The 453064-nt window shown below is 70.1% G+C and carries 403 protein-coding genes, 3 tRNA genes, 12 pseudogenes and 1 riboswitch (2 of these 419 only partly in view); of the genes and pseudogenes, 175 read left to right on the top strand and 243 right to left on the bottom strand.

The window, feature by feature from the left end; genetic code table 11:
* Positions 1–1448 carry the 5' portion of an alpha-glucan family phosphorylase gene (gene glgP / locus ACIQ7Q_RS04540; RefSeq protein WP_403856148.1) on the bottom strand. The gene continues 1225 nt to the left of window position 1, outside the view, so the window shows 1448 of its 2673 coding nt (coding positions 1–1448); its start codon is at positions 1446–1448; the stop codon falls past the left edge of the window.
* 350 nt (positions 1449–1798) lie between these two features.
* On the opposite strand from glgP, the gene ACIQ7Q_RS04535 reads away from it, so the two are divergent.
* The 4 genes from ACIQ7Q_RS04535 (at position 1799) to glgB (ending at position 10059) form a co-directional block, all read left to right on the top strand.
* A complete protein-coding gene (locus ACIQ7Q_RS04535; protein WP_403856146.1) occupies positions 1799–3922 on the top strand; it encodes an alpha-1,4-glucan--maltose-1-phosphate maltosyltransferase in 2124 nt (707 codons plus the stop codon).
* Entirely contained in the window at positions 3919–5637 is a 1719-nt protein-coding gene (gene treS / locus ACIQ7Q_RS04530; protein WP_403856144.1) for a maltose alpha-D-glucosyltransferase, read from the top strand. Before ACIQ7Q_RS04535 ends, treS begins: the two co-directional genes overlap by 4 nt.
* A gap of 177 nt (positions 5638–5814) precedes the next feature.
* The gene (locus ACIQ7Q_RS04525) at positions 5815–7188 is read left to right on the top strand and encodes a maltokinase (RefSeq protein WP_403856142.1); all 1374 of its coding nucleotides are present in this window, start codon (positions 5815–5817) and stop codon (positions 7186–7188) included.
* A 60-nt stretch (positions 7189–7248) separates the two neighbouring features.
* On the top strand, positions 7249–10059 hold the full coding sequence (gene glgB, locus ACIQ7Q_RS04520) for a 1,4-alpha-glucan branching enzyme (RefSeq protein ID WP_403856140.1): 2811 nt from the start codon (positions 7249–7251) through the stop codon (positions 10057–10059).
* 62 nt (positions 10060–10121) lie between these two features.
* Here glgB and ACIQ7Q_RS04515 read toward each other — a convergent pair whose 3' ends face one another.
* Positions 10122–12344: a HelD family protein gene (locus tag ACIQ7Q_RS04515; protein WP_403856138.1), complete on the bottom strand. Its 2223-nt coding sequence runs from the start codon at positions 12342–12344 to the stop codon at positions 10122–10124.
* A 183-nt stretch (positions 12345–12527) separates the two neighbouring features.
* Between ACIQ7Q_RS04515 and ACIQ7Q_RS04510 the strand changes: the two genes are divergently transcribed.
* Positions 12528–13565, top strand: coding sequence for a DUF6817 domain-containing protein (locus tag ACIQ7Q_RS04510; RefSeq protein ID WP_403856136.1), 1038 nt, complete (start codon positions 12528–12530; stop codon positions 13563–13565).
* A 21-nt stretch (positions 13566–13586) separates the two neighbouring features.
* On the opposite strand, the gene trxA is transcribed toward ACIQ7Q_RS04510, so the two are convergent.
* The 3 genes from trxA to ACIQ7Q_RS04495 form a co-directional block, all read right to left on the bottom strand.
* On the bottom strand, positions 13587–13949 hold the full coding sequence (trxA, locus tag ACIQ7Q_RS04505; protein WP_403856134.1) for a thioredoxin: 363 nt from the start codon (positions 13947–13949) through the stop codon (positions 13587–13589).
* On the bottom strand, positions 13950–14345 hold the full coding sequence (locus tag ACIQ7Q_RS04500; protein WP_403856132.1) for a MerR family transcriptional regulator: 396 nt from the start codon (positions 14343–14345) through the stop codon (positions 13950–13952). It abuts the gene before it with no gap.
* Positions 14346–14469: 124 nt separating this feature from the next.
* Complete coding sequence (locus ACIQ7Q_RS04495; RefSeq protein WP_403856130.1) at positions 14470–15852, bottom strand: cation:dicarboxylate symporter family transporter; 1383 nt, start codon at positions 15850–15852, stop codon at positions 14470–14472.
* 126 nt (positions 15853–15978) lie between these two features.
* On the opposite strand from ACIQ7Q_RS04495, the gene ACIQ7Q_RS04490 reads away from it, so the two are divergent.
* The 6 genes from ACIQ7Q_RS04490 (at position 15979) to ACIQ7Q_RS04465 (ending at position 22416) form a co-directional block, all read left to right on the top strand.
* The gene (locus tag ACIQ7Q_RS04490) at positions 15979–17685 is read left to right on the top strand and encodes an ATP-binding protein (protein ID WP_403856128.1); all 1707 of its coding nucleotides are present in this window, start codon (positions 15979–15981) and stop codon (positions 17683–17685) included.
* On the top strand, positions 17682–18362 hold the full coding sequence (locus tag ACIQ7Q_RS04485) for a response regulator (RefSeq protein ID WP_403856126.1): 681 nt from the start codon (positions 17682–17684) through the stop codon (positions 18360–18362). The genes ACIQ7Q_RS04490 and ACIQ7Q_RS04485 overlap by 4 nt, the downstream gene beginning before the upstream one ends.
* A gap of 191 nt (positions 18363–18553) precedes the next feature.
* Positions 18554–19912 (top strand): ABC transporter substrate-binding protein, encoded by a 1359-nt coding sequence (locus ACIQ7Q_RS04480; RefSeq protein WP_403856124.1) that lies wholly within the window; start codon positions 18554–18556, stop codon positions 19910–19912.
* Between the two features lie 7 nt (positions 19913–19919).
* Positions 19920–20786, top strand: a complete 867-nt coding sequence (locus tag ACIQ7Q_RS04475; RefSeq protein ID WP_403856122.1) for a carbohydrate ABC transporter permease — start codon at positions 19920–19922, stop codon at positions 20784–20786.
* Positions 20783–21604: a carbohydrate ABC transporter permease gene (locus ACIQ7Q_RS04470; RefSeq protein WP_403856120.1), complete on the top strand. Its 822-nt coding sequence runs from the start codon at positions 20783–20785 to the stop codon at positions 21602–21604. The genes ACIQ7Q_RS04475 and ACIQ7Q_RS04470 overlap by 4 nt, the downstream gene beginning before the upstream one ends.
* A gap of 200 nt (positions 21605–21804) precedes the next feature.
* Positions 21805–22416 (top strand): helix-turn-helix transcriptional regulator, encoded by a 612-nt coding sequence (locus ACIQ7Q_RS04465; RefSeq protein ID WP_403856440.1) that lies wholly within the window; start codon positions 21805–21807, stop codon positions 22414–22416.
* Positions 22417–22701: 285 nt separating this feature from the next.
* Here ACIQ7Q_RS04465 and ACIQ7Q_RS04460 read toward each other — a convergent pair whose 3' ends face one another.
* Positions 22702–23727, bottom strand: coding sequence for an ATP-dependent 6-phosphofructokinase (locus tag ACIQ7Q_RS04460; RefSeq protein WP_403856118.1), 1026 nt, complete (start codon positions 23725–23727; stop codon positions 22702–22704).
* 313 nt (positions 23728–24040) lie between these two features.
* Here ACIQ7Q_RS04460 and pta point away from each other — a divergent pair, with 313 nt between their 5' ends.
* From pta to ACIQ7Q_RS04440, 4 genes are all read left to right on the top strand, one after another.
* Positions 24041–26191 (top strand): phosphate acetyltransferase, encoded by a 2151-nt coding sequence (gene pta / locus ACIQ7Q_RS04455; RefSeq protein ID WP_403856116.1) that lies wholly within the window; start codon positions 24041–24043, stop codon positions 26189–26191.
* Positions 26188–27405 carry an acetate kinase gene (locus ACIQ7Q_RS04450; protein WP_403856114.1) on the top strand — a complete coding sequence of 406 codons (1218 nt, stop codon included), beginning with the start codon at positions 26188–26190 and terminating at the stop codon, positions 27403–27405. Before pta ends, ACIQ7Q_RS04450 begins: the two co-directional genes overlap by 4 nt.
* 90 nt (positions 27406–27495) lie before the next feature.
* Positions 27496–28926: a pyruvate kinase gene (gene pyk, locus ACIQ7Q_RS04445; protein ID WP_403856112.1), complete on the top strand. Its 1431-nt coding sequence runs from the start codon at positions 27496–27498 to the stop codon at positions 28924–28926.
* Positions 28927–29035: 109 nt separating this feature from the next.
* Positions 29036–29287, top strand: a complete 252-nt coding sequence (locus ACIQ7Q_RS04440) for a hypothetical protein (protein WP_403856110.1) — start codon at positions 29036–29038, stop codon at positions 29285–29287.
* Positions 29288–29391: 104 nt separating this feature from the next.
* Here ACIQ7Q_RS04440 and ACIQ7Q_RS04435 read toward each other — a convergent pair whose 3' ends face one another.
* The 4 genes from ACIQ7Q_RS04435 to ACIQ7Q_RS04420 all read right to left on the bottom strand — a co-directional run bounded on the left by ACIQ7Q_RS04435 (position 29392) and on the right by ACIQ7Q_RS04420 (position 33719).
* Positions 29392–30720 carry a hypothetical protein gene (locus ACIQ7Q_RS04435; RefSeq protein WP_403856108.1) on the bottom strand — a complete coding sequence of 443 codons (1329 nt, stop codon included), beginning with the start codon at positions 30718–30720 and terminating at the stop codon, positions 29392–29394.
* Positions 30710–31252 carry a DUF6114 domain-containing protein gene (locus tag ACIQ7Q_RS04430; protein ID WP_403856106.1) on the bottom strand — a complete coding sequence of 181 codons (543 nt, stop codon included), beginning with the start codon at positions 31250–31252 and terminating at the stop codon, positions 30710–30712. Before ACIQ7Q_RS04430 ends, ACIQ7Q_RS04435 begins: the two co-directional genes overlap by 11 nt.
* 97 nt (positions 31253–31349) lie before the next feature.
* Positions 31350–32021 (bottom strand): DUF6230 family protein, encoded by a 672-nt coding sequence (locus ACIQ7Q_RS04425; RefSeq protein ID WP_403856104.1) that lies wholly within the window; start codon positions 32019–32021, stop codon positions 31350–31352.
* Positions 32022–32747: 726 nt separating this feature from the next.
* Positions 32748–33719, bottom strand: coding sequence for a tetratricopeptide repeat protein (locus tag ACIQ7Q_RS04420; RefSeq protein WP_403856102.1), 972 nt, complete (start codon positions 33717–33719; stop codon positions 32748–32750).
* Positions 33720–33912: 193 nt separating this feature from the next.
* Between ACIQ7Q_RS04420 and ACIQ7Q_RS04415 the strand changes: the two genes are divergently transcribed.
* Positions 33913–34569 carry a TetR/AcrR family transcriptional regulator gene (locus tag ACIQ7Q_RS04415; RefSeq protein WP_403856100.1) on the top strand — a complete coding sequence of 219 codons (657 nt, stop codon included), beginning with the start codon at positions 33913–33915 and terminating at the stop codon, positions 34567–34569.
* Positions 34570–34580: 11 nt separating this feature from the next.
* On the opposite strand, the gene ACIQ7Q_RS04410 is transcribed toward ACIQ7Q_RS04415, so the two are convergent.
* The 3 genes from ACIQ7Q_RS04410 to ACIQ7Q_RS04400 form a co-directional block, all read right to left on the bottom strand.
* Positions 34581–36281 (bottom strand): methylmalonyl-CoA mutase, encoded by a 1701-nt coding sequence (locus ACIQ7Q_RS04410; protein WP_403856098.1) that lies wholly within the window; start codon positions 36279–36281, stop codon positions 34581–34583.
* Positions 36282–36393: 112 nt separating this feature from the next.
* Positions 36394–36723 carry a DUF3817 domain-containing protein gene (locus tag ACIQ7Q_RS04405; RefSeq protein WP_403856096.1) on the bottom strand — a complete coding sequence of 110 codons (330 nt, stop codon included), beginning with the start codon at positions 36721–36723 and terminating at the stop codon, positions 36394–36396.
* A gap of 52 nt (positions 36724–36775) precedes the next feature.
* Entirely contained in the window at positions 36776–37285 is a 510-nt protein-coding gene (locus tag ACIQ7Q_RS04400; protein WP_403856094.1) for a MarR family winged helix-turn-helix transcriptional regulator, read from the bottom strand.
* Positions 37286–37890: 605 nt separating this feature from the next.
* Here ACIQ7Q_RS04400 and ACIQ7Q_RS04395 point away from each other — a divergent pair.
* Positions 37891–45309, top strand: coding sequence for a polymorphic toxin type 27 domain-containing protein (locus ACIQ7Q_RS04395; protein WP_403856092.1), 7419 nt, complete (start codon positions 37891–37893; stop codon positions 45307–45309).
* A 16-nt stretch (positions 45310–45325) separates the two neighbouring features.
* A complete protein-coding gene (locus tag ACIQ7Q_RS04390) occupies positions 45326–45739 on the top strand; it encodes a hypothetical protein (RefSeq protein WP_403856090.1) in 414 nt (137 codons plus the stop codon).
* 227 nt (positions 45740–45966) lie between these two features.
* Here ACIQ7Q_RS04390 and ACIQ7Q_RS04385 read toward each other — a convergent pair.
* A pseudogene (locus tag ACIQ7Q_RS04385) lies at positions 45967–46515 on the bottom strand (pyruvate kinase alpha/beta domain-containing protein); the annotation flags it as partial.
* A gap of 165 nt (positions 46516–46680) precedes the next feature.
* Here ACIQ7Q_RS04385 and ACIQ7Q_RS04380 point away from each other — a divergent pair.
* Positions 46681–46860 (top strand): hypothetical protein, encoded by a 180-nt coding sequence (locus ACIQ7Q_RS04380; RefSeq protein WP_403856089.1) that lies wholly within the window; start codon positions 46681–46683, stop codon positions 46858–46860.
* A 136-nt stretch (positions 46861–46996) separates the two neighbouring features.
* On the opposite strand, the gene ACIQ7Q_RS04375 is transcribed toward ACIQ7Q_RS04380, so the two are convergent.
* Positions 46997–47614 carry an ISAs1 family transposase gene (locus tag ACIQ7Q_RS04375; protein WP_403856087.1) on the bottom strand — a complete coding sequence of 206 codons (618 nt, stop codon included), beginning with the start codon at positions 47612–47614 and terminating at the stop codon, positions 46997–46999.
* A gap of 849 nt (positions 47615–48463) precedes the next feature.
* Between ACIQ7Q_RS04375 and ACIQ7Q_RS04370 the strand changes: the two genes are divergently transcribed.
* A complete protein-coding gene (locus tag ACIQ7Q_RS04370; RefSeq protein WP_403856085.1) occupies positions 48464–48880 on the top strand; it encodes a hypothetical protein in 417 nt (138 codons plus the stop codon).
* 44 nt (positions 48881–48924) lie between these two features.
* Here the strand turns inward: ACIQ7Q_RS04370 and ACIQ7Q_RS04365 are convergent, their stop codons facing one another.
* From ACIQ7Q_RS04365 to ACIQ7Q_RS04350, 4 genes and pseudogenes are all read right to left on the bottom strand, one after another.
* On the bottom strand, positions 48925–49659 hold the full coding sequence (locus tag ACIQ7Q_RS04365) for a hypothetical protein (RefSeq protein ID WP_403856083.1): 735 nt from the start codon (positions 49657–49659) through the stop codon (positions 48925–48927).
* A gap of 212 nt (positions 49660–49871) precedes the next feature.
* Positions 49872–50036: pseudogene (locus ACIQ7Q_RS04360) on the bottom strand (TetR/AcrR family transcriptional regulator); the annotation flags it as partial.
* Between the two features lie 74 nt (positions 50037–50110).
* Positions 50111–50404: an MTH1187 family thiamine-binding protein gene (locus ACIQ7Q_RS04355; protein WP_403856081.1), complete on the bottom strand. Its 294-nt coding sequence runs from the start codon at positions 50402–50404 to the stop codon at positions 50111–50113.
* Complete coding sequence (locus ACIQ7Q_RS04350; protein ID WP_403856079.1) at positions 50401–50745, bottom strand: DUF3817 domain-containing protein; 345 nt, start codon at positions 50743–50745, stop codon at positions 50401–50403. The genes ACIQ7Q_RS04355 and ACIQ7Q_RS04350 overlap by 4 nt, the downstream gene beginning before the upstream one ends.
* Positions 50746–50916: 171 nt before the next feature.
* On the opposite strand from ACIQ7Q_RS04350, the gene ACIQ7Q_RS04345 reads away from it, so the two are divergent.
* From ACIQ7Q_RS04345 to ACIQ7Q_RS04330, 4 genes are all read left to right on the top strand, one after another.
* Positions 50917–51549 carry an AIM24 family protein gene (locus ACIQ7Q_RS04345; protein WP_403856438.1) on the top strand — a complete coding sequence of 211 codons (633 nt, stop codon included), beginning with the start codon at positions 50917–50919 and terminating at the stop codon, positions 51547–51549.
* Positions 51549–52199, top strand: coding sequence for an AIM24 family protein (locus tag ACIQ7Q_RS04340; protein WP_403856077.1), 651 nt, complete (start codon positions 51549–51551; stop codon positions 52197–52199). Before ACIQ7Q_RS04345 ends, ACIQ7Q_RS04340 begins: the two co-directional genes overlap by 1 nt.
* Entirely contained in the window at positions 52196–52978 is a 783-nt protein-coding gene (locus tag ACIQ7Q_RS04335; protein WP_403856075.1) for an AIM24 family protein, read from the top strand. The genes ACIQ7Q_RS04340 and ACIQ7Q_RS04335 overlap by 4 nt, the downstream gene beginning before the upstream one ends.
* A 122-nt stretch (positions 52979–53100) precedes the next feature.
* Entirely contained in the window at positions 53101–53577 is a 477-nt protein-coding gene (locus ACIQ7Q_RS04330; RefSeq protein WP_403856073.1) for a MarR family winged helix-turn-helix transcriptional regulator, read from the top strand.
* 100 nt (positions 53578–53677) lie between these two features.
* Here the strand turns inward: ACIQ7Q_RS04330 and ACIQ7Q_RS04325 are convergent, their stop codons facing one another.
* Positions 53678–55114, bottom strand: coding sequence for an ATP-binding protein (locus ACIQ7Q_RS04325; RefSeq protein ID WP_403856071.1), 1437 nt, complete (start codon positions 55112–55114; stop codon positions 53678–53680).
* Entirely contained in the window at positions 55111–55776 is a 666-nt protein-coding gene (locus ACIQ7Q_RS04320; RefSeq protein WP_403856069.1) for a response regulator transcription factor, read from the bottom strand. Before ACIQ7Q_RS04320 ends, ACIQ7Q_RS04325 begins: the two co-directional genes overlap by 4 nt.
* A 120-nt stretch (positions 55777–55896) precedes the next feature.
* Between ACIQ7Q_RS04320 and ACIQ7Q_RS04315 the strand changes: the two genes are divergently transcribed.
* Positions 55897–56520 carry a PepSY domain-containing protein gene (locus tag ACIQ7Q_RS04315; RefSeq protein WP_403856067.1) on the top strand — a complete coding sequence of 208 codons (624 nt, stop codon included), beginning with the start codon at positions 55897–55899 and terminating at the stop codon, positions 56518–56520.
* A 337-nt stretch (positions 56521–56857) separates the two neighbouring features.
* On the opposite strand, the gene meaB is transcribed toward ACIQ7Q_RS04315, so the two are convergent.
* Positions 56858–57814 (bottom strand): methylmalonyl Co-A mutase-associated GTPase MeaB, encoded by a 957-nt coding sequence (gene meaB / locus ACIQ7Q_RS04310; RefSeq protein ID WP_403856065.1) that lies wholly within the window; start codon positions 57812–57814, stop codon positions 56858–56860.
* A gap of 25 nt (positions 57815–57839) precedes the next feature.
* Complete coding sequence (locus ACIQ7Q_RS04305) at positions 57840–59042, bottom strand: acetyl-CoA C-acetyltransferase (RefSeq protein ID WP_403856063.1); 1203 nt, start codon at positions 59040–59042, stop codon at positions 57840–57842.
* Positions 59043–59185: 143 nt separating this feature from the next.
* Here ACIQ7Q_RS04305 and mce point away from each other — a divergent pair, with 143 nt between their 5' ends.
* The 7 genes from mce to ACIQ7Q_RS04270 all read left to right on the top strand — a co-directional run bounded on the left by mce (position 59186) and on the right by ACIQ7Q_RS04270 (position 68920).
* Positions 59186–59614 carry a methylmalonyl-CoA epimerase gene (gene mce / locus ACIQ7Q_RS04300; RefSeq protein ID WP_356630744.1) on the top strand — a complete coding sequence of 143 codons (429 nt, stop codon included), beginning with the start codon at positions 59186–59188 and terminating at the stop codon, positions 59612–59614.
* A 165-nt stretch (positions 59615–59779) separates the two neighbouring features.
* Complete coding sequence (gene scy / locus ACIQ7Q_RS04295) at positions 59780–63787, top strand: polarized growth protein Scy (RefSeq protein ID WP_403856061.1); 4008 nt, start codon at positions 59780–59782, stop codon at positions 63785–63787.
* A gap of 114 nt (positions 63788–63901) precedes the next feature.
* Positions 63902–64840 carry a cellulose-binding protein gene (locus ACIQ7Q_RS04290; RefSeq protein ID WP_403856059.1) on the top strand — a complete coding sequence of 313 codons (939 nt, stop codon included), beginning with the start codon at positions 63902–63904 and terminating at the stop codon, positions 64838–64840.
* Between the two features lie 164 nt (positions 64841–65004).
* Positions 65005–66030, top strand: coding sequence for an ABC transporter ATP-binding protein (locus tag ACIQ7Q_RS04285; RefSeq protein ID WP_403856057.1), 1026 nt, complete (start codon positions 65005–65007; stop codon positions 66028–66030).
* A gap of 3 nt (positions 66031–66033) precedes the next feature.
* A complete protein-coding gene (locus ACIQ7Q_RS04280) occupies positions 66034–66813 on the top strand; it encodes an ABC transporter permease subunit (RefSeq protein WP_403856055.1) in 780 nt (259 codons plus the stop codon).
* Between the two features lie 125 nt (positions 66814–66938).
* Positions 66939–68093, top strand: coding sequence for an ABC transporter ATP-binding protein (locus tag ACIQ7Q_RS04275; protein ID WP_403856053.1), 1155 nt, complete (start codon positions 66939–66941; stop codon positions 68091–68093).
* Entirely contained in the window at positions 68090–68920 is an 831-nt protein-coding gene (locus ACIQ7Q_RS04270) for an ABC transporter permease (RefSeq protein WP_403856051.1), read from the top strand. The genes ACIQ7Q_RS04275 and ACIQ7Q_RS04270 overlap by 4 nt, the downstream gene beginning before the upstream one ends.
* 8 nt (positions 68921–68928) lie before the next feature.
* Here ACIQ7Q_RS04270 and ACIQ7Q_RS04265 read toward each other — a convergent pair whose 3' ends face one another.
* On the bottom strand, positions 68929–69258 hold the full coding sequence (locus ACIQ7Q_RS04265) for an ATP/GTP-binding protein (RefSeq protein WP_403856049.1): 330 nt from the start codon (positions 69256–69258) through the stop codon (positions 68929–68931).
* A gap of 215 nt (positions 69259–69473) precedes the next feature.
* Between ACIQ7Q_RS04265 and ACIQ7Q_RS04260 the strand changes: the two genes are divergently transcribed.
* On the top strand, positions 69474–70505 hold the full coding sequence (locus ACIQ7Q_RS04260) for an LLM class flavin-dependent oxidoreductase (RefSeq protein WP_403856047.1): 1032 nt from the start codon (positions 69474–69476) through the stop codon (positions 70503–70505).
* A 75-nt stretch (positions 70506–70580) separates the two neighbouring features.
* Here ACIQ7Q_RS04260 and ACIQ7Q_RS04255 read toward each other — a convergent pair whose 3' ends face one another.
* Positions 70581–70973, bottom strand: a complete 393-nt coding sequence (locus tag ACIQ7Q_RS04255) for an SCO5389 family protein (RefSeq protein WP_403856045.1) — start codon at positions 70971–70973, stop codon at positions 70581–70583.
* Positions 70974–71216: 243 nt separating this feature from the next.
* Between ACIQ7Q_RS04255 and nucS the strand changes: the two genes are divergently transcribed.
* Positions 71217–71879 carry an endonuclease NucS gene (gene nucS / locus ACIQ7Q_RS04250; RefSeq protein WP_403856043.1) on the top strand — a complete coding sequence of 221 codons (663 nt, stop codon included), beginning with the start codon at positions 71217–71219 and terminating at the stop codon, positions 71877–71879.
* Between the two features lie 405 nt (positions 71880–72284).
* Here nucS and ACIQ7Q_RS04245 read toward each other — a convergent pair whose 3' ends face one another.
* The 4 genes from ACIQ7Q_RS04245 to ACIQ7Q_RS04230 form a co-directional block, all read right to left on the bottom strand.
* The gene (locus ACIQ7Q_RS04245; RefSeq protein WP_403856041.1) at positions 72285–74708 is read right to left on the bottom strand and encodes an ATP-binding protein; all 2424 of its coding nucleotides are present in this window, start codon (positions 74706–74708) and stop codon (positions 72285–72287) included.
* Positions 74709–75104: 396 nt separating this feature from the next.
* A complete protein-coding gene (locus ACIQ7Q_RS04240) occupies positions 75105–75428 on the bottom strand; it encodes an STAS domain-containing protein (protein WP_177147608.1) in 324 nt (107 codons plus the stop codon).
* Between the two features lie 199 nt (positions 75429–75627).
* The gene (locus ACIQ7Q_RS04235) at positions 75628–76476 is read right to left on the bottom strand and encodes a 3-hydroxyacyl-CoA dehydrogenase family protein (protein ID WP_403856039.1); all 849 of its coding nucleotides are present in this window, start codon (positions 76474–76476) and stop codon (positions 75628–75630) included.
* Positions 76477–76618: 142 nt separating this feature from the next.
* A complete protein-coding gene (locus ACIQ7Q_RS04230) occupies positions 76619–77200 on the bottom strand; it encodes a TetR/AcrR family transcriptional regulator (RefSeq protein WP_403856037.1) in 582 nt (193 codons plus the stop codon).
* Here ACIQ7Q_RS04230 and ACIQ7Q_RS04225 point away from each other — a divergent pair.
* Both ACIQ7Q_RS04225 and ACIQ7Q_RS04220 read left to right on the top strand, forming a co-directional pair.
* Positions 77196–77294 (top strand): annotated as a pseudogene (locus ACIQ7Q_RS04225) (ABC transporter permease); the annotation flags it as partial. The gene ACIQ7Q_RS04230 and the pseudogene ACIQ7Q_RS04225 sit on opposite strands and share 5 nt — an antisense overlap.
* Before the next feature lie 13 nt (positions 77295–77307).
* The gene (locus ACIQ7Q_RS04220) at positions 77308–77880 is read left to right on the top strand and encodes a cob(I)yrinic acid a,c-diamide adenosyltransferase (RefSeq protein WP_403856035.1); all 573 of its coding nucleotides are present in this window, start codon (positions 77308–77310) and stop codon (positions 77878–77880) included.
* Between the two features lie 40 nt (positions 77881–77920).
* On the opposite strand, the gene ACIQ7Q_RS04215 is transcribed toward ACIQ7Q_RS04220, so the two are convergent.
* Entirely contained in the window at positions 77921–78493 is a 573-nt protein-coding gene (locus tag ACIQ7Q_RS04215; protein ID WP_403856033.1) for a hypothetical protein, read from the bottom strand.
* Positions 78494–78645: 152 nt separating this feature from the next.
* On the opposite strand from ACIQ7Q_RS04215, the gene ACIQ7Q_RS04210 reads away from it, so the two are divergent.
* From ACIQ7Q_RS04210 to ACIQ7Q_RS04200, 3 genes are all read left to right on the top strand, one after another.
* Entirely contained in the window at positions 78646–79854 is a 1209-nt protein-coding gene (locus ACIQ7Q_RS04210; protein ID WP_403856031.1) for a sensor histidine kinase, read from the top strand.
* Positions 79851–80543 carry a response regulator gene (locus ACIQ7Q_RS04205; protein ID WP_403856029.1) on the top strand — a complete coding sequence of 231 codons (693 nt, stop codon included), beginning with the start codon at positions 79851–79853 and terminating at the stop codon, positions 80541–80543. Before ACIQ7Q_RS04210 ends, ACIQ7Q_RS04205 begins: the two co-directional genes overlap by 4 nt.
* Before the next feature lie 255 nt (positions 80544–80798).
* A complete protein-coding gene (locus tag ACIQ7Q_RS04200) occupies positions 80799–82565 on the top strand; it encodes a glycosyl hydrolase family 18 protein (protein WP_403856436.1) in 1767 nt (588 codons plus the stop codon).
* A gap of 62 nt (positions 82566–82627) precedes the next feature.
* Here the strand turns inward: ACIQ7Q_RS04200 and ACIQ7Q_RS04195 are convergent, their stop codons facing one another.
* The 25 genes from ACIQ7Q_RS04195 to ACIQ7Q_RS04075 all read right to left on the bottom strand — a co-directional run bounded on the left by ACIQ7Q_RS04195 (position 82628) and on the right by ACIQ7Q_RS04075 (position 109103).
* Positions 82628–83101 carry a DUF2550 domain-containing protein gene (locus ACIQ7Q_RS04195; RefSeq protein ID WP_403856027.1) on the bottom strand — a complete coding sequence of 158 codons (474 nt, stop codon included), beginning with the start codon at positions 83099–83101 and terminating at the stop codon, positions 82628–82630.
* A 128-nt stretch (positions 83102–83229) separates the two neighbouring features.
* Entirely contained in the window at positions 83230–83604 is a 375-nt protein-coding gene (locus tag ACIQ7Q_RS04190) for a F0F1 ATP synthase subunit epsilon (RefSeq protein WP_403856025.1), read from the bottom strand.
* A gap of 195 nt (positions 83605–83799) precedes the next feature.
* Positions 83800–85242, bottom strand: a complete 1443-nt coding sequence (gene atpD, locus ACIQ7Q_RS04185) for a F0F1 ATP synthase subunit beta (RefSeq protein WP_403856023.1) — start codon at positions 85240–85242, stop codon at positions 83800–83802.
* Positions 85242–86159, bottom strand: coding sequence for a F0F1 ATP synthase subunit gamma (locus ACIQ7Q_RS04180; protein ID WP_403856021.1), 918 nt, complete (start codon positions 86157–86159; stop codon positions 85242–85244). The genes atpD and ACIQ7Q_RS04180 overlap by 1 nt, the downstream gene beginning before the upstream one ends.
* Before the next feature lie 21 nt (positions 86160–86180).
* A complete protein-coding gene (gene atpA, locus ACIQ7Q_RS04175) occupies positions 86181–87773 on the bottom strand; it encodes a F0F1 ATP synthase subunit alpha (protein WP_403856019.1) in 1593 nt (530 codons plus the stop codon).
* A 134-nt stretch (positions 87774–87907) separates the two neighbouring features.
* Positions 87908–88723 (bottom strand): F0F1 ATP synthase subunit delta, encoded by an 816-nt coding sequence (locus ACIQ7Q_RS04170; RefSeq protein WP_403856017.1) that lies wholly within the window; start codon positions 88721–88723, stop codon positions 87908–87910.
* Positions 88720–89277, bottom strand: coding sequence for a F0F1 ATP synthase subunit B (locus ACIQ7Q_RS04165; protein ID WP_403856015.1), 558 nt, complete (start codon positions 89275–89277; stop codon positions 88720–88722). Before ACIQ7Q_RS04165 ends, ACIQ7Q_RS04170 begins: the two co-directional genes overlap by 4 nt.
* A 41-nt stretch (positions 89278–89318) precedes the next feature.
* On the bottom strand, positions 89319–89549 hold the full coding sequence (gene atpE / locus ACIQ7Q_RS04160) for an ATP synthase F0 subunit C (RefSeq protein WP_356631845.1): 231 nt from the start codon (positions 89547–89549) through the stop codon (positions 89319–89321).
* Positions 89550–89625: 76 nt separating this feature from the next.
* Positions 89626–90438 (bottom strand): F0F1 ATP synthase subunit A, encoded by an 813-nt coding sequence (atpB, locus tag ACIQ7Q_RS04155; protein ID WP_403856013.1) that lies wholly within the window; start codon positions 90436–90438, stop codon positions 89626–89628.
* Positions 90439–90663: 225 nt separating this feature from the next.
* On the bottom strand, positions 90664–91101 hold the full coding sequence (locus ACIQ7Q_RS04150) for a hypothetical protein (RefSeq protein WP_403856011.1): 438 nt from the start codon (positions 91099–91101) through the stop codon (positions 90664–90666).
* Between the two features lie 352 nt (positions 91102–91453).
* Positions 91454–92791 (bottom strand): MraY family glycosyltransferase, encoded by a 1338-nt coding sequence (locus ACIQ7Q_RS04145; protein WP_403856009.1) that lies wholly within the window; start codon positions 92789–92791, stop codon positions 91454–91456.
* A 117-nt stretch (positions 92792–92908) separates the two neighbouring features.
* Positions 92909–94192, bottom strand: a complete 1284-nt coding sequence (gene glyA, locus ACIQ7Q_RS04140; protein WP_403856007.1) for a serine hydroxymethyltransferase — start codon at positions 94190–94192, stop codon at positions 92909–92911.
* 192 nt (positions 94193–94384) lie between these two features.
* Positions 94385–95035, bottom strand: a complete 651-nt coding sequence (locus ACIQ7Q_RS04135; RefSeq protein ID WP_403856006.1) for a protein-tyrosine-phosphatase — start codon at positions 95033–95035, stop codon at positions 94385–94387.
* Positions 95032–95679, bottom strand: a complete 648-nt coding sequence (locus ACIQ7Q_RS04130) for an L-threonylcarbamoyladenylate synthase (protein ID WP_403856004.1) — start codon at positions 95677–95679, stop codon at positions 95032–95034. The genes ACIQ7Q_RS04135 and ACIQ7Q_RS04130 overlap by 4 nt, the downstream gene beginning before the upstream one ends.
* Before the next feature lie 28 nt (positions 95680–95707).
* A complete protein-coding gene (gene prmC / locus ACIQ7Q_RS04125; RefSeq protein WP_403856002.1) occupies positions 95708–96589 on the bottom strand; it encodes a peptide chain release factor N(5)-glutamine methyltransferase in 882 nt (293 codons plus the stop codon).
* A gap of 29 nt (positions 96590–96618) precedes the next feature.
* The gene (gene prfA, locus ACIQ7Q_RS04120; protein WP_403856000.1) at positions 96619–97698 is read right to left on the bottom strand and encodes a peptide chain release factor 1; all 1080 of its coding nucleotides are present in this window, start codon (positions 97696–97698) and stop codon (positions 96619–96621) included.
* A 106-nt stretch (positions 97699–97804) separates the two neighbouring features.
* Positions 97805–98023 carry a 50S ribosomal protein L31 gene (gene rpmE / locus ACIQ7Q_RS04115; RefSeq protein ID WP_403855998.1) on the bottom strand — a complete coding sequence of 73 codons (219 nt, stop codon included), beginning with the start codon at positions 98021–98023 and terminating at the stop codon, positions 97805–97807.
* Positions 98024–98220: 197 nt separating this feature from the next.
* Entirely contained in the window at positions 98221–99330 is a 1110-nt protein-coding gene (locus tag ACIQ7Q_RS04110; RefSeq protein ID WP_403855996.1) for an LCP family protein, read from the bottom strand.
* A 350-nt stretch (positions 99331–99680) separates the two neighbouring features.
* Positions 99681–101759, bottom strand: a complete 2079-nt coding sequence (rho, locus tag ACIQ7Q_RS04105) for a transcription termination factor Rho (protein ID WP_403855994.1) — start codon at positions 101757–101759, stop codon at positions 99681–99683.
* 399 nt (positions 101760–102158) lie between these two features.
* Positions 102159–103076: a homoserine kinase gene (gene thrB / locus ACIQ7Q_RS04100; RefSeq protein ID WP_403855992.1), complete on the bottom strand. Its 918-nt coding sequence runs from the start codon at positions 103074–103076 to the stop codon at positions 102159–102161.
* A gap of 361 nt (positions 103077–103437) precedes the next feature.
* Positions 103438–104508 (bottom strand): threonine synthase, encoded by a 1071-nt coding sequence (gene thrC, locus ACIQ7Q_RS04095; protein WP_403855990.1) that lies wholly within the window; start codon positions 104506–104508, stop codon positions 103438–103440.
* 7 nt (positions 104509–104515) lie between these two features.
* Positions 104516–105805, bottom strand: a complete 1290-nt coding sequence (locus ACIQ7Q_RS04090) for a homoserine dehydrogenase (RefSeq protein ID WP_403856434.1) — start codon at positions 105803–105805, stop codon at positions 104516–104518.
* 100 nt (positions 105806–105905) lie between these two features.
* On the bottom strand, positions 105906–107297 hold the full coding sequence (gene lysA / locus ACIQ7Q_RS04085) for a diaminopimelate decarboxylase (protein ID WP_403855988.1): 1392 nt from the start codon (positions 107295–107297) through the stop codon (positions 105906–105908).
* A gap of 23 nt (positions 107298–107320) precedes the next feature.
* A complete protein-coding gene (nrtL, locus tag ACIQ7Q_RS04080) occupies positions 107321–108286 on the bottom strand; it encodes an ArgS-related anticodon-binding protein NrtL (protein ID WP_403855986.1) in 966 nt (321 codons plus the stop codon).
* A gap of 325 nt (positions 108287–108611) precedes the next feature.
* Complete coding sequence (locus ACIQ7Q_RS04075) at positions 108612–109103, bottom strand: response regulator (RefSeq protein ID WP_403855984.1); 492 nt, start codon at positions 109101–109103, stop codon at positions 108612–108614.
* Between the two features lie 228 nt (positions 109104–109331).
* Here ACIQ7Q_RS04075 and ACIQ7Q_RS04070 point away from each other — a divergent pair.
* Positions 109332–109403 (top strand) — tRNA-Arg (locus tag ACIQ7Q_RS04070).
* A 214-nt stretch (positions 109404–109617) separates the two neighbouring features.
* Here ACIQ7Q_RS04070 and ACIQ7Q_RS04065 read toward each other — a convergent pair.
* The 12 genes from ACIQ7Q_RS04065 to ACIQ7Q_RS04010 form a co-directional block, all read right to left on the bottom strand.
* Positions 109618–110991: a tyrosine-type recombinase/integrase gene (locus ACIQ7Q_RS04065; RefSeq protein ID WP_403855982.1), complete on the bottom strand. Its 1374-nt coding sequence runs from the start codon at positions 110989–110991 to the stop codon at positions 109618–109620.
* Entirely contained in the window at positions 110988–111161 is a 174-nt protein-coding gene (locus tag ACIQ7Q_RS04060) for an AlpA family transcriptional regulator (RefSeq protein WP_138903323.1), read from the bottom strand. The genes ACIQ7Q_RS04065 and ACIQ7Q_RS04060 overlap by 4 nt, the downstream gene beginning before the upstream one ends.
* An 11-nt stretch (positions 111162–111172) precedes the next feature.
* On the bottom strand, positions 111173–112540 hold the full coding sequence (repSA, locus tag ACIQ7Q_RS04055) for a replication initiator protein RepSA (RefSeq protein ID WP_403855980.1): 1368 nt from the start codon (positions 112538–112540) through the stop codon (positions 111173–111175).
* Positions 112533–112958, bottom strand: coding sequence for an ASCH domain-containing protein (locus tag ACIQ7Q_RS04050; protein WP_403855978.1), 426 nt, complete (start codon positions 112956–112958; stop codon positions 112533–112535). The genes repSA and ACIQ7Q_RS04050 overlap by 8 nt, the downstream gene beginning before the upstream one ends.
* Positions 112955–114490, bottom strand: coding sequence for a DNA cytosine methyltransferase (locus ACIQ7Q_RS04045; protein WP_403855976.1), 1536 nt, complete (start codon positions 114488–114490; stop codon positions 112955–112957). Before ACIQ7Q_RS04045 ends, ACIQ7Q_RS04050 begins: the two co-directional genes overlap by 4 nt.
* A complete protein-coding gene (locus ACIQ7Q_RS04040; RefSeq protein ID WP_403855974.1) occupies positions 114484–114681 on the bottom strand; it encodes a hypothetical protein in 198 nt (65 codons plus the stop codon). Before ACIQ7Q_RS04040 ends, ACIQ7Q_RS04045 begins: the two co-directional genes overlap by 7 nt.
* An 89-nt stretch (positions 114682–114770) precedes the next feature.
* Complete coding sequence (locus ACIQ7Q_RS04035) at positions 114771–115043, bottom strand: SpdD protein (protein ID WP_403855972.1); 273 nt, start codon at positions 115041–115043, stop codon at positions 114771–114773.
* A gap of 19 nt (positions 115044–115062) precedes the next feature.
* A complete protein-coding gene (locus tag ACIQ7Q_RS04030; protein ID WP_214919002.1) occupies positions 115063–115257 on the bottom strand; it encodes a hypothetical protein in 195 nt (64 codons plus the stop codon).
* Positions 115258–115270: 13 nt separating this feature from the next.
* Complete coding sequence (locus ACIQ7Q_RS04025) at positions 115271–115936, bottom strand: DUF2637 domain-containing protein (RefSeq protein ID WP_403855970.1); 666 nt, start codon at positions 115934–115936, stop codon at positions 115271–115273.
* Between the two features lie 77 nt (positions 115937–116013).
* Complete coding sequence (locus ACIQ7Q_RS04020) at positions 116014–116205, bottom strand: hypothetical protein (protein ID WP_403855968.1); 192 nt, start codon at positions 116203–116205, stop codon at positions 116014–116016.
* A gap of 75 nt (positions 116206–116280) precedes the next feature.
* On the bottom strand, positions 116281–117624 hold the full coding sequence (locus ACIQ7Q_RS04015; RefSeq protein ID WP_403855966.1) for an FtsK/SpoIIIE domain-containing protein: 1344 nt from the start codon (positions 117622–117624) through the stop codon (positions 116281–116283).
* Positions 117625–117629: 5 nt separating this feature from the next.
* The gene (locus ACIQ7Q_RS04010) at positions 117630–117974 is read right to left on the bottom strand and encodes a hypothetical protein (protein WP_403855964.1); all 345 of its coding nucleotides are present in this window, start codon (positions 117972–117974) and stop codon (positions 117630–117632) included.
* Between the two features lie 441 nt (positions 117975–118415).
* Between ACIQ7Q_RS04010 and ACIQ7Q_RS04005 the strand changes: the two genes are divergently transcribed.
* Complete coding sequence (locus tag ACIQ7Q_RS04005) at positions 118416–119459, top strand: XRE family transcriptional regulator (protein ID WP_403856431.1); 1044 nt, start codon at positions 118416–118418, stop codon at positions 119457–119459.
* On the opposite strand, the gene ACIQ7Q_RS04000 is transcribed toward ACIQ7Q_RS04005, so the two are convergent.
* From ACIQ7Q_RS04000 to ACIQ7Q_RS03980, 5 genes are all read right to left on the bottom strand, one after another.
* Positions 119443–120234 carry an NUDIX domain-containing protein gene (locus tag ACIQ7Q_RS04000; RefSeq protein ID WP_403855962.1) on the bottom strand — a complete coding sequence of 264 codons (792 nt, stop codon included), beginning with the start codon at positions 120232–120234 and terminating at the stop codon, positions 119443–119445. The two genes, ACIQ7Q_RS04005 and ACIQ7Q_RS04000, sit on opposite strands and share 17 nt — an antisense overlap.
* Positions 120235–120934: 700 nt before the next feature.
* Entirely contained in the window at positions 120935–122692 is a 1758-nt protein-coding gene (locus tag ACIQ7Q_RS03995; RefSeq protein WP_403855960.1) for an AIPR family protein, read from the bottom strand.
* 63 nt (positions 122693–122755) lie between these two features.
* The gene (locus ACIQ7Q_RS03990) at positions 122756–123715 is read right to left on the bottom strand and encodes a hypothetical protein (RefSeq protein WP_403855958.1); all 960 of its coding nucleotides are present in this window, start codon (positions 123713–123715) and stop codon (positions 122756–122758) included.
* Between the two features lie 249 nt (positions 123716–123964).
* Positions 123965–124897 carry a DNA-methyltransferase gene (locus tag ACIQ7Q_RS03985; RefSeq protein ID WP_403855956.1) on the bottom strand — a complete coding sequence of 311 codons (933 nt, stop codon included), beginning with the start codon at positions 124895–124897 and terminating at the stop codon, positions 123965–123967.
* A 347-nt stretch (positions 124898–125244) separates the two neighbouring features.
* Positions 125245–126348 (bottom strand): competence protein CoiA family protein, encoded by a 1104-nt coding sequence (locus ACIQ7Q_RS03980; RefSeq protein ID WP_403856429.1) that lies wholly within the window; start codon positions 126346–126348, stop codon positions 125245–125247.
* 826 nt (positions 126349–127174) lie between these two features.
* Here ACIQ7Q_RS03980 and ACIQ7Q_RS03975 point away from each other — a divergent pair.
* The 4 genes and pseudogenes from ACIQ7Q_RS03975 to ACIQ7Q_RS03960 all read left to right on the top strand — a co-directional run.
* Positions 127175–128023 carry a hypothetical protein gene (locus ACIQ7Q_RS03975; protein WP_403855954.1) on the top strand — a complete coding sequence of 283 codons (849 nt, stop codon included), beginning with the start codon at positions 127175–127177 and terminating at the stop codon, positions 128021–128023.
* Positions 128024–128171: 148 nt separating this feature from the next.
* Positions 128172–128854, top strand: a pseudogene (locus tag ACIQ7Q_RS03970) (transposase); the annotation flags it as partial.
* Between the two features lie 100 nt (positions 128855–128954).
* Positions 128955–129548, top strand: coding sequence for a hypothetical protein (locus ACIQ7Q_RS03965; protein ID WP_403855952.1), 594 nt, complete (start codon positions 128955–128957; stop codon positions 129546–129548).
* 271 nt (positions 129549–129819) lie between these two features.
* Positions 129820–130654: pseudogene (locus ACIQ7Q_RS03960) on the top strand (transposase); the annotation flags it as partial.
* A 95-nt stretch (positions 130655–130749) separates the two neighbouring features.
* Here the strand turns inward: ACIQ7Q_RS03960 and ACIQ7Q_RS03955 are convergent.
* A complete protein-coding gene (locus tag ACIQ7Q_RS03955; RefSeq protein ID WP_403855950.1) occupies positions 130750–131046 on the bottom strand; it encodes a GYD domain-containing protein in 297 nt (98 codons plus the stop codon).
* A 235-nt stretch (positions 131047–131281) separates the two neighbouring features.
* Positions 131282–131626 (bottom strand): hypothetical protein, encoded by a 345-nt coding sequence (locus ACIQ7Q_RS03950; protein ID WP_403855948.1) that lies wholly within the window; start codon positions 131624–131626, stop codon positions 131282–131284.
* Between the two features lie 93 nt (positions 131627–131719).
* On the opposite strand from ACIQ7Q_RS03950, the gene ACIQ7Q_RS03945 reads away from it, so the two are divergent.
* Positions 131720–132223, top strand: coding sequence for a hypothetical protein (locus ACIQ7Q_RS03945; protein WP_403855946.1), 504 nt, complete (start codon positions 131720–131722; stop codon positions 132221–132223).
* 225 nt (positions 132224–132448) lie between these two features.
* Here ACIQ7Q_RS03945 and ACIQ7Q_RS03940 read toward each other — a convergent pair whose 3' ends face one another.
* The 4 genes from ACIQ7Q_RS03940 to ACIQ7Q_RS03925 form a co-directional block, all read right to left on the bottom strand.
* Positions 132449–133249, bottom strand: a complete 801-nt coding sequence (locus ACIQ7Q_RS03940; protein WP_403855944.1) for an HAD-IIA family hydrolase — start codon at positions 133247–133249, stop codon at positions 132449–132451.
* Between the two features lie 149 nt (positions 133250–133398).
* Positions 133399–134358 (bottom strand): nuclease-related domain-containing protein, encoded by a 960-nt coding sequence (locus ACIQ7Q_RS03935; RefSeq protein WP_403855942.1) that lies wholly within the window; start codon positions 134356–134358, stop codon positions 133399–133401.
* Between the two features lie 229 nt (positions 134359–134587).
* Positions 134588–135223 carry a hypothetical protein gene (locus ACIQ7Q_RS03930; RefSeq protein ID WP_403855940.1) on the bottom strand — a complete coding sequence of 212 codons (636 nt, stop codon included), beginning with the start codon at positions 135221–135223 and terminating at the stop codon, positions 134588–134590.
* A gap of 519 nt (positions 135224–135742) precedes the next feature.
* Positions 135743–136474 (bottom strand): hypothetical protein, encoded by a 732-nt coding sequence (locus ACIQ7Q_RS03925; protein WP_403855938.1) that lies wholly within the window; start codon positions 136472–136474, stop codon positions 135743–135745.
* Positions 136475–136780: 306 nt separating this feature from the next.
* Between ACIQ7Q_RS03925 and ACIQ7Q_RS03920 the strand changes: the two genes are divergently transcribed.
* The 3 genes from ACIQ7Q_RS03920 (at position 136781) to ACIQ7Q_RS03910 (ending at position 140128) form a co-directional block, all read left to right on the top strand.
* Positions 136781–138052, top strand: coding sequence for a transcriptional regulator (locus ACIQ7Q_RS03920; protein WP_403855936.1), 1272 nt, complete (start codon positions 136781–136783; stop codon positions 138050–138052).
* A 163-nt stretch (positions 138053–138215) separates the two neighbouring features.
* A complete protein-coding gene (gene adh, locus ACIQ7Q_RS03915; RefSeq protein ID WP_403855934.1) occupies positions 138216–139733 on the top strand; it encodes an aldehyde dehydrogenase in 1518 nt (505 codons plus the stop codon).
* The gene (locus tag ACIQ7Q_RS03910) at positions 139733–140128 is read left to right on the top strand and encodes a DUF779 domain-containing protein (protein ID WP_403855932.1); all 396 of its coding nucleotides are present in this window, start codon (positions 139733–139735) and stop codon (positions 140126–140128) included. The genes adh and ACIQ7Q_RS03910 overlap by 1 nt, the downstream gene beginning before the upstream one ends.
* Positions 140129–140215: 87 nt before the next feature.
* Here ACIQ7Q_RS03910 and ACIQ7Q_RS03905 read toward each other — a convergent pair whose 3' ends face one another.
* On the bottom strand, positions 140216–140290 hold the full coding sequence (locus ACIQ7Q_RS03905; protein WP_403856427.1) for a 50S ribosomal protein bL37: 75 nt from the start codon (positions 140288–140290) through the stop codon (positions 140216–140218).
* Positions 140291–140460: 170 nt separating this feature from the next.
* Between ACIQ7Q_RS03905 and ACIQ7Q_RS03900 the strand changes: the two genes are divergently transcribed.
* Both ACIQ7Q_RS03900 and ACIQ7Q_RS03895 read left to right on the top strand, forming a co-directional pair.
* Positions 140461–142941, top strand: a complete 2481-nt coding sequence (locus ACIQ7Q_RS03900) for a SpoIIE family protein phosphatase (RefSeq protein ID WP_403855930.1) — start codon at positions 140461–140463, stop codon at positions 142939–142941.
* Positions 142942–143175: 234 nt separating this feature from the next.
* A complete protein-coding gene (locus ACIQ7Q_RS03895; protein WP_403855928.1) occupies positions 143176–144288 on the top strand; it encodes a right-handed parallel beta-helix repeat-containing protein in 1113 nt (370 codons plus the stop codon).
* Positions 144289–144407: 119 nt separating this feature from the next.
* Here the strand turns inward: ACIQ7Q_RS03895 and ACIQ7Q_RS03890 are convergent, their stop codons facing one another.
* Together ACIQ7Q_RS03890 and ACIQ7Q_RS03885 are read right to left on the bottom strand one after the other, a co-directional pair.
* Positions 144408–144536: a hypothetical protein gene (locus ACIQ7Q_RS03890; RefSeq protein ID WP_403855926.1), complete on the bottom strand. Its 129-nt coding sequence runs from the start codon at positions 144534–144536 to the stop codon at positions 144408–144410.
* A gap of 154 nt (positions 144537–144690) precedes the next feature.
* On the bottom strand, positions 144691–145779 hold the full coding sequence (locus tag ACIQ7Q_RS03885; protein ID WP_403855924.1) for a Ku protein: 1089 nt from the start codon (positions 145777–145779) through the stop codon (positions 144691–144693).
* Positions 145780–145820: 41 nt separating this feature from the next.
* Here ACIQ7Q_RS03885 and ligD point away from each other — a divergent pair, with 41 nt between their 5' ends.
* From ligD to ACIQ7Q_RS03830, 11 genes and pseudogenes are all read left to right on the top strand, one after another.
* Complete coding sequence (ligD, locus tag ACIQ7Q_RS03880) at positions 145821–146708, top strand: non-homologous end-joining DNA ligase (protein ID WP_403855922.1); 888 nt, start codon at positions 145821–145823, stop codon at positions 146706–146708.
* Positions 146705–147616 carry an ATP-dependent DNA ligase gene (locus ACIQ7Q_RS03875; RefSeq protein WP_403855920.1) on the top strand — a complete coding sequence of 304 codons (912 nt, stop codon included), beginning with the start codon at positions 146705–146707 and terminating at the stop codon, positions 147614–147616. Before ligD ends, ACIQ7Q_RS03875 begins: the two co-directional genes overlap by 4 nt.
* Before the next feature lie 102 nt (positions 147617–147718).
* Positions 147719–148150 carry a nuclear transport factor 2 family protein gene (locus ACIQ7Q_RS03870; protein ID WP_403855918.1) on the top strand — a complete coding sequence of 144 codons (432 nt, stop codon included), beginning with the start codon at positions 147719–147721 and terminating at the stop codon, positions 148148–148150.
* A gap of 263 nt (positions 148151–148413) precedes the next feature.
* Complete coding sequence (locus ACIQ7Q_RS03865; protein WP_403855916.1) at positions 148414–150576, top strand: PBS lyase; 2163 nt, start codon at positions 148414–148416, stop codon at positions 150574–150576.
* A 30-nt stretch (positions 150577–150606) separates the two neighbouring features.
* Positions 150607–150915, top strand: coding sequence for a zinc-ribbon domain-containing protein (locus ACIQ7Q_RS03860; protein WP_403855914.1), 309 nt, complete (start codon positions 150607–150609; stop codon positions 150913–150915).
* 195 nt (positions 150916–151110) lie between these two features.
* Entirely contained in the window at positions 151111–151365 is a 255-nt protein-coding gene (locus tag ACIQ7Q_RS03855; protein WP_403855912.1) for a hypothetical protein, read from the top strand.
* Positions 151328–152086, top strand: a pseudogene (locus tag ACIQ7Q_RS03850) (ATP-binding protein); the annotation flags it as partial. The gene ACIQ7Q_RS03855 and the pseudogene ACIQ7Q_RS03850, both read left to right, overlap by 38 nt.
* A 76-nt stretch (positions 152087–152162) precedes the next feature.
* Positions 152163–153554 (top strand): FtsW/RodA/SpoVE family cell cycle protein, encoded by a 1392-nt coding sequence (locus ACIQ7Q_RS03845; protein ID WP_403855910.1) that lies wholly within the window; start codon positions 152163–152165, stop codon positions 153552–153554.
* The gene (locus tag ACIQ7Q_RS03840; RefSeq protein ID WP_403855908.1) at positions 153551–155011 is read left to right on the top strand and encodes a penicillin-binding transpeptidase domain-containing protein; all 1461 of its coding nucleotides are present in this window, start codon (positions 153551–153553) and stop codon (positions 155009–155011) included. Before ACIQ7Q_RS03845 ends, ACIQ7Q_RS03840 begins: the two co-directional genes overlap by 4 nt.
* Positions 155012–155013: 2 nt before the next feature.
* Positions 155014–156066, top strand: coding sequence for an amidase family protein (locus ACIQ7Q_RS03835; protein WP_403856425.1), 1053 nt, complete (start codon positions 155014–155016; stop codon positions 156064–156066).
* Complete coding sequence (locus ACIQ7Q_RS03830) at positions 156063–156518, top strand: DUF3291 domain-containing protein (RefSeq protein ID WP_403855906.1); 456 nt, start codon at positions 156063–156065, stop codon at positions 156516–156518. Before ACIQ7Q_RS03835 ends, ACIQ7Q_RS03830 begins: the two co-directional genes overlap by 4 nt.
* 87 nt (positions 156519–156605) lie before the next feature.
* Here ACIQ7Q_RS03830 and ACIQ7Q_RS03825 read toward each other — a convergent pair whose 3' ends face one another.
* Entirely contained in the window at positions 156606–157721 is a 1116-nt protein-coding gene (locus tag ACIQ7Q_RS03825) for a ferritin-like domain-containing protein (protein WP_403855904.1), read from the bottom strand.
* Positions 157722–157885: 164 nt separating this feature from the next.
* On the opposite strand from ACIQ7Q_RS03825, the gene ACIQ7Q_RS03820 reads away from it, so the two are divergent.
* From ACIQ7Q_RS03820 to ACIQ7Q_RS03805, 4 genes are all read left to right on the top strand, one after another.
* Entirely contained in the window at positions 157886–158821 is a 936-nt protein-coding gene (locus ACIQ7Q_RS03820; RefSeq protein ID WP_403855902.1) for a diiron oxygenase, read from the top strand.
* A 43-nt stretch (positions 158822–158864) separates the two neighbouring features.
* On the top strand, positions 158865–159593 hold the full coding sequence (locus ACIQ7Q_RS03815) for a TetR/AcrR family transcriptional regulator (RefSeq protein ID WP_403855900.1): 729 nt from the start codon (positions 158865–158867) through the stop codon (positions 159591–159593).
* 10 nt (positions 159594–159603) lie between these two features.
* The gene (locus ACIQ7Q_RS03810; RefSeq protein ID WP_403855898.1) at positions 159604–159882 is read left to right on the top strand and encodes a hypothetical protein; all 279 of its coding nucleotides are present in this window, start codon (positions 159604–159606) and stop codon (positions 159880–159882) included.
* Positions 159883–159993: 111 nt separating this feature from the next.
* Positions 159994–162684 carry a PQQ-binding-like beta-propeller repeat protein gene (locus ACIQ7Q_RS03805; protein ID WP_403855896.1) on the top strand — a complete coding sequence of 897 codons (2691 nt, stop codon included), beginning with the start codon at positions 159994–159996 and terminating at the stop codon, positions 162682–162684.
* 165 nt (positions 162685–162849) lie between these two features.
* Here ACIQ7Q_RS03805 and ACIQ7Q_RS03800 read toward each other — a convergent pair whose 3' ends face one another.
* The 5 genes from ACIQ7Q_RS03800 to ACIQ7Q_RS03780 are packed head-to-tail and all read right to left on the bottom strand — an operon-like array spanning position 162850 to position 168729.
* Complete coding sequence (locus ACIQ7Q_RS03800; protein WP_403855894.1) at positions 162850–164085, bottom strand: styrene monooxygenase/indole monooxygenase family protein; 1236 nt, start codon at positions 164083–164085, stop codon at positions 162850–162852.
* 31 nt (positions 164086–164116) lie between these two features.
* Positions 164117–164791, bottom strand: a complete 675-nt coding sequence (locus ACIQ7Q_RS03795; RefSeq protein WP_403855892.1) for a GTP-binding protein — start codon at positions 164789–164791, stop codon at positions 164117–164119.
* Positions 164772–165170, bottom strand: a complete 399-nt coding sequence (locus ACIQ7Q_RS03790; RefSeq protein WP_403855890.1) for a DUF742 domain-containing protein — start codon at positions 165168–165170, stop codon at positions 164772–164774. Before ACIQ7Q_RS03790 ends, ACIQ7Q_RS03795 begins: the two co-directional genes overlap by 20 nt.
* A complete protein-coding gene (locus tag ACIQ7Q_RS03785; RefSeq protein ID WP_403855888.1) occupies positions 165170–165652 on the bottom strand; it encodes a roadblock/LC7 domain-containing protein in 483 nt (160 codons plus the stop codon). Before ACIQ7Q_RS03785 ends, ACIQ7Q_RS03790 begins: the two co-directional genes overlap by 1 nt.
* Positions 165649–168729, bottom strand: coding sequence for a nitrate- and nitrite sensing domain-containing protein (locus tag ACIQ7Q_RS03780; protein ID WP_403855886.1), 3081 nt, complete (start codon positions 168727–168729; stop codon positions 165649–165651). Before ACIQ7Q_RS03780 ends, ACIQ7Q_RS03785 begins: the two co-directional genes overlap by 4 nt.
* A 365-nt stretch (positions 168730–169094) precedes the next feature.
* Here ACIQ7Q_RS03780 and ACIQ7Q_RS03775 point away from each other — a divergent pair, with 365 nt between their 5' ends.
* Complete coding sequence (locus ACIQ7Q_RS03775; protein ID WP_403855884.1) at positions 169095–169883, top strand: hypothetical protein; 789 nt, start codon at positions 169095–169097, stop codon at positions 169881–169883.
* A 141-nt stretch (positions 169884–170024) separates the two neighbouring features.
* Here the strand turns inward: ACIQ7Q_RS03775 and ACIQ7Q_RS03770 are convergent, their stop codons facing one another.
* The 3 genes from ACIQ7Q_RS03770 to lon form a co-directional block, all read right to left on the bottom strand.
* Positions 170025–170507 carry a MarR family winged helix-turn-helix transcriptional regulator gene (locus ACIQ7Q_RS03770; protein WP_403855882.1) on the bottom strand — a complete coding sequence of 161 codons (483 nt, stop codon included), beginning with the start codon at positions 170505–170507 and terminating at the stop codon, positions 170025–170027.
* A 251-nt stretch (positions 170508–170758) separates the two neighbouring features.
* Positions 170759–171556 carry a pentapeptide repeat-containing protein gene (locus ACIQ7Q_RS03765; RefSeq protein ID WP_403855880.1) on the bottom strand — a complete coding sequence of 266 codons (798 nt, stop codon included), beginning with the start codon at positions 171554–171556 and terminating at the stop codon, positions 170759–170761.
* A 141-nt stretch (positions 171557–171697) separates the two neighbouring features.
* On the bottom strand, positions 171698–174109 hold the full coding sequence (lon, locus tag ACIQ7Q_RS03760) for an endopeptidase La (RefSeq protein WP_403855878.1): 2412 nt from the start codon (positions 174107–174109) through the stop codon (positions 171698–171700).
* Between the two features lie 576 nt (positions 174110–174685).
* On the opposite strand from lon, the gene ACIQ7Q_RS03755 reads away from it, so the two are divergent.
* The 6 genes from ACIQ7Q_RS03755 (at position 174686) to ACIQ7Q_RS03730 (ending at position 182980) form a co-directional block, all read left to right on the top strand.
* Entirely contained in the window at positions 174686–175348 is a 663-nt protein-coding gene (locus ACIQ7Q_RS03755; protein ID WP_403855876.1) for a GNAT family N-acetyltransferase, read from the top strand.
* Between the two features lie 592 nt (positions 175349–175940).
* Complete coding sequence (locus ACIQ7Q_RS03750) at positions 175941–176636, top strand: spermidine synthase (protein WP_403855874.1); 696 nt, start codon at positions 175941–175943, stop codon at positions 176634–176636.
* A 105-nt stretch (positions 176637–176741) separates the two neighbouring features.
* Complete coding sequence (locus ACIQ7Q_RS03745) at positions 176742–177479, top strand: response regulator transcription factor (protein ID WP_100111355.1); 738 nt, start codon at positions 176742–176744, stop codon at positions 177477–177479.
* Positions 177476–178579: an ATP-binding protein gene (locus ACIQ7Q_RS03740; RefSeq protein WP_403855872.1), complete on the top strand. Its 1104-nt coding sequence runs from the start codon at positions 177476–177478 to the stop codon at positions 178577–178579. The genes ACIQ7Q_RS03745 and ACIQ7Q_RS03740 overlap by 4 nt, the downstream gene beginning before the upstream one ends.
* Before the next feature lie 334 nt (positions 178580–178913).
* Positions 178914–182720 carry a multifunctional oxoglutarate decarboxylase/oxoglutarate dehydrogenase thiamine pyrophosphate-binding subunit/dihydrolipoyllysine-residue succinyltransferase subunit gene (locus tag ACIQ7Q_RS03735; protein ID WP_403855870.1) on the top strand — a complete coding sequence of 1269 codons (3807 nt, stop codon included), beginning with the start codon at positions 178914–178916 and terminating at the stop codon, positions 182718–182720.
* 80 nt (positions 182721–182800) lie between these two features.
* The gene (locus ACIQ7Q_RS03730) at positions 182801–182980 is read left to right on the top strand and encodes a DUF6104 family protein (protein ID WP_147993681.1); all 180 of its coding nucleotides are present in this window, start codon (positions 182801–182803) and stop codon (positions 182978–182980) included.
* A 27-nt stretch (positions 182981–183007) separates the two neighbouring features.
* Here ACIQ7Q_RS03730 and ACIQ7Q_RS03725 read toward each other — a convergent pair whose 3' ends face one another.
* Complete coding sequence (locus ACIQ7Q_RS03725; protein ID WP_403855868.1) at positions 183008–183811, bottom strand: hypothetical protein; 804 nt, start codon at positions 183809–183811, stop codon at positions 183008–183010.
* 159 nt (positions 183812–183970) lie between these two features.
* Between ACIQ7Q_RS03725 and ACIQ7Q_RS03720 the strand changes: the two genes are divergently transcribed.
* Positions 183971–184837, top strand: coding sequence for a DUF4097 family beta strand repeat-containing protein (locus ACIQ7Q_RS03720; RefSeq protein ID WP_403855866.1), 867 nt, complete (start codon positions 183971–183973; stop codon positions 184835–184837).
* Position 184838: 1 nt separating this feature from the next.
* Entirely contained in the window at positions 184839–185882 is a 1044-nt protein-coding gene (locus ACIQ7Q_RS03715; RefSeq protein WP_403855864.1) for a helix-turn-helix transcriptional regulator, read from the top strand.
* A 73-nt stretch (positions 185883–185955) separates the two neighbouring features.
* On the opposite strand, the gene ACIQ7Q_RS03710 is transcribed toward ACIQ7Q_RS03715, so the two are convergent.
* Genes ACIQ7Q_RS03710 through ACIQ7Q_RS03700 form a run of 3 tightly spaced genes read right to left on the bottom strand, consistent with a single transcriptional unit; the run spans position 185956 to position 189542 of the window.
* Positions 185956–186528: a Clp protease N-terminal domain-containing protein gene (locus tag ACIQ7Q_RS03710; protein WP_403855862.1), complete on the bottom strand. Its 573-nt coding sequence runs from the start codon at positions 186526–186528 to the stop codon at positions 185956–185958.
* Positions 186528–186737 (bottom strand): helix-turn-helix domain-containing protein, encoded by a 210-nt coding sequence (locus ACIQ7Q_RS03705; protein ID WP_005312042.1) that lies wholly within the window; start codon positions 186735–186737, stop codon positions 186528–186530. The genes ACIQ7Q_RS03710 and ACIQ7Q_RS03705 overlap by 1 nt, the downstream gene beginning before the upstream one ends.
* A 48-nt stretch (positions 186738–186785) precedes the next feature.
* Entirely contained in the window at positions 186786–189542 is a 2757-nt protein-coding gene (locus ACIQ7Q_RS03700; protein WP_403855860.1) for an ABC transporter substrate-binding protein, read from the bottom strand.
* A gap of 124 nt (positions 189543–189666) precedes the next feature.
* Between ACIQ7Q_RS03700 and ACIQ7Q_RS03695 the strand changes: the two genes are divergently transcribed.
* A complete protein-coding gene (locus tag ACIQ7Q_RS03695; RefSeq protein ID WP_403855858.1) occupies positions 189667–190521 on the top strand; it encodes an MBL fold metallo-hydrolase in 855 nt (284 codons plus the stop codon).
* On the opposite strand, the gene ACIQ7Q_RS03690 is transcribed toward ACIQ7Q_RS03695, so the two are convergent.
* From ACIQ7Q_RS03690 to ACIQ7Q_RS03680, 3 genes are all read right to left on the bottom strand, one after another.
* Positions 190499–191959: a glycoside hydrolase family 5 protein gene (locus tag ACIQ7Q_RS03690; protein ID WP_403855856.1), complete on the bottom strand. Its 1461-nt coding sequence runs from the start codon at positions 191957–191959 to the stop codon at positions 190499–190501. The two genes, ACIQ7Q_RS03695 and ACIQ7Q_RS03690, sit on opposite strands and share 23 nt — an antisense overlap.
* A 33-nt stretch (positions 191960–191992) precedes the next feature.
* Positions 191993–192958 carry a zinc-binding dehydrogenase gene (locus tag ACIQ7Q_RS03685; RefSeq protein WP_403855854.1) on the bottom strand — a complete coding sequence of 322 codons (966 nt, stop codon included), beginning with the start codon at positions 192956–192958 and terminating at the stop codon, positions 191993–191995.
* Between the two features lie 351 nt (positions 192959–193309).
* Positions 193310–194521: an NADP-dependent malic enzyme gene (locus tag ACIQ7Q_RS03680; protein WP_403855852.1), complete on the bottom strand. Its 1212-nt coding sequence runs from the start codon at positions 194519–194521 to the stop codon at positions 193310–193312.
* Positions 194522–195046: 525 nt separating this feature from the next.
* On the opposite strand from ACIQ7Q_RS03680, the gene ACIQ7Q_RS03675 reads away from it, so the two are divergent.
* From ACIQ7Q_RS03675 to ACIQ7Q_RS03665, 3 genes are read left to right on the top strand one after another with little or no spacing between them, the layout of a single operon-like run.
* A complete protein-coding gene (locus tag ACIQ7Q_RS03675) occupies positions 195047–195994 on the top strand; it encodes an ABC transporter substrate-binding protein (protein ID WP_403855850.1) in 948 nt (315 codons plus the stop codon).
* A gap of 45 nt (positions 195995–196039) precedes the next feature.
* A complete protein-coding gene (locus ACIQ7Q_RS03670; RefSeq protein ID WP_403855848.1) occupies positions 196040–197020 on the top strand; it encodes an amino acid ABC transporter permease in 981 nt (326 codons plus the stop codon).
* On the top strand, positions 197017–197793 hold the full coding sequence (locus ACIQ7Q_RS03665) for an amino acid ABC transporter ATP-binding protein (protein ID WP_403855846.1): 777 nt from the start codon (positions 197017–197019) through the stop codon (positions 197791–197793). Before ACIQ7Q_RS03670 ends, ACIQ7Q_RS03665 begins: the two co-directional genes overlap by 4 nt.
* A 79-nt stretch (positions 197794–197872) precedes the next feature.
* On the opposite strand, the gene ACIQ7Q_RS03660 is transcribed toward ACIQ7Q_RS03665, so the two are convergent.
* On the bottom strand, positions 197873–198664 hold the full coding sequence (locus ACIQ7Q_RS03660; protein WP_403856423.1) for a class I SAM-dependent methyltransferase: 792 nt from the start codon (positions 198662–198664) through the stop codon (positions 197873–197875).
* A 74-nt stretch (positions 198665–198738) separates the two neighbouring features.
* Here ACIQ7Q_RS03660 and ACIQ7Q_RS03655 point away from each other — a divergent pair, with 74 nt between their 5' ends.
* A complete protein-coding gene (locus tag ACIQ7Q_RS03655) occupies positions 198739–199368 on the top strand; it encodes a CGNR zinc finger domain-containing protein (RefSeq protein WP_403855844.1) in 630 nt (209 codons plus the stop codon).
* Here ACIQ7Q_RS03655 and sodX read toward each other — a convergent pair.
* The gene (gene sodX, locus ACIQ7Q_RS03650; protein ID WP_403855842.1) at positions 199272–199691 is read right to left on the bottom strand and encodes a nickel-type superoxide dismutase maturation protease; all 420 of its coding nucleotides are present in this window, start codon (positions 199689–199691) and stop codon (positions 199272–199274) included. The two genes, ACIQ7Q_RS03655 and sodX, sit on opposite strands and share 97 nt — an antisense overlap.
* Positions 199692–199841: 150 nt before the next feature.
* Here sodX and sodN point away from each other — a divergent pair, with 150 nt between their 5' ends.
* Together sodN and ACIQ7Q_RS03640 are read left to right on the top strand one after the other, a co-directional pair.
* Positions 199842–200237 (top strand): superoxide dismutase, Ni, encoded by a 396-nt coding sequence (gene sodN, locus ACIQ7Q_RS03645; protein WP_100109020.1) that lies wholly within the window; start codon positions 199842–199844, stop codon positions 200235–200237.
* 163 nt (positions 200238–200400) lie between these two features.
* Positions 200401–201939 (top strand): hypothetical protein, encoded by a 1539-nt coding sequence (locus ACIQ7Q_RS03640; protein ID WP_403855840.1) that lies wholly within the window; start codon positions 200401–200403, stop codon positions 201937–201939.
* Between the two features lie 59 nt (positions 201940–201998).
* Here ACIQ7Q_RS03640 and ACIQ7Q_RS03635 read toward each other — a convergent pair.
* Positions 201999–202334: pseudogene (locus tag ACIQ7Q_RS03635) on the bottom strand (LysR family transcriptional regulator); the annotation flags it as partial.
* Between ACIQ7Q_RS03635 and ACIQ7Q_RS03630 the strand changes: the two are divergent.
* Positions 202322–202543 (top strand): annotated as a pseudogene (locus ACIQ7Q_RS03630) (snapalysin family zinc-dependent metalloprotease); the annotation flags it as partial. The pseudogenes ACIQ7Q_RS03635 and ACIQ7Q_RS03630 overlap by 13 nt on opposite strands.
* Before the next feature lie 136 nt (positions 202544–202679).
* On the opposite strand, the gene ACIQ7Q_RS03625 reads toward ACIQ7Q_RS03630, so the two are convergent.
* From ACIQ7Q_RS03625 to ACIQ7Q_RS03610, 4 genes are all read right to left on the bottom strand, one after another.
* Complete coding sequence (locus ACIQ7Q_RS03625) at positions 202680–203123, bottom strand: DUF6304 family protein (protein WP_403855838.1); 444 nt, start codon at positions 203121–203123, stop codon at positions 202680–202682.
* Between the two features lie 419 nt (positions 203124–203542).
* On the bottom strand, positions 203543–204124 hold the full coding sequence (locus ACIQ7Q_RS03620) for a dihydrofolate reductase family protein (protein WP_403855836.1): 582 nt from the start codon (positions 204122–204124) through the stop codon (positions 203543–203545).
* A 119-nt stretch (positions 204125–204243) separates the two neighbouring features.
* Positions 204244–205275 (bottom strand): family 2 encapsulin nanocompartment cargo protein polyprenyl transferase, encoded by a 1032-nt coding sequence (locus ACIQ7Q_RS03615; RefSeq protein ID WP_403856421.1) that lies wholly within the window; start codon positions 205273–205275, stop codon positions 204244–204246.
* Positions 205276–205522: 247 nt separating this feature from the next.
* Positions 205523–206941 carry a family 2B encapsulin nanocompartment shell protein gene (locus ACIQ7Q_RS03610; protein WP_403855834.1) on the bottom strand — a complete coding sequence of 473 codons (1419 nt, stop codon included), beginning with the start codon at positions 206939–206941 and terminating at the stop codon, positions 205523–205525.
* 147 nt (positions 206942–207088) lie between these two features.
* Between ACIQ7Q_RS03610 and ACIQ7Q_RS03605 the strand changes: the two genes are divergently transcribed.
* Positions 207089–208078 (top strand): 1-aminocyclopropane-1-carboxylate deaminase/D-cysteine desulfhydrase, encoded by a 990-nt coding sequence (locus ACIQ7Q_RS03605; protein ID WP_403855832.1) that lies wholly within the window; start codon positions 207089–207091, stop codon positions 208076–208078.
* A gap of 5 nt (positions 208079–208083) precedes the next feature.
* On the opposite strand, the gene ACIQ7Q_RS03600 is transcribed toward ACIQ7Q_RS03605, so the two are convergent.
* The gene (locus ACIQ7Q_RS03600; protein ID WP_403855830.1) at positions 208084–209682 is read right to left on the bottom strand and encodes a Na+/H+ antiporter; all 1599 of its coding nucleotides are present in this window, start codon (positions 209680–209682) and stop codon (positions 208084–208086) included.
* Between the two features lie 45 nt (positions 209683–209727).
* On the opposite strand from ACIQ7Q_RS03600, the gene ACIQ7Q_RS03595 reads away from it, so the two are divergent.
* From ACIQ7Q_RS03595 to ACIQ7Q_RS03585, 3 genes are all read left to right on the top strand, one after another.
* The gene (locus tag ACIQ7Q_RS03595; protein WP_403855828.1) at positions 209728–209988 is read left to right on the top strand and encodes a UBP-type zinc finger domain-containing protein; all 261 of its coding nucleotides are present in this window, start codon (positions 209728–209730) and stop codon (positions 209986–209988) included.
* A 243-nt stretch (positions 209989–210231) separates the two neighbouring features.
* Positions 210232–210645, top strand: a complete 414-nt coding sequence (locus tag ACIQ7Q_RS03590) for an anti-sigma regulatory factor (RefSeq protein ID WP_100111349.1) — start codon at positions 210232–210234, stop codon at positions 210643–210645.
* The gene (locus ACIQ7Q_RS03585; protein ID WP_403855825.1) at positions 210642–211589 is read left to right on the top strand and encodes an RNA polymerase sigma factor SigF; all 948 of its coding nucleotides are present in this window, start codon (positions 210642–210644) and stop codon (positions 211587–211589) included. The genes ACIQ7Q_RS03590 and ACIQ7Q_RS03585 overlap by 4 nt, the downstream gene beginning before the upstream one ends.
* A gap of 165 nt (positions 211590–211754) precedes the next feature.
* Here ACIQ7Q_RS03585 and ACIQ7Q_RS03580 read toward each other — a convergent pair whose 3' ends face one another.
* Complete coding sequence (locus ACIQ7Q_RS03580) at positions 211755–212195, bottom strand: hypothetical protein (protein ID WP_403855823.1); 441 nt, start codon at positions 212193–212195, stop codon at positions 211755–211757.
* A 151-nt stretch (positions 212196–212346) separates the two neighbouring features.
* On the opposite strand from ACIQ7Q_RS03580, the gene ACIQ7Q_RS03575 reads away from it, so the two are divergent.
* Positions 212347–213315: a diacylglycerol/lipid kinase family protein gene (locus ACIQ7Q_RS03575; protein WP_403855821.1), complete on the top strand. Its 969-nt coding sequence runs from the start codon at positions 212347–212349 to the stop codon at positions 213313–213315.
* A 319-nt stretch (positions 213316–213634) separates the two neighbouring features.
* The gene (locus tag ACIQ7Q_RS03570) at positions 213635–213892 is read left to right on the top strand and encodes a WhiB family transcriptional regulator (protein ID WP_003953983.1); all 258 of its coding nucleotides are present in this window, start codon (positions 213635–213637) and stop codon (positions 213890–213892) included.
* A gap of 258 nt (positions 213893–214150) precedes the next feature.
* Here ACIQ7Q_RS03570 and ACIQ7Q_RS03565 read toward each other — a convergent pair whose 3' ends face one another.
* The 6 genes from ACIQ7Q_RS03565 to ACIQ7Q_RS03540 all read right to left on the bottom strand — a co-directional run bounded on the left by ACIQ7Q_RS03565 (position 214151) and on the right by ACIQ7Q_RS03540 (position 222002).
* Entirely contained in the window at positions 214151–215629 is a 1479-nt protein-coding gene (locus tag ACIQ7Q_RS03565) for a sensor histidine kinase (protein ID WP_403856419.1), read from the bottom strand.
* 391 nt (positions 215630–216020) lie between these two features.
* Positions 216021–217100, bottom strand: a complete 1080-nt coding sequence (locus ACIQ7Q_RS03560) for an SIS domain-containing protein (protein WP_403855819.1) — start codon at positions 217098–217100, stop codon at positions 216021–216023.
* An 83-nt stretch (positions 217101–217183) separates the two neighbouring features.
* Entirely contained in the window at positions 217184–218731 is a 1548-nt protein-coding gene (locus ACIQ7Q_RS03555; protein ID WP_403855817.1) for a glycoside hydrolase family 3 protein, read from the bottom strand.
* Between the two features lie 9 nt (positions 218732–218740).
* Positions 218741–219607, bottom strand: a complete 867-nt coding sequence (locus tag ACIQ7Q_RS03550) for a carbohydrate ABC transporter permease (protein WP_403855815.1) — start codon at positions 219605–219607, stop codon at positions 218741–218743.
* Positions 219604–220602 carry a carbohydrate ABC transporter permease gene (locus ACIQ7Q_RS03545; protein ID WP_403855813.1) on the bottom strand — a complete coding sequence of 333 codons (999 nt, stop codon included), beginning with the start codon at positions 220600–220602 and terminating at the stop codon, positions 219604–219606. The genes ACIQ7Q_RS03550 and ACIQ7Q_RS03545 overlap by 4 nt, the downstream gene beginning before the upstream one ends.
* A gap of 95 nt (positions 220603–220697) precedes the next feature.
* Complete coding sequence (locus ACIQ7Q_RS03540) at positions 220698–222002, bottom strand: sugar ABC transporter substrate-binding protein (RefSeq protein ID WP_403855811.1); 1305 nt, start codon at positions 222000–222002, stop codon at positions 220698–220700.
* Between the two features lie 305 nt (positions 222003–222307).
* Between ACIQ7Q_RS03540 and ACIQ7Q_RS03535 the strand changes: the two genes are divergently transcribed.
* From ACIQ7Q_RS03535 to ACIQ7Q_RS03515, 5 genes are all read left to right on the top strand, one after another.
* Positions 222308–223072, top strand: coding sequence for a GntR family transcriptional regulator (locus ACIQ7Q_RS03535; protein ID WP_403855809.1), 765 nt, complete (start codon positions 222308–222310; stop codon positions 223070–223072).
* Positions 223073–223260: 188 nt separating this feature from the next.
* Complete coding sequence (locus tag ACIQ7Q_RS03530; protein ID WP_403855807.1) at positions 223261–223542, top strand: DUF3311 domain-containing protein; 282 nt, start codon at positions 223261–223263, stop codon at positions 223540–223542.
* On the top strand, positions 223539–225173 hold the full coding sequence (mctP, locus tag ACIQ7Q_RS03525; protein ID WP_403855805.1) for a monocarboxylate uptake permease MctP: 1635 nt from the start codon (positions 223539–223541) through the stop codon (positions 225171–225173). Before ACIQ7Q_RS03530 ends, mctP begins: the two co-directional genes overlap by 4 nt.
* A gap of 146 nt (positions 225174–225319) precedes the next feature.
* A riboswitch (cobalamin riboswitch) is annotated at positions 225320–225491 on the top strand.
* A 133-nt stretch (positions 225492–225624) separates the two neighbouring features.
* Positions 225625–227979 carry a ribonucleoside-diphosphate reductase subunit alpha gene (locus ACIQ7Q_RS03520; protein ID WP_403855803.1) on the top strand — a complete coding sequence of 785 codons (2355 nt, stop codon included), beginning with the start codon at positions 225625–225627 and terminating at the stop codon, positions 227977–227979.
* Positions 227979–228995, top strand: a complete 1017-nt coding sequence (locus ACIQ7Q_RS03515; protein ID WP_403855801.1) for a ribonucleotide-diphosphate reductase subunit beta — start codon at positions 227979–227981, stop codon at positions 228993–228995. The genes ACIQ7Q_RS03520 and ACIQ7Q_RS03515 overlap by 1 nt, the downstream gene beginning before the upstream one ends.
* Positions 228996–229055: 60 nt before the next feature.
* Here the strand turns inward: ACIQ7Q_RS03515 and ACIQ7Q_RS03510 are convergent, their stop codons facing one another.
* The 9 genes from ACIQ7Q_RS03510 to ACIQ7Q_RS03470 all read right to left on the bottom strand — a co-directional run bounded on the left by ACIQ7Q_RS03510 (position 229056) and on the right by ACIQ7Q_RS03470 (position 237423).
* Complete coding sequence (locus tag ACIQ7Q_RS03510) at positions 229056–229793, bottom strand: D-Ala-D-Ala carboxypeptidase family metallohydrolase (RefSeq protein ID WP_403855799.1); 738 nt, start codon at positions 229791–229793, stop codon at positions 229056–229058.
* 172 nt (positions 229794–229965) lie between these two features.
* Positions 229966–230607, bottom strand: a complete 642-nt coding sequence (gene def / locus ACIQ7Q_RS03505) for a peptide deformylase (RefSeq protein ID WP_403855797.1) — start codon at positions 230605–230607, stop codon at positions 229966–229968.
* Between the two features lie 82 nt (positions 230608–230689).
* Complete coding sequence (locus ACIQ7Q_RS03500) at positions 230690–231670, bottom strand: tetratricopeptide repeat protein (protein ID WP_403856417.1); 981 nt, start codon at positions 231668–231670, stop codon at positions 230690–230692.
* A gap of 147 nt (positions 231671–231817) precedes the next feature.
* A complete protein-coding gene (locus ACIQ7Q_RS03495) occupies positions 231818–233068 on the bottom strand; it encodes an HD-GYP domain-containing protein (protein WP_403855795.1) in 1251 nt (416 codons plus the stop codon).
* Between the two features lie 91 nt (positions 233069–233159).
* Positions 233160–234521, bottom strand: a complete 1362-nt coding sequence (locus tag ACIQ7Q_RS03490) for an HD-GYP domain-containing protein (RefSeq protein ID WP_403855793.1) — start codon at positions 234519–234521, stop codon at positions 233160–233162.
* A gap of 184 nt (positions 234522–234705) precedes the next feature.
* Positions 234706–235002 carry a mycothiol system anti-sigma-R factor gene (gene rsrA, locus ACIQ7Q_RS03485; protein WP_403855791.1) on the bottom strand — a complete coding sequence of 99 codons (297 nt, stop codon included), beginning with the start codon at positions 235000–235002 and terminating at the stop codon, positions 234706–234708.
* Positions 234999–235664, bottom strand: coding sequence for a sigma-70 family RNA polymerase sigma factor (locus ACIQ7Q_RS03480; RefSeq protein WP_356637780.1), 666 nt, complete (start codon positions 235662–235664; stop codon positions 234999–235001). Before ACIQ7Q_RS03480 ends, rsrA begins: the two co-directional genes overlap by 4 nt.
* Before the next feature lie 247 nt (positions 235665–235911).
* Complete coding sequence (locus ACIQ7Q_RS03475; RefSeq protein ID WP_403855788.1) at positions 235912–236547, bottom strand: alpha/beta family hydrolase; 636 nt, start codon at positions 236545–236547, stop codon at positions 235912–235914.
* Positions 236548–236607: 60 nt separating this feature from the next.
* Positions 236608–237423: an SOS response-associated peptidase gene (locus ACIQ7Q_RS03470; RefSeq protein WP_403855786.1), complete on the bottom strand. Its 816-nt coding sequence runs from the start codon at positions 237421–237423 to the stop codon at positions 236608–236610.
* Between the two features lie 50 nt (positions 237424–237473).
* Here ACIQ7Q_RS03470 and ACIQ7Q_RS03465 point away from each other — a divergent pair, with 50 nt between their 5' ends.
* The 4 genes from ACIQ7Q_RS03465 to ACIQ7Q_RS03450 all read left to right on the top strand — a co-directional run bounded on the left by ACIQ7Q_RS03465 (position 237474) and on the right by ACIQ7Q_RS03450 (position 241193).
* Entirely contained in the window at positions 237474–238208 is a 735-nt protein-coding gene (locus ACIQ7Q_RS03465; protein ID WP_403855784.1) for a M50 family metallopeptidase, read from the top strand.
* A 140-nt stretch (positions 238209–238348) separates the two neighbouring features.
* On the top strand, positions 238349–239713 hold the full coding sequence (gene aroA, locus ACIQ7Q_RS03460) for a 3-phosphoshikimate 1-carboxyvinyltransferase (RefSeq protein WP_403855782.1): 1365 nt from the start codon (positions 238349–238351) through the stop codon (positions 239711–239713).
* Between the two features lie 4 nt (positions 239714–239717).
* The gene (rsgA, locus tag ACIQ7Q_RS03455; protein ID WP_403855780.1) at positions 239718–240731 is read left to right on the top strand and encodes a ribosome small subunit-dependent GTPase A; all 1014 of its coding nucleotides are present in this window, start codon (positions 239718–239720) and stop codon (positions 240729–240731) included.
* Between the two features lie 138 nt (positions 240732–240869).
* Positions 240870–241193 carry a DMT family transporter gene (locus tag ACIQ7Q_RS03450; RefSeq protein WP_403855778.1) on the top strand — a complete coding sequence of 108 codons (324 nt, stop codon included), beginning with the start codon at positions 240870–240872 and terminating at the stop codon, positions 241191–241193.
* On the opposite strand, the gene ACIQ7Q_RS03445 is transcribed toward ACIQ7Q_RS03450, so the two are convergent.
* On the bottom strand, positions 241159–241866 hold the full coding sequence (locus ACIQ7Q_RS03445; RefSeq protein WP_403855776.1) for a TetR/AcrR family transcriptional regulator: 708 nt from the start codon (positions 241864–241866) through the stop codon (positions 241159–241161). The genes ACIQ7Q_RS03450 and ACIQ7Q_RS03445 overlap by 35 nt on opposite strands.
* A 157-nt stretch (positions 241867–242023) precedes the next feature.
* Here ACIQ7Q_RS03445 and hisN point away from each other — a divergent pair, with 157 nt between their 5' ends.
* Both hisN and ACIQ7Q_RS03435 read left to right on the top strand, forming a co-directional pair.
* On the top strand, positions 242024–242824 hold the full coding sequence (gene hisN, locus ACIQ7Q_RS03440; RefSeq protein ID WP_403855774.1) for a histidinol-phosphatase: 801 nt from the start codon (positions 242024–242026) through the stop codon (positions 242822–242824).
* Positions 242825–243138: 314 nt separating this feature from the next.
* A complete protein-coding gene (locus ACIQ7Q_RS03435; protein ID WP_403855772.1) occupies positions 243139–243528 on the top strand; it encodes a cyclic nucleotide-binding/CBS domain-containing protein in 390 nt (129 codons plus the stop codon).
* 97 nt (positions 243529–243625) lie between these two features.
* Here the strand turns inward: ACIQ7Q_RS03435 and ACIQ7Q_RS03430 are convergent, their stop codons facing one another.
* A complete protein-coding gene (locus ACIQ7Q_RS03430; protein ID WP_403855770.1) occupies positions 243626–245077 on the bottom strand; it encodes a catalase in 1452 nt (483 codons plus the stop codon).
* Between the two features lie 159 nt (positions 245078–245236).
* On the opposite strand from ACIQ7Q_RS03430, the gene ACIQ7Q_RS03425 reads away from it, so the two are divergent.
* Positions 245237–245653 carry a Fur family transcriptional regulator gene (locus ACIQ7Q_RS03425; protein WP_403855768.1) on the top strand — a complete coding sequence of 139 codons (417 nt, stop codon included), beginning with the start codon at positions 245237–245239 and terminating at the stop codon, positions 245651–245653.
* A 250-nt stretch (positions 245654–245903) separates the two neighbouring features.
* Here ACIQ7Q_RS03425 and ACIQ7Q_RS03420 read toward each other — a convergent pair.
* The 4 genes from ACIQ7Q_RS03420 to ACIQ7Q_RS03405 form a co-directional block, all read right to left on the bottom strand.
* Positions 245904–245977 (bottom strand) — tRNA-Met (locus ACIQ7Q_RS03420).
* 44 nt (positions 245978–246021) lie between these two features.
* The gene (locus tag ACIQ7Q_RS03415) at positions 246022–248310 is read right to left on the bottom strand and encodes a sel1 repeat family protein (protein ID WP_403855766.1); all 2289 of its coding nucleotides are present in this window, start codon (positions 248308–248310) and stop codon (positions 246022–246024) included.
* A gap of 216 nt (positions 248311–248526) precedes the next feature.
* A tRNA-Met gene (locus ACIQ7Q_RS03410) sits at positions 248527–248600 on the bottom strand.
* A 99-nt stretch (positions 248601–248699) separates the two neighbouring features.
* Positions 248700–251660 (bottom strand): UPF0182 family protein, encoded by a 2961-nt coding sequence (locus ACIQ7Q_RS03405; protein ID WP_403856415.1) that lies wholly within the window; start codon positions 251658–251660, stop codon positions 248700–248702.
* 136 nt (positions 251661–251796) lie between these two features.
* On the opposite strand from ACIQ7Q_RS03405, the gene ACIQ7Q_RS03400 reads away from it, so the two are divergent.
* Complete coding sequence (locus tag ACIQ7Q_RS03400; protein WP_403855764.1) at positions 251797–252354, top strand: PPA1309 family protein; 558 nt, start codon at positions 251797–251799, stop codon at positions 252352–252354.
* Between the two features lie 77 nt (positions 252355–252431).
* Here the strand turns inward: ACIQ7Q_RS03400 and ACIQ7Q_RS03395 are convergent, their stop codons facing one another.
* From ACIQ7Q_RS03395 to ACIQ7Q_RS03380, 4 genes are all read right to left on the bottom strand, one after another.
* A complete protein-coding gene (locus ACIQ7Q_RS03395; RefSeq protein WP_403855762.1) occupies positions 252432–253520 on the bottom strand; it encodes a PDZ domain-containing protein in 1089 nt (362 codons plus the stop codon).
* Between the two features lie 84 nt (positions 253521–253604).
* Positions 253605–253781 (bottom strand): hypothetical protein, encoded by a 177-nt coding sequence (locus ACIQ7Q_RS03390; protein WP_403855760.1) that lies wholly within the window; start codon positions 253779–253781, stop codon positions 253605–253607.
* 170 nt (positions 253782–253951) lie between these two features.
* Positions 253952–254416 carry a molybdenum cofactor biosynthesis protein MoaE gene (locus ACIQ7Q_RS03385; RefSeq protein WP_403855758.1) on the bottom strand — a complete coding sequence of 155 codons (465 nt, stop codon included), beginning with the start codon at positions 254414–254416 and terminating at the stop codon, positions 253952–253954.
* 107 nt (positions 254417–254523) lie between these two features.
* Positions 254524–255651 carry an SDR family oxidoreductase gene (locus ACIQ7Q_RS03380; protein WP_403855756.1) on the bottom strand — a complete coding sequence of 376 codons (1128 nt, stop codon included), beginning with the start codon at positions 255649–255651 and terminating at the stop codon, positions 254524–254526.
* Positions 255652–255842: 191 nt separating this feature from the next.
* Between ACIQ7Q_RS03380 and ACIQ7Q_RS03375 the strand changes: the two genes are divergently transcribed.
* Together ACIQ7Q_RS03375 and ACIQ7Q_RS03370 are read left to right on the top strand one after the other, a co-directional pair.
* A complete protein-coding gene (locus tag ACIQ7Q_RS03375; RefSeq protein ID WP_403855754.1) occupies positions 255843–257321 on the top strand; it encodes a zinc-dependent metalloprotease in 1479 nt (492 codons plus the stop codon).
* Positions 257318–257842, top strand: a complete 525-nt coding sequence (locus ACIQ7Q_RS03370) for an NUDIX hydrolase (RefSeq protein ID WP_403855752.1) — start codon at positions 257318–257320, stop codon at positions 257840–257842. Before ACIQ7Q_RS03375 ends, ACIQ7Q_RS03370 begins: the two co-directional genes overlap by 4 nt.
* Before the next feature lie 113 nt (positions 257843–257955).
* Here ACIQ7Q_RS03370 and ACIQ7Q_RS03365 read toward each other — a convergent pair whose 3' ends face one another.
* The 4 genes from ACIQ7Q_RS03365 to ACIQ7Q_RS03350 all read right to left on the bottom strand — a co-directional run bounded on the left by ACIQ7Q_RS03365 (position 257956) and on the right by ACIQ7Q_RS03350 (position 261780).
* Positions 257956–258711: an AIM24 family protein gene (locus ACIQ7Q_RS03365; protein ID WP_403855750.1), complete on the bottom strand. Its 756-nt coding sequence runs from the start codon at positions 258709–258711 to the stop codon at positions 257956–257958.
* 19 nt (positions 258712–258730) lie between these two features.
* A complete protein-coding gene (locus ACIQ7Q_RS03360; protein WP_403855748.1) occupies positions 258731–259411 on the bottom strand; it encodes an AIM24 family protein in 681 nt (226 codons plus the stop codon).
* 13 nt (positions 259412–259424) lie between these two features.
* Positions 259425–261050 carry a TerD family protein gene (locus tag ACIQ7Q_RS03355; RefSeq protein ID WP_403855746.1) on the bottom strand — a complete coding sequence of 542 codons (1626 nt, stop codon included), beginning with the start codon at positions 261048–261050 and terminating at the stop codon, positions 259425–259427.
* Between the two features lie 106 nt (positions 261051–261156).
* The gene (locus ACIQ7Q_RS03350) at positions 261157–261780 is read right to left on the bottom strand and encodes a M48 family metallopeptidase (RefSeq protein ID WP_403855744.1); all 624 of its coding nucleotides are present in this window, start codon (positions 261778–261780) and stop codon (positions 261157–261159) included.
* A gap of 197 nt (positions 261781–261977) precedes the next feature.
* Between ACIQ7Q_RS03350 and ACIQ7Q_RS03345 the strand changes: the two genes are divergently transcribed.
* Together ACIQ7Q_RS03345 and ACIQ7Q_RS03340 are read left to right on the top strand one after the other, a co-directional pair.
* On the top strand, positions 261978–263120 hold the full coding sequence (locus ACIQ7Q_RS03345) for a ThiF family adenylyltransferase (protein ID WP_403855742.1): 1143 nt from the start codon (positions 261978–261980) through the stop codon (positions 263118–263120).
* A 63-nt stretch (positions 263121–263183) separates the two neighbouring features.
* Positions 263184–264545, top strand: a complete 1362-nt coding sequence (locus ACIQ7Q_RS03340; RefSeq protein ID WP_403855740.1) for an ABC1 kinase family protein — start codon at positions 263184–263186, stop codon at positions 264543–264545.
* Positions 264546–264614: 69 nt separating this feature from the next.
* Here the strand turns inward: ACIQ7Q_RS03340 and ACIQ7Q_RS03335 are convergent, their stop codons facing one another.
* From ACIQ7Q_RS03335 to ACIQ7Q_RS03315, 5 genes are all read right to left on the bottom strand, one after another.
* Entirely contained in the window at positions 264615–264815 is a 201-nt protein-coding gene (locus ACIQ7Q_RS03335; RefSeq protein ID WP_403855738.1) for a hypothetical protein, read from the bottom strand.
* 95 nt (positions 264816–264910) lie between these two features.
* The gene (locus tag ACIQ7Q_RS03330; protein ID WP_403855736.1) at positions 264911–265234 is read right to left on the bottom strand and encodes a hypothetical protein; all 324 of its coding nucleotides are present in this window, start codon (positions 265232–265234) and stop codon (positions 264911–264913) included.
* A complete protein-coding gene (locus ACIQ7Q_RS03325; RefSeq protein ID WP_403855734.1) occupies positions 265231–265599 on the bottom strand; it encodes a WhiB family transcriptional regulator in 369 nt (122 codons plus the stop codon). The genes ACIQ7Q_RS03330 and ACIQ7Q_RS03325 overlap by 4 nt, the downstream gene beginning before the upstream one ends.
* 170 nt (positions 265600–265769) lie before the next feature.
* Positions 265770–266096 (bottom strand): hypothetical protein, encoded by a 327-nt coding sequence (locus ACIQ7Q_RS03320; RefSeq protein WP_403855732.1) that lies wholly within the window; start codon positions 266094–266096, stop codon positions 265770–265772.
* Positions 266097–266259: 163 nt separating this feature from the next.
* The gene (locus tag ACIQ7Q_RS03315) at positions 266260–268509 is read right to left on the bottom strand and encodes an ATP-dependent DNA helicase UvrD2 (protein ID WP_403855730.1); all 2250 of its coding nucleotides are present in this window, start codon (positions 268507–268509) and stop codon (positions 266260–266262) included.
* Positions 268510–268602: 93 nt separating this feature from the next.
* On the opposite strand from ACIQ7Q_RS03315, the gene ACIQ7Q_RS03310 reads away from it, so the two are divergent.
* Complete coding sequence (locus ACIQ7Q_RS03310) at positions 268603–268845, top strand: mycoredoxin (RefSeq protein WP_005312266.1); 243 nt, start codon at positions 268603–268605, stop codon at positions 268843–268845.
* A gap of 41 nt (positions 268846–268886) precedes the next feature.
* On the opposite strand, the gene nudC is transcribed toward ACIQ7Q_RS03310, so the two are convergent.
* Genes nudC through ACIQ7Q_RS03295 form a run of 3 tightly spaced genes read right to left on the bottom strand, consistent with a single transcriptional unit; the run spans position 268887 to position 274745 of the window.
* Positions 268887–269837, bottom strand: a complete 951-nt coding sequence (gene nudC / locus ACIQ7Q_RS03305) for an NAD(+) diphosphatase (RefSeq protein WP_403855728.1) — start codon at positions 269835–269837, stop codon at positions 268887–268889.
* 38 nt (positions 269838–269875) lie between these two features.
* Positions 269876–271273: a dipeptidase gene (locus ACIQ7Q_RS03300; protein WP_403855726.1), complete on the bottom strand. Its 1398-nt coding sequence runs from the start codon at positions 271271–271273 to the stop codon at positions 269876–269878.
* A gap of 10 nt (positions 271274–271283) precedes the next feature.
* Positions 271284–274745 (bottom strand): ATP-dependent helicase, encoded by a 3462-nt coding sequence (locus tag ACIQ7Q_RS03295; protein ID WP_403855724.1) that lies wholly within the window; start codon positions 274743–274745, stop codon positions 271284–271286.
* Positions 274746–274842: 97 nt separating this feature from the next.
* On the opposite strand from ACIQ7Q_RS03295, the gene ACIQ7Q_RS03290 reads away from it, so the two are divergent.
* Positions 274843–276261: a pentapeptide repeat-containing protein gene (locus tag ACIQ7Q_RS03290; protein ID WP_403856413.1), complete on the top strand. Its 1419-nt coding sequence runs from the start codon at positions 274843–274845 to the stop codon at positions 276259–276261.
* Here ACIQ7Q_RS03290 and ACIQ7Q_RS03285 read toward each other — a convergent pair.
* Positions 276173–279556 (bottom strand): ATP-dependent helicase, encoded by a 3384-nt coding sequence (locus tag ACIQ7Q_RS03285; protein ID WP_403855722.1) that lies wholly within the window; start codon positions 279554–279556, stop codon positions 276173–276175. The genes ACIQ7Q_RS03290 and ACIQ7Q_RS03285 overlap by 89 nt on opposite strands.
* Positions 279557–279714: 158 nt before the next feature.
* Positions 279715–280065, bottom strand: coding sequence for an MGMT family protein (locus ACIQ7Q_RS03280; RefSeq protein ID WP_356633845.1), 351 nt, complete (start codon positions 280063–280065; stop codon positions 279715–279717).
* A 224-nt stretch (positions 280066–280289) separates the two neighbouring features.
* On the opposite strand from ACIQ7Q_RS03280, the gene ACIQ7Q_RS03275 reads away from it, so the two are divergent.
* The 3 genes from ACIQ7Q_RS03275 to ACIQ7Q_RS03265 all read left to right on the top strand — a co-directional run bounded on the left by ACIQ7Q_RS03275 (position 280290) and on the right by ACIQ7Q_RS03265 (position 286356).
* Entirely contained in the window at positions 280290–282953 is a 2664-nt protein-coding gene (locus ACIQ7Q_RS03275; RefSeq protein ID WP_403855719.1) for a lysylphosphatidylglycerol synthase domain-containing protein, read from the top strand.
* A 191-nt stretch (positions 282954–283144) separates the two neighbouring features.
* Positions 283145–284698 carry an alpha/beta fold hydrolase gene (locus ACIQ7Q_RS03270; RefSeq protein WP_403855717.1) on the top strand — a complete coding sequence of 518 codons (1554 nt, stop codon included), beginning with the start codon at positions 283145–283147 and terminating at the stop codon, positions 284696–284698.
* Between the two features lie 59 nt (positions 284699–284757).
* Complete coding sequence (locus tag ACIQ7Q_RS03265; RefSeq protein WP_403855715.1) at positions 284758–286356, top strand: alpha/beta hydrolase; 1599 nt, start codon at positions 284758–284760, stop codon at positions 286354–286356.
* 124 nt (positions 286357–286480) lie between these two features.
* On the opposite strand, the gene moeZ is transcribed toward ACIQ7Q_RS03265, so the two are convergent.
* From moeZ to ACIQ7Q_RS03230, 7 genes are all read right to left on the bottom strand, one after another.
* Positions 286481–287659, bottom strand: coding sequence for an adenylyltransferase/sulfurtransferase MoeZ (moeZ, locus tag ACIQ7Q_RS03260; RefSeq protein ID WP_403855713.1), 1179 nt, complete (start codon positions 287657–287659; stop codon positions 286481–286483).
* A 63-nt stretch (positions 287660–287722) separates the two neighbouring features.
* A complete protein-coding gene (locus tag ACIQ7Q_RS03255) occupies positions 287723–288484 on the bottom strand; it encodes a spherulation-specific family 4 protein (RefSeq protein WP_403855711.1) in 762 nt (253 codons plus the stop codon).
* A complete protein-coding gene (locus ACIQ7Q_RS03250; protein WP_403855709.1) occupies positions 288472–289431 on the bottom strand; it encodes an NAD-dependent epimerase/dehydratase family protein in 960 nt (319 codons plus the stop codon). Before ACIQ7Q_RS03250 ends, ACIQ7Q_RS03255 begins: the two co-directional genes overlap by 13 nt.
* Positions 289432–289600: 169 nt before the next feature.
* On the bottom strand, positions 289601–290803 hold the full coding sequence (locus tag ACIQ7Q_RS03245) for a hypothetical protein (protein ID WP_403855707.1): 1203 nt from the start codon (positions 290801–290803) through the stop codon (positions 289601–289603).
* Positions 290800–292470 (bottom strand): DUF3492 domain-containing protein, encoded by a 1671-nt coding sequence (locus ACIQ7Q_RS03240; RefSeq protein ID WP_403855705.1) that lies wholly within the window; start codon positions 292468–292470, stop codon positions 290800–290802. Before ACIQ7Q_RS03240 ends, ACIQ7Q_RS03245 begins: the two co-directional genes overlap by 4 nt.
* 219 nt (positions 292471–292689) lie before the next feature.
* Positions 292690–293988 (bottom strand): DUF3152 domain-containing protein, encoded by a 1299-nt coding sequence (locus ACIQ7Q_RS03235; protein ID WP_403855703.1) that lies wholly within the window; start codon positions 293986–293988, stop codon positions 292690–292692.
* Between the two features lie 8 nt (positions 293989–293996).
* Positions 293997–294962 carry an alpha/beta fold hydrolase gene (locus tag ACIQ7Q_RS03230; RefSeq protein ID WP_403855701.1) on the bottom strand — a complete coding sequence of 322 codons (966 nt, stop codon included), beginning with the start codon at positions 294960–294962 and terminating at the stop codon, positions 293997–293999.
* A 167-nt stretch (positions 294963–295129) separates the two neighbouring features.
* On the opposite strand from ACIQ7Q_RS03230, the gene ACIQ7Q_RS03225 reads away from it, so the two are divergent.
* The 4 genes from ACIQ7Q_RS03225 (at position 295130) to ACIQ7Q_RS03210 (ending at position 297049) form a co-directional block, all read left to right on the top strand.
* Positions 295130–295351, top strand: coding sequence for a hypothetical protein (locus tag ACIQ7Q_RS03225; RefSeq protein ID WP_403855699.1), 222 nt, complete (start codon positions 295130–295132; stop codon positions 295349–295351).
* A 195-nt stretch (positions 295352–295546) separates the two neighbouring features.
* Positions 295547–296191 (top strand): TetR/AcrR family transcriptional regulator, encoded by a 645-nt coding sequence (locus ACIQ7Q_RS03220; protein WP_403855697.1) that lies wholly within the window; start codon positions 295547–295549, stop codon positions 296189–296191.
* A 154-nt stretch (positions 296192–296345) separates the two neighbouring features.
* Positions 296346–296573 (top strand): DUF3107 domain-containing protein, encoded by a 228-nt coding sequence (locus ACIQ7Q_RS03215; protein ID WP_356638418.1) that lies wholly within the window; start codon positions 296346–296348, stop codon positions 296571–296573.
* 206 nt (positions 296574–296779) lie between these two features.
* The gene (locus tag ACIQ7Q_RS03210) at positions 296780–297049 is read left to right on the top strand and encodes a hypothetical protein (protein WP_403855695.1); all 270 of its coding nucleotides are present in this window, start codon (positions 296780–296782) and stop codon (positions 297047–297049) included.
* Positions 297050–297363: 314 nt separating this feature from the next.
* Here the strand turns inward: ACIQ7Q_RS03210 and ACIQ7Q_RS03205 are convergent, their stop codons facing one another.
* Positions 297364–298098: a ferritin-like fold-containing protein gene (locus ACIQ7Q_RS03205; RefSeq protein ID WP_403855693.1), complete on the bottom strand. Its 735-nt coding sequence runs from the start codon at positions 298096–298098 to the stop codon at positions 297364–297366.
* A gap of 471 nt (positions 298099–298569) precedes the next feature.
* On the opposite strand from ACIQ7Q_RS03205, the gene ACIQ7Q_RS03200 reads away from it, so the two are divergent.
* Entirely contained in the window at positions 298570–300627 is a 2058-nt protein-coding gene (locus ACIQ7Q_RS03200; protein ID WP_403855691.1) for a DEAD/DEAH box helicase, read from the top strand.
* Between the two features lie 86 nt (positions 300628–300713).
* Positions 300714–301565, top strand: coding sequence for an alpha/beta fold hydrolase (locus ACIQ7Q_RS03195; RefSeq protein WP_403855689.1), 852 nt, complete (start codon positions 300714–300716; stop codon positions 301563–301565).
* On the opposite strand, the gene ACIQ7Q_RS03190 is transcribed toward ACIQ7Q_RS03195, so the two are convergent.
* Positions 301556–302455, bottom strand: coding sequence for an NYN domain-containing protein (locus tag ACIQ7Q_RS03190; RefSeq protein WP_403855687.1), 900 nt, complete (start codon positions 302453–302455; stop codon positions 301556–301558). The two genes, ACIQ7Q_RS03195 and ACIQ7Q_RS03190, sit on opposite strands and share 10 nt — an antisense overlap.
* Positions 302456–302631: 176 nt before the next feature.
* Between ACIQ7Q_RS03190 and ACIQ7Q_RS03185 the strand changes: the two genes are divergently transcribed.
* Entirely contained in the window at positions 302632–302787 is a 156-nt protein-coding gene (locus ACIQ7Q_RS03185) for a hypothetical protein (protein ID WP_403855685.1), read from the top strand.
* Positions 302788–302891: 104 nt separating this feature from the next.
* On the opposite strand, the gene ACIQ7Q_RS03180 is transcribed toward ACIQ7Q_RS03185, so the two are convergent.
* The 3 genes from ACIQ7Q_RS03180 to ACIQ7Q_RS03170 form a co-directional block, all read right to left on the bottom strand.
* On the bottom strand, positions 302892–303497 hold the full coding sequence (locus tag ACIQ7Q_RS03180; protein ID WP_403855683.1) for a MarC family protein: 606 nt from the start codon (positions 303495–303497) through the stop codon (positions 302892–302894).
* Between the two features lie 45 nt (positions 303498–303542).
* Entirely contained in the window at positions 303543–304406 is an 864-nt protein-coding gene (locus tag ACIQ7Q_RS03175) for a PHP domain-containing protein (RefSeq protein WP_403855681.1), read from the bottom strand.
* 149 nt (positions 304407–304555) lie between these two features.
* On the bottom strand, positions 304556–305194 hold the full coding sequence (locus ACIQ7Q_RS03170; protein WP_403855679.1) for a DUF6758 family protein: 639 nt from the start codon (positions 305192–305194) through the stop codon (positions 304556–304558).
* Positions 305195–305300: 106 nt separating this feature from the next.
* On the opposite strand from ACIQ7Q_RS03170, the pseudogene ACIQ7Q_RS03165 reads away from it, so the two are divergent.
* Positions 305301–306161: pseudogene (locus ACIQ7Q_RS03165) on the top strand (MFS transporter); the annotation flags it as partial.
* Between the two features lie 18 nt (positions 306162–306179).
* On the opposite strand, the gene ACIQ7Q_RS03160 reads toward ACIQ7Q_RS03165, so the two are convergent.
* A complete protein-coding gene (locus ACIQ7Q_RS03160) occupies positions 306180–306776 on the bottom strand; it encodes a suppressor of fused domain protein (protein WP_403855677.1) in 597 nt (198 codons plus the stop codon).
* Between the two features lie 447 nt (positions 306777–307223).
* On the opposite strand from ACIQ7Q_RS03160, the gene ACIQ7Q_RS03155 reads away from it, so the two are divergent.
* Complete coding sequence (locus ACIQ7Q_RS03155; protein ID WP_403855675.1) at positions 307224–308339, top strand: magnesium and cobalt transport protein CorA; 1116 nt, start codon at positions 307224–307226, stop codon at positions 308337–308339.
* A 171-nt stretch (positions 308340–308510) separates the two neighbouring features.
* On the top strand, positions 308511–309023 hold the full coding sequence (locus tag ACIQ7Q_RS03150) for a hypothetical protein (protein ID WP_403855673.1): 513 nt from the start codon (positions 308511–308513) through the stop codon (positions 309021–309023).
* A gap of 73 nt (positions 309024–309096) precedes the next feature.
* Here the strand turns inward: ACIQ7Q_RS03150 and ACIQ7Q_RS03145 are convergent, their stop codons facing one another.
* Positions 309097–309870 carry a hypothetical protein gene (locus tag ACIQ7Q_RS03145; protein WP_403855672.1) on the bottom strand — a complete coding sequence of 258 codons (774 nt, stop codon included), beginning with the start codon at positions 309868–309870 and terminating at the stop codon, positions 309097–309099.
* A 171-nt stretch (positions 309871–310041) separates the two neighbouring features.
* Here ACIQ7Q_RS03145 and ACIQ7Q_RS03140 point away from each other — a divergent pair, with 171 nt between their 5' ends.
* Genes ACIQ7Q_RS03140 through ACIQ7Q_RS03130 form a run of 3 tightly spaced genes read left to right on the top strand, consistent with a single transcriptional unit; the run spans position 310042 to position 313066 of the window.
* Positions 310042–311304, top strand: a complete 1263-nt coding sequence (locus tag ACIQ7Q_RS03140) for a magnesium transporter MgtE N-terminal domain-containing protein (protein ID WP_403855670.1) — start codon at positions 310042–310044, stop codon at positions 311302–311304.
* A complete protein-coding gene (locus tag ACIQ7Q_RS03135) occupies positions 311297–311890 on the top strand; it encodes a DUF1003 domain-containing protein (protein WP_403855668.1) in 594 nt (197 codons plus the stop codon). Before ACIQ7Q_RS03140 ends, ACIQ7Q_RS03135 begins: the two co-directional genes overlap by 8 nt.
* Before the next feature lie 42 nt (positions 311891–311932).
* Positions 311933–313066, top strand: coding sequence for an Mrp/NBP35 family ATP-binding protein (locus tag ACIQ7Q_RS03130; protein ID WP_403855666.1), 1134 nt, complete (start codon positions 311933–311935; stop codon positions 313064–313066).
* Between the two features lie 265 nt (positions 313067–313331).
* Here ACIQ7Q_RS03130 and ACIQ7Q_RS03125 read toward each other — a convergent pair whose 3' ends face one another.
* The 5 genes from ACIQ7Q_RS03125 to sigE form a co-directional block, all read right to left on the bottom strand.
* Positions 313332–314027 carry a hypothetical protein gene (locus tag ACIQ7Q_RS03125; RefSeq protein ID WP_403855664.1) on the bottom strand — a complete coding sequence of 232 codons (696 nt, stop codon included), beginning with the start codon at positions 314025–314027 and terminating at the stop codon, positions 313332–313334.
* Between the two features lie 121 nt (positions 314028–314148).
* Entirely contained in the window at positions 314149–314610 is a 462-nt protein-coding gene (locus tag ACIQ7Q_RS03120) for a sec-independent translocase (RefSeq protein WP_403855662.1), read from the bottom strand.
* Positions 314611–314745: 135 nt separating this feature from the next.
* On the bottom strand, positions 314746–316608 hold the full coding sequence (locus ACIQ7Q_RS03115; protein WP_403855660.1) for a trypsin-like peptidase domain-containing protein: 1863 nt from the start codon (positions 316606–316608) through the stop codon (positions 314746–314748).
* A gap of 114 nt (positions 316609–316722) precedes the next feature.
* Positions 316723–317682 carry an anti-sigma factor family protein gene (locus ACIQ7Q_RS03110; RefSeq protein ID WP_403855658.1) on the bottom strand — a complete coding sequence of 320 codons (960 nt, stop codon included), beginning with the start codon at positions 317680–317682 and terminating at the stop codon, positions 316723–316725.
* Positions 317679–318452 (bottom strand): RNA polymerase sigma factor SigE, encoded by a 774-nt coding sequence (gene sigE / locus ACIQ7Q_RS03105; protein ID WP_403855656.1) that lies wholly within the window; start codon positions 318450–318452, stop codon positions 317679–317681. The genes ACIQ7Q_RS03110 and sigE overlap by 4 nt, the downstream gene beginning before the upstream one ends.
* 132 nt (positions 318453–318584) lie before the next feature.
* Here sigE and ACIQ7Q_RS03100 point away from each other — a divergent pair, with 132 nt between their 5' ends.
* Positions 318585–319262 (top strand): O-methyltransferase, encoded by a 678-nt coding sequence (locus tag ACIQ7Q_RS03100; RefSeq protein WP_403856411.1) that lies wholly within the window; start codon positions 318585–318587, stop codon positions 319260–319262.
* 174 nt (positions 319263–319436) lie between these two features.
* Here ACIQ7Q_RS03100 and ACIQ7Q_RS03095 read toward each other — a convergent pair whose 3' ends face one another.
* Positions 319437–319604 (bottom strand): DUF3117 domain-containing protein, encoded by a 168-nt coding sequence (locus tag ACIQ7Q_RS03095; protein ID WP_003966491.1) that lies wholly within the window; start codon positions 319602–319604, stop codon positions 319437–319439.
* A 312-nt stretch (positions 319605–319916) separates the two neighbouring features.
* Here ACIQ7Q_RS03095 and ACIQ7Q_RS03090 point away from each other — a divergent pair, with 312 nt between their 5' ends.
* Complete coding sequence (locus ACIQ7Q_RS03090; RefSeq protein ID WP_403855654.1) at positions 319917–320717, top strand: enoyl-CoA hydratase/isomerase family protein; 801 nt, start codon at positions 319917–319919, stop codon at positions 320715–320717.
* 4 nt (positions 320718–320721) lie between these two features.
* On the opposite strand, the gene ACIQ7Q_RS03085 is transcribed toward ACIQ7Q_RS03090, so the two are convergent.
* Both ACIQ7Q_RS03085 and ACIQ7Q_RS03080 read right to left on the bottom strand, forming a co-directional pair.
* Positions 320722–321318: a DNA-3-methyladenine glycosylase I gene (locus tag ACIQ7Q_RS03085; RefSeq protein WP_403855652.1), complete on the bottom strand. Its 597-nt coding sequence runs from the start codon at positions 321316–321318 to the stop codon at positions 320722–320724.
* The gene (locus ACIQ7Q_RS03080; RefSeq protein ID WP_403855650.1) at positions 321315–321668 is read right to left on the bottom strand and encodes a hypothetical protein; all 354 of its coding nucleotides are present in this window, start codon (positions 321666–321668) and stop codon (positions 321315–321317) included. The genes ACIQ7Q_RS03085 and ACIQ7Q_RS03080 overlap by 4 nt, the downstream gene beginning before the upstream one ends.
* Before the next feature lie 134 nt (positions 321669–321802).
* On the opposite strand from ACIQ7Q_RS03080, the gene folP reads away from it, so the two are divergent.
* The gene (gene folP / locus ACIQ7Q_RS03075; RefSeq protein WP_403855648.1) at positions 321803–322663 is read left to right on the top strand and encodes a dihydropteroate synthase; all 861 of its coding nucleotides are present in this window, start codon (positions 321803–321805) and stop codon (positions 322661–322663) included.
* A 90-nt stretch (positions 322664–322753) separates the two neighbouring features.
* On the opposite strand, the gene ACIQ7Q_RS03070 is transcribed toward folP, so the two are convergent.
* The gene (locus ACIQ7Q_RS03070) at positions 322754–323503 is read right to left on the bottom strand and encodes a TIGR00730 family Rossman fold protein (protein WP_403855646.1); all 750 of its coding nucleotides are present in this window, start codon (positions 323501–323503) and stop codon (positions 322754–322756) included.
* 90 nt (positions 323504–323593) lie between these two features.
* Positions 323594–324673, bottom strand: a complete 1080-nt coding sequence (dapE, locus tag ACIQ7Q_RS03065) for a succinyl-diaminopimelate desuccinylase (RefSeq protein ID WP_403855644.1) — start codon at positions 324671–324673, stop codon at positions 323594–323596.
* Positions 324674–324731: 58 nt separating this feature from the next.
* On the opposite strand from dapE, the gene ACIQ7Q_RS03060 reads away from it, so the two are divergent.
* On the top strand, positions 324732–325697 hold the full coding sequence (locus tag ACIQ7Q_RS03060; protein ID WP_403855642.1) for a hypothetical protein: 966 nt from the start codon (positions 324732–324734) through the stop codon (positions 325695–325697).
* Positions 325698–325992: 295 nt separating this feature from the next.
* Complete coding sequence (locus ACIQ7Q_RS03055) at positions 325993–326418, top strand: ATP-binding protein (RefSeq protein WP_403855640.1); 426 nt, start codon at positions 325993–325995, stop codon at positions 326416–326418.
* A 257-nt stretch (positions 326419–326675) separates the two neighbouring features.
* Here the strand turns inward: ACIQ7Q_RS03055 and dapC are convergent, their stop codons facing one another.
* Both dapC and fdxA read right to left on the bottom strand, forming a co-directional pair.
* Positions 326676–327770: a succinyldiaminopimelate transaminase gene (gene dapC, locus ACIQ7Q_RS03050; RefSeq protein ID WP_403855638.1), complete on the bottom strand. Its 1095-nt coding sequence runs from the start codon at positions 327768–327770 to the stop codon at positions 326676–326678.
* A gap of 102 nt (positions 327771–327872) precedes the next feature.
* Positions 327873–328193, bottom strand: coding sequence for a ferredoxin (gene fdxA, locus ACIQ7Q_RS03045; protein WP_003985062.1), 321 nt, complete (start codon positions 328191–328193; stop codon positions 327873–327875).
* Between the two features lie 114 nt (positions 328194–328307).
* On the opposite strand from fdxA, the gene ACIQ7Q_RS03040 reads away from it, so the two are divergent.
* Positions 328308–329303 (top strand): GNAT family N-acetyltransferase, encoded by a 996-nt coding sequence (locus tag ACIQ7Q_RS03040; RefSeq protein ID WP_403855636.1) that lies wholly within the window; start codon positions 328308–328310, stop codon positions 329301–329303.
* 12 nt (positions 329304–329315) lie between these two features.
* A complete protein-coding gene (locus tag ACIQ7Q_RS03035) occupies positions 329316–330140 on the top strand; it encodes a tetratricopeptide repeat protein (protein WP_403855634.1) in 825 nt (274 codons plus the stop codon).
* Between the two features lie 66 nt (positions 330141–330206).
* On the opposite strand, the gene ACIQ7Q_RS03030 is transcribed toward ACIQ7Q_RS03035, so the two are convergent.
* The 4 genes from ACIQ7Q_RS03030 to ACIQ7Q_RS03015 form a co-directional block, all read right to left on the bottom strand.
* Entirely contained in the window at positions 330207–332366 is a 2160-nt protein-coding gene (locus ACIQ7Q_RS03030; protein WP_403855632.1) for a hypothetical protein, read from the bottom strand.
* 227 nt (positions 332367–332593) lie between these two features.
* Positions 332594–333088 (bottom strand): DUF6113 family protein, encoded by a 495-nt coding sequence (locus ACIQ7Q_RS03025; RefSeq protein WP_403855630.1) that lies wholly within the window; start codon positions 333086–333088, stop codon positions 332594–332596.
* Positions 333085–333972, bottom strand: coding sequence for an N-acetyl-1-D-myo-inositol-2-amino-2-deoxy-alpha-D-glucopyranoside deacetylase (gene mshB, locus ACIQ7Q_RS03020; RefSeq protein ID WP_403855628.1), 888 nt, complete (start codon positions 333970–333972; stop codon positions 333085–333087). Before mshB ends, ACIQ7Q_RS03025 begins: the two co-directional genes overlap by 4 nt.
* A 71-nt stretch (positions 333973–334043) precedes the next feature.
* Positions 334044–334238 (bottom strand): hypothetical protein, encoded by a 195-nt coding sequence (locus ACIQ7Q_RS03015; protein WP_177150662.1) that lies wholly within the window; start codon positions 334236–334238, stop codon positions 334044–334046.
* A gap of 167 nt (positions 334239–334405) precedes the next feature.
* Between ACIQ7Q_RS03015 and ACIQ7Q_RS03010 the strand changes: the two genes are divergently transcribed.
* On the top strand, positions 334406–336568 hold the full coding sequence (locus ACIQ7Q_RS03010) for an alpha/beta fold hydrolase (RefSeq protein WP_403855625.1): 2163 nt from the start codon (positions 334406–334408) through the stop codon (positions 336566–336568).
* 29 nt (positions 336569–336597) lie between these two features.
* Here the strand turns inward: ACIQ7Q_RS03010 and ACIQ7Q_RS03005 are convergent, their stop codons facing one another.
* The 15 genes from ACIQ7Q_RS03005 to ACIQ7Q_RS02935 form a co-directional block, all read right to left on the bottom strand.
* Positions 336598–337782 carry a proline-rich domain-containing protein gene (locus tag ACIQ7Q_RS03005; protein WP_403855623.1) on the bottom strand — a complete coding sequence of 395 codons (1185 nt, stop codon included), beginning with the start codon at positions 337780–337782 and terminating at the stop codon, positions 336598–336600.
* 237 nt (positions 337783–338019) lie between these two features.
* Complete coding sequence (locus ACIQ7Q_RS03000) at positions 338020–339108, bottom strand: ABC transporter ATP-binding protein (protein WP_403855621.1); 1089 nt, start codon at positions 339106–339108, stop codon at positions 338020–338022.
* On the bottom strand, positions 339101–340102 hold the full coding sequence (locus ACIQ7Q_RS02995; protein ID WP_403856409.1) for an ABC transporter ATP-binding protein: 1002 nt from the start codon (positions 340100–340102) through the stop codon (positions 339101–339103). The genes ACIQ7Q_RS03000 and ACIQ7Q_RS02995 overlap by 8 nt, the downstream gene beginning before the upstream one ends.
* Before the next feature lie 45 nt (positions 340103–340147).
* Positions 340148–341149, bottom strand: coding sequence for an ABC transporter permease (locus ACIQ7Q_RS02990; protein ID WP_403855619.1), 1002 nt, complete (start codon positions 341147–341149; stop codon positions 340148–340150).
* Positions 341142–342065, bottom strand: coding sequence for an ABC transporter permease (locus ACIQ7Q_RS02985; protein WP_403855617.1), 924 nt, complete (start codon positions 342063–342065; stop codon positions 341142–341144). Before ACIQ7Q_RS02985 ends, ACIQ7Q_RS02990 begins: the two co-directional genes overlap by 8 nt.
* Before the next feature lie 72 nt (positions 342066–342137).
* The gene (locus ACIQ7Q_RS02980; protein WP_403855615.1) at positions 342138–343766 is read right to left on the bottom strand and encodes an ABC transporter substrate-binding protein; all 1629 of its coding nucleotides are present in this window, start codon (positions 343764–343766) and stop codon (positions 342138–342140) included.
* 67 nt (positions 343767–343833) lie between these two features.
* Positions 343834–344781 (bottom strand): GNAT family N-acetyltransferase, encoded by a 948-nt coding sequence (locus ACIQ7Q_RS02975; protein ID WP_403855613.1) that lies wholly within the window; start codon positions 344779–344781, stop codon positions 343834–343836.
* 52 nt (positions 344782–344833) lie between these two features.
* Positions 344834–345322, bottom strand: coding sequence for a GNAT family N-acetyltransferase (locus ACIQ7Q_RS02970; RefSeq protein WP_403855611.1), 489 nt, complete (start codon positions 345320–345322; stop codon positions 344834–344836).
* A gap of 109 nt (positions 345323–345431) precedes the next feature.
* Positions 345432–346580 (bottom strand): ABC transporter ATP-binding protein, encoded by a 1149-nt coding sequence (locus ACIQ7Q_RS02965; protein ID WP_403855609.1) that lies wholly within the window; start codon positions 346578–346580, stop codon positions 345432–345434.
* Complete coding sequence (locus ACIQ7Q_RS02960) at positions 346573–347631, bottom strand: ABC transporter ATP-binding protein (protein WP_403855607.1); 1059 nt, start codon at positions 347629–347631, stop codon at positions 346573–346575. The genes ACIQ7Q_RS02965 and ACIQ7Q_RS02960 overlap by 8 nt, the downstream gene beginning before the upstream one ends.
* A 14-nt stretch (positions 347632–347645) precedes the next feature.
* Positions 347646–348620, bottom strand: coding sequence for an ABC transporter permease (locus tag ACIQ7Q_RS02955; RefSeq protein WP_403855605.1), 975 nt, complete (start codon positions 348618–348620; stop codon positions 347646–347648).
* On the bottom strand, positions 348613–349542 hold the full coding sequence (locus ACIQ7Q_RS02950; RefSeq protein ID WP_403855603.1) for an ABC transporter permease: 930 nt from the start codon (positions 349540–349542) through the stop codon (positions 348613–348615). Before ACIQ7Q_RS02950 ends, ACIQ7Q_RS02955 begins: the two co-directional genes overlap by 8 nt.
* 128 nt (positions 349543–349670) lie before the next feature.
* The gene (locus ACIQ7Q_RS02945; RefSeq protein ID WP_403855601.1) at positions 349671–351287 is read right to left on the bottom strand and encodes an ABC transporter substrate-binding protein; all 1617 of its coding nucleotides are present in this window, start codon (positions 351285–351287) and stop codon (positions 349671–349673) included.
* 420 nt (positions 351288–351707) lie between these two features.
* Positions 351708–353615 carry a translational GTPase TypA gene (typA, locus tag ACIQ7Q_RS02940; protein WP_403855599.1) on the bottom strand — a complete coding sequence of 636 codons (1908 nt, stop codon included), beginning with the start codon at positions 353613–353615 and terminating at the stop codon, positions 351708–351710.
* A 518-nt stretch (positions 353616–354133) separates the two neighbouring features.
* Entirely contained in the window at positions 354134–356491 is a 2358-nt protein-coding gene (locus ACIQ7Q_RS02935) for an ABC transporter family substrate-binding protein (RefSeq protein WP_403855597.1), read from the bottom strand.
* A gap of 318 nt (positions 356492–356809) precedes the next feature.
* Between ACIQ7Q_RS02935 and ACIQ7Q_RS02930 the strand changes: the two genes are divergently transcribed.
* The 4 genes from ACIQ7Q_RS02930 (at position 356810) to ACIQ7Q_RS02915 (ending at position 360665) form a co-directional block, all read left to right on the top strand.
* Positions 356810–357049 carry a hypothetical protein gene (locus tag ACIQ7Q_RS02930; RefSeq protein WP_403855595.1) on the top strand — a complete coding sequence of 80 codons (240 nt, stop codon included), beginning with the start codon at positions 356810–356812 and terminating at the stop codon, positions 357047–357049.
* Between the two features lie 88 nt (positions 357050–357137).
* Entirely contained in the window at positions 357138–357959 is an 822-nt protein-coding gene (locus tag ACIQ7Q_RS02925; RefSeq protein ID WP_403855593.1) for a hypothetical protein, read from the top strand.
* Positions 357960–357972: 13 nt separating this feature from the next.
* Positions 357973–359898 carry a fumarate reductase/succinate dehydrogenase flavoprotein subunit gene (locus ACIQ7Q_RS02920; protein ID WP_403855591.1) on the top strand — a complete coding sequence of 642 codons (1926 nt, stop codon included), beginning with the start codon at positions 357973–357975 and terminating at the stop codon, positions 359896–359898.
* Positions 359895–360665, top strand: a complete 771-nt coding sequence (locus tag ACIQ7Q_RS02915; RefSeq protein WP_403855589.1) for a succinate dehydrogenase/fumarate reductase iron-sulfur subunit — start codon at positions 359895–359897, stop codon at positions 360663–360665. Before ACIQ7Q_RS02920 ends, ACIQ7Q_RS02915 begins: the two co-directional genes overlap by 4 nt.
* Positions 360666–360819: 154 nt before the next feature.
* On the opposite strand, the gene ACIQ7Q_RS02910 is transcribed toward ACIQ7Q_RS02915, so the two are convergent.
* Positions 360820–361911, bottom strand: a complete 1092-nt coding sequence (locus ACIQ7Q_RS02910) for a hypothetical protein (RefSeq protein WP_403855587.1) — start codon at positions 361909–361911, stop codon at positions 360820–360822.
* Between the two features lie 85 nt (positions 361912–361996).
* Here ACIQ7Q_RS02910 and ACIQ7Q_RS02905 point away from each other — a divergent pair, with 85 nt between their 5' ends.
* Together ACIQ7Q_RS02905 and ACIQ7Q_RS02900 are read left to right on the top strand one after the other, a co-directional pair.
* A complete protein-coding gene (locus ACIQ7Q_RS02905; RefSeq protein WP_403856407.1) occupies positions 361997–364081 on the top strand; it encodes a TPM domain-containing protein in 2085 nt (694 codons plus the stop codon).
* A gap of 40 nt (positions 364082–364121) precedes the next feature.
* Complete coding sequence (locus ACIQ7Q_RS02900) at positions 364122–364832, top strand: PspA/IM30 family protein (protein WP_403855585.1); 711 nt, start codon at positions 364122–364124, stop codon at positions 364830–364832.
* Between the two features lie 58 nt (positions 364833–364890).
* Here ACIQ7Q_RS02900 and ACIQ7Q_RS02895 read toward each other — a convergent pair whose 3' ends face one another.
* The 5 genes from ACIQ7Q_RS02895 to ACIQ7Q_RS02875 form a co-directional block, all read right to left on the bottom strand.
* The gene (locus tag ACIQ7Q_RS02895) at positions 364891–367476 is read right to left on the bottom strand and encodes a SpoIIE family protein phosphatase (protein ID WP_403855583.1); all 2586 of its coding nucleotides are present in this window, start codon (positions 367474–367476) and stop codon (positions 364891–364893) included.
* A 142-nt stretch (positions 367477–367618) separates the two neighbouring features.
* The gene (locus ACIQ7Q_RS02890; RefSeq protein WP_403855581.1) at positions 367619–368035 is read right to left on the bottom strand and encodes an ATP-binding protein; all 417 of its coding nucleotides are present in this window, start codon (positions 368033–368035) and stop codon (positions 367619–367621) included.
* Between the two features lie 124 nt (positions 368036–368159).
* On the bottom strand, positions 368160–368579 hold the full coding sequence (locus tag ACIQ7Q_RS02885) for a (deoxy)nucleoside triphosphate pyrophosphohydrolase (protein WP_403855579.1): 420 nt from the start codon (positions 368577–368579) through the stop codon (positions 368160–368162).
* Between the two features lie 79 nt (positions 368580–368658).
* The gene (locus tag ACIQ7Q_RS02880; RefSeq protein WP_403855577.1) at positions 368659–368838 is read right to left on the bottom strand and encodes an SPOR domain-containing protein; all 180 of its coding nucleotides are present in this window, start codon (positions 368836–368838) and stop codon (positions 368659–368661) included.
* Between the two features lie 359 nt (positions 368839–369197).
* Complete coding sequence (locus tag ACIQ7Q_RS02875) at positions 369198–369950, bottom strand: GntR family transcriptional regulator (protein ID WP_403855575.1); 753 nt, start codon at positions 369948–369950, stop codon at positions 369198–369200.
* 239 nt (positions 369951–370189) lie between these two features.
* Between ACIQ7Q_RS02875 and ACIQ7Q_RS02870 the strand changes: the two genes are divergently transcribed.
* On the top strand, positions 370190–371602 hold the full coding sequence (locus tag ACIQ7Q_RS02870) for a glycoside hydrolase family 18 protein (RefSeq protein ID WP_403855573.1): 1413 nt from the start codon (positions 370190–370192) through the stop codon (positions 371600–371602).
* Positions 371603–371836: 234 nt separating this feature from the next.
* On the opposite strand, the gene ACIQ7Q_RS02865 is transcribed toward ACIQ7Q_RS02870, so the two are convergent.
* Positions 371837–373414 (bottom strand): S8 family peptidase, encoded by a 1578-nt coding sequence (locus ACIQ7Q_RS02865; RefSeq protein ID WP_403855571.1) that lies wholly within the window; start codon positions 373412–373414, stop codon positions 371837–371839.
* Between the two features lie 192 nt (positions 373415–373606).
* Between ACIQ7Q_RS02865 and ACIQ7Q_RS02860 the strand changes: the two genes are divergently transcribed.
* A complete protein-coding gene (locus ACIQ7Q_RS02860; protein WP_403855569.1) occupies positions 373607–374737 on the top strand; it encodes a threonine synthase in 1131 nt (376 codons plus the stop codon).
* Between the two features lie 110 nt (positions 374738–374847).
* Here the strand turns inward: ACIQ7Q_RS02860 and ACIQ7Q_RS02855 are convergent, their stop codons facing one another.
* Together ACIQ7Q_RS02855 and ACIQ7Q_RS02850 are read right to left on the bottom strand one after the other, a co-directional pair.
* Complete coding sequence (locus tag ACIQ7Q_RS02855; protein WP_403856405.1) at positions 374848–375546, bottom strand: HAD family hydrolase; 699 nt, start codon at positions 375544–375546, stop codon at positions 374848–374850.
* A 352-nt stretch (positions 375547–375898) separates the two neighbouring features.
* Positions 375899–376594, bottom strand: coding sequence for an alpha/beta fold hydrolase (locus tag ACIQ7Q_RS02850; protein WP_403855567.1), 696 nt, complete (start codon positions 376592–376594; stop codon positions 375899–375901).
* Positions 376595–376697: 103 nt separating this feature from the next.
* Here ACIQ7Q_RS02850 and ACIQ7Q_RS02845 point away from each other — a divergent pair.
* Positions 376698–376931, top strand: a pseudogene (locus tag ACIQ7Q_RS02845) (helix-turn-helix transcriptional regulator); the annotation flags it as partial.
* Positions 376932–376998: 67 nt separating this feature from the next.
* On the opposite strand, the pseudogene ACIQ7Q_RS02840 reads toward ACIQ7Q_RS02845, so the two are convergent.
* Positions 376999–377670 (bottom strand): annotated as a pseudogene (locus tag ACIQ7Q_RS02840) (DUF234 domain-containing protein); the annotation flags it as partial.
* Here ACIQ7Q_RS02840 and ACIQ7Q_RS02835 point away from each other — a divergent pair.
* The 3 genes from ACIQ7Q_RS02835 to ACIQ7Q_RS02825 are packed head-to-tail and all read left to right on the top strand — an operon-like array spanning position 377636 to position 380399.
* On the top strand, positions 377636–378343 hold the full coding sequence (locus ACIQ7Q_RS02835) for a zinc-binding dehydrogenase (RefSeq protein ID WP_403855565.1): 708 nt from the start codon (positions 377636–377638) through the stop codon (positions 378341–378343). The pseudogene ACIQ7Q_RS02840 and the gene ACIQ7Q_RS02835 sit on opposite strands and share 35 nt — an antisense overlap.
* A complete protein-coding gene (locus ACIQ7Q_RS02830; protein WP_403856403.1) occupies positions 378273–379118 on the top strand; it encodes a TetR/AcrR family transcriptional regulator in 846 nt (281 codons plus the stop codon). The genes ACIQ7Q_RS02835 and ACIQ7Q_RS02830 overlap by 71 nt, the downstream gene beginning before the upstream one ends.
* 9 nt (positions 379119–379127) lie before the next feature.
* Complete coding sequence (locus ACIQ7Q_RS02825; RefSeq protein ID WP_403855563.1) at positions 379128–380399, top strand: carotenoid oxygenase family protein; 1272 nt, start codon at positions 379128–379130, stop codon at positions 380397–380399.
* Between the two features lie 213 nt (positions 380400–380612).
* On the opposite strand, the gene ychF is transcribed toward ACIQ7Q_RS02825, so the two are convergent.
* Positions 380613–381701, bottom strand: a complete 1089-nt coding sequence (gene ychF, locus ACIQ7Q_RS02820) for a redox-regulated ATPase YchF (RefSeq protein ID WP_403855561.1) — start codon at positions 381699–381701, stop codon at positions 380613–380615.
* Between the two features lie 224 nt (positions 381702–381925).
* On the opposite strand from ychF, the gene ACIQ7Q_RS02815 reads away from it, so the two are divergent.
* Positions 381926–382495: a DUF6542 domain-containing protein gene (locus tag ACIQ7Q_RS02815; RefSeq protein WP_403855559.1), complete on the top strand. Its 570-nt coding sequence runs from the start codon at positions 381926–381928 to the stop codon at positions 382493–382495.
* Positions 382496–382547: 52 nt separating this feature from the next.
* Here the strand turns inward: ACIQ7Q_RS02815 and ppgK are convergent, their stop codons facing one another.
* Positions 382548–383288, bottom strand: a complete 741-nt coding sequence (gene ppgK, locus ACIQ7Q_RS02810) for a polyphosphate--glucose phosphotransferase (protein ID WP_403855557.1) — start codon at positions 383286–383288, stop codon at positions 382548–382550.
* A gap of 116 nt (positions 383289–383404) precedes the next feature.
* Entirely contained in the window at positions 383405–384409 is a 1005-nt protein-coding gene (locus ACIQ7Q_RS02805) for a 4-hydroxy-3-methylbut-2-enyl diphosphate reductase (protein ID WP_403855555.1), read from the bottom strand.
* 57 nt (positions 384410–384466) lie between these two features.
* Here ACIQ7Q_RS02805 and ACIQ7Q_RS02800 point away from each other — a divergent pair.
* The 4 genes and pseudogenes from ACIQ7Q_RS02800 to ACIQ7Q_RS02785 all read left to right on the top strand — a co-directional run.
* Positions 384467–385051 (top strand): annotated as a pseudogene (locus ACIQ7Q_RS02800) (amino acid permease); the annotation flags it as partial.
* A gap of 62 nt (positions 385052–385113) precedes the next feature.
* Positions 385114–386322 (top strand): exodeoxyribonuclease VII large subunit, encoded by a 1209-nt coding sequence (gene xseA, locus ACIQ7Q_RS02795; protein ID WP_403855553.1) that lies wholly within the window; start codon positions 385114–385116, stop codon positions 386320–386322.
* 54 nt (positions 386323–386376) lie between these two features.
* Positions 386377–386613, top strand: a complete 237-nt coding sequence (locus ACIQ7Q_RS02790) for an exodeoxyribonuclease VII small subunit (RefSeq protein ID WP_356629472.1) — start codon at positions 386377–386379, stop codon at positions 386611–386613.
* A 148-nt stretch (positions 386614–386761) separates the two neighbouring features.
* A complete protein-coding gene (locus ACIQ7Q_RS02785) occupies positions 386762–387352 on the top strand; it encodes a malonic semialdehyde reductase (RefSeq protein ID WP_403855550.1) in 591 nt (196 codons plus the stop codon).
* Positions 387353–387575: 223 nt separating this feature from the next.
* Here ACIQ7Q_RS02785 and ACIQ7Q_RS02780 read toward each other — a convergent pair whose 3' ends face one another.
* Positions 387576–388154, bottom strand: coding sequence for a DUF4245 domain-containing protein (locus tag ACIQ7Q_RS02780; protein WP_403856401.1), 579 nt, complete (start codon positions 388152–388154; stop codon positions 387576–387578).
* Positions 388155–388288: 134 nt separating this feature from the next.
* On the opposite strand from ACIQ7Q_RS02780, the gene glpX reads away from it, so the two are divergent.
* Positions 388289–389320, top strand: a complete 1032-nt coding sequence (gene glpX / locus ACIQ7Q_RS02775) for a class II fructose-bisphosphatase (RefSeq protein ID WP_356629476.1) — start codon at positions 388289–388291, stop codon at positions 389318–389320.
* Positions 389321–389401: 81 nt separating this feature from the next.
* Here glpX and ACIQ7Q_RS02770 read toward each other — a convergent pair whose 3' ends face one another.
* Positions 389402–389755: a WhiB family transcriptional regulator gene (locus tag ACIQ7Q_RS02770; RefSeq protein ID WP_403855548.1), complete on the bottom strand. Its 354-nt coding sequence runs from the start codon at positions 389753–389755 to the stop codon at positions 389402–389404.
* A 154-nt stretch (positions 389756–389909) separates the two neighbouring features.
* Positions 389910–390572 (bottom strand): DUF1707 domain-containing protein, encoded by a 663-nt coding sequence (locus ACIQ7Q_RS02765; RefSeq protein WP_403855546.1) that lies wholly within the window; start codon positions 390570–390572, stop codon positions 389910–389912.
* Positions 390573–390907: 335 nt separating this feature from the next.
* Between ACIQ7Q_RS02765 and ACIQ7Q_RS02760 the strand changes: the two genes are divergently transcribed.
* Positions 390908–392611, top strand: coding sequence for a fumarate hydratase (locus tag ACIQ7Q_RS02760; RefSeq protein ID WP_403855544.1), 1704 nt, complete (start codon positions 390908–390910; stop codon positions 392609–392611).
* A gap of 476 nt (positions 392612–393087) precedes the next feature.
* Here the strand turns inward: ACIQ7Q_RS02760 and ACIQ7Q_RS02755 are convergent, their stop codons facing one another.
* Positions 393088–393435, bottom strand: a complete 348-nt coding sequence (locus ACIQ7Q_RS02755) for a hypothetical protein (RefSeq protein ID WP_403855542.1) — start codon at positions 393433–393435, stop codon at positions 393088–393090.
* Between the two features lie 162 nt (positions 393436–393597).
* Between ACIQ7Q_RS02755 and ACIQ7Q_RS02750 the strand changes: the two genes are divergently transcribed.
* Positions 393598–393885 (top strand): GntR family transcriptional regulator, encoded by a 288-nt coding sequence (locus ACIQ7Q_RS02750; RefSeq protein ID WP_403855540.1) that lies wholly within the window; start codon positions 393598–393600, stop codon positions 393883–393885.
* Positions 393886–393912: 27 nt separating this feature from the next.
* Here the strand turns inward: ACIQ7Q_RS02750 and ACIQ7Q_RS02745 are convergent, their stop codons facing one another.
* Positions 393913–395448, bottom strand: a complete 1536-nt coding sequence (locus tag ACIQ7Q_RS02745; RefSeq protein WP_403855538.1) for a ricin-type beta-trefoil lectin domain protein — start codon at positions 395446–395448, stop codon at positions 393913–393915.
* 106 nt (positions 395449–395554) lie between these two features.
* On the opposite strand from ACIQ7Q_RS02745, the gene ACIQ7Q_RS02740 reads away from it, so the two are divergent.
* From ACIQ7Q_RS02740 to ACIQ7Q_RS02725, 4 genes are all read left to right on the top strand, one after another.
* The gene (locus ACIQ7Q_RS02740; protein WP_403855536.1) at positions 395555–396949 is read left to right on the top strand and encodes a class II fumarate hydratase; all 1395 of its coding nucleotides are present in this window, start codon (positions 395555–395557) and stop codon (positions 396947–396949) included.
* 122 nt (positions 396950–397071) lie between these two features.
* The gene (locus ACIQ7Q_RS02735; RefSeq protein ID WP_403855534.1) at positions 397072–398571 is read left to right on the top strand and encodes a glycosyltransferase family 39 protein; all 1500 of its coding nucleotides are present in this window, start codon (positions 397072–397074) and stop codon (positions 398569–398571) included.
* Positions 398572–398626: 55 nt separating this feature from the next.
* Positions 398627–399304, top strand: a complete 678-nt coding sequence (locus tag ACIQ7Q_RS02730; RefSeq protein WP_403855532.1) for a DUF402 domain-containing protein — start codon at positions 398627–398629, stop codon at positions 399302–399304.
* Between the two features lie 336 nt (positions 399305–399640).
* Positions 399641–401536 carry a SpoIIE family protein phosphatase gene (locus tag ACIQ7Q_RS02725; RefSeq protein ID WP_403855530.1) on the top strand — a complete coding sequence of 632 codons (1896 nt, stop codon included), beginning with the start codon at positions 399641–399643 and terminating at the stop codon, positions 401534–401536.
* Positions 401537–401613: 77 nt separating this feature from the next.
* Here the strand turns inward: ACIQ7Q_RS02725 and ACIQ7Q_RS02720 are convergent, their stop codons facing one another.
* A complete protein-coding gene (locus ACIQ7Q_RS02720) occupies positions 401614–403845 on the bottom strand; it encodes a transglycosylase domain-containing protein (protein ID WP_403855528.1) in 2232 nt (743 codons plus the stop codon).
* Between the two features lie 288 nt (positions 403846–404133).
* Between ACIQ7Q_RS02720 and ACIQ7Q_RS02715 the strand changes: the two genes are divergently transcribed.
* From ACIQ7Q_RS02715 to ACIQ7Q_RS02695, 5 genes are all read left to right on the top strand, one after another.
* Positions 404134–405078, top strand: a complete 945-nt coding sequence (locus ACIQ7Q_RS02715; protein ID WP_403855526.1) for an SPFH domain-containing protein — start codon at positions 404134–404136, stop codon at positions 405076–405078.
* Complete coding sequence (locus tag ACIQ7Q_RS02710) at positions 405075–405290, top strand: hypothetical protein (RefSeq protein ID WP_403855524.1); 216 nt, start codon at positions 405075–405077, stop codon at positions 405288–405290. Before ACIQ7Q_RS02715 ends, ACIQ7Q_RS02710 begins: the two co-directional genes overlap by 4 nt.
* Positions 405291–405444: 154 nt before the next feature.
* Positions 405445–405969, top strand: a complete 525-nt coding sequence (locus ACIQ7Q_RS02705; protein WP_403855522.1) for a PadR family transcriptional regulator — start codon at positions 405445–405447, stop codon at positions 405967–405969.
* A complete protein-coding gene (locus tag ACIQ7Q_RS02700) occupies positions 405966–406652 on the top strand; it encodes an ABC transporter ATP-binding protein (protein WP_403855520.1) in 687 nt (228 codons plus the stop codon). The genes ACIQ7Q_RS02705 and ACIQ7Q_RS02700 overlap by 4 nt, the downstream gene beginning before the upstream one ends.
* Positions 406649–409057 carry an FtsX-like permease family protein gene (locus ACIQ7Q_RS02695; protein WP_403855518.1) on the top strand — a complete coding sequence of 803 codons (2409 nt, stop codon included), beginning with the start codon at positions 406649–406651 and terminating at the stop codon, positions 409055–409057. Before ACIQ7Q_RS02700 ends, ACIQ7Q_RS02695 begins: the two co-directional genes overlap by 4 nt.
* A 208-nt stretch (positions 409058–409265) precedes the next feature.
* Here the strand turns inward: ACIQ7Q_RS02695 and ACIQ7Q_RS02690 are convergent, their stop codons facing one another.
* Positions 409266–411059 carry an ABC transporter ATP-binding protein gene (locus tag ACIQ7Q_RS02690; protein ID WP_403855516.1) on the bottom strand — a complete coding sequence of 598 codons (1794 nt, stop codon included), beginning with the start codon at positions 411057–411059 and terminating at the stop codon, positions 409266–409268.
* A 375-nt stretch (positions 411060–411434) separates the two neighbouring features.
* Here ACIQ7Q_RS02690 and ACIQ7Q_RS02685 point away from each other — a divergent pair, with 375 nt between their 5' ends.
* The 3 genes from ACIQ7Q_RS02685 to ACIQ7Q_RS02675 all read left to right on the top strand — a co-directional run bounded on the left by ACIQ7Q_RS02685 (position 411435) and on the right by ACIQ7Q_RS02675 (position 412747).
* Positions 411435–411755 (top strand): hypothetical protein, encoded by a 321-nt coding sequence (locus ACIQ7Q_RS02685; RefSeq protein WP_403855514.1) that lies wholly within the window; start codon positions 411435–411437, stop codon positions 411753–411755.
* Positions 411756–411917: 162 nt separating this feature from the next.
* The gene (locus ACIQ7Q_RS02680; RefSeq protein WP_403855512.1) at positions 411918–412385 is read left to right on the top strand and encodes a hypothetical protein; all 468 of its coding nucleotides are present in this window, start codon (positions 411918–411920) and stop codon (positions 412383–412385) included.
* The gene (locus ACIQ7Q_RS02675) at positions 412382–412747 is read left to right on the top strand and encodes a transcriptional regulator (protein ID WP_403855510.1); all 366 of its coding nucleotides are present in this window, start codon (positions 412382–412384) and stop codon (positions 412745–412747) included. The genes ACIQ7Q_RS02680 and ACIQ7Q_RS02675 overlap by 4 nt, the downstream gene beginning before the upstream one ends.
* Before the next feature lie 138 nt (positions 412748–412885).
* Here the strand turns inward: ACIQ7Q_RS02675 and ACIQ7Q_RS02670 are convergent, their stop codons facing one another.
* The 5 genes from ACIQ7Q_RS02670 to lxmK all read right to left on the bottom strand — a co-directional run bounded on the left by ACIQ7Q_RS02670 (position 412886) and on the right by lxmK (position 416270).
* Positions 412886–413086: an LxmA leader domain family RiPP gene (locus ACIQ7Q_RS02670; RefSeq protein ID WP_215178515.1), complete on the bottom strand. Its 201-nt coding sequence runs from the start codon at positions 413084–413086 to the stop codon at positions 412886–412888.
* Positions 413087–413185: 99 nt separating this feature from the next.
* A complete protein-coding gene (locus ACIQ7Q_RS02665; RefSeq protein WP_215178513.1) occupies positions 413186–413377 on the bottom strand; it encodes an LxmA leader domain family RiPP in 192 nt (63 codons plus the stop codon).
* A 428-nt stretch (positions 413378–413805) separates the two neighbouring features.
* Positions 413806–414141: a helix-turn-helix domain-containing protein gene (locus ACIQ7Q_RS02660; protein WP_403855508.1), complete on the bottom strand. Its 336-nt coding sequence runs from the start codon at positions 414139–414141 to the stop codon at positions 413806–413808.
* An 18-nt stretch (positions 414142–414159) separates the two neighbouring features.
* Complete coding sequence (locus tag ACIQ7Q_RS02655; RefSeq protein WP_403855506.1) at positions 414160–415140, bottom strand: T3SS effector HopA1 family protein; 981 nt, start codon at positions 415138–415140, stop codon at positions 414160–414162.
* A complete protein-coding gene (lxmK, locus tag ACIQ7Q_RS02650; protein WP_403855504.1) occupies positions 415137–416270 on the bottom strand; it encodes a class V lanthionine synthetase subunit LxmK in 1134 nt (377 codons plus the stop codon). The genes ACIQ7Q_RS02655 and lxmK overlap by 4 nt, the downstream gene beginning before the upstream one ends.
* A 192-nt stretch (positions 416271–416462) precedes the next feature.
* Here lxmK and ACIQ7Q_RS02645 point away from each other — a divergent pair, with 192 nt between their 5' ends.
* The 3 genes from ACIQ7Q_RS02645 to ACIQ7Q_RS02635 all read left to right on the top strand — a co-directional run bounded on the left by ACIQ7Q_RS02645 (position 416463) and on the right by ACIQ7Q_RS02635 (position 420002).
* Positions 416463–417776 (top strand): M16 family metallopeptidase, encoded by a 1314-nt coding sequence (locus ACIQ7Q_RS02645; protein WP_403855502.1) that lies wholly within the window; start codon positions 416463–416465, stop codon positions 417774–417776.
* A 3-nt stretch (positions 417777–417779) separates the two neighbouring features.
* A complete protein-coding gene (locus ACIQ7Q_RS02640; protein WP_403855500.1) occupies positions 417780–419195 on the top strand; it encodes a M16 family metallopeptidase in 1416 nt (471 codons plus the stop codon).
* Between the two features lie 303 nt (positions 419196–419498).
* The gene (locus ACIQ7Q_RS02635; RefSeq protein WP_403855498.1) at positions 419499–420002 is read left to right on the top strand and encodes a transposase; all 504 of its coding nucleotides are present in this window, start codon (positions 419499–419501) and stop codon (positions 420000–420002) included.
* Positions 420003–420159: 157 nt separating this feature from the next.
* Here the strand turns inward: ACIQ7Q_RS02635 and ACIQ7Q_RS02630 are convergent, their stop codons facing one another.
* From ACIQ7Q_RS02630 to ACIQ7Q_RS02605, 6 genes are all read right to left on the bottom strand, one after another.
* Positions 420160–421137: a hypothetical protein gene (locus ACIQ7Q_RS02630; RefSeq protein ID WP_403855496.1), complete on the bottom strand. Its 978-nt coding sequence runs from the start codon at positions 421135–421137 to the stop codon at positions 420160–420162.
* Complete coding sequence (locus tag ACIQ7Q_RS02625) at positions 421134–421766, bottom strand: flavoprotein (protein ID WP_403855494.1); 633 nt, start codon at positions 421764–421766, stop codon at positions 421134–421136. Before ACIQ7Q_RS02625 ends, ACIQ7Q_RS02630 begins: the two co-directional genes overlap by 4 nt.
* The gene (locus ACIQ7Q_RS02620) at positions 421759–422739 is read right to left on the bottom strand and encodes an LLM class flavin-dependent oxidoreductase (RefSeq protein WP_403855492.1); all 981 of its coding nucleotides are present in this window, start codon (positions 422737–422739) and stop codon (positions 421759–421761) included. The genes ACIQ7Q_RS02625 and ACIQ7Q_RS02620 overlap by 8 nt, the downstream gene beginning before the upstream one ends.
* Positions 422740–422751: 12 nt before the next feature.
* Positions 422752–423600, bottom strand: coding sequence for an ABC transporter permease (locus tag ACIQ7Q_RS02615; protein ID WP_403855490.1), 849 nt, complete (start codon positions 423598–423600; stop codon positions 422752–422754).
* Positions 423597–424496 carry an ABC transporter ATP-binding protein gene (locus tag ACIQ7Q_RS02610; protein WP_403855488.1) on the bottom strand — a complete coding sequence of 300 codons (900 nt, stop codon included), beginning with the start codon at positions 424494–424496 and terminating at the stop codon, positions 423597–423599. Before ACIQ7Q_RS02610 ends, ACIQ7Q_RS02615 begins: the two co-directional genes overlap by 4 nt.
* Positions 424497–424834: 338 nt before the next feature.
* Entirely contained in the window at positions 424835–425788 is a 954-nt protein-coding gene (locus tag ACIQ7Q_RS02605; protein ID WP_403855486.1) for a hydrogen peroxide-inducible genes activator, read from the bottom strand.
* 131 nt (positions 425789–425919) lie between these two features.
* Between ACIQ7Q_RS02605 and ACIQ7Q_RS02600 the strand changes: the two genes are divergently transcribed.
* Together ACIQ7Q_RS02600 and ACIQ7Q_RS02595 are read left to right on the top strand one after the other, a co-directional pair.
* Positions 425920–426474: a peroxiredoxin gene (locus ACIQ7Q_RS02600; protein ID WP_403855484.1), complete on the top strand. Its 555-nt coding sequence runs from the start codon at positions 425920–425922 to the stop codon at positions 426472–426474.
* 6 nt (positions 426475–426480) lie between these two features.
* On the top strand, positions 426481–427014 hold the full coding sequence (locus ACIQ7Q_RS02595; RefSeq protein WP_403855482.1) for an alkyl hydroperoxide reductase: 534 nt from the start codon (positions 426481–426483) through the stop codon (positions 427012–427014).
* Positions 427015–427091: 77 nt separating this feature from the next.
* Here the strand turns inward: ACIQ7Q_RS02595 and ACIQ7Q_RS02590 are convergent, their stop codons facing one another.
* The 5 genes from ACIQ7Q_RS02590 to ACIQ7Q_RS02570 form a co-directional block, all read right to left on the bottom strand.
* Positions 427092–427835 carry a hypothetical protein gene (locus ACIQ7Q_RS02590; protein WP_403855480.1) on the bottom strand — a complete coding sequence of 248 codons (744 nt, stop codon included), beginning with the start codon at positions 427833–427835 and terminating at the stop codon, positions 427092–427094.
* Positions 427832–429217, bottom strand: a complete 1386-nt coding sequence (locus ACIQ7Q_RS02585; RefSeq protein WP_403855478.1) for an AI-2E family transporter — start codon at positions 429215–429217, stop codon at positions 427832–427834. Before ACIQ7Q_RS02585 ends, ACIQ7Q_RS02590 begins: the two co-directional genes overlap by 4 nt.
* Before the next feature lie 114 nt (positions 429218–429331).
* The gene (locus ACIQ7Q_RS02580) at positions 429332–430042 is read right to left on the bottom strand and encodes a transglycosylase SLT domain-containing protein (RefSeq protein ID WP_403855476.1); all 711 of its coding nucleotides are present in this window, start codon (positions 430040–430042) and stop codon (positions 429332–429334) included.
* Positions 430043–430444: 402 nt separating this feature from the next.
* The gene (locus ACIQ7Q_RS02575; RefSeq protein WP_403855474.1) at positions 430445–431767 is read right to left on the bottom strand and encodes a PhoH family protein; all 1323 of its coding nucleotides are present in this window, start codon (positions 431765–431767) and stop codon (positions 430445–430447) included.
* A gap of 550 nt (positions 431768–432317) precedes the next feature.
* The gene (locus tag ACIQ7Q_RS02570; RefSeq protein ID WP_403855472.1) at positions 432318–433079 is read right to left on the bottom strand and encodes an isoprenyl transferase; all 762 of its coding nucleotides are present in this window, start codon (positions 433077–433079) and stop codon (positions 432318–432320) included.
* A 107-nt stretch (positions 433080–433186) separates the two neighbouring features.
* Here ACIQ7Q_RS02570 and mgrA point away from each other — a divergent pair, with 107 nt between their 5' ends.
* Positions 433187–434224, top strand: a complete 1038-nt coding sequence (mgrA, locus tag ACIQ7Q_RS02565; protein WP_403855470.1) for an L-glyceraldehyde 3-phosphate reductase — start codon at positions 433187–433189, stop codon at positions 434222–434224.
* Positions 434225–434609: 385 nt separating this feature from the next.
* Entirely contained in the window at positions 434610–435773 is a 1164-nt protein-coding gene (locus tag ACIQ7Q_RS02560) for a winged helix DNA-binding domain-containing protein (RefSeq protein WP_403855468.1), read from the top strand.
* Between the two features lie 15 nt (positions 435774–435788).
* On the opposite strand, the gene ACIQ7Q_RS02555 is transcribed toward ACIQ7Q_RS02560, so the two are convergent.
* Entirely contained in the window at positions 435789–436091 is a 303-nt protein-coding gene (locus ACIQ7Q_RS02555) for a hypothetical protein (RefSeq protein WP_403855466.1), read from the bottom strand.
* A 149-nt stretch (positions 436092–436240) separates the two neighbouring features.
* Positions 436241–437041, bottom strand: coding sequence for a prepilin peptidase (locus ACIQ7Q_RS02550; RefSeq protein ID WP_403855464.1), 801 nt, complete (start codon positions 437039–437041; stop codon positions 436241–436243).
* A gap of 68 nt (positions 437042–437109) precedes the next feature.
* Between ACIQ7Q_RS02550 and ACIQ7Q_RS02545 the strand changes: the two genes are divergently transcribed.
* Positions 437110–437478 (top strand): DUF192 domain-containing protein, encoded by a 369-nt coding sequence (locus ACIQ7Q_RS02545; protein ID WP_403855462.1) that lies wholly within the window; start codon positions 437110–437112, stop codon positions 437476–437478.
* Positions 437479–437518: 40 nt separating this feature from the next.
* Here ACIQ7Q_RS02545 and ACIQ7Q_RS02540 read toward each other — a convergent pair whose 3' ends face one another.
* Positions 437519–438127, bottom strand: a complete 609-nt coding sequence (locus tag ACIQ7Q_RS02540; RefSeq protein WP_403855460.1) for an OmpA family protein — start codon at positions 438125–438127, stop codon at positions 437519–437521.
* Positions 438127–438336: a hypothetical protein gene (locus tag ACIQ7Q_RS02535; protein ID WP_403855458.1), complete on the bottom strand. Its 210-nt coding sequence runs from the start codon at positions 438334–438336 to the stop codon at positions 438127–438129. Before ACIQ7Q_RS02535 ends, ACIQ7Q_RS02540 begins: the two co-directional genes overlap by 1 nt.
* Between ACIQ7Q_RS02535 and ACIQ7Q_RS02530 the strand changes: the two genes are divergently transcribed.
* On the top strand, positions 438335–438805 hold the full coding sequence (locus tag ACIQ7Q_RS02530; RefSeq protein WP_403855456.1) for a hypothetical protein: 471 nt from the start codon (positions 438335–438337) through the stop codon (positions 438803–438805). The two genes, ACIQ7Q_RS02535 and ACIQ7Q_RS02530, sit on opposite strands and share 2 nt — an antisense overlap.
* Here the strand turns inward: ACIQ7Q_RS02530 and ACIQ7Q_RS02525 are convergent.
* From ACIQ7Q_RS02525 to ACIQ7Q_RS02480, 10 genes are all read right to left on the bottom strand, one after another.
* The gene (locus ACIQ7Q_RS02525) at positions 438755–439378 is read right to left on the bottom strand and encodes a pilus assembly protein TadG-related protein (RefSeq protein ID WP_403856399.1); all 624 of its coding nucleotides are present in this window, start codon (positions 439376–439378) and stop codon (positions 438755–438757) included. The genes ACIQ7Q_RS02530 and ACIQ7Q_RS02525 overlap by 51 nt on opposite strands.
* Positions 439378–439590, bottom strand: coding sequence for a hypothetical protein (locus ACIQ7Q_RS02520; RefSeq protein ID WP_403856397.1), 213 nt, complete (start codon positions 439588–439590; stop codon positions 439378–439380). Before ACIQ7Q_RS02520 ends, ACIQ7Q_RS02525 begins: the two co-directional genes overlap by 1 nt.
* A gap of 163 nt (positions 439591–439753) precedes the next feature.
* The gene (locus ACIQ7Q_RS02515) at positions 439754–440641 is read right to left on the bottom strand and encodes a DUF5936 domain-containing protein (RefSeq protein WP_403856395.1); all 888 of its coding nucleotides are present in this window, start codon (positions 440639–440641) and stop codon (positions 439754–439756) included.
* 38 nt (positions 440642–440679) lie between these two features.
* Positions 440680–441618, bottom strand: coding sequence for a type II secretion system F family protein (locus ACIQ7Q_RS02510; protein WP_403855454.1), 939 nt, complete (start codon positions 441616–441618; stop codon positions 440680–440682).
* Entirely contained in the window at positions 441615–443024 is a 1410-nt protein-coding gene (locus ACIQ7Q_RS02505) for a CpaF family protein (RefSeq protein ID WP_403855452.1), read from the bottom strand. Before ACIQ7Q_RS02505 ends, ACIQ7Q_RS02510 begins: the two co-directional genes overlap by 4 nt.
* Positions 443021–443467 carry a TadE/TadG family type IV pilus assembly protein gene (locus ACIQ7Q_RS02500; protein WP_403855450.1) on the bottom strand — a complete coding sequence of 149 codons (447 nt, stop codon included), beginning with the start codon at positions 443465–443467 and terminating at the stop codon, positions 443021–443023. Before ACIQ7Q_RS02500 ends, ACIQ7Q_RS02505 begins: the two co-directional genes overlap by 4 nt.
* Positions 443464–443841 carry a pilus assembly protein gene (locus tag ACIQ7Q_RS02495; protein ID WP_403855448.1) on the bottom strand — a complete coding sequence of 126 codons (378 nt, stop codon included), beginning with the start codon at positions 443839–443841 and terminating at the stop codon, positions 443464–443466. Before ACIQ7Q_RS02495 ends, ACIQ7Q_RS02500 begins: the two co-directional genes overlap by 4 nt.
* Positions 443838–445079: a CpaE family protein gene (locus tag ACIQ7Q_RS02490; RefSeq protein WP_403855446.1), complete on the bottom strand. Its 1242-nt coding sequence runs from the start codon at positions 445077–445079 to the stop codon at positions 443838–443840. The genes ACIQ7Q_RS02495 and ACIQ7Q_RS02490 overlap by 4 nt, the downstream gene beginning before the upstream one ends.
* Positions 445080–445086: 7 nt before the next feature.
* Entirely contained in the window at positions 445087–445800 is a 714-nt protein-coding gene (gene cpaB / locus ACIQ7Q_RS02485) for a Flp pilus assembly protein CpaB (RefSeq protein WP_403855444.1), read from the bottom strand.
* A gap of 96 nt (positions 445801–445896) precedes the next feature.
* Positions 445897–446757: a hypothetical protein gene (locus tag ACIQ7Q_RS02480; RefSeq protein WP_403855442.1), complete on the bottom strand. Its 861-nt coding sequence runs from the start codon at positions 446755–446757 to the stop codon at positions 445897–445899.
* A 280-nt stretch (positions 446758–447037) separates the two neighbouring features.
* Between ACIQ7Q_RS02480 and ACIQ7Q_RS02475 the strand changes: the two genes are divergently transcribed.
* Positions 447038–448735 carry a chitinase gene (locus ACIQ7Q_RS02475; RefSeq protein ID WP_403855440.1) on the top strand — a complete coding sequence of 566 codons (1698 nt, stop codon included), beginning with the start codon at positions 447038–447040 and terminating at the stop codon, positions 448733–448735.
* 68 nt (positions 448736–448803) lie between these two features.
* On the opposite strand, the gene ACIQ7Q_RS02470 is transcribed toward ACIQ7Q_RS02475, so the two are convergent.
* Entirely contained in the window at positions 448804–450111 is a 1308-nt protein-coding gene (locus ACIQ7Q_RS02470) for an Nramp family divalent metal transporter (RefSeq protein ID WP_403855438.1), read from the bottom strand.
* Positions 450112–450350: 239 nt separating this feature from the next.
* On the opposite strand from ACIQ7Q_RS02470, the gene ACIQ7Q_RS02465 reads away from it, so the two are divergent.
* Entirely contained in the window at positions 450351–451691 is a 1341-nt protein-coding gene (locus ACIQ7Q_RS02465) for a M14 family metallopeptidase (protein ID WP_403855436.1), read from the top strand.
* A gap of 13 nt (positions 451692–451704) precedes the next feature.
* Here ACIQ7Q_RS02465 and ACIQ7Q_RS02460 read toward each other — a convergent pair whose 3' ends face one another.
* Both ACIQ7Q_RS02460 and ACIQ7Q_RS02455 read right to left on the bottom strand, forming a co-directional pair.
* Complete coding sequence (locus ACIQ7Q_RS02460; RefSeq protein WP_403855434.1) at positions 451705–452463, bottom strand: hypothetical protein; 759 nt, start codon at positions 452461–452463, stop codon at positions 451705–451707.
* Between the two features lie 77 nt (positions 452464–452540).
* A protein-coding gene (locus tag ACIQ7Q_RS02455; RefSeq protein ID WP_403855432.1) for a GntP family permease crosses the window boundary here: on the bottom strand, positions 452541–453064 show its 3' end. It continues 949 nt past the right edge of the window; 524 of the gene's 1473 nt are visible here — the last part of the coding sequence; its start codon lies beyond the right edge, outside the window; the stop codon is at positions 452541–452543.

Here is a 453064-nt window from a genome sequence, read left to right as displayed (position 1 = left end):
CGCAGCGAACGGCGCAACTCCCAGATGTCGGCGTCGGCGATGTTGGCGACGGAGTCCCAGCGCTTGGAGCCGCCCACGGACAGGGCGTCCTCAGCCCGGCCGGTACCGATCTGTCGGGCGCCGAGGCGGAAGACCTCGGGGGCCACCCAGGTGGGTGCGTGCACACCGTTGGTGACGGAGGTGATGGGCACCTCCGCGGCGTCGAAGCCCGGCCACAGACCGCTGAACATGCTGCGGCTGACGGCCCCGTGGAGCTCGGATACGCCGTTGGCGCGCTGGGCGAGCCGCAGGCCCATCACGGCCATGTTGAAGACGCCGGGCTCGCCGCCCGGGTAGGACTCCATGCCGAGCTGCAGCACCTTGTCGACCGGTACGCCCGGCAGCTCCGCGCCCTCCGCGAAGTGGCGTGCGACCAGCTCGCGGTCGAAGCGGTCGATACCGGCGGGCACGGGGGTGTGGGTGGTGAACACGGTACCGGCACGCACCGCCTCCAGTGCGGCGTCGAAGCCGAGGCCGGAGCCGCCGTGCTCGGGCGGTTCGGCCAATTCGCGGATGCGTTCGAGGCCGAGGAATCCGGCGTGGCCCTCGTTGGTGTGGAACACCTCGGGCGCGGGGCGCCCGGTGAGCCGGCAGTACGCACGGACCGCCCGTACGCCGCCGATGCCGAGCAGCATCTCCTGCAGCAGCCGGTGTTCACTGCCGCCGCCGTACAGCCGGTCGGTGACGTCACGGGCGCCGGGCCCGTTCTCCTCGACGTCGGAGTCGAGCATCAGCAGCGGCACACGGCCGACCTGCGCGACCCAGATGTGCGCGTGCAGCGAGCGGCCGCCGGGAAGGGCAAGGGACACCCTGGCCGGGGCCCCGTCCGCCTCGCGCAGCAGACTCACCGGCAGCTCGTTCGGGTCGAGCACGGGGTAGTGCTCCTGCTGCCAGCCGTCGCGGGACAGCGACTGGCGGAAGTATCCGTGCCGGTAGAGCAGTCCGACGCCGATCAGCGGCACCCCGAGATCGCTGGCCGCCTTGAGGTGGTCGCCGGCGAGGATGCCGAGGCCGCCGGAGTACTGCGGAAGGGCGGCGGTGACACCGAACTCGGGCGAGAAGTAGGCGATGGCGGTGGGGAATTCGGGCGTGTTGGGGCCGCCGTGGCCACTGTTGACCTGGTACCACCTTCGGCCGTGCAGATACTCGTCCAGGTCGTCGGCTGCGGCGGCGACTCTGCGCAGAAAACGACGGTCCTTGGCCAGTTCGGCCATACGGGTGGCCGACACGTTCCCGAGCAGCCGCACGGGGTCGCCGCCGACGGCCCGCCACCCCTCGGGATCGACGGTCTGGAAGAGCTCTCGGGTCTCGGTGTGCCAGGACCAGCGCAGATTACGCGCGAGGTCGCTGAGCGGCCCGAGCGGTTCGGGGAGAACGGGGCGGACGGTGAATCGACGAATGGCCTTCACAAGTTCACCTTCGCAGGGGAGGTACACATCCGAGCGGACGCAGGACGGTGCGTCCTTTTTCCGTCATTTCAGAAAGTATCGGTCCCGGGGCCTCCCGGACCACGGCGCACAGGGGTCCGGCAGGCGCACGGGTGTGACCGGCGCGTGAGCACCCGTCAGGAGGGGCACGTTCCGCCCACGTGGCGGGCCGGTCTCTTTTCGTGTGTCTTGTGCGACCCCCTACGTCCTAGTAGTTAACACATCACCGGATTGCCCACCCGAAGGGCGTGGGAAGGCTCCCGGTACGCAGGCGAGCACCACCCGATCGGCTTCCTTGCCGTCCACCCGAGTGAACGCGGACAGGAGCGGACATGCCCTCAGCCCGCCAGTCACCGACTCAGCAGATACAAATAAAACGCCGTCATATGAGACCCAGCTCGCACAAACGAGGACAATCCGCTCCATCCAACCTGCCCGCACAGCCCTCAGGTGATGTCGTGAACTCGCTCATCGGTCGCATCCCCGTCCTGGACGTTCGCCCACTCGTCGACTGCGGCAGAAGGCCCGCGAAAGCCGTGGCGGGTGAGACCTTCCAGGTCACCGCCACGGTCTTCCGCGAGGGCCATGACGCCGTAGCCGCCAACGTCGTGCTGCACGACCCGAAGGGCCGCCCCGGTCCCTTCACCCCCATGCGGGAACTCGCCCCCGGCACCGACCGGTGGGGCGCGGAGGTCACCCCCGCCACCGAAGGCCTCTGGACGTACACCGTCGAGGCCTGGAGCGATCCCGTAGCCACCTGGCGGCACCACGCCGGTATCAAGATCCCCGCGGGGATCGACACCGAACTGGTCCTGGCCGAGGGTGCCGCACTCTACGAGCGCGCCGCCACCGGGGTGCCCAAGAAGGACGGCCGGGAGGCCGTGCTCGCCGCGGTCGACGCGCTGCGCGACACGGCACGGCCCGCTGCGGACCGGCTCGCCGCGGCACTCGCGTCCGATGCCGACGCGGCGCTTTCGCGCCATCCGCTGCGCGAGCTGGTCAGCGCCTCGCCTCCGCTGCCCCTCCAGGTGGAGCGCAGGCGGGCGCTCTACGGCTCCTGGTACGAGCTGTTCCCCCGGTCGGAGGGGGCCGTCGTCAACGAGGGCGAACCGCCGGCCTCCGGCACCTTCCGCACCGCTGCCGAACGGCTGCCGGCCGTCGCGGCGATGGGCTTCGACGTGGTCTACCTCCCCCCGATCCATCCGATCGGCACCACCCACCGCAAGGGCCGCGACAACTCCCTCGAAGCGGGCCCCGACGATGTCGGTGTGCCCTGGGCGATCGGCTCCGCCTTCGGCGGCCACGACGCGATCCACCCCGACCTCGGCACGCTCGCCGACTTCGACCACTTCGTGACCGCCGCCCGCTCGCTGCGCATGGAGGTCGCGCTCGACTTCGCGCTGCAGTGCTCCCCCGACCACCCGTGGGTGAAGGAGCACCCGGAGTGGTTCCACCACCGGGCGGACGGCACCATCGCGTACGCGGAGAACCCGCCGAAGAAGTACCAGGACATCTACCCGATCGCGTTCGACGCGGACTTGCCGGGGCTGGTCCGCGAGACGGTGCGGGTGCTGCGGTTCTGGATGGGCCACGGCGTGCGGATCTTCCGCGTCGACAACCCGCACACCAAACCGGTCGTCTTCTGGGAGAAGGTGATCGCGGAGATCAACGGCAGCGACCCCGATGTCATCTTCCTGGCGGAGGCCTTCACCAGGCCGGCGATGATGCACACCCTGGGCGCGATCGGCTTCCAGCAGTCGTACACGTACTTCACCTGGCGCAACACGAAGCACGAACTGACCGAGTACGTCACGGAGCTCTCCGGCGACGCGGCGTCGTACATGCGGCCGAACTTCTTCGTGAACACCCCGGACATCCTGCACGCCTACCTCCAGGAGGGCGGCCGGCCCGCCTTCGAGGTGCGGGCCGTGCTCGCCGCGACCCTGTCGCCCTCCTGGGGCGTGTACGCGGGCTACGAGCTCTGCGAGAACGTGCCGCTTCGGACCGGCAGCGAGGAGTACCGGCACTCGGAGAAGTACGAACTGCGCCCGCGCGACTGGGAGTCGGCCGAGCGCGAGGGCCGTACGATCTCGCCGCTGATCACGGCTCTCAACCGGATCAGGCGCCGCCATCCCGCCCTCCAGCAGCTGCGCGACATCCACTTCCACCACGTCGACAACGACCGGATGATCGCCTACTCCAAACGCTGTGGATCGGACGTCGTCCTGGTCGTGGCGAACCTCGACCCCCACCACACCCAGGAGGCCACGGTCTCGTTGGACATGCCGCAACTCGGTCTCGCAGGGGGCGGGACCGTACCGGTGCGCGACGAGCTCACCGGCGAGACCTATCACTGGGGCAGGGCCAACTATGTGCGCCTCGAGCCGGGCATCGCGCCCGCGCACGTCCTCACCCTGCGACCGTCCCAGCAGACCGGAGGGTCACCCACATCATGATCGTGAACGAGCCCGTCCACGACACGTTCGAGGACACCCCAGCGCGCGATCGCGACCCCGACTGGTTCAAGCGCGCCGTCTTCTACGAGGTCCTGGTCCGCTCCTTCCAGGACAGCAACGGCGACGGCGTGGGCGACCTCAAGGGCATCACGGCCAAGCTGGACTATCTGCAGTGGCTGGGCGTGGACTGCCTGTGGCTGCCGCCGTTCTTCAAGTCCCCGCTGAGGGACGGCGGTTACGACGTGGCCGACTACACCTCTGTGCTGCCGGAATTCGGTGACCTCGCCGACTTCGTCGAGTTCGTCGACGCCGCCCACCAGCGCGGCATGCGCGTCATCATCGACTTCGTCATGAACCACACCAGCGACCAGCACCCGTGGTTCCTCCAGTCGCGCACCGACCCGGACGGCCCGTACGGCGACTACTACGTCTGGGCCGACGACGACAAGCAGTACCAGGACGCGCGGATCATCTTCGTCGACACCGAGTCGTCGAACTGGACCTTCGATCCGGTGCGCAAGCAGTACTACTGGCACCGCTTCTTCTCCCACCAGCCCGATCTGAACTACGAGAACCCCGCCGTGCAGGAGGAGATCATCTCCGCGCTGCGGTTCTGGCTGGATCTGGGCATCGACGGCTTCCGGCTGGACGCCGTGCCGTACCTGTACCAGGAGGAGGGCACCAACTGCGAGAACCTCCCCCGCACCCACTCCTTCCTGAAGCGGGTGCGCAAGGAGATCGACGCCCACTACCCGGACACCGTGCTGCTCGCGGAGGCCAATCAGTGGCCGGAGGACGTCGTCGACTACTTCGGCGACTACGCGGCCGGCGGCGACGAGTGCCACATGGCGTTCCACTTCCCGGTGATGCCGCGGATCTTCATGGCCGTACGGCGCGAGTCGCGCTACCCGGTCTCGGAAATCCTGGCCAAGACGCCGTCCATCCCCAGGAGCTGCCAGTGGGGCATCTTCCTGCGCAACCACGACGAGCTGACGCTCGAGATGGTCACGGACGAAGAGCGCGACTACATGTACGCCGAGTACGCCAAGGACCCGCGGATGCGCGCCAACATCGGCATCCGCCGGCGGCTCGCACCCCTGCTGGACAACGACCGCAACCAGATCGAGCTGTTCACCGCGCTGCTGCTGTCGCTGCCCGGCTCCCCGATCCTCTACTACGGGGACGAGATCGGGATGGGCGACAACATCTGGCTCGGCGACCGGGACGCGGTCCGCACCCCGATGCAGTGGACCCCGGACCGCAACGCGGGCTTCTCGTCGTGCGACCCGGGGCGGCTGTACCTGCCGACCATCATGGACCCGGTCTACGGCTACCAGGTCACCAATGTCGAGGCGTCGATGTCGTCGCCGTCGTCGCTGCTGCACTGGACCCGGCGGATGATCGAAATCCGTAAGCAGAATCCGGCCTTCGGTCTGGGCTCGTACACGGAACTGCCGTCGTCCAACCCGGCGGTGCTGGCTTTCCTGCGTGAGTACAAGGACGACCTGGTCCTGTGCGTCCACAACTTCTCGCGCTTTGCGCAGCCCACGGAGCTCGATCTGCGGACCTTCAGTGGACGGCATCCGGTGGAACTCATCGGCGGAGTGCGGTTCCCGCCGATCGGTCAATGGCCGTATCTGCTCACCCTCGCAGGTCACGGCTTCTACTGGTTCCGTCTGCGCAAGGACGCGAAGGCCACCGCGCTCTCAGCCTGAGGTGTCCACGAGGGGGACAGAACCGGTCCGAAAGGCGCCCCCTACTCCGGCGGGGCGGTTTCCACCGCCCCGCTTCGGGCACTCCCCACTCATCCCCGCGCGCCGCCGGACAGCCACAGCTGCAATCCGGGACACTTTGCGCAATCGTGGTGTACCCGGGGAAAGGACGCGATGCCCATGTCGGAGGCTGCATCCACCCGGACTCCGCTCGGCCTGCTCCAGTCGCTCGCCCCTCTGCTGCACCAATGGCTGCCAGGGCAGCGCTGGTTCGCGGGCAAGGGGTGCGCGGTCGCCGGTTTCACACCCGTCTCCGCGACGGAACTGCTGCCCTTGAAAGGACCGGGTCCAGGGCTGCTGCACCTGCTCGTGCGGGTGCGCCAGCGGGACATGCCCGTGCGGTCCGCCGACTGCTACCAACTCCTCATCGGCGTACGAGAAACCCTGCCACCCGCGCTGGCCCCCGCACTGATCGGCCATCTCACCGAGGGCCCGCTCGCCGGACGGACCGTATACGAAGGAACCCGCGATCCACGGCTCGCCGGACTGCTCCTGGAACGGCTGCGCACCCCGGGATCCCTCGGGCCGCTGCGCTTCGACCGCTTCGACGGCGCGCCCGCGATCCCCGGGGACCTGCCCGCCCGGCCGCTGGACACCGAGCAGTCCAACTCCTCCCTCGTCTACGGCGATGCGTACATCCTCAAGCTCTTCCGCCGTATCCATCCCGGTCCCAACCCCGACCTGGAGCTGCCGCTCGCCCTCGCCCGCGCCGGGTGCGAGCGGGTGCCCGTGCCCGTCGCCTGGTACGAGGCGACCGCGCCGGAACCTTTCACCCTGGGCGTGCTCCAGCCCTTCCTGCCCGGTTCGCGCGACGGATGGGTCCTCGCGCTGGAGGCACTGGCCTGCGGCCGGTCCTTCCTCGGCGAGGCTCATGCGCTGGGCCGGGTCACCGCGGAGGTGCACACGGCGCTCGCCGACGCGCTGCCGACCGTGAAGTTGAACGGCCCTCGGACCCAGCAGCTCGCGGCGGCGATGGGCGGGCGGCTGGACGCGGCCGCGCAGGCGGTGCCCGCGCTGGTGCCGTACGTGCCGCGGCTGCGCTCCGCCTTCGACGCCGTGGAGGAGCTCGGCAGACGCGGGCGGACCTGGGCGGCCCAGCGGGTCCACGGCGATCTGCATCTCGGTCAGATACTGCGAGGCCCGAAGGACACACCCTGGTCCGTCATCGACTTCGAGGGCGAGCCGGCCAGGCCGCTCACCGAACGACGCAGGCCGCAACCGGCCGTTCGTGACGTCGCGGGCATGCTCCGCTCGTTCGACTACGCGGCCCGCACCCACCGCCCGTGGAATCCGGCGTGGGCGCAGCGGTGCCGGGACGCCTACTGCGACGGCTACGCCACGGCCGGCGGCGACGATCCGCGCGAGGAGCCGGAGTTGCTCCGCGCCTACGAGACCGACAAAGCGGTCTACGAGGTCGTCTACGAGGCCAGGCACCGGCCCGACTGGATGCCGGTGCCGATGGCCGCGATCGAACGGCTCGCCGCGTTCGACTGACTCAGCACCGCTTCCCCCACTGCCCCCACTGTCGCCACTGTCGCCCTAGGAGGCCGATCCGTGACCGCCCGACGCTCATCCCGTAACCCCTCCGAACCGGATGTGCCGCAGCAGACGACCGAGACGACACCGACCGAGGCGCCGGACGCCCCGGCGGCCGGGGCCACGGACGCGGATGCCCCGGCCCGGAAGGCTTCCGGCGCCCGGGAGCCGAAGGGCCGACCCGCGAGCACCGGTGCGGACGTCACCGTGCCGGAGCCCGCGGGTGCGAGCGAGGGCGAGGCGGCGACGGGCGAGCCGGCCGTCGCCGACACGGACGCGGCCGCCGCCCCTACCGGCAGCGAGAAGCCGGCGAGCACGACCGCCGCGCCCGCCGAGACACCTGTCCCGGCCCTCGTCGGGTCCGCGACACCCCGGGCGGACCTCGGCGCGAGCCGGCCCCCCACAACACCCGCCACGGCCGAGACGGCGGCGGAGCAGAAGACTCGTCCGGCCCGTTCCAGGGCCGACGCCACCACCGGGCGACGGACCGGCGGCGCGGCACGCACCGGCGGGCCCGGCGGCACACCGGGCGAGACCGGCGAACCCGTGACACCGTCCGCGGCCGGAGCCGACCCCACCGACGGCGGCTCCGGCAAGGCCCCCCGCGCCAAGCGGGCCGCCGCGCCGCGGCCCCGCGACGGGCGCGGAGTCCGCGCGGCGAAGCCCCTGGGCGACGACGACCGGGGCCGCCTCCTCAGCGGCTGCCACCACGACCCGCACGCCCTGCTCGGCGCACACTCGGTGCGCGGCGGCATCCAGATGCGCGTGCTGCGCCCGCACGCCCTGTCCGTCACCGTCGTCGGCAAGGGCCTGCGCGCCGAGCTGAACAGCGACGGCGACGGCTTCTTCTCCGGTGTGCTCCCCCTGCGCACGACCCCCGACTACCGGCTTCTCGTCACCTACGAGGGCCACGAGGACGGGTTCGAGGTCGAGGACCCGTACCGCTTCCTGCCCGCTCTCGGCGAGCTCGACCTGTATCTGATCGGCGAGGGCCGGCACGAGGAGCTGTGGAAGGCGCTGGGCGCGCACCCGATGACGCACCAGGGCGTCACCGGCACGCGGTTCACGCTCTGGGCGCCGAACGCGCGCGGCGTGCGGGTCGTCGGCGACTTCAACTACTGGGACGGCCAGGGCTTCCCGATGCGCTCGCTCGGCGCGACAGGGGTGTGGGAGCTGTTCCTGCCGGACATCGGCGAGGGCTCGCTCTACAAGTTCGAGATCACCCGCCCGGACGGTTCGCACACCCAGCGCGCGGACCCGATGGCCCGGCGCACCGAGGTGCCGCCCGCGAACGCGTCGATCGTTACCGAGTCCCACCACGAGTGGGGCGACCAGGAGTGGATGACGCACCGCGGCCACCGCCCCCTGCACGAATCGCCGCTGTCGGTCTACGAGGTCCACCTCCCCTCTTGGCGCCCCGGTCTGACCTACCGCCAGCTCGCCGTGCAGCTGCCGAAGTACGTGAAGGACCTCGGCTTCACCCATGTGGAGTTCATGCCGGTCGCCGAGCATCCCTTCGGCGGTTCCTGGGGCTACCAGGTGACCGGCTTCTACGCGCCGACGTCCCGCATGGGCACGCCGGACGACTTCCGCCACCTGGTGGACAGCCTGCACCGGGCCGGCATCGGCGTGCTCGTGGACTGGGTGCCCGCGCACTTCCCGCGGGACGACTGGGCACTGGCCGAGTTCGACGGCCGCCCGCTGTACGAGCACAGCGACCCGGCGCGGGCGGCGCATCCCGACTGGGGCACCCTCGAGTTCGACTACGGCCGCAAGGAGGTCCGGAACTTCCTGGTGGCGAACGCGACGTACTGGTGCGAGGAGTTCCACATCGACGGCCTGCGGGTCGACGCGGTCGCCTCGATGCTCTACCTCGACTACTCCCGCGAGGACGGCCAGTGGTCGCCGAACGAGCACGGCGGTCGGGAGAACCTGGACGCGGTCGGCTTCCTGCAGGAGATGAACGCCACCGTCTACCGGCGCAATCCGGGAGTCGTCACGATCGCCGAGGAGTCCACGGCGTGGAACGGCGTGACCCGCGCGACGCACCACGGGGGGCTCGGCTTCGGCCTGAAGTGGAACATGGGCTGGATGCACGACTCGCTCCAGTACGTGTCGAAGGAGCCGGTGCACCGCAAGTACCACCACAACGAGATGACGTTCTCGATGGTGTACGCGTACAGCGAGAACTACGTCCTGCCCATCTCGCACGACGAGGTCGTGCACGGCAAACGGGCGCTGGTGAGCAAGATGCCGGGCGACTGGTGGCAGCAGCGCGCCAACCACCGCGCCTACCTGGGCTTCATGTGGGCCCACCCGGGCAAGCAACTGCTGTTCATGGGACAGGAGTTCGCGCAGGGTGCCGAGTGGTCGGAAGGCCACGGCCCCGACTGGTGGCTGCTCGACCCGTCGTACACGGCGGAGCCGGACCACCGCGGGGTGCGCGACCTGGTGCGCGAACTGAACACCGTCTACGGCGACGCTCCCGCCCTGTGGCAGCGGGACACCGAGCCGGAGGGCTTCGACTGGGTGGACGGCGGGGCCTGGGAGGACAACGTCTTCGCCTTCCTTCGCTACGACAAGGAGGGCACCCCGCTGCTGGCCGTGAGCAACTTCTCGCCGGTGGTGCGGCGCGACTTCCGCCTGGGTGTGCCGGAGTCGGTCACGGCTTGGACGGAGGTCCTCAACACCGACGAGGAGCGCTTCGGCGGCTCCGGTGTGCTCAACGCCGATCCGCTGAAGGCTGAGCAGGTGGGGTCGCACGGCCGCCGTACGTCGATCGCACCGACCCTGCCGCCGCTGGCGACGATCTGGTTCCGCCCGGCCTGATCCGGCTGTCGGGAGCGGGCCGGACGCGTCTGCGCCGGCCCGCTCCGCTGTTCAAGCAGACATCAGGTGCGCACCACGCCGAGGCGCTGTGTCGCCCTGGTGTACGCCACGTAGAGGTCGTTGACGCCGTTGGCCGAGCCGGAGCGGATCAGCTCCGGCTCGACCACGATCACGGTGTCGAACTCGAGCCCCTTGGCGGCCCTCGGGTCGAGCAGCACGACAGGCCGGGTCAGGTCCGGCTCGCCCGTGGCGGAGACCTCCGGCAGCGCGTCCGCGAGCGCGGCGCGCTGCGCGGCCGGTGCGATCACCGCGATCCGGCCCTCCCGCGGGGCGTCGGCGACCCGGGCGGCGACCGTGGACGCCAGCTCCGCCGGATCCACGGTCACCTCCCACGGCTCGACACCCGTCGAACGCACCGAACGCGGCGGCTGGAACGCCGGGTCCTCACTGCGCCGCACCTCGGCGGCCAGCTCCATGATCTCGGCAGGCGTGCGGTAGTTGACCGCGAGGCGGGTGTGCTCGAAGCGGTCACCGACGTAGGGCTCGAGGATCTCCTGCCATGAGGCGCAGCCCGCCGCGTCCCCGGTCTGTGCCGGGTCGCCGACCAGGGTCATCGACCGGGTCGGGCAGCGCCGCATCAGCAGTCGCCAGGCCATCGCCGAGAGCTCCTGCGCCTCGTCGACGATGATGTGCCCGAAGGCCCAGGTCCGGTCGGCGGCGGCACGTTCCGCGGCGCTGCGGTGGTCGGCCTCCTCGTGGCGTTCGGCCATCCGCTCCGCGTCGATGATGTCGTGCGCGGCGAGAACCTCCGACTCCTCGTCGTGCTTGTCCTCGAACTCGTACGTCCGGGAGGCGTAGGAGACCTCGAGCACGCCCTGCGCATAGGCGATCTGCCGGGCGCGCTCGGCCTCGGCGGCGGCGCGGGCCGCGGAGTCGTCCTCGCCGAGGAGTTCGGCCACCTCGTCGAGAAGGGCGACGTCGGCGGGCGTCCACGGGCCGGCGGGGCGCCGGAGGAGCCCGGCTTCCTCCTCCGGCAGGTGCGTCGGCTCCGCCAGGTAGTCCGCGAGGAACTCCTGCGGGGTGAGCGGCGGCCACAGCTCGGCGATCGCGGCGTGCACATCGGCGCTGGCGGCGACGGCCTTGCCCAGCTGCGCGATGTCGTCGGGGCCCAGGAAGTTGGGGCCGCCGTACGGGTCGGCGCCGATCCGGTCGGCGAGTTGGGTGGTCAGATCGTCGATGATCCTGAACACGAAGTACGGCCGGGCGAGATTGTGCGGCAGCCCCGTCTCGCGGGCCTTGTGCCGTGCCTCGACGGCCATGCCCCAGTCGATGACGAGGTCTCCGTCGTCGTGCGGGACGACGAGCGGTGCGTCCTTGTCGGGCACGTGCTGACGGTCCCGTACGGCCCTGGCCAGCACGTCGGCCATCTCGGCGCGCCCCTTGACGGCCGCCGCGGCGGGGCTGTCGGTACCCGTGGCGTGCACTCCCGGGAACAGCTCGCCGACCGTCGACAGCAGCACGCCGGTCTCGCCGAGCGAGGGCAGTACCTCGCCGATGTAGCCGAGGAAGGCGGGGTTGGGCCCGACGATCAGCACGGCACGCTTGGCGAGCTGCTCCCTGTGCGCGTACAGCAGATACGCGGCCCGGTGCAGCGCGACCGCGGTCTTGCCCGTCCCGGGCCCGCCCTCCACGACAAGCACTCCGCGCTGCGGGGCACGGATGATCCGGTCCTGCTCCGCCTGGATCGTCGACACGATGTCGCCCATGCGGCCGGTGCGCGCGCTGTTGAGGGCGGCGAGCAGCACCTCGTCGGCGTCGTGCGACTCGTAGCCGGTGCGGGTCGTGTCGGCGAGATCCATGATCTCGTCGTGCAGCGCCGTGACGGTCCGACCCTGCGTGGTGATGTGGCGCCGCCGGCGCAGCCCCATCGGCTCGTAGCCGGTGGCGAGATAGAACGGCCGCGCGACGGGAGCACGCCAGTCGATGAGCAGCGGGGTGCGCTCGGCGTCGTCACGGCGGATTCCCGTACGCCCGATGTGATGGGTCACTCCGTCGCGCCGGTCGATGCGTCCGAAACAGAGCCCGGTGTCCGCGGCATTCAGTGCGGCGAGCGATGCGGAGTGCTCCACCACTCCCACGTCCCGCTCGACGCGCGCCTGCCGACCGGTCCCGACCTGCGCGATCGTGGCGTTGAGGGCGGCTTCTGCCTCCGCCCTGAGCTGATCGAGCCGCTCATGGACGAGGGAGACGAATTGCTGTTCCCGCCGCAATTCCTCGGTTGACAATTCAGCTCCTGACGCGATAGGCTGCATTTATTGAGCTTCTCCGTGTGCGAGAAATCCGCGAATACGGAAACCACCAATATACGCAGAGAATTACCCCGGCCGTCAATTCGGACCGGGGTATTCGTTTGCCCCCGACACCCCGCCGGGACGTCCGGCCGCACCGGGGACGACGGCAGGGGGGACATGACCGGCACCGCACACCGCGCCTTGGATCTGCTCCGCGCCCACGGCGCGGAGCAGCTGCCGCACCCCGGCGGCACTCTGCTCGCCCACCTGGAACGCGTGCGCGAGCGGCTCGCCGACTGGGGAGCACGCCCGGCGCTGCAACTGGCAGGGCTGTGCCACGCGTTCTACGGAACGGACGGCTTCGCGACATCCCTTGTGCCACTGACGCGTCGCGACGAACTGGCCGCGGTCATCGGCACCGAGGCCGAGGAGCTCGTGCACTTCTACGCGAGCTGCGACCGCGGCGCCTCGTACCGCTCCCTGGCCCGGGACGACGCGGCCTTCCGCGACCGTTTCACGGGCAGTACCTTCACGCCGTCGCTCGGGCAACGCCAGGACTTCGCAGAGCTGACGGCCGCCAACGAACTCGACCTGACCGTCGCCGACGCCGGCACCCGGGCCGAACACGGCGGAGCGCTGCTCCGGCTTTTCACCGCGTGGCGGCTGCTGCTGAGCGAAAGCGCGTGGGCCGACGCACGCGAGCTGCTCACGCTGCGCGGCGACGAGCGGCAGGCCTTCCTCCGCGGACTCGAACGGGGCGACGTGGTGACCGGCGTGGTCTCCGTCATCGCGGACTTCGGCGTCACCTTCGTCGAACTCGGCGGGGTGGAAGCCATGATGAACATCCCCGAGGTGTCCTGGAGCCGAATCGACTTCCCGACCGACGTGATCCACGAGGGTCAGGAACTCGCCTTCACGGTCCTCGGCGTCGACATGCCGGACCGTGACGGCCGCGAGCGGGTCTCGCTGTCGCTCAAGGACCTCCACCCCGACCCGCTGCGCGAACTGGCGCGCACCCGGATCGGCGAGACGCTGCGCGGCACGGTCACCAAGGAGGTGCCGTCCGGGGTGTTCGTCCGCGTCACGGACGGTGTCGAGGGGCTCCTGCACGACGACCTCGCCGGCCGCACACTGCGGACCGGCGAGGTCGTCGAGGTCCGGATCACGGGCGTCAATGTCCACCAGCGCCGGCTCCGCCTCACGCTCGAGCCCTGAACGGGTCGATTCGTCACGCGCTCAGGCGGCGGGCCGCGTCCGGGAACCGGTGGTCAGCACGTCCTCCAGCTCCTGCAGCAGCCTGCGCTTGGGACGGGCGCCCACCATCGACTTCACCGGCTCGCCCCCGTCGAACACCAGCAACGTCGGCATCGACAGCACCGTGTAGCGCGTCACGATCTCCGGGTTGGCGTCGGCGTCGATCTGGACGACCTTCAGCCGCTCCTTCTCCTCCCGCGCCACCGAGCTGAGCACCGGGGCGAGTTGGCGGCACGGGCCGCACCAGTCCGCGGTGAACTCGACGAGGACCGGACGGTCCGCGCCGAGCACCTCCGTGTCGAAGTCCGCGTCCGTCACCGCGGCGACGCCCTCTGCCTGGATCATTCATCGACCTCCGAATTCGCAACTGGGTTCCGGGCCCGCGGACAGCTCCGCCTCCGCCCGCAGAAGCTGCGCCCGGACCTGCGACCGCACCGACTGCAGCTGCTCGATCAGGGCGTCCAGCTCGGCGAGCTTGGCCCGGTAGACGGCGAGCGAAGCGGGACACGAGTCCCCCGCCGGATGGCCGGCGCGCAGGCACTCGACGAACGGCCGTGTCTCCTCCAGGTCGAAACCGAAGTCCTGCAGGGTCCGGATCTGCTGGAGCAGACGCAGGTCGTCCTCGTCATACGTGCGGTAGCCGTTCACCGCGCGCCGGGCGGGCAGCAGCCCGCGGGACTCGTAGTAGCGCAGAGTGCGGGTGGTGGTGCCGGCCCGCTCCGCGAGCTCGCCGATTCGCATGTCCCCGACGGTATTCCTTGACGCCGACGTCAGGGCAAGGCCGTTTACGGCACAACGGCGTGTGCCGGACCCGGGGAAGTGGGTCCGGCACACGCGGCTCGGAGGAAGGGTCTGCCAGGTGGTGTCAGACCTTCACGGGCTCGCGCTCGTCGTCACGCGGCTGCGGGACGCCGGCGTCCTGGCCGCCGGCACCGCCGTCGTGCGGTGCGTGGTCGTCGACCAGCGTCTTCTCGTCGAAGGGGACCTTGCCGGCGAGCACCTGCGTGACCCGCTCCTTGTCGATCTCCTTGGTCCAGGTGCCGACCAGCACCGTCGCCACGGCGTTGCCCGCGAAGTTGGTCAGGGCGCGCGCCTCGCTCATGAAGCGGTCGATGCCGACGATCAGGCCGACGCCGTCGACCAGCTCGGGGCGGTGCGACTGCAGGCCGCCCGCGAGCGTCGCCAGACCCGCTCCGGTGACGCCCGCCGCACCCTTCGAAGCGATGATCATGAAGACCAGGAGCGAGATCTGCTCACCGGCGCTCAGCGGTGCGCCCGTCGCGTTGGCGATGAACAGCGAGGCCATCGTCAGGTAGATCGCGGTGCCGTCCAGATTGAACGAGTAGCCCGTGGGGACGGTGATGCCGACGACCGGCTTGCTCACGCCCATGTGCTCCATCTTCGCGATCAGCCGCGGCAGCGCGGACTCCGACGAAGAGGTGGAGAGGATCAGCAGGAACTCACGGCCCAGGTACTTCAGCAGCGAGAAGAGGTTCACGCCGGCGATCAGACGCAGCAGCAGACCCAGCACGACGAAGACGAACAGCGCGCAGGTGACGTAGAAGCCGATCATGATGACGGCGAGCGACTTCAGGGCGTCCAGACCGGTCTCGCCGACCACCGCCGCGATGGCGCCGAAGGCGCCGACCGGCGCGGCCCACATGATCATGGCGAGAATGCGGAAGACGAGGCGCTGGATGTGCCCGATGCCGCGCAGCACCGGCTCGCCGGACGAGCCCATGGCCTGCAGCGCGAAGCCCGCCAGCAGGGCGACCAGCAACGTCTGCAGCACCTCGCCGCCGGTGAAGGCGGAGACCAGCGTCGTCGGGATGATCCCGAGCAGGAAGTCCGCGGTGCTCTCACCGCCGCCGGACGCCTGCTCGGCCCCGGCCTCACGCGCGGCTTCCGTGAGGTGGAGACCGGAACCCGGCTCCAGCAGGTTGCCGACGAGCAGACCGATGGCGAGGGCCACGGTCGACATCACCAGGAAGTAGCCGAGCGCCAGACCGCCGACGGCGCCGACCTTGGCGGCCTTGCGCACGGAGCCGATGCCCAGCACGATCGTGCAGAAGATCACCGGCGAGATCATCATCTTGATGAGGTTCACGAAGCCCGTGCCGATGGGCTTGAGCTCGACGGCGACCCCCGGGGCGGCGAACCCGACGATGATGCCGAGCACCACCGCGCCGATGACTGCCAGATACAGATAATGGGTCCGGTCCCGCTTGCCTGCGGCTGTAGTGGCCACGGGGTGCCTCCTCGTTCGAATGCCGTCCACGTCCCGGTGGATCTCAGCGACTATCCACCGGCACGTGACGCCGGTCACGCTTGCGTTCCTTTCGTTCACACAAATCCGGCCAGGCAGACTGGTCGCATGCGCATTCCCCGCCCCCGCAGTCTCGCGGGCCAGCTGTTCGCCATGCAGGTCGTGCTGGTCGCCGCGATCGTGGCGGGCTGCGCGCTCTTCGCGTACCTCACGGACCAGTCGCAGGCAGAGGAGAGCGCGCGCCTGCAGTCACGGGCCGCAGCGGCGGCCGCGGCGCGCTCGCCGTCGGTCGTCGAGGCGGTGAACTCCGCCGATCCGTCGGCAGCGCTCCAGCCGTACGCCGAGTCGGTGCGCAGGGACGCAGGCATGGACTTCGTCGTGATCATGGACCCGCAGGGCCGGCGCTGGACGCATCCGGAGCCCGACCGGATCGGACGGACGTATCTCGGCCACATCGAACCCGCTCTGCGCGGCCGGATCTACAGCGAGCAGTACGTCGGGACGCTCGGTCTGTCCGTGCGCACGGTGGCGCCGGTGTACGACGGCGCGAAGGTCGTCGCGATCGTCAGCGCCGGCATCACCGTCGACGAGATCACCCAGCAGGTACGGGAGCAGGTCACCGCGCTGATCGTCATGGCCGGTGCGGCGCTGGCGCTCGGCGGCGTCGGCACGTACGTGATCAACGCGCGGCTGCGACGGCACACGCACGGGATGAACGCGGCCGAGCTGGGGCGGATGCACGACTACCACGAGGCCGCGCTGCACGCGGTGCGCGAAGGGCTCGTGATGCTCGACGGCGGCCGGCGGATCGCGCTCGCCAACGACGGCGCGCGTGAGCTGCTCGGGCTCGACGAGAACGCCGTGGGCCGCCATGTCGCCGACCTCGGCCTGCCGCGGCCGCTGACGGGGGCTCTGCTGGCGTCGGAGCCCCGGGTCGACGAGGTGCATCTGAGCGCGGACCGGGTCGTCGTCGTGAACACCCAGCCGGTCGTGGGCGGCGAGCAGCGCGGCACGGTGGTGACCCTGCGCGACCATACGGAGCTCCAGGCGCTCTCGGGAGAGCTGGACTCGGAACGGGGCTTCACCCAGGCCCTGCGTTCCCAGGCGCACGAGGCTGCCAACCGGCTCCACACCGTCGTCTCGCTGATCGAGCTGGGCCGCGCCGACGAGGCGATCGTCTTCGCCACGGCCGAGCTGGAGCTGGCCCAGGCCCTGACCGACCGTGTCGTCGACGCGGTCGGCGAGCCGGTACTGGCAGCCCTGCTCCTCGGCAAGGCGGCCCAGGCGAACGAACGCGGAGTGGAACTGGTCCTCGCGGAGGACAGCCGCATCGACGACGGCGTGATCCCCCGCTCGCTCCCCTCCCGCGACCTGGTGACGATCCTGGGCAATCTGATCGACAACGCGGTCGACGCGGCGTCCGAGGCGGTGGCGGGCGCACCCGCTCCGACCGTCCCGGCGGGCGGTGCGGACCTGCGGGAAGACGGGGCTCCGAGCGACGTCGCCGCGGCGCCTGCCCCCGCCGCGCCGCCCGCCCGTGGCGGGCGCGGGCGGGTGACCGTGACCGCGCGCGTCGAGGACGGCGAGCTGCTGCTGCGCGTCGGGGACAGCGGCGCCGGTGTCGGGGCCGCCGACGCCGAGCAGATGTTCCACCGCGGCTGGTCCACGCACGGCGCCGGCCGCGGGCTCGGGCTCGCGCTGGTGCGGCAGGCGGTGCACCGCGGGCGTGGCACCATCCTGCTGGACAACGGCCCGGACGGCGGCGCGGAGTTCACCGTACGGCTGCCGCTCCACCCCGCGGAGGTTTCGGCATGACGATCAGGGTCCTCGTCGTCGAGGACGATCCCGTCGCCGCGGACGCCCACGCGCTCTACGTCGGACGCGTCACCGGTTTCGCGGTCGCCGGGATCGCGCATTCCCGCGCCGAGGCCGTACGCGCCCTGGAGCGCACCGACGTCGACCTGCTGCTGCTCGACCTGTACCTCCCCGACGGTCACGGCCTGGCGCTCGTACGGTCCCTACGCGCGGCCGGTCACTCCGCCGACGTCATCGCCGTCACCTCCGCCCGCGACCTCACGATCGTCCGCGAGGGCGTGTCCCTCGGGGTCGTGCAGTACGTCCTCAAGCCGTTCACGTTCGCCACCCTGCGCGACCGGCTCACCCGTTACGCCGAGTTCCGTGCCACGGCCGGTGAGGCGAGCGGCCAGGACGAGGTCGACCGGGCCCTCGCGACGCTGCGCACCCCTCGCACCACCACCTCGCTCCCCAAGGGCCTCAGCGGCCCGACTCTCGAGGCGGTCACGCGGACCCTGCGCGAGTCCGCCGAAGGCCTCACCGCCACGGAGGCCGCCACCGCCGTCGGCATCTCGCGCATCACGGCGCGCCGTTACCTGGAGCACCTCGTCACCACAGGCCGCGCGGCACGCTCTCCTCAGTACGGCCAGATCGGCCGGCCCGAGCTCCAGTACCGCTGGATCAGTACCCTCCGCTGACGCGGCATGCCCGGTTCACCGAGGCGGCACGCGGGCGGCAGCGCGTCAGTAAGCGCGTTCTGCACGGGGATTGCTTTTGTCAACTGCCCGGCCATACGGTCACCGGGCAGCAGCCCCACGCGCCCCGCAGCAAGCCCGCCGCAGCCCGCAAGCCCTGCCGCGGCGCCCCCGGCTCCGAGGAGGTCGTGCCCGTGCGCCCCACAGCCCCACTGATCCTCGCCACCGCCGTCACCGCCCTCGCGGCAACGTTGTCTGCCTGCGGCAGCGGCTCCGGCAGCGACCCGGACACCGTCGAGGTCGTCTACAACCGGTCCACCGACAACAAGATCCGGTTCAAGGACGCCTATCTCGAGGCTGCCAAGGCGCAGTTCGAGAAGGCGCACCCGGGCAAGAAGGTCAAGCTCGTCCCGATCCAGGCCCCGGACAACGACTACGCCACCAAGGCCCAGCAGATGATGCGCTCCCCCAGGACCGCGCCCGACCTGGTTTACGAGGACACCTTCCGCATCAACTCAGACATCAGGGCCGGGTACTTGAAACCGCTGGACGACTACCTTCCCCGGTGGGACCAGTGGGACCGGTTCGTCGACAGCGCGAAGACCGCGGCGAAGGCGGAGGACGGCAGAACGTACGGGATCCCCGACGGCACCGACACCCGCGGACTCTGGTTCAACAAGGAGATCTTCGCCAAGGCGGGCCTGCCCGCCGACTGGCAGCCGACGAACTGGGCCGAGATCCTCGACGCCGCCCGCACCGTCAAGGAGAAGGTCCCCGGCGTCATTCCGCTCAACGTCTACACCGGCAAGGGACCGGGCGAGGCGGCGGTGATGCAGGGCTTCGAGATGCTGCTGTACGGGACGGGCGAGGATCCGCTGTACGACCCGTCCGCGAAGAAGTGGGTGGCCGGCGGAAAGGGCTTCACGGACGCGCTCGACTTCGTGGGCACCGTCTACAAGGAGAAGCTCGGCCCCGACGTCTCGGACGCGCTCGACCCGAACGTCGGCACCCGGGTGGCCACCGAGTGGTTCCCGGAGGGCAAGCTCGCGATCTCGCTGGACGGGTCCTGGATGGGCCAGAACTGGATCAACAAGGGTCCCAAGGAATGGCCCGAGTGGAGCGAGAAACTGGCGCAGGCGGCGATGCCCACCCAGAACGGTCAAAGCCCCGGCAAGGTGTCGATGTCCGGCGGCTGGGCCTGGTCGATCCCGGCGAAGGCCCAGAACCCGGACCTGGCCTTCGAGTTCATCAAGACTCTGCAGACCGAGGAGAACGCGACCGAGTGGTGCGTGGTCGGCGCGCAGATCGCCGTGCGGGAGGATGTGGCGGCGGCTCCGCGGTATCTGAAGTCCATGCCGGGCATCGAGTTCTTCACGGGTCTCGTCCAGTACACCCACTACCGGCCCGCGCTGCCCGTCTACCCTCAGGTGTCGACGGCGATCGGCGAGGCGATGGAGAAGGTGACCACGGGCGACGCCTCCGCGGCGGAGGCGTCGAAGGCGTACGACGAACAGTTGAGAACCATCACCGACGGCGCCGTCGTCTCCCAGTGAGCGAGCGGTGAGCGCCTCTCGAACGGGATGGTGGCGGTGGGTACCGCTCACCCCCGCCACCATCCTTCTGCTGCTGTTCCTGGCCGGCCCGATCGGCTACTGCGTGTGGATCGCCTTCACCGACGCCCAGCTGACGGGCCAGTCGGGCTCGGACTTCGTCGGCCTGGACAACTTCCGCCGTGCCTTCGCCGACGACGACTTCCGCAACGCCGTCTGGCTCACGCTCGTGTTCACCTTCATCTCGGCGCTCGTGGGGCAGAACACCCTGGGCCTCGCCCTCGCGGGCCTGATGCGCACCGCCTCCCGGCCTGTGCGTACGTTCACCGGCACGTTGGTGATCACGGCGTGGGTGCTGCCGGAAATCGTCGCGGCCTTCCTGCTCTACACGTTCTTCCGCCGCGAGGGCACCCTGAACGCCATCCTCGACTGGCTCCATCTGCCGTCGCAGAACTGGCTGTTCACCCTCCCCATCCTTGCCGTGTCCTTCGCCAACGTGTGGCGCGGCACCGCCTTCTCGATGCTGATCTACTCCGCCGCGCTGTCGGAGATCCCCCGTGACGTCACGGAGGCGGCCGAGGTCGACGGCGCGTCCGGCGTGCGCCGGGTCTGGCACATCACCCTGCCGATGATCCGCCGCTCCATCGGGACGAACCTGATGCTGAACACCCTCTCGACGCTCTCCGTCTTCGGTCTCATCTGGGCGATGACCCGCGGCGGCCCGGGCAACCGCAGCCAGACACTGCCGGTGTTCATGTACGACCAGGCGTTCCTCAAGTCCCTGATCGGCTACGGCACGGCGGTGGCTCTGCTGCTGTTGCTGGTGGGCTCGCTGTTCTCCGTCGCCTATCTGCGGCTGATGAAGGTGGATCTGTGATACGCCCCGCCACCCGAGCCCGCCTCGCCGCGAACGGAGCACTGCTGCTGACCTCGGCCGCTTTCGCGCTGCCGCTGGTGTGGTTGCTGCTCGCCTCCGTGGACTCGGAGGCCGATCTGCGCGTACGGGTCCCCCGGTCGCTCACGTCGGAGAACTTCCAGGCGGTGCTCACGGACGAGATCACCTTCACGCCGATGCTCAACAGCCTGCTGCTGTGCGGCGGCGCGACAGTGGTCTGCGTGGTGTGCGCGGCACTCGCCGCCTATCCCCTCTCGCGCCACCGCTCGCGCTGGAGCCGCCCGTACCTGCTGACCATCCTGTTCACGACCTGCCTGCCCATTACCGCGATCATGGTCCCGGTGTACGGCCTGTTCGTCCAAGTCGATCTGATCGACACGATGCACGGGACGGCACTGTTCCTGGCCACCGCGCAACTCCCTTTCGCCATATGGCTGATGAAGAACTTCATGGACGGCGTCCCGGTGGTCCTCGAGGAGGCGGCCTGGACGGACGGGGCATCGAGCCTGCAGACGCTCACACGGGTGGTTCTGCCTCTGATGGGCCCGGGTCTGACCGTGGTGACGATCTACACGTTCATCATGCTGTGGGGGAACTTCTTCGTCCCCTTCATGCTGATCCTCTCGCCCGAGCAGCTCCCGGCGTCCGTCTCGATCTTCACCTTCTTCGGCAACTACGGCTCGGTGATCTACGGACAGCTCGCGGCGTTCTCGATCCTGTACTCGGCACCCGTGCTGGTGCTGTACGTGCTGATCGCCCGCCGGCTCGGCGGCGGCTTCGCCCTGGGCGGGGCGGTCTAGGGCTGACCCGCCCGAACTGTCCGGTAACCGGCCGGACGGTAGCAATGCGCGATCAACTCGGATGATTCGACGAACCGTGGCTTTGGGTGTACGCACCGTAGTCAGCCGTGGTCGTCCACCCCTACGGTGTGCGGGTGCAGCACAACCCCTCCCCTCCCTTCAACGCCCCCGCCGCGCGCCGACTGCGCGAGGCCTTGGGAATGGCGCCCGGTCATGTGGCGTACGGCCTGCGGGCCCAGTACGGGCTGCACATCTCGCCGGACACGGTCGCAGCCTGGGAGCGTGGGCTCGCCGCACCCGACGCGCGTGAACTGACCGCCCTGGCAGGCGTGCTGTGGTGCTCCCCCGGTGAGCTGCTGTCCGCCGCGACGAGCCTGCGCGAACACCGGATCGCACGCGGCCTCGCGGGCGACGAGCTCGCCCGCCGCGTGGGAGTCGACACCTCCGCCTATCAGCGGATGGAGGACGACGGCAGATGGCGGGGGAACGAACGGCAGACCGCCGCCCTCGCCGAGGTCCTCGGGCTCTCGCACCGCGAGCTGCTCGCGGCGACGGGCCGGGACGAGGAGCTGGCCGAGCTGCTGCGCGACGCCGTGACCTCGCGCTGGCAGGCGTACGTGCGGCCGGTGGGCAAGGTGGTCCCCATGCCGCGCCACCACCTCCAGGACGTGCTCCAGCAACTGCACACCGACTACCAGTCCCGCATGGTCGCCACGCTCAGCTGGGCCGCCGCCTCACAGGACACGGGTGGCGCGGGCCGCGAGTTCCTGGAGCGCATCGTGGATCACTTCTGGGAGCTCGCCCGCGGCTGACCGGCATCCTCGGACGGCCGCCGGTCGAACGAGAACAGCTGTCCGGCGCCGTCCGCACGCCGGCTGCCGTATCTCGGCACCTTTCCACGAGGTGGCCTCCTCCATGCGCGCGCACAGGTCACCGCGGACGGGGCGCAGCAGGAAGCCCCGTACCGGCGCGCCGAGCGGTTCGAGGCGGAAGGCCTCCGCCGGCCCGCGTTCGCCACTCCTGGTCCTCCACCGGGGCGCCGATCGCCACGGATTTTTCCTGGACGCCGGTGCGGCCCCGCCGGCCGGCCGCTCGAGTCAGAAGACGGACTCCGCCTCGAACATCCGGTTGTCCGGAACGGTCTTCAGCCGGGTGACCGCCCCGGCCAGCGGCACCATGTCCACCTTCGTCCCGTGCAGGGCGGTCATCATGCCGAACTCCCCCCGGTGCGCCGCCTCCACCGCGTGCCACCCGAAGCGCGTCGCGAGCACCCGGTCGTACGCCGTCGGCGTGCCACCGCGCTGCACATGGCCGAGGATGACCGGCTTGGCCTCCTTGCCGAGCCGGCGCTCCAGTTCGGCAGCGAGCCGGTTGCCGATGCCCTGGAAGCGCTCGTGGCCGAACTGGTCGATCTCACCCTTGGCGTACTCCATGGAGCCCTCTGCCGGGTGCGCGCCCTCCGCGACACAGATGACCGCGAACTTCTTGCCGCGGGAAAAGCGCTCCTCGACCATCTTGACCAGGTCGCCCACCTCGAACGGCCGCTCGGGCAGGCAGATGCCGTGCGCGCCGCCCGCCATCCCGGACTCCAGGGCGATCCAGCCGGCGTGCCTGCCCATCACCTCGACGACCATGACCCGCTGGTGGGACTCCGCGGTGGTCTTGAGGCGGTCGATGGCCTCGGTGGCGACCATGACGGCGGTGTCGAAGCCGAAGGTGCGATCGGTGGAGGAGATGTCGTTGTCGATGGTCTTGGGGACGCCGACGACGGGCATTCCGGCGTCGGACAGCATCCGGGACGCGGTGAGCGTACCCTCGCCGCCGATCGGGATGAGCGCGTCGAGGCCGTACTGCTTCGCCAACTCCGTCGCGTTCTCGGCCGCTTCGCGCAGCCGGCCGCGCTCCAGACGCGCCGAGCCGAGAATCGTGCCGCCCCGGACGAGGATGCCACTGACCGCGTTCAGGTCGAGCGGGCGGTAGTGGCCGTCGAGGAGGCCCTTGAACCCGTCCTCGAAACCGATGACTTCGTCGCCGTGACCTGTCATGGCACGGTGCACGACCGAGCGGATCACTGCGTTCAGACCCGGGCAGTCGCCGCCTGCGGTGAGAACTCCGATGCGCATCGTGCTGTGTCTCCTGCTCGTCAGCGGAACGTGTGAGCTCAGGTCCGATTGTCCCACGGGCCCGGGAGCCGCCGCGCTCCCTGCTACTCCGCGCCCTGCAGCCGCCCCTGTTGCACCCCTGCTCCTGCCCGGCGGGCGTCTTATCCACACCCGGAGGTATTGTCAAGAGGGCAGTGCCGCCCACGAGCGGTCTTTCCGCACGCCCGCCCCCGGGCCGGACAGGCCGCGGGTCCGTCGTCCCGCGCGGCGGAGCACTCGGCAGAGCAGTGGTACGCCACGGCATGGACCTCATGGAGATGGACGGAGAGCACGCGTGACGCGCAGCGTGTACGTGACCGGGATCGACCGCGGAGACGGACGGCAGGTGGTCGAGCTGGGTGTCATGGAGCTCCTGACCCGCCAGGTGGACCGGGTGGGCGTCTTCCGCCCCCTCGTCCACGACGGCCCCGACCGGCTCTTCGAACTGCTGCGTGCGCGCTACCGGCTCTCCCAGGACCCGGCGACGGTCTATGGCATGGACTACCACGAGGCAGCCGCGCTCCAGGCCGAGAAGGGCACCGACGAGCTGGTCTCGCAGCTGGTGGAGCGGTTTCTGACGGTGGCCAGGGAGTACGAGGTCGTCCTGGTCCTCGGCTCCGACTACGCCGCCACCCAGCTCCCCGACGAGCTGGCGCTCAACGCCCGGCTGGCCAACGAGTTCGGCGCCTCCGTGATCGCGGTGGTCGGCGGCAAGGGCCAGACCCCGGAGTCCGTACGGGCGGAGACGCGCAACGCGTTCCGCGCCTACGAGGGCCTGGGCTGCGACGTCCTCGCCATGGTCGCCAACCGGGTCGCCCCCGACGAGCGCGCGGGCATAGCCGAGCGGCTCGCCGCCCGGCTGCCGGTCCCCTGCTATGTGCTTCCCGACGAGCCCGCGCTCGCCGCGCCCACGGTCGCCCAGATCACGCACGCCCTCGGCGGCACGGTGCTCCTCGGAGACGACTCCGGCCTCGCGCGCGACGCTCTGGACTTCGTCTTCGGCGGCGCGATGCTGCCGAACCTGCTGAACGCGCTGACCCCCGGCTGCCTGGTGGTCACCCCGGGCGACCGTGCGGACCTGGTCGTGGGCGCACTCGCCGCCCACTCGGCCGGCACCCCGCCCATCGCCGGAGTGGTCCTGACGCTGAACGAGCGCCCGAGCAAGGAGGTCCTGACCCTCGCCGCCCGGCTCGCGCCCGGCACCCCGGTGGTCTCCGTCCCCGGCCTCAGCTTCCCCACGGCGGCGGAACTGTTCACCCTCGAAGGGAAGTTGAACGCGTCCACGCCGCGCAAGGCGGAGACCGCGCTCGGCGTCTTCGAGCGTCATGTGGACGCCGCCGACCTGCTGGCCCGCCTCGCGGTGGCCCGCAGCGGCCGGGTCACGCCGATGATGTTCGAGCACGCGCTGCTGGAGCAGGCCCGCGCCGAACGCCGCCGCGTGGTACTGCCCGAAGGCACGGAGGAGCGCGTGCTGCGCGCCGCGGACGTGCTGATCCGCCGGAATGTGTGCGACCTGACGCTCCTCGGCGACACCGAGGTGATCCGCAAGAAGGCCGCCGACCTCGGCATCGACCTGTCGACCGCGCAGCTGATCGACCCGGCGACCTCGGAGCTGCGCCAGCGGTTCGCCGAGCGGTACGCGGGGCTGCGCGCCCACAAGGGCGTCACGGTCGAGCTGGCGTACGACGTGGTGTCGGACGTGAACTACTTCGGCACCCTGATGGTCGACGAGGGTCTGGCCGACGGCATGGTGTCGGGCTCGGTGCACTCCACCGCGGCAACCATCCGCCCCGCCTTCGAGATCATCAAGACGAAGCCGGAGGCAGCGATCGTCTCGTCCGTGTTCTTCATGTGCCTGGCCGACCGAGTGCTCGTCTACGGCGACTGCGCGGTCAACCCGGATCCGAACGCCGAGCAGCTCGCCGACATCGCCGTCCAGTCGGCGGCGACGGCCGCCCGCTTCGGCGTGGAACCGCGAATCGCGATGCTGTCGTACTCGACGGGCACGTCCGGGTCGGGCGCGGACGTGGACAAGGTGCGGGAGGCGACCAAGCTGGTGCGCGCGTCCCGTCCGGACCTGCATGTCGAGGGCCCGATCCAGTACGACGCGGCGGTCGAGCCGTCGGTGGCCGCCACGAAGCTGCCGGACTCCGAGGTGGCGGGCCGCGCGTCGGTCCTGATCTTCCCGGACCTGAACACCGGCAACAACACGTACAAGGCAGTGCAGCGCTCGGCCGGCGCGGTGGCGGTCGGACCGGTGATGCAGGGTCTGCGCAAGCCCGTCAACGACCTCTCGCGCGGCGCGCTGGTCAGCGACATCGTGAACACGGTCGCCATCACCGCGATCCAGGCCCAGTCCCAGGGCCAGTCTCAGGAGGGCCAGTCCCAGGGCCCTCCCCAGTCCCGGTCCCAGAGCCCGTCCCAGGGCGAGGAGCTCCCCGCATGACCGCCCCCGTCACCCCCACCCGTGTCCTCGTCCTCAACTCCGGCTCGTCGTCGTTGAAGTACCAGCTGCTCGACATGCGGGAGGCCACGCGGCTCGCGGTCGGCCTGGTCGAGCGGATCGGCGAGGCCACGTCGCGCCTGGTGCACACCCCGCTGGAGGGCGGCGGCACGCAGCAGCGCGAACGCACCGGCCCGATCGCCGACCACGACGCGGCGCTGAAGGCCGTCTCGGAGGAGCTGGCGCAGGACGGCCTCGGGCTGGACTCGCCCGAGCTGGCCGCGATCGGCCATCGGGTGGTGCACGGCGGTCTGAAGTTCAGCGCCCCGACCGTGATCACCGAGGAGGTGCTCGCGGAGGTGGAGCGGCTCGTACCGGTCGCCCCGCTGCACAATCCGGCGAACGTCACGGGTATCCGCACGTCCCGGGCGCTGCGACCCGACCTGCCGCAGGTCGCGGTTTTCGACACGGCCTTCCACACGACGATGCCGGAGGCGGCGGCCCGGTACGCCATCGACATCGAGACCGCCGACGCGCACCGCATCCGCCGCTACGGCTTCCACGGCACCTCGCACGCCTACGTCTCGCGGGCCACGGCGGCCCTGCTCGGCAAGGACCCGTCGGAGGTGAACGTCATCGTGCTCCACCTCGGCAACGGCGCGTCCGCCTCCGCGGTGGCCGGCGGCCGGTGTGTGGAGACCTCGATGGGGCTGACGCCCTTGGAGGGCCTGGTGATGGGTACGCGTTCCGGTGACATCGACCCGGCGGTGACATTCCACCTCGAGCGGGTCGCCGGAATGAGCACGGACGAGATCGACGCCCTGCTCAACAAGAAGAGCGGGCTTGTGGGCCTGTGCGGTGACAACGACATGCGGGAGATCCGCCGACGGATCGACGAAGGCGACGAGCGGGCGCGGCTGGCCTTCGACATCTACGTACACCGGTTGAAGAAGTACATCGGCGCCTATTACGCGGTGCTCGGCCGGGTCGACGCGGTCGCGTTCACGGCGGGCGTGGGCGAGAACGCGGCACCGGTGCGGGAAGCTGCCGTCGCCGGCCTGGAGGAGCTGGGCCTGGCGGTGGACACGGAGCTCAACGCCGTACGGTCGGGCGAGGCGCGGCTGATTTCACCGGAGTACGCGCGGGTGGCGGTGGCCGTGGTGCCGACGGACGAGGAGCTTGAGATCGCGCGACAGACCTTCGAGCTGGTGAAGTGAATTGATGAACGCCTGAGCGGGTCGGCGCCCATTTGTACATTCCACCAGACGGAATATTCCGCAGAGAAACAAACCGATAGGATCCGCCTTATGCGCCGTTCCAAAATCGTCTGCACACTGGGCCCCGCCGTCGACTCCTATGAGCAGCTGAAAGCGCTCATCGAGGCCGGCATGAACGTGGCCCGATTCAACTTCAGCCACGGGACCCATGCCGACCACGAGGAGCGGTACCACCGCGTCCGCAAGGCATCGGAGGACACCGGGCGCGCCGTGGGCGTGCTCGCCGACCTCCAGGGACCCAAGATCCGCCTGGAGACCTTCGCCGAGGGTCCGGTCGAACTCGTCCGCGGTGACGAGTTCACCATCACCACCGAGGACGTCCCCGGCGACAAGTCGATCTGCGGGACCACGTACAAAGGCCTGCCCGGCGACGTCTCCAAGGGCGATCAGATCCTGATCAACGACGGCAACGTCGAACTGCGCGTCGTCGAGGTCGACGGCCTGCGGGTCAAGACGATCGTCGTCGAGGGCGGCGTCATCTCCGACCACAAGGGCATCAACCTGCCCGGCGCGGCCGTCAACGTCCCCGCCCTGTCCGAGAAGGACGTCGAAGACCTCCGCTTCGCACTGCGCATGGGCTGCGACATGGTCGCGCTCTCGTTCGTCCGCGACGCGGCCGACGTCAAGGACGTCCACAAGGTGATGGACGAGGAGGGCCGCCGGGTTCCCGTCATCGCCAAGGTGGAGAAGCCGCAGGCCGTCGCGAACATGGCGGACGTCGTCGCGGCGTTCGACGCGGTCATGGTGGCGCGCGGCGACCTGGCCGTCGAGTACCCGCTCGAGAAGGTCCCGATGGTGCAGAAGCGCCTCATCGAGATGTGCCGCCGCAACGCCAAGCCGGTGATCGTGGCGACCCAGATGATGGAGTCGATGATCACCAACTCGCGCCCGACGCGCGCCGAGGCGTCCGACGTCGCCAACGCGATCCTCGACGGCGCGGACGCGGTCATGCTGTCGGCGGAGTCGTCGGTCGGCGCGTACCCGATCGAGACGGTCAAGACGATGTCGAAGATCGTCACCGCGGCGGAGGAGGAGCTCCTCTCCAAGGGACTCCAGCCCCTGGTCCCGGGCAAGAAGCCCCGCACGCAGGGCGGCTCGGTCGCCCGCGCGGCCGCCGAGATCGCGGACTTCCTGGACGGCAAGGCCCTGATCGCCTTCACCCAGTCCGGCGACACGGCCCGCCGCCTCTCCCGCTACCGCGCGGAGCAGCAGATCCTGGCCTTCACCACCGACCCGTCCACCCGCAACCAGCTGACACTGAGCTGGGGCGTGGAGTCCTTCCTGGTGCCGTTCGTCGAGACGACGGACGCGATGGTCGACCTGGTGGACGCGGAGCTGCTGAAGCTCCAGCGCTACAACGCGGGCGACATCATGATCATCACGGCCGGTTCCCCTCCGGGCGTGCCCGGCACGACGAACATGGTGCGGGTGCACCACCTGGGCGGGGAGTCCCGCGCCTGACGCGTCGAGTCGTCCGCCGCACGGGCGGCCTGCCGACCTTTCGGGGTCGGCAGGCCGCCCGTTTTCGTTCGATGCCCGCCGTCCGGTGCCGGGCAGGTGCATCAACTCCTTGAGGTGGTCCGCCTACCACGAACTGGAAACAGCCGGCATCGTCAAGACCCGCCGAGGCTCCGGCACCCAGGTCGTCGCACCGGCGTCGATGGCCGACTCGAAGGAGAAACTGGTGGAACAGGCCCGCCTGTTCGCGACGGTGGCGCGGCCGTTGAACGCCACGGACGAGGAGGCGCTCGCGGCGGTGCGACACGCGCTGGCGTCGTCGGCGGGCTCTACGCATACACAACCCCACGCAGGACGGGCGTGAGCCGCCTCCCGTTGTCGCCGATGCAGAGGCCCCGTAACAACCGTGGCCGCACCCCTTCAGGGGGTGCGGCCACAGCCTTTTTCGCGGCTCCCGGTGGTCCTGGGTCAGGCGTTGCCGCCGGTGAAGTAGTTGTGCAGGCCGGGGACCGTCAGCGTCCCGCCGAACTGGCCGGCCTGGGTGACCTTCGCGTTGGTGAAGAACGCGGCGGGGACGTTCAGCGGTGGCGGGCTATCGGGGCTGAACGTGATCGGGATGATGCCGAAGAGGTTGCCCTTCAGCTCCTCCGTGTACATCGTCACCGTGCCGTTGCTGATCTCCGAGGGCTTGCCGCCCTTACGCGCCTCCACGTGCCCGGTCGTGCCGTTCGGGCCGACCGTGAGCTGGTGCAGGTCTTCGATCTTGACACCCGTCGCGGTGAACTTCAGGACCTTCTTGACCTTGCCGCTGCCCGTCCTCACCTCGACGATGCCGTGGTAGTCCAGGCCCGTCAGGGTGAGCTTCGAGCTCTCGAGCACCCAGGGGTCGTCCGGGAGCAACGGGATGCCCGGCTCCAACTCGGCGGCCGCCAGGGCCTCCGGGTCCGCCGTCGGGCACGGGAAGCGCGGCTTGGCGCCGCCCGGGATGTCCTCGTCCTTGACGGGGTCGAGTCCCTTGACAGCCTCGTCCAGCTCTTCGACCTCGGCGCCGGCCTTGTCCGCCGCGTCCTTGATCGCTTCCTTGGTCTTGTCGACCGTGTCGCCCACCGCGTCGCCCACCGCGTCGGCGGGCTTCTCCGTGGGCTTCTCCGTGGGCTCCTCGGCCGGTGCCTCCGACGGCGCCGTGGAGGGTTCCTCGGCAGGCTGCGTCGCGGTCTCGCTCGGCGACGGCGTCTCGGACGGCTCGCCCTTGAGCGCGTCGCCGATCCCGTCGACGAGGTCCTTGACCTTGTCGCCCACGCCCAGCGGGTCGAGCGGGTTGGTCGACTGGCTCGGGGACGGCTCCGGCGCGGGCGCCGCCTGCTCGGATCCGGCCGCGGAGGCGGACGGGCTCTCGGCCGGCTTCGGCTCCTGCGCCCCGTCGCCCGTTCCGGTTCCGGACGTGGCGCTCGGCGTCGGCTCCGGATCGGCCGTGTCCGACGGGGACGGTGACTCGGACGGCTTCGCCGACTCCGACGCGGACGGTGACGGCGACTCCGAGGGCTCGTCGGAGCGGGTCACGCACGGGCCGGGAGCGAAGGGGAGGTCCTTGTCGTCGGCCAGCGCCAGCTTCGGGGTGAGCCCCATGCCGACGAAGACGGCGGTGGGCATCGCGGCCAGGGCGATCGCCTTGCTCGCGGGCATCTGGAACTTGTGGAACAGGGACTTCCTGGGCGCGGCGTGGCGCGGCCCTTTTCTCTCCCGCGAGCCGCCGCCGCCCGCGTCCGCGGTCAGCGGTGGTGTCACGTCACCCGGCACTGTTCCTCCCGCCGTTGCCTTCGATGGATGTCTCCTGCGTGTCCGCGCCGAAGCCGTCACGCTGCTCCGGTACGGCGGGACTGTCGGGCGACTGCTGGACCGCGGGCGCCTCGTCGGCGCTCACGGGCCCGCCGGGCACCCACGACAACGAGAGCGCGCCACCCGTGAGGGACAGGACGAACCCGATGATGAAGCCGCCCAGGTTGGCGATCGGAAGGGATACCAGCGCCAGGAGAATCGTGGCGACGCCCGCGAACACCCGTACGATGTGCTGGAACCACATCGTGAGACCCAGCGTCACCAGAAGCACGCCGATGATCAGCGAGCCGGCCCCCGCCGTCGTCTGCATGGCGAGGTTCATGTGGCCGATTTTGAAGGTCGCATACGGGAAGTAGGCGATGGGGATCCCGCCGAGCAGGGTCAGCAGACCCGCCCAGAAGGGCCGCTGTCCCCGCCAGGTACGGAAGTTCCGCCGAAGGACGCGGGTGTAGTGCTCGTTCCGCCCCTGTGACACTGCAGTCTCGGCGCTCATGGAAAACAGCTCCCTGGTACTGGCGTTGCTGTGTGAAGAGAGTGGCGGGCGGGCGAAGCTGCCAGAGTCTCACCCGCCCGCCCGGACGGGGCTACCGTCAGTAGCACTCGACCTTGGGGCCGTCGCCCTTGTGCAGGCGCATGCTCAGACCGCTGAGCTCGAAGGTGCCGGCGGTCGTCGCCCACGCCTTCTGCTCGACACCGGTCAGGATCGCCCGGTCGGCCTGCTGCGCGAACCCGTTGGGCAGGATCGAAGTGTCCTTGACCGCCGGGCCCTTGCCCGCGGGGCCGGGGCCACCTTCCGGGTTGTCCGTGTCCTTGGCCGCGACGCCGATGTCGATGTTCTCGAACCTGGCGTTCGCGTCCAGCTCGGACACGTCCAGGTAGAGCTTCTCGGCCTTGACGTCGGTGCCCTTGTCGCCGGCGGTCAGCCGCAGCGTGATCTTGCCGACGAACGGGACGTCGGTGACCACCGACTGGCACATCTTGGTGATCGACGCGTTCTTGAAGGTCGAGATCGCAACGGGGTGCGCGACCTTCTCGTCACCCTTGAGGTCCTTGTACCCCATGTCGACGCCGCCGTACTGGGAGAACCCAGTTCCGACGAGCTTTCCGGCCGTGACCTTGAACTCCTGGCCCGACACAGCGAAGGACGCGGCGAGCGCCCCCTGTGCCAGGCCGACGCCTATCGCGGCCGTCGCGGCCACGCTCGGCACCATGACCAGGGCGAACCGCTTCCATCTGGTTCCACCACGAGCCATAGACTCCATGACTTTCCTCCTTCTCGGACGTACATCTCCGGTCCGGACCCTCGGGCCCGTCCTGGGATGGGAGAAGTGCTACGTCCTCGGGAAGAAGAGCGCCTGCACTTTCAGGCGCGCTGTGCGTCCGAAAAACACCGGCGATCACCCCCGAGCGACAACCACTGGTCGCGCCTGACTCATCACGCACAACCTGCCGGACAGGCCCTGCCGTTCTGTGGCAGGAACCCCCCTGTCCGCGACCGGCGCCACTGCCGCCGGTCAGCCCGGTGGGGACCCGATGGCCGCGGCGCGGCTGGAAGCCGGGCTGGTGCGGTATCGGACCGAGCGTCGCCGATCGTTGTCCATTCCTGGCCAGGGCACAAGGGGGTTCGTTACTGGCTAGTAACGGCCTGATAACCGGGCCACGACGGCGCGATGTCGCGCGAGCACGCAGGGTGCCACAGATCGTGATTCCAGAAGGGGTGATAGGCGCCAATAAGCGGACACAACCAGCGCCTTGTTGCACTCCGAGTAACCGTCGCCGCGTTTACCAAGTTTTGGTAAAGACAGTCGGCATTTTGTCACTGTGTCGCCAAAACGGCGGTGACGCCGCGTCAGCGCCACCGCCGTAATCCGTCAGAAAGAGACTTTCAGGACACCCTTGTCAGAACTGCTGTCAATGAGGCCTGCGCGGGGCATCCGTGAGGCATCCATAAGGCGTCACGGAGGGCTCATTGAGGTGCCGTCAAGGGCTCAGAAGAGCACGCGCGCCAGCGCCTGCCGCGCCGCCGTCACCCGCGGGTCGTCCGGACCGACGACCTCGAAGAGCTCCAGCAGCCGAACCCGCGCGGCGTCCCGCTCGTCGCCCGCCGTGCGCCGCACGGTCTCGACGAGTCGACCGAAAGCGTCCTCGACATGGCCGCCCACCAGATCCAGGTCGGCGGCGGCCATCTGCGCGGTGGCGTCAGCAGGGTTCTCGGCCGCCTGCTGGCGGACCTTCTGCTGATCCATGTCCTGCACACGGCGCAGCAGTTCGGCCTGCGCGAGGCCGAGCTTCGCCTCCGTGTTGCCCGGGTCGTCGGAGAGGACGTTCCGGTACGCCTGGACGGCGCCGCCGAAGTCGCCCGCGTCCAGGGCCTGGACGGCCGCTTCGAGCAGTGCGTCGTACGGGCCGGCCGGCACGGGCTGTGCCTCTGGGGCGTCACCCGACGCGTCCGGGTCGACCGTGATGCCGGTCAGGCCGAAGCGCTCCTCGGCCACCTGCACCAGCTGGTCCAGCGTCTGGCGGATCTGCGCCTCCGGGGCCGCGCCCTGGAAGAGGGGCAGTGCCTGCCCTGCCACCACCGCGAAGACCGCGGGGATGCCCTGGATCCCGAACTGCTGCATCAGCATCTGGTTGGCGTCGACGTCGACCTTGGCAAGGACGAAACGGCCGTTGTACTCCGTGGCGAGGCGCTCCAGCAGGGGGCCGAGCTGTTTGCACGGCTCGCACCACTCGGCCCAGAAGTCGATGACGACCGGGACCTCGGTGGAGCGCTGCAGTACGTCGCGCTCGAAACCGGCTTCGTCCGTGTCGATCACCAGGCCGGCGGGGGACACCGCACCGCCGCCGCCCTGTCGGGCGGCTTCGGCTCGCGCCTGCTCCGCCTTCGCCTTGGCCTCGTTGGCCGCCTTCACCGCGGCGAGGTCGACGACGCCGCTCATGGACATGTTCCTAGGCTGCATGCGTACATCCTCCCCCTTCCGCGCGCCCATGTGAAAAAGTCGGCGCCGGGTCCCCACCTCGGCGCCTTGTGGCTGTCGCGACGAGCCGGTCATGGCTTTCGCTACAGGTCGTAGCGTATCTGCGGCAGGACCGGTGGTGTGAGGGGTTTTCCGGTGAGCTGCCTCACAGCCGCTTTTCTCCTTACTGGCGGGTATGGTCGCGTCCATGTCCAGCAGCACCCACCACAAAACCCCGCGTTCTGGACCTACCGGACGCACCGGGCGGCCCCGCAGCGTCGAGGCCGACGCCGCGATCCTGGAGGCGACCCGCGCCTCCCTCGTGGAGCTGGGCTGGTCGAAGCTGACGATGGGGGACGTGGCCGCGCGCGCGGGCGTCGCCAAGACCACGCTGTACCGGCGCTGGGCGAGCAAGAACGAACTCGTCGTCGACGCCGTCGCCGTCCTCTTCGACGCACTGGAACTCCCCGACCGCGGCAGCCTCGCCGCCGATGTGGAGGGCGTGGTCCTGCAGTTCGCCGAGCTGCTGCAGCTCCCGGAGACCAAGACCGCGCTGATGGGCGTCGTCGCGGAGTCCACCCGGGACGAGGCGCTGCGGGACCGGATCCGCTCGGCCATCGTCGATCGGCAGAAGCGGCTGGTCCTTCAGGGCCGGGAACGCGCTCAGGCCCGCGGCGAGCTGCCGTACGAGGACGACCCCGACACGGCAGCCCGCAACACGGACCTGATCTTCGATGTGGTCGCGGGCGCCGTGGTCCACCGTGCGCTGGTCAGCGCGGAGCCGGTGGACGCCGAGTGGGCGCGCCGCTTCACAGTCCTGCTGGTGTCGGGGCTCGGCTCCCTGTCCACCTGACCGCCGGCGACTCAGAAGCCGGGCGGCTCCGTGTAGATGCCCCACTCGTCGCGCAGAACGTCGCAGATCTCGCCCAGGGTGGCCTCCGCCCGTACGGCGTCGAGCATCGGGCCGATCATGTTGGAGCCGTCGCGCGCGGCGGCGATCATCTTGTCCAGCGAGGACCGTACGAGCGCGTCGTCACGGCCGGCCTTGCGGTCGGCCAGCACGCGCACCTGCTCGCGCTCGACCTCGTGGCTGACCCGCAGGATCTCCAGGTCGCCGGTGACCGAGCCGGTGGCGACGTTGACGCCGACGACCTTCTTGTCGCCCTTCTCCAGGGACTGCTGGTAGCGGAAGGCCGATTCGGCGATCTCGCCGGTGAACCAGCCGTCCTCGATGCCGCGCAGGATGCCGGAAGTGATCGGGCCGATGGGGTGCGTGCCGTCCGGGTGGGCGCGGCGGCCACGCTCCTTGATCTGCTCGAAGATCTTCTCGGCGTCGGCCTCGATGCGGTCGGTGAGCTGCTCGACGTACCACGAACCGCCCAGCGGGTCGGCGACGTTGGCGACGCCGGTCTCCTCCATCAGCACTTGCTGCGTACGCAGCGCGATCTCGGCGGCCTGCTCGCTCGGGAGGGCGAGGGTCTCGTCGAGTGCGTTGGTGTGCAGGGAGTTGGTGCCGCCGAGGACCGCGGACAGCGCCTCGACAGCTGTGCGCACGACGTTGTTGTACGGCTGCTGGGCGGTGAGCGAGACACCGGCGGTCTGGGTGTGGAAGCGCAGCCACTGGGCCTTGTCGGTCTTCGCCCCGTACACCTCCTTCATCCAGCGGGCCCAGATCCGGCGCGCGGCGCGGAACTTGGCGATCTCCTCGAAGAAGTCGAGGTGCGCGTCGAAGAAGAAGGACAGCCCCGGCGCGAAGGTGTCGACGTCGAGGCCGCGGGACAGCCCCAGCTCCACGTAGCCGAAGCCGTCGGCAAGGGTGTACGCGAGCTCCTGCGCGGCCGTCGCGCCCGCCTCACGGATGTGGTAGCCGGAGACCGACAGCGGCTTGTAGGCGGGGATGCCGACGGCGCAGTGCTCCATCAGGTCGCCGATCAGGCGCAGATGGGGCTCGGGCTGGAAGAGCCACTCCTTCTGCGCGATGTACTCCTTGAAGATGTCGGTCTGCAGCGTGCCGTTGAGCACGGCCGGGTCGACGCCCTGGCGCTCGGCGGCGACCAGGTACATGCAGAAGACCGGCACGGCCGGACCGGAGATCGTCATCGACGTCGTCACGTCGCCGAGGGGGATGTCCTTGAACAGGACCTCCATGTCGGCGGCGGAGTCGATGGCGACACCGCAGTGGCCGACCTCGCCGAGCGAGCGGGGGTCGTCGGAGTCTCGGCCCATGAGGGTCGGCATGTCGAACGCGACGGAGAGTCCGCCGCCGCCGGCGGCGAGGATCATCTTGTAGCGCTCGTTGGTCTGCTCGGCGTTGCCGAAGCCGGCGAACTGGCGGATGGTCCAGGTGCGCCCCCGGTAGCCCGTGGCGTGCAGACCGCGGGTGAAGGGGTACTCACCGGGCCATCCGATGCGCTCGAAGCCCTCGTAGTGGTCCCCGGGCCGCGGGCCGTAGACCGGCTCGACGGCGTCACCCGAGAGCGTGGTGAAGTCTGCGTCCCGCTTGCGGGCCTTGTCGTACCGGGCCTGCCAGCGTCGGCGGCCTTCCTCGATCGCGTCAGCGTCCATACACTCGAATTTACTAGGACGTCCTAGTAAATGTCGATGGCAAAGCGCCGCGAGCCGGACTCGCGACGCTTTTGTGTCCTACGCGCTCTCTCGCCCTACGCGCTTTCGCGTCCTACGCCTCGGCCGTCGCCGGGGTTGCGCCGTCCGCGATCAGCGCCCGCGCCTCGCGCGTGACCTTCGGCTCGACGAAGAACGAGGCGAACGGGATGCAGCCGGCGGCCAGCACCCACAGCAGCTTGCCGAACGGCCACTTCGCCTTGGAGCCCAGATCGAAGGCGAAGACGACGTAGATGATGAAGAGCACACCGTGGATCTGCGAGATCAGCATGGTGTCGCCGGTGTCGAAGCCGTACTTGGCGATGATCGCCGCCGTGAAGACGAGCAGCCAGACGGCGGTGACGTACGCCATCACCCGGTAACGGATGAGCACATTCGCTTTCATGGCATCGAGCGTAACCGGGCTCAAGGGGCGATCTTCCTGCGGGTCGCGTGACCTACTTCTCCTTGAAATCCGCCGCCGCGACGCGCAGCGGGCGCAGCATCGCGAAGATCTCCGCGCACTCCTCCGCGTCGTACGCGCCGAGGCCGAAGTCCATCGCCATCAGGTCGCGCGTGGCGGCCTCCACGACGTCCCGGCCCTTCTCCGTGATGGAGGCCAGGGTGCCGCGGCCGTCGTTCGGGTTGGGGCGCTTGGCGACGAGACCGGACTTCACCAGTCGGTCCACGGTGTTGGTCACCGAGGTCGGGTGCACCATCAGCCGCTCGCCGATCTTCGACATCGGCAGCTCACCCGCCTTGGAGAAGGTGAGGAGGACCAGCGCCTCGTAGCGGGCGAAGGTCAGTCCGTACGGCTTGACGACGGCGTCGACCTCGGCGAGCAGGATCTGGTGCGCGCGCATGATCGAGGTGATCGCTGCCATCGAGGGCACGGGTCCCCATCGCTGCTTCCAGAGTTCGTCGGCGCGGGCGATGGGGTCGAAGGGAAGGCTGAGCGGCTTCGGCACGGCACCGACCTTACCGACTGGTCACATGCTGGTCAGCCCTGTCTCGCCTTTCGGTCGTTCATCCGTTCGGCGGATGGTCCGGCCGCGCCTCATCCGACCTGTGCGTGGCGTGGCTGCGCACGCTCCCACAGACCAGGGCGTTGCCGTCGAAGCGGAACGGGGACAGGCTCACATGGTTGACCGCATCCGACGGGTGAGAGAACCGCGCACCCGGCACCCCGCCCGTCACTTGTGGTTGTTGCGTGTGGTCAGTGGCGCTACGGGCCGGCGCTCGGATGGTGAGCAGGTCGCCTCCACGTCACGGCCTCCAACTCCGCACCGCAGCCTGCATGGATGGTGAAGCCCCACGCCAGAAGGGGTGCGGTTCCTCACGCCGGGTAACAACATGATCAAGAAGCGATTCGCTTTGTCCGCCGCTGGGGTTCCGTGCACCCTTGGTGAAGATTTTGTGATCTTCATTTGTCGAGCGGGGCGTGGCATTCTCGCGACACAAGCGGCAGTGCCGACTCGTGGGGGGCGAGCACACCGGCACGTGCCGTGCCGGGGGACTGCTGTCATGCCCATGGCTGGTGCTGTCGAACGATCGAGAGATTGCAAGGCAGACCATGTCACTGTTCAGAGACGTCGGCAGACGCCGGCGTCGCATCCGGTCCACGCTGACCAGAGCCACCGGCGCGACGGCGCTGGCCACCGCCTCCGCCGTCCTGCTGGGACTGATCCAAAGCGTGCCCGCCGCGGCCGACACGGTGCCCGAGGAGGACACCGGCTACATCCGCAACAGCATCGGCCAGGAGCGGCGTCTCGACCGCTGTCTGAGCGGAGTCGCGCTGCACGTCGGCGGCCCCCGGATGAAGGCCAAGGCCATCGAGGGCCTGACCGGCACCGATCAGCAGCTCCGCGACGCCGTCGGGGACATCGGCTGGATCGGCTTCGGCCCCCTCGGCCAGGCCGCCACCGCCGACGAGGAAGCCGCCATGGCCTACGGCGAGGCGGTCGGGGCGCGAACCGACGGCCTCGACGCCGCCAACAAGCCCTACCGCGAGTCGGCGTGGGCCAGCGACGACATGGAGTGGCACGCGCCGGAGTTCGGCGAGGACGTCACCAACTTCACCGTCGTCACCCAGAAGGAACTCGCCTGGCAGCTCGGCTGGGACGGCCACAGCAACGCCAGCCCCGAGGCCGTCGCCCGCGCCGAGGCGATCACCGAGGAGAACCGCGGCAAGGACGACTGGCACGACGCGGCCGCGGACAGCATGTTGACGGACAGTGACGTCCTCAACACCCGCTACTCGGGCGGTACGACGTCCAGTGACATCGCGTCCTACCTGCGGCGTGGCGGCTTCGCCGTCGAGGCGCCCGCCAAGGACTCCGCCGAGTACCGCGTCGAGGTCGAGGACCTGAAGCAGGCCTGGGCGTCCTGTGACTACCAGAACCCGGTCGACCCGCGGCGCAAGCTCAACGAGCCGGTCATGGCCGCGATGGTCGAATGGGAGCTGGAGTACGCCGGACAGGCCACCCAGCGCGCCGAGATCATCCGGGCGGAGGCCGACGCCTACGCCGCCACGCGGGCCGCCGCCGACAACATGGTCGAGGCCATCGGCCAGGCCTGGCTCGTCGAGCAGATCCTGACCTGGCAGAAGCACTGGCAGGACGAGCTCGCGAACGACCCGGACACCATCTTCGAGAAGCCCGACCAGGCGATGTACGACAAGGCTGCGGCCGACCTCGCCGGCTACCGCACCAACGTGGCGGCCCTGGTCACCTCGGCCAAGGGGCACGCCACCGCGGCCGCCGCCGCCGCCCAGAAGGCCGCGACCGCCCAGCAGGAAGCCTGGGCCGTTGCCGACACCACTCACGTGCCGCGCGGCCGCGGTCTGATGTACGCCCAGCAGTCGGTCCAGGTCGCCCGCGCCTCCGGCGCCGCCGCCACGGCCGCCGCGAAGGCGACCGAGACCGCACTCGGCGCCGCCAACGCCACGATCGCCGACGCGGACGCGCTGCTTGCCAAGGCGCAGACCGATTCGCACGCCATCAACACGGAGTTCCGCCGTGTCGCCGCCGAGGAGGCCGCCGCCCAGGCGAAGGCGGCAGCCGACAGCGCCGTGGCCAACGCCGCGGCCACCGCCGACAGCGCGACCACGGCGAAGGCGGCCCGTACGACGGCCGAGCAGAAGCGCGACAAGGCCGAGACCGCCGCGGCGACCGCCGCCGCCCAGCGCGCCAAGGCCCAGACGGAGCACGCCACCGCCGTCGCCTCCCGGGCCAAGGCCGCCGCCGAGCGCGCCAAGGCGCAAGAGGCTGAGGAGCGGGCCGCGACCCAGCAGACCGCGGCCAAGGGCGCCGACACGGCCGCCGGGACCGCGGCCACCGACGCCACGGCGAAGCGCAAGGTCGCCGACGACAAGGCGAAGGCCGCTCAGACCGCGCGCGAGAAGGCGATCGCCGCCCTGAGGACGAGGCAGGCCACCGCGGCCCGCGCCGCCGCCCTCGAAGCCGCGGCCGCCGCCGCCGAGGGCACCGCTGCCGCCGCCGAGACTCGCACCGCGGCCACCGCCGCCCGTACGGCCGCGAACGAGGCCACCGCGGCCGCCACCGCCGCCCGGACCGCCGCGGACCAGGCCACCACGGCCGCCGTCGCCTCCCGCACCGCCGCCACCACGGCGGAGGGCGCCGCCGAGCGCGCCCAGGCGAACGCGAGCAACGCGTGGTCGGCGTACCACTCCTCCGTCGGCGCCGCCTCCACCGCGCACGCCGCCGCGGCCACCGCCCTGGACGCATCGCAGGACGCCGCGATCCGTGCGGACAACGCCGCCACGGCATCGCAGAACGCCACCGAACTCGCCAAGAAGGCCGAGCAGGAGGCCGCCGCCGCCGAAACCGGCGCCGCTGAGGCGGTGAAGTCGGCCGCGACCGTGGTCGGCCGCGCCTACGCCGCCGGTCAGGCCGCGCTCGCCGCCCGCGACAGTGCCGCGGATGCGGTCGCCGCCGCCGGCGAGGCCGTCGTCGTCGGCACGCCGTACCAGGAGAGGGACAGCGCCGCCGCGTTCGCCGTGCTCGTCGGCCAGTCGTCGAAGACGATCGCCGAGCAGCAGGCCGCCGCCGCAGAGGCCAAGGCAGCGGAGGCAGCACAGGCGGCGGAGGCAGCACAGCAGGCCGCCGCCCAGGCCGAGGGCGACGCGAAGCTCGCCGCCGAGGCAGCCGCGCGCGCCGCCGACGACTCGGTCCGCGCCGTCGAGGCCGTGACCCGTGCCCAGGCGTCCGCGGCCGAGGCCGCCGACGCCCGGAAGGACGCCAAGTCCGCCGCCGACACCGCTGCCGGCTATGCCCAGCAGGCCGGGAACGACGCCGCCGGCGCCCGCCTCACCGCGGACGAGGCGAGCAGCGTGGCCGTGGAGGCCGACAGCGAGGCCACCGACGCCGAGCGGCACGCCGCTGAGGCGAACGAGAAGGCCGGCCGGGCCGGCGACGCGGCCCAGGACGCGGTCGGGAAGGCGTCCAAGGCCGAGCAGGAGGCCAAGGACGCCGAGACGAAGGCGGGCGACGCGCAGGGTCACAGCACAGCCGCCGAGGAGGCCGCCAAGCAGGCCGAACAGCAGCAGCGCGAGAAGAACGAGGCGGCCCACAAGGACGCGCTCGCCGAGGGCACCACGCCTATCAAGGGCGGCGCGGACAACTGGCCGAAGCTCGGCGAGCGCGAGGAGAAGATCCTCCTCGACGCATGTGGCCAGACCTGCGTCGACGACTACCGGAAGGGACTCGCCGCCGTCTCCGTGAACGTCGTCGAGTGGGCAGGCACCAACGGCGGTCAGATCCTCTTCGAGCAGCTCGACGCCGCCAGGGTCAAGGAGTGCCTGGCTACGTCCGATGTGGAGGAGTGCCTCTGGTCGCTGGTCGACATCCCGTCGTCCGCCGTGATCGTGGGCCGTGTGCCCGCGCTCGCCCAGGCGATCGAGACGGTCTCGACCGGCATGCGGCAGATCTTCGTCGACGCCGACAACTCCCTGCGCCGGCTCAATGAGCTGACCTCCGTCATCCGTGACGTCCGCGGCACTCCGCGTCTGGAGCGCTGTGTCGCGGGAGTCGCCCTGCACGCGGGCGGCGCGAAGATGAAGGCCAAGGCCATCGAGGGCCTGAGCGGCACCAACGACCAGCTGCACACCGTCATCGGCGACATGGGCTGGATCGGGTTCATGCCCCTGGGGCAGGCCAGTGACCAGGACCGGGAGGCCGGCTACGCCTACATGGACGCCGTCGCGGCCCGCAAGGCCGTCCTGGAGGACGCCAACCGCCCGTACGCGATGAGCTCGTTCAGCAATGAGATCACGCTGCACGCACCGGAGTTCGGCGCCGACATCCTCGGCTTCACCCTCTCCACGCAGGCGAAGCTGGCCTCCCGCCTCGGCTGGGACGCCCACACCAACGCCGGTCCGGAGGCGATCGCCAGGGCCCGGGAGATCACCGAGCAGAACCGGGGCGAGGACGACTGGCACGATTTCGCGGCGGACAGCATGCTGCGGGACTCCAGTCTGAACCAGACCCGCTTCGCCGGGGGCACCACCTCCACCGACATCGCCACCTACCTGCGGCACGGCGGCTTCCCCGCCGCCAAGGTCACCGAGGGCACCGCGGCGTTCCGCGTCGAGGTCGAGAACCTCAAGCAGGCCTGGGCCACGTGCAACCACCAGGCCCCGGTGGACCCGCGCAACGCCCTGAGCGAGGCCGTCTCACAGGCTTCGGCCGAGTGGGAGGCGGAGTACGCCGCACAGGGCGCCCCGCGCGCGATCATCATGCGGGCGGAGGCCGACGCCGCCGCGGCGACGCGAGCCGCCGCCGACAACATGGTCGAGGCCATCGGCCAGGCGTGGCTCGCCGATCAGATCCTGCTCTGGCAGAAGTACTGGCACGACGAGCTCAAGAACGACCCGGACAGCATCCTCAAGCCGAAGCAGGCCCTCTTCGACAAGGCGAAGACGGACCTGGCGAAGGCCCGCGGCAAGGTCCAGGCCCTGCTCACCACCGCCAAGGAGCAGGCCGCTCTGGCCGGTGCCGCCGCGCAGCGCGCCGTTGCCGCACAGCAGGACGCCTGGGCCATCGCGGACGCCGCCGAGGTGCCGCGCGGCCGAGGCCTGATGTACGCCCAGCAGTCGGTCCAGGTCGCCCGCGCCTCCGGCGCGGCCGCCACGGCCGCCGCGAAGGCGACGGAGACGGCGCTGAACGCGGCGAACGCCACGGTCTCGACGTCCCAGACGCTGCTGGCCCTGGCCAAGACCCAGGCGCACGCGGTGAACACCGAGTTCCGCCGCATCGCCGCGCAGGAGGCCGCCGCCCAGGCGAAGGCCGCCGCGGACAGCGCCGACGCCTACGCGGCCTCGGCCGCGGCGAACGCCACCACCGCCAAGAAGGCCAAGGAGACCGCCCAGGCGGAGGAGGAGCAGGCCCGACAGGCCGCCGCCGACGCGCAGCGGACCCGAGCCGTAGCCGAGTTGGAACGCGCCAACGCGGCGGCTTACCGGGCCACAGCGGAGCGCGAGCGGGACACGGCCAGGGCTCACGAGGCCGACGCCGTCGCCCAGGGGCGGATCGCGAGCGACGCCCGCACCTCCGCCGAAGCGGCGGGAGCCACGGCCTCTTCCAAGCGGGCCGCCGCCGAGCAGGCGGAACGTGACGCCGTCGCCGCCCGCGACAAGGCCCTGGAGGCCGAGCAGCGGCGGGACTCATTGGTGGCCAAGGCCCAGGCGCTGGAAGCGCACGCCGCAGCTGTGGACGGTACCGACGCGGCCGAGGCCGCCCGCGGCGCCGCGACCGACGCCCGTGCCGCCGCCGACACGGCGACCACGGCCGCCACCAACGCCCGCGAAGCGGCGAACGCAGCCACCGCCGCAGCCACCAACGCCCGCGAAGCGGCGACCAAGGCCCAGGGTTCCGCAGCCCGCGCCACGGCGGCGGCGGACGCGACCTGGGCCTCCTATTTGGTCGCAGCCGGTTCAGCCGCCGTCGCCCATGCGGCGGCGGCCGAGGCGATCGACGCCTCGCAGGCGGCAGCGGCCGACGCCAAGGGCGCCAAGGAACAGTCGGATAAGGCCTCCGCGGCGGCCAAGACCGCCCAGGGCAAGGCAGCCGCGGCCCGCAGCGAGGCGCTGCAGACCGCGTCCTGGGCGGCGACCACCGCCGGCAAGGCATACGCGGCCGTACAGGCCTCGCTCGCGGCCCGCGACTCCGCCGCCGCCGTCATCAAACCGGCCAATGAGGCGATCGCCCTAGGCGGCCCCTTCCAGGAAGTCGACAGCTCAGCCGCGTTCGCAGTGCTGACGGGGCAGCAGTCCCTGACGGTCGCACAGCAGCAGGCGGCGGCAGCAGCCGCCAGCGCGAACCTGGCGGAAGGGTTCTCCGCCGAGGCGAAGACCCTAGCCGAACAGGCTGCCGCGGACATGAAGCTCGCGGCGCAGGCCGCCGCCACCGCGGCCTCCGACGCCGCCCGTGCCGCCAAGGCGTACCAGCGGGCCCAGGACTCAGCCGCCCGGGCCGCGAAGGACGCCAAGGACGCCCAGGCATTGGCGAACCGGGCCGACGGGTACGCCCAGTCCGCCGGCGAAGACGCGATGACTGCCTGGTGGGCGGCGAACGACGCCGAACAGGACGCGGTCGCGGCCGACAACGCGGCCACCGAAGCCGAGAAGGACGCTGCCTCGGCCCGTGCCGCGGCCACGAAGGCGGAGGAGGATGCCGCCAGCGCCCGCGACACGGCTACCAAGGCCGAGGAGGACGCGACGGCGGCGGAGGATGCTGCCGCCGGTGCCCGGGAAGCGGCGGAGGAGGCCCAAGCCGCCGCCGACCGCACCGAGACGCATGGCAACAACCAGCAGATCGCGGAGGGCATCACCACAGGAATCGGCGGGGTGTGGGCGGTCCTCGACCACATCGAGTACATCGGCGAGCCGACGAACGTCGTCAAGGACAACTGCAACCCGATCATCCACTTCGGTGACTGCACGGTCACGGCGGACGTCACGTACAAGTCGCACGTTGACCTGTTCATGTGCGTGGCCGCGTCGGACTCCTACACGGGCAGCTGCCCGGAGGCCGACACCGTCTACCTCGGCCCCGAGGTGTCGAAGGCCAGGACGGAGCGGCTCAGCTACACGCTGACGATGGTCGAGTTCAACTCGGGCATCGACCCGATCGACGTCCTTCTCGGCGACTTCATCGGCTGCGCGAAGCTGATCACGCCGGGTGTCTCCGGCGGCAGCTGGGGCGACTGCGCCTGGGCGGCCAGCTGGTTCGTCGCGGGCGCGATCTTCAGGTCGGCGAAGGCCGCGGTGACGGCGGTGGACGCCGCCCTCAAGACGGGCATCGGGTTCACCGACGCCTGGCTGGCGCTCCGCTCCATCGGCCTGACCGAGGCCGTCGTCCAAGGCATCATGAGCCGTATCGTCCGGAAGCTCGCCGAGGCGTGCGAGAGGGTGGACACCGCGACCTTCAAGGTCGCGGCGTTCTCCGTCGCGGCGGCCGGCTCTGGCGGCATCAAGGACTGCGGCGAAGAGTTCTTCCGCAACCTGGCGAAGGACGGCGATCACATCGTCCTCGGAGTCAACCCCCACTCGGACGATCTGGCCGAGGCTGTCGGCGGGCGCACATTCAACGGCAAGGAGTTCGGTACCGAACTGCCGGAAGGCCTGGGCATGGGGCTTCGCCCCCTGTGGACGGTGGGAGTGGAGCGAGCGGTGTCCAACCCCAACGTGAAGATCACAGTCTCCCTGGACGGTGTCAAGGGCGCCAAGAACGCTGACGAGGCGCTGACTCTGCTTCTGCAGCGAGGGGAGACGATCACGCCCAACGACTGGGTCACCATCCGGTCCGACGGCTACGGAACCGCATGGGAGATGATCAAACTCCGTACGGCCGTCCGGCTGGAGCAGCGCAGCTGGTCGTCCATCGAGTGGCACATGACCAACGACGCGGGTGAGGTCGTCGTCGTCAAACCGAAGCGCTTCACGTACCCCAACGGAGAGCCGGTGCCCGAATGATGAGGAAATGGCGGTCATGACAGATTTCATTCGGGAGGGGCGGCTCTTCAGAGTCACCGGGTTCCTCCCCTCGCACCGGCAGCTCTTCCTGACCAGTGAGGCCACACTGGTGGACCGGACCACGACGATGATCGAGGTCTATATCGGGCATGTGGAACTGATGTTCCTCAAGCCCTACTACCGGAACGGGCTCCACATCCGGCGGGCGACCGCCGCCGAGTTCGGCGTGCTCAGCGAACGGCACGGCATTACGGCGGCGGACGCCGTCTACACCTGGATGCTGGAGCGGGACGGCGACAGCTTCGTCGTCGGCAGCAATCCGAACTGGCGGGAGGCAGAGTACGCGCTGATTGGTGAGCGGCAGTCGTTGTACAACCCGCGCGAGCCCTGGCCGCCGGACTTCCCGGCGGAATGGGGGCAGGTCGGCTGACCGTCTGTCGATCGCAGCCGCCGAGGGTGGTGCCGCGCTGTGGCGCGGCGCCACCCCTGCCCGGGGCCTTCCGACATCCGCGTGACTCATCCCGTACAGCGCAGCCGGCCCCCTCCCGGCGCCTCGGGCCAGTGGTCCTCCACCTGGAAGTGACAGACGGGCGGCCTCCCGATCCATCGAAGTCGTGAGGCCGCCGGTCGAGCGAAGGGAGGCGGGCCGTCAGTCGCGCTCGCCGCCCCCAGGCAGTCGACGCGGACCATGTTCGCGGTGCCGGGGACGCCCGGGTGAGAGCCGGCCGTGATGACCATGACGTCGCCCGCGTTGTAGCGCTGGAGCTTCGGCAGCTCCGCGTCCACCAGGTCGACCATCGCGTCGGTCGCATCCACGAACGGCACCAGGAAGGACTCCACGCCCCAGCTCAGCGTCAGCTGGTTGCGGGTGTCCTGGTCCGTCGTGAAGGCGAGGATGGGGCGTTCGGCGCGGAAGCGGGAGAGGCGGCGGGCCGTGTCGCCGGACTGGGTGAAGGCGATGAGCGCCTTGCCGCCGAGGAAGTCAGCGATCTCGGCGGCCGCGCGGGCGACCGAACTGCCCTGCGTGCGGGGCTTCTTGCCCGGGACGAGGGGCTGGAGCCCCTTGGAGAGCAGCTCCTCCTCCGCCGCGGCGACCTTCGACATCATCTCGACCGTCTCGATCGGGTACGCGCCGACCGACGACTCCGCCGACAGCATGACCGCGTCCGCCCCACCGCGACGACCGGCGAGGTCGACGCCTTCGGCTCCGAGGCGGCCGCCGAGACCCGTGCCGAGCAGTGCCTGCTCAACCTCCGCAAGGGTGGTTACGAGCTGAAGGTAGTCGCCCGCGGCGGTTTCAACGGCACCGAGGCCCACCTGTACGCGGTAGCGGAGAGCAAACACTGGTACGACGGCGAAACCCCGCTCGCCATGGCCTTCGCCACGGATAAGGCGTGGGCGGACGCCAAAGGCGACGAACTCTGGGGCGGCGACACAGTCTGGGAGCAGTCGCTCGACGTTCCGCCTCAGACCACCCCGCCCAGGCTCACGGTGACCGGTTTCGAATGGGTCGAGAGCGAAACAACCCGTTCCGCACCGCCAGCCTACTGACCTGGATCAGCGGCGAGTATGGGAAGACCGAGTACGACCTGTACCACGAGGACCAGACGCCCCTCGCGAACAAGGAGTCGGTTGACGCGGTTAACAGGATCGCAGCCGAAAGCAAGGCGATTGCAAAGTCGTTTGATCATGGATCGGTGCAGGTCATTTGACGCCTATGAGGGTCAGGGGGCCGCTCGTAGGGGCGGAGGGCTGTCGTGCGGAGTGCGGCGGCGATGTTGGTGTGGCCGTCGGTACGGAGATGGTTGATGGCGAAGCTGCGCAGGGTGGCCATGTTCTCCGAGCCGTGCCCGGTGCGGATCTTGGAGGCATCCTCGCGGAAGGCGGTGTCGCGGACGAAGTGGAGCCTGTTTTCGATCACCAGTGTGCCCTGAAGATCTTCGCGATCCGCTCCGGGGGCGCCTGGCGGCTGGTCAGGTCGATGATCACGTAGACCCGTCTCCCGGCTCCGTTTGCCGGTCTTGGTGTCGGTGCGGTGGCGTACGACCTTGGCGACCTGGGCGGCATGCGGGAAATTGACGCCAAGGTCGGTGACGGTCACGGCCTGCACGACCCGGGTCTCCAGGCGGCCGTGTCCCTTGGTGCGGTCGTAGAACTTCGCTGTCGCCTCGCCCCAGGGCAGGGTTCGCAGCTGTTCGTAGTGGTTCTTCTGGTTCCGCTTTACCGTGAAGGTGTAGTGCGCCTTCTTGGTCTCGACGAGGAAGCGGGCGTGGTCGCGCTGGGTGCGCAGAGCATCGCCGGTCACGGTGACTCCGTGCAGGTCGAAGGGGTCCAGCAGGGCGGCGAAGCACGTGATCGTTCGTCTTCTCCGGGACCCGGAGCTGGGTGACAGTCATCTCCGGTGCCGGTCATCGCTGCCAGCAGATGGGCGGCCGGGGTGGTGCCGTGGCGCGACCCGCGGGCGCTCTTTCCGTCCAGGGCCAGGGTGTCGGTCCCGGACGGGTCGTGGCCCAGGAGATCGGCCAGGCCGCCGGGGCAGACGTCCTTGATGACCGGCGGATCGTCGCTCCGCTGGGCGGGACCCGCACGGCCAGGGCGGTCGCGGTGCGGGCGCCGAGCCGGGCCAGGACATCCTGCGATGCCTCGGCCACCCACTCATCGATCGCCACGAAGCCTCGCCCCCACACGTCACGGCGAGCAGGCGATCAGCAGTACCGCCACGAAGGAGTGACGCTTCCCGCGCCGGCACCGCGGATCGGCCAGCGTGGCCAGCCGCCCGGCCAGCGACCCCGCTGAACGGTGCTGACGGGTGGGCGACTTGACCGGACAGACGGTGGCAGACTGACGCTGCGGCACATCGAAGCTCCGTTGCGCGAAGGGACTTGGGAAGGTCACCTCCGCAACGGAGCTTCGTTGCGTGTGGTCGCGCATCCATCCAGCCTCGTCACGCTGCCGTGACCTGCACACTCACAAAGTCGCTGCGACTTTGCAATCGCCCTGCAGCTGAAAGGCACTCGAACTCACAGAAGAGATCGACGTTATCTACATTCCATAGCATGACCAATCGGTGAGGCCTTCCAGGAAAATCTCTTCCTTCGGAAGGCCTACCTCGACCGTCCCAAAAAAATCCGGTGGGGATCCAACAATGAGTCGCATGCTGTTCGTGCTCCGCTATCGGAACGGCGAACCGGAGCCCCTGGAAATGGAGCTCGTACGAGAGGTCCTGAGTCCTTACATCATCGCCGCCGACGAGGACCTCGTGAACGGTGTGCTGATCCGGACGGCCGACGGCTACGAGGTCGACGTCGACATCAACGAAGTATGCGTCGCCGTCAGTTTCCCGCCCAGCCAGTTCTTCGACGTCCTGGGCCAGCTGGTGGAGCGCCTCCGGGCGCGCGTGACCTCTACGGATCGACCAGTGATCCTTCGCGGTAGGAGGGGACCGGCCCCACCTACCCGCCGAGGCGCAAGAAGAGGCCGCAGTCGTCGCCATGACCGGCCCGGCCATCGAGCATTACCTCAGCGGCTCCTGACCGGAGGTGCGCCGCCCGAGAGGGGGTGTCCCCAGTGACTCGCACTGGGGACGGCCCCCTCCTCGCGCCTACAGCAGGGGCGTCAGCCCGTCGCGTCCGCGATCTTCTTCAGTTGCGCCTCGATCACCGGCTGCGGGATCGCCGCCTTCTTGGCATCCAGCATGTTCACGCCGTAGAACGCCACGATCACGCCCCCGCTGCGCACAACCGAGTACGTCATCGGCACTTTCTGCTTGCCGACCACGCTAGCGATCTGGTAGCCGACCGACTCGTCGCCCAGCTTGGGGGCCTTCACCGACTGAATCGCCGTATAGGTCAGGCCGAGGGTCTTGAAACCCTTGGGGCACTCCTTGATGGACGTCCGCAGGTCCGTCATGACCTGCTTGGCGTTCTTCTCCGAGTGGGCGGCGAGCCACATCGAGCCGACGGTGGCGTTCCTCGCATCGGCGGGTTCGAGGCTGCGGTGTTCCACACTCACCGCGGGGATGTGGGTGAAGCCGCCGGCGAGGCTCGCGAGGGGCTGGCACTCGACCTTGTCGGCCTTCATGCCCCGGCCCGCCTCGACCTCGGACTTGGCGACCTTCTTGGCCTCGAATCCGTTCTTCTTCCCGGAGAGTGTGGCCTTTTCGAGAACCTGCGGGTCCACCGCGCCGATGCGCTTGGCCTCGGCGGCAGCCTTTTCGTCCACGCCCGGCGTGCTCTTCGCACTCGCCTTCGGCTTCTTCTCGCCGGATTCCGGCGATTCGCCGCTGCACGCAGAAATTGCGAGCAGGGCCGGCAATGCGGCGGCGATCGGGAGGACCCTACGCAATCTCATGTTCTGTTCTTTCCTGGCGTCTCTCACGGGTAAAGAAATAGCAGAATGATCTTACCGGCGACACAGAGCCTCCATGATTACGTTTTGGCGTCGACCGGCCCCGTTCAACCCGCGCCGGACATGTCCGGCAATTCCTTGAATTCCTGCTCCGGGTTCGCCCACGTCTTCGGCCCGGCGGTCCGACCGTGACCGCCGGCACGCGCCTGGCGGGCTCAGCCGGAGACCGAGCACCGCAGGCGGTGCCGTACCGCATGCTGGGCCACGGGTCCGAGCCCGTCGAGAGCCGCGACGAGGTTCGCCAGGAGAGCCAGGGCGCCGAGTGTGTGTTGCGCCCCTTCGGGGTCGACGCCTTCGTAGAGCTCGCCTCTAACTAAAGATTTGAGCAGCCGCTCAACCCAGGGGACGAGAAGACCCCTGACCCTGGGGCCAGGGGTCCGGTGCGTGCGGTCCGTCAGGCGGAGATGTGGCGTTCCACGGTGTCGACCTTGGTGGTCAGGCCGTCCGTGACACCGGGCCTGATGTCCGCCTTGAGGACGAGCGACACGCGCGGGGCGCGGGCCTCCACGGCGGCGACGGCGCGCCTGACCACGTCCATCACTTCGTCCCACTCGCCCTCGACCGAGGTGAACATCGCGTCGGTGCGGTTCGGGAGTCCGGACTCGCGTACGACACGGACGGCGTCGGCGACGTACTCGCCCACGTCCTCGCCGACCCCGAGGGGCGTGACGGAGAAGGCGACGATCATGCGTCCACCGCGTTCTCGCGGCGGGCGCGGGAGGCGATGACAGCGTCGTCCGCCTCGCGCTTGAGCTTGCGCTCGGCGAAGAAACCGCCGAAGGGGAGGACCGAGAGGACGAAGTACAGGGCCGCGGTCTTCAGGTCCCACTTGGTGCGGTTCCAGGCGTCCAGCCAGAAGAGCACGTACAGGATGAAGAGCACACCGTGGATCGCACCCATGACCGGGACCGCGTTGAAGTCCGTGGTGCGCTTGAGCACCGAGCAGACGAGCAGCAGGAGGAAGGAGACTGCCTCCGGCGCGGAGACGAGACGGAGGCGGTGCAGGGAGGAGGCGGTCTTGATGTCCACGGGTCACCTTCGGTCGTGAGGGGATGGGCAGCGGGCATGGATCTTGTGAACACATGCACAAGCTCGCGGACCATTGTGGCAGGCCACTTTGCGAACTCTTTGTCAGGGTCCGGATCCTCCCCGAGAACGCTGTTCGGGGTCGGAATCACCGGATAACGTCGGCCCGTGGCAATGTTCCGGCTCCAGGGGAGCAAAGTGCTCGCGGTCGACATGACCGGCGACGCCGTCAAAGCGAAGAACGGGTCGATGGTCGCGTACGACGGCCAGATGGCCTTCAAGAAGATGTCCGGCGGCGGTGAGGGCATCCGGGGGATGGTCACCCGCCGGCTCACCGGCGAGCAGATGACCATGATGGAGGTGAAGGGGCAGGGCACCTGCTACTTCGCCGACCGTGCGAGCGAGATCAACCTCGTCCAGCTGCACGGCGACAAGCTCTACGTCGAGTCGAGCAACCTGCTGTGCACCGACGGCGGGCTGCGCACCGGCACCACCTTCACCGGGCTGCGCGGGGGCGCGACGGGCAACGGTCTGTTCACGACCACCGTCGAGGGCACCGGCCAGGTGGCGATCATGTCGGACGGGACGGCGGTGGCGCTGCGGGTGACGCCTCAGTACCCGCTCTCCGTCGACCCCGGCGCTTACATCGCCCACCAGGGCAACCTGCGGCAGGACTTCCAGTCCGGGGTGACGTTCCGCACCGTCCTGGGCGAGGGCGGCGGCGAGGCCTTCCAGATCCGCTTCGAGGGCGACGGGCTGGTCTACGTGCAGCCGAGCGAGCGCAACACCGTCGGAGGGGATGTCTGATGCCTTTCCGCGAGATCAACTCCAAGATGGTCGAGGCGACCGTGATGCCCGGCCAGAAGATGTTCAGCCAGCGCGGCGCGATGCTCGCGTACAAGGGAGCGGTCAGTTTCACGCCGAACATCACCGGCGGCCAGGGCGGGCTGGCTTCGATGATCGGCCGCCGCGTGGCGAACGAGGCGACGCCGCTGATGACCGTCGAGGGGAACGGCACGGTGATGTTCGGCCACGGCGGCCACCACATCCAGGTCATCCAGCTCACCGGCGACACCCTCTACGTCGAGGCCGACCGGCTGCTGGCGTTCGACGGGACCCTGCAGCAGGGCACGATGTTCATGGGCTCCCAGGGCGGGGTCATGGGCATGGTGCGCGGTCAGGTGACGGGCCAGGGGCTGTTCACCACGACCCTCAAGGGACACGGCGCGGTCGCGGTGATGGCGCACGGCGGAGTGATCGAGCTGCCGATCACCCCCTCCCGGCCGGTCCATGTGGACCCCCAGGCGTATGTCGCCCACCACGGCGACGTACGGAACAAGCTCTCCACGGCGCTCGGCTGGCGCGACATGGTGGGGCGCGGCTCCGGCGAGGCGTTCCAGCTGGAGCTCAGCGGCAGCGGTGCGGTGTACGTCCAGGCGTCGGAGGAGAAGCTGTGAGCACGCCCGCGATTTTCGACCCGACGACGCTGCCCAGCGACGACAACGTCAACGCGTACACCTTCTGCGTGGAACTCAAGGGCTCCCAGTGGTTCCTGCAGAAGGGCAAGATGATCGCCTACTACGGGCGCATCGACTTCAACGGAATCGGCCACGGCCGCCTCGACCGGCTGATGCGGACCTCGTTCCATTCGCCGCTGCACGCGAGCGACTGGGTGGTGGCGGAGGGCAGCGGCAAGATGCTGCTCGCGGACCGGGCATTCGACGTGAACTCGTTCGACCTCGACAACGGGAATCTCACGATCCGGGCCGGCAACCTGCTGGCGTACCAGCCCACGCTGGCACTCAAGCAGTCGATCGTGCCGGGCTTTCTGACTCTGATCGGAACGGGCAAGTTCGTCGCCGCGTCCAACGGCCCTGTGGTCTTCATGGAGCCGCCGATCCGGGTGGACCCGCAGGCCCTGGTGGGCTGGGCCGACTGCCCCTCACCCTGCCACCACTACGACCACGGCTATATGGCGGGCGTCATGGGCGGGGTGCGGGCGCTGACCGGGGTCGGCGGGGCGTCGGGCGAGGAGCACCAGTTCGAGTTCGTCGGCGCCGGCACGGTGCTGCTGCAGTCGACCGAGGCGCTCATGCCGGAACAGGCGACCGGAGTGGTCGGTGCGGAGCCGGGCGTTCCGGGCGGGCACGGGCCGGCCGGGGCCGCCGGCCCGCACGGATCCTCACCGCGCCTTCCCGGCCAGCTCGGGGACCTCCAGCGTCGCTTCGGGCTGTGAGCGGTAGTCTGCGGAGTGTGACGTCGAACGTCTGCGCACCCGTGCACCCTCTGGTGCGCGGGTGCCAGGCGTCACACCCCCCGACTTCGTCCGCTTTTCAACTTCTTAGGTAGAATCCATACATGGAGACCGAGACGGCCACTCGCTGGCTTACCGATGACGAGCAATGCACCTGGCGCACGCATCTGGAAGTCAACAAGCTGCTGATGCACCAGCTCGAGAAGGACCTCCAGCCGTTCGGCCTGACCAACAACGACTACGAGATCCTGGTCAACCTCTCCGAGTCCGCGGACCGGCGGATGCGGATGAGCGACCTCGCCGCTGCCACGCTGCAGTCCAAGAGCCGCCTCTCGCACCAGGTCACCCGCATGGAGAGCGCCGGGCTCGTCCGGCGCGAGAACTGCGAGTCCGACCGGCGCGGACTGTACGCCGTGCTGACCGACGAGGGCGTCGCCACCATGCAGAAGGTCGCGCCGCACCACGTCGCCTCCGTGCGCAAGCACTTCATCGATCTGCTGACCCCGGACGCGCTCGCCGATCTGCGGGAGTCGCTGACTCCGGTCGCCGAGCATCTGCGCGGTCGCCGCGGCAAGCTCTGAGTCCGCGCCGGACGCCCGGATACGGCCCCTGTCACACGACGGTGACGGGGTGCCGTAAGACCGCGCACCGCGATCTGCGGCCCCCCGCCGGAGCGGCTCCTCAAGACCCTTCCGGCGGCGCCTGAGGCAGGGTCAGCTCGAACAGCGCCCCGCCGGACGCCGAGCGGGCCACCGTGAGAGTGCCGCCGTGGCGGCGCGCCACGTCGCGAGCGATCGCCAGTCCCAGGCCGGCACCGCCCTCGTCGCGGCTGCGGGCGTCGTCGAGCCGTACGAACCGTTCGAAGATCCGCTCGCGTTCCTGCTCCGGCACACCCGACCCGTCGTCCGCGACGGCCAGCACGATCCGGCCGGCCTCCGCCCGTACCGAGGCGGTCACCGAAGTGGCCGCGTGACGCTGGGCGTTGTCGAGCAGGTTGCCCACCAGCCGGGCCAACTGGTTCCGCGAACCGGCCACTTCGAGCCCATCCGCCGCCGTCACCTCGACCGGGATCCGGTCGCCTGCGCGCTGGGCCACCTCCTCGCGGAGCAGGACCGCCGGGTCCACGCGGTTGGCACCCGGCCGCTCCCCCGCGTCCAGGCGTGCCAGCAGCAGCAGGTCGGCGGCCAGCTGCTGAAGCCGTACGGTGTCCTCCACCGCCCCCGGCACGTCCAGCAACTCCGGGTGGGCCGCACCCACTTCGAGCTGTGTGCGGAGCGAGGCGATGGGGCTGCGCAGCTCGTGCGAGGCGTCCGCGACGAAGCGCCGCTGGCGCTCCACGGACGCCTCCAGCGCGGCCAGCGTTTCGTTCGTCGTCCGGGCGAGCCGTGCCACTTCGTCCCGCGACGCGGGCTCCGGGACACGGCGGGAGAGGTCCTCGGAACGGGTGATGGCCGCCATTTCGCTGCGGATGCCCTCGACGGGCCGCAGCGCGCGACGGGTCACCAGCCAGGTCACGCCGCCGACCACCGCGAGCAGCAGCGGCAGGCCGACGAGCATGGCGTCGCGGACCGTTCCGACCGCGTCCTGCTCGGTGGCCATCGGGGCACCGGCGTGGACGGTGTACGTACGCGCGGCACCCGACGTCGCCTCGATGGCGGCGAACCTGTAGTCGGCGCTCTCACCGTCGACGGTGGCGCTGCCCGAGCGGAACAGCGGGTCGTCGGAAGAGACCTCGCCGCGGCCCGGGTCGTCGTCGTCACCGTCACCGTCACCGTCATTGTCGTCGCCGCTCGGCGCGGGGCCCGGCGACCGGGGGGTGACCTGGTCGCTCGACGTCCCGGAGATCGCCTCGAGTTTCTCGCTGACCGCGACCACCCGCCCGTCCTCCCCGACGACCTGCACGGGCCGTTCCTCGTCGTCCGGCAGGTCCAACCGGTCGAACGGCACGTCGACGGCGATCTGTGCGGCGACCTCGCGCGCCACCACCTCGGCCTGCAGCTCGGTCTGGTCGATGAGATTCGCGCGCAGCGACAGCAGGACGGCGGCACCGGCGGCGATCAGCGCGACGGCGACGACAAGAGTGGCTCCGGTCGCGGCCCTCGCCCGTACGGACCTCATGACACGGCCACCAGCCGGTAGCCCGCGCCGCGCACGGTCTGGATACGGCCCGCGCCGAGCTTGCGGCGCAGGGCGCTGATGTAGACCTCGACGATGTTCGGGTCGCCCTCATAGGCGAAGTCCCAGACGTGCTCCAGGATCGCGGGCTTGCCGACGACCTCGCCGGCACGAGTCGCGAGCTGCTCCAGCACCGAGAACTCCTTTGCCGTCAACGTCACTTCGTCCTCCCCGCAGAAGACGCGCCGCGCCGCCGTGTCCACCCGCATGTCGCCGACCTCCAGCACCGGCGAGCCGCCGGACCGGCCCCGGCGACGCAGCAGGGCCTTGACCCTGGCGACGAGGACGACGTAGGAGAAGGGCTTGGTCAGGTAGTCGTCGGCACCGGTGTCGAGGCCCTCGGCCTCGTCGTACTCCCCGTCCTTGGCGGTCAGCATCAGGATCGGCACGTCGTGTCCGGCGGCGCGCAGGGCTGCGCAGACGCGGTAGCCGTTCATGCCGGGGAGCATGATGTCGAGCAGGACGAGGTCGTGGACGCCTTCGGCCGCGCGGTGCAGCCCTTCGAGCCCGTCGTGGACAACGTCCACGGCGTATCCCTCGGCGGTCAGTCCGGCGGCGAGGGACAGTGCGAGCCGCTTCTCGTCCTCCACGATCAACAACCTCATGGGGGTCAGGGTCGCAAACCGCGGCTGAAGATCTCTTCAGGTGGCTTCAGGCTGGGTTCAGCATGGCGCGGCAAGAGTGGTCCCGTTGCTGTTGAAGCGAACAACTCGGGAGGAACTCTCATGAAGCGCAACCTTGTCATCGCGACGGTCGCGGCGGCGATGCTGATCGGCGGGACGTACACGGCGGTGGCGGTGGCGGACGACGGCGCGTCGGCGACGCCGGTATCGGTGCAGGACAAGGACCGGGAGGACGACGGCGCCGCCGACGACGACCGGGACGACGACCAGACGGCTGCGCCCGCCGGCCCCGTCACGGCGGCCGAGGCGGTGGCCGCCGCCCTCGAGCACACGCCGGGCACAGTGGACTCCGTGGACCTCGACGACGACGAGAAGGGGCACTGGGAGGTGTCCGTGATCGGCAAGAACGACCGCGAGCACGAGCTGAAGGTCGACACGAAGACCGGCGCGGTGCGGGCGGCCGCCGCCGCCGAGGATGACGACGACCGGGACGACGACGGTGCCGCGCTGCGGGCCGCGGCGGTGGACGCACGGCAGGCCGCGGAGGCGGCGCTGAAGTCCCACCCGGGCGCGACGGTGACATCGGTCGACTTCGACGACGAGGGCGACGGCGCCGACCACTGGGAGGTCGAACTCCAAGGCGGCAAGGGCCACGACGAGACCGAGCTGAAGGTCGACGCGAAGACGGGCGACGTGTCGTCGAACACGGACGCCTCCGACGACTGAGGCGGGTTCCTCTCCCCCGTCCCGCTGTCCCGATATGCGGCTCCGCCGCGGCGCAGCGAGCCCCGGCCCGCGTAGCGCGCTCCGCGCCCGGGGGCCGGTGGGACGCGGCAACTTCCCGCGGAAGTCGAAGGCCCGGGCTCAGAGCGACGCCGCCGACGGAGGCCATTCCAGCCCCGCCGGCGATTGAGGCGCGGGGTTCGGGTCGGAGCCCCGACAAGACGGCCCACCCCAGCCCCGCCGGCGCTTGAGGCCCGGGGCTCGGGGCGGAGCCCCGAAAGGAACGCGCCGGCCCCGCCGACGTTGGCGGGCCGGGCTCAGGGCGGCGCCCCCGCCCCCGCTACGACTCCGTCAGGCCCGTCACCAGTTCGTCCGCCGCCCGGTACGGATCCAGCTCGCCCGCCACGATGCGTTCCGCCAGCGCGCCCAGGCGCCGGTCTCCGTGAAGGTCCGCGATGCGTTCGCGCAGGGCCGTGACCGCGATCGTCTCGACCTCCGTCGCGGCCCGCCGCACCCGGCGTTCTGTCAGGACGCCGTGCTCCTCCATCCACGCCCGGTGCTTCTCGAGCGCCTCGACGACCTCGTCCACGCCCTCGCCACGCGCCGCGACCGTCTTGACGATCGGCGGGCGCCAGTCGCCCGGCCCGCGGGATTCGCCGAGGCCCAGCATGTGGTTGAGCTCCCGGGCGGTGGCGTCGGCGCCGTCCCGGTCGGCCTTGTTCACGACGTACACGTCGCCGATCTCGAGGATGCCCGCCTTCGCCGCCTGGATGCCGTCGCCCATTCCGGGCGCGAGGAGAACCACGGAGGTGTCGGCCTGGGAGGCGATCTCCACCTCCGACTGGCCGACTCCCACGGTCTCGACCAGGATCACGTCGCAGCCGGCCGCGTCCAGGACGCGGATGGCCTGCGGCGCGGCCCAGGCCAGGCCGCCGAGGTGACCGCGGGTGGCCATCGAGCGGATGTAGACGCCGGGGTCGGAGGCGTGCTCCGACATACGGACCCGGTCGCCGAGCAGCGCCCCGCCCGAGAAGGGCGAGGACGGGTCGACGGCCAGGACGCCCACCCGCTTGCCCGCCTTGCGGTAGGCGGAGACGAGCGCGGAGGTGGAGGTGGACTTGCCGACGCCCGGCGACCCGGTCAGGCCGACGACGTACGCCCCGCCGGTCAGCGGGGCGAGCGCCGCCATGACCTCCCGGAGCTGCGGGGACGCCCCCTCGACGAGTGAGATCAGCCGGGCCACGGCCCGTGGCTTGCCCTCACGTGCCTGGGCGACCAGTTGGGGGACGTCCACCATCGTGCTGCTCCGATTCTCTTCAGGACTACTTGCCCGGGACGCGGACGATCAGCGCGTCGCCCTGACCGCCGCCGCCGCAGAGCGCCGCCGCGCCCACGCCGCCGCCGCGGCGCTTGAGCTCCAGCGCCAGGTGCAGCACCACACGCGCGCCGGACATGCCGATCGGGTGGCCGAGCGCGATCGCGCCGCCGTTCACGTTCACCTTTTCCGGGGTAACGCCCAGGTCCTTCATTGACTGGTGGGCAACCGCCGCGAAGGCCTCGTTGATCTCGATGAGGTCCAGGTCCTCGACGCCGAGGCCCTCCTTCTTCAGGGCGTGCTGTATGGCGTTGGACGGCTGCGACTGCAGCGAGTTGTCCGGTCCGGCCACATTGCCGTGGGCGCCGATCTCGGCGATCCAGTCGAGGCCCAGCTCCTGGGCCTTGGCCTTGCTCATCACGACGACGGCGGCGGCGCCGTCCGAGATCTGCGAGGAGGTACCGGCGGTGATCGTGCCGTCCTTGGAGAAGGCGGGACGCAGCTTGCCGAGCGACTCGGCGGTCGTCTCGGCGCGGATGCCCTCGTCCTTGGAGAAGAGGATCGGGTCGCCCTTGCGCTGGGGGATCTCGACGGGCGTGATCTCCGCCTCGAAAAGGCCGTTCTTCTGCGCGGCGGCGGCGCGCTGGTGGGACAGCGCGGCGATCTCGTCCTGGACGTCGCGCGGGATGCCGAGGCGGGTGTTGTGCTTCTCCGTCGACTCGCCCATGGCCACGTTCTCGAAGGAGTCGGTCAGGCCGTCGTGCGCCATGGCGTCGAGCATCTCGATCGCGCCGTACTTGTAGCCCTCGCGCGACTTCGGCAGCAGGTGCGGCGCGTTGGTCATGGACTCCTGGCCGCCGGCGACGACCACGTCGAACTCGCCGGCGCGGATCAGCTGGTCGGCGAGCGCGATGGCGTCGAGGCCGGACAGGCAGACCTTGTTGATGGTGAGCGCGGGGACGTTCATCGGGATGCCGCCCTTGACCGCGGCCTGGCGCGCCGGGATCTGCCCCGCCCCGGCCTGGAGCACCTGGCCCATGATCACGTACTGCACCTGATCGCCGCCGATCCCGGCCCGGTCGAGCGCGGCCTTGATGGCGAAACCGCCGAGGTCGGCGCCGGAGAAGGACTTGAGCGAGCCGAGCAGGCGGCCCATGGGCGTGCGAGCGCCCGCGACGATCACGGAGGTGTTACCGGTCGTTCCTGACATGAGGACGATCCCCTTTCAGCCGCAGCTGAGGAGTGAACGAGGGTTTACTCAAATGTACTGAGCGGTACGGCTCCGGGTCACCGGCCGACCGGTGTGATCGCGCGCACGTTGCGTAACCATCCTCCAGGCGCTGCACTGGTCGAATGCTGACGCGAATCGACCACATCGGGATCGCCTGCTTCGACCTCGACAAGACTGTCGAGTTCTATCGGGCCACGTACGGCTTCGAGGTGTTCCACTCCGAGGTCAACGAAGAGCAGGGCGTCCGGGAAGCCATGCTCAAGATCAATGAGACGTCCGACGGCGGCGCCTCCTACCTCCAGCTCCTCGAGCCCACCCGCGAGGACTCCGCGGTCGGAAAGTGGCTGGCCAAGAACGGCGAGGGGGTCCACCACATCGCCTTCGGCACGGCCGACGTGGATGCGGACGCCCAGGACATCCGCGACAAGGGCGTCCGCGTGCTGTACGACGAGCCACGTATCGGGTCCATGGGCTCTCGTATCACCTTCCTGCACCCCAAGGACTGCCACGGCGTTCTCACCGAACTCGTCACCTCTGCAACGGACCACTGACCCGAGGATTCCCGGCCCGGTAGAGTGGGCCGTTCCGGGCCGGGGCCGGGTCGGGGCCGTGCCGCGTCTCCGTCGTTGATCTGTCACCATTCCCCGGGGGGCCGTTCGCCGGCGAACGGGCTCGTTTGGAGACAGTTGCGACCAGGGGACGGATGGGACCGCGCAGTGCGGGGCTACGAACGCCAGGAGAGCCACCGAGCTGACGACGACCACCTTTCGCGCTTCGAGGCCGAGATGGATCGGCTGAAGACAGCGCGGGAGAAGGCCGTCCAGCATGCCGAGGACCTCGGCTACCAGGTCGAGGTGTTGCGCGCCAAGCTCCACGAGGCACGCCGCAATCTCGCCTCCCGTCCTGCCTACGACAGCGCCGACATCGGCTACCAGGCCGAGCAGTTGCTCCGTAACGCCCAGATCCAGGCGGACCAGCTGCGCCAGGACGCCGAGCGCGAGCTGCGCGAGGCCCGGGCGCAGACGCAGCGCATCCTCCAGGAGCACGCGGAGCACCAGGCCAGACTCCAGGCCGAGCTGCACGCGGAGGCCGTCCAGCGCCGGCAGCGCCTCGACCAGGAGCTCGCGGAGCGCCGCCAGACCGTCGAGTCGCACGTCAACGAGAACGTCGCCTGGGCCGAGCAGCTGCGTGCCCGTACCGAGTCGCAGGCCCAGCGGCTGCTGGACGAGTCCCGCGCCGAGGCCGAGCAGTCCCTTGCCGCCGCCCGCGCGGAGGCCGCCCGGATCGCCGAGGAGGCCCGCAGGCGGCTCGGCAGCGAGGCCGAAACCGCCCGCGCCGAGGCCGAGGCGATCCTGCTGCGCGCCCGCAAGGACGCCGAGCGGCTGCTGAACGCCGCCTCCAGCCAGGCGCAGGAGGCCACCACCCACGCGGAGCAGCTGCGTTCCTCCACCTCCGCCGAGTCCGACCAGGCCCGCCAGCAGGCCGCGGAGCTCAGTCGCGCCGCCCAGCAGCGGATGCAGGAGGCCGAGGAGAAGCTGCGCGAGGCCCGCGCGGAGTCGGAGAAGCTGCTCAGCGAGGCGAAGGAGTCGGCCGCCAAGCAGCTGTCGTCGGCCGAGTCGGTCAACGAGCAGCGCACCCGTACGGCCAAGGCGGAGATCGCGCGGCTGGTCGCGGAGGCGACCAAGGAGTCCGAGACGCTCAAGGCGGAAGCGGAACAGGCGCTCGCGGACGCCCGCGCCGAGGCGGAGAAGCTCGTCGAGGCCGCGACGGAGAAGGCGCGTGCGGCCGCCGCGGAGGACTCGGCGGCGGCGCTCGCGAAGGCCGCCCGTACCGCCGAGGAGGTGCTGACCAAGGCGTCGGAGGATGCCAAGGCCACCACGCGGGCGGCGAGCGAGGAGGCCGAGCGCATCAGGCGCGAGGCCGACGCCGAGGCGGACCGGCTGCGCGGCGAGGCCGCCGAGCAGGCCGACCAGCTCAAGGGCGCGGCCAAGGACGACACCAAGGAGTACCGCGCCAAGACGGTCGAACTGCAGGAGGAGGCGCGCCGGCTGCGCGGCGAGGCCGAGCAGTTGCGCGCGGAGGCGGTCGCCGAGGGCGAGCGGATCCGCGGCGAGGCGCGCCGGGAGGCCGTCCAGCAGATCGAGGAAGCGGCCCGCACCGCGGAGGAGCTGCTCACCAAGGCACGCACCGACGCCGACGAGCTGCGGGCGAAGGCCACCGCCGACAGCGAGAAGGTCCGCACGGAGGCCATAGAGCGCGCCACGACCCTGCGCAAGCAGGCCGAGGAGACGCTGGAGCGCACCCGCGCGGAGGCCGACCGACTGCGCGCGGAGGCCGAGGAGCAGGCCGAAAGCGTGCGGGCGGCCGCCGAGGCGGCCGCGGCCGAACTCCGCGAGGAGACCGAGCGTGGCATAGCGGCACGCCAGGCCGAGGCCGCGGACGAACTGACCCGTCTTCACACCGAGGCGGAGACCCGCCTCGCCACGGCGGAGGAGGGTCTGGCCGAGGCCCGTGCCGAGGGCGAGCGGATCCGTCGCGAGGCGGCGGAGGAGACCGAGCGGCTGCGCGGCGAGGCCGCCGAGCGGCTGCGCGCACTCCAGGAGCAGGCCGAGCGGGAAGCGGACCGGCTGCGTACCGAGGCCGCGGCCGACTCGTCGGCGACCCGCGCGGAGGCGGAGGCCGTCGCCGTACGACTGCACAGCGACGCGGCCACGGAGGCCGAGCGGCTCAGGACCGAAGCCCAGGAGACCGCCGACCGGGTTCGCGCCGAAGCGACGGCCGCGGCCGAACGCGTGGGCGCGGAGGCCGCGGAGGCGCTGGCCGCCGCGCAGGAGGAGGCGGCCCGCCGCCGCCGGGAGGCGGAGGAGACCCTCGACTCCGCGCGCACCGAGGCGGACCAGGAGCGCGAGCGTGCGCGTGAGCAGAGCGAGGAGCTTCTCGCGTCGGCCCGCAAGCGGGTCGAGGAGGCGCAGACGGAGGCGCAGCGGCTGGTCCAGGAGGCCGACCGCCGTGCCACCGAGATGGTGTTTACCGCCGAGCAGACCGCACAGCAGGTCCGGGACTCCGTGGCGGGGCTCCAGGAACAGGCCGAGCAGGAGATCGCCGGACTGCGCAGCGCCGCCGAGCACTCGGCGGAGCGCACCAGGACCGAGGCGCAGGAGGAGGCGGACCGGGTCCGTGCCGACGCGTACGCGGAGCGGGAGCGGGCCGCGGAGGACGCCGGCCGGCTGCGAGCCAGGGCCCAGGAGGAGACGGAAGCCGCGCAGGCGCTCGCGGAGCGGACCGTCGCAGAGGCGATCGGCGAGGCGGACCGGCTGCGGACGGACACCGCCGAGTACGTGCAGCGGTTGCGCACGGAGGCGGCGGACACCGTCGCCTCCGCCGAGCAGGACGCCTCACGGACCCGGGCCGAGGCGCGCAACGACGCCAACCGCATCCGTTCCGAGGCGGCCACGCAGGCGGACCTGCTGATCGGCGAGGCCACGAGCGAGAGCGAGCGGCTGCGCACCGAGGCGGCCGAGCTGCGCGCGTCGGCCGACGCCGACGCGACGCGGCTGCTCACAGAGGCCGAGCAGATCAAGGTGGACGGCGAGGCCGAGATCGAGCAGATGCGGGCGGCCGTACGCGCCGACCGCGAGCAGGTGCTGGACGAGGCGCGCCGGGCCGCGGACAAGCGGCGTGCCGACGCCGCGGCCCAGGCGGACCAGTTGATCGGCGAGGCGACGAACGAGGCCGAGCGGATCGCGACGGAGGCGAACAGCGAGGCCGAACGGCTGCGTGCCGAAGCCGCGGAGACGGTGGGATCGGCGCAGCAGGCGGCCGAGCGCATCCGGGCGGAGGCCGAGCGGCACCGCGCGGAGGCCGAGGCGGCGGCCGAGCAGATGCGGGCCGAGGCCCGCGCGGAGGCCGACCGGCTGCTGGACGAGGCGCGCGAGGCGGCCTCCAAGCGCCGCGCGGACGCCGCGGAGCAGGCCGACCAGCTCGTCGCCAAGGCCCAGGAGGAGGCGCTGCGCGCCGCCACCGAGGCCGAGGCACAGGCGGACACGATGGTGGGCGCCGCCCGCAAGGAGGCGGAGCGGCTGGTGGCGGAGGCCACGGTCGAGGGCAACTCGCGGGTGGAGAAGGCCCGTACGGATGCCGACGAGCTGCTCGTCGGTGCGCGCCGGGACGCGACGGCCATAAGGGAGCGCGGCGAGGAGCTGCGTGCCCGGGTCGAGAGCGAGGTCGAGGAACTCCACGACCGGGCGCGCCGGGAGACGGCTGAGCAGATGAAGACCGCCGGCGAGCGGGTCGACGCCCTGGTCAAGGCGGCGGAGGAGCAGCAGGCGGAGGCAGCGGCGAAGGCCAAGGAGCTGCTGTCCGAGGCCAATTCGGAGGCGAGCAAGGTCAGGATCGCCGCCGTGAAGAAGGCCGAGGGGCTCCTGAAGGAGGCCGAGCAGAAGAAGGCCGAGCTGATCCGCGAGGGGGAGCGCGCGAAGGCGGAGGCCGACCAGGAGGCCGGGCGCACGGTCGACGAGGGCAAGCGGGAGCTCGACGTGCTGGTACGCCGGCGCGAGGACATCCAGGCGGAGATTTCCCGTGTCCAGGACGTGCTGGAGGCGTTGGAGTCATTCGAGGCACCGTCCGGAGGGAAGAACCCCGGCAACAACGGCTCCACCGGGGGCGTCAAGGCCGGGGCGTCAGCAGGTGTTACACGTTCGAGTGGCAAGTCATCCGACGGCTAGCCACTCAAAAGGCTGGACATTCTCCAGATCAAACGGGCATCCGCTCGATGACACGCCGCTTCGGCCCCTAGGATTCCCTCTAACACCTCACCGGTCTCATTCGACAGGAACCCCATGAGCGACACTTCCTCCCCCTTCGGCTTCGAGCTCGTGCGGCGTGGTTACGACCGCGGTCAGGTGGATGACCGCATTACCAAACTCGTCGCCGACCGTGATAGTGCTCTGGCCCGAATCACTGCTCTGGAAAAGCGCATCGAGGAGCTCCACCTCGAGACGCAGAACGCCCAGGCCCAGGTCAACGACGCGGAGCCGTCGTACGCCGGCCTGGGTGCGCGTGTCGAGAAGATCCTCCGTCTCGCCGAGGAGGAGGCCAAGGACCTTCGCGAGGAGGCCCGTCGCGCGGCCGAGCAGCACCGTGAGCTCGCCGAGTCCGCCGCCCAGCAGGTCCGCAACGACGCCGAGTCGTTCGCCTCCGAGCGCAAGGCCAAGGCCGAGGACGAGGGCGTCCGTATCGTCGAGAAGGCCAAGGGCGAAGCCCAGACGCTGCGCAGCGAGGCGCAGAAGGACGCACAGTCCAAGCGGGAGGAGGCGGACGCGCTCTTCGAGGAGACGCGCGCCAAGGCCGCCCAGGCCGCCGCGGACTTCGAGACCAACCTGGCCAAGCGCCGCGAGCAGTCGGAGCGGGACCTGGCTTCCCGTCAGGCGAAGGCGGAGAAGCGCCTGGCGGAGATCGAGCACCGCGCCGAGCAGCTGCGCCTCGAGGCCGAGAAGCTGCGTACGGACGCGGAGCGCCGTGCCCGTCAGACGGTGGAGACCGCGCAGCGCCAGGCGGAGGACATCGTCGCCGACGCGAACGCGAAGGCCGACCGCATCCGCAGCGAATCGGAGCGCGAGCTGGCGGCGCTCACCAACCGCCGCGACTCGATCAACGCCCAGCTGACCAACGTCCGCGAGATGCTGGCGACGCTGACCGGTGCCGCCGTGGCCGCGGCGGGCACACCCGCCGACGACGAGCCGATCTCCCGCGGAGTCCCGGCCCAGCAGTCCCGCTGACGCCTCCTCGGACAGCGGTCCACAGGTGCCCGGTGCCGTTCAGGCGCCGGGCACCGGTGCGTTGTCACCCTGCCGGCGCCCGGCTGTCGTCCCGATGCGGAACCGACACCTTTCCTTCGGCCAACCCGGTGGCGGACGCCTCTGGCCGCCCGTAGCGTGAACGCATGATCGAGCTTGAGGGTCTCACCAAACACTTCGGCAGCAAGGTTGCCGTCGACCATCTCTCCTTCAAGGTCCGCCCTGGTGTGGTGACCGGCTTCCTCGGCCCCAACGGGGCGGGCAAGTCGACGACGATGCGGATGATGCTCGATCTCGACAACCCCACCAGCGGCACGGTCAGGATCGACGGCAGGCACTACCGCGATCTGGACGAGCCGCTGAAGTACATCGGCGCGCTGCTGGATGCCAAGGCGATGCACGGCGGCCGCAGCGCGCACAACAACCTGCTCTGCCTCGCCCAGGCGAACCGCATCCCGGAGCGCCGCGTCGCCGAAGTCCTCGACGTGGTGGGCCTGACGGCGGTGGCGAGGAAGAAGTCCAAGGGTTTCTCGATGGGCATGGGCCAGCGACTGGGAATCGCATCGGCGCTGCTCGGCGATCCGGAGATCCTGATGTTCGACGAACCCGTCAATGGTCTGGACCCCGAGGGAATTCACTGGATCCGCAATCTGATGAAGTCCCTCGCCCAACAGGGCAGAACGATCTTCGTCTCCTCGCATCTGATGAGCGAAATGGCCCTGACCGCGGATCACTTGATCGTGATCGGTCAGGGGAAGCTGCTGGCCGACACTTCGATGGCCGATTTCATCCAGCAGAACTCCCGTAGTTACGTGCGCCTGCGCTCACCGCAGCAGGAACAGCTGCGTGACGTGCTGCACGGGGCGGGCATGACGGCCGTCGAGACCGGCAACGGCACGCTGGAGGTCGACGGCGCGACCACGGAGCAGCTCGGCGAGCTGGCCGCGGAGCACCGGATCGTGCTGCACGAGCTCAGCTCTCAACGCGCCTCGCTCGAGGAGGCGTTCATGCAGATGACCGCGGGCGCCGTGGAGTACCACGCGCACTCCACGGACCAGGCCGCGCCGCTTCAGGACCTACCGCCGGGCGCCGGTGGCCCGCCGCCCGGCGTGGGCGCCCCGCAGTCCGGCCACGACGCCCCGCAGTGGGCCCCGCGCGACAAGGGAGCCTGACCGATGGCATCCGTACCCGCCGTCCTCCGGTCCGAGTGGACCAAGATCCGTACGGTCTCCTCGACGCGCTGGACCCTGATCAGCGCGCTCGCCGTGACGGTCGCGATGAGCGCCGGGCTGTGCGCGCTGATGAACGCGACGTTCGGCGATCTGCCCGACGCCGAGCGGCTGACCTTCGACCCGACGCTCATCAGCTTCTCCGGGATGGTGCTGGGGCAGCTGGCGATGGTGGTCTTCGGCGTTCTTGTCGTCGGCACCGAGTACAGCTCCGGCATGATCCGCACCTCGCTCGCCGCGGTGCCGCAGCGCGCGACCTTCCTCTTCAGCAAGATCGTGGTGGCGGGGCTGCTGGCGCTGGTGGTCGGGATGGCGACCAGCTTCCTCACCTTCTTCCTCGGCCAGGCGCTGCTCGGGGAGCACGGCACGACGATCGACGAGGAGAACGTCCTGCGGGCCGTGGTCGGCGGCGGGCTCTACATGGGCCTCATCGCGATCTTCTCGATGGGCGTGGCCGCGATGCTGCGCAGTTCGATGTTGTCGCTCGGCATCCTGATGCCGTTCTTCTTCCTGGTCTCGCAGATCCTCTCCGCGGTTCCCGGCGCGAAGGACGTCGCGCGCTACTTCCCGGACCAGGCCGGTGCGAAGATCATGCAGGTCGTGCCCAACGCCATGAACAGCGGCGAGTCCCCGTACGGGCCGTGGGGCGGCCTCGGCATCATGCTGCTGTGGGTGCTGGCGGCGCTCCTGGGCGGCTACGTGGTGCTGAAGAAGCGCGACGCCTGAGTTCGGTCCCTGGTTGTTACCACTTGGCCGGAACCACGGGGGCCCGGTTATCCTCCTAGCACTTACGGGGGCGTACGGCTGCACTGCCTGTGCCCCGACGACCCGAAAGTCGATGGGGCTGGAGAATGATCGAGGCAGTCGGCCTGACGAAGCGCTACGGCGCCAAGACGGCCGTGTACAACCTTTCCTTCCAGGTGCGGCCGGGGGCCGTCACCGGGTTCCTCGGCCCCAACGGCGCCGGCAAGTCCACCACCATGCGCATGATCCTCGGCCTGGACCGGCCGACGGCCGGCCAGGTCACGATCAGCGGGCGCCCGTTCCGGCAGCTGCCGAACGCGCCCCGCCAGGTCGGCGCGCTGCTGGACGCCAAGGCCGTGCACGGCGGCCGGTCCGCCCGCAATCACCTGCTGTCGCTGGCGCAGCTGTCCGGCATCCCGGCCCGGCGGGTCGACGAGGTCCTCGGCGTCGTGGGCCTGCAGGACGTGGCGAGGAAGCGCTCGAAGGGCTTCTCGCTCGGTATGGGTCAGCGGCTCGGCATCGCCGCGGCGCTGCTCGGCGACCCTCAGGTGCTGCTCTTCGACGAGCCGGTCAACGGCCTCGACCCCGAGGGCATCCTGTGGGTCCGCAACCTGATGAAGCAGCTGGCTTCCGAGGGTCGTACGGTCTTCGTCTCCTCGCACCTGATGAGCGAGATGGCGCTCACCGCCGACCACCTGATCGTGATCGGCCGGGGCCAGCTCATGGCGGACATGAGCGTCAAGGACTTCATCTCGCACAACTCGGCCGACTTCGCCCGGGTCCGCACTCCGCAGACCGAGCCCGAGCAGCGTGAGAAGCTCGCGTCCGCGCTGGCGGAGGCGGGCGGTCAGGTCATGTCCGAGCCGGACGGGGCGCTGCGCGTGGCCGGTCTGCCGCTGCCGCGCATCAGCGACGTGGCGCACGAGGCGGACGTGCGGCTGTGGGAGCTGTCGCCGCACCAGGCCTCGCTGGAGGAGGCGTACATGCGGCTGACGCAGGGCGCCGTGGACTACCGCTCGACGGTGGACCAGAAGTCGGGTCTGATGCAGCAGCCGCCGGCGGGGTACGTCCCGCCGCAGCCGCACATCCCCGAGGTGCCGCAGCAGGGCTTCTACGCCCCGCCGCCGCCCCAGCCGGGCGAGAACCCTTACGCGGCCCAGGCCCCCGGCACGCCCGCCCACCAGCCGGCCCCTGCCCCCGCCCCCGCGGCTCCGCCGGCCGCTGCCCCCGCCGACCTGACCAAGCCCGAGGACGCCCGATGAGCACCCCCTACCAGCACCCCGGCGCGCCGGCCGGCTCGTACGCCTCCCCGATCCCGGTGCGCGGTGCGCACCTCGGCGACGCGCTCGCCTCCGAGTGGACGAAGATCCGGTCCGTGCGCTCCACGATGTGGACGCTCGGCGTCATGATCGCGCTGATGGTCGGCGTCGGTCTGGGCCTGGCGGCGCTCACGGTGGCGGCCGACATGGACATGGGCGAGGAGACGGCCCTGTCCGGTGGCTTCACCGGGACCATGCTCGGCTCGATCTGTGTGCTGACCCTTGGGGTCCTCACGATCACGTCCGAGTACGGCACGGGCATGATCCGTACGACGCTGACGGCCTGCCCCAGCCGCGGCCGGGTGCTCGCCGCCAAGTCGATCGTCTTCTTCCTCGTCGTCTTCGCCGTCACCACCCTGACGGCGGCCGTGGTCGCGGGCATCCAGACCGCGATGATCGACGCTGCGGAGGCGACCGGCGGGGAGTGGTTCCGAGCGACGGTCGGCGTGGGCCTGTTCGTGGCGACGCTCGGGCTGCTGTCCCTGGCCGTGGGGACGCTGATCCGTCACTCGGCCGGCGCGATCACGCTCATGGTCGGGCTCATGCTGTTCCCGCTCGTGGCGGCCATGTTCATGTTCTCGGAGTCGCTCGAGGACCTGCGGATGTTCCTGCTGGAGTATGGCGTCCCGAGCCTGCTCCTGGCGTTCTACGGTACGACCGGGTTGACCGACACGGGCCCGTCGGGCTGGGAGCCGCTGTGGATCCTGCTCGGCATCACCGCCGCCGCGATGGGGGGCGCCTTCGCCTCCCTCTCCGCCCGCGACGTCTGAGGCTGCTCTCAGTACCTCGGCGCGTTCCTGGACCGCTGCACCTTCGAGGTGCGGCGGTCCTTCGCGTTCCAGCAGGCCTTGTGCCAGTGGCGCCGGTCCTCGACTCCGCCGTGCTCGGGCCAGGCCACCAGGTGCGGCATGGCGGAGGGGATCTCCTGGTCGCAGCCGGGGCAGCGGTATCTCTTGCCGGCGGCACTTGCGCCGGCCACGTGGCGCACCGACCACTCTTCGCCCTGCCAGGACTCGCTGCGTCCGAAGCCGCCGTACCGGTCGGCGGGGTCGCCTGCTCGCTCGGTCGGCTTCTCGCCGCCACGGGGGCGGTTGCGGCGCGGAGACACGTGACACCTCAGGGGGCAAGTGCGGACAGTTGCCCTTCCAGCGTAAGGGCCGCGAGTCCGGGCACTCGTCCCTCCGGCCCCCGAACCACGTCACGCATCAGGGCCAGTTACCGGACAATCGCAACAACTTCGGACTCGGCCGTGCCTTTGGCACGTGTCAGGCGTTGTTGCCGGTAGGGGGGAGTGACGCGTCGGCCGCAAGGAGGCAGAAGGCGATGCGCGTTGGAACTTTCGTACTGGCAGCCCAGTTCCCGGGCCAGGGGCCGGGGGAGGCACTGCACCGCGCGGTGCGCTCCGCCGAAGTCGCGGAGGCGTCGGGCCTCGACGCCGTCTGGCTGGCCGAGCACCACTTCGTGCCGTACGGGGTGTGCCCGTCCGCTGTGACGCTCGCGGCGCTGCTGCTGGGCCGCACCCGCAGGATCCGTGTCGGCACGGCGGTGAGCGTCCTGCCGAGCGCGCATCCCGTGGCGCTGGGCGAGCAGGCCGCGCTGCTGCATCTGACGTCCGGCGGGCGGTTCACCCTCGGCGTGGGGCGCGGCGGGCCCTGGGTGGACCTCGAGGTGTTCGGCGCGGGACTCGCTGCGTACGAGCAGGGCTTCCCCGAATCCCTGGACCTGCTGCTGCGTTGGCTGCGCGAGCCCCGGGTCGGCACGGACGGCGAGCGGTTCTCCTTCCGCGAGGTACCGGTCGTCCCACGGCCCGACGAGCTGCTCGACGGACCGCCGGGAGGCCCGGAGGTCGTCGTCGCGTGCACGTCCCCGAAGAGCGTCCGTCTCGCGGCGGAGCGCGGGCTGCCGATGCTGCTGGGGATGCACTGCGGCGACGAGGAGAAGGCCGACATGGTCGCCCTCTGGCGTACGCACGCGATCGCCGCGGGCCACTCTCCTGACCGCATCGCCGGCGCCGGGCACGTGTCCGCCGGCGTCGTCCAGATCGCCGACCGTCCCGACGAGGCCACGGAGACCCTCGTGAAGGCGATGCCGGGCTGGCTCAAGCAGGGGCTGGACGCCCATGTCACGGTCGACGGACGGCACCGCGGGATGCGCGACCCCGTCGCGTACACGGAGCTGCTCTGCTCCCTGCACCCGGTGGGGCCGCCGCAACTGGCCGTCGACAGGCTGGCGGCGACCGCCGAGCGCACCGGCATCACGCGTTTCGCGCTGCTCGCGGAGGGCTCGGGCGATCTGGCTGCCACCGAGGAGAACGTACGGCGGCTGGGCACCGAAGTGCTGCCGCTGCTCGGCTGAATCCATGATCCCTGCAAGTGCCGCCGCTCCGACATCAGTTGCACCTCCCGCGATGCGGAGCGGCAGCAGAAGGCTTCAGCAGTCGCGCAGTTCGGGCGACTGATTGAGCAACTGGCCTCGGATCGAGGTGAAGCGGGCGAGCCGCTCGTCGACCGAGGAGTCCAGCGGGAACACCGCGACGCGGTGGCAGTTCTGGAATGCCAGACGCACTCCGAAGTGCCGCTGAAGCGCCCCGCGAATCGCGTCACTCGCGAGCGCGCGCAGCAGCTGACCACGTGCCTGCTCGTCCGGCGGAGGCGTCTGGTTGTCGGCGAAGTCGCCGCCGTCCACCTTCAGCTGAGCCACCAGAGAACTGATCATCCCCCATGCGTAGGGCAGGGAGGTCCGGACGCAGTCGACGAAAGCTGCTTCATCGACCTCGCCTCGCTCGGCCTGTTCCAACAGCGCCGGTGAGACGTCGAGCGACATGGGTTCTCCTCTCGCGGCCCCGCGAAACGGGGCCTTACGGGCAGGGAAGGAGGAAGTGGACCGAACGACGGCGTACCAATGCTGTACGGCGACGCAGAGTGCACGGCCGACGACCTCCTGCTTCCACGGTAAGTGCGCCGACTTGAGCGCACCAGGAGATTGGGAACACAACCGGCCAAATAACGATGGGCGCTTCCGGGGCGAATCGCGCAGCGCGCCGTCCGTCGAGTAGCGTTGCCGACCATGCGTCTCGTCATCGCCCGCTGCTCCGTGGACTACGCCGGCCGGCTCACCGCCCACCTGCCCTCCGCTCCCCGTTTGATCCTGGTCAAGGCGGACGGCAGCGTGTCGATCCACGCCGACGACAGGGCGTACAAACCGCTGAACTGGATGTCACCTCCCTGCACGTTGAAGGAAGGCGACGACAGCGTCTGGACCGTCGTGAACAAAGCGGGCGAGAAACTGATCATTACGATGGAGGAAATCCTCCACGACTCGTCCCACGAGCTCGGCGTGGACCCCGGCCTCATCAAGGACGGCGTGGAAGCGCACCTCCAGGAACTGCTCGCCGACCGGATCGAGACACTTGGCGAGGGATACAGCCTGATCCGCCGCGAGTACCCCACCGCCATCGGCCCGGTGGACATCCTCTGCCGGGACGCCGACGGTGCGACGGTGGCGGTGGAGATCAAGCGCCGCGGCGAGATCGACGGCGTGGAGCAGCTCACCCGCTACCTGGACCTCCTCAACCGCGACCCGCACCTGGCCCCGGTGAAGGGCGTCTTCGCGGCTCAAGAGATCAAGCCCCAGGCCCGCGTCCTGGCGACGGACCGCGGCATCGGCTGCGTGGTGCTCGACTACGACGCGATGCGCGGCATCGAGGACGACAAGCTCCGCCTGTTCTGACCCACGGGACGTTGCGGGGGCCGCGTGTTGTCACGCCCCCGCGGGTGCGTGACACCGCACCAGCGCCCAGCCCTCGGCCCGCGGGGACGACGTGCCACCGGCCCGCCGGGGGTTGACACTTCCTGTCCGACGCCGGCCCGGCCCAGCCCGTGCTGCGGGACGCGGTGCTGCGGCACCGCCCGCCCGAGGCGCATCGGCCCGCGCCGCCGGAAGCCCGTCGCGGTGCGCTCGCGGCACCGCCGACGCCCGCGAAGTGAACACCCAGTCGGCGCCCTGGAGGTACCGGGGCGGGGATGCGCGGCGCGAAGCTGCCGCACGGGGGCCGGGGGCGACAGCCCCCCACGTCCCGTCAGGGTTCCAGGGAAAGAGTGGGTGTGGGGAAACACCCCACCCGCCGCCGACGTCTCAGATGACCGTCGCGCTCGCCGACTCGGCGGGCGGCGCCTCGTTCGTCGTCGACGCCTCCGTGGAACCGGAGGGCGCCGCAGCCGTGTCACTCTGTGAGGGCTCGGTAGCGGTGTCCGACGGCGAAGGATCCGTCGGCGGCGTCTGCGTCTCCGACTGAGTCGGCGTGGGCGAAGGCGGCGGCGTCGGCTTGGTCGACTGCGACTTCGTCGGCCTCGGGCCGGAGGTTGTCTCCGAATCCGACGGACTCCCCGGCCTCGACGAGCTCGGCGACGGCCGCTCCCCCGGCTTCTCCGGGGCGTCCGTCGAGGCGCGGGTCGCGCCCGGTGTCGTCCGGTCCGTCGGCTTCTTGTCGTCGTCCTTGTCCTGGGCCGGGTCGGCGCTCGTGTCGGCCGCCGGGTCGTCGAAGGTCCACTCGTCGTCGACGTCGTCCTTCGCCGGCTGGCCGTTGCGCAGGTTGTCGCCGGCGGGCTTCTCCTGATCGGAGGTCATGCCGAGCGTGACGACCGTGCCCAGGACGGCGGCGAGCAGCGCGCCCGCCCCCGCGGCGACGACGTTGCGGCGGGCGCCGCCGAGGAGGGCCGCGCGACGGCCGGCCGGGCGGGCCGAGTCGTCCGAGGCGGGCTCCTGCCGGGCGCCCACCACCGTGGCGGCGTTGGACGCGGAGCCCGGGGAACCGTTCCGCAGCAGTGCCTTCGTCAGCGGCAGCCCCGGCACGCCCTTCGGAGGAGACACCGGCCCCGCTTCCACGGCGGGGGCGACGGGGGCGACCACGCCGGACTCGCGGTCGGTGACGAGGGCGAGGGCCCGGCGTCCGGCGACCGTGCCGTTCTTGTCGGCGAGCGCACCGCGCATGCCGATCGACGCCTCGAGCTCGGCGCGGGCCCGCTCCAGGCTTCCGGTGCAGAGGGCCAGGACGCCCAACTCATGGTGGAAGTACGCCTCTTCCGCGACCTCGCCCGCGATCCGGGCCGCCTCGGAGCCGACGCGCAGGGTGCGCTCCCACGCGGTCCAGTGGCGGCCGGCCGCGAAGACGGGCGCGGCGCTGCGGGCGAGCAGGACCGCGGTGCTTGCGTGTCCGGACTCGCGGCCGGGCACGAGGGCGCTCAGCGCGGCGAGCACGGCGTCCGACTCCGCCACGGCCCGTTCGGGCGTGACGGACGGGTGCCCGGCCCACCAGGTGTAGTGCTGCGCGGCGGTGTGGGCGCGGCCGACGGCGTCCTCGTCGTAGCCCTTCTCACGGAGCTGCGCGAGCACACCGGCCGCGAGGCGGTAGCGCGGGCCGACCGGAGAGAGCAGCCCGCAGCGCATCAGTTCGCCGAGCGCGGCATCGGCGTGGGTGTCGCCGACGAGGGCGGGCAGGTGCGCCTGGTGCGGGACCTCGCCGCCGAGGGCGACGGCGAAGCGCAGGGTCTGGCGGGCCGAGTCGCCGAGCCGGGAGGCGAGGAGGGACGCGGGCGCGGCCCCCTCCCCCAGCGTCGGCAGGGGTACGTCCTTGCCGCCCGCGGCCGCGAAGGGCGCGAACTCCTCGAACGCCTCCGGGTCCGCACGGAGCTCGTCGCACTGGCGCAGCAGAGCGGCCGCCTGGACGAAGCGCAGGGGCAGGCCCTCTGACTCGAACCAGAGGTCCCCCGCCCAATTGGTCTCCTCCTCGGTCAGCGGGCGCTCGACGGTCTGCTGCAGCAGATCGAGCGCGGCGGCGCGCCCGAGGCCGCCGAGGAAGACCTCTTCGAGGTGGGAGTCCGCGGAGGGCGCGGCGATGTCCGGCGCGGCGGCGACGAGGAAGGCGCATTCGGGCGCGGCGTCGAGCAGTTCGTCGAGGGACGCGCCGCCGAACTCCAGGTCGTCGAGGACGACGATGGCTCCGATGTCGCGTACGAATCCGGCCAGTGCGTTCCGGTCGGGCCGGTGCCCGGGCGCGTCGTAGACGACCGTGAACAGCTCTTGGAGCAGCTCCGCGGGTGACCGGTGGTGGCCGTTGAGGCGTACGACACCGTCGGGTGCGAAGTCGCCGCACTCCGCGGCGACGGCGTCGAGCAGCGCGCTGCGGCCCGAGCCGGCGGGGCCGGTGAGCCGTACGGAGCGTCCGCGGCCGAGGAGCCGTACCAGCCGTTCACGCTCCTCGTCGCGCTCCAGCAACGGAGGCCTGGGCGTGGCGGGGCCGGGAGGTACGGGCGGTTGCGCGGCGCGGCGGAGCTCGATGCGCTCCGCGGCGCTGCGCCGGGTCGGGCGGCCGGGCTGCTGTCCGGGCGGGCAGACCTCGATCTCGCTGCCGTCGACGGGGTTGACGGTGAGCAGGAGGTCGCCGGAGACGAGCTGGACCGTACGCGCGGGCGAGGGCGTGGACGGCCCGAGTTCCGCCGTGATGGCGTCGCGCGGCGGTCGCGCCTTTCCGGCGGTCTCGCCGAAAGTGTCGTTGTCCATGGTCTAAGCCCCTAGATACGGTTCGCTCGGCCTTGTCTCCGCCAAGATCACTGTCTCTTGGTGGCACAGCCGCGTGAGGTGCCCTCCCGGCCTTCCTGCACGCCCTGTCGCCTCGGTCCGGAGCCCACCGCATGGGTCCGTCGAAAGGGCAGGCGATCGAACCCTAGACGCTCGCCCCGCATCGCGAAACCTGCGGGGTGCCGCCCGTCCCTGACGTCACGGTCTCGGGAGGATTGCGCTGATCGCCCCGTTCGCGCACCGGTCGCACCCGACGGGACGATTCGCCCCGCGCGGACACCGGTGCGACGCCGACGCGACCGGTGCGTCACCGACCCGGACACCGCTGCGGCACTGAGGCCGACACCCGGTGCGTCACCGCCCCGGACACCGGCGGCCTCACACGCGCGGAAGCGATTCCGCAGCGAGGCCACCCTCGATCGCGAGGATGCGGTGCAGCCGGGTGGCCACGAGCAGTCGCTGCATCTGCGGCGGCACGCCGCGCAGCACCAGCCGGCGCCCGCATCTGCCGGCCCGCCGGTGGGCGCCCATGATGACCCCGAGCCCGGTGGCGTCCCAGGAGTCGAGGTGGGTCAGGTCGAGCACCAGGTCGCCGACTCCGTCGTCGACGGCCGAGTGGAGGACCGTACGGGCGTCCGCCGCGCTGCGCACGTCGAGGCGGCCCCCGACGACCAGCTCGGCGTGGTCGCCCCTGATGTGCATATGCGCTCCCCGAGTGTGCTTACAGTGCCCCGTGCCGGCCCCGTATCGACTGTGTGCGGCTGACTGTTCTTCGTCTGTTCTTCTCTGTCTGCAACAACTGACTGCCGCGTAGGCGGAGGGGTTGCTACTTGTAAGCGAACCGATACCGAATTCACCCCGGTGGGTGATGCCGAACCGGTCGATAACGTCGGTGCAGACGTCAGTGCTTGTAGAAGCCCTGCCCGCTCTTGCGCCCGATGTCACCGGCGTCCACCATCCGGCGCATCAGCTCCGGCGGTGCGAACTTCTCGTCCTGGGACTCCGTGTAGATGTTGCTCGTGGCGTGCAGCAGGATGTCGACGCCCGTCAGATCGGCGGTGGCGAGCGGCCCCATGGCATGGCCGAAGCCGAGCTTGCAGGCGATGTCGATGTCCTCGGCGGTCGCGACGCCCGATTCGTACAGCTTCGCCGCCTCGACGACGAGCGCGGAGATGAGGCGGGTGGTGACAAAGCCGGCGACGTCGCGGTTGACGACGATGCAGGTCTTGCCGACCGACTCGGCGAATCCACGTGCGATGGCGAGGGTTTCGTCGCTCGTCTTGTAGCCGCGCACCAGCTCGCAGAGCTGCATCATCGGGACGGGCGAGAAGAAGTGGGCGCCGACGACACGCTCCGGACGCTCCGTCACGGCTGCGATCTTGGTGATCGGGATGGCGGAGGTGTTGGAGGCGAGGACGGCGTCGTCCCGTACGAGCTTGTCGAGCGTACGGAAGATCTCGTGCTTGACCTCGAGCTTCTCGAAGACCGCCTCGACGACGATGTCGGCGTCGGCGACGGCGTCCATGTCGGTCGCGGTGGTGATGCGTGCCAACGCCGCGTCGGCGTCTGCCGCTTCGAGCTTCCCCTTGGAGACGAACTTGTCGTAGGACGCCTTGATGCCGTCCGTGCCGCGGGTCAGAGCCTCGTCGGTGACGTCACGCAGGACGACGTCCCAGCCCGCTTGGGCCGAGACCTGCGCGATTCCGGACCCCATGAGTCCGGCCCCGATGACAGCGAGCTTCCTGGCCACTGCGGCACTCCTTAACGACTGTCCTCAACGACTGTTTACATGTGCGCTCTCTGGCGGAGATTAGCGCCCGTGAGGTGCCCCTGTGACCGTGAAGAGATGCGCGTCACGTCTCAGATGACGGACATCACACCGGGACGGGCCGTCAGGCGTCCCGGACCGCGTAAGTGAGCACCTTCTCCCCCAGCAACTCCTCCATCTCGTCGATGGGATCGAGGGTTTCGCGCGACACTTCTTCCGGTTTACGCCGCTTGGCCAGTTCCGTGCCGATCCATCCCATGACGGTGCCGTGCACCCAGGTGAGTTGACCGGCCACCAGGTCCGCAAGCCTGTCGCCCTCCGCGGCGCCGGCCTCCGCCCGCATGGTGGTCACGGGGCCGAGCAGACTCTCCTGCTGGATGGCCCACAGCCGGGAGCGCAGGGCGTCCGCCTCGGTGATGACCTTCATGAAGTCGGCGTGGCCCTCGAAGAGGCCGACCGTCGTCGAGAGCCCTTCGACCGCCTCGCACAGTTCGCGCAGTACGGCGTCGGCGGCCGACTCCCCCGCGCGCCGCCCGCGCACCCACCTGGAGAGCCGGTCGATCACGTCCTTGCCGCGGTCCAGGAAGAGGTCCTCTTTGGCGGGGAAGCAGTTGTAGACGGTGTTGACGGAGACGTCCGCCGCAACCGCGACCTCGGCGATGGTCACGGTCACGAAGCCGTGCTCCACGAAGAGCCTGGTGGCCACGTCCGCGATGCTGTACGGCGTCCTCGTCGCCGTCTCCTTCGTGACGCTTGCCGTGACGGTCGGCACACGTGTCTTCCGCAGGGCGGGCGCTTAACTACGCTGGCCACATGGTCAATCTCACGCGTATCTACACCCGTACCGGCGACCAGGGCACCACCGCTCTCGGTGACATGAGCCGGACCGCCAAGACCGATCTGCGCATCTCCGCGTACGCCGACGCCAACGAGGCCAATGCCGTCATCGGTACGGCCATCGCCCTGGGGCAGCTCGACGACGCCGTGGTGAAGGTGCTCGTCCGCGTGCAGAACGACTTGTTCGACGTGGGCGCCGACCTCTCGACGCCGGTGGTCGAGAACCCCGAGTACCCGCCGCTGAGGGTCGAGCAGTCGTACATCGACAAGCTGGAGTCCGACTGCGACCACTTCCTGGAGCAGCTGGAGAAGCTGCGCAGCTTCATCCTCCCGGGCGGAACGCCTGGTGCCGCGCTGCTGCACCAGGCCTGCACGGTCGTACGGCGGGCGGAGCGCTCGACCTGGGCGGCCATGGAGGTGCACGGCGAGACGATGAACGCGCTGACGGCGACGTATCTCAACCGCCTCTCCGACCTCCTGTTCATTCTGGCCAGGGTGGCGAACAAGGAGGTCGGAGACGTGCTCTGGGTGCCGGGCGGTGAGCGCTAGCCGCGTTCCCCATGTCACGGGGGCGCCACGGGCAGTCCGGCTAGCGCTCCGCGCGGACCGGTTCCGACTCCGGCTCCTTCGCCGCGGCCTTCTTCGGCCAGATCGCGTACGAGAGCGCGATCAGGCCGTGGATGCCGGCCGTGCGCCACGCGGCGTACATCCAGCTCCGCAGCGATTCGGTCTGCCCCGCGTCGCCGACGTACCAGATCGCGATCTGCAGCAGTGCTGTGGCGACGCCCGCGGCGACCAGCGTGCCCAGCCAGATCCTGGCCTCGTGCCCCGCGCGGGCCATGCCGTGGCGCGGCGGCTTGTGGGGGGGCGGGGCGCCGCCGAAGCGGTGCGCCGCGTGGCCGTCCAGCCACTTGATGGTGCGATGGCCGTGACCGACCGTGTAGCCGATGTAGACCGCGGCCAGGCCGTGTTTCCAGCTCGGATCCGCGCCGTTCTTGAGGTCGATCGCGGTGGCGACGAGCAGCACGACCTCCAGCAGCGGTTCGCACAGCAGCAGAGCCGCACCGGTCCTCGGCATCTTCAGCAGGTAGCGGACGGCGAGGCCCGCGGCGAGCAGCACCCAGAAACCGATCTCACAGATCACGACCAGCGCGACGATCACGACTGTTCTCCCTTCGAATGGTTCAAGCGTGTCGGCCCCCGGGGGCCGAATCGTCGTCGCCGGTGACGAACCTGCACTGCATCCTTCGATGTAGTGCAGGCTCACCCCGTACGCGGAGGCACTGGGGGCGCGGCGCCGTGTTTGATGGACGGGTGACCTTCCCGCGCCCCCACCGTGACGACGTCCTCGCGGCGGTCGCCGGTCTGCTCGGCGGCCTGCTGCTCTATGCGCTGGGGCTGCACAGCCAGGGCCCCGACCACGCGGTGCTGCCGACCCGGGTGACGCTGGTGCCGCTTGTGGTGACGGCGTTCCTGGAACTGCTGCGGCGGACCATGCCGCGCACGGCGCTGCTCGTCGGCACGGTTGCCGTGATCGCCGACCAGCTCACCCGCGGCAGCATCGCGACGGTGCTGATGTTCGCGGACCTCGTGTACGCGGCCGTGGTCTACGGCACGCCCGCCTCCGCCCGGCGTATCCCGGTGACCACCGGGATGATCACCATCGCGGTGACGATCGGTTTCCTGGCCTGGTTCCGGGAGCCGGCCGCGCTGCTGATCGGCGTGGTCACCGGGCTCGTCTCGTTCTTCCCCGCGGCCACCGGCGCCATCGTGCGCAACCACCGGGAGGCGGCGATCGCGGCCAGGCTGCGGGCCGAGCAGACCGCGCTGCTCGCGGAGATGGACCGCACCCAGGCCATCACGGCCGAGCGTGCCCGGATGGCCCGTGAACTGCACGACATGGTCGCCAATCACCTCTCGGCGATCGCGATCCACTCGACGGCCGCGATCTCCCTCGACGACGCGGCGACCACGAAGCAGGCGTTGACGGTGATCCGCGAGAACAGCGTGGAGGGCCTGGCGGAGATGCGCCGGCTGATCGGGCTGCTGCGGGACAGCAGCGGCGACACGGAGCCTGCGGCGGCCCCGACCCTGGCGGGTCTGGACGCCCTGGTGGCGCAGGCCCGGACGAACGGCGTGGCGAGCGGGCTGACGTTCACTCTTGACGACGCGCGTGGCGACGACTGCCGGTTGCCCGCGCCCGTGGAGCTCGCCGCCTACCGCATCGTGCAGGAATCGCTCACCAACGCGATCAAGCACGCGGACTGCGGTGACGTGCGGGTCGAGATGTCCGGCAGGGCGGACGGGGAGCTGCTGGTGACGGTGACCAGCCCGTTCGGCCGGCGTCCCGGTCCACGCGCGCCTGGCTCGGGCGCCGGGCTGGTGGGGATGCGGGAGCGGGTGGCGCTCCTCGACGGGTCGTTCGAGGCAGGCCCGGCCGCGGGCCCGCCGGGCGGGCCCGAGAAGATCTGGTGCGTACGGGCGGCGCTGCCCGTGGTGAACGACAAGGAGCCCTCGGCATGACGGCGCAAGCGGATGCCGCGCAGGACACCCCGCACACCCCCCGGATCCGGATCCTGGTCGCGGAGGACCAGAGCGCGGTACGGGCGGGCCTGGTGCTGATCCTGCGCAGCGCTCCCGACATCGAGGTGGTCGGTGAGGCCGGGGACGGCGAGGAAGCGGTCCGGCTGGCCCGCGAGATGCGTCCTGACCTGGTGCTGATGGACGTGCAGATGCCGCGGCTGGACGGGGTCTCCGCCACCCGCCAGGTGGTCGCGGAGGGTCTCGCCGACGTGCTGGTGCTGACCACGTTCGACCTGGACGAGTACGTCTTCGGGGCACTGCGGGCGGGGGCTTCGGGCTTTCTGCTGAAGAACACCGACGCCAACGACCTGTTGCGGGCGGTGCGCACGGTGGCGCACGGGGAGGGGCTGATCGCGCCGGCCGTCACCCGACGGCTGATCGCGGAGTTCGCCGCGCCCAGGCCCGTACGGTCTCCGGACGCGCCGGATCGGGCGGTTCTCGACGTCCTCACGAGGCGTGAGCGCGAGGTGCTCTCGTGCCTCGGGGAGGGACTGTCGAACGCGGAGATCGCGCAGCGGCTCTCGATGGCAGAGGCGACGGTGAAGACGCACGTCAGCAGGTTGCTGGGGAAGCTGGAGCTGCGCAGCAGGGTGCAAGCGGCGGTCCTGGCCCAGGAGTTGGGCATCTGACGCCACGGCGGGCACCAGGGGAAACACCTTTGGTCTGGACCTATTGACGATTGGTCCAGACCAACCTACTCTCACCGAGCACACTGCGGTGAGCCCCCGCAGAGTGCTCCAGTGCACGGACCACCCCTGACATGTCCGCACTCACCTCGAGGAGCATCCTTGAGCACCCAAGCGCCACGAACCCCCCGCCCGAGAACCCGATTCAGATCCAGAGCCACCGCGGGCCTGACCGCGCTGCTGCTCCCCCTCGCCGCCATGGTGGGCCTCGCCTCGCCCGCCCAGGCAGCCACCTCCGCCACCGCCACCTACGCGAAGACCTCCGACTGGGGTTCCGGCTTCGAGGGCAAGTGGACGGTGAAGAACACCGGCACCACGACGATCAACTCCTGGACCGTCGAGTGGGACTTCCCCTCCGGCACCCGCGTCACCTCGGCCTGGGACGCCACGGTCACCAGCTCCGGCGACCACTGGACCGCCAAGAACAACGGCTGGAACGGCATTCTCGCCCCCGGCGCCTCCGTCTCCTTCGGCTTCAACGGCAGCGGCTCCGGCTCGCCGTCCAACTGCAAACTCAACGGCGCCTCCTGCGACGGCGGCAGCGTCCCCGGTGACAGCGCGCCCACCGCCCCCGGCACGCCCACCGCCTCCGGGGTCACCGACACCTCGGTGAAGCTCACCTGGAGTGCGGCCACCGACGACAAGGGCGTCAAGAACTACGACGTCCTGCGCGACGGCGCCAAGGTGGCCACCGTCACCGGCACCACCTACACCGACACGGCCCTGACCGCCGGCACCGACTACTCGTACACGGTCCAGGCACGCGACACCGCCGACCAGACCGGCCCCGTCAGCGGCGCCGTGGCGGTCCGCACCACCGGCGGCGGCACGGACCCCGGCCCGGGACCGGGCGACAAGGTGAAGCTGGGCTACTTCACCAACTGGGGTGTCTACGGACGCAACTACCACGTGAAAAACCTGGTGACCTCCGGCTCCGCGTCGAAGATCACACACATCAACTACGCGTTCGGCAACGTCAGCGGCGGCAAGTGCACCATCGGTGACTCCTACGCCGACTACGACAAGGCCTACACCGCCGACCAGAGCGTCGACGGCGTCGCCGACACCTGGGACCAGCCGCTGCGCGGCAACTTCAACCAGCTGCGCAAGCTCAAGGCGAAGTACCCGCACATCAAGGTGCTGTGGTCGTTCGGCGGCTGGACCTGGTCCGGCGGCTTCGGCCAGGCCGTGGCGGACCCCGCCGCCTTCGCCCAGTCCTGCTACGACCTGGTCGAGGACCCCCGCTGGGCCGACGTCTTCGACGGGATCGACCTCGACTGGGAGTACCCCAACGCCTGCGGTCTGAGCTGCGACACCAGCGGCCCCGCGGCCTTCAAGAACATGATGCAGGCCATGCGCGCCAAGTTCGGCGCGAACAACCTGGTCACCGCGGCTGTCACGGCGGACGCCTCGTCCGGCGGCAAGATCGAAGCGGCCGACTACGGCGGCGCCGCTCAGTACATCGACTGGTACAACGTGATGACGTACGACTTCTTCGGCGCCTGGGCCGCCAAGGGCCCGACGGCCCCGCACTCGCCGCTCACGTCGTACTCGGGTATCCCGCAGGCCGGCTTCAACTCGGCCGAGGCGATCGCCAAGTTCAAGGCGAAGGGCGTGCCCTCCAAGAAGCTGCTGCTGGGCATCGGCTTCTACGGCCGCGGCTGGGCCGGCGTGACCCAGTCCGCTCCGGGCGGCACGGCGACCGGCCCGGCGGCCGGCACGTACGAGCAGGGCATCGAGGACTACAAGGTCCTCAGGAACAGCTGCCCGGCCACCGGGACGGTCGCGGGCACCGCGTACGCCCACTGCGGCACCAACTGGTGGAGCTACGACACACCGGCGACCGTCACCTCCAAGATGGGGTGGGCGAACAACCAGGGACTCGGTGGAGCGTTCTTCTGGGAGTTCAGCGGTGACACCGCGAACGGCGAGCTGGTCGGCGCGATCAACAGCGGCCTGGGATAGAGCAAGGGCCCGCTGACGACAAAGCCCGGGAGACGTTCTCTCCCGGGCTTTGTCATGTACCGCTATGCGACATTGACTCTCTGGCCGGGCGGCGCCGCCTCCAGCCAGGCGAGGAAGCCGGTCAGCGCGTCCTCGCTCATCGCCAGCTCCAGACGGGTCCCGCGGTGCACACAGCCGAGCACGACGGCGTCGGACAGGAGCGCCAGCTCCTCCTCGCCCTCTGGAGTGCGGCGGGCCAGCACCTCGATCGCGGAGCGCTCGAGGACACGGCGGGGACGGGGCGCGTACGAGAAGATCCGGAACCACTCGATCCGGTCGCCGCTGTACCGGGCGACGCCGTACACCCAGCCCTTGCCGGTGGGGGTTCTCCCCGTGAAGCCAGGGGGAGCATCCTGCCCCTCCGGAAGGTTCCATCGGAGGCTGCAGTCGAAGGTCCCCCCGGAGCGCTGGATCAGCCGTCTGCGCAGTCCGAAGACGAAGAGCCCGATCACCACCAGGCCTACGACGCAGCCGCTCACAAGCAGAGCGAGGAACATCTCCACCGACCTCCTCGCTTCGTCCCGTAACCGAATATCACGTGCACCTGCATCGCCTCAGCCGCGGCACGGCCCGGAGGAGATCCGGGCCGGCCGCGGCTGAGGGACAAACCATTCGCGGGGTGCGTCTAGCGCACCGCCACCGCACGCAGCCGGACGTCGGCGCGCCGCTCGGCGGAAGCGTCCGTGTCCGACTTGGCGCGCTCCAGCGCACGCTCGGCGCGCTGGACGTCGATCTCGTCCGCCAGCTCGGCGATCTCCGCCAGCAGCGACAGCTTGTTGTCCGCGAACGAGATGAATCCACCGTGCACAGCGGCGACGACGGTTGCACCCTCGCTCGTACGGATGGTCACCGGGCCCGATTCCAGCACACCGAGAAGCGGCTGGTGACCGGGCATGACGCCGATGTCGCCGGACGTGGTGCGCGCGACGACCAGGGTGGCCTCGCCGGACCAGACACTGCGGTCCGCGGCGACCAGCTCGACGTGCAGCTCAGCAGCCAAGGTTGGCTCCTCGGGTCACCACCCGGCGGTTCAGCCGGGTGTTGGGTCATAAGTCTAGTAGGGACCTGAGCGTCGAAACGCTCCGGCCCGCCCCCAGGCCTCTCGGCCCGGGGTTCCGGGTTCGTCCCGGGGGTACAGCAAGCGGCGTACCGAAGGGGGCGGGACGCGCCCGCCCCCTTCGGCGAGTCGGCCGACTCAGGAGACGCCGAGCTCCTTGGCGTTGGCCTTGAGGTCCTCGATGCCACCGCACATGAAGAACGCCTGCTCGGGGAAGTGGTCGTACTCACCGTCGCAGATCGAGTTGAACGCGGCGATCGACTCGTCGAGCGGCACGTCGGAGCCGTCCACGCCGGTGAACTGCTTGGCGACGTGGGTGTTCTGCGACAGGAAGCGCTCCACGCGACGGGCACGGTGGACAACCAGCTTGTCCTCCTCGCCCAGCTCGTCGATACCGAGAATCGCGATGATGTCCTGGAGGTCCTTGTACTTCTGCAGGATTCCCTTGACGCGCGTGGCGGCGTCGTAGTGCTCCTGCGTGATGTAGCGCGGGTCCAGGATCCGGGACGTGGAGTCCAGCGGGTCCACGGCCGGGTAGATGCCCTTCTCCGAGATCGGACGGGACAGAACCGTCGTCGCGTCGAGGTGGGCGAAGGTGGTGGCCGGGGCCGGGTCGGTCAGGTCGTCGGCGGGGACGTAGATCGCCTGCATCGACGTGATCGAGTGACCACGCGTCGAGGTGATGCGCTCCTGCAGCAGACCCATCTCGTCGGCCAGGTTCGGCTGGTAACCCACCGCGGACGGCATACGGCCGAGCAGGGTGGACACCTCGGAGCCGGCCTGGGTGTACCGGAAGATGTTGTCGATGAAGAAGAGCACGTCCTGCTTCTGAACATCGCGGAAGTACTCCGCCATGGTCAGACCGGCCAGGGCGACGCGCAGACGGGTGCCCGGGGGCTCGTCCATCTGACCGAAGACCAGCGCGGTCTTGTCGATGACGCCCGACTCCGACATCTCCTCGATGAGGTCGTTGCCCTCACGGGTACGCTCACCGACGCCCGCGAACACCGACACACCGTCGTGGTTGTTGGCGACTCGGTAGATCATTTCCTGGATCAGAACGGTCTTGCCGACACCGGCACCACCGAACAGACCGATCTTTCCACCCTTGACGTACGGGGTGAGAAGGTCGATGACCTTGACGCCGGTCTCGAACATCTCGGTCTTGGACTCGAGCTGGTCGAAGCTCGGAGCCTTGCGGTGGATGGGCCACCGCTCACCGATGTTGGCGTTCTCCTCGGGGACGTTCAGCACCTCACCGAGGGTGTTGAACACCTTGCCCTTGGTGAAGTCGCCGACGGGGACGGTGATGCCGTCGCCCGTGTCGGTCACCGGGGCCTGGCGGACCAGACCGTCGGTGGGCTGCATCGAGATCGCACGGACCACGCCGTCACCCAGGTGCTGGGCGACCTCGAGGGTCAGCGTCTTGAGCGCGCCGTCCTCGGCCGGGTCGGCGACCTGAACGGTCAGGGCGTTGTAGATCTCCGGCATCGCGTCGACGGGGAACTCCACGTCGACGACCGGGCCGATGACCCGGGCGACGCGGCCCGTGGCTACGGCCGTCTCAACAGAGGTCGTCATTACTTGTCACTCCCCGCGGTCGCGTCGGCCAGGGCGCTGGCGCCACCGACGATCTCGCTGATTTCCTGGGTGATTTCGGCCTGGCGGGCCGCGTTGGCAAGCCGGGAGAGGCTCTTGATGAGCTCTCCGGCGTTGTCGGTCGCCGACTTCATCGCGCGGCGGGTGGCGGCGTGCTTGGAGGCAGCCGCCTGGAGCAGCGCGTTGTAGATCCGGCTCTCGACGTAGCGCGGCAGCAGAGCGTCGAGGACGTCCTCGGCCGACGGCTCGAAGTCGAACAGCGGAAGGATCTCGCCCTTCGTGTCCGTCTCCTGCTGAGCCTTCTCGAGGCTGAGGGGCAGCAGCCGGTTCTGTACCGGCGTCTGCGTCAGCATCGAGACGAACTCGGTGAAGACGATGTGGAGCTCGTCCACACCACCCTCGGCCGTGTCCTTCTCGATCGCCGCGATCAGCGGGGCCGCGACCTTCTTGGCGTCCGCATATGTCGGGTTGTCGGTGAAGCCGGTCCACGACTCCGTGACCTTGCGCTCACGGAAGCCGTAGTACGACACACCCTTGCGGCCGACGATGTAGGCGTCGACCTCCTTGCCCTCGCCGCGGAGCCGCTCGGTGAGCTGCTCCGCCGCCTTGAGGGCGTTGGCGGAGTATCCGCCGGCCAGACCGCGGTCGCTCGTGATGAGCAGAATCGCGGCCCGGGTCGGGTTCTCCGCCTCGGTCGTCAGAGCGTGCTTCGTCGTCGACCCCGTCGCCACCGCGGTCACCGCGCGGGTGAGCTCGGTCGCGTACGGCGTGGAGGCCGCCACCTGGCGCTGCGCCTTGACGATGCGCGAGGCGGCGATCATCTCCATCGCCTTGGTGATCTTCTTGGTCGCGGTGACGGATTTGATGCGACGCTTGTAGACCCGGAGCTGGGCTCCCATGAGTCAGGTCCCTTCCGTCGTCTACTTGGCGGTGCTGACCGGCGCGTCTTCGCCCAGAAGCTTGCCGTCCGAGGTCTCGAACTGCTGCTTGAACGCGGAGATGGCGTCAGCGACGGACTGGAGGGTGTCGTCCGACATCTTGCCGCCCTCGGCGATGCTGGTCAGAAGCTCCTTGCGCTCACGGCGCAGGTACTCCAGCAGCTCGGCCTCGAAACGACGGATGTCGGCGACCGGGACGTCGTCCATCTTGCCGGTGGTACCGGCCCAGACGGAGACGACCTGCTCCTCGACGGGCATCGGCTGGTACTGGCCCTGCTTCAGCAGCTCCACCATCCGCTTGCCGCGCTCCATCTGCGCCTTCGAGGCCGCGTCCAGGTCGGAACCGAAGGCGGCGAACGCCTCCAGCTCGCGGTACTGGGCGAGGTCGACACGCAGACGGCCGGAGACCTGCTTCATGGCCTTGTGCTGGGCGGAACCACCCACACGGGAGACCGAGATACCGACGTTCAGGGCCGGACGCTGACCGGCGTTGAACAGGTCGGACTCCAGGAAGCACTGGCCGTCGGTGATGGAGATGACGTTGGTCGGGATGAACGCCGACACGTCGTTCGCCTTGGTCTCGACGATCGGCAGACCCGTCATCGAACCGGCGCCCATGTCGTCGGAGAGCTTGGCGCAGCGCTCCAGCAGACGCGAGTGCAGGTAGAAGACGTCACCCGGGTAGGCCTCACGGCCCGGCGGGCGGCGCAGCAGCAGGGACACGGCGCGGTAGGCGTCGGCCTGCTTCGAGAGGTCGTCGAAGATGATGAGGACGTGCTTGCCGTCGTACATCCAGTGCTGACCGATGGCCGAACCGGTGTACGGGGCGAGGTACTTGAAGCCGGCCGGGTCGGACGCCGGGGCGGCGACGATCGTCGTGTACTCGAGCGCGCCGGCCTCTTCCAGGGCGCCGCGAACGGACGCGATGGTCGAGCCCTTCTGGCCGATGGCGACGTAGATGCAGCGGACCTGCTTCTTCGGGTCGCCGGAACGCCAGTTGTCGCGCTGGTTGATGATCGTGTCGACGGCCAGGGCGGTCTTGCCCGTCTGGCGGTCGCCGATGACCAGCTGACGCTGGCCGCGGCCGATCGGCACCATGGCGTCGACGGCCTTGTAGCCGGTCTGCATGGGCTCGTGCACAGACTTACGGGCCATGACGCCCGGGGCCTGCAGTTCAAGGGCGCGGCGGCCCTCGGTCGCGATCTCGCCGAGGCCGTCGATCGGGTTGCCGAGCGGGTCGACGACGCGACCCAGGTAGCCCTCGCCGACACCGACCGAGAGGACCTCACCGGTGCGGGTGACCGGCTGCCCCTCCTCGATGCCGCTGAACTCGCCGAGGACGATCGCACCGATCTCGCGGTCCTCGAGGTTGAGGGCGAGACCGAGGGTGCCGTCCTCGAACTTCAGCAGCTCGTTCGCCATGGCCGAGGGAAGACCCTCGACCTTCGCGATACCGTCGCCGGCCAGGCTGACCGTGCCGACCTCCTCGCGCGAGGCCGCGTCCGGCTGGTACGACTGGACAAAGTTCTCCAGCGCATCCCGGATCTCCTCCGGCCGGATCGTGAGCTCCGCCATCTGGGTTCCCTGCTCTCCTTGTTGGGCCCGAAGTTTCTTTGGGGGTCTGGGGGCCGACCCCCAGGAATCTTCTGCAATCTCTGCACGACCCAACCGGGCCGCTGGTCTTGCGAATTCAGTTGTGCCGGGCGTTGTCAGCCGGCGATGCGCCGCTGCGCCTCGTCGAGACGCTCCGCGATCGTGCCGTTGATGATCTCGTCACCGACTCGCACCGAGATCCCGCCGAGGACCGCGGGGTCCACTTCGAGGTTGAGGTGCATGTCACGGCCGTACATCCGCGCCAGACCGGCGCCGAGGCGCTGCTTCTGCGCCTCGGTCAGCGGCACCGCGGAGGTGACGACGGCGACCATCCGGTCCCGGCGCGCCGCGGCGAGCTTGGACAGGGACTCGAGTCCCGCCTCCAGGCTACGTCCACGCGGGTGCGTGACGAGACGGACGACCAGACGCTCGGTGACCGTCTCGGCCTTGCCGCCGAGCAGAGCGCTCAGCAGCTCGCCCTTGGCGGTCGCCGTGGCCGACCGGTTGGTCAGCGCCGACCGGAGCTCGGTGCTGGACGACAGGATCCGGCCGAACCGGAACAGCTCGTCCTCGACGTTGTCGAGCACACCGGCCTTCTGCGCGGCAGCGAGGTCTGCGGTGTTCGCCAGCTCCTCGATCGAGTCGACCAGGTCGCGCGACTGCGACCAGCGGGACCGGACCATGCTCTTGACCAGGTCGACGGTCTCGCCGCCGACCTGACCACCGAAGATGCGTCCGGCCAGCTCGGCCTTGGCCTCGCCGGACTGCGCCGGGTCGGTCAGGACCCGACGCAGCGACACCTCACGGTCGAGCAGCGCTGTGACGGCGGCCAGCTCGCCGGCGAGCTTCGCCGCGTCGACCGACGTGTTGTCGATCAGCGCGTCGAGCGACTCGTGCGCGGCGGCCAGCGCCTCGCGGCTGGCTCCGTTCATCGGGTGGCCTCGGCCTTCGAAGCGCCGTCCTCGAGCGAGTCGAGGAAGCGGTCGATGGTGCGGCTCTGCCGGGCGTGGTCCTCGAGGGACTCGCCGACGAGCTTGCCGGCCAGGTCGGTGGCGAGCTTGCCCACGTCCTGACGCAGCGCCGCGGCCGCGGCCTTGCGGTCGGCCTCGATCTGGGCGTGGCCGGCCGCGATGATCTCCTCACGCTGCCGCTGGCCTTCCGCCTTCATCTCCTGGATGATCGCGGTGCCCTGCTCGGTGGCCTCCTGGCGGAGACGCGCGGCCTCGTGACGAGCCTCGGCGAGCTGCGCCTTGTACTGCTCAAGGACGCTCTCGGCCTCGATCTTGGCCGCGTCGGCCTTCTCGATGCCGCCTTCGATGGCCTCACGACGCTCTTCCAGAACCTTGTTGATGTTCGGGAGGAGCTTCTTCGCGAGGAAGAAGAAGACGATAGCGAAGGCGATCAGGCCGATGACGAGCTCGTCGGGGTGCGGAATGAGCGGGTTCTGCTCCTCCACAGCCGCGAGCTGCTGAACCAGAGGGTTCACATCAGTGCCTTCCGTAATGGGGTTGGGCTGTCGTCCGACGATCAGGCGCGGAAGACGAAGCCCATGACGATGCCGATGAGGGCAAGCGCCTCACAGAAGGCGAAACCCATGATCTGGTTGGTACGGATCAGGCCGGCCGCCTCGGGCTGGCGGGCGAGGGCCTGGGTGCCGTTACCGAAGATGATGCCGACGCCGACGCCGGGGCCGATGGCGGCAAGGCCGTAACCGATGGAGCCGAGGTTGCCGGTGACGGCGGCAAGGGTCTGGGACATGCCAGTTCTTCCTTCTCTTTCACGGACCGGTGGGGGTTGGCCACCGGACGTCTGTTGGTCAGGGGGGTCGGGTCGCTCAGTGGCTCTTGGCGAGCGCGCCCTGAAGGTAGCTGCAGGCCAGGAGCACGAAGACGTATGCCTGAACAGCCTGGATGAAGAGCTCGAAACCGGTCATGACGATGACCATCACGAACGAGGTGCCGGCGTAGATGATGCCGATGCCGTTCAGCAGGTACCAGCTGGCGAGGGTGAACATCACCAGCAGCATGTGACCCGCGAACATGTTCGCGAAGAGCCGGACCGCGTGCGTGAACGGCCGGATGAGCAGGTTCGAGAAGAGGTCGATGAACGAGACGAGCCACTTGACCGGGCCCAGCGAGTTGTCGTAACCCGTGATGTTCTTCCAGCCGCCCACGAAACCGTGCGTCTTGAAGGTCAGTCCGACCCACAGCACGTAGACCAGCAGCGCCATGCCCATCGGGTAAGCGATGATCGACGTGACCGGGAACTGCGCGAGCGGGATCACGGACCAGAGGTTCATGATCCAGATGAAGAAGAACAGGGAGACCATCAGCGGGACGTACTTCTCGCCGTCCTTCTTGCCCATGATCTCGTAGACGATCCCGCGGCGGACGAAGTCGTAACCGGCTTCACCGACCATCTGGAGCTTGCCGGGGACCAGCTTCGGCTTGCTGAACGCCGCCCAGAAGAACCCGACGACAACAATCGTCGCGAGGAATGCCAGCAGCATGGGCTTGTTGAACTCGAAGCCACCGACGGTGAAGATGGGCTTGAACAGGAAGGAATGGAGCCCGGGCGCCGGGAAGCCACAGTCCCTGAAGATCTGACAGCTTGCGTCGAAGGCGAGCATCTGGGGGTCAGCACTCACCGCGGGCTCCTTCAGCGTGGCGCATAGGTACGGCAACCTCGTTGTGTCGGCGCGGCACGCGGCCGCGGTTCGGCACTGGACTGGTGTTTCGGATGTGGGGGCGGCTGTCAGGCGTTGAGCCTCGCGATGGGACAGGCGTCAGCTCAGATGCCCGCGCCCGCAGTGCCGCAGTTGGCACCGGACGATAGCAGGAAGGCGTACGGCCATTTATCCCACCCCTACCCCTCACGCCGCCGGGCCCGTCTTCACGGGGGTCTCACCCTTGGCGGACTCGGGGTCGACGTAAAGAATCTTCGCCTTCATGTAGGCACGTGCCTGCGCGGTGATCCAGACAATGGTCGCCGCGAGGAGCGTGAAGGCGAAGGCCTTGGCGTCGAACAGCGTGGTGTCCTTGAACGCCATCATGAAGACGAGAAGCAACAGCAGCTGCGCCGTATAGAGCATCAGCCCCATCGCCTGGAACAGGTGCGGAAAGTTCTTCGCCGTCCGCTGCAGCACCAGCATGCCCATCCCCATGAAGAGGATCACCACCAGGGTGCCGACAACGGCGCCGATCGCTCCCTTTCCACCGGCGACCACACCACTGATCACAGCGGCGATCGCGCCGGCGGCAGCGGTGGGTACGGCGGCAAGGAGAAGAGTGCGTGCGTCGGTGGACGGCATGGCGGCAGCTCCGCTTGATGGTGGGGGCAGTGGTGTCGTCATGGACGAGCGTAGGCCCGGTCCGAGAGGTGTCTCGGGGCCAACGAACCGTCGCACTACGGTCCTTCGGCTCTGTCTCCGGGTCTCGTGAACGGTATCACAAACTATTTGATGAGGTCTTTACCCAGTGGTGTGCCAACCCTCACACATGAGAGTGAACGCGCGCGTGTGTGCACGACAACTGGGCGCTATGTCTGCTAATGAACCGTTTTCCCGTCGGCTTCCGGCCGATTCGGTTCGGAAGCCGCTTCCTTGCCACTCGGAAGCGGGCGCCGCCGACAGTCGGCGTTGACATCGCCCGCTCAGCCCGCGCTCAGCCCCGTGTGCCGGCCTTGCGCCGGTCCGGGAAGCGCGAGCGGCCGCCGATCGCGGTCGCGCCGTTGACGCCGCTGACGCCCACCCCGACCGGCACGGGGGGCTCGTCCTCGTGGTCGTCGGGCGCTGCGTCGGACTGCCGGGTCGCGGGCGCCTGCTGCGCCCTGCGGTGGCGTCGTCGGTAGCGCGGCGGGACGAAGCGCTCCGCCCAGTCCGGGGTGCGCGGGCTGAAGCGCGGCAGTAGCAGCAGGACGAGGCCGATGGCGCTCAGGCCGGTGACGGCCAGCACGATCCACATCACCGAGTGGACCGAGTACGCGACGACGCCGAACGCGATCAGCGCCGACCAGAAGTACATGATCAGAACGGCCCGGCTGTGCGAGTGCCCGATCTCCAGGAGCCGGTGGTGCAGATGGCCGCGGTCCGCGGCGAACGGCGACTGGCCCTTCCAGGTGCGGCGGACGATCGCCAGCAGCAGGTCGGCGACCGGGATCGCGATGATCGTCAGCGGCAGCAGCAAGGGAATGAACACCGGCAGCGCCGCGTGCGTGGCCTCGCGCGCACTGCCTTCCCAGATCCTGAGGGCGTCCATGTCCACCTGGCCCGTCACGGAGATCGCCGCCGCCGCGAGCACGAGCCCGATCAGCATCGAGCCGGAGTCGCCCATGAAGATGCGGGCCGGATGCATGTTGTGCGGCAGGAAGCCCAGGCACATGCCCATCAGGATCGCCGTGAACAGCGTCGCGGGGGACGCCGCCTCGATGCCGTAGCTGAACCAGATCCGGTACGCGTACAGGAAGAACGCCGCGGCGGCGATGCACACCATGCCGGCGGCGAGACCGTCCAGGCCGTCGACGAAGTTCACGGCGTTGATGGTGACGACGACCAGGGCGACGGTCAGCAGCGTGCCCTGCCAACTGGTCAGCGAGACGGTGCCGACGCCGGGGACGGGGATCCACAGGATCGTCAGACCCTGTACGACCATCACACCCGCGGCGATCATCTGGCCGCCGAGTTTGATCAGCGCGTCGATCTCGAACTTGTCGTCCAGGACGCCGATGATCCAGATCAGGGCGGCCCCGGAGAGCAGCGCACGCGGCTCGTTGGACAGCTCGAAGACGCTGTTGAGGTTCTCCAGATGATCGGCGACCAGCAGGCCCGCGCACAGCCCGAAGAACATCGCGATGCCACCGAGTCTCGGCGTCGGCTCGCGGTGCACGTCCCGTGCACGGATCTCGGGCATCGCCCCGGTGGCGATGGCGAATTTGCGCACCGGCCCGGTGAGCAGATAAGTCACCGCGGCCGTGACGCAGAGCGTCAGCAGGTAATCACGCACGGGCTGCCCCACAGGAATCGCTGGCCATCTCAGCCCCACACCTTAGCTGTGGTAGCCACATGCTTGAGGACACACCGACGCCGAGGATGGTTGCACGACTGCGCCACAGCACGGCGGCTACCCCGAAAACGGCGGGAATCTCCCGACCAGTTCCTGCACCTGCTCCCGGATGTCCCGCACCTGCTGCTCGTCGCGCAGTGCGGCCGTGAACAGGGCCGCGATCCGGATCATCTCCGGGCGGCCCATGCCCTGGGTGGTGACTGCGGCGGTGCCCAGCCTGATGCCGCGACCGTCCCCGTAGGGCAGCGCGCATGTGTCCAGGACGATGCCCGCCGCGGCGAGGCGTCCGCGGGCCGTTCTGCCGTCGACGCCGAACCCGACCGGGTCCGCGCCGATGAGGTGGGTGTCCGTGCCGTCCGTCAGCACCGTGAACCCCTCGGCCGCGAGCGCCTCCGCCAGCGCCCGCGCATTGGCGACCACCTGATGGGCGTACGCGGTGAACGCCGGCGTCTCCGCCTCCCCGAAGGCGACGGCCTTGGCGGCGATCGTGTGCATCTGCGCGCCGCCCTGCGTGAACGGGAACACCGCTCGGTCGATCCGCTGAGCCAGCTCCGAGCCGCACAGGATCATCCCGCCGCGCGGGCCGCGCAGCACCTTGTGGGTGGTGGCGCAGACCACGTCCGCGAACGGGACGGGATTCGGCGCGGCGCCACCGGCGACGAGCCCGATCGGATGGGCGGCGTCCGCGATCAGATAGGCGCCCACCTCGTCGGCGATGTCACGGAACTCCTCGTAGTCGAGGTGGCGGGGGTACGAGATCGAACCGCAGACGATCGCCTTGGGCCGGTGCTGGCGAGCCAGATGACGCACCTGGTGATAGTCGATCAGACCGGTCTCCGCGTCCACACCGTAGGCCACGAAATCGAACCACCGGCCGGAGAAGTTCGCGGACGAACCGTGCGTGAGGTGGCCGCCGTACGGGAGACCCATGGCGAGCACGGTGTCGCCCGGCCGCAGCAGCGCCGCGTACGCCGCCAGGACCGCGGAGGAGCCGGAGTGGGGCTGCACATTGGCGTGCTCGGCGCCGAACAGCGCGGTGGCGCGCTCGATCGCGATGCGCTCGGCCGCGTCGACGAGTTCGCAGCCGCCGTGGTGGCGGGCACCGGGATAGCCCTCGGCGTACTTGTTGGCGAGCGGCGAGCCGAGGGCGGCGAGGACCGCGGGCGAGGTGAAGTTCTCCGCGGCGATGAGCTGGAGCGTGCCGGCCTGCCGCTGTGTCTCGCCGAGGATGATGTCCGCGATCTGCGGGTCCTGGCGGCGCAGCGCGTCGAGGAAGGGGGCGGGGTGGGCGGGCGCTTGCGCTGTCTGCGTCTGCACGTGCGCTTCACGGGTGACGGACATGACGGCTCCGGTCCTCGGGCCTGTGCTGCGGCCCCTCCAATGTAGAACCGGGCCGTCGCGGACGCGCGGTGTATGCGGGAGTTCGGGGAGTCGCAGAGAGCGGCGGCACTGTGCCTGCGGCGGAGCTGTCCCCCGTACGGCAGAGCGGACCGTACGAAGAGCGGACCGTAGGGCAGAGCGACCCGCGTGGCGTCACGGCCGCGCCGGAACCCCCGTCAGCGCCGTGACGACCGGGTCGAGCGCCTGGTGGATCTCGTCGCCGATGGAGCGGAAGAAGGTGATCGGCGCTCCGTACGGGTCGAACACCTCGTCCGCGTCCGGGCTCGGCGCGAGCAGCCACCCGCGTAGAGCCGCCGCCGCGCGCACCAGCGCACGCGCACGCTCGACCACGCCGTCCTCCCGGGGGTCGGGAAGGGTCGCCGGGTCTATGGCCCGCACGAGGCGGGTGAACTCCTTGAGGGTGAAGGTACGCAGGCCCGCCGAGTGGCCCATCGAGATGACCTGCGCCCGGTGGTCACGGGTCGCGGTCAGGACCAGGTCCGCGCGGATGACGTGCTCGTCGAGCAGCTCGCGTCCCATGAAGCCGCTCGCGTCCGCGCCGAAGTCGGCGAGGACGATCTCGGCGTTGGCCTCCATGGGGGCGCCCTCGTGGCCCCAGGTGCCCGCGCTCTCCACGATCAGGCCGCCCGTGAGGCGATCGCCGAGGCGGTCGCTCAGGGCATGGCGGGTCAGCCGCTCCGTGATGGGCGAGCGGCAGACGTTGCCGGTGCTGACGTGGAGGATGCGGAAGGTCGATGCCGTACTGCCGGTTTCCGCTATGCCACGCCCCTGCGGGGCGGTCAATTGGCCACCTCGAGGTCTGGTACCACCTTGCGCAGCTCGTCCGCGGAGAGAGCTCCCTCGCGGAGCAGCAGGGGGACCTTGCCCGTGACGTCGACGATCGAGGAGGGCACGATGCCGGGGGTGGGGCCGCCGTCCAGGTAGACGGAGACGGAGTCGCCGAGCATCTCCTGCGCGGCGTCGCAGTCCTCGGGCGAGGGGTGTCCCGTGAGGTTGGCGCTGGAGACGGCCATGGGGCCGACCTCGGTGAGCAGTTCGATGGCGACGGGGTGCAGCGGCATCCGGATGGCGACGGTGCCGCGGGTGTCCCCCAGGTCCCACTGCAGGGACGGCTGGTGCTTGGTGACCAGCGTCAGCGCGCCCGGCCAGAAGGCGTCGACGAGCTCCCACGCCTGCTCGGAGAAGTCCGTGACCAGCCCGTGCAGGGTGTTCGGGGAGCCGATGAGGACGGGGGTGGGCATGTTGCGGCCGCGCCCCTTGGCGTCGAGGAGGTCCGCGACGGCCTCGGAGGTGAAGGCGTCCGCACCGATGCCGTAGACGGTGTCGGTGGGCAGCACGACAAGCTCGCCGCGGCGGACGGCGGAGGCGGCCTCGCGCAGGCCGGTGATGCGATCCGTCGCGTCGTTGCAGTCGTATCGCCGAGCCATCAGCGGGCCTCCTCGTGCGTGTACTTGGTCATGGCGTTGCCTTGCGGGCGGTCGCGAACCGCGGCCGCTTGTTCAGGTCGGGGTGGTCGGCGGCGTCGGTCCAGCCGGATTCCTCGTTGAAGATCCACGGAACCTGGCCGCCCTGCGTGTCCGCGTGCTCGATGACGACGAGCCCACCGGGCCGCAGCAGCCGGTGCGCCGTGCGCTCGATGCCGCGGATGGTGTCGAGGCCGTCCTCGCCGGAGAACAGGGCCATCTGCGGGTCGTGGTCACGGGCCTCCGGTGCGACGTACTCCCATTCGGTGAGCGGGATGTACGGCGGGTTGGAGATGACGAGGTCGACCTGGCCGTCGAGCTCGGGGAGCGCGGAGAGCGCGTCGCCCTGGTGGACGGTGACCCTGGAGCCTTCCGCGTTCTTACGGGTCCACCGGAGCGCGTCCTCCGACAGCTCCACCGCGTGCACCCGCGAACGCGGCACCTCCTGCGCCATGGCCAGCGCGATGGCGCCGGAGCCGGTGCACAGGTCGACGATCAGCGGCTCGACGACGTCCATGGCCCGTACGGCCTCTATCGCCCAGCCGACGACCGACTCGGTCTCGGGCCGGGGTACGAAGACGCCGGGGCCGACCTGCAGCTCCAGGTAGCGGAAGAAGGCGCGCCCGGTGATGTGCTGGAGCGGCTCGCGCGCCTCGCGGCGGGCGACGGCCTCCCAGTAGCGGGCGTCGAAGTCCGCGTCCTTGACGTTGTGCAGCTCTCCCCGCTTCACGCCGTGGACGTAGGCGGCGAGCTCCTCCGCGTCGAAGCGCGGCGACGGCACGCCGGCGTCGGCCAGCCGCTGGGTGGCCTGGGCCACCTCGGCGAGCAGCAAGGTGCGGGGGCCTGGGGGGCGGCCCCCAGAGTGTGACTGCACGTCGGTCCTCCGAGCACTGCAGGGGGTGGTTACTGCGCGGCCGCGAGCTTCGCCGCGGAGTCCGCGTCGACGCACGCCTGGATCACGGCGTCCAGCTCTCCGTCGAGCACCTGGTCCAAGTTGTACGCCTTGAAGCCGACCCGGTGGTCCGAGATCCGGTTTTCCGGGAAGTTGTACGTCCGGATCTTCTCGGAACGGTCCACCGTGCGGACCTGGCTGCGGCGGGCGTCCGCGGCCTCCTTCTCGGCCTCCTCCTGCGCCGCGGCGAGCAGCCTGGAGCGCAGGATACGCATGGCCTGCTCCTTGTTCTGGAGCTGGCTCTTCTCGTTCTGGCAGGAGGCGACGATGCCGGTCGGCAGGTGCGTGATACGCACCGCGGAGTCGGTGGTGTTGACGGACTGGCCACCGGGACCCGACGAGCGGTAGACGTCGATCCGCAGGTCGTTCGCGTGGATCTCGACGTCGATCTCCTCGGCCTCCGGGGTGACGAGCACACCGGCGGCGGAGGTGTGGATACGGCCCTGGGACTCCGTCGCGGGCACGCGCTGCACGCGGTGCACCCCGCCCTCGTACTTCAGTCGCGCCCAGACGCCCTGGCCGGACTCGGTCGCGCCCTGGCCGCCCTTGGTCTTCACCGCGACCTGGACGTCCTTGTAGCCGCCCAGCTCGGACTCGGTGGCGTCGATGATCTCGGTCTTCCAGCCGACACGCTCCGCGTAGCGGAGGTACATGCGCAGCAGGTCGCCGGCGAACAGGGCGGACTCGTCGCCGCCCGCGCCGGCCTTGACCTCGAGGATGACGTCCTTGTCGTCGCTGGGGTCGCGGGGGACCAGCAGCAGCCGCAGCTTCTCCGTGAGCTCCTCGCGCTGCTTCTCCAGCACCTTCACCTCGGCGGCGAAGTCCGGGTCGTCGGCACCGAGTTCACGGGCGGTCTCGATGTCCTCACCGGTCTGCTTCCAGGAGCGGTACGTGCCGACGATGGGCGTCAGCTCCGCGTAGCGCTTGTTCAGCTTGCGCGCGTTCGCCTGGTCGGCGTGGACCGAAGGGTCGGCGAGCTTCTTCTCGAGATCGGCGTGTTCGCCGATCAGTTCCTCGACCGCCTCGAACATCGGGGGCTCCTGGTTTCAGTACGCGTGGGTGGCTGCTCAGAACGGACAAAGCGCCGGCCTCGGCCACCCCGCGGACGGGGCGGCCGAGGGCCGGCGCAGTGGCGCGCTACTTCTTGGCAGCAGCCTTGCCGAAGCGGGCCTCGAAGCGGGCCACACGGCCACCGGTGTCGAGGATCTTCTGCTTGCCCGTGTAGAACGGGTGGCACTCGGAGCAGACTTCGGCGCGGACGTTGCCGCTCTGGATCGTGCTACGGGTGGTGAACGACGCACCGCAGGTGCAGCTGACCTGGGTCTCGACGTACTCGGGGTGGATGTCGCGCTTCAAGGTGTCTCCTAGTTTCGGGAGGGCACCGGGTCGTACGTGCGGATTGCTCGTACGTGAACCGGGGCCGACGTACCAGTCTGCCAGGACCGGCCGTATCTCCCAAAACCGGGGTGGGCCCGGAAGTATTCCTGGCGTCCGAAGCGGGTATAGAGACCCTTTCACGCGCCGGTTCGCGCCGGCGCGCATCCGGGTCGTCCTCAGTCGCTGCCCACGACGGACGCGGCATCGCCCTTGTCGCCGGCCGAGTCCTCGACCGCCGAGGCGGGGATCGGCCTGTCCCGCTTGAGCGCCAGCCACACCTGATCGGCGCCGGCCTCGACCGGAATCACGCGGTTGGGGTCGTTCGGGTCGTACTTCACCGGCATCGTGATCATGTCGACGTCCTCGGCGCCCAGCGAACTGAGCCCCTTGGCGAAGCCCATCAGCTCGTTCACCGAGTCGAGCTCGGAGTCGGGGGTGATCGCCTTCGTGCCCGCGTCAGCGAGGTTCAGGAGTTTCTTGGGGCTGCTGAAGACGCCGACGTCCTTGACCTGGTTGATGAACGCCTTCATGAACGCCTGCTGGAGCTGGATGCGCCCCAGGTCGCTGCCGTCACCCACGCTCTTGCGGGTGCGTACGAGGCCGAGTGCCTCCTCGCCGTCGAGGGTGTGGGTGCCGGGCGGGAGGTTCAGATGGCTCTTTGTGTCGTTGATCGGCTGCGAGGTGGTGATGTCGACGCCGCCGAGCTCGTCGATGAGCTTCTTGAAGCCCGTGAAGTCGACTTCGATGAAGTGGTCCATGCGGATGCCGGCCATCGCCTCGACGGTCTTCACCGCGCAGGCGGGGCCGCCGACCTCGTACGCCGTGTTGAACATGGCGCGCTGCGCGCCCGCGACCGCCGTGCCGTCGCGGCTGGTGCACTTCGGCCGCTCGACGAGCGTGTCACGCGGTATGGAGACGACGCTTGCCGTCTTGCGGCCCTGGTAGACGTGCACGACCATCGCGGTGTCCGAGCGGGCGGCGCCTTCGTCGGCGCCGTATTCGGAGTTCGCGCCGGAACGGGAGTCGGAGCCCAGGACGAGGATGTCCATGGAGCCGTTGTCGATGTTCTTGGGGCGGTCGGTCCCCAGGGCCTGGTTGATGTCGATGCCCTGGAGGTTTCCGTTCAGCTTGAACCACAGGAGGCCGAGCCCGGAGCCGCCGACGAGCACCAGGGCTGCCGCCGCCCACGCGACGACCGTCCACACCCGGCGCGCCGTGGAGGGCCGCTTGCGGCGTCTGCCGCTGCCGCGTATTCGGCCGCCGGTGCTGGTGCTCTGCTCGGTCATGGTCTCCTCGGCTCTCGCTGTTCCCGCTACCCCCGGGGGTGGTGATCAGGCGCGGTTCTCGGCATGTCGTTTCTTGTTCGGACGTCGCTTGTTCGGACGTCGAAGCGAGTGCTCGGACGTCGAAGCGAGAAGCGTCGCACGAGCGGATGAGAGGCCGGTGAGAACGGGTCGGGCCCACCGCGCGCTGCACGGTGGGCCCGAAGAACCGCTCGAGGAGGCCGTTCCCTGCGCCTCACCAGCGGTTTCGGCCGGCGGGTTCAGAGGGGTGGGACTCCCCCGCCGGGCCCTTGACGGGCCCGGCGGCTGTGGCGGAGATCTCTCGGTGAGGGACCTGCGCCGGTTGAAGCTTCTCAGTCGTTGCCGTTGCCGGCGGACGGAGTCGTCTTCTGGATCTGGAGCAGGAACTCGCCGTTCGACTTGGTCTGCTTCATCTTGTCCAGCAGCAGCTCGATCGCCTGCTGCTGGTCGAGGGCGTGGAGCACTCGGCGCAGCTTCCAGGTGACCGCCAGTTCGTCGCTGCCGAGCAGGATCTCTTCCTTACGCGTACCGGACGCGTCGACGTCCACCGCGGGGAAGATCCGCTTGTCGGCGAGCTTCCGGTCGAGCTTGAGCTCCGCGTTGCCGGTGCCCTTGAACTCCTCGAAGATCACCTCGTCCATGCGCGAACCGGTGTCGACCAGCGCGGTGGCCAGGATGGTCAGCGAGCCGCCGTCCTCGATGTTGCGCGCCGCACCGAAGAAGCGCTTCGGCGGGTAGAGCGCGGTCGAGTCGACACCACCGGACAGGATGCGACCGGAAGCCGGGGCCGCGAGGTTGTACGCACGGCCGAGACGGGTGATCGAGTCCAGCAGGACGACCACGTCGTGACCCAGTTCGACGAGGCGCTTGGCGCGCTCGATGGCCAGCTCGGCGACGGTGGTGTGGTCCTCGGCGGGACGGTCGAAGGTCGAGGAGATGACCTCGCCCTTCACCGACCGCTGCATGTCGGTGACCTCTTCCGGACGCTCGTCGACGAGGACGACCATCAGGTGGCACTCGGGGTTGTTGTGGGTGATCGCGTTGGCGATCGCCTGCATGATCATGGTCTTGCCGGTCTTCGGCGGAGCCACGATCAGGCCTCGCTGGCCCTTGCCGATCGGCGCGACGAGGTCGATGATCCGGGTCGTCAGCACGCCCGGGTCGGTCTCGAGACGCAGTCGGTCCTGCGGGTACAGCGGCGTCAGCTTGTTGAACTCGGGGCGGCCGCGGCCCGATTCGGGCGCCATGCCGTTGACCGAGTCCAGGCGGACCAGCGCGTTGAACTTCTCGCGGCGCTCGCCTTCCTTGGGCTGGCGCACGGCACCGGTGACGTGGTCGCCCTTGCGCAGGCCGTTCTTGCGGACCTGGGCGAGGGAGACGTACACGTCGTTCGGGCCGGGCAGGTAGCCGGAGGTCCGGATGAACGCGTAGTTGTCGAGGATGTCCAGGATGCCGGCGACGGGGATCAGGACGTCGTCGTCGGAGACCTGCGGCTCGCCGGTCGCGAAGTCGTCACGGCCACGGCGGCCACGGCGGTCGCGGTAGCGGCCGCGGCGTCCGCGGCGGCCACCGGCCTCGTCGTCGAAGTCGTCCTGGGGGCCGGTGTTCTGCTGGCCGCCCTGGCGCTGCTGGCGCTGGCCGCCGCCGCCCTGCTGCTGGTCGTCGCCCTTGCCGCGCCGGTCGCGCTGACGCTCGCGGCGGTCACCGCGCTCGCCACGCTCAGCACGGTCGCCACGGTCGCCGCGCTCAGCACGGTCGCCGCGCTGGCCGCGCTCCTGGCGGTCACGGCGGCCCTCCGCGGTGTCCACGGCGGTCTCGGCCTTGGACTCGGGCTGGGCCTCGGTCCTGACCTCGACGGCGGTGTCGCCCCGGGTCTCGGTACGGGTCTCCGGGCTGCCCGCCTGAGCGGTGGCACGGCGACGGCGGCGCTCCCCGGCCGGCTGGTCGTCTCCCCCAGAGCCTGCGGCCTGGGCGGTGCCCCCAGCCGGCTGTCCCGGGATGTCGATCTGCTGCTGGGCGACGGCCTTCTCGGGCTTGTCGGCCTTCTCCGCCTTCTCGGCCTTCTCCGCGGCGGGGGCGGCGGCCTCGTCGCCCGTGCGCGCCTTGGAGGTGGCACGGCGCTTGGGCTTGGTGGCGGCCTCGGTGCCCGCGTCGGCGCTCTTCGCCGGGGAGCCCCCTCCGGCCTGCGCCTCCTTGATGACCTCGATCAGCTGGCTCTTGCGCATACGCGCGGTGCCCCTGATGCCGAGGCCGGACGCGACCTGCTGCAGCTCGGCCAGGACCATGCCCTCGAGGCCGGTGCCGGAGCGGCGGCGCCGTGAGGTGGTGCCGGAGGCAGCACCTGCGGCGGGCGCGGCGTTGTCGACCTTGTCGTCGGCAGTCACGCCCATCAGATCGGTGGTGTCGCTCACGAAGGGTCCTTCCCTGGAGCGGACGTCGGCCTTCTGGCTCGGCGACCGGTTGTGCTGTCCGGCTGCGGTCCTGGGTTGTGGACCGAACCGGAGCGGTGGTCCCGCCGGAGAATTGACGGCGGAGAGATACATGCATACGTGCAAGGTCCGGCTCGAGGTCCCCCTGCTCGGCCCACTCCTGGAAAAGCGAGGGGTGTCGTGCCGGTTCCGGAGCGTGCTCGAAACTGCTCAGGCAGGCTGCTCAGGCAGTTTGGGGAGGCTCCCGGAGAATGTTGGTCCCGAAGGGGGACGCGAAGCACCGCGCCTCAACGACGACGGTTGCAGCATTGAGATTAACACTACCGGCTCCAACAAACATTCCCCCTCTCCAGCACCGGCAATCGTGTGGCAGTCGTGTTGCTAGGGCGCCAGCGGCAGGACGCTCGCTCCCGCGGCGTCGAAGGCCAGCCGGTTGGCCGCCCAGCCCTCGCCCGCCAGCTGTGCGACCTTGTCGGCCGCACTGTCCTCGGCCAGCGCGAGCACCGTGGGGCCCGCGCCGGAGATGACTGCAGGGACGCCGTCGGCGCGCAGTCGGTTCACCAGGTCGATGCTCTGCGGCATGGCCGGGGCGCGGTACTCCTGGTGGAGCCGGTCCTCCGTGGCGGGCAGCAGCAGCTCAGGACGCCTGGTCAGGGCCTCGACGAGGAGGGCGGCACGGCCGGCGTTGGTGGCGGCGTCGACATGGGGGACGGTGCGCGGCAGCAGACCGCGGGCCGTCTCGGTGAGCACCGGCTTGCCGGGCACAAAAACCACTGGAACGACGGAATCGGCGGGATCCATCCTGATCGCTCGCGCCGCTCCCGCCTCGGTCCAGGCGAGGGTGAAGCCGCCGAGGAGGCAGGCCGCGACATTGTCGGGGTGGCCCTCGATCTCGGTGGCGAGCTCCAGCAGGGCCGCGTCGTCGAGTTTTGCGTCCCCGCCTATCGTCACGGCGCGGGCGGCGACGATACCGGCGCAGATCGCGGCGGAGGAGGAGCCGAGGCCGCGGCCATGCGGAATGCGGTTGGCGCAGACGATCTCGAGGCCGCGCGGCTGTCCGCCGAGCAGGTCGAAGGCCGTGCGGAGGGCCCGTACGAGCAGGTGCTTCTCATCGCGGGGCAGGGTGGACGCACCCTCACCGGCGATGTCGATGTGCAGACCGGAGTCCGCGACCCGGACGACCACGTCGTCGTACAGACCGAGCGACAGTCCCAGGGCGTCGAAGCCCGGACCGAGATTGGCGCTGGTTGCGGGGACGCGCACCCGGACGGCGGCGGCGCGGAACGCTGGACCGGCCATCGCTCGACGACTCTCCTTGGTTCTGAACAGCGGGATGTACAAGATTTGTTCGAGAGACTGCAACACCCGTGGGCCTCGGCGGCGGGAACACCGCGACGGCAACAACACCGCGCATATGCGGGGGGCCGGGTTGGAGTACAGCCTATCGAAGGAAGGTTCACCGGCGACATAGGGCGCACAGGAGGCGCACGATGCGTGTCGCGAGCCTCCTGTGCCTCTACGTACTGCGTCGTCCTGGTTGCCAATACTTTCCAGTAGGCGAACTGGCCGCGCCCGAGGGCCCGTAGGGCGATCAGGACGCGGCGTCGGCCATGATCCGGCGAACGGGCCCCGGCAGCCTGCCGGCCGGGGCCGTGCGGGATCAGGCCAGGCCGAGCCGCTCCGCCGCGGCGGCGGCGTCGACCGGGACGGTGACCGGCTGGGGCGCTCCGGCGACCGCCCAGTCGGGGTCCTTCAGGCCGTTGCCGGTGACCGTGCACACGATCCTCTGACCCGGGTCGACCTTGCCCTGCTCGGCGGCCTTCAGCAGACCGGCGACGGAAGCGGCAGAGGCCGGCTCGACGAAGACACCCTCCTGGGACGCCAACAGCCGGTAGGCGCGCAGGATTTCACGGTCCGTCACCTCGTCGATGAAGCCCCCGGACTCCTCACGGGCGGCCAGCGCCTGCGACCAGGAGGCCGGGTTGCCGATACGGATGGCGGTGGCGATCGTCGATGGGTCCTTGACGACCTCGCCGCGCACGATCGGAGCGGAACCGGAGGCCTGGAAACCCCACATACGAGGGGCTTTGCTGGACATGCTGTCCGCCGCGTACTCCTTGTACCCCTTCCAGTACGCCGTGATGTTGCCGGCGTTGCCGACGGGCAGCACGTGGATGTCGGGGGCGTCGCCGAGCGCGTCGACGATCTCGAAGGAGGCCGTCTTCTGGCCCTCGATGCGGTACGGATTGACCGAATTGACCAGCGCCACGGGGTAGTTCTCCGAGAGGCTGCGGGCGAGGTTCAGGCAGTCGTCGAAGTTGCCGTCGACCTGGAGGATCTTCGAGCCGTAGACCAGCGCCTGGCCCATCTTGCCGAGCGCGATCTTGCCCTGCGGCACGAGCACCGCGCAGACCATGCCGGCGCGCACCGCGTATGCGGCGGCGGAGGCGGAGGTGTTGCCGGTGGAGGCGCAGATGACGGCCTGCGCGCCCTCCTCCTTGGCCCGGGTGATGGCCATCGTCATGCCGCGATCCTTGAAGGAACCGGTGGGGTTGGCGCCCTCGACCTTGAGGTGCACCTCGCAGCCTGTGCGCTCGGAAAGGACCTGCGCCGGGACGAGCGGCGTGCCACCCTCACGGAGCGTGACGACGGGCGTCGTGTCCGTGACCGGAAGACGGTCCCGGTACTCCTCGATGATGCCGCGCCACTGGTGGGTGCCGTTGGTGGTCATGGGTCCCTTACTCCCCTTCAACACGCATGATGCTGGCGACACCGCGCACGGTGTCGAGCTTGCGCAGCGCCTCGACGGTCCCGGAGAGGGCGGCGTCGGGCGCGCGGTGGGTGACGACGACGAGCGATGCCTCGCCGTCCTTGCCCTGCTGGCGCACCGTATCGATGGATACGCCGTGCTCGGCGAAGACCGTCGCGACCTGGGCGAGAACGCCCGGCTTGTCGGCCACGTCGAGGCTGATGTGGTACCGCGTCACCACGTCGCCCATGGGGCTCACGGGCAGCTGGGTGTACGCCGACTCACCGGGCCCCGTTGCCTCGGCGAGCTTGTTGCGGCAGACGGCGACGAGGTCGCCGAGGACGGCGGACGCGGTGGGCGAGCCGCCGGCGCCGGGGCCGTAGAACATCAGCTGGCCGGCCGCTTCCGCCTCGACGAAGACGGCGTTGTACGCCTCGCGGACGGAGGCGAGCGGGTGGCTGAGCGGGATCATCGCGGGGTGCACGCGGGCCGTGACGGACTGGCCGTCGGCGGCGCGCTCGCAGATGGCGAGCAGCTTGACGGTGCAGCCCATCCGCCGCGCCGACGCCATGTCGGCGGCGGTGACCTCGGTCAGGCCCTCGCGGTAGACGTCGTCGAGGCGTACGCGGGTGTGGAAGGCGATCCCGGCGAGGATGGCGGCCTTGGCGGCGGCGTCGAAGCCCTCGACGTCAGCGGTCGGGTCGGCCTCCGCGTACCCGAGGGCGGTGGCCTCGTCGAGCGCTTCGGAGTACCCGGCGCCCGAGCTGTCCATCTTGTCGAGGATGAAGTTGGTCGTGCCGTTGACGATGCCGAGCACGCGGTTGACCTTGTCGCCGGCGAGCGACTCGCGCAGCGGCCTGATCAGCGGGATCGCACCGGCGACCGCGGCCTCGAAGTAGAGGTCGCGGCCGTGCTGCTCGGCGGCGGCGTACAGCGTCGCGCCGTCCTCCGCGAGAAGCGCCTTGTTGGCGGAGACGACGGACGCGCCGTGCTCGAACGCGGTGGTGATCAGGGTCCTGGCCGGCTCGATGCCGCCGATGACCTCGACGACGACGTCGATGTCGCCGCGTTTGACCAGGGCGGTCGCGTCCGTGGTGACGAGCTCCTCCGGGATGCCTTCGCGCACCTTCCCGGGACGGCGCACGGCGACCCCGGCGAGCTCCACCGGGGCACCGATGCGCGCGGCGAGGTCGTCGGCGTGCGTCGTCATGATGCGCGCCACCTCTGAGCCGACCACTCCACAGCCCAGCAGCGCCACCTTCAGCGGACGCGTACGCATCATCCGACCTCGCTTCTCATTACTTCTACGGTGTGGACCAGTCTCGCCCACCGAACCGGAGTTTCTGTCCTTCGTCCGGCATGCGAGACATCTATCTCAATTATCCGACGTCGAGACGCAGGAGATCTTCCTCCGTCTCACGCCGGACGATCACCCGGGCCTCGCCGTCCTTGACGGCGACGACAGGCGGGCGGAGCGCGTGGTTGTAGTTGCTGGCCATGGACCTGCAGTAGGCGCCGGTGGCCGGGACGGCGATCAGATCACCGGGCGCGAGGTCGGCCGGCAGGAACGCGTCCTTGACCACGATGTCGCCACTCTCACAGTGCTTGCCGACGACCCGGCTGAGCATCGGCGGCGCTTCGGACGTCCTGGACACGAGCGCGACGCTGTACTCGGCGTCGTACAGCGCCGTGCGGATGTTGTCCGACATGCCGCCGTCGACGCTGACGTACGTACGCAGGCCCTCGAGCGGCTTGACGGTGCCGACCTCGTACAGGGTGAAGGCGGTGGGGCCGACGATGGCGCGGCCCGGCTCGACGGAGATGCGGGGCGTCCGCAGCTTCGCGGCCTCGCACTCGCGGCTGACGATCTCGGTCAGCGCCTTGGCGATCTCGTGCGGCTCGCGCGGGTCGTCGTCGGGGGTGTAGGCGATACCGAGGCCACCGCCGAGGTCGATCTCGGGCAGCTCGACGCCGTGCTCGTCCCGCACCTCGGCGAGCAGCTGCACGACCCGGCGGGCGGACACCTCGAAGCCGGCCATGTCGAAGATCTGCGAACCGATGTGGGAGTGGATGCCGATGAGCTCGAGCCCGTCGAGCCTCAGCGCACGGCGTACGGCCTCCGCGGCCTGTCCCCCGGCCAGCGCGATACCGAACTTCTGGTCCTCGTGGGCGGTGGCGATGAACTCGTGCGTGTGGGCCTCGACTCCGACGGTGACCCGGATCTGCACCGGCTGCCGCTTCCCGAGGGACTGGGCGATGTGCGCGACGCGGACGATCTCCTGGAAGGAGTCGAGGACGATCCGCCCCACTCCGGCGCGCACGGCCCTTTCGATCTCGCTCTCGGACTTGTTGTTGCCGTGGAAGGCGATGCGCTCGGCGGGCATCCCGGCGTCGAGGGCCGTGGCCAGCTCCCCGCCGGAGCACACGTCGAGGTTGAGCCCCTCTTCCTTGAGCCACCGGACGATCGCGCGGGACAGGAACGCCTTCCCCGCGTAGAACACGTCCGCGTCCTTGCCGAAGGCGTCGGCCCAGGCCCGGCAGCGGGCACGGAAGTCGGCCTCGTCGAGGAAGTAGGCGGGCGTCCCGAACTCCTCGGCCAGCCTTGTCACTTCGATCCCTCCGACGGTGACGACCCCGTCGGTGTTGCGGGTGACAGCACGGGCCCAGACCTTGCCGTCGAGGGCGTTCAGATCGGTGGGCGGTGCGGAGTAGTGGCCCTCGGGAAGAACGTCGGCGTGACGGGGTCCGGCGGGGTGTGCAGATCGGCTCATCGGTCTCTGATCTCTCTCACATCTCACAAGTGTTCGGGTGCGCTGATGCCGAGCAGGGACAGGCCACCGGCCAGCACCGTCCCGGCCGCCTCGGCGAGGGCGAGCCGGGAACGATGGGCGGCCGAGGGTTTCTCGTCCCCGACGGGCAGCACGGTGCACTGGAAGGAGAGAAGGGCCTCTGCGGTGACTTCGAGATGCCTGGCGAGCCGGTCCGGGGCACGCAGGCGGGCGGCATCGGCGACCACGGCCGGGTGATCGCCGACGGCGGCGGTGAGGGTGGGGGTGACGGCGAGGGCATCGACGTGCGGGCCGGGGGCGCTGCGGAACCCGAGTCGCTCGGCATTACGGGTGAGCGCCCTGGCCCGGGCATGGGCGTACCGCACCTTGTACAGGGGGTTGCGCTCGTGCTGCACGAGCAGCCCCGCGTCCGTTCTCGGCCTGTCGTGCGCGGCGGCGGCGAGCAGCGCCCATCGGGCGGCGTCCTGCCCCAGTCGCTCGGCCACGTCCTGATCGCCGACGGGCATGACCCGCACGGACTCCCCCGGGCTCGGTTCGGCGCCCAGCCGCACGAGGGTGTCGGCCCAGACACGGGCGCGCTGCTCGTCGACGTGCGGGAACGGCCCGCTTCCGCCGGTCTGTCGCGGGGCGCCGTAGCGGACGCCCTCGCGGAGAACCCTGCGCACGAGCTGCTCCTGCGCGCTGCTGTGGAGGGTGAAGTTCAGGAACCCGGGCCCGGTGACTTCGACGTTTGCGATGCCGTGGTTGCCCGCGATGCGCTGCCTGATCGCCTCGGCCACCTCGGCGGCGGGCCGCCCGGCCTGCCGCGCCAGCCGCAGCGCGACCCCGGTGGCATAGTCCCCGCACCCGCCGGGCCGCGGCCGCTCGATCTTCACGCCCTCGGCGGCCGGTACGTCCACCCGCAGGGCACCGTCCTCGACGGCACGGCACACGGCGTGCCGCACGGTACGGGAGAGCTCTGCGGGGGTCACGGCACAAGCGTATGGGAGGAAGGGGGGCACTTCGCGAACCGGTTTCGCCATGCGGGCAGGGTGCGGGCGGCGGTGGGGGTGGCCGGCGGCGCGGGCGCTGACGGCGGCGGGGGTCGTGACGGCGCGGAGGCGGAGGGTCTGGACGCGGCGGGGCGGTGGGGAGGGGGCTTGACACGGCGACAGCCAGCGGCCCAGCGAGCGGGCCGCTGGCGGAGATCGAGGCGTGGGACGCGCGGGTCGTACTGCTCCACGAGCGCCCTGAGGCGATCGACGACGTCGGTTGCGCGGAGGCTTGATGCGGCGGTGCGGTGGCGCGGGCGTGCGGTCAGCCCCTCACACTCCCCGCCCGCCCGGCTCCATGCCTGCCGTCTACGGACGGCGGACCCTCCCCGGCCTCCCGGCGCGTCAACCGACGCACGATCCGCACCAACTCGGCAGGCTCGAACGGCTTGGCGAGGAAGGCGTCCACGCCGGCTGCGACGCCGCTCTCCACCTCGTACTGCGTACATGCGCTGACGATCGCGAGGGGGATGCGGCTCGTCCGCGGGTCGTCCCGCAGCAGCGCGGCGGTGCGCAGGCCGTCGAGCCGGGGCATGACCACATCGAGCGTGACGACGTCCGGCTGCACCTGATGGACGACTTCCAGACACTCGGCACCATCGGCCGCGGTCACGACCTCGAAGCCCTCCAGCTCGAGGTTGACCCTGATCAGCTGCCGAATCACCCGGTTGTCATCGACAACGAGCACTCGGCCGGACGCGCCGGACACAACTCGAGAGTAGGTCCGCCGACCCGGCTGCGTCCGCGTTTTGCCCACTTCCGACCCGTGCGGGCGAAGCGGGGGCACGCTGAGGCACTGCGGGGGCGCGGGGTTCGGGTGATCGTCCGGGTGGGTTCCGACACCGCCGGAACCCGGTCACAGGCCGTACTCCGGCCCCTCGAAGCGAACCTCCGCGCCCCCGCCCGTGGCCCGAAATACCTGTTCACGAAGACGCTTCGGGAGCTGGTAGGGTTCTACCCGTCGCCACGCACCAGCGCGGCGCACGCCCCCGTAGCTCAGGGGATAGAGCAACGGCCTCCGGAGCCGTGTGCGCAGGTTCGAATCCTGCCGGGGGCACTTCGCAGGAAGTGCCCAAAGACCCCGCCATCAGCACTAACGCTGAGAACGGGGTCTTCGCGTATGCGCAGCCAACTGCCGCCCTGTGCAGCCGTATGACAGTCTCTGCGGCCTATTCGCGGCCCAGATCCCGCCAGAAGCTCGCAGGTCAGCCCCGGCAACGCGAAGGCCCCCGGGATTCACCCAGGGGCCTCGGTCCGCAGCGGCTCCACTCTCACTCGTACTCGCGCAGCAGCTCCTCGATGCGACGGTTGCCGACCTCCTGCCGACCGTCGAGACACTTCGCGTACCGCCCCAGGAGGACTTCCACGCTGTTGCCCGCCCGAGCAGCGACCTCAGTCGGGTCCACACCGGCGTTGAGCCACGTAGAGAGGGCCGAGTGCCTCAGGTCGTACGGACGTCGCGCCAGTGGCGAAGCGACCGCGGCCGGCTGCAGAGCGAGGACCCGCGCCTCCTGCCAGGCCCGGTAATAGGTGGACGACGACACCACTCCCCCGCCCTCGCTGTAGAAGAGCCGCCCGTCGTCGGCGGTCCCGAAGGTGTGGACGTGGTCCCGGAGCACGGCAACGAGCTGCGGCGGAATCGGCACCCGGCGGACCTCCTCAGCAGGCCGGTTCTTCAGCCCGCGGTCGTCGTGGCTCTCGCCGGAATCCGTCCACTGCTTGCCGACGCTGGGCCGTGATCGGTGCAGCACCGCCTCACCCCACCCAGCGGACGGAAGGGTGAGATCCGGCAGCGCCAGGCCCACGGCTTCGGCCGGCCGGAAACCCCCGAAGTACATACACGCAAAGAGCCCGACCAAGCGCCTGCCACGCGCCCTTCGATAACCGCCGACATAGGAGACCGCGCAGAGGAGGGAACGCACCTGCTCGGGATTTGCCACCACCCGAGGATCTACGTCATTTGCGACTTTCGGCTTCTGCCATCGGACGGCCGACAATGGGTTTTCCTGGAACTCACCAAGATCGACGGCATAGTGCATGGCGTTGACCAAGGTCCGCCGCTTCCGGTGAACCGTCTCCGCCGCTGCCGCAGTGCCATCTAATTTGATCTTCAGGGAATCCAGCACAGCCCTTGCCACGACGGGATCGGCTAGATCCGCAAGAGGCCGGGATGCCTTGCCGACCCAATGCAGCGCGTTGGCGATCTCCTCCGGCAGGTCACGATCATCCGGTCCAGGCAGCACGAAAGCCCAGTTGCGCAGGGTCTTCCTCAAAAGGGGGTCCGCAGGTCGGCCAGGGCGCTCATCCAGCAGCGCGAGGGTCACGGAGGTCAACGACTCGTTGATCCCGTCCCGGGTGTTCGGAGCGGCATGAGGCCACTTCATGGCGAGATACCGCAGCGCGAACCTGTACCAGCTCAGGCTCGCTTTTAGCTCCGCCATGGAATCCGGAAGGCCGGATACCGTGTCGAATTCCTCTCCGTCGCGCGTGGCCCGGAGCAGCTTCGACCGAAAGCTGTCAGCGAGCGCCTTCGTCCTCCGCGTCTCAGAAAAGGACTGCCCGGCGACCTTCCAGCGCACCTGGTACGAGGGACGTTTCCCGGGCTTAAGGCGGATGGACCACACCCTCACGTCCGTCGACTTCACGCGGCCGCTCCTTCCCGCGATCGCAGCCAGGCCTGGAAGTCGGACCGCCACACCCTCAGCTCACCGTTCGGCAGCGTGAGCGCTTTGGGGGCCTTGCCGAGTTCACGCCACCGGTAGAAGGTGCGCCGCGAGATCCCCTTCAGCTCGGAAAGGACCTCCGCCGTGGTCATCAGCTCGTCCTTCACGACATGGCTCCTTCCAGTGCGCGTTGGTCGTGCATGGCTTCGCGGGCGGTTTCTCTGTTGATGCGGATGTCTTCGGCGATGGAGGCGGCGAGGGCGGATTCGCCGGGGGTGTGGCCGTGGCCGGCGTAGCGCCAGTCGGCCAGCACGAGGGTGGTGTCGGGGTCGGGCAGGTCGAGGGCTTCGCGCTGTTCTGCGACGCGGTAGTCGGCGCGGATCTGTCGCCGTTCGCTGAATGTGGAGGAGTAGCGGCGGGACTTGGTGAGGAAGTGGCCCCGGAAGCCGAGCATGTGAGCCCAGGCCCAGAGCTTTCGTTCGGGATACGCGCGGTCGAGGTCCCAGCAGGCGCGGATGAGTCGCCGGGCGTGGTCGGGGAGACGATGCTGGTCGAGTTCGGAGAGTTCGCCGATGCGCCGGTCCAGGCTGCCGGTGGTCTCGGCTGCCTTGGTGGCGTACTTGGCGATATAGGCGGCGACCTTTTGTTCGGTGACGTCGTCGCTGTCGAACGCCGTAATGGGCCGGACGTCGAGCTTCTCGCCCCAGCACAAGGTGCGTGCGGGTTCCCCCTCGGCCGCGGGCACGGTCACGGTGGTGTAGGGATGCTTTCTGGCCTCGCGGATCGTGTCGGTGAGCAGTTCGAGCGTGGCCCAGGGCGGCGGTGCGCTGGCGGGCCCCTCGGGTCCGTCGATGCGGATCACGGCGTGGAAGTGGATCGCGCCTCGGTTCTGGAACTCTGCGACCTTCCCGTACGACAGCCGGACTATGGCAGCCAGTTCCCGTTGGGTCAGTCCGGCACGTGCGGCGATCTCGCGGCGGAGCCGGTTGATGAAGCGGTGCCACAGTTCGCCCGCGTGGTTGTTGAACAGCACCGCCCCCGCGTAGTCGTAGGTGGCGGGGTCGAGCGCCGCGCCGAGGGCGGGATCGTCCTCGGGGTGGCGGGCGCCGCAGCGGCAGCGGCCTGTATCGGGCCGATTGTGGACCGGTCCGAAAGAAGGCGCGGTCAGAGTCACGAAGACACGGGGCCGTGTACGGACGGTCACGGGGATGTTCATGGTGTCGTCGCCCGCCAGACCGGCGCGGACGAGGCGGTAGGCGTCCCCGGCGTAGAGGTAGGCGCAGGGCGCGCAGCGGGAAGCGCGGCGGTTTCCGCAGGCGATCCGCAGCCGGCCACCGGGCTCGTTCGCGGTGGAGTAGGCGTGCAGGGTCTCGCCGGTGGCCTTGTCGCGGGTGAGGGACCAGCCGGTGAGGTGGATGGGCTGTGAGCATCCGCCGGTCTTGTGGATCTGCTGTTGCCAGCGGTCGAAGTCGGGGGCCGAGGCCACCCTGAGCAGGTCGCCCAGGGTGGTCGGGTCGAGCGTGTCAGCCACGGGCCGCCTCCAGAGCCGAGATGAGGACCGTGGACGCGAGCAGGCCGGCGGGCGGAGTCCACAGGCCGCGTGCGCCGGGCCAGGGCATGGGGTCGGTGAGGGGGGTGAGGTTCGTCAGGTGCCAGTGCCAGCGTCCGCGTGCGGACCAAAGGGTGCAGTAGCCGTCGTCCGGGTGGCAGCCGTCCAGGAGGGCGACGGCGACGATGGCGCCCTTGGGCTGGGGGCGGCACAGGAACGCCCGGGTCATGGGCAGGTCTTTGGCGTTGGGGTCGGTGGTCTGTCCTGCGTGGATCAGGACCGGGCCGCGGTGATCAGTGGGCCAGGACCGGTTCTCGACCCGCTTGGTGCCGTAGGCGATGCAGCTCGCCCACGGCTGCCACAGGGTCAGTGCCCGCACGTCTTGCAGAAGCTCGGTCATGCCGTCGCCTCCCGGTCCAAGGGGGTGCCGGTGATGGTCTCGACGAGGGCGGAGACGAGGACTTCCGCGACGGGCGGGGTGACGGCGTTGCCGTACTGGCGGACCCGGTCACGCTTGTTTCCGTGGACGATGTACGTGTCGGGAAAGGCCATGGCGCGGCCGATCTCGCAGGGCTCAAGCATCCGAAACCGCACATCGGCCAGGTCCACGCTGGAGGCCACTTCCGCCAGCGACCACCGGTCCCGTGCGGTGACCGTACCGACCGGTTCCTCGACAGGGCGTGCGGTGCCGTTGCTGTAGTACGGGATCAGGAGCGTCTGACCGGTGACCAGGCCGTGGTGATTGCCGGAAGCGGTGACCGTGCCCACCGGTTCGCTGATCGAGTGAGCCGCGTTCTTCGCCCCGCCGCCGCGCAGGCTGATCTGGAACGGCGGGATCGCCAGCCCGGTCTCGTTGCGGGCGGTCTGCGTCCACAACGGATCCCGGACGGAAGAGGCGACCTTCCCGTCACGGCCCTCCGTTGGGACCAGGAGGGGCGGTACGGCGAGTCCGTCTGTTTCGCGGGTGGTGCGGGTCGGCATGGGCCGGTCGATCGGGGAGGCGTCGTTGCGCCAGGTCCCGCCGGCGGGCACCGTCATCGGACGCGCGTACTTCGCGATACCGACCCGGATGCGTTCCATCGTGGCGTCCGCGAGCGGTTCACTGCGGTCGGCTATGCGGGTGCCCTGGAGAGTCCAGTCGATCGCGGCGGACGCGGGGATCACGTCGGGTTCGACGATGGCGTTGCGGCACTTCACGTTCGGGCACCGGTAGTAGTACTGCCCGTACTTCCCGTACGCGCCCATGTCCGTCCCGGGCTTCTTGAACACCTGCAAGGCGGTCACCCGTGTGTCGCAGGTCGGGCACCAGGCGGTGGGGCGTAACCACTTGTTCCAGTCCGGGGTCCGGCCCAGGGAGCGCAGCCAGTAGGCGACGAACAGGCGGTTGCGGGACTGCGGGGCCCGCAGTGAGCGGACGGCTTTGACGTGCATGGAGTTCAGGGCGATGACGCGGGTCTCGTACCCTTCGGCGCGGATCTCGGTGATCCACCGGTTCCACTGGTCCCACTTGCGGCACTCGATGACGTTCTCCACCACACCGGCCAGCACCGGGCGCCCGCGCAGGTTCATGGCACGCAGGTAACGCGGGACTTCCTCCATCAGGGCGCGGGCGCGCTTGGTCTCGGGATCCGGCTGCTCTTCCCAGAACAGGACGCCCTGGGTGGAGTGGTCGAAGTCGCGTCGCTTGCCCCGGGCGTTGGACCACGGCGGGCACGAGGGGGACGCCCAGAAGATGTCCGCGCGCGGGAACGTCTCGATCTTGGCGCGGGCCACGTCGCCTTCGAAGTGGTCGACGCCGGGGAAGTTCGCGGCGTGCGATGCGACCGCCTGGGGGTTGTGGTTGGCGGCGAAGATGAGCTGGGTTCCGGGAACCTTGGTCAGTCCCTCGCTGGAGCCGCCGACCCCGGCGAACTCGTCGTAGACCGTCAGCACGAGGCACCCGCCTTCACCGAAGCGGGCCGGGTGGTGACGAGCCAGCGCGGAGCGTGGCCGGTGCCGTGGCAGGCCGGGCACACGACCGGGACGACGTGACGGGTCCCGTCCGCGTGTCGGGTGCCGGTGGTGATGGCGACGACGGGGAAGCCGTCGCAGTCGGGGCAGATCCTTGAGCCGTGGACGTGCATGATGGTGGTTCCTTCCTTGATGCAGTCGGGGAGGGACTGGGCCGTCCGGGCGGCGGAAACTTGGCGGTGGAAGCCGCCCGGAGGGCCGGTCAGCGCTGGTTCATCAGCGAGCGGATCACCACGGCGAGCACGGCCAGGGATCCGGCGGTCAGAGCGACGGCCAGGAACATCGAGGTGAGCACCGCACCGAGGATCACCAAACCGCCAGCGACGGCGAGCGGGTTGGACTTGACCAGGTCGACCACGGCGCTGCTCGTGGTGGGCGGCCGGTTCGCGGGCGCGGTCTCCTGCCGGGGGGCCGGGGCCACGGTGGGGCGGGTCACCGGGTACGTGTCGGGGGCCGGGTACTTGGGCTTGAACATCGCGGATCTTCCCTTCTTGTTACTTGGTGGTGTCGTTGATGACGTCGACCCCTGTGCGAGTGCTGGAGTCGATCGCGGGACCGAGGAACGTGCCCTGGAGGTAGAAGCCGAGGAGGACCAGGACCACGACGAGCCAGGGGCGGATGTGGAGGGTCTTGACCGCGAACCACGCGACCAGGGCCAGGACGAAGACGAACGGCAGGGAGACGGTCACCGGAGCTGTCCTTTCAGGCGAGTTGGATGGCGATGGCCTCAGCCATCGGGACCGGGACACCGAGGCGGGCGCGCAGGGTGTCGGCGTCGATCGCCGTGCCGGTGGTGGAGCGGTGCGCGGCTGCGACCTTGCGGGCGTGCTCCAGCAGCGGGGCAGGCACCGCAACGGCGGGCGGTGGGGCCGGGGCGGGCACAAGCTCGGGTGCCGTGATCTCCTCGGCAGGCCCGGACTCGGGTGGCAGGACCGGCGCGGGCTCGTCACGGTCGATCTCGACTGCGGGTGCGGTGGGCTCGTCGGCCGCCCGGGCCGTGGGGGTGTGGACGAGGAGGGTGCCGCCGAGGAAGGCAAGTGCGGGCCAGCCGGCGACCAGGATCCGCAGCCACGCGGGAACGTCGTTCAGGTCGAGGAGCCCCGCGGTGGCCACGTTCGCCCCGAGGGATGCGACCAGGGCGACGGTGAACCAGGTCCACGCGGCGCGGGTCGGGTCTCCTGCCGTACGCAGGTTGCGCAGGCGCCGCCAAGAGGCGACGAGCAGCAGGTCCACGCTGACGGGGTAGGCCCAGGCTTTCCAGCCGTCCTGTCCGGCGGCTTCCGCGATGTCGTGGAGGTGGGCGAAGGACAGGGCACCGGCGATCACGGCCTGTACGAGCACGGCATCCATGCGGATCGAGGGGCGCATCGCGGTTCTCCTTCCTTGAGGGTTGGAGCCAGGGCCGGGCGGGGCTCACAGGTCCGGCCGCCCGGCCTTGGCGGGTGCTAGTCGGTGGGGGCCTGGCCGGTGCCGAGGCAGGTCAGGCAGAGGGCTTCCTGCCGGTCGTCGCTGTCGCGCTTGGTGCGGCTGCCGACCTTGAAGGCTTCGGAGACCTGTCCGGCTTTCTTGCAGTCCGGGCAGGGCGGCGGCTTCTTGGCGGCGGTCCGCCGGCCGGTGGGCTTGCGGGTAGTGGCCATGGGGTGGCTCCTTCAGGCATGGCGGGGGTAGGGACACGGCGCGAGAAGGTCACGCCAACCAGGGATTGATGAGTCCTACGGGGCGACAGCGGGGGCCGGTACCGCAGCCTCGACAGGGGCCGCCGACGGGCGGAACGGGGCGAGGGCCGGGATGTCCGGGGTCAGGTGAGCGAACTCGGCACAGAGCGCGGCGACTTGGCCCAGCTTCTTGTGCGGGGTGCGGATGCGGGACCAGCCACCGGATGCGTCCCCTGCAATCGCGGTGCCGGGCCGGTTGGCGGTGATGGCGGTCGCGGCGTGGACGGCCAGGTCGTTGATGTCGCCCAGACCCATTTCGGCGGTCTGCTTGTCGTTGCAGCGGTGCACCACACGGCCGGTGAGCTGAGCACGCAGGGCGGTTGCGCCCTTGCCGAGCTCCGAGCCGAAGCGCTGCCCGCAGATCTCCAGGTAAATGCCGACCGCACGGGCAAGCTGAGCCAGCCGCACGAGCTGGGTCACCATGCGGTCCCGGCGGGCACTGTCGACCTTGGAAGCCACCAGGAACAGTTCCGCGATCTCATCCAGCAGGACCACGATCGGGACCGGGCGCAGGTGCTTGGGCAGGCCCCAGATGTCCGAGGTGATGTCTTCCAGCGGGGTGTCCGCCGTGATGCCCTGGTGCAGGCACAGCAGGTCGAAGCGGTCCTCCATCTCCGCCACGAGCGCGTCCAGCAACCCGTCCGCCTGATCCGGAGTGGTCGCCAGGGCGGAGAAGCGCGGCGCGAAAGGACTCTGCTCGACACCGCGCTTGCAGTCGATACCCACCAGGGCGACACTCTGCGGTGCGAGCCCGGCGATCAGGCACCGCTGGTACATCGACTTGCCGGACTTGTTCGCGCCCAGCGTCAGGGCGTGCGCAATGTCCTGGTAGTCCCGCACAAAGGGCAGGCCGTCCTCCCGCAGGCCGACCACGACAGACAGCGGACCGGCGGCCAGGCGACGCGGCATTCGCACCCGTCCGAGGATGTCGAAGCCGGTCATGCGCAGCTCGATGACACCGGGCTGGATCTCCGAGACGTGGACCGAGTGCACGGCCCAGGCATGACGCAGGCGTTCCGCCGAAGCCTCCACATGCTCCGGTGCAAGGCCGGCAGCCAGGCGCATCCGAAGCCGCAGGCCCGTAGTGGTGGGGTAGATCCCGCGAATCTTGGGGATGCCGGGGCGGAGCACATCGGCGCCGGCCACCTTGTTGGCGAACACCCGCCACCATGCCGGGGCCACCGTCAGCTCACAGGCTTCCAGCGTCCGGCGGTAGGTGGAGAAGATCCGGTACAGCGCGGCCGGAAGTCCGAACAGCACCCAGTACAGGGCCGGGGCCTTGGCCCGAGCGATGAGCGCAAAGAGGGCTAACGCACCGATGAACAGAAGCAGGTCAGTCACGGCGATCAGCCCTTGCCGTTCGATGCCGCCGGGATCTGCTGAGCCATCACAGCGCTCGCACGGAAGCTGATCCCGTGACCGAAGTCGTTCTCCCACGGCCGGGCGACCAGGCCGGGCAGAGCCACCGGCATACCGGGGACCAAGTCCGGCTGGACACCGTCCTCAGCGACCACGATCGTCACCGCGTCGGGACGACCGTCCACGATCACAGCCACGTTCACGTTGAACAGAGTCTTACCCGACTGCTTGTCGACCGCGACCTCACCGGTCTCCCGGTTCTTCACCTTCGGCTCCGGGGCCTGGATCAGCATCACGGTCATCACAGCCGTGTCCACGGGGATCTGGCGCATAATTGAACTCCCTTGTCTGAGGGGCGGGAGCGGCGGACTACTTGGCGGTTGGACGCCGCTCCATGCGTTGATGGGAGCCCTGACGGCGGAGGCCGTTGGGGCTCTTCGTGCTCCCAACTGGTGCGCACCAACAGGTTGCAACTGGTGCGCACCAGATGTCAAGCGTTCGTCGCGGTCCGGCCGTCCAACTCGCTTTCCTGCGACACCTCTAGGGAACCGTGCTGCCCAACTGTGCGGTAGCCAGCAGATCTTCACGGCCCGTGGTTAACGACGCTGTTAACCCCGACCGACCTGTGGCAACGTGAGGCATGCTGGAAGGCGTCAACGGCCCCGTGCACAGGGAGCGGTGCAGTGTTCAACCGACTGCGAGAGGCCAGGAACGCCCGGGAGTGGTCGCAAGCGCGACTCATACACGAGATCGAGCAGTACGCGCGAAGGCACATGCTCGACGTTGGCTCGACTGCCAGCCTGCGCGTCTATGTCTCAGAATGGGAGAACGGCAAGCGCTCCATCAGTGAGCAGTACGCGAAGATCCTGCGCCCCGTTCTCGGTGTCACTGACGACGAGCTCTTTGGCCGGCACGCTGCTTCAGCAGTTCCCCCAGCGGTCGGCGGCTATGACGAGCTCATCAGCCGCATCGATTCTGCGCGCAGCGTCAGTCTCACCATGGTCGACACCTTTATGAACCAGACCGAGTTACTCCGCACCGTCGATCGCCAGATGGGAGCGGCGAGTCTGGTCGATCAGATGACTGGCCATGTCACCACCTTGGAAGACGCACTGACCTTCGCTGTGCTTCCAGAAACACGGCGCCCTGTCGCCCGAGCCTTGGCCGGCGCCGCGACACTTGCAGCCTGGCAAGCTCTCGACACCGGGGCTGTTGAACGGGCGTGGCGGCATTACGAGTTAGGCAAGCGGGCTGCCCAGGAGGCCGATGAGCCCATGTACCTGGCGCATGCCACCGCGGAGCAGGCTTATGTCCTCTGCGATGCAGGCCGACCTGTGACTGCGGTAGAGCTTGTGCGAAGCGCGCAGCAGGTAGGTGGGCAACGAAGCTCACCGAGACTCCGAGCGTGGCTCTATGCGGCTGAGGCAGAGATAGCCGCGAAAGCCGGTCTGGCGGAGGACTGCCGAAGGGCCCTCGAGCGTGCTGCGATGTGCCTGCCTGAGGGCGAGGAGGCGCGCGATCCCGACATGCTTAGCATTTTCCTCAATCACAGCCATCTAGCGCGGTGGCGAGGGAACGCCCTCGCGCTTTTGGGCGATGACGACGCGGTCCGCGACCTCTACACAGCGCTAGATGCTCTGGATCCCACGTTCATCCGCGCTACAGCCGGCCTGCGTTGCGACCTGGCTCAAGCACACCTGGCCCGTGGTGAGTTCGACCAAGCACAGGACCACGTACGGCAGGCCCGAATGCTGGCCAATCGCACCGGGTCGGTACGTCACCGCCGCCGAATCGAGCAGCTTACGCAGGAGCTGTAGAAGCGCCCTTGCCTCGGGTGGCCAGGAGGTGGAGTAGCGCGACCAAGGTCCCCGAGCCCATCAGTTCGCCACGCGCCATCAATGCGGGAATGTCAGCGAGGGGCACCCACGCGACATGGCCAGCTTCCTCGATGTCCGTGGGCTCACCGATGTGCGTAGCTCCGCAACCGACGTAGATCTCATGCGGCGAGTCGACCATGCCCACCATGGGCTGATAGGTGACGACATGCTGAAGCGAGTCCGGGCGCCAGCCCGTCTCTTCTTCGAACTCACGCAGAGCGGTTGTGGCGGCGTCTTCACCTTCATCCACAATGCCGCCAGGCAGCTCCCAGCCCCAGGCATCAGGAACGAAGCGGTACCGCCAGAGCATGAGCACTCGGTCCTGGTCATCCAGCACTGCCGTGATCGCGACATGGTGCAGCCGCACCACGTGATGCTCGAAGCGTTCGACCCCAGGCGGCTCTACATCGACAAGGGCAAGCTTGACCCACCGGTTGTCGTACACAGTCCGCTCACCATGAATCTGCCACGGCTCCAGCTTACCTGGTGAGTTGACGCTCGCCGCTTGTGAGGGGACGCGGTAGGAACTGCGCCCATGCACTTCGATCACGCGCTCTGCAACTAGCTTCGCCAGCACCTGCCGAAGTTGCGTGCGCCCGATCTCCAACTCATCCGACAGGGCTCGCTCGGAGGGGAGCTTCGCGCCGGCCGGATACTTCCCTGCTGCGATCCACTCACGAATCGTGCGGTACACCCGCGCCGACTTCGGTCCCATCCCCGTAGCACTCTCCCTGTCTCATGAACTGGCCCGCACCAGCGTAGCTGCCGACGCTGACGGCCAACAGGAGACGATCAGTACTGCGCGGACAGAGTTTCCCTACTTCATCAAGGCTCGCTGCGCTCGCTGACCGTCAGAGCACGAGTGGGGGATCACCGACAGCCAGCCCCGCGGGGCTGGCACCGTTCCACTCCCGCCACGCGCCCAAGCGGCCTCCAGGAGACGGCAAATACATCAGTAGGACAGCCCGGAGGAAGATGCGGACGCTCGAGAGAACACCACACTTGACGAATCGGACGTCTGCATTCCCGACCTCCTGAACTGCGGTAGCAGTCTGATCAGAGATCAAAGGTGCCGCGCACAGCGCGGCGGCGCCGGCCGGACGCCGCCGCGCTTGCCCCTCAATGTCTACGCCACCGGGGCCGCACGTCGGCGCCCGCCCGCGCCCACAAGGGGGGCGAAAAGAACCAGGCCGGGGGTGGGGACGGACGGCTCCACGGCTTTACCCACCTCCCCGGTCCGGGACCCGCGTCGAGCAAGACCAGGGGGCCACTCGGACACATTGCGGGCAGGGGACAAGCCTGCCCGAGCAGCCGGCAAGCGTACGGCCCCCTGATCATGCACGACCCCAAACCAGGCAGGACACCGACCAAAGCCCTTCCGCCGACCTCTGCCAGATTCACCCGCACCCAGCAGCTCAGCCCACCCTGACTTCCAGTCCAAAGTCGGCATACGGGCCGGCACCCAGGGCGGGCCGAGTTGCTTCGACGAGCGACCGGAATTTGACCAATGACGCTGTGGTTCGTTCACTGTTCTTCAGGTATCCAGCGATCGCATCTTTGAGCTGCCCAACGAACGGAAGCAGTGGAACCAGGATCTGCCGCCAATGCGAAATAGCCTCACGCGGCGAGATGTTTCTCTGGAAATGAATCTGCCAAGAGTCATGCAATGGAGTATCCAAGATCGTTTCCAGGCAGGACGCGGTCGCATTAGCCAAGAGAATCGTGGACCCCCGCAGCCGAAAGAAATCAGCTTGCTCGCTCTGCGCACTCGTACGGCTAGAAATCGGAATCTTCGACAATTCGAGTTTAGCCTCTTCGATTGCCTTCAACAGGCTGTAACAAAACAGCAGGTGCTGAGCCGAAATCCTCTCCGGAAATACCTGCGAATAGATCTCGTCACTAGACCAGATTCGACGAGTCTCATTATACGCAATGTTCGGCATGGCATGGAATGCCGCGATTGCCTGAGCTGCCGTCTGAGTGGAAATCAAATTAGCAGGGCGCTCCACAATATCCCGCTCACTTCCTCTACGCCCTCCCCTATAGTCAGCTTCCGGGATATGCGCGAACTCTCTCCGCAGCCTGTCCTGGATTTTATCATTACTCCGGAAGTCTGCAGCCTCGACCTTGTTCTGCGTATTGTTGAATTGGATAATCTCTCGAATTACTTGTTGATCTGAGCATTTAACAAACCGCGCCAAGACGCGAGCAGACGCAAGAGCCTCCTTTGTCGCATTACTGCTTGCCAGCGCTCCAGTTGTCTGCGCACCATTTACGATTGACAGACCATGCACCTTGAGAACCGGTCTCACTTCAGTAGGCGGTTCGATGTGATTCACAAGAATCGTCAAGCCGTTATTGTAGGCAAAGAACCTCGCCGGATCATTCTCCGCCGTCCTCTTAATGCTGTTGTTGATGTTGGCATCGCTATTGATGCTCCCAAGGTAATCTCGCACATTCGCGCTGAAGAGATCGGTGCCAAACCTTGCGAACATCTCGGTGAGCCAGCTCGCTGGCACTGGCGCACAATAAGCCTCCCACTTGTCTCCCACCTGCGAGAAACCCCCGACAACAGGAATTTCCACTTCGTCGGCGACCAAGACAGGCATTTGCGAGGTGGCGTACCAACGATCCAACTTCTCACGCCCCACCTCCAGGGCGATGATGTCTTCTACCGAAGAATCCGGGTAGTGATGTTCGAGCTGCGCGCGCACACTGCCTCTTGCCGTATCGAGCTCCTCCTGTACCGCTTCGCTTTCCGGCAAATTGTGCACGTACCACAGTTCTACCTGACGAATCGAATCACGTCTCAGTGCTTCGTGTAGCTCATCTCGGGCTGGCCTAAGCAGGTCCGGAATTTCGGCCTGCTCAGCACCGAATAGCCAAGCGACTGCCGTGTTTAGGTCACTGGCCTTATTAGCCGGCGCGCTCGGCTTGGGCCTAGAGGACGTGTACCCCTGCGCAATAATCGCCCTACCCGAATCATGATCCACGTAGACGAGATCGCACTTCTTGTCATTCGTGCCGTCGGTTAGCGCCACAGCCGCCAAGCTGTCAATGTCGTCAATGCCAAGCGCAAGTTGGATAGCGAAGAGAAGGAGGCCGTTGTGTTCGTACTTGTCTAGATCTCTTCGCGTCTGGAAGGTGCTCAAGCTCGGCGAATCCTGCGACATATGCACTCCCTGACAATGTGGGTGGGATCCTCAATCACGTCGCCGCCAAGCGGCACCAGGCTTTTAGAACAGGGTGGGGCCTTGCTCTCGGCCCCTAGCAGGAACAACGTCGGGCCAAAGCTTCCCGATTTTTTGTCTTGCTTTACTCGTGACTGACGAAATTGGACCGCCGTCTGCTAGTGCAAGCTCCGGAGAATCTCGAAGCGCTAGACTGATGAGAGTTTCCGCATCGGTCCGTATCACCTTCCAGAGCTTGATGCTGTCAATTGTTCCATCGCTGCCTGAGTGGTTTGACTTGTCTAGCTCAAAGACGAATATCCACGAGTTTCCCTGCAGAAGTGGAGCATGGTCACCCTCTCTCACTAGAACAAATGATCCATCCTGTTGCTCTAGGAGACGTGGAGAAGCCAGGTGCCTGGCCCAGCTCATCCAGACAGAGCGCGGGATCGCGAATCCGCCTCCAGCGCACTCACTATGGCCAGCAAGCTGAAACTTATAGACCATCTGGTAAAAGGTTCGCTTGAAAACATTCGATAGGTTGGGCCCTTCCATTTTCTTGGAAAGGGCGGCCTTACCCGCCGCTGAGCGAAGGTACTCGTGAAACGTTGATGGCTCGTTCGTGAGTGCAGAGCTCACCAATTGCACCGCATGTTTATAAGAACCATGGAAGTCCATAGTCTGCAGTTCCAGAATGCCAAATCGCCCTAGTGATAGCTCAGGATCTACATCGATGAGTTCAATCAGCGTCCAGTCAAAGGAAAACTCTGGAGAAACCAACGTCTTTGAGATTCCCAACTCCCCGCCGAGTTTCTCCTGAAAGAACACCAGCACGTGCTCAGCCTTGTCTAGCGCATTCCTGATGACCAGGCGCGTATTCGGGTCGGCCAACGTCGGGGCTGGAATAAAGTGGAGCGTGGCTTCTTCTGGGTAACCAAAGAGCCGCCGTGCGGCTTGCCCCATGAACTGAGGGTCAAGAGCCCTATTGGGGCAGACAAGCCAGTCGTAGCGTGCGGCATCGACCACCGTACTCACTGTACATACGCCACGGGAAGACTCTGCCTTGACGCAAGCTCGGTCCTCGGTCGTAGCTGAACTTAGGAACGGGCACTGTCCGGCTTGCTGAATGGCAAGGGCTTCGTGTCCGCCGGCTACCTTCGGGTAGACCTGATAACCGAAGTACTCCGCCACGAAGTTGCCTCGCCCATGCTGCGGGGGGATCGTTGACATGATCGGAATCCTGCCAGAGCTACCGTGCTCGCGTCCGGCCCTTGATCAGAAAAGTCGAGGTTCCTGTTCAGCTACTCTTTGGAGGGCCGACGCAGCGAAGTGATCCGTCAACTCGAAGCCAATGGCCCGCCTACCTGACTCTTGCGCCACTGTCAACGATCTCCCCGTCCCGCAGAACGGGTCTAGGACAACACCATCCGGAGGGCAGGAGCTCAGAATTCTGGGCCTAATCAGCTCCTCTGGAAAAGTGGCAGAATGCCCATCTGAGCCTGACTTGACATTGACCGTCACCACGTCGCGAATTCCCGATTCAACTTCGTCGACGTCGTAATAGTATTTCGGTCGTCCTTCGGTGGGCTTCTTCACGAAGTGGAAAAAATGCTCGTGTGAGAGCCGCAACCTGTCCTTCTCGGGACGCGGTGGCACATTGGGCTTGTGCCAGATGAGGTCGTTCCTCAGGATCCATCGTGCATCTTGCATGGCAATCGCGAAGCGTGCTGGAATCATGAGGAGCTGCTTTTCTTGGCGATAGCCCCCCATCGGTGTCTTACGACGCATCCGTGGGTTGTCGCCGAGTCCCTGTCGACCATCCATGCGAATGCTGGACCATCGAGCGAAGTAAGTATCGCCGAGATTGATCCACATGCTACCGCCTGGCTTCAAGCCCGACTTGATCCTGTCAAAGATCTCCACCAGGTGGGAGATGAACCATTCCGGGATCGGCTCCATCCCCAGGATTCCGCCGTGCGCTCGATACCATTCGTAAGAAGGAATTTCGAGGGCATCCTGCCCAGCACCCTTCCACTCCTGCAGAATTTCCTCATTGTGATCCATGCCGTATGTCCGCATGCCCCAATAAGGAGGAGAGGTAATCACCAGGTCGACAGAGTTGTCCAGTAGCTTTCCCGCAAGGTCATAGGCATCGCCTTGCCAGACGTCAATGCTCGGGCGCTCAGGGTCAGAAGCTACGGTAGACACGCCTCGTATGGTACTGGTCCACGCCGTCTAGCTACACACCCTTGACGAGGCGGAGTCGATCCAGCAGGTCCGAGCCCCATGCTGACGAGCACTCGGAGCTGGCAGCGCCTAGGACAGACCCGGGCAGTCTACCGCAGGCCGATCCACGTCGCCGTTGCAGTGGGCGCGTTGGTACTGCCGTAGCTGCTAGCCGCACGTGGCTGGGGTCAACTCGTCGCGGCAAAGCCGGCTCGGGCCCGTTGCTTTCGGGGGCCAGAATGCATAGCCCTTCCAGCAGTTGATACCACACTCTCCGTCCCTGCGCCCACGATATACGGCTCGCAAGGCTTCACTGCAATCTCACGAGACTATGGCATCGATGACAGCGGCGTGACGATGCGAGCCCCAGCCGGGGCCGAACTGAGTAGTGATTCCCTATCGGAGTTGGTGGCGGCGAATGTGATCAGCCGCGAGAAGTGCTGCCAGTTGATCTTAGTCGGGTCAGGATGAACGACTCCGTATGGTCGGCCGTCGACGCAGACCGGCACTCCGCATGCCCAGTCCCACGCGATCCATTGAGGCTTGAAAGTCGGTTCCTTTCCTGTCTCAATGCGTATCCACTCTGCCACCGCGGAGTGCAGATTTTGCCGTATGCGCTCAGAGAGGGCCCCCTGCCACTCCTCGACCAAGAAGCGGTTGGCCTCGGGCCATCTGCGGGCACGCCATTCCAAGTTCTCCCGCGCCTGTCGTTCACGACCTTTGCGTTCAGCTTCGCCGAACCGTTCAGCGTCGGCGATGTGATGCCGCGAACTCCACACCTCAGACCAAGAGCCGAAACTCCAGTGGATTCGCTCGGCCGGCCTGTGAGTCATAACGCAGCTCTCGAGTACCTGGCCAACGAACCTCGGCAATGTGATACCTAGGCTGCACCAGTGTCCGTGCGCCCCCACCGGGCACTGCCAGGGACGCTCATGCACATCACACGCTTCGATCACGAAACGTGCGAGTCCTGCAACGACCTGCCAGTCTGGATCATCCGAGGTGGGAGGCGTCACCACGACAGAGGGGACGGCGCCGAGCCAAGGTCGCATGCGCGTGGATACCCAGCAGATGCCAACGCCGTCAGCAGCGACACGCTGTGTGCGCTGCCGTATCTCCTCGATGCGGATTGGAGATAGCTGCGCCTCCCACGCCATCCGGCTCATGCCGTCGAGTGAGGAAGACAACACATCCGCGCGCCAGGTTCCATCTGGGCCGCGCACTTCTAACTCTGCCTGGTGATCCGCTGCACGGATGGCAGTGGCCAACTCCAGCTTCAGCAGGTGATGTTCCAAAGACTCGCCAGCCATTACACAGGTGGGCGCAGCCGAATCGTGTGCGAAGAATCGTGTTCCCCGAGGTGAGACCTTCGCATGCACAGGGTGTGCACACTCCGGGCAGGCCAAGGCGACCCGCGGCCGCGCTCGGTGCACTGCTTCCCAAGCCCACGCACACCCGAGATCCGCGAGCGTCGCATCCACTGTCCCCCGCTCCGGATGCCAAGCAGTCAGAGACAAGGCGTCCCCCCTTCTCTCCCAACTCGACTAGCTGGAGGCACTCATAGCTTGTCGAGTCTGCATCATGAAGCCAATCGCCGAAGGGCTGGCTCGAGCAGTCACACGTCAGTACGTGGGTCTCTGGAGACCCGGCGGCCAGCAACCGCAGCACCGGAGGCAACGACGGCAGTGCCGACAACCACCCGCGTGGCAAGGTGGATGTCCGCCCGACCTGCCCGCCTGGTCGGTGCCGCTGAAGCGCAAGGGCCAGAGGCAAGCCATATGGACATCCCCTCAACTGTCTTGAGAGCATCTCGTGGCCCATTCGCGGACCGGCAGCTCCGGTGAGCGCAGCTAAAGCGCGCTGACCAGCGTAAATGTGTCTAGCACAAGGGGCCTCCGGAGCCGTGTGCGCAGGTTCGAATCCTGCCGGGGGCACAGAAGCCGGAACAGCGTGATCACGCCGCTGACCAGCGGAAGTGCCAGACTTCAGGAGCCGGACCCAGTCCCACTGGGTCCGGCTCATTGTCGTTGTCTGTCGCTGGTCGCGAGTGAGTGGCGAGTGAGCCGCGTGCAAGGCTCGAGGGCGTCACGCCAGACGGGCCGGCTCCATCGCGGTGCCGCCCGGACTGTCACTCTGAGGGACAAGCATGTCGCGGCTCGAGGGGGCCCCAGTGGCGAGAGGCCCAGAGACCCGGAGACGCGCCAACACAGGGCAATGCCTCCGCTACGATGCGTGCCTCACCAAGCCCGGGGGGCGCCCATGCGGGACGAGCCACCGCTCTTCAAGTTCACGCGCGACACGCCGTCGAACCACACTCGACTCGCAGTCGATATGGAGAAACTAGCCGCCGTGACGAGTGCCCTGGCAGCGGGACTTGCCACCGCCCTCGGCGGCGTTACCGCATTCACCTGGGACGGTCCGAGCACCCAGGGCTCGCAGTTCCCATCCTGGTTCTGGCCCAGCGCCGGCGTCGTGGCCCTACTGATCCTCCTGGCCTTGGGTACAACGCTCGTTGTCAGAGAGCGCCGCAAAGCTGCGCTCAAGCGTGAAGAGCAGAAGCTCCTCGAGAACGCGGCGGACCGTCTGAAGGAGCACATGGAGCTCGCCAGTCTGGTGAACTTCAACCGAATCCTTCTTGAGCGCTACCACGGCATCGCTACCAAGCAGGCCAACAAATCGTTCGTAAGCAGTATCGCGGCAATGGCCGTTGGTCTCGCCGTCCTGATCGGGGCTTTCGTCGCATCCATGCACTACAACTCGCAAGGGGAACGAGTCTTCATCGGATCCCTTGCCGCGCTGGCGACCGTCTTCGTGGGCTACCTGAGCAAGACATTTCTCGCTGTCTACGACCGGTCACTTCAGCAGCTGAACCAGTACTTCAACCAGCCGGTCCTCAACCAGTACTTCCTCACTGCCGAGCGAGTAGTCGAAAGACTCGACGGTCCACGCCGGGAGGAGCTCCTCACACAGATCGTCCTCGACGTCCTCGACACCGGCAAGCACATGCATCAAACAGCGGCAGCCAAGAGCACTTCCAGGCCCAAGGCGCGAGCCAAGGTGACACGCCAGCGGGTTGGCCAGGAGGTCCAGCAGCAGCCCCCGCAGTAGACCGTAGGTCCGCAACTGCGGCGCCAGACAGACAGGTCGGGCCCAACTTCATGGTCCGGACCCTTGTCATCCTCCATCACGGGTGAAAAACCACGCTTCAATTCTCGCTTCGGCGGAAATCAACGCCTCCAGGCCGGGCCAGTGGCCGTCGTATTCCGTCCGAATGACCATCACCGACGCCATCCACCAGGCCGTGCTGAAAATCCCGGAGAAGGCGTGGACACCGGCCTACGACGCCGGCGGCACCGAGCGACCCGGCGGCTGGTTCGCGGAGAGATCACCGACATGCCCGACCTGAGCACGTGGCCGAAGGGGATGCGGCTGGTCGTCTGCAGGAAACAGCCTTACCCCGGCGCCCAGTTGCGCTTCACCGATCTCGACGGCATGCGGCTGACCTGCTTCGCGACCAACACCAAAGGCGGTCAGCTCGCCGACCTCGAACTACGTCACCGCAGGCGGGCCCGCTGCGAGGACCGCATCCGAAGCCCGCGACACGGGCCTGCGCAACCTGCCCCTGCACGACACCGCCCAGAACCGGATCTGGCTGGAGATCGTCTCCCTCGCACTCGACCTCCTCGCCTGTATGCCGATGCTCGCCCTGACCGCCCAAACCCGCCACTGGGAACCCCAGAAGCTCCGCCTGGGCTGTTCTCCGCCGCGACGCAGCTGGTCCCCACGGCCCGGGAGCACGAAATGCGTCGTTGGCGGAAGTTGATCACCGACATATATGGAGCGCCGGCATACAAGCCCGCCTTCCAAGAGTCCGCCAGTGGCTGTTCGCGAGCACGGCCTGCCGGCTCCCATCTCCAACCTTGCGAAATACAGCGGTAGTCATTCGGTCAGCCCAATAGAAGTGGTAGGGATCAGTCGGCACCAAAGAATGGAACGGGACCTCGGAAGACTCCGGGCCCAATCGACGAGGGAGCGTTTCATGCATGATCAGTACAGGGCCGTATCGCCTCTGCGCCGTTCGCGGTGGGTGACTCGGCTGGGAATGGTCGCGGGCACGCCGCTGGCAGCAATGGCGCTGGTCGGGACGCTGGGTGCCGCGCCTGCAGCAGCTCAGGGCCTGAGCGTCGAACCTGCCACGGCCTCGGTGTCCACCGAGTGGGAGGCCGTCCACGCGACCGAACCTGAGCCCGGGAAGGACAAGGACAAGGACGGGCCGATGGACGGCGACGGGTGCTTCGAGATCGACACCGTCCGCCAGGAAGCAGCCGGCGGTGGAGCCTTCTATGCGGCGACATCTAACGGAGTCGCCTATGTCGGCGACGAGCTCAGCCCGCTCGGAACCATCGACTGGGACGACCTTTCCGACGAGGGGGGTGACGTACCTGAAGGGGCCTGCGCAGTGTCCATCGACGTCGGCCCCACCGGTGAGGGCAGTGACGTCGTCATCGACGTGATCACCACGTCCGAGACCGTGCACACCATCACCTGCGACCGCACGGGTTCGGTGATCACCAGCTGCGGCACATGGGTGGAGCGCGACGAGCCGACGCCCGGAGCCACACCGGGACCGTGAGGAGAGAGCGCTCCACTTGCGCTGAGAGGAACTTGATTCCCTCAGGGACGTGAGCGCTTCCGGAGTGTTCGCAGCGCGTTCACTCCGGATTGTGCCCCTCGGACGTGATCGTCCGAGGGGCCTTCTCATGCCCGGTGGATCTCGATCCCGTGAGTGGCCGTGGCCGCCTCCGTGGCCGTCACCGCCACCGCGGCCGTCGTCGCGTCCGTGGCCGCCGAGGCGGACGACGGTCCACGGGCGCATCAGGTCGTCGTTTCGTGTTCGCGAATGTGGCAGTGGTGGACGTACGTTGCCCGTCGCCGCCCTACTTAGACCGGGAAACGCGGGATCCAACACGGCCGCCGACCCCATCACCACCGCCCAACTCACCCTGGCCCACCTGGCGAAGCAATACCGGCGAGGGCGGCAGACTCTGATCCGCACGGACTCCGCGGGCGGCACCCACGACGTCGCGTTCTGGCTCGCGCGACGAGGCCGATGGCTGTCCTACTCGGTCGGCATGGTGATCACCGAGACGATCCGCGAACACGTGCTGAAGATCCCCGCCTCAGCCTGGACCCCAGCCGTCGAGACCGACGGCTGTCCGTGACGGGGCCTGGGTCGCCGAGCTCACCGGCAAGCTCCTGGACAGCCGGTCCAAGCGCATGCGACTGATCATCCGAAAGGAACGACCGTATCCTGGCGCCCAATTGAGGGTCACCGACGCAGACGGCATGCGGATCACGTGCCTCGCACCAACACCCCCGACCGGCCGATCGCCGAGCTCGAGCTCCGTCACCGGCTGCGGGCCAGGGCCGAGGACCGGATCCGGGCCGCCCGGATCACCGGCGTGCGCAACCTGCCCCTTCACACAACAGGCCAGAACAAGTTCTGGCTCGAGATCGTCCAGATCGCCCTCGACCTGCCGGCCTGGATGCCCATGCTCGCTCTCACCGGCAAGGCCCGACGCTGGGAGCCCCGCCGCTCGCGGTTCCGCCTGTTCTCCGCAGCCCCCCAGCTCGTCACCACCGGCCGACGCAGGATCCTCCGCCTTGCGCCACTGGCCCTGGACCAACGAGATCACAGGCATCCTTGAGCGGCTCGCGCCCCTGCCCGACGCCGGCTGACCAGCAACGAAGGCCCCTGGACAGGTCCAGGGGCCTCGATCCGTACCGCCTTGAGCGTGTCACTCGTACCCATACATCCTCGACAGGGAATTCCCTCAGTCAGCGGCTTTGGCGATGATGCGGTCCATCTCCTCCCGGCCGAAGGCTCGCAGGGTCGTGCTGCGGACGTTGCCCAACGCGCCGACCTGTAGGAGCACTGCGGTGGCAGTCTCGTCGTCGCGCGCCTCTACGACAGCCACGATGTCGTACGGACCGACGGTCCAGTAGAGGTTCAGGACCTGCACCCCGAGCTTCTCTGCCGCTGCGGTGAAGGCTTCGGCGCGTTGCGGGGTGTCCTTGTAGCCGCGGATCCCCTGGTCGGTCCAGTTCAGCAGTGCAACAAACGTGGGCATGATCCTTTACCCCAGTAAGTAGACAACAACACGTTGGGGTAAATGTTGGGCAATAGGCGAGAAATGCGCACGAGAGGCGCATCTGAACGAGTGAGTGGTGCGCAAGGACGGGTGAGTCCTGGCGATCCGTCGAGCGGACAACGGACTGTGGGAGCTTCCGGGCGGAGTCCACGCTTGGGCCTCCGGCGCCGTGTGCGCGAGTTCGGGCAAGGGGCGTGCAGTTACCGGCAGCGGGTCAGCCTTGGATCTCGCGGACCACGTTGTCGTCGTCGTCGGAGAGCTCCAGGGCGTAGCACAGTCCCAACCGGCGCAGCAGGCCGGCCAACTCGTCGAGTCGCTCCGGGTCGACGACCCCATTCAGCAAGAGGTCTGGGGCGTCCAGCGGCTCGATCTCCACCTGACACCAGCTGTTCTCAACCTCATACCCGTACCAGGACGACGACCTCGCCCTCCAGCCGATCCTCGTGAAACGTTCAGCCACGGAGTCCGCGTCACGGCAGCCACGCAGGGTGCCGCAGATGTTGTTGCCGCGCGCGATCCACTCAGGGTCGAGCTTCTGGCGGTCTTCAGATGGGTCCACTCGCGGAGTATGAAGCACCACGGGCGGCAGCGATCACTCGTTCTGCCGCTCCCGCAACCTTTCGACCTCGGGAGGCCGGTAGGGTCGGCCGATGTGGAGATGACCGAGGACGAGTACCAGGAGCTGGCCGAGCTGGACCGGGTTCGGTCCAGCAACCCCGTCCTGGACGCCTGGCTCCAGATCCAGCAGCAAGAGTTTCCCGTATGGGCCCAACAGCACGGCGGGACCTGGGACTTCACCCCCGGCTCCCTTGTGCACCTGGAGGCCCTCGTTCGCTCCTGCTATTCCAGCAGCGACCGGGCATGGGAGGAACGCGGCAGCGACTTCCTCCAGACGGCGGCCTGGTACGTCGGCGAGGTCCACAACCGCACCTGCGGCACCCAGTGGCAGTACCACCCCGACTCCGCCGCCGCCGACCCGGCCGTGTGGCCGTTCGTCACCGTACCGTTCGACCGGCTCTTCGACTTCGAAGACGAAGACGGCATCGAAGCCGACGCCAGGCCCCTGTACACGCCAGTCAACCGCCTGTGCGGGATCCTCGACGCGGACGGCGGCCGGCTCATCACCGACCTCGACATCCACACACCGCCGCAGTAGCCCCGGGCGCCGGGGCCATCGCGGCCGTCGCCGCCCTGACCGTGCAGACGGCCCCCGGCCGCCGCCCCCCACAGGTGCGGCCCCCGGGTCGGCGGCGGCTCGATCTTCCCGACGCCCCAGCGCATGCGCGCCGCATCCGCATGCGTCACGATCGCGGGGTGGCGCAGTTCATCGCGGACAGGCATCGGGCGAGAGGATGAGCAAGGCGTTGATTACGGGGCTCAGCTACGCGCCGGCCCCCAACTCCTCCAGCAGGCGCGGCACATCCGCGAACGAATCCAGCACGTGGTCCGGCGTCCCCGACGCCCTCTGGTGCGTTTCCCGGCGGTACTTGCCCGTCTTGACCAGGACGCCTGTCAGGCCGTGGTGTTGGGCGGCGAGAACGTCCGACTCGATGTCGTCGCCCACCATCAGCGCCTCGGAGGCAGCGGCGCCCACGCGGGACAAGGCCGTCGCGAAGAACGCGGCGGCGGGCTTGCCGACGACTTCCGCCTCGAGGTCCGCCGCTCGTTCCAGGCCGAGCAGGAAAGCGCCTGTGTCGAGGGCGAGGCCCGACTGCGTCCGCCAGTAGAGGTTGCGGTGCATGGCCACCAGGCAGGCGCCCTGCTGAAGGTGGGCGAACGCGCGGTTGAGGCTCGCGTAGTCGAACTCCGGGCCCGCGCCGCCGGTGATCACCACGTCCGCGGGGGCCTCGTCGGCCGGGTCGATCAGGGTGACGCCCTCAAGGTCGTCGGCGATGTCGCCGCTGTTGAGCAGGAGACAGCGCGCGCCGGGAAGGTGCTCGGTGAGGTATGCGGCGGTGGCGGCCGGAGCCGTGAGGACGTCTTCGGCGGAGACGGGGAAACCGGCCTCCGCGAGGACCGTCGCGATCGAATCGCGGGTGCGGGACGTGGTGTTGGTGAGCAGCGCCAGCGGTACGCGGCGCTCACGCAGCTGTCGCATCGCCTCCACCGCTCCGGGCAGGGGCTTCCAGGACACCGTGAGCACCCCGTCGATGTCGATCAGGACAGCGCCGACCTGTTCCATGAATCGACCGTACCGAGGTCGGCCCGCTCGGGCAGCTCAGCAGGTCGGGGGTGCGAGCACCGTAGGGATTCGATACTGCCGCGGCGAGGCGGATGACACTCTGAGTGGGACGCCGATTGCATGACGTCGTCACCCGGTGTGCACGGTGGTCACACCTCCTCCCACACCCCCCGCCGCCGCGCGATCTCGTACAGCCGGTCCGCCTCGTACGCCGTGAGCGCGCCCGCCAGCGGTGCCAGGGCCGAGAGTTGGCGTTCCCGGTAGACGCGGACATCCGTCTGGGTGGCCGCCACTTCGAGGGACGCCGCGTCCACGAAGACGAGGACCGGGTGGACGGGGACCGGGAAGTCGGTGTGGCGCTCCAGGGTTTCCCGTACGAGGTCGGCCTCGGCGCGGCACTCGGTGATGTACGGGCAAGGGGCGCCGTCGTCGATGGTGACCGTGTCGTCGCCGGCGCGTACGGACTGTTGCGGGTAGTACTCGGTACGGATGGTGAAGACGCCCCCCGGGCCGATCAGGAGGTGGTCGATGTCTCCGCCGTCCAGGAGCGGGATCGAGTGCAGGACGCGCCAGCTGTGGCGGGTGAGGCGGCCGAGTTCGGCGCCGGTTCTGCGTTCGCCGAGGAGTTCCTTCCGGCGCGCGGCGTCCATGGGCCGGCGGCGCTGGACCCGGGAGCTGAGCCGTTCGAGTAACCCTGAATCCCCCGTTCCGGCCTCGGGTGCCGTGGCGCGGAGGGTGGCGCCGGGGCGGCGGGAGGCGAGGTCGGTCTCCGGGGTCAACTCGGGTAGCGCTCCGGGCCGGGGCGGCGGCGCGGCGGGTTCCGGCGGCAGTTCGGCGGGCGGGGCCGCGATTTCGGCCCGGCTCGCCTCGCCGGTGCCCTTCGTCAGGAAGCCGACGTGCACGCGGATCTCGGGCGGCTCGGGTGTCAGGAGCTCGGGTGCGCGGCGGGCCAGCACGTCCGTCACGTCGTCGCGGTAGCGCGCGTGGACCACGGTGATGCCGCCGGTTCTGCGGTCCGCCCAGCCGATGGGCGTGCCGTCGGGGAGGTTCACGTAGAGGCGGTCGTGCCCGAAGTTCTGCCATGCGGTGACCGTCAGTTCCTCGAGCATGCCCCTGCCTCCCTCGCTGTGTTGTCCGGTGCCACCGTTCGGCGGCACCGGCCCCCGTACGTCTCAGGCTCACCCCCCGACGCGCCGTGCAGAAGGGCGCAGAGCGGGCGCACTGGTCGACGGGCGTCTTCACGGGGCAGGACCTGGGACTATGCCGTGGGTACGTGCCTTGTTGCGGGGCACGGGCGCGGCGGGGCGCACGGAGGCGGTGGCCTCGTCTCTCCCGCCGTCAGTAGATGGTGAGCGCGACTCCGCACAGGCCGAGGCCCACCTCGGCGGCCTGCCGCCACTGGCGCAGGGGACCGTCCAGTACGGACTCCTCGTCCGGCAGGTAGGCGATCCAGTCCCGCTCCTGCGCGGCCCTGCGTTCGTCGGACGTGAAAGTGAGGGCCTGTTCCACCCTGGGGAGTGTCTGCTGCACCTCGGCCGACGTGAGGAGGAAGTTCCCGCACCAGCCGGGGAGCAGTGCCGCGCGCCGCGGACCGACGGCGTGCAGGAACGAGGCGATCGCGTAGTCCTTGTTCTGGATCGACAGAAACATCCGGTCGGGGTCCTCGCCGCGTTCCCAGACGTCGCGGACCAGCCAGAAGTCGTCGTCGGGCGACGACCCGCCGTACATCTCCTGGATGTGCTCGCCGAACGTCAGACGGTGGAAGTCGTCGACCGCCTCCCGGACAGCGGCGCCCGCCGTTCCCGTACACCAGGTGCGGTGGTCGGGCAGCGGATTCTCTGACCAGCGGCTCCAACGTGCTTGTGTCAACTGGTCGTTACGGTCGGCGTCGATCAGCGGGAGCATGCGCGGGGCGAGTTCGGCGATGAACGCGTCGGCGTGGGCACTGATGGCCCACGCGGAGGTGATCCCCATGGCGGGCAGCGTACGCCGTGGCGGTGTGCGACCACGCGGCCGTCCGACAAGCCGACAAGCGCCGGCCCCGAACGTGGCGGAACCCGGGAGTCGTATCCAGCTCCCGGGTCCCTGGGGATGCCACCCATTTGCACACGCCAGTGGCCTTTAAGAGTACGGATCAGTCATCAGGCCGTCGTGTTCTTCCTTTGAACTACCGCACCACGAGAGGTGCAGGCTGGATTCGAACCCGCATCCGACGGCGTTCGTCCGTACCCGGTCGATCTGGCGATCGGTGACGATGCTGAAGCTGGAGCGAGAGTCTGAGTTTGACAACGGCTGCCTCTGCCATGTTGGGCCACCCCGGCCAGGATCCGTGCCGGGGGAAGGACTCGAACCTTCACTGTCACCGCGTCTTCAGGCTGAACCTCAGTTTCAGCTTGCGCTCATCACGCGAACCGGTTCTCAATCCCGTCCGCGCCTGTTGCGCACCCCCGCGCTCGCACGCGGGGGCAATCGTGGGGCTGCCTCTGCCCGGCGTCAGCCGAAGAGGTAGCCGAACACCGCGTCTCCGACCCGTTTGTCGGTGACCTCGGCGCTGTTGGCCTCCTCGCGGGCGAACTTCACGGCGTGCTGGAGCTTCTCCACTCGCTCGAGCAGCTCGTTCACTCGCTTCGCCGGAAGCGCTCCGGAGAACTTGACCGTCGTCCAGTAACCGATCGGCACGTCCTCGTAGTAGACCTCGACCTGCGCCGGGTGCTTGTCCGTCGCCTCCGCCTTGACGTGGTTGCGCGGGACCTTCTTCGTACGGATGGTCCGTACGGGGTCCGTCTTCCACCAGTCCGTCGACGGGTCCAGCGACCAGGACTCGGCGGCGTCCAGCACGGGGAGCTTCTTCACGAAGGTGTGCAGGTCGGTGAGTTGCTTCTCGAGGAAGAGCAGGTAGCTCACCGGAGCCTCGGCCACGATCGTCCGCCCGTCGACGACGACGTCCGCGCGGGCCGCGCAGTTGGCCCAGTCCTTGGTGGCGACCACGTCGAACAGCCGGGTCAGCGACGCCGACATCTCGCGCAGCGCGTCCTCGGCCTTGATCTGCACCCGCGTGGACTCGGGCGGCAACTGCTCGCCCTCCTCGTCCTTCGGCTGGTAGGTGCGCGAGATCCCGGCCAGGAGTGCGGGCTTCTGTACCTTGTGGTGGGCCGCGGTGATGTCCTGGAGCGATTTGCTCTTGACGCCTTTTTCCACGGCGATGATCTGATTGAGCTTCGCCACTTCTCCCCCTTCGAACAGCAGTGAACATATCCGAGGGCTCACCGCCCGGTCCTCCGGTTTTTCGGGCTCCCCTGCATGCCGGGCTCCACGTCGCATGCCGGCCTCCACTGCGCATGCATGGGCTTCACCGTGCATGCATGGGCTGCGCTTCCCGGGTGGACGAAGCCGGGACGGCGTCCCGCCCGCCGGCCGACGCGCCATCTCGGACACGTCGGCGGCACAGAACGGCCCGTCCGCATGGGTGCGCCACGCCCCGGCCCCGGGGGAGAATGGTCCGTCGTCCCCCGACCCGCACGAGGGGAGCACATGTCACAGCACAGTGATCTCCGGCGGCGCCGGGCCGCCCTGGAGGACGAGTGGTCCCGCTGGGTGCCGCGGCTGAAGACCGCCGGACGGTCACCGGACGGCGGCGACGCGCTGCGGCCCGAGGTCGGCGAGTCATGGGTGCGTTCGCTCGGCAGTGTGGACCCCGGCCGGGACAGCGCCCCCGTGTCCGACGGCGGTACGGTGCACCACCGGTGGGCCGGTTCGCCACTGCGCCGGCCGGTCGACGGACTGGCCGACGAGTTGCACAGCATCGCCGAGGACGCCGGGTTCGTCACGGCGGTCACCGACGAGACCGGCACCATCCTGTGGACGTGTGGCGGCCGAACCATGCAACGGCGAGCCGAGCGAGTCAACTTCGCTCCCGGTGGCCGCTGGGACGAGTGGGCCATGGGGACCAACGCCCTGTCGCTGGCGTTGCGCACCGGCCGGCCCAGCACGGTGTTCTCGGCCGAGCATCTGGTGACGGCGCTGCACGGCTGGGTCTGCTATTGCGCGCCGATCCGCGATCCGGGCGGGCACGTTCTGGGCGTACTGGACCTGTCGACCACCTGGGACCGGTCGCATCCGCTGGCCATGTCGACGGTGCGGACTCTCGTGTCGGCCATCGAGGCCCGGTTGCGTACCGATGCCGTCGGCCCACTCCCCTCCGCCGGCCCACACCCGACCGCCGGTCCGCGCCCCACCGGCGGTCTGCGACTGCGTTGCCTGGGCGCGGAGGAGGCCGAGCAGGCGGGTGGGCCGCTTCCGCTGCGGCCGCGCCAGATGGAGATCCTGACGCTGCTCGCCCTGGAGCCGGACGGCTTCCCGCCGGAGCGCCTTCGCGAGGCGCTGTACGGGGACCGGCCGGTCACCGTCTCCACGTTCAAGGCGGAGATCTCGCACCTGCGACGAGCTCTCGGCGGCGGCATTTCCACCCGACGGTACGCCCTCACCTCGCCCGTCTCCTGCGACGCCGTGGACCTGCTTCGCGCACTCGGGAACGGGGACACGGCCGCCGCCCTGACCCACTACCGCGGCCCGCTGCTGCCCCGGTCGCAGGCGCCGGGCATCGCCGAGTGGCGGGCGCAGCTGGAGGTGGCCGTTCGGGAGGCGGTGCTCGCCGGCGACCGCCCGGAGTACGCGCTCCGGTACGGCGAACGTGCGCCGTACGACGCCGAGGTGCACGAGCACGCCCTGCGGCTGCTGGGGCCGGGCGACGCGCGCCGGGCGCTGGCGGCGGGGCGGCTCAGTACCGCCCTGCGCGACGACTGACGGAGCGGGCGGGCGGCGCTCCTGAAGAACGCCCCTGAAGCGCGTGCCGACCTCACGCCGAACCCGTGCCAACCTCACGCCAACCTCCCGGGCCCAGGGTGAAGTTGCCACGGCGGCGGGGCCGCCGTGCGCTTTGTACTCACCATCCCCGAGGAGAGCCGCCATGGTCTACGCGCAGCCAGGAACCGACGGAAGCATCGTCGACTTCGCCCGCCGGTACGACAACTTCATCGGCGGCGACTGGGTCGCCCCCGTCGAGGGCCGGTACTTCGAGAACATGACCCCGGTGACCGGCAAGGTCGTCTGCGAGGTGGCCCGGTCGACAGCAGCCGACGTCGAACGAGCCCTGGACGCCGCCCACTTGGCCGCCGACCGGTGGGGCCGCACGTCGGCCACCGAGCGGGCGAACATCCTGAACCGGATCGCGGACCGTATCGAGGAGAACCTCGAGAAGATCGCCGTGGCCGAGACCTGGGAGAACGGCAAGCCGGTGCGCGAGACGCTGGCCGCCGACATCCCGCTGGCCGTGGACCACTTCCGTTACTTCGCCGGGGTGGTACGGGCGCAGGAGGGCACCATCTCCGAGATCGACGCCGACACCGTGGCGTACCACTACCACGAGCCGCTGGGTGTGGTGGGTCAGATCATTCCGTGGAACTTCCCGATCCTCATGGCCGCGTGGAAGCTGGCGCCCGCGCTGGCCGCCGGCAACTGCGTGGTCATCAAGCCCGCAGAGCAGACCCCTGCCAGCCTTCTGCTGGTGGTCGATCTGATCGCGGACCTGGTGCCGCCGGGTGTGCTCAACGTGGTGAACGGCTTCGGTGTCGAGGCGGGCAAGCCGCTGGCCTCCAGCCCGCGGGTCGCGAAGGTGGCGTTCACCGGCGAGACGACCACCGGCCGGCTGATCATGCAGTACGCGAGCGAGAACATCATTCCCGTCACCCTGGAACTGGGCGGCAAGAGCCCCAACATCTTCCTGCCCGACGTCATGGCCGCCGACGACGACTTCCTGGACAAGGCCGTCGAGGGCTTCGTGATGTTCGCGCTCAATCAGGGCGAGGTGTGCACCTGCCCGTCCCGCGCGTTGATCCACTCCTCGATGTACGACGAGTTCATGGCCCGCTGCGTCGAGCGCACCCGGGCCGTCGTCAGCGGCGACCCGCTGGATCCGGCGACGATGATCGGCGCGCAGGCGAGCAACGACCAGTACGAGAAGATCCTTTCCTACATCGACATCGGGAAGAAGGAGGGCGCCGAGGTCCTGACCGGTGGCGGCCCGCGCTCGGTGACGGGCCTCGAAGGCGGCTACTACATCGAGCCGACGATCCTCCGCGGTACGAACGACATGCGGATCTTCCAGGAGGAGATCTTCGGTCCCGTCGTCTCCGTCACCACCTACGACTCCGTCGACGAGGCCCTGGAGCTCGCCAACGACACGCTGTACGGCCTCGGGGCGGGCGTGTGGACACGGGACGGCAACACCGCCTACCGCCTCGGCCGGGAGATCAAGGCGGGCCGGGTGTGGACCAACTGCTACCACGCCTACCCCGCGCACGCGGCCTTCGGCGGCTACAAGAAGTCCGGCATCGGGCGCGAGAACCACCGGATGATGCTCGACCACTACCAGCAGACCAAGAACCTGCTGGTCAGCTACTCGGCGAAGAAGGTCGGCTTCTTCTGATGGGCGCTCGGGCCGACCGGGTGGAGCTGACCGCCGCCGCCGAGGACCTGGTGCGTCGACTGGCCGCGCTGAACGGCCCCGTGATGTTCCATCAGTCCGGCGGGTGCTGCGACGGCAGCTCCCCCATGTGCTACCCCCGGGGCGAGTTCACGGTCGGCGCCTCGGACGTGCTGCTGGGGCGGGTGGCCGGGGACACGCCGTTCTGGATGAGCGCCGACCAGTACGCGTACTGGCGGCACACCCACCTCACGGTGGACGTGGTCGCCGGTCGGGGCAGCGGTTTCTCGCTGGAAGCGCCGGAGGGCGTGCGGTTCCTGATCCGCTCCCGGCTGCTGACCGACGAGGAGATCGACCGTCTCGCGCAGGAGCCGCCCCTGCCGAGGGGCGGGCACTGAACGGTACGGCCGCGCCGGGCGCAGTCATGTCGCTGATCACCCGGAGATCACCGGGCGGGGCCGGCCGGCGGGCGGGCCTGGCGAGCATCAGCTGTTGGGGCGCTTGCCGTGGTTCGCGCCCTTCTTCTTGCGGGCTCGGCGCTTGTTGCCTCGCTTGGACATGGCGTACCTCCGTCGTGCGGGACATTCCGGGAGTTTCCGGGCCGCAGTCAGTCTAGGTTCGGTCTCCGGGGCCCGCACCAGGTGCCGTGGGGCGGCAGGGGCTTCATCGGTTGTGCGAGGCCACGCACGGGACGATTCTGAAAGTAATGAAAGGTGTTGGCCCGGCGCCGATGAGTGCGTGGTGCGCGGCGGGCGCGTGGAGCACACAGAACGCTGCGGAAAGTGCCGATTTCCGTGGCCCGCTCGACATCGCCGTGGCGGCCACGGTGTTGCTCGATGCCCAGGACACGGTCATCGGGTGGAGTCCGGGGGCCGAGAATCTGCTGGGGTATCCGCCTGCCGAGGTCGTCGGGCGGCCCGTGGGCGCCTTCCTGTCGGGCGGGCCGATGCCCGTCGCGGGCTCCGGTCACGGCCTCCCGCTCAGCGGCAGCGACGTCCGCCTCGCACGGCACCGGGACGGCCGCTCGCTGTCGGTGGCCACCGCAGTGTGTGAGCTCTCCGAGGCCGGCAGGGTGGCCCGGGTCCTCGTGGCCGCGGAGCTGGAGGGGCTGCGGCAGTGGGAGTCACGGCTGGCGATGCTGCAGGGGCTCGCCACGCAGTCCCCGCTCGGGCTGGCCATCTACGACACCGACCTGCGGCTGACCTGGGACAATTCTGCGTCGGGCCACGAGATCGGCCGACCGTTCGCCCAGTACCGGGGGATGCGGGCCGACGAGCTGTACCCGGGCGGCAAGGTCATCACCGAGGGGTACCCGGAGAGCCTCGACGCGGTCATGCGCAATGTCCTCGAGACCGGCGAGCCCGTGCTCGACCTGCACTTTCTGGCGCAGATGCCCAGCGATCCCGGGGCGGACCACGTCTGGTCCTGCTCGTACTACCGGCTCCAGGACGCGGAGGGGCATGTGCTCGGGGTGTGCGAGGACGCCTTCGACATCACCGACCGGTACGTGGCCCAGAAGCGGCTGGCCCTGCTCGTGGACGCGGGCCGGATGATCGGCACCTCGCTGGACGTGACGGCCACGGCGCGGGAGATCGCGGACGTGGTCGTACCGGATTTCGCCTCTTCGGTCGCGGTCGACGTCGTGCAGGCCGTGCTGGAGGGCGAGGAGCCGCGTGCGGCCGCGGGGGCGGGGGCGGCTCTGGTGCGGGTGGTCGGCCCGGCGGACGGTGAGGTGACGACGGGCCGGGAGGTTACGGCGGGCGGGGAGTTTACGGCGGGCGGTGAGGGGCCGCCCCGGCTCGTGCACCACCCGCCCGGCTCGCCGCAGCGTCGCAGCCTCGCCTCCGGCGGGCTCGTGGTCGACGACAACGTGCTCGTCGTGCCCTTGCGGACGGGCGCCGTGCAACTGGGGCTCGTGACCTACACCCGGGACCTGCGTCCGTCCTTCTTCGACAACGGCGAAGTCGCGCTCGCCGACGAGCTGACGACGCGCGCGGCCGTGTGCATCGACAACGCCCGCCGCTACACCCGTGAGCGTGCCGCGGCCCTCACCCTGCAGCGCCAGCTGCTGCCGCAGCATCTTCCACGGCGGTCCGCGGTCGAGGTCGCCCACCGGTACCTTCCGGCCGACGGCGTGACCGGCGTGGGCGGGGACTGGTTCGACGTCATCCCGTTGTCCGGCGCGCGGGTCGGTCTGGTGGTCGGGGACGTCGTGGGGCACGGGCTTGCGGCGGCGGCCACCATGGGCCGGCTGCGTACGACGGTGGAGGCGTTGGCCAAGCTGGACATGCCTCCCGACGAACTGCTGACCCAGCTCGACGACCTGGTGGGCCGGCCGGCGGAGACGGAGGGGCAGCAGGACTTCCCGTCGGCCGACGCCGACGCGCCCGGCGTCCCGCACCCCGACGTCACGACCGGGGCGAGCTGCCTCTACGCGGTGTACGACCCGGTCACCCGCCGGTGCACGATGGCCAGGGCCGGTCATCTGCCGCCGCTCGTCGTGACCCCTGACGGCACGCCCTCCTTCCCGGACCTGCCGGCCGGACCGCCGCTGGGACTCGGAGGGCTGCCGTTCGAGTCCCTGGAGGTCGAACTGCCGGCGGGAACCCTGCTCGCGCTGTTCACCGACGGCCTGGTCGAGTCCCGTGACCACGACATCGATCAGGGGCTCGACATCCTGAAGCGAGTCCTGAGCCACCCCGAAAGGCCGTTGGAGGAGCTGTGCGAGCGGGCGGTGGCGGAGCTGCTGCCGGGTGGTACGACGGCCGACGACACGGCCCTGCTCCTGATCCGCACCCGTGAACTCGACGCCGACCATGTCGCCGCGTGGGAACTGCCCGCCGAGACGGTCGCGGTGGGCCACGCCAGGGAGCTCGCGACGGAGCAACTGGGCGAATGGGGCCTGGACGAACTGGGGTTCTCGACCGAGCTCGTGGTCAGCGAGCTGGTCACCAACGCCGTCCGGTACGCCGAGGGGCCGCTGCAGCTGCGCCTCATCCGCGACCGGACGCTGCTGTGCGAGGTCGCGGACACGGGCCACACCTCACCGCACCTGCGCCACAGCACGGCCGAGGACGAGGGGGGCAGGGGGTTGTTCATCGTCTCTCAGCTCGTCCAGCGGTGGGGGACGCGCTACTCGCACACGGGCAAGACCATCTGGACGGAGCAGGCCTTCCCGACGAACGGCGACGGGGAGCGCCCGCTCGGCTGACGCTGCCGGGGGCGGGCTTCGGATGGGGCGTGTTCCGGATGGACGGGGTTACGGGCGGTCCGCGGACGGGGCCGACAGGGGGAAGCGGGACCACGGTCGGACGTCTGGGTGTGCCGTGTCCGCAGAGCCGTGAATACGTTGGCGGCCCGGCCGGGGTGTCCGGCAGACGGGGTCTCGGAGCCCGAATGCATGCCCGGATCGGGTGCGAGTACCCCATGAGAGAGCGGAATCGGAATGGCAACTCCACTTCTCAGAGCGGCCGCCCGCCTGAGCCTCTGCGTCGTCACCGCGATCGCCTGTCCGCTGGTGGCGACGTCGGCAGCGGCCGATGGCCGACACGATCTCGTCGTCCCCCGGGATCATCCGACGATCCAGGCAGCGGTCGACGCCGCCGACGCCGGCGACCGGATCGCCGTCCGGCCGGGTGTCTACCGCGAACAAGTGGTGATCGACAAGGACGTGTCCATCGTCGGATCGGGCGACCGGAGCACGACGATTCTGGCCCCGCGGACGCTGACCCCCGGTGTCGGCGGCAGCACCTCGATCGTGGAGATCCACAACGGCGCGACCGTCTCGCTGTCCCGGCTCGCCGTCAGCGGGCCGGGCTCCGGCACGTGCGAGAAAGGCGCGCTCGGTTCCGGCATCCGGGTGCTCGAGGGCGCTCGTCTCGACCTCGGCCACGCCGCCGTGACCCACATCGCCGACACCCCCGCCGCACCCTGCTTCCGCAGCGCCAACGCCGTCCGCATCGGCGAACCGAGGACCAGTACGGGTTCGGCGACCATTCGTCACACCGAGATCACGGGCTACCAGGGCGCGGGCGTGGTCGTCCTCAACGCGGGCTCCACCGCCACCATCGAGCACAGCACCGTCACCGGGCACCGCGAGTTGTCGACCAACGGCATCGAGTTCGTGGCCGGCTCGGCCGGCCGTGTCACCCACAGCACCATCAGCGACAACGAGTGCCGGGAGCCGGACCCGGGCTGCGGCCCCGACTTCTTCAACGAGGTCCAGCACGCGGGCATCCTCGCCGACTCACCCGGCACCGTCGTGCGGCACAACCGGATCGTCGGCAACCAGGTCGGGGTCAGCGTTGCCGGCGGGGGCGTCGACATCAGCCACAACAACATCCGGCGGAACTCGTACGTCGGGATCGCCCTCCAGGACGGTTCCTTCACCGTCCGGAAGGACCGGATCGAGGGCGGCGTCCACGGTGTCGCAGTCGTGCCGAAGGCGGTCGACACCCATGCGGTGCTCGACGGTGTACGGATCGGGCGGACGTCGGGCGCACCCGTGCAGACCTTCGCGTGCTGCGGCTTCACAGCCACGGCTGCCGTGGAGCGGTAGTCGGCGGACTCGGCCGCCGACGCCTGTTCGACACGCCGGTGTGCGGCCAGGCGGACGGCGGCCGGGGCGGCTTCGACGGGCCGGGCGGCGGTGCGCGCGGGTGAGCATCAGGCGGGCCGTCAACGGGGGAAGTGTCGCACCACCGACCAGCAGAGGCGGCCGGGCACATGGTGGCTCGCGACCATGGTCGTGAGGATGACTGCGTCGTCGGCGACCAGCAGGGAGGCGAGGAAGTCCAGATGGCCCACACCGTGCCGCGGGCCCAGCCGGCGAGGGCGGCGCGCGACGCCGGGCCCAGCCGGCGCGGGGCGCGCGACGCCTACCTGGAGTCCGTCGTCGACACCATGCTGCGGCGGTGGTCGACGCCATCGCGGATCGCCGCCCACTGCGCCGCAACGCCGCTCACGCCGAGGAGCGCTTCTTCGCGGACGGGGTCGCCTTCTTCTCCTTGGACCTGGCGGAGGACTTCGACGTGGACCTGGCGGTGGTCTTCGCCGTGGACTTCGCGGTGGACCTGGTCGCCGTCTTCGAATCCGACTTCTTCGCCGACGACGACGTCGACTTGGTCGCCGCCGTCTTCTTGGCGGCGGCCTTCTTCGGAGTGGTGGACGTCGACTTCTTTCCCCCGCCCGACGACTTCGGCGAGGCAGCGGCCCGCCGCCCCTTGATCGGCGTCACCTTCGCCTCTCGGGCCCCCTCCGCTCCCCCGCCCCGCCCCTCCTGCGCGGCGCGCACACTGCTCTCCAGCGCGGCCATCAGGTCGATGACCTTGCCGCCCTCGCGCTCCGGCGGCGCCGCCTCGGGGGCCGCGCCCCCGCCCTCGACCTTCGCGGCGATCATGGACTCGACCGCCTCGCGGTAGTCGTCGTGCAGGGATTCGAGATCGACCTCGCCGAGGGTGGCCATCAGTGCGTCGGCCAGGTCGAGTTCGGCATCCCGCACGGTGACGTCGCTCTGCGGGGCCACCCCCTCCGGTTCCCTGATCTCGTCCGGCCACAGGAGCCCGTGCATGGCGATCACGTCGTCGACGACGCGCAGCATGCCGAGCCGCTCGCGTCCGCGCAGCGCGTATTTGCCGATGGCCACGCGGTCACTGCGCTTCAGCGCCTCACGCAGGAGCGTGTACGGCTTGGCGGCCGGTACGCCGTTGGCGGAGAGGTAGTAGGCCGTGTCCATCTGGAGCGGGTCGATCTCTGAGGCGGGGACGAAGGCGACGATCTCGATCGTCTTCGCGGTCGGCAGCGGGAGGGAGGCGAGGTCCTCGTCCGTGATCGGGATCATCGACCCGTCGGCGTCCTCGTACGCCTTGCCGATCTCGGCCTGCGGCACCTCTTTCTCCTCCAGTTCGCACACCTTGCGGTAGCGGACGCGGCCGCCGTCGGCGGCGTGGATCTGGCGGAAGGAGACGGAGTGGTTCTCCGTGGCGTTGACGAGCTTGACCGGGATGCTGACCAGCCCGAACGAGATCGCGCCGTTCCAAATGGATCGCACGTTTCATCCCTTTCGCCCAGGATTCATGGGATTCTCATCGTATGACGCCGATCACGGAGGTGGCGGGGCGGCGAGTGGCGCTCAGCAACCTGGAGAAGGTCATCCACCCCGCAACCGGGACCACCAAGGGCGAGATCGTGCACTACTACGCCACCGCGGCGGACGCGATCCTCCCCCATCTCCGCAGCCGGCCCGTCTCCTTCCTCCGGTACCCGGACGGCCCCGACGGCCAGCTGTTCTTCACCAAGAACCCGCCGCCCGGCACACCCGACTGGGTGCGTACGGCCCCGGTCCCCCGGTCGGAGGACCCGAAGGCACGGCAGGTCGTGATCGAGGACCTCCCGTCACTCGTCTGGGCGGCCAATCTGGTGGTCGAGTTCCACACCCCGCAGTGGCGCGCCGAGGAGCCGGCCGTCGCCGACCGGATGGTCTTCGACCTCGATCCCGGCGCCCCCGCCTCCATCTCGGAGTGCTGCGAGGTCGCCCTGTGGCTGCGCGAGCGGCTCGAGCGGGACGGGCTCACGGCGTACGCCAAGACGTCCGGCTCCAAGGGCCTGCACCTGGTCGTACCGCTGAAGCCCGCGCCGTCGGAGCGGGTGTCCGCGTACGCGAAGTCGCTCGCCGTCGAGGGGGAGGCGGCGATGCCGCAGCTCGTCCTGCACCGGATGGCCCGTGCGCTGCGACCTGGCAAGGTCTTCGTCGACCACAGCCAGAACGCCGCCGCGAAGACCACCGCCACTCCCTACACGCTGCGGGCGCGCCAGGAGCCGACCGTCTCGGCGCCGGTGACCTGGGAGGAGGTCGAGGAGGTCGGCGCGAACGGAGCCGGCCTGGTGTTCCGGCTCTCCGACATCGGCCCGAGGCTGGAGCGGTACGGGGATCTGCTCGCCCCGGTCGCCGACCACGCCGACGCGGGAAGCCTGCCGTGACGCTGCCCCGGCCGCCGCTGAAGGTCGCGCTCGCCGAATCGGTGAACGTGTTGCCGCGTGCGGCCGGGCTGGCGTACGAGCCTAAGTTCGACGGCCACCGGATGGTGATCTTCCGCATGGACGGCGAAGTGCTGCTGCAGGCACGTTCGGGGCGGATCGTCACGGCCGCCTTCCCCGATCTCGCGGCGGCGGCCCGGCAGTTGCCGGACGGCACGGTGCTCGACGGCGAGGTGGTGGTGTGGCGGGAGGGACGCACCGACTTCGCCGCGGTGCAGAAAAGGGCGGCCGCCACTCCGAGCCGGGCGCCCGCGCTCGCGCGCAGCCTTCCCGCCTCGTACGCCGCCTTCGACCTGCTGGCCGATTCGGGCGAGGATCTGCGGCCACTGGCTTATGAGAAGCGGCGGGCGCGGCTGGTGGCGCTGGTCGCACCGCTGGGGCCGCCGCTGCAGCCCGTCCCGATGACGCTCGACGCCGAGGAGGCGCAGGGCTGGTACGAGAGGCTGCCGGCGATCGGTGTCGAGGGGCTGGTGGTGAAGCGGCTCGACCAGACGTACCGGGGCGGCGTGCGGCTGTGGCGCAAGCTGCGGCACACCGCGACGCACGACGCTGCGGTCGTCGGCTTCACGGGGCCGGCGAGCCGGCCCACCTCGCTGGTCGTCGTCCTGTCCGACGACGACACCCCGGTGGTGACCAGCCCGATGCAGCCCGGACAGCGGGCCCACGCCGCGACGGTTCTGGACGGGCGGGCGGGCGGCGGGACGGGGACGGCTGTCGCGACCGGGGTCGGTGAGGTGCCGTACCGGGCGGTGGAGCCGGGGGTGACGGCGGAGGTGGAACTGGGCACGACTCGGCACACCGTGACGACGGTGGTGCGGCTGAGGACTCCGGACGAACTCGACGAGATATGATTAATCAAGTTTGACTACCCAGGGATCGGGGCACTACGTTCCTCGACGCATGGGCGCGATGACGTGCGTGCGGTCCCAGTCGATGAGCGGCAAGGAGAAAGTGTGACGTTTCTGCCCGACACCGGATACACCCCGAGCGCCGAGGAGCTGGCGAGCATCCAGGAATGGTTCGCCGCCTACGACGCGCACAGCGCCAAACGCGACGTCGGGCGTATGGCGGACATGGCCGTCTTCCCGCTCAACCTGATCAGCGACGACTCGCAGGGCAACGGCGCCTCCGCCCAGTGGGACCGCCGCCAGTTCATCGAGACCATGGGCCATGTGATGGGCGACGGGAGCGACGACATCACGTTCGAGTCGGTGCGGACTCCGGTGTTCCTCTCCCCCGCCATGGCCGTCGTCTTCACGGACTCGACCATGACCATGGACGGACGGACCGAGCAGCTGCGCTACGCCGACATCCTGATCAGGCGCGACGGAAAATGGGCGTTCCAGACAATGATGCAGGGCGGCTGGGGCGACAACCTCCGGTGAGCAGCGCCCTGTTGCAGGAGTAGGACACACCGCGGTCGGGCCGTCGTACCAGGTGACGTCCCGGCCGCCGGGGTGACTCGCAGACAGGCCGTCCCCCTCCACCCCGGCCATCGGGAACAGCCCGGCCGAGGGCGGCAACAGGCCTGGATTCAACAACCCCGAGACAACCCCGCGGGATACCGGTCAGGATGTCGGATCCTTGGGGCACACTTCCCCCAGACACAAGGGTTGAGACCCAAGGTTTTCTTGGGAGGGGGACAATCGTGTTCGCGGGAATCGACGAGGTCGACTGGGCCACCCTGGAGCATGCATACGGCCCGGCCGACGATGTGCCGGAGCTGCTGCGCGGACTCGCCTCCGCGGATCCCGTCGAGCGTGAGACCGCACTCGACGGCATGTACGGGACCGTGCACCACCAGGGGGACGTGTACGACTCGACGCTCGCCTGCATCCCGTTCCTGATGGAGCTGGCGGCGGACCCCGCCGTGCAGGACCGGGGCGGCATAGTCGAGCTGCTGACCAGCATCGGCGGCATCGATCTGGACGGCGACGACGAACTCGACCCGGAGGACGAGGAGTTCGAGGGCGCCGCGAACTATGCCATGGCGGCGTCGGCGGTCACCGCGGGGGCAGATGTGTTCCTCGCCCTGGTCGGCGACCCGGACCGCGGAGTGCGGCTCGCCGCGCCGCTCGCGCTGGCCCAGCTGCACAGCGACCCGGTGCGGGTGCTGCGGCTGCTGCGGGCCCGGCTGGACTGCGAGCCGGACGCCGAGGTGCGGCTGGCCTGCGTGGAGGCCACCGGCCGGATCGCGCTGCGGCACCAGGGCCTGCTGCCCGAGGTGGTGGAGTGGCTCACCGGCCTGTCCGGGATGGCGTACGGCGCGGGGCTGCGGCTGGCCGCGCTCGCCCAACTGGCCCGTTGCGCCCCCACGGCGCTGCCTTCCGACGTCGTGCCGGGCGTGACGGGGCTGCTGCGTGAGCTGCGGACGGAGCCGGTGGCGTCGCTCCAGGCCGCGGAGCGGCTGCCGTCGCCGTCGCTGCTCGGGCAGCTGCGCCAGGTGCGGGCGGCGGACACCACGGACCGGGGCGCGCCCTGGGCGACGGACCTGCTGCGTACGCTCCACTCCGGCCTGGGCGATCGCGTCGACGACCGGATAGCGCTGCTGGCCGACCAGTTGTGCAGCCCGGACCGGGCACAGCGGATCGACGCCGTACGGATGAGCAGCGGGCTGCTGCGGACCTGGCGGGGTGCCTACGGGGAACTGGTGGGGCTGATCGGCGAGCAGCTCGCGGATCCCGAACCCCGGCTGGCCGGGGCGGCCGCGTACGCGCTGAAGGAGCTGTTCGGCCTGGCTGCGCCGGCGGCGGACGCGCTGGCCCACTACCTGGAGGCCAATCGGGGTGCCTGGGTGCGCGAGTGGGAGAACGGGCCGCCGACGCTCGGCCCGGCGGTCGTGGCACTCGCGAGGGCGGGTGACGCACGGGTGGTGCCCGTCCTGTCGCGGCTGCTGGAGCGGGCGGAGATCCCACGGGACCTGGGGCACTCGCTGGACCACCTGGGGAGGGCGGCCGCACCGCTGGCCCCGGCGCTGTGCGAACGGCTGGCCGGCATCGCGCTGGACGACCGGCTCTGCGACCGGGCCGGGCCGTTGCTTCACGGGTTGTCCGTCGTGGGCGGAGGCGAAGAGGCGGCCCGGTCGGTTCCGGCCGTGCTGCGAGTGCTGCGGGGCGCGGCGGGCGAACGGCACGCCTGGCTGGTCGAGTCGGCCGTGCGGACCCTGAGCGCCCTTGGTCCCGCGGCGCGCGAGGCGGTGCCCGATCTGTGGGCGCTGCTGCATGAGGCGGGCCACCGCGCGCGGGCCGGCTCGAGGCCCGCGTCCTCGGGCTCGCGCGGCTCGAGGCCCGCGTCCTCGGGTTCCGCCGGGGTGGACGCCTCGCTCGTCGCGCGGGCCGCGGAGGCGCTGTGGGCGATCGAGGGCGACACGGACGCGGTGATGCCGGTGCTGTGCTCGGTACTGAGCGTGCCGGACCACGGGGCCAGGCGGACGGCGGCCTCGGTGCTCGCCGGCCTCGGGCCGTCCGGGGCCGCGGCGGCGCCGCGGCTGCGTGGGCTGCTGCGGTCGATCGAGCCGTGGACACGGGTGAGGGCGGCGGGCGCCCTGTGGCGCGTGACGGGGGATCCGGAGCAGGCGTGGCCGGCGCTGCGTTCCGTCTGGGAGACGCTGCCGCGCACCCGGATACCGGCGGCGGAGTGCCTGGCGGAACTCACGACGGCGGGCGCGGAGGGAGCGGAGCGGCTCGTCGACCGAGAGCTGTTGTGCGCAAGACGTCACAACGCGATCGACAACGGGGCGGACGGCCATGACATCGTGGACGACGAGAGGCTGCTGACCCTGTGCCGGCAGGCGGTTCACCGCAGACCTTGAGCGGACCAGGAACGGGGAGGACCCGAGAACATGATCATTTTCGGTACCAAGGGGTACATCTACCAGCTGGCGATTCTGACGTTGGTGTGCGGCCACTGCGGCAATCCCTCCGCGCACACGCTCAGGAAGCGCGTCACGAAGTTCACGCTCTTCTTCGTGCCGCTGTTCCCGTTCTCGACGAAGTACGCGACGCAGTGCACCTTCTGCGGCGCGGAGCAGCAGATCACCTCCGAGCAGGCGGAGCAGCTCCAGCTCCAGTCCGCGGGCGGCCAGGGTGCCCATGGAGGGCAGCCCCACGGACAGGCGCAGCAGCCGGGACAGCACCCGTACCAGCGCTGAGCGCGCGGGAGCAGCAGCCGGGACAGCGGTGAGCGGGCCGGCGCACCGGAAGCGGCAGCCGTGAGCGGCAGGGCACGGACGGGCGCACCGGAAGCGGGGGGATGGGGCGAACGGCGCATCCCGGGGCATAGGGTTCCCTGAGCACAGGTGACACGGGTCGGCCCCGCGGGTCGGCCCGCCGCGAGGAGATCCTTGATGCCGACCCCGTACCGCCTGGCGTGCGGCGCGCTGCTGACCGCCGCCGTCGGCGCCGTGCTGTCCGGCTGCGGGGACGAGGGCCGGCTCCGCAGCGCGGGCGCGACCCCGGCGGCGGTCGCCCCGGTCCGGCTCTGGCCCGATCTGCCTCCCGTCACCTCGCCCCCGTTCGACTACGGGGAGACGGACACCGCGCGCATTCCCGGTATCAAGGTGGCGGATCAGCGCCGGGGATCTGGACGCGCGGGTCGGTGACCCCCGCACCGGCGACCCTTCGCGTCCGCAGGACGAGGTGGCCACGGTTTCCGGGGCGCTGGACACGATGGCGTCCTCCTTGCAGAGCAAGCTGCGGAGCGAGCAGCGTTTCACCGCCGATGTGGCGCATGAGCTGCGCACCCCGCTGACGGGCCTGACCGCCGCCGCGGAGCTGCTGCCCGAGGGCCGCCCGTCCGAACTCGTGCGGGACCGGGTGCGTGCGATGCGCTCGCTCACCGAGGATCTGCTGGAGATCTCGCGGCTCGACGCGGGCAGCGAGACCGTCGATTTGGATGTGCACCTCCTGGCTCGGCTGGTGGAGCGGGTGGTGCGGGCGTCGGGGACCGACACGGAGGTGCGCGTGGTGCGCGACACGACCGTCGAGACCGACAGGCGGCGGCTGGAGCGGGTGCTCGGCAACCTGGTGGCCAACGCGCACCGGCACGGGCGTCCCCCGGTGACGGTGACCGTGGACGGGCCGCTGGTGACCGTCCACGACCAGGGACCGGGCTATCCGGCGTATCTGGTGGAGCACGGGCCGCAGCGGTTCCGGACCGACGGCAGCGGCAAGGGGCACGGGCTCGGACTGACCATCGCGGCGGGGCAGTCGGCCGTGATCGGTGCGGAGCTGCGCTTCACGAACGCGCCGGAGGGCGGCGCCGTGGCGCAGCTGACGCTGCCCGAGGATGTGTCGTTCACGGAGCCGGGCGAACCGATGTGACAGTCCGTCTGTTCGAAGTCGGCGCACTATGACATAAAAGGGGCAAACAAACCCGCCGCTTGCTACGTTGCGTGGCATGACCGGAACGACGGCGGGCGCTCTCCCGCCCGAGCCACACCCCGCGCCGCGACCCGTCAAGCGGCGGGGCGTCGAGCTGTCGCTCCTCGTCTGCGCCGTCCTCATCTGCGTCTACGGCTATGTCGCCGTCGGACTCGCCAAGAACGACGCCGTGCCCCCGGACGTCGCCGGCTACGGAGCGGGCCTCGGCATCCTCGCCCTCCTCGCGCATCTCGCCGTACGGCTGCGGGCCCCCTACGCGGACCCGCTGCTGCTGCCCATCGCGGTCCTGCTCAACGGCCTGGGGCTGGTGCTGATCTACCGCCTCGACCTGGAGACACCGCAGGACCGGGCGGCGCCGGCCCAGCTGGTGTGGTCCACGCTCGGCGTCGCGCTGTTCATCGGCGTCGTCCTTGTCCTGCGCGACCACCGCATCCTCCAGGGGTACGCGTACGTCTCGGGCGCCGCCGCGCTCGTCCTGCTCAGCGCGCCGATCTTCTTCCCTCCGGTGAACGGCGCCAGGATCTGGATCAGGCTCGGGGAACTGTCCTTCCAGCCCGGCGAGTTCGCCAAGATCCTGCTGGCCGTCTTCTTCGCCGCGTACCTCGCCGCCAACCGCAACGCCCTCACCCACGCCAGCCGTCTGATCCGCAGGCTCCAACTCCCCACCGGCCGGGTCCTCGGCCCGATCGTCGCGGTCTGGCTGGTCAGCGTCGGCGTGCTGGTGCTGGAGCGGGACCTCGGCACCTCGCTGCTGTTCTTCGGACTCTTCGTCATCATGCTGTACGTGGCGACGGGCAGGATCGGCTGGATCGCGGTCGGACTGGTGCTGGCGTCGGCGGGCGCGTACGCCGTCGGCTCCCTCGAACCGCACGTCCACAGCCGGGTCGAGGACTGGCTGAACCCGTTCGCCAGCATCGAGGCGGGGCAGGGCCCCGGCCAGCTGGCCCAGTCGCTGTTCGCCTTCGCCTCCGGCGGGATGCTGGGCACCGGACTGGGCCTCGGCCACTCCGTTCTGATCGGCTTCGCCGCGAAGTCCGACTTCATCCTCGCCACCGCCGGCGAGGAACTCGGCCTGGTCGGCCTGAGCGCGATCTTCCTGCTCTACGCCCTGCTGGTCGCCCGGGGCTTCAGCGCCGGGCTCGCGCTGCGCGACCCGTTCGGCCGGCTCCTCGTGGTGGGCCTCTCCTCCATCCTCGCCCTCCAGGTCTTTGTCATCGCGGGCGGCGTGACAGGGCTGATCCCGCTGACCGGGATGGCGATGCCGTTCCTCGCACAGGGCGGCTCGTCCGTGGTCACCAACTGGATCATGGTGGCGCTGCTCGTGCGGGCCAGCCACTCGGCCCGTGCGCCGCATCCCGCGCCCGTCGACCTGGGCACCTTCTCCCCCGCGTCGGCGGTACGGCAGTGACCCGCTGCATCCGGCACGCGGCCGTGTTCTGCCTGCTGCTGCTGCTCGCGCTGCTCGTCAACGCCGCCCGCGTACAGCTCGTCGAGGCCGGCGAGCTCGAGCGGAACCCCGCCAACCGGCGCCAGGCCATCGCCCGTTACGCCGAGCCGCGCGGCGACATCCTGGTCGACGGCAGGCCGGTCACCGGGTCGAGGGACACCGGCGAGCAGCTCCGCCACGAGCGCACCTACCGCAACGGGCCCCTGTACGCGCCGGTGACGGGCTACGCGTCGCAGACGTACGGCACCTCGTTCGTCGAGCACACGGCGGATTCGATCCTCAGCGGCACCGACCCCCTGCTCACCCGGCTGCCCCTGTGGAACGACGTCATCCGCGACCGGCCGCCGGGCGGCGACGTCGTCACCACGATCAGGGCCTCGATGCAGGAGGCCGCCTACCGGGGTCTCGCCGGCAGGCGGGGTGCCGTCGCGGCGGTCGAACCGTCGACGGGCAGGATCCTGGCGCTGGTCAGCAGCCCTTCCTACGACCCCGGGCTACTGTCCGGCACCGGCAGCGGCGTCTCGCGGGTGTGGGCACGGCTCAACGGCGCGCACACGCAGCCGATGCTCAACCGGGCGATCCGGCAGACGTATCCGCCGGGTTCCGCCTTCAAGATCGTGACGGCGGCCGCCGCGCTGGAGACCGGCGTCGTGGACGACGTCGACGCGCCCACCCGCACCCCGGAGCCGTACCTGCTGCCCGGCACCCGCACACCGCTGCCCAACGCGACGAAGGGCTGCAGGAACGCCTCCCTCGCCTACGCCGTCCAGCGGTCCTGCAACACGGTGATGGCGAACCTCGGAGCACGGGTCGGGCTCACGGACATGGTCGCCACGGCACGCGCCTTCGGCTTCAACGACCCCGGCCTGCGGATCCCGTCGACGGTAACGGCCTCGAACTTCGACACCGACATGTCCCGTGACCAGCTCGCCCTGTCCTCGATCGGGCAGTTCAACACGACGGCCACACCGCTGCAGATGGCGATGGTCGCGGCGGCCGTCGCCGAAGGCGGCGACATCCGGACCCCCTACCTGGTGGAGCGGTTGACCCGGTCGAACGGCGACCCGGCCGCGCAGAACGGCCCCCGCGCCTACCGCCGGGCCATGAATCCGGCCACCGCGCACCGGCTCCGCGAGCTGATGGTGCGCGCTGTCGAGAAGGGCACCGGCAGCAACGCCGCGATCAAGGGAGCCACCGTCGGCGGCAAGACCGGCACCGCACAGCACGGCATCGACAACTCCGGGCTCCCGTACGCCTGGTTCATCGCCTGGGCACAGGCCCGTGACGCCGCCCTGCCCGCGGTCGCGGTCGCCGTTGTCGTCGAGGACGCGTCCGCGGTACGGGAGGACATCAGCGGCGGAGGCAGTGCGGCCCCGATCGCGCGGGCCGTCATGGAGGCGGCACTCTGGGGCCCGTGAACATCACTGAGACGCTGGAGGTCATCGGCCGGCTCGACCCGGGCCTGAGCGCCTTCATCGAGGTGTGGAGCAAGGACGCGCTCGCCCGCGAGCGCGCCACGGACCCGGGACTGCCGCTGGCCGGACTGCCGTTCGCCGTGAAGGGGCCTTCGGGCATCCGCTCGTACGCGGCGCGCCGGCTGGTCACGGCGGGCGCGGTGCCGGTCGGCGCCACGTCGGTGCCGGGGCCCGGCACCTACTGGCAGACCTGGGGCCTCGGCGCCCACGGGCCGACCCTCAACCCCTGGCGTGCGGACCGCACCCCGGGCGGGTCGTCCGCGGGCTCGGCGGCGGCGGTCGCGGCGGGGATGGTGGGCCTGGCGACCGGGAGCGACGGCGCGGGCTCGGTACGGATCCCGGCGGCGTGGTGCGGGGTTTTCGGGCTGAAGACGACAAACGGGCTGCTGCCGTCGCCCGACCCTACGGGTCTGGCGGCGGCGGGGGTGCTGACGCCCACCGCGGCGGACGCCCGGTCGTATCTGCGCTGTGTGCTGGACGGGTACGCGCCGGCGCCCCGGGCACTGCCTCTGCGGGCCGTCTGGTCGTCCGACCTCGGCTTCGCCACGACGGACCCCGAGGTGGCGGGCGTCGCCCGGGCGGCGGTGGCACGGCTGGAGTTTGCCGGCGTCGTACGGATGGCCCCGACGGGCTGCGCGCTCCTCGACCCGCTCGACGCCTGGACGGCGGTACGGGGCGGCCGGCCGGCGCAGGGGGCGGCGGTACGGGAGGAGAACGACCGGCGGCTCGACGCGCTGTTCGCGTCGGCGGACGTGCTGTTGACCCCGGCCACTCCCAACCGCCCGCACGGCCACGAGGGACCGGGAACGGATGTCTACTCGACGGCGCTGACCTGGGCGTTCAATCTGAGCAGCCACCCGGCGGCCTGTATCCCGGCCGGCTTCACCGGCGACGGCTGCCCGGTCGGGCTCCAGCTGGTGGCGGCGCGAGGGGCGGACGTCTCACTGGTCGAAATGGCGGTGGCCGCTCAGGAGCGCCTGATTAGTGTGCGGCCATGACGACTCACGAGCTCGCCCAGGTGAACACAGGACGCCTCAAAAACCCTTTGGACGCACCGCAGTTGAAGGACTTCGTGGACAACCTCGCCCCGGTGAACGCGGTCGCGGACGCCGCCGACGGCTTCGTCTGGCGGCTCCAGACCGAGGGCGGTGACGCGACGGACCTGCGGATCTTCGGCGACGAGTGGCTGCTGGTGAACATGTCGGTGTGGCGGGACCCGAATGCCCTGACGGCCTTCATGTACCAGGGCACGCACAGGGAACTGCTGGCGCGGCGCTACGAGTTCTTCGAGCGCATGCAGGAGGTCATGACCACGCTGTGGTGGGTCCCCGCAGGCCACCGCCCCACGGTCCGTGAGGCGGAGGAACGCCTGCTGCACATCCGCGAGCACGGCCCGACGGAGCGGGCGTTCACCCTGCGGAAGACCTTCCCGGCGCCCGGGGTGCGCTGATCAGCGGCGCCTGTCGTCCAGCACCTGCGCGCGTGCGGCGCTCGTGGTTGCTCCGCCTGCGACGGAGTCCGAAGGAGCGGTCGACGCTCACGTGTCGACCGGCCCCGTCCCCTCGGCGATCGCGTTCGTCACCTCCCCCACCCGGGCCTGTTCCTCCGCCTCGAAGCGTTCCCGGTCGAGTTGTTCGGCGATCTCCTCGTCCTGCGACATCAGCAGGTCGAGACTGGCGTCACCCATCTCGAGGACACCCATGTCGAGGTAGGCCTTCTGCAGCCGCTCACCCCACAGTCCGATGTCCTTCACACAGGGCACGATGCGGCTGAACAGCAGCTTGCGGAAGAGGTGGAGGTACTCGGACTGCTCCGAGTACTCCTCCGCCTCCTTGCGCGAGATGCCGAAGTTCTCCAGCACCTCCACGCCGCGCAGCCGGTCGCGCATCAGGTAGCAGCCCTCGATGACGAACTCCTCGCGTTCGCGCAGCTCCGCGTCCGACAGCTGTTTGTAGTAGTCGCGCAGCGCCATCCGGCCGAAGGCCACATGGCGGGCCTCGTCCTGCATGATGTAGGCGAGGATCTGCTTGGGCAGCGGCTTGGTCGTGGTGTCGCGGATCATGCCGAACGCGGCGAGCGCCAGGCCCTCGATGAGCACCTGCATGCCGAGGTAGGGCATGTCCCAGCGGGAGTCGCGCAAGGTGTCCCCGAGCAGCGACTGAAGGTTGTCGTTGATCGGGTAGAGCATGCCGATCTTCTCGTGCAGGAAGCGGCCGTAGATCTCCGCGTGCCGGGCCTCGTCCATGGTCTGGGTGGCGGAGTAGAACATGGCGTCGAGGTCGGGCACGGATTCGACGATCCGCGCCGCGCAGATCATGGCGCCCTGCTCGCCGTGCAGGAACTGGCTGAACTGCCAGGAGGTGTAGTGCTTGCGCAGCTCGCCCCGGTCGCGTTCCGTCATCTTCGCCCAGTGGCGGGTTCCGTACAGGGTCAGCGCCTCGTCCGGCGTACCCAGCGGGTCGTACGGGTCGACCTCCAGGTCCCAGTCGATGCGCTTGGCGCCGTCCCACTGCTTGTCCTTGCCCTTCTGGTAGAGGGCAAGGAGGCGTTCGCGGCCTTCTTCGTACTCCCAGCCGAAGCGGGCGGCGCCGGAGGCGGGGATCTGCCAGAGCGGACTTTCGGGGGCGTTCGTGTAGCGGTCGTGCGTCGACACTGACGGCTCCTTCGTCTCGTCATCCGTGAAGAGCAGCGGCAGTTGGCAGGCTCACACGCTGATAGACGCAGAGTCAACAACCTGTGCGCGCACTCTTGACGGGCTTACTGACGGGGAGTCTCATAGCGGGACACCGGTACCCCACTCGCGAGGTGCGCACAGCCATGACAACAGTGACCGAACGCGACGTGCAGCTGCTTCGCGACGCACTCGGCCCGCTCCGGGACCGCGAACAGGTCGCGGAGCGCCTGCTCGAGTCGTCCGCCAAGCACTCCTTCGACCCGGACAAGGAACTCGACTGGGAGGCTCCGATCGAGGAGGGCAAGTGGTTCTGGCCCCCCGAGCTGGTCTCCCTCTACGACACCCCGATGTGGCGCAGGATGTCCGAGGAGCAGCGGATGGACCTGGCCCGTCACGAAGCAGCCTCGCTCGCCTCGCTCGGGATCTGGTTCGAGATCATCCTGATGCAGCTGCTGGTGCGCCACATCTACGACAAGTCGCTGACCAGCAACCACGTCCGCTACGCGCTCACCGAGATCGCCGACGAGTGCCGGCACTCGATGATGTTCGCCAGGATGATCAAGAAGGGCGGGGCGCCCGAGTACCCGGTGCCGCGGATCTACCACAACCTGGCCCGCGTCCTGAAGACCGTCTCCACCACCCCCGGCTCGTTCGCCGCGACCCTCCTCGGCGAGGAGATCCTCGACTGGATGCAGCGCCTCACGTTCCCCGACGAGCGGGTGCAGACGCTGGTGCGCGGTGTGACCCGTATCCATGTGGTGGAGGAGGCGCGCCATGTGCGGTACGCCCGCGAGGAGTTGCGCCGCCAGATGGTGAGCGCGCCACGTTGGGAGCAGGAGTTCACCCGCATCAGCTGCGGAGAAGCGGCCCGCGTCTTCAGCGTCTGCTTCATCAACCCCAAGGTGTACGACAACGTCGGCCTCGACCGGCGCGAGGCCGTCGCCCAGGTGAGGGCGAGCGGGCACCGGCGGGAGGTCATGCAGTCCGGCGCGCGTCGGCTGACCGACTTCCTGGACGACATCGGTGTCCTGCGGGGGCCCGGCCGCAGGCTGTGGAAGAGTTCCGGCCTTCTCGCGTGATCGTATGAGAGGCGCCGCGCACCGTGCGGTTACGCTGCGGAGCATGACCAGTCCCGCTCCACCGACCCGCGCCTACCGACGGCTCAGTGTCGAGGAACGCCGCGAGCAGCTGCTCGCGGCCGCCCTCACCCTCTTCGCGCACCGGCCGCCGGAGGAGATCTCGCTCGACGACGTGGCGGAGGCGGCCGGGGTGTCGAGGCCGCTCGTCTACCGCTACTTCGCCGGCGGCAAGCAGCAGCTGTACGAGGCCGCTCTGCGCTCGGCCGCCGACCGGCTCGAACAGTGCTTCGCCGAACCGCAGGTGGGACCGCCGACCGAGCGCCTCACCCGCGTCCTGGACCGCTACCTCGTCTTCGTCGACGAGCACGACGCCGGATTCAGCGCGCTGCTGCGCGGCGGAAGCGTCGCAGAGACCTCGCGTACGACCGCGATCGTCGACGAGGTGCGGCGGGCGGCCGCCGAGCAGATCCTGGTCCACCTCGGTGTGGACCGCCCGGGGCCCCGGCTGGGAATGATGGTCCGCACCTGGATCGCGGCGGTCGAAGCGGCGTCGCTGATCTGGCTCGACGAGGACAAGCAGCCGGCGGCGGACGAGCTGCGCGAGTGGCTCGTCGACCACCTTGTCGCCCTGCTGGCCGCGACGGCGGCGACCGACGAGGAAACGGCCGCCGTCGTGGCGGACCTGCTCGAACAGGAGAGCCCCAGCGGCCCCGTCGGCACACTGCTGCACAGGCTGGCGCCCTTCGCGGGCGGCGCCGCACACCTGCTGTGACACTGGTCCGGTGAGAAGCGAGAACACCCCCTTCGAGGGCGGCCCCCTCGACGGCCGCGTGCTGCCCGTGCTGGTCGGCCCCACCGGCCACCCGCCGAAGTGGTACAAGGTCCCCGTCCCGAACGACGAGGGCACCCCGCCCACCGTCCACGCCTACCGCCGCGTCGCCTCCGGCTACAGCAAGCGGCTCGGACTGCAACGCGGCTGGAAGTACGCGTACGCGCCCGAGGGCGTGGAACGGCGCGAGGTGAAGTGGCCCTGGTCGAAGCCGGGGGGTGGCGCGGCCTAGACCGGGCGGGCCACCCGGGCGGACGGTGGCGGTGCTCCTTGCACTCGCTGGCCGAAGCCGAACGGCGCGCCATAGGATCACGGAACCGTGTCGCCAGGGGGGATGATCGCGATGGAGCCGCTGCAGCAGGACGATCCGGAGCGGATCGGACCGTACCGGACTCTGGCACGCCTGGGTGAATCGGCGAGCTGTGTACGGTTCCTCGCCGCCGGACCGGACGACGAGGACAACGGGCCGGTCGTCGTCGCCCTGGCGCGCCCCGAGCTGTCGAAGCTCGCCGCCTTCCGTCGACGCTTCCACGCGGAGGTGGGCACAGCGGAGCTGCTGGCCGGCGGATGGGTGCAGGCGCCGGTCGACTCGCGCACGGACGGGGAGCAGCTGTGGACGGCCGCCCCGTACGTCCCGGCCCTGACACTGCGCGAGGCGATCGCGCACGCCGGCCCCCTGCCCGAGCGCGCCGTACGGATACTGGGCGCGGCGCTGGCCGAAACCCTGTCGCGGGTGCACGCGACCGGAACGGTCCTGCAAGGGCTCGCGCCGGACACGGTGCTGCTCACGGCGGACGGCCCGCGACTGACGGCGTTCGGTGCGCTGGGTGCGGCGGCAGTGGCCGAGGCGGGCCCCGGCGGGCAACTGTCGGTACGGCTCGGCTATCTGACGCCTGAGCAGGTACTGGGCACGGAACCGGGCACGGCCTCGGACATCTTCGTCCTGGGGCTCCTGCTGGCATACGCGGCCACCGGCACGACCCCCCTCGCCGACGCGGACCGCATCGCACACGCGGCGCCCGATCTCGCCGGCGTCCCCGAGGAGCTGCGGCTCCTGGTGGCCCAGTGCCTGGCCAAGGCACCGGGTGACCGCCCGAGAGCGGGGATGGTGGCCGCGGACCTGGCTCTGGAGGGCGCGGCGGCACTGGCCCGCGACGGTTGGCTCCCCGAGGCGCTGCGAACGTGCCTGTCCACGCAGGCCACGCAGGCGGCGGTGCTGCGGGGCGCCGGGAGCGCGGAGGTCGGCGACAGGGCGACCATGCTGGTCCGCCGTGTGCACCTCCCGGCCGCGTCGCCGGTTGCCCTGCCGGCCCAGGTGGCTCCCGGCGTCCAGCCACCCGCCGGTCCTCCCGCCGGCTTCGGGCCCGCCCCGGCAGGGCAGGCCGCGCCCGCGCCCCTCGCCCTGCCGGGCCGGGCGGCACGCGGCAGCGACAGCAGCGCGGGAGCCGGCGTCGCGCCTGCGTGGCCGGTGGGTGGTGGCGGAGACCGTACGAGCCCCGGGCACCTGGGCGTCCCCGGGCTCGGGGACACGCCCATCGCAGGCGCGCTCCCGCCCGGCCCGACGGCTGCCGGCACCCCCGGGTTCGGCGGGCTCCCGCCAGGCCCGGCGGCCTCCGGCATGCACGCCGGCGCCGGGTTCGCCGCCCCGCCGGGCCTCGCGGGGCCCGGGGCGCCGGTGGCCGCCCCGCCGGGTGGCTCGCCGGGCCGGGGGACGTCGCGGCGCGGGCTGCTCGTCGCAGGCGTCGCCGCGCTGGTCGGGACGGGTGTCGGCGGCGGAATCGGATACGTGCTCTCCGGGTCCGACAAGAAGCAGGAGACGGGCGCCCCCGCTCCCGGGCCGAAGCCCAGCCGCATGGCCGGACTCGCGCCCGACCCGGCGTGGCGGTACGAGCACCCGGCCGACGGCCGCGGCCCCGTCAACGCCGTGCTCTGGCGGGACCGCGTGCTGCTCGTCACCGACAGCACCCGGACCACCGGCGTCGACCTGCGCACCGGCCGTCGTCTCTGGGCCACCGACGGCGCGGCGTCCGCCCTCACGGCCGTACCCGTCGACGCCGAGCTCTGCCTCGTCGTCGGCCCCGACGAACTCCTCTGGATCGCCGCGGGGGACGGCAGGATCGTGCACCGTGTCCCCCACAAGACCCTGGCCCGCCCCGGCGAGACCCTGACCGTCGGCGGTACGGCCGGAGCGGACGGGAGCACCGCCTGGCTGGTCGGCCATGTCACGAAGTCGGTCGAGAAGACCGTCAAGAAGCGCAAGCGGAAGGTCACCGTGAAGGAGACCTACCTGGTCGCCTTCGACCTGACCACCCGTGAGGAACGGTGGCGGGCGCGTGTCCCGGACGGCCGCGCTCCGTACACACCGGGCTATCACCTGGTCGCCGCCCGGCCCGACAGCGTCCTCGTGCGACAGGAGGGCTCCACCCTCACCCCCGCCCAGCGGAAGGCCACGAAGAACGGGTCGGTGCTGCTCGCCTTCGACCGGCGGACGGGCAAGGCGCTCAAGTCCGTGCCGCTCACCGCGGTCGCCGCGAACGCCATCGTCACCGGCGACGGCAGGACGGGCAAGGTCTTCGCCGCCGCGGGCGGCGAGCTGCACGCGTACGACAGCGCCGGCGGCAAGCGGCTGTGGCGCCTGCCGGCCGCGAAGACGACCGGCGAGGCCGGCGTCCATCCGTACGGAACGGCCGCCCTTCACGGGCCCCATCTGTACATCACCAACCGCTACCAGCAGGTGAGCGCTGTCGACATGGCGACAGGACGGCAACTGTGGCGGCGCTGGACCGAGGCCCCGGCATGGCGCCAGACGCCCCGGACCGTGCTCAGCGGCAGCGGCCGTACGGTGCTCGCGGGCGACGCCGCGCAGCTGACGGCGTTCGCGGCACGCGACGGCCGACGGCTGTGGAAATTCCAGGAGGCGGGCTCGACGGACGCCAAGGAGCAGGCCGCGCCGCGCTACACGGTCCTGCCCGGCGGCGGCGGCCGCGCCGTGGTCCAGCGGGGGCGGACCTTCTACGCCCTGCCGGTGGACTGAACGGACCGGCGATCAATTCGCGGCTCCGCCTCCATGTGCGGGCACGGCTCGGCCGTGACCGCGCAGACCTCGGTTACGCCGGGCCGCCCGAGCTGCCGCCGGTTGCGACGGCGAGCCCGGACGGAGGATGCGACGAGGGATACGGCGGGGGCTTCGGGCAGCCGCTCAGGCTCCGGAGGCCGAGGCCAGGTAGGCGGACGTCTTCTCCGGGTCGTAGAAGAAGTTCTCGAAGTCCGCCGGGTCGTTGAAGCCGTTGGCGAACCGGTTCGCGACCTGGGGGAGCTGGCCGGCCGCGCCGATCAGGTTCAGAACGTGCTCCGGCGGGACGCCGAGCATCGCGTTCGTCCACTTGGTGACGTGCTGCGCCGTGTCCCAGTAGCGGTCGAACGTGCCCTGCATCCACTCCTCGTCGAACGGCTTGTCGCCGTGCTCCGTGATCGAGTCGAGGTAGGAGGCGGCGCACTTGGACGCCGAGTTGGAGCCCTGGCCGGTGATCGGGTCGTTGGCCACGACGACGTCCGCGACACCGAGGACCAGACCGCCGCCGGGCAGCCGGCCGATGGGGTTGCGCACGGTGGGGGCGTATCGGCCGGCAAGCGTGCCGCCCGCGTCGGTCAGTTCGACCTTGGTTGCCCGTGCGTACTCCCAGGGCGTGAACTTCTCCATGAGCTCGAGGGTCAGGGAGAGGTGCTCGGCCGGGTCCTTGACCCCCTGGAACACGTCGAGCGGGCCACCGGGGACGCCCTCCCAGAAGAGGATGTCGGCCCGGCCGGACGTGGTGAAGGCCGGCATGACGAACAGCTCGCCGACGCCCGGGACGAGGTTGCAGCGGACCGCCTCGTGGTCGGGGTGCTCGGGGCGCGGGCCGAGACCGTGGACGTAGGCGACGGCGAGCGCGCGCTGCGGCTCGGAGTACGGGGAACGGGACGCGTCACGGCCGAACATCGACACCAGCTCGCCCTTGCCGGCGGACACCATGACCAGGTCGTAGGTGCGGGAGAAGTAGTCCAGGTCGGAGACGGCCGCGCCGTGGATGACAAGCTGCCCGCCGCGCTGGGCGAACGTCTCCATCCAGCCGGCCATCTTCACCCGCTGGTCCACGGACTGGGCGTAACCGTCGAGCCTGCCGACCCAGTCGACGGCACGGCTCGAGTCGGGAGCGGCGACGGAGACGCCGACGCCCTCGATCTTCGGCGCCTGCGACTCCCAGAAGTTGATGCCGAGGTCGCGTTCGTGCTGGAGGGCGGTGTGGAACATGCACTGCGTGGACATGACCCGGCCGGACCGGATCTCGTCCGCCGTGCGGTTGGACATCAGGGTGACCTCGTAGCCCTTGGACTGGAGGCCGAGGGCGAGCTGGAGACCGGACTGCCCGGCTCCGACTATGAGTATCTTCCGCATGGCGAGGGGTTCTCCGTTGATGTTCGGGAGGCTATTCGGGGGTGGCCTCGAGAGCGTGGGCGACCAGGGCCAGCAGGGACTCGATCACCGTGATCCGGTTACGGGCGTCCATGATCACAACAGGTACGTGCGGCGGCACCGTCAGGGCCTCCCGTACGTCCGCGGTCTCGTACGCGGTCGTTCCCTCGAAGTGGTTGACGGCCACGATGTACGGCAGCCCGCAGCTCTCGAAGTAGTCGAGCGCCGGGAAGCAGTCCGCCAGCCGCCGGGTGTCCGCGAGCACGATCGCGCCGATCGCACCGCGCACCAGGTCGTCCCACATGAACCAGAAACGCTGCTGACCGGGCGTGCCGAAGACGTAGAGCACCAGGTCGTCGTCGAGCGTGATCCGGCCGAAGTCCATTGCCACGGTCGTGGTGACCTTGTCGGGCGTGTCGGTGAGGTCGTCGGTGTCCTCGCTCGCCCGGGTCATCAGCGCCTCTGTCTGCAGCGGCGTGATTTCGGAGACAGAGCCGACGAACGTCGTCTTGCCGACGCCGAAGCCGCCCGCGACCACGACCTTCGTCGCGGTGGGGGCACGGGTGGTGTCCAACTGCCAAGGCTGCAGCGCCTCTTCGGGCTGCGGGCGGGCGGCTGCTTGGCGAGGGACTTCCCGGGGAGCGGCCTGGGACCGGGTGGGAAGCGTGTCAGAGGCGGCGGAGTCCACTCAGCACCCTTTCGAGCAGTGCGCGGTCGGGCTGACCGGTGCCGTGACCGGTTCCGTACACGCGGATCTTTCCCTGGTCCGCCAGGTCGCTGAGCAGCACCCGGACGACACCGAGCGGCATCTTGAGCAGCGCCGAGATCTCGGCGACGGTACGCATACGGCGGCAGAGCTCGACGATCGCCCGCAGCTCGGGCATGACCCGCGAGGCGAGGTTGCCACCGGGCAGCTCCCTTCGCTCGGGCGGTGCCTCGAGCGCGGCGACGAACGTCTCGACGAGCAGTACGTGCCCGAAACGGGTACGGCCGCCGGTGAGGGAGTACGGGCGGACCCGTGCGGGACGTTTGCCGTCGCCGCGCACCGGAAGTTTGGGGGCGGACATCACAGGCCACTCTCCATCGATTTGCGCAGTTCGCTGCGGACTTCGGGGGTGAGGACGTGTCCGGCGCGGCCCACGAAGAGGGCCATGTGGTAGGCGACGACGCTCATGTCGCAATCGGGGGTCGCGTGCACCCCGAGCAGGGAGCCGTCACTGATCGACATGACGAAGAGGCTTCCCTCCTCCATGGCGACCATCGTCTGCTTGACGCCGCCGCCTTCCATCAGGCCCGCGGCACCGATGGTGAGGCTGCCGATGCCCGAGACGATGGTGGCGAGGTCCGCGCTGGAGCCTCGGGGGCCATCGGGGCGGCCGACGGCGGCCGGGGCTGCGTTCTGCTCAGGGTCGGAGGACAGCAGCAGAAGTCCGTCGGACGAGACGACGGCGACCGACCGTACTCCTGGCACCTCCTCCACCAGATTGCCCAGCAACCACTGAAGGTTGCGGGCCTCGCTGCTCAGGCCGAACGTGCCGGTCGCAGTCAACTGCGTGCCTCCTCGACTGTGTCCCCCGTTTCTGCTTCGGTGTCCCGCTGGTTCGTCTGTCCTGTGGTCGCTTGTGCTGTGGTCTCCGCGATCTCGGCCTCGGCGTCCAGCCGGCCCTTGTTCGCCCCCTGGTGGAAGCCACCGAGCCGACGGCGCAGCGCCTCTGCGTCGATGCTCCCGGTGCGCTCGGTGGGGCCGGCGGCCGGCTTGACCGACTTGGGAGTGCGCTTGGGCAGGCCCTTGTCGGTGACGCGGTGCTGGGCGGCAGGGGCCGTTGGCGTCTCGTGCGAAGGCGTGGCGGGCGAGGGCGTCTCGACCGAAGGCGTTCCGGGCGTGGGCTCCGTCACCGCAGGCGTCTCGGCGGGGTACTCCTCGGGCAGGGCGTCCTCGGCCGGGTACTCCTCGGCGGCGGGGTCCATGGGCGCCGCCTGCCGCGGCAGGCGCATGGTGAACGTCTCCTGGTCGATCCCGGCCGTCTCCGGTTCGCCGTCGGCCGTCCGCTCGTGCGTCTCCCGCTCCGCGGCCGCGGCCAGGATCGCCCGCTCCGCGGCTTCGACGAACGGGTCGCTCTCAGCGGCGACGGCAGGCTCGGGATCGCCGTCGCCGTCGCCGTCACGGAAATCGTCGTGGAGGTCGTCGCGAAGATCGCCGTGGACGTCTTCGTCCAGTGCGTCGGCGGTGTCGACAGCGCCGCCCGCGTCGGCGTCCTGATCCGCCTCGGCGTCCGCCGCAGCGCCCCTCTCCCCTCTCAGGACCGCTTCCGCCGCGCTCCGTTGGGGACTGCGCGGCAGTGCGTTCGAGTTGGCCTCGGCCACCGAACCCGGGAGGTTCAGCGCGGGCGCGGTCCCCGACATGGGCACCTGGCGCTCGGCCGCGGCCGGCGGCCCGGTCGGCAGCAGCCCCTTCGGTACGACGACGACCGCGGTGATCCCGCCCTGTTTGTGCTCCCGCAGCTGGATCCGCACACCGTGACGCGCCGCCAGCAGCGCGGCCACCCGCAGTCCGAGGCCTTCGCCCTCGCGGCCCGCGGGGGGCTCGGTCTCGTACGTCTCGGGGGCCTCGAGGCGTGCGTTGACCTCCGCGATACGGGCCTCGGTCATGCCGATGCCCGCGTCCTGGATCGAGAGCATCACTTCGCCGCTCTCCAGCAGCCAGCCCGACAGCTCCACCTGGGCGTCCGGCGGCGAGAACGAGGTCGCGTTCTCGAGGAGTTCGGCGACCAGGTGGCTGAGGTCGTCCGCGGCGAAGCCGGCGACCTGGGCGTGCGGGGGCAGGGACTGGATGACCACGCGCTCGTAGCGCTCGATCTCGCTGACCGCGGCGCGCAGCACGTCGACGAGCGGGACGGGCCCGACGTGGCCGTGTCCGTGGTCCGTGCCGGCGAGGACCAGGAGGTTCTCGCCGTGCCGGCGCATGACGGTGGCCATGTGGTCGAGCTTGAACAACGTGGCGAGGCGGTCCGGGTCCTGCTCGCGCTCCTCCAGGTTCTCGATGACACCGAGTTGCCGCTCGACGAGGCCGAGGGTCCGCAGGGAGAGGTTGACGAAGGTGTGGTGGACGGTGTGGCGCAGCCGTTCCAGCTCGGTGGTGATCTCGGCGGTGCGCTGCTGCAGCTCGGCGCGCGCCGAGGTCAGTTCGGTCTCGAGCGCCTCGCGCGCACCGATGAGGTCGCTGCGGTCGCTGTCCAGGAGCTCGGCGCGCGTGCCGAGGTCGCGGACCTTGCCGTGCAGGGTGTTGAGGGACCGTACGACCTGGGCGAACTCGTCGTTGCGGCCGGTGAAGCGGACCGGCTCCTCCGCCTGGGGTGCGGGCGCGTCGGCGAGACGGGCCGCGCCGATGCGCAGGACGGCGAGCGGGCGGGTGAGTGTGCGGGAGACGGCGGCGAGCACGCCGACGGTGACGACCAGAAGGCCGCCGAGCAGAGCGATACGCACTTCGAGGGCGGTGACGTCGTCGTCGCGCAGCTGCTCGAACCGCTCGACCCGGTCGGCGACGAGGGACGACTCCGCACCGCGCATCTGCTCGATGCGGGCGGTGAGCGCGGCCTCGAGCTTGGCCGGGTCGGTGTTGCGTTCGCTGCTGGACAGCCGGGGCTGGTCGGTGAGGCGCGCGAGATAGGTCTCTGCGGCCTTGACCTCGGGTCCAGTGACGGTGGAGCCGAGACGGTCGCGGTCGGTCTTGCCGGCGGCCTGCTGGAAGTCGGCGAGCGCGGCGAGTTCGCGGACTCGTGCCTGCTGCGCGGCGGCGGTGAGGGCGTTACGGGTGCGGGCGTCGGCGCCCGAGTCCTCGCCCGCGTTCTGTACGGGCAGACCGGTGACGGGGTCGTAGGTGAGCACGCTCTCCGGCTGGGGCACGGCCAGCGCGGCGAGCAGCAGCCCGCGGGTGGCGGAGGCCTGTTCGACGGCGAGGCCGAGGGCGGCGGGGGCCCGGGTGGAGTCGGCGGCGCGGGGCGGGGTGCGGTCGGCGAGTTCGTCGGCCAGGGCGCGCAGCGCGGAGATGACAGCCGTGTAGGCCTGGTGGGCCTCCGTCGCGGTGCCGTCGCCGGTGAGGGCGCTGCTGCGGATGGCGGGCACGCCGGCGAGCGAGCGGCGCAGCTCGGCGCGCTCGGCGGGCATGTCGGTCCGGATCTCGTCGATCTGCCGGTCCACACGGGCGCCGAGGCTGCCGGAGATCTTGCGCCGGTCCTTCGCGTCGCCCTTCTGGTCGTCACGGCCGGCCGCGATGTACGCGGTCACCTCGTCGCGCTCGTCGGCGAGCGAGTGGGCGAGGGTGACGGCCTGGCGGTCGAGTCCGGCGAGGGTGACAAGCCGCTGGGACTCGGTCAGTTCCGCGGAGGTGGCGAGGATGCCGGGCGTGCCGGCCGCCACGACCACGAGGCCGACCACGGCGACGCCGGCGACCAGCCGGTTGCGCACCCTGCGGGGCCGCCCTGCCGGTGCTTGCTCGGCAGGGCCGTCGGCGGTGTGCCCGTCCTGCGTCCGTGGTGCCGGGGTCTCTTGGGGGGTGGCCAGGACCTGGGGGTCTCCCGGGGTTCCAGTGGGCCTGCCGCCTTTGCCCCGAGGCCGCTTCTTCTGCACCGGTGCTCGCAATCTTGCTTGACTCGTCCACCCATGAAGCAGAGATGACGACCGGTCACGCGCGTAAGCCCCACCCCTGGTACGGCTTCCGACCATTCCAGTGCTTTCGGGAGGGAGGCGCGCATCGGCCGCTCCGCCACCCGAACGAGTGAACAACACTCAGGAGTTGGCGAACAACTCCCGGGAGCGCCCGTACGGCCCGTGCACGGTCCCCGGGTTGGACCTTCCGGCCACCCTTTGGCAGGATGCGCGCCCGCACCTTCGCACAGCGCGCCATTCCGGGCGAAGCACCCGGTCTGACCTGCCGGTACGGGCCGATCGTCGGTGCGCGGCGACCTTGTGAAGGTCTCATGCAGACTGGCTTCATGCGTATCGAACTCGCCACCTCCCCCGGCTCCCCCGAACGCCCCAACGAGGACTGGGTGTCCGTGGCCCTGCCCGCCTCGGGACAGGGCGGAACGGTCGTGGCGCTGGACGGTGTCACGCCTCCCTCCGGCGATGCGGGATGCGTGCACGGTGTGCCCTGGTTCACCGCCCGCCTCGGGGGCGCACTCGTCGAACTGTCCGGTTCGCGGCGCGACCTCACGCTTCGAGAGACTCTCGCGGAGTCAATCCGGCGCACTGCGGACGCCCACCGCGACATGTGTGACCTTTCTCACGTTCGCACGCCGCAGGCAACGGTGGTCCTGGCGCGTTGGGGCGGGCCGGAGGAAGAGGTCGAGTATCTGGTGCTCTCCGACTCCACTCTGCTGCTGGAGTCTCCGGAGGGCACGGTCGGCGCGGTGCTCGACGACCGGCTGGACCGCCTGCCGCGCGAGGCGCTGCGCACCCACGCGTCGGCCGACGCGCTGCGGAACGCCGAGGGCGGGTTCTTCACTGCGGCGGCCGACCCGTCGGTGGCGCTGCGCGCGGTCGCGGGCAGCGTTCCCCGGGAGCGGGTGCGCGCCCTGGCCGCCCTGACGGACGGAGCGTCCCGCTGGGTCGACATGTTCGCGGAGGGCGACTGGGGAGACTGCGTTGCGCTGCTGCGCGAACAGGGGGCGCAGGGGCTGATCGACCGGGTGCGGGATCTGGAGACCGCGGCGAAGGCCCGCACGGCGGTGCTCCGGTGGAAGCTCCACGACGACGCGTCGGCGGTCTTCGCGGAGCTGTGACGCGGCCCGTTCGCCCGGCCGGGCTGGGGCGGCCGACCCGTCGGTGGAACTGCGCGCGGTCACGGGCGGCGTTCCGCGGAGTGGGGTACGCGCCCTGACCGCCCAGCGGCGCGCCGGCGCGCTCGCCCGGCCGGCTGCCGGTCAGCTCTCGGCGCGGGCGTTGAGCTGGTGGAGCAGGCGGGCGAGCTCCGCGACCTCGCCGCGGTCCCAGCCGGCGAGCTTGCTCATGTACCGGTCGCGGCGTGCGTCGCGCACATGACGGAAGCGGGCCAGACCCTCGTCCGTGAGCTGTACGAGGGAAGCCCGGCCGTCGGCCGGGTCCGGTTCGCGGGCGACCAGGCCGAGTTCCTCCAGGGCGCGCAACTGGCGGCTCATGGTCGCCTTGCCGACGCCGAAGTAGCCGGCCAGCTCCGTGGCCCGCTGCGCACCCGCTTCCTCCAGCCGTACGAGCAGTCCGTACGCGGCGGGTTCCAGCTCCGGGTGCACCTCACGCGCCATTTCGCCGGAGGAAGCCCTCGCGCGGCGCAGAAACACCGACAACTCCCGCTCCAGGGCGAGGAACTCCTGGTCCCCACCGCTTCTTCCCCGGGGGCCCGCTCCACTCGCCGTACCGCCTCCGTGCACGTCAGCACCCCTCGCACGCTTGTCCGGTCCTGAAAATTGTTTCCGGCGGCCGGCATTGCCGCAGCTCCACCAGTATTTCGCAGGCACAGACCAAGGACGGCGACGGTCCCCCTTCCGCCGAGGGTTCTGCGCGCGGCCGATCGTCGGCGACCACACCACGTTCAACGGCGCCTACGACCGCGTCCAGGCCCCCGCCGACGGCTGAGCCGTCCGCACACGCCCCGGGGCCGCCCGCTCCGCCGGGCCGGTCGTCACGACCAGTGCGCGGGGCGGGTCAGCCCGTCCGGGAGCCGGGCGGCCGCGTCGCCCCTGGCCGCGTTGAGCTGCGGCTGGGTGAGGAAGATGCAGCCGGTCAGGTCCGCGCCGGACAGATCGGCGTCCCTGAGGTCGGCTCCGATGAGATCGGCCAGCCGCAAATCCGCGCCCCTCAGATCGGCCGCGATCAGATAGGCGCCGCGCAGGCTGACACCCCGCAGATCCGCGTTCCTGAGCGCGGCCCCCATCAGATCGGCGCCCCTGCGGTCCTTCTTCTTGCGCCTGACCTCCGCGCGGACGAGCTCGCTGGTCCGCAGCAGCAGGGCATTGACCTCCTGGCGGTGTGCGGCGACGTCAAGCCTCCGCAGGGCGTCGGGCGCGAGGCGGGTCAGCTCCGTGACGGACTCGCGCTGCCGGCGCAGATCCGCGTGCACCTCGCGCGCGGCGCGGAGCGTCAGTGCCTCCTCGACGTACCAGAGCAGCTCGTGGAGCTGCCGTACGACGGGGAAGACCGCGAACATCTCGTCGGCCGTTTCCGGGGCCTGCCGCCAGTCCCGGCCGCCGAAGGTGACCTGGGAGACCCGCTGTCCGGCGCCGAAGCAGTCGTAGACGGTGCAGCCCTGGAAGCCGCTCTCGCGGAGGCGGGTGTGGATGCCGCAGCTGAAGTCGGTGCGCAGATTGGCGCAGGGCTTCCCGCCGTCCTTGTTCACCGCGAAGTCGGCGGAGGCGGCGAAGGGCAGTGCGACGCAGCACAGCCCGAAGCAGTTCGAGCAGTCGGCCTGCAGAGCGGTCATCCGTCCATTGTGCGGGACGTGTGGACACCGCTCGGGCCCGGCGGTGGGTCACCGGACGCTGTCGGGCAGCGTCCGGATCACCCCGCCGGGCCCGTCACAGGAACCGAGGCGGCGATTGCCCGGCTCGTCGACGGCCGGCGCTCAGGCCGCAGCCGCCACCGGCACGTCCGCCGGGGAGAGCGCGATCTCCAGCACCTGCCGGACGTCCGTCACCGGGTGGACCTCCAGCTTGTCCAGGATCTCGGCGGGGACGTCGTCCAGGTCCGCCTCGTTCCGCTTCGGGATCACGACCGTCGTGATGCCCGCCCGGTGCGCCGCGAGCAGCTTCTGCTTCACGCCGCCGATGGGCAGCACCCGACCCGTCAGCGACACCTCACCGGTCATCGCCACGTCCGTGCGCACCAGGCGCCCGGAGAGCAGCGACGCGAGCGACGTCGTCATCGTGACGCCCGCGCTCGGGCCGTCCTTGGGCACCGCGCCCGCCGGGAAGTGGATGTGCACGCCCCGGTCCTTGAGGTCGGCGACCGGCAGTTCCAGCTCCGCGCCGTGCGAGCGCAGGAAGCTCAGTGCGATCTGTGCGGACTCCTTCATGACGTCGCCGAGCTGGCCGGTCAGGGTCAGTCCGGCCGCGCCCGTCTCCGGGTCGGCGAGCGACGCCTCCACGAACAGGACGTCACCGCCGGCGCCGGTCACGGCCAGGCCGGTGGCCACGCCGGGCACCGCGGTGCGGCGCTCGGCCGGGTCCTGCGCGGACTCGGGCACATGGTGCGGTCGGCCGATGAGACCGCGCAGCTCCTCGTGCGTGATCGTGAACGGCAGTTCGTGGTCGCCCAGTTCGTGCTGGGCCGCGACCTTCCTGAGCAGCCGGGCGATGGCACGCTCCAGGTTCCGTACGCCCGCTTCGCGGGTGTACTCACCCGCCAGCTTGCGCAGCGCCGAGTCGTCCAGGGTCACCTCGCCGGGCTCCAGACCGGCCCGCTCCAGCTGGCGGGGAACGAGGTGGTCGCGGGCGATGACGATCTTCTCGTCCTCGGTGTAGCCGTCGAGCCGCACCAGTTCCATGCGGTCGAGCAGCGCCTCGGGGATGGCCTCCAGGACGTTGGCGGTGGCCAGGAAGACGACGTCGCTGAGGTCGAGTTCGACCTCCAGGTAGTGGTCGCGGAAGGTGTGGTTCTGCGCGGGGTCGAGGACTTCGAGCAGGGCCGCGGCCGGGTCGCCGCGGAAGTCGGAACCGACCTTGTCGATCTCGTCGAGCAGGACGACCGGGTTCATGGAGCCGGCCTCCTTGATCGCGCGGACGATCCGCCCGGGCAGCGCGCCCACGTACGTACGCCGGTGGCCGCGGATCTCGGCCTCGTCCCGCACTCCGCCGAGCGCGACGCGGACGAACTTGCGTCCCATCGCGTGGGCGACGGACTCGCCGAGCGATGTCTTGCCCACGCCGGGCGGGCCGACGAGCGCGAGCACCGCGCCCCCGCGCCGCCCGCCGACCACGCCCAGGCCCCGGTCGGCGCGCCGCTTGCGCACCGCCAGGTATTCGGTGATCCGTTCCTTCACGTCCTGCAGGCCCGCGTGCTCCGCGTCCAGCACGGCCTTGGCGCCCTGGATGTCGTACGCGTCCTCTGTCCGCTCGTTCCAGGGCAGCTCGAGAACGGTGTCCAGCCAGGTGCGGATCCAGGAGCCTTCGGGGCTCTGATCGGAGGCCCGCTCCAGCTTCTCGACCTCCTTGAGGGCCGCCTCCCGGACCTTCTCCGGCAGGTCGGCGGCCTCGACACGGGCCCGGTAGTCGTCGGACTCGTCCTCGCCCTCCTGGCCGTTCAGCTCGCGCAGCTCTTTGCGCACGGCGTCCAGCTGACGCCGCAGCAGGAACTCGCGCTGCTGCTTGTCGACACCCTCCTGGACGTCCTTCGCGATGGCCTCGGCAACGTCCTGTTCCGCGAGATGGTCGCGGAGCTGCTCGGTGGCGAGCTTGAGGCGGGCGATCGGGTCGGAGGTCTCCAGAAGCTCGATCTTCTGGGCGGTGGTCAGGAACGGCGAGTAGCCGGCGTTGTCGGCGAGCTGCGAGATGCCGTCGATCTGCTGCACCCGGTCGACGACCTGCCAGGCCCCCCGCTTCTTCAGCCAGTCGGTGGCCAGCGCCTTGTACTCCTTGACCAGCTCGGTCACCGAGCCGGGCAGCGGGTCGGGAACGGTCTCCTCGACCACGGCTCCCTCGACCCACAGGGCGGCCCCGGGCCCTGTCGTACCCGCGCCGATACGGACGCGGCCGACGCCGCGGATCAGCGCGCCCGGGTCGCCGTCGGACAGCCGGCCGACCTGCTCGACGGTGCCGAGCACGCCCGTCGCGGCGTAGGTGCCGTCGACGCGGGGAACGAGCAGCACCTTCGGCTTGTTGCCCCCTCCGGAGGGGCGGGCGGCAGCCTGGGCGGCCTCGACCGCGGCCCGTACATCGGTGTCGGACAGGTCGAGCGGAACGACCATGCCGGGCAGCACGACCTCGTCGTCGAGCGGCAGCACGGGCAGTGTGAGGTTCGCCTTGGAATCGGCAGCCATGATCTCCCCTTAGGCAGTCAAGTTGAGCTGTACGGACTCAATGCATGTGAGCCTCGGAATGTTCCCTGCTGCCTGTTCGCTGTGAGCGATCAACACCCGCACACGCTGTGACCAGGCACGTTCCGGTGCGGATACCGAATCGGTGGCGGGCTCGGCGACACCGTGGCCTGCGACCCGGGATCCGGTGCGGGCCCAGGGGGTGAACGCCGACGGGTCGATCGCACGGGAGGCGCCCCGATGCAGGTCCAGGCCGATTTCAGGCCGGTCGTGGCCACGACACGCCCCGCGACCGTCCGCACGCTCGGTGGCGGTCGGCCGCACAGCGCGTACCTCTACGGCGCGTTCCGCGCGGCAGCGCCGCCCCGACAGCTCCGGGCGCCGAGGGGCATCGTCGAGGACCCCGTGGCCGGCTGCGGAGCGAGCGGCCGCGCACGGCGAGAAGGCGCCCCGCCCCCTGGACCCGCCCGCCGGGTGACCCGCGTCACCCCGAAATTCGGTCGCCGACGGACATCAGGCCGGTGTGTAATAAGCGATCGAGCCTTTGGTCTATTACTTAAGCGTCCTGAGGAGCCCCGGATGTCCTTCGAGTCCACCGCCGAGATCGTTGATGCCTGGGTGCACGGCTGGGTCGTCTCACGCGGCTCCGCGGACCCCGTGCCCAGGCCCTGGGGCTTCACCGTCGACGTCGGCCAGGTCAAGCACGCCACCCGCCACGTCCTGACCGCCGACGACGAGGCGACCGTGCGCAAGGTCGCCGCGGAGGTGGCCGCGCCGACCGTCTGGCTGAAGGTGTTCGCCGACCCCGACTCCGTCGTCGCCTGGGTGGGCCCGGACTGGTCGGTCGACGAACCCGGCTGGCTGATGTCCGCAGAACTGCGCCGCACCGAAACGGCCGTGCCCGACGGCTACACCCTCAAGACCTGGACTCGCGGCGGTGTCGTCCGGGCCCTCGTGGTGGCCGCCGACGGTTCCTTCGCGGCCCGTGCCCAGATCGCACCGACCGGGCGCACGGCCGTCGTCGACCAGGTCGAGACGGCGCCCGAGCACCGCCGCAAGGGCCTCGGACGATTGGTGATGCACACCCTCCACAACGCCGCGCTCGAACAGGGCGCGACGGTGGGCGTGCTGGGCGGGACACCCGACGGCCGGGCCCTCTACGAGTCCCTGGGCTGGCGCATCCACGCGCCGCTGGTGAGCCTGTTCAACAACTCGGCAGCGAATGAACAGGCCGCGGAATGACGGCCGGAGGATCACCAAGTCCCCCGCCCGCGACGGCCGTCGCCGCAGCCGGTGGAAACGGCCGCGAACCGACGGGCGTGCCACGAGCGGTAGAGGGGCGTAAAACAGATGCGCCTTTCGGGGGGAGAGAACGGGACGACGCAGCGCTGCTGCGAGCGGTCGCATGCGGGGCAGCCTCACCGATCCCGAGTCGTACGCGTGGCAGGCGGCCTCGGCGATCACGGCGATCACGGCGATCACGGCGATTCATGATCCCTGCGGCGCACGCGCCGAGGACGAACGGGCCCTCCGTGTCGACATGGCGGTCACCGACTGGCTCGGCCGCGGCGACGGCCGGACCACCGGCGACCAGGACACCTCGCCGGCGCCCCGCGACGACTCCGACCGCGCCGCATGCGGCCGCCTGGACGCCATGTCGGACGACCCGCGCGCCGCGACTGGCCGGCCCCCTACTTGGCGACCGTCCACAGCTGCGATCCGAGGGGGCGGCCGGGCCCGCGGCCGCGAAACGGGTTTGTCCCCTTCGTCTGCGGCCGGAGAAGATGGAGCTGATCCGTGTCGTCACTCCACCGCCGCCCGGAGGCCGAAAGCCATGCAGTCCCCCGAGACCGACGCCCCTGTCACGCTCGACCGGCGCGAGGGGCCCTACGGGGAGGTCGTACTGCGAAGCCGGCAGCGCGGGGACACGACGGTGCACGAGATCATCGCCAACGGGTGCTTCCTGATGGACACTTCCGACGGACGGTCGGAGCAGCTGCTCGTCGACGCCGCGTACGCTGCGCTCGACACGGGAAACGTCGCTCCCAGCGTGCTCATCGGCGGTCTCGGGGTCGGCTTCTCGCTCGCCCACGCCGCCGCGAACGCGTCCTGGCGGCGGATCGCCGTCGTGGAGCGCGAGCAGGCCGTCATCGACTGGCACCGCTCGGGACCGCTCGCCGCGATCTCCGGTGAGGCCCTCGGCGATCCTCGCTGCGTGATCCTTCACACCGACCTCCTGAGCCACCTCCGTTCGACCACGGACCGTTATGACGCTCTGTGCCTGGACATCGACAACGGGCCCGACTGGACCGTCACGGACGACAACACGAACCTCTACTCGCCCTCCGGACTCGCCGCCTGCCAGGGCGCGTTGGAGCCCGGCGGTGTACTGGCCGTATGGTCCGCCCAGCCGTCCGCGGAATTCGAGGATGCGTTGCGGAATGCCGGATTCAGCGGGGTAAGAACCGAAGAGATCCGGGTTGCCCGGGGCGTACCGGACGTGGTCCACCTCGGGGTTCGCCCTGCGTAGCCGGGACGCCGTCGGTGCCTTTACGCTGCTGGACTACACACGGGATCCACCTTCGAACCAGAGATCCACATGCAGCTCGCAGAGAACGCGTACAAGGGCGGGGCGATGGAGCAGACACACACCACGCAAGGCGGCGTCGCGGCCACTCCCGGCGCCCAGCGCAGGGTGCTGGTGGTCGAGGACGACGCCACGATCGTCGACGCCATCGCGGCGCGGCTGCGGGCCGAGGGCTTCCTGGTGCAGACCGCTCTCGACGGGCCCGCGGCCGTCGACGCGGCCGATGCCTGGCAACCGGACCTGATGGTCCTGGACGTCATGCTGCCCGGTTTCGACGGGCTCGAGGTCTGCCGCCGGGTGCAGGCGCAGCGGCCGGTGCCGGTACTGATGCTGACCGCCAGGGACGACGAGACGGACATGCTCGTCGGGCTCGGCGTCGGCGCGGACGACTACATGACGAAACCGTTCTCGATGCGCGAGCTCGCGGCCCGGGTGCACGTCCTGCTGCGCCGGGTGGAGCGGGCGGCGCTCGCCGCGGTGACACCGCGCAGCGGAATCCTGCGGCTCGGCGAGCTGGAGATCGACCACGCACAGCGCCGCGTGCGGGTGCGGGCCGAGGACGTGCATCTGACGCCGACCGAGTTCGACCTGCTGGTGTGCCTGGCGAACACACCGCGCGCGGTCCTGTCCCGCGAGCAGCTGCTCGCGGAGGTGTGGGACTGGGCGGACGCGTCCGGCACGCGCACGGTCGACAGCCACATCAAGGCTCTGCGGCGCAAGATCGGCGCCGAGCGCATCCGCACCGTCCACGGTGTCGGCTACGCGCTGGAGACGCCGGCGCCATGAGACGGCGATGGACCGGCGGACCATGGAGGCGGCTGAGCACCGCGTCCATCACGATATCGATCAAGACCAAGCTCAGTACGCTCGTGGTGGTCTCGGTCTTCATCACCACCGGTCTGCTGCTGATGGCCCTGCACAGCAAGACCGAACTGCGCTTCATCACCGTCTTCACGATCATCGCGACCCTGCTGATCACCCAGTTCGTGGCGCACGGTCTGACCGCGCCGCTGGACGAGATGAACACGGTCGCGAAGGGCATATCTCACGGCGACTACACCCGTCGGGTGCGCGGCGCGGACCGCCGCGACGAACTCGGCGACCTGGCCTCCACGATCAACCGCATGGCCGACGACCTGGAGGCCGTGGACCGGCACCGCAAGGAGCTGGTCGCCAACGTCTCGCACGAGCTGCGCACCCCCATCGCCGCGCTGCGGGCTGTGCTGGAGAACGTTGTCGACGGGGTGTCCGCCGCCGATCCTGAGACGATGCGGACGGCTCTCAAGCAGACCGAGCGCTTGGGCCGGCTCGTTGAGACACTGCTCGACCTGTCCCGTCTCGACAACGGTGTGCTGCCGCTGAAGGCCCGGCGCTTCGAGGTGTGGCCGTATCTGTCGGGTGTGCTGAAGGAGGCCAATCTGGCGTCCTCGCGGCGTGGCCTGGCCTCGGGCTCCGGCCACCACACCCGCACGGACGTCCATCTGCACCTGGACGTGTCGCCGCCGGAGCTGACCGCGCACGCGGACGCGGAGCGGCTGCACCAAGTGGTGGCGAATCTCATCGACAACGCGGTGAAGCACTCGCCGCCCCATGGCCGGGTGACGGTACGGGCCCGGCGCGGCACCCACCCGGAGTCCCTCGACCTGGAAGTGCTCGATGAGGGGCCGGGCATCCCGGAGCAGGAGCGCCACCGGGTCTTCGAGCGTTTCAACCGGGGCGGCGTCCCGTCCCCGCACGGGCCCGGCAGCGACGGCGGCACGGGTCTGGGCCTGGCGATCGCGCGCTGGGCCGTCGATCTGCACGGCGGGCGCATCGGGGTGGCCGAATCAGCACACGGCTGCCGGATCCGGGTCACCCTTCCGGGAATCAGATCGGCGCGGGCTTGACGTAGGGTTCGAACCGGAAGCGAACCGGAAGCACGGATTCTGCGTGTAGACGTTCGGGACATGGGAAGCCGCCAGGCGAAGCCGCGGAAAGCGGCCGGTCACGACGTTGCCGTGCCTCCGTCGAAGGTGCGGGCCGAGGGCCCGTAGCCGCCGTCAGGCGTACCCCGACGCGAGCAAACCATGCTTGTTTCCCGCCATTAACGGCCCCGAAACGCGCCCTTCGGTGTGACTTGCGCGACGTTGACCGGCCCGGCCTGCACCTCCCGGCCAGGGAGGCGTAGCCTTTATTTCCGCTGTCCATCACCTTGTGAAGCGGAAGAGGGCGGTTCTCGCCGTGTCGTCTCAGTCCCCCAGTAACTCGAGCATCTCGACCGACCAAGCCGGGCAGGGTCACAACCCTGCCGCCGCGTTCGGTGCCAATGAGTGGCTCGTCGACGAGATCTACCAGCAGTACCTCCAGGACCCGAATTCGGTCGACCGTGCCTGGTGGGACTTCTTCGCCGACTACAAGCCGGGAGCGCCCGCCACGGCGGATGCCCCCGCCGCGGGGGCGAAGCAGACTCAGGGCGACGGGGCCCCGGCGGTTCCCGCCCCGGCCGCCGCCGCTCCGGCGCAGGCCCCGGCGCAGCCCGCGCCCGCCGCCCAGGCGCCGGCGCCCGCGGCTCCCGCACAGCCGGCCCCCGCGGCCGCTCCGGCGCAGCCCGCGAAGCCGGCCGCGGCCAAGCCCGCACCGGCCGCCAAGCCCGCCGCCGAGCCCGCCGCCGAGCCGGCGGGCGGCCCCGCGTTCGTGACACTGCGCGGCCCGGCCGCCGCGGTCGCGAAGAACATGAACGCCTCGCTGGAGCTGCCCACGGCCACGTCCGTGCGCGCCGTCCCGGTGAAGCTGCTCTTCGACAACCGCATCGTCATCAACAACCACCTCAAGCGCGCCCGGGGCGGGAAGATCTCCTTCACGCACCTCATCGGGTACGCCATGGTGCAGGCCATCAAGGCCATGCCGTCGATGAACTGGTCCTTCGCGGAGAAGGACGGCAAGCCGACCCTGGTCAAGCCCGACCACGTCAACTTCGGCCTGGCCATCGACCTGGTGAAGCCCAACGGCGACCGCCAGCTGGTCGTCGCGGGCATCAAGAAGGCCGAGACGCTGAACTTCTTCGAGTTCTGGCAGGCCTACGAGGACATCGTCCGCCGCGCCCGCAACAACAAGCTGACGATGGACGACTTCACCGGGGTCACCGTCTCGCTGACCAACCCCGGCGGCCTCGGCACCGTCCACTCCGTGCCGCGTCTGATGCCCGGACAGTCCGTCATCATGGGCGTCGGCTCGATGGACTACCCGGCCGAGTTCCAGGGCACCTCGCAGGACACCCTGAACAAGCTGGGCATCTCCAAGGTGATGACGCTCACCTCGACGTACGACCACCGCGTCATCCAGGGCGCCGCGTCGGGCGAGTTCCTGCGGATCGTCGCGAACCTCCTCCTCGGTGAGGAGAACTTCTACGACGAGATCTTCGAGTCGCTGCGCATCCCCTACGAGCCGGTCCGCTGGCTCAAGGACATCGACGCCTCGCACGACGACGACGTCACCAAGGCCGCGCGGGTCTTCGAACTGATCCACTCCTACCGGGTCCGCGGCCATGTCATGGCCGACACCGACCCGCTGGAGTACCGCCAGCGCAAGCACCCCGACCTGGACATCACCGAGCACGGCCTCACGCTGTGGGACCTGGAACGCGAGTTCGCCGTCGGCGGCTTCGCCGGCAAGTCGATGATGAAGCTGCGCGACATCCTCGGCGTGCTGCGCGAGTCGTACTGCCGCACCACCGGCATCGAGTTCATGCACATCCAGGATCCGAAGCAGCGCAAGTGGCTGCAGGACCGGGTGGAGCGCGCCACCTCGAAGCCGGAGCGCGAGGAGCAGCTGCGCATCCTGCGCCGGCTGAACGCGGCGGAGGCCTTCGAGACCTTCCTGCAGACCAAGTACGTCGGTCAGAAGCGCTTCTCGCTGGAGGGCGGCGAGTCCGTCATCCCGCTGCTCGACGCCGTCATCGACTCGGCCGCCGAGTCGCGCCTCGACGAGGTCGTCATCGGCATGGCCCACCGCGGCCGGCTGAACGTGCTGGCGAACATCGTCGGCAAGTCGTACGCGCAGATCTTCCGGGAGTTCGAGGGCAACCTCGACCCGAAGTCGATGCACGGCTCCGGCGACGTCAAGTACCACCTGGGCGCCGAGGGCACGTTCACCGGTCTCGACGGCGAGCAGATCAAGGTCTCGCTGGTCGCCAACCCGTCCCACCTGGAGGCCGTCGACCCGGTCCTCGAGGGTGTCGCCCGCGCCAAGCAGGACGTCATCAACAAGGGCGGCACGGACTTCACCGTCCTGCCGGTCGCCCTGCACGGTGACGCGGCCTTCGCGGGTCAGGGCGTGGTGGCCGAGACGCTGAACATGTCGCAGCTGCGCGGCTACCGCACCGGCGGCACGGTCCACATCGTCATCAACAACCAGGTCGGCTTCACCGCCGCCCCGGAGTCGTCGCGTTCGTCCATGTACGCCACCGACGTGGCCCGCATGATCGAGGCCCCGATCTTCCACGTGAACGGCGACGACCCGGAGGCCGTGGTCCGCGTGGCCCGCCTGGCCTTCGAGTTCCGCCAGGCGTTCAACAAGGACGTCGTGATCGACCTCATCTGCTACCGCCGCCGCGGTCACAACGAGGGCGACAACCCGCAGTTCACCAACCCGCAGATGTACAACCTGATCGACAAGAAGCGTTCGGTGCGCAAGCTGTACACCGAGTCGCTCATCGGTCGCGGCGACATCACGCTGGAGGAGGCCGAGCAGGCGCTCCAGGACTTCCAGGGCCAGTTGGAGAAGGTCTTCGCCGAGGTGCGCGAGGCCACCAGCCACCCGGCTCCGGCCCACGTCCCGGACGCCGAGCCGGAGTTCCCCGTCGCGGTGAACACGGCGGTCTCCCAGGAGGTCGTCAAGCGGATCGCCGAGTCCCAGGTCAACATCCCCGACCACATCACCGTGCACCCGCGTCTGCTGCCGCAGATGCAGCGCCGCGCGGCATCGGTCGAGGACGGCACGATCGACTGGGGCATGGGCGAGACGCTGGCCATCGGCTCGTTGCTGATGGAGGGCACCCCGGTCCGGCTGTCCGGCCAGGACACCCGCCGCGGCACGTTCGGCCAGCGCCACGCGGTGCTGGTGGACCAGGAGACCGGTGAGGACTACACCCCGCTGCTCTACCTGTCCGAGGACCAGGCCCGCTTCAACGTCTACGACTCGCTGCTCAGCGAGTACGCGGCGATGGGCTTCGAGTACGGCTACTCGCTGGCCCGCCCGGACGCTCTGGTCATGTGGGAGGCCCAGTTCGGTGACTTCGTCAACGGCGCGCAGACCGTCGTGGACGAGTTCATCTCCTCGGCCGAGCAGAAGTGGGGCCAGCACTCCGGTGTCACGCTGCTGCTGCCGCACGGCTACGAGGGCCAGGGACCGGACCACAGCTCCGCGCGTCCGGAGCGCTTCCTCCAGATGTGTGCGCAGAACAACATGACGGTCGCGATGCCGACCCTGCCGTCGAACTACTTCCACCTGCTGCGCTGGCAGGTCCACAACCCGCACCACAAGCCGCTGATCGTCTTCACCCCGAAGTCGATGCTGCGTCTGAAGGCAGCGGCGTCGAAGGCGGAGGAGTTCACCACCGGCGGCTTCCGCCCGGTGATCGGCGACGAGTCGGTGGACGCGAACGCGGTCCGCAAGGTCGTGTTCACGTCCGGCAAGTTCTTCTACGACCTGGACGCCGAGCGCAAGAAGCGCGGCACGACGGACACGGCGATCCTCCGCCTCGAGCGCCTGTACCCGCTGCCGGGTGCCGAGCTCCAGGCCGAGATCGCCAAGTACCCGAACGCCGAGAAGTACCTGTGGGCCCAGGAGGAGCCGGCCAACCAGGGTGCCTGGCCGTTCATCGCGCTCAACCTGATCGACCACCTCGACCTGGCCGTCGGCGCGGACATCCCGCACGGCGAGCGCCTGCGCCGCATCTCGCGGCCGCACGGCTCGTCCCCGGCGGTGGGCTCGAAGAAGCGCCACGAGCAGGAGCAGGAGCAGCTGGTCAACGACGTCTTCGACGCCTGACGACCGCCGCGCCGAAGGGCCCGTCCCCGCGTCTCGCGGGGGCGGGCCCTTCGCCTTTTCGCAGGTCATATCCTGATGCCATGTACTTCACCGACCGTGGCATCGAGGAACTGGCGAAGCGGCGCGGCGAGGAGGAAGTCACCTTCGAGTGGCTCGCCGAGCAGCTGCGCACGTTCGTCGACCTCAACCCCGACTTCGAGGTCCCCGTCGAACGCCTCGCCACCTGGCTGGCCCGACTCGACGACGAGGACGACGAGTAGCTCGGACAGGGCGGTCCCGTCGACAGGTCAGGCTCCCGGCCGAGGACGCCCGCACGTCAGCGCCAGCGCGCCGTGCGCGATCAGTACCGCTCCGGCGACCGCCCACCCGGCGCTGCGCCGCCAGGCACCCCAGGCCACCAGCGGCAGCCCCACGCCCAGTTGGACGGCGCCCGCGCGGCGGGCTCCCGTCCCGTGGGGCCACGGGCGGCGTGAGCCCTCCTCGAGCTCTTCGGTCGGTGCTGTCGCTGCCGGCGCGGGCGGGACGGTGGACTCCACAGCCTCGGCGTCCGCCTGCCGAGCGGTCGAGCGCAGCCGGTCGGCCGGGTCGCCCGGACTGAGGCCGGCGGGCAGTTCGAGGCCCGCGCGGGACAGGACCGCGGTCAGACCGATCAGCCGCGCCCGCGCGTCGGAGTCGGGGTCGGGGGCCGTCAGATTCTCCAGGTCCACGTCGAGGACCGGGTCGAGCCCCAGGCGCGCGGCGAAGGTGCGCATCGCCTCGTCCTCGCCGACGGGGGTGCCGTCCGCGAGCCAGATGTAGCCGACCGGGCGGCGGAAGCCGAGGGCCAGCGTGAAGCCGGCCCGGTCGCCGTCCCACCACAGGGCGAGGACGGGCCGGCTCGATCCGACCGCGAGGGCGGCGGCCCACCCGCCGACGACCGCGTCGACGTGCTCGCGGCCGTTCAGCCACGGCCGGCCCTCGGGGACGAGCACGCTCCACTCGCGGCCGGCGGGGGCGAGGAGCACCTGTTCGCGCAGCAGATGGGCCGGTCGCCGTACGGCCGACGGGTCGGCTCGGCACAGCAGCAGCGCTCCGACGGATGTCGCGTTCATGCCCTCACGCTAGGGCAATTCACCTTGAAAGAGCCGTTAATGGGCGACCTGCGCGTCCAGCGAGGCGGACTCACACGCTTGACATCCCGCAACCGCGATATATCGTGTTCTCATCGAGACGCGATATGTTGCGTCGTGGCGGCCCGGGAGGTCAGCACCATGGCAGAGACGTGGGAAGTCGCGGAGCCGAGGAAGCTCACCTTCGACGGCCCGGTGACGACGCTCAACGTCCGTATCGTCGATGGAACGGTCAACGTCGTGGGCACGGACGAAGGTTCCGCCCGCCTGGAGATCTCCGAGGTCGACGGCCCGCCACTCGTCGTCACCAGAAGCGGATCCACCCTCACCGTCTCCTATGAGGACCTGCCCTGGGCGGGCTTCCTCAAGTGGCTCGACCGCAAGGGCCATCACCGCAGAGCCGTCGTCTCGCTCGCTGTACCGGCCGCCGCGACCGTCGAGGTCGGCGTCGTCGGAGCGGGCGCGGTCGTCTCCGGCGTCCACGGCCCGACGGTGGTGCGGGGCGTCAGCGGCGACACCACGCTGGTCGGCCTCTCGGGCGCGGTCCGCGCGGAAACCGTCTCCGGCAACCTCGAGGCCCAGTCCGTCACCGGCGACCTGCGCTACCACTCGGTCTCCGGCGACCTCACCGTGATCGACGGCGCGGGGTCCGCCGTGAAGGCCGAATCGGTCACCGGAGACATGGTCATCGACCTCGACCCCGGCGAGAAGCCCACGGACATCCGACTGACCACGGTCTCCGGCGAGGTCGCCGTCCGGCTGCCGCATCCGGCGGACGCCCGGGTCGAGGCGAACACCGCGAGCGGCGCGGTGTCCAACGCCTTCGAGAACCTCAGGGTCAGCGGCCAGTGGGGCGCGAAGAGGATCACCGGCACGCTGGGCGCCGGCACCGGCACCCTCAAGGCGACCACGGTCTCCGGCTCCATCGCGCTGCTGCGCAGGCCACCGGCCGAGGACGAACCGCACGACGCGGCGCCCGCCGACACCCCGAGTGGGAAGGTGCTCTGACATGCCCCCCGTTTTCGCCCACGGCCGGCTCCGCCTCTATCTGCTGAAGCTGCTCGACGAGGCCCCGCGCCACGGCTACGAGGTGATCCGCCTCCTCGAGGAGCGCTTCCAGGGCCTCTACGCGCCGAGTGCCGGAACCGTCTACCCGCGGCTGGCCAAGCTGGAGGCCGAGGGCCTCGTCACCCACGCCACCGAGGGCGGCCGCAAGGTCTACTCGATCACCGACGCGGGCCGCGCCGAGCTGGCGGGCCGCAGCGGCGAACTGGCCGATCTGGAGCTGGAGATCCGTGAGTCCGTCTCCGAGCTCGCGGCGGAGATCCGCGACGACGTGCGGGGCGCGGCCGGCAAGCTGCGCAGCGAGATGCGCGCGGCGGCGAACCGGACCCGCAAGGAGTCCGGCGCCAAAAGGGGCGACCGGCAGCCGGGGCGGGACGGATTCGGCGGCTCGACGGACTTCGGAGACCTCCAAGGCTCCGCGGACCTTGGGAGTTTTGCGGATTTCGGGGACAAGGAGTCGTGGCGGGCGGCGAAGGAGGAGTTCCAGCGCGCCAAGCAGGAATGGAAAGAGCAGGCGCGCCGCGCGAAGGACGAGTCACGCCGTGCCCGCGAGGACGCCCAGCAGGCGCGCCGTCAGGCCGATGAGGCGCACGAGAACGCCCGCGCCGAGATGCAGCGCATCGCCAGGCAGGTGCAGGAGCAGGTCCAGGGCCACTTCGCCCGAGGGGACTGGCCGACCGGTGTGCGCGAGGGACTGACGGAACTTACCTCGCAGCTCGGTGGGTTGGCGCGCGGTACGGCATGGCCGCCGTATGTGAAGCCGGAACCGGCCGGCGTCGACCCCGACTGGGCGAAGGACGCCGTGGACACCCAGGGTTCGGCCGACCCCGCGCGCGATCTCGAGCGGCTGCTGGACCGGTTCCGCGACGACGTACGGGACGCGGCGCGCGACCACGGCGTGACTGCGGACCAGCTGGGCGAGGCCCGCCGCCATCTGTCGACGGCGGCGGCGCACATCGTCGCCCTGCTGCGCGGACCCAAGGAGTGAGCGCGGGCCGGGACGCCTCTCGCCCGGCCCCGCGACCGGGCTCACGGCACCTGCCGCGGGCAGACGCCCGGGCTCAACCCACCTGTGCCGCGCCGCCGTTCGGCTCGCCGAACATCGCCCGCTCCAAGGCCGCGTAGGTCACACCGTGGTCGGCGAGGACCTCCGGGACCACACCCGGCCCGGTGGCGAGTGCCAGCAGGATGTGTTCCGCGCCGATGACCTTGTCGCGCCTGCCCAGCGCGATCCGCAGCGACTTCTCCAGCGTCTGCTTCGCCTCGCGGGTGAAGGCACGGTGACCGGACCACCGGCGCCGGTCCCTGCGGTCCGCGGTCAGCGCCCCGGCCCCATGGGTCTCCTCGACCCGGGCGACAATCTCGCCGACGTCGATCCCCAGACCGGCGAGGGCCTCCTCGTCCGCCCTGGTCATGCCGCCCCGTCGGCGGGCGTCGGCCAGTGACGCCTCGAGCGAGTCCCGCCGGTCCATGACTCCGAGGGCACGGAAGGCGAACGAGGTGCGGGCCCCTTCCAGGTCCAGCAGCGCCAGCAGCAGATGCTCCTGGGTCACGGTGGAGGCCTCGGCCCGCTCCGAACAGGCGGTGGCCCCGATCACCACCGCACGGGCGTCCTTGGTGAACCGCTCGAACATCACAGCCTCCCGTGCTTCTTGTGTACGGCCTGGCGGCTGACGCCCAGTTCCGCCGCGATCTCCTGCCACGACCAGCCCTGGTTGCGGGCGCTTCTCACTTGCACGGCTTCGAGCTGCTCCAGCAGCCGCCGCAGCGCGGCCACGGCGCGCAGCCCGACACGCGGATCACGATCACCGGCGCGCTCGGCGAGATCTGTTGCTTCGGTCATGACTGTCAACGTACATTGACACCGGGCGGGCGTCAACCTTGGTTGACATCAGGGGCAGGGGTGCTTCTCGGGCCCCCAGGTGCCCCGCACATCACCGCGCGCCACCGTCCCGCACAGCAGCACCGTCTGCGACCCCTTCGCGCCGCCGCGCTCCACCGCCGTCAGCTTCTTCTCCGTGACCCGGCCTCCGCCCGCCGCCCCGTGCGCCTCTATCCGCCCGGTGGCCCCGTCGAAGCCCCCGCCGCCGAGACCCTGGAAGAGCACCGCCTGCAGCAGCCCGCGGCCGAGCCGCTCGTCGTGGCCCCCCGTTCCGCGCCACGCCTGGTCGACGCCCTCCGCGAGATAGCGCATCGCGTCCCAGGCCAGCGCCACATGCGCGTCCTGCCGCATCGCGCCCGTGCGGGTGCCGTGGTCGTCGGCGTAGGTGCGGTCGTACGCCGCGAGAAAGGCCGCGGCTTCGCCGCTCGCCCCGGACAGCGCGGGCGCCCTGCCGTGCGAGACGTAGTACAGCGTCAGACCGGAGAAGACCTCCCACGGCCGGCGCTCCTCCGTCAGGGCGTTGGTGACGTCGTCACCGCCGAGCACGCTCAGCTTCGGGCAGTCGCGCGCGTCACGCGTCAACTCGTTCAGGAACAGCTGGAAGTGGCTCCCGCGCCCCGCCCACACCACCGCCGTGCGGGGCTCCTGGGCGACGGCACGGCACACCTCGCGCGCCAGGTCCTCCACGGCGGGCACCGACGGGCCCGTCGGACCGCCGGGGACCGGGGACGGCTCCGGCGCATCCGTCGGCGTGTACAGGAGCATGCCGGTCCGCTCGTCCCCGTAGGCGGCGCGGAACGCGCTCGCGAGGCTCGCGCTGTACGCGTCCGCCGGGTCGGCGATGAGCCGCACCCGCACCGCCTTCCTGCCGCCCACCATCGGAGCGTGCTCGGCGAACGACGCCATGACCTGGCCGGCGCGGGTGTCGGTCGGCGCGGTCTGGTAGTAGTGCTCGCCCTGCCGGAGCAGTTCGTCGGCGGTGCCCGAGGTGCCGACCATCGGCAGGCCCGCCGCGTGGAGGATGCGCATCGCCTCGTAGGTCCGGCGCCGGCTCTGGCCGAAGCCGACGACCCCGACGATCGAGCCGTCCTTCTCCGCGAGATCGACGATCCGCCGGGCCACCGCCGGGGCGTCCTTGAACCGGTCCCCCGCGTTCGCGGCCAGCACCCGCAGCGGCACCCGCTCGCCGGAACGCAGCGCCTGCGCGTTCACATACGCCTGGGCGAGCGCGAGTCCGCGCAGCTCGGCGAGCGTGCCACCGCGCACCGGGTCCTCCGCGTCCTTGCCGCCGCTGAGCGGGCCGAAGTAGACGACCGTACGGGCGCGCGGGCGCGGATCGTCGTCGGCCCGGCCGGAGAGCTCCTTCTCGACCTGTTCGTTCTGCTGCTCGATGCGCTGCAGCACGTCGCGTACGGCCCGTTCGCTGTCCCCGGTGCCGAACGACGCCGCGCCCTCCGCGACACCGACGCACTGCCCGTCCGTGCCGAGGAACGTGGAGCCGAGGCACGGGTCGGGTCCGACGTTCGTGAACGGCACCCCGGCGAGCAGGCCGCCCGTCACCACCAGGGCGAGCACACACACTCCGAGCGCGGCGGCCACCTCGGCGCCCGGCCCCCAGCGCAGGGTGGGCGGGGCGAGCGTCGGCCAGCGGCCCAGCCAGTACGTCGCCGCCTGGTCGTCCTCCGGGCCCTCCGCGACCGGCACCACCATCCCCGACGGCCGGCCCGGCGGGGTGCCGCGCTGGGCGATGTTGGCCAGATCCGCCCCGGCGGCGGACAGGCCAGGGACCTCGATGTCCGGGATCCGGCTGGCGAGGGTACGCACCCCGGCGGCCACGGCCACCACCGATGTGCACCTCAAGTCCTCCATCGCCGACCGCAGTTCCCGCAGGAACCGCTGGATCCGCGACTCGGCGGGGCCCGCCTCCTCCACCAGGAGCACGAAGCGGCTGACCCTGCGCCGCCGCCACGGGTTGAAGGCCCTCTTGCGTCCCGCGGCCTCCAGGTCGGCGAGCAGAGCGTGCACAAGGATGCGGTCGAGCTGCTCGGGGTCGCCGTCGGGCCCTCCGCCGACCAGGTCGAGCGCGGAGCGGAAGAAGTCCGCGGGCGGGGTGCCCTGCTGCTGCCGCACCCACTCCGCGTACCAGCGCCGTCCGCCGGAGCGGCCGCGGCCCAGCATGCGGCGGCCCGCCCGCCGGCCGTACAGGGCGCGCGGCAGCCGCTGGAAGAGCGGGCCCGCGATGAAGTTCCAGAGCAGTTCCAGCAGGGTGCCGCCGCTGGCCTGATCCCGGCCGCCGAGCCACCACAGGCCGCGGGCGAGCGCCGACACCTGGCGGTGCTCCGCGTAGCAGTGGTCGCGCAGCTCTCCCGGCCGCCGCTCCATCAGTCCCCCGGCGGCGGGCGCGCCGACAACGGCCCGCAGCAGGCGGTACGAGGGCAGCCTCAGCCGTCCCGTGCCGGGAGGCATGGATTCGTCGAGCTGGAAGGCGATCTGCTCGAACAGGTCGAGCGGCACCTGTGCCGCGTCCCCGGGTGCGTCGGGCACCCACGCGTGCGGCGCGAGCCGCCCCTCGCGCCCGCGCAGCCGGGTCCGTAACCCGGCGACGATCCGGCGCCCCGCCTGCCCGCCGTCCGGCTCGCTCAGCAGCACGACGGGCACCTGGCTGCGGGTGCGGCGCGGCTGGACGACAAGTTTGTCGAAGGCGTCGACAAAACGCTCGACGCCCGGATAGGCCGGAATACGGCTGTTCTGCTCCCCCGTTGACACGATTCTCCCTCCCCTTCACGCGCGACGGCGTGAGTGACAAATGTGGTGCCCCGCATCAGGGGCGGGCAACCGTCCTCGCGGAACCGTCGGCGCCGGGCGGACCGGGCGGCGTACGGTGTGCGACGTGATCGACTTCCGTACGGGCGCCCCCGTGGCCGGCCGCCTCGACGTCCGGTGGCACGCCGGACATCCCTCGCCCGCGGACGATCCCGCGCCGGCGATCCAGGTCCACGCGTACTCCGAGCACACCTTGGTCCTGCGCCAGAACAAGTCCGTCCACTTCGAGGCGCCGTTCCTGTTCCTGCTGTTCGGAAACGAACGGGCGCTGCTGCTGGACTCCGGCGCGACCGCCGACCCCGCCGACATGCCGCTGCGCGCCACGGTCGACGCACTGATCGATGAATGGCTGCGGCTCCATCCGCGGGAGGGGCGGGAGGAGTACGGGCTGATCGTGGCCCACACGCACGCGCACGGCGACCACACCGCCGGCGACGGGCAGTTCGCGGACCGCCCGCACACCGAGACCGTGGGGCCGTCGCGGGCCGAGGTGATCTCGTACTTCGGCTTCGAGCAGTGGCCGCTGCGCCCCGCGGAGCTGGACCTGGGCGGACGGGTGCTCGATCTGCTGCCGGGCCCCGGCCACGAGGAGTCCGCCGTCGTCTTCCACGACCGGCACACCGGCCTCCTCCTCACCGGCGACTCGCTCTACCCGGGCCGCCTGTACATCACGGACCTGGCCGCTTTCACCGCCACCGTCGACCGGCTGCTGGCCTTCTGCGGGACGAACCCGGTGACGCACGTCCTCGGCTGTCACATCGAGATGACCCGCACCCCGGACCAGGACTATCCGCGCGGCACCACATATCAGCCGGACGAGCCGCCACTCGAGCTGACGCCGGGACACCTGCGCCGACTGCGCGAGGCGCTCACCTCCGGCCGGAGCCAGAGCGGCGACTTCATCGTGGTGTACGAGGACTGACGACAACGCCGACACGCGCACCCGGCCGGCCATGGACGCGCACGATGTCCGCCCGGTGCGCCGGGACGCCGGAGACCGGGGTCCACGCCTGGCCGGTCACCTCGACACGCCAACCGCTCGCGCTCGGCGGCAGCGAGATCTCCGTCGTACCCGGCTTCGCCCGGTACTCGAGCCGATAGGTCGCGCTCTGAGGGGCGTACGTGTCGACGGAGACCCGCCCGGCCACGGCCGCGGCGTACGGTGCGGCGGTCTGCTCCTTGTTGGTACGGAACCGGCCCTGCGCGTCGACCGCGCAGTATCCGCCGCCGTAGCACCAGACATAGCCCGCCCAGCCGGAGCTGTAGCGGTTCAGGGAGGCCAGGGCCTCACGGTAGAAGCGGCCCATGTTCGGCAGGGCGTTGTTCAGCGGGCCCCACTCACCGACGACGACCGGCACGCCGTGCTGCGCGGGATACGCGGTCACGGCACGCTCGTACGCCTCGATCCAACCGGCGGCGGGGTCGTAGTCCGCGCCGGCCTCCATGGCGGTGTTGTAGAAGTGGGGCGCGTAGACCGTCCTCGGATCCTCGATCCGGCCGAGCCCGGTCGGCACGCCCTCGCCGACGATCGGGGTCGGCTCCACGAAGATCCAGTTTTCCCGGTCCACGGAACGGACCGCGTCCGCCAGCCGGTTGTACATCGGCGTGAGCTGCTCGGCCTCGATGCGCCGCGCGGCTGTCGGCAGGTCCTCGCCCTCCGCGATCTCGCCCATGGGCTCGTTGATCAGGTCGTAGCCGATGACGGCGGGATGGTCCTCGAAACGGCCGGCGAGCACACGCCACATGCGCCCCTGGGCGCGTCGCAGGTCGGGGTCCTCGTAGAGGTGGGTGAACGCGCGCTGCACGGCGGGCTCGAAGTACTCGGCGAACCAGTCGTCGGGGTGCGGGGTGAAGGGCAGCCCGTCGGTCCTGGTCGCCCACTCGGGAATGCCGCGGTGCCCGAAGGCGGGTCCGAAAACGTCCTGATGGGCGTCGAGGAGGACCTGGATGCCGTGCTTCCTGGCCCAGTCGAGTACGCGCTCGATCTTGCGGAGGTACGCCTCGCTGTACTGCCCGCGCACCGGCTCCAGATCGTCCCAGAAGATCAGCAACCGGGCGAAGTTGAAGCCGGCGGCGCGCAGGTCCCGGAAGTGCCTCTCGGTGACGGAGGACAGGGCGGCCTCACCGCGGTGCACCTTGTCCTCGACGTTCCAGCCCCGCAGGGTGAGGACACGGCCGCGGTCGTCCGTCAGCGGCGGTATCCGGGCGTCCTGGGCCGGCGCCACCACCGTGGCACCGGCCGCCTCCGAGGAGGTCCCCGCCGCCGTGGCACCGGCCGCGTCCGGGGTCCCCGCCACCGTGAGGACGGCACTGCAGAGAGCGACAGCAGTCAGTACACGAGTCGTTCGGCTCGTACGCATGGGACGGATCCCATCAGCCGAACTGACACACCATCAAGAGTTCGTCAGGACAATCTTCCCGAACAGATCGCCGGACGCGATCTTCTCGAAGCCCTCCCTGGCGCGGTCCAGCGGCAGCACCTCGTCGATCACCGGCCGCACGCCCGTTGCCGCGCAGAACGAGAGCAGGTCCTCCAGCTCGTCCTTCGAGCCCATGGTCGAGCCGACGACCTTCAGCTCGAGGAAGAAGATCCGGGTGAGCTCGGCGTGCGAGGGGCGATCGCCGCTCGTCGCACCGGAGATCACCAGAGTGCCGCCGGGCCGCAGCGACTTGACCGAATGCGACCAGGTCGCGGCGCCGACGGTCTCGATGACGGCGTCCACGCGCCGCGGCAGCCGCGCGCCCGGCTCGTACGCCTCCTCCGCGCCCAACTCGACGGCACGCTTGCGCTTGGCCTCGTCGCGGCTGGTGGCGTACACCCGTAGGCCCGCGGCCTTTCCGAGCACGATCGCGGCGGTGGCCACACCGCCCCCCGCGCCCTGCACGAGGACCGAATCGCCGGGCCGCACCCCGGCGTTGGTGAAGAGCATGCGGTAGGCGGTGAGCCAGGCCGTCGGAAGACAGGCGGCCTGCTCGAAAGTGAGCTCCTTGGGCTTCGGCAGCACGTTCCACGTCGGGACGCTGACCTGCTCGGCGAAGGTGCCCTGGTAACGCTCGGTGAGGATGGAGCGGGGCTCGTCGGGGCCGACGCCGTGCCCGCTCTGCCCGATGACGGAGTGGAGCACCACCTCGTTCCCGTCCTCGTCGACGCCTGCGGCGTCGCAGCCGAGGATCATCGGCAGCTTGTCCTCTGCGAGCCCCACCCCGCGCAGCGACCAGAGGTCGTGGTGGTTGAGGGAGGCGGCCTTGACGGTCACTGTCGTCCAGCCGGGCCGGGCCTCGGGAGCCGGGCGTTCGCCCAGTTCGAGGCCGTTCAGCGGCTGGTCGCGGTCGATGCGTGCGGCGTAGGCGGCGAACATGACCTTGACCATAGGACGGGCCGGTGCGTGGCGGAACCACACACCGGTGTGACACGCGTCCCTGTGCCCGGGTCCGGCCGGCGACAGATCCCACGGCCGCCAGGCCGTAGGGGGAGATCGAGGCGCGACAGCAACTCAAGCCCCTGGCGATCGAGGCGCGAAGGCATCACAAGCCCCCGGCAATCGAGGCGCGGGGTTCGGGGCGGCGCCCGACAAGGCCGCCCACCGGCCCCCGCCGGCGACAGCCCGCCCGCACAGGCACAACGCCCCGCCCGCAACGGCAGAAGAACGGGCCGCGTCACCCCCCGCACGGGGACAACACGGCCCGACCCGGAATCCGGACGTCACACGTCAGCGACGTGCGACCCCCTCTGCCCGCGCAGCCGCCGCCACCGCCGCGGTGACCGCCGGCGCGACGCGCTCGTCGAAGGGCGACGGGATCACGTAGTCCGCGGACAGCGCGTCACCGACGACGTCCGCCAGCGCGTCCGCCGCCGCGATCTTCATTCCCTCGGTGATCCGGGATGCCCGCACCTGCAGCGCACCCGCGAAGATGCCCGGGAAGGCGAGGACGTTGTTGATCTGGTTCGGGTAGTCCGAGCGGCCCGTGGCCACGACGGCCGCGTACTTGTGCGCGACGTCGGGGTGGACCTCCGGGTTCGGGTTGGCCATGGCGAAGACGAACGAGCCGGGCGCCATCGAGGCGACCGCCGCCTCCGGCACCGTGCCGCCCGAGACGCCGATGAAGACGTCCGCGCCGGCCAGTGCGGTCTCCAGCGACCCGGAGAGCCCCGCCCGGTTGGTGATCTCGGCGAGCTCCCGCTTGACCGGGGTCAGGTCCTCGCGGTCACGGCTGACGATGCCCTTGCGGTCGGCGACCGCGACATCGCCGAGGCCGGCCTCCAGCAGGAACTTCGCGATGGCCACACCGGCCGCGCCCGCGCCCGAGATGACGCCGCGCAGCTCGCCGAGCTCCCGCCCGGTCAGCTTGGCGGCGTTGCGCAGCGCGGCGAGCGTCACGACCGCCGTGCCGTGCTGGTCGTCGTGGAAGACGGGGATGTCGAGGCGCTCCTGGAGCTTGCGCTCGATCTCGAAGCACCGGGGTGCCGAGATGTCCTCGAGGTTCACTCCGCCGAACGAGGGCGCGAGACGCACGACGGTCTCGATGATCTCGTCCGTGTCGGTGGTGGCGAGGGCGATCGGGACCGCGTCCACGCCGCCGAACTGCTTGAAGAGGATCGCTTTCCCCTCCATGACCGGGAGGGATGCCTCCGGTCCGATGTCTCCGAGACCGAGCACCGCCGTCCCGTCCGTCACAACGGCGACGACCTGTGACTTCCAGGTGTAGTCGTGGACGAGCTCGGGCTGCTCGGCGATGGCGGTGCACACCTTGGCAACGCCGGGTGTGTACGCGAGGGACAGGTCGTCCTTGTTCCGCACCGGCACAGTGGCCTGGACGGCCATCTTGCCGCCGCGGTGCAGTGCGAACGCCGGATCGAAGGGCTCGTCGGCACTCTCCGTTTTGGCGCTGTCACTGCGAGGATTGACGATCTCCGCTGCCATGTTGGTTGACCCCTTAAGTCTTCATCAGTTGAGGGTGGCCACTCCTGGTTGAGGAGGGGTGGGCGGGCACCGCGTCCGTTACCTGCACTGGGACGGTTGGCCCGCCCAGGCAGGGGGTGTCACGCACGCGCGGGCGCGCCGCACACGCGCCCTGAGCCCCGGATGAGGGGTGTAAGGATCCTTCTTACCGGACGGACCACGCCCCGGACGAGTCGGTATCGCCTCGGTGACGCGGTTCATAGCCCTGAACCCGGACAAGCGCACCACGTGCGGCGCAACCCGTCCAGAAGGCAAGACGGCCGGAGATTTTCCGGCCGGGAAGACGCTTTCCAGCGAATGGTCCGGCCTTGATGTACCGGCCCGCCGGGGTTCGGGGGTATCCCGTTACCCGATTTTGACATGCGTGGCCCCCTGAATGGGCTCGTCCGAATGGCAGGATGCCGAAAACACACAAGGTCGCGACACTCGAAGATGAGTGCAGTACGACCTGGTAACTCCACTTTCACCCGCCGGAGGACCCCGATCATGACCGCAAGCACCACGCGCCGTACGACCGCTGCCAAGTCCCGGATAGCCGCGGTCAGCGCCATCGCGGTCGCCGGCGCCATGCTGCTGACCGCGTGCGGCGACCAGACGGACAGCGGCCCGAAGGAGTCGGAGACGAAGGGCAACGCTTCCGCCGCGCCGCTCGCCGACAAGCTCCCCAAGGAGATCCGCGACAAGGGCGTCATCAAGGTCGGATCCGACATCGCGTACGCGCCGATGGAGTTCATGGACGAGAAGAACAAGCCGGCGGGCGTCGACATCGACATCGCCAACGCGCTGGGCAAGGTCCTCGGCGTGGAGTTCCAGTTCGAGAACTCCACCTTCGACCAGCTTGTCCTGGGCATGAACAACGGTCGCACCGACATCGTCATGTCGTCGATGACCGACACCAAGGAGCGCCAGCAGGGTGCCAGCGACGATGCCAAGGGCGGCGCCGACTTCGTCAACTACTTCCAGGCCGGCTCCGCGATCCTGGTCCAGAAGGGCAACCCCAAGAAGGTCAGCACGCTGGACGACCTGTGCGGTCTGACGGTCGCGGCCCAGCGCGGCACGGCGAACGAGACCCTGCTGAAGGAAACGCAGAAGAAGTGCGGCTCCGACAAGATCAAGCCGTTCATCTCCGACCAGGACACCGACTCGATCACGCAGCTCCAGACCAAGCGTGCCGACGCCGTGATCACCGACTTCCCGGTCGCCCTCTACAACGAGCTGAACGCCGGTGGCGGCAAGCTCTTCGAGGTCGTCGGTGAGCAGATCGACGCCGCGCCTTACGGCATCGCGGTCAGCAAGAAGAACACGCAGCTTCGTGACGCCCTTCAGGCAGCCGTCCAGAAGATCATCGACGACGGCTCGTACGCCGAGGTGCTGAAGGAGTGGAAGGCCGAGAGCGGCGCCATCGAGAAGGCCACGGTCAACGCGGGCAAGTGACGACCGCTCATCGCCGCACCCTCCATCATGTAAGGCAGCAACCCTATGACTGACCCCCTCGACAAGGCGCCCGCCGCCGTCCCACCGGACGACGGCGGGACCACCTCCCCCCGTAAGGTCCCCGCCGCGCACTCCGGACCCATCAAGGCGGTTCCGGTACGCCACTACGGGCGCTGGATCAGCGCCGTCGTGGTGCTCGGGCTCCTCGCCTTGCTGGTGAGGGCGTTCGCCGACGCCCAGATCCAGTGGAGCGTCGTCGGTGAGCAGATCACCAACGGCACGTTCGCCTGGGGCGCCTGGGAGACTCTCAAGATCACCGTCTACTCGATGGTGATCGGCGTGGTCCTCGGCGCGATCCTGGCCGTCATGCGGCTCTCGCCCAACCCGGTGCTCTCGTCCGTGGCCTGGGGCTACATCTGGTTCTTCCGCGGCACCCCGGTGCTGGTGCAGATCCTGCTGTGGTTCAACCTCTCGCTGGTCTTCCAGTACCTCGACCTCGGTTTCATCTACAAGGACGAGATGAACCAGGTCATGACGCCGTTCGTGGCGGCGCTGCTGGCGCTCGGCCTGAACGAGGCCGCGTACATGGCCGAGATCTGCCGGGCCGGCATCCAGTCGGTCGACTCGGGGCAGACCGAGGCGGCGCACGCGCTCGGCATGAAGGGCGGCAAGACGATGCGGCGCATCGTGCTGCCACAGGCCATGCGGGTGATCATTCCGCCGACCGGCAACGAGTTCATCAACATGCTCAAGACCTCCTCGCTGGCGTTCGCCATCGGGTACGGCGAGCTGTTCCTGCGGGGCCGTGAGTTCGGCTCCCGGACGCTGGCCATCATGGAGGGATACATCGTGATCTCGCTCTGGTACCTGGCGCTGACCACCGTGTTCAGCGTCGGCCAGTACTACCTCGAGCGGTATTACGCCCGCGGTTCGAGCCGTTCGCTCCCGCCGACGCCGCTGCAGCGGCTGCGGAAGCAGCTGTCCTCGTTCCGTGTACAGAGCAACGTCGGAGGCGTGAAGGTATGAGCTCCCAGACGACGCAGCCGATGGTGAAGGCCGAGAACGTCCACAAGTCCTTCGGCCATGTGAAGGTCCTGAAGGGCATCGACCTCGAGGTCGCCCCCCGTGAGGTGTTCTGCCTGGTCGGTCCGTCCGGCTCCGGCAAGTCGACCTTCCTGAGGTGCATCAACCACCTGGAGAAGATCAACGGCGGCCGCCTCTCGGTCGACGGCCGGCTCGTGGGCTACCGCGAGAAGGGCGACAAGCTCTACGAGCTGAAGGAGAAGGAGGTCGCGGCGCAGCGCAGGGACATCGGCATGGTCTTCCAGCGCTTCAACCTCTTCCCGCACATGACGGCTCTCGCGAACGTCATGGAGGCGCCGATCCAGGTCAAGCGCGAGTCGAGGTCCGTGGCCCGCGAGCGCGCGCTGCGACTGCTGGACCGGGTCGGGCTGGCCGACAAGGCCGGCAACTACCCGTCCCAGCTCTCCGGCGGCCAGCAGCAGCGCGTCGCCATCGCGCGTGCGCTGGCGATGGAGCCGAAGCTGATGCTCTTCGACGAGCCGACGTCTGCCCTCGACCCGGAGCTGGTGGGCGAGGTCCTGGACGTGATGCGCGGTCTCGCCGAGGACGGCATGACGATGATCGTCGTCACGCACGAGATGGGCTTCGCGCGCGAGGTCGGCGACGCGCTCGTGTTCATGGACGACGGCGTGGTGGTCGAGTCCGGCCACCCGCGCGACGTCCTGACCAACCCGCAGCACGACAGGACGAAGTCCTTCCTCTCGAAGGTGCTGTAGAGCGGACGCATGAAGGGGCGGTACGGACACAGGTCCGTACCGCCCCTTCGCGCATCTCTGCTTCAGGACCAGCGTCTCGCTACTTCAGTGCCAGGACCAGCGCGTCGCTCGGCGACGCCCACACCGGGCGTGCCTCGTCGAAGCCGGCGTCGCGCAGGGCCTCGGCGTGCCATTGGGCGGAGGGGGTGTCGCCGTCGGCGTGCTCGCCGTAGATGCGGAACCGCTCCGCGGTCGGTTCGGCGAGAACCGGGTCCTTGGCGGCGAGTGCCCACCAGTCGGCCCAGTCGAGGGCGCCGGCCGCCCTGGCCCGGTCCATGCCGGTGTGCCGGTGGGCGCGCTCGGCGGCGTTGATGCGGGGCGTGGACTCGTCCTTCATGTGGTCGGCGTTCATGAAGACGCCGCCGTCGCGCACGAGCGTGGCGATCCGGCCGTAGAGGGCGGCGAGCGGTTCGCTGTGGAGCCAGTGCAGCGCGGTGGCGGTGAGCACGGCGTCGTACGAGGTGTGCGGCAGGGCCGCCGTCCAGCCCGGGTCCTTGAGGTCTGCGGTGACGAAGGTGACGCGCTCGTCCCCGGCGAAGTAGCCCCGGGCAATGGTCAACAGCGCGGGGTCGAGGTCGACCCCCGTACTGGTGGCATTCGGGAACCGCTTGAGGAGCCGGTCGGTGATACTCCCCGTACCGCACGCAAGATCCAGCACCCTCGGTTCGGGGCCGACCGTGGCCTCGACCATGTCCAGCATCACCCTGAACCGCTCCTCGCGGTCGGGCATGTACCACTCCTGCTGCCGGTCCCAGCTCGCCTGCCAGGCCGCCCAGTCGGCGCCCGTCACCGCGCCCGACACCGCATCCGTTTCTGTCCCGCCCACCGGAATCCTCCCGTCCGTAATACCCTCGAAGCATAAGCAGCCGTTACTTCTACCCTAGAACGCCGCGGTAAGGACTACAAGTGGAACTGGCCTATTACTCGGACTACGCCGTGCGCCTGGTCAACACCGAGGAGCCGGCTCGCAACAAGGACTCCCTCACCTCGGTCGAGGCCGTCCGCGAGCTCTTCGGCACGTCCTCCCAGGCCGCACGCCGTGCCACCGACTCGGACGTCACCAGGTTCCGGTCCGTACGGGGCCGGCTGCGCGCGGTCTTCGCCGCGGCCGACGCCGGCGAGGAGACCCAGGCCGTGGACCTGCTCAACTCGCTGCTGCTGGAGTTCCCCGTCAGCCCGCAGATCTCCGGGCACGACTACCGGGACGAGGACGGTCGCCCCAAGTGGCACATGCACCTCGCCGACCACCCCTCGAACGCGACCGCCGGATACGCCGCGATCGCCGCGATGGGGCTTGCGTTCCATCTGACGGAGCACGGCGTCGACCGGCTCGGCCTGTGCCAGGCCACCCCCTGCCGCAACGCCTACCTCGACACGTCCACCAACCGCTCCCGCCGGTACTGCTCCGACCGCTGCGCCACCCGCGCCAACGTGGCGGCCTACCGCGCCCGCAAGCGCCTGGAGACCGAGCGGCCGGCGAGCACGGGCCGCACGGCGGACGCCAGCCAGGAGACCACCTTGAGCACCGAGCGCTGATCCCGCGCGAGCGGCCGGAACCGGGTGCGCACCCGCCCGAGCAGCAGGTCGGGCGGCACCACCCCGAAGACCCGGCTGTCGCCGTCGGCGCCGGGGTTGTCCCCGAGCACCCACCAGCCCTCGTCGCGGCGCTCGACCAGCCGCTTGACGATGAGCAAGTCCTGCTGCAGCGGATGGCGGAGCACGGCCACGTCGCCGGCCCGGAGCGAAGCCCGGTAGTCGACCAGCAACCGGTCGCCGTGCAGCAGCGTCGGCACCATCGACGGCCCCATCACTTCGGCGAGCCCGAACCGCGCCCCCGGCTCCCGCCCCTGCTCGGTCATCAGCCACCTCCGACTGCCACTGTATGTTCGGCCACCGGTCCGACACGGACCCCGGACTTTTGACCTAAGCCCAAGGGGGCACCCGCAAAAACGGGTCCCTCACGGAGTAATGTCCCACCTGAGAAGACGATCACGAGGAAGGACAGCTCAATGCTCTCCCGCCTGTTTGCCCCCAAGGTGAAGGTCAGCGCCCACTGCGACCTGCCTTGCGGTGTCTACGACCCGGCCCAGGCCCGCATCGAGGCGGAGTCGGTCAAGGCCGTCCAGGAGAAGTACCAGGCCAACGAGGACCCGCACTTCCGCGCCCGCGCCACAGTCATCAAGGAGCAGCGCGCGGAGCTCGCCAAGCACCACGTCTCTGTGCTGTGGAGCGACTACTTCAAGCCCCCGCACTTCGAGAAGTACCCCGAGCTGCACCAGCTCATCAACGACACGCTGAAGGCGCTCTCGGCGGCCAAGGGGTCCACCGACCCGGCGACCGGCCAGAAGGCCCTGGACTACATCGCGCAGATCGACAAGATCTTCTGGGAGACCAAGAAGGCCTGATCCCGCGTCATCCTCCCGCACCCGGCCCGCAGGCTCCTCATCCGGAGACCACGGGGCCGGGTGCGGGCGTATGAGGCGGCAACTGGACGGGAAACCTCCGGTTCCAGTGCGGGGAGGGGGAGCCATCGACCTGCAGGGACAGACTCCGGCCGAAGGCCCGGCCGTGGCCTCGCTGCCCGGCCCGGCAGGGGAAGCGGCGTCGGAAGCGAGGTCGGGGACGGCGTCGGAGACGGCACCGTCGGAAACGGCCGGCCGGCTGCCGTCCGTTCTGGCACCGGCCGCCCTCGCCCTGGCCCTTGGACTGTGGGGCCTGACCCGGGACGGGTCGATGTGGCGGGACGAGTCAGTCACCCACCAGGTCGCGCACCGGAGCCTCGGTGAGATATGGGCGCTGCTGGACAACGCCGACGCCGTGCACGGCCTCTACTACGTCTTCATGCATGGCCTCTTCTCGGTGTGGGAAGGCGGTCCTGCCACCCTCAGGCTGCCGTCCGTGCTGGCGGTGTCCGCGGCCGCCGCTCTCGTCGGACTGACCGCCTTCCGCCTCGCGGGGCGCCGGGCGGGAGTGCTGAGCGGACTCGTGTTCGCGGCCACTCCCGAAGTGCAGATGTACGCGCAGGAAGGGCGCTCCTACGCGATGGTCTGCGCATCGGTCGCCCTTGCCACCTGTCTGCTGGCCCGTTCCCTGACCGGAGCCTCCGGCCGCATCGGCGTGCCCTACGTATGCGCCGTCCTCGCCGCCGGCTGGCTGCACGTCTTCGCGGCGCTCGCGCTGCTGGCGCACGGCATCACGGTCGCTCTCTCACGGGAGACGCCACGGCTCAGGCGGTCCTGGCCCGTGGCCGCCGGGTGCGCTTTCATCGGGCTGGTTCCGCTGGTCCTGTTCAGCATGGGGCAAACGGGCCAGGTCTCTTGGATCGGCGGGCCCAAACCCCGGGAGTGGTTCGAGATCGCGGCAGTGGCCCTCGTGGCCGTCCTGTGCGCCTGGTACCTCGCCTCGGGCGAACGGCATGCCCTCGTTCCGCGCCTGGCGCTGCCGCTCGCGGTCGTTCCGACGGCGGTGCTGCTGCTGGCCGCGGTCCACGAGCCCATGTACGTGGACCGGTACGTCCTGTTCACCAACGTCGGGTTCTCGTTGCTCGTCGGTACGTCATTGAGCGGGCTCCTCACGTCGGCGTCCGCTCTCGCGCCGCTGCGGAGCCGGGCCGCCCGCTCGGCGGCCGTGGCGGTCGTGGCCGCGGCCGTGGTCCTCGCGCTCACTCCGGTCACGTTGCAGATGAGGACACCCGACAGCCGGAAGGACGATGTGACGGCCATCGCTGAGGCGGTGCGTCAGGTCTCCGACCCGGGCGACGGAGTGGTCTTCGCCCCCGCGCGGCGCCGTGAGTGGCGGCTCTCCCACCCCGACGAGTTCGCCGGCCTTGTCGATCTCGCCCTGATGAGGAGCCCGCGGGCCTCCGCCACGCTCCAGGGCGTCGAGTTCCCGGCGGCCGAGATCCGCAGACGCATGACGTCCATGGACCGGATCGTGGTGCTGAGCGACCCCCCGGGGCAGCCGGAGGACGCCTTCGAGCAGGAGGCGGTCAAGCGCGAGGTGCTGCGCGCCGTGTTTTACGCGTGCTCGCGGACGCAGGTGAAGGGGGCTCAGGTGACGCTCTACTCCCGTTCCAAGTCCTGCGGCGAAACACCACAGGACGACTGAAGAGGTTTCAGGGGCCGGATACGGGCACGTAGTCCGCCGACGAGCGGCGTCCGGCCCCTTCAGGCCGCCGGGACGGAGGCCGGCGTGGCCGTTGCCAGGAGCGGGCTGTTGTGGCGCAGCAGCCACTGCCGGTATGCGGCGGACCGCATCGCCGCCTCCCGACAGGCGGCGGTCAGGTCCGAGTACACCGTCTCGTACAGCTCGGTGGACGCTCCCGGTCTGCAGAACAGCAGCAGCCGTACAGCCAGGGGGTCACCGCACAGCGGGCGGACGGCCATGTCCTCGCGCGGGGCGGAGGTCGGCCGGCAGGGGGCGACCACTTCGCCGACGGCGATCAGAGAGGCCGCGGTGTGGTAGTCGCCGTGCAGCACGGGCGGCTCGATACCGCCAGAACCGGCAGTACAACTCCACCCGCGTCACAGCCCATGAGACGGGTCACGTGCTCGGCCTGCCGGACCACTACTCGGGCCCGTGCAGCGAGTTGAGGTGGGGCGGCGGTCCGGGCACGTCGTGCCAGAACGCCTACCCGAACTCGCAGGAGCGTTCCCGCGTGAACCAGCTGTGGGCCCACGGGCTCGCGGCGGCGATCGCCAAGGTCTCCTGACGGGTCGCTGCTGACCGACCGTCTCCTGTCAGGAGTGGAACCACCGTGGGGCGCCCCGCAGCAGTGCACCAGGGGGCGCCCGCCACGTCCGCCACCCTGCCCCGTGACGGATGGCTTGATGGGGGAGGTCCGCCGCTCAGACGTCCGCCGGCGCTCGCCGGCCGAGCTGGGCTCCGGGCGGAAGCTGACGTCGGATGCGGCCGAGCGCGTCCTCGAAGTCGCCGTCCCCCACGCCCGCCTCGTACGCGGTGCCGTCGCAGTTCAGCGTCAGATTGAGATCCGCCCGGTCGAGGGGCGGGTCGCCCTGGGTAGGCTCTCCCAGCGTCAGCAGGCAGCTGAGCGTGGCCTGTTGCACCGACCCGTTCGCATGGACAGGCAGCGGCATGTCCCATTCCAGAACGCATGACGCCAGCACGTGGGGCGCGCCGACTGCCCGAAGGGCGGCGAAGGTGACACCTTGGTACTCAATGCCCCTGATGCGGGTGCGCAGTTGGCCGCCGCTCGCCGATATGGTGACCGATTCCGCGCCCTGCCGGTCGCGGTACCAGCCCGCCCAGGCTTCCGTAGACTCCGATGACATGCGCGGACTGTAGCGGTACCCGCGAACGCGCCGCGCCCCAGGTGCCCCTCAGGACGTACCGACCTCTCGGCCGGGCGACTCGTCGGGTGACTCGGCCGGTGACACATCCGCCGGACGGCCGCCGGGCGCTCCGCGGGAGGCTGCGCCGGACGAGTGACCTTCCGACTCCCCCTGAGGCTCACCCCCACCGGGAACGCCCCGCCCGCAGTCCGGATTGCGGCAGGGAGCAGGCTCCCACAGCGGGACGTAGGCCCCCAGCGTCTTGTGCCGCTTCACTACCGAACCCACAGGCTGCCCGCAGGTGACACATACACGCCGGCGCTGCGGATCATGACTGCTTCGGGATGCTTCACGTCCTTCACTGCCCATATCGACAGAATATGACGGTATGGACGACCCGGACAGTGCAACCACTCCCCTCAGCCCTGCCGGGCGTACTTCCTGACGATCACGCCGTTGTCGAAGGTGCGGACGGATCCGAGCGAGAAGCCGGTGAGACGGAACGGCGCCGCGAACATGGGCATGCCGGAGCCCAGGACGACCGGGTACGTCTTGATGACCAGCTCGTCGACCTCGTCGATCAACTGACCGGCGAGATGCGCACCGCCACAGAGATAGACACCGAGACCTTCCTCCTTCTTGAGCTCCCGGACCGCGCCGGACACGTCACCGGAGACGATGCGGACGTTCGGGTCGGGAGACTCGTGGATGCTGTTCGACGCCACGTACTCACTCAGGTGGGCATACGGGCTGGTTGTCCCGGCCTTCAGCGCGAGGTCGTAGCTGGCGCGGCCCTGTATGACCGCGTCGTACTCCGTGTTCGGCGCGCCGTCGACGCCGAGGGCGAGGCGGGCCGCGGTCGGCAGGGTGTCCGGGCACTCGCCCTTGAGGTACTCCAGAAAGTCGCCGTGCACGAAGTCGGTGAAGAAGTCGGCTTCGCCGCCCGGCGCTCCGATGAAGCCGTCGATGGATGCCGCGATGAAGTAGCTGAGCTTTCGCACTCTGATCCTCTGATCGTTGGGGTGCCGCAGTCGGCGAGGTCCGGCACCTTGCGCCGACTCTCAAACCACGTCATCCATAGTGCTTCACTTGCAGTTATGCGGCAAGTGCCTTTCACAGCTCACCGGTTGCGGCGGGTGACGAACTCGGCCAGCGACAGCAGATCGCCCGCCGTGGCCAGATCCGGGACCGCCTTCGAGAGCTCACCGACCGCACGCGACATCCGGTCCGCGGCGTGCAGTTGAGCCCAGTCCCGCCCTCCCGCCCGCTCCACCGCGGCGGCCGCCCGGCCGAGCGCCGCCGCGCTCATCGGTCCGCGGTACAGCTCCGCCAATTCTGCTGCGGCCGGAGTGCCGGAGGCCAGAGCGGCGACCACTGGCAGGGACTTCTTGTGCGCCGCGAGGTCCGCGCCGGCCGGCTTGCCCGTGCGCTCCGGGTCGCCCCAGATCCCGATGAGGTCGTCGATGAGCTGGAACGCCAAGCCGGCCTCCCGCCCGAACGCGTCCATGGCCGCCGCCGCCTCCTCACCCGCGCCCGCGTAGAGCGCACCGAGCGCGCAGGCGCAGCCGAGCAGAGCCCCGGTCTTGGCCGTCGCCATGGCGAGGCACTCCTCCAGGGTGACCTCGTGCGGAGCACGTTCCTCGAAGGCACAGTCGGCCTGCTGCCCCGCGCACAGTTCGATGACGCACGCCGCCAGCCGGACCGACGCCGCGACCGAGGCCGCGTGCCGGTCCTCCGCGAGCAGCCGCAGCGCCAGCGCCGACATCGCGTCCCCGGCGATGATGGCGTCCGCGGTGCCGAAGACCGTCCAGGCGGTGGGCCGGTGTCTTCGGGTGGGGTCCTCGTCGATCACATCGTCGTGCAGCAGAGTGAAGTTGTGGGCGAGCTCCACCGCCGCGGCGGCCCGTACGGCCTGTGCCGGGTCTCCGCCCAGCGCACGGCAGGCGGCGAGCACGAGCGCCGGCCTGACGGCCTTGCCGGCCGATCCGGCGGCCGGGGTGCCGTCGGCCTGCTCCCAGCCGAAGTGGTACATGGCGACCCGGCGCATGGAGCCGGGCAAGGACGCGAGGGCGGAACGGAGTTCGGGGTCGACCGCACTGCGCGTGCGCTCCAGGAGGGCCACTGCCTCCCGGCCCTCGACGGTGTCCGACATGGTCAACTGGGCGTTCCTTCCCCGGTGTCGGGTTTGCTCTCACAGTCACAGTCACAGTCGCGGTCGCGGTCGCGGTCGCGGTCGACGACGCGGTCACAGTCGGGGACGCGGCGACGCGGCCGCGTCCCCTCAGAGCTCTCGTGCGGCTCCTGCCGCTCTCGCGAGTGCGGCCTGATCCGGACGAGAGCCCCTCGGTCACATCTCCGGTCTCCCTCGTCCCCGGTAGGTCACCTCTGGGCAGGCCGCGTCACCGCCAGCGGCTCACCTCCACGTTCTCCAGGACGCCGAGCGCGTCAGGAACGAGCACCGCGGCCGAGTAGTAGGCCGTGACCAGGTACGAGATGATCGCCTGCTCGTCGATGCCCATGAAACGCACCGACAGGCTCGGTTCGATCTCGTCCGGAATGCCGCTCTGCCGCAACCCGATGACGCCCTGGTCGTCCTCTCCGGTACGCATGCAGATGATGGATGTCGTCCGGGCCTCGGAGATCGGGATCTTGTTGCACGGAAAGATCGGCACTCCGCGCCAGGCAGGCACATGGTGCCCCCCGACCTCCACACTGTCGGGGACCAGTCCGCGCCTGTTGCACTCACGCCCGAAGGCGGCGATGGCTCGCGGATGGGCGAGGAAGAGCTTCGAACCACGCCGGCGCGAGAGCAGCTCGTCCATGTCGTCGGGGCTCGGCACACCGTCGTGGGGCTGCAGCCGTTGGCCGTAGTCGCAGTTGTGGAGCAGGCCGAAGTCGCGGTTGTTGACGAGCTCGTGCTCCTGACGCTCGCGCAGCGCCTCGACGGTCAGCCGCAACTGCTGCTCCGTCTGGTTCATCGGCTGGTTGTAGAGGTCCGCGACACGGCTGTGGACCTTCAGCACGGTCTGGGCGACGCTCAGTTCGTACTCCCGCGGCGCCGCGTCGTAGTCCACGTACGTGTGGGGCACGACCGCCTCGCCGACATGGCCGGCCGACAGATCGATCGCCGCTTCGCCGTATTTGTTCGTGCGCTGGTGGGGCAGCGACGCCAGGCTCGCCAGATGCGTGCGCAGCGACTCCGCCCGGTCCGCCAGGTTGAGCACGTCGTCCCTGGTCAGGATCAGGACCGTACAGGCGGTGGCTGCGCGGGCGGTGTACTGCCAGGTGGCTTCGCGGTCCACCAGTGAGTGGTCGCCGAAGTACGCGCCGTCGGCGAGGACTTCGACGACCGCCTCGTCCCCGTAGGGGCCTTCGCCGACCTTCTCGACCCTGCCGTGCGCCAGCAGGAAGATCCGGTCCGCCGTCTCGCCGCCGGCCGCCAGCACCTGCCCCGCCGCGAACTCGCGCTGCTCGCACCGCTGCGCCAGCTCCGCGAGCGCCGCCTCGTCGCCGAAGTTCCGCAGGGCCGGCAGCTCGCCCAGCTCCGCGGGGATGACGGCGACCCGGCCCCCGGTCTGCACGAACGTCACCCGACCGTCGCCGACCGAATAGCTCAGACGGCGGTTGACGCGGTACGTGCCGCCTTGCACCTGCACCCACGGCAGCATGCGCAGCAGCCACCGTGAGGTGATCTCCTGCATCTGAGGGGCGGACTTGGTGGTGGTCGCGAGATTCCGCGCGGCTGCGGTGCCGAGACTCTGCTGCGGCGCCTGGGACCGAACGTCCTCGCCGACGGAATCAACCGAACCAACCGTCATGAGACTTCCTCTCGATCATGTTCTGACCTGCAGGGGAAAGCCTTTCAGTACGTTGCGTAAGTACACCATTACACAAATGAGTGGGACTGGATCATCAGGAGCTGGGCAGTGGCCGGATGGGCTCGCACACCCGGCCACAATGAAGGAATGTCCCGGAGAACACTCGCCCCCCGTGCCACACTGCGGCCCCGACTGCCCTCGCCCTTGCAACCGGTCGAGGACGAACGTTTCTCCCGGCACGGCGTGCGGCTGCTCCTCAAGCGCGACGACCTGATCCACCCCGACCTGCCCGGCAACAAGTGGCGCAAGCTGGTCCCGAACCTGCGGGTCGCCGCCGGCAGGCCGGTGCTCACCTTCGGCGGTGCGTACTCCAATCACCTGCGCGCCACGGCCGCCGCCGGGCGTCTGCTGGGTTTTCCCACGATCGGCGTGGTGCGGGGCGACGAACTCGCCGCGCGGCCCCTGAACCCGTCCCTGGCCCGGTGCGCGGCGGACGGCATGCGCCTGCTGTTCGTCGACCGCACCACCTACCGCGCCAAGGACGCCCCCCAGGTGCGGGCCCGCATCCTCGCGACCCTCGAAGGCGCGGCGCCGCACGACGTGTACGTGGTCCCCGAGGGCGGCAGCAACGGTCCCGCTGCCGCCGGCTGCGCCGACCTCGGCCGCGAGCTGCGCGGCCTCGCCGATGTCGTGGCCGTCGCCTGCGGGACCGGCGGCACCCTGGCAGGGCTGGCCGCCGGGCTGGACGGCAACCAGCGCGCCGTCGGCTTCCCGGTCCTCAAGGGCGGCTTCCTCAGTGCAGCGGTACGCGCCCTGCAGGACGAGGCCTTCGGCGGGCCGGTGGGCAACTGGTCGCTCGAGGAGCGGTTCGACTTCGGCGGTTACGCCCGTACGACCCCGGCGCTCGAGCGGTTCGCCGCCGATTTCGGAGCGCGGCACGAACTTCGCGTCGAACGCGTCTATGTCGCCAAGTTGCTTTACGGACTCGCCGAGATGACCGCCGAGGGCGCGTTCCCGCGCGGCACGACGATCGCGGCGGTCGTCACCGGCCACGACGACGGCACGACACCCGCTGCCGGCCACGAAGACAGTGCGGCACTCCAGGCCGACGACAGCACGGCACCCGGCGCCGGTTGACGGGCTCAGGCCGTCTCCTCCCGGAAGGCCGTCGCCTCCTCCAGGTCAAGCCTGCGCAGCAGCGTGCGCAGCATCTCGTCGTCGATCTGGCGCCGGTTCCGCAGTTCGACGAAGACATCACGCTCGGTGGAGATCATCTCTCTGGCCAGCCGCCGGTAGGTGTCGTCCGCGGACTCCCCCGTCACCGCGTTGACCGCGCCGAGCCGCTCCCAGACCGAGTTCCTGCGGCGTTCCATCACGGTTCGCAGCCGGTCCGCAAGCGGCCCCGGCAGCTGGTTGCGCTCGTCCTCGAGCAGTTCCTGCAGCCGTCGTTCCGCTGCGGCGGAGGCCTGGTTCTGGGCCTGCGCCTCGGCCAGCGTCTGCGCTTGGACGTCCCGCCCCGGGAGCTTCAGCAAGCGGATCAGTGGCGGCAGCGTGAGCCCCTGCACTACGAGCGTTCCGATCACCGTGGTGAAGGTGAGGAACAGAACCAGGTTCCGGGCCGGGAAGCCCTCCCCGCTCGACGTCGTCAGCGGGATCGAGAAGGCGATCGCCAGGGAGACCACGCCGCGCATTCCCGCCCAGCCGACGATCAGCGGCGCCTTCCAGTTGGTGTCCGGTTCGCGTTCCCTGATGCGCCGGGACAGCATCCGCGGCAGGAAGGTGGCCGGATAGACCCAGACGAACCGCACGACCACCACGGCCACGAAGACTCCCGCCGCGTACAGAAGGGCCTCTCCCACGCCGTAGTCGCCGAGCTCCTCCACCACGATCGCCAGTTGCAGCCCGATCAGCGCGAAGACCGTCGACTCGAGGATGAAGGCCACCATCTTCCACACGGCTTCCTCCTGGAGCCGGGTGGCGAAGTCGACCTGGTAGGAGTGGTGTCCCAGATACAGAGCGACGACGACCACGGCGAGGACACCGGAGGCGTGGACCTGCTCCGCGGCGGCGTAGGCGATGAACGGGATGAGCAGCGACAGGGTGTTCTGCAGGAGCGCTTCCTTCAGGTGCTTGCGCAGCCAGTGGATCGGGATCATCAGGACAAGACCGACGCCGACGCCGCCGACGGACGCCAGGACGAACTCCTGGAAGGCGGAGCCCCAGCTCGCGCCGGCGCCGATCGCGGCGGCCAACGCCACCTTGTAGGCGGTGATCGCGGTGGCGTCGTTCACCAAGGATTCACCTTGGAGGATCGTCGTGATCCGGGGGGGCAGACCCATCCGACGCGCGATGGCCGTGGCGGCGACCGCGTCCGGCGGCGCGATCACCGCACCCAGCACCAGGGCCGCCGGCAGCGGCAGGTCGGGCACCAGCAGATAGGCGAGGTAGCCGACGGCCACCGTCGCGAACAGGACATAGCCCACCGAGAGCAGGGCGACGGGCCGGAGGTTGGCCCGCAGGTCGAGGTACGAACTGTCCAGGGCCGCGAGATGCAGCAGCGGAGGCAGCACCAGCGGCAGCACGATGTGCGGGTCGAGGTGGTAGTCCGGAACGCCCGGCACGTACGAGGCGATCAGCCCGGCCGCCACCAGCAGCAGCGGCGCCGGGATCGGGGTCCTGCGGGCCGCTCCGGCCACCGCGGCGCTCACCGCGATCAGCCCCACCAGCGACAATGCTTCCATCACACCGACCTCACGTCCGTCACAGCCGTCGTAATCTTGGCAATCATGAGCGAGTGTGTGCACGTAGCAGAAATGCCGCGCCCCGAGCCGGTGCCGCTGGCCGACACCTGCCAGGAGTGTTTGGCCCTCGACAGCCATCCCGTCCAGCTCCGGCTGTGCCTGGTCTGCGGGCATGTGGGCTGTTGCGACTCCTCGCCGATGCAGCATGCGAGCGCACACTTCAAGGAGACCGCGCATGCAGTGATGCGCAGTTTCGAGCCGGGGCAGGTGTGGCGGTGGTGTTTTGTGGACGGTTCGATCGTCTGACGCGTGGGTACGTCAACCATCCCCCGGGTCCGCTCAATTGACTGGCGCAGACCTCTAGCCACTGTGTGTACTCATGGTCTTACATTGAGTGACACTTGTCGGCCCTGGGGGTCCTGGCGACACGGCACCATGGATCGCGATAGCGTCGCCAGGCCAGACCTGGCTGCGTGATCGACCACGTAACGCACGGCCGCGGGCCTTTGCCCCGGCCCGGAAAGAGCTTGTGCCACCTTGGAGGTGAGGGTGTCCCAGATCGCAGGCGAGCCCGGGACCCAGGACTTCGTGGAAGTCCGGCTGCCCGCTGCGGGTGCCTACCTGTCCGTGCTGCGTACGGCCACTGCCGGCCTCGCAGCACGTTTGGACTTCACCCTCGACGAGATCGAGGATCTGCGGATCGCGGTGGACGAGGCGTGCGCGATCCTGCTGCAGCAGGCCGTTCCCGGTTCCGTCCTGAGCTGCGTGTTCCGGCTCGTCGACGACTCGCTCGAGGTGACGGTGTCCGCGCCCACGACCGACGGCCGGGCGCCGGAGCGCGACACGTTCGCCTGGACGGTGCTCTCGGCACTGGCCGGCAAGGTCGACTCGTCGGTCGCCGACGACCGCACGGTCGCCATCAGTCTGTACAAACAGCGCGGCGCGGGACCCGGGCCGGCGTGAGCGACGGAAACGGGGTCGGTCCGATGCGGGAGGACGAGGAGCGAGGCCCCAGGGTGCTGAGCGCGTCTGCCGGCATCCCTGAGCAGCAGGCACGGCCGCACCCGGTGGTGGACGAACCGGATGGCCGTACGGCCTCGGCAGAGCAGGCGGACCGTATGAGCGAGCAGCAACAGGATCAGCGGCATGATCCTCATGACCGCAGCGGCGCACGGGCGATGTTCATCGAGCTGCGCACTCTGCCCGACGGATCGCCCGCGCGGGCCGAGCTGCGCAACCAGCTCGTACGGATGCATCTGCCGCTGGTCGAGCACCTGGCGAGGCGGTTCCGCAACCGCGGGGAGCCGCTGGACGACCTGACGCAGGTCGCGACGATCGGTCTGATCAAGTCGGTTGACCGGTTCGATCCGGATCGCGGTGTCGAGTTCTCGACATACGCGACACCGACGGTGGTCGGCGAGATCAAGCGCCACTTCCGGGACAAGGGATGGGCGGTGCGGGTGCCGCGCCGGCTGCAGGAGCTGCGGCTCGCGCTGACCACCGCGACCGCCGAGCTCTCCCAGCAGCACGGCCGCTCACCGACGGTGCACGAGCTGGCGGAGCGCCTCGGCATCTCGGAGGAGGAGGTCCTGGAGGGCCTGGAGTCCGCGAACGCGTACTCCACGCTGTCCCTGGACGTCCCCGACACGGACGACGAGTCCCCGGCGGTCGCTGACACGCTCGGCGCGGAGGACGAGGCGCTGGAGGGCGTCGAGTACCGCGAGTCCCTCAAGCCGCTGCTGGAGGACCTTCCCCCGCGGGAGAAGCGCATCCTCCTGCTCCGCTTCTTCGGGAACATGACCCAGTCGCAGATCGCGCAGGAGGTCGGCATCTCGCAGATGCACGTCTCCCGTCTGCTGGCCCGCACGCTGGCGCAGCTCCGCGAACGTCTGCTGGTCGAGGAGTAGCCCCCGGACCGGCCCGCGTGATCTGCCCGGGCCGTGCGACGTCCGCGCTGCCGGGCGTCGCACGGTCCGGGTGGTGCGGCATCCGGCCCGGTGGCGCGCCGCCGGGCCCCGTTGGTGCAGCGGCCCGCCTTGGTGCCGCTTCCGATCAGGCTCGTCCGGTGCCGGCTACGCCTCGTCGCGGGCGCTGCCGCGGATGCCCAGGGCCGCCGCCGTCTTCGGGTTCACCAGGAGCACCAGCCCCGTCACCGCCACCGCCGCCAGGACCACGCCCAGCGGGATGAGGGCTCCGGAGGCGCGCAGCAGGGTCCACGCCGGAATCAGGGCGATCAGCTGGGTGATGATCGCCGGCCCCCGGCTCCAGCTGCGCTGCCGCAGCAGCCCCCGCGCCGCCGCCAGCGGGATCACGCCGAGCACCATGAGCGTCAGGCCGCCCATCTCCGCCGAGGACGGACTCTCGGGCCGGCCGAGCAGACCCATCACGAGCATGTAGACGCCGCCCGCGACCAGCGCCAGCCCCTCGGCGCCGCACACCGCGGCCGCCGCGGTCAGGCGGGAAGGACGAGCGGGCTGCGCGGGGCGGGGGGAGGTCTGGTCTTCGCTGCTCACCCCTGCAGGGTAGCCGTCGGCGCACGCCGCCCCGGAAGGCCGGGGCCCGCCGTCAGAGGCTTCGAGGGAGCGTGGAGAGACCTGCCGTCGACGGGAGGCCCGGGAAGGCCGGGGCTGGGCCGAGTACCCCCCAGTAGGTACGCTGCATCGCATGCGCGCACTTCTCGTGGTCAATCCGGCAGCAACCACCACCAGTGCCCGCACGCGTGACGTACTGATCCACGCACTCGCCAGCGAGATGAAGCTCGAGGCCGTCACCACGGAGTACCGGGGGCACGCCCGCGATCTGGGCCGCCGGGCCGCGGAGGCGAACGACATAGACCTCGTCGTCGCCCTCGGTGGCGACGGCACGGTCAACGAGGTCGTCAACGGGCTGCTGCACCACGGCCCCGACCCCGACCGCCTTCCCCGCCTCGCCGTCGTCCCCGGCGGTTCCACGAACGTCTTCGCCCGCGCCCTCGGTCTGCCGAACGACGCCGTCGAGGCGACCGGCGCCATCCTGGACGCGCTGCGCGACCGGACCGAGCAGACGGTCGGCCTCGGACTCGCAGCCGGCACCCCCGGCACCGAGGACGAGGGCGTCCCGCAGCGCTGGTTCACCTTCTGTGCCGGATTCGGCTTCGACGCCGGCGTCGTCGGCCGGGTCGAACAGCACCGCGAACGCGGCAAGCGGTCGACGCACGCCCTCTACATCCGCCAGGTGATGCGTCAGTTCCTGGACGACCCGCACCGCCGCCACGGGACGATCACCCTGGACCATCCGGGCGCGGAGCCCGTGCGGGATCTGGTGCTGTCCATAGTCTGTAACACCTCTCCCTGGACCTACTTGGGCAATCGCCCTGTGTACGCGTCACCGAGGGCCTCCTTCGACACCGCTCTCGACGTGCTCGGACTGAAGAAGCTCTCGACCCCGGCCGTGGCCCGTTACGGGACTCAGCTGCTCACCTCGAGTCCCGAGCGCGGACCACGCGGAAAGCACGCGGTCACACTTCACGACCAGACGGACTTCACCTTGCATTCAAAGGTCCCGCTGCCCTTCCAGATGGACGGTGACCACCTGGGGCTGCGTACTAGCGTGACGTTCACAGGCGTACGCCGTGCACTGCGTGTGATTGTGTGACCAGAAGGACCGAAAGTCCTTTATCTCGAACGTATGGGCCAGCCTCCACCCCATAGAAGTACGGCTGTGACCTAGTCGACACCGAGGAATCAAAAAAAACTTTCCGGAAGGGGTTGTATCCGCCGCCGAGGTTTGCGAATCTCTACATGGCGATCGGGACGGCCCGCAACATCGGCCCCACAGACCGCCGGAACCCCTCCACGAATCCAGGACCCAGCGCCGGGCAACTGGCGATCGGCCCTTCCCTTGTTCGGGGATTCGTGAAAGCGTTCACATTCACAAGCAACCCTGCATGTAATACCAAGGAGAGGTAGCAGCCATGGACTGGCGTCACAACGCCGTTTGCCGCGAGGAAGACCCCGAGCTCTTCTTCCCCATCGGCAACACCGGTCCTGCGCTGCTGCAGATCGAGGAAGCCAAGGCCGTCTGCCGTCGCTGCCCCGTCATGGAGCAGTGCCTGCAGTGGGCGCTCGAGTCCGGCCAGGACTCCGGCGTCTGGGGTGGCCTCAGCGAGGACGAGCGCCGCGCGATGAAGCGCCGCGCCGCCCGCAACCGGGCGCGTAACGCCAGCGCCTGACGCCCCCTGCTACCGGCCTCCGCCGGCGGCGCGTACAGAGAGTGCGCATTCACCGCCTTCGAGCCGCAGCGCGCAGTACCACCCGATGCGCATTCGCACATGCGAGCACGTGAGCTTCGAGCCCCGGACCGTGTCACACGGTTCGGGGCTCTTCGCTGTGCACCCGGCCACCGCGGCAGGCCGGGGCGGCCAGGGCCCCGGCCTGCGCCGGATGGCGAAGCCGGCCCAGAGCCCCGGCCCCGTCGGTGCCGACCGGCCTCAGCGCTTGTCCGCCGGAACGGGGATGTCGAGGACGACCCGGGTGCCGCGCCCCGGCTCCGGAACCGGCACCATGTCGAAGGTCCCGCCCAACTCCCCCTCTACCAGGGTCCGTACGATCTGCAGCCCCAAATTCCCGGCGCGCTTCGGGTCGAAGCCCGCCGGCAGGCCGCGGCCGTCGTCCTGAACGGTGATCAGCAGCCGGGCGCCGTCGGCGCGCGGCTCGCCGCGGACCGCGGACACCTCGACCGAGCCCTGCTCCCCCTGCGCGAAGCCGTGTTCCAGGGCGTTCTGGAGCACCTCGGTCAGCACCATCGACAGCGGCGTGGCGATCTCGGCGTCCAGGATGCCGAAGCGGCCCGTGCGCCGGCAGTCGACCTTGCCGGGCGAGATCTCCGCCACCATCGCGAGCACGCGGTCCGCGATGTCGTCGAACTCCACCCGCTCGTCCAGGTTCTGAGACAGCGTCTCGTGGACGATCGCGATAGAACCGACCCGCCGCACCGCCTCGTTGAGTGCCTCGCGGCCCCGTACGGAGTCCATCCGGCGCGCCTGGAGGCGCAACAGGGCCGCCACCGTCTGGAGGTTGTTCTTCACCCGGTGGTGGATCTCCCGGATGGTCGCGTCCTTGGTGATCAACTCCCGCTCGCGGCGGCGCAGTTCCGTCACGTCCCGCAGCAGCACCAGGGAACCGATCCGTACACCCTTGGGCTTGAGCGGGATCGCCCGCAGCTGGATGACGCCGCCGTTGCCCTCGACCTCTGTCTCACGGGGGGCGTAGCCGCTGGCGATCTTGACCAACGCCTCGTCGACCGGTCCCCGGGAGGGTGCGAGCTCGGCGGTGACCTGACCCAGGTGCTGTCCCACGAGGTCGGAGGCGAGACCGAGACGGTGGTAGGCGGACAGGCCGTTGGGGCTGGCGTACTGGACGATGCCGTCCGCGTCGAGCCGGATGAGCCCGTCCCCCGCGCGCGGCGAGGAGTCCATCTCGACCTGCTCGCCGGGGAACGGGAACGTTCCGGCGGCGATCATCTGAGCCAGGTCGGAGGCGGACTGGAGGTAGGTGAGCTCGAGCCGCGACGGGGTGCGCACGGTGAGCAGGTTGGTGTTGCGCGCGATGACGCCGAGGACCCGGCCCTCGCGGCGTACCGGGATGGACTCGACCCGCACCGGCACCTCCTCGCGCCACTCGGGGTCCCCCTCGCGCACGATGCGCCCCTCGTCGAGCGCGGCGTCCAGAAGGGGGCGGCGGCCGCGGGGGACGAGGTGGCCGACCATGTCGTCCTGGTAGGACGTGGGGCCGGTGTTGGGCCGCATCTGGGCCACGGAGACGTAGCGCGTCCCATCGCGGGTGGGAACCCACAGGACCAGGTCGGCGAAGGAGAGGTCGGAGAGGAGCTGCCACTCCGAGACCAGCAGATGGAGCCACTCGAGGTCAGTCTCACTCAGAGCGGTTTGCCGGCGTACGAGATCGTTCATGGAGGGCACGTCTGCGAGGGTACCCGCGGGCCGCGGCGCCGTGACGGGACCCTCAACCCGTCCGGCACCGCAGCCCGGAGTTGCCCGGCCGACGGGTGTGCGGTCCCGCTCGGCCGTGTGGAGGTCTCGGCGCAGTCAGGGCAGAGAGCGTCGGGGACCTCGTTCCACCCTCCTGTGCGGGGAGGGCGGAGGCTTCTACCGCCTCATTGTGGACTAGACCATTCGGCCTGTCCATGCTTCGGCGGAGTTTAGTTCCGCCACCATACTTATGTGCGGCCGCTGATGCACCTGTCCCTGCACACGCGCTTGTCACAGCGGGCGGGGAACGACGGGCGGGCCCCTCATCACACCCGCCCGTCGCGATCACGGCCCCCGCCGTACGGCCCGCTCGTCAGCGCGTCTCCGTCACCTTGGCCAGCGCCCTGGGCGCGTCCGGGTCCTGCCCGCGGGCGATGGTCACCTCGTAGGCCAGCAGCTGCAGCGGAAGGATCTCCAGAATCGGCTGGAGCTCCTCCGGCACCCGGTCGGTCGGCAGCACGAAGCCCGCCGACGCCGCCTCGACCTGGGCGGCCGGACCCACCACGAACAGGTCCGCGCCGCGGCCGCGCAGGCGGTCGAGCACCGGCTGGAGCGCCCCTCCGCCCCTGCCGTCGGGCACCACCGCGATGACCGGGGAGACGTTGTCGACCATGGCGAGTGGCCCGTGCAGCAGATCCGCGCCGGAGTAGGCGAGGGCGGGGATGTAGCTGGTCTCCATGAGCTTGAGCGCGGCCTCCTTCGCCGTCGGGTAGCCGTAGCCCCGCGACGTGATGACCATGCGCTCGGCGAAGCGGTAGCGCGAGGCCAGGGCACGCACCTCCTCCTGGCGGGCGAGGACCTTGGCCGCGAGCTCCGGCAGGGGCTCGGCCTCGGTCCCCTCACCGCCGCGAAGGCCCTCCACCAGCAGGTAGAGGGCCATCAGGGAGGCGGTGTAGGTCTTGGTGGCCGGGAGCGCCTTCTCCGGGCCGGCCATGATGTCGATGTGGAACTCGGAGACCGCGGCCAGCGGCGAGTCCGGGTTGTTGGTCACCGCCAGTGTGATCGCACCCGCGTCCCGCGCCGCCTTCGTGGAGGCCACCAGGTCCGGGGAGCCGCCGGACTGGCTGACGGTGATCACCAGGACGTCGGTGAGCGAAGGCCGCGCGCCGTAGGCGGTGGTGGTGGACATGGAGGTCAGTCCGCACGGCAGTCCGAGCCGGATCTCGAGCAGGTACTTCGCGTAGAGCGCGGCGTGGTCGGAAGTGCCGCGCGCCGTCAGCAGGACGAAGCGCGGCTCCTTCGCGGCGATCGCCGCCGCCACCTCGCGGATGCGCGGCGCGCCCTCGTCGAGGATCCGCCGCAGGACCGTGGGCTGCTGTGCCATTTCGCCGGACATGATCCGGCCCGGGTACTCCTCGTCCTCGTGGTACTCGGCCGACGTCGTGGCGGACATGCCGATTGCCTCCAGGTGGCGCTCCAGGGTGCCGGGCTCCGGGGCTTCCCGGCCCTGGCCCGGCACGGCACGGTCCGCGGCGGTCAGGTCCCGGCTCCCCTGCCGGTGATGACCTCCGCGGCGGCGCGCCCGCAGACGCGGGCCGCGCCATGGGTCGCGATGTGCACGGCCCCCATGGGCGCCGCCCGGTTCAGACCCATCTCCACGACGACCGTCTCGGGACGGGCCGCGAGGAGGGCTTCCAGGGCGTTCGCCATCCACGGGTGGCGGTGGACGTCGCGTACTACGGCGACGATCCTACGGTTCGCCGCCGCCTCCAGCACATTTGCCACCAAAGCGGGCGTACTCGCTCCGTCCGCATAGGTGTCCGTCCCGGTGCCGGGCAGCAGCGCGGCCAGTTCGGCGGCCACGCCCCACGGCGTCTCGTCGCCGACCGCGATGTTGGCGACCGGGGTGAACGCGGCGACGTAGGGGGCTTCGGTGACCGGCTCGTACGGCAGCTGCCCGGGGGTGACGCGCACCGCGCGGCGCGCGGCGACAAGACCGATCTCCGCGTCGGAGCCGGGCGCGGTCCCCTCCTGTGAAGCCGCGCCCGGCTTCGCTGCAGCCCCCCTGGCCCGTCGCGTCCAGTCGGCGAGGGCACGCACGCGCGCCGCCGCGTCGGCCAGCCGCTCCTCGGGCAGGTCGCCGCTGCGCACCGCACTCACCAGCGCATCGCGCAGCCGAAGTACGGTCTCCTCGTCGGCCAGGCCGCCGCCGACGCAGATCGCGTCGGCTCCGGCGGCGATCGCGAGGACCGAGCCGCGTTCGATGCCGTACGTGGACGAGATGGCCTGCATCTCCATGCCGTCCGTCACGATCAGCCCCTGGTAGCCCAGCTCTTGGCGCAGCAGACCGGTGAGGATCTGCGGGCTCAGCGTCGCGGGACGGTCGGGATCGAGCGCGGGAAGAAGGATATGCGCGCTCATCACCGCTTTGGAACCCGCCGCCATCGCCTCACGGAAAGGAACCAGCTCACGGGCGTGCAATGTGTCGAGATCCACATCGATGCGGGGCAGCGCGTGGTGCGAGTCCACACTGGTGTCGCCGTGCCCGGGAAAGTGCTTGGCGCAGGCGGCCACGCCGGCGGACTGCAGGCCCTCTACGTAGGCGACGGTGTGCCGCGCGGCGAGCGCGGTGTCGGCGCCGAACGACCGCACACCGATGACAGGATTGTCCGGGTTCGAGTTGACGTCCGCGGAGGGCGCCCAGTTGAGGTCCACCCCGCACTCGGCGAGCCGGCGCCCCAGTTCGCGGGCGACGGCGCGGGTGAGGTCCACGTCGTCCACGGACCCCAGTGCGTAGTTGCCGGGGAACGACGAGCCGCCCTGCACCTCGAGCCGGGTGACGTCGCCGCCCTCCTCGTCGATCGCGACGAGGACGTCGTCCCGCTCCGCCCGCAACTGGCTTGTGAGCGCGGTGAGCTGATCGGGCGAGGTGATGTTGCGGCCGAACAGACCGACCGCCGAGAGCCCTTCCCCGATCTGCCGCAGCAGCCAGTCGGGGGCGGTGGTGCCGACGAAGCCCGGCTGGAGGACGGTGAGGGCGTCGCGGGTGAGCGTGCCGGACGAACCGCGTACCAGAGTCGTCATGAGGAGGCGTTATCCCTTCACTGCGCCCGACGTGAGGCCCGCGGCCATCTTCTTCTGGATGAACATGAAGAAGGCGACCACCGGGATGGCGATCAGCGTGGAGGCGGCCATCAGTGCGCCGTAGTCCACACCCCGCTCGGTGGTGAAGCTCATCAACCAGACGTTCAGCGTGTACTTGTCGTTGTCCTGCAGCACCACGTACGCCAGCAGGTACTCGTTCCACGCGTTGATGAGCGAGTAGATGGAGGCCGCCGCCAGGCCGGGGGCGAGCAGCGGGAAGACGACCCTCCAGAAGGCGCCCATCTGGCTGCAGCCGTCCACCATGGCGGACTCCTCCAGCTCCTTCGGGATGTTGATCACGAAACCGCGGATCATCCAGGTCGCGAAGGGCAGCGTGGAGACCAGATAGATGATCGTCACGCCCCAGTACTCGTTGAGGGCGCCCAGGTCGTTGAGCTGGAGGTAGATCGGGATCAGCATCGCGGTCGGCGGCAGCAGCTGCACCAGGATCAGCACGACCATGAAGGCCTTGCGGCCCATGAACCTGAAGCGGCCGATCGCGTACGCGGCGACGGTGGCCATCACCATGGCGCCGACGAGGGCGGTCACGCAGATGATCAGGCTGGACTTGATCGCCGTGCCGAAGTTGGCGTAGTCGACCGCTCGGCTGAAGTTGTCGAAGGTGATCGACGAGGGCCACAGGGTCTGGTCGTAGCTGCGGATCTCGTGGTTGGGGCGCAGTGCGCTGATGACCAGCCAGTAGACGGGGAAGATCATGACCACGAAGGTCAGCAGGCCGAAGGCGTTGTAGACGATCCGGCTCTTCTTCTTGTGGTCGGGCCGGATGGCCTTCGGTGCGGAGGTGATGGCGCTCACTCGACCTCTCCGATCTTGAGCAGCTGGCGCAGGTAGTACACGGCGACGCCGGAGAGCAGCAGCACCGTGATGAGGGAGATGGCGGCGCCCTGGCTGAAGGAGTTGGACTCGAAGGCCTTGTTGAAGGCGTAGAGGCCGAGGACCTCGTACTCGGGCTCCGGTTTGCCGCCGCGCATCAGCCAGACCTGGCCGAGGACGTTGAAGTCCCAGATCACCGAGAGGGTGGCCACCATCTGGAAGACCGGCTTGATGACCGGGAAGACGACGTAGCGGAAGTTGCCGAACGCTCCGACGCCGTCGATGGCGGCGGCCTCCTCCAGTTCCCTGGGGACCTGGGTGAGGGCCGCGTAGAGGGTGATGGCGACGAACGGGACAGCGCCCCAGACCACGACCGCTCCGATGACCAGGAAGCCCTGCTTGTGGTCGAGGAACCAGTTGTGGCCCTGGAAGTCCAGACCCAGGTACTTGGTCAGGACCATGTTGGCGACTCCGTAGTCGGAGTCGGAGAACCAGCGGAAGATCGAGGCCGCCACCATCAGGGGGATCGACCACGCGGCGATCAGGCCGGCGGTGACCAACAGCCGGGCCCAGGTCGACATCCGCTGCATCGTGAGGGCGACGGCCAGGCCGAGGGCCAGGGTCGTCACGACGCACGCGGCCATGAAGACGACGGTCAGGACGACGGAGTCCCAGAAGGCGGCGTCGCCGAGGATGTTGGTGAACTGCTCGAGGCCCACCCAGGGGGCCGGCTCACCCGTCCACAGTTCCTTGCGGCCGACGTCCTGGAAGGACATGACCGTCGTCTTGATCAGTGGCCAGACGAACACCGCCGCTATCGCGACGATCGTGGGCGCGATCAGCAGATAGGGCAGGAGCGCGCCACGGGACCTGGCGGCCTCGCGCGTCCGCTTGCTGGATGGCTGGGGGCCGAGGTCCTCTGGGTGCCGCGGAACGGGCACCGCCGGGTCGGCTGACGTGATGTCGGCGGCACTCACCTGTGCTGGGCCTTCCGTTCGGAAACCGGTACCGGAGTGCGGGGGCGGCAGTCCGGGCGAACCCGGGCCCACCACCCCCGCGGGTGATCAAGAGGTCAGGACTTCTCGTTGATCAGCTTGTCGATCTCCGCGTCGGCCTTCTTGGTCGCTTCCTCGACCGACGTGCCCTTGATGATGTCGAGCAGCATGAGCTCGAGGACTTCCGACTTCTCGATCGACGTCCAGCCGGGGGCGATCGGGGTGAACCAGGCATCCGGTACGGCGCCCGCGATCGCCGCGGTCTCCGGCTTCGCCTTCAGCGGCTCGAGCTGCTTGGTGTTGTTCGGAAGGATGTTCTTGGAGGCGAGGACCTCCTGGGACTTGCTGCTGGTGAACATCGCGATCCACTCCTCGCCGAGGTCCTGGACCTTCGACTTGGAGACGGTCGCGAGGTCGGATCCGCCGATGAAGGACGGGAGCACCTTGCCGTTCGGGCCGGGCATGCCCGCCACGCCGATCTTGCCCTCGAGCTTCGGGTTGCCGTTGGCCTTGGAGTCGACGACGCTGCCTGCCTCCCAGCCGTTGCCGTAGAGAAGGCCGGCCTTCTCGTTGGCCATGACGTTGGCGTGGTCCTGCTCGTCCTTCGTCTTGTCACCGTGGTTGTACGTGTCGACCAGGTCGACGAAGTGTTTGATGCCCTGCTGCGCCTCGGGGGTGGAGAGAGCGGACTTCCACTCCTTCTTTCCCTCGTCGTAGGTGGCGATCTCGCCGCCGTACGCGGCGACGTAGGACATGGCGGCGTACCAGTAGCGGCCGGGCAGGTAGAGCGGCGAGAACGCCTTGTCCTTGCCGTACTTCTGCTGGACCTTGTCGAGGGCGGCGGTCAGCTCGGCCTCGGTGGTGGGCAGGGCGTCGGAGCCGGTGCCCGCCTTGAACATGTCCTTGTTGTAGAGCGCGACGCGCGCACCGGCGTAGTAGGGCACGCAGTACTGCTTGCCCTCGAAGGTGCAGGTGTCCTTCAGACCCTGGATCCAGGTGTCCGAGTTCTCGTACTTCGACGGGTCGATCTCGCCGAGGGCGCCGTTGAGGATGTACGTCATGGTCTCGGTGTTGCCGAGCTCCACCACATCCGGGAACTTGTCGCCGGCGAGGGCGGCGTCGAGCTTCTTGGCCTTGTCGCCCCACTGCTGGTACTGGACGTTGACCTTGACGCCCGGGTACTTCTTGTTGAACTCGGCGTTGACGTCCTTGACCAGCTCCGGCCAGGTGCTCTGGGCGTCGCTCATGAGCCAGACGGTCAAGTTCTCCTTGCGGTCCTTGGGGTTCTTGGCCGATTCACCGCTGCCGCCGTCCGACCCACACGCCGCGACCGAGACCATCATGGCCGCCACACCCACCGCTGAAATGAGCTTGCGCTTCACGCCACCCTCCTCAAGGGATGCAAGAGTTGCCCCCCCCACCACCCGGGAGTCGCGCAGCACTTGAGGACGCGCGCCAGATTTCTGCCCTGGGGCTGGGACCTGGCCTCAAATGGTTTAGACCAGTACCGGGAGCTTGGCCTAGACCTTTAGGGGTGTCAAGGGTGTATAAGAAGGGCTGTCGTGTCCGTTATCGGACCGACACCTGAGGGAGGGCGACGACCCGTGACCGGTCCGTGCCACCATGTGAGCCGCAGCAGACGGAGGAGCCGGTGACGGCAGGAGCGCAGCAGTCGGGAAGGCGGACCATGACGACGGACTGGGGCGGCACCGAGGCCGAGGGCGGGGCGCAGACCCGCACCGCGCGCGTGCCCAAGTACTACCGGCTCAAGCGGCACTTGCTGGACATGACGGAAACCCTGCCGCCGGGCACGCCCGTGCCGCCGGAGCGGACACTCGCCGCCGAGTTCGACACCTCGCGCACCACGGTCCGTCAGGCGCTCCAGGAACTGGTCGTCGAGGGCCGGCTCGAACGCATCCAGGGCAAGGGCACGTTCGTCGCCAAGCCCAAGGTGTCGCAGGCGCTCCAGCTCACCTCGTACACAGAGGACATGCGCGCACAGGGCCTCGAGCCCACGTCTCAGCTGCTGGACATCGGATACGTCACAGCGGACGACACCCTCGCCGGACTGCTGGACATCGCGGCCGGCGGCCGGGTGCTGCGCATCGAGCGGCTGCGGCTGGCCAGCGGCGAACCGATGGCCATCGAGACCACGCACCTGTCCGCCAAGCGCTTTCCGGCGCTGCGCCGCAGTCTGGTGAAGTACACCTCGCTCTACACGGCCCTCGCGGAGGTGTACGACGTCCATCTCGCCGAGGCCGAAGAGACGATCGAGACCTCCCTGGCCACCCCGCGCGAGGCCGGCCTGCTCGGCACGGACGTGGGCCTGCCGATGCTGATGCTCTCCCGCCACTCGCTGGACGCCCAGGGCGAGCCCGTGGAGTGGGTCCGCTCGGTCTACCGGGGGGACCGGTACAAGTTCGTGGCACGGCTGAAGCGCCCGACCGACTGACTACTTGAACTGCCCCGACAGCTCAACCGACATGGCGCCGCAGCCCGTTGCGGCGCCATGTCACGTTTTGGCCCCAAGGGCGCGAAGTCGTTGCCGTACCGATATACGGACGGGGGGTGACTCGACGCGAACGGCTCGCCTAGATTTCCTGCCCATTACACAGGTGTTCAGTGAGGGGACGGAGCCGCATGTCCGCAGTGCCCGAGGCGCCACAAGCGCCAGAAGCGCCCGAAGCGAAACCGCCGGTCATCACCCCGGTACGCGTCATCATCGCCCTCTGCCTCTTCGCGCCTTTTGTGGCGATGCTCTGGGTCGGCTCCTACGCGAAGCCCGAACCGACGTTCATCGGCATGCCGTTCTTCTACTGGTACCAGATGCTCTGGGTCCTGATATCGACGGTCCTCACGATGATCGCCTACACGCTCTGGCAGCGTGACCAGCGCTCCCGCCAGGGAGGTGCGTCCCGATGAACGACGGCGTGAACGGCGTCGCGCTCGGCGTCTTCATATTCTTCTTCCTGGCCGTCACGGTCATGGGCTTCCTGGCCGCGCGCTGGCGCAAGGCCGAGAACGAGAACAGCCTCGACGAATGGGGCCTCGGCGGCCGGTCGTTCGGCACCTGGGTGACCTGGTTCCTGCTCGGCGGCGACCTCTACACCGCCTACACCTTCGTCGCCGTCCCGGCGGCCATCTACGCGGCGGGTGCTGCCGGCTTCTTCGCCGTCCCGTACACGATTCTCGTCTACCCCCTGATCTTCACCTTCCTGCCGCGGCTCTGGTCGGTGTCGCACAAGCACGGATACGTCACCACCTCGGACTTCGTCCGCGGGCGCTTCGGCTCAAAGGGCCTGTCCCTGGCGGTCGCCGTCACCGGCATCCTCGCCACCATGCCGTACATCGCGCTCCAGTTGGTCGGCATCCAGGCCGTGCTCGACGTCATGGGCGTCGGCGGCGGCGAGAGCACCCACTGGTTCATCAAGGACCTGCCGCTGCTGATCGCCTTCGGCGTGCTCGCGGCCTACACGTACTCGTCCGGACTGCGTGCCCCGGCGCTCATCGCCTTCGTCAAGGACACGCTGATCTACATCGTCATCGCCGTGGCGATCATCTACATCCCGATCAAGCTCGGCGGCTTCGACGAGATATTCGCCAGTGCCGGTGAGAAGTTCGCACAGGTCAACGAGGCGACGGGCAAGCCGACCGGTGCACTGGTGCCCGGCGAGATGGGTCAGTGGGGCTACGCCACCCTGGCGCTCGGCTCGGCACTGGCGCTCTTCATGTACCCGCACTCGATCACGGCGACGCTCTCCTCGCGCAGCCGTGAGGTGATCCGCCGCAACACCACGATCCTGCCGCTGTACTCGCTGATGCTGGGTCTGCTCGCGCTGCTCGGCTTCATGGCCATCGCGGCCGGTGTGAAGGTGACCAACGGTCAGCTGGCCATCCCACAGCTGTTCGAGAACATGTTCCCGGACTGGTTCGCGGGTGTCGCCTTCGCCGCGATCGGCATCGGCGCGCTGGTGCCGGCGGCGATCATGTCCATCGCCGCGGCGAACCTCTTCACCCGGAACATCTACAAGGACTTCCTCAAGCCCGACGCGACCCCGGCCCAGGAGACCAAGGTCTCCAAACTCGTGTCGCTGCTGGTGAAGGTGGGCGCCCTTGCCTTTGTCCTCACCATGGACAAGACCGTGGCGATCAACTTCCAGCTGCTGGGCGGCATCTGGATCCTACAGACGTTCCCGGCGCTGGTGGGCGGCCTGTTCACCCGCTGGTTCCACCGCTGGGCACTCATCGGCGGCTGGGCGGTCGGCATGATCTACGGCACAGCTGCCGCCTACGGCGTGGCGAGCCCGACGCAGAAGCACTTCGGCGGCTCGTCCGCGGAGATCCCGGGCATCGGGGAGATCGGCTACATCGGCCTCACCGCGTTCGTGCTGAACGTCGTCGTCACCGTGGCCCTCACCTTCGTCCTGCGGGCGGCCAAGGCCCCTGACGGCATCGACGAGACCAGCCCGTCCGACTACACGGCGGACGCCGGCGACCCGGGCGTCAAGGTGGAGCTGCCGCCGGCCACGGCGGGCGCACCCGGCGGTCACTGACCGGTCGCGCGGCAAAGGGCCGCATGCGCCTCCCGGAGGGGAGGCGCATGCGGCCCTTTGGCTTGGGAGGGCCGGTCATGGACCCTCACCTCAGCGACCACGACAGCGGGACCAAGGCCCGGCGCCGGGCGATCGGCTTCATTGTCTGAGACACAACATATGGGGGTGTCCGACTCAACCGCCCCCACATGTATGCTCATCTCGCTGTCGCCGCAGGGGAATCCGGTGCGAATCCGGAACTGTCCCGCAACGGTGTGATCCGGTGCGCTTTGCCGTATCCGACAAGTCCGAGGACCTGCCGACGGTGCATCCGGTTCGACCGATCCGGGTGCCGAGACGTCCGGGCCTCGCGGTTGGGCCGGTGGACGCCGTGCGCCGTGCCCGCCTCCCGGGCCTGCCCGCGTGGCCCCACCTCCCCGCAAGGCCCAGAGCCGAGCGAGGAGAGCACCAGGTGACCATCGCGCCAGCCGATCCGGTCTCAGCGACGGAGAAGGACGGTCCCGGGACCGCACTGCTGCGGACACTGACGGACCTCACGGCCGACCTGCCCGACACCGACCCGGGCAGGGTCGCCGCCGCGGCGCTGCGCGGCCGGAACGCCGGGTCGGACGAGGCCGAGCTGCGATCCCTCGCCACCGACGCGGCCGCGGGCCTCATTTCGGAGGACCCGGCCTACTCTCGGCTCGCGGCACGCCTGCTGACCCGCACGATCGCCGACGAGGCGGCAGGGCAGGGCGTGGAGTCCTTCTCGTCCTCGGTCGCCGTCGGCCACCGCGAGGGCCTGATCGCCGACCGTACGGCCGCGTTCGTGGCGCTGCACGCCGCCCGGCTGGACGCGCTGATCGACACCGACGCCGACGACCGGTTCGGCTACTTCGGTCTGCGCACGCTCTACAGCCGCTATCTGCTGCGTCACCCCATCACCCGCCAGGTCGTCGAGACGCCCCAGCACTTCATGCTGCGTGTCGCCGCCGGTCTGGCGGAGGACGAATCGGTACGCGCTCTCGACGAAGTCGCGTCGCTGTACGCCCTGATGAGCCGGCTCGACTATCTGCCCTCCTCCCCCACGCTTTTCAACTCGGGCACCCGGCACCCGCAGATGTCGTCCTGCTACCTGCTGGACTCGCCGCTCGACGAACTCGACTCGATCTACGACCGCTACCACCAGGTCGCCCGGCTCTCCAAGCACGCCGGTGGCATCGGGCTCTCGTACTCCCGTATCCGCGCCCGCGGTTCGCTGATCCGCGGCACCAACGGGCACTCCAACGGCATCGTCCCGTTCCTGAAGACGCTCGACGCGTCGGTCGCCGCGGTGAACCAGGGAGGCCGGCGCAAGGGCGCCGCCGCGATCTACCTGGAGACGTGGCACGCGGACATCGAGGAGTTCCTGGAGCTGCGCGACAACACCGGTGAGGACGCCCGGCGTACGCACAACCTGAACCTCGCGCACTGGATCCCCGACGAGTTCATGCGGCGCGTCGAGGCGGACACGCAGTGGTCGCTCTTCTCACCGGTCGACGTTCCCGAGCTGGTCGACCTGTGGGGCGACGAGTTCGACGCCGCCTACCGCAAGGCGGAGGCGGCGGGCCTGGCCCGCAAGTCGATCCCGGCCAGGGACCTGTACGGCCGGATGATGCGCACCCTCGCCCAGACCGGCAACGGCTGGATGACCTTCAAGGACGCGTCCAACCGCACCGCGAACCAGACCGCCGAACCCGGCCGGGTCGTGCACTCCTCGAACCTGTGCACCGAGATCCTCGAGGTGACGGACGACGGCGAGACGGCTGTGTGCAATCTCGGCTCGGTCAACCTCGGGGCCTTCGTCAGCGACGACAGCGGCGACGGCATCGACTGGGAGCGGCTGGACGCCACTGTCCGAACCGCCGTCACCTTCCTCGACCGGGTCGTCGACATCAACTTCTACCCCACCGAGCAAGCCGGCCGTTCCAATGCCAGGTGGCGCCCGGTGGGCCTCGGCGCGATGGGCCTCCAGGACGTCTTCTTCAAGCTGCGGCTGCCCTTCGACTCGCCCGAGGCGAAGGCCTTGTCGACGCGGATCGCCGAGCGGATCATGCTGGCCGCGTACGAGGCGTCCTGCGACCTCGCCGAGCGCAACGGCCCCCTGCCGGCCTGGTCCGAGACCCGCGCGGCCCGCGGCGTGCTGCACCCGGACCACTACGACACCGCGCTCAACTGGCCCGAGCGCTGGGACGCCCTGCGCGCCCGTGTCGCCTCGGTCGGCATGCGCAACTCGCTGCTGCTGGCCATCGCCCCGACGGCAACCATCGCCTCGATCGCGGGCGTGTACGAGTGCATCGAGCCGCAGGTCTCCAACCTGTTCAAGCGCGAGACGCTCAGCGGTGAGTTCCTCCAGGTCAACTCCTACCTGGTGGAGGAGCTGAAGCGGCTCGGCGTCTGGGACGCCCAGACGCGGGAGGCGCTGCGCGAGTCGAACGGCTCCGTACAGGGCTTCGGCTGGGTCCCGGCCGAGGTACGGGCGCTGTACCGCACGGCCTGGGAGATCCCGCAGCGCGGCCTGATCGACATGGCGGCGGCCCGTACGCCGTTCCTGGACCAGAGCCAGTCGCTGAACCTGTTTCTGGAGACGCCGACGATCGGCAAGCTCAGCTCGATGTACGCGCACGCCTGGAAGCAGGGTCTGAAGACGACGTACTACCTGCGCTCCCGCCCGGCGACCCGCATCGCGCGCGCCGCACAGGCGACCATCCCCGTCCAGCAGGCCACCGACCCCGATGCCGTCGCCTGCTCCCTGGAAAACCCCGAGTCCTGCGAGGCCTGCCAGTAATGCCGGAGAACACCACCAAGAACCTGCTCGACCCGGGCTTCGAACTGACCCTGCGTCCGATGCGCTACCCGGACTTCTACGAGCGCTACCGCGACGCCATCAAGAACACCTGGACCGTGGAGGAGGTCGACCTCCACTCGGACGTCGCCGACCTCGCCAAGCTCACCCCGTCCGAGCAGCATCTGATCGGCCGGCTGGTCGCCTTCTTCGCGACCGGCGACTCGATCGTCGCGAACAACCTGGTGCTCACTCTCTACAAGCACATCAACTCCCCGGAGGCGCGGCTGTATCTGTCGCGCCAGCTGTTCGAGGAGGCCGTGCACGTCCAGTTCTATCTGACGCTGCTGGACACCTACCTCCCCGATCCCGAGGACCGTACGGCCGCCTTCGCGGCGGTCGAGAACATCCCGTCGATCCGGGAGAAGGCCCAGTTCTGCTTCAAGTGGATGGACTCCGTGGAGACCATCGACCGGCTGGAGACGACGTCGGACCGCCGGCGCTTCCTGCTGAACCTGATCTGCTTCGCCGCCTGCATCGAGGGCCTGTTCTTCTACGGCGCCTTCGCCTACGTGTACTGGTTCCGCTCCCGCGGTCTGCTGCACGGCCTGGCCACCGGCACCAACTGGGTGTTCCGCGACGAGACGATGCACATGAACTTCGCCTTCGAGGTCGTGGACACCGTCCGCAAGGAGGAGCCGGAGCTGTTCGACGACGAGCTCCAGCAACAGGTCACGGACATGCTGCGCGAGGCGGTGGAGGCCGAGCTGCAGTTCGGCCGGGATCTGTGCGGTGACGGCCTGCCGGGCATGAACACCGAGTCGATGCGCGAGTATCTGGAGTGCGTCGCCGACCAGCGGCTCACCCGGCTGGGCTTCGCCCCGGTGTACGGCTCGCAGAACCCCTTCTCGTTCATGGAGCTGCAGGGCGTCCAGGAGTTGACGAACTTCTTCGAGCGCCGCCCGTCGGCCTACCAGGTGGCGGTCGAGGGTTCCGTCGGCTTCGACGACGACTTCTGATCACCGCGGACCACCGGAGCGGCCCGCACCTCGCACGGGGGAGGTGCGAGCCGCCTCGGTTCAGATGCCGCAGCTGGACGCCGACCAGAACCGGCTGCTCCGGTGGTCGACGTGCGTGTGGTCGCTGTGGCCCGGGTAGCCGGGGCCGAGGATGCCGTTGAAGCCGTGGTTGCGCGCAGTCTGGGCGAGCTTGCACAGCGAGTGCGGCCCGGCGCCGAGATCGGCGGCGTCGCCGTACAGATGACGGCTGTTGGAGGCCCCGCCGACCGCGCTGTTGCATGCCTGCGAGCGGAAGCCGCTGGTCACTGTGACGGGCTGGTCTCCGAGCGCGTGGCGCAGGGCCTCCAGCTTCCACATGGTGCGCAGGGCGTTGGACTTGGCGGTCGCCGCGCTGACGGCGCCGCCGGACCAGGTGGTGTTGCAGTCGTTGAGTTCGGCGTAGCTGAAGTGGACGGGCGTGCAGTCGCTGTCCTGGAGCGCATAGATCTTGCTGAAGGTGGCGGGGCCGGCGACTCCGTCGGCGCTGAGTCCGTAGGCGGACTGGAAGCGCTTGACGGCGGCCGTGGTCGCCGGTCCGTAGGCGCCGTCGATGGCGAGCACGCCGCCGGCGCCGGGGTAGCCGGCGATCCTGATCTGGAGCTGTGTGACGTCGGCGCCGGAGGCTCCCTGGGAGAGGGTGCGCGACCACGTGTAGCAGTCGTCGGCCTGGGCGGAACCGGCCGTTGCCACGACCCCGGCCAATCCGGCAGCCATGAGCATGACAATAGACAGCAGAAGTCGTGCGGTACGTCTGAGCATTGCGCCTCCATGCCGAGAGAGCGGTGTACCGCAGAGACTGGCCGCCCCGTCGACGCGCGTCAACAGCACCTGGGCTGCCGTCATTTGTCGGCCCAATGACGACTCGACGACCGGCAGGCGGCACAGCAGAGCCCCGCTCGCAGGACGAACGGGGCCCGGCCTGCGCGGCGAGTCAGTCGTTGGCCACGACCGAGTAGCGCGGAGTGCCCTCCGCCATCTGCCGGAGCGCGTCCTTGCGCTCGCGCTTGGAGAGCCGGTCGATGTAGAGGTACCCGTACAGGTGGTCCGTCTCGTGCTGCAGGCAGCGGGCGAAGTAGCCGGTGCCGCGCACCTTGATCGGGTTGCCCTCGGCGTCCTGCCCGCGCACCACCGCGTAGTCGGGGCGGGCCAGCGAGGCGTAGGCCGTCGGGACCGACAGGCAGCCCTCGTTGGAGTCGTCGAGGGCACGCTGCTCGGGCGCCAGCTCCTCCAGGACGGGGTTGCAGACGACGCCGGTGTGCCGTACCCCCTCGTCGTCCGGGCAGTCGTAGACGAAGACCTTCAGGTCCACACCGATCTGGTTGGCGGCCAGGCCCACGCCCTCCGCCGCCTTCTGGCTGGCGAACATGTCGTCGATGAGCGCGGCGAGCTTGTCGTCGAACTCGGTGACGTCCTTGCACTCCTTGTGGAGAACCGGGTTGCCGACGACCGTGATCGGGCGGGCGGTGCCGCGCTCGCGGTACGCCAGCTCGCGCTCCTCGCAGTTCTCCGTGTCCACGACGAAGCCGTCGTTCACCTGCTCGTCCGTCTCCTGCTGCGACTGCTGCGACGCCATGTCAGCCGTACGCCTTCCTCAGTACCGATCCCTGGCCCGATGCCGGGTCACCTGCGTAGTCCGTACAGCCTACGGGCAGGCGTCAGCAGACTTCTTCGAGATCCCGCCACTCACGGGAGTCCGGGCTGTCGGCGACCCAGCCGTCCAGCAGGCCCCGCACCAGACCGGCGGGCGCCGCGATCCCGCACTCGCGCTCCGGCGACCAGAGATCCCCGCCCGTGCGGTGTCCCAGCGGTCCCGGGTGACCCGGCTCACTGTGGTCGTGCGGGTCGAGGTGCTCCCCCTCCCCCTCCGCGCTCGGCATGCTGCCCTCGGAACAGGCCCGGCACAGCAGCCGCACCGAGGACGACCAGTCCTCCGCGGCGAACCCGGCGTCGGCCGCCAGCCGCTCAAGGGCGTCCCGGTCGGACTCCGTGGCCGCCTCCAGCAGCACCACCCAGGTGGGGACGGGCGAAGGGGCCCACAGCTCGATCTCGTCGAAGACCGGGAACGACGGCCCGGCCGTAGTGGTGCGCTCTCCGTTCGGGACGCCGTCGTGCAGGACGACCTCGCCCCAGCGCCGCCCGGACGAGGGCAGCGGGATGGAGAGCACTTCTATCCGTGCCGGGTCGAGCCTGCGGCCCCAGACCACCTCGGCCTCGCCCTCCGGAGAGAGCCGGACCGCGGCGCTGCCGAGGTCCATGCCGACGGGTTCGCCGTTGGCGGCGGCCGCTCCCGGAACCTTCAGCCCGTACGCCTGCCAGGCGCGGCGGGCCAGCGGCCAGTCCTGCAGGGCGGTGGCGGCGATCCCGACGTTCCACCAGTCGGGGGCGCCGGCCTCCTTGTCCAGCAGGGCGACCGCCCGCAGCCCCGCGGCGCGGGCCTGCTCCCAGTCGTGCCGGAACTTATGCAGCAGCGCCAGATTGAACCAGGACTCCGAGAGCCACGGCTCCAGGTCCGCCGCCCTCGTCAGCAGCGCGCCCGCGTCCTCGTACCGGCCGTCGCCGATCAGCGTGAACGCGCGGTCCGTGGCCTGCCGCCAAGAGGCGGAGGGCCGATGCCGTACCTTCCCGAAGATCCTCACGATTCCCGCCTGCCGGTCGCTCGGGTCGCTGCCCGGACGCATGACTGTGGTGCCTGCTTCTGTGCCTTCTTTCGCATCCAACCATGCCCGGTCGCAGGCTCGCTCATTACCCATGGGTTACCCCGTTGGGACCGCGGACAGACCGCCTCAGGCAAGGACTCTGCCGAGGACCCTGGCAAGGGATTCGACCACCTCGGGCTGGTAGTCGTGCCCCGTGCCCAGGCGCAGCTGCTCCAACGCGCTGAGCGCCCCGCCCGCACTTCCTCCGCTTCCCCCGGCCAGGTCGTCGTATGCGTTGACCGCACGAACGATCCGGGCCGCCAGCGGCTGCTCCCGGTACGGGTCCGCCTGCTGCTCCACCACGGCGGCGACGGACGCCGGAACCCCGGTCTGACGGACCACGGCGCCGCCGAGCAGCGCGATACGGCGCTGCTCGGCGGCGGGCAGCAAGGCGGTGGCGCCCTCCGGGACGGGGTCGACGAGAGACAGCTGGCCGATGTCGTGCATCAGCGCCGCGTGCTCCAGCACGGTCAGTTCGGGACCGGACAGACCCATGTCGCGCCCGACGGCCGTGCTGAGCGCCGCGACCCGGTGGGCGTGGCCGGGCCGGGTGTAGCCGGCGACCTCGGTCGCGCGGGCCAGGGAGGCAATGGTCTGCCCGTAGGTGGTGCGCACGGCCGCGTACCGCCGGAACGACAGCTGGGTGAGGAGCAGCGGAACGCAGAACACGGGCAGCGCCCACAGGCCGGCGACGGCCACGGCGAGGGCCATGACCGCGCCCGTCGCGCAGACTGCGGACCCGATCCCCAGCAGCGCGCGCAGTTCGTCACGGAGCAGCGGCCCGAACGGGACAGGAGTGCCACCCGCCCCTCCGAGGCCGGGCAGCGTACGGGCGCGCAGCATCGCGGCGGCCAGAACGGCATCGCACAGAGCGGTGAGCACGAGCAGGACCAGCAGGAAGAGCGCGTAGTACGGCCCCTGGCCCAGTCGGAGGTCCAACGCGCCGGAGATGTAGAGCGGTTGGAAGCACACGGCGGCGAAGGCGACGGTCAGCACCCGCCGCGCCAGATGATCGAGCGCGGGTCCCTGCCCGCGGGCGACGTGCGGCACGGCGCCGACGAGTGCCGCGGCGACGACGACGGCCACGACCTGGAATGCCCCGTGCCCCGTCGGCTCCCCGGCGCATTCGCCGAGCAGGGCGTACGCGAGCGCGCCCGCGGCCCCGAGCGGAGCCGGCTCCCGCACCCCGGGCCCCTCGAGCCCAGACGGCTCCGCCGCCCTGGGCACGGCCTCCCACCGGGCGAGCTCCCCGAGTGCGATGAACACGCCGAAGGCGAGGGCGTTCCCCGGCTGCACCACTCCGTGGAGGACGACCCAGACGAGAGCGGTCGCGGTCACGGCGACAGCGGCGGCATGCACGGCGTGCACGACGCCCCGGGAACGGCGCGCCCGGAGGCCGTTCACACGCTGCTGCGGGCCCGGCGGCCGCTCAACCTGTCCGTAACTGATGCGAGGCCCCCGTCCCCGGAGTCCGCGGCAGCCGGGACGGGCCCATCGGCACCGTCGCCTCGTCCGACATCACCGATGTCTGCCACCCGTGCCGCTCCAGCGCCCGCACCAGGGCCCGCACCATCCGAGGATCGAACTGCGTGCCCGCGCACCGCTCCAGCTCTTCGAGCGCGACCGCCACCGGCCGCGCGCGCCGGTAGGAACGGGTGGACGTCATCGCGTCGAACGCGTCCGCGACCGCCACCACACGCGCGAACTCCGGGATCTGGCTGCCGACGAGACCATACGGATAACCGCTGCCGTCCATCCGCTCGTGGTGGTGCAGGATCGCGGCGCGCGCCTCCCCGAGGAAGCCGATACCGCGCACCATCTCGTGCCCGTACTCCGGATGCAGCTCGATCACCCGCCGCTCTTCCGGAGTCAGCGGCCCCTCCTTGCGCAACACCCTCGTCGGCACGCCGAGCTTGCCCACGTCGTGCAAGATCCCGGCGAACCGCACGACCTCCAGGCGCTCTTCCTCCATGCTCAGCTCCCGGGCGATCAGCACAGAGGCCCGTCCGACCCGTTCGCTGTGCCCGCGCGTGTACCGGTCCTTGATGTCGACGGCCTGCACCAGCGCCCGGATCGTCGCCTGATGGGCGGCGCGCTCACGGTGGTACTGGGCGAAGATCCAGCAGGAGATGTACATGGGCAGCAGCACGAAGAGGGCCGACAGCGGCCCGTACGGGCTCCCCCACAGCACCGCCATCATCAGCCCGGCGAGCCCGTGCACGCAGTGCGGGGCCGGCGACGCGTGCGAGAGCCCCCGCCGTGCGCCGCGCCACGGAACCCGCTCCGCCGTCGCGCGGATTGCGCCGTCGAGGAGAGTCAGCAGCAGGCAGAAGGCGAGCGCCCCGGCAAGCGCCGGCACCAGTGCGTACGGGAAGTCCGGTGCCCTCGGGGTCGGTTCACCGCCGAGCAACTGATACGCATGGGCGGCCGCCCACGTAGCAAGCGCGAGCTGCGCCGCTCGCCAGATCCGCCGGGCAGCGGCCGGTGGACCGTCCACCTGCCCCAGCAGCGCGCCGGGCAGGGACACCAGCGCGGCTGCCGCCGGCGGCAGCAGAAAGGCCGCGGCGAGCAGCACCGGGAAGAACGTGCCCGCCCCCACGGGGACGGAGTCCCCGAGACAGCGGCAGCGCGCGGGGATCTCGCACCCGGTGTACAGGCCCATGAGCAGCAGCACCGTGCCCCACGGCGGCGCGGCGGCGGAGCCCGTCGACACGAGCGGAGACATGGCGGCGACGGCGCACAGGACCGCGGCGGCGATACAGGCGCGCGCTGCCGTCGGTATGCCAGTCACTGCCCCGCACCCTCCTCAGCGCCTCCTCGAAGCAGCGCCACGCTAACGAGTCGGGGCGTCAGGGGAGGCTGTACACCGAGCATCCGCACGTTCGGGTGACAGGGGGAGCGATTGAAAGGCGGACGAACGCAGAAGGTGCACCGCGGTTCCCGCGGCGCACCTTCTGCGTGTATCTGTGCCGCGCCTACTCCTGGGCAGTCGCCACATCGCTGTCGGGCACGACCTGGCCCGACCGGATCAGGTCGATGCGCCCCATGACCTTGGCCCGCAGGTCGCTGGGCACGTCATCCTGCCCGCAGCACCGCTTGACCAACTTCTTCACGGCCTGCTCCAGGCCGTACTTCTCCAGGCACGGGGAGCACTCCTCGAAGTGCACCTCGAACTTCGTGCAGTCGCTGTCGGGCATCTCATGGTCGAGAAACTCGTAGAGATGGTCCAGGACCTCTGAGCAGTCCGTCTCGTGCGGCTCTCCGCAGCTCATGAGCCCGAGCCTTTCGCGTCGTTCGACTCCCCCGCACCGGCCGGGACGAGCCCGCGCTCGCGGGCGTAGTCCTCGAGCATGCCGCGCAGTTGGCGGCGGCCACGGTGCAGGCGGGACATCACCGTACCGATGGGTGTTCCCATGATGTCCGCGATCTCCTTGTACGCAAAGCCCTCTACGTCGGCAAGATAGACCGCGATCCGGAACTCCTCGGGGATCGCCTGCAGCGCTTCCTTGACGTCCGAATCCGGCAGATGGTCGAGGGCCTGCGACTCGGCGGAGCGCAGACCGGTCGACATGTGCGACTCGGCACGCGCGAGCTGCCAGTCCTCGATCTCCTCCGCGGCGCTCCGCTGGGGCTCGCGCTGCTTCTTGCGGTAGGAGTTGATGAACGTGTTCGTGAGGATCCGGTACATCCACGCCTTGAGGTTGGTGCCCTCACGGAACTGGTGGAAGGACCCGTATGCCTTCGCGTACGTCTCCTGCACAAGATCTTCGGCATCGGCGGGATTGCGCGTCATGCGCAGCGCGGCCGAGTACATCTGGTCCAGATAGCCGAGAGCGTCCCGCTCGAAGCGGGCATTGCGCTCGGCAGTCGTCTCCTCGGACTTCTGCGCCTGACCGTCGTCGGTCCCTGCGTCGGTCCCAGTGACCGGACCCACCTCCTCCAACGCTGTTGTGGGGCCGAATGCGGACCCACTCGAATCGGAGAATAGTCGACCTTGGTGGCCCGGGCGCTGCCGATTCACATCAGCCGCCGCCGAAGCCGCCCCGGTCTTGCCCGACGACAGCACCGTCCACTCGAGCTCTGTGCTGCGCTCGGCTGTCGGGCAGAAGGTCGTACCCATGCGGCGGACTCCCTACTCACGCTCCGTACTGACATCCGCCACAACAGCCGGGGCCCGGGTGTCATTCCCGTAGCGACCGTGTCCACTGCGTCACAGCGTCCGTGATCGTCCGGAGGGTCCGGGCCTCCTCGATCCCGGCCCGCTTGGGCACGGCGAAACCATGATCCCCGTACGCCACTTCCACGAGCTCGTACGCCCCTTCGGGGAACTCCGCCGGCTTCCCGAACGGATCGGCGCCGCCCTGGACGACCAGCGTCGGCACACCCGCGCCGAGGAGCTCGTCGGCGCGGGACTTCTCCGGCCGGCCGGGCGGATGCAGGGGAAAGCTCAGGGCGAGCACTCCCGCGGCGCCCAGCTCGGCGGCGGTCCGGCAAGCCACCCGGGCGCCGGCGCTGCGTCCGCCGGCGACGACGGGCAGCCCCGTCTTCGCGAGCATCGGCCAGAGGTCCCGCCACCCGGTGTCCAGGGTTTTCGGCGCCGGCGCCAGTTTCTTGCCGGCGACGCGCCACGGCTGCTCGACGAGAGCGACGGTGACGCCGTGCCGCGGCAGCACCGCGGCGATCGCCTGCAGGTCCCGCGCCTCGATCCCGCCACCGGCCCCGTGTCCGAGCGCGAGCACGAGGCGGGCACCTTTGCCCACGTGCCAGGTGATCCGAGCGTCTCCGCCACCGACAGCGACGATCTCTCTCCGCTCCATCCGGCCATTCTCTCCCGGCCGGGGAGCCGCTGCGCGGGTCGGCCTCCACGCCCCACGGAATCAGAACAGCGTCGCTTCCTCCGGCCCGGGCAGCTCCTCCAAAAGCTCCGGCCCGTTGTTGCGCACGTTGCTCACCGCCGTCGTCACCGCATAGGCCCGCATCCGCCCGCCAGGGGGCGGCTCCAGCAGCGACCGCAGCTCGTCGAAGTCGGTCCGGGACGGGTCCAGCCACGCGTCCCACCGGTCCTGCGTCAGCATCAGCGGCATCCGCGGATGAATGTCCGACAGCGACCGCGGCCCCTCCGCCGGCGCCACTCCCAGCGGCCCCGTCTCCGCCTCCGTCGTGATCACCGAGCAGGTCACCCACCACGCCTGCGGATGGTCGTCCGGCAGCGTCCGGTCGCGCCAGAACTCGTAGAGGCCCGCCATCGCGAAGACCGACCCGTCCGACGGGGTCACGAAGTACGGCTGCTTCTTCGGGCGCTTCTTCTTCCCCTCGACCTCGAGCTCGCGCTCTCCCACCCCGGTCACCCACTCGTAATAGCCGTCGGCAGGGAGGATGCAGCGCCGGGAGAGGAAGGGTTTACGGAACGACGGCTTCTCGTGCACCGTCTCGGCACGCGCATTGATCATCCGCGCCGCGCCTTCCGGTGACTTCGCCCAGGACGGCACGAGGCCCCACTTCAGCGCGCGCAGCTGGCGAACCGGACGGCGGTCGTCGGCGTCCTTAACAGGGCGTTCGAGGACCGCGTAGACCTCTTTTGTGGGGGCCACGTTCCAGTCGGGCGCCAGCGTCTCCTCCGGCTCCCATTTCTCGACCTCGAAGAGCCCTACGAGGTCCTCGGGCCTACGACTCGCTGCATACCGTCCGCACATAAGTGCCAGACTGCCACTTCCGTACGCCGTCCGAGGGAGCCGCCCGCGAAATGGTCACCACACACGCCGTCGCAGCGAATGCGCCGCTCACCGACCTGTGGGACCGCGTCTTCGGCACGCAGAGCGCCCCGGAGCCGTGGCTCGTCGCCGTCACCGGCCTCGTCGCCCTCGCCGCCGTCATGCCCAATGTTCTGTGGCGGCTGACGCGGAACGCCGTCACGATCGCCCACGAGGGCGGCCACGGATTCGTGGCGCTGGTCACCGGCCGCAAGCTGCAGAGCATCCGGCTGCACTCCGACACCAGCGGTCTGACCGTCAGCCGCGGCAAGCCGACCGGCATCGGGATGATCCTGACCGCCACCGCGGGCTACACCGCCGCCCCGCTGCTCGGCCTCGGCGGGGCCTGGCTGCTGGCCGCGCACCACATCACGCTGCTGCTGTGGCTGGCGACCGCGCTGCTGCTCGCGCTGCTGGTGATGGTGCGCAACGCGTACGGGGTGCTGACCGTGACCGTCACCGGCGCTGCGTTCCTGCTGGTGTCGTGGCTCACGTCGCCCGGGGTGCAGTCCGTCTTCGCGTACACGGCGGTGTGGTTCATGCTGCTCGGCGGCGTACGGCCGGTCTTCGAGCTCCAGTCCAAGCGGCGGCACGGCGGCGCCCCCGACTCGGACGCCGACCAGCTCGCCAGGCTCACTCATGTGCCGCCGGCGATCTGGCTCTTCTTCTTCCACGCGGTCGCGCTCTGCTCGCTGATCGGCGGGGGCCGCTGGCTGCTCGGTCTATGAGAGGCGGCCTCCGGCTGCTCGGTCTGTGAGACGGGGCCGGCCGCCGTGGTGCCGAGCGCCCTATCACGCCGCCGTTACGCCCCGGTTTCCCCATATCTGATCAAGATCTGCGCTCGTCCCGAGCCACTAAAGTGATGGCCATGACCGAAAGCGCCGTGCACCCCGCCCTCTGGCCCGCCCCTCTCGCGACCGGAGCCGTCGAAGCGACGGTCACCGTGCCCGGTTCGAAATCAGTGACCAACCGCGCTCTGGTGCTGGCCGCGCTGGCCGCGGAGCCGGGATGGCTGCGCCGTCCGCTGCGCTCGCGCGACACCCTGCTGATGTCCGCCGCCCTGCAGGCAATGGGCGTGGGCATCGAGGAGACCGTCTCGTCCAGCACCACCGGCGGCACCGACGATGGCAAGGACCTCGCCGCGGCGGGCGAGGCCTGGCGTGTCATCCCCTCCGGCCTGCACGGCCCGGCCACCGTCGACGTCGGCAACGCGGGCACGGTCATGCGCTTCCTGCCCCCCGTCGCCGCCCTCGCCGACGGCCCGATCCGCTTCGACGGCGACCCGCGTTCCTACGAACGCCCCCTGCACGGTGTCATCGACGCGCTGCGCATCCTCGGCGCCCGGATCGACGACGACGGCCGCGGTTCTCTGCCGATGACCGTGCACGGCGGCGGTGCGCTGGAGGGCGGGCCGGTGCGCATCGACGCCTCGTCGTCGTCCCAGTTCGTCTCCGCCCTGCTGCTCTCCGCGCCTCGCTTCAACCAGGGCGTCGAGGTGCGGCACGTCGGCGGCCGGCTGCCCTCCATGCCCCACATCCGGATGACCGTGGACATGCTGCGCGCCGTGGGCGCCCAGGTCGACGAGCCGGAGACCGGCGGCGAGCCGGATGTCTGGCGTGTGTCGCACAGCGCGCTGCTCGGCCGTGACCTGACGATCGAGCCCGATCTGTCCAACGCCCAGCCGTTCCTGGCGGCGGCCCTGGTGACGGGCGGCCGGGTGACGATCCCCGACTGGCCCGAGCGGACCACCCAGCCCGGTGACGCGCTGCGCGAGATCTTCACCGAGATGGGCGGCTCCTGCGAGCTGACGACGACGCCGACCGGCACGGCGCTGGTCTTCACCGGCAGCGGCCGCATCCATGGCATCGACGTCGACCTCGGCGAGGTCGGCGAGCTGACCCCGGGCATCGCGGCGGTCGCTGCGCTCGCCGACTCCCCCTCGACACTGCGTGGCGTGGCGCATCTGCGGCTCCACGAGACGGACCGGCTGGCGGCCCTCACCAAGGAGATCAACGAGCTCGGCGGCGATGTCACCGAGACGGAGGACGGCCTCCACATCCGCCCGCGCCCCCTGCACGGCGGCGTCTTCCGCACCTACGACGACCACCGGATGGCGACGGCCGGCTCGGTCATCGGCCTCGCGGTGCCGGACGTCCAGATCGAGAACGTGGCGACGACGGCCAAGACCCTCCCCGACTTCCCGCAGATGTGGGCCGAAATGCTCGGGGCCTGACGTCATGCGCCGCTACGGCAAGCACACCGACGAGGACGACATCCGGTCCCGCCCCAACCGCAAGGGCAACCGGCCCCGGACCAACATCCGCCCCAAGCACGAGGACGCCCTGGAGGGCATGGTCCTCACCGTCGACCGCGGCCGCCTGACCTGCCTCGTCGAGGACCGGGCGATCACCGCGATGAAGGCCCGTGAGCTGGGCCGCAAGGCGGCTGTCGTCGGAGACCGTGTCGGCATCGTCGGCGATCTCTCCGGCGACAAGGACACGCTGGCGCGGATCGTGCGCATCGAACCCCGGTCGTCGGTGCTGCGCCGCACGGCCGACGACGACGATCCGTTCGAGCGTGTGGTCGTCGCCAACGCCGACCAGCTTGCCATCGTCACCGCACTCGCCGATCCCGAGCCGCGCCCGCGCCTGATCGACCGCTGTCTGGTGGCCGCGTACGACGGCGGGCTCGAGCCGCTCCTCGTCCTGACCAAGTCGGACCTGGCCTCGCCCGACGAGTTGCTGGAGATGTACGGGGCGCTCGGTGTCCCTTATGTGGTGACCACCCGCGAGGAGTTCGTCGACGGTCTTGCCGCCGACCGCGTCCGGGAGTATCTGGTGGGGCGGACGACCGCGTTCGTCGGGCACTCGGGAGTCGGCAAGACGACCCTGGTCAACGCCCTGGTCCCCGAGGAGCGGCGACGGACCACCGGTCTCGTCAACGCGGTCACGGGACGCGGCCGGCACACCACGACCTCCGCGCTCGCCCTCCCGCTCGCCGACAAGCAGGGCGGCTGGGTCATCGACACTCCGGGCGTGCGCTCCTTCGGGCTGCACCATGTCGACCCGTCCAGGGTCATCAACGCTTTCCCGGACCTGGTCCCCGGCACGGAGGGCTGTCCGCGCGCCTGCAGTCACGACGAGCAGGACTGCGCCCTCGACGCGTGGGTGGCCGAAGGGCACGCCGATCCGGCGCGGCTCTACTCACTGCGGCGGCTGCTCGCGACCCGCGAGCGACGCGAAGGCGACTGAGTCATCCACGTTTACCGTCCGCGACCGCTGGTAAGTGCATACTCGCACCAAGTCGGACGAGCAGTTCCGGGCGGATTCAGTTCGGACCGAGCAGTCCCGGACCGAACAGTCATCGACGACGCGGGAGGCCCTGGACCAATGGCGTGGCTGCTGGTTGTGGTTGCCGGACTTCTCGAAACGGGCTTCGCGGTCTGCCTCAAGCTGTCGCACGGCTTCACGCGGCTGTGGCCCACGATCGCCTTCGCCGTTTTCGCCCTCGGCAGCTTCGGCCTGCTGACGCTGGCGCTGAAGAAGCTCGACGTGGGTCCGGCCTACGCGGTCTGGACCGGCATCGGCGCGGCCGGTACGGCGATCTACGGCATGGTCTTCCTCGACGACGTCGTCTCCACGCTCAAGATCGTCTCGATCACACTGGTGATCGTCGGCGTCATCGGTCTGCAGCTCTCGGGCTCGTCGCACTGACCCGGTCGGCTCTCGGACGCGTCGCACCGCTTCCGTCCGCTCTGGGGCTCGTCGCGTCGCCCCCTTCGCACACGGCCGCCCGCACCAGCTGTGCGACGCTCCCGCCGACGGGTGCGACGACACAGGAGAGCGCCAGCCGCACCGCGAGTTCGCAGCGCTGCGGCAGGTCGGCCGGTTCGTCGGCCGCCCGCCCGCCCCGGAGCCTTCGGCCCGGTCGCAGGCTCGCCAGAGACCTGTCCCGCACCGCGGCGACCAGCTCGGCCGGAAGCGGCGGTCGCGCGTCCGCTCGCCGCTGCGCCGGCACTCCCGAGAGTGCGGCCCCGCTGCGGACCGGTCTCGGTACCGGCAGCCGCTCCTCCCAGCAGCCGGTGAGCAGGGCGCGCAGCACGGGCCTGGCCCGCGCCTCGCCGACGGTCCATTCGGCGACGGACACGAGCCGCTCGTCGGCCCCGGCGCTCTGCCCGAGGAGCCGTTCCACGCCCCGCAGATACGAGTCGGCCTCGCGGCGCACGAGGGCGCGGGCGAAGCCGTCCTTGCTGCCGAACTCGTTGTAGAGGGTCTGGCGGGAGACACCGGCGGAAGAGGCGACGTCGACCATCCGCACCGCGGACCAGGGCAGGTCGCGCAGGGCCGCGAATGCGGCGTTCAGCAGTGACTCCCGCGCTGCAGGCATCGGCGCCTCCCCGGCAGAGCAACTCCGGTCACAGGGTTGACGGGCAGCCTTCCACTGTCAAGAGACACAGCAGGGGACGGCACGCGGCCGGAAGGCGCCCACAGGGCCGCCACGGCCGCCCAGGAAGGGTCGGACCCGCCCCGATAGAGTGGCTGACATGCCCGACTACCACGATGATCTGCGCCTCGCCCACGTCCTCGCGGATGCCGCCGACGCCACCACCATGGACCGGTTCAAGGCTCTGGACCTCAAGGTCGAGACCAAGCCGGACATGACCCCGGTGAGCGAGGCCGACAAAGCGGCGGAGGAGCTGATCCGTGGGCACCTGCAGCGGGCACGGCCTCGCGACGCGATCCTCGGCGAGGAGTACGGCATCGAGGGCACGGGCCCGCGCCGCTGGGTCGTCGACCCGATCGACGGCACCAAGAACTATGTGCGCGGCGTACCGGTCTGGGCGACGCTGATCGCGCTGATGGAGGCCGGCGAAGGCGGCTACCAGCCGGTGGTGGGCGTGGTGTCGGCCCCGGCTCTCGGCCGGCGCTGGTGGGCGGCGAAGGGCGGCGGCGCGTACACCGGCCGGAGCCTGACCTCCGCAACGCGGCTGCACGTATCCAAGGTGGAGCGCATCCAGGACGCCTCGTTCGCGTACTCGTCCCTGTCGGGCTGGGAGGCGCAGGGCCGTCTCGACGGCTTCATGGACCTGACGCGGGCGGTCTGGCGCACCCGGGGCTACGGCGACTTCTGGCCCTACATGATGGTCGCCGAGGGATCGGTGGACATCTGCGCCGAGCCGGAGCTGTCGCTGTGGGACATGGCGGCGCCGGCGATCCTGGTGCAGGAGGCGGGCGGCTCGTTCACGGGCCTCGACGGACAGGAGGGCCCGCACAGCGGTAATGCCGCGGCGTCGAACGGGCTGCTCCACCATGAGCTGCTGGGCTATCTCAACCAGCGTTACTAGGACGGCCACGACCAGCGTTACGAGGCGGCCACGACCAGCCGTACCGGACGCCACGACCAGCGGTCCCGAACGCCATGACCAGCCGCACCGGTGGGCCGCGGGCCGTTCGGAACGCCGTCACCAGCCGCACCGGTGGGCCGCGGGCCGTTCGGAACGGCGTACGCCGGTCGATCAGCAGGCGCGCGTGCGGGCCGAAGAGGCCGCGCACGCCCCCTTGCCGCCTTCACCCCGTCCTGCAACTCTGAGAGTCCCCCCACTTGTGAACTTGTGAATCGGTTCTCGAACGGCCGATCACCCAGGAGGTGGCTCCTTTCATGCTCGTCCGTGACGCCATGAGCACGGTGGTCCTCACCATCGGCCCCGCACACACGCTCCGCCAGGCGGCCCGACTGATGGCCGCGCGCCGCGTGGGCGCGGCCGTGGTCCTCGACTCCGACTCGAGCCTCGGCATCCTCACCGAGCGCGACATCCTCAACTCCTTGGGCCTGGGACAGGACCCCGACCTCGAGACCGCCGGCACCCACACCACCACCGACGTCGTCTTCGCCGCGCCTGCCTGGACTCTGGAGGAGGCGGCCGAGGCCATGGCACACGGCGGCTTCCGCCACCTGATCGTGATGGACGGTGACGGCCCCATCGGCATCGTCTCCGTCCGCGACATCATCCGCTGCTGGGCCCCGGCCAGGCGCCGCGCAGCCGCCTAGGCACCCCACTCTCCGTGTACGACCGAGCCTTGCCGCGCACGCGAAAGGGCCGGATCCCGTGAGGAATCCGGCCCCTTCTTCTACGACAAGCGGGACCTCAGCCGCGCAGGGCCTGGACCGCGGCCTCGAGCCGCTTGCCGAAGTCGCCGTCCGCCTGGCGGAAGTTGTTGATCGCCCGCTCGGCGATGTCGTCACGCGACACCTTGGCGATGAACTGCGAGAGGTTGCCGATCAGGCGCTCCTTCTCGTCCTCGGACATCAGACGGTAGAGGTTGCCGGCCTGGACGAAGTCGGTGTCCTCGGCGTGCGCCGGAGCCTCGTGGTCGCCGGTCACCCCGGACACGGGGGTGGGCTGCCACAGCGGGCGGTCCGTCTGGTACGGGCCGCCGAAGCTGTTCGGCTCGTAGTTCTTCGCGCCCTTGTGGCGGCCGTCGTAGAGGAACCCGTCGCGGGAGTTGGTGCGCGCCTCCGTGGCGTGCGGACGGTTCACCGGCAGGTGGTCGGCGTTGATACCGACGCGGTAGCGGTGGGCGTCGCCGTACGCGAACAGACGGCCCTGGAGCATCTTGTCGGGCGAGGGGCCGATGCCCGGCACGAAGTGGGCGGGGCTGAAGATCGACTGCTCGACCTCGGCGAAGATGTTCTCCGGGTTGCGGTTGAGCTCCAGCTTGCCGATCTCGATGGGCGGGTAGTCCTCGTGCGGCCACACCTTGGTGAGGTCGAACGGGTTGAAGCGGTAGGTGGCCGCTTCCGCCGCCGGCATGATCTGCACCTGCACGGTCCAGGTCGGGAAGTCACCGCGCTCGATGGCCTCGCGCAGATCGCGCTGGTGCGAGTCCGGGTCCACACCGGAGAGGCGGTTGGCCTCGTCGGTGGTGAGGTTCTTGATCCCCTGGTCCGTCTTGAAGTGGTACTTGACCCAGAAGACCTCGCCGGCCTCGTTGTTCCACTGGTACGTGTGGGAGCCGTAGCCGTTCATGTGCCGGTACGACGCGGGAATGCCGCGGTCACCGAACAGCCAGGTCACCTGGTGCGTGGACTCGGGCGACAGACCCCAGAAGTCCCAGACGTTGTCCGCCTCCTGCGAGCCGGTGTACGGGTCCCGCTTCTGGGTGTGGATGAAGTCCGGGAACTTGATGGCGTCCTTGATGAAGAACACCGGGGTGTTGTTGCCGACGAGGTCGTAGTTGCCGTCTTCGGTGTAGAACTTCAGCGCCCAGCCGCGCGGGTCACGGACGGCGTCCGCCGCGCCGAGGTTGCCGGCGACGGTGGAGAAGCGCAGGAACGTCTCCGTCTGCTTGCCGACCTCGGAGAGGAACTTGGCGCGGGTCCACTGCGAGACGTCGCGGGTCAGCGTGAAGGTGCCGTAGGCGCCGGCGCCGCGCGCGTGGACGACACGCTCCGGGATGCGCTCCCGGTTGAAGTGCGCGAGCTTCTCGAGCAGCAGCTGGTCCTGGACCAGCACCGGTCCGCCGACGCCCGCGGTCTCGCTGTTCTGGTTGTCGGCGACCGGAGCCCCGGCCTCCGTGGTGAGCGGTCCCTGCGTCACGTGCGCCTCCTGCGTCATGTACTGCCCAGTGTCATCTGCGGCACAGCCTGCCCTTGGCCTGCGCCGCACTCGATCCTACGATGGACTTTGTCTAAGTCAAGCGAACATCCAAAGTCACACCCGTTCGGGACTCGGTCCCACCGCTGTTAGGCTGGCCCCATGAGTGACCTGTTGGAACGACTTCGCGGACGCGGCTGGCGTATGACCGCACAGCGGCGTGTCGTGGCCGAGGTCCTCGACGGCGAGCATGTCCATCTGACCGCCGACGAGGTACACGCTCGCGCGGTGACGAGACTGCCCGAGATCTCCCGGGCGACCGTCTACAACACCCTGGGCGAGCTGGTCAGCCTCGGCGAGGTTCTCGAGGTGTCCACCGACCGGCGCGCCAAGCGGTACGACCCGAACGCGCATCAGCCGCACCAGCACCTGGTCTGTGCGCACTGCGGCACGATCCGCGACGTGCACCCGGGGGGCAACCCGCTGGCGGACCTCCCGGACACGGAGCGCTTCGGCTTCACGATCTCGGACGTCGAGGTCACCTACCGCGGCACCTGCCCCAACTGCGCCGCGGCGTAGCTCACACGCATAAGGCGAGGCCCCCGACGCTCCGGCGTCGGGGCCTCGCCTTATGCGTGCCCGAGAGTGCTTGTCGTGCCCGAGAGTGCTTGTCGTGCCCGAGAGTGCTTGTCGTGACCGAACGCGCTTGTCGTGACCGAACGCGCTTGTCGTGACCGAACGCGCTTGTCCTGCCTGGACGCGCTTGTCGCGCCCGGACGCACGAACGCCGAAGGCCCGGATCCTTGAGGATCCGGGCCTTCGGTTTCAGTAGCGGGGACAGGATTTGAACCTGCGACCTCTGGGTTATGAGCCCAGCGAGCTACCGAGCTGCTCCACCCCGCGTCGTGAACACAACATTACGGTACCCCGCCGACCAGCGCAAATCGCTATGCGGTGAGCTCCTGGAGCAGAGCCTCCCGCAGCCGCGCCGCCCTCTCCGTCACCTCGGCCGGCCCCAGCTCGACGGCCCTGGCGCACCAGCGCTGCCCCTCGGCGAGCTCTCCCCGGCGGGCGGCGAGCAGAGCGAGGCGCAGTGCCGCCCGGCCGTGCCCCGCCCGCGCGGCGCGGGCCCACCAGAGGGCAGCCTCGCGCTCGCTGCCCTCGCGGGCGAGGAGCAGGCCCAGGTTGAAGGCACCGCTGCGGCTGCCCGCCTCGGCCGCCTCCCGGTACCAGCGCGCGGCATCCGTCATGTCGCCGCGGGCCGCGGCGAGCATGCCGACACGGACCTGGGCACGGCGGTGCCCTTGGTCGGCGGCGCGCTCGTACCACTCCTCGCACTCGCTCTTCTCGGCCATCGGCTCGCCGAGGGCGGGCGGACCGAGCGCCGGACGCCGGGCGTCCAGCACGGTGGCGAGCCGGAAGGCCGCCTCCGCACTACCGCCCCCCGCGGCGCAGCGCAGGTGACGCTCGGCACCCTGCTCGTCGCCATCCCTGAGCAGGGCCATGCCTACCTGGAGCGCCGCCTCCGTGTGCCCGGCGGCCGCGGCGCGCTCGTACCAGGAGAGCGCCGTGCGGTCGTCGTCACGGCCGGCGTGAAGGATGCCCAGGTTGAACGCGGCATCGACGCTGCCGGCCTCCGCGGCCTTGGAGAACCACGGCTCCGCGCCGACCGCGTCGCCGGCCTGCAGCAGCAGGACGGCGAGCGCGTTCGCCGCCTCGCGGTGACCCGCGTATGCGGCGCGGCGGTACCACTGCTCGGCCTGAGCCGTGCGGTCCTGGGCGGCGCAGAGCAGCCCCAGGTTGTACGCGCCGTTGACGTCACCCGCGTCCATCGCTGCGCGGTACCAGCGCTCCGCGGTCTGCTGCTCCCCCCGTGCGGCGTGCAGGGCACCGAGGGCGTTCGCGGCGTTGCCGTCGCCGTCCTGGGCAGCGCGCAGCCACCACACGGCGGCGCTCTCCTCGTCGCCGGCGTCGCGCAGCAGGAACGCGAGCGCGCAGGCGGCGCGGGCCTCGCCGTCCTTGGCGGACGTGAGATACCACCGCCCGGCCTCCTTGAGTTCGCCGCGCTTCTCGAGGATCGCCCCGAGGTGCAGGGCGGCCCGCCGGTGTCCGCGCGCGGCGGCCTGGCGGTACCACTGGGCGGCCTCGCCGATCAGGCCGGAATCCGCCCGAGTCGGGGAGCCGGCCCCCGTGCCGGACGTGTCGGGTCCGGCGGCGCCGTCCGGGCGCGCCCTGCGCCCTGCACGGCCAGGCTCATCGGCGTCGGCAACGAGACCGGCACCGGCACGGCCCGCTTCCTCGGCGTCGGCCAGCGTGCGCAGGGCGGCGTCCGTCTGCCAGACGTGGCCGGTCCGCCCCGCACCGGACGCACCGACACCGCGGGCCGCGTCTCCCCGAGCCGCACCCACGCTGCGGACACCGGAGCCGGCGCCCGCACGGGCCCCGCTCATCGACGCTTCCCCGGACCGCGGACCCGGCAGGCTCACGCCCCGGCCGGCGTCCGCCGACGGGGGCCGTCGCACGGCCCGCGCCGAAACCCTGGCCTCGGACACGAGCTCGCCGCGGACCAGCCGGCCGGCCTCGTCGCCCGCGCGGGCCTGCTCCGCCGCCCGGCGCTCCAGGGCGCGTGCGAGGCGGTACGCAGCCTCTCGGTGGCCCTGCTCGGCCGCCGCGCGCAGCCAGCGCTCTGCGCCCACGTCACTGCGGTGCTCCAGCAGGTCCGCGAGGGCGTATGCGCCAAGGGCGTGGCCCTGCTCGGCGGACTGCCGCAACCAGTACTCGGCCGCGGGCTCGTCGCCGCGCTCGCGGAAGTGGCGCCCCAAGGCGTGCGCGGCTGCGGCCGAGCCGGCCACGGCGGCGATCCGCCACCAGCCTGCCGCCTCCTCCGCGTAGCCGCGCTGATGAAGAAGCACGCCCAGGTTGTTGGCCGCGGCACGGTCGCCGTCGGCGGTCGCGCCGCGCAGGTAGGGCTCCGCTCCGTCGAGGTCTCCCCGACGCAGCAGCAGAGCGCCGAGGACGCTCATGGCCGCGGTGTCGCCGGCGTCGGCGGCACGCCGGTGGCGCGCCTCGGCGCCGGCGGTCTCCATGGCATCGACGTTGTCGTCGTCGGCGCCGACATCGTTGCCCAGGTGGTCCGCTCGACCCACTGCGTCGGTCGCATCGGCCACGTTTCCGGCATGCGGCTGCACAAACCGCCCTGTCTCCAACAGAGTTGCCCTGTCCCCCATAAAATCCATCGTCGCACCACCTGCAACCCGCGTACACCTGGTATACCGCAGCCAGTGAGGTCACTTCAGCGTTTTGTCGACATGCCCACAGAGAGATAAGTCAAACACGTTGAGCCTCAACTGAGGGCGCACGGCACGCACTTCGGCGTCACAAGAAGAGCCAATCCGGACAGCGCACACACGAAGAGGGCCCGGATCCTCAAGGATCCGGGCCCTCTTCTTCAGTAGCGGGGACAGGATTTGAACCTGCGACCTCTGGGTTATGAGCCCAGCGAGCTACCGAGCTGCTCCACCCCGCGTCGTTGTGTTGCAACCGTACCACGACGCGGGATGGTGCCTGCTCACCCCCTCTGCCGAGCGCTCAGGCCCTCGGCAGAGGGGCCAAGCCCTCGGCCCGCTCAGTCCCCAGGTGGTGCCTCTCCGTCGGGCTTGGAACCCGGCTTGCCGTCCGGTGTCGCGTCGGACTCGGAGCCAGGCGTGGTTTCCGGCTGGGCCTTCTGCGCGTCGGCTGCCCGCTGCAGGGCTGCCTCCAGGTCGGCCTGTGCCTTGCCGTACCCGACCCAGTCCGTCGGCTTCTTCTCCAGGGCGGCCCGGGCATCGTCGTACGCCTTCTGCGCGTCGGCGATGGCGTCCGCGAGCGCACCGTCACCGGTGGCCGGCGGCTCGGCCGGTTCCTCCGGCGGATCGGTCGGATCAGTCGGCGGGGTCTCCTCGTCCGGTGCCGCTTCCGTCCCGAAGACCTGGCTGAGTGCTCCGGCAAGGTCGTCGGCGAAGCCGATCTTCTCGCCGTAGACGACCGCCACCTTGCTCAGCAGCGGATACTCGGAACCCCGGCCCTGGGCGTAGATCGGTTCGACGTACAGGAACCCGCTGTCCAGGGGGACCGTCAGCAGATTTCCGTACTTGATCGTCGAGTCGGCGCCCTTGAGGTCACGGACGTAAGTGGCGATCGGGCCGTGTCTGTTGAGTCGGCTCTGCACCTGCTCGGGCCCGTCGACCTTGTCGTCCGTCACCCGCAGCAGTCTGATCTTGCCGTAGCTGTCGCTGTTGGCATCGGCGTCGACCGCCATGAACGCGCGCAGATTCGGACGTCCACTCGGGGTGAAGGTCGTCGTCAGCGAGAACTGCTGCGCCGCATCGCCCGGCAGCTTCATCGACAGGTAGTACGGCGGAACCGCGTTGTTGTCCGTCGCCTTGGTCGGGTCGTTGGGCACCTGCCAGGCGTCACTCGCGTTGTAGAACTGGTCGGGCTTGGTGACGTGGTAGAGGGTGAGCAGCTCGCGCTGGACCTTGAACATGTCCTGCGGGTACCGCAGATGGGCCTTCAGGTCGGCCGGGATGTCGCTCTTGGCCTTCACCGTGCCGGGGAAGGCCTTCTTCCAGGTCTTCAGGACCGGGTCGTTCTCGTCCCACTCGTAGAGCGTGACGGTGCCGTCGTAGGCGTCGACGGTGGCTTTCACCGAGTTCCGGATGTAGTTGACCTGGTTCTGCTGCGCGACCACCGCACGCTGCTGGTCGGTCAGCGAGTCGGCCGTGGTGTCACCGAGCGTCGTGCGGGACGCGTACGGATAGCCGTTGGTGGTGGTGTAGGCGTCGATGACCCACTGGATCCGCTTGCCCACGACTGCCGGATAGGCGTCTCCGTCGATGGTCAGCCACGGGGCGACCGCCTCGACGCGCTCCTTGGGCGTCCGGTTGTAGAGGATCTTGGAGCCTTCGCCGATGGCCCCCGAGTACATGATTTGCGGCTCGCTGAAGGCTACGGCGTACGCGGCGCGGTTGAGCGGGCCGGAGACGTCGATGCCGCCCTTGCCCTTGTAGCTCGTGGTGACCTGGGAGCCGTCGTTCTTTTCGTAGTCGAGCTCCTTCTGCGGCCCGCCGACGATCGAGTACTGGGCGGTCTTCTCGCCGTAGTAGATCCGCTGCTCGTAGCCTCCGAGGCTGCCCTTGGAGGGCAGGCCCGACTCCGTGAAGTCCGGGGCTCCGGACGTGCCCGCGGCGGTGCCGGTGCCCTTGGCCGCGACGGCGCCGTAGCCGTGGGTGTAGGTGAAGTGGTCGTTGATCCAGTTGCGCTTGTCGACGCCCTGGAGGTTGAGCTCACGCAGACCGATGACCGTGTCTTGGCCCTTGTAGCGGTCGACGTCCAGGGTGGCCGGGAACTGGTAGTACTTCCGCTCCTGCTCCAGCTGCTGGAAGGTGGGCGAGACGATGTTCGGGTCGTTGATGCGGTAGCTGGCCGCCGAGTCGGCGTCCCTGCGCTGCTGCTGGCCGTCCTTGACCTGACCGCGGCCCAGGTAGTCCGAGGCCTTCACGCCGTCGATCCCGTAGGCGTCACGGGTCGCGTCGATGTTCTTCTGGATGTACGGCGCTTCCTTGGCCTGCTCGTTGGGCTGGACCTGGAACTTCTGCACGATCGCCGGGTACAGGCCACCGATCAGGATCGCCGACAGGACCATCAGACCGAAGCCGATGACCGGCAGCTGCCAGGTGCGGCGCCACAGCGTCGCGAAGAACAGCAGCGCGCAGATGACGGCGATGCAGAACAGGATCGTCTTCGCCGGCAGGTAGGCGTTCGCGTCGACGTAGCGCAGGCCTGTCCAGTTGTCGGTCGCCTTGAAGTCACTGGACTTGACCGCGAGTCCGTACCGGTCCAGCCAGTAGGCGACGGCCTTGAGCGCGACGAAGACACCGAGCAGCACCGACAGGTGTCCGGTGGCCGCGGCCGTCGCCCGCGCGCCCGGGCTGGTGATGCGCAGCCCGCCGTACAGGTAGTGGGTCAGCGCGGCCGCGATCAGCGACAGCACGACGGCCGCGAAACCGAAGCCGAGCAGGAACCGGTACCAGGGCAGGTCGAACGCGTAGAACGCCACGTCCATCTGGAACTGGGGGTCCTTCTCACCGAAGGGCACCCCGTTGATCCACATCAGCCACGTACGCCACTGGCTCGTGGCGGAGGCTCCGGCGATCAGCCCGACCAGCGCGGTGATCGCGAGGAGCACCCACTTCTTGTACGGAGCGATGCCCATGCGGTACCGGTCCAGGCTCTGCTGCTCCAGCGACATCGCGCTGAGCGGCGGCCGCAGCCGGTGCGCGAGCCAGATGTTCACACCGACGGCGAGCGCCATCAGCAGACCGAAGACGGCGAACAGGCCGATCTTGGTCCACAGCGTGGTGGTGAACACAGACGAGTAGTCGACGGACCGGTACCAGAGCCAGTCGGTCCAGAACCCCGAGAACATGACGAACACCATGGCCAGGACGGCCAGGACACCCAGTGTCATGAGCAGGGTGCGGACACGCCGGGACGGCCGGCCCACTCTGATCCGTGGCCCGGTCGGGCCTCCGCCGCGGTCCGGCATCTGGAAAGCCAACGTGCGCACCTCGAAGTTCGCGGTTGTGTGAATCGGGCCCCGCGATCGTAGAGCCCACTCATGCAACTTACTGAGGCTTTACCTAGTTCCCGCCGCGGGGCAGTAAGGAGGCAGGATATTGACCATGTCCAATGTCTCCCCCTCCGGCCCCCCGATGGCCGCGACCCCGCTCACCCGCGCAGTGCTCGAGATCGACGAGTACGCCGCCGGTCTCGGCTGGGACCAGCCGGCCCGGCTCTTCGCCCTCGTCGACACCGCTCGGCTGCGTTCCCAGGAGCCGGGTCTCGCCGCCCAGCTCGGCCTCGACAGCGCTGACGCGGCCGCGCCCCTCACCCCCATCGAGCAGGACGAGATCCCGGCCGGCACCCCGCTGGACGAGTTTCTCGGCACCATCGCCTGGCCCGACTCGGTGGCCGGCTGCGCCTTGACCGTGGAGCGGCTGATGCTGCCGCCGTCCGCCGAGGCCTCCGTACCCGAGGGCCTCGACGACGCCGCACTGGCCGCTTGGGTCGCCAAGCACCCTGGCCGTCAGGAGGTCCGGATGACGGTGGCCGTCCTGCGCGACGGCTCGCGGGAGTCCGCGCTGCGGCTGCGGGAGAAGGACTCCCCCAACGAGGTGCTGACCGGGGCAGGCCTCGTCCCCGGCCTGGCCGAGGCCCTCGCCGCCACCTTCGAGGCGTAATCCCCGCACCGAGCTGCGGCGCCGCACCCCGGTCGGGGCGCGGCGCCGCTTTTCACTGCTCGTTCCCTGCTCGTGGGTCAACCGGTCGTACAGCTCGGCAGGCCCGCGGTGTCACCCTTGCTGATCTTGGCGAGGGACTTGGTGGCGTCGGCGATGGTGTCGACCTTCACCAGCGTCAGCCCGTCCGGGATGTCGGAGGCGGCGGAGGCGCAGTTGTCGCTGGGCGTCAGGAAGTACTCCGCTCCCGCGTCGCGCGCTCCGACGAGCTTCATCTCGATCCCGCCGATCGGGCCGACCCTGCCGTTCTCGTCGATCGTGCCGGTTCCGGCGACGAAGTTGCCGCCCGTCATGTCGCCGGTCGTGAGCTTGTCGACGATGCCGAGTGCGAACATCAGCCCGGCGCTCGGGCCTCCGACGTCCGCCAGATTGATGTCGACGGTGAACGGGAAGGTGTGGTCGGTGCCCGCCTGGATGCCGACGATCGCCCGGCCGTTGTCCTCGGCCTTCACCGTCTTGACCGTGACGGTCTCCGTGCCCTGCGGCTCCTTGCCGGCCTTCTCCGCGGCGGCCGCCTCGTCGGCGGGGACCACGGTGAAGACGACGTCCTGGCCGGGCTTGTGTTTCACGACCAGCTTGGCGACGTCCTGCGGCTGCACGACCGGCGTGCCGTCGACGGCGCGGATCACGTCCCCGGCGTGCAGCTTGTTCTCCGACGGAGAGTCCTTGACGACGGTCGAGACCACGACCCGTTCCTTGACCGGGATCTTCAGCTGGCGCAGTGCGGCGACCTTGGCGCTCTCCTGCGACTGGCTGAATTCCTCGGCGTTCTCCTGCGTCGACTGCTCCTCCGTCTTCCCGTTCGGGTAGAGGGTGTCGTGCGGCACCACCACATTGTCGTGCGCCACCCAGCCGTAGACGGCTTCGAGGAGATTCATCTGGTAGTCCGCGCCGGTGACCCTGACGGTCGTCATGTTGAGGTGCCCGGTGGTCGGGTACGTCTCGCGGCCCGAGATCTTGAGCACCGGCTCGCCGTCGGCGGAGCCGAGAGTGTTCACCGTCGGTCCGGGCGACATCTCGGCGTACGGCACCTTGAGAAACACGCCTGCGCAGAGCAGCGCGATGAAGATGAGGGTGGAGGCGAGCATCGTCGCAGTGCGGCGTGGCATGGAACGACAGTACGGGACACGCCTGTGAGCGCACTGTCGGGGCCGGTCCGTCCGGGGTCCGTCAGCGGCGGCCGGCGGTCTGGGTCAGGGGCGTAGGGCGTCAGTGCCGGGAGCGGCCCGCTCCATCGCGTCGCGGAACCGTGCGTAGCCCGCCAGCTCGGCCACGTCGCCGCTTGTGCGGTCCCGTGACGCCCAGCCCGCCCATATCGCAGCGCCGACAGCAGCGAACAGCGGAATCAGCAACCAGGCCAGAACTGCCATCGCGACCTCCCTACCCCATGAGCGAAAGCGACTGAGTGATCAGCAGATTAGTCTTCTGCCGCTTCAACGCTCACGGCAGGGGTGCGGTTACGCAAATCGGGCGGATGGGTGCCGACCGCGTTTCAGTGGAAGCAACCTGGCAAGACCCGACGATCCACGGCCCCGTCCCGTCACCCCTGGACGCCGACCCACTCCTCCGCACCGTCGGAGAACCGCTGGTGCTTCCAGATCGGCACCTCGTGCTTGAGGTTGTCGATCAGCTTCCGGCAGGCCTCGAACGCCTCGCCCCGGTGCGGGCACGACACGGCGACGACCACCGCGAGATCCCCGACGGCGAGGTCACCCACACGGTGGACCGCGGCCAGCGCCCGAACGGGATAGTCCGCGGCGATCTTTTCCGCGATGCGGCGCATCTCCGCCTCCGCCGTCGGGTGGCAGGAGTAACCGAGGGTGTCGACGTCCGCGCCGCCGTCGTGGTTGCGCACGGTGCCGACGAAGAGGGCGGTGCCACCCGCCGCGTCGTCGCCCACCGCCGCGAAGACCTCGTCGAGCGAGAGCGGCGTGTCACGGATCTCCAGCAGCCGGATGGGGTCCTTCGCTGCCTGCTCACCTGGGTGGTCGTGCGTGCGTGCCATGCCATCCATCGTGCCGTACACCGCCGACATCGCGGAATAGCCCTTTCGACCGGTCGCGACTCCTCACCCTTGGAGCCTCCTACAGCGCCCTTGCCACCCGGGGCCCGTCAGATCCTGCGGCGCGCCTTGCGTGCCCTGCGTACCAGGGCGGCCGTGCCCAGCAGCGCGACCGTCGCACCCGCGGCACCCGCGGCTGTGGCGTCCTTGCGGCCCAGGCGGCGTCCTGCGACGGTGTGCCTGCCCTCGACCTCCTCCAGAAGCGCGGCCAGCACCTCCTCGTTGGTCCACTGAGGTCGCCACCCGGCATCGTGCAGACGACTCACGCTGACCACCCAGGGGTGCATCGTGTACGCGAGGTCCCCGGCCGGAGAGGGCGTGAGCCCGATCCGGTGGAGCCGGGCCGCCGCACCCAGGGCGACCGCGGACGGCAGCTCCATGCGCCGGATGCCGCTGAGTTCCTCGACCTCCTCCTGCTCCAGCCATCCGTCGCAACCGACGGCGAGCTCACCCTCGACCTTCTCGAGCGCCGCGTACTCCAGAGCGCTCACCAGGTCCTCGACGTGGCAGAACTGCCAGGTGGGGCGCGATCCGGCGACGACGAGCAGTCGGGGCGACTCGAAGTAGCGGGTGAGCGCGGTGTCGGTGCCGCCCACCAGGACGGCGGGCCGCACCACGGTGACGTTGAGACCGGGGTGCGCGCGTGGCGCGCGGCGCGCCAGCCGCTCGATCTCCAGCAGGTCCCCGACGCCGGTCGCCTCCGCGGTGGCGCGCAGCTCGGCGTCCTCGGAGAGCGGGATGTCGTTGTCGGGCAGCGCGCCGTAGACCATCGCCGAGGTGCACAGGACAACGCGGTGGACACCGGCGGCAGCCGCCGCGGTCAGCACGGTCTGGGTGCCGCGGACGTTGTAGGCGGTCCGTGCGGCGGGATCGGACTCCAGGTCGAGGTCGAGAGCCAGGTGCACGACGACGTCGGCGCCGCGGAGCTTCTCCGCGATGGCAGGGTCGCGCACGTCCAGGATGTGCCACTGCGCTTCGGTCACCTCGCCCCGCCGCTCGTCCAGGGCGACGACCTGCTTGACCTCCTCGGATGCGGCCAGGCGCTTCGTGAGCAGGTCACCGACGCCGGTGGCGGCGCCGGTGACCGCGACGACGGGGCCCCGGCCGGACGGCTCCCGGCGGGCAGCCGGGGTTGAGTGGTTTCGCGCTGCGCGAACCTGCGGATCTGGGGAACTCACCAGGCGTCTCCAGCGGTTGTCTTCAGTACGTAAGCGAATGACGCATACGCACCAGGTGGCGTCCATCCTGCCGCAGGCCAAGTGTCGGCGGAGCACCGAGCCCGTAAGCGCTTCGGATGTCTACGCTGGGTGGTGTTGTCGGGCAGCCGCCGTCGGCAGGAAGCCGGCGGCCCTACGAGCCGAGGAAACCCGTGAGTGACACCCCATTCGGATTCGGCCTTCCGCCGGAGGAGCCGGAGAACGGCGACGAGGGCAAGAAGAAGAATCCCGGCGGAGGTGGCCAGGGCTCCGGTGGGTCCTCGGCCGACGCCTCCGGGTTCGGTTTCGGTGACAGCGGCGGGGAGAACCCCTTCGCGGCCATGTTCGGCTCCCTGAATCCGAACGACCTGGGTGCGGCCTTCCAGCAGCTCGGCCAGATGCTGAGCTACGAGGGCGGACCGGTCAACTGGGACATGGCCAAGCAGATCGCGCGCCAGACCGTCTCCCAGGGCACGCCGGACGGCACCAAGGACGCGAGCGTCGGCCCGGTCGAGCGGACCGCGGTCGAGGAGGCCGTGCGCCTCGCCGACCTGTGGCTGGACGGCGCCACCTCGCTGCCGTCGGGCGCGAGCACGGCCGTGGCGTGGAGCCGCGCGGAGTGGGTCGAGGCGACGCTGCCGGCATGGCAGCAGCTCGTCGACCCCGTAGCGGAACGCGTCGGCCTTGCCATGGGCGACGTACTGCCCGAGGAGATGCAGGCCATGGCGGGTCCGCTGATCGGGATGATGCGCTCGATGGGCGGCGCCATGTTCGGCCAGCAGATCGGCCAGGCGGTCGGCGTGCTGGCGGGCGAGGTGGTCGGCTCGACCGACATCGGTCTGCCGCTCGGGCCGGTCGGCAAAGCGGCTCTGCTCCCGCTGAACGTCGAGGCGCTGGGCAAGGACCTCGGCGTGGCCAGGGAAGAAGTGCGGCTGTACCTGGCGCTGCGGGAGGCCGCCCACCAGCGGCTCTTCGCCCACGTGCCGTGGCTGCGCTCGCACCTGTTCGGCGCGGTCGAGGGCTACGCCCGCGGGATCAAGGTGGACACCTCCAAGCTGGAGGACGTGGTCGGCCAGTTCGACCCCTCGCATCCCGAGCAGCTTCAGGAAGCGCTCCAGCAGGGCATGTTCCAGCCGGAGGACACGGCTGAGCAGAAGGCTGCCCTGGCCCGTCTGGAGACCGCGCTCGCGCTGGTCGAGGGCTGGGTGGACGCAGTGGTCCACGAGGCCGCCTCGTCCCGTCTGACGTCGGCGAGCGCGCTGCGCGAGACGCTGCGCAGGCGCCGGGCCAGCGGTGGCCCCGCCGAGCAGACGTTCGCCACCCTGATCGGCCTCCAACTGCGTCCGCGCAGGCTCCGGGACGCCTCACGGCTGTGGGCCTCCCTCACCGACGCGCGCGGCATGGACGGGCGGGACGCCCTGTGGGAGCACCCGGACATGCTGCCGACCGCCACCGACCTGGACGACCCGGACGGCTTCGTCCACCGCGAGCAGCTCGACTTCTCGGAGCTGGACAAGATGCTCGGCGAGGCTGCGTCGGGCGGCGCCAAGGGCCGCAAGGCCGACGAGAGCCGCGAGGCCGACGAGAGCCGCGAGGCGGGCAGCGCCGAAGACGGCGGCGACACCGACGGCAAGGGCGACGACGACAAGTGAGCCTGCACGACGACGCCGTCCTCGTACTGAAGGACTACGAGGACCAGGCAGAGCTGCGGCAGCTCTACCTGGACCATCTGGACTGCCACCCGGACGGGATCTGGAAGGCCTGCGAGGCCGGACACCTCACGGCGAGCGCCCTGGTGATCGACCCCGAGCGCGAGCAGGTTCTGCTGACGCTGCACAAGAAGCTCGGCATGTGGCTGCAGATGGGCGGTCACTGCGAGCCCGGTGACGCGACCCTCGCCGCGGCGGCGCTGCGCGAGGCCACGGAGGAGTCCGGGATCGAAGGCCTTGCCCTGCTGCCGGGAGGGCCGGTCGCCCTCGACCGGCATCCGATCCCCGTCCCGTGCCACTGGCACCTGGACGTGCAGTACGCGGCGCTGGCCCCGGGCGGTTCGGTCGAGGCGATCAGCGACGAGTCGCTGGACCTGCGCTGGTTCGACTACGCGCAGGTGCCGGACGTGGCCGACGAGTCGGTGGTCCGGCTGATGGAGCGCACGCGCTCGGCTCTGCGGTAGCGGTAGCGCGGGTCTATTGGCTGCGTGCGTCGCTGTAGCAGCGCGTGACACGCATGAGCGCCGACCGAGCAGGGTGCGGCGGCCGCCTCGGCCGCCGCACCCTGCTGATGATGCTAGTTCCAGGCGTTGTTCTGGTTCTGCGCGTGCGAGCCGTGCTGGCCCACGCCGAACTGTGCCCGGATGCCCTGCCCGACGTCGGCGTTCTGCGGGGGCATGACCTCGCTGGGCTGGACCAGGGCGAAGCCCTGACCGAGGAAGCTGAGTTCCCAGCCCTCTCCGGTGTTGCCGCGGCGGCGGCGCACCCCGGACGAGTGCGTCTGCGCCTGCATCTGCACCCGCAGTGCGGAGGACCAGGCGACGATGGCATCCGCGTCGACGTTGACGTACTTGTCGGGGGTCACCTGCATCATCAGCGGCTGGCCGGAGGTCATCAGCGCGACCTTGCCCCGTCCGGAGATGTTGAGCTGGTACTTGCCGGACCCGGAGATGCCGTACTGACTGTCCACCGCGATCACTTCGGTGTGCAGCGTGGAGTCGAGCGCCAGGACATAGGCACTGTCGACCGTCATGCCCTCCTGGTCGACGTCCACCACATGGATGTACTGGGCGAGGTTGGCGAAGTAGATCGTGCCCTGGCCGGAGCAGCGCATCAGGTCCAGTCCCTCACCGGTGTTGGCGCGGGCGCGGCGCTGGCTGCTCGTCTGGTACTCGCCGTCGAAGTCGACGAGCCCCTGGTACGCCACCATGGCGCCCTTGCGGGCCAGGATGTCGTCGTGGCCGGTCAGCGCCACCCGCAGCAACTGCGGATTCTGGACGACGTACCGGTCCTGGCTCTGCTGTTCTGTGTGGCTGAAAAGCGGGCTCTGCATGATGTGTTATCCCTCCCCCTCAGTGCCGGATCCGCAGGCGGTCGGTACTGTCCTCGCTCGGTTGTACGACGACGATGCCCTGGCCGGAAAAGGCCATCTGGTAGGCCTCCCCGCTGCCCCGCCCGACGAGCGAGGAAGCCTTGAAGCTGCGCTTGCCCTTCACCTTCAGGTTCGGGGACCAGGCGACGAGGGCGTCGGGGTCGACGTACGTCTCGTCCTCACCGCGGCCGCAGTCGACGACGATCGGCGTGCCGCGCGAGGTCAGGGCGACCCAGCCGGTGCCCGCGATCTCCACGTTCCACAGGCCCTGGCCGGCGAACTTGGCCATGCCCTTGACCTTCTCCACACCCCACTGGAGATGCGCGTCGAAAGCCAGCACATTGGTGCCGTTGACGGAGATGGAGTCGTTGTTGAGGTTGATGACGACGACATCGGCGCCGTAGTCGGCGAGGTAGAGCAGCCCGTCGCCGGAGCACTTCATGATGGGCGCGCCCTCGCCGGTCACCCACTGGGCGGCGATCTGGCGCACGGCGGGCGGGTTGGGCTCGTACTGGACGAAGCCCTCGTAGGCGACCATCGAGCCGGTGCGCGCGTACAGGTCCTGGCCGGTAGCCATGGCGACCTTGAGCATGGTGCGGCCGTGGTTCTCCATCCGGGCCGCCATCGGGGTCGGGGCGAAGCCCGCGAGTTGCTGGTTCATTCTTCGGGCTCCCTCAGACCTCGTACGGCTGGACGACGATGAAGTTGCCGGGGGCGCCCCGGAACTGGAGGTTCACGGTCTCTCCGCTGTGTCCCGGGTACGCGTTGCGGCGCAGCCGGACCTGGCTGGAAAGGATGACCTGCGAGGCGGCCGACCAGGCGACGACCGCGTTGCAGTCGGCGAAGGTGGTCGGGGTGACCGGCAGGACCACGGGGATGCCGTGGGTCTTGACGACGACCGTGCCCGTGCCCTGGAACATCATTGTGAACAGCGCGCCGCCCGGGATGCCGTGGCCCTCGATGCGTCGCACCTCGTGCTGCAGCGACTCGTCGAAGGCGAGCACGTTCTCCGCGGAGACGCAGATGCCGTCGCCCTGAAGCTCGATCGAGTGCAGATGCGCGCCGTCCTCGGCGAGAAAGACCTGGCCGCGTCCGGTGCAGCGCATCAACTGCATTTCCTGGCCGGTGGCGTTGCCGACGACGCGGCCGGCGAATCCGGCGCCCTTGTAACTGAAATCGACCTTGCCCTGGTACATGACCATGCTGCCCTGGCGGGCCAGCACGGGCGCGCCTCCCATGGTCAGGTCGACGCGCATGAGCTGCTGGTTCTGCGGGGTCCAGCGCTGTCCCGTGGCGGTCTCGCGGTACGGCTGCAGTGCGGCCTGCAGGCCCGCGCCGGTCTGCGGCACACCTTGGGGGACGCCCTGGGGCATCCCGCCCGGAGGCATACCGGGCGGCTGCTGTCCGTAGGGAGCGGGGGCCTGCTGACCGTAGGGCGGCGGCGTGCCCTGCTGCGGCATCTGACCGGGGACCTGGCCGGGCATCTGGCCCGGTACCTGGCCGAACTGCGGCTGCTGCTGCGGCTGTCCGTACGGCGACGGGGCCGGCGGCGGCACGGTGCCGGCCGGCGGGCTCATCGGTGCGGCCATGGTCGGTGCGGCATGCATCTGCTGCTGCGGGGGCGGCGCGTGACCGGCCGGTGCCCCGAACGCCGGCGCGGGCTGCGGAGCCTGCGGCGCGGCGGGCGCCCCGAAAGCGGGAGCCGGCGCGGCCGCCTGGGGCGGCGGCGCGAACGACGGCGCCGCGGCCTGTGGCTGCTGCTGGGCCGGTTCCTCCGCGACCTCGCCGCCGAAGTTCTTCAGCAGAGCATCGAGGCCGCCGTCGAAGCCCTGGCCGACCGCGGCGAAGCGCCAGACGTCCTTCAGGTAGAAGTCACCCAGCATGACCGCACGCTCGGTCGTGAACTCCGAGCCGGTGAAGGCGTATCGGACGACCTCTTCACCACCGGCGACGATGCGGATGTATCCAGGGCCGACCTGGGACATCTGCCCCGCACCGTCGATCGTGGCGGTGAAGGAGAGCTTGTGGATGTTTGCCGGGATGCGGTCGAGCGTGACGCGGAACGACTCGGTGTCGCCGGACTGCGCCCCGAGCAGTTGGATGGACTCCTCGGGCGACTTCGGCTGGTTGAAGAAGATGAAGTACCGGTCGTCCGAAAGCTGCTCGTTGGCATCCAGACCGAAGCAGCTGATGTCGAAGGTCAGTCCAGGAGCGGCGATCTGCACACCTACGTACAGATCCGTTCCCGGCGTGAGATCACTGATCTTGGCCTTGTGGCCGCGTTGGAATTCCCTGGCCATGCGTTACGACCGTCCCCCATCCCGAATGTGAATGCGTCGCGCCAGGCTAACGGCTGAGTGCGACATTGAGCCAAGCCGGTACACATTCGGTACAGGAACGTCGAAGTCACTCTCCGCGCGCGGCAGGCAGGTGGGGCAGCCGGTCGGCGGCGACGACGCCCTCCAGATAGCCGCGAGCGCGCTCGGTACGGGGATAGGCCTCGAGCAGCCGCCAGAAACGGGGCCCGTGACCTGGTACGAGCAGATGGGCCAACTCGTGGACGAGGACGTAGTCCACGACGTACTCGGGCATGCCCTGCAGACGGTGCGACAGGCGGATGCTGCCCTCCGACGGCGTGCAGGAGCCCCAGCGGGTGTTCTGGTTCGTCACCCAGCGCACGGAGGCGGGCCGCGCGCGCCCTTCGAAATACTGGGCGGACAAGCGCTCCGCCCGCTCGGTCAGCTCCGCGTCGCCGAGGACCCGCTTGCTCTCCTGCGCCGCGAGTTTGTCGAGCATGACGCCGACCCAGCGCTGTTCCTCCGCCTCGGACATCCGGGCCGGGATGAGCACGATGGTGCGGTCACCCTCCCGGTAGGCGGAGACCGTCCTGCTGCGCCGCGTGCTCCGGCGAACCTCTACCGCACTCGTCCACGAGCCGCGGGGCAGGGGGCGTTTCGCGCCACGCTGCTGGCTCCCAGCGCCGCGCGGCGAGGTCTCGCCTGAGAGGCGAGGGGATGGATCGACGGACACGACCCGACGTTACCCGCTGTCAGCGGGAGAAGTCCCACCCCCGGAACGGTTCGCACGTGATCCACCCGATGACTGCACCATTTGAACGACTAATACGCGGTGCCTGTGGACAACTTTTCACGGCCGTCTCCGCCGCACTGCATTCTGACAACGGCTCACAGCCGAGCCTTCTCGGAACGATCAGCGGGGGAGCCGATATGCATCCAATGATGAAGCCTGCCTTCAGGCGGGCATGGCGGGACCGCCAGTCCGTGCAGTTCGGCGTCACGCCCGCGCACGCGGTCACGCTCGGCCCCGTGGACACCGCCACCGGCGCCTTGATGGAGTTGCTGGACGGGACACGGGGCCTGCCGCTGCTGCGCGAGGAGGCGCGGGCGATGGGACTGCCGGACGGCAGGGCGGAAGCCCTGGTGAACCGCCTGACGGCGGCGGGGCTGCTCGACGACCCGACCGCGGGCGGCCCGGCGGCTGATGCGCTTCGCAGGCGGACCACGGCCCACGACCGGCTGCGACCGGACCTGGCCGCGCTGTCCGTCATCCATCCCGAACCGGGCGGAGCAGCCGGCCGCGTGGCCGCCCGACGGGCCATACGGGTCCAGGTGCGCGGAGCGGGGCGCGTGGGTGCGACGATCGCCGCGACGCTGTCGGCCGCAGGGGTGGGGCGGGTCGAGGTACTGGACGGCGGATACGTGGAGCCTGTGGACGTGGCACCCGGTGGGCTGCCGGCGGAGGCCATCGGGACCCGCCGGGACGCAGCGGCCAGGCGCCTTGTCCGGCGCACCGCCCCCGACCGTCCACCGCGGGCCGCCGAGACGCAGGAACCGACTGTGAGCGAGCCCGGCCTCAGCCTCGTCGTGGTGGCGCCGCGCGACGGGCTGGCCGCCTACGCGCCCGCTCCCGCCGAGGCAGAGCAGTGGATCACCACCGGCACTCCGCATCTGTACGCGGGAGTTGTCGAAGCGACCGGCGTGGTCGGCCCGCTGGTACTGCCGGGCTGCACGGCCTGCGCCGGCTGCATGGAGCACGTGCGGGCCGAGCGCGACCCGGGGAGGCCCAGGCTGCTCGCGCAGTGGCGCTCCGGCCGCCGCAGGACGGTGGCCGCGTGCGACATCGCGCTCGCCACAGCCGTGGCCGGGATGACGGCGTGTCACGCGCTGTCCTTCCTCGACGGCGAGGCGCCCGCGAGCACGGGCGCACGGTGGGAGGTGTCACTGCCGCAACTGTCCTGGCGTTCGGAACTGGTCGCGCCCCATCTCGACTGCGCCTGCAGTGCGGCGGGGAACACTGAGAGGGGGCACACACCGCCGGTCGGTTCGATACGCGAGACAATGACCGGGTAACCGCGGTCGACGGAGTGATGCCGTAGGCGCACGCGGCAGGCTGTCTGGGATTTGGAGGGGCGCATGTCTGATCTTCCCCGGAAGGCGGTCACCCGGACCGCCAAGTTGGCAGCGCTGCCACTGGGCTTCGCCGGCCGGGCAACGTGGGGGCTGGGCAAACGGATCGGCGGCAAGTCCGCCGAAATCGTGGCCCGCGAGCTGCAACAGCGGACGGCCGAGCAGCTGTTCAAGGTGCTCGGGGAGCTCAAGGGCGGTGCGATGAAGTTCGGACAGGCCCTGTCCGTCTTCGAATCGGCACTGCCCGAGGAGATCGCCGGACCGTATCGGGCCGCCCTGACGAAGCTTCAGGAAGCGGCCCCGCCCATGCCGACGCGCACGGTCCACGCGGTGCTCGAGGAGCGCCTGGGAGAGGACTGGCGCGAGCTGTTCCTGAGCTTCGAGGACAAGCCCGCGGCCGCCGCGTCGATCGGACAGGTGCACCGCGCTGTCTGGCACGACGGGCGCGAGGTCGCCGTCAAGGTTCAGTACCCCGGCGCAGGCGAGGCACTCCTGTCGGATCTGACCCAGTTGAGCCGATTCGCTCGTTTGCTGGGTCCGCTGATCCCCGGCATGGACATCAAGCCCCTGATCTCGGAACTGCGGGACCGTGTCTCCGAGGAATTGGACTACGCACTGGAGGCGCAGGCCCAGCGTGAGCACGCGGCGGAGTTCGCGGGCGATGCCGACGTCCTGATCCCGGATGTGGTGCACCAGAGCGACCAGGTCCTCGTGACGGAGTGGATCGACGGCATACCGCTCGCGGAGGTGATTTCCAGCGGCACGGTTGAGGAACGGGACCGCGCGGGCCAGCTGCTGGCGCGCTTCCTCTTCTCCGGCCCCGCGCGCACGGGACTTCTGCACGCCGACCCGCACCCCGGCAACTTCCGGCTGCTGCCGACCGACGACGACGAGGGCTGGCGTCTCGGTGTGCTGGACTTCGGCACGGTGGACCGGCTGGCCGGCGGGCTGCCTGACACCATTGGCGAATGTCTGCGCATGACTCTTGAGGGCGAGGCCGAGGCCGTCTACGGGCTGCTGTGCGAGGAGGGCTTCGTCAAGGAGACCATCGACCTCGACCCGGACGCGGTTCTGGACTATCTGCTGCCGATCATCGAACCGGCGGAGGCGGAGGAGTTCACCTTCACCCGCGGCTGGATGCGCACCCAGGCGGCGCGGATCGCCGACATCCGCTCCCCCGCCCACCAGTTGGGCAAGCAGCTCAACCTTCCGCCCTCGTATCTGCTGATACACCGGGTCACACTGAGCACGATCGGGGTCCTCTGCCAGTTGAACGCGACCGTGCGGCTGCGGGACGAACTCGAATCGTGGTTGCCCGGTTTCGTAGCGGAGGAAGACACCGAGGACAGCGTCGCAGTCGAGGCGTAGGCATGAGGCCCGAGCGGGAACACCGCTCGGGAAGCCCTCGCAACCAAGGCCGACCGGGGGCTTCCCCGGTCACCACCAGTTGGAGTCGAGCCTGCCCTCGATCGCCCTGATGTTGGCCCGCGCGCAGTCCTCGCAGAAGTAGTGGCGCACTCCGTTCTCCACGGAGAAGGTCCAGGTCACCGGCACCCCCTCCGCGACTACGCCGCAGCCGGCGCACACGATGCTCCCGGCACCCGGCCGCTCGGGGTGAGGAGTCTTGTCCTGGTCCACCTCGCGACGATACCGCCGCGGCCCGCCCGGTCCGGGGACAACGCACCGTGGGGGCCGATCCGTTCGGACCGGCCCCCACGGAGACAGTGTTGCCGTCAGTGCATGACGGCCATGGCCAGGGCACGACGCGCGCGCAGCGACACGCGCTCGGCGCGGCGCTGCATGCGTCGGGCGGCGACCAGGCGCACGGCCTGGCGTTCCGCGTCGACTTCACGCAGCCGCTCGTGCATATGTGCACGGGCCAGGGCTTCTGGGATGAGTTGCATTTCGCGGGTCCTGTTCTGACGCGAGGCGTTCGCGCCGATGGTGGTGACTGCTGGGGTGGCGGAGCTCTGCGGCTCACGCGTGGAAGAGGTCATCGGAGCCTGCTTCTTGGGGTCGTGCGTGACGGGTCGATCGATGGTTCCGATGGCGTTCATGCCGCAACCGGGTTCTTGCGCGGGCGACCACGCGGCCGCTTGCGGGCGACGACAACCCCCTGGACGAAGAGCTCTCCGCCCCAGACGCCCCACGGCTCACGCCGCTCCTTGGCGCCTGCGAGGCAGGCCTCCATCAGCGGGCAGGTGCGGCAGAGGGACTTGGCGTACTCGACGTCGGCCGGCGACTCGGCGAAGAAGACCTCCGGGTCGTAGGAACGGCACGGGACGGGTACGCCGAGGTTCTCGATGGCGTCGTCGAGCGCGGTGAGCGCGGTGAGGGGAGTCAAGGTGGAGTCCTCGGTACGAGCGGGCGGGGAGATCGTCTCGGAAGGCGGTACGGACGGGGCGTGCGCTTCGAGTTGCACGGTGTGTTGTTCCTCGTCTGTTCGTTCCGGCCGGTCGGCCGGGTGGCAGTTGGTACCGGGTGCTTCTGGTCCCGAGGCACCTTCGCTCTGTGCTCCCGCTGGGGAAAACAGAAGGGCCGCGGATCCCGGGTGGGGTTCCGCGGCCCTGAAGGCGCCGGCCTGATGCTGGATCAGGCTGGATCACTCCAGGGTTCGAGCCCGCGGAAGGCCCACTTCATGTGGTGCTGCGTCGTCTGCTGCCGGGTCTTGGCACTGGCTGCCGCAAAGGCATAGGTCCGGGCCTCTGCCGCTGCTTCTCCTGCTTCCAGTGCCTTGGTCGGTCGCTCATTGCGCTCCATGACGGGGAGACCGCCCAGACCGATCACGGGAAGCACGGCGGAGATGCCGGACATACCGGTGCCGACGAACGCCGAAGAGAAGCCGAGCGAGCAGGCGGAAGCGACCGAGCGATCGGTCATTTTTGCGGTGCTGACGAAGCTGGTGTAGATGCTGACCACTGGAATCGCCTCCTCTCGGCGTCTCGGGGACCGGACGAGCCGGTCACGCTATTCGGATAAGTACAGCACGAAGACAGGGCTTCAGTGAAGCCGCTGTTCTCGTGGTTAAGAACCTATGGGGCTGGCTGGGGCACGCGCAAACTATTTTTTCGACGAGTTTGTATCAGTCGTCCTCGGCGACCGCCTCAAGCTCTTCACCTGCGCAGATGGCCAGAACATCGGCGCCGAAGCGATCCAGCTTGCGCCCACCGACCCCGGAGATGCCCGCCAGTTCGTGCTCACTGCCCGGCACGGCCTCCGCGATGGCCATCAAGGTCTTGTCCGTGAAGACGCAGTACGCGGGCTGGCCCAGCTCCTTGGCCTGCTCCGAGCGCCACTCGCGCAGCCGCTCGTAGAGCGCCTCGTCCATGTCGGAAGGACAGTCCTCGCAACGCATCAGCTTCATCTCACCGGCGTCCGTCAGCGTCTTGCCGCACACCCGGCACAGGACGGGACCGCGCCGCTTGCGGCGGCCGCTGCCACGCTCGACGCCGCCGGCGCCGCCCGCGGTCCGCGGCCCGGCCGCCGCCGAACCGGGACGGATGCCGTTCAGGAAGCGAGTAGGCCGGCGCGAGGCCCGACCACCGGGGGATCGCGACAACCCCCAGGAGAGGGAAAGGTGCAGCCGGGCTCGCGTGACGCCCACATAGAGCAGCCGGCGCTCCTCCTCGACCTGCTCGTCGGTCTTGGCGTAGGTGATCGGCATCATGCCCTCGGTGAGCCCGACGAGGAACACCGCGTCCCACTCCAGGCCCTTGGCCGAATGCAGGGAGGCGAGCGTGACGCCCTGGACGGTGGGCGCGTGCTGGGCGGCTGCCCGCTCGTCCAGCTCGGCGACCAGGTCGGCCAGGCTCGCCTGCGGCTTGACCCGCACGAAGTCCTCGGCGAGGCGGACCAGGGCGGCCAATGACTCCCAGCGGTCGCGCACCGCACCGGAACCGGCGGGCGGCTCGGTGGTCCATCCCTTGGTGGACAGGACCGCCCGCACCTGGGCAGGCAGATCCTCGGCGTCGTCGAGCAGCGCGTCGTTCCCCCCCGCGCGGGCGGCGCCGCGCAGGGCGATCCCCGCCTCGCGCACCTCCTGCCGCTCGAAGAAACGCTCGGCCCCGCGCAGTTGATAAGGAACGCCCGCGTCGGCCAGGGCCTGCTCGTAGACCTCCGACTGGGCGTTGATCCGGTACAGCACCGCGATCTCGCCGGCCGGGACACCGGTAGCGATCAGGTCGCGGATGCGGCGTGCGGTGCCCTCCGCCTCGGCCGGCTCGTCCGCGTACTCCACGTAGGCCGGCTCGGGGCCGGGTTCGCGCTGGGAGATCAGCTCGAGGCGGTGCTCCGAAGCCCGGCCGCGGGCCTGGCCCAGCAGGCCGTTCGCGAGATGGACGACCTGGGGTGTGGAGCGGTAGTCCCGGACCAGTTTGACCACGGTGGCGCGGGGGTGGCGGGTGCGGAAGTTCAGCAGGTGGTCGGGGGTGGCACCGGTGAAGGAGTAGATCGTCTGGCTGGCGTCGCCCACCACGCACAGGTTCTCCCGGTCGCCGAGCCACAGGTCGAGCAGGCGCTGCTGGAGCGGGCTCACGTCCTGGTACTCGTCGACAACGAAGTGCTGGTACTGGCGGCGGACGTGGTCGGCGATGTCATGCCGGTCCTGGAGGATCCCGACGGTGAGCAGCAGCACGTCCTCGAAGTCGATCACCGCCCGGTCCCGCTTGAGCTGCTCGTACATCCCGTAGACCTGGCCGATCTCGGCGGGATCCCGAGGAGCGTCGCGCAGCGACTTGGCGACCGCGGCCGGGTAGTCGCCGGGAACGGTCTGCGTGACCTTGGCCCACTCGATCTCGCCCGTGACGTCCCTCAGCTCGTTGCGGTCGAGGCGGATACGGCAGCGGGCCGCGGCCTCCGCCACCAGCTGGATCTTGCGCTCGAGCAGCCTGGGCAACTCGCCGCCAACCGCCTTCGGCCAGAAGTACTGCAGCTGGCGCAGGGCGGCGGAGTGGAACGTACGTGCCTGGACGCCGCCCGCGCCGAGCTGGCGCAGCCGGCCTCTCATCTCTCCAGCGGCGCGGTTGGTGAACGTGACGGCCAGCACACTGGCGGGCGGGAGTATGCCCGCGCGCACCCCGTACGCGATGCGGTGGGTGATCGCGCGCGTCTTGCCCGTGCCGGCTCCTGCCAGCACGCACACCGGACCGTGCAGAGCGGTCGCCACTTCGCGCTGCTCTGGGTCGAGCCCCTCGAGCACGGCGTCCGCCGACTCGGGAACCTGCGGGAAAAGGGAGGAGTGCGTTGCTGCTGTCACCCCGCCATGCTGCCAGGTCGGCCGGGGCGGATGCGGCGGTTGTCCACAGGGGTGCGTGATTGGTCGTACGAACCGCATCACACCGGTGCCGGGAATCGCCGCCGGGTCACGTACGTTCTAGCCCGAGGTGATGACACACACCGCCCCGAGACCTGAGGAGCACGAGAGACGATGCAGGGCACTGTGACGATGTACAGCACCACCTGGTGCGGATACTGCCGTCGGCTGAAGAGCCAGATGGACCGCGAAGGCATCGCCTACACCGAGATCAACATCGAGCAGGACCCGGAGTCGGCGGCCTTCGTCGAGAAGGCCAACGGAGGCAACCAGACGGTGCCGACCGTGCTGTTCCCCGACGGTTCGACCCTGACCAACCCCTCGCTCGCCCAGGTCAAGCAGAAGGTCGGCGTGTAAGCGCCCACAACAGGGGGCGCCGGTCCTTGATGACGGGTCCCTCAGAGGACGTCACCGGGCTTGGGCAGCGGCTTGCCGTACCAGAGCTCGATGAGGCGGGCCGCGATCGATATCCCGTAGGGAGGCAGCACCTCCCCAGACTCGAACGCGGCCCGCAGGTCTTCCCGGGAGAACCAGCGCGCCTCATGGATCTCCTCGCCGTCCACCTCGATGTGCGACGACGTGGCGCGGGCCATGAAGCCCAGCATCAGACTCGAGGGGAAGGGCCACGGCTGGCTGGCGATGTACTCGACCTCGCCGACGTCGACACCCACCTCCTCGCGAACCTCTCGGCGCACCGACTGCTCGATCGACTCCCCCGGCTCCACGAAGCCCGCCAGCGTCGAGAAGCGGCCCTCCGGCCAGTGCACCTGTCGGCCGAGGAGGGCGCGGTCCTCATCGTCGGTGACGAGCATGATCACGGCGGGGTCGGTACGGGGGTAGTGCTCGGCGCCGCACGCCTGGCAGCGGCGGATGTGGCCCGCGGCGGCGATGACGGTGCGCTCGCCGCAGCGGGAGCAGAAGCGGTGGAGCCGCTGCCAGTTCTCGAGGGCGACCGCGTGCACCATGAGCCCCGCGTCGCGCGGCGACAGCAGCAGCCCGGCTTCGCGCAGCCCGGCGGGCCTCGCCGACTGGTCCATGCGCCCCGGCAGGGTGTCCTTCTGGAGGGCGAAGTAGCGCACTCCTTCCTCGTCGGTACCGAGGAAGTAGCGGTGCGTCTCGGTGACCGGCGCCTCGAAGGCCGGTGTCATGACCAGCTCGGTGCGGCCGTCGGGGGTGTCGTCGATCAGCACCTGCCCGCCGCAGACCACGAAGACCCGGGTCGTGGGGTGACTCCACGCCGCCGCGAGCCAGGCCTCGTCGAGGCGGTTGTGCGCCTCACGGTCGATGCCGCTCGGTGCGGTGAGACCGATCGGACGGCTTGCGGCGTCGACGTAGCTGTTGGTGCTCACGGTTCTTCCAACTCCCCCGGGAGGTTTTGGGATGCGATTCAGCGAAGGGCTTCGGCCATGTCGCCCCACAGATGGGCGGTGGTCTCCACGCCCTTGAGGAGCAGATCCAGCTCGACCTTCTCGTTCGGTGCGTGCCAGCCGTCGGACGGTACGGAGATGCCGAGGAAGAGCACGGGCGCCGCCAGCACGTCCTGGAGGTCGGCGGCGGGCCCCGAGCCGCCCTCGCGGGTGAAGCGGATCTTCTGTCCGTCGAAGGCCCGGCCCATGGCCCGGACGACCGACTGGAGTGCCGGGTGGTCCAGCGGGGTCAGGCAGGGGCGGGTGGCCGCGCCGAAGACGACCTCGTGACGGATGCCGGCCGGCACCTTGGAGGCGACCCAGTCGGTGACCGCGCGCTCGATCTTGTCCGGTTCCTGCCCCGCGACCAGCCGGAAGGACAGCTTGAGCCGGGCGGACGAGGGGATGATCGTCTTGCCGCCGGGCCCCTGGTAACCGCCGCCGATGCCGTTCAGCTCCGCCGTCGGGCGGGCCCAGATGCGCTCCAGCGTGGAGTAGCCGGCCTCGCCGAGGGTGCCGTGCGACGTGGCGGTGCGCAGCCAGGTCTCCTCGTCGAAGGGGAGCTCGGCGAAGAGCTCACGCTCGGCGTCGGTGAGGGGCGCGACGCCTTCGTAGAACCCGGGGACGGTGACTTGCTCGTTCTCGTCGTGCAGTGCGGCCACGAGGCGGGCGGCGACCGTCGCGGGGTTGGGGACGGCTCCGCCGAACGACCCCGAGTGGATGTCCTGGTCGGGGCCGTACAGGGCGATCTCGCAGTCGGCGAGGCCACGCATGCCCGTGCAGACGGTGGGAGTGCTCTTCGACCACATGCCGGTGTCGGAGACGATCACGGCGTCGGCGGCGAGCCGGTCGGCGTGGGACTCGACCAGTGCGCGGAAGTGCGGGGAGCCCGATTCCTCCTCGCCTTCGATCAGCATCTTCAGGTTCACCGCCGGGGCGGTGCGCCCCGTGGCGGCAAGGTGTGCGCGCACCCCGAGGGTGTGGAAGAACACCTGGCCCTTGTCGTCGGCGGCGCCACGACCGTACATCCGGCCGTCGACGATCTGCGGCTCGAACGGGTCGGTGTGCCAGCCGTCCTCGCGGGCGGCGGGCTGCACGTCGTGGTGGCCGTACACCAGCACCGTGGGTGCGTCCGGGTCGCCGGACGGCCACTCGGCGAACACCGCGGGGGCGCCGGGGGTGGGCCAGATCTCGGCGACCGGGAAGCCGGTCCTTGCAAGCTCGGCCGCGAGCCACTCGGCGCTGCGCCGTACGTCCGCGTCGTGCTCGGGCTGCGCCGACACCGACGGGATGCGCAACCACTCGGCGAGGTCGTCGAGGAAGGCGGCGCGGTGCTGCTCAATGTACGTACGGACGGCGCTGTCCGGGGTGTCGCTCATGCTCCTGAGCCTAACGGGCCCCCGCACCGGACTCGTCGGCCGTCCCGCCCAGCAGGATGCGCTCCAGTCCCGCACGGTCGGGAAGGCCGTCCGGACGCACGACCTCGCCGGTGCGTACGAAGACGAACGCGGCGGTCACCGCGTCGAGCGGTATTCCGTGCTGTTCGGCCCATGCCACGCGGTAGACGGCGAGCTGGAGGGGGTCGGCGGCGCCGTTGCGCGCGGTCTTCCAGTCGACGATCTCGTACGTTCCCTCCTCCGTCCGGTACACGGCGTCGATACGGCCCCGGATCACGCGGCCCGCGAGGGTGAACTGGAACGGCGCTTCGACGCGGTGGGGTGTGCGGCGTGCGTACGGGGTCCGCTCGAAGGCCTCTTTGAGAGCCGCCAGATCCTGCTCGTCCGCGATGTCGTGCTCGTCGGCGCCGCCGGGGAGTTCGTCGGGGCCGAGCATGGGCAGGGGGAGCTCCTCGAAGCGCGACTCCACCCATGCGTGGAAGCGGGTGCCTCTGCGGGCCGCAGGCTGCGGGGGCCGCGGCATGGGGCGAGCGAGCTCCTTGGCGAAGCCGTCGGGGTCGGCGGCGAGGCGCAGGAGCTGGGAGGCGGACAGGGAGGTCGGCACAAGCACGTCGCGGACGGTCGCGCGGGTGCGGCGCAGCTCGCCGGCGAGCGCGTCGAGGTCACGATCCCAGGAGGCGATGGTGCGGGCGTCTTCGGGTGTGAGCGGGGTGTCCGGCTCGGCCCCTGCCTTCTCCGCGGTCAGGGGAGGCGGCGGGTCGGCGGGCATGCGGGGGCCCGGCACGGCGGCGTCCGGGAACTCGCCGAAGGGGTCGTCGAAGGGGGGCGGTGCGTCGTCCTCCGGCGGGGCGTCCTCCGGCCAGGCCCACTCGTCGCCGGCGGCCGGAGCCCCGGTCCGGGCCTCCGGCTCTTCGTAGGCGGCCGACGACGGGGCCACTGCATCCGGCTCGTCGGAAGCGGCCGAGGACAGCGCCTCGAGGTGCGCCAGGACCGTTTCTGCCGCCGCCCGGCGGCGGGCGAGCGAGGTCGGGTCGAGCGGCAGAGGCCAGGCGTGGTCCGCGGTCGCCGCACCCAGTGCCGGGTTCTCCGCGTCCTCGGCCGGCTCTTCCGCCCACACCTCGATCTCGCCGTACCCCTGCTCGCAGTGGTCGTACAGCGCCTGGAGGAACGCCGAGGGACCGCGTCGGCGCTTCTGGCTGGGGCCCCACCAGTGGGCCGAGCCGAGGAGGAGCGAGCGGGGGCGGGTGAAGGTGACGTAGCCCAGGCGGAGTTCCTCCGTGTGCTGGTGGTCCTGCATCGCTTCCTTGAACGCCTTCAGGCCCCGCGCATCCCACGACTCGACGTCCGGGAGCGTGTCCGCGTCGCCCCTCAGGGCGTGCGGAAGGACCTTGGACTGCGAGGTCCAGGCCTCGCGCGCCCGATCGTTCGGGAAGTGCTTGGCGACAAGGCCGGGGACGGCGACGACGTCCCACTCCAGGCCCTTGGACTTGTGCGCGGTGAGCACCTTGACCGTGTTCTCGCCGCCCGGGAGGGCGTTGTCGAGGCCCTTCTCGTACTGCGCGGCGGTGCGCAGGAAGCCGAGGAAGGCCAGCAGCGTCGCTTCTCCGTCCAGCGCGGCGAAACCCGCCGCGACGTCCAGGAAGTTGGCGAGGGTTTCGCGGCGGCGGGCGGCCAGCGCGTGCGGGGAGGCGGACAGTTCGACCTCGAGACCGGTCGTGGAGAGCACCCGGTGCAGCACATCCATGAGCGGGTCGGACAGCGACCTGCGCAGGTCGCGCAGTTCGGCGGCGAGGCGGGCGAAGCGGACCCTCGCGTCGGCCGAGAAGGGCAGGCCGTCGTCCTCTCCCGAGGCCGACTCCAGGAACGTGTCGAGTGCGTCGGCGAGCGAGACGACCTCGGCGGGGTCGGTGCCCTCCACCGCCGCGGCGAGGCGCTGGTCGGGGTCCTCGTCCACGGAGACTCGGTGCACCAGCAGCCGGGCACGGCGGCCGAGCAGGGCCAGGTCGCGGGGACCGATCCGCCAGCGCGGGCCGGTGAGCAGTCGGACGAGCGAGGCGTTGGCGCCCGGATCCTGGAGGACCTCGCAGACGGCCACCAGATCGGCGACCTCAGGCAGGTGCAGCAGCCCGGACAGGCCGACGACCTCGACGGGGACGTCGCGCGCGACGAGGGCGCCCTGGATCTCGGGGAAGTCTTCGGCGGTACGGCACAGGACCGCGATCTCGCCCGGCTCCTTGCCCGTGCGCACCAAGTGCGCGATGGAGTCGGCGAGCCACTCGATCTCGTCGGCATGCGTCGGCAGCAGCGCGCAGCGCACGATGCCGTCCCGCTCGGCGCCGGGGGCGGGCCGCAGGGCCTCGACTCCCTCGTGCATGGCGCGCAGCGGCGTTGCGAGGCCGTTGGCGAGGTGCAGCAGCCGGCCCCCGCTGCGGCGGTTCTCGCTGAGCGAGTAGCGGGTGGCGGGACTGCCGTCGGCGTACGGGAAGTGGACGGGGAAGTCGTCGAGGTTGGCGACCGACGCTCCGCGCCAGCCGTAGATCGCCTGGCAAGGGTCGCCGACGGCGGTGACCGCGTGTCCCGTGCCCTGCCCGAAGAGGCCCGAAAGCAGGAGCCGCTGCGCCACGGACGTGTCCTGGTACTCGTCGAGCAGGACGACCCGGAACTCGTCGCGCAGGACGGCGCCGACCTCGGGCCGGGTGAGTGCGAGCTCTGCGGAGAGGGCGATCTGGTCGCCGAAGTCGAGCAGGTCCCGCTCCCGCTTGGCCGCGCGGTAACGGAGCGTCAGGTCGAGCAGCTCGCGGCGGGCCTCGGCGGCCTCGGGGACCTTGCGGAGGTCGGCGTTGCTGAGCCGGGCGCCCTCCAGGGTGCGCAGGAGCTCGGTGTCGTACGCCGCCAGCCGGTCGGGGCGGACCAGATGCTCGGCAAGCTCCGCGTCGAGCGCCAGCAGGTCGCTGACCAGGGAGGGGAAGGACCGGGTGAGCGCCGGGTACGGCCCGGGGGCTTCGCGCAGCACGCGGGCGGCGAGCTGATAGCGGGTGGCGTCGGCGAGGAGCCGCGCGCTGGGCTCGAGCCCGATACGCAGGCCGTGGTCGGTGAGCAGCTGACCGGCAAAGGCGTGGTACGTCGAGATTCGGGGTTCGCCGGGAGGGTTGTCCGGGTCGATGACGTCGGGGTCCGTCACCCCGGCCCGTACGAGAGCGGTGCGGACGCGCTCGGCCAGTTCTCCGGCGGCCTTGTTGGTGAAGGTCAGACCGAGGACCTGCTCGGGCGCCACCTGGCCGGTGCCGACGAGCCACACGACCCGTGCCGCCATGACCGTCGTCTTCCCCGAACCGGCTCCGGCCACGATGACCTGCGGGGCGGGCCGCGCGGTGATGCAGGCCGTCTGCTCCGGGGTGAAGGGGATCCCGAGGAGCTCCTTGAGCTGCTCGGGATCGGAGATACGTGCGGTCACCCCATAGAGGCTAATGGGGACCACTGACGGCAGTGGTCCCCATATGTCCGGCCACCTGCGTGCCGGGCGGCCAAGGCTCGCCGAGAGGCGGTCCTGAGTGCTTCGGGCGGTGGACGGTTCAGGAGTCGCTCGGGCCGTCTGCGGCCGTACCGGCGCCCGAGCCGACGTCGGCGGCGTCGCTTCCGGATGTGCTGTCGGATTCGCTGCCGGATTCGCTGCCGGATTGGGTGGCTCCGCCGGACTCCGATCGCGTGCCGGTTCCGGAGTCGGCCTCGCTGCCGGTGCTCGCGCCGGTGTCCGAGTCCGTGCCGCGCTCGGATCCGGTGTCCTGGCCGCTTTCGTCACCCGCCGCCGACTCACCCGATTCGCCCGTGCCCGACTCTCCCGTGCCCGACTCGCCCGTGCCCGACTCTCCCGTGCCCGACTCTCCCGTGCCCGACTCGCCCGTGTCCGACTCGCCGGCCTGCGGCGCCTCGCCCGTCTGGGACTCGCCCGCCTCGAAACCCGTGCCCAGGCCCGCGCCTCCGGTCAGGTTCTCGAGATCGACGACCTCGCCGGGCGGCGGGGCCTTGACCTCGACCGGCTTGTCGTAGTCCGAGAGAAGGATGGTGCCGGTCTCGGTGCCGCCCGTCTTGACGATCTTGAGGATGTGCGGCTTGCCTTCCTTGGCGATGTGGACAGTCGTCGTCCTGCCCTCCGCCTTTTTCACGAGGGTCACTGTGGCGACGCCGTCCTCCTGGGCGTCCGGCCCCTTCGTCATCTGCTTGCGGTCCGCCTCGTCCATGTCCATCTCGGAGAAGACGGCCCTGAGGTCGCAGACGCGGTCCATGGCCTCGATGGTCCCGGCGGGCATCGTGATCCAGCGGCCCTTCATCAGATCGACGACCGCGCCGCCGTCGCTGCCGCCGGGAGACTCGGAGGAACGCTCCTGCAGAGTGGCGTTCCAGAACTGCTCGTCGCCCTTGAGGTACATGACCTTGGCCACCTTGCGGAGCTCTGCCCTGCCTCCCTTGGCGCCGAGGAGACCGGTGCAGTTCTCGGCGTCCAGGGCGAGGTCGATGGAGACCGGTTCGCCCTCCTTCTCGATCCGGCCCGCCATCTTCAGCGACTTGGCGTCCTTCGTGGCCTCGACCGCCCTGTCGGCGATCTGCCCCGCGTCCAGGCCGGCCAGCGATCCGCCGGTGGCGGTCACCCGCCCCTGCTGCTCCCCCGAGACGCCCTTGGCCTTGACGTCGCTGTCACCGCCCCGGGTACAGCCCGTCAGTACGACGATGACGCTCGCACAGGCCACCACCCTCGCCAGGGACTTCCGCTTGGCCGTCATGTTGTTTCTCCTCGCAGATCCGGGTCGGCCGCCGCAGCCCGTTGCAGCGGCCTGAACTCCATTGGATTCCCTGCGAATGTGACGAAACCGGGCAAAACACCGATCATTCCACTATTTGGCGGCCCTCCGGCTGCGCGCTGCACGAGGCGCGGAAGGCGCAGTGAGCGCAGTGCTGCCCGGTGGCGGGCGTGAAGCGCTCGGCGAGCACACGACCGGCCGCGGTGGCGAGCAGGTCGCCCACCCACTCCCCCGCGAGCGCCTCCTGTGCCTTCACCTTGGGCAGGGCGTCGCCGCCCTCCTTCTTGGCGGCCGGCTGACGCAGCTGCACCAGTTCGGCACCGCCCGCCTCGGGGCGACGCCCGCCGAAGACCTCGTCGACCGCGCCCTCGCGCACGGCGAGCTGGTAGACCGCGAGCTGGGGGTGGCGGGCGACCTCGTCCTTGGTCGGCGTCTGCTTGCCGGTCTTGAAGTCGACGACGTAGGCGCGGCCCTGGTCGTCCTGCTCGACGCGGTCCATGGAGCCCCGGATGCGCACCTCGAACTCGCCCGCCTGCAGGGTCACATCGAAGTCGTGCTCGGTGGCCGCGGGGGTGCGTGTGCCGCGGTCCATCACGTGCCAGCGCAGAAAGCGTTCGAGCGCGACGCGGGCGTGTCCCTTCTCCTGCTGCGACTTCCAGGGGGCGTCGAAGACCAGCGCGTTCCAGACCGAGTCGAGACGCTCCATGAGGACGGCGAGATCGGCGGGGGTGCGACCGGAGGCCACTTCATCGGCGAGGACGTGCACGACGTTGCCGAAGCCCTGAGCGGCGGTCGCGGGGGCGTCGGCCTTCACCTCACGGCCCAGGAACCACTGGAGGGCGCAGCTGTTGGCCAGCTGGTCCAGTGCGCTCCCGGAGAGGGTGACGGGCTGTTCGCGGTCGCGCAGCGGCTTCGCGCTGTGCGTGACGTCGTACAGGCCCCACCAGCGGTAGGGGTGAGCCGCCGGCACCAGCGGGTTGCCGTCGTCGTCGCTCAGTGCGGCAAGCCGGGCGAGCCGGCGAGCCGCCGCCTCCCGCAGCTCGGGGGACGCGTCCGGGTCCACGGTGGTCGCACGCAGCTCGGCGACGAGCGGGGCGACAGCGAGAGGACGGCGGGGCCGGCCCGTGATGTCACGCGGCTCCGTGCCGAGTTCGGTCAGGAAGCGGGAAGGCTGGTCGCCGTCGTCGGCCGGGGCCTTGACCGCGGTGACGACGAGCCGGTCGCGGGCGCGGGTGGCGGCCACGTAGAAGAGTCGGCGCTCCTCGGCGAGCAGGGCGCCGGGGGTGAGCGGCTCCGCGAGACCGTCGCGGCCGATGCGGTCGGCCTCCAGCAGGGAACCCCGTCGCCGGAGGTCGGGCCACAGACCTTCCTGCACTCCGGCGACGACGACGAGGCTCCACTCCAGGCCCTTGGAACGGTGCGCGGTCATCAGCCGTACGGCGTCGGGGCGAACCTCGCGCTTGGCGAGGGTGTCGGCCGCTATGTCCTGTGCTTCGAGTTCCTCGATGAAGTTGAGCGCACCGCGGCCGCCGGTGCGCTCCTCGGCCCGGGCCGCCGTCTCGAAGAGCGCGCAGACGGCGTCGAGGTCCCGGTCGGCGTTGCGTCCGGCCGCGCCACCGCGGAACGCGGCGCGTTCCAGGCGCTGCGGCCAGGGGGTGCCGTCCCACAGATGCCACAGGGCCTGCTCCGCGGTGCCGCCGCCCTCGAGGAGCTCGCGCGCCGTGCGCAGGAGCGCTCCGAGCCGCTGGGCGCCCCGGGCGTACGCGGGGTCGTGCGCGACGAGGCGCTCCGGCTCGGCAAGCGCGCGGGCGAGGAGTTGGTCGGACGGTGGGGGCAGCGCATTGCCCCCGGCCCGTTCCTCGTCCCGCAGCGCCCGGCCGAGCCGGCGGAGGTCGGCGGAGTCCATGCCCCCGAGGGGCGAGCCGAGGAGAGTGAGCGCGGTGTCGATGTCGATCCAGGAGGTGGACTCGGCGGCGGAACGGGATGCGGCCTCAGAGCTGGACTCAGCCGCGGAACTGGACGCGGCCGCGGATGCCACGCCTTCCGCCGACCCCGTACGCGTCCCCGCGTCCGCCCCCGCCCCCGTCTCCGCGCTGCGGCGGGCCGCCGCCGTGGCCACCGTACGGAGGGCCGTCAGCAGAGGTGCCACCGCGGGCTCGTGTCGGAGTGCCATGTCGTCGCCGTCGACCTCGAGCGGGACGCCGGCCGACGTCAGGGCCCGCCGGATCGACGGGATCGTACGGCCGCCCGCCCTGACCAGGACCGCCATGTCGTGCCAGGGAACGCCCTCCTCGAGGTGCGCGCGGCGCAGGATGTCCGCGATGTTGTCCAGCTCGGTCGAGGCCGTCGGACAGGTGTACGCCTCGATGCGGCCGCCTTCGCGGACCGCCGACAGCTCGCGGTGCGCCCGCACCTTCTCGGACGGCAGTCGTGTCAGCGGCATCCGGCGGGTGAGGAGGCGGGTCGCCTCCAGCAGGGTCGCCCCGCTGCGCCGGGAGGTGGTCAGCACCGCCACGTCCGACGGGCTGCCGCCCGCCTTCGGGAAGGCGTCGGGAAAGTCGAGGATGCCGTTCACGTCGGCGCCGCGGAACGCGTAGATCGACTGGTCCGGGTCACCGAAGGCGATCAGTGTCCGCCCGCCGCCCGCGAGCGCCCTGAGCAGTCGCACCTGGGCCGGGTCGGTGTCCTGGTACTCGTCCACGAAGACCGCGTCGTAGGCGGGCAGGGCCGCCTCCTCCGCCAGCGGCACGGCACGGTGCACGAGTTCCGCGTAGTCCAGCACGCCCTGCAGGTCCAGGACGTCGAGGTACTCGGCGAGGAACGACGCGGCCGCCTCCCAGTCGGGCCGGCCGGTGCGGGCCGCGAAACGGGCGAGGGAGTCCGGGCCGAGGCCCAGTTCGCGGCTGCGGGCCAGTACCGCACGCACCTCGTCGGCGAAGCCGCGCGTGGTGAGGCAGGCCCGCAGCTCGTCGGGCCAGTTCACACCGGGCAGGCCGATCTGCCCGGCGAGCAGTTCGCGCACGGTCACGTCCTGCTCGGGCCCGGACAGCAGCCGCAGCGGCTCGGAGAACAGGTCGGCGTCCTGGTTCGCCCGGACCAGCGCGTAGCAGAACGAGTGGAACGTCGTCGCCTGCGGTCCGCGCGTGCCTCCCAGCCGCAGCGCCATCCGGTCCCGCAGCTCCACCGCCGCCTTGCGGCTGAAGGTGAGGACGAGGATGCGTGCCGGGTCCGCGCGTCGCGCGATGCGCGCGGCGACGGCTTCCACCAGCGTCGTCGTCTTCCCGGTGCCGGGCCCGGCGAGTACCAGCAGTGGCCCTTCGCGGTGGTCAACCACCGCGCGCTGAGCTGCGTCCAGCACAGGGGGAGCCACGCGGCCCGGAGGGGTTCGCACCAGCCGGTACGCACCCGTGGACCCCCGGCGTACCTGCTGCGGGTACGACGGACGCCCGGTGGTGGAGGAGGAGCTCACGTGGTTCGCCGGTCCTGGTGGGTGTGCTGGTGGTGAGATCGCGGTCGGTGCCGCGCGCCGACGACGCTACGCCAGGGCGCCGCGTGCGGGCGGCGACTGCGTCACCTGTCCTGTGTGGTCCCCGCACTCGCCGCGCAGGTGCCGCTTGGCGGAAGCTGTCATATGTGAGCTTCGTCGCCGTGCGGCCCGACGCCGTCCCAGCGCGCACGTTTCATGTCGAGGCGCGGCATGTGCCCCTCGGCGCTTCGGGATGCCCCGCGCAGCGGAGTCCCCTCCTCGCGGTAATGCTCCAGGGCGCGCAGTTCGTGGCCGGGCAGCAGCACTCCGTCGGAGCGCACGACGCGCCACCACGGCACGGCTCCGCCGTACAGCGCCATGACTCGGCCGACCTGGCGGGGTCCGGACTCGCCGAGCCACTCGGCGACGTCCCCATAGGTCATGACCCGGCCCGGGGGGATCCGCTCGGCGACCTCCAGAACCCGCTCGGCGTATTCAGGCAGCTCGTCCATCCGACCCATCCTGCCGCACGGCACCGACAGTGCTGTGGACGAGAGGTCTGTGCTACACAGCGGGCAAAACAGCGCATAAGCGTCAAAGAGGTGTACGGTACGCGCCTCGCGTCACCGCGATGCACCCTGATGCCCCCCTCTGTCGTCCGGTCGTGCCACCATCGTGCGGGCGGTGACTGGTGATACGAGATCAAGAAGAGACCGAGACGGCGAAGGAGCAGGGCGTGCAGCCTTCGAAGGCAGCAGGCGCCCCTGACCCCGAGCCGGACCCGAAGAAGCCGGCTTTGGGAACGGGCGCCGAGGTGGCTCACGCGGACCGCGTCTCCGGGGACGAGCCGCTGCTCGCCGCGCGCGTGCACCGCCCGTCGGACCTGATGCGGCTACTGATCGGCATCATGCTGATCGCGATCGTCCTGGCCGTCGCCGCGTTCGCACAGGGCACCACGACTGGCCTCGAGCAGGACATCAACAAGGGCACCGGCCAGGCCCCGGACCTGCTGGTCAAGATCGCGGGCCTGGCGTCCAGCATCGCCGTGCTGCTCGTCCCGGTCGCCTTCGCCATCGAGCGGCTGATCAAACGGGACGGACTACGGATCGCGGACGGTGTGCTCGCCGCGGTCCTCGCCCACGGGGTCACCCTCGCCACCGACCTCTGGGTCGCCAAGAGCGCGCCCGGCAGCCTCCAGGACGCCCTGACCCAGGCGCAGACCGGCGGTGCGCTCACCGATCCGGTGCACGGGTATCTCGCGCCGGTCATCGCCTACATGACCGCCGTCGGCATGGCCCGCAGACCGCGCTGGCGCGTGGTGCTGTGGGTGGTGCTGCTCCTCGACGCGTTCGCGATGCTGGTCGCCGGCTACACCACCCCGTTCTCGATCCTCCTCACCGTGCTGCTCGGCTGGACCGTCGCCTACGGCACCCTCTACGCCGTCGGCTCACCGAACGTCCGTCCCACCGGCCAGAATCTGCTCGCCGGTCTGCGCCATGTCGGCTTCCATCCGGTGACCGCCATGCGTGCGGAGGAGGATGCCGCGGAGAACGCCGACACGGACCGCGGCCGCCGCTATCTGGTGTCACTGGAGGACGGGCCGCCCCTCGACGTCACCGTCGTCGACCGCGAGCAGCAGGCACAGGGCTTCTTCTACCGGGTGTGGCGCCGGCTGACCCTGCGCTCCATCACCACCCGCCGCTCCATCCAGTCGCTGCGTCAGGCGCTGGAGCAGGAGGCCCTGCTGGCCTACGCGGCGATCGCCGCCGGCGCCAACGCCCCCAAACTGATCGCCACCTCCGAGCTCGGCCCCGACGCCGTGATGCTCGTGTACGAGCACTCCGGCGGCCGCTCCCTCGACTCCCTTCCGGACGAAGAGATCACGGACGACGTCGTGCGCGGCGCCTGGCGGCAGGTGAAGGCGCTCCAGTCACGGCGCATCGCCCACCGTCGGCTCGCCGGGGACGCGATCCTCGTGGACCCGGACGGCAAGGTGATCCTCACGGATCTGCGCGGCGGCGAGATCGCGGCCGGCGATGTCGTGCTGAGGATGGACATCGCCCAGCTGCTGACCACCCTTGGGCTGCGGGTGGGTGCGGAACGCTCGGTGGCCGCTGCCGTCGAGGTGCTCGGCCCGGACAAGGTCGCCGACTGCCTCCCCCTGCTCCAGCCGATCGCGCTGAGCCGCTCCACCCGCGCCACCCTGCGCCAGCAGGCGCGCGAACGGGCCCACCGCGAACGAGAAGCGGTGCTGGAGGCCTCGGAGGCCGCGAAGCGGGCGCGCAACGCAGAGCCGCCTGCCGACGACCGCAAGACCGCCCGCAAGGTGGAGCGTGCGGAGAAGCAGGCCGACAAGCGTGCCCTGGACGAGGCCATGGACGAGGCTCGTGAGGAGGATCTGCTCTCCCAGATCCGCAGACAGGTGCTGCTGATCAGGCCGCAGGCTCCCGTGGAGCCGGTCCGTCTTGAGCGGATCAGGCCGCGGACGCTCGTCAGCTGCATCGCCGGCGCCGTCGCCGCGTACTTCCTGCTGTCGCAGATCGCCGACTTCGACTTCGGCACGATGTTCGCCAACGCCCACTGGGGCTGGGTGGCGGCCGCCCTGCTGTTCTCGGTGCTCAGCTACTTCGCCGCGGCGATGAGCCTGCTGGGGTTCGTGCCGGAGCGGATCAGGTTCCTGCGTACCGTGCTCGCGCAGGTCGCCGGGTCGTTCGTCAAGATCGTCGCCCCGGCGGCGGTCGGCGGTGTCGCACTCAACACCCGCTTCCTCCAGCGGTCGGGGGTCCGTCCCGGTCTGGCCGTGGCCAGTGTCGGCGCCTCGCAGCTCTTCGGTCTCGGCGCGCACATCCTGCTGCTGCTCTCGTTCGGTTATCTGACCGGTACGGAGAAGACGGCGTCGCTCACCCCGTCCAGGACGGTGATCGCGGGACTGCTGACGGTCGCCGTGCTCGTGCTGGTGGTCACGGCGATCCCGTTCCTGCGGAAGTTCGTGGCGACCAAGCTGCGCTCGCTGTTCGCCGGTGTGGTGCCGCGCATGCTCGATGTGCTGCAGCGGCCGGTGAAGCTGCTCACGGGCATCGGCGGGATGCTGCTGCTGACGTCTGTGTTCGTGCTCTGCCTGGACGCGTCGGTCCGAGCGTTCGACGGCGGCAACCAGCCGGTGAGCTACGCGAGCATCGCCGTCGTGTTCCTCGCGGGCAACGCGCTGGGCTCCGCCGCGCCGACGCCAGGCGGTATGGGCGCCGTCGAGGGTGCGTTGATCGGCGGTCTGGTGCTGGTGGGGGTGCCCGCGGCGGTCGCTACCCCCGCAGTGCTGCTGTACCGGACGATGACGCTGTGGCTGCCGGTCCTGCCGGGCTGGCTCGCCTTCACGCACCTCACTCGCAAGGGTTTCCTGTGACACGGGGCGGGGTCGGAAGCTGACGCACGATCCGGGCGGGGCCGACGACAGGACCCGGGACCGGCGCGCGAACCAGCCCGGAGAGCACGCACAAACCGACCGGAAGTCACCCGTACGGCCCAGCAAAGTCACCTCCACCCGCATGGACCGTCGCCCGTGCGGAGCAAGCCGGGGCGGCGCAGGATGGCGGCATGCCGACAACTTCCTCCGCCGCCCGCGCCGCGGCGGCCGCCACCGCCACAGCCGTGCTGCTGGTCGCCGGGTGCTCCGACGGCGGCAGCGGGGACGAGGACCGGCCCAAGGATCTGGCCGCCCAGCCGCTGGACTGGCGGCCGTGCCCCGCCCCCTCGGAAGCGGAGGGCGGCGGGCCGAAGCCGTCGCCGCTGCCCGGGGGGACGCAGTGGGAGTGCTCGTTCATGGACGTCCCGCTCGACTACGCGAAGCCCGACGGCGAGACCATCGAGCTGGCCCTCATCCGGGCCAAGGCCCGTGACACGAAGAACCGCGTCGGCTCCCTCGTCTTCAACTTCGGCGGCCCCGGCGCCTCCGGCGTGCACACCCTGCCCTCCCTGGCCCAGGACTACAACGATCTGCGCGCCCGGTACGACCTCGTGAGCTTCGACCCGCGCGGAGTCGGCCGCAGCGTTCCCGTGGAGTGCCTGGACGACAGGCAGCTCGACGAGCAGGCCACCGAGGACCCGACACCCGACGACGCCGCGGAGGAGGCGGCGTACCAGGAGGGCATCGAGAAGTTCAGCCGCGCCTGCGAGGAGAACTCGGGCAACGAGCTGCCGTACGTCGGCACCATCAACGCCGCCCGCGACATGGACCTGATGCGACAGGTCCTCGGCGACGACAAGCTGTACTACTTCGGCATCTCGTACGGGACCGAGCTCGGCGGCGTCTACGCCCACCTGTTCCCGAAGAACGTCGGACGGGCCGTCTTCGACGCCGTCGTCGACCCGACGCAGAATACCGTGCAGAGTGCGCTGGGCCAGGTGAAGGGCTTCCAGCTGGCGCTCACCAACTTCTCCGAGGACTGCCTGGAACGCGGCGACGCCTGTCTGCTCCCCGGCTCCACCGTGAAGGAGATCCAGGATTGGATCATCGCCTTCCTCGACCGGCTCGACAAGAAGCCCATCCCCGGTATCGGGGAGCGGATGCTCACGGAGGGCCAGGCAGCGAACGGCATCCTTCAGACCCTCTACTCGCAGGACTACTGGGAGCTGCTGGAACAGGCCCTCGACGAGGCCGAAGGCGGCGATGGAGCCCTTCTGATGGCGTTCTCCGACGCGATGAGCGGACGCTCCGAGGACGGCACCTACAGCAACATCCAGGCGGCGGGCGCGGCCATCGGCTGCGTCGATGCCAAAGAGCGCTACACACTGAAGCAGGCCAAGGCCATGCTTCCCGAATTCCGCAAGGCTTCTCCCGTCTTCGGCGAGTACCTCGCCTGGGGGCAGGCGAGTTGCAGTGCATGGCCGGTGCCGGGCACATGGGAGCACCCGGACGTCTCCGCACCCGGCGCGCCCCCGATCGTGGTGGTCGGCAACACCGGCGACCCCGCCACCCCCTACAAGGGCACGAAGGCCATGGCAGAGGCGCTGGGCAAGGGCGTGGGCGTCCAGATCACGTACCGGGGCGAGGGGCACGGTTCGTACAGCAGCAGCACCTGTGTGCAGCGGGCCGTGAACACCTACCTGCTGAGCGGCAAGGCGCCCGCCGACGGGACGGTGTGCACGTAGCTCCCACGACTCCCGCCATACGATGTCGAAAATATCTTCGAAAGCCCTGGGAGCGTGAGATGAGACTTCCCGTGCGAGTGGCCGCCCTGGCCGCGACGACGCTCCTCGTGGCCGGCTCGGCCACCGGATGCGGCGGCGGGGACGAAGGGACCGTCAACGACGGCAAGGGCGGTGCCCCGTCCGCCTCCCCCGACCCCACACCGGACGCGAACCGCACGCACGACGGTTCGCAGGCCGCTCTTCCGGCCGCTCTGACCGGCCAGAAGCTGGACTGGAAGACCTGCGAGGCGCCCACCAAAGCACGGGGCAGCTACGCGAAGGCGCCGGGCGGCCAGTGGCAGTGCGCCACTCTCGAGGCCCCGCTGGACTACCGCGAGCCGACGGGGGAAACCATCGGCATCGCCCTGATCCGCTCCAAGGCCGAGGGCCCCGGCAAACGCATCGGCTCGCTGCTCTTCAACTTCGGCGGCCCCGGCGGATCCGGTGTGGCCGCGCTGCCGGGTGCGGCTCAGCGCTTCGACAGCTTGCACAGCCGCTACGACCTGGTCGGCTTCGACCCGCGCGGCGTGGCGGAGAGCAGCGCGGTGGTCTGCCGCGGAGACGCGGAGACGGTGAAGTCGCTCGCTCTGGACTCCACCCCGGACACCCCCGCGGAGTTGAAAAGCTACATGGACGACTCGGTGGCCTTCGGCCAGGGCTGCGCCAAGCGGTCCGGCGGGATCATCCCGCACGTCGGCACGGCGAACGCGGCACGCGACATGGACCTGATACGCCAGGTCCTCGGCGACGAGAAGCTGCACTACCTGGGCTTCTCGTACGGGACCGAGCTCGGCGGCGTCTACGCCCACCTGTTCCCCAAGAACGTCGGTCGGCTCGTCCTCGACGCGGTCGTCGACCCCTCCGCCGACTACGCAGGTCACTCGCGCAACCAGACACGCGGCTTCCAGCGCGCTCTGGAGAACTACTTCGAGAGCCGGGGCATCAGCGCGAGGAACGGAACCGAGAGCATCGTGAAGCTGCTCGCCGAACTGGACCGCAAGCCGCTGCCCACGGACGACGGCCGGCCCCTCACCGAGGGGCTGGCGCTGACCGGGATCATCCAGCCGCTGTACTCCCAGGACAGCTGGGCGCATCTGACCGAGGCACTCGAAGCCGCCGAGGGCGGCGACGGCACCGGGCTGCTGCTGATGGCCGACGTGTACAACGACCGTGACGACAAGGGTCATTACGGCACGCAGAACCACTCGCAGCGCGCCATATCCTGCGCGGACGCCAAGGGCCGGGTCTCACCGGCCGAGGTGCGCTCCCGCCATCTCGCAGAGTTCACCGAGATCTCCCCGGTCTTCGGCCCGTACCTGGCCTGGGATCTGGCCGGCTGGTGCGCGAATTGGCCGGTGCCCGGCGAGTCGGAGACGCCGGAGGTCTCGGCGGAGGGTGCGGCCCCGATCCTGGTGATCGGCACGACGGGCGACCCGGCGACCCCGTACGAGGGCGCGCGGAAGATGGCCGACGAACTCGGCGCCGGCGTCGGCGTGCTGATCACCAACAAGGGCGAGGGCCACGGCGCGTACGGCACCGGACGCTGTGTGACGGAGATCGTGGACGCGTATCTGCTCGACGGCGAGGTGCCGCAGAACGGCAGGACCTGCACGTCCTGACCGGATCCGTTTGCGACGACCCCTGGAAACCGCCATGCCGCCGGGGCCGCTTACGAGGGCCCGGATGCGACGGAACCCCGGACCGCAGTCGCGGTCCGGGGCCCTGTGCGCTGCTCCCGTCGGATCAGTAGACCGGCTTGTCCGGCTCGATCTGGTTCACCCAGCCGATGACGCCGCCGCCGACGTGCACCGCGTCGGAGAAGCCCGCGGACTTCAGCACCGCGAGGACTTCCGCACTGCGGACACCCGTCTTGCAATGCAGGACGATCTTCTTGTCCTGCGGCAGGTCCTGGAGGGCGGTGCCCATCAGGAACTCGTTCTTCGGGATCAGACGGGCACCAGGGATCGAGACGATCTCGTACTCGTTGACCTCGCGGACATCGATGATGTCGATGCTCTCGCCGTCGTCGATCCACTCCTTGAGCTGCTTGGGAGTGATCGTCGAACCGGCCGCCGCCTCCTGGGCCTCTTCGGAGACGACACCGCAGAAGGCCTCGTAGTCGATGAGCTCGGTGACGGTCGGGTTCTCGCCGCAGACCGCGCAGTTCGGGTCCTTGCGGACCTTGACCTGGCGGTACTGCATCTCCAGGGCGTCGTAGATCATCAGCCGGCCGACCAGGGGCTCGCCGATGCCGGCGAGCAGCTTGATGGCCTCGTTGACCTGGATGGAGCCGATGGACGCGCAGAGCACGCCCAGCACGCCGCCCTCGGCGCAGCTGGGAACCATGCCCGGCGGCGGGGGCTCCGGGTAGAGGCAGCGGTAGCAGGGGCCGTGCTCGGACCAGAAGACGGAGGCCTGGCCGTCGAAGCGGTAGATCGAGCCCCACACGTACGGCTTGTTCAGCAGGACGCACGCGTCGTTGACGAGGTAGCGGGTCGCGAAGTTGTCCGTGCCGTCGACGATGAGGTCGTACTGGCTGAAGATGTCCATCACGTTCTCGGCCTCGAGCCGCTCTTCGTGGAGGATCACATTCACGTACGGGTTGATGCCCTTGACGCTGTCGTGGGCGGACTCGGCCTTGGAGCGGCCGATGTCAGACTGGCTGTGGATGATCTGGCGCTGCAGGTTCGACTCGTCGACCTCGTCGAACTCCACGATGCCGAGCGTGCCGACACCGGCGGCCGCCAGGTACATCAGAGCCGGCGAGCCGAGGCCGCCCGCGCCCACACACAGCACCTTCGCGTTCTTCAGCCGCTTCTGCCCGTCCATCCCGACGTCCGGGATGATCAGGTGGCGGGAGTACCTGCGGACCTCGTCTACGGTGAGCTCGGCTGCGGGCTCGACCAGGGGTGGCAGCGACACGGGGGCTCCGTCGGTCGGTATGTCAGTACGGTTGTTCTTCTCGTAACACTGCCACGGCCCCTCTCATTCCGAGACACCACGTCCGATCTGCGAGACGATTTCGTCCCAGTAGCCGGGCAGTGACTCGAATGGCCCGATATGCCCTCTTCCTTCGCAGCGGCCGCCCCGGTCGGTGAAGAAGATCGTCCCCGCGCCCTGCCAGCGGGCAAGGCGCGTGGCCTCCTCGAGATGGGTGCGGGGCACCCCGTGGACGAAGTGGACGAAGCGCTCCGGCGGGTACTCCGCGGTCCACTCGGCCACCTGTGACCAGCGGTACTCGGCCCATGCCCCGGAGAAGGTGACGAGCTGGTCCGCGGTCTCCGCGTAGCCCGGGTACGGGTGCGTGCCGTGCCCCAGCACCAGGTGCCCGCCGTCCAGGACCGCGTCCAGAGTGGCCGTCGTACGCCGCACGTGGGCGAGGTCGGCACGCTCGGTGGGACAGCGGTCGAGCAGGAAGCCGTCGACCTTGTACCAGTCGACGAAGTGCTGGGCGTCACTGACGAGGTCGCCGAAGGAACGCGACCCGTGGGACATGTCGAGATGTCCCAGTACGCGTACGCCGGCGTTGCTCAGCCTGCCCGCGGCCTCCAGGCAGTGCGGGTCGGGCCGGTCGCCCGGCCCGGCAGCGACGTTGAGGACCACCCAGTGCAGCGGGGTGCCGGGGCGGGTCAGCTCGGCCCATTCGACGGGAGCGAGCAGCGGGTGGGCGTATCCGGGGATCCCGAACCCGAGTCTCTCCGCCCCTGTGGCGGACAGCCGCGGGTCCGTGGTGGTCAGATGCGGCATGCCGCCTCCATCCAGATGTCCGCGAGGGACTCCTCGAGGTTGATCCGGGGGCGCCAGCCCAGCCGGTCACGGGCGGTGCGCACATCCGCCTGCTGCCAGCTGCCGCAGCCGTCCGGGTACGGGGAGGGAGTCGCGGCGAGGTGCTCGACGACCGACTCGGAGCGCGGACTTCCGATACCGCCGCGCACCGGGGGCGCGTCCAGTTCGTGCAGTGCGCCCGCGTATCCCGCGACGCGGGCGAGGGTCGTCGCCGCGTCCCTGAGCCTCACGGCGCGTCCGGTGCCGATGTTGACGACGCCCTGCGCCGCGGAGAGCGAGGCGGCGTGCACGGCACGCGCCACATCGCGTACGTCGACGAAGTCGCGCTGCACACCGAGACCGCTGAGCTTCAGCTCGCCGTCGCCGGACTGCATGGCGCGCCGCATGGCCTCCGCGAGGCGGCCGAGCGGGGAGCCGGCCGGGGTGCCGGGGCCGACGGGCGAAAAGACCCGCAGCACGACGGCGTCCAGGCCGGAGCCGAGCACCAGCTCGGTGGCGGCGAGCTTGCTCACGCCGTAGGGGCCTCCGGGGCGGGGCACCGCGTCCTCGGCGGTGGACGAGCCCTGCTGCGAGGGCCCGTACTCGGAGGCGCAGCCGATCTGGACGAGACGGGCGCCGCAGCCGCTGCGGCGCAGCGCCTCGCAGACGGTGGCGACGGCGACGGTGTTGTGCCTGGTCAGCTCGCGGGCTCCGCCGCGGGTGGCGCCGGCGCAGTTGATGACGACTCCGGGGTGAACGGCGCCCAGGAAGCGGGTGAGCGCGCCGGGGCTGCCGCCGGAGAGGTCGAAGCGGACGTCGGCGTCGTCGCCGCGGCCCAGGGCGGTGAGGTGCACGGCCGGGTCGGCGAGCAGCCGGTCGGCGACGAAGCGGCCGAGGAATCCGTTGGCACCGAGCAGGAGCACCCTCATCGCGCCGCTCCTCGGGGCCGACGGGCCGGAGCTGGTTGTTGCGGGGTCATGTCGCTTTCTCCTTAGGGGTTTTGCTGTCGTGCCCTTGGGGCCGGTCACTCCGAGGTGTCGGCTCCGCGAAGTGACGGCGGATGGTCCGGCGGCGTTCAGAGCAGGGTTCGAAGCTGGTTCAGGAGGTGTGGGCAGAGGCCCGGGAGAGGGCCACGGCGGCGTGTGCGAGGGCCCCGGCCGCGGCGACACCGCAGGCGAGCGCCGGTACGGCTGCCGTGCCCCACGCCCCCACGAGCGCTTCGACGGGCCGCGCGAGGACGTCGAGGCCGGGCAGGCGCCCCGACAACAGCAGGGCGAGCGAGGCGACTTCGCCCGCGCAGGCGACGGCAAGGGCGGTCGCCGCCGATTCGGGGAAGCCGTGGACGATGAGCAGACGGGCGAGGAACAGGAGGGCGCCGAGAGCGGCGGTGGGTACGTGTGCGCTGCCCGGGAGGACGAGGGAGATGAGGACGAGCAGCCCGGCCAGCGCCCCCAGGTGGAGCACGACGACGGCGAGGAGCAGGGGCCGGGCTCCGGCCGCGAACTCGTCGAGGCCCCGGCTGCGTTCGAGCCTGCGCCGTGCGAGTGCGGAGAAGAGATGCGCGCACCAGACCGCGGGAGCAACCGCCAGGGCCAGGGCCAGGAGGGGAGCGGGGTCCAGTGGCCAGGAGCCGTCGGGACCGCCGCCGGAGATCTCGTGCAGCAGTCCCTGGCCGTACGCCGCGAAGGCGAGCAGGCACAGCGTCGACGTCTTCACGGAGGGGACGGTGCGCCCGGCCGGCCGGAGCGGTCCGCGGCGCAGGGCCAGCGCCATCGCGACGGTGACACCGATGGCGCCGACCACGCCCGCCGTGAGCCGGAGCATCCCTTCGGACGCCTCCATGCCCGCCACCGCGACGGCGCACACAGCGCCCGGCAGGAGCGCACGGAGCATCCACGGAGTGCGTCCCGTCCGGTCGGCGCGCGAATCGGCGGCGCCCGCCGGCCGGACGGGGGCGGCGGTGTGCTCCGTACCGCGGGGCACACGCGCGTACATCTCCTCGGCGAGGGCGAACACGTCCCGGTGGCGGAAGCGGGCCGCGGTGCGGTCGGTGACTCCGTGCGCCTCCAGGCCGGCGGCGATCTCCAGCGGGTCGACCGCCCGCTCGCACAGCTCCCGATGGCGGTGCATGAGCACCTTCACGGGGTCGGCCGTTCCCCGGCGGGGGCCGCGCCGCTCTGCGCCGGCGGCGTCGGCCGCGGTTCCGGGGTCGCCGTCCTTGGGGAGCGCGGCTGTCGGCCGCGCGCTCTCCGGCCGGGCGTCCGGTGCGGTGGTGGCCTTGGGGATGGGGGGCACGGTCATCGGTGTGCCTCCTTCACGGTCTCGGGTGGCGCTCCGGCCGCGACGAGCGGCGGATTCTCCGCCCAGCTCGGGGCGCGGCCGGTCACCGGCGCGCCGGTCCAGCGGCCCGGTGCGTGGAACTCGGCCGGACATGCGAAGGGCAGCGGCTCGCCGTCCGCGTCGACGGCCTCCCGCTGCACCGGCGAGTGCGAGATCAGCTCCAGGTAAATGCCGCGAAATGCCGTCAGGTTCTGTTCCACCGTGAAGAGTTCGAGTGCACGGGCACGTGCCGCGGCCCCCAGCCGCTCGCGGCGTTCGGGATCGCTCAGCAGCGCGAGACAGGCGTCGGCGAGCGCCCGGGGATTGCGCGGGGGTACGACCAGGCCCGTGCCGCCGATGACCTCGACGACCGCGCCGACGTCCGTGGAGACCGTGGCCCGCCCGCAGAACATCGCCTCGACCAGGCTGACGGGGAAGCCCTCGACGACGCTGGACAGCACGACCACTCCCCCGGCGGCGTAGGCGTCGACCAGTTCCGGGGCATCCGGTCCGCCGATCTCCTCGAAGGACACCGGGTTGTCGCCCTCGGCGTGCGCGCCGGCGGCCTCGTCGGGGAACAACTGGGCGGCGAGCGCGCGGCACTGTGCGAGGTAGGCGGTCGCCTCCGCGCCGCGCACCGGCGCGCAGAAGAGCCTGAGCCGCGCCCGCGGCTCCTCCTTGCGGATCTCGGCGAAGGCGTGCAGCAGAGCTACGAGGTCCTTGGAGGGCTCGATCCGGCCCACCCAGACGAGGGTGTACGGGTCGCCGCTGTCGGCGCTCTCGCCGACAGCCGCGAAGCGGTCGGCCTCCATGCCGGGGTAGACGGTGCGCAGCTTCTCACGGTCGGCGCCGCACTTCTCCTGCCAGCGCCGCGCGTGGGTGTTGCCGGGTGTGACGACCGAGGCCTGCCGGTAGACCTCGGCGGCGAGTTGCCGTTGGAAGGCGGCGAGCAGGGCCCTGATGGGTGCGCTCAGCCCGGCGTCATTGGCGGCCAGGTAGTGGGCGCGCAGTTGGACGCCGTACTCGGTGACCAGCAGCGGCACTGCGCAGAAGCGTTTGGCCAACAGGCCGGGCAGGGCCGCCGTACCACCGGACGCGGCATGGCAGAGATCGACGTCGCCGAGGCCGTCCTCGCCGTACCAGTCGAGCGACAGGGGGCGCAGGGCGCGCTCGAGCCGGTCCGCGAAGGCGAGGTGGTCCACGACGGTGGCTGCGTGCACCGCGCGGCGCGTCCCGGGCGCACGGCAGGCGGATTCGAGGGCGCTCACGGCGACTTCCGAGCGAAGCGCCGCGTAGAGGCCGCCGTGCTCGCGGGCGAGATCGGCCAGACCGTACAGCCCGTCGGCGAATCCGTCGCCGTCGGCGCACACCGCGGCGGCGAGGTCCTTGAAGTGGCCCGCGAAGCGCCGGCGTTCACGCCGCCCGTGGAGACGGCCGCCGTCCGCAGGCGCCCACAGCGGGGCCGTGCGCACCCGGCGCACCTGCGGCGGGAGTTGAATGCAGCCGAGCTCCTCCTGCTGAGCGCTCCGGCTGAGGGCGTAGAGGTCGAACTCGTGCTGCTCGAGTCCGCGCACCAGCCGGTCGCACCAGAGCCTGGACTCACCCGTCGCAAACGGATAACCACCCTCCGTGAGCAGTCCGATCCGCACGAGTGCACCCCCGATCCCTTATGGACGGCCGCCGTTTGATTTCCGGCGACCTCACAGCGGAACGACGTTAAGCGGACACAGCGGTGGCGCGATGGACGGTTGTCCGTCGCGCCACCGGAAGGGGTGAATGCACGTAACTTTCACACTCAGGTGGCGTTCAGTCGCGCTACGGCGCGAATCGCTCACTGAGCGTCATGCTGCGGCCAGTCCCGCGGCAGCTCACCCGCCGGGGTGCACCCACGGGTTGGCGCGGCACTTGACCCCACCGGCGTCGAGCGTCTTGGTCTGCTGCTGCATCACCGGAGCGAGCGCCCCGGGCGTGCTGCAGTTCACGTGGTTGTGTCCGAGCCGGTGCCCGACCTCGTGGTTGATGAGCATCTGCCGGTACGGCAGCATCGCGTCGTCGCCGTACGTCTCCGCGCCCTGCGCCCATCGGAAGGCGTTGATCATCACGCGCTCGGTGGAGGCGGAGTCGCACGAGACGTTGTCCACGGTGGTGTCCAGGCCCGACTTGGCGCACCAGACCGCGGTGGTCCCCGGGCTGGCCAGCGTGATGACGAACTCGGCCTCCCCCGAGGAGATCCGCTCGAAGGTCATCTCGCCGCCGTGGGCCCAGCTCCGGTCGTCGTTCAGCGTCTCCTGGATCGCCTTGGCGAACAGTCCGCCGTCGAGGCGAAGCCCCTTCTCCACATCCACCCGGTAGCGGATCTTGCGGCCCTTGCCCGGCGCCTTCTCGAAGCCGGGGACGGCCTCGAAGTCGCCGGAGGCCTCCAGCTTGGGATCTATGGGGAACTGCCGCGTCATCAGCTGCTGGTAGGTCGGTGCGGCGGCCCGTCCGGCCTGCGGTGGGGTTGCCCTGCCCTCCGAGCGGTCCGGGCGCTCCTGCGCCTGCCGTTCCTCGCCCGTGGACTGGGCGCCGATCGCGCCCGGGTCGTCGGCCGTGACCTGCCCCGCCACCACGACGGCCAGCACGGTGGTGACCGCCGCTGCCGCGATCCCCGTGAAGGTACGACCCCTGCTCGTCCTGGCCGTCGGTTCGCCGCCCGACTGCTCCTCGGCGTCGGCCAGGGCGTCGGCCTCGGTGTCGGCCGCGCTTTCGGGCGGCCGACCGTGCCCCGTGTCCCAGTCGGTGACCGCCGCATACGGCTCCCGGCCCGCCTGCTCCCGGTCGAAGGCCTCGAGGTACTCCCTGCGCGGGCCCGGTACGCGCGTCCCGCCTGCGGTCGTGTGCGGGGGCTGCGTCCGCAGACGCTGCCCGCCCTGCGCCGACTGCTCCGGCGGCCGGCCCTGCCAGTCGCCCCAGCCGCCCCCCGCCTCATGGTGCTCGGGGTGACCGCCACGGGTCTGCGGCATGCCGTACCCGGACAGCTCGGGCCCGGCGCCCGGTCCGGCCGCGCGCCTGCGCCGGCCGTTGCCCGGCGGGCCCGCCACGGCCTCCCGTTCACCGGCCGCCGGTGCGCTTCCCGCCCCGGCATCCACGCCCTCGGGTGCGGGGCCCTTGCGGCTGTGTCGTCCCACGCCCCGGATCAGCTCCTACAGCAGTCGTCGAGCAGTTCCCGGAAGGCCTGGGCGACCGCTTCCGGGTACTCCATCATCGCAACATGCCCGGCGTCCGGGAGCGTCAGCAGCCGGGAGCCCCGGAACGCCACTGCCGCCTTGCGCGCCATACGGTACGAGACAAGCTGGTCCTTGCGCCCGTAGACGAGAAGGGTCGGCGCGAGAACGCGCTCGGCCTGCCGCCACAGCCCGTGCTGCCCACCGAGCGTGTACGCGTCCACGATGCCACGCGCCGACCTGGCCATCGCGTCCCAGAAGTGCGGAAGCCCCATGCGCCGCTCCATCTCCTCGACGGCGTGGCGCAGCGCTTCGTCGGTCACCCGTGCGGGGTCGCCGTAACAGAGCCCCAGTACCCCTCGGGTGCGCTGCTCGGCCGTCCAGCCCTTGGTCATTCTGGCGAAGAGTCCGACGATGCCAGGCAGCGCGAGCAGCGCGGTCGGCACCGCGGAGCGCTGGACCCGCAACTCGGGCAGTGCGGGCGAGACGAGCGTCAGGGTGCGCACCAGGTCGGGCCGGACGGCCGCGACCCGGGTGCAGACGGCGCCGCCCATGGAGTTGGCGAACAGATGGACGGGACCGCGGCCGGCGGCGTCGAGGAAACGGATCACCGCTCTGGCGTGACCGGTGACCGAGTAGTTGCCGTCGTCCGGCGGCGGGGAGTCACCGAAGCCGGGCAGGTCGATCGCCTCGCCGTCCACGGTGTCCTCGAGCTGGGACATCAGCGCCGACCAGTTCTGCGACGAACCGCCCAGCCCGTGGACGAACAGCGCGGGCGGCAGCCCGTCGCGCACCGGGGGCCGCGAACGGACCGTCAAGGTGAGTCCCGGCAGGGTGACGGAACGCAGCTTCTCCCCGTCGTGGACATGCACGGCCGCGACCTTGGGGGCCGTCGCGGCATTGGCGGCACGGGCTCCCGGCAGCTCGGTCGAAGACATGCGGCAATGTTACGAGACGATCACGCGGGCAATCGTGTGTTCGGTGTCACACATCACCCGCGCCCTGCCGGGAACCCGGAACACATTGCCGAATCACCACGTAGCGCCATGAATCAGCACCTCCTACGCTCGTAGGAAAGGGCGCACTCCACGGAAAGCGGTGCCGAATGTCAGTCGATCCGAGCGATCCCGAGACCTTCGAGGAAGACGAGCAGAACGCCGAGACGCGCGACGAAGAGGTCCCCGAGGCCGACGCCGCCGAACAGCACACCGAGGTGCGCTCAGAGCGGGACGACCCGGTGAACCACGTCGACCCGGCCACCGCCAACGAGGCGGACATCGTCGAGCAGACCCGTGTGGTCAAGCTCGACGAGGACGACTACCGGTGACCTGCCGCCCGTTGCCCCGAATTGTCCGGGCATTCTCTGCGAACAGGCAGCTTCCGCGTCTGTCCGGTCCGTGAAATTCTGCGTCCGCGCGACGCACAGCCGGGTTACCGAAAAGTACGATGGCGACGCGGCGCACAGCGCGCACGGAAAGACTGTGCTTGCTCAAACTGTGCTTGTTCGAACATGGGAGGCGGCGTGACAGCCATCGAGCAGACAGAGGCGGCGCGCCCGCGGGGCACACGCCTGCCACGCCGAGCCCGCAGAAACCAGCTCCTGGGCGCGGCCCAGGAAGTTTTCGTGGCTCAGGGGTACCACTCGGCGGCGATGGACGACATCGCGGAGCGGGCCGGAGTCAGCAAGCCCGTTCTCTACCAGCACTTCCCCGGGAAGCTGGAGCTGTACCTGGCGCTGTTGGACCAGCACTGCGAGTCGCTGCTGCAGGCCGTCCGCGGCGCGCTGGCGTCGACGACGGACAACAAGCTCCGTGTCGCCGCGACGATGGACGCCTACTTCGCGTATGTGGAGGACGAGGGGGGCGCCTTCCGGCTGGTCTTCGAGTCGGACCTGACCAACGAGCCGGCGGTCCGTGAGCGCGTCGACCGGGTCTCGCTGCAGTGTGCGGAGGCCATCTCCGACGTGATCGCGGAGGACACCGGCCTCTCCAAGGACGAGTCGATGCTGCTGGCGGTCGGCCTCGGCGGCGTCTCCCAGGTGGTCGCCAGGTACTGGCTGTCCAGCGGCTCCGGCATCCCCCGGGACACCGCCGTGCAGTTGCTCACGTCGCTCGCCTGGCGCGGTATCGCGGGGTTCCCGCTGCACGGCTCGGATCAGCAGCACTGACGCGGGGCGGCGGCTCCGGGGCGGCCATGCCACCGGGGCTGTTCGCTCCTGGCGTTTCCCCACCGGACCTGCCGCCTACCGACTCCGGGCTAATGTGTGCTGCGTACGGCGCGGCTGACCGCGCAACGCACTGACCGTTCGGAGGGACATAGCCGTGGAGGTCAAGATCGGCGTGCAGCACGCGCCCCGGGAGATCGTTCTGGAGAGCGGGCAGTCCGCCGAGGAGGTCGAGCGCGCGGTGGGCGATGCGCTGGCCGGCAAGGCGCAGCTGCTCAGCCTCACGGACGAGAAGGGCCGCAAGGTCCTGGTACCGGCAGACCGGCTCGCCTACGTCGAGATCGGCGAGTCGGCAACGCGGCGCGTGGGATTCGGCGCGCTGTAGGGCGACGGCCGCACATGCCCCGGGCTCGGCCCGGGCGAGCGCGGTGAAGCATGAAGGAGGAGGGCCCGGCGGATTTCCCGCCGGGCCCTCCTCCGCTGCTCAGCACTGCTCCGAACCGCTGGGGCGAGGGTTGTCTTGCGTGCACGCCGGGTAGGACGGGCTACGACCCGTCCAGCCCGCACCGTGCGTCCGCGAGGTGATCAGCAGTGCTCTTGGAAACGCTCGGTTCCGTTCTGCTCGGACTCGCCCTCTCCTGGGCCGCGAGCCACCATCTTGCCGATCGTCTCCCCTCACGCAGGGCGGTCTTCACCACAGGCACAGTGGGCGCGCTCTTCGGCGCGTATGTGACGCATGTGGCACTTGGCCCGGGCCATGTCCTGGCCACGCTGCTGGGGGCCGTGGCGATCGGGGCGGTGCTGCTCTCGCTGCTGCTCCGCCCCTCCCCCCGCAGGCTGCGTCGCGCGTTCCCTTTCTGAGTCCGCCCGACGACCGGCCGCAGGGACAACGGCCGGAGAAGGACCCCGACGCCGGCTCCGACGACGAGCCCCGCCCACAGCCTGGCGGGCGCCGGCCCCGAGGACGAGCCGCACCCGAATCGCCACGAGCAGGGCCCGGAGCGCACCGTCGACAGCGCCCCGAGCCCGGCCCGGATGACAACAAGCACGACGCCGACAGCCGTGACGGTCCCGGTGCCGGCAGACACCGCGGGCACCGGCGGCACTGAGCCCGGCGGAAACGCGGCGGGACCGAGGCCGGCCGGAGCGGCGGATGCCTCAGGCCCTTGAGTCCGTCAGGCCGCCAGCCCCAGCGCCGCCATGCGCTTGGTGTGCGCCTTGGTGATCCGGGAGAACATCTCACCGACCGCCGCGAGGTCGAAGCCGTCCGCCACACCGCCCACGAGCATCGTGGAGAGCGCGTCCCGCTCCGCCACCACCCGCTGGGCCTGGGAGAGCGCCTCGCCCATCAGCCGTCGCGCCCACAGCGCGAGGCGGCCACCGAGGCGCGGGTCCGCCTCGATCGCGGCGCGGACCTTCTCCACGGCGAAGTTCCCGTGGCCGGTGTCGTCGAGCACGGCGAGCACCAGGGCACGGGTGTCGCTGTCCAGGCGGGCGGCGACCTCCCGGTAGAAGTCGCTGGCGATCGAGTCGCCGACGTACGCCTTGACCAGTCCCTCGAGCCAGTCGGAAGGGGCGGTCTGCCGGTGGAAGTCGTCCAGAGCCTGCGCGAAGGGCTCCATGGCGGCCGTCGGCTCGGTGTCGATCGCCGTCAGCCTGTCCCGCAGCTGCTCGAAGTGGTGGAACTCGGCGGAGGCCATCTTTGCCAGCTCCGCCTTGTCCGCGAGCGACGGCGCGAGCTTCGCGTCCTCCGCGAGCCGCTCGAAGGCCGCCAGCTCACCGTAGGCGAGCGCGCCCAGCAGGTCCACGACGGCGGCACGGTACTGCGGGTCTGCGGACGCCGCAGCCCAGTTCTGGGCGGCGATACCGGTGTGACCGGTGGATTCAGTGGCGTTGTCAGGCGTCTCCATGAACGGCACAATAGCCCGCCCACCACGCGGGTGAAGGGCCTGGTCAGCCACGCCGGGAACACAGTTCTCGTGAATTCGCCCAACACACATGCGCGAATCCGGGGTACAGTGGTAATGCGCCTGCTGAGCGTCGGAGTACTTCTGCGCCCTCAGTAGGCCGTCTGTTGAATGAGGATGCCCGGTCGGTGGCCCGATCGGCTCCGACCCGACCGCCCTCCCCGCGGATCATGCGCACAGAATGCGTGCGACCGCAGATGAGGGGCCCCTCCAGCGGTACGAGCGCTCGAGCGACGGCAGTGGTCCCGCGCCATCCGACCAATCCACGGTCGGTCCAGTACCCAGGTGCGGTACGACCCCCAGCGTTCGCCTCGCGCCGCGTCTCACAGAAGAGGCAACACCCTGACTACGAAGACTTTCCGGGATCTCGGGATCCTGCCCGAGACCGCCGAGGCCCTCGAGGCCGTCGGCATCATGTCCCCCTTCCCCATCCAGGAGTTGACGCTCCCCGTCGCGCTCTCCGGTTCCGACGTCATCGGCCAGGCCAAGACCGGCACCGGCAAGACCCTCGGTTTCGGCCTGCCGCTGCTGGAGCGCGTCACCGTCCCCGCGGACGTCGAGGCAGGCCGGGCGCAGCCCGAGCAGCTGACCGACGCCCCCCAGGCGCTTGTCGTCGTTCCCACCCGCGAGCTGTGCACCCAGGTCACCAACGACCTGCTCACCGCCGGCAAGGTCCGTAACGTCCGCGTCCTCGCGATCTACGGCGGCCGCGCGTACGAGCCCCAGGTCGAGGCCCTCAAGAAGGGTGTCGACGTGGTCGTCGGCACGCCCGGGCGGCTGCTGGACCTCGCGGGCCAGAAGAAGCTGAACCTCTCGCATGTGCGCGCCCTCGTCCTCGACGAGGCCGACGAGATGCTCGACCTGGGCTTCCTGCCCGACGTCGAGAAGATCATCCAGCAGCTGCCGGCCAAGCGTCAGACCATGCTGTTCTCGGCGACCATGCCGGGCGCGGTCATCGGTCTCGCCCGCCGCTACATGTCGCAGCCCACGCACATCAGGGCCACCTCGCCGGACGACGAGGGCGCCACGGTCCGCAACACCACGCAGCGTGTCTACCGCGCGCACTCCATGGACAAGCCGGAGATGGTCTCCCGCATCCTGCAGGCCGAAGGCCGCGGACTCGCGATGATCTTCTGCCGTACGAAGCGGACGGCCGCCGACATCGCCGACCAGCTCGCCCAGCGCGGCTTCGCGTCGGGCGCGGTCCACGGCGACCTGGGCCAGGGCGCGCGCGAGCAGGCGCTGCGGGCCTTCCGCAACGGCAAGGTCGACGTGCTCGTGTGCACCGACGTCGCCGCGCGCGGTATCGATGTCGAAGGCGTCACCCACGTCATCAACTACCAGTCGCCGGAGGACGAGAAGACGTACCTCCACCGCATCGGCCGCACCGGCCGCGCGGGTGCGTCCGGCACCGCCGTGACGCTGGTCGACTGGGACGACATCCCGCGCTGGCAGTTGATCAACAAGGCCCTGGACCTGGGCTTCCCGGACCCCGTGGAGACGTACTCCACGTCGCCGCACCTGTTCGAGGAGCTGTCCATCCCGGTCGGCACCAAGGGCGTTCTCCCCCGCGCCGAGCGCACCCGCGCCGGTCTCGCGGCGGAGGAGCTCGAGGACCTGGGCGAGACGGGCGGCCGCGGCCGCCGCTCCGCCTCCGCCGCGCCGGCACGCGAGGAGCGCGCGGAGCGCCCCGCTCGTACGCCGCGCCAGCGTCGTCGCACGCGCGGTGGGGAGTCTGTCGCGCAGACGCCGGTCGTACCGGAGCAGGCCACCGGCGAGGCGACGGCCGAGCCGCGCACTCCGCGCCGCCGTCGTCGCACCCGCGTGGGTGCGAGCGCGTCGGCGGGGGCGACGGCCGTCGTCGACGCCGTTGAGACGACCGTCGAGACCGCCGAGCGGTCCGAGCCCGAGGCGGAGGCCGCGACCAAGCCGCGTCGCCGCCGCACCCGTCGCGCGTCGGAGGCTGTTGTCGCCGAGGCCGAGGCGGTAGCCGCCGAGGTGGTAGCCGCCGAGGCGGAGACGAAGCCCCGCCGGCGTACCCGCGCCGCCAAGGCCGTCGACACGGCGGAGGCGGTCGAGGCGGCCGAGACCGAGGCGGCCGAGACGAAGCCGCGCCGCACCCGGACGCGCAAGGCTGTCGAGGCACCCGCCGAGAGCCCCGTCGAGACGGAGGCCGAGGCGAAGCCGCGCCGCACCCGGACACGCAAGGCTGCGGAGCCGGCGGCCGAGGCGGCCGAGGCGGAGACGAAGCCCCGCCGGCGTACCCGCGCCGCCAAGGCCGTCGACACGGCGGAGGCGGTCGAGGCGGCCGAGACCGAGGTGGCCGAGGCGAAGCCGCGCCGTACCCGGACGCGCAAGGCTGCGGAGCCCAAGCTGACGGCGGCCGCCGCGGACACGGCGGCGGAGGCGGAGCCCGAGGCGAAGCCGCGCCGGACGCGTACGCGCAAGGCCGTGGCGCAGCCGGAGAGCTGACGCACTGGCACCCGGATGGCCCGGCTCCGATTTTCGGGGCCGGGCCATCCGGCGTTTTCCCCCACTGTCCGCGTTAGCCTCGTCGCATGAGTCGCCCGCCCACCTTCGTGCCGCCTTCCTGCGCCGTGTCCCGCGCACTGTCCACCTCGCGCGGCGCCTTCGCCGTGCTCGATGCGCGCCCCTCCGGAGTCGTGCGCGGCACCGCGCTGTTGCTCCCCGGATACACGGGCAGCAAGGAGGACTTCATCGCGCTGCTCGAGCCGCTGGCCGAGGCCGGTTACCGGACTGTCGCGGTGGACGGCCGCGGGCAGTACGAGACCGAGGGCTCTGCGGACCAAAGCGCCTACGAACAGGGCGAGTTGGCCCGGGACGTCCTCGCCCAGGCAGCGGCCGTCGGCGGCCCCCTGCACCTCGTGGGGCACTCGCTCGGCGGTCAGATCGCCCGCGCCGCCGTCCTTTTGGACGCATCCCCGTTCTCCACGTTCACGTTGATGTCCTCGGGGCCGGCCCAGATCAGCCCGGCCCAGCAGCAGCGGGTGAAGCTGCTGAGCGACGCACTCACCGTCATGCCGATGGACCAGGTGTGGGAGGCGATCCTGGCCTTCGACGCACCCGAGGACGCAGAGGCGGAGGCCACCGAGGGCCGGGAGGATCTGCGACGCCGCTGGTTGCGCCACAATCCCGCGCAGCTGATCGCCACCGGCCGCCAGTTGACGACGGAGCCGGACAGGGTCGCCGAACTCGCCTCCGTAGGGCCGCTGCCCAAGCATGTGCTGTCGGGCGAACGCGACGACACCTGGCCGGTGCCGTTGCTGGACGAGATGGCTGGGCGACTGGGCGCGCACCGGACGGTCGTCCGGGGCGCGGAGCATTCGCCGAACACGGACCGTCCCCTGGAGACCGCTACCGCGCTCGCACGGTTCTGGGATCAGTACTGAGACTGCAGGTGCTGCCAGAACCCGTCACGGAGCGCTCGGCGCAGTACGGCGTGGCCGCGCAGTGATCGCTGGAGTCGCCGTTCCGCTTCGATCAGCAGGTCCTGGTCCACGGGGCCGGGCAGATAGGGATGGCCGGGGAGCAGTCCGGCGAGTTCGGCGCGGCCCCGCTCCCCCAGCCATGCTGCCGCGATCTGGGCGCCCATGAATCGCACTTCGTCGCGCGAGGGCGGCGGCTCGCCCTCGTTCTCGTACGTGGTGACGGGCCTGCGGGTGATGTAGGGGCGGCAGAAGTCGAGGTCGAAGGTGCGCTGGCTGTCGACCTCCCACAGCAGCGGCTCCGCCTGGTTGCGGCCCTCCGCGGCTTCGATGCCCCACAGGTGGACGCGCGCGCCGTAACCCTGGGCAGCCTCGACGGCGGAGACGAGGTCCTCGTCGCCGCCGACGAGCGCCGCGTCGCTGATGGCGCGGTGCCGGGCGAGCGACTCGAGATCGGTGCGGATCAGCGAGTCGACGCCCTTCTGCTGATTGTTGGCGTTGAGGTTGCCGAGGCGCACCTTGACGTCGGGCAGCTCCGCGATGGACTGCTGTTCCGTGGTGTGGATGCGGCGCCTGGCACCGTCGTACCAGTACACCCGCAGCAGCCGGCTGTCGGTGAAGATCTTGCCGGCCTTCTCGATGAAGGCCGCGATCAGCCCTTCGGTGTCCAGATCGAAGGAGCGCCGGTCCTCGGTGCCCGCCACAAGCAACCCGGCCGCAGCATAGACGTAACCGGCGTCGACGAAGATGGCATGGGTCGACGGGGTCTTCGCGCCCTCGGCGAGCATCCGCTGCAGGAGCTCATTGGTGCGCTCCAGGCGGATGGCGATCTCGTTGATCTCTGCATCGTTCATACGCGGCTCATTCTCCGTGCCCACAGCGCTACCCGCCAGTAGTTAGGCATCCAAAAAATTTCCTTAGCGTAGGGAATGTTTGCAGGATGCACGGCGTTGCAGACTTACGTACACAGACGGAGACCTCCGTCTGCCATTCAGTTCTCCTGCAGGAGGATCAGACGAAGGGAGAAGCCTTGCGCTTCGAAATCATGCGACTGGACGACGTCGACGGCGCCGCTGTCGACAGTACGGTCGTGGATGCCGCCTCCGTCAACCGGATCGTGCAGCAGGCCGCTTCGATCGGCCAGCGCATCTATATCCGACCCGCCGACACCCCCGCTGCTTCATAACGCCTCATTGAGCTGTGTGACGCACGACGTGACGCACAACTGACGCACGACGCCCCCGTACGGACATTCGTACGGGGGCGTGATGCGTTGGCGTCCCAGGCCGCTCACGCGCCCTGAATCACCTGCGTGACGCCGTTGATGATCTGCTGCACGGCGATCGCGGAGAGCATCATGCCGGCGAGCCGCGTCACCAGCACCACACCGCCGTCCTTGATCAGGCGGATGATCACCAGCGAGTAGCGCATGGTCAGCCAGAGCACGACGTGCATGGCAACGATCGCCGCCCAGACCGAGACCTGCTGCCCGACGTCCTGCGCGTGCTGAACCGCGAGGATCACCGAGACGATCGCACCGGGACCGGCCAGCAGCGGCATGCCCAGCGGCACCAGCGCGACGTTGACGTCCTTGGTCTGCTTGGGCTCGTCCGTCTTTCCGGTGAGCAGGTCGAGGGCGATCAGCAGCAGGAGCAGGCCACCGGCGATCATCAGCGCCGGCACGGAGACATGCAGATAGTCGAGGATCTGCTGGCCGAGGATGCCGAAGACGGTGATCACTCCGAAGGCGACTGCCACGGCCTGCCACGCCATCCGGCGCTGCACCTTGGCGGCGCGCCCGGAGGTGAGGGCGAGGAAGATCGGCGTGATCCCGGGGGGATCCATGATGACAAAAAGGGTCAGGAACAGAGAGCCGAAAACGGCAGCGTCGAACACAGTGAGGGCCTTGCGGGGAGAGGGTGGTACGGGGGACGGGCGGGGTTACAGGCGGGATCCGCCCGTGCCCATCACCGGGAAGGCGCCCGTGGCGCGGCGGGTGATCTCGCCGTAGATCTCCGGGTCTGTGGTGTAGTCACCGAGCCGGCAGGTCTTGCGGCTGCCGTGGTAGTCACTGGAGCCCGTGGGCAGCAGCCCGAGTTCACCGGCGAGACCGCGCAGCCGGGCGCGGGTCGCCTCGTCGTGATCCATGTGGTCGACCTCGATGCCGTCGAGGCCGCAGGCGGCGAGTTCCGCTATCGCCGACTCGGGGACCACACGGCCTCGCTTGACGGCGAGCGGGTGGGCGAAGACGGTGACGCCGCCGGCCGCCTTGACCAGACGGACCGCGGTGAAGGGGTCCAGCTCGTGCTTCTCGACGTACGCCCGGCCGCCGTCGGCCAGCCACAGCGGGGTGAAGGCGTCGGACACCGAGGCCACGACGCCCAGCTCGACGAGGGCCTCCGCGATGTGCGGCCGGCCGACGGACCCGTCCCCGGCGATACGGGCGACGTGTTCCCACTCGACGGGCACGCCGAGCTCCTGGAGCTTGCCGACCATCGCCCGGGCGCGGGGCACCCGGTCGTCGCGTACGAGCTCGCGCTCGCGCAACAGATCGGGCTCCTCGGCGTCGAACAGATACGCCAGCATGTGGAGTCCGACGCCATCGAGACGGCAGGAGAGTTCCGCGCCGGTGACGAGGGTCACGCCCTCGGGGGCCGCCGCAGCCGCCTCGGCGTGCCCGCGGGTCGTGTCGTGGTCGGTGAGCGCGACCACGTCCAGACCGGCGGCGGCGGCGTTGCGCACCAGCTCGGCCGGGGTGTCCGTACCGTCGGAAGCCGTGGAGTGGGTGTGCAGATCGATGCGCACGACGCTGACTCCGGGGCTCGCGGGCGGACAGGGGACACCCCAGGATAACCGCCCTGCGCACGCCTTCCGGCCGCGCGAAGAGGCGGCCCGGACCCGGGTCGTGTGCGACCAGGGCAGCAGCAGCGGTGACGGTCGCGGACGCGACCCGGCTAGGACAGCAGCCGCGGCGACAGTGCACCGCACGGCAGCAGTTCGACCTCCGCGCCTGCGTCCCGCAGGTCCGTGAGCACCAGCTCGTCGTAGAGGAGCAGCCCGGACTGCTCCGGCCAGACGACGGCCCACAGCCACAGTCCGCGTGCCTCTCCGGCGAACACCGCACGGTCGTCGGGCGAGCCCGCGACATGCCAGAGCGGTGTGGGCCGGCCGGCGGCGAGCACCTTGGCCTGCGGGGGTTTGGCGACCTCGATGTGCGGTCCCGGGTCCGGTCCGTCGATTCCGGCATACCGGGAGCCGAGGCCGACGCCCAGCTCCTCCGCGATCAGCAGCAGCTCTCCGATGCCGCCGAGCGGGCCGGGCCCCGAACAGGCCACCGCCGTGGCACGGCCGCCACTGCGGTCGTCGCCGGCATAGGCGACGCCGGTGAAGAGCCAGCCGACCGGCAGTGGCCAAGGCATCCACACGGGGACCTTCGCGCGGTGCACCACGACACCGAGGGCCTCGACACTGGGCGGGATCACCGGCTGCAGCGGGTGCACGGAACCGTGCACATCGCACTGCCAGGAGTCGGCAAAGAGACCGGGCGCCCTCACCCGGCCACCGCACTTCGGGCAACTGGGTTCGCCCCTCATAAGGCCCAACGGTCCTCTCCGGCTGACCTCGCGTCAAGGACGATCACCCGTCCGGCGCGCACCCCTTCCACTCGTCTATATAGATGTAGCTCGCATTTATTAGCTTGTCTCGACCTCCCTCGCCGTGATCGTCGGCGCGGCGGCGGGCGGCAGCGCCGCCGCGATCCTGCTCTACGAATCGGCACTCGGCCTCGGCATGGCCTGCGGTCCGCTGCTCGGGGCCGTGCTCGGCGACGCCGGCTGGCGGTACCCGTTCTTCGGCACCGCGGCCCTGATGGCGGTCGGCTTCGTGTGCATCGCGGTGTTCCTGAAGGAACAGCCGACGCCTGCCCGCAAGACCTCGCTGCTCGACCCCGTCAGGGCCCTCGGGCACGGCAATCTGGCCTCGGCCGCCGCGTCCGCGTTCTTCTACAACTACGCGTTCTTCACGGTGTTGGCCTTCACCCCGTTCGTGCTGAACATGACGCCCTACCAGTCGGGCGCGGTGTTCTTCGCCTGGGGTGTGCTGCTGGCGGTCTTCTCGGTGCTGGTCGCGCCGCGGCTGCAGGAGCGGTTCGGGTCGCTGAAGGTGCTCGGCGGGTCCCTGCTGCTGCTCGCCGTCGACCTGCTGATCCTCGGCTACGGGAACCACACGGTCGCCGTGGTCGGCACCGTCGTCTCCGGCGCGTTCATCGGCGTGAACAACACCGTCTACACGGAGCTGGCGCTCGGCGTCTCCGATGCCCCGCGGCCGGTGGCGAGCGCCGGCTACAACTTCGTGCGCTGGTTCGCGGCGGCCGCCGCCCCGTTCCTCGCGCCGAAGATCGAGGAGTGGACCGACATCCGCATCCCGTTCGTCGTGGCCGCCGCGGCGGCCGTCGTCGGTGCGGGCATCGTCTGGGCGAGGCGCACCTCGCTCAGCCTCGAGGCGAAGGAACTGAAGCCCCGTCACGCCGCCGAGGACAGCGTGACCGTCTTCGCCAACTGACGTGGCCGGAAAGCCGGTTCAGTCGAGTGTCACGGACCTGCGCAGCGGATCGCGCAGGTCCGTCCCGTGCGTCAGCCACCGTTCCTGAAGCTCCGCCGCACCGTGCACCCGCTTCCAGGCGGCCTCGTTCGATGTCATGGGGAGCAGCGGCAGGAAGCGCACCGGGTCCATCGGATCGTCCAGCTCGAGATCCTCGACCAGGCCGCCCGGGTCCGCGACGAGCACCGAGCTGAACGGCGCCGAGGGCCACAGCGGCTCACCCACGTCGAGCGATGCCCCCGGGGCCACGATCACGCCTTCGACCTGCGGCGACGCTGCCAGTACGGCGAGCGGGCGCAGCACCTTGTCGGTGTCGGCGAGCCCCGTCCGCACGCTCAGGATCAGCTCCGCACGAGGCCCTTTGACCGGGTCGGCGAGGGTCGCGGTGGGATCGGTCATGGGGTGCGCCGACATCCCGAGCGTGGCGTAGCGGACGATCTCCTTGTCGCCGCCACGGTCCTGGAACCGCAGCACCTCGATGCGGTCCGTACCGAGAAACGTCACGGCGGCGCGAGCGTCCGGTTCGCCGAGCGCGCTGCGCAGCCGGGCGTCGACAAGAGCAAGAACGTCTTCCATGTCGCGAGCATAAAACGCGTAGGGAACGGGCAAACACAGGGATTGACCCGCAGTCGGCTGATAGTGTTGGCCGCTGGTCGGGACGGCACGCAGAAGCGCTGCCTTCGAGTCCCGACGACACGTCGTCCCTCACGGGGGACCGGCCGGAGGAGGTGAGGCTGCGGTGGATCGAAGTCGATCGTGCAGTACCAGCAGCTCTTCCGCACGGCACCGTTCCTTTCGCCGTTCCTGACACGGCGAACCGGGAATCGTGAGCTGAGGCCTCCCCGCACGGGCCCTACGGCATTTCGCACGACGGAAGAGCGCGAGCACTTCGTTTTTGCCTGTCTGTAGCGAACGCCGTCACCGCGACCACGCGGTGCCGCCCGCTTTGCGGACGTATGCCTCACGTCCCCATTCCGGGCTGTGCCACGCACCGCCGACGGCCTCTCCGTGAAGGAGCCAGCCATGTCGATGATCCGTGACCTGCGCGCAGCGGTCCGCCCCTCGCTGCGCAAGAGCAACGCCCCGTACAGCAGCTACGACCCGACCCGTGACCCCTCCGCCTCCAGCGCGGTGGTCGACTGCGCCGTCTACCGCGACGGCCGGCGTCTCGAGAGCAGCGCCTGCCTGACGCCCCACGAGGCGATGCTGCACGTGCGTGAGGAGGGCGGCTTCGCCTGGATCGGGCTTCACGAGCCGACGGAGGCCGAATTCGCCGGTATCGCCGCCGAATTCGGGCTCCACCCGCTGGCAGTGGAGGACGCGGTCCACGCCCACCAGCGGCCCAAGCTCGAGCGGTACGACGACACCCTGTTCACGGTCTTCAAGACCATCCACTACGTCGAGCACGCCGAATTGACGGCAACCAGCGAGGTCGTCGAGACCGGTGAGGTGATGTGCTTCACCGGCCGGGACTTCGTCATCACCGTGCGGCACGGCGGCAAGGGATCGCTGCGTGCGCTGCGGCACGGCCTGCAGAAGGACGCCGAGCTGCTCGCCAAGGGCCCCTCCGCGGTGCTGCACGCCATCGCCGACCATGTCGTCGACGGCTACATCGCGGTGGCCTCCGCCGTACAGGACGACATCGACGAGGTCGAGATCGACGTCTTCTCGGCACCCGCCAAGGGCAGCCCGCGCGGCAGCGACGCCGGGCGGATCTACCAGCTCAAGCGCGAGGTGCTGGAGTTCAAGCGGGCCGTCTCCCCGCTGCTGCGGCCGATGCAACTGCTGAGCGAGCGGCCGATGCGACTGGTCGACCCCGACATCCAGAAGTACTTCCGTGACGTCGCCGACCACCTCGCCCGCGTCCAGGAAGAGGTCATCGGCTTCGACGAGCTGCTGAACTCCATCCTGCAGGCCAACCTGGCGCAGGCGACCGTCGCGCAGAACGAGGACATGCGCAAGATCACGTCCTGGGCGGCGATCATCGCCGTGCCGACGGCCGTCTGCGGGATCTACGGCATGAACTTCGAGCACATGCCGGAGCTGCAGTGGAAGTACGGCTATCCGGCCGTGCTCACCGGCATCGCGGTCGTGTGTCTCGCGATCCACCGCACTCTCAAGCGCAACGGCTGGCTGTAAGGCGCTGGGCGAGTGCGGTCGCCAGTGCCGTGACCGGCAATGCTTGCCCGTAAGGGAGCGTCGTCCGGTGCTGGGGGCACCTCCCGTGCCCGGAGGGCCACGGGGGCAGAGCGTGCGTGCTGGGCGGCGCGACAGGGCAAAGATTGCCGGGAGGAGCACTAGGCTGCGCGTATGACATCCCATCTGCTCGACCAGGCGCTCGTCGAGGAGGCAACCAAGAAGTCCGGCCTCGTCTGGGTGCGCGGCGGCGGTCCGGCACGCGCCTTGTGGCATGTGTGGCACGAAGGCGCCGTGCACGTCGTCGGGGACGGCCCGGGCGAGCAGCCGCTGCCGGGGCTGGCCGACGGCGAACCGGCGGAGGTCACCGTCCGCAGCAAGGACAAGGGCGGCCGGCTGGTCGCCTGGGTCGCGACGGTGCGCGAACTGCCCCCGCGCTCGGTGGAATGGCATGCGGCCGTCGATGAGCTCAAGGGCAAGCGGCTGAACGCACCGGACGCCGAGGAGATGACGGAGCGCTGGGCGCGCGAGTGCCGGGTGCTGCGGCTCGAGCCACAGGAGACGGTCACCGAGTTGCCCGACGGCTCGCTGGCGGCGGCGCCGCTGCCGACGACGGCGACGACGCGCCGCCCGATGCCCGCGGCGCTGCCGAGGCTGCTGCTGAAGCGACGGGGTCGGCGCGGCTGACCGCTCGGGCCGGGCCTCTTTTCAGGCCGCTGAGAGACCGGCGCCTCGAACCGTCAGCCGGCCCATCGAACCGTCAGCCGCCCGATCCGGACGTCTTCGGGATCTGACGCCCGTAGTCGACCGTCTCCCCCTTCGCGGGCTCGGCCAGCGGGAAGTCCTTGTCCCAGTCCGCGAGCGTGAGCACCCCGGCCCCGCCGGCCCGGGCGAACTGCAGCGGAAACGGCTTGCCCTCGAGCGAGACGTCGAGGACCCCGCCCCGGCCGCCTTCGCCCGCGGTGACCTTGATCGTGCGCAGCCCGCCGACCTGTGTCCGGTCGCCCTTGCTGAGCTCGCCCTGCATCCCGAGCAGCCCGTCGAGCAGGACGTCCATGTCGGTGAAGCCGCGGAACTGCTTGTACGAGGGGTCGCCCTTGGGCACCTTCACGTACTTGTCGGCGAGTTTCTCCGCCGCGTCCATGTCCGACTTGCCGGGCTCCTCGTCGCCGCCGTCCGCGTGGCTCCAGAAACCGGCGTCGGCCTTGAGGAAGAGCGCGTCGTCGATCCGCAGCAGCTCGAAGGCGTTCTCCTTCGAGGTCAGCGAACCGGTGCCGCCGTCGTGCTTGAGGCGCATGTTCAGCTTGTATGTGCCGCCCTTGCTGACGAGCGTCCCCGACAGGCGCACCGAGGCCGCGGCGTCCGCCGCCGCACGCGCCTTGGTCTCGATCTCCTCCGCAGAGAGCTTCCCGATCCCGTTGGTCCCCGCGTCCGGGTCCTCGCCGCACGCCGTGAGCGTCACGGCCAGCCCGGCACACAGCACCGCCGAGAGCGCGACCCGGCGCACTCGGCCGGCCGGAGGGAGGGGAGTCACAAGCGCACTGCCTCTCATCTGTTGGGGGGATGGCAGTGCGCAGCGTACCCGTGCGGGGTGCACGGGTTCACAGGCAGCCGTACGGACGTCAGCCGGGGGCGGCCCGGAACGGTACCGGCTAGCCTGAACCCGTCGTAAGCATGCATTTTCCGGCAAAAGAGAGGGGCGAGCATGGTTGCAGGCGCCCCTCGGGTCTTCGTCTCGCACCTCGCGGGCGTGCCCGTCTTCGACCCCAACGGCGACCAGGTGGGACGCGTACGCGACCTGGTGGCGATGCTGCGGGTCGGGCGCCGTCCGCCGCGACTCCTGGGCCTCGTCGTCGAGGTGATCAGCCGCCGCAGGATCTTCCTGCCGATGACCCGCGTCACCGGCATCGAGTCGGGACAGGTCATCACCACCGGCGTGCTCAATGTCCGCCGCTTCGAACAGCGCCCGACCGAGCGGCTGGTGCTCGGCGAACTCCTCGACCGCCGCGTCCGCTTGGTGGAGAGCGGCGAGGAGGTCACCGTTCTCGACGTGGCCATCCAGCAGCTTCCCGCCCGCCGCGACTGGGAGATCGACAAGGTCTTCGTACGCAAGGGCAAGGGCGGCGCACTGCGCCGCAGGGGCGAGACGCTGACCCTGGAGTGGTCCGCAGTCACCGGATTCTCGCTCGAGGAACACGGGCAGGGCGCGGAGAGCCTCCTTGCCACCTTCGAGCAGCTGCGGCCGGCCGACCTGGCCAACGTGCTGCACCATCTCTCGCCGAAACGACGCGCCGAGGTGGCCGCGGCCCTCGACGACGACCGGCTCGCCGACGTGCTCGAGGAGCTCCCCGACGACGACCAGGTCGAGATCCTCGGCAAGCTCAAGGAGGAACGGGCGGCCGACGTCCTGGAGGCCATGGACCCCGACGACGCCGCCGACCTGCTGTCCGAGCTTCCGGAGGAGGACAAGGAGCGGCTGCTGGCGTTGATGCGGCCCGCCGACGCCGCCGACGTGCGACGGCTGCTGTCGTACGAGGAGCGCACGGCCGGCGGTCTGATGACCACCGAGCCGATCGTGCTGCGCCCCGACTCCACGGTGGCCGACGCCCTGGCCCGCGTACGCCAGCAGGACCTGTCCCCCGCGCTCGCCGCACAGGTGTACGTGTGCCGGCCGCCGGACGAGACCCCGACGGGGAAGTACCTCGGCACCGTGCACTTCCAGCGGCTGCTGCGGGACCCGCCGTTCACGCTGGTCAGCTCGATCGTGGACAGCGACCTGCCGCCGCTGTCGCCGGAGGCTCCGCTGCGGGCCGTCACCCAGCACCTCGCGGCGTACAACATGGTGGCGGCGCCCGTCGTCGACGAGAGCGGCTCCCTGCTCGGTGTCGTGACCGTCGATGACGTGCTGGACCACCTGCTCCCGGACGACTGGCGCGAGACGGAGTTCGAGGAGTCCGAGCATGGCTAGCGGGCGGGACCAGGGGCCGCCCGAACGGATCGAGCGGGACCGTATGCCGGCCGGGGCGAGCGCCGTCCCCAGGACACGGGCACGGCTCGACCTTCCACGGCCCCCGCGGCGCAGCCTGCTGCCCGACTACGACCCCGAAGCCTTCGGGCGGCTCTCGGAGAAGATCGCGCGTTTCCTGGGGACGGGCCGGTTTCTCGTCTGGATGACGCTGACGATCATCGCGTGGGTGGTCTGGAACGTCAGCGCGCCCTCTGATCTGCGCTTCGACGAGTACCCGTTCATCTTCCTGACCCTCGTGCTGTCCCTCCAGGCGTCGTACGCGGCGCCGCTGATCCTGCTGGCCCAGAACCGGCAGGACGACCGGGACCGGGTGAATCTCGAACAGGACCGCAAGCAGAACGAGCGGTCGATCGCGGACACCGAGTATCTGACCCGCGAGATCGCGGCGCTGCGGATGGGCCTCGGCGAGGTCGCCACCCGGGACTGGATCCGGTCGGAACTCCAGGACCTGGTCAGGGAGCTGGAGGAGCAGCGGGTGCCGCTCGCCCACGAGCGGACGGGTGGGAGTGACGAAGACGACCGCTGACGGGCTTTCCGAAGGCGGTGCGCAGCGCCGTACCATCTGCGTATGGCTACGGAAGACGCGGTGCTTGAGGCACTGGCGACGGTGAACGACCCCGAGATCAACCGACCGATCACTGAACTGGGCATGGTCAAGTCGGTCGACATCGGGGACGACGGCACGGTCGCCGTCACGGTGTACCTCACCGTCTCCGGCTGTCCCATGCGCGAGACGATCACCAAGAACGTGACTGAGGCGGTCGCCCGCGTCGACGGGGTCTCCCACGTCGCGGTCACCCTGGACGTGATGAGCGACGAGCAGCGCAAGGACCTCGCCGCGTCGCTGCGGGGCACCACCGCTGAGCGCGAGGTGCCGTTCGCCAAGCCGGGCTCGCTGACGCGGGTCTACGCGGTGGCCTCCGGCAAGGGCGGCGTGGGCAAGTCCTCCGTGACCGTGAACCTCGCTGCGGCGATGGCCGCGGACGGTCTGAAGGTCGGCGTCGTCGACGCGGACATCTACGGCCACAGCGTGCCGCGCATGCTGGGCGCGGACGGCCGTCCCACCCAGGTCGAGAACATGATCATGCCGCCGTCGGCGAACGGCGTGAAGGTGATCTCCATCGGCATGTTCACCCCGGGCAACGCGCCGGTGGTGTGGCGCGGTCCGATGCTCCACCGCGCGCTGCAGCAGTTCCTCGCGGACGTGTACTGGGGCGACCTGGACGTCCTGCTGCTCGACCTCCCGCCGGGCACGGGCGACATCGCGATCTCCGTCGCCCAGCTCGTCCCGAACGCGGAGATCCTCGTCGTCACGACCCCGCAGCAGGCGGCGGCCGAGGTCGCTGAGCGCGCCGGGTCGATCGCCGTTCAGACGCACCAGAAGATCGTGGGCGTCGTCGAGAACATGGCCGGCCTGCCGTGCCCGCACTGCGACGAGATGGTCGACGTCTTCGGCACGGGCGGCGGTCAGCGGGTCGCGGAGGGCCTGACGAAGACCACCGGCGCGACGGTGCCGGTGCTGGGCTCCATCCCGATCGACGTACGGCTGCGCGAGGGCGGCGACGAGGGCAAGCCGGTCGTCCTCACCGACCCGGACTCTCCGGCGGGCGCGGCGCTGCGGTCGATCGCCGGCAAGCTCGGCGGCCGCCGGCGCGGTCTCTCGGGCCTGTCCCTCGGCATCACGCCGCGCAACAAGTTCTGACACCGGAGGCGGCACCGGGCCGCCGTCCGGCGCCGCACACCGGGCACGACGAAGGGGTGCTGCTTTCGAGCAGCGCCCCTTCGTCGTGCGGCGGTGCTCCTCGGGCAGCATCGCCTTTCCCTGCGCGTCGTCGTGCCATGACCGGCAACGTCTGCCCGTAAAGGAGCGTCGTCCGGCGCTGGGGGCATCTCCCGTGCCCGCAGTCACACGGGGGAGAGCGTTCGTGCTGGGCGGCGTGACAGGGCAATGCTTGCCGGGAGGGGCACTAGCCTTCCGCGTAGGCCGTAGGGTTCGCCACGACCGCGAACCCCAAACCGTATGCGCTCATGCCGCGCCCGTACGCCCCGATGTGCACGCCCGATTTCGTCGTCCCCGCCAGGACCCATCCGAACTCGGACTCGCGGTAGTGGAACGGTGTCGGCACCCCGTCCACGGGCAGGGAGAGGGTCGACCACGCGGGGCCGGTCAGATCGTCGGCGAGCTCGAACGCGGTCTCCGTCTGCTGGTCCAGCCAGTCGTCGCGCAGCGAGTGGTCCAGTTTCTCCGGCCAGGTGTGGGCCAGCAGCCCCGATCCGGCCAGCCAGGCGGCAGAGGACACGGTGGTGGCGTCCAGTACGCCCGTGCCGTCGCCGCTACGTCTGAGAGGGCTGGCTGCGACGGTGACCACGATCGTGAAGCGTTCCTTCTCGGTGCCCGCCGTCTCGGACCGTATCGTCGGCTCGTCACCGTGACCGATCGCGCCGTGCTGGACCGTACCGTCCGCGGCGACGCCGACCTGCATCAGCCTGCGGGGGCCGGTGAAGGCCTCGTCCAGCGCGTACCAGGGGAAGGCGGCGTTCTGGAAACCCTCCGCCGTCCGCCGGGCAGCCGTGCCCCCCTGCGCCGTACGGGACCTGTAGCCGCTCTGGGCCTGCGAAGCGCCGTCCGCGTCCTGCTCCGTCACCCGGCTTGTCGTCGCCATGTAACCGGCCGCCTCCTCCGTCATTGACACCTGCAGCGGACCCGCCCCCCTCGGGCGTCCTCACTGCCGGACAGATGGAGAGAATAGCCACCCGGTCCCCGCCGCCCGGGATTGACAGTGCTCAGGTGGCGTCGGCGTCGAAGGGCGGGCGCTCGTCCCGAGCGGCCTTCTCGCCCTTCTTGAGCAGGTCGGGACCGCCTCCGGGGGAACCGTTCACCGCGGCGGGGACGGAACTCTCCGACACACCGGAGTGCTCCGATCCGTTGACGGCGTCGGCGACCTCGTTGATCTCCTTCTTGAGGTCGAAGCTGCTCCGCAGCTCCTTGAGTTCCTTGAGATCGTCGTTCTCCGCGAGCTGCTTGCGGATGAACGCCTTCGGGTTCAGATCCTCGAACTCGAAGTCCTTGAACTCGGGACCCAGCTCGTTGCGGATGTCGTCCTTCGCGCTCTCCGAGAACGCGCGGATCTTGCGGATGACGCGGGAGGCGTCCTGGATCACCTTGGGCAGCTTTTCCGGACCGAAGATGAGAACGGCGAGAACAATGAGCGCGATCAGCTCTAGTCCGCCTATGTCATTGAACACCTTGCTGCTCCTCGTGTTCTCTGTGTTCTCCGTGTCCGCTGCGGCCCGCAGGTCGGATGGGATCCGGGTCCGAGTCCGATCCACGGTACCTGGCGAAGTTGTCGGGCCGGTACTGTCCGTGCACCGCCGAGATGGTCATGAACTGTCCGCAGAACCGAGGACCAGGGTCACCGTCCGCTCGTCACCACCGCGCCTCAGCGTCAGTTCCAGGCGGTCCCCCGGGCGGTGGGCACGGATCTTGACGATCAACTCCTCGCCGCTGTGCACCCGCTTGCCGTCCACCTCCGTGATCACGTCACCCGGCTTGACGCCCGCTTTCACGGCCGGGCCGCCCGGGGTGACCGCAGGGGTGTCGTCCTGGCCCTTGTCGCCGACCCGCGCTCCGTCGCCGGTGAACTTCATGTCGAGGCTGACCCCGATCACCGGATGGGTGGCCTTGCCCGTGTTGATCAGTTCCTCGGCCACTCGCTTGCCCTGGTTGATGGGGATCGCGAAACCGAGCCCGATGGAGCCGGCCTGGCCGCCGTCGGGCCCCGCACCGGTGTCCGCGGCGCGGATGGCGCTGTTGATGCCGATGACCCGGGCCTCGGCGTCCACGAGCGGGCCGCCCGAGTTGCCGGGGTTTATCGGCGCGTCCGTCTGCAGGGCGTCGACGTAGCTGATGTCGCTGCCGTCGCCCTTCTCGCCGCCGGCCGTGATGGGGCGCTCCTTGGCGCTGATGATCCCCGAGGTGACCGTGTTCTGGAGGTCGAAGGGAGCACCGATGGCGACGACGGGATCGCCGACCTTGACGTTGTCGGAGTTGCCCAGCGGCAGCGGCTTGAGGCCGGAGACGCCACTGACCTTGACGACGGCGAGGTCGTAGCCGCTGTCCTTGCCGACCAGCGTGGCCTTGGCCGTCTCTCCGCCGCTGAAGGTGATCGAGATGTCCCCGTCCGTCCCGGCCGGGTCGACGACGTGGTTGTTGGTCAGGATGTGGCCCTGCTGGTCGAGCACGAAGCCGGTTCCGGTGCCCTGCTCGCCGGCGCCGCTGACATGGAGGGTGACGACGCTCGGCAGGGCACTGGCGGCGATGCCGGCGACGCTGTCGGGAGCGCGGGCGGCGCTTTCCGGCCCGGCCTGCGGGAGCTCGACCTGGGTGATGCCGCCGTTGCCTTCCACGTAGGCGCCTATGACTCCGCCTGCGCCGCCCGCGAGGAGAGCGATCACGACTGCGCCGATCAGCAGCGGGCCGCGACGGCGCTTGCGGGGAGCGGCCGGCTCGCCGTGCTGGGTGAGCGGCTGTCCGGGCGCGCTCCACGGGTCGTACTGCAGCCAGATGGAGGACAGAGGCTGTGGCCGCTCGGGGGCGGGAGCGGGGACGGGAGCGGGGACGGCCTGAGCGTGGGTCGGAGGCTGCTGGGGCGACGGGTGCGGCTGGGGGGACGGCGTGTGCTGCTGCTGTGGTTGGGCGTGCGGCTGCGGCTGGGCGTAGCCGCCCTGGACGCCAGGTGCCGGGTAGAGCGGCGGTACCGGCGTGCCATGGGCCGGTGTCGGCACGGGTCGCTGCACCGGGGGCGCGGGCGCCCAGGGGCCGGGGCCGCCGTACGGCGGAGTGCTGTAGGGATCGGGCTCGTGCAGCGGCTTCGGCCTCGGGGGCGCGGCGAGCGCCCCCGTCGCCGGTACGTCCGCCGACTGGGCCGTAACGGCCGAGGAATCCCCGGCAGGCGTGGCCGGTGCCCCGGCGCGGTCATCTGCCGCGGGGGTCGCGTCCTCGGGCGTGGGCGCGTCGACCGAGGAGGGCGGCGCGGACGCCTCAGCCGGGGAGGGTGCGCCGGCCGACCCGGACCCCTCAGCCTGGGAGGGTGCGCCGGCCGACCCTGGCGCCTCAGGCGACGCGGACACCTCGGGCGACGTACGCTCCTCGGGAGCGGCCTCCTGCCCTGAGGTTGCTCCGCGTCCCGTACTGGGACGGCTCCACCACTTCGCCTTGGGTCCGGTGGGCTTCCCGTCGTCCATGCTCTCCCCGCAAACTGCCGACCGCTGCGGCGCCCCCGCGGGGCGCCCGCTGAGATTCAACCAGGTTTGCGAATCCGTGCGCAGTGTCCTGGTCAGGTCCCGAACAGGGCCTCGTCAGCGCAGGGGCGACAGCGGCTGGGCGGGCCGCGTCGGGGTCGCCGGGGACGGGGGAACGGGATCGACCGTCGGTCCGACCTCAGGGGCGGCCGCCAGCTGGAATACCGACCCAGTCGGCCGTATCGACGGCGTCATCGAGGAAGCGTGCGTCAACGGCGACACCCCCAGCGGACGGTTCAGCATCTGGCCGGCCGGCTCACCCGGGACAGCGGCGACGACCGGCCCGGAAGCGGGCCTGGTCTGGCCGCTTCCACCACCGCGCCGACGGTCGCCGTCCGTGCCGCGGACGGATGCGGCACCGCCACCGGTTCCTGTGTTCACGCCGGTCGTGGCCGTGGCCGTGGTGGGGGTCGCGGTGCGCAGCGGGGTCACCTTGTTCCCGCCGCCCTGACCGCGCGAAGCCGAGTCCGGTGACACGTCCAGGGGCACTGCTCCGCCGAGGGCGATCGCGGCGAACGACACGGCGCTGGCCGCCGCGAAGGCGAACCGCCTGCCGCGCCAAGGCGAGCGCTCAGCCTCCGCGCGGCCCACCTCGTGGATCCGGAATCCGCTCCCCCCACCCGGCAGGACGGCGGCGTGCGCGCCGCCGGGGACGTACCCGAACATCTCCCTGCGGGGATCGGCGGGTCTTCCCGCCGAGGGGTTCAGTCCTCCGAACACCCCGCCTGCGAGACGCCCTCCGCCGAAGGGGCCCGGCTCGTCGTCGTCTCCCGCTCCCGGCCCCGCGGGAAGGCCTTGGAGCCGCGCGAGCAGCCCTTCGGAGAGAGGCGGCGGCGCGGATTGCGCGAAAACGTTCTTGAGGCGTCGCTGGGCGTCGGCCTCGGCCTTGCAGCGGGGACAGGTCGCCAGGTGGGCCAGCACCCTGTCCCTGGCGTCGTGCTCGAGCTCGCCATCGACGAGCGCGGCGAGCCGGTCCCCCAGGTGCTGTTCCGCAGGGGTCGGACTGGTGCCGTTCACGCCGGTCCGCCCTCCCCCGCAAGACCGACGGCGCCGGCGAGCGAGCGCTGCTGCTCCGCCCGGGCCTCCGGAGAGCGGTGCTGAAGAGCCTTGCGCAGATGGGAGCGGCCGCGGTGGATCCGGCTGCGGACGGTGCCGAGCTTCACGCCGAGGGTCGCGGCGATCTCCTCGTACGACAGACCCTCGATGTCACAGAGCACGACGGCGGCGCGGAATTCGGGCGCGAGGGTGTCCAGCGCCTGCTGGACGTCCGCGTCGAAGTGGCTGTCGTTGAAAACCTGCTGCGGCGAGGGCTCGCGGCTGGGCAGCCGCTCGGCCGCGTCGTCGCCGAGCGCGTCGAAACGGATGCGCTGCTTGCGACGGACCATGTCCAGGAAGAGATTCGTGGTGATCCGGTGCAGCCAGCCCTCGAAAGTGCCGGGGGTGTACGTCGACAGTGAACGGAACACACGGACGAAGACCTCCTGGGTGAGGTCCTCGGCATCGTGCTGATTACCCGTCAGGCGGTACGCCAGGCGGTAGACCCGTGCGCTGTGGGTGCTGACGATCTCCTCCCAGGTGGGAGGAGTCCACGCCTGCGATTCCGCATCCGATGCGAAGGTCGCGGTGGTGACGGAGTCGGAGGGCACAGAACGGTCAGCAGTGTTGGTCACGGATTTCGGCTCACCCACCGATCTGAGAAGACGCCGGAGCACTCCTCCCCGATCCGCAGGTGCAGCCGCACCTCCCCTGTCGGCTCTGGTGGTGGTGTCCAGCGGAGCCCCTACCATAGCCACCTCGCCCGTTAGCTCCGGATAAGAATCTTTACGTGGATTTGGGTCCGGCTTCCGACCGCGACCCGTGTGCTTCCCACCTGCCCTGAACAACGACCGGTCCCATCTGCGGGTTCCCGGGCGCAGCGGATACAGTCAGCGTCGCGCCAACTACGGGGACAGGAGAGGGTCATTACCGCCAACCGGCAGACGAGCTGGGCGTTCGCCGACGCCTTTGTCGCCGAGGACGACGCTCTGCGCTGGGCCCGGGACCGGGCCCGGGAGTCAGGGCTGACCTCGGTGTCTCCAGGCACCGGCGCCGCGCTGCGACTGCTGGCGGCCACCGCCGATGCGAAGTCGGTAGCCGAGATCGGGACCGGTACGGGAGTCTCCGGGGTCTATCTGCTGGAGGGCATGCGCCCGGACGGCGTGCTGACGACCGTCGATCCGGAGCCGGAGCGCCAGCAGTTCGCGAAGGAGGCCTTCCGCGCGGCGGGCTTCGCCGCGAACCGGGCACGCTTCATCCCGGGGCGGGCGCTCGACGTCCTGCCGCGGCTGGCGGACGGCGGCTACGACCTCGTGTTCTGCGACGGCGACCGGACCGAGTCGCTGGACTATCTCGCTGAATCGTTGCGCCTGCTGCGGCCTGGGGGGCTCGTCTGCTTCGAGGGCGTCTTCGCGGAGGGCCGTACGGTCGACTCTGCGGCGCAGCCGGCGGAGGTACTGCGGCTGCGGGAGCTGCTGAGGGCGGTCCGGGAGAGCCACGAGCTGCTGCCGACTCTGCTGCCCGTCGGGGACGGTCTCCTCTGCGCGGTCCGCCGCGCCTGACCCGCCCGGGCCGCGTCCCTGAGGCACGCGGCCGCTGCGCGGATTGTTCCTCCCCCGCCCCTCGCCGAACCGGGCTCCGCCCGAAGCCGTTGCCGGGTGCGGCGCGCCCCCGTCAGGGAAACGCACTGCCCCGGCGCGCTTGCGCGGGCCGGGGCAGTGGAGAATCAGGACGCGTCAGCCGACGACCTTCTTCAGGGCGTCACCGAGTGCATCGGCTTCGTCCGGAGTCAGTTCGACGACAAGACGACCGCCGCCTTCGAGCGGAACGCGCATGACGATGCCCCGCCCCTCCTTGGTCACCTCGAGCGGGCCGTCGCCCGTCCGCGGCTTCATGGCCGCCATGCTCGTTCCCCTTCCTGAAACCAGCTCATCGCAGCCGGCGGCCCCGTGAGAGGTGCTGTGTCACCGGCATCGAACACATTGCTTCCAGGCCATTATCCCGCATGGCGGGACCCAAAGACCAACATCAGTCGGCATCGCTTACGCAACGCGCTCTCGCAAAACCACTCAATTCGGCGATCCGCCTGCGATACTTCGCCGCCGCCCGCACGGCACCCGGCGAAGATTGTTAGACGCAGGTCACATGTCCACCTCCGGCGATCTCCGCCATGCTGGCTTCGACACTGCCGTCAGAACGACAAAAGGGGACCCGCCATGGCCGACTCCGTGCTGTACGACGTGAACGACGGACTCGCGACGATCACGATCAACCGGCCCGAGGCCATGAACGCGATGAACGTCGACGCGAAGGTCGCCCTGCGCGACGCCGCCCTGGCCGCTGCCGCGGACAGTGCCGTGCGTGCGGTGCTGCTCACCGCGACGGGCAAGGCGTTCTGCGTGGGTCAGGACCTCAAAGAGCACGTGTCGCTGCTCGCGTCGGCCGGCGACTCGGGCGACGGCAACGTCATGAGCACCGTCCGGGAGCACTACAACCCGATCGTCCGGACCCTGACCGAGATGCCGAAGCCCGTCGTGGCGGGAGTCAACGGCGTGGCCGCGGGCGCCGGTCTCGGGTTCGCGCTGGCCGCCGACTACCGGGTCGTCGCCGACAACGCCAAGTTCACGACGTCCTTCGCGGGCGTGGCGCTCACCGCTGACTCCGGGGTGTCATGGACGCTCCCGCGGCTCATCGGCCGGAGCCGCGCCGCCGACCTGCTGCTCTTCCCGCGTTCGTTCTCCGCACAGGAGGCGTACGAGTGGGGCATCGCGAACAGGCTCGTCCCGGAGGACGAGCTGGCCGCGGAGGCCGCCGCGGTGGCCCGCGCCCTGGCCGACGGGCCCACGGTCGCCTACGCCGCGCTCAAGGAGTCGCTGGCGTACGGCGCGGACCGTTCGCTGAGCGAGGCGCTCGACAAGGAGGAGGAGCTGCAGGCGAAGGCGGGCGCGTCGGAGGACCACGCGATCGCGGTGCAGGCATTCCTGGCCAAGGAGGCTCCGAAGTACCTCGGCCGCTGAGGTCCTAGCGGGCGCCGCCGCGCGCGACGCAGTCGGCAAGGTGGTCGTCGACGATGCCGCACGCCTGCATCAGGGCGTACGCCGTCGTCGGGCCCACGAAGCGCAGACCGCGCTTCTTGAGCTCTTTGGCCAGGGCCGTGGACTCGTCGGTGACGGCCGGGACGTCGCCGATCGTGCGGGGCGCTGGGCGCCGCGCGGCATCGGGGGCGTACGACCAGATCAGAGTGTCCAGGTCCCCGGAGGGCCAGTCGGCGAGTACGCGCGCGTTGGCGAGGGTCGCCCGGATCTTGGCGCGGTTGCGGATGATGCCTGGGTCGGCGAGGAGGCGCTCCTCGTCGGCGGCGGTGAACGCGGCGACCGAGGCGATCTTGAAGCCGTCGAAAGCGCTGCGGAACCCTTCCCTGCGGCGCAGGATCGTGATCCAGGAGAGGCCGGACTGGAAGGCCTCCAGGCAGAGCCTTTCGAACAGGGCGTCGTCGCCGTGGACCGGCCGACCCCACTCCTCGTCGTGATAGGCCACGTAGTCGACGGTGGACAGGCCCCAGGGACAGCGCAGCCTGCCGTCCGGGCCCGGCACGGCGGCGCCGGTCGGGGTGGTCACCTGTCCGGCTCCTCTCCGGGCTTGGTGAACATGTCGGGCTTGCCCACCGCGGTGGCCTGCGCCCCGGCCAGCGCCGACTCCAACTCGGCGATGCGCGCGTCCCGCTCGGCGATTTCCGCGCCGAGGCGGCCGAGTACGTCGTCCACGTCGTCCATGCGGTAGCCCCGCACGCCCACGGGGAGCCGGAGCGCGTCGATGTCGGCGCGGCCGACGGGCCGGTCCGCCGGCAGCGGGTCCACCAGCTGCTCGGGCGCCGCTTCGGGCAGGGCCGCGCTGTCGCTCCCGCCGACCACGGCGAGCGCGACCGCCGCGACGACCACGACCATCGCGATCAGCAAGAACCAGAACACGAGCGACCCTCTCCCCGAACTTCCCGTACGTCCTCGGGGAACTTACCCGAGCGGGAAACTCTCCCGACGCTGATCGTGCCACGGGACAGTGACAGTTAGGGTCGCAGGCGAACGAGCTGAGGAGGAAACAGCGGATGCTGCGGCTGGGACGGCGTGAGTTCGACGCGCACGAGCCGGTGATCATGGCCATCGTGAACCGGACGCCCGACTCCTTCTACGACCAGGGTGCGACGTTCCGCGACGAGCCCGCGCTCTCCAGGGTCGAGCAGGCGGTGGCCGAGGGCGCCGCCATCATCGACATCGGCGGGGTGAAGGCCGGCCCCGGCGAGGAGGTGACCGCCGAGGAGGAGGCGCGTCGCACGGTCGGTTTTGTCGCCGAGGTGCGGCGGCGCCACCCGGACGTGGTGATCAGCGTCGACACCTGGCGCCACGACGTGGGCGCAGCGGTCTGCGAGGCGGGCGCCGATGTGCTGAACGACGCGTGGGGCGGTGTCGACCCGAAGCTGGCGGAGGTCGCCGCTCGGTACGGGGCGGGGCTCGTGTGCACGCACGCGGGCGGCGCCGAGCCCCGTACACGTCCGCACCGGGCGGTGTACGACGACGTGATGGCGGACATTCTGCGGGTGACGCTCGGGCTCGCGGAGCGGGCCGTCGGGCTGGGCGTACGCCGGGACGGGATCATGATCGATCCCGGTCACGACTTCGGCAAGAACACCCGGCACAGCCTGGAGGCCACCCGCCGGCTCGGTGAGATGACCGGGACGGGCTGGCCGGTGCTGGTCTCGCTGTCCAACAAGGACTTCGTCGGCGAGACGCTCGACAAGCCGGTCAAGGAGCGGGTGGTGGGCACGCTCGCGACGACCGCCGTGTCCGCCTGGCTGGGCGCGCAGGTCTACCGCGTGCACGAGGTGGCGGAGACGAAGCAGGTGTTGGACATGGTGGCGGCGATCGCGGGCCACCGTGCGCCGGCCGTCGCCCGCCGGGGCCTTGTCTGACGCGAGGCCCGGCGCGTGAGCCGACGCGCAACCCGAACGGCAGTGCCGGGAACGGGCCCCGGGCGCGTCCGGGGCCCGGGCGCCCGCAGGTTATCTGCCCGTCTCCTTGGTGACCATGGCCACCGCCTCCTCCACGTCGTCGGTGACGTGGAACAGCAGCAGATCACGCTCCGACGCCTTGCCCTGGGCGACCACGGTGTCGCGCAGCCAGTCGACCAGGCCGCTCCAGTACTCGGTCCCGAAGAGCACGATCGGGAAGCGCGTCACCTTGCGGGTCTGGACGAGTGTGAGCGCCTCGAACAGCTCGTCCAGGGTGCCCAGTCCGCCGGGCAGGACGACGAAGCCCTGCGCGTACTTCACGAACATCGTCTTGCGGACGAAGAAGTAGCGGAAGTTGACCCCGATGTCGACATGCGGGTTGATGCCCTGTTCGAAGGGCAGCTCGATACCGAGGCCGACGGAGATGCCCTTGGCCTCGCGCGCTCCTCGGTTGGCCGCTTCCATGGCCCCGGGGCCGCCGCCCGTGATCACCGCGAAGCCGGCGTCGACCAGGGCCCGGCCGAGCCGTACGCCGATCTCGTACTCGGGTGTGCCGGCCGGGGTGCGGGCGGAGCCGAAGACGCTGATCGCGCTCGGCAGTTCGGCGAGCGCGCCGAATCCCTCGACGAACTCCGACTGGATGCGCATGACCCGCCAGGGGTCGGTGTGCACCCACTGGGAGTCGCCTTCGGTGTCGAGCAGCCGCTGATCGGTGGTGGTCGGCTGCATCTGTTCCCTGCGGCGCAGTACCGGTCCCAGCCGCTGCTCCTCCAGCGCCCGCAATCCCTCGGGGTTGCTCATGACCTGCTCCCTCCGCCGAACATCATTTGCTTTGGGTCAGGGTAGGTCGGCGAACGTTACCAAGGGCGAAATCGGGGCGATCTGCCGGTGTCAGGAAGTGAGCCAGTCGCGCAGGCGCTCCTCGCAGTGCGTGATCTTCCAGGCGGCGACGTGCTCGTCCCGCTTGTGGGCGAAGAGCGCGTCGCCCGGCCCGTAATTGACCGCGGGCACTCCGAGTGCGCTGAAGCGCGAGACGTCCGTCCAGCCGAACTTGGGGTGTGCGGCTCCGCCGACGGCCTCCATGAAGGCGGCAGCGGCTGGGTGCGAGAGGCCGGGCAGCGCCCCGCCGGTGTGGTCGTCCACCACGATCTCGCTCACACCGCAGTCCGCGAACACCTCACGGACATGCGCCTCGGCCTCGGCCATGCTGCGGTCCGGGGCGTAGCGGTAGTTGACCACCACAGTGCAGGCGTCGGGGATGACATTCGTGGCCACACCGCCCTCGATGCCGACGGCGTTGAGGCCCTCGCGGTACTCCAGCCCGTCGATGACAGGCCGGCGCGGCTCGTACGCGGCAAGGCGGGCCAGGATCGGGCCCGCGGCGTGAATGGCGTTGGACCCCATCCAACTGCGCGCGGAGTGTGCCCGCTCCCCCTCCGTACGGAGGTGCACCCGCAGCGTGCCCTGGCAGCCGCCCTCGACCTGGGCGTCGGAGGGCTCCAGCAGGACGGCGAAGTCGCCCTCCAGCCAGTCGGGGTGGGCCTCGGCCACATGTCCCAGACCGTTGAGGTGTGCGGCCACTTCTTCGTTGTCGTAGAAGACGAAGGTGAGGTCGCGATTGGGCTCGGGAACGGTCGCCGCGATACGCAGCTGGACGGCGACCCCCGACTTCATGTCACTGGTGCCACAACCCCACAGGATGCCGTTCTCGTCGAGCCGTGACGGCACGTTGTCGGCGATCGGAACGGTGTCGATGTGCCCCGCCAGGACGACCCGCTCGGCCCGGCCGAGGTGCGTCCGGGCGACGACGTTGTTGCCGTGCCGGTCGACGACGAGGTGCGGCAGCGCGCGCAGCGCCTCCTCGATGGCGTCGGCGAGCGGCTTCTCGTCACCGCTGACCGACCGGAAGTCGACCAGGGCGGCGGTCAGGGCGGGGGCGTCGAGGGTGAGGTCAAGAGCGGTCTCAGGCATGTCTGAGACCTTACGACCTCCCATCCGGCCCCTGCGCGGGCTCCAGTACGGTGGGCAGGTGTCCGAGACCGCCTCACCCGTCCGGCGCGGCCGCTCCTTGCGCTTCGCGGCCGCGTTCCTCGTGCTGCTGGCCCTCGTCGGTTACGTCGTGGTGCAGTACGTCACCGGGGGCGGAGCGCCGCGCTGCACCGTACGTACGGCAGAGGGCGACGGCCCGTCCTACGAGCTCACGGCCGAGCAGGCGGGGAACGCCGCGACGATCTCAGCGGTCGGCACGACGCGCGGCATGCCCGAGCGGGCGGTCACGATCGCGCTGGCGACGGCGCTCCAGGAGTCGGCTCTGCGCAACATCGAGCACGGCGACCGGGACTCCCTCGGCCTGTTCCAGCAGCGCCCGTCCCAGGGGTGGGGCACGCCCGAGCAGATCCTCGACCCGGTCTACGCCTCCGGGAAGTTCTACGACCATCTCGCCGAGGTGCCCGGTTACTCGCGGCTGCCGCTGACCGTCGCCGCGCAGCGCGTCCAGCGCAGCGGCTTCCCCCAGGCGTACGCCAAGCACGAGCCGGACGCCACGCTGCTGGCGGCGGCCCTCACCGGCCGGGCCTCCGCGACCCTGATTTGCGGGACCAAGGACGGCGGGGGTCAGGGCGGCGATCCGGCGCAGGTGCGGGCCGAGCTGGCGCGGTCGTTCGGGCCCGGGATACTGCCCAAGGACCGAAGCGGTCGCGGCCGTGGGGTGGACGCGGATGCCCGCGAGGTGTCCGTCCCGGTCCAGTCGACCGCAGGCGTGGGCGAGGCGGGGACCGGCAGCCCCGGCGGGCAGGGCGGTGGTCGCGATGACGACGGCGCCAGGCGCGGCTGGGAGCTGGCGCACTGGGCCGTCGCACGGGCGGACGAACTGCGCATCGCGGAGGTCTCGTTCGGGGGCCGGGTGTGGAGCGCCGGGAAGTCGGACGAGGGCTGGCGTTCATCCGGTACCGCCGAACGCGGCACCGAGAACGTCCGCATACGTATCGCTCAGTAGTCCGAACCTCCCCTCGAACGAGGCAGTCCGGTCGGCTCGGCACACACCTCTTCACCTGCGGGGGGAGACCCTTCTCCGCAGGACTCCGAATCCCTTGGGACCAGCGGGAAGTGACGGTTCGGCAGAGGGCTGCGCAATGCAGTGTTTGCCCGTTTTTATCCGAGGCTGATAATGCGACGCATTACCAACTCTTTACCTCGTCGCACCGCAACTTCTCCCCGCCTCCCCCCGGTTGTCAGGACGTCCAACCCCGGACACGCACCATTCCGAACGTCCTCTCGTCTCAAGGAGCATCATGTCCCTCCCCCTGACCCGTCGGATCGCCCGTGCCGCGCTGCTCATCGCGGCGGGAGCAGCTCCCGTGGTCGGTGCGGCCGGCTCCGCAGGCGCCGTGGAACTCCCGCAGTCGCCGGTCGGCGGCCTCTCGGCCCTCGACACGGACAACGTCAGCGGCACGGTCGACGGCGTCTCGAAGGAGACCACCAAGGTGGCCGGCCAGGTCGGTGGAAAGACGGCACAGAAGGCCGCCCCCGTCGCGACCAAGCCGGTCGGCACGGCGGCCAAGTCGGCGGCTCCTGTCGCCAAGAAGGTCGGCGGCGACACTGCCGGGCAGGCGGGCGGCCTGGTCGGCGGCGCGACCAAGGGCGGTCTGCCGACCGACTCGCTGACGGGCGGCGGCCTGCCCACCAGCTCCCTCGGCGGCATGCCGCTCGGCGGCTGACGGAACGGCGGCTGACGCACGGTGCCGCGCGGTCGAAGGGCCCCGGGAGTCTCTGCTCCCGGGGCCCTTCCCCGTCCCGTGGCGTCGTGGTGTCCCGCGGCGCCCGTGGCGTCGTGGTGTCCCGCGGCGCCGCAACCACGCCGTGGTGCGGTCCCGCCCTCGCCGTGGCGCCAGTGCGCCCTGGTGCCCGCGATCTCGCCCGGGTGCCCTGCCGCCGGCCGTGCGTCGGGCCTGCCGGGCTCGGCGCCCTGAGTGGCTCAGCCGAGGCGCTTGACCGCCGCCGCGACCCGCTCGTCGGTCGCCGTGAACGCCACCCGTACGAAACGCTCGCCGGCCTCCCCGTAGAAGTCACCGGGCGCGACCAGGATGCCGAGCTCCGCCAGGTACGCGACCGTGTCCCAGCACGGTTCGTCGCGGGTGACCCACAGGTAGAGGCTGGCCTCGCTGTGCTCGATCCGGAAGCCGTGCCCCTCGAGGGCGGAGCGCAGGGCCGTGCGCCGGGCCGCGTACCTGGCGCGCTGCTCGGTGACGTGCGCGTCGTCGCCGAGCGCGGCGACCGTGGCGGCCTGGACGGGCGCGGGCGCCATCATCCCGCCGTGCTTGCGGATCCGCAGCAGCTCGCCCAGCACGTCCGCGTCGCCCGCGATGAACGCGGCGCGGTAGCCGGCCAGGTTGGACCGCTTGGAGAGCGAGTGGACAGCCACCACACCCTCGTAGGTGCCGCCGCAGACGTCCGGGTGCAGGACGGAGACGGGCTCCGCCTCCCAGCCGAGCTCCAGGTAGCACTCGTCGCTGAAGACCAGCACGTCGTTCGCGCGCGCCCAGGCGACGATCCGCGTCAGTTCGTCCTTGTCCAGCACGCGGCCGGTCGGGTTCGAGGGCGAGTTGAGCCAGAGCAGCCGCAGCCCCGCCGGGTCGAGCTCCGTGGGGTCGTCGTAGACCACCGGGGTCGCGCCGCAGAGCCGCGCCCCCACCTCGTACGTCGGGTAGGCGAGCCGCGGGTGGGCGATCTTGTCTGCCGCGCCCAGGCCGAGCTGCGTCGGCAGCCAGGCGACCAGTTCCTTGGAGCCGACGACGGGCAGGACATTGGTGTGCGCCACGCCCGCCGCCCCGAGCCGGCGCTCGACCCACGAGGCGAGCGCGTCGCGCAGCGCGGGCGTGCCCCAGACCGTCGGGTAGCCGGGCGAGTCGGCGGCGCCGACGAGAGCCTTCTGGATGAGTTCGGGAACGGGATCGACCGGGGTGCCCACCGAAAGGTCCACGATGCCGTCGGGGTGGGCCGCGGCCGTCGCCTTGTAGGGCTCGAGCCTGTCCCAGGGGAAGACGGGGAGTCGTGAGGAGACTGCGGGCACGGCGGCGCTCACTTTCGGTACGGGGCGTCGACGCCGGCGCGCCAAACGCCGCGGTCCCGTACGGACGACGAACCGTACGGGACCGGGGACATGCGGTTCTGATCAGCCGTTCTGCGGCGGCAGGGCGGCGATGAAGGGATGGTCGCGCTCGATCAGGCCGAGCTTGGAGGCGCCACCGGGCGAACCGAGCTCGTCGAAGAACTCGACGTTCGCCTTGTAGTAGTCCTTCCACTCCTCCGGGGTGTCATCCTCGTAGAAGATGGCCTCGACCGGGCAGACCGGCTCACAAGCACCACAGTCGACGCATTCGTCCGGGTGGATGTACAAGGACCGGGAGCCCTCGTAGATGCAGTCGACGGGGCACTCCTCAATGCACGCCTTGTCCTTGACGTCGACACAAGGCTGCGCGATGACGTAGGTCACGCTGTCGTTCCTCCTCGGTAAGGGCTGGCTTGCGCGGGAGCGCGGCGTCGTCGATGCCCGCCCCTAGTATCTCCGTTCTTGGCGACGAACCGAACAGGAGGGGCTCTCACAGCTGTGGAATTCACTGCGGGCGGACGACTCGAGGTCCGTATAACACCTGATGACGTGGGCAAACGTGTCTCCGTCCGGTGCTTGAGCGACGCTGAAGCACCGGTCGCGAAGTTCACCGACACCGTTGGTGTTCTCACATCATGGAACACCGGTGTGCTGCTGATCACACGTCGGACAGGCGAGAGTGTCCGCATTCCGGAATCGTCCCTGGTCGCGGGCAAGGTCGTACCGGCGGCGCCCGCCCGGCGCAGGGGTCCCGCGGCGGACTTCGCCGAGCTCGTTCGGGTCACGGCACGTGCCTGGCAGCCGCTGGAGCGCGAGCGGCTCGGCGACTGGGAGCTGCGGGCCGCGGGCGGGTTCACCCGGCGCGCCAATTCCGTGCTGCCGCTCGGCGATCCCGGCCTGCCGATCGACGCCGCGCTCGCCCGGGTGACGGACTGGTACGCGGGTCGCGGTCTGCCGGCGTACATCCAGACGGCGACCGGCGCGGCAGGCACGCAAGAGGCGCTGTGCACGGAGCTCGAGGCGCGGGGCTGGCAGCGCGAGGTCACGGCGCAGGTACAGGTCGGGGGGCTGGCGGCGGTCGGCGACCTGGACGCCGACGTCTCCCGTGTCCAGCTCTCCCGCTCCGTCGAGGAGCCATGGCTACGGCGCTACCAGCGGTTCGGTGTGCCCGGACCACATGTGCTCCAGGTCCTGCGCAGCGGCCCTTCGGTGTGGTTCGCGACCGTGCCCGGAACCGGTGAGGTCCCCGCGGCCATCGGCCGCTGTGTGGTCGACGGACGCTGGGCGGGTTTCATGGCCGTGGAGGTGGACCCGGCGCTCCGGCGCCAGGGCCTCGCGACGGCCGTCATGGCCGCCCTGGCTCGCCGGGCACTCGACGAGGGCGCCTCGGCGGCCTGGCTGCAGGTGGAGTCCGACAACGACGGCGGGCGTGCCCTGTACGAAGCGATGGGCTTCGGCGTCCACCACCACTACCACCACTACCGGACGCTGTAGGGCAGGCCGCGTATGCACGAGAACGACCGGCGGTCCCGTTTTGCCGAGGAGGCGCGCGCGGAGCGGCCCGACCTCGCGACGCTGTGCCTGCTCATCGGGGCGGAGGCGGACCCGTCGCTGGACGAGGCGGGCATGGACGCGGCCCAGATCGAACTGGACCGCCTCGCCGGGCTGCTCCCGTACGGCCTGAGCGGTCCGCGCGCGTGGACTGCGGCCCTCGCCGACCTACTGGGCGGCCGCGAAGGCTTCCATGGCACGCCCGGCGACTACCAGTACCTGGAGTCCTCGCTCCTGCACCACGTGCTCACCCGCCGGCGCGGCCTGCCGATCCTGCTCTCCGTGGTCTGGATCGAGGTCGCCCGCAGGGCAGGCGCCCATGTCTACGGAGTGTCCCTGCCGGGCCACTTCGTGGTCGGCTTCGGCGACCCCGGGGACCAGGTGCTCGCCGACCCCTTCGCCGCCGGCCGCCAACTGTCGGCCGAGGACGCCGAACTTCTCGTCACCGGCGCCACGGGCAGCCCTCTGACCCCGTCGATGCTGACCCCCGCCGACCCGCTGGCGGTCGTCTCCCGCATCCTCAACAACATCCGCGCCTGGGCGGCCCTCCGCCCGGAACACTCGGCGGTCGCGCTCTGGGCGCTCGACCTTCTGCTCCTCCTCCCCTCCCACCCGGCCCGCCTCCGCTACGAACGCGCCCAGGTGCTCGTCCAGCGAGGGGACTTCCTGGCGGGGGCGGCCGCGATGGAGACGTACGCGGAGGTGGTGGACGCGGTCGAGCCGACGACGGCGGAGAGGATCAGGAGCCAGGCGCGCGCGGCGCGGGCCCGCCTCAACTGAGCGGTCACGTGAAGCGCAGTGACCCCTCACCCGGTCAGGGCAAGGGGCCACTGCGGCAGACGCGAATCAGCTCGGGTTCAGCTCGATGACCGCCGTGCGTTCCGCCGGGGTCTTGCCGCGCAGGGCCGGGCCCATCGCCTGGGCCACGTCGTCGGCGGAGACCTGGTGCTGCTTGCCGTCGCCCTTGGTGATCATGATCCCGTCGAAGACGCCTTCGAGGAGCTGGTCGATGGCCTGCTTGTCGTAGACCTCGACCAGCCTGCCGTCGATCGCCTTCATCGACAGGATCTTCGGCAACGACTTCGCAGGGCCGAACTGGATCTGCTTGGTCCCCGCCTTGATCGTGATCAGGCCGGACATCGCGGGCTCCGCGAACTCCTTCATCGCCCGGTCGAGCTCGGCCTGGGTGATGGTGGGCTCGCGGGTCGCGATCGGCAGCTCCACCACGTTCGGCCTGCCTGTCTCGACCTGGGCGCGATACGCGTCCTTGACCGAGATCATCGAGCGGCCGACGTCCAACGACTGGCCCGCCTTGCCGGGGACCGCGACGGCCTTGTCGGGCTCGAAGCGGATCGTGCCGTCGCTGGACGAGCCGGCGGTGCCCGCGAGGTCGGCGAGGGCGACGCTCAACTTCTCCTCGTCGACGAGGATCACCGGTTCGGCGACGCGCTCGCCGCCGAAGAGCGAGCCGATGACGGAGACCGGGTTGTAGTCACTGCCCGCGGCGGCGCGGACGGTGGCCTGGCTGTCCAACGAGAGACCGGCCTTGTCCGGCGGAAGCTCCGCCTTCTTGCCGGCGACGGAAAGCTGCAGCGGGGCCTTGGACCGGTCACCGAGGCTGGCTTCGAGCTTGTTGACCGCCTCGTCCTTCGTCCCGCCGCCGATGTCGACGCCGAGGACCGTGGTGCTCTTGGGCACGTCGGAGTGGTTGAGCAGCAGGCCGGCGCCGTACGCGATGCCGAGCAGACCGACCACACCGGCGCCGGCGAGCACCAGCTTGGAGCGGCCCTTCTTCGCGGGGGCGGGCGCGGGCCGGGGCGCGGGCCTGGCGGCGTCCGCCCCGCCGGGAGCGACGGGACCACCGGCGCCACCGGGACCGGCCGGGAACTCCGGTACCGAGAAGTCGCCGCGTTCGGCCTGCGGGCCGGGCTGCGCCAGGAGCGGGTTGGGGCCGGTGCCGGGGCCGGTCTGCGGTCCGCCGAGCGCCGAGAACGGCGTCCGGTGCTCGCTCGGAACCACCGGGATGCCGCTGGTCAGCGTGTCGCCGGAGACATGGCCACGGCCGGGGCCGCCGTCGGAGGCGGGCTTCTGCGGGGTGAGCACGGCGGTGTCGTCGGACATCCCGGGCCCGCCCGCGCCCGGGCCACCGACCTCCGGCGCCGGGCGACCGGTACGGGGGCCGAGCGGCATGCTGCCGGTGGCAGGGCCGGACGTCGGTCCTGCGGGAGCGCCGGAGCGGTCCGGGGCACCCGGCGGGCGGACGCCCAGCGGCGGCGTGCTGCGTCCGGGGGCGAAGCCGTTGCCGGGGCCGGGGCCACCCGGGGCGCCGGCGCCGGGCCGGTGGCCGGGCGGGCCGGACACGTCGGGGGATCCTGCCTGCTCGGCAAGGGCCGCGAGGCCCGAACGCGGAGCCGAGGGGGCCGGTCCGCCGGCGCCGTTCGCGCCGTTCGGGCTACCGGAGCCGCCGGCCGGAGCCGGCGCGGATCCGCCAGGTCCGGCCGGTCCGGCAGACCCGGTGGCCCCTGCCGCCGATGCCGGCTTGCGCGGCGCGAACCAGTCGCTGGTGGCGGGCTTCTCCTCCGCCGCGGGCGCCGATGAGGGCGACGGCTCGGCCGGCTCCTGCGCAGCTCCGGGCCGCGGTGTGCTGCCCGTACGCTCGCTCTCTCGCTCGGCCGCGGCGGCGGAACCCGAACCCGAGCCCGGACGCGCGCCCGAACCCGAACCCGGACGTGAGCCGGCGTCTATGTCGCTCATCGGTGTACGCATCACGACCGGCGGGATCGGCCGCGACCCCGGGATGTTGATCCGGATACGCGTCGTCAGCGTCGTCTCGGTCTTGGGCTCTTCCGGCTGCTGCTCGGCTGCCGGCTGCACGGCCTCGTCCGGAGCGCCCTGCGGGTGCAGCGACGGATACTGGCGCGATCCGTACGGCGGTGTCCCGGAGGGGTACGCGGCTCCACCGCGCCCCTGGGGGCCGGAGGACGAACTGTCAGTTTCACGACTCAAAGCAGGTTCTCCCGGTTGGCTTCGCCGCCCGTTTCTTACTGGATAGCTACTGCTGCGGGCGGCTCGGCTGCGCGCACCACCATACTGGCCGCGGCGGACGGACACCCGGGGACTGCGGGAAGCGGCTTTTCGCCGACCGTACGGGCATGGTCAGTTCGGCGGCCTCCCACCCCGTGGGGCGACCCACCATAGGGGGCCCGTCCCACCGGCTGCTTGCTGGGGTCCTGTCAGCGCCTGTCCGCCAAGTCGGCCCGGCCCGCCGCCGGGTGCGGCAACCGCGACATGGTGGCACACATCACAGCGATCGCCATGCCGCCGAGCATGTAGACGAGCGGTCCGATCCCGGCGGCGAACACGCCGTCCCCCTCTGGACGTCCGGTGCTGAGGACGACGATCGCCGCCAGCCAGCCGACGGCCGAGGAAACCGCGCCGAGCTGGGTGCCCGTCGCCCGCCGCGCACCGAGGAACAGCCCCGCGGAGGCGAGCAGCGCCAATACCAACCCGCCCGGGAACCACGCCGCTTGGACGAGCGAGCCCGCCGTGCCGACGACCGCCCCGAGCACGACGAGCGCGAGGTAGGCGACGATCCGGCCGGGCCTCGGGGCCTTCGGGGGACGGGTGAGCCACGATCCGGAGGCGGCCCCTCCCCGGTCGTCCTGGCCGCCCTGGCCGCCCTGGCCACTGTTGGCGCGCTTGCCCCGGTTGCCCCGGTTGTCGCTCATACCGAAACCCCCGCGAAGAGGTCGTTCTCCCGTTCGCCGGACTCCGCCCCAGGCTCACCGGCGACCAACTGGTAGTACTCGGTGGTGAACAAGGGCTGCCCCAGATCGTTCGAGAGTGCGAAGAAAGCACCGTCCACCGCGATTTGAGTGGCATGTGCCCGCATCGCCGCCGCCTTCCGGTCCGCGTACGCCGTGCCGTCGATCTCCGCGGTGATCTCGGAGTCGTCCACGACGCCCGGGACGTCGCCGATCTCCGCAATGCCGGGAAAGCCCGCACCGATGGCGCGCAGTCGGGCGAAGCCCTCCTCCGCCGCGGACCGGGGCACGCGGTTCCAGTAGATTTTGGCGACGGCGTGCGGGGCGCCGAGGTCGCGCCGGAAGGCGGGCTCCGCCGCCAGCTCGGCCGCCCGCATGGCCACACGGTGCGTCTGGATGTGGTCGGGGTGGCCGTACCCGCCGTCGGGGTCGTACGTCACGAGAACCTGTGGACGCACCGAACGGATGATCTCCACGAGATACCCGGCCGCCTCGTCCACGTCCGCACTCCAGAACGCGCCTTCCCGGCGGTTCTGCTCGAGCCCCATCATCCCGGAGTCCCGGAACCTGCCCGGCCCGCCGAGGAAGCGGTGGTCCGTGACCCCCAGCTCCTTCATCGCGGCGGCCAGTTCGCCGATGCGGTGCTGCCCCAGCCGGTCCTCCCGGTCGGGAGCGAGGTGGGCGAGCTCGGCCGGGATGACCTCGCCCTCCTCGCCGAGGGTGCAGGTCACCAGCGTGACCTGGGCGCCCGCGGCCGCGTACAGGGCCATCGTGGCGCCGTTGTTGATCGACTCGTCGTCCGGATGGGCATGCACCAGGAGCAGGCGACGGGCGGGAAGATCCTTCATACGGACACCCTAGAACGGGTGAGGCTCTGCCCGCGGCGCCACCGACCGGTCCGGGGCCCCCTGGAATCCCCCTAGAACTTGATGCCCCCGATCATCCCCGCGACGTTGGTCGTCAGCTCGGTGATGGTGGGCGCCACCGACGAGCTGGCCAGATAGAACCCGAGCAGCACGCAGACCGCCGCATGTCCGCCCTTGAGACCGGCTTTCCGGATCAGCAGGAAGACGACGATCGCCAGCAGCACCACCGCCGAAATCGAGAGTGCCACGGCGGTTCACCTCCACATATTCGGTCGGGACGGTCCCATTGCATGTGCCAGGGCATGTGCCAGGAGGTTCATACCCACCTTGCGCTACGGATCATAACTATCCGTGCCCACGCATCGATCGGTGCACGGCAGCACATGGGGGCGCACACCCCCTAAGGTTCGGTCGCATGACGTCGACGCAACCGCCCTCCTTTCCGCGTCAGTCCGCGCGGACCCAGCGCTTCACGTTGGGCGCCCCCCGCGCCTTCACGGTGTCACCGGACGGGTCGCGGGTGGTGTTCGTGCGCTCGGCCTCCGGAACCGACCGGTCGGGGCTGCTCTGGGTGCTCGATCTGGACGGTGCCGGAGGGCAGCCGCGGGAGCGCCCGGCCGCGGATCCCCGGGAGTTGCTGGGCGGCTCGGCGGAGAAGCTGTCCGCCGAGGAACGGGCCCGGCGCGAGCGCAGCAGGGAAGGGTCGGCAGGCATCGTCGGCTACGCGGTTGACCGGGCCGTCGAGTTGGCGGCTTTCACTCTCTCCGGCCGCCTGTTCACGGCCGAACTGCGTGCCGGTACCTCACGCGAACTCCCCACGCCCGGGCCGGTCCTGGACCCGAGGCCGTCCCCCGACGGCCGGCTCGTCGCGTATGTGGCGGGCGGCGCGCTGCGCGTGACAGGCGCCGAGGGGCAGGAGGACCGGGCGCTCGCGGAGCCGGAGGATGCGCAGGTCACCTATGGGCTCGCGGAGTTCGTCGCCGCCGAGGAGATGGGCCGCTCCCGCGGCTTCTGGTGGGCGCCTGATTCGGACGGGCTGCTGGTGGCCCGGGTCGACGAGCGGGAGGTGCGCCGCTGGTGGATCTCCGATCCGGCCCATCCTGACCGGGAACCGTCGAAGGTCGCGTACCCGGCCGCGGGGACGCCCAACGCCGACGTCGGGCTGTTCTTCGTCACCCTGGACGGGCAGCGCACGGAGGTGACCTGGGACCGGAAGGGCTACCCCTATCTCGCGCGTGTGCACTGGTCGGCCGCCGGCCCGCCGCTGCTGCTCGTGCAGTCGCGCGACCAGCGCATCCAGAGACACCTGGCCGTCGACCCGGAGACCGGCGCGACGCGGACCGTGCACGTCGACGAGGACGCGGCGTGGCTGGAACTTTTCCCCGGCGTCCCGGCCTGGGCCCCCGAGTCGTCGTACGCGCGGGGTTTCGGGGGCGGACGGCTGGTGCGCATCGCGGACGAGGGCGGGGCACGTGTGCTCGCGGTCGGCGACCGGGTGCTGACCGGGGCGCAGTTGCAGCTGCGCGCCGTCCTGGACATCGGCGAGAGCGACGTCCTCGTGTCCGCGGCGGCCGGTGAGGAGGCCGCGGACCCGGAGACCGGCGAGATCCACGTGTACCGGGTCAACGAACTGGGCATCGAACGCGTCTCGCAAGGCGCCGGGGTGCACTCGGCGGTGCGCGCCCACAGCGTGACGGTCCTGGCGTCGTCCCATACCGACGCGAGCGGCACCTCCGTGCAGGTCCTGCGGGACGGCAAGCAGGTCGCCGTCGTCGCCTCGTACGCGGAGCAGCCGGTGCTGCGCGCCCGGCCGGTGCTCACGCAGGCGGGTGCCCGGCGGATTCCGTGCGCGGTGCTGCTGCCGTCAGGTCACCGGGAGTCGGACGGTCCACTGCCGGTGCTGATGGACCCGTACGGGGGGCCCCATGGCCAACGTGTGTTCGCCGCACACAATCCGTATCTGACCTCGCAGTGGTTCGCCGAACAGGGCTTCGCCGTGGTCGTCGCCGACGGCCGGGGCACGCCCGGCCGCTCCCCGGGCTGGGAGAAGGCGATCGGCGGCGACTTCGCCCTGACGTTGGACGACCAGATCGAGGCCCTGCAGGCGCTGGCCGGCTCCTTCCCGCTGGACCTGGAGCGGGTCGCGATCCGTGGCTGGTCGTACGGCGGCTACCTGGCGGCTGCGGCGGTGCTGCGCCGGCCGGACGTCTTCCACGCGGCGGTGGCGGGCGCCCCGGTGACCGACTGGCGGCTCTACGACAGCCACTACACCGAGCGCTACCTGGGCGACCCTGCCGCGCAGCCCGAGGTGTACGCGGCGAACTCACTGGTCACCGACGCCGGTCTGACCGCTGCGGAAGATCCCGTCCGGCCGTTGCTGATCGCCCATGGCCTCGCGGACGACAATGTGGTGATGGCACACACCCTGCGGCTTTCCTCGGCGCTGCTGGCGGCGGGCCGTCCGCATGAGGTTCTGCCGCTGACCGGAGTGACGCACATGACGCCGCAGGAGCAGATCGCGGAGAACCTGCTGCTGCTCCAGGTCGACTTCCTCAAGCGCTCGCTCCGGCTCTGGTGAGGCGCCGCCCCTCAGGGCCGGGCAGTGGGCTACCAGTTGGGCGGTGGTGACGAAGGCGGTGGCGGCCCGAAGCCGCCGTCCGGTGCACTTGGCGGCGGATAGCCGTAGCCGGACTGCGGAGAGCCGGGGCTGTCGGGACCGTCGGGGCCGGACCAGGAACCGGTAGCCGGAGGGCCGGACCCGGAACCTGGGTGGCCCGGACAACCGTAGCCCGACGACGGCTGCGGACAGCCGTGGACCGGCGGCGGCTGCGGCGCGCCGGGACAGCCGCCGTCCGCCGGTCCGCTCTCGCCGCGTCTGGTCAGGACGGCGAGCAGCACGAGCCCCGCGATCAGCCCGAACAGCCAGGTGGCACAGAGCAGCTGGTACTCCAGCGGCGCTCGGCCGAATTTCTGGATGATCCGCAGGCGGAAGGCGAAGTCCACACCCGTCGCGCCGGCCACCGCCAAGTGCACCGCCAGCACGGCCCCCAGCGGACGGGCGAACGCGGCCCCGGCGAGCAGGCCGAGACCGGCGGTCAGGCCGAGGACCACGACCGCGGTGGCCAGCCAGCCGGACGGGGGCGCGAGCAGTCTGATCGCGAGCAGGTCGCCGCCGACAAGGCTGTCGAGGTAGACCTCGGACCCGAACCGGTAGGCGAATCTGATCTGCCAGGCCGCGGTGACCGCCGCCTCGGCGAAGAGCAGCACGGCCGCGGTCCGGGCCACGGCCCGGGTGGGCCTGGTGGGCGTACGCCGGTGTGCGGACGCGCGGGGGCCGGCGTCGTGACCGGCCTCGGGCGGCCGGCGGCCGGCTGCCGTCGTGATCACGAGTCCGACGGCAAGCCCCAGTACCGCGAAGGTGCTGAGCAGGGCGCGCGTACGCACTGTGTCGGCTGAGTCGAGGTCGATCCACGAGGCCGTGATCACCCACAGGCTGGGCAGCCGTACGGCGAGGGTGAAGACGGCGGTCGCGACCAGCGCGCCGGCCGCGACCGAGGAACGCAGTGCGGCGACGGCGACGCCGCCGTACACCAGGAGCAGCGCACCGTCGAGAGAAGTGGTGACCTGCGGGTTCCGCCCCCAGTTGTGCCTCGGGTCGGACACCCAGTAGCGCCAGAGGCCGACGAAGCCGTCGGACGCCGACACGTCCCGGACGATCCACGCCCCGGTGATCAGCGCGAGCACGACGCACAGCGCCGCTCCTGTGATCCGGGCCCCCCGCGTAAGAGTCACAGCGACGATCCTGCATCCGCCTGCATGCCCGGACAAGGGCGGTGGACGGACAGTTCCGGACAACCGCCCCGGTCCACGGACAACCGCCCCGGTCCACGGGAAACCGGCCGGAACCGCATGGCGCGATCCCGGCCGGTCCACGGCACCCGCACGGCCGTACGTTCCCCAGAGTGGGGCGTCCGTATATCGGACGTGCGACAGGCAAGTTGCCTCCGCGTTAAAGAGACTGATGGGCACTCACAGAACCTGGTGACCGTCCCCCTCGCCCGGCGGTGGCCCGCTGGGCACCACACGTCGCTCCTCCGCGAAGTGGCACGCCGAGGGGTGGTGCACCGGCCCCTCGACCGTCCGCAGGTGAGCGGGCACGGCAAGCAGGGGCACCTCCAGTGCGCACCGCTCCTGGGCCTTCCAGCAGCGGGTGCGGAAGCGGCAGCCGGACGGGATGTCGGTGGGCGAGGGGACGTCCCCCGTGAGGATGATCCTCCCCCTGGCTTCGCCGGGAGGACCCCCACCCGGTGCTCGCGCCTCGGGGTCGGGCACCGGCACCGCCGACAGCAGCGCCTGGGTGTAGGGATGTGTCGGATGGTCGTAGATCTCGACGTCGTTGCCGATCTCCACGATCCGTCCCAGGTACATCACACCGACCCGGTCCGAGATGTGCCGGACGACCGAGAGATCGTGGGCGATGAACACATAACTGAGGGCGAACTCGCTCTGGAGCTGGCCCAGCAGATTGATCACCTGCGCCTGCACCGAGACGTCCAGCGCCGACACCGGCTCGTCGGCGACGATGATCTCCGGCTGGAGCGCGAGCCCCCGGGCGATGCCGATGCGCTGGCGCTGGCCTCCCGAGAACTGGTGCGGATACCGGTTGATGTACTCGGGGTTGAGTCCGACGACATCGAGAAGCTCCTGCACCTTCTGTCGGCGCGAGCCCTTCGGCGCCACCTCGGGGTGGATCTCGTACGGCTCGCCGATGATGTCGCCGACCGTCATCCGGGGGTTGAGTGAGGTGTACGGGTCCTGGAACACCATCTGGATGTTGCGGCGCACCGCCTTCAGCGCACGCCCCGACAGCTTGGTGATGTCCTCGCCCTTGTAGCGGATCGCCCCGGCCGTCGGCCGCTCGAGGTGGACCAGCATCCGGGCGAATGTGGACTTGCCGCAGCCCGACTCCCCCACGATGCCCAGCGTTTCGCCGGCGAACAGGTCGACGTCGACGCCGTCGACCGCCTTGACCGCGCCGATCTGCTTCTTGAAGAGGACACCGCGGGTGAGCGGATAGTGCTTGACCAGGTCGCGTACCTCGAGGATCGCCTCAGCCATGGAGTGTCGCCTCCCAGAAGTGGCACGCGCTCCTGCGCTCCTCGTTCACCTCGTACAGCGGTGGCACGTCGGTCCGGCACACGTCCTGGGCCATCGGGCAGCGGGGGTTGAAGGCGCAGCCGGGCGGGATGTGCATCAGGTTCGGCGGCAGCCCTTTGATCGCGTACAGCTCCTGGCCCTTCTGGTCCAGGCGCGGGATCGATTCCAGCAGGCCCTTCGTGTACGGGTGTGCGGGCGCCCGGTAGATGTCGTGGACGGGCGCCGTCTCGACGATCCGGCCCGCGTACATCACGGCGATCCTGTCGGCGACGTCGGCGACGACACCGAGGTCGTGCGTGATCAGGATCAGTCCCATGTCGAGTTCGCTCTGGAGCTCGGCCAGTAGGTCCATGACCTGGGCCTGGACGGTCACGTCGAGGGCGGTCGTCGGCTCGTCGGCGATGATCAGGTCGGGTTCCAGCGAGAGCGCCATCGCGATCATGATGCGCTGACGCATACCGCCGGAGAACTGGTGTGGGTACTGACCGACGCGTTCCTTCGCGGCGGGGATGCGGACCCGGTCCATCAGTTCGACGGCCTTGGCTTTCGCGTCCTTTCGCGACATGCCCCGATGGACGACGAACATCTCGCCGAGCTGGTCGCCCACGCTCAGGACGGGGTTGAGGGAGGAGAGGGCGTCCTGGAAGATCATGGCCATCCCCGCGCCCCGGATCTTCCGCCGTTCCTCCTCCCGCATGGCCAGCAGGTCCTGGCCTTTGAAGAGGATCTCGCCGCCGGTGATCCGGCCGGGGGGCATGTCGAGGATGCCCATCACGGCCTGGGCGGCGACCGACTTGCCGGATCCGGACTCGCCGAGCACGGCGAGTGTCTCGCCCGCGTCGACGGTGTAGTCGACGCCGTTGACGGCCCTGGCGACTCCGTCGCGGGTACGGAACTCCACCCGTAGGCCGCGTACGTCGAGCAGCCTGCCGGACGCGCCCGGCTCTGCGGACATGACGGCCTCATGGGACGTGGCGGACATGGCGGCTCCTTGGCGCCTTCAGCGCAGCTTGGGGTCGAGGGCGTCGCGCACCGCGTCGCCGAGCATGATGAACGCGAGCACCGTGACCGCCAGCGCCCCCGCGGGCCACAGCAGCATGTGCGGGGCGTTGCGGATGTAGGGGGAGGCCGACGAGATGTCGATGCCCCAGGAGACGGTCGGGGGTTTGAGGCCGACCCCGAGGAAGGAGAGCGTCGCCTCCAGCGAGATGTAGGTGCCGAGCGCGATGGTCGCCACCACGATCACCGGGGCGACGGCGTTGGGGGCGATGTGCCGCAGCAGCATCCGTGAGCTGGAGGCCCCGAGGGCGCGCGCGGCCTGCACATAGTCGTTCTGCTTGGCGGTGATGACGGAGCCGCGTGCGATACGGGAGATCTGCGGCCAGCCGAGCAGCACCATGAAGCCGACGACCGGCCAGATGGTGCTGCTGGTGATGACGGACAGCAGGACGAGGCCGCCGAGGACCACGGGGATGCCGAAGAAGACGTCGGTGAGCCGGGACAGCACGGCGTCCGAGGCGCCGCCGAAGAAGCCGGCGAGCCCGCCGAGGACCGAGCCGAGCAACGCCACGCCGAGGGTGGCGCAGATGCCGACGGTGACGGAGGCCCGTGCGCCGTAGACGGTGCGGGTGTAGACGTCGCAGCCCTGCCCGTTGAATCCGAAGGGATGTCCGGGCTGGGAGCCCTCCTGGGCCTTGGCGAGATCGCAGCTGAGCGGGTTGCCGGAGGCGATCAGCGAGGGCCACAGCGAGATGACGATCAGGAAGAGGATGACCAGTGCGGAGACGATGAAGACGGGGTTGCGCCGCAGATCCCGCCAGGCGTCCGACCAGAGGCTGCGCGGTTTGGCGGCGGGGCCGGTGCCTTCGGGGCCGATCGCGCCCGGCCTCTTCTCGAGCGTCTCCCCCTCGCTCATCGCGAGGTTGGCGGCCCCTCCGGCACCGGTGGCGGCGACCGCGGAGCGCGCCGGATCGTCGAAGTGCGGGTTCTGGGGCTCAGGCATAGCGGATCCTCGGGTCCAGCACGGCGTACAGGAGGTCCACCAGCAGGTTGGCCACGAGGAACACGATGACGAGGACGCTGACGAAGCCGACGACGGTCTGCGTGTTCTGACGCAGGATGCCCTGGTAGAGCTGGTAGCCGACGCCGTGGATGTTGAAGATCCGTTCGGTGACGATCGCGCCGCCCATCAGCGCGCCCACGTCGGTTCCGATGAACGTCACCACCGGGATCAGCGAGTTCCGCAGCAGATGCTTGCGGATCACTCTGCTCCGAGGGAGTCCCTTGGCCTTCGCGGTGCGGACGTAGTCGGCGCGGCTGTTCTCGGCGATCGAGGTGCGGGTCAGCCGGGTGACATAGGCGAGCGACACCGAGGCGAGGACCAGGCCGGGGATGATCAGTTCGTCGATCCGGGCGTCGGTGGAGACGGACGGATCGACGAGGCCCCACTTGTAGCCCAGCAGCAGCTGGAGCAGCAGGCCGGTGACGAACGTCGGCACCGAGATGACCACGAGCGTGAGCAGCAGGACGCCGGTGTCGACGGGCCGGCCGCGGCGCAGGCCGGTGACGACGCCGAGGGCGATCCCGATGACGATCTCGAAGGCGATGGCCACCAGGGTCAGTCTGATCGTGACCGGGAAGGCGTCGGCCATGAGTTCGGTGACCTTCTGGCCGTTGAAGGCGGTGCCGAAGTCCCCGGTGAAGACGTTGCCCATGTAGGTCGCGTACTGCTGCCACAGCGGCTGGTCGAGGCCGAACTCTTTGCGCAGCTGGGCCGCCGTCGCCGGGTCGCAGCGCCGCTCTCCGCACAGGCCCGCGATGGGATCGCCCATCACGTTGACCATGAGGAAGATCAGCAGGGTGGCGCCGAAGAAGACAGGGATCATCTGCAGCAGACGCCGGATCACATAACGTCCCATGGAGGGCTCCGGGGGTCGTGGGAAGGGGGACGGCCCGGCGGTGTGGCTCGCCGGGCCGTGGGCCTTCCGCCGTCAGTTGACCTTGATCTCGTTGTAGACGGGGACGCTGAACGGATTGAGTGCGACGTCAAAGACGCGTTCCGAGTAGCCGGCGCTGCCGTTCTGGTACCAGAGCGGGATGGCGGCCATCTCGTCCCGTACGACCTCCTCCGCCTGTTTGAAGGTCTCGACGGCCCGGACGGGATCGGTCTCGGCGTTTGCCTTGTCGATGAGGTCGTCGAACTTCTTGTTGCTCCACTTGCCGTCGTTGGACGAGGCGTTGGTGTAGTAGAGCGGCTGGAGGAAGTTCTGGATCAGCGGGTAGTCCATCTGCCAGCCGGCCCGGAAGGGGCCGGAGATCTTGGACTGGGTGATCTGGTTGCGGAAGTCGGCGAAGGTGCCGACGGGGTTGCCGACGCAGGCCTTGTCGTTGCCGAGGGAGTTCTTGATGGAGTTGCAGACGGCGTCGACCCAGTCCTTGTGCGAGCCGGTGTCGGCGTTGTACGAGATCGTGATGCGGCCGCCGGGCAGCCCGCCGCCCTCGGCGATCAGCCTCTTTGCCTGTGCCGGGTCGTATTCGCAGGCCTTGCCGCACAGCGTCGGGTCGTAGCCGCCTTCTTCGCCGAGCACCGGCGAGGTCCAGTCCTTCGCGGGGGTGCGGGTCTGCCGGAAGATGGTGTCGGTGATCTGTTTGCGGTTGATCGCCATGGACAGGCCGGTGCGGACCTTCGCTTTGTCGGCGCCCTTCCAGGCGCCGTCGTAGTAGGGGAAGGCGAGGGTCTGGATGATCCCGGCGGGTGTGTTGATGTAGCGGTCCCCGAGGTCCGCCTTCACGTTCTTCAGCTGGGAGGCGGGCACGTCGTCGACGAGGTCGAGGTTGCCGGCGATCAGGTCGGTGTAGGCCGTGTTGTTGTCCGTGTAGACCTTGAGGTCGATGCCGCCGTTCTGCGCCTTGTCGGATCCGGTGTAGCCGTCCCAGCGGCGCAGCGACATCTGCGAGCCCTTGGCATACGAGTCGACGGTGTACGGGCCGTTGCCGACGGGCTGCGCGAGCCATGCGTCATGGTCGTCGAAAAAGGCACGGGGCAGGGGGGAGAACGCCGCGTAGCCGAGGGTGTCGGGCCAGGTGGAGAACTTCTGCGTGAGCTTGACGGTGAACGTGGTGTCGTCGACGACCTTGAGGCCGGAGAGTTTCTCCGCGCTGGCCTCGCCCTTCTCGGGGTGGACCTTGTCGTACCCCTCGATGTAGCCGAAGAAGTACGCGTTGCGCTGGTTGTTCTTGAGGTGGGCGCCGTAGTTCCAGGCGTCCACGAACGAGCGGGCGGTGACGGCCTCGCCGTTGCTGAACTTCCAGCCGGGCTTGAGGACGACCGTGAAGTTGACCGAGTCCGTGGTGTCGATCCTCAGGGCGACCATGTTCTGGGCTTCACCGGTCTTGGGGTCGTACCGCTTGAGCCCGCGGAAGATCATGTCGAGCACCTTGCCGCCCTGCACCTCGTTGGTGTTGGCGGGTTCCAGCGGGTTCTGCGGGTCGCCCCAGGAGGAGCTCACGATGCCGTCGGCACCACTGCCGCCGCTGGCGCTTCCCCCGCCGCACGCCGTCGCGGCGAGGGCGACGGCGAGTGTGCAAGCGGCCCACTTCGCGCGTGTGGCTCCACGCATGGAGTGCCTCCTAGATCCCAAGTCTCCCTGGGGCCCAATATCACTCCATAAGGGATCTAACGCATTTTCAGGACACCCGTGCGGAGGCCGTCGAAACGGACACGACAAGCTCCCAGGTGTCGATCGCGTAATGCGGCGTCATCCCGTGTGCCTCGTAAAGGCCGAGGGCCCCGGTCGCGTTCCGGGTGTCCACCGCCAGGCCGATGGTGTCGCGGCCCCGGGCGGCGTACGTTCCGAAGGCGTGGCGCAGCAGGAAGCCGGCGAGGCCGCGGCCCCGGGCCGGCCTGCGTACACCGATGTTTCCTATCCAGCCCACGGACTCCTTGTCGTCCCTGGTCAGCAGGACGGCCGCATCGCCCTCGCCCTCGACCGAGGCGACCCACATGAGCGACCGGTCACGGTGGTCGCCGAGGTCGGCAACCCACTGGTCGTAGCTACGCGGGTGGTGGTCGAAGTGCTCGGCGAAGGTCTCCTCCACCAAGGCGTGCGCGATCCGGTGATCGGCCTCGGCCACACAATTGCGCAGCGTCACCCCGGCGGGCGGCTCGGGGACACGGTCGGCCGGGGACAGCGGACGGGTCATGACCTGGTAGCGGCGCACGGTGCGCCAGCCCCGGGCGTCGAGCAGCGCGGTGTCGAGGGACGGCCGCACATTGAGGTGGAGATGGAGCACGGCCTGCTCGGCGCGGGCCTCCGCCGCCTTGCGTGCGGCTCGCTCCTCGATCCGTTCGAGCACCAGCACGGCGGCCTGAGAACGGCCGGGCAGAACGTAGTGGTCCACGCCGATGTCGCCGGCGCCCGAGTCGCTCCACAGGATTCCGTACGCCACGAGGTCACCGGCCTCGTGCACCAGCCAGGAGTCGTGGGCGAGATCGACGTCGGGGTGGGCGAGGTCGGTCTCCACGTTGTGCAGTTCGGTGTCGGCCCGTCCGATCTCGACGACGTCGACGGCGTTCAGCAGGGCGCATATGGAGGACGCGTCCGCGAGGGTCGCGGGCCGGACGGTGAGAGACATGACGCCACTGTTCGCGCCGGGCCCCGGGTCCGCAACGGATTTTCGCCGCCCCTCAGGCGACGGGCACCCGCCCGGCGGGGAGAGCGACCACGATCTCGTCGTCCTCGAAGTCCCCTGTCGGTTCGAAGCCGAGAGCCGCATAGAGCTTCGCCGCGCCGGTGTTGGCCGGATGGTAGGAGAGACGTATCTCCCGGCAGTCGGGGCGCTCGGACAGCAGCCGGATCAGCAGGAGCATGGCCTGCCGCCCCACACCCTTGCCCTGCTCATCGGCGTCGACGACCACACCCCCGATCCAGTGAGTCCCGTTCTCCTCGTCGTACGCCCACATCACATGGCCGACCACGGTGTCGTCCGCGGACACGGCAAGTGAGTCCCACAGGCCGCCGCGCATCGACAGCAGCAGGTAGCGGGCCGCGAGGGCGGCGACGAAGGCACGCTGTTCGTCCCGCGGCGCGATGTCGGCGACGGCACGCCAGTTGTCGTCGCCGACATCTCTCAGTGTGATGCGGCGGCCGGCCCGGTCGGTGAGCTGAGGGTCCATCCGGACACTTTCCGCGGCCGTCACGGTCCGGTGCAACACCCTTCCCACGCACCCACAAGGCGCCCGCCCCCGGAGAGGAGGCAGGCGCCCTGGGTGTCACAGCCCGGGACTACGACGCGTGGACGACGTCCTTCTCCTCGGCGAAGTGGCACGCCGACTCGTGCGCGGCCGGCGTGTCCTGGCCCTTGAAGCGCTCGGGCACCGCGAGCAGCGGCACCTCGGTGGCGCACTTCTCCTCGGCCTTCCAGCAGCGGGTGCGGAAGCGGCAGCCCGACGGCGGGTTCGCCGGCGACGGCACGTCTCCGGTGAGGATGATCCGCTCGCGGCCCTCACGCGCCTCCGGGTCCGGGACCGGGACGGCGGACAGCAGCGCCTGGGTGTACGGGTGCGTCGGGTGGTCGTAGATCTGCACGTCGGTGCCGATCTCGGCCATCTTGCCGAGGTACATCACGCCGACCCGGTCCGAGATGTGCCGGACGATCGACAGGTCGTGGGCGATGAAGAGGTAGGAGAGGTTGAACTCGTCCTGCAGCTTCTCCATCAGGTTGACGACCTGCGCCTGGACGGAGACGTCCAGCGCCGACACCGGCTCGTCGCAGACGATGATCTCGGGGTTGAGCGCGAGGCCACGGGCGATGCCGATGCGCTGGCGCTGACCGCCCGAGAACTGGTGCGGATACCGGTGGATGTACTCCGGGTTGAGACCGACGACGTCCAGCAGCTCCTGCACCTTGCGGCGCCGGTCGCCCTTCGGAGCCACCTCGGGGTGGATGTCGAAGGGCTCGCCGATGATGTCGCCGACCGTCATACGCGGGTTGAGCGAGGTGTACGGGTCCTGGAACACCATCTGGATGTTGCGGCGCACGGCCTTCAGGGCACGCCCCGACAGCTTGGTGATGTCCTGGCCCTTGTAGAAGACCTCGCCGGCGGTCGCCTTCTCCAGCGTCATCAGCAGCTTGGCGACGGTGGACTTGCCACAGCCGGACTCGCCGACGATGCCGAGCGTCTCGCCCTGGTAGAGGTCGAACGAGATCCCGTCCACGGCCTTGACCGCGCCGACCTGGCGCTTGAAGAGGACGCCCTGGGTCAGCGGGAAGTGCTTGACCAGGTTGCGCACCTGGAGGATCGGCTCACCGCGTTCGACGGTGGCGTCGAGCGCCGCGACGGCCGCCTCCTCCGTGGCGACGTCGACCGTCTCCACCTTGGTGACGTTGGGGGTCGCGTCCACGGCCTCGTTCGTCTTCTTGAGCTCAGCCATGGATCGTCTCCTTCCAGAAGTGGCACGCGCTTCCGCGGCCGGGCAGCTCGCTGCCGTCCTGCTCAGTCACCGGAGCCAGCGCCGGGATGTCCGTACGGCAGATGTCGTCCGCCTTGGGGCAGCGCGGGTTGAACGCGCAACCGCTCGGAATCTTCAGCAGGTTGGGCGGCAGACCCTTGATCGCGTACAGCTCCTGGCCCTTCTGGTCCAGGCGCGGGATCGAGTCGAGCAGACCACGGGTGTACGGGTGGGCGGGCCGCTTGTACAGCTCGTGCACCGGGGCGGTCTCGACGATCCGGCCCGCGTACATCACGGCGATCTTGTCCGCAACATCGGCGACGACGCCGAGGTCGTGGGTGATCAGGATCAGACCCATGTTGTACTCGCGCTGCAGCTCCGCGAGCAGGTCCATGACCTGGGCCTGGACGGTCACGTCGAGCGCGGTCGTCGGCTCGTCGGCGATGATCAGGTCCGGCTCGAGAGCCAGGGCCATGGCGATCATGATGCGCTGGCGCATACCGCCGGAGAACTGGTGCGGGTAGTCGCCGACCCGGGCTTTGGCGGCCGGGATCTTCACCTTGTCCATCAGCTCGATGGACTTGGCCTTGGCTTCCTTCTTGGACAGCCCCTGGTGGACGCGGAACATCTCACCGAGCTGATAGCCCACGGAGAGCACGGGGTTGAGCGAGGACAGGGCGTCCTGGAAGATCATCGCGATCTTCCGGCCGCGGATCCGCCGCCGCTCCTCGTTGCTCATGGTGAGCATGTCCTGGCCGCGGAAGAGGATCTGCCCCTGCGGGATCTTCCCGGGCGGCATGTCGAGGATGCCCATGATGGCCTGGGCGGTGACGGACTTGCCCGAGCCGGACTCACCCAGCACGGCCAGGGTCTCGCCCGAGTCCACGCTGTAGTTGACGCCGTTGACGGCCTTGGCCACACCGTCGCGGGTGTGGAACTCCACGTGCAGGTCACGCACTTCGAGCAGTGGACCGGAGAAATCACCGCCCTCGCGGGGCGCGGGGACGCTTGCTGTTTTGTCGATGATGGTCACGTCGTACGCCCTCCTCAGCGCAGCTTGGGGTCGAGGGCGTTGCGAACCGCATCGCCGAACATCAGGAACGAGAGCACCGTGATCGAGACCATCACCGAGGGGATGATCAGCACGTGGGGTGCGTTGCGGAGCTGCTCACGTCCACTGGAAACGTCGACGCCCCAGGAGACCGTCGGTTCGGCCAGGCCGACACCGAGGAAGGAGAGCGTCGCCTCCGCGGCGATGTAGCCGCCGAGCGCGATGGTCGCGACCACGATGATCGGCGCGAGCGCGTTGGGCAGCACGTGCCGGGTCAGGATGCGGGTGGTCGAGGCGCCGAGCGCCTTGGCCGCCACGACGTAGTCGGCCTGCTTGATGGTGATGACCGAGCCGCGCGCGACACGGGCGATCTGCGTCCAGCCGAGGAACACCAGGGCGAGGATGACGACCCAGATGGCGCGCTTCTCGAAGCTGGTGAGAACGACGAGGGCACCGAGCAGGAACGGGATGCCCATGAAGATGTCGGTGACGCGCGACAGGAGGGTGTCGACCCAGCCGCCGAAGTAGCCGGCGATCATGCCGACCAGCGTGCCGAGGATGGTCACCAGCGCGGTGACGCCGACGCCGACGATGATCGAGGCACGGGCGCCGTAGAGGACACGGGCGTAGATGGAGCGGCCCTGGCCGTCGTAACCGAACCAGTCGGGCTGGAAGAAGTGGCTCCAGTTCGGCTGGCCGAGGTAGTGGTTCGCCAGGTCGGCGTCGCGCGGCGAGGCACTGGTGAACAGGCCCGGGAACGCCGAGATGACGATCAGCAGGACGATCAGACCCGCCGAGATCAGGAACAGCGGGTTGCGGCGCAGGTCGTGCCAGGCGTCGGACCACAGGCTGCGCGCCTTGTCCGGCTTGGGCGCCTTGGCCGTGAGCAGCGCGTCGGGCGCCGCGGTGGTGGCGGTCGCGACCTTCTCGGCCCCGGTGGTCGCCGCAGTGGCTGCGGTCTTCTCAGGCATACCGGATCCTCGGGTCCAGGACCGCGTAAAGCAGGTCGACGAGCAGGCTGGCGAGCAGGTAGACGAGGACGATCAGCGAGGCGATGCCGACGACGGTCGCTCCCTCGCGGCGGAACAGTGCCTCGTAGATCGCGTCACCGACGCCCTGGACGTTGAAGATGCCCTCGGTGACGATGGCGCCGGTCATCAGGTTGCCGATGTCGGTGCCGAGGAAGGTGACCACCGGGACGAGCGAGTTGCGCATCAGGTGAACACCGATGATGCGGCGGCGCGGCAGGCCCTTGGCGACCGCCGTGCGCATGTAGTCGGCGCGCAGGTTCTCCGCCATCGACGTACGGGTCAGACGTGCCACGTACGCGAGGGAGAGCGAACCGAGGACGATGGCCGGCAGCAGCAGGTCCCCGAAGCTCTCGGAGTCCTGCACCGTCGGGGTGGTGATCCCCCACTTGAAGGCGAACAGGTACTGCATCAGGTAGCCCAGCACGAAGGAGGGCATCGAGATCAGCACGAGGGTGAGGGCGAGGAGCCCCCGGTCCCGCACGGACTCGGGACGCAGGCCCGCGATGATGCCGAGGCCGATGCCGACGATCACCGTGAAGGTGAAGGCGAAGAGCGTGAGCCGGATGGTGACCGGGAACGCCTGCGCGATGATGTCGGCGATGGGACGCTGGCTCGCGATCTCCGTGCCGAAGTTGCCCTGAAGCAGCTCAAAGAGGTACTTCAGGTACTGCTGCCAGAGCGGCAGGTCGAGCCCGCGGTCATGGCGAATGGCTTCGACCACCGCGGGGTCGAACGCCTGGTCTCCCATGAGCGCTCTGACGGGATCGCCGGGCAGCGCGAACATCATGGCGAAGATCAAAAAGGTTGACCCGATGAACACCGGGATCATCTGGAGCAGTCGTCGTGCGACGTAGCGCCCCATGGGTGCCTCCGTGAGGGGTTAACTGGGTCCGGGGGCCGCCCGCTTGCGGACAGCCCCCGGACCACCGCCGCCGCCGGATGACCGACGGCGGCGGGTGACGGCCGAGTGGGGATGAGGCCCGCAGGCGCTTACTTGACGGTGACTCCGGGGAGCTCCAGGTCACCGTGGAAGTCGACCGCGACGTTGTCGACGCCCTTACCGTGGCCACCGTTGATGCGGTAGTACCACAGCGGGATGGCCGGCATCTCATCGAGAAGCTTCTTCTCGACCTCCTGGTAGCCCTTCACGGCCTCTTCCAGGGAGCTCGCCTTGTCGGCCTTCGCCATCATCGCGTCGATCTCCTTGTTGGAGAAACGACCGTTGTTGGACTCGGCGTTGGTGTGGTACAGCTCCTTGATGAAGTTGACGTTGACCGGGTAGTCGGCGACCCAACCACCGCGGTACATCGACTTCACCTGGTCGTTGTCACGGGCCTCGAGGTCCGTCGGGAAGTCCGGCTTGGCGTCGCCGACGCAGTCGACACCGGTCGCCTTGCGGATGGACTCGCAGACCGCGGTCACCCACTCCTTGTGGCCACCGTCGCTGTTGTACTGGATGAAGACCTTGTTCTCCGGGACGCCGCCGCCCTCGGTGATGAGCTTCTTGGCCTTCGCCGGGTCGTACGTGAAGACGTCCGTGCCCAGGTCCTGGTTGCCCTTGACCTGCGGCGGCGTGAAGCTCGTCGCGGGGGTACGGGTGTTGTTCAGGACGGTCTTGGTGATCGTCTCACGGTCGATCGCCATGGACAGACCCTGAAGGACCTTCGGGTCGATGTCCTTGAACGTCTTGCTGTAGAACGCCGGGACCAGCGACTGGAGGGCCGCGTAGGGCTGCTCGATCGCGCCGTCGCCCAGGTCCTGCTTGTACTTCGGCAGGTCCGTCGGGCCGACCTGGCGGATGATGTCCAGGTTTCCGGAGACGACGTCCTGGTACGCGGCCTCGAGGGTCGCGTAGTTCTTGAACTGGATGCCCTTGTTCTGCGCCTTGTTGGGGCCCTGGTAGTCAGGGTTGGCCGCAACCTGGACCAGCTTCTTGTGGGTCCACTTCTCGAACTTGTACGGGCCGTTGCCGACCGGCTTCTGGCCGAACGCCTTCGGGTCGTCGAAGAAGACCTTCGGCAGCGGCGCCCAGGTCGCGTAGCCGAGCTTGTAGTTGAAGTACGGGACCTTGTCCTTCAGCGTGATCGTGAAGGTGGTGTCGTCCACGGCCTTCAGACCGGACATCTTGTCGGCCTTCGGGTCACCCTTCTCGGGGTGCACGTCGTCGTAACCGGCGATGTCCGCGAACCAGAAGCTGTTCTGCTGGTTGTTCTTGATGTTCGCGTACCAGTTCCACGCGTCGATGTACGACTGCGAGGTGACGGCCTCGCCGTTGTGGAACTTCCAGCCCGCCTTGAGCTTGACGGTCCAGGTCTTGGAGTCCGTCGTCTCCACCGACTCGGCGTTGGTGTAGACGATTTCGCCCTTGCTGTCGAAGTCCAGCAGCTGGGTGAAGAGCGACTGGATCACGTACGAGCCGTTGGTCTCGTTCGTGTCGGCAGGGATAAGCGGCTTCTGCGGCTCGCCGACGTCGATCGAGACGTAGCCGGCCGGCTTGCCCGCCGGGTTCTTCTTGCCCTCGTCGCCGCTGCCACCACCACAGGCAGTGGCCGCCAGGGCGACAACGATCGCACCCGCGACCCACTTGGCGCTCTTGGCACCACGCATGGGTTCCTCCTCATGAGTCCACTTGTCACTACAAGAAGGGCACGTTGTCTACGCGCGCTGACACCCCTGACAGCGCTCGCCAAGTACCCCGAGTGTGCTCGTGAGTCGGCGCTCCCCACAGCGCATGACCCATTGACCCGAGCTCAATGGAGCCAACTATTAAGTAGGACAGGCTTGTAAACCACACCTAAAGGGTCTCGTTTTGACAACATCAGAGAGGGTCTCCCGTTCGAAATCCGGACAAAGCGATCCCAGACAGACACCCGCGAAACGGACCGTTAACACATGTTCCGGAGATCGGTGGCCGATATCCGGACACTCGGACACAGAAAACGAGTTGACGAACGGCCCGGCCCTCCGCAGAGACTGCGGAGGGCCGGGCCGTGTGTGCAGCGGTTTTTGACGAGGCTTTGCGAACCGTCAGCCGTGCTTGGCGCGCGACGCGGCGCGGCCGCGCTCCTTCTGGTCCAGGACGACCTTGCGGATACGCACCGCCTCCGGGGTCACCTCGACGCACTCGTCGTCGCGGCAGAACTCCAGCGACTGCTCCAGCGAGAGCTTGCGCGGCGGCACGATCGCCTCGAACGAATCGGCCGAGGACGACCGCATGTTGGTGAGCTTCTTCTCCTTGGTGATGTTCACGTCCATGTCGTCGGAGCGCGAGTTCTCACCGACGATCATGCCCTCGTACACCTCGGTGCCGGGCTCGGTGAACAGCACGCCGCGCTCCTGAAGGTTCGTCATCGCGAAGGCGGTGACGGCACCGGAGCGGTCGGCGACAAGAGAGCCGTTGTTACGGGTCTGCAGCGGACCGAACCACGGCTCGTGGCCCTCGTGGATGGAGTGCGCGATACCCGTGCCGCGGGTGTTGGTCAGAAACTCCGTGCGGAAGCCGATCAGACCGCGGGAGGGGACGACGAACTCCATGCGGACCCAGCCGGAGCCGTGGTTCGACATGTTGTCCATGCGGCCCTTGCGGACGCCCATGAGCTGGGTGACGGCACCCATGTGCTCCTCGGGCACGTCGATCGTCATGCGCTCGACCGGCTCGTGGAGCTTGCCGTCGACCTCCTTGGTGACGACCTGCGGCTTGCCGATGGTCAGCTCGAAGCCCTCGCGGCGCATCTGCTCGACCAGGATGGCCAGCGCCAGCTCACCGCGGCCCTGCACCTCCCAGGCGTCGGGGCGCTCGGTGTCGATCACGCGCAGCGAGACGTTACCGATCAGCTCGCGGTCCAGACGGTCCTTCACCTGACGGGCCGTGACCTTGCGGTCCTTGACGGCGGCCTTCGCGTCGGCGCCCTTGCCGGTGCCGCCACGGCCGACCAGCGGCGAGGTGTTGGTACCGACGGTCATCGAGATCGCGGGCTCGTCGACCGTGATCAGCGGCAGCGCGATCGGGTTCTCCGGGTCGGCGAGCGTCTCGCCGATCATGATGTCCGGGATACCGGCGACGGCGCAGATGTCGCCGGGGCCGGCCACCTCCGCCGGCTTGCGGGTGAGCGCCTCGGTCATCATCAGCTCGGAGATGCGGACGTTCGAGATCGTGCCGTCCCGCTTGATCCAGGCCACCGTCTGGCCCTTGCGCAGCTCGCCCTGCTCGACACGGAGCAGCGCGATGCGGCCGAGGAAGTTGTCGGCGTCGAGGTTGGTGACGTGCGCCTGCAGCGGGGCGGCGTCGTCGTACTCCGGGGCCGGGACGTGCTCGAGGAGCGTGGTGAAGAACGGCTCCAGGCTGGTGCTGTCGGAGGGGACGGTGCCGTCCTCCGGCTTGGTCAGCGAGGCGACGCCGTCACGGGCGCAGGCGTAGACGATCGGGAACTCGATCTGCTCCTCGGTCGCGTCCAGGTCCAGGAACAGGTCGTACGTCTCGTCGACGACCTCGGCGATCCGGGAGTCGGGGCGGTCCGTCTTGTTGATGCACAGGATGACCGGCATCTTCGCGGCGAGCGCCTTGCGCAGGACGAAGCGGGTCTGCGGGAGCGGACCCTCCGAGGCGTCGACGAGGAGGACGACCGCGTCCACCATCGACAGGCCGCGCTCCACCTCGCCACCGAAGTCGGCGTGGCCGGGGGTGTCGATGATGTTGATGGTGATCGGGGCCCCGCCGGCCTTGGGGTGGTACTTCACGGCGGTGTTCTTGGCCAGGATCGTGATGCCCTTCTCACGCTCCAGGTCGTTCGAGTCCATCATGCGGTCATCGAGGTGCTCGGCCGCGTGCGCGGCGAAGGCGCCGGCCTGCTTCAGCATGGCGTCGACCAAGGTGGTCTTGCCGTGGTCGACGTGGGCGACGATGGCAACGTTACGGATGTCGTGGCGCGTGGGCATGCTGGCTGGCGCTTCTCTCGATCGTGGGATGCGGCGTCGTTCGTTCCTTGTACGCCCGCCGGGCGGACACGCCACGGCTTGTCCCATGGTACGGGGCCGCCGAGACAAGGACCTCCCGGAACTGTCGGGTCCGGGACGAACGAGGCGGGGATCACGCCGGAAGCCATTGCGGGGACGGGCCTCGGAGCCGGGTCCGGTGCCGTGCGGGGACTGGGGTCCGGCCCGGTTTCGGACCGGGCTCGCGGCCGGGTTCGGGGCCGATTTCAACGGCCGGGTCGGGGCCGGATGTGTGGGCGGGCTCCTGGGCGGGTGCCCTGCGGTGCGGGCGAGCGGGACGGCGGGCGGGGACGGCGAGCAGGACGACGGGCGGCAGAGGGGCTGCCGGGTACGACGGGTGAGCGTGCATGCGAGGGGCGAGCCTGGGTCGAGGTCGGCACGAGCTTGCCCGCCGGCGATGCCGGCGGGCAAGGAAATTGAGCCAGTTCTGAGGTTGTGACCTGCGGTTTCTTCGGGTGCGGCTACTTCTTCGGGGCGGCCTCTGCCTTCTTGAGACCAATGTCCTGGTATCGCGGGTCGCCGTACCCGAAGGCGCCCGCGTTGACCACCTGCTTGCGGACGGCGACCAGCTCGGGACGCTGGAAGAGCGGGATGGAACCGGCCGCGGCCCAGATCCGGGCATCGGCCCGGCGCATCAGGTCACGGGCGGCCTCGGAGTCGAGCTCGCCGACGGCTTGGGCGAAGAGCTGATCGATGTAGTCGGTGCCGACACGGGTGTAGTTCTGCTCGACGAGCAGCGAACCGTCGGAGGCGGGCTTCGGCTTCGCGTAGATCGGCCGCGCATCGGTCGCCGGGTAGGCGCTGGAAGGCCAGGAGTACAGGGCCAGGTCGTAGTCGCCGGAGGCGACATGGTCCTTGAAGAAGCTCGCGTCCTCGACCTTGACGATCTCGGTCTGGACGCCGATCCGGTCCAGCATCTGCGCGATCTTGTCGCCGACGGAGCGCAGCACCTCGGAACCGGGGCCGGAGGGGAGGACGAAGCGGAGGGTGAGCGCCTTCCCGTCCTTGCCGAGAGGGCCGCCCGCGGCGGCTTCCTCGGGAGCCGCGGTGCCGCGCGGGGCATAGGCGCCGGCCATGCCGCCCCTGCCCGGGGCCGCCTTGTCGGCCGTGCCGTCGTCGAGCGAAGCGGCCTGGCGCTCGAGGGCCTGCCGCTGGAGAGCGGCGCCAGGTCCGGGGGCGAGGATGCGCGTGCCGCGGTCGCCCGGCTTGCCGTCGTCCGCTGCGGCGTCATTGTTCTCCGCCGCGCTCTTCTCGGACGCCTTGGCGGGTGCCTTCTCCGACGCCTTCTCGGACGTCGCGCCCGACGCCTTGGCCGACGGCCCGGCGGATGCCTGCCCCTTGTCCTCCTTCTTCTCCTTCTTCTCCTCCTTCTCCTTGACTTCGTCCTTGGCCTTGTCGGACGGGCCTGCCTCGCCGCCCGCCTTTGCCGGGTCCGGCTTGTCGCGCAGTCCGCCGGGCGTCCAGCCGGCGTCGGCGAGGAGCGCCTGCGCCTCCTGCGTGTTCTGCTTCCCGAGTGCGTCGCTGTTGTCCGTGTACGCCGGCTGCCCGGCCAGCGCCAGGTGGCTGCCGGGCGGCTCTGCGGGCAGACCGAGCGGTGTCAGTACGGTCTCTGCAAGCGCCTTGCGGTCCAGGGCACGGGCGACCGCGCGGCGTACCCGGTCGTCGGCGAGCGGACCGGACTCGCCGTTGAGCGCGAGCTGGGTGTACGCGGGCTCCAGCGACTTGCGGACCTCGTACTTGGCCAGCGCCGACTGCTCTGCCGCGTATTTCTCCTCGGCCGCGGCCGCTCGCTTGCGGGCCTCCTGTGCGGCCTCGGCCAGTTCCTCGTCCGAGCCATGGGCGAGCGCCCAGGACTTGAGGGCGGCGGAGGGAGCGGTGTCCGCGCCGGGGCCGTAGGCGAGCGGGCGGCCGCCGCGTCCCGCGTCCTTCACGGCGTAGGAGATACGTTCCGCCGCCGAGGCGCTGACGTCCGCCATGTCCACCCGACCCGCGGCGAGCGCTTCGACGCGATCCTCGTGCGGCACCGCGGTCAGCACCAGGCTGTCGAGCTTGGGACGGCTGCCCCACCAGCGGGGGTTGGGGACCAGGGTGGTGGTTTCCGCCTCGAGGTCGATCTTCGAGATACGGAACGGGCCCGCCGTCGCCTTGAGCTTGGCGCGGGCGCCGTCGTTGAAGGACGCCGGGGTCGCCGTCACCTGCTTGGGGTAGAGCGGTGTGAACAGGGATTGCCAGTCCGCGTAGGGCTTGGTGAAGGTGACCTTGACCTCGAGGTCGTTCGCACCCCGCTCGATCTTCTCGATCCGGTCGTACCCGGCGTTGCGGGCCGTCCAGTACGCAGAATCCTTTCCGCTCAGTGCTCGCCACTGGGTGAGGAAGTCGGCGGCGCCGATCTCCCGGCCGTCGCTCCAGACGGCCTGCTGGTTGAGCTTGTAGAGCACGACCTGCTTGGGCTCGCGATCGACGACCTCGGCCGATTCGAGATAGTCCGGATTGCGCTGCGGCCTGCCGCTCTCGTCGAGTGTGAACAGTGCGGGCAGCACGGCACCGGTGATCCGGTTGGTGGTGGCGTCCGCGTCGGCCTGGAAGGCGTTGAGCGTGGCGGGCATCGTGTCGACGGCCCAGCGCAGGGTGCCTCCGTCGGCGACGAGATCGCGGTCCGCCGGCGCGATGTCCTGGGCGGGGGGCTTGCCGCGGCTCTCCTCCTCGCCCGAGCTGCATCCGGCGAGGACGGGCAGTACGAGCACTCCGCTCGCAAGCAGCGCCACGGGGCGGAGCCTTCGGGAGCATGTCCGCCCGCGGGGGGCTTCGACCTGGGACATGGCTTGTACCTCTTCGTCCTGTTTTGTCGAATTTAGCGATGATCACACCGATTCCCCTCACTGAAGTGGACGGGGCGCGGTCCGCGGCGGAGGCACGGCGCAATGCCCGCAAACCCCACCCGTGCGGGCGAACCGAGAACGCCCCGCACCGTGACGGATAGGGCGAAAATGGGGAGAGTGAGACAACGACCATGAGGGGCGCGCGACAGCGCATGCACCGGGAATCCCTGCACGTCCCTTCACAAGGGGGGATGTGACGCGCGACACTCGCAGGCGCATGAGCGATGCCACCGCACCCTGCGGAAGTGAGGGCAAGTCATGTCACAGCAAGAAGACCTGACGGCGATCCAGAGCCGTCTCGACGAGCTGGTCCGGCGCGTCGGGCACCTGGAACAGACCGTCGACCAGCTCCGCGGCTCCGGGCCGGCCCCTGCCGGCGTGCAGGCGCCCCCGGTCCGCCCCGAGCTGGTCACCATCCCGGACGCCCCCTACGACAACGCCCTGTGGACCGACTCGGACGACGAGGGACTGGGCGTCCGCGACCGGCACGCGCCCTGACGGGGGCGCGTACGGCAGGAGCCGGCCGTAAGCAATCGGCCGGCTCACCGGAGCCCACCTCCCGATCCCACTCCACCCGGAGTCTTCGTTGGCCACAGGTACCGAACCACCACAAGTCAATAAGGGCGTGCACGGGGGCTCACGCGCCGCCATCGGCCCCCGCCATCTGCGGACGGACCGCTGGTGGCTCGCCCCGGCCCTGACCGCCGCCGCGCTGCTCGCCTTCATCGTCTACTCGACGTGGCGCGCGTTCGCGAACGCCGACTACTACGCGGCGCCGTACGTCTCGCCGTTCTACTCGCCCTGCCTGGCCGAGAACTGCGTACCGATGCGGTCCGGCCCCAACTGGGAGATCTTCGGCAGCTGGTGGGGCCTGTCCCCCGCCCTGCTGATCCTGATCTTCCCCCTCGGCTTCCGGCTGACCTGCTACTACTACCGCAAGGCCTACTACCGGGGCTTCTGGGCCTCGCCCCCGGCCTGCGCGGTCGCCGAGCCGCACAAGAAGTACACCGGCGAGACCCGCTTCCCGCTGATCATGCAGAACATCCACCGGTACTTCTTCTACGCCGCCCTGCCGGTCGCCGGGATCCTCACCTACGACACCGTGCTCGCCTTCCGCGACGAGCACTACGCGTGGGGCCACATGGGCCTCGGCACGATCGTCTTCCTGATCAACATCGTGCTGATCTGGGCGTACACCATCTCCTGCCACTCCTGCCGGCACATCATCGGCGGCAGACTGCGGCACTTCTCCAAGCACCCTGTGCGCTACCGGCTGTGGGGCTGGGTCGGCAAGCTGAACGCCCGCCACATGCAGCTCGCATGGGCGTCGCTGTTCAGCGTCGCGCTCGCCGACTTCTACGTCTATCTCGTCGCGTCCGGCGCCTTCGACGATCCGAGGCTGTTCTAGATGGAAGGTCCTGATGACTGAGCTCGAACGGCAGCAGTGGGACGTCGTCGTGGTGGGCGCGGGCGGCGCGGGCCTGCGCGCCGCCATCGAGGCGCGCGAGCGGGGCGCGCGTACGGCGGTGATCTGCAAGTCCCTGTTCGGCAAGGCGCACACGGTCATGGCGGAGGGCGGTATCGCCGCCTCCATGGGCAATGTGAACCAGGGTGACAACTGGCAGGTGCACTTCCGCGACACGATGCGCGGCGGGAAGTTCCTCAACCAGTGGCGGATGGCAGAGCTGCACGCCCGCGAAGCGCCGGACCGGGTGTGGGAACTGGAGACCTGGGGCGCCCTCTTCGACCGCACTGCGGACGGCCGGATCTCCCAGCGCAACTTCGGCGGCCACGAGTACCCCCGCCTGGCGCACGTCGGCGACCGCACCGGCCTCGAACTGATCCGCACCCTCCAGCAGAAGATCGTCGCACTGCAGCAGGAGGACAAACGCGACCTCGGCGACTACGAAGCCGGTTTGAAGGTCTTCCAGGAGTGCACGGTCACCAGGGTGCTCAAGAAGGACGGCAGCGTCTCCGGCGTCTTCTGCTACGAGCGGGAGTCCGGCCGCTTCTTCGTCCTCGAGGCCCCGTCCGTCGTCCTGGCGACCGGCGGGATCGGCAAGTCCTTCAAGGTGACCTCCAACTCCTGGGAGTACACCGGCGACGGGCACGCGCTGGCGCTGCTCGCCGGTGCACCGCTGCTGAACATGGAGTTCGTGCAGTTCCATCCGACCGGGATGGTCTGGCCGCCTTCCGTGAAGGGCATCCTCGTCACCGAGTCGGTGCGCGGCGACGGCGGAGTGCTGCGCAACTCCGAGGGCAAGCGGTTCATGTTCGACTACGTCCCCGACGTGTTCAAGGAGAAGTACGCGCAGTCGGAGGACGAGGGCGACCGCTGGTACGACGACCCGGACAACAACCGCAGGCCCCCCGAACTGCTGCCTCGTGACGAGGTCGCGCGGGCCATCAACGCCGAGGTCAAGGCGGGCCGCGGCTCCCCGCACGGCGGAGTGTTCCTGGACGTCTCCACGCGGATGCCGGCCGACGTCATCCGGCGTCGGCTGCCGTCGATGTACCACCAGTTCAAGGAACTGGCCGACGTGGACATCACGGCGGAGGCCATGGAGGTCGGCCCCACCTGCCATTACGTGATGGGCGGCATCGCCGTCGAATCGGACACGGCCACCGCGCTCGGCGTCCCCGGACTGTTCGCGGCCGGTGAGGTCGCGGGGGGCATGCACGGCTCCAACCGCCTCGGCGGGAACTCCCTGTCCGACCTGCTCGTCTTCGGCCGCCGGGCCGGACTCCACGCGGCCGAGTACGCCCAGCGGCTCACCGCACGCCCGGCCGTCGACGAGGCACAGGTCGACGCGGCCGCGGCGGAGGCGCTGCGCCCGTTCAGCGCGGAGGGCCCGACGGACGGGACGGCGCCGGAGAACCCGTACACGCTCCACCAGGAACTGCAGCAGACGATGAACGACCTGGTCGGCATCATCCGGCGCGCGGGCGAGATGGAGCAGGCCCTGGAGAAGCTGGCCGAGCTGCGCGCACGGGCGGGCCGGGCCGGGGTCGAGGGCCATCGGCAGTTCAACCCCGGCTGGCACCTCTCGCTGGACCTGCGGAACATGCTGCTCGTCAGCGAGTGCATCGCGCGTGCGGCGCTCGAGCGCACGGAGAGCCGCGGCGGCCACACCCGTGAGGACTTCCCCGGCATGGAACGCGAATGGCGCCGGGTCAACCTGGTGTGCCGGCTCAAGGAGCCGGGCGACCCCGCGACCGCCGATCCGGCGGACGCCCAGATCGAACTCGAGCGGACGACGACCGAACCCATCCGTCCCGACCTGCTCGGCCTCTTCGAGAAGGAAGAGCTGGTCAAGTACCTCGCCGAAGAGGAGCTGACCGAGTGAGTGCGTACCAAGCCCACTTCAGGGTCTGGCGGGGCGACCAGGGCGGAGGCGGCCTGGAGGACTTCACCGTCGAGGTGAACGACGGAGAGGTCGTCCTCGACATCATCCACCGCCTGCAGGCCACCCAGGCGTCCGATCTTGCGGTTCGCTGGAACTGCAAGGCCGGCAAATGCGGTTCGTGCAGCGCGGAGATCAACGGCCGGCCGCGTCTGCTGTGCATGACGCGGATGTCGGTCTTCTCGCGGGACGAGACGATCACGGTCACCCCGCTCCGCGCGTTCCCCGTGGTCCGGGACCTGGTCACCGACGTCTCCTTCAACTACGCGAAGGCCAGGGAGATCCCGTCGTTCGTGCCGCCCTCGGGCGTCGCGGCCGGGGACTACCGGATGCAGCAGATCGACGTGGAGCGGTCGCAGGAGTTCCGCAAGTGCATCGAGTGCTTCCTGTGCCAGGACACCTGCCATGTGGTGCGGGACCACGAGGAGAACAAGACGACGTTCGCCGGACCGCGCTTCCTGATGCGGGTGGCCGAGCTGGACATGCACCCCCTGGACTCGGCCTCCGAAACGGGCCTGGACCGCAGAACGACCGCTCAGGACGAGCACGGACTCGGTTACTGCAACATCACCAAATGCTGCACGGAGGTGTGCCCCGAAGGCATCAAGATCACGGACAATGCGCTGATCCCGCTGAAGGAGCGGGCCGCCGACCGCAAGTACGACCCGCTGGTGTGGCTGGGCAACAAGATCAAGCGCCGGGAGGGGTGATCGTTCCGGGCCGCCGGTCCGCCCCGCCGTTCAGCGGAGGACCGTCTCGGGGACGTTGACGTAGAGCTGGAGCTGCCGCCGGAGCGCGCGTGCCCTGGGCGCTCGGCGGCAGCTCGGTCGCCCGGTCCGTCCGGCGGATCCGGCGCGGATCCGCCTAACTCGGGAGTCGGCACCAGCCTTCCCGGTACGCCGCCCAGTCCTTGTCGAGCGCCGCGAAGTCCACATACAGCGCGACCCCGAACCGCTCGCGCTCGCGGTCGGTGCGTCCGAGGCCGAGCCGGGTGCCGCGGACCGCTGCCGCGACCGTCTCCGCGTTCTCGTGATGGCCCCAGTCGTCCTCGTGGAAGAACGGCAGCCCCATCAGCAGATCGGTGCTCTCCGGTGTGACCTCGAGCGCCAGTGTGGTCTGCTGCGCGACATAGCCGCCGTAGAGACTCTCCAGCGGCATCCAGGTGTCGTAGGACATGACGGCGATCTGGTCGACCCGCCGCGCCACCTCGCCGAAGAACTGCTGCGACCACCACTTCTGGCGGCCGGTGATCGCGCCGTTCACGCTGTGCGCGGCCGGCAGGGGGTCGATCTGGTGCGCCGCGATCGACAGCTGCGCCTTGCGGCTCCGGGTCAGCTCGCGCAGATCGTCGAGCAGCGACAGATAGTCGCGGTCACCGGAGAGCAGCGGTTCGAGGTCGAAGTGGACGCCCTCGAAACCGGCGTCGAGGATCTGCCGGGCGGAGGCCACCACCGATGCCCGTGACTTCTCGTCGTCCAGGTGGAGTCCGTTCGGCCCCTCGGTCGCGAGCACGTCGCCCAGCCAGGCCTGGATGCGGATGCCCGGCATCTCGCGGTGCACCGCGTCGATCAGCCACCGTGCACGGGGGTGGCGGTCGGCCGGCAGCGTTCCGTCGTGCTCGAGCGGTCCTGTGTGCACGTACAGGTCCTTGATCCCGGTACCCCGGATCTGCTCGGCGAAGGCGACGACATCGGCGTCCTTCTTGCGGCCGTCGACCCAGGCGTGCCCGAGCCATATCGCGTCCTTGCCGCGCGTGCGGGTGCCGTCCTCGAGGTCGCCCGCGTAGCTGAAGCGCAGTGCCACGGCCCCGGCGAGCGGCGGGACCAGCAGGAGCAGCGCCAGCGCGAGGGCGACCCTCTTGGGCCACTTCAGCCTTCGGCTCCGCAGGCTCCGTACGACCGCACGCCCCAGGTCCCGCGGCCGCGTGCCTGATCCTGCTCCGTTGTTGATCCCCATGGGACGCAAGACCGCGCCGGGGCGCCCGCGGTTCCGCGGAGTCCGGTCGCGGCGGGACAGAGCGCGACTTAGCCTCCGAAATGTGATGCGAACAGCCACCCGGGTCCTCCTCGTCGCGATGGCGGCGGCATGGTGGCTGTTCGTGCCCGCCGCCGCGGGCGCCGGCGCCGACGACCCGGTGGACCTCTCCCGTCAGGGCCAGATCACCGACCGCGCCGGGGCTCTGGACGACCGCCAGGCACAGGTGACCCGGGCCCTGGACCGGCTCTACCAGGAGCAGCGGCTGCAGCTCTTCGTCGTGTACGTGACCGACTTCTCCGGCCGCTCCGCGCAGCAGTGGGCGGTGGCGACCGCGGACAGGAACGGGCTCGGGCAGAGCGACGTCCTGCTCGCTGTGGCAACCCGCGACCGGCAGTACGCCTACTGGGTGGACGACGCCTCACGCCTGACCGACGCACAACTCGCGGAGGTCGCCGCCATGGCGGTGGAGCCCGCGCTGCGGGCGAACGACTGGGCGGGCGCTGCCATCGGGGCGGCGGACGGTTACGGCGCTGTGCTGGCCGGCGAGCCCGTACCCATGGTGAACATCACGCCCGGGGAGGCCGACCCGGGCGCGGGCAGCGGTGCCGGGACGGGCGCGGGCGACCTCGTACTGCCGATCGCGGTGCTCGGCGGCGCCGGCGCGATCGCCGTCTACGCGTACACCCGACGCAAGCGGCGCACGGCTACCCGCACCACACCGCAGGGCGGCCAGGAGGGCTGGGGGGTGCCGGAGCGGACACCGCTCCCCGAGCTCGACGCGAAGGCCCGGCAGGCTCTGGTGGACACGGACGACGCGGTGCGCACCAGTCAGGAGGAACTGGGTTTCGCCGCGGCGCAGTTCGGCGACGAGGCGGCGAAACCGTTCACCGAGGCGGTGGCGCAGGCCAGGAACGAGCTGACCGCCGCGTTCCGGCTGCGGCAGCAACTGGACGACGCATACCCCGAGGACGACGCCACCCGCCGCAGGATGCTCGACGAGATCGTCGCCCGCTGCTCCGAGGCCAATCGCCGGCTCGACGCCGAGTCCGAGGACTTCGACCGGCTGCGGGACCTGGAGCGGAACGCGCCGCAGGCACTGGCCGCGGCCCAGGCCGCCTTCGGCGACGTGAACGGCCGGATCGTCAGCGCGGAGGCGACGCTCGGCGTGATGCGCGAGCGGTACGCCCCCTCGGCTGCGGCGCCCGTCGCGAGCGATGTGGAGCAGGCCAAGGACCGGCTGGGCTTCGCGGCGGCCGGCCTCGACCGGGCCCGGGAGGCGATCGCGTCGGAGGACAACGGCGCGGCGGCCGTTCAGGTACGGGCCGCGGAGGGGGCCGTCGCCCAGGCGGCCCGGCTCGTCGAGGCGGTGGACCGGCGGGCGCAGGAGTTGGCGGAGGCGGCGGGGAAGCTGCCGGGCGCGCTGACCGAGACGGAGACGGACCTGGCGGAGGCGCGCGGACTGCTCAAGGGCACGGAGGAAGGCACGTCGACCGCCACGCTCCAGGGCCGGATCGCGCGGGCGGAGACCGTGGTCGCCGAGGTGCGCGGCACGATGGAGGCGGGGCCGTACGACCCCATCGACGCCCTGCGCCGGGTGGAGCAGGCCGATGCCGGCCTGGACGAGGCACTGGGCGGGGCACGGGAGAACGAGCAGGGTGCGCGGCGTGCCCGGGTTCTGCTGGAGCGGGCGATGCTCGCCGCCCGCTCCGGCACGGGAGCCGCCGCCGACTTCATCACCACGCACCGCGGTGCCGTCGGCAGCGAGGCCCGGACCCGGCTGGCGGAGGCACAACGGCGGCTGCAACGTGCGGAGGCGCTGGCCGGGGAGGACGGGGCCGGATCCGATCCGCAGGCCGCGCTGGCGGAGGCGCAGCGCGCGGACTGGCTGGCGCAGCAGGCGCAGAGCCTGGCGGAGCACGACGTGCGCGGATTCGGGAACCCGTTCGGGCCGGGCGGTGCAACGGGAGTGGGAGGCGCGGGGGGTGGCGGTCTCGGGGGCGCGGTGCTCGGCGGGATCATCCTCGGCGGAATGTTCGGCGGCGGGGGAAGCAGCGGCGGCGGCGGTTTCGGGGGTGGTGGTTTCGGCGGCGGGCCCGGCAGCTTCGGCGGCGGGGGTACACGTGGCCGGATGGGCGGCGGCCGATTCTGACGCAGGTCCTGTTTCCGATGGGCGTTCAAGGAGCGATGGCATGACCAAGCAGACCGTTCTCGGGCGGGTCGCCCAGCTGGCGAAGGCGAACATCAACGCCCTGCTGGACCAGGCCGAGGATCCGCAGTTGATGCTCGACCAGTTGATCCGCGACTACACGAACAACATCGCCGAGGCGGAAGGGGCGGTGGCGAGCACCATCGGCAATCTGCGCCTCATGGAGCAGGACCACCAGGAGGACGTGGAGGCGGCCCAGGAGTGGGGCGCCAAGGCGCTGGCGGCCAGCAGGAAGGCGGACGAGCTGCGCGGCTCGGAGCGGACGGCGGACGCCGACAGGTTCGACAACCTGGCAAAGGTGGCGCTGGGCAGACAGCTGCGGGCCGAGCAGGAGGCGAAGACCACGGAGCCGACGATCGCCTCCCAGACGGTTGTCGTCGACAAGCTCAAGTCGGGCCTTGAGCAGATGAGGGCAAAGCTCGGCGAGCTGCAGTCGAAGCGGGACGAGCTGGTCGCGCGTGCGAAGTCCGCCGCGGCGCAGAACCGGATGATGGACGCCGTGAAAAGCATCGACGTCCTCGACCCGACCAGCGAACTGCACCGCTTCGAGGACAAGGTGCGACGCGAGGAGGCGCGGGCGATGGGCAAACAGGAGCTCGCGGCGTCGTCGTTGGACGCGCAGTTCGAGCAGCTGGACGACGCGAGCGACGACGCGGAGATCGAGGCGAGGCTGGCGGCGCTCAAGGCGGCATAGCGACGGTCCCGCGCCGCGGGGCGTTCTCTCCTCCCCGCAGCGGCCGCGTCCGCCGGCGTCAGAACATGCTCAGCAGCTGCTCCACCGTCGGTTCCGCCGACCCCTCCCCGTCCGGCAGCGCCAGCTCGAACCAGACCGTCTTGCCGCGCGGCGTCCTCCGCGAGCCCCACGCCGCGCTCAGCAGCCCGACCAGTTGCAGGCCCCGGCCGCCCTCGTCCGTGTCGCGGGCGCGGCGGCGTCTGGGCTGGACGAGGCCCGCGTCCCATACCTCGCAGACGAGGGTCCGGTCCCGCAGCAGCCGCAGCCGGATCTCGCCCTCGCCGTAGCGCAGCGCGTTGGTGACGAGTTCGCTGACCAGCAGTTCGACGGTGTCGATGAGGGCTTCGAGATCCCAGCTGATCAGCTGGGTGCGGGCCAGCTCGCGGGCCCGGCCCACGGAGCGGGGCTCGCGCGGCAGCCGCCAGTCTCCGACGGCATCTGCGGGCAGGCCCTGTATGCGGGCCATCAGCAGCGCGATGTCGTCCTCGCCGTGCCTGGTCTCGAGCGTGCCCAGCACGTGGTCGCAGACGTCCTCGAGGGGGCGCACGGGATCGGTGAGCGCGGTGCGGAAGGCGCGCAGTCCCTCGTCGAGCGGATGCTCGCGGGACTCGACCAGGCCGTCGGTGTAGAGCGCGAGAAGCGCGCCCTCGGCGAGTTCGACCTCCACCTCCTCGAAGGGCTCGCCACCCACTCCGAGCGGCATCCCGGGAGGCACGTCCAGCAGCAGCGCTTCCTCGCCGGGTTCGACGAGCACGGGTGGCAGATGGCCGGCATTGGCGAAGGTGCAGCGACGGGTGACCGGGTCGTAGACGGCGTAGACGCAGGTGGCGAGATAGACCTCGGAGAGGTCTGCCTCGCGGGACTTGTGGGCGACCCGCGAAGGGACCTGGGCGCCGCCGCCTCCGGAGCGGCCGCTCTTGGCGGGGCTGCCGAGGCCGCGGGCGATCTCGTCGAGTGCGGACAGCACTTCCGCCGGTTCGAGGTCCAACAGCGCCAAGGTCCGCACGGCGGTGCGCAGTTCGCCCATGGCGACGGCGGCTCGCAGTCCGCGGCCCATCACATCGCCGACGACCAGCGCGGTGCGGTGACCGGGCAGTTCTATGACGTCGAACCAGTCGCCGCCCACCTCCGTGGCGGTGGTGCCCGGCAGGTAGCGGCAGGCGATGTCGAGGCCGGCGGCCTCCGGGTCGCCGGGCGGCAGCAGGCTGCGCTGCAGGATGAGCGCGCGCTCGTGCTCCCTGCGGTACAGGCGGGCGTTGTCGATGCAGACTGCGGCGCGGGCGGCGAGCTCGACGGCGAGCGCCCGGTCCCGCTCCCCGAAGGGCTCGCTGCCCTTGGTCCTGGAGAACTGCACCAGTCCGACGACCGTGTCGTGCGCGACCATCGGCACGGCCAGGGTCGACTGGACGAGGCTGCCCTCCTCGCCGGGGATGGAGCGGACACTCGCGGTGCGCAGGGCTCCGGCGCAGGGCGAGTTGAACGGGTAGCGGTGGACCTCGCCGACGGCGGTCGGGGCGGCCCCTTCGGGCGCGCAGCCCGGGGTGGTCACCAGCGGACCGTCCGAGACGGCGCTGGCGAAGGCGACCCGGCGCAGTTCGGCGCTGCCTCCCCCGAAGCCCTCCGCGCGGGCGGACCCCCACTGTCCCGGCGGGGCCTCGTCGCCGGTGAGCAGCCCCTGGTAGAGGTCGACGGAGGCGAGATCGCAGAAGCCCGGGACGGCGACGTCGAGGAGTTCGCGGGCAGTGGTTTCCAGATCGAGGGAGTTGCCGATGCGCGCGCTCGCCTCGTTGAGGAGTGCGAGGTTGCGGCGGGCGTTCGCGGCTTCACGGGCGGCGATATGACGGCGTGTGACATCGGTGCCGAGACCGGCGACGCCGACGGGCCGGCCGGAACCGCCGTGCACGCGGTAGAGGTTGATCGACCAGTGCCTGCGGTCCGTGCTGCCCGGGGGCGCCCCGACGAGCTGCAGGTCGGTGACGGACTCGCCGGTCTCCAGCACTCTGCGCAGGGCGGCGTTCATCCGCTCGGCTTCCGGGCGGGAGAGGTAGTCGTGGACGGTGCGCCCTCTGTGGTCGTCCGCGGCGCCTCCGAAGACGGTGGCGAAACGCTGGTTGGCGCGCTGCACGGTGAGATCGGTACCGAAGAGCAGGAACCCGAAGGGAGATTGACCGAAAATGGCCTGCGAAGCGGCGAGATCGGTCTCGATCCTTCGCAGTGCGCGCACGTCGACGACGATGCAGAGCGCGGCTTGTTCACCCTGAGGCGTCCGGCTGGGCATCACATAGACCTCGGCGAGGCCGTGCGCCCGGCGTCCTCCCGGCATCCGGAAGGGGACGAGTCCCGTCCACTCCTTGCCGTCGAGGATCTCCGCGACCTTGCGGTGACCTCTCGGGCGAAGCTCCGCCGGCATGAAGGCCTCGACCGGGTCCTTGCCCCTGACCTCGTCGGCAGTGATGCCGAACAGCTCCACGGCTCGGTGGCTCCACTGGTCGACCAGGCCGTCACGGCCGATCGAGAAGGACGCCACCTTGATGTAGTCATAGATCGAGCCGGGCGGGCTGCTCTGCCACACGACATCGCTCGCCGTCTCAGGTATTTCGCTCACGCGACCGTCCCCTCCAGCTCACCGCACCGGACCGGCCATGACCGCAGTATTCAGCACTACGGCCCCCACCGGCACGGCGTTCACGATCACAGAGAGGTCTCGTTCATTTTGAGCCGCCTGTGATCGTCGTCCCTCCCCCCTTCTAACCAGAGAGAGGCAGCTCGAACCACACGGTCTTGCCCGTCCTGCCCCGCCGCGTGCCCCAGCGCCGAGCGGAACAGGCCACCAGCTGCAGTCCGCGTCCGCTCTCGTCCTCGGAGTGGGCGGACCGTGCGACAGGCGGATCCGGAAGCGGATCGGAGACCTCGACCCGCAGAACAGGGGCGGCGCCGTTGCCGTCCTGACGGAACAGCCGGACGCCGATGGGGCCGGGGGTGTACCGCTGGGAATTGGTCACGAGCTCACTGACCAGGAGCACTGTCACATCGCCGACCGACGGGTCCACTCCCCACTCTCTCAAGGTGTCGCGGACGGCATGGCGGGCTGTGCGCACCACATCGGGCTCGGCCGGAAAGCTCCACTCGACGCATTCGCCTTTGGTGCCGATCACGCCGATCACTTCCCCAGACCACCAGCGGACCCTCGTCCTGTTTCGGGCGGTTAGTGGGCACATACCCTACTTTGGCGCTGGGTTACCGCACTCGGACCTCAATGGATGCACCGGGGCTCGAACGGCGCACATCTCACCGGCGCACGCCCTCGGGCGAGGTTCCACCTCGGCGACGCGCCCACTCGGCCACCGCGGGCCGGTCCTGCTCGAGCCAGTCGACGTCGTCCAGCTCGCCGGGCGCAAGCCAGCGCAGCGCGTCGTGGTCCTGGAGCGGCCTGGGGTCACCGGACAGCAGCCGGACCGTCCACACCCGCAGTACGTAACCGGGCTTCAGAGGCCACTCGCCGGGGAGGCGCTCCACCGGCTCCGTCTCGATGCCCAGTTCCTCGCGCAGCTCGCGCACCAGCGCCTGCTCGGGGCTCTCCCCCGGCTCCAGCTTGCCGCCCGGGAGCTCCCAGCGGCCGGCGAGATCCTCGGGCGCACTGCGCCGCGCGGCGAGGAGCCGCCCCTTGTCGTACACGGCTCCGGCCACGACCACCACGCGATCAGTCATGCGGCGGAGCGTACTGCGCGGCGGATCGCCCGGGAAAAGCCCTCCGGCCGATCTCTCGACGGCCCACCGGTCCGACCTTTCAGCGGGCAGGCCGACCGATCCGTTCGACCCAGTAGAGCTGCTTGTGACCGCGGCCGTCGAGAGTGTCCGCTATCTTCTGCGCCTCGTCCTTCGTGGCGTACCTGCCGACGCGGTAGCAGTTGCCGTTGTCGTCCTGCCGTATGACGAGCCATGGAAGCATCGAGCCGCTGTCGGTCATCGTGCCCCTCCCTCGTCCGGCTTGACTGTCCGTAACGATCGCCAGGAAACCGCATTACGCATATGCCGAAGCCTACGCCTGGCATTTACGCAGCGGATACGGGTTTTCACAAAGAGGTAGAAGAGCGCGGCACATCAGGCCGAATCCACCCCATTCCTGCCCGAGATGCGCCGGGCGCGCGCTCGGCGCCCCGGCAGGCGCGATCGCGGCGACGGGCATGCGGGAGAGGAAGGCGATCCGGGGGCGGTGGGGATCGGATCAGGGCGGTCAGGCGGTGAGTCCGCCGGGAAGCTGATCGAGGCGCCGCTCGGGAAACCTGTGAGGCAAGCGGGGGCTCGGACGGCCTGCCCGCCCGCCGGTCACTTCACCGGCAGGTGGTACGCGACGCGGTAGCGGTCCGCCGGCACGACGACGTCCGCGGTCTCGACGGCCCGGCCCGAGGCGTAGTACGTCCGCTCGACGACCATCACCACATGGCCCGGGACGCCGCCGAGCGCCAGCAGCTCCTCCGCGAGGCCGGGCCGGGCACCGACCTCTTCCACGACGTTGTCCACGACGACGTCGATGGCGGCCATCCGCTCGACGACGCCACATCCGCCGAGCGGCCCCTCCTCGGGAAGCATGACCGGTGTGCGGCCGGTGACTTCGAGGGGCTCCCAGGATGTGGAGAGCATCATCGCCTCGCCCGCGTCACGGAACACATAGCGGGTGCGCATCACCCGGTCGCCGGGCTTGACGCCGAGGCGGGCGGCCACCTCGGGAGCGGCCAGCTCCTGCTCACTGCTGGACTCCCAGCTCCCCCGGGCACCCTCCTCCGCCTGCTCCTGCCGGAACGGGCTTGCCCCGGACGACGGCCGGAAGCCGGAGCGGGCGACCCTGCGCGGCACCGGCCTTTCACGCACATACGTCCCGGACCCGGAGCGGCCCTCCACCAGACCCTCCGCCATCAGGACCTTGCGGGCTTCGAGGGCGACCGTGTCGGAGACGCCGTACTCCTCGCGGATGCGGGCCTGGGAGGGGAGGCGGGTGTGCGGCGGCAGCGAGCCGTTCACGATCTTCTCGCGGAGATCGCTCGCAACGCGCAGATAGGCGGGCTGCTCACCGAATGTCACTGGCCACTCCCCAACAGGTTGACAGACTGCGACAGCGTCGCAACCGACGGTTGCCGACCGCAAGTAGAGGCCAAAGTTTCACTCGAAGTGATGATTTGCCGGTGAGCAGAGGTTTACCACCGGTAAGACCGGCCGGTTCGCCCCACCCCTTGACCCTCAATGGTCCATACCAATACGTTCCTGCGCACACGACACCGCCCACGGAACCCGTTTCCGGTACGCGCACAGGAATGAGTCCGATGCGTCGAAGAACCTTTGTCCGGACGGCTGTTGCCGTCTGCTCGCTCTCGCTCGTCGCCACCCTCGCACCCGTCGCGGCCGCCACGACCGCCGCCCCCGCCCCTCCGACCGGCACCGCCGGCACCGCCCAGGCGGAGCCTCACGGCAGCGGCCACGGTCACGGCCACCACCCGAAGCAGTCGTACAAGCGCGTCGGCTACTTCACCCAGTGGGGCGTCTACGGCCGGGACTTCCAGGTGAAGGACATGGACAGCAGCGGTCAGGCCGCCAAGCTCACCCATATCAACTACGCCTTCGGCAACGTGAACGCCGAGGGCCGGTGCTTCACCGGCAGCCTCCCGGGCGAGGCCGACGCCTGGGCCGACTACGCCCGTCCGCTGGACGCCGCAGACTCGGTCGACGGCGTCGCCGACACCGCCGAGCAGCCGCTCGCCGGCAACTTCAACCAGCTTGGCGAGCTCAAGGCCAAGCATCCGGGCCTCAAGGTGCTCATCTCACTGGGCGGTTGGAGCTGGTCCACCCACTTCTCGGACGCCGCACGGACGCCCGAGTCCCGCAAGGCGCTCGTCTCCTCCTGCATCGACCTCTACATCAAGGGGAACCTGCCGGTCGACGGGGCACGCGGCGGCGAGGGCGCGGCGGCAGGCCTGTTCGACGGCATCGACATCGACTGGGAGTGGCCGGGCTCGGAGGGCGACACGGACACCGTGTACCGGCCCGAGGACAAGAAGAACTTCACGGCGCTGGTGCGCGAGTTCCGCACCCAACTGGACGCGTACGCGCAGTCGCAGGAGAAGGAGCGGGGAGGCAAGCGTAGGCACTACGAGCTCTCGGCGTTCGTACCGACCTCACCTGCCAAGATCGACGCGGGGTTCGACGTCCCCCGGCTCATGCGGGACTTCGACTTCGTCAACCTCCAGGGCTACGACTTCCACGTGTCGGGCGAGAAGACCACCGCCCAGCAGTCCGCGCTCCACGCCCGAGGGGACTTCAGCGTCGACCAGACCGTTCGCGACTGGATCCGGCGCGGCGCACCGGCCCGCAAGCTGGTGGTCGGCATGCCCTTCTACGGCCAGGGCTGGACGGGCGTGACCGGCGGCGGCAACGGCCTCGGCCAGCCGGCCGCAGGCCCGGCCCCGGCGACCTGGGCGGCCGGCTACGAGGACTACAAGGCCCTCAAGAAGCTCGCCGACTCCGGCACGTACACGCTCCACCGGGACCGGCGGAACGGTCACGCGTGGCTCTTCGACGGCACCACCCTGTGGACGTACGACGACCCGCAGGTGCTGCGCGCCAAGACCTCGTACGTCCGCGAGAGGGGCCTTGGCGGCGCGATGTTCTGGTCGCTCGACGGGGACACCGCGGACGGCGAGCTGATGACCGCCGTGGACAGGGGGCTGAACCGCCGCTGACCGGCAGGACCGCGGCCCGGCCGGGAGGGGTGGGGACGCGGCCCGGGTGGCGGCCGGGAGGGGCGGCCCGGGAGCCGGGGCGTCACCCGGGGGCGGGTCAGGTGCCTGCCGGTGCCACTCAGCCGCCGCGCGTGGACAGAAAGCCGTAGGGGGCGGCCGCGTGGCGGCCGCCCCCCTGTGATGCTCAGCCGGTTACCGGCTCGTGCTCACCACTTCGCTTCGTGTAACGCGCGTTCAGAACTGAAGCGCCCACGAGTCGATCTTGCCGGTGTCCCACGACGCGTTGTCGCTGACCCGCAGCTTCCACGTGCCGTTGGCGGTCTCGGAGGACGCGTTCACCGAGTAGGTGGTGATCACGTTGTCCACGCTGCCGCCGGACCCGTACGCCTTGAGGTTGTACACGGAGCCGTCAGGGGCGACCAGGTCGATCCGCAGGTCACCGATGTAGGTGTGCTTGATGTCGACCGGCACGCGAAGGTCCGTCGGTGCGTTGCCCGTGACACCGCTGACGGTGATCGGCGACTCGACGGTGGCGCGGTCGTTGATGGCGTAGTCCGCGGTGTTCTCGAACCTGTCGCCGGGCGGCTCGGTGCTGCCGCCGTCACCGACGTACAGCAGGCGGTTCGGGGAGCCGGAGCCCGGGTTGCCCACGACACCGCTGGTGGCGGCGGTCGTCAGGGCGGTGGAGACCTGGGCGGGCGTCGCGGTCTTGTTCTGTCCCAGGTAGATCGCGGCCGCACCGGCGACGTGCGGGGTGGCCATCGAGGTGCCGGAGATGGTGTTCGTCGCCGTGTCGCCGGTGTTCCAGGCGGACTTGATCGACGAGCCCGGGGCGAAGATGTCCAGCACGCTGCCGTAGTTGGAGAAGCTCGAGCGCGCGTCGGAGCTGGTGGTGGAGCCGACGGTGATGGCCTCGGAGACTCGGGCGGGCGAGTAGTTGGAGGCGTTGGAGCCGTCGTTGCCCGCGGCGACCGCGTAGGTGATGCCGGAGGCGATGGAGTTGCGCACCGCTGTGTCGAGGGCGGAGTCGATGCCGCCGCCGAGGCTCATGTTGGCGACAGCCGGCTTCACGGCGTTCTGCGTCACCCAGTCGATGCCGGCGACGACCTGCTCGGTGGTGCCGGAGCCCTGGTTGTTCAGCACACGGACGCCGACGATCTTGGCCTTCTTGGCCACGCCGTGCGCGGATCCCGCGACCGTGCCGGCGACGTGCGTGCCGTGGCCGTTGCCGTCCTGCGCCGTGTTGTCGTTGTCGATGGCGTCGTAGCCGTTGAACGCCCGGCCGCCGAAGTCGCTGTGGGAGATGCGCACACCGGTGTCGATGATGTACGCGGTGACACCCTCACCCGCGCTGTCGGGGTAGAGGTAGTTCTGGTTCAGCGGCAGCGCCTTCTGGTCGATCCGGTCCAGGCCCCAGGAGGGCGGGTTCGGCTGCGAGCCAGAGATCTTGAAGACGCGGTTCTGCACGACGGACTCGACGGCCGGGTCCGCGGCGAACTTCTTCGCCTGCGCCTCGGAGAGCTCGACGGAGTAACCGTTCAGCGCGGCGGTGTACGTCTTCTTGACCTTCGCGCCGTACTTCGCCGCGAGCCGCTTGCCCGCCCTGGAATCCGCGTCGGCCGCGGACTCGTCGAGCGTGACGATGTAGCTGCCCTTGATGGCTCCGGGCACACCCGCGTTCTCGATGACGCCTTGCGGCGCAGGCTCGACCGCTGTGGCCGGAAGGGCGTAGGCGGTGCCGAGCGCAAGCGCGGCGACGGCTATGGCGCTGGCCGCGGCGAGTCTTCGCCGCGAGTCACGCATCACAGACATGTGAGGGGTCCTCCTCATAGGTGGTGCGTTGCTGTGGGGGTCAACGACAGGAGCATGCCAATTCCGCGGCTCCAAGTCCGCGTCATGTGCGTGCGCCCGTCGAGCGAAAAGATTGACCGATCCATAGGAATCACACAAGAGGCCCGACCCGCACGTAACGGGCACGCCACACGACTGCCATGCTGGCGGATCATGACGACTTACCACTGCCCCGGGTGCGGGACCATCTCGCCGGTCGATTCTGCCACCTGGTGCTGCCCGCACTGCCGCGGGCCCTGGGACCTCGACTTCACCGCCTCGCCCGTACCTCTCACCGCCCTTCCGGGCAGGGTGAATTCACTGTGGAGGTACGAGGAGGCGCTGCCGCTCTCCGCGCCCGCGACCTCCCTCGGCGAGGGCCGCACACCGCTCGTCCCGCTCACTGGGACCGTCTCCGCGAAGCTCGACTTCCTGACGCCGACGCTGTCCTTCAAGGACCGCGGCGCGGTCATGCTGGCCGAACTCGCCCGCCGGCTCGAGGCGCAGGGCGTGATCGCACGGGTGATCGCGGACAGCAGCGGGAACGCGGGCACGGCCGTCGCCGCGTACTGCGCGCGGGCCCGACTGGACTGCACCGTGTACGTCCCCGAGGCCACCTCCGCCAAGAAGCTCGAGCAGATCCAGGCGCACGGCGCGCGGCTGGAACTCGTCCCCGGCGACCGCGAGGCCACCGCCGACGCCGCCCGCGCGGCAGCCGATCTGCCCGGGGTCTTCTACGCAAGCCACGTCTACAACCCGTACTTCCTCCACGGGACGAAGACGTATGTCTACGAGATGTGGGAGGACCTGGGAGGCCGGCTGCCCGAGGCGATCGTCGTCCCCGTCGGCAACGGCACCCTGCTGCTCGGCGCGGCGCAGGCACTGACCGAACTGCACACGCACGGACTGATCGACTCACGCCCCCAGTTGATCGCCGTCCAGGCACAGGCGGTGTCGCCGCTCGCGGCGGCGTTCCGCGCGGGCGCGGACGGGCTTCTCGCCGCGCCTCCTGCCGCCCCGACCCCCGCCGCTCCGACCCCCGCCGCCCCGACACTCGCCGAGGGCATCGCCATCCCGAACCCGCCGCGGGCGCGGCAGATCCTGCGGGCTGTTCGGGAGTGGGGCGGCACGTTCCTGACCGTGACCGAGGACGAGCTCCGGGCCGCGCAGCGGGACCTGGCCGCCCGAGGGCTCTTCGTCGAGTCGACGGGAGTGGCGTGCTGGGCGGCGGCAGGCACCTGGACCGACCGCACGGCCGTGGTGCCGCTGTGCGGGGCGGGGCTGAAGACGGGCCTGGCGCCGTGAGCCGTGGCCGCCGACGGCTCCCGTTGGCATCGAGCGCGCAGCCAGTGCTGGAATCCCGTTCCTGCGGCGGCACTTGAGGGCGTCGCGCCGGTCGCACCGGGCCGGGTGGATCACGTGCCCGCCAGGCCGGCCGACCCAGATGCCCGTGGCCGGGTGCCGTGCGGTCCGGATGCGAAGGCGCCGATGTCCCGGACCGCGTCGCGCAGGGTGCGGAAGTGACGGTGCACCCCGTCCACGGGTGTGGCGGCGTTGACGCCCCACACCGTCATGCCGGCCCGCAGCCCGGACGTCACCCCGGAGGGAGCGTCCTCGACGACGAGGCAGTCACGCGGCTCCGCGCCGAGGCGCTGCGCGGCCAGCAGGTAGGGCTCGGGCGACGGCTTGCCCTCGGACACGGCGGAAGCGTCGACGACCACCGTCGGCACCGGCAGACCGGTCCGGGCGAACCGGCCCCGCACCCGGTGCTCGTAGTTCGACGTCACCAGCGCCCACGCGCGGTGCGGCAGCGCGTTCAACAACTCGGCGGCGCCGTCGAAGGCCGCGTACACGCCCGTCCGGACGTCCTCGTCCTCCAGTTCGTGCAACGCGGCCAGGCACTCCCGCGGATCCCGGTCGGGAGCGACGACTGCGAAGGTCTCGACGGGCCGCGTCCGCAGTGCGACCCGGTGGACCTCGTCGGCGTCCAGTCCGTACCGCTCCGCCCAAGTGCGCCAGACGCGCCGCTGGTTGGCAAGGGCGTCGACCAGCGTGCCGTCGACGTCGAAGAGGACATATTTCTTGGCGCCGGGCCGGGTGGGTTCGCTGCTCATGGGCCCGATCATGCCAACACCGGGCAGCGCCGCCCGAAGGCGTCCTTGCCGGCTCAGGCGTCCGGGCTGCTGCCCACGGCGACGTTCGCCGTAGTCGAGCAGCAGCGCCTGATCGACGTAGGGCCAGTGGCCGCGGTCGTACTCGTCCGGGAACTGGGCGCGAACGACGTCCGGACCGAGTTCCCGGGCCTTGGGCAGATGCCCCGGCTTGCCGCCGACGACCAGGACGCGAGGCCGTCCGCCGGCGACCGCGGAGGATCGTTGGCCGGTGGGTAGAACCTCGTCGGACAACGTCGCTTCGCTCCCTCTCTCACGTCTCCCCCCGGCCGCTCGCCGGGAGTCGGGAACGGTGTCACGGCCGGGGAGGCGCCGATGCCGCCGAGGCGAGGAGGCGGGCGAGTTCGGCCGGCTCGGTGACCATCGGCCAGTGGCCCGAATCGATGTCGACGTAATCGACATGCTTGGCCTTGGCCAGCTCGGGCACGTCGCCGGCGGAGATCCACTCCCTTGCCTGGGATGGCGTGAACTCCGGGCACACCAGCACCACCGGGACGTCGAACCGCCGCTCGTCCGCCAGCCGCACCGCTCCCTTCGCCACGCCCTCGGGCACCGGGATCGCGGCGGACGCGAAGCGCCGCCTGGCCGCCTCGTCGAGGTCGGCCGCGTCCGGGCCCTCGAACGGGCCCCAGCCCGGGAAGGGCATGGCGCCGTCCTTCATCTCGAAGAAGTCGGCGTAGGTCTCGCCGTCGGGGTTGGGGACGCCGCCGATGAGGACGACCCCGGCGATCTGCTCCGGCCGCGCGTCGGCGGCCAGCCAGGCGAGGGTGCAGGCGGCGGAGTGGCCTACGACGAGGGGCTTCCCGGCCGACGAGTCGACGGCTGCGAGCACCGCCGCCACCTGGTCGTCGAGCGTGGCGGACGCGTCACCGTCGCCCTGGCCCGGAAGCGTGAGCGGTACGGCGCGGTGGCCGCGGCGCTCGAGGGCGGACGCAACCTCGTCCCATACGGATCCGTCCAGCCACAGGCCGCCGATGAGCAGGATGTCCACGGTCAGCTCCCTTTCTCCAGAGCTCGGCAATGGGAGTCACCGTAGGGCCAGTTCCGGACAATCCACTTCCGGGTATGTCCGGGGGACTGCCTGGCCTGCTCGGGTGCCGACCGACCTCAGCCGCCCCGCCCGCGCGCTGCGCACCCTCGAGATCCTCCAGACCCGCCCACGCACGACGGCGGGCGAGCTCGCCGTGCGGCTGGACGTCGCCGAGCGGGCCGCGCGCCGGTACATCGGCATCCTCCACGAGGCCGGCATCCCCGTGGAGTCGGCCCGGGGCCGCACGGCGGCTACCGGCTGCGGCGCGGGACGCGACTGCCGCCCGTGCACTACACAGCTACGCGAGGGCTCGGAGCCGCCAACGCTACGCAACAGCGCCGGCAAGAGGCCGAGGATGGCGCCACTCACAGCGGCCAAGCGGTCAGCAGATCGCCGGGGCCATAGGTGGCATCGAGCCCCGGACAGTCGACTCCACTGCGCGAGACCGCTACGACCGGAACGGGTTCGTCGGTGAGGGCGGCCCGGTGTCGATGGAGGGCTGCCAGGTCGTGCCGGTCGAAGGGCGACTGCTCCAGCCATTTGATGGAGCCGAGGAAGAGCAGATCCTTGGCAATGGGCGCGCGGTCCGCCCCGACGACGTCGATCTCGTCGTCGTTGGTGCGGGTCCAGTAGCCGCCCACTGCGGGGGCCGCGGGCAGCCGGTCGTCGGGCAGTATCCGCGCCAGGGCCTCGCGGACGAGAGGCTCGATGGCCCGGCCGCGCCAGGTGGTCCAATTCTCCCGGATCCGCGCCAACGTGAGATCGCCCCGCCCCCGCTCGATCTCCTCCATGGACGGGCCCAGCAGGTGCAGCCAGAACCGCAGGTAAGGATCTGCCACCCGGTAGCGGCGATCCTTCGACGGACGCAGCGATACAGGCAGCTCTCCAGCGACGATCCGTTTGTCCGTAAGCAGCTCCAGAGCTCGCTGCAGCGGCGTGGCCCCGATCCCGCCGGCTGCACGAGCGTGGGCCAGCCACCTGCTGATCGACACCGCGGACCTGATGCCCGTACCGGACGCAGTGGACGCGGCCGCCGCGGAGACCGTGCTCGTCAACGGCATCACCGCCTGGCAGATGCTGCACCGCACCGTCAAAGTCCCCACCGGCCAGATCATCGTCGTGCTCGGCGCCAACGGCGGCGTGGGCTCCACCCTCGTACAGCTGGCCCGCCACGCCGGAATCACGGTGATCGGCACGGCGTCACCACGCCACCACACGCTGGTCCGTGAACTGGGCGCGATCCCGGTCGACTACCGCGACCCGGACCTGTACGCGAGGATCCGGGAGATCGCGCGGGACGGCGTGGACGCGGTCTTCGACCACGTCGGCGGCGCAGGAGTGGAGCAGTCGTGGCAGCTGCTGCGCCGGGGCGGAACGCTGGTCTCCTACGGCACCGCGGCCACCAAGGACGAGGAAGGCAACTCGCGGCTGCCGGTGCTGAAGCTGTTCGCACGGCTGGCGGCGTGGAACTCCCTGCCCAACGGCAAGAGCGCACACTTCTACAACTTCTGGGCCGGCAAGCGCCGCCGCCAGGCGTCCTGGCAGCAGCGGATGAACGAAGACCTCATCCAGGTGCTGCGCCTGGTGGCCGACGGCTCCCTCATCCCACAGATCGCCAAGCGGATCCCGCTGACCGAGGCTGCCTCGGCTCTCGCGCTCGCTGAGTCCCGCACCGTCGCCGGGAAGGTCGTCATCGTCCCTGGAACGTGACGCGGCACCCCGGGCCGCCGACGCGCCGTCGCCCCGCCATCCGCTCCGTTCGCGGAACCGCCGAGGCGAGGGTGACCGACGGAGGGCCGACATCCTGGCCGCCGCGACCGGCCTCCTCGACCGCGGTGACCAACGGGCCGTCACCTTGCGCGCTGTGGCTGGGGCGGCAGGGATCGCCGCTCCCTCGATCCACCGGCACTTCCCCGGACGGCCGGCCATCCTGCTCGCCGTGGTCCGCGAAGCCTTCGCCGACCTGTCCGGCCGGCTCAGGACCGCCGTGGATGACGCCGGCGACGACGCCGAAGAGCGTCTGCACGCCGCCTGTATCGCCTGTCTCGACTTCGCCGACACCCACCCCGAGCGCTACCGCGCCGTGTTCGGCGACCTCACCCCACGCCTTCCGCCGGCCCGCCGATCTCCTACGCCCCTTCGTGGCCTCGCTGTCACGCCTTGGCACGACCTTTGGCCCGACCCCTGGCACAGCCCGCCGTTCCCGAACCCATGCGGACAACCACCAGACACCACCAGACGCCACGCACAAGTTCACAACCGTGAGCTTGCTTCGAGTCCAGAACCCCGGAGGTATCCGCCTTGTCCACCAACGCCGCCACCACGCCGTTGCCCCCCAAGTCCGCCGCCACGCGCCCCACAGCTGAGGTCGACAACTTTGCGGCCTACATCAGCTTCGGGCTCGCCTACGTGCTCGGACATGGCGCCGCCGCCCTCTCCCAGGGGGACACCGCCCTGCTCGAACTGCCCGACTGGCTGCCCATGACCCTCCTGGGTGCCGGGCTCGGCGTCGGCATCGCCCTGGCCACCGTCGCCGCCATGCGAGCCCAGCGCGCCGCTACCCACCCCGACGACGTCCTCTCCGGCAAACTGCTCGGCGCTGGAGGGCCGCGCCGAGTGGTACCGCAACCGCTGGGTGCACACCCCCGCCCTGGACGGCGCCCCCTACATGACCGAGCACGGCCCGGACCTGACCGCCAGCACCGCAGGCACCCACGTCATCGAGCACGCCGGACGCCTGCTCGCCCTGTGCGAGGCGAACTTCCCCTTCGAACTCACCCCGGAGCTGGACACCGTCGGCGCCTACGACTTCGACGGCAAGCTGCGCAGCGCGATGACGGCCCACCCCAAGACCGACCCGGTCACCGGGGAGCTGCACTTCTTCGGCTCCTCGCCCTTCCCGCCGTACTTGATGTACTACGTGGCCGACACCAAGGGCGAGATCACCCACAGCGCCGAGATTCCCGGGGCCACGGCCTCCCTCAAGCACGACTTCGCCCTCACCCGCAACCACATCGTCTTCGTCGAGGGCACGGTCACCTTCGACCCGAACGAGCACTCCGGCATCCCCTACGGCTGGAACGACGCTCAGCCCGCCCGGATCGGCGTGATGCCGCGGGGCCCGCGGGGCGCGGAGAAGATCCGCTGGTTCCCCGTCGAGCCCGGCAACATGCTGCACACCGGCAACGCCTACGAGGACGCCCAGGGCCGCATAGTCCTGGAGGGCCCGACCGTGGACCGGGAGGGTTTCCAGCTCTCCTGGAACTGGTGGGTCGGCGCCCCCGGCCGCAGCAGCGAGCCCAACACCCGCTCGTACAACCGCCGTTGGGTGATCGACCTGGCCGCCGGCAGCATCTCCGAGCAGATCATCGACGACCTCGCCGTCGAATTCCCCACCCTCAACGAGGACTTCCTCGGCACCGAGCACCGCTACCAGTACGCGGTCTCCTTCCCCGACCAGAACGGCTACGGCGGCTACGGCATCGTCAAGTACGACCGCACCACCGGCGCCCGCCGCATCCACCAGGCCGGCGACGCCCGCCTGCCCAGCGAGGCCGTGTTCGTACCCGCCGCCGGCGCCACCCGTGAGGACGACGGCTACCTGCTCACGGTCGTCTCCGACCTCAAGCAGGTCGCCTCCCAGCTCCTGGTCCTGGACGCCTCCGGTCTCGACCGGATCGCCACCGTCCACCTCCCACGCCGGGTCACCGGCGGCATCCACGGCTCCTGGATCCCCGACACGGACGCCGACGCCGACGACAACTGAACCCCGCCGTCCGGGTCGGGGGACCAAACTCCGTCCCCCGACCCTGCCCCGCACCAGCCCCCCGATCCCTGAAAGGGTTATGACAGGTGACGAGGGGTCAGCTATCCCAGCACCATCCCAGCACGGGAAAAAGCAAAGGGCCCGACTCCGAAGAGTCGGGCCCTTTCTGACCTGCATGTTTGCCAGATCAGCGACGTGGTGATACGTCGGCCGCTACACGTTGAAGCGGAACTCCACCACGTCCCCGTCCTGCATCACGTAGTCCTTGCCCTCCATGCGCGCCTTGCCCTTCGCGCGGGCCTCCGCCACCGAGCCGGTTTCGACCAGGTCGGCGAAGGAGATGACCTCTGCCTTGATGAAGCCCTTCTGGAAGTCGGTGTGGATCACACCGGCCGCCTCGGGGGCCGTCGCGCCCTTTTTGATGGTCCAGGCGCGGGTCTCCTTCGGGCCTGCCGTGAGGTAGGTCTGGAGGCCCAGGGTGTCGAAGCCGACGCGGCCCAGGGTGGCGAGGCCGGGCTCTTCCTGGCCCATGGACTGGAGGAGTTCCAGTGCCTCGTCGTCGTCCAGCTCGATCAGCTCGGACTCGATCTTCGCGTTGAGGAAGATCGCCTCCGCCGGGGCGACCAGGGCACGCTGCTCGTTCTTGAAGTCCTCGTCGACCAGCTCGTCCTCGTCGACGTTGAAGACGTAGAGGAAGGGCTTGGTGGTCAGCAGGTGGAGCTCGTGGAGCAGGTCACCCTGCTCGGTGCCCTTGGTGATGCCCGCCGAGAAGAGGGTCTGGCCGGATTCGAGGATCTTCTGGGCCGACTCGACCGCCGCGAGAACCGCGACCTTGTCCTTCTGGAGGCGGGACTCCTTCGTCAGACGCGGGACGGCCTTCTCCACCGACTGCAGGTCCGCGAGGATCAGCTCGGTGTTGATCGTCTCGATGTCGTCCTTCGGCGAGATCTTGCCGTCGACGTGCACGACGTTCTCGTCCTTGAAGGCGCGGATGACCTGGCAGATCGCGTCCGACTCTCGGATGTTCGCCAGGAACTTGTTCCCGAGGCCCTCGCCCTCGCTCGCGCCGCGCACGATGCCGGCGATGTCGACGAAGTCGACCGTGGCGGGGAGGGTCCGCTGGGAGCCGAAGATGCCCGCGAGGACGGCGAGGCGGGAGTCGGGCACCCCGACGACGCCCACGTTCGGCTCGATGGTGGCGAACGGGTAGTTGGCCGCCAGCACGTCGTTCTTGGTCAGGGCGTTGAACAGGGTCGACTTGCCGACATTCGGCAGACCGACGATTCCGATCGTGAGCGACACGTTGGCGACTTCCTGACGTGGAGAGTGTGGAGAGTGAAGGACTGGCGGGCCGTACAGCCCGGTGAGGGTGGGGGCCGATCCACCAGTTTACGGGCGGGCCGAGCGGACCTGCGACGGCCCACGGAGCCCCGCTACGGCCGCCCGGGGTCGAACGCAGCCCCAAGGTCGTCCAAAGGGCGTGTCTAGTGCCGGTTTCCTCCCTCCCCGCGACCTACGTTGTGCGGGTGGAGCAGCACAGGACAGGCCGGCCCGAGCCGCAGCAGCGGCCGCAGAACCCCGTATCCGCGCCGAGCAAGCTCGCCGATGCCACCGTCTACCCGGTGCCGGCCCGCCCGCCGCGGCCCGTTCCGCCGCTGGTGCTCGCCCTGCGCCGGCTGCCGAACCCACGGCTGACGGGGCTCGGCGCCGGGCTCTTCGGCGCGGCGACGATGCTGGGGCTGGGCAGTCTGGACCAGCTGCTGCTCGACGGCTCCGCGATCGTCTACGGGCTGCTGTTCCTGCCGGTCAGCGCGCTGACGGCGCTCTGGGTGCGCGAGGCCGACGTGGTCATCGCACCGATCATCGTGCCGATCGCCTTCGCCGTCGGGATCGTGCCGATCTCCGGCGGCACCGGCGGCATCGGAGGCCAGACGATGGCCGTGGTGACGTCGCTGGCCGTGCACGCGGGCTGGCTGTACGGCGGGACGCTGGTGGCCGGGCTCATCACCTGCGTACGGAAGGTACGGGCGATGACCCGGCGGCCGCGCCGCGGGCGAGGACCGCAGGGCCCCGCCGGGACCGCCCGTCGCGACTGAGCGCCTCCCCTACAGGTGGGCGGACGGGTACAGGTGGGCGGACGGGCCTGGGCTAGGGCCTCGCCGCCGCCATCGCCGCGCCCACGATGCCCGCGTTGTTCTGCAGCCCCGCCGGGACGATCTCCGCCCTCACGTCCTCGATCAGCGGCAGGAACTTCTCCGCTTTGCGGCTCACACCGCCGCCAACGATGAACAGCTCGGGCGAGAACAGCATCTCCACGTGCGCCAGATACTTCTGCACCCGCCGTGCCCAGTGCGCCCAGCTGAGGTCCTCGTCCTCCTTGGCCTTCGTCGACGCACGCGTCTCCGCGTCGTGGCCGTGCAGTTCGAGGTGGCCCAGCTCTGTGTTGGGGACCAGTCGGCCGTCGATGAAGACGGCGCTGCCGATGCCCGTGCCGAACGTCAGCAGGATGACGGTGCCCTTGCGGCCGCGCCCCGCCCCGAACGTCATCTCCGCCACACCCGCCGCGTCGGCGTCGTTCAGGATCGTGACGGGCAGGCCGCCGAGGCGGTCGACGAGCAGCGAGGCGGCGTCCTTGTCGATCCAGCCCTTGTCCACGTTCGCCGCGGTGCGGGTGATGCCGCTCGTGACCACTCCGGGGAAGGTGATGCCGACCGGGCCGGTCCAGCCGAAGTGACCGACCACCTCCGCGACGCCGTCGGCCACGGCGTCCGGCGTCGAGGGGTGCGGGGTCAGGATCTTATGGCGCTCCTCTACGAGATCGCCGCGCTCCAGATCCACGGGAGCGCCCTTGATCCCGGATCCACCGATGTCCACTCCGAAGACGTTCATGGACACCACGTTAGAGGTGCTCGGCGTGAAAGGGAGGCACTGACCGTTACTGCCCGGACGGCTTGCCGGACAGCACGTCGGCTGCTTCCCGGACGGCTGCGCGGACAGCGCGGCGGCTACTCTCCGGAGGCCTTGTCGGACAGCGCGGCGGCCTCCGCGCGCAGGTCCCTGCGGAGCTCCTTCGGCAGCGAGAACGTGATCGACTCCTCGGCCGCCTTCACGATCTCGACGTCCTCGAAGCCGCGCTTCGAGAGCCACTCCAGCACGCCCTCGACCAGGACCTCCGGCACGGACGCGCCCGACGTGACGCCGACCGTGGAGACGCCGTCGAGCCATGCCTCGTCGATCTCCTCCGCGAAGTCGACGAGATGGGCGTCGCGGGCGCCGGCGCCGAGGGCGACCTCGACGAGACGGACCGAGTTCGAGGAGTTCTTGGAGCCGACGACGATGACCAGGTCCGCCTCCGCGCCCATCTGCTTGACGGCGATCTGGCGGTTCTGCGTGGCGTAGCAGATGTCGTCGCTCGGGGGCGAGACAAGGCCGGGGAACTTCGTCTTGAGGGCGTCGACGGTCTCCATCGTCTCGTCGACGGAGAGGGTGGTCTGGGAGAGCCAGACGACCTTGTCGGGGTTGCGGACCTCGACGTTCGCCACGTCGTCCGGGCCGTCGACCAGCGTGATGTGGTCGGGGGCCTCGCCCGAGGTGCCGATGACCTCCTCGTGGCCCTCGTGTCCGATCAGGAGGATGTCGTAGTCCTCGTTCGCGAACCGCACGGCCTCTTTGTGGACCTTGGTGACCAGCGGGCAGGTCGCGTCGATCGTCGCGAGCTTCCGCTCGGCGGCCTCCTGGTGCACGGTCGGCGCCACTCCGTGCGCGGAGAACATGACGATCGATCCCTCGGGGACCTCCGCGGTCTCGTCGACGAAGATCGCGCCCTTCCGCTCGAGGGTCTGCACGACGTATTTGTTGTGGACGATCTCGTGGCGGACGAAGATGGGCGACCCGTACTGCTCCAGGGCCTTCTCCACGGCGATCACGGCACGGTCCACACCTGCGCAGTAGCCGCGGGGGGCGGCGAGGAGGACGCGTCGGGCAGGAGGCGTAGCAGTCATGCCCCCCATCGTAAGGCCGCGTCGATGAGCCGCTTGATCCGCCACCGGCAGCAGACTGGGCGCTACGCGAGCCAGCCGGCCGCCGAACCGGCTCGGCAGGGTTCGGCGTTCTACGACGCCGTCGACGCGTCCGTGGGCCCGTGGCTGCACGACCTGGTGGCGGTGAGCAAGGCGATCGGAGCGGCGTTCGCGGCGCTGGCCGGGCAGGCGGCAGCCGGGCGACTGCTGTTCGCGATGGCGCGGGACCGACGGCTGCCGCACGTACTGGCACGCACGGACTCGGGCGTGCCGCGGCTCGCGCTCCAGCTGACGGTGACCGTGACGGTGACCATGGTGGCGGCGGTGTCGGCGGCGCGGCGGGACGACGGCCTGAACCATCTGGTCTCGGTGGTCGACATCGGCGCGCTCAGCGCGTTCGTGCTGCTGCACGCGAGCGTGATCGGCTGGTTCGTGGTCCGCCGGATGGACGGCACTCCGGACTGGCTGCGACATCTGGTGGTGCCGGTGCTGGGCGTGGGCGTGCTCCTCGCGGTGATCGCGGAGGCGGCGGGGTCGGCGCAGGTGGTGGGCGTGGTGTGGCTGGGGGTGGGGCTGATCGTGCTGTCGGTGCAGTGGGGGCGGCGCGAGGGACTCCCGGGCGCGGGGTGGTAGCAGCCGGGCCGGCGCTTCGCGCCGGGGCCGGGATGTCGGATGTGGCCGTTACGCTCGCCCGTATGGCTCTCAACACGTCCGCGGAATCCCCCCTGCCGGTCGGCGAGGTGTCACGGCTCATCGGTGGCTGGATCGAACGGCTCGGCGTGGTCTGGGTGGAGGGGCAGATCACGCAGCTGTCGCGCCGGCCGGGCGCCGGCGTCGTCTTCATGACGCTGCGCGATCCCTCGTACGACATCTCCGTGAGCGTCACCTGCTTCCGGCAGGTCTTCGACGCGGTCGCCGACGTGGTGGCGGAGGGCGCCCGGGTGGTGGTCCACGCCAAACCGGAGTGGTACGCGCCCCGGGGGCAGCTGTCGCTGCGGGCGGTGGAGATAAGGCCGGTGGGCATCGGTGAACTGCTGGCCAGGCTGGAGCAGTTGAAGCGGATGCTCGGCGCGGAGGGGCTGTTCGCGCCGGAGCGCAAGAAGCCGCTGCCGTTCCTGCCGCACCGGGTGGGCCTGGTGTGCGGGCGGGCGTCCGCGGCCGAGCGCGACGTACTGGAGAACGCGCGCAGGCGCTGGCCGCACGTCCGCTTCGAGGTGCGGAACGTGGCGGTGCAGGGCGTTCACGCCGTGGCGCAGGTCGTCCAGGCCGTCAAGGAGCTGGACGAGCTGGACGACGTCGACGTGATCGTCGTGGCGCGGGGTGGCGGCAGCGTCGAGGACCTGCTGCCGTTCTCCGACGAGCAGTTGGTGCGGGCGGTCTCGGCGTGCGCGACGCCGGTGGTGTCGGCCATCGGGCACGAGCCGGACTCCCCGCTGCTGGACCTGGTCGCCGATCTGCGGGCCTCGACGCCGACGGACGCCGCGAAGAAGGTCGTGCCCGACGTGGGCGAGGAGCTGGACCGGGTACGGCAGTTGCGGGACCGGGCGCTGCGCACCGTCCAAGGGCTGCTGGACCGGGAGGAGCGCGGTCTCGCCCATGCGCTGGCCCGGCCGTGCATGGAGCATCCGCAGCGGATGGTCGACGAGCGCGAGGCGGAGGTGGAGGCGCTGGTGGCCCGGAGCCGGCGGGTGCTGGGGCATCTGCTGGACCGGGCGGACTCGGAGCTGGCGCACACCCGGGCGCGGGTGGTCTCGCTCTCCCCGGCGGCGACGCTGGAGCGCGGGTACGCGGTGCTGCAGCGCGCCGACGGGGCGGTGGTGCGCTCCCCGGACGAGGTAGATGCCGGCGAGGGGCTGCGGGCGCGGGTCGCGGAGGGCGAGTTCGCGGTGCGGGTCGCGGAGTGACACCTGCGGCGACCGCCGGTTTTGTTGTCGTATCTCCTACATAGGGTGGAATGCATGGCTGCCAAGACGGAAGAGGCTGCGCTCGGTTACGAGCAGGCCCGGGACGAGCTGATCGAGGTCGTACGACGCCTGGAGGCGGGCGGCACGACGCTCGAGGAGTCGCTGGCGCTGTGGGAGCGCGGCGAGGAACTGGCGAAGGTGTGCCGTCACTGGCTCGAGGGTGCACGCGCGCGGCTGGACGCGGCGCTGGCGAAGCCGGAGGCGCAGGACGAGGCCGAGGACGACGCGTAGGCGGCCCGGGCGGCGATCGGGGTGATGGGCGGGCTTGTGAGTCGGATCACCGAGGGCCGGATTTAGTTGAACGTTAACCTAAACCGTCGTACGGTGAAGTCGTTGCTCATAGCACCGCCCCCCCGTTGCACTCCGGAAGGCTCGTCTGATGTCCCTCGTTCTTGACCCCGCCGCCCAGGACCTCCTCTTCCGTGAGGCCCGCACCGCCAACACGTTCACCGACGAGCCGGTGACCGAGGAGCAGGTCCAGGCGATCTACGACCTGGTCAAGTACGGCCCGACCGCTTTCAACCAGACTCCGCTGCGCGTCGTGCTCGTCCGCTCCACCGAGGCACGCGAGCGCCTCGTCGGTCACATGGCCGAGGGCAACCAGGCCAAGACCGCCTCCGCGCCGCTGGTCGCGATCCTGGCCGCCGACATCGAGTTCCACGAGGAGCTCCCGGCCCTGCTGCCGCACTTCCCCCAGGCCAAGGACATGTTCTTCAGCGAGCGCCCGGTCCGCGAGCAGGCCGCCGGCCTGAACGCCGCGCTGCAGGCCGCGTACTTCATCGTCGGCGTCCGCGCCGCCGGCCTGGCCGCCGGCCCGATGACGGGCTACGACGCCGCCGGCATCCAGAAGGAGTTCCTGGACGACGACCACGCCCCGCTGATGGTCGTCAACATCGGCAAGCCCGGCGACGACGCATGGTTCCCGCGTTCCCCGCGCCTGTCGTACGACGAGGTCGTCACCACCGTCTGAGTGCCACGCGCCCACGCGCCCACGCGAAAGGCCGCCGCACCCGAAAGGGCGCGGCGGCCTTCGCCATAGGTACCGGTGCTCCCCCGGACGGCAGGTACCCCGGAGTCCCGCGGAGGACGGAAAGACGGGACAGAGCCGGAGGAGAATGCCGGCCGGGGGCCACCCGGCGGAAGGATTCGCCGACCGGGGTCAGGACCCGGCGGAGGCTCCGCCGACCGGAAGGTCAGGACCCGGCGGAAGGCTGCACGGACGGCTTCGCCGACGGCGCCGCCGACGCCGCGCCGCCCGGCTCCTGCGACGTGAGCGACTCGGCCATCTCCGCCAGCCGGTCCTGGGTCGCCGTGCCGGTGATCACCGTCGTCGCGCCGTCGGCCGTCAGCACCAGTGCGTTGTACTTGGGGCCCTTCCACACCTGCCAGGCCTCACCGTCCACCTGCCGGGTCTGCTCCGTCCTGGCCGCCTCGTGAGTGACCTTGCGGATGTACTTGTCGGCGGGCTTCGCCGTGGACTGCTCCACCGCCACGTACTGGTCACTCGGGTCGAGGTAGCCGAGGTGCCACGCATGGGCGTCCTCGCGTCGGAAGGTGACCGACGTCGGCCGCCACTCCTTGCCCAGCCCCTCCGGCACGGCCACCGGGTACGGTGCGGCCCGCTGTGCCGTCACCAGCTCCACGCGGTAGTCGACCGTCCTGATCGGGTCGGCGTTCTCGTCGTGCGGGACGAGCGTGTAGATGCCCGCCACGACCACGCCGACCACCGCCAAGGACTGGAACATGTTCCGGATCGTCTGCTTGCCTCGCATACCTGCCACGTCCACCATGTTCGCATCCGCCGGTCATGCTCAAACGTGGCCCCCTCTGCTCATTTTGTCGACGTACCGATAGAGTCGCCCCACCCTCTTATTACGGCCGTCGTCGTACAGAAAGGTGCGCTCCGATGACCGAGCATCATCTGCCGTCCCCGCTCGAGGTCTCCCCCGAGGCCCCCGACCGCAACCTCGCCCTCGAACTCGTCCGCGTCACCGAGGCCGCCGCCATGGCCGCGGGCCGCTGGGTGGGCCGTGGCGAGAAGAACGGCGCCGACGGCGCCGCGGTCAAGGCCATGCGTACGCTCGTCTCCACCGTCTCGATGAACGGCGTCGTCGTCATCGGTGAGGGCGAGAAGGACGAGGCCCCGATGCTGTTCAACGGCGAGCGGATCGGTGACGGAACCGGCGCCGAGTGCGACATCGCCGTCGACCCGATCGACGGGACCACGCTGACGGCCAAGGGCATGCCCAACGCCATCGCCGTCCTGGCCGCCGCCGACCGCGGCACCATGTTCGACCCGTCCGCCGTCTTCTACATGGACAAGCTGGTCACCGGACCGGAGGCCGCCGACTACGTCGACATCAACGCCCCCGTCTCCGTCAACATCCGGCGCGTCGCCAAGGCCAAGCACTCCTCGCCCGAGGACGTCACGGTCGTCATCCTGGACCGCCCCCGGCACGAGGGGATCGTCAAGGAGATCCGCGAGACCGGCGCGCGCATCAAGTTCATCTCCGACGGCGACGTCGCCGGCTCGATCATGGCGGTCAAGGAGGGAACCGGCGTCGATCTGCTGCTGGGCGTCGGCGGCACCCCCGAGGGCATCATCTCGGCCTGCGCGATCAAGTGCCTGGGCGGTGTCATCCAGGGCAAGCTGTGGCCGAAGGACGACGCGGAGCGGCAGCGCGCCCTCGACGCGGGCCACGACCTGGACCGTGTGCTGAGCACGAACGACCTGGTCTCCGGCGAGAACGTCTTCTTCGTCGCCACCGGAATCACGGACGGCGAGCTGCTGCGCGGCGTCCGCTACCGCGCGGAGACGGCAACCACGCAGTCCCTGGTCATGCGCTCCAAGTCGGGCACGATCCGGCAGATCGACTCCACGCACCGGCTGTCGAAGCTCCGGGCCTACAGCCAGATCGACTTCGACCGCGCGAAGTAGGCGAGCAGACACCGCCGCGAAGTGCGGCAAACGGAAGGGGCGCCCTTGTGCGGGGCGCCCCGTTTCCGTGCGTACGTCCTGTCAGGCCGCCGACGCGGACTTCTTGAGATCGATCTCGCGGCGCCTGCGGCGCGCCAGCACCACGCGGCGCTCGGCGGCGGTGAGGCCGCCCCACACTCCGTACGGCTCGGGCTGGAGCAGCGCGTGCTCGCGGCACTCGACCATCACCGGGCAGCGGGCGCAGACCCGCTTGGCCGACTCCTCACGCGACAGACGCTCGGCCGTCGGCTCCTTGGACGGGGCGAAGAACAGGCCCGCCTCGTCACGGCGGCACACCGCCTCCGCGTGCCAGGGGCCTGCCTGATCCTCCCGGGCAGGAATGCGCTGGTGCGGAACGGCGGCCACCTGCAAGGACTGATGCGGCAGTTGCAGCACGGTCTACTCCTGACGACGGGGATTCGCGAGCGAGAGACGATGCAGCAGTCCCTACCCGCTGTGCGCACGCCTATGCACTGAGTGGCACTGAGTTCCGACGCACGGAATTGCGTATCGGCGCTCGCGGCGAAAAAGCGCCCCCGGAGCAGGGCCGTCACCCCAGGTGTTTGCGCAAGCGGTCGTGCAGATCGGAGATGCGCCGACCGCGCTTCGGCTTGGCCTCGACATTGCCGAAAACCGAGTAGCCGTTGACGACGACCACGGGCGCCTCGGGATCGGCGGCTTCCAGTGTCACGACCTCGAAGTTCCCGAAGAAGCCGGTCCCACTGCCGCGCAGCGAGATGTTCTCCGGCACCCGCACCTCGACGTTGCCGAAAATGGAGGTTGCGTTGATGACCGAGAGTCGTTGCCCGTAGAGCGCCTCGGTGAGATCGATCTCGATGTTGCCGAACAGCGAGAAGGCGTTGGTCCTGCGGCCGACACGCCAGCGGCCCTTGCGGGTCGAGCTGGAGAAGACCGCGACCAGGTTCTCCGCGGGGCCGGCGGGCGCATCGTCCTCGTAGGCGCGCAGGGCCGCGGTGTCGGACCGCCGGCCGGCGGCGGGCAGGTCGCTCACGATCGGCTCGAGCTCGCCCACCGTCTTGGCCCGGTAGACGGCGTCGATGCGCTCCGAGTGCTCCTCGGCGTCCAGCCGGCCCTCGGCCAGGGCGTCCCTGAGGATGTCCGCGATCCGGTCGCGGTCGGCGTCGGATGCGCGGATGGCGCCGGCCGGGTCCAGGGGGGCGGCCGGCTTCTGGGGCTGCTTCTCGAGGTCCACGTCACCAGCCTAGCGAAACGCGATAGATCGCGACCAGGCCTGCTGCGGGTGCGTCGTTTCGCCGCTGCCGGTTCTCGACGGCGGCGCACCCGCGGCCGTCGAGAACCGGCCAGGCGGGAACCCGCCGCGGCGCGGGAGTTGTCGACGACTGACGGCGACGGTCACCCCGTGGCGCACGGGCCGCAGAGGCGCTCCGCGCTCCCGCGCGGCCCCGGTCCGGGAAATGGCGGCCCGGTCCGATAAGTGAGCCTTACCTCACAGGATCCGGGCCGCGCGGGAGTCTTACGCTGGATGGCGCTGCCAACGGAGGCACGCTGCTGTCTGTGAAGTGAGGAATGGGCGAAATGCCGGAGTTCGCGTATACGGATCTGCTCCCGCTGGGCGAGGACACCACGCCGTACCGGCTGGTGACCGCCGACGGTGTCTCCACTTTCGAGGCCGACGGACGCACCTTCCTCAAGGTCGAGCCCGAGGCCCTGAGCAAGCTCGCGGCAGAGGCGATCCACGACATCCAGCACTACCTCCGGCCCGCGCACCTGGCGCAGCTGCGGCGCATCATCGACGACCCCGAGGCGTCGTCCAACGACAAGTTCGTCGCGCTGGACCTGCTGAAGAACGCGAACATCGCCGCCGCCGGTGTGCTCCCGATGTGCCAGGACACCGGCACGGCGATCGTCATGGGCAAGCGCGGCCAGAACGTCCTCACCCAGGGCGGCGACGAGGAAGCACTGTCGCGCGGCATCTATGACGCGTACACGAAGCTGAACCTCCGGTACTCGCAGATGGCACCTCTCACCATGTGGGAGGAGAAGAACACCGGCTCCAACCTCCCGGCGCAGATCGAGCTCTACGCGACCGACGGCGGCGCCTACAAGTTCCTCTTCATGGCCAAGGGCGGCGGCAGCGCCAACAAGTCCTTCCTCTACCAGGAGACGAAGGCCGTCCTCAACGAGGCGAGCATGATGAAGTTCCTGGAGGAGAAGATCCGTTCGCTCGGCACGGCCGCCTGCCCGCCGTACCACCTGGCGATCGTCGTCGGCGGCACCAGCGCCGAGTTCGCCCTGAAGACCGCGAAGTACGCCTCCGCGCACTACCTGGACGAGCTGCCCTCCGAGGGCTCGGAGCTCGGTCACGGCTTCCGCGACGAGGAGCTGGAGAAGAAGGTCTTCGAGCTCACCCAGAAGCTCGGCATCGGCGCCCAGTTCGGCGGCAAGTACTTCTGCCACGACGTCCGCGTGGTGCGCCTGCCGCGGCACGGCGCCTCGCTGCCCGTCGCCATCGCCGTCTCCTGCTCGGCCGACCGCCAGGCCGTCGCGAAGATCACGGCCGAGGGTGTCTTCCTCGAGCAGCTCGAGACGGACCCGGCGCGCTTCCTGCCGGACACCACGGACGAGCACCTCTCGGACGAGTCCGTCCGCGGCGAAGACGCTGATCGACCCGGTGTCGTGCGTATCGACCTCAACCGGCCGATGGACGAGATGCTGGCCGAGCTGTCCAAGTACCCGGTCAAGACCCGGCTCTCGCTGACCGGCCCGCTGGTCGTGGCCCGCGACATCGCGCACGCCAAGATCAAGGAGCGGCTGGACGCCGGCGAGGAGATGCCGCAGTACCTGAAGGACCACCCGGTCTACTACGCCGGCCCGGCCAAGACGCCGGAAGGCTACGCGTCCGGCTCCTTCGGCCCGACCACGGCCGGCCGGATGGACTCCTACGTCGAGCAGTTCCAGGCGGCCGGCGGCTCCAAGATCATGCTGGCGAAGGGCAACCGCTCGAAGCAGGTGACCGACGCGTGCGGCACGCACGGCGGCTTCTACCTCGGCTCGATCGGCGGCCCGGCCGCTCGCCTCGCGCAGGACTGCATCAAGAAGGTCGAGGTCGTCGAGTACGAGGAGCTCGGCATGGAAGCGGTCTGGAAGATCGAGGTCGAGGACTTCCCGGCGTTCATCGTGGTCGACGACAAGGGCAACGACTTCTTCACGGAGCCGGCGCCGGCGCCGACGTTCACGTCGATCCCGGTGCGCGGGCCGGGGCTCGCGTAGCCGACCCTGGACGGAGAGCCCCCTCGGGGGCTCTCCCTCTTTTACCTGCTGTCCCCGTCTTTTACCTGCTGTCCCCCTCCGCAGCGACCTGGCCCGGGGCGTGGCAGAGGCAGTCGCACACCAGGTGCCGCACACCGGGTACGCCACTGTCTGGCGTCACGTGATCCCGGCAACGGTCGTGGCGGCCCACGATGCAGCGCGGCGACCGGAATCCGGGTTCGGACACCGCCTCGGCGCTCACTGCTCCTCCCCCGGCCGCCGCCCGAACGCCTCCGCCAGCGCGTGGGCCAACAGGGACACGCTCACCGCGTCGGCGATCTCGGGTGTCACCCACCAGGCATCCCCGGCCCGGTCGTGATGCGGACCCCTGTGCCCCTCGGCCAGGACGCAGACCGACCCTGCACACACCGGCCGCACCACGGCGGCGACGGCGAACACGGACCGCCGCGCCCCGCAGCGGCCCGACACTCCCCGGCTCATCGGGCGGCGCCGACGGCGTGGATGTCGCGGTGGTCGATGTCCACCCCGACCGTGGCCAGCCACAACGCCCGCCGCCGCCTGCGCTGCGCGGCCGCACAGGAATGGTCCGCGAGGTACGGGCGGACGAGCGGCGAGCGGGCGCCGTCGAGGAATGTCGCCTGCTCCCGGGCGTAGGGGGACCGCCGCCGGGCGGGAACGCGAAGTGGCCTGGGCCGGGGTGCGGGGCGGGTCTGCCGGGACGGCGTCTCGCGGTGCCTGCCGGTGGCAGGCAGCGTGAGCATCAGCAGAGGGAGAAGGACCGGGATCAGGACCCGGCCCAGTGCGCGCGCGATAAGGTTCCGCACGTCATCAACTCCTACTTAGTTGGTGGCCGTGCCCCGGGAGGTCTAGCCACCTCGCCGGGGTCTTTCACTGAGCACGACGGTACTGCGCCTTATAGTCCTCTGTATACAAGTACAGAGGGATCCACCCATACGTGGAGATGGACACCGCTCTACGTTGGACATATGAGCGACACTTCCGCGTCGGACAAGGTGTTGGACCCGAGGAGCGCCACCCCTCTCTACGTCCAGCTGGCCAACGTCATCGCCCAGCAGATCGCCTCGGGCGCCCTCGCACCCGACCGCCCGATCCCTTCCGAGAACCGCATGGCCGAGGAGTACGGCGTCGCTCGCCTCACCGCCCGGCGGGCGACGCAGGAGCTCCGGGAACGCGGCCTCGTCGTCACCGTGCGCGGCAAGGGCTCCTACGTCAGCCCCGATGCCGGGAAGAACGGCACCGCGCCCGAGGCGTAGCCCCGCGCGCGGTGCCGTACGGCCCGGTCAGGCGAAGCGCTGGTTCGCGGAGCCGTCGCACGCCCGGAGACGGACGGGCTCGTGCGCCGCGCCCTGGGTCAGGCAGACGCCCGTCGCGGACGTCGGCCGGATCGTGGCTCCGTCCCGGACGAACTTCTGGTTCGCGCCGCCGTGGCAGTCGTAGACGGTCAGGGCCGTGCCCGCCCGGTAGTCGCCGGCGGGGACGTCCAGGCAGCGGTCCTGGGACAGCTCCGTGTGGACGGCTCCGCGCGCGGAGTCGTACCACCAGTTCTGATTGCGGCCGCCGTGGCAGTCCCAGCCCACCACGCCGGTGCCGTTCGCGCTCGTGGCGCCGTTGACGTCCATGCAGTTGCCGGTCGCCTCGTTCCGCAGCGGCTTGTAGACGTCGTCCCAGGCGTGCGGGAAGAGCGCCGGCTTCCCCGTGGAGTTGACGTCCGCGCAGCTCGCCTCGCGCAGCGAGGAGTTGTAGATCTGGGTCAGGCACGAGGCGAAGGCCGCGTGGCCGCGGATGTTGGGGTGGAAGGACTGGCGCACCGAGTTGGAGTCCGGCGGGAAGTTGCCGAGGTCGATGTACAGTCCGCGGGCCCAGGTGTCCTGGTAGCAGACCTCATGGCCGTGGAAGAGACGGGAGTTGTCCAGGTACACGGCTCCTGTCCGGCGTGCGGCCTCGCGCATGCCGCGTTCGAAGGTGGGAACGGCGGTGTTGCGGCCCCAGACGGTGTCGGAGTCGTAGCCCGTCCCGCCGCACAACAGCTTGCCGGGGAAGTTCGGGTTGTCGCGGAAGTCGGGGCCGATGGGGCTCGGGTAGCCCATGACGACCAGCTTGTAGTCGCTGTCCTGGTAACCGGCGTCGTGCATGACGGTGCGCAGGTCGCGCACGGTCTGCTCGACCTTGGGAACGAGTCCGTCGATGCGGGCCTGCCAGCCGGGGGCGTACTTGGGGGCGCAGGGGCCCTGGAACAGGATGTACCGGGTGACGCAGTCGGTCATGACGGAGCCGAACTGGAGGTCGTCGTTGGCGCCGGCGACGAGCAGCACCATCTTGATGCGGGTGTTGCGTGCCTTGATGGCGAGGTTGTCGCTCTGGACCAGTTCGTCGGCGTGCTGCTTGCTGCCGCCGATGCGGATGTTGGGTGTGGAGGCGCCTGAACAGGACACGTTGTAGGTGACGTCCGCCGCGATGCCGGTGCGGTGGATGGCGGCGTCGGGCGAGCGGTGACACCAGTTGTCGGGCCCGTTGGTGCCGGGCTCGTACGTGCCGACGCCCTCACCGGAGATCTCGCTGTCACCGAGCGAGATCAGGCCTGTCTTGCGGTCGTCGAGCGGGCGCTGAGCGGGGTCGCCGTAGAGCGCGGTGGCCTCGGCCGCCCGGATCGCCTCGAGTTCGGACGGCAGGGGTACGGCGGCCTTCGGCAAGGCCGCGGAGCCGGCGGGCTCCGCGGCTGCGGGGGTGGCCGCGGCGAGCCCACCGAGGACGGTGGCCAACGCGGCCGCGGCCGCGAAGGTGCGGCGGAGTCGAAGTCTGGGTCCGGTGCCTTTCAATTGCGCCTCCCCGAGTTGTGGTTACTCGGGGTATTTACTGGCGGGTAGCGCAGTTGGGAATAGGCAGAACAAGACGAGTGCTCAACTTTTCCAGGAGGTACGACAGATGAGCGACGCGAGCGAGTACCGGACCGAGCACGACTCCATGGGAGAGGTGCGGGTTCCCGCCCACGCGAAGTGGCGGGCGCAGACCCAGCGGGCGGTGGAGAACTTCCCCGTGTCGGGTTGGCGTCTGGAGCGCTCGCACATCGAGGCCCTCGCCCGTATCAAGGCCGCGGCGGCGCAGGTCAACGCCGAACTGGGCGTCCTCGACGCGGACATCGCGCGGGCGATCGCTGACGCGGCCGCGGAGGTGGCGGAGGGCCGCTGGGACGAGCACTTCCCCGTGGACGTCTTCCAGACGGGGTCCGGCACCTCGTCCAACATGAACACCAACGAGGTCCTGGCGACGCTCGCGACCGAACGGCTCGGCCGTGACGTCCACCCCAACGACCATGTGAACGCGTCCCAGTCGTCCAACGACGTGTTCCCCTCGTCCATCCACATCGCCGCGACCGCGGCCGTCATCCACGACCTGATCCCGGCGCTGGACCACCTGGCCGCCTCGTTGGAGCGCAAGGCGACCGAGTTCGCAGCGGTCGTCAAGTCCGGCCGTACGCATCTGATGGACGCCACGCCCGTCACCCTCGGCCAGGAGTTCGGCGGCTACGCGGCGCAGGTGCGATACGGGATCGAGCGGCTCAATGCCTCGCTGCCGCGCCTGGCGGAACTGCCCCTGGGAGGAACCGCCGTGGGGACCGGCATCAACACACCGCCCGGCTTCTCCCCGGCCGTCATCGCCGAGGTGGCGCGCGCGACGGGGCTGCCGCTGACCGAGGCCCGCGACCACTTCGAGGCGCAGGGCGCACGCGACGGCCTGGTGGAGACCTCGGGCCAGCTCCGTACGATCGGAGTCTCGCTCACCAAGATCTGCAACGATCTGCGCTGGATGGCGTCGGGGCCGCGCACCGGCCTCGCCGAGATCGCCCTCCCGGACCTCCAGCCCGGCTCGTCCATCATGCCGGGCAAGGTGAACCCGGTGATCCCCGAGGCGGTGCTGATGGTGGCCGCCCAGGTCACCGGCAACGACGCCACCGTCGCGGCGGCCGGCGCCGCCGGGAACTTCGAACTGAACGTCATGCTGCCGGTGATCGCCAAGAACCTGCTGGAGTCGGTCAGGCTGCTGGCCAACGCCTCGCGCCTGCTGGCGGACCGCACCGTCGACGGCATCACCGCCGATGCCGAACGGGCCCGCGAGTACGCGGAGTCGTCCCCGTCGGTCGTCACGCCGCTCAACAAGTACATCGGGTACGAGGAGGCGGCCAAGGTCGCCAAGAAGTCACTCGCCGAACGGAAGACGATCCGCGAGGTGGTGCTCGAGTCGGGGTACGTGGAGCGGGGCGAGTTGACGCTGGAGCAGCTGGACGAGGCCTTGGACGTACTGCGTATGACCCACCCCTAGGACCTCTTGTCCGGATCCTGCCGGGCTCGCGGCCGCGCCGGACAGGCCCGATTGGGCGAATCCCGGCCTGAGTCATCCGTGGCTCCCACCACGGGCCTCGGCGGGCGGGCTATGGCTGTGCCATGGCGATTCTCTCCCCACCGGCCCAGCTGCCGGACGAAGCCCAGCCCGCAGAGCCGCAACAGCAACCGGTCAAGCGGCAGATCACGCTGTGGCTGTGGCCTGTGCTGATCACGCTCGCCGCGACGATGTACAAGATCAACGAGCCGGTGATGGGGAACGACGAGCTGGCGACCTGGGAAGTGGCTCGCCGCAGCACGGGTCAGATCATGGCCACCCTGCACAACGTGGACGCGGTGCACGGCACGTACTACCTGTTCATGCACGGGTGGATGACCGTCTTCGGGGACTCGCCCACCGCCATGCGCACTCCCTCGGCGCTCGCCATGGCCGCGGCGGCCAGCCTCGTGGCGCTGACGGGCCGCCGGCTGTTCGGCGCGCGTGCCGGGCTCTGCGCCGGGCTGCTGTTCGCCATCGTCCCCGCCGTGAGCCGCTTCGGCCAGGAGTCCCGTGGATACGCGCTGGTCGTCCTCGCCGCGACCCTGGCGACCCTGCTGCTGCTGCGGGCCCTGGACGCGCACCGCAGTGCGTGGCGTTGGGGGGCGTACGCCGCGTGCCTGGCCTGCATCGGACTGCTGCATCTCGTCGCCCTGACCATCGTGGCGGCGCACGCCGTCCTGGTCCTCGCGCGCGCCCGATACACCGAACCGCGGGTGCTCTGGTCGTTCGTCCTGGCCGCCTTCGTCGGCACGGCCTGCGTCACACCGGTCATCGCCCTGGGCCTGTCGCACGACGACCGGCAGTTGTTCTGGGTTCCCGAGCCGACCTTGTGGAGTCTTCTCGAGATCGGTCCGCAGATCTTCGCGTCGGGCCTGTGCGCCGGGGCTGTGTTCGTCCTCGCCGTCCTGGCACGCAGCGAGCGCCGCGAGGGTCTGCTGCTGTGCGCCGCCCTGGCCGTCCTGCCCTTCCTCGAGATCTGGATCGCCTCTCAAGGGGAGGTGTCCTACTTCCGCTACCAGTACGCGCTGTTCACGCTGCCGGCCTGGGCGATGCTGGCCGGTGCCGGCCTCGCGTCGGTGACGCGGTCCGGGGGCGCCGCGATCGCCGCCCTGTTCCTGCTCGCATTGTTCGCCCTGCCCGACCACGAGCAGATGCGGGAGCAGTACGAGCACGACGTCCCCCACCGGGTGGACTATGAGTCGGCCGCCGGGACCATCGCGAAGTACCACCTCCCGGGTGACGCGGTCGTCTTCGGCAGGGGCTACGCCTGGATGCTCGGCGGAGGGGTCCGCTACTACCTCCCCGACGACAAGAAGCTGCGCGAGACGCTGGTCGTCCCGGGCGCCGTCCGGGACGATCTGTATTCCATGGACTGCCCCGACCCGGCACAGTGCCTTGGATCCGAGAAGCGCGTCTGGGTGGTAGTGGAAGGCCGCACACCCGCTCCGCTCGCTTCGATCGCCGCCGCTCAAGCCAAGGTGCTGCGTGCCGAGTTCAAGCCTGCGGGTTCGGTCCAGCACACCGGTGTGACCGTCGAGCTCCATGTCCGCAAGCCCCGTTGATCCGGACGTGAGCCGCACCGCGGCAGGAGTCCGAGCCCCGGCTTAGGATCTCCGCATGACAGGATCGAACGGTTTTCGGCGCTGGGCGCCAGGGGAGCACATCCTCTGGCGCTATCGCGGCCATGCCGCGGATCCGGCCGGCGACGCCTTCCACATCTGCCGGCCCGTGACCGTCGTCCAGGACACCGACGAACTGCTCGCCGTGTGGATGGCGCCCGGCACCGAGTGCGTGAAGCCGCTGCTCGCCGACGGCACCCCGCTGCACGAGGAGCCGCTGGCCACCCGCTACACGGCCCCCCGCACCACCGCCCGTACCCGCTGGAGCGGGAACGGCGTGCTCAAGCTGGCACAGCCCGGCGTGCCCTGGTCGGTCTGGCTCTTCTGGGAGCCCGCCTGGCAGTTCCGCAGCTGGTACGTCAACCTCGAGGAACCCCACACGCGCTGGGCAGGCGGGGTCGACTCGGAGGACCATTATCTCGACATCTCCGTGTACCCCGACCGCAGTTGGCTGTGGCGGGACGAGGACGAGTTCGACCAGGCTCAGCGCGTCGGCCTGATGGACGCGGAAACGGCCCGGGGAGTACGGGAGGCGGGGCGGGCCGCGGTCGAGGTGATCCGCTCCTGGGGTGCGCCGTTCCGCGACCGCTGGGAGCTCTGGCGCCCCGACCCGAGGTGGCAAGTACCTGCCCTTCCGGCCGACTGGGACCGGCTTCCGACGCGGCGTGCGGCCTGATCCGGGGGGTCTGGCCGAATCCCGCCGGGAACACGCTCCGGCGTATACGACCTCGTGAGACTCTTGATGCGCCCCCTGGGGTCAAACGTAGGATCGTCGTCCGCAAGGCTGCGCCGCACGAGGGAGCAGGAGCGCAGGGCCCGACAGCAAGTCGTCCGTTAGTCACAGAGCGTCCAGTCATCGAGCGTCTCGCGAGAGACATCACGAGTCAGTCACAACAGGGGGTTGAGCTGTGCCGGAAGCCCGCCACCCTGTCGACGTCACCCCCAGAGCGGGTATACCGCCCCACGAGGCGATTGCATCGCACAACCGGCCCGGATGGACGGAATCCCACGCGTGACGGAGCATCCCACCTCCCACGAAGGCCGACAGCCCCTGGCTGCCCGGTCGCACGAACGCACCCGGCCGCGGGCGCAGGCGGCCGGGGCCTCGCCCTCGCCCGCCGGGCCGCCGCCGAAGCCGCAGCCCCAGACGCAGCCACAGGTCCATGCCGCGCAGTTGCAGGCCCAGGACATCGCGGGGACCGCGAGACGCGAGGGCGACCGGCTGCGTTTCGTGGGGGCCGCCACGCGCCGGATCGCACGCGGCATCGACCTCGACGAGATCGTTCTCGGGCTGTGCCGGGCCACCGTCCCCACGTTCTCCGACGCGATCCTGGTCTATCTGCGCGACCCGCTGCCGGTGGGCGACGAGCGCCCCGTCTCGCCGTTCGTGCTGCGGCTGCGCCGAACCGACAGGCTGCGTTTGAGCGCTGACGACGCGGACCAGGGCCTGGTCACGGCCATGCCGCTGCTGGACGCGGGAACCGAGCCCACGCCGGCCGCCGAGCTGTGCGAGGTCCGCTCCGGAGGGGCGCTGTCCGAGGTGCTGCGCGGGGTCCGGCCGGTTTTCGGCGACTCCGCCGCGGCACGCGCCGCCCTGCCCGAGCTGCTCGGCGACGGACGTTCCGTGCCGAGCGGCCACCGCGCGATACTCGCCCCGCTGCGCGGTCGCCGCCGGGTGATCGGCGCCGCGGTCTTCCTGCGCCGCCCCGACCGGCCCGCCTTCGAGCCGAACGATCTGCTGGTCGCGGCCCAGCTGGCGACCCATACGGCTCTCGGCATCGACAAGGCCGTGCTGTACGGGCGCGAGGCGTACATCGCCGACGAGCTGCAGCGCACGATGCTGCCCGACTCCCTGCCGCAGCCGACCGGCGTCCGGCTCGCCTCCCGCTACCTGCCGGCGGCGGAGACGGCCCGCGTCGGCGGCGACTGGTACGACGCGATCCCGCTGCCCGGCAGCCGTGTGGCACTGGTGGTGGGCGACGTCATGGGCCACTCCATGACATCCGCCGCGATCATGGGCCAGCTGCGCACCACCGCGCAGACCCTGGCCGGCCTCGACCTGCCGCCCCAAGAGGTCCTGCACCACTTGGACGAGCAGGCCCAACGCCTCGGCACCGACCGCATGGCCACCTGCCTGTACGCGGTGTACGACCCCGTCTCGCACCGCATCACCATCGCCAACGCGGGGCATCCGCCGCCCATCCTGCTGCACCTGGGCGGGCGGGCCGAGGTGCTGCGCGTGCCGCCCGGCGCGCCCATCGGCGTCGGCGGGGTGGACTTCGAGGCCGTGGAGCTGGACGCCCCGGCCGGCGCGACCCTGCTGCTCTACACCGACGGGCTGGTCGAGTCGCGCCTGCGTGACGTGTGGACGGGCATCGAGCAGCTGCGGGAGCGCCTCGCCGCGACCGCGCAGCTGACCGGCCCCGACCACTCGCCGCCGCTGGAGGCACTCTGCGACGACGTGCTGGACATGCTGGGCCCCGGCGACCGCGACGACGACATCGCGCTCCTCGCGGCCCGCTTCGACGGCATCGCCCCGAGCGACGTCGCCTACTGGTTCCTGGAGCCGGAGGACGCCGCCCCCGGCCGCGCCCGGCGCCTCGCACGGCGCGCGCTGGCCCGCTGGGGCCTGGAGGACCTCTCCGACTCGGTGGAGCTACTGGTCAGCGAGGTGGTCACCAATGCCGTGCGGTACGCGGAGCGGCCGGTGACGCTGCGCCTGCTCCGTACCGACGTGCTGCGCTGCGAGGTCGGCGACGACTCCCCGCAGCTGCCCAGGCAGCGGCGGGCGCGGGACACCGACGAGGGCGGCCGAGGGCTGTTCCTGGTCAACCGGCTCGCCCGCCGGTGGGGCGCGACGCGGCTGTCGACGGGCAAAGTGGTCTGGTTCGAGCTGCAGACGCCCTGAGGCGACAGACATGAAACGGCGCCCGCACCCGGTTCTCGGGTGCGGGCGCCGTCGTGTGCGCTCTCAGGAGCGTCCGCTCAGGGTTGCAGCGGGCGCCGGTTCTCGTCCCGGTCCGCTTCGTCCTCGCCCGGCTCGACGGGCGGCGTGAACGTCCCGGTCGGCGGGGTGACGGTCTTCGTCGGCGACGGGACGTCCGTCGGCGACGGACCCACCGTCTCGGTGTCCGTGGGCGTCGGGCTCGGGTCCTCGGACTCCGACTCGGTTTCCGTGGGCGTCGGGCTCGGGTCCTCGGACTCCGACTCGGTTTCCGTGGGCGTCGGATCGGGGGTCGCGATCTCCGCGACCTCCAGGTCGAACTCGGCGTCCGAGCCGCCGTTCAGTGCGCCCAGCGTGTAGTCGGCCCAGATCCTGGCGGGGAAGCCACCGCCGTTGGCCCGGCCGGCCTCCGCGGTCCCGGTGAGAGACACCTGTCCGCCGCCGTCCTTGGGGGACTCTCCGAACAGGGCCACCACGGTGGCCAGTTCGGGCGTGTAGCCCGCGAACCAGGCGGACTTGTTGTCCTCCGAGGTGCCGGTCTTGCCGGCCGCCTCGTAGGCGCTCGACTTCGCGGCGATGCCGGAGCCGTTCTTCACCACGCCCGTCAGGCCCGCGGTCACCGTGTCGGCCGTCTCCCGGCTGATCACCTGGCTGCCGACGGGGTCCTCGAGTTCGACCTCGCGGTCCTTGTGCTCGGCCTTGGCGACGATCGTGGGCGTGACCTTCTTGCCGTGGTTGTCGAGGGTGGCGTAGACGCCCGCCATGTCCCAGGTCGAGGCGCCCATCGTGCCCAGCGCGATGGACGGCCGCACCGGGAAGTTCTTGTCCGGGACGCCCAGTTCGAGCGCGGTGTCCTTCACCTCGTCCAGGCCGACGTCCACAGCCATCTGCGCGAAGGCCGAGTTGATCGACCGGTTCAGAGACGTCTGGACGCTCACCGGGCCGTAGCTCTTGCCGAGATCGTTCTGCGGGGCGTAACGGCCCTCGATGCCCTCGACCGGGCGCTTGCTGGTGCCGTCGTAGACCGTGTTCAGGCCGATCGGGTTGCCGTCCTGGGTCTCGGAGCCGTTGTCCAGGGCGGCGGCGAACACAACGGGCTTGAAAGTGGAGGCGGGCTGGTAGTCGCGGCGGGTGGCGTTCGAGAACCAGTGCTCGGTGGCGCTCACACCGCCGTACAGGGCGACGACCTTGCCCGTCTTCGGGTCGACGGAGGTCGCGCCGGCCTGCACGGTGGCGTCCACCTTGTTGCCCTTGCGGTCCAGGTCGTCCTCGAGCTGCTCCTGTACCGACTTCTCCAGCGCCTTCTGGCGCTTGGAGTCGATGTTCAGGGTGATCGTCCAGCCGCCGGCGTCGAGGTCGGCCTTGTCGAGGCCCTGCTCGGCCAGCTCTTCCTTGGCCGCCTCGACGATGTAGCCGGCCTGGCCGCTCAGGCCGGGCGCGGCCTTCGGCTCCTTGGGGACCGGGAACTTCAGGCCGTCACGTGTGCTCTTGTCGAGCCAGCTCTCCTCGACCATGTTGTTCAGCACGTAGTTCCAGCGGTTGGTCACCGCTTCCCTGGTGTCGTCGGAGGCCACGGCCCAGTCGAAGCGGCTGGGGGCCTGGACGAGCGAGGCCAGGTAGGCCCCCTGAGCGACGTTCAGCTTCTCGGCGTCGACGCCGTAGTACGCCTGGGCGGCGGCCTGGATGCCGTACGCGCCGCGGCCGAAGTAGCTGGTGTTGAGGTAACCGGCGAGTATCTCGCTCTTGTCCTTGTTCCGGTCGACCTTCAGCGAGATCACCAGCTCCTTGAGCTTGCGGGTGACCGTCCGATCCTGCGTCAGGTAGTAGTTCTTGACGTACTGCTGGGTGATGGTCGAGCCACCCTGCTTGCCCTGGCCGGTGACGGTGTTCTTCAGACCGCGCAGAGTGCCCTTGACGTCGACGCCGGAGTCCTCGAAGAAGGTCTTGTTCTCAGCCGCGACGAAGGCGTACTGGACGTCCGTCGGGATCTTCTCCAGGTCGACGATCTCGCGGTTGAGCTTGCCTTCCCGGGCAAGGATCCTGCCGTCGCTGGACTTGTAGACGTTGCTCTGCAGCTTGGCTTCGGCGTTGGCCTCGGGGACCGGGACGAGCATGTAGGCCACGACGAACGCGCCCATCGCCAGGAGGCACAGACCGAAGAACGTGCCGAGGATCTTCCTGAACGTGAAGAAGCGGCGTATGCCCGAGGGCCCTGCTTTCCTCGCCCGGCGCGCACCGCGCTGCCGGGCCTGTCGCGCTTCCGCTCGGCCCATCGCTTCGTTGCTCCGCTCTGTCGCCCACTAGGTATGTGTCCGGTGACGTGTAGGTGTGTGTCCGGTGACGTGTCTGACCGGTGACCAGCCCGAACCAGCTCAGAAAGCTAACACCGGTCGTACAGACAAAGAGGCATCGATCCGTTCTTTTCCGGACGTGAGAATCAGCACCTTGTCTCATGGAACCGACTCACGAACGGCTCAGAGGGTTGCGACGCCCGAAAAAGTGATATCACTATGCTAGAAACGCACTGCTCGACCGGAGCACCGCGGAAACGGGGGACGACCATGCCTGCCACCAGCACCATCGACCACGACAACACGCCCGACGTGCCACAGATGCCTGCGCCGCGCGTACGGGAATTCGCCGCCCACAGCATCGGTGGCGGCCTCGCCCTGCTGCTGAGTCTGCTCGGCCTGGCGGGCGGGGCGGCCCTCGTCGTCACTGCCACGGCGTTCGACTCCACCGGCATCAAGGCCGTACTGATCACGGGCGGCATCCTGATCGGCGTCGCCGCCTTCCTGGCCATGTGCGGGCTGAACATGGTCGCGCCCGGCGAGGCGCGCGTGGTCCAGCTCTTCGGCCGCTACCGGGGCACGATCCGTACGGACGGCCTGCGCTGGGTCAACCCGTTCACGTCGCGGACCAAGATCTCGACTCGTGTGCGCAACCACGAGACGGCCGTACTCAAGGTGAACGACGCCTACGGCAACCCCATCGAGCTGGCCGCGGTGGTGGTGTGGAAGGTGGAGGACACCGCCCAGGCAATGTTCGAGGTGGACGACTTCCTCGAGTTCGTCTCCACGCAGACCGAGGCGGCGGTCCGGCACATCGCGATCGAGTACCCGTACGACGCACACGACGAGGAGGGCCTGTCGCTGCGCGGCAACGCGGAGGAGATCACCGAGAAGCTCGCCGTCGAACTGCACGCGCGCATCGAGGCGGCGGGCGTCCACATCATCGAGTCCCGCTTCACGCACCTCGCGTACGCTCCCGAGATCGCCTCCGCGATGCTCCAGCGCCAGCAGGCGGGCGCCGTGGTCGCGGCACGCCGGCAGATCGTGGACGGCGCGGTCGGCATGGTGGAGGCGGCGCTGACCCGGATCGGCGAGCAGGGCATCGTGGAGCTGGACGACGAACGCAAGGCGGCGATGGTGTCGAATCTGATGGTGGTGCTGTGCGGCGACCGCGCGGCCCAGCCGGTCCTCAATACGGGCACGCTCTACCAGTGACACCGCCGCCCTCCGAACGGAAGCAGGTGCTGCTGCGGCTGGACCCGGCGGTGTACGAGGCGCTGGCCCGGTGGGCGGGGGACGAGCTGCGCAGCACGAACGCGCAGATCGAGTTCATCCTGCGGCGGGCTCTGTCGGAGGCGGGCCGCCTCCCGTCCGCCACCCGCCCGATCCCCCGCCGCGGCCGCCCTCCGAAGACGCCGCCGCCCTAAGGGGGCGGTGGGCCGCCGGGGGGCAGTCGGGGCTGGCGCTGCCGCCGTCCGTGGGGCTCGCTCCCGGGGGGCGGGGCCACCGTCCGCCCCTCGGGCCGCCCGCCGGGGGCAGGGTGTATAAACCCCGTGTATACACGGCGAGTACAGTGGCCCCATGTCCATCGGTCACACCCTCCTCGGTCTGCTGGAAGGCGGCCCCCGCCACGGCTACGACCTCAAGCGCGCCTTCGACGAGAGATTCGGACAGGACCGTCCGCTCCACTACGGGCAGGTCTACTCGACGATGTCCCGGCTCCTGCGGAACGGCCTCGTCGAGGTCGACGGCGTCGAAGCCGGCGGCGGGCCGGAGCGGAAGCGGTACGCCATCACCGAGGCCGGCATCACCGATGTCTCGCGTTGGCTCGCAGCGCCCGAGAAGCCGGAGCCGTACCTTCAGTCGACGCTCTACACCAAGGTCGTCCTCGCCCTGCTCACCGGCCGCAGCGCCGCCGACCTGCTCGACTCCCAGCGCGCGGAACATCTGCGTCTGATGCGTGCCCTCACGGAACGCAAGCGCAGCGGCGACCTCGCCGACCAGCTCATCTGCGACCACGCCCTGTTCCATCTCGAAGCGGATCTGCGCTGGCTGGAACTGACCGCCGCACGGCTGGACCAGCTCTCCGCGGAGGTCCTCGCGTGATCCCCGCCGGCTCCCTGCTCGTCGCCGACGACCTGCACAAGACGTTCGGTCCGACCTCGGCCCTCGACGGCGCCTCGTTCTCCATCCACCCCGGTGAGGTCGTCGCCGTCATGGGGCCGTCGGGCTCGGGCAAGTCGACGCTGCTGCACTGCCTCGCCGGGATCGTCCGGCCCGACTCCGGCACCGTCGTCTACGCCGGGCGGGAACTCACCGCGTTGCCCGACGCGGAGCGCAGCGCGCTGCGGCGCACGGACTTCGGGTTCGTGTTCCAGTTCGGGCAGCTCGTACCGGAGTTGACCTGCGTGGAGAATGTCGCGCTGCCTCTGCGGCTGAGCGGCGCCAGGCGCAAGGACGCCGAGCGCACCGCGCTCGAGTGGCTGGAGCGGCTGGAGGTCGAGGGCGCCGCGCGCAAGCGGCCCGGAGAGGTCTCCGGCGGGCAGGGGCAGCGGGTCGCGGTGGCCCGCGCACTGGCCGGCTCCCCCAAGGTCGTCTTCGCCGACGAACCCACCGGCGCCCTGGACTCGCTCAACGGCGAGCATGTGATGTCTCTGCTCACCGACACGGCCCGTCGGCAGAACACGGCCGTCGTCCTGGTCACCCACGAGTCGCGCGTCGCCGCGTACTCGGACCGGGAGATCGTCGTACGCGACGGCAGGTCGCGCGATCCGGAGCGGGCGGTATGAGCACGCGGCTCCACGAGCGGCAGGCCACCGATGCCGCGGCCACCCCCCACCGACCGCACCGCGGCCCGGCCGCCCGCCTGCGGGACCTCGCCATGGGCATCCGGTTCGGCACCTCCGGCGGACGTGAGGGCTGGACCCGTAACGCGCTGACCGCCGTCGGTGTGGGGCTCGGCGTCGCGCTGCTGCTGATCGCCGCGTCCGTACCGCAGATGGTGGACGGCCGGGACAGCCGGGCGGCTGCCCGCACCGCGACCGCCACGGTGTCGGACAAGCCCGTCACACGCTCCGACCGGACCATGGTGGTCGCAGAGGCGGATTCCGACTACCGCACGGAGACCGTCGGCGGGCAGATCCTGCGGCCCGACGGCGCGCACCCCGAGCTGCCACCCGGACTCGAGCGCGCCCCGGCCGACGGCGAGATGTACGTGTCGCCCGCACTCGCCGAACTGCTCGCGTCACCGGAGGGACGCCTCCTCAAAGAACGTCTCCCCCACCGGACGGCGGGCCTCATCGGCGAGGCCGGGCTTCTCGACCCTGGCGAGTTGCGCCACTACACGGGCAGCTCCACCCTGACCACCGCCAACGGGGGTGTACGGACCGACGGTTACGGCGCCCGGGGCGGCGGCGAGCCGATGGCTCCTGCGCTCATCGTGGTCATCGTGCTGGCCTGTGTGGTGCTGCTGGTGCCGGTGGCGGTGTTCATCGCCACCGCCGTCCGCTTCGGCGGCGAGCAGCGCGACCGTCGGCTCGCCGCGCTGCGGCTGGTCGGCGCGGACGCGCGGACCACGCGCTGGATCGCGGCGGGCGAGGCACTGTTCGGCTCGGCCGTCGGGCTGGCTGTCGGCATCGGGGTGTTCGCCCTGGCGCGACCGGTGGCCGGCTGGGTGCGGGTGTGGGACCTGAGCGCGTTCGCCTCTGATGTCGTGCCCGTGCCGCTGCTCGCCGCGCTGATCCTGCTCGCCGTTCCCGTGGTGTCCGTCGCGGTGACCCTGTTCGCGATGCGGGCCGTGACGGTCGAGCCGCTGGGGGTCGTCCGGCAGGCGGTGCCGCGGCGCCGCCGGCTGTGGTGGCGGCTGCTGATGCTGCCGACGGGACTGGGCGTACTGCTGGCGACCGGCACGTTCGACGGCCCGAACGAAGTCGTCGACCCATGGCCGATCGCCGCCGGCACGCTGCTGGTGCTGTTCTCACTGACGGCGCTGCTTCCCTGGCTGGTGGAAGCGGTCGTCAAGCGACTGCGCGGCGGTCCGGTGTCATGGCAACTGGCGGTCCGACGATTGCAGTTGACGAGCGGTCCGGCGATCAGGGCGGTCAGCGGCATCACCGTCGCGGTGGCCGGTGCGATCGCACTGCAGATGGTGTTCGCCGGGATGCACGACGACTTCAACCGTGTCACCGGGCAGAACGCCGCACATGCGCAGCTGACGGTGACGGCGGATTTCCCCGACGGGGAGCTGGCGTCCGAGATGATCCGCGAGTTCCGTGCCACGCCAGGCGTGCGTAGCGTCATCGGCACGGTGGAGGCGTACGTGATCAGCCCCGAGCCGGTCGACGGCGACGACATCCGGCCCACGACGGGGCTGACGGTCGGCGACTGCGCGACGCTGCGCGAGCTGGCGGTGATCGTCTCCTGCGCGGACGGCGACACGTTCGTCGTGCACCCCGCCGGCAACGAGCCGCCGAGGAGCTGGATCGACCGCACCGCCAGAAAAGGCCGGCCGGTGAACCTCAACAGCGACACGCCCTACGACGGTTCCGCGCCGCTGCTGTGGACGCTGCCGAAGGAATCGCCGACGGTGACGACACGGCGCGACCCGGTGGCACGCGAGCACTACGGCATCTTCGCCACCCCGGGCGCGGTGGACGTGACCAAGCTGCCGGACGCGACGACCACGGCGACGGTGCGGATCGACGAGAGCGTCCCGGACGCACGGGAGTTCGTCCGCAACACGGCCGCGCGGATCGACCCGTCCCTCTGGGTGAGGACGATCCAGAAGATCGAACGGGACCGGCAGTACGCGAGCGTCCAGAGCGGGCTGTTGGCGGCGGCGACCGCGACGATGGCCCTGATCGCCGCGTCGATGGCTGTCGCCCAGATCGAGCAGTTGAGGGAACGCCGGCGCCTGCTGTCGGTACTGGTCGCCTTCGGCACCCCGCGCTCCGTACTGGCGCGTTCGGTTCTCTGGCAGACGGCCGTCCCCGTGGCGCTGGGCACGGCCGTGGCGATCACGGGCGGCGTGGCCCTCGGCGCGACGATGCTGCGCATGGTCGCGAAACCGGTCACCCACTGGGGTGCGTTCGCCCCGGTGGCGGGCTTGGGCGCGGCGCTGATCCTCGCGGTGACGCTGCTGAGCATGCCGGCGCTGTGGCGCCTGATGCGGCCGGAGGGGCTCCGGACGGAGTGACGCGGGCCGGGGGGCCGGATGTGGGGCCGGGCCGGGCACGCCGGGAAGGGGGCGGCCTTGTCCCCCACCCCGCCTCTTCCCGAAAGCGGTGCTCCGCCCCCGGACCCCAGCGCGGGTCTACCGCTGCGGCCCGACGGCCGTGGGAGGCACTCGCCGCAGGCGACGGCGCACGCGGAGCCGGCCGGCGCTTGACCGCCGCATGATCAGATCACGGAACTGACATTACGCCGGGAAGTCCGCACGCTTCCGGGGTGCCTGCTTCATCCGCCGACCACTGCTGATTGCGGACGAGGTCCTGGTACTGCGGGCAGCGCGACAGCAGTTCCTGGTGCGTTCCGGCGTCCAGGGCATGACCGGACTCCATGATCAGCACGTGATCGGCATGCTGCACGGTGGACAGGCGGTGGGCCACGACGACCACGGAGCGGTCCTGCGCAAGCCGCGTGACGAGGTCGCGCAGACGCTGTTCGTTGATGCTGTCCAGCTGCGACGTGGGTTCGTCCAGCAGGACCACGTCGGCGTCGGTGAGCAGTACGCGTGCCAGCGCGAGGCGCTGGCGCTGTCCGCCTGAGAGGTCCGTCGCACGGCCGAGGACGGTGTCGAGCCCGTCGGGGAGCCGCAGCACCTCGTCGCGGAGCGCCACGCTGTCGAGTGCGTCGAGGAGCACCTCGTCATCCGGTGCCGTGTCGCACCCCAGCAGCAGGTTGTCGCGCACCGTCCCCTCGAGGAGGGTGAAACTCTGGTCGACGTAGGCCACGCGCCGCCGCAGGTCGTCCAGTGGCCAGTCCTGAACGTCGTGCCCCAGAACGCGGATCGTGCCCTTGTCCGGGTGCACGAAGCGTTCGATCAGCGTCAGCACCGTGGACTTCCCCGCTCCCGAGTGTCCGACGAGCGCGGTGAGCCCGCGGCGGGGCGCCGACAAGCTCAGACCTGCGAGGACGGGCTCGCCGCCATAGCCGAAGGCGACGTCGCGGAACTCGACACCCGGGGCGCCCGCGACCGGCACGGGGCGGGTGGTGGCCGTGCCGTCCGTCTCCTGAGGCAGCGACAAGAGCTCGTCGAAACGCGTGCGGGCCGCGAGTCCCGCCTGCAGTTGGCTGATGCTGGAGGCCACGATCGCCACGGGGGCGACGAGTTGGAGCAGGTAGAGCAGGAACGCCGTGAAGTCCGGCATCGACAGGTCGCCGGAGGCCATCCTGGCGCCGCCGCCAAGGATGATGCTGACGAGGGCGATCTGCTGACCGAGGCCCATCACCGGGCCGATGAGTGACTGCAGCCGGGCGCTGAAGAGGGTGGATTGCGTCAGCTCGCTCGCGTCCTTGGCCAGCGAGGCGGTCGCGTGTTCCTCGGCGCGGTACGCCTTGATGGTCGGCAGCGCGGCGAGTGTGGCGGTGAAACGCTGTGCCAGCTCGCCGAGGGCCGTCTGCTGCACGACGATACTCCGCCGGACACGGACGATCACCAGTCCGATGACAGCACCGGCCAGCGTGAAGGACCCCACGGTGATCAGGACGAGCACCCAGTCGAGCACGCTCATCACCACGAGCGTGGCCACGACCGTGATGATCGACAGCGGCAGCTGGATCGCCCCGACGTCGATCACGGAGCGCAGCATCATCGCGTCGGAGGTGACCCGTGCGACGAGGTTGCCCGGGCCCTCGGTGCGGACTTCACGCAGGGGAAGCCGCAGGGTGTGGTCCATGACGCGGGAACGCAGCCCGAGGATCATCTGTTCGCCGATGCGGGAGAGCAGATAGCCGGACATGGCCGCCGACAGTGCCCCGGCGACGGCGACCGCGGTCATCAGGATGACCGGCCACATCAGTCCGCGGGTTCCCGACAGTGCTTCGACGAGATCCCGGACCATCAGGGGCACTGCCAGAGTCGCTGCCGTCGATATCAGTGCCAACAGGGCCGCGAATCCCAGCTGCAGCCGGTCTCCACCAGCGAGATGGGCGCCCAACCGGAGCCCCGGGGCAGGTTTGTTTCGGGCGACTGGCATTCGCTTGTTCCACCTCGTGTGAGAATTTCCGGGATTCACGAGTTCATCCGTGCCGCGACGGCGGCGGCAATGGTGATGGTGACGGCCCCTGTCAGGCTTCCGACGCCTGGGTACGAGCCAGTCCACCACAAGCGCGCGAGGCAAAGTAACGACGATTCTTGGCGCCTCGCCAGAGCCCCGGAGCAGGGTGATCCGATCCTGCGCATTGGCGCACTTTCCGGCGTATCAAAGTTGACATCCGCACGGGCACTTCCGGGTGAGGGAAACGGATGCCCATGGCTCCCTGTAGCGTGACCGGACGTCAACCATCCGGATATCCCGGACGGTTGGGTTCAACGATCGATTCACCACGTCGGCGAGAAAGAAGGCACGGGCATGTTCGGCAAGAAGGAAGTCCATCTGGTTGCGCTCAGCGACATCGGCGACGCTCGCGACGCCGTGCACCAGGCCCTGTCGGATGCCCCCGGTGACGAGCAGCCCGGGCTGCGGCGCGCCGCGCGGATCCTGGACGAGCTGGCGGAGCGGGCCGGCGAGCCGCGACTGCGCTGGGCCCGGCGCGTCCTCGATCGGGAGAGCATCGACCCCGTGAGCCACGAGGTGGCGGCCATACGCGCCCTGCGGCAGGAGCTTCCGGGTCTGAGCCTGGTGGCCGCCACCGAGCTGGCGCGGGAGGTGAAGGCGGCTCAGGGAAAGTGAGTTCGCCGCCCCTGGGAGTGTGAGAGCCCCTCCGGGAACCACCCCGGAGGGGCTCTCGCACGCCCGGGCCCATCCCGAAGGAAAGTACTTGCCAGTATGGAAAGTAGATGCCATGCTGACATGCGTAAGCGTCTCCCGCCGACACCAGAACCCGGAGAACCGATGAACACCTCAGGAGCGATGCAGCCCAGCGCAGAATCCGCCGCGGCGGCGCTGCGCGACGCACGTGCCGCGCAGACCGCGGCACGGCGCCCTCAAGCGACGCCCGCCTGGTATCCCGCCGCGCACGGACTGCTGCTCGCCGCGGGATTCACCGGCTTCGGCGCGGCGAGCCTGTGGCCCCAGTGGCAGGGAGCCCTCCTCGCGGCGGCCACGCTCTGCGCCGCGGCCTTCCTCGCGGTGACCTGGACCACGATGCGCAGTTCCGGGATCGCCCCCTGGTTCGACCGGCGGGATCAAGGGGCGTCGTGGCGCTCCTGGGGTGCGCCGCTCGCGCCGTTCGCCACGGGCCTCCTGGCGGCGATCCCCTACGGAACGGCCGGCTGGTTCATCGGGTTCGGCGTGGTCGCCGGGGTTGCGTCCTGGGTGCAGGCCGCCCGCCGGCGGGCCCGCGCGCTGGAGTCGTCGTGAACCGTGCGGATGTTCCCGGCCTGGACAAGGAGATCCACCACCCGACCCGGCTCACCGTGGCGGCGTTCCTCTCCGGCTGCGCGGAGGCCGAGTTCGGCGCGGTCAGGGACTACTGCGGGGTCACGGATTCCGTGCTGAGCAAGACGGTCGCGGCGCTGGAGAAGGCCGGCTATGTGAGCGTACGGAAGGGGTATCTCGGCAAGCGGCCCCGGACCTGGGTGGCGCTCACCCTGAACGGCAGGCAGGCGCTCGCCACCCACCTCGCCGCGCTCGAAGCCCTCGCGGAAGCCTCCCGGAAGGCAGGCGCATCAGGAACGGCCCACGGTGGCGCCGGACATGACGGGGAGCACGGCAAGAGCTGACGGCCACAGCGGTGACGGGTCGCCCATTCCTGTCCGGGCCCCGGGTGCGGTGGTGTCGCACGGACAGAAAAAACCCGCTGGGCGCCTGGGGGAGGCCAGGCACCCAGCGGGGGGTGTGCGCTGTGGGCGCGAGCTGGTTCAGCAGCCCCAGTTCGCCGTGGCCGAGACGCCGGCGCCGCTGATGGCGCTGACAGCCGCGCCGCAGCCGCCGCTGGAGCCACCGATGAAGCTCAGGACCGTCGGCGTGATGGCCGGGGCGTCGGCCGAGACGCCGGCGCCGAACTCCTCGGCGTTGGTGTAGGCGGTGTAGCCGGCGAGGAGCTGGTCTGCGGTGTTCATGAGAATCCTTTACTGAATGCTTGGGTCGTACGAGGACGTGTCGCCCGAGGGTCCGCCTTTTTCAGGCGGGCATCCGGCGGGACGATCAGCGGTCGCTGATCAGCAGCCCCAGGCCTTGGTGCTGGCGATGCTGCCCGCGGAGGCGCCGAGGGAGAAGTAGATGCACTCGGGCGAGGAAACGGTGGTGATGGTGGGCGTCGCCGCCGGGGACTGGTTGTCCGCGCTGGCGCCGAAGTCCTCGGCGGTGGTGTAGGCGGTGTAGCCGGCGAGGAGCTGGTCTGCGGTGTTCACGGCGATCCTTCACTGATCGATTTGCAGGGCGGGTTTTCCCTGCCCGGCCTCTATTCGATCGCACGCACTGCCCGGAACGCCACGGAAAAATTATCGTTGATTGACCGGCCCACCTTCGCGACCTGCGCATTGTCCACCCAGGCCACAACAAGTGGCTCACCGGCCGGACCGTCAAAGATACGGTCCGCGGCGCGCCACGGCCTGACGGCGCCCACCCCAGGAATGCGGCCCGCAGAAATACCGCCCGCAGGAATGTGGCCCACCGAGGCGCACGACGCAGAAACACAATCGATGGAACGAATCCCGCGGAAACACCGCCTGCGGAAAACGCCGCCTGCGGAAACGTGTGCCGTAGAAATACGGACAGCCCCCACCAGGAATGGTGGGGGCTGCGCCTCTGTGAGTCTGTGAGCGCCGGGAGAGGCCGGTCATGTTGTATCGGGTTTCGGGCGCCGATGGTTTTTCAACGCCTGCCACACCGTCAGTTCGAGGCACGCCTCTCCCAGAGCCGTCTTGAGCTCTGTCATCTCGGCGAGGAGCCGGCTCACCCGGGGAGGCGGGCGATGGGCGTCGGCCCCCTGAAGTCCCAGCAGACCGCCTTCGATGAATGCTTCACGCCAGTCCTCGACGGACTGCTCCGAGAGGCCGGGGCGCCGCCCGGCCGCCTCGGCGACCGACTCCCGGCCCGAGATGACCCGCAGAACGATGCCGACCTTGTCCTCGACGGAGAGTTCCGCGGACGGGTCGTGGGTGCTGTCTTCCATCCGCTCACGGCCCGGTGGTCATGCCAGGCCGATTCCCGGCAGCACGGGAGAGTCCAGGTTCCGGGCCGGCATCAGCGGGTCCGTCCCGGCGTTGAGATACGCCTCGGCGACGACCGCCTCGCGCGCGACGCCGTCGGCCCGGACCGCGTGCCCGACCAGGGCTTCGGCGAGGACCTGGCAGCGGTGCTCGCCGAAGCTCAGCTTCCCCTTGCCGGGCCGCGGGTCGTCGGGCTCCCAGGCGGCACCCACCCCGTCGGCCACCCGGCGGACGAACGGCGAGGTGGCGGAGCCCAGACCGGGCAGCCCCTGGACGGACGCCGCGATGTCGCCCGCCACATGCCAGGCGTCCGCGCCGAGATAGACCACCAGGGCGTCGCGGCGCGGGAAGTGCTTCAGGGACGAGGTGACCTTGGCCCGGTAGCGGAGCTCCAGCTCCTCCATGCGGGACAGCACCGTCCTCCAGGCGTCCGGGGCCGACTCCGCGTCGGTCAGATGGATGTAGAGGCGCAGCATCTGCGATCCCGTGACCCGTCCGCGGGAGCCGTCCGTCAGGAAGAAGCCGGTCGACAGGGCCGGTCGCGGCGCCGGAATGTGCAGGGTGACGAGGTCGGAGTCCTCGCCGGGCAGCCGGTCGGCGATGCGGTCGCGGGGGATGCGTACCCGCAGGCCGTCGAGCCGGACGATCACGCTGTCCGCCTCGGGGTCGTCACTGACCACGGTCGCCTGGACGCGCGTGGTCCGGTGGGGCATCGCGGCGAAGAGCCGCTGGTCGAAGTCGTCGTCCCGCAGGCTTCGTTGCCGGGTGGTGTCGCCTTGGTCCGCCATGCCGGCATGCAGGTTCTGGTAGAAGAGCCCGCCGAGTTTCTTGGCGAGGTCGCCCGGCGTCGTGCCCTCGACGTCCTCGCCGGCGACGACGGCGCTCAGGCCGCCCTCGGCGACCTCGACCTCTTCCAGTGCCGCGGAGATCTCGGGAGCGATGAGCCCCAGGGCGGTCGTCATGAGGTGCCTTCCAGGCCGAGTACGGAGGTGAAGTTCTGTGGTGCGAGCAGCACGGTGCGTCCGATGCCGGCGGCCGCGCGGTCGCCGGACGTCAGCCGGGTCCCGAACTTGGCGCCGGCGAGCATGCGGTCGATCATGTGCCAGCCGGCGAAGGCCGAGACCCGGGTCGTGAAGCCTTCCTCGGTCGTTGGGCGCGTCTCGCGGTATCCGTCCCAGAACGCTTCGATCCGCGGGCGCAACCGGTCTATCTCGCGGGCCCCGTGGGCGAGGATGTCCTCGTGCGACGCTTCGTGGCCGAAGCTGTACGACGGGTCCTCGCTGATGGACTTGGGGATGCCCTGGATGGCCCGGTACAGCCACTCGCCGACGAATCCGCCGACATCGCGGGCGGCGTCGCCGAAGCGGAACTCCTCCCAGTCGGTCAGGTACAGGTCGTCACCGGCGAGGAGGTACTGGTCCAGTCGGACGTCGCAGTGGGCGGGCACGCGGGGCGCGTCCGCTTCCCGGCGGCGCAGATCGCGCAGGGCCGCGATCAGCTCGGCGTCCGGCTGGAGAAGGGTCCAGGACTCGATCTCGGCGAACGCGGAGTGGACGTAGACCGGCATCGACAGCGCGTCGAAGTCGTCCATCGGCGGTGTCGGGTGGGGCGTGCTGTCGAGGGTCCCGGGCTCGAGCGACAGCGTGTGCAGGATTCCGAGGATGCGGCCGGCCCTGCGGCACATGTCGTCGTCGAAGGCGTCGTCGGCGGAGAGCTCGGATCCGGACCGGGCGTCCTCGAGCCGCGTGAAGGCGACCAGACGCTGTTCCTCGTCCGATCCGAGCAGTTCGGGAGCCCGGAGTTCCGTTCCGCCGAAGCGTGACGCGATCTCCTCGAAGGCCAGGATGCGGTGGTAACGCCGCAGTACGTCCGCGGGTTCGCCACCGACCCTCTTGACGAACACCTTGGCGCCGGTGCTGGTCGTACCGGCCCAGTTGTCATTGCGCCCGATATGGGCGTCGACGGTGTCCGGGTCGAAACGGCCCAGCCCGAGCCGTTCCAGGAACATCCCGACTTCGGGGGCCTTCTCCAGTTGCACCGGATCGAAGCGGGCGCGAGTCGGCGAGGGCTTCGATTCTTGATCTGTCTTCACGGTGGCGGAGCGTAGGGACAGCCGGATGGGCCGACAACAAATGGCTCACTGTGAACCGTTGTTGTTTTGGAGGGAGTCGCCCGCCGGGCGGTATACGGGCGTCAGCACCAGTGGTGCACGGCTGCGCGAGTCCAAAGTAACGGGTTTTCTGCGACCTTTTTGCCCGTGTCCCGATCCCTTAGGGTACGCGGCATGTCCCCTCCGATGCTGCAACGCTTCACACTGCCCAACGGTCTGCGGGTGGTTCTCTATCCGATATCAGGTGTTCCGGCTGTCGGCGTCAGTGTTCACTACGACGTGGGTTTCCGGTCGGAACCCGAGGGCCGTACCGGCTTCGCCCATCTCTTCGAGCATGTGATGTTCCAGGGCAGCGAGAGCGTGGACCGGATGGAGCACTTCGGGCTCGTGCAAGCGGCCGGCGGAACCGCCAACGGATCGACGCATCAGGACTACACGGATTTCTATCAAGTGGTCCCGTCGGCGGCCCTGGAACGCGTTCTCTTCCTCGAGGCCGACCGGATGCGCGCCCCGAGACTGACGGAGGAGAACCTCCGGACCCAGGTGAACGTGGTCAAGGAGGAGATCCGGCTCAATGTGCTGAACAAGCCCTATGGCGGCTTCCCCTGGACCGTTCTTCCAGGACTGCTGTTCACGACCTATCCCAACGCGCACAACGGTTATGGGGACTTCACCGATCTCGGGCGGGCAACGGTGGAGGAGTGTGCCGCGTTCTTCGACGCCCACTACGCGCCGGGCAACGCCGTCCTGACGATCGCCGGCGACATCGAACCCGCCCGGACCGCCGAGCTGGTCCACCGGCACTTCCACGACGTCCCGGCGCGGAGCCTGCCTCCGGCCGTGGACCTGAGCGAACCGGCGCCCGGCGAGGAGCTCAGGGGCGAGCACCTCGACACCCATGCGCCGATGCCGGCCACGGCGATCGGCTACCGCATGCCGGATCCGCTCACCGAACTCGACGCCTATGTGGCCCACATGGTGCTCTGCGCCGTCCTCACCGGTTCGGGCGAGACGTCCCGGCTGAAGCGGCGGCTGATCCACGGGGCCTCACCGCTGGTGACGGACGTGAGCACCGGCTGCGGTCTCTTCGGCGCGCTGGAGGCCCGGGACCCCGACACTTTCCTGTGCGTCGCGACGCATCCGCGGGAGACCCCGGCCGGCCTGTTGCTGGACGTGTTGGACGGTGAGCTCGAGGACCTGGCGGCGAAGGGCCCAACGGAGGAGGAACTGATGCGGGCCACGGCGCTGAGCAGCGTGGGCATGAACCGCAGAAGCGACATGCTGCTGGCCCGGACCCGCGCCCTCGGCGCGCAGGAGGTGCTCTTCGGCCGGGCGGAGCTCGTGGACGAGCTGCCCGGCCGGCTCGCCGGTGTCACCGCCGAAGACGTCGCCCTGGCCGCCAAGTCGCTGCGGCCCGACTCGCGCGCCGTGCTCGGTCTGCTGCCCGCTCCGTCTTCGGTCTCCCGCCGGAACCCGTCAGAAAGCTGATCCGTGATCGACACGCCTTTGGTCCGCACTCCCTCCAAGGACGACGGCCGCACCCGCCGCAGCGCCGAGGAGATCGGCCGTACCGCTGCCGGCCCTCGTCCGCTGCCGGCCCTCGATGTCCGCCGCCGCCACGGCTTTCCGGCGATGGCCGACACGGTCCTGCCCAACGGACTGCGGGTGATCGCCGCCCGACATCCGTCCATCCCGATGGTCGAGTTGCGGATGTCAGTGCCCTTCGCCGGTGCCACGTTCGCGCACGCGGCAACGGCCGAGGTGCTGGCCACCACCTTGTTCCGTGAGGGGCGTCCCTCCCGGGCGGCCACGGACGCGGCGATGGCCCGTCACGGTGCCACCCTGGCCGCCGGCCGCTCGTCCCGGTGGCTGCACATCTCCGGGTCGGCGCCCGAGCATGCACTGGGCACACTACTGGGCGGCCTGACCGGTGCACTCGTCCAAGGCGGTTGCGAGCAGGAGGAGATCCGCCAGGTACGTCTGCGTATGGTGCGGCAGATCTCGGTGATCCGCGCGCAGCCCCAGGTGATCGCACAGGAAGCTCTGCTGACGCACTGTTACGGAGAGGTGCCCGGTCTGCAGGAGGTTCCCTTCCCCGCGCCGGTGGAAGCCGTCACTCCCGAGGCGGTGCGGGAGTTGCACAGCGCCTTCGTGCGTCCGCGCGGGACCGCGCTGGTCCTGGTGGGGGACCTCGATCCGGAACGGGCCGTCGACCAGGTGACCGCCGCCACCACGGACTGGAGCGGCGCCGGGGCGGCCGCGGCGCCGGTCACGCTCCCGCCGGTGCCCGAGGGGCGGGTGACGTTCGTGCCCCGGACCGACGCGGTCCAGTCGCAGATCAGGCTCGTCCGTCCCGTGGTGGCCCGCACCGACGACCGCTTCCCGGCCCTGAGCCTGGCCTCCCTGGTGTTCGGCGGCTACTTCTCCTCACGGCTGGTCATGAACCTCCGCGAGGCCAAGGGGCTGGCCTACCGCGCGGACGCAGGCTTCCACGACCACCTGGACAGGCTGGTCGTCGGGATCGAGGCGGACACCGCCACGGAGGCGACGGCACAGGCCTACGGCGAGATCCGTGCCGAGCTGCGGCGTCTGGTCGGCAACCCGCCGTCGGAGGCGGAGATCGAGGCGGCTCGTGAATACACGATCGGTATGGCGATGCTCGGCCTGTCGTCGCAGGCGGGGTTCGCCACCAGTGTGATGACGGCCGTGGCCCTGGGGCACGAACCGGCGCGGGTCACCACGTTCCCGGAACTCCTGCGGACCGTCACTCGCACCCACGTCGCCGATGCGGCACGGGATTTCTTTGATCCGGACACGTTCAGCGGAGTCGTTGTCGGCGACGGCGGCAGGCTGGCCTCCTCGATGAACGAGGCGGGCGTCACAGTGAGCGACACATCGCGTTCGTGACGATTTCCACCCCGGGGGCGGATGGCCGAAAAGGTCCGCATTGAGCAACCTCAAGTAAGACCCAAGTTTATTGCCCCCTGTGATGCGCCAACTATATGATCTTGATGTCGGTAGGCACGGAGAGTGCGAGCGACCGGCTTTACTTGAAAGATCGACCAAATCTTTCCAACGGGGAAACAGTGAAATCATCAGAAAAGGTTCGACTGCTGCTTGTGAACAGATTCACGACTGTTTGAGCCGCGTCTTCAGGCGATAGGCCTGGACCTGGTCTCACAGTTGTCGCAGTTCACAAGGGATGCGCCGATGGGACGGGTTGACCTCCGCTCCATTCGGCACCCGCACATCTGCCGCAAGGGCTCTCGCCGACCACGAGCCCCTGCGGGCGAAAGAAGGAGACGAGAGGCGATGTCACGCCCTCCGGTAATGCCAGCTGCCGAAAAACTGAAGATCGTCCTGGGGGTACTTTCGGGGGAACACACGATTGCGGAATCCGCACGCCGGGCCGGCGTGTCCGAACAGTCCGTAGGGAACTGGAAACGTCAATTCCTGGACGGCGGGCGTACGAGCCTCGAAGGAGGAGCCTCGCGCAACGCCCAGCGTGAACGCGATCTCCTGTCCGAAATCACGGAACTGAAGACCGCGCTGGGTGAGGCATACGTCCAGCTGAGGGTACGGAGGAAGTCAGGGGACTACCGCACGGTCCCTTTTCAGAACTCGAGGCAATCAGACAGGACGCCCAGATCAATGTCTCGAGGTTCTGCGAGATCGTGGGAATCCCGCGGCGAACCTACACGCGCTGGAAGATGAAGCACCGCCCTGCGGCCCGGCACGGCTGAGAACCGGCTGACACGGCTGAGAACCGGCTGATCCGCACATGCGCACCGACACCCCCGGCAGCGGTATCCGCCGGGGGTGTCGGTGCGCATGCGGTGCCCGTGCTCGTGAGGCACCTGCGCCTGGAGAACTAGAGGACCGACAGCGGCCCCGAGAGGGCCTGCGCGCCGTCCTCGTCGATCAGTTCCGCGACCGACGAGGCGTACTCGAGCAGTTCGGCATGCCATCCCATGTACGCGGCGAAGTCGTGCGCGTGGGTGAAGACGCGCAGCACCGCCGCGCGCCCCGCCGCCACCGGGTCGGCGGGCGCGCCGTACGCCTGGCACAGCCCGCCGAGAGCGGCGTGGTAGTCACGCGGGTCCATGATCAGGCCCGGTGACCGGCGCAGGATCGTCATCCGCCATTCCGCGAACTCGCCCAGCAGCCAGCCGAAATCGAAGTCCGCCGGTCCGCGTGCCACATCCTCACCGGTGAGCAGGCAGCCGCTTCCCTGCACGTCCCCCGCGATGACCGATCCCAGGCTCGGCGCCCCGTGCAGCGGGACGCCGTCCGCGAGATCGGTGGCCAGCGACGCGCACCAGCCCTCCACCCGGCTCCACCGGGCGGTGCCGAGCCGTCGCCGGGCCACGGTGTGGAAGGCCGTGGCAGCCCGCGGTCCCCGGCCGCCGCGCATCCAGGCGGCAAGCCGGGCCGGGCCCGGCGGCCCAGACGTGACCAGGGACGGATCCGCCGTGTGGAGCCGGCGCAGCGCGTGGCCCGTACCGACCATGGCCGGGGTGACACGGTCCGGAGTGAGGCGGGGATCGCTGCCCACACAGAGCTTCGCCACCGCGACCGCCCCCCGCACCCGGTAGTACAGGGCGTCCCCGACCGCCTCCGGGAGGGCCAGGAACGGGCGCTCGGGCTCCAGAGAGCGGATCGCGTCGCGGACGGGAGGGCTGGGAGGGGTCAGGGGCGCCGGGCGGTCGGCGCCGGGTCGACGGACCCACACATAGCCGTGGTCGTCCGCGTGGACGGCCGTGCGCAGGAAACCGGTCGCGAACTCCTCCACCGGCACGGTGGTGCCCGGCGCGAACTCCCCCACCGGCGGCACGGTGGTGCCCGTCATCCCGCCGCCTGCTGCTCGGCGTCCGCGGACGCCAGCCGCACCCGGAGGCGTTCGAGCGCGGGGACGACCTCGGGCAGCGGTGTGGCGACGGCGGCGTCCATGCGCCCGGTCGTCACGCTGAAGCCCGGCTGCGGGGGCACCACGGTGACATTGCGCCGCTGTTCGAGCGCCGCGACGTGCTGCCGGTACGCGAACGACTCCACGCCTGCGGGCGGCAGCGCCGGGGCGACGGCGATGGGCGCCCGGGTGCACTGCAAAGCGAGCAGGAGGGGGGTGTCCGCCACGCCCAGCGCCAGGCGGCTGACGAAGTGGAACGTCGCCGGATGCACCACGATCGCGTCCGGCCACTGCGCGAGTTCGACGTGCCGAGCGCCCACTTCGGGGTCGTCGGGCCACACGTCCCGCAGGACCTCGTCGCCGGCGAAAGCCGTCAGCGCGGTCCGGGTGACGAACCGTTCCGCGGAGCGGGTGACCATCGTCCGCAGCTCGACGTCGGGGTACGCGGTCCGCAGCCAGTTGACCCACATCGGCATGAACATCACCCCGATGGCGCCGGTTCCGACGAAAAGCACCCGGCGGGCGCCGAATGCCGGTGCCGACCCCGTGGGCATCTGTGTCGCCTCAGCCATGGAGCCGGTCCTCTGCCGCAAGAATCTCCTGGAGATCGGTCATGACGGCGCCAAGCCCTTCCGTATGGATCACACCGGCAGGATTGAGCACGACCTCGTCCACGCCGCCCAGCCGGTAGCGGTGGAGTTCGGCCGCGATCTCGTCGGGCGTCCCGGACACGAACACACCTGCGTCCACCAAGGCGTCCGCGCCCGCGTCCGGATCGTCCGCATACGCCTGCACCCCCGCCCGGCGCAGCATGTCGGTGTAGTGGGCCGCGCTGAGATGAGCGCCCGCTCCCCGGCGGGCCGCGAGGCGGATGTCACGACCGGGCCGGGCGACGGCGACATGGACCACAGTCGCGACCCGTGGCGCCTTGCGGCCGGCCTCCGCAGCGCCCTCGGCCAGCGCGGGCACCAGCGTGTCGGCGACGTAGTCCGCGGGCGTCATCCACGTGACGGCCACATCGGCGACCGCGCCCGCCATCCGTGCCATCCGCGGGCGCAGCACGCCGAGGCCCAGTTCGACCGGCGGGGCGTCCAGTGGGATGAGCTGCGCGTCGATGGAGTGGTATTCGCCGTCGCGGCGCGCCGGCTTCCCGTCGAGCAGCTCCCGCATGGAGGTCAGGTACTCCCTCATAGCGGTGAGGGGCTTTCCGTAGCGGGACGGAAGCAAAGATTCCTGGAACTCCGGGGCGGCCGGTCCGATACCCGCCACGTACGGTGCTCCGGTGAGCGCGGCGACCGAGCGTGCCTGCACCGCGGCGTCATACGGGTGCCGCAGAGGCGCGAGGGTCACTCCGCTGCCCATGGGGATGCGCAGTCCCATGCCGGCCAGGGTCGCGAAGAGTTGGTGCGTGTCCAGGCGCAGTGACTGCCCGAGCCACAGCCTGCCGGAGCCGCGGCGCTGCAGCAGCCGGGCGACGGGCAGGATCTGCCCGGTGTTCGTCGGCTGGATCGGGTACATGATGCTGGTCTTGGTCTGGGGGGCCATGGTGTTCATCCCTCAGTAGGAGCGTTGGCCGACGAGTTCACGGCGTGCCGTCAACCGGCTCCCGGATTCACGGCGTGAGGAGGTGAGCAGGAGTCGGGGGGCGAGCAGCAGCCCGAGCACGATCCATGCGCCGAGCACACCGAACGTCTCCCAGTGCTGCCACGCCTCCCCGGTTTCGGCGACGACCGCGCTGTCCGGCAGCAGCGCCGAACGGACGCCCTGTGCGATCCACTTGAGCGGGAAGACCTGGGCGACGATCTGGAGCCACTGCGGCATGCTCGTGACCGGGTAGAAGATGCCCGAGATGAAGAGCAGCCCGATCATCGGGATCATGACCCAGCCCAGCGCCTGGCGCGGATTGGGCAGAACGGCGCCGACCGCGGCGCCGATCAGGGCGAGGGCGATCAGCCCCAGGGTGACGACCCACAGGAGCGTGCACCACTGGCCGAAACTCTGCGGGAACCCGGAACCGGCCACGGCGACGCCGCCGAGAAGGAGGACCACGGTGCTGAGGACGGCGATCGTGACGACCATCAGGGTCTTGCCCACGAGGTAGGCGAACATGCCTCCTGGTGTGCCCCTGAGCCGCAGCAGTGTGCCGTCCTCGCGTTCCGTGGCCAGCTGCTGCGGCAGCCAGACCATCGCGACCAGCAGGAGCAGCGACGCGACACCGCCGGCGACCACCAACTGGGAGGAGGCCACCGGGCTGCCCGGGATGTTCCCGGTCTGCAGGGACGCGGCGAAGAGGAACATGCCCGGGTTGCCGAGATGTCCCAGATACTCGCGCGGGGTTCGCACGGTCTGCCGCAGTTCGGCCCTTCCCCGGTGCAGTCCGACGACGAGGGCCTGCCGGCTGATCACGATTCCTCCTGGTGCAGCATGCCCAGATAGGTGTCCTCCAGCGTGGGCCGGCGCACCTCCAGGTCGGGAACGGGGCCACCCAGCCGGGTGTGGAGGTCCCACACCAGACGGGAGGGGTCCTCGGTCTGCTGACGACGCAACTCTCCGCCTTCCGACCAGCGGACCTCCGCCTGCGCCCGGATCCGGTCGGCCAGTTCGCCGATGGAGCCCGAGGCGACGAGACGGCCTGCGACCAGCACCGCGATGCGATCGGCCAGCCGCTCCGCCTCGGCGAGATCATGGGTGGTGAGCAGGACGGTCATGCCTTCCACCGAGCTGAGCCGTTCGACCAGGGAGTGGAAGTCGCGCCGGGCCTCCGGGTCGAACCCGGTGGTCGGTTCGTCGAGGAAGAGCAGCTCGGGGCGGCCGATGATGCCCAACGCGACGTCCAGACGACGCCGCTGGCCCCCCGACAGCTTCGCGCACTCCTGGTCGGCCTGCTCGGCCAGCCCGACGGTGCCCAGCAGCTCCTGCGGGTCGCGGGGGGCGGGGTAGTACAGCGCGAAGTGCTCGACCAGTTCGCGAACCCGCCAGCGGGCGTGGTCGCGCCAGGACTGCATGACGATGCCCACCCGCGCCCGCCACGCGTCCGTGGCGTCCTCGGGGTCGATGCCCAGCACGTTGACGTCACCGCTCGAACGGCGGCGGAAGCCTTCGAGGATCTCGATCGTGGTGCTCTTCCCGGCCCCGTTCGGGCCGAGCAGCGCGAGCACCTCGCCCCGCTGCACGTCGAGGTCGACCCCGTGCAGTACGTCGCGTGATCCGTAGCGCATCCGCAGGTCGCGGATGCTGATCGCCGGAGGAGCTGAACCGGAGGACGGCGCCGCTGCCGGCGGCGCTGCTGCGGGAATGACCATGTACTGGACACTAATGTTCGGATGCTCTCCGCACGTGCCCGCAGAGGAGGTTGGCCCACGTGCCGACTGCGTTTCCCACCCTGTGATTCACCGCGTCTGACCTGGTCAAACGACTCTTCGGGCAGCCCCATGCCCAAATAAGCGACTGCGTCGCTTACTTGTCGAACGGCGGGCCCGACCACGGTGGAAGCCCTGTCGCGGCGGGCGGCGACCTCGCGCCGGGTGCGGGTGGCCGACCGGTTCGCGTACTCCCGGAACAGGACCTGGCACCGCCCGCGGCCCGCCCGCCACGCTGCGCAGCCGCACAGCGGCAAGGGGCGGGGAGGGGGTGCGGCCCCTCACGACACCACCCGTACCGGCAGCGCCCCCATCGACTCCCGCAGCGCCTCCGCCAGTTCCTCGAACTCGTCGCTGCGAGCCGCGCCCGAGCGCATCACCAGGGCGATGCGGCGGGACGGGGCCGGGTCTGCGAACCAGCCTGTTTGGAGGCGGGCGGCGCGGCCTGTCTCGACGTCGACGGCTGTTCGGGGGAGGAGCGTGACGCCGAGGCCGCCCGCGACCAGTTGGACGAGGGTGGCCAGGCCGGCCGCCGTCGTCGTCACGGGCGCGCCTTCCGTCCGGCCGGCCTCGCGGCAGATGTCGAGGGCCTGGTCGCGCAGGCAGTGGCCCTCGTCGAGCAGCAGCAGATGCAACTCGCGCAGCGCTTCGCGCGGAATGTCCTGGCGGCCGCCGAGCCAGTGGTCCTCAGGTGTGACGAGGACGAAGTCCTCGTCGAAGAGCGGGAGTTCGGTGACCCCCGGCACCCCGAGTGGGACCGCGAGCAGCAGCAGGTCCAGCCGACCCGCCGACAGGCCTTCCAGCAGCGAGGACGTCTGCTCCTCGTGGACCTGGAGGTCCAGTTCCGGGTACCGCTCGTGCGCCAGCTTCAGGACGCTCGGCAGGAGGTACGGCGCGACCGTGGGGATCACGCCGAGCCGGAGCACGCCCGTGAACGGCGCCCGCACCGCCTCCGCCTCGTCCATCAGCGCGCCCACCGCGTCCAGCACCGCCTTGGCCCGCACCGCGAGGCGTTCACCGGCCGGGGAGAGCAGCACCTTGCGGGTCGTACGCTCGAGGAGTTGGACACCCAGTGCCTCCTCGAGCGCCGAGACCGCGCCGGACAACGCGGGCTGACTCATCCCGATTGCTGCCGCGGCGTCCCGGAAGTGCAGATGCTCGGACACGGCGGCGAAGGCCCGCAGCTGTGCGAGGCTCGGCTGTTTGACCCGGTTCACCGGAAATGTTGACGCCACTGATAAGTACCTCCGATCGCGATGACCGAGTCTAGCTATTTCCGCGATCAATGCACCCTGTGCCACCATCAAGATCCGTCCAACCCCCTGGAAGACCTCAAAAGGGATCTTCCTCCACGCAAGGAGAGCGCGTGCTCACTGTTGGTGACCAGTTCCCCACGTTCGAACTGACTGCCTGCGTCTCGCTGGAGAGCGGCAAGGAGTTCGAGCAGATCACCCACAAGTCCTACGAGGGCAAGTGGAAGGTCGTCTTCGCGTGGCCCAAGGACTTCACCTTCGTCTGCCCGACCGAGATCGCCGCGTTCGGCAAGCTGAACGAGGAGTTCGCCGACCGTGACGCCCAGATCCTCGGCTTCTCCGGTGACTCGGAGTTCGTCCACCACGCCTGGCGCAAGGACCACGCCGACCTGCGTGACCTGCCCTTCCCGATGATGGCCGACTCGAAGCACGAGCTGATGCGCGACCTCGGCATCGAGGGCGAGGACGGCTTCGCGCAGCGCGCCGTCTTCATCGTCGACCCGAACAACGAGATCCAGTTCACCATGGTGACCGCCGGCTCCGTCGGCCGTAATCCCAAGGAGGTCCTGCGGGTGCTGGACGCCCTGCAGACCGACGAGCTGTGCCCCTGCAACTGGACCAAGGGCGAGAACACCCTCGACCCCGTCGCGCTGCTCTCGGGCGAGTGATCTGACATGGCTCTCGACGAACTCAAGTCCGCCGTACCGGACTTCGCCAAGGACCTGAAGCTGAACCTCGGTTCGGTCATCGGCAACAGCGAACTTCCGCAGCAGCAGCTGTGGGGCACCGTCCTGGCCTGCGCGATCGCCTCGCGCTCGCCGAAGGTGCTCCGCGAGCTGGAGCCCGAGGCGAAGGCGAACCTCTCCCCCGAGGCGTACACCGCCGCCAAGTCCGCCGCCGCGATCATGGCGATGAACAACGTCTTCTACCGGACCCGGCACCTGCTGTCGGACCCGGAGTACGGGACGCTGCGCGCCGGTCTGCGGATGAACGTCATCGGCAACCCGGGCGTGGAGAAGGTCGACTTCGAGCTCTGGTCGCTCGCCGTCTCCGCCATCAACGGCTGTGGCCAGTGCCTCGACTCCCACGAGCAGGTGCTGCGCAAGGCCGGTGTGGAGCGCGAGACGATCCAGGAGGCCGTCAAGATCGCCTCGGTGATCCAGGCCGTGGGCACGACGCTGGACGCAGAGGCCGTCCTGGCCGAGTAGGACACACGCACTCGAAGGGGCCCCGGGCCGACTCTCCTGTCGGCGGGGCCCCTTTGTGTCCTGCAAGCGGGGCTGCCTCAGCTCTTCAGCTTGAGCATCAGCGCTCTCATGTCCTCGACCAGCAGCGGCTCGATCTCCGCCATGTCGGCCAGCGGCTCTCCGGTGTCCACGTCCCAGTCGCTGTGGGCGGACATGGTCAGGACCGCCTGGCCGTCCAGCACCTCGAGGGTGATCCCGCTGCTGTCCGAGTCCCGGACGATGTACGCCTGCTCACCCAGATCGTCGATCCGGGTGAGCTTGGTGCTCGAGCCGAAGTAGTTGTGCCGCGCGGCGACGGTCCCCCCGAACTCGGGTCCCGGATCGGTCTTCTTGTGCAGCGTGTAGCCGACGGTGACACTCGGCATCCCGCCCATCTCGACGCCGTCCTCGTCCTTGGGGACCTCGTACCCGACCGGCCTCATGTCGGCGGAGCAGCCGGAGTCGTCGACGCTCTCGTGCGCGTTGCCCCATGCGTAACCCTCGCCCTCCCGCGGGCCGAGCGCAAAGGACACGGCCTTGAGCTCCGCGTCCTTGCACAGGTCGGCGCTGGCCCGGTAGCCACCGAGGTCGGGGGCCTTCGAGCCGTACACGTAGAGCCCGCCCGCCCACACCGCCGACGCGACGACCGCGCCGCCGAGCGCCCACAGCCACGCGGGGCGCGCGGGACGGGAAGCGGCGGGGGCGTCCTCGGCCGACACCAGGTCCTCGGTCCCGGACCGTGGTCCGGGGAGCTCGGCCGCGCCGTAGTGCTCCTCGCCGACCAGTTCAGGTTCGGAGATCATTCCTGCTCCTCCTGCCGCGGCGACCTCGGGGCGTCACCCTCCGGCGCGGGCCCGCCGGTTGCCGGCTTGGCCGCCGCCCCGCCCGACGCCGACGTTGCCGCAGCGTCCAGGGACGTCGAGCCGTGCGGCGGCGGCGAATGCCGCAGCGCCTGTTCCCTGCCGTACGCGCGCAGATAGCCCACGACCGTGTTGGTGACGGCCACCAGCGGCACCGCCACCACCGCGCCGCCGATGCCGGCCGTCAGGCCGCCCGCCGCGACGGCGAGCACCACGGCGAGCGGGTGCACCCGCACCGCCCGGCCGAGGATGAACGGCTGCAGCACATGGCCCTCGATCTGCTGTACGGCGAGGACGACGATCAGCACCATCAGCGCGGTGAACACGCCCTGGGTGACCAGCGCGACGACCACCGCGAGGGCACCGGAGACGACCGCACCGACGAGCGGGATGAAGGCGAACAGGAAGATGAACACGGCGAGCGGCACGGCCAGCGGCACATCGAGGAAGTAGAGCCCGAGACCGATGAAGATCGCGTCGATCAGGGCCACTATGACCGTCCCGCGGACGTACGCGGTCAGAGTGCGCCAGGCACGCGGCCCCGCGCCGGCGACTCCCGGACGCGCCTGCGACGGGACGAGCCGGAGCACCCACTCCCAGATGCGCTTGCCGTCGTAGAGCAGGAACAGCGTCGAGAACATCGCCAGCAGTATGCCGGTGAGCACCTCGACCATCACGCCCACGCCCTGCAGACCCGCGGAGGTGATCTCCTCCGTGTTGGTGCCGATCGTGTCGCTGAGGTTCTGGGCGATGTCGTTGATCTGGCTTTCCGTCACATGGAACGGGCTGTTCAGCAGCCAGCGCTTGAGCTCCTCGATACCGTCCCTGACGCGGTCGGACAGGTTGTCGAGGTTGTCCATGACCTGCCAGACGACGAACCATCCGACAAGCCCCATGATGACGAAGCCCAGGATCGCGGTCCCGGCGGTGGCGAGGCCCCGCGGGAGGCCGAGCCTGTACAGCCGGGCCACGGTGGGCTGGAGCATCGCGGTGACGAGCAGGGCGGCCACGAAGGCGAGCACCACCAGTTGCACGGCACTGATGACCCGCATCAACACCCACAGCGTGCCCGCGAGTACGAGCAACCGCCAGCCTGCCTCCGCGGCGACCCGGATACCCCACGGGATGGCGGCGACCGGATCGGGCTTGGCCGCCACGGCGGGAGCGTACGAGGGCGGCGGCGGAACGCTGTCAGGAGTTTGCGGAGCCCCCGGCAGAACATCGTCGGAGTCCGCCGTGGCTTCGCTGCGGCGCTCGTCCAGACGCTCTCCCATCCGGGTCAGCCCGGCGCCCACTCGGCCGAGCCATCCTGGAACCTTCGACATGATGCTTCCTTTTCCCCCACACTCCCCCCGGGAGTATCAGGTCACGACCGTACACGCACGGAGCCCCTCACCGTAGGACGGTGAGGGGCTCCGGAAAGTTGAGCGTCTGCCCGACTAGTACCAGTGGTTGGCCTGCCAGAACGACCACGCACCACAGGGGCTGCCGTAGCGGCTGTCCATGTAGTTCAGGCCCCATTTGATCTGGGTCGCCGGGTTGGTCTGCCAGTCGGCGCCGGCCGACGACATCTTGGAACCCGGCAGCGCCTGGACGAGACCGTAGGCACCGGAAGACGGGTTCTGCGCCCGGTAGTTCCAGGTCGACTCGTGGTTCACGATGTTGCTGAAGCACTGGAACTGGTCGGCGGGCACCATCTGGCGGGCCATCGCCTGGACCTGGGCGACCGTGTAGGACGACTGCGTCGAGAAGCTGGACGCGTCGCGCACGGAGTCACGGTTGGCGCGTGCCTCCGCCTCCTCGCGCTTGCGCTCGGCCTCCTTCTCGGCGGCCTCCTTCTTCGCCTTCGCGGTCTCGGCAGCCTGAAGACGGGCCGACTCCTCGGCGGACTTCTGCGCAGCCGCGTCCGCGGCAGCGGCCTGGGCGTCCGCCTGCTGCGTCAGGGACGAGACCTGAATCTGCGCCTGCTCACCCATGGGGATGTCCGCGAGGAGCGTCGTGTCGGCAGCGGTCGCCTCGAGGTTGTCGCCCGAGGGCTGAGTGCTGCCCGACGCGACGCCGACAACGGCGCCTACGGTGGTGACCGCAGTAGCCGAAGCGACTGCGAATCCCCGGACCGAGATCCGGCTCACACGGTTTCCTTCCAGCATCGCCCGCATAGGTGACCTCGCGAGCGCAATCTTGCCCCTGGCGCTGGCCTCCCCACTGCTTGGGTCACGGGAGGCACGGACCCGGTGGGCAACCCCTCGGGGGGAGTTGCCGCGTTGTGCTCGCGGGCGGCATACGACGGACGGGTCTTGAGTTGTGTGTTGCTGTGCACCAACCGTGGTGCGGATGTGTCGCATGCGGGGCCTGACGGAAGCAAGACTCTGCCGGAAGCCGATACCGCAAGGCAATTCTTCGTTGCGTGTGAAAGCTCACACCCCGTTTACGCCAGGGGCTTTGAAGGAACGGCGGACAGCGCGACGCCGCCCGGCTAGGCTCTTGCGCTTCGCCGGGCGGCGTCAACTGACTTGCCCTTTTTGCCAGATAAGCCTCTGGCCCTTATGGGACTAAATGTGCCCGTCCTCCAGCATTTCGGTCACGAGCGCGGCAATCTGCGAACGCTCGGAACGGGTGAGGGTGACATGCGCGAAAAGCGGATGGCCCTTCAGTTTCTCGACCACGGCGACGACTCCGTCGTACCGCCCGACCCGCAGATTGTCCCGCTGCGCCACGTCGTGCGTGAGGACGACCCGGGAATTCGCCCCGATACGGGACAGAACCGTCAGCAGGACGTTCCGCTCCAGCGACTGGGCCTCGTCGACGATGACAAACGCGTCGTGCAGCGAACGGCCTCGGATGTGGGTGAGCGGCAGAACCTCCAGCATGCCGCGGCCCAGCACCTCCTCGATGACCTCCCGGCCCGCCACCGCGGACAGCGTGTCGAAGACCGCCTGGGCCCAGGGGCTCATCTTCTCGGCCTCGGTGCCCGGCAGATAACCGAGCTCCTGCCCGCCCACCGCGTACAGCGGCCGGAAGACCATCACCTTCTGGTGCTGTTGGCGCTCCAGAACCGCCTCGAGACCCGCGCACAGCGCCAGCGCCGACTTTCCGGTGCCGGCCCGGCCGCCGAGCGAGACGATGCCGACCTCCTGGTCGAGCAGCAGATCGAGGGCGACGCGCTGCTCGGCGCTGCGGCCGTGGATGCCGAAGACCTCGCGGTCGCCGCGCACCAGGCGGACGTTCCCCTCGGCCGTGATGCGGCCCAGCGCCTTGCCGCGCTCCGACTGCAGCACCAGGCCGGTGTGGACGGGAAGACCGGCAGCCTCCGGCACGTACAGCGACTCCTCTCCGTACAGCAGGTCGACCTGCTCGCCGGAGAGAGGCAGCTCCGCCATGCCGGTCCAGCCGGCATCGGTGATGGCGAGCTCCGCGCGGTACTCCTCGGCGAGCAGACCGACCGAGGACGCCTTGATGCGCAGCGGCAGGTCCTTGGAGACGACCGTGACGTCGTATCCCTCCGCCTGCAGATTGCGCGCGACCGCCAGAATCCGTGAGTCGTTGTCCCCCAGTCGAAAGCCGGCCGGAAGTACGCCGGGATCGGAGTGGTTGAGTTCGACACGCAGGGAGCCACCGAGGTCGCCGATCGGGAGGGGGGCGTCGAGACGGCCGTACCTGACCCGGAAGTCGTCCAGCAGGCGCAGCGCCTGGCGGGCGAAGTAACCGAGCTCCGGATGGTGCCTCTTGGCCTCGAGCTCCGTGACCACGACGACGGGGAGCACGACCTCGTGCTCGTCGAAGCGGCTCATGGCGTTCGGATCCGCCAGCAGGACGCTGGTGTCGAGAACGTAGGTGCGCCTGTCGTTCATACGGCGCTTTGTGCTGTTCACCACGGAAGGACGTACCCCCTCGGACGAGGTCGGGGTGCGACGGCGTCGCGGGCCATGGGTCCACCCGCCGTAGCGGGGGACGGGCCGGGCTCAGGCCACGATGCGCGGGCCGAGCGCCGGCCCTCCGCGTGGTCCGCACCGCTGGTGCAGTCCTTCGTGTGCAAAGGGCCTCCCGGGTGAGCGGTGTCGACCGCTCACTGAGATACGACGTTCGTGGATCGGACGTCGACCTGCAAGTGGTATGCCCTCGAACAAGTGCGGCCATGCAAGAGGTGTGGCGTCGTGGTGATGAACGCGGGGTGACGTGGCCGCTGCGCGGGGCCCTTCCCCCCAACCGCCCCTTCCCGTAGCCGGGGCAAGCCCCGGACCCCGTACCGCGCTCCGCGCGGTGTCCTCAAACGGCGGACGGGCTGACAACGTCAGCCCCGCCGGCGACCCCGGCGCGGGGATCCGGGGGCGGAGCCCCCGGTTACGGGAAGGGGCGGGGTGGGGTGGGGTGGGGGGAAACGCCTGTCGCAGGCGCAACCCGCGCCGGCCCCACCCCCCGGAGGCGTCAGGCGCCGTAGCGGCGGTGGCGTGCCGCGTAGTCCCTCAGCGCACGCAAGAAGTCGACCTTGCGGAACGCCGGCCAGAAGACCTCGCAGAAGTAGTACTCGGAGTGCGCGCTCTGCCAGAGCATGAACCCCGACAGCCGCTGCTCCCCGCTCGTGCGGATCACCAGGTCCGGATCGGGCTGCCCCCGGGTGTACAGGTGCTCCGAGATGTGCTCGACGTCCACGATCTCCGCGAGTTCCTCGAAGCTGGTGCCCTTGCGCGCGTGCTCCAGCAGCAGGGACCGCACCGCGTCCGCGATCTCCTGGCGGCCGCCGTAGCCGACGGCGACGTTGACCAGTATTCCGTCGATGTCCGCCGTGGCCTGCTCGGCCTCTTTCAGCACCGTCTGGGTGTGCGCCGGCAGCAGGTCCAGCGTTCCCACGTGGTGCACGCGCCAGCGCCCGTCGGCGGCGAGGTTGCGCACGGTGTTCTCGATGATGCCGAGGAGCGGGGTCAGCTCTTCCGCGGGCCGGTCGAAGTTGTCCGTCGACAGGAGCCAGAGGGTGACGACCTCGACGTCCGTCTCGGCGCACCAGCCGAGCAGCTCGGAAATCTTGTCGGCGCCGGCCTGGTGCCCCTGTGCGGCCGTGCCACCCGAAGCCTTGGCCCAGCGGCGGTTGCCGTCGAGGATCACCCCGATGTGCTTGGGCACCTGGTCGTGGTCGAGGCGGCCTTCCACCCGGCGTGCGTAGAGCCCGTACACCAGGTCGCGCAGGTTCACTGTTGTTACACCCCTCCATGCGGCAGTCCCCGAAGGCGCAACAGTACTGCGGCCCGGCCGCGGCGGCCCAACGCGGTGTGTCACAAGTACGTGATAAGGAGGGAAGCGTGACTGACTCCCCTTACTACCTGGCAGACGCCGACCGCTACGAGTCCATGGAGTACCGCCGCAGCGGCCACTCCGGCCTCAAGCTCCCCGCGCTCTCGCTGGGCCTCTGGCACAACTTCGGCGACGACCGCACCCTCGATTCGCAGCGCGCCATTCTGCGCCGGGCCTTCGATCTCGGTGTGACGCACTTCGACCTGGCGAACAACTACGGACCGCCGCCCGGGTCGGCCGAGCTGAACTTCGGCAAGATCTTCGCCCAGGATTTCGCCCCGTATCGCGATGAACTAGTTATTTCGACCAAAGCGGGCTATCTCATGCACCCCGGGCCGTACGGCGAGTGGGGTTCGCGGAAATACCTCCTGTCGTCGCTCGACGCGTCCCTGAAGCGGATGGGCCTCGACTATGTCGACATCTTCTACTCGCACCGCTTCGACCCGGAGACTCCGCTCGAGGAGACGATGGGAGCGCTCGCATCCGCCGTGCAGCAGGGCAAGGCGCTGTACGTGGGTGTGTCGTCGTACAACGCAGAGCAGACCGCGGAGGCGGCACGGCTGCTGAAGGAGATGGGCGTCCCGGCGCTCATCCACCAGCCCTCGTACTCGATGATCAACCGCTGGATCGAGAGCGACGGCCTGCTCGACACGCTGGAGGACGCCGGCATGGGCTGCATCTCCTTCGTGCCGCTCGCACAGGGCCTGCTCACCAACAAGTACCTCAAGGGCATCCCCGAGGGGTCGCGCGCGACACAGGGCAAGTCCCTGGACCCGAACCTGCTGTCCGACGAGGTCCTGCGGCGGCTGCAGGGGCTGAACGACATCGCGTCGCGGCGTGGCCAGTCGCTGGCGCAGCTGGCGATCTCCTGGGTGCTGCGGGACCCGCGGATGACGTCGGCGCTGATCGGCGCGTCGAGCGTGACGCAGCTGGAGGAGAACGTGGCGGCGCTGGCCGGGGCCCCTCTGACGGACGCGGAGCTGAGCGAGATCGACACCTTCGCGGTGGACACGCAGGGCACGAACATCTGGGCCAACCGGGGCTGACCCGTTCGCGGCGCGGACTGTTCGCGGACCTGGCCGGGGCGCGGACTGTTCGCGGACCTGGCCGGCGGAGAAACCGGCGGAGAAATAAAACGGGCCGGTCCGTGGGGGGGATACGGACCGGCCCGAGGGGGGGTTTCCACCATAACCCTTCGTAAGCGGTGGTGGGTGCCACGCCATGCCAGAAGTGTCCATCGAATTCCGCCGAGGTGGCGTGGAGCGTTGCGGCATCGGGCCTGCCAGGGCCGTGGCATACCTCCCACGGGGGACCCTGGCCGCGAGGCGCCGCATTGACGAACACAGTGACACAGCGTCAAGTGCTCGACAGAAGCCGCCATTGGGCGATAGCGGCCGGGATCTGACCTGGATGGCTCCTACGGTCGTTCCTATGACGAAGACGCCGGATGTGACATGGCCGCAGGCGAACGCACGGAGGCCGGCCCGCCAGGGCCTGTCCTCCCCCGGCTCCCACGACTCCCCCGCGGCCGTCGCCGGTGCGATGCTCGGCGCGCACGCGCAGGTCCTCTCCGCCGGTGAGCTGTCCATCGCCCTGCGGCTGCCTTACGGCACGACGCGGACGGACGTGCGCGAGGCACTGTGGACGGATCGCACCCTGGTGAAGACCTACGGCCCACGGGGCACCGTCCATCTGCTGCCCATGGCGGACCTGCCGATGTGGACGGGCGCACTGTCCGCCGTCCCGGCCGGGCCGGACCAGTGGCCCGAGCACGTACGGATGTCACCGGAGCAGACGGACGAGGTCGTCGCGGCCATCCGTGACGCCCTCACCGGCGCCGAGCTGACCATCGGCGAACTGACCGACGCGATCGTCGAGCGAACCGGCGCCTGGGCCGGGGACCGGGTGATGGAGGCCTTCCAGGACAAGTGGCCGCGCTGGCGACAGGTCACGCACACGGCCGCCCACCGCGGCGCCCTCGCCTTCGGCCCGAATCGCGGCCGCAACGTCACCTTCACCTGCCCCGCCGTCACACCGATGGACGAAAGCCTCGCGCTCGCGGAGCTCGTGCGGCGCTACCTGTACGCGTACGGCCCCGCCACCCCCGCGCACTTCGCCAGGTGGCTGGGCGTACCGAAGGCATGGGCCGGCGAGCAATTCGGAAAGTCGGCGGACGCCGGCGGGATCGAGGAGGTGGCTTTCGAAGGCACCCCGGCGTGGGTGGCGTCGGGCGACACCGTGTTCGAGGACGCCGATCCGCCCCGGGGAGTGCGCTTCCTCCCTTACTTCGACGCGTACGCGATCGCCTGCCGACCCCGGGAGCGCCTCTTCCCGGGCGCCGCAGCGACCCGGGCCCTCGCAGGCGGCCAGGCCGGGAACTACCCGGTGGTGCTGGTGGACGGGATCGTCGCGGGCGTCTGGCACCAGCGCCGCTCTGGCAGACGCCTCGTCATGACGGTCGAGCCGATCGGCAGTGCCTTGGACCGCCCGAGTGCCCGCAAGGATCTGACCGTCCAGGCCGACCGCGTCGCGGAAGCCCTGGAGGGGCGGGCGGAGCTGTCGGTGGGGCAGGTGACGGTGGGGCCTCACGCGTAGGGCGTCTCGATCAGGTCAGCTGGTCCGCAGGTGGCTGAAGCCCACCTCGAAACGCTCGACCGAGAGGATGCGCTCGCCTTCCCGCTGAGCGGTCTCCTCGCGGATGCGAGCCGCTTCACGCTCACTCGCCAGCATGGTCTCCTCGTCCTCCCACAAGGTCAGCGATCGCGCCTTCCCCGTGGCCCGGTCGACGAGGTAGTAGACGCCCAGGAAACCGGGCACCCCCTGGATCTGCCGCACGACCTCTTCCGACTGCGCACTCAGGTCTCCCTCAGGGGGTACGGGCGACCCCTGGTACGTACTCAGCCTCGCGAACATGTCGACGGTCCCTTCCCTGACCGGGCTGCCCTCGGTCGGGGAAGGGGCAGCTCCAGGACCAGGGTGCGCCCGGCGTCCCGCACGCCGCATCCGGAGTCACGCCGGCGGGGGGCGACGGCGGGGTCGAGGACGCCGCGCGGCCGTCCGTCTCAGGACGCCGACAGGGCGCCCAGCAGCACCCCCAGAAGGGCACCCGTGATCATGAACGGACCGAAGGGGATCGCCGTCCTGCGGCTCGCGCGGCGCAGCAGCATCAGGGTCAGGCCGTAGAGCGAGCCCAGCACGAACCCGGCGAACGCGCCCGCGAACAGGATCGTCCAGCCGTACCAGCCCAGCAACACCCCCAGAGACAAGGCGAGTTTGACGTCGCCGAAGCCCAGGCCGCCGGGGTTGATCAGGAAGAGGACGAAGTAAGCCGCGCCCAGGGCAAGGCCGCCCAGGAGGGCCGTCGGCCAGGAACCGCCGGCGCCGGGGGCGAGCGCGGCGAGGCCGAGGAACGAAGCGGAGGCACCCGCGAGGGGCAGCGTCAGCCGGTCGGGCAACCGGTGGACGTTGCGGTCGACGAGCGCGAGCAGCACCGCGAACGGGGTGCACAGCAGCCATACGGCCAGCTCCGGGCGCGCCCCCGTCGCCGCCGCCAACGCAACGCAGACGGCAGCGGTGACGGTGGGGACGAGTGCGGAGCGGCGGTACGGGATGGGCCGGCGCTCCCCGGTCTCCGATGACGTCGCGGACGAGGCGGTCCCCGGCGCCCGTACGCCCGCCACGCAGGCGCCGCACCGGGCCGTGCCCACCCAGCCGCCGGCCGGCCCCGTGATCGCATGTCCGCCGGGGCACTGTGCGCGCCAGGCCTCCTCCGGTTCGACGGACAGCCGGTACGCGGCACGGGGTATGAGCAGCCCGGTACCCGCACCCCACAGAGCGGCCACGGCGATCAGCATCACGTCCACGGGAGGAGCCTAGATCCTGGCCGGCAACCGGTCGTGGGACCGGTGGGTTCGGCACTACGGTCGGCACCATGGGCCCATGGCGCGATGGCACAGCCGAGTTGCTGATACCGGGACACGACGGCCCGGTGGCGTTGCAGATCGCCGCCTCGTCCCGGGCGCGTAGGCGTGGGCTGCTCGGCCGGGACGGTATCGACGGCGCGATCATGCTGACGCCGTGCGCCGGTGTGCACACCTTCCGGATGCGGTTCGCGATCGACGTGGCTTACCTGGACAAGGAGTTGCGCGTCGTCCATGTGCACACGATGCGTCCCGGGCGGCTCGGCCTGATCCGGCTGCGTGCCCGGCACGTACTGGAGGCGGAGGCCGGTGCGATGGCCGCGTGGGGCCTCGCACCCGGCGTGCGGGTGACGATCGGGACGCCGGGCAGGGACCACTAGGGGAGTTGCGCGCCCGGCACCACCTTGGCTCCCGGTCGGCCTACTCCCGCGGGAACGACACCTCCACACGGCGGTTCTTGCGGCGGCCCTCCTCCGAGGTGTTGCTCGCGATGGGATAGTCCTCGCCGTAACCACGGATTTCGTACGTGATGCCCTCGGCGCTCAGCTGATGGGACAGCACGCTGTGCACAGCATCCGCGCGCTTCTTGGACAGTTCGTCGCCGTGAGCCTCGGAGCCCAGGTCGTCGGTGAAGCCGAAGACGCGGACCTTCTTGGCGCCCTGCGTCCTGACCTCCGCGGCGATGGCGGAGATACGGGATGTCGCCTCGCCCGAGAGCTTGGCGCTGTCCTTGCCGAAGAGCACCTCGGCCTGAAGGGCGAACTTGATGTCGGAGTTCGTCTCCTCACGGCGTTCCTCGCCGCTGATGTCCTCCACGACCGACTTGATGTCGATCACCTTCGGCTCGGCGAGCGTCGCGCCCTCGGGGAGCTTCAGATCCGAGTCGTTGGCGTCGATCTTGACCGGCGCCTCGGCGGGCGGCGCCGCGTACGGGCCGTCGTCCGCGAGGGCGTCACCCGAGGCGAGGAGGCCGAGGGAGAGCGCGCCGGCAAGGACGACGGCGGTGGCGGTCCTGGATGCGGCGCTCATCAGGACAGCTCGATCGTGGTGCTGGGGAAGCCGGGGAACTGGAGGGCCAGCTCTGTGGTGTCGGCAGGCGGTGCGGGGAACTGGGCAAAGAAGGCGAGGGTGTCACCGGCCTTGATGAGATTGCCGTAGGCGTACGTCGTGAGCGGCCGGTTGTCGGTGTCACGCAACACGTAGTACCGCTTCTTGCCCTTCGAATCGACCAGTGTCATGGCGGCCAGCGAATTTCCCGTGGAAGCCACGGCCTGCTCCATGCCGTTCCAATTGACCGGAACGGTGAATCCGACCGAGCTGGTGTTCTTGAACTGGCCATCCACTGTGAGGAAACCGCCGTCATCGCGCCGAGCTGAGAAGACGGACATTTCAAGCCCCTTGTCCCCCTTCACCGTGGCGATGGGTTCGCTGGCTGTGCTGGGGGCTACCTCCGGTGCGGCGCTGCCCTTGTTTCCATCGCCGGGGCCGGAAGGAGCGGGCGAGGAAGATCTGGCCGAGTCCGTCCTTTCACCGTCTCCGCCGCACGCCGACAGAGAGAAGATCAAGGCTGCCGACAGCAAGACCGCCGACCTGCCCCGGCCCATGGTCCTCATGTGCCGCATGCTCATCAATCCTGTTCCTTTGCATTCATCGGGCTCAGTCCTCGGCCAGTCGGACGGTGAAGAGGTCTGCCATGTCGGGCAGTAGATCCAAATTCTCGGGGTCTATGACCCAGTCCTCGGAGTCGCAGCGCAGCGTGCCCGGGGACGGCTTCTGCTCCTCGTCCTCATCGCCCTCACCGGGCTCGGGGGCATCGCTCTCCTCGGGTGCGAAGGTGCAGCGCGGTTCGACGACTGCGGTGGCGGAGGCAGTGGCGTGTTTGTTCTCGGTTCCGTCGATGACACTGCTGCCCATCGACTCCCGGGACTCGACGTCGACGGTGAAGCCCCAACGGCCGTCGCTCAGCGGAACACAGTCCCTGGCCACGGCGTCGTTCCGGGCGGCGAAATCCACGGCCCTCATGCAGCCGTCCGGCATATCGGCCGGCACGTCGCTGTCGAAGATGACGTCAAGGTCGTCGAGGAGCTCCGCCAGGTCCAACTCGTCTCTGGATTCCTGGGCAGCGGCCAGCGCTGCGGCATCGGCTGCGGTCTGTGCGCCGTTGCGCGTCACGTCGGCCTGCCCGAAGGCGAGATACACGAGGACGAGGAAGAGCAGGCCGACCACCGCCGCCATGTACAACGGCGTCGCTTGGCCTCGGTCGTCAGACCCGGAGAGGATCAGCCCCCGCCGCCGGCACCGCCCCCACCGCCGAGCACCGAATTGATCTTCTCGCGGAAGGTGTTGGCAATGTCGTTGCCCACGTTCGTCTGCAGCAGCAGCACCACGATCGCCACCACCAGGATCGTGATCCCCACGTACTCGATCGACCCCTGCCCCCGGTCCCTGCGGAGCCTCATCGCGGTCACGACCCTGAGGCCGAAGTCCTTCATGGCGTACCCCTCGTTCCCCTTCGACGGACCGCTGGTTCATGTCGGTCCGGCCTCCCTCACCGCTGATCACTCCTTGGAGTCTCCCGGCTACACCCAGGCCTCCGGAGAGAATCTCCCACATTCGCTTGCTTGAGCGAAGAGTGTTGGGCGAATCACCCCTCAATCAACTCCCGAATATCGCGCCGAAGTCGACGTCCGCCGCGTAGTAGAAACCAGCCACGATCAGGATCATCGTTCCCGGCAGCATGAAGCTCGTGACGATCAGCGTCGCCTTCGGGACTGCCTTGGCCGCCTTGCGGCGGGCGTTCTGGGCGTCCGTCCTGCGCATGTCGTTGGCGATCTGGATCAGGGTGTCGACGATCGGGGCGCCCAGTTCCTCGCCTTGTTGGAGCGCGGAGACGAACATGGACACCTGGTCCGACTCGTTGCGTCGGCGCAGGTGTTCGAAGGCCTCGCGGCGGCCCATGCCCATGTCCATCTGGCGGAGGGTGATGCGCAGTTCGTCGGACCAGGGGCCGTCGTACTTCTCCGCGACGCGTTCCAGGGCCTGGCGGAAGCCGAGGCCGGCCGAGACGACGACCGCGAGGACGTCGAGGAAGTCCGGAAGTGTGCGCTCGATGTCGTCGCGGCGGCGGGCGATGGCGGCTCGTAGCAGGACGTCCGTCCAGAACAGGCCGTAGAGAAGGAACAGCACGGCGAAGACGGCGCGGCCGTTCATCAGCATGCCGAAGGCGACGAGGGTGCCGAGGCCGCCGTAGACGGCGCGGCGGGCGGCGTAGCGGTCGACGGTCAGGCCACCGGGGTTGCCCGCCATGTCGAGTCTGCGGCGGACGCGGTCGACCCGGCGCGGGCCCATCAGGCGCAGGACGGAGGGGGCCCAGCGCACGCCCAGGCGGTCGATGGCCATGCCGGGGTAGCTGGTTCGGGTCGCGCCGACCTCCAGGGCGACGGCGAGGTCGCCCGGCAGTTTGGCCTCGGCCCGGTACATGCGGATGCCGTGGAAGACTCCGCAGACGGCCAGGCCGAGCACGGCGGCCAGGGCGAGTCCCAGCATGTGTGCCTCCCTCCAGGTGGGTCGGGTCTCGGGCGTCAGATGCGGACGCGGGTGAGTCGGTTGATGAGGACGAAGCCCAGTGCGTACAGGCCGGCGGCGATCAGCACGGCGATCCGGCCGCCCAGCGCGCTCGTCATCTCGTCGAGGGCGCCGTCGCGCATGCCGTTGATGATCAGCAGGAAGCCCATGCCCAGCACCGGAACGGCCACCGCCGTGACCTTGACCTGGGAGAGCAGGGTGGTGACCTCGCGCCGGGTCTCCTTGCGCTCTTCCAGGGTCTCCGTGAGGTTGCGCAGGGAGGTGACGATGGTGCCGCCTGCCCGGTTGGAGAGGATCAGGGTGGTGACGAGGACGGTGAGTTCGCGGGAGGGCAGGCGTTCGACGAGTTCGCCGAGCGCGTCGTCGAGGGAGCGGCCGAGCGCCAGTTGGTCGGCCACCCTGCGCAGTTCCTCGCGTGCCGGGTCGTCGAGTTCCTCGACGGCCATGCCGATCGCGGTGCGCAGGGCGAGACCGGCCTGGGTGGCGTTGGCCAGGACGCGGGTCAGTTCCGGCAGCTGGTTGATGAAGGCCTCGGTGCGCTTGATGCGCTGCCAGTTGAGGAATCCGTTCGCGCCCCAGAGGCCGATGAGGACCGCCAGGACGCCGAAGAACGGTGCGAAGACGGCGCTCATCAGGCCGTAGAGAGCGATCAGGGCGGCTGCCGCGTAGATGGCGTACTCGCCGGCGGTGAGGTCGAGGCCGGTCGCCGAGAGGCTCCGTTCGATACGCCTGCCGAGGCGGGTACGCCGCAGTCTGCGGTCGAGTGACGCGAATCGGCGCCGTCGGCCGCTCTCGATCGCGAGCGGCCCGGTCTGCGCCATGCGGTCCACGAGGGCCTGCCGCTGTGCCTGTCCGGCCGACCACGCGCGTACGCCAAGGACGGCGAGTACGCAGCCGAGCAGCGTGACGCCGAGTGTCAGGAGAGGGAGGTTCATCGTGGTCCCTCGCTCTCCCGCGGGTCGGAGCTCCGACGCGGGTCGGGGACGGGGCTCAGGCCCGGCGGCGTGCGGGTGGCGAGCTGCAGCGGGGAGTCGGCCACCCCGAAAGCGGGTGGGATCGCCTCGCCGGCCATGTAGAGGCGCTCCGCGACACGGCGGGGCAGCGGCCAGTACCGGAACTGCCCGTGCACCCGGCCGTCGCCGGACGGCGGTTCCGCCTCGAAGCGGCAGACGGTCACGAAGCGGTAGTCCTCGCGGCCGTACGAGTCGACGACCGCGATCTCGGTGATCTTGCGGGCTCCGTCTGCGTGCCGGGTCAGCTGGACGATGACGTCGACGGCGCTGTTGATCTGGTCGTGGATGGCGACGAACGGCAGCTCGACCTCGGACATGGAGCTCAGCGTCTGGAGCCGCATCAGCGCGTCCTCCGCGCTGTTGGCGTGGACGGTGGCCAGCGACCCGTCGTGGCCGGTCGACATGGCCTGGAGCATGTCGAGGGTCTCGCCGCCGCGGACCTCGCCGACGATGATGCGGTCGGGCCGCATGCGCAGGGAGTTGCGCACGAGGTCGCGGATGGTGATCCGGCCCTTGCCCTCGACGTTGGCCGGGCGGGCCTCCAGGGTGATGACATGGGTCTGCTGGAGCTGGAGCTCCGCCGAGTCCTCGATGGTGACGATGCGTTCGCCGTCCGGGATGAGCCCGGACAGGGCGTTGAGGAGCGTGGTCTTCCCGGTGCCCGTTGCGCCGGAGACGATCACATTGAACTTGGCGCGCACCAGACCCGCGAGCAGCATCAGGATGTGCTCGTCGAGGGTGCCGAGGCCGATCATCTCCTGGAGGGTGAAGGCACGCGGGAAACGGCGGATGGTGAGGATCGGGCCGGTCAGGGAGAGCGGCGGGATGATGACGTTGACGCGTTCGCCGGTCGGCAGGCGGGCGTCGACCATCGGATTCGCCTCGTCGACTCGGCGGTTGACGGTGGAGACGATGCGCTCGATGGTCTGCATCAGCTGCTCGGTGGAGGAGAAGCGCAGCGGCAGCATTTCCAGCCGGCCGGCCCGTTCGACGAAGACCTGCTCGGGGCCGTTGACCATGATCTCGCTGATCGACGCGTCCTCGAGGAGCGGTTCGAGGATGCCGAGGCCGAGCGCCTCGTCGACGACCCGGCGGATGAGGTGCGCGCGTTCGCCCGTGGACAGGACCGGGCCCTCGCGGCTGATGATGTGGCCGAGTACGCGCTCCAGGCGGGCACGGCGCTCGTCCGCGGCGAGGGTCGACATCTCGGCGAGGTCGATCTCCTCGAGGAGCTTGGCGCGGTAGGTGCCGACGAGCCGGCTCTCCTCGCTCCGGTCGTTCGTCGGCCCGGGGCCTTCGATGCGCTGCATGCGTGCCCGCAGGCTCATCGCGTCAACTCCTCGTCGAGGGGCATCGTGGCGCTCTTGGTGACGGAGCCGAAGCGGATACCGGGGACCACGCTCGGGATGACGACGGTGGCGTCGGCGGTGACCGCGTCGCCTTCGGAGCGGGCGCTGATCTCGGCCTCGAGCCACGAGCTGAGCGCTTGCCGGCCGGCGGCCCGTGGGCTCGTCGTCGCCTCGTCCTGCGTCGCCACCCGCGCCGCCGCCCGCGCCGCCGTACCCGCCTGCTGGGCCGCGTACACGGCGAGGCCGACCTGCACCGCGATCGTCATGACGAAGAGGAGCAGGAACAGCCAGCCGCCGTACTCGATCACCGTCTGGCCGCGGTCGTCGCGTATCGCCGCACGCTTCCCCGTACGCACTTCCTCATGGGGCGTCGTACGCGCTTCCTCATGAGGCGTCGTACGCGCTTTCTCATGGGGCGTCATGGGCCGTCCCTCCGCTCGGTCGCCGCGGCCGCCCGGCCCTCGACCGTGATCGGCAGGTTGACGCCCGGGAACAGCAGCGGCACGTCGAGGGCGACCTCCGCCGTGTACAGGTCGCCGGCCGGTCCGCAGTCGACCGTGGCCGACCATCCGCCCGTCACGTCCTCCTGCGCGGCCTGCGCGCACGCCGCCGCGCCGCCCCCGTCCGCGCGCGCCCCGGCAGCGACCGCCTTGTCCGCCGCGTTCCCCGCCAGGACGAAGGTGTAGCCGACCAGGGCCGACTGCCACAGCACGGCGAGCGTCACCAGGATGATCGGCACCATCCCGGTGAACTCGATGACCGACTGGCCCCTGTCCCCCCACCGGCGGCGGTTCATTTCGCACGCCCGTGCCGCCGGCCGCCACCGAAGCGGCCGCCGTTCGCCCTGGCGTCCCCGGGCGGGTCCTTCACCAGCCCCAGCTCGCCCGCCAGCCCCCACAGGGCCTGCTTGACCGTGGACTTGGCCTCGAGGTCCTGCATGCGGCCCGCGTCGACGACGCCCTGCAACTCCTTGAAGTTCGCCGGGACCGCGGAGCGCGCCACTCTGGTGGCGGTGATCTTCGAGATCAGCGCGGGCTGGATCTCCGTGCCGCGCGTATGGCGGTTGACGACCGTGACGGTCTCCTCCGCCTTGCGGATCTGCAGCCTGTCCCAGAGCCGCACCATCCGTTTGGTGGCCCGCACGGTCACCACGTCGGGGGTGGTGAGGAGCAGCGTCGTGTCGGCCAGCTCGATGGCGGCTGCGTTGGCCGTGCTCATGTGCGTGCCGCAGTCGACGACGACGACCTCGTACCGCTGCCGCAGCGCCCCGACGGTCTGCCGGACCAGCCGGTCGCTGACGTCCTCGGCCCGCTCACCCTCCGCCGGGGCGAGCAGCAGTGCCACGCCTGTCTCGTGGTTGAAGACGGCGTCCTGCAGGACTCGGGGGCTGATGTCCTGGATGGCGGCGAGGTCCACGAGGGAACGCCGGAACTGCACGTCCAGGTAGGAGGCGACGTCGCCGCCCTGGAGGTCGAGGTCGACGAGGGCGACGGAGTGGCCGGAGGCCGCCGACGCCAGGGCGAGCTGGATCGCGGTGACCGTCGTACCGACGCCGCCCTTGGCGCCGCTCACGGTGACGACGGTGCCGCCGGGCCCGCCATACGGGGCCTCGGGCCCGTGGCCGAGGTGCCGTCGTACGCCCGCCGCCCAGCCGGCTGCCCCCTGAACGCGCTGTGCCAGTTCCTCGTAGGTGAGGGGGAGTCCGACGAGGCCGCGGGCGCCGGAGTCCATGGCCGCCGAGTACAGCCCGGGGCTGGTGTCGGCGGTGACGAGGACGACGCCGACGGCGGGGAAGCGCAGGGCCACCTCCCGGATGAGCTCCAGGGCCGGTACGGGCCCGACGAGTTCGTGGACCAGTACGACCTCGGGGAGTTCGTCGAGCGACTGGGCGGCGAGCCGGGCGAGCATGTCGACGAGCGAGGTGGAGTCGCCGACAGGTGGCGCCGGTTCGGCGTCGGGGAGCCGGCCGAGGAGGTCGGTGAGGGACCGGGCGGCGTCGGGATCGCCGACGGCGGGGAGGATACGGGTTGTCATCCGGCCCTCACTTGTTCTTGTCTTCTGAGAGGTCGTAGCTGCCGTCGCCTGGCCGCAGGGTGGTGGGGCTGCCGTCGGGCAGGAGCGCGAGGCGCACGTGCTCGGCGAAGGATTCGGCGTAGGCGACGCGCTGGGCGTCGGCCGTGTTCAGCGCGAACGTGATGGGGACCGCCTCCCTGGGGCCGTTCGCGCGGTCACCGCTCTTGCGGTCGAGGGCGGTCAGTTCGCCGACGTCGATGACTTTCGCGTTGGCGACGATGAGCCGGGACTGGTCGGTGGCGGAGTCGTTCTGCGCGGCGAAGGTGGCGAAGATGTTGACCAGGTTGCCGGGGCGGATCTTTCCGGCCACACCGGTGGCCGCGTCGATCATGATGGCGATCTCCTGCTGGCCGCTCTCGAGCCGCGGCTTCTGCACGATCATGTCGCTCTGGAGCAGCGACCCGGTGCGCAGCTCGGTGACGGCGATCTTCCCGTCCAGTACGCCGAGGTCGGTCACCGCGCTGCGCGACAGCCAGCGTTCGGGCATGGAGACCTTCTCGAACTGGTCCGCCTCGAGCGGTGTGTACGGGGCTATGTCCGCCTTGACGCGGTAGGCGGTGACCTCGGGGCCGACCTTGGAATTCACGTCGGCCACCACCGTGAGCACACCGGCGAACGCGGCGATGCCGCAGACGAGCGAGAGAAGTAGCAGAAGAACACCGCGGCGCTGCCGTGAATTCATGGGCGGGACTACCTCGTTCGAAGGCGTGGGACGGGTCGTGGTGCGGAACGTGTGGTGGCGCGGGGACGGACGGTGCTCACGGCATACGGGGCCCGGTCACGGCCCCGCGGTCAGGGCCCTGGTCGCCGCGGTGCGGCTCGAGGCGGCCGTCAGGGGTGCCGAGCAGAAGCCGCAGCGGTCACCGATCAGTGGGATGCCGCACCATGTGCACACCTCTCGCCGTACGGAAGCGACCAGTTGGTAGAGGACGGAGATGTCCGGGAGGTAGGCGGCGAACTCGATCAGCCGGGCCGTCCCCCACCAACGCGGGGAGTCGGCCGGCAGCGGGGCCTCGTGCACGTGCTGGATCCGCCAGGCCGGTGCGAGGGTGTCGGTCACCCACTCGGACTGGAGCTGCCCCCGTGCGACGATCAGCCGGGTGGCGAAGTCGGGGCCCGCGAGTTCGCCGCTGCCGAGCCTGATCAGCTGGGGTTTCGGGTTGGCCACCACGCCGAACTGGGTGCCGGGAATCCATGACTTGGCGTGGGCCTTGAGGCTCACGTCGATCCGGTCGAGCCTGGCGACGGAGCCGAGGAGGGCGCCGGCGTGGACGTAGTGGGACAGCAGCCGGGCGGCGGAGGCGACGATCCCGGCACTGAAGTCGCAGATCGACAGCTGCCGCATCTGCCGCGCCAGTACGGCCACGCCGAGCGGCGGCAGGTCGAGTTCGAGGAGGGCTATCCGGTCGCTCTCCAGCATGGCGCGGATCGCGTACAGCCGCTGCTCGTGGGCGGCGGGGAGGCAGGCCGGGTAGAGCACGACGACGTAGCCGTGGTGGTCGAGCAGCATGGTCATCTCGTCGAGCGCCGCGTCGAGGGGCTGGGCGTCCGGGGAGTGGATCAGGGCGGCAGTGGGTGTCTGGTGATCCGTCGGCGGTAGCACCAGGTCGGCGCTGGTGACTGCTATTGCGGTCGGCACGCTCGTTCCCCGTTCAGCTCCGGACACCGGGGCGTCCGGCGGCCGCAGATCCCTACTGCTCCGTGCTCGTACAGTTCCGTGCTCGCTACTCCGTGTTTCTGCATGAGCACTCTAACCACGACAGCCCAGGCAGAGAACACCGTGCCGAGGACCAATCACCGCCAGAGGTCTTGACAACCAGATTGGTCTGGACCAGCTTTACGCCCAACGGTGGCCACCGTCCGCGACACCCCCGCCCGATCTCGTCCCCACCCCCCAACTCCCCCACCGGAGGCCGCAAGTGGACCGCACGACACGCTCACGGAGATGGCTCGGCGCCGGACTGGCGCTCGCCGTCGGCACCGGGCTCACGCTCATGGGTACCGCAGGGACCGCGCAGGCCGCCGACGTCAACGTCGCCAAGAACGCCGGTTTCGAGTCGGGGCTCGCCAACTGGACCTGCTCGGGCGGCAGCGGCACCGCCGCCTCCTCACCGGTGCGCAGCGGCACCGGCGCCCTGAAGGCCACGCCCGCCGGCCAGGACAACGCCAAGTGCTCCCAGACCATGTCGGTGAAGCCGAACTCCACGTACGCGCTGAGCGCATGGGTGCAGGGCGGCTACACGTACCTGGGGGCGAGCGGGACCGGGACCACCGACGTGTCGACCTGGACACCGGCCACCAGCAGCTGGACCAAGCTGAGCACGTCCTTCACCACCGGCGCGAACACCACCTCGGTGACCGTCTACACGCACGGCTGGTACGGACAGGCCGCCTACCACGCCGACGACGTGAGCGTCTTCGGCCCCGACGGCGGGGGCGGCGGCGACCCCGACCCGGTGGTTCCCTCAGCTCCGGGCGCGCCCACCGTCGGCGCGGTCACCTCGTCGTCCGTCGCCCTGAGCTGGGGCGCCGTCTCGGGGGCGACCGGCTACAACGTCTACCGCGACGGTGCCAAGGTCCAGTCGGTGTCCGGCACCTCGGCCACGGTGACGGGTCTGGCAGCGAACACCTCGTACCAGTTCCAGGTCACCGCCACGAACGCGGCGGGCGAGTCGGCCAGGTCGGCCGCGGTCGCCGGCCGTACCAGCGAGGGCGGCAACCCGGGCAACCCGGCGGTTCCCAGGCACGCGCTGACCGGTTACTGGCAGAACTTCAACAACGGCGCCGCCGTGCAGAAGCTGCGGGACGTGCAGTCGCAGTACGACATCATCGCGGTGTCGTTCGCCGACTCGACGGCGACGCCCGGCCAGATCGTCTTCAACCTCGACCCGGCCGTCGGCTACGCGTCCGTCGCCGACTTCAAGGCCGACATCGCCGCCAAGAAGGCCGCGGGCAAGTCCGTGATCATCTCGGTCGGCGGCGAGAAGGGCAACGTCACCATCAACAGTGACGCGTCCGCCACCGCCTTCGCGAACAGTGCCTACGCCCTGATGCAGGAGTACGGCTTCAGCGGGGTCGACATCGACCTCGAGCACGGCATCAACTCCACGTATCTGACGAAGGCGCTGCGCCAGCTGTCGCAGAAGGCGGGTTCGTCGCTGGTGCTGACGATGGCGCCGCAGACCATCGACATGCAGAACACCGGCACCGAGTACTTCAAGACGGCACTCGCGGTGAAGGACATCCTCACCGTCGTCAACATGCAGTACTACAACAGCGGCTCGATGCTCGGCTGCGACGGCAAGGTCTACTCGCAGGGCTCGGTCGACTTCCTGACGGCGCTCGCCTGCATCCAGCTCGAAGGCGGACTCGACGCCTCCCAGGTCGGCCTCGGCGTTCCCGCCTCCACGCGGGGCGCGGGCAGCGGCTATGTCGACCCGTCCGTCGTGAAGAACGCCCTCGACTGCCTGACCCGCGGCACGAACTGCGGCTCCTTCAAGCCGTCGAAGACCTACCCGGCACTGCGCGGCGCGATGACCTGGTCCACCAACTGGGACGCGACGGCCGGCAACGCCTGGTCCAACGCGGTCGGACCCCACGTCCACAACCTGCCGTAGCACCCCCTGGACGCCGAGGGCCCGTACCACCGCTCCCCCGGTGGTACGGGCCCTCGGCGCACGCACTCTCACCAGAGCAGTTCCCGCACCTGCTGCACGCACAGCACGATGAACAGCAGCCCGGCGGAGGCCAGCATCACATTGCTCAGGACGCCGTTGCGCCACTCGGCGGGTGTCCGGGACGAATTGAGCAGCCAGATGAGCGTGAGGGCCAGGAACGGCATGAAGAACGCGCCGAGCACGCCGTAGGCGACGACGAGTCCGAACGGCTGGTCCAGGAAGAGCAGCGCGATCGGCGGGAACGTCAGCCACAGCAGATAGGCGCGGAAGGCGGGCGAGCGCTCCTTCTCTCCGGCGGCGACCTCCCAGGCCGTGCCCGCGTCGGTCGGCACGCCCTTGCGGTCGCGTCGAAGCCGCTCGACGAAGTCGGCGAACATTAGGCTCACGCCGTGCCACACGCCGATCAAGGACGAGAACGAGGTCGCGAAGAACCCGACGAGGAACAGCTTCGCGGTCACCACGCCGTACTTGTCCTCCAGGATCACCCCGAGGTCGATCAGCCCCCTGTCGCCCTTGGTGAGCGCGATGTCCGAGGCGTGCAGCAACTCGGCGCCGACGATCAGCATCGCGACGACGAAGATGCCCGTGGTGATGTAGGCGACGCGGTTGTCGAGGCGCATGACCTTCATCCAGCCGGTGTTGGTCCAGCCCTTGGCGTTGACCCAGTATCCGTAGGCCGCCATCGTGATCGTGCCGCCGACGCCGCCGATCAGACCGAGGGTGTAGAGCAGCGACCCGTCCGGCAGCACGGGCACCAGGCCGGCGAAGGTGGCGCCGATGTCGGGCGTGACGCGGATCGCGACGTACACGACGACCATGAACATGATGCCGACGAGCACCGTCATGACCTTCTCGAAGACGGCGTACCGGTTGAACCAGACGAAGACCAGGCCGATCAGACCGGTGATGACCGCCCACGTCTTCAGGCCGGGGCCGTCCGGCCAGAGCGCCACGATCGGCAGGGCGCTGGAGGACATGGCGGTCGCGCCGTAGACGAATCCCCAGACGACCACGTAGATGGCGAAGTAGACCGTGGTCCACTTCCCGAGGGAGCGCCAGCCCTCGAACAGGGTGCGCCCGGTCGCCAGGTGCCAGCGCCCGCACGCCTCCGCGAGCGAGATCTTGACGACGCAGCCGATGACGGCCGCCCACATCAGGGTGTATCCGAACTTGCTGCCCGCGATGAGCGTCGCGACCAGGTCGCCGGCCCCGACTCCGGTCGCCGCGACCACGATTCCGGGCCCGATGTACTTCCAACTCGATGTGCGCGGCTCGAAGCGCGCCCCGTCCGCGCTGTGTTCGGTGGTGCCTGCCATGGCGCTTCCGCCTTCCCACTCGTCCCAGGGGTAACTCGGGTCACCCAAAACGGTGCGCAAGTGATCGCGCAAGGGGTGTGCCCCACTTCATCGGCACCCGAACGAATGACCAAACATCTCCTTGACCCGTTCATGCCATACCGAAACGATGTGCACGACCGCGCGAACACACGAAGCGCGGTCACCCGGACCACCCGCACGTCGCACAACCCCCCACAACTCCCCACCCAGGAGACAGCATGCGACTTCGCATCCGGGCGAACCGCAGGAAGGCCGCCACTCTCGCGGCCGCCCTCGCGCTCGCCGTCGCCGCGCCCATCAGCGCCGGCGCCTCACCCTCCGCGGACCGGCCCGCTCCCGCCGCCACCGCCGAGGAAGAGCAGACCAGGCAGTACGAGATCCACGGGCCCGACACCGTCGCCGCCCGGACCGCCATCGCCCGCACCGGGGTGTCGATCGACGAGGTGCACGACCACACCGTCGTCGTCAGCGCCGACGCCGCGCAGGCCAAGCGGCTGCGGAGCATGGGCCACATCCTCAAGGCGCTGCCGGCGCCGCCCGATCGCAGGACCACGGCCGCCGTCGAGCCGTTCGACTTCCCGTCCGGCGACTCGCGGTACCACAACTACGCCGAGATGAACGCGGAGATCGACCAGCGGATCGCCGCCCACCCGGACATCATGAGCAAGCGGGTCATCGGCAAGAGCCACCAGGGCCGTGACATCGTCGCCATCAAGATCAGCGACAACGTGGCGACCGACGAGAACGAACCCGAGGTGCTCTTCACGCACCACCAGCACGCGCGCGAGCACCTCACCGTCGAGATGGCGCTGTACCTGCTCCGCGAGTTCGGCGAGGACTACGGCAGCGACTCCCGGGTGACCAGCGCGGTGAACGGCCGTGAGATCTGGATCGTCCCGGACCTCAATCCGGACGGCGGCGAGTACGACATCGCCACCGGCTCCTACCGCAGCTGGCGCAAGAACCGGCAGCCCAACTCCGGATCGTCGAACGTCGGCACCGACCTCAACCGCAACTGGAACTTCAAGTGGGGCTGCTGCGGCGGCTCCTCCGGTTCCACCGGCTCCGAGACCTACCGGGGCCGGGCAGCCGAGTCCGCTCCCGAGGTGAAGCTCGTCGCCGACTTCGTCCGCTCGCGGGTCGTCGGCGGGAAGCAGCAGATCAAGGCCGCCATCGACTTCCACACCTACAGCGAGCTGGTCCTGTGGCCGTACGGCTACACCACGGCCGACACCGCCCCGGGGCTGACGCAGGACGACCGGGACGCCTTCGCCACGGTCGGACGGAAGATGGCCGCGAGCAACGGCTACACCCCTGAGCAGTCCAGCGACCTCTACGTCACGGACGGGTCGATCGACGACTGGCTGTGGGGCAACCAGAGGATCTTCGGCTACACCTTCGAGATGTACCCGTCGAGCTTCGGCGGCGGCGGCTTCTACCCGCCCGACGAGGTGATCGAGCGGGAGACCAGCCGCAACCGCGACGCGGTGCTCCAACTGCTGGAGAACTCGGACTGCATGTACCGCTCCATCGGGAAGGAGCAGCAGTACTGCTCCTGACCCGTCCAGGCCGTCAGACCGTGCGGCCCCCGAGATAGAAGCCGAGCACAGGCGCGATCTGCGCGCACCACTCGCGCAGCCGCGCCTGTCGCCGTGCGCCGACGCGGCACTCGTAGAACATGCCGTTCGCATGGACGACACCGACCAGGAGGCAGGAGCCGCGGGAGGTGTGGTGGACCGTCTGGATCTCGGACCAGGCGAAGTCGGCCCGCCTCCCCTCCTGGTCGAAGGCGACACCGGCCGCATCGACGAGGACCGCGTTGCGCGCGTCGGCGGCGAGGAACTCCGGGCCCTCGGGAAGGACGGGCGGAGCGGGCGCGTACAGAGGGGGCGCGTACACCGGGGGCGCCGGGGGATGCACCGGCAACGGCGGACCGAATCCGGGCGGCGCCGAGGCCTGGGGCGCCGACGCGGGCGGTGCCGAGGCCTGGGGCGCCGACGCGGGCGGCGACGCGGGCAGCGGGATCGTCTCCTGCGGCCGGTCCGGGTCCCAGCCCGGCAGAACCGTGGCCATGCGCCGCCGGAAGTCGTCCTCGGTACCGGCCTCGTACAGCGGCAGGAACATCGGGTGGGAGCCGAACTGCCAGACGGCGCCCGTGCGTTTGACGACAAGATCGGGCCCGTTGCCGTACAGCATGTCCCCGTCGTCGAAGTACGCGTCGGGCTGGGTGTCGACCAGATAGGCGAAACCGCTGTCCGAGATCCGCCGTTCGGCGTACCGGGGGCCGTACTTGCCGCGCACCCAGTCACGGACCTGTTCGAATGTCAGCACGCACCGAGCCTAGCCCGAAAGGTGACTGCTCTTGTCAGGCACCTGGCGGGCCGCTCCGCCGCAGGCCCTGCCGACGGTCAGACGACCAGGCTGAGCCCCGCCGCGACCACGAATCCGGCCACCGACAGGACCGACTCCAGGACGGTCCACGACTTCAGGGTGTCCCGCTCGGAGATGCCGAAGTACTTGGAAACGATCCAGAATCCGCCGTCGTTGACGTGCGAGGCGAAGATCGAACCGGCCGAGATCGCCATGATGACCAGCGCCAGGAAGGCCTGCGAGTGGCCGCCGTTCTCGACGAGCGGCAGCACGATGCCTGCTGTCGTGACGATGGCGACCGTCGCCGAGCCCTGCGCCACCCGCAGCACGAGCGAGATCAGGTACGCGAGGCCGATGACGGGCAGTCCGACGTCGTTGAAAGTGTCGGACAGCGCCTGAGCGACGCCGCTCGCCTTGAGGATCGCGCCGAAGACACCGCCGGCGCCGACGACGAGCAGGATGTTGCCGACCGGCTTCAGGGACTGTGTCGACACCGACTCGAGCGACTTGCGCGACCAGCCGCGCCGGATGCCCAGCAGCCAGTACGCCAGGAACAGGGCGA

Origin of the sequence: Streptomyces sp. NPDC096176, assembly GCF_044763255.1 — a bacterium.
Lineage (GTDB): Bacteria > Actinomycetota > Actinomycetes > Streptomycetales > Streptomycetaceae > Streptomyces.
Note: the sequence above shows the minus strand (reverse complement) of the source record. Positions and strands in the feature narration are given on the sequence as shown.

What these genes read in the sequence shown, in the direction of transcription:
- ACIQ7Q_RS03670 (WP_403855848.1), top strand. Translation starts at nt 196,040, where the DNA reads ATGACTGACCCCCTCGACAAGGCGCCCGCCGCCGTCCCACCGGACGAC.
- ACIQ7Q_RS02780 (WP_403856401.1), bottom strand. Translation starts at nt 388,154, where the DNA reads ATGCGAGGCAAGCAGACGATCCGGAACATGTTCCAGTCCTTGGCGGTG.
- ACIQ7Q_RS04245 (WP_403856041.1), bottom strand. Translation starts at nt 74,708, where the DNA reads ATGGACAACGACACTTTCGGCGAGACCGCCGGAAAGGCGCGACCGCCG.
- ACIQ7Q_RS03090 (WP_403855654.1), top strand. Translation starts at nt 319,917, where the DNA reads ATGGCCGACTCCGTGCTGTACGACGTGAACGACGGACTCGCGACGATC.
- ACIQ7Q_RS03270 (WP_403855717.1), top strand. Translation starts at nt 283,145, where the DNA reads ATGCCGACAACTTCCTCCGCCGCCCGCGCCGCGGCGGCCGCCACCGCC.
- pyk (WP_403856112.1), top strand. Translation starts at nt 27,496, where the DNA reads ATGCGCCGTTCCAAAATCGTCTGCACACTGGGCCCCGCCGTCGACTCC.
- ACIQ7Q_RS03955 (WP_403855950.1), bottom strand. Translation starts at nt 131,046, where the DNA reads ATGCCCACGTTTGTTGCACTGCTGAACTGGACCGACCAGGGGATCCGC.
- dapE (WP_403855644.1), bottom strand. Translation starts at nt 324,673, where the DNA reads ATGCCTGAGACCGCTCTTGACCTCACCCTCGACGCCCCCGCCCTGACC.
- ACIQ7Q_RS02630 (WP_403855496.1), bottom strand. Translation starts at nt 421,137, where the DNA reads ATGACGGGCACCACCGTGCCGCCGGTGGGGGAGTTCGCGCCGGGCACC.
- ACIQ7Q_RS03435 (WP_403855772.1), top strand. Translation starts at nt 243,139, where the DNA reads ATGCTCGTCCGTGACGCCATGAGCACGGTGGTCCTCACCATCGGCCCC.
- ACIQ7Q_RS02625 (WP_403855494.1), bottom strand. Translation starts at nt 421,766, where the DNA reads ATGGCTGAGGCGACACAGATGCCCACGGGGTCGGCACCGGCATTCGGC.
- ACIQ7Q_RS02670 (WP_215178515.1), bottom strand. Translation starts at nt 413,086, where the DNA reads ATGAACACCGCAGACCAGCTCCTCGCCGGCTACACCGCCTACACCAAC.
- ACIQ7Q_RS03775 (WP_403855884.1), top strand. Translation starts at nt 169,095, where the DNA reads ATGCGTATCGAACTCGCCACCTCCCCCGGCTCCCCCGAACGCCCCAAC.
- ACIQ7Q_RS04460 (WP_403856118.1), bottom strand. Translation starts at nt 23,727, where the DNA reads ATGCGCATCGGAGTTCTCACCGCAGGCGGCGACTGCCCGGGTCTGAAC.
- rsrA (WP_403855791.1), bottom strand. Translation starts at nt 235,002, where the DNA reads ATGAGCTGCGGAGAGCCGCACGAGACGGACTGCTCAGAGGTCCTGGAC.
- ACIQ7Q_RS03465 (WP_403855784.1), top strand. Translation starts at nt 237,474, where the DNA reads ATGGTCACCACACACGCCGTCGCAGCGAATGCGCCGCTCACCGACCTG.
- ACIQ7Q_RS04345 (WP_403856438.1), top strand. Translation starts at nt 50,917, where the DNA reads ATGTTCCGGCTCCAGGGGAGCAAAGTGCTCGCGGTCGACATGACCGGC.
- ACIQ7Q_RS04035 (WP_403855972.1), bottom strand. Translation starts at nt 115,043, where the DNA reads ATGTTCAAGCCCAAGTACCCGGCCCCCGACACGTACCCGGTGACCCGC.
- ACIQ7Q_RS02760 (WP_403855544.1), top strand. Translation starts at nt 390,908, where the DNA reads ATGGGCGAAATGCCGGAGTTCGCGTATACGGATCTGCTCCCGCTGGGC.
- ACIQ7Q_RS02805 (WP_403855555.1), bottom strand. Translation starts at nt 384,409, where the DNA reads ATGGGGGGCATGACTGCTACGCCTCCTGCCCGACGCGTCCTCCTCGCC.
- ACIQ7Q_RS04315 (WP_403856067.1), top strand. Translation starts at nt 55,897, where the DNA reads ATGAAGCGCAACCTTGTCATCGCGACGGTCGCGGCGGCGATGCTGATC.
- ACIQ7Q_RS02860 (WP_403855569.1), top strand. Translation starts at nt 373,607, where the DNA reads ATGACGACTTACCACTGCCCCGGGTGCGGGACCATCTCGCCGGTCGAT.
- ACIQ7Q_RS03000 (WP_403855621.1), bottom strand. Translation starts at nt 339,108, where the DNA reads ATGGCTGAGGCGATCCTCGAGGTACGCGACCTGGTCAAGCACTATCCG.
- ACIQ7Q_RS03615 (WP_403856421.1), bottom strand. Translation starts at nt 205,275, where the DNA reads ATGTCGGACACCGTCGAGGGCCGGGAGGCAGTGGCCCTCCTGGAGCGC.
- ACIQ7Q_RS03395 (WP_403855762.1), bottom strand. Translation starts at nt 253,520, where the DNA reads ATGCCACGCCGCACTGCGACGATGCTCGCCTCCACCCTCATCTTCATC.
- ACIQ7Q_RS03790 (WP_403855890.1), bottom strand. Translation starts at nt 165,170, where the DNA reads ATGTCCGCCCCCAAACTTCCGGTGCGCGGCGACGGCAAACGTCCCGCA.
- ACIQ7Q_RS03195 (WP_403855689.1), top strand. Translation starts at nt 300,714, where the DNA reads ATGAGTCGCCCGCCCACCTTCGTGCCGCCTTCCTGCGCCGTGTCCCGC.
- ACIQ7Q_RS04390 (WP_403856090.1), top strand. Translation starts at nt 45,326, where the DNA reads ATGACAGATTTCATTCGGGAGGGGCGGCTCTTCAGAGTCACCGGGTTC.
- ACIQ7Q_RS02930 (WP_403855595.1), top strand. Translation starts at nt 356,810, where the DNA reads ATGTCACAGCAAGAAGACCTGACGGCGATCCAGAGCCGTCTCGACGAG.
- ACIQ7Q_RS03125 (WP_403855664.1), bottom strand. Translation starts at nt 314,027, where the DNA reads ATGGCGACGACAAGCCGGGTGACGGAGCAGGACGCGGACGGCGCTTCG.
- ACIQ7Q_RS03755 (WP_403855876.1), top strand. Translation starts at nt 174,686, where the DNA reads ATGTCCTTCGAGTCCACCGCCGAGATCGTTGATGCCTGGGTGCACGGC.
- ACIQ7Q_RS03095 (WP_003966491.1), bottom strand. Translation starts at nt 319,604, where the DNA reads ATGGCGGCCATGAAGCCGCGGACGGGCGACGGCCCGCTCGAGGTGACC.
- ACIQ7Q_RS03345 (WP_403855742.1), top strand. Translation starts at nt 261,978, where the DNA reads ATGCATCCAATGATGAAGCCTGCCTTCAGGCGGGCATGGCGGGACCGC.
- ACIQ7Q_RS02635 (WP_403855498.1), top strand. Translation starts at nt 419,499, where the DNA reads ATGGGACGGGTTGACCTCCGCTCCATTCGGCACCCGCACATCTGCCGC.
- atpD (WP_403856023.1), bottom strand. Translation starts at nt 85,242, where the DNA reads ATGACGACCTCTGTTGAGACGGCCGTAGCCACGGGCCGCGTCGCCCGG.
- ACIQ7Q_RS04420 (WP_403856102.1), bottom strand. Translation starts at nt 33,719, where the DNA reads ATGCAGCCTAGGAACATGTCCATGAGCGGCGTCGTCGACCTCGCCGCG.
- ACIQ7Q_RS03150 (WP_403855673.1), top strand. Translation starts at nt 308,511, where the DNA reads ATGACATCCCATCTGCTCGACCAGGCGCTCGTCGAGGAGGCAACCAAG.
- ACIQ7Q_RS04130 (WP_403856004.1), bottom strand. Translation starts at nt 95,679, where the DNA reads ATGGCTCGGCGATACGACTGCAACGACGCGACGGATCGCATCACCGGC.
- ACIQ7Q_RS02970 (WP_403855611.1), bottom strand. Translation starts at nt 345,322, where the DNA reads ATGGACCCTCAGCTCACCGACCGGGCCGGCCGCCGCATCACACTGAGA.
- ACIQ7Q_RS03140 (WP_403855670.1), top strand. Translation starts at nt 310,042, where the DNA reads ATGGTTGCAGGCGCCCCTCGGGTCTTCGTCTCGCACCTCGCGGGCGTG.
- ACIQ7Q_RS03365 (WP_403855750.1), bottom strand. Translation starts at nt 258,711, where the DNA reads ATGCAGAGCCCGCTTTTCAGCCACACAGAACAGCAGAGCCAGGACCGG.
- ACIQ7Q_RS03745 (WP_100111355.1), top strand. Translation starts at nt 176,742, where the DNA reads ATGGAGCAGACACACACCACGCAAGGCGGCGTCGCGGCCACTCCCGGC.
- ACIQ7Q_RS03570 (WP_003953983.1), top strand. Translation starts at nt 213,635, where the DNA reads ATGGACTGGCGTCACAACGCCGTTTGCCGCGAGGAAGACCCCGAGCTC.
- ACIQ7Q_RS03555 (WP_403855817.1), bottom strand. Translation starts at nt 218,731, where the DNA reads ATGACGACTCTGGTACGCGGTTCGTCCGGCACGCTCACCCGCGACGCC.
- ACIQ7Q_RS03680 (WP_403855852.1), bottom strand. Translation starts at nt 194,521, where the DNA reads ATGGCAGCGGAGATCGTCAATCCTCGCAGTGACAGCGCCAAAACGGAG.
- ACIQ7Q_RS03265 (WP_403855715.1), top strand. Translation starts at nt 284,758, where the DNA reads ATGAGACTTCCCGTGCGAGTGGCCGCCCTGGCCGCGACGACGCTCCTC.
- ACIQ7Q_RS03740 (WP_403855872.1), top strand. Translation starts at nt 177,476, where the DNA reads ATGAGACGGCGATGGACCGGCGGACCATGGAGGCGGCTGAGCACCGCG.
- ACIQ7Q_RS04170 (WP_403856017.1), bottom strand. Translation starts at nt 88,723, where the DNA reads ATGAACGGAGCCAGCCGCGAGGCGCTGGCCGCCGCGCACGAGTCGCTC.
- ACIQ7Q_RS03855 (WP_403855912.1), top strand. Translation starts at nt 151,111, where the DNA reads ATGCCGACCCCGTACCGCCTGGCGTGCGGCGCGCTGCTGACCGCCGCC.
- ACIQ7Q_RS02660 (WP_403855508.1), bottom strand. Translation starts at nt 414,141, where the DNA reads ATGGAAGACAGCACCCACGACCCGTCCGCGGAACTCTCCGTCGAGGAC.
- ACIQ7Q_RS03730 (WP_147993681.1), top strand. Translation starts at nt 182,801, where the DNA reads ATGTACTTCACCGACCGTGGCATCGAGGAACTGGCGAAGCGGCGCGGC.
- glpX (WP_356629476.1), top strand. Translation starts at nt 388,289, where the DNA reads ATGACCGAGCATCATCTGCCGTCCCCGCTCGAGGTCTCCCCCGAGGCC.
- ACIQ7Q_RS04395 (WP_403856092.1), top strand. Translation starts at nt 37,891, where the DNA reads ATGTCACTGTTCAGAGACGTCGGCAGACGCCGGCGTCGCATCCGGTCC.
- ACIQ7Q_RS03300 (WP_403855726.1), bottom strand. Translation starts at nt 271,273, where the DNA reads ATGAGCGACACCCCGGACAGCGCCGTCCGTACGTACATTGAGCAGCAC.
- ACIQ7Q_RS04535 (WP_403856146.1), top strand. Translation starts at nt 1,799, where the DNA reads ATGCCCTCAGCCCGCCAGTCACCGACTCAGCAGATACAAATAAAACGC.
- def (WP_403855797.1), bottom strand. Translation starts at nt 230,607, where the DNA reads ATGGCGTCGCAGCAGTCGCAGCAGGAGACGGACGAGCAGGTGAACGAC.
- ACIQ7Q_RS02530 (WP_403855456.1), top strand. Translation starts at nt 438,335, where the DNA reads ATGGCGGCCAGCGAATTTCCCGTGGAAGCCACGGCCTGCTCCATGCCG.
- ACIQ7Q_RS03315 (WP_403855730.1), bottom strand. Translation starts at nt 268,509, where the DNA reads ATGCGGTTCGTACGACCAATCACGCACCCCTGTGGACAACCGCCGCAT.
- ACIQ7Q_RS04020 (WP_403855968.1), bottom strand. Translation starts at nt 116,205, where the DNA reads ATGGCCACTACCCGCAAGCCCACCGGCCGGCGGACCGCCGCCAAGAAG.
- lon (WP_403855878.1), bottom strand. Translation starts at nt 174,109, where the DNA reads ATGGCTGCCGATTCCAAGGCGAACCTCACACTGCCCGTGCTGCCGCTC.
- ACIQ7Q_RS02955 (WP_403855605.1), bottom strand. Translation starts at nt 348,620, where the DNA reads ATGCCTGAGAAGACCGCAGCCACTGCGGCGACCACCGGGGCCGAGAAG.
- xseA (WP_403855553.1), top strand. Translation starts at nt 385,114, where the DNA reads ATGGCTCTCAACACGTCCGCGGAATCCCCCCTGCCGGTCGGCGAGGTG.
- ACIQ7Q_RS03965 (WP_403855952.1), top strand. Translation starts at nt 128,955, where the DNA reads ATGCATGATCAGTACAGGGCCGTATCGCCTCTGCGCCGTTCGCGGTGG.
- ACIQ7Q_RS04405 (WP_403856096.1), bottom strand. Translation starts at nt 36,723, where the DNA reads ATGAAAGCGAATGTGCTCATCCGTTACCGGGTGATGGCGTACGTCACC.
- ACIQ7Q_RS02470 (WP_403855438.1), bottom strand. Translation starts at nt 450,111, where the DNA reads ATGGCAGGCACCACCGAACACAGCGCGGACGGGGCGCGCTTCGAGCCG.
- ACIQ7Q_RS02695 (WP_403855518.1), top strand. Translation starts at nt 406,649, where the DNA reads ATGAGCACGCGGCTCCACGAGCGGCAGGCCACCGATGCCGCGGCCACC.
- typA (WP_403855599.1), bottom strand. Translation starts at nt 353,615, where the DNA reads ATGCCCACGCGCCACGACATCCGTAACGTTGCCATCGTCGCCCACGTC.
- ACIQ7Q_RS03820 (WP_403855902.1), top strand. Translation starts at nt 157,886, where the DNA reads ATGACAACAGTGACCGAACGCGACGTGCAGCTGCTTCGCGACGCACTC.
- ACIQ7Q_RS02870 (WP_403855573.1), top strand. Translation starts at nt 370,190, where the DNA reads ATGCGTCGAAGAACCTTTGTCCGGACGGCTGTTGCCGTCTGCTCGCTC.
- ACIQ7Q_RS03610 (WP_403855834.1), bottom strand. Translation starts at nt 206,941, where the DNA reads ATGACGGTTGGTTCGGTTGATTCCGTCGGCGAGGACGTTCGGTCCCAG.
- mctP (WP_403855805.1), top strand. Translation starts at nt 223,539, where the DNA reads ATGAACGACGGCGTGAACGGCGTCGCGCTCGGCGTCTTCATATTCTTC.
- ACIQ7Q_RS04415 (WP_403856100.1), top strand. Translation starts at nt 33,913, where the DNA reads ATGGTCGCGTCCATGTCCAGCAGCACCCACCACAAAACCCCGCGTTCT.
- sigE (WP_403855656.1), bottom strand. Translation starts at nt 318,452, where the DNA reads ATGGTAGGGGCTCCGCTGGACACCACCACCAGAGCCGACAGGGGAGGT.
- ACIQ7Q_RS03935 (WP_403855942.1), bottom strand. Translation starts at nt 134,358, where the DNA reads ATGCTCGAGGAACTGACGGTCACCGCATGGCAGAACTTCGGGCACGAC.
- ACIQ7Q_RS03010 (WP_403855625.1), top strand. Translation starts at nt 334,406, where the DNA reads ATGACGTCGACGCAACCGCCCTCCTTTCCGCGTCAGTCCGCGCGGACC.
- ACIQ7Q_RS03025 (WP_403855630.1), bottom strand. Translation starts at nt 333,088, where the DNA reads ATGAGCGACAACCGGGGCAACCGGGGCAAGCGCGCCAACAGTGGCCAG.
- ACIQ7Q_RS03535 (WP_403855809.1), top strand. Translation starts at nt 222,308, where the DNA reads ATGACGACGGACTGGGGCGGCACCGAGGCCGAGGGCGGGGCGCAGACC.
- ACIQ7Q_RS03200 (WP_403855691.1), top strand. Translation starts at nt 298,570, where the DNA reads ATGTCCCCCTTCCCCATCCAGGAGTTGACGCTCCCCGTCGCGCTCTCC.
- ACIQ7Q_RS03605 (WP_403855832.1), top strand. Translation starts at nt 207,089, where the DNA reads ATGTCCCGGAGAACACTCGCCCCCCGTGCCACACTGCGGCCCCGACTG.
- rsgA (WP_403855780.1), top strand. Translation starts at nt 239,718, where the DNA reads ATGCGCCGCTACGGCAAGCACACCGACGAGGACGACATCCGGTCCCGC.
- ACIQ7Q_RS04060 (WP_138903323.1), bottom strand. Translation starts at nt 111,161, where the DNA reads ATGACCACGGCGGAGGTCCTTTCCGAGCTGAAGGGGATCTCGCGGCGC.
- glyA (WP_403856007.1), bottom strand. Translation starts at nt 94,192, where the DNA reads ATGTCCGTCACCCGTGAAGCGCACGTGCAGACGCAGACAGCGCAAGCG.
- ACIQ7Q_RS03595 (WP_403855828.1), top strand. Translation starts at nt 209,728, where the DNA reads ATGAGCGAGTGTGTGCACGTAGCAGAAATGCCGCGCCCCGAGCCGGTG.
- ACIQ7Q_RS04330 (WP_403856073.1), top strand. Translation starts at nt 53,101, where the DNA reads ATGGAGACCGAGACGGCCACTCGCTGGCTTACCGATGACGAGCAATGC.
- ACIQ7Q_RS03665 (WP_403855846.1), top strand. Translation starts at nt 197,017, where the DNA reads ATGAGCTCCCAGACGACGCAGCCGATGGTGAAGGCCGAGAACGTCCAC.
- ACIQ7Q_RS02500 (WP_403855450.1), bottom strand. Translation starts at nt 443,467, where the DNA reads ATGACGCCCCATGAGAAAGCGCGTACGACGCCTCATGAGGAAGCGCGT.
- ACIQ7Q_RS02490 (WP_403855446.1), bottom strand. Translation starts at nt 445,079, where the DNA reads ATGACAACCCGTATCCTCCCCGCCGTCGGCGATCCCGACGCCGCCCGG.
- ACIQ7Q_RS02690 (WP_403855516.1), bottom strand. Translation starts at nt 411,059, where the DNA reads ATGCCAGTCGCCCGAAACAAACCTGCCCCGGGGCTCCGGTTGGGCGCC.
- ACIQ7Q_RS03190 (WP_403855687.1), bottom strand. Translation starts at nt 302,455, where the DNA reads ATGAACGATGCAGAGATCAACGAGATCGCCATCCGCCTGGAGCGCACC.
- ACIQ7Q_RS02560 (WP_403855468.1), top strand. Translation starts at nt 434,610, where the DNA reads ATGACGAAGACGCCGGATGTGACATGGCCGCAGGCGAACGCACGGAGG.
- ACIQ7Q_RS03715 (WP_403855864.1), top strand. Translation starts at nt 184,839, where the DNA reads ATGCCCCCCGTTTTCGCCCACGGCCGGCTCCGCCTCTATCTGCTGAAG.
- ACIQ7Q_RS03160 (WP_403855677.1), bottom strand. Translation starts at nt 306,776, where the DNA reads ATGGAAGACGTTCTTGCTCTTGTCGACGCCCGGCTGCGCAGCGCGCTC.
- ACIQ7Q_RS04040 (WP_403855974.1), bottom strand. Translation starts at nt 114,681, where the DNA reads ATGCACGTCCACGGCTCAAGGATCTGCCCCGACTGCGACGGCTTCCCC.
- ACIQ7Q_RS02750 (WP_403855540.1), top strand. Translation starts at nt 393,598, where the DNA reads ATGAGCGACACTTCCGCGTCGGACAAGGTGTTGGACCCGAGGAGCGCC.
- ACIQ7Q_RS04430 (WP_403856106.1), bottom strand. Translation starts at nt 31,252, where the DNA reads ATGAGCGCCGAGACTGCAGTGTCACAGGGGCGGAACGAGCACTACACC.
- ACIQ7Q_RS02545 (WP_403855462.1), top strand. Translation starts at nt 437,110, where the DNA reads ATGGGCCCATGGCGCGATGGCACAGCCGAGTTGCTGATACCGGGACAC.
- ACIQ7Q_RS03390 (WP_403855760.1), bottom strand. Translation starts at nt 253,781, where the DNA reads ATGGCAGTTCTGGCCTGGTTGCTGATTCCGCTGTTCGCTGCTGTCGGC.
- ACIQ7Q_RS03510 (WP_403855799.1), bottom strand. Translation starts at nt 229,793, where the DNA reads ATGCTCAGACGTACCGCACGACTTCTGCTGTCTATTGTCATGCTCATG.
- ACIQ7Q_RS03130 (WP_403855666.1), top strand. Translation starts at nt 311,933, where the DNA reads ATGGCTACGGAAGACGCGGTGCTTGAGGCACTGGCGACGGTGAACGAC.
- ACIQ7Q_RS02985 (WP_403855617.1), bottom strand. Translation starts at nt 342,065, where the DNA reads ATGGGACGTTATGTGATCCGGCGTCTGCTGCAGATGATCCCTGTCTTC.
- ppgK (WP_403855557.1), bottom strand. Translation starts at nt 383,288, where the DNA reads ATGAACGTCTTCGGAGTGGACATCGGTGGATCCGGGATCAAGGGCGCT.
- ACIQ7Q_RS04180 (WP_403856021.1), bottom strand. Translation starts at nt 86,159, where the DNA reads ATGGGAGCCCAGCTCCGGGTCTACAAGCGTCGCATCAAATCCGTCACC.
- ACIQ7Q_RS02585 (WP_403855478.1), bottom strand. Translation starts at nt 429,217, where the DNA reads ATGTCGAAGGTTCCAGGATGGCTCGGCCGAGTGGGCGCCGGGCTGACC.
- ACIQ7Q_RS03975 (WP_403855954.1), top strand. Translation starts at nt 127,175, where the DNA reads ATGCGGGACGAGCCACCGCTCTTCAAGTTCACGCGCGACACGCCGTCG.
- ACIQ7Q_RS02465 (WP_403855436.1), top strand. Translation starts at nt 450,351, where the DNA reads ATGCGACTTCGCATCCGGGCGAACCGCAGGAAGGCCGCCACTCTCGCG.
- ACIQ7Q_RS02880 (WP_403855577.1), bottom strand. Translation starts at nt 368,838, where the DNA reads ATGACCGACAGCGGCTCGATGCTTCCATGGCTCGTCATACGGCAGGAC.
- ACIQ7Q_RS02680 (WP_403855512.1), top strand. Translation starts at nt 411,918, where the DNA reads ATGAACACCTCAGGAGCGATGCAGCCCAGCGCAGAATCCGCCGCGGCG.
- ACIQ7Q_RS02645 (WP_403855502.1), top strand. Translation starts at nt 416,463, where the DNA reads ATGTCCCCTCCGATGCTGCAACGCTTCACACTGCCCAACGGTCTGCGG.
- hisN (WP_403855774.1), top strand. Translation starts at nt 242,024, where the DNA reads ATGCCCGACTACCACGATGATCTGCGCCTCGCCCACGTCCTCGCGGAT.
- ACIQ7Q_RS02980 (WP_403855615.1), bottom strand. Translation starts at nt 343,766, where the DNA reads ATGCGTGGAGCCACACGCGCGAAGTGGGCCGCTTGCACACTCGCCGTC.
- ACIQ7Q_RS04320 (WP_403856069.1), bottom strand. Translation starts at nt 55,776, where the DNA reads ATGAGGTTGTTGATCGTGGAGGACGAGAAGCGGCTCGCACTGTCCCTC.
- ACIQ7Q_RS04195 (WP_403856027.1), bottom strand. Translation starts at nt 83,101, where the DNA reads ATGTTCCTCGCTCTGCTTGTGAGCGGCTGCGTCGTAGGCCTGGTGGTG.
- ACIQ7Q_RS03720 (WP_403855866.1), top strand. Translation starts at nt 183,971, where the DNA reads ATGGCAGAGACGTGGGAAGTCGCGGAGCCGAGGAAGCTCACCTTCGAC.
- ACIQ7Q_RS02965 (WP_403855609.1), bottom strand. Translation starts at nt 346,580, where the DNA reads ATGGCTGAGCTCAAGAAGACGAACGAGGCCGTGGACGCGACCCCCAAC.
- ACIQ7Q_RS04355 (WP_403856081.1), bottom strand. Translation starts at nt 50,404, where the DNA reads ATGATCGTCGCCTTCTCCGTCACGCCCCTCGGGGTCGGCGAGGACGTG.
- ACIQ7Q_RS03470 (WP_403855786.1), bottom strand. Translation starts at nt 237,423, where the DNA reads ATGTGCGGACGGTATGCAGCGAGTCGTAGGCCCGAGGACCTCGTAGGG.
- ACIQ7Q_RS04365 (WP_403856083.1), bottom strand. Translation starts at nt 49,659, where the DNA reads ATGAGATTGCGTAGGGTCCTCCCGATCGCCGCCGCATTGCCGGCCCTG.
- ACIQ7Q_RS03475 (WP_403855788.1), bottom strand. Translation starts at nt 236,547, where the DNA reads ATGGAGCGGAGAGAGATCGTCGCTGTCGGTGGCGGAGACGCTCGGATC.
- ACIQ7Q_RS02590 (WP_403855480.1), bottom strand. Translation starts at nt 427,835, where the DNA reads ATGATCTCCGAACCTGAACTGGTCGGCGAGGAGCACTACGGCGCGGCC.
- ACIQ7Q_RS04450 (WP_403856114.1), top strand. Translation starts at nt 26,188, where the DNA reads ATGACCGCCCCCGTCACCCCCACCCGTGTCCTCGTCCTCAACTCCGGC.
- ACIQ7Q_RS03310 (WP_005312266.1), top strand. Translation starts at nt 268,603, where the DNA reads ATGCAGGGCACTGTGACGATGTACAGCACCACCTGGTGCGGATACTGC.
- adh (WP_403855934.1), top strand. Translation starts at nt 138,216, where the DNA reads ATGGTCTACGCGCAGCCAGGAACCGACGGAAGCATCGTCGACTTCGCC.
- ACIQ7Q_RS03860 (WP_403855914.1), top strand. Translation starts at nt 150,607, where the DNA reads ATGATCATTTTCGGTACCAAGGGGTACATCTACCAGCTGGCGATTCTG.
- ACIQ7Q_RS03830 (WP_403855906.1), top strand. Translation starts at nt 156,063, where the DNA reads ATGACGACTCACGAGCTCGCCCAGGTGAACACAGGACGCCTCAAAAAC.
- ACIQ7Q_RS04270 (WP_403856051.1), top strand. Translation starts at nt 68,090, where the DNA reads ATGAGCACCCCCTACCAGCACCCCGGCGCGCCGGCCGGCTCGTACGCC.
- ACIQ7Q_RS03425 (WP_403855768.1), top strand. Translation starts at nt 245,237, where the DNA reads ATGAGTGACCTGTTGGAACGACTTCGCGGACGCGGCTGGCGTATGACC.
- ACIQ7Q_RS04525 (WP_403856142.1), top strand. Translation starts at nt 5,815, where the DNA reads ATGTCGGAGGCTGCATCCACCCGGACTCCGCTCGGCCTGCTCCAGTCG.
- ACIQ7Q_RS03930 (WP_403855940.1), bottom strand. Translation starts at nt 135,223, where the DNA reads ATGGGGATCACCTCCGCGTGGGCCATCAGTGCCCACGCCGACGCGTTC.
- ACIQ7Q_RS03415 (WP_403855766.1), bottom strand. Translation starts at nt 248,310, where the DNA reads ATGGATTTTATGGGGGACAGGGCAACTCTGTTGGAGACAGGGCGGTTT.
- ACIQ7Q_RS02790 (WP_356629472.1), top strand. Translation starts at nt 386,377, where the DNA reads ATGGCTGCCAAGACGGAAGAGGCTGCGCTCGGTTACGAGCAGGCCCGG.
- ACIQ7Q_RS03360 (WP_403855748.1), bottom strand. Translation starts at nt 259,411, where the DNA reads ATGAACCAGCAACTCGCGGGCTTCGCCCCGACCCCGATGGCGGCCCGG.
- ACIQ7Q_RS03845 (WP_403855910.1), top strand. Translation starts at nt 152,163, where the DNA reads ATGACCGGAACGACGGCGGGCGCTCTCCCGCCCGAGCCACACCCCGCG.
- ACIQ7Q_RS03625 (WP_403855838.1), bottom strand. Translation starts at nt 203,123, where the DNA reads ATGTCATCGGAGTCTACGGAAGCCTGGGCGGGCTGGTACCGCGACCGG.
- ACIQ7Q_RS03230 (WP_403855701.1), bottom strand. Translation starts at nt 294,962, where the DNA reads ATGTCTTCGACCGAGCTGCCGGGAGCCCGTGCCGCCAATGCCGCGACG.
- ACIQ7Q_RS03685 (WP_403855854.1), bottom strand. Translation starts at nt 192,958, where the DNA reads ATGTTCGCCGCCTACGCCGCACGCATCGACCGCGACCAGCCGCTGAAC.
- ACIQ7Q_RS03940 (WP_403855944.1), bottom strand. Translation starts at nt 133,249, where the DNA reads ATGGAACAGGTCGGCGCTGTCCTGATCGACATCGACGGGGTGCTCACG.
- ACIQ7Q_RS03205 (WP_403855693.1), bottom strand. Translation starts at nt 298,098, where the DNA reads ATGGAGACGCCTGACAACGCCACTGAATCCACCGGTCACACCGGTATC.
- ACIQ7Q_RS03250 (WP_403855709.1), bottom strand. Translation starts at nt 289,431, where the DNA reads ATGAGGGTGCTCCTGCTCGGTGCCAACGGATTCCTCGGCCGCTTCGTC.
- ACIQ7Q_RS03245 (WP_403855707.1), bottom strand. Translation starts at nt 290,803, where the DNA reads ATGACCGTGCCCCCCATCCCCAAGGCCACCACCGCACCGGACGCCCGG.
- ACIQ7Q_RS02715 (WP_403855526.1), top strand. Translation starts at nt 404,134, where the DNA reads ATGCCTGCCACCAGCACCATCGACCACGACAACACGCCCGACGTGCCA.
- ACIQ7Q_RS03385 (WP_403855758.1), bottom strand. Translation starts at nt 254,416, where the DNA reads ATGGCACGCACGCACGACCACCCAGGTGAGCAGGCAGCGAAGGACCCC.
- sodN (WP_100109020.1), top strand. Translation starts at nt 199,842, where the DNA reads ATGCTCTCCCGCCTGTTTGCCCCCAAGGTGAAGGTCAGCGCCCACTGC.
- atpA (WP_403856019.1), bottom strand. Translation starts at nt 87,773, where the DNA reads ATGGCGGAGCTCACGATCCGGCCGGAGGAGATCCGGGATGCGCTGGAG.
- ACIQ7Q_RS03675 (WP_403855850.1), top strand. Translation starts at nt 195,047, where the DNA reads ATGACCGCAAGCACCACGCGCCGTACGACCGCTGCCAAGTCCCGGATA.
- ACIQ7Q_RS02730 (WP_403855532.1), top strand. Translation starts at nt 398,627, where the DNA reads ATGACAGGATCGAACGGTTTTCGGCGCTGGGCGCCAGGGGAGCACATC.
- ACIQ7Q_RS02975 (WP_403855613.1), bottom strand. Translation starts at nt 344,781, where the DNA reads ATGTCTCTCACCGTCCGGCCCGCGACCCTCGCGGACGCGTCCTCCATA.
- ACIQ7Q_RS03155 (WP_403855675.1), top strand. Translation starts at nt 307,224, where the DNA reads ATGTCGATGATCCGTGACCTGCGCGCAGCGGTCCGCCCCTCGCTGCGC.
- ACIQ7Q_RS03995 (WP_403855960.1), bottom strand. Translation starts at nt 122,692, where the DNA reads ATGTCGCAGGATTCGCCGAGCTTGAGCACCTTCCAGACGCGAAGAGAT.
- ACIQ7Q_RS02945 (WP_403855601.1), bottom strand. Translation starts at nt 351,287, where the DNA reads ATGCGTGGTGCCAAGAGCGCCAAGTGGGTCGCGGGTGCGATCGTTGTC.
- ACIQ7Q_RS03600 (WP_403855830.1), bottom strand. Translation starts at nt 209,682, where the DNA reads ATGGAAGCATTGTCGCTGGTGGGGCTGATCGCGGTGAGCGCCGCGGTG.
- ACIQ7Q_RS03565 (WP_403856419.1), bottom strand. Translation starts at nt 215,629, where the DNA reads ATGAACGATCTCGTACGCCGGCAAACCGCTCTGAGTGAGACTGACCTC.
- ACIQ7Q_RS02785 (WP_403855550.1), top strand. Translation starts at nt 386,762, where the DNA reads ATGTCCCTCGTTCTTGACCCCGCCGCCCAGGACCTCCTCTTCCGTGAG.
- ACIQ7Q_RS04275 (WP_403856053.1), top strand. Translation starts at nt 66,939, where the DNA reads ATGATCGAGGCAGTCGGCCTGACGAAGCGCTACGGCGCCAAGACGGCC.
- lysA (WP_403855988.1), bottom strand. Translation starts at nt 107,297, where the DNA reads ATGAGCCGATCTGCACACCCCGCCGGACCCCGTCACGCCGACGTTCTT.
- ACIQ7Q_RS02900 (WP_403855585.1), top strand. Translation starts at nt 364,122, where the DNA reads ATGACCAAGCAGACCGTTCTCGGGCGGGTCGCCCAGCTGGCGAAGGCG.
- ACIQ7Q_RS04255 (WP_403856045.1), bottom strand. Translation starts at nt 70,973, where the DNA reads ATGTCGCTCGACGTCTCACCGGCGCTGTTGGAACAGGCCGAGCGAGGC.
- prfA (WP_403856000.1), bottom strand. Translation starts at nt 97,698, where the DNA reads ATGTTCGAGGCGGTCGAGGAACTGATCGGCGAACACGCCGATCTCGAG.
- ACIQ7Q_RS02495 (WP_403855448.1), bottom strand. Translation starts at nt 443,841, where the DNA reads ATGAACCGCCGCCGGTGGGGGGACAGGGGCCAGTCGGTCATCGAGTTC.
- ACIQ7Q_RS03575 (WP_403855821.1), top strand. Translation starts at nt 212,347, where the DNA reads ATGCGCGCACTTCTCGTGGTCAATCCGGCAGCAACCACCACCAGTGCC.
- ACIQ7Q_RS03710 (WP_403855862.1), bottom strand. Translation starts at nt 186,528, where the DNA reads ATGTTCGAGCGGTTCACCAAGGACGCCCGTGCGGTGGTGATCGGGGCC.
- ACIQ7Q_RS04425 (WP_403856104.1), bottom strand. Translation starts at nt 32,021, where the DNA reads ATGGAGTCTATGGCTCGTGGTGGAACCAGATGGAAGCGGTTCGCCCTG.
- ACIQ7Q_RS04290 (WP_403856059.1), top strand. Translation starts at nt 63,902, where the DNA reads ATGAGCGACACTTCCTCCCCCTTCGGCTTCGAGCTCGTGCGGCGTGGT.
- ACIQ7Q_RS04025 (WP_403855970.1), bottom strand. Translation starts at nt 115,936, where the DNA reads ATGCGCCCCTCGATCCGCATGGATGCCGTGCTCGTACAGGCCGTGATC.
- ACIQ7Q_RS04010 (WP_403855964.1), bottom strand. Translation starts at nt 117,974, where the DNA reads ATGCGCCAGATCCCCGTGGACACGGCTGTGATGACCGTGATGCTGATC.
- ACIQ7Q_RS03405 (WP_403856415.1), bottom strand. Translation starts at nt 251,660, where the DNA reads ATGCCGGACCGCGGCGGAGGCCCGACCGGGCCACGGATCAGAGTGGGC.
- thrC (WP_403855990.1), bottom strand. Translation starts at nt 104,508, where the DNA reads ATGACCACCAACGGCACCCACCAGTGGCGCGGCATCATCGAGGAGTAC.
- ACIQ7Q_RS04305 (WP_403856063.1), bottom strand. Translation starts at nt 59,042, where the DNA reads ATGTCAGGAACGACCGGTAACACCTCCGTGATCGTCGCGGGCGCTCGC.
- ACIQ7Q_RS04490 (WP_403856128.1), top strand. Translation starts at nt 15,979, where the DNA reads ATGCGCATTCCCCGCCCCCGCAGTCTCGCGGGCCAGCTGTTCGCCATG.
- ACIQ7Q_RS04050 (WP_403855978.1), bottom strand. Translation starts at nt 112,958, where the DNA reads ATGACCGAGCTTCTGCAAGACGTGCGGGCACTGACCCTGTGGCAGCCG.
- ACIQ7Q_RS04280 (WP_403856055.1), top strand. Translation starts at nt 66,034, where the DNA reads ATGGCATCCGTACCCGCCGTCCTCCGGTCCGAGTGGACCAAGATCCGT.
- ACIQ7Q_RS03900 (WP_403855930.1), top strand. Translation starts at nt 140,461, where the DNA reads ATGAGTGCGTGGTGCGCGGCGGGCGCGTGGAGCACACAGAACGCTGCG.
- ACIQ7Q_RS03750 (WP_403855874.1), top strand. Translation starts at nt 175,941, where the DNA reads ATGCAGTCCCCCGAGACCGACGCCCCTGTCACGCTCGACCGGCGCGAG.
- ACIQ7Q_RS03255 (WP_403855711.1), bottom strand. Translation starts at nt 288,484, where the DNA reads ATGCCGCATCTGACCACCACGGACCCGCGGCTGTCCGCCACAGGGGCG.
- ACIQ7Q_RS03070 (WP_403855646.1), bottom strand. Translation starts at nt 323,503, where the DNA reads ATGAGCAACCCCGAGGGATTGCGGGCGCTGGAGGAGCAGCGGCTGGGA.
- sodX (WP_403855842.1), bottom strand. Translation starts at nt 199,691, where the DNA reads ATGACCGAGCAGGGGCGGGAGCCGGGGGCGCGGTTCGGGCTCGCCGAA.
- ACIQ7Q_RS02990 (WP_403855619.1), bottom strand. Translation starts at nt 341,149, where the DNA reads ATGCCTGAGCCCCAGAACCCGCACTTCGACGATCCGGCGCGCTCCGCG.
- ACIQ7Q_RS02595 (WP_403855482.1), top strand. Translation starts at nt 426,481, where the DNA reads ATGGCTCTCGACGAACTCAAGTCCGCCGTACCGGACTTCGCCAAGGAC.
- ACIQ7Q_RS04380 (WP_403856089.1), top strand. Translation starts at nt 46,681, where the DNA reads ATGGCCTTCGCCACGGATAAGGCGTGGGCGGACGCCAAAGGCGACGAA.
- ACIQ7Q_RS04410 (WP_403856098.1), bottom strand. Translation starts at nt 36,281, where the DNA reads ATGGACGCTGACGCGATCGAGGAAGGCCGCCGACGCTGGCAGGCCCGG.
- mce (WP_356630744.1), top strand. Translation starts at nt 59,186, where the DNA reads ATGCTGACGCGAATCGACCACATCGGGATCGCCTGCTTCGACCTCGAC.
- ACIQ7Q_RS02580 (WP_403855476.1), bottom strand. Translation starts at nt 430,042, where the DNA reads ATGCTGGAAGGAAACCGTGTGAGCCGGATCTCGGTCCGGGGATTCGCA.
- treS (WP_403856144.1), top strand. Translation starts at nt 3,919, where the DNA reads ATGATCGTGAACGAGCCCGTCCACGACACGTTCGAGGACACCCCAGCG.
- ACIQ7Q_RS03115 (WP_403855660.1), bottom strand. Translation starts at nt 316,608, where the DNA reads ATGGACGACGGGAAGCCCACCGGACCCAAGGCGAAGTGGTGGAGCCGT.
- ACIQ7Q_RS02905 (WP_403856407.1), top strand. Translation starts at nt 361,997, where the DNA reads ATGCGAACAGCCACCCGGGTCCTCCTCGTCGCGATGGCGGCGGCATGG.
- ACIQ7Q_RS04005 (WP_403856431.1), top strand. Translation starts at nt 118,416, where the DNA reads ATGCTCGACGTTGGCTCGACTGCCAGCCTGCGCGTCTATGTCTCAGAA.
- ACIQ7Q_RS03445 (WP_403855776.1), bottom strand. Translation starts at nt 241,866, where the DNA reads ATGCCTGCAGCGCGGGAGTCACTGCTGAACGCCGCATTCGCGGCCCTG.
- ACIQ7Q_RS04090 (WP_403856434.1), bottom strand. Translation starts at nt 105,805, where the DNA reads ATGCGTACGCGTCCGCTGAAGGTGGCGCTGCTGGGCTGTGGAGTGGTC.
- ACIQ7Q_RS03765 (WP_403855880.1), bottom strand. Translation starts at nt 171,556, where the DNA reads ATGACCGCTCTGCAGGCCGACTGCTCGAACTGCTTCGGGCTGTGCTGC.
- ACIQ7Q_RS02510 (WP_403855454.1), bottom strand. Translation starts at nt 441,618, where the DNA reads ATGAACCTCCCTCTCCTGACACTCGGCGTCACGCTGCTCGGCTGCGTA.
- ACIQ7Q_RS02555 (WP_403855466.1), bottom strand. Translation starts at nt 436,091, where the DNA reads ATGTTCGCGAGGCTGAGTACGTACCAGGGGTCGCCCGTACCCCCTGAG.
- ACIQ7Q_RS03225 (WP_403855699.1), top strand. Translation starts at nt 295,130, where the DNA reads ATGTCAGTCGATCCGAGCGATCCCGAGACCTTCGAGGAAGACGAGCAG.
- folP (WP_403855648.1), top strand. Translation starts at nt 321,803, where the DNA reads ATGCTGCGGCTGGGACGGCGTGAGTTCGACGCGCACGAGCCGGTGATC.
- ACIQ7Q_RS03705 (WP_005312042.1), bottom strand. Translation starts at nt 186,737, where the DNA reads ATGACCGAAGCAACAGATCTCGCCGAGCGCGCCGGTGATCGTGATCCG.
- ACIQ7Q_RS03400 (WP_403855764.1), top strand. Translation starts at nt 251,797, where the DNA reads ATGTCCAATGTCTCCCCCTCCGGCCCCCCGATGGCCGCGACCCCGCTC.
- ACIQ7Q_RS04510 (WP_403856136.1), top strand. Translation starts at nt 12,528, where the DNA reads ATGACCGGCACCGCACACCGCGCCTTGGATCTGCTCCGCGCCCACGGC.
- ACIQ7Q_RS04370 (WP_403856085.1), top strand. Translation starts at nt 48,464, where the DNA reads ATGCTGTTCGTGCTCCGCTATCGGAACGGCGAACCGGAGCCCCTGGAA.
- ACIQ7Q_RS04150 (WP_403856011.1), bottom strand. Translation starts at nt 91,101, where the DNA reads ATGCCGTCCACCGACGCACGCACTCTTCTCCTTGCCGCCGTACCCACC.
- cpaB (WP_403855444.1), bottom strand. Translation starts at nt 445,800, where the DNA reads ATGAATTCACGGCAGCGCCGCGGTGTTCTTCTGCTACTTCTCTCGCTC.
- ACIQ7Q_RS03530 (WP_403855807.1), top strand. Translation starts at nt 223,261, where the DNA reads ATGTCCGCAGTGCCCGAGGCGCCACAAGCGCCAGAAGCGCCCGAAGCG.
- ACIQ7Q_RS03340 (WP_403855740.1), top strand. Translation starts at nt 263,184, where the DNA reads ATGTCTGATCTTCCCCGGAAGGCGGTCACCCGGACCGCCAAGTTGGCA.
- ACIQ7Q_RS03805 (WP_403855896.1), top strand. Translation starts at nt 159,994, where the DNA reads ATGGAGCCGCTGCAGCAGGACGATCCGGAGCGGATCGGACCGTACCGG.
- ACIQ7Q_RS03170 (WP_403855679.1), bottom strand. Translation starts at nt 305,194, where the DNA reads ATGAGGGGCGAACCCAGTTGCCCGAAGTGCGGTGGCCGGGTGAGGGCG.
- ACIQ7Q_RS03560 (WP_403855819.1), bottom strand. Translation starts at nt 217,100, where the DNA reads ATGTCCGCCACGACGTCGGCCGAGTACCACGAGGACGAGGAGTACCCG.
- ACIQ7Q_RS04340 (WP_403856077.1), top strand. Translation starts at nt 51,549, where the DNA reads ATGCCTTTCCGCGAGATCAACTCCAAGATGGTCGAGGCGACCGTGATG.
- ACIQ7Q_RS03800 (WP_403855894.1), bottom strand. Translation starts at nt 164,085, where the DNA reads ATGCGGAAGATACTCATAGTCGGAGCCGGGCAGTCCGGTCTCCAGCTC.
- ACIQ7Q_RS03355 (WP_403855746.1), bottom strand. Translation starts at nt 261,050, where the DNA reads ATGGCCAGGGAATTCCAACGCGGCCACAAGGCCAAGATCAGTGATCTC.
- ACIQ7Q_RS02655 (WP_403855506.1), bottom strand. Translation starts at nt 415,140, where the DNA reads ATGACGACCGCCCTGGGGCTCATCGCTCCCGAGATCTCCGCGGCACTG.
- ACIQ7Q_RS03895 (WP_403855928.1), top strand. Translation starts at nt 143,176, where the DNA reads ATGGCAACTCCACTTCTCAGAGCGGCCGCCCGCCTGAGCCTCTGCGTC.
- ACIQ7Q_RS02910 (WP_403855587.1), bottom strand. Translation starts at nt 361,911, where the DNA reads ATGGGGATCAACAACGGAGCAGGATCAGGCACGCGGCCGCGGGACCTG.
- mshB (WP_403855628.1), bottom strand. Translation starts at nt 333,972, where the DNA reads ATGAAGGATCTTCCCGCCCGTCGCCTGCTCCTGGTGCATGCCCATCCG.
- ACIQ7Q_RS04285 (WP_403856057.1), top strand. Translation starts at nt 65,005, where the DNA reads ATGATCGAGCTTGAGGGTCTCACCAAACACTTCGGCAGCAAGGTTGCC.
- ACIQ7Q_RS02705 (WP_403855522.1), top strand. Translation starts at nt 405,445, where the DNA reads ATGTCCATCGGTCACACCCTCCTCGGTCTGCTGGAAGGCGGCCCCCGC.
- ACIQ7Q_RS02950 (WP_403855603.1), bottom strand. Translation starts at nt 349,542, where the DNA reads ATGGGGCGCTACGTCGCACGACGACTGCTCCAGATGATCCCGGTGTTC.
- ACIQ7Q_RS02735 (WP_403855534.1), top strand. Translation starts at nt 397,072, where the DNA reads ATGGCGATTCTCTCCCCACCGGCCCAGCTGCCGGACGAAGCCCAGCCC.
- aroA (WP_403855782.1), top strand. Translation starts at nt 238,349, where the DNA reads ATGACCGAAAGCGCCGTGCACCCCGCCCTCTGGCCCGCCCCTCTCGCG.
- ACIQ7Q_RS03690 (WP_403855856.1), bottom strand. Translation starts at nt 191,959, where the DNA reads ATGCGTACGAGCCGAACGACTCGTGTACTGACTGCTGTCGCTCTCTGC.
- ACIQ7Q_RS04485 (WP_403856126.1), top strand. Translation starts at nt 17,682, where the DNA reads ATGACGATCAGGGTCCTCGTCGTCGAGGACGATCCCGTCGCCGCGGAC.
- ACIQ7Q_RS02610 (WP_403855488.1), bottom strand. Translation starts at nt 424,496, where the DNA reads ATGGTCATTCCCGCAGCAGCGCCGCCGGCAGCGGCGCCGTCCTCCGGT.
- ACIQ7Q_RS04220 (WP_403856035.1), top strand. Translation starts at nt 77,308, where the DNA reads ATGGTCAATCTCACGCGTATCTACACCCGTACCGGCGACCAGGGCACC.
- atpE (WP_356631845.1), bottom strand. Translation starts at nt 89,549, where the DNA reads ATGTCCCAGACCCTTGCCGCCGTCACCGGCAACCTCGGCTCCATCGGT.
- ACIQ7Q_RS02865 (WP_403855571.1), bottom strand. Translation starts at nt 373,414, where the DNA reads ATGTCTGTGATGCGTGACTCGCGGCGAAGACTCGCCGCGGCCAGCGCC.
- thrB (WP_403855992.1), bottom strand. Translation starts at nt 103,076, where the DNA reads ATGGCCGGTCCAGCGTTCCGCGCCGCCGCCGTCCGGGTGCGCGTCCCC.
- meaB (WP_403856065.1), bottom strand. Translation starts at nt 57,814, where the DNA reads ATGGTGGACGTCCCCCAACTGGTCGCCCAGGCACGTGAGGGCAAGCCA.
- ACIQ7Q_RS03280 (WP_356633845.1), bottom strand. Translation starts at nt 280,065, where the DNA reads ATGGACGAGCTGCCTGAATACGCCGAGCGGGTTCTGGAGGTCGCCGAG.
- ACIQ7Q_RS03920 (WP_403855936.1), top strand. Translation starts at nt 136,781, where the DNA reads ATGTCACAGCACAGTGATCTCCGGCGGCGCCGGGCCGCCCTGGAGGAC.
- ACIQ7Q_RS04205 (WP_403856029.1), top strand. Translation starts at nt 79,851, where the DNA reads ATGACGGCGCAAGCGGATGCCGCGCAGGACACCCCGCACACCCCCCGG.
- ACIQ7Q_RS04110 (WP_403855996.1), bottom strand. Translation starts at nt 99,330, where the DNA reads ATGACCGAGCAGAGCACCAGCACCGGCGGCCGAATACGCGGCAGCGGC.
- ACIQ7Q_RS03450 (WP_403855778.1), top strand. Translation starts at nt 240,870, where the DNA reads ATGGCGTGGCTGCTGGTTGTGGTTGCCGGACTTCTCGAAACGGGCTTC.
- ACIQ7Q_RS03330 (WP_403855736.1), bottom strand. Translation starts at nt 265,234, where the DNA reads ATGAACGCCATCGGAACCATCGATCGACCCGTCACGCACGACCCCAAG.
- ACIQ7Q_RS04200 (WP_403856436.1), top strand. Translation starts at nt 80,799, where the DNA reads ATGGTGGGCCTCGCCTCGCCCGCCCAGGCAGCCACCTCCGCCACCGCC.
- ACIQ7Q_RS04465 (WP_403856440.1), top strand. Translation starts at nt 21,805, where the DNA reads ATGGCGCCCGGTCATGTGGCGTACGGCCTGCGGGCCCAGTACGGGCTG.
- ACIQ7Q_RS03815 (WP_403855900.1), top strand. Translation starts at nt 158,865, where the DNA reads ATGACCAGTCCCGCTCCACCGACCCGCGCCTACCGACGGCTCAGTGTC.
- ACIQ7Q_RS03135 (WP_403855668.1), top strand. Translation starts at nt 311,297, where the DNA reads ATGGCTAGCGGGCGGGACCAGGGGCCGCCCGAACGGATCGAGCGGGAC.
- ACIQ7Q_RS02685 (WP_403855514.1), top strand. Translation starts at nt 411,435, where the DNA reads ATGTTCGGCAAGAAGGAAGTCCATCTGGTTGCGCTCAGCGACATCGGC.
- ACIQ7Q_RS02740 (WP_403855536.1), top strand. Translation starts at nt 395,555, where the DNA reads ATGAGCGACGCGAGCGAGTACCGGACCGAGCACGACTCCATGGGAGAG.
- ligD (WP_403855922.1), top strand. Translation starts at nt 145,821, where the DNA reads ATGACGCCGATCACGGAGGTGGCGGGGCGGCGAGTGGCGCTCAGCAAC.
- ACIQ7Q_RS02995 (WP_403856409.1), bottom strand. Translation starts at nt 340,102, where the DNA reads ATGTCCGCAGAGCCGGGCGCGTCCGGCAGGCTGCTCGACGTACGCGGC.
- trxA (WP_403856134.1), bottom strand. Translation starts at nt 13,949, where the DNA reads ATGATCCAGGCAGAGGGCGTCGCCGCGGTGACGGACGCGGACTTCGAC.
- ACIQ7Q_RS02505 (WP_403855452.1), bottom strand. Translation starts at nt 443,024, where the DNA reads ATGAGCCTGCGGGCACGCATGCAGCGCATCGAAGGCCCCGGGCCGACG.
- ACIQ7Q_RS02935 (WP_403855597.1), bottom strand. Translation starts at nt 356,491, where the DNA reads ATGTCCCAGGTCGAAGCCCCCCGCGGGCGGACATGCTCCCGAAGGCTC.
- ACIQ7Q_RS04240 (WP_177147608.1), bottom strand. Translation starts at nt 75,428, where the DNA reads ATGCACATCAGGGGCGACCACGCCGAGCTGGTCGTCGGGGGCCGCCTC.
- ACIQ7Q_RS04500 (WP_403856132.1), bottom strand. Translation starts at nt 14,345, where the DNA reads ATGCGAATCGGCGAGCTCGCGGAGCGGGCCGGCACCACCACCCGCACT.
- ACIQ7Q_RS04000 (WP_403855962.1), bottom strand. Translation starts at nt 120,234, where the DNA reads ATGGGACCGAAGTCGGCGCGGGTGTACCGCACGATTCGTGAGTGGATC.
- ACIQ7Q_RS02535 (WP_403855458.1), bottom strand. Translation starts at nt 438,336, where the DNA reads ATGACACTGGTCGATTCGAAGGGCAAGAAGCGGTACTACGTGTTGCGT.
- ACIQ7Q_RS02720 (WP_403855528.1), bottom strand. Translation starts at nt 403,845, where the DNA reads ATGGGCCGAGCGGAAGCGCGACAGGCCCGGCAGCGCGGTGCGCGCCGG.
- ACIQ7Q_RS02885 (WP_403855579.1), bottom strand. Translation starts at nt 368,579, where the DNA reads ATGACTGATCGCGTGGTGGTCGTGGCCGGAGCCGTGTACGACAAGGGG.
- ACIQ7Q_RS02835 (WP_403855565.1), top strand. Translation starts at nt 377,636, where the DNA reads ATGCCCGTACCGGACGCAGTGGACGCGGCCGCCGCGGAGACCGTGCTC.
- ACIQ7Q_RS04260 (WP_403856047.1), top strand. Translation starts at nt 69,474, where the DNA reads ATGCGCGTTGGAACTTTCGTACTGGCAGCCCAGTTCCCGGGCCAGGGG.
- ACIQ7Q_RS04325 (WP_403856071.1), bottom strand. Translation starts at nt 55,114, where the DNA reads ATGAGGTCCGTACGGGCGAGGGCCGCGACCGGAGCCACTCTTGTCGTC.
- ACIQ7Q_RS03035 (WP_403855634.1), top strand. Translation starts at nt 329,316, where the DNA reads ATGCACGAGAACGACCGGCGGTCCCGTTTTGCCGAGGAGGCGCGCGCG.
- ACIQ7Q_RS02520 (WP_403856397.1), bottom strand. Translation starts at nt 439,590, where the DNA reads ATGAAGGACTTCGGCCTCAGGGTCGTGACCGCGATGAGGCTCCGCAGG.
- ACIQ7Q_RS03515 (WP_403855801.1), top strand. Translation starts at nt 227,979, where the DNA reads ATGCCGGAGAACACCACCAAGAACCTGCTCGACCCGGGCTTCGAACTG.
- ACIQ7Q_RS02540 (WP_403855460.1), bottom strand. Translation starts at nt 438,127, where the DNA reads ATGAGCGCCGCATCCAGGACCGCCACCGCCGTCGTCCTTGCCGGCGCG.
- ACIQ7Q_RS02855 (WP_403856405.1), bottom strand. Translation starts at nt 375,546, where the DNA reads ATGAGCAGCGAACCCACCCGGCCCGGCGCCAAGAAATATGTCCTCTTC.
- ACIQ7Q_RS02620 (WP_403855492.1), bottom strand. Translation starts at nt 422,739, where the DNA reads ATGGCCCCCCAGACCAAGACCAGCATCATGTACCCGATCCAGCCGACG.
- nucS (WP_403856043.1), top strand. Translation starts at nt 71,217, where the DNA reads ATGCGTCTCGTCATCGCCCGCTGCTCCGTGGACTACGCCGGCCGGCTC.
- ACIQ7Q_RS03055 (WP_403855640.1), top strand. Translation starts at nt 325,993, where the DNA reads ATGTCCCTCCCCCTGACCCGTCGGATCGCCCGTGCCGCGCTGCTCATC.
- ACIQ7Q_RS03910 (WP_403855932.1), top strand. Translation starts at nt 139,733, where the DNA reads ATGGGCGCTCGGGCCGACCGGGTGGAGCTGACCGCCGCCGCCGAGGAC.
- ACIQ7Q_RS03725 (WP_403855868.1), bottom strand. Translation starts at nt 183,811, where the DNA reads ATGAACGCGACATCCGTCGGAGCGCTGCTGCTGTGCCGAGCCGACCCG.
- ACIQ7Q_RS02920 (WP_403855591.1), top strand. Translation starts at nt 357,973, where the DNA reads ATGACTGAGCTCGAACGGCAGCAGTGGGACGTCGTCGTGGTGGGCGCG.